The organism is Thalassospira lohafexi (assembly GCF_002844275.1).
Classification (GTDB): Bacteria; Pseudomonadota; Alphaproteobacteria; order Rhodospirillales; family Thalassospiraceae; genus Thalassospira; species Thalassospira lohafexi.
On record NZ_NXGX01000001.1, the window covers coordinates 1 to 461,373 of the forward strand.

Annotated in this window: 412 protein-coding genes, 4 tRNA genes, 1 pseudogene and 2 riboswitches (1 of these 419 only partly in view); of the genes and pseudogenes, 239 read left to right on the top strand and 178 right to left on the bottom strand. The window is 52.7% G+C overall.

Annotated elements, in window-relative coordinates; genetic code table 11:
• Positions 1–9,130 (top strand): annotated as a pseudogene (locus COO92_RS22335) (calcium-binding protein); the annotation flags it as partial.
• Positions 9,131–9,230: 100 nt separating this feature from the next.
• Here the strand turns inward: COO92_RS22335 and COO92_RS00030 are convergent.
• Positions 9,231–10,229 (bottom strand): tRNA dihydrouridine synthase, encoded by a 999-nt coding sequence (locus COO92_RS00030; protein WP_101299951.1) that lies wholly within the window; start codon positions 10,227–10,229, stop codon positions 9,231–9,233.
• 231 nt (positions 10,230–10,460) lie between these two features.
• Between COO92_RS00030 and COO92_RS21995 the strand changes: the two genes are divergently transcribed.
• Positions 10,461–10,610 (top strand): hypothetical protein, encoded by a 150-nt coding sequence (locus COO92_RS21995; RefSeq protein WP_022730877.1) that lies wholly within the window; start codon positions 10,461–10,463, stop codon positions 10,608–10,610.
• A gap of 156 nt (positions 10,611–10,766) precedes the next feature.
• Entirely contained in the window at positions 10,767–10,922 is a 156-nt protein-coding gene (locus tag COO92_RS22000; RefSeq protein ID WP_158246434.1) for a hypothetical protein, read from the top strand.
• A 63-nt stretch (positions 10,923–10,985) separates the two neighbouring features.
• Here the strand turns inward: COO92_RS22000 and meaB are convergent, their stop codons facing one another.
• From meaB to COO92_RS00045, 3 genes are read right to left on the bottom strand one after another with little or no spacing between them, the layout of a single operon-like run.
• Positions 10,986–12,041, bottom strand: coding sequence for a methylmalonyl Co-A mutase-associated GTPase MeaB (meaB, locus tag COO92_RS00035; RefSeq protein WP_101298828.1), 1,056 nt, complete (start codon positions 12,039–12,041; stop codon positions 10,986–10,988).
• Positions 12,042–12,064: 23 nt separating this feature from the next.
• The gene (gene scpA / locus COO92_RS00040) at positions 12,065–14,218 is read right to left on the bottom strand and encodes a methylmalonyl-CoA mutase (RefSeq protein WP_101298830.1); all 2,154 of its coding nucleotides are present in this window, start codon (positions 14,216–14,218) and stop codon (positions 12,065–12,067) included.
• A 2-nt stretch (positions 14,219–14,220) separates the two neighbouring features.
• Positions 14,221–16,269, bottom strand: a complete 2,049-nt coding sequence (locus COO92_RS00045) for a methylmalonyl-CoA mutase family protein (RefSeq protein WP_101298832.1) — start codon at positions 16,267–16,269, stop codon at positions 14,221–14,223.
• A 407-nt stretch (positions 16,270–16,676) separates the two neighbouring features.
• Here COO92_RS00045 and COO92_RS00050 point away from each other — a divergent pair, with 407 nt between their 5' ends.
• Complete coding sequence (locus COO92_RS00050) at positions 16,677–17,099, top strand: response regulator (RefSeq protein ID WP_022730884.1); 423 nt, start codon at positions 16,677–16,679, stop codon at positions 17,097–17,099.
• Positions 17,100–17,144: 45 nt separating this feature from the next.
• On the opposite strand, the gene phhA is transcribed toward COO92_RS00050, so the two are convergent.
• Positions 17,145–18,035, bottom strand: coding sequence for a phenylalanine 4-monooxygenase (phhA, locus tag COO92_RS00055; protein WP_101298833.1), 891 nt, complete (start codon positions 18,033–18,035; stop codon positions 17,145–17,147).
• A gap of 141 nt (positions 18,036–18,176) precedes the next feature.
• Between phhA and COO92_RS00060 the strand changes: the two genes are divergently transcribed.
• The 3 genes from COO92_RS00060 to COO92_RS00070 all read left to right on the top strand — a co-directional run bounded on the left by COO92_RS00060 (position 18,177) and on the right by COO92_RS00070 (position 20,130).
• Positions 18,177–18,656: an Lrp/AsnC family transcriptional regulator gene (locus tag COO92_RS00060; RefSeq protein ID WP_022730888.1), complete on the top strand. Its 480-nt coding sequence runs from the start codon at positions 18,177–18,179 to the stop codon at positions 18,654–18,656.
• Between the two features lie 111 nt (positions 18,657–18,767).
• Positions 18,768–19,772, top strand: a complete 1,005-nt coding sequence (locus tag COO92_RS00065) for an asparaginase (protein ID WP_240626260.1) — start codon at positions 18,768–18,770, stop codon at positions 19,770–19,772.
• Positions 19,773–19,809: 37 nt separating this feature from the next.
• Positions 19,810–20,130, top strand: coding sequence for a YnfA family protein (locus COO92_RS00070; protein ID WP_101298837.1), 321 nt, complete (start codon positions 19,810–19,812; stop codon positions 20,128–20,130).
• Between the two features lie 42 nt (positions 20,131–20,172).
• Here COO92_RS00070 and COO92_RS00075 read toward each other — a convergent pair whose 3' ends face one another.
• Positions 20,173–21,396, bottom strand: a complete 1,224-nt coding sequence (locus tag COO92_RS00075; RefSeq protein ID WP_101298839.1) for a response regulator — start codon at positions 21,394–21,396, stop codon at positions 20,173–20,175.
• Positions 21,397–21,846: 450 nt separating this feature from the next.
• Here COO92_RS00075 and COO92_RS00085 point away from each other — a divergent pair, with 450 nt between their 5' ends.
• Both COO92_RS00085 and COO92_RS00090 read left to right on the top strand, forming a co-directional pair.
• Positions 21,847–23,034 carry a pentapeptide repeat-containing protein gene (locus tag COO92_RS00085; RefSeq protein ID WP_240626261.1) on the top strand — a complete coding sequence of 396 codons (1,188 nt, stop codon included), beginning with the start codon at positions 21,847–21,849 and terminating at the stop codon, positions 23,032–23,034.
• A gap of 190 nt (positions 23,035–23,224) precedes the next feature.
• The gene (locus COO92_RS00090; protein WP_101298845.1) at positions 23,225–24,499 is read left to right on the top strand and encodes a pentapeptide repeat-containing protein; all 1,275 of its coding nucleotides are present in this window, start codon (positions 23,225–23,227) and stop codon (positions 24,497–24,499) included.
• 100 nt (positions 24,500–24,599) lie between these two features.
• Here the strand turns inward: COO92_RS00090 and argJ are convergent, their stop codons facing one another.
• The 4 genes from argJ to COO92_RS00110 form a co-directional block, all read right to left on the bottom strand.
• Entirely contained in the window at positions 24,600–25,829 is a 1,230-nt protein-coding gene (gene argJ, locus COO92_RS00095; RefSeq protein ID WP_101298847.1) for a bifunctional glutamate N-acetyltransferase/amino-acid acetyltransferase ArgJ, read from the bottom strand.
• A gap of 181 nt (positions 25,830–26,010) precedes the next feature.
• The gene (locus tag COO92_RS00100) at positions 26,011–26,868 is read right to left on the bottom strand and encodes a peptidylprolyl isomerase (protein WP_101298849.1); all 858 of its coding nucleotides are present in this window, start codon (positions 26,866–26,868) and stop codon (positions 26,011–26,013) included.
• 332 nt (positions 26,869–27,200) lie between these two features.
• Positions 27,201–28,337, bottom strand: coding sequence for a hypothetical protein (locus tag COO92_RS00105; protein WP_101298851.1), 1,137 nt, complete (start codon positions 28,335–28,337; stop codon positions 27,201–27,203).
• An 82-nt stretch (positions 28,338–28,419) separates the two neighbouring features.
• Positions 28,420–29,535: a hypothetical protein gene (locus COO92_RS00110; protein ID WP_101298853.1), complete on the bottom strand. Its 1,116-nt coding sequence runs from the start codon at positions 29,533–29,535 to the stop codon at positions 28,420–28,422.
• Positions 29,536–29,618: 83 nt separating this feature from the next.
• On the opposite strand from COO92_RS00110, the gene COO92_RS00115 reads away from it, so the two are divergent.
• Positions 29,619–29,834, top strand: a complete 216-nt coding sequence (locus tag COO92_RS00115; protein ID WP_133125019.1) for a hypothetical protein — start codon at positions 29,619–29,621, stop codon at positions 29,832–29,834.
• A gap of 90 nt (positions 29,835–29,924) precedes the next feature.
• Complete coding sequence (gene secA, locus COO92_RS00120; protein ID WP_101298857.1) at positions 29,925–32,627, top strand: preprotein translocase subunit SecA; 2,703 nt, start codon at positions 29,925–29,927, stop codon at positions 32,625–32,627.
• An 80-nt stretch (positions 32,628–32,707) separates the two neighbouring features.
• Here the strand turns inward: secA and COO92_RS00125 are convergent, their stop codons facing one another.
• The gene (locus COO92_RS00125) at positions 32,708–33,598 is read right to left on the bottom strand and encodes an alpha/beta hydrolase (RefSeq protein ID WP_101299953.1); all 891 of its coding nucleotides are present in this window, start codon (positions 33,596–33,598) and stop codon (positions 32,708–32,710) included.
• 94 nt (positions 33,599–33,692) lie between these two features.
• Between COO92_RS00125 and COO92_RS00130 the strand changes: the two genes are divergently transcribed.
• The 4 genes from COO92_RS00130 to COO92_RS00145 all read left to right on the top strand — a co-directional run bounded on the left by COO92_RS00130 (position 33,693) and on the right by COO92_RS00145 (position 36,959).
• On the top strand, positions 33,693–35,204 hold the full coding sequence (locus COO92_RS00130; protein WP_101298859.1) for an ankyrin repeat domain-containing protein: 1,512 nt from the start codon (positions 33,693–33,695) through the stop codon (positions 35,202–35,204).
• A gap of 78 nt (positions 35,205–35,282) precedes the next feature.
• Positions 35,283–35,714 carry an 8-oxo-dGTP diphosphatase MutT gene (mutT, locus tag COO92_RS00135; protein WP_101298861.1) on the top strand — a complete coding sequence of 144 codons (432 nt, stop codon included), beginning with the start codon at positions 35,283–35,285 and terminating at the stop codon, positions 35,712–35,714.
• Positions 35,715–35,779: 65 nt separating this feature from the next.
• Positions 35,780–36,544 (top strand): competence/damage-inducible protein A, encoded by a 765-nt coding sequence (locus COO92_RS00140; protein WP_101298864.1) that lies wholly within the window; start codon positions 35,780–35,782, stop codon positions 36,542–36,544.
• A 73-nt stretch (positions 36,545–36,617) separates the two neighbouring features.
• A complete protein-coding gene (locus COO92_RS00145) occupies positions 36,618–36,959 on the top strand; it encodes a hypothetical protein (RefSeq protein ID WP_101298866.1) in 342 nt (113 codons plus the stop codon).
• 80 nt (positions 36,960–37,039) lie between these two features.
• Here COO92_RS00145 and COO92_RS00150 read toward each other — a convergent pair whose 3' ends face one another.
• From COO92_RS00150 to COO92_RS00160, 3 genes are all read right to left on the bottom strand, one after another.
• Complete coding sequence (locus tag COO92_RS00150; RefSeq protein WP_022730906.1) at positions 37,040–37,291, bottom strand: hypothetical protein; 252 nt, start codon at positions 37,289–37,291, stop codon at positions 37,040–37,042.
• 64 nt (positions 37,292–37,355) lie between these two features.
• On the bottom strand, positions 37,356–38,042 hold the full coding sequence (bluB, locus tag COO92_RS00155) for a 5,6-dimethylbenzimidazole synthase (RefSeq protein ID WP_022730907.1): 687 nt from the start codon (positions 38,040–38,042) through the stop codon (positions 37,356–37,358).
• Positions 38,043–38,175: 133 nt separating this feature from the next.
• Positions 38,176–39,390 carry an autotransporter domain-containing protein gene (locus COO92_RS00160; RefSeq protein ID WP_240626262.1) on the bottom strand — a complete coding sequence of 405 codons (1,215 nt, stop codon included), beginning with the start codon at positions 39,388–39,390 and terminating at the stop codon, positions 38,176–38,178.
• A gap of 409 nt (positions 39,391–39,799) precedes the next feature.
• Between COO92_RS00160 and COO92_RS00165 the strand changes: the two genes are divergently transcribed.
• Positions 39,800–39,887: transfer RNA gene (locus COO92_RS00165), tRNA-Leu, on the top strand.
• Positions 39,888–40,163: 276 nt separating this feature from the next.
• Here COO92_RS00165 and COO92_RS00170 read toward each other — a convergent pair.
• Complete coding sequence (locus COO92_RS00170) at positions 40,164–40,892, bottom strand: substrate-binding periplasmic protein (protein ID WP_165792246.1); 729 nt, start codon at positions 40,890–40,892, stop codon at positions 40,164–40,166.
• Between the two features lie 309 nt (positions 40,893–41,201).
• On the opposite strand from COO92_RS00170, the gene COO92_RS00175 reads away from it, so the two are divergent.
• Together COO92_RS00175 and COO92_RS00180 are read left to right on the top strand one after the other, a co-directional pair.
• The gene (locus tag COO92_RS00175; RefSeq protein ID WP_240626263.1) at positions 41,202–41,588 is read left to right on the top strand and encodes a hypothetical protein; all 387 of its coding nucleotides are present in this window, start codon (positions 41,202–41,204) and stop codon (positions 41,586–41,588) included.
• 21 nt (positions 41,589–41,609) lie between these two features.
• A complete protein-coding gene (locus COO92_RS00180; RefSeq protein ID WP_022730912.1) occupies positions 41,610–41,885 on the top strand; it encodes a DUF3572 domain-containing protein in 276 nt (91 codons plus the stop codon).
• Between the two features lie 18 nt (positions 41,886–41,903).
• On the opposite strand, the gene COO92_RS00185 is transcribed toward COO92_RS00180, so the two are convergent.
• Together COO92_RS00185 and COO92_RS00190 are read right to left on the bottom strand one after the other, a co-directional pair.
• Entirely contained in the window at positions 41,904–42,440 is a 537-nt protein-coding gene (locus tag COO92_RS00185) for a GNAT family N-acetyltransferase (RefSeq protein ID WP_101298870.1), read from the bottom strand.
• Between the two features lie 20 nt (positions 42,441–42,460).
• Positions 42,461–43,297, bottom strand: coding sequence for an undecaprenyl-diphosphate phosphatase (locus tag COO92_RS00190; RefSeq protein ID WP_165792247.1), 837 nt, complete (start codon positions 43,295–43,297; stop codon positions 42,461–42,463).
• Between the two features lie 265 nt (positions 43,298–43,562).
• Between COO92_RS00190 and COO92_RS00195 the strand changes: the two genes are divergently transcribed.
• Entirely contained in the window at positions 43,563–44,993 is a 1,431-nt protein-coding gene (locus tag COO92_RS00195; RefSeq protein WP_101298875.1) for an NAD(P)-dependent oxidoreductase, read from the top strand.
• Between the two features lie 29 nt (positions 44,994–45,022).
• Positions 45,023–49,588, top strand: a complete 4,566-nt coding sequence (gltB, locus tag COO92_RS00200) for a glutamate synthase large subunit (RefSeq protein WP_101298877.1) — start codon at positions 45,023–45,025, stop codon at positions 49,586–49,588.
• 170 nt (positions 49,589–49,758) lie between these two features.
• On the opposite strand, the gene COO92_RS00205 is transcribed toward gltB, so the two are convergent.
• The 4 genes from COO92_RS00205 to COO92_RS00220 all read right to left on the bottom strand — a co-directional run bounded on the left by COO92_RS00205 (position 49,759) and on the right by COO92_RS00220 (position 54,980).
• Complete coding sequence (locus tag COO92_RS00205) at positions 49,759–49,989, bottom strand: hypothetical protein (protein WP_101299956.1); 231 nt, start codon at positions 49,987–49,989, stop codon at positions 49,759–49,761.
• Positions 49,990–50,144: 155 nt separating this feature from the next.
• Entirely contained in the window at positions 50,145–50,369 is a 225-nt protein-coding gene (locus tag COO92_RS00210; protein WP_022730918.1) for a hypothetical protein, read from the bottom strand.
• A 288-nt stretch (positions 50,370–50,657) separates the two neighbouring features.
• Positions 50,658–53,015 carry an ATP-binding protein gene (locus COO92_RS00215; RefSeq protein WP_101298880.1) on the bottom strand — a complete coding sequence of 786 codons (2,358 nt, stop codon included), beginning with the start codon at positions 53,013–53,015 and terminating at the stop codon, positions 50,658–50,660.
• Between the two features lie 51 nt (positions 53,016–53,066).
• Positions 53,067–54,980: an ABC transporter substrate-binding protein gene (locus tag COO92_RS00220; protein WP_240626264.1), complete on the bottom strand. Its 1,914-nt coding sequence runs from the start codon at positions 54,978–54,980 to the stop codon at positions 53,067–53,069.
• 521 nt (positions 54,981–55,501) lie between these two features.
• Between COO92_RS00220 and COO92_RS00225 the strand changes: the two genes are divergently transcribed.
• The 4 genes from COO92_RS00225 to COO92_RS00240 all read left to right on the top strand — a co-directional run bounded on the left by COO92_RS00225 (position 55,502) and on the right by COO92_RS00240 (position 58,419).
• Entirely contained in the window at positions 55,502–55,759 is a 258-nt protein-coding gene (locus COO92_RS00225; protein ID WP_240626265.1) for a hypothetical protein, read from the top strand.
• A 170-nt stretch (positions 55,760–55,929) separates the two neighbouring features.
• Entirely contained in the window at positions 55,930–57,144 is a 1,215-nt protein-coding gene (locus COO92_RS00230; RefSeq protein ID WP_101298884.1) for a hypothetical protein, read from the top strand.
• 118 nt (positions 57,145–57,262) lie between these two features.
• Positions 57,263–57,622 carry a TraR/DksA family transcriptional regulator gene (locus COO92_RS00235; RefSeq protein ID WP_101298887.1) on the top strand — a complete coding sequence of 120 codons (360 nt, stop codon included), beginning with the start codon at positions 57,263–57,265 and terminating at the stop codon, positions 57,620–57,622.
• Between the two features lie 62 nt (positions 57,623–57,684).
• Positions 57,685–58,419, top strand: a complete 735-nt coding sequence (locus COO92_RS00240) for a hypothetical protein (RefSeq protein ID WP_206186333.1) — start codon at positions 57,685–57,687, stop codon at positions 58,417–58,419.
• Positions 58,420–58,421: 2 nt separating this feature from the next.
• On the opposite strand, the gene COO92_RS00245 is transcribed toward COO92_RS00240, so the two are convergent.
• Both COO92_RS00245 and COO92_RS00250 read right to left on the bottom strand, forming a co-directional pair.
• On the bottom strand, positions 58,422–59,087 hold the full coding sequence (locus COO92_RS00245) for a response regulator transcription factor (RefSeq protein ID WP_101298889.1): 666 nt from the start codon (positions 59,085–59,087) through the stop codon (positions 58,422–58,424).
• Positions 59,088–59,152: 65 nt separating this feature from the next.
• Positions 59,153–60,556 (bottom strand): cache domain-containing protein, encoded by a 1,404-nt coding sequence (locus COO92_RS00250; protein ID WP_101298891.1) that lies wholly within the window; start codon positions 60,554–60,556, stop codon positions 59,153–59,155.
• 432 nt (positions 60,557–60,988) lie between these two features.
• Between COO92_RS00250 and pyc the strand changes: the two genes are divergently transcribed.
• The 4 genes from pyc to glcF all read left to right on the top strand — a co-directional run bounded on the left by pyc (position 60,989) and on the right by glcF (position 68,617).
• Positions 60,989–64,456 (top strand): pyruvate carboxylase, encoded by a 3,468-nt coding sequence (pyc, locus tag COO92_RS00260; RefSeq protein WP_101298895.1) that lies wholly within the window; start codon positions 60,989–60,991, stop codon positions 64,454–64,456.
• Between the two features lie 16 nt (positions 64,457–64,472).
• Entirely contained in the window at positions 64,473–65,957 is a 1,485-nt protein-coding gene (locus COO92_RS00265; RefSeq protein ID WP_101298896.1) for an FAD-linked oxidase C-terminal domain-containing protein, read from the top strand.
• Between the two features lie 93 nt (positions 65,958–66,050).
• The gene (locus COO92_RS00270; RefSeq protein ID WP_101298898.1) at positions 66,051–67,298 is read left to right on the top strand and encodes an FAD-binding protein; all 1,248 of its coding nucleotides are present in this window, start codon (positions 66,051–66,053) and stop codon (positions 67,296–67,298) included.
• Positions 67,298–68,617 carry a glycolate oxidase subunit GlcF gene (gene glcF / locus COO92_RS00275; RefSeq protein ID WP_101298900.1) on the top strand — a complete coding sequence of 440 codons (1,320 nt, stop codon included), beginning with the start codon at positions 67,298–67,300 and terminating at the stop codon, positions 68,615–68,617. The genes COO92_RS00270 and glcF overlap by 1 nt, the downstream gene beginning before the upstream one ends.
• A gap of 127 nt (positions 68,618–68,744) precedes the next feature.
• Here glcF and COO92_RS00280 read toward each other — a convergent pair whose 3' ends face one another.
• Complete coding sequence (locus tag COO92_RS00280) at positions 68,745–69,044, bottom strand: hypothetical protein (protein WP_022730932.1); 300 nt, start codon at positions 69,042–69,044, stop codon at positions 68,745–68,747.
• A gap of 416 nt (positions 69,045–69,460) precedes the next feature.
• Here COO92_RS00280 and COO92_RS00285 point away from each other — a divergent pair, with 416 nt between their 5' ends.
• The 6 genes from COO92_RS00285 to phoB all read left to right on the top strand — a co-directional run bounded on the left by COO92_RS00285 (position 69,461) and on the right by phoB (position 75,881).
• Positions 69,461–70,492: a PstS family phosphate ABC transporter substrate-binding protein gene (locus COO92_RS00285; RefSeq protein ID WP_101298902.1), complete on the top strand. Its 1,032-nt coding sequence runs from the start codon at positions 69,461–69,463 to the stop codon at positions 70,490–70,492.
• A gap of 400 nt (positions 70,493–70,892) precedes the next feature.
• Positions 70,893–72,272, top strand: a complete 1,380-nt coding sequence (gene pstC, locus COO92_RS00295) for a phosphate ABC transporter permease subunit PstC (protein ID WP_101298906.1) — start codon at positions 70,893–70,895, stop codon at positions 72,270–72,272.
• Entirely contained in the window at positions 72,265–73,614 is a 1,350-nt protein-coding gene (gene pstA, locus COO92_RS00300) for a phosphate ABC transporter permease PstA (RefSeq protein ID WP_101298908.1), read from the top strand. The genes pstC and pstA overlap by 8 nt, the downstream gene beginning before the upstream one ends.
• A 1-nt stretch (position 73,615) precedes the next feature.
• On the top strand, positions 73,616–74,419 hold the full coding sequence (pstB, locus tag COO92_RS00305; protein ID WP_101298910.1) for a phosphate ABC transporter ATP-binding protein PstB: 804 nt from the start codon (positions 73,616–73,618) through the stop codon (positions 74,417–74,419).
• A 23-nt stretch (positions 74,420–74,442) separates the two neighbouring features.
• The gene (gene phoU, locus COO92_RS00310; protein WP_101298912.1) at positions 74,443–75,165 is read left to right on the top strand and encodes a phosphate signaling complex protein PhoU; all 723 of its coding nucleotides are present in this window, start codon (positions 74,443–74,445) and stop codon (positions 75,163–75,165) included.
• A gap of 17 nt (positions 75,166–75,182) precedes the next feature.
• The gene (phoB, locus tag COO92_RS00315; protein WP_022730938.1) at positions 75,183–75,881 is read left to right on the top strand and encodes a phosphate regulon transcriptional regulator PhoB; all 699 of its coding nucleotides are present in this window, start codon (positions 75,183–75,185) and stop codon (positions 75,879–75,881) included.
• 197 nt (positions 75,882–76,078) lie between these two features.
• Here phoB and COO92_RS00320 read toward each other — a convergent pair whose 3' ends face one another.
• Positions 76,079–77,842, bottom strand: coding sequence for a cation:proton antiporter domain-containing protein (locus COO92_RS00320; protein ID WP_101298914.1), 1,764 nt, complete (start codon positions 77,840–77,842; stop codon positions 76,079–76,081).
• 278 nt (positions 77,843–78,120) lie between these two features.
• Here COO92_RS00320 and COO92_RS00325 point away from each other — a divergent pair, with 278 nt between their 5' ends.
• The 6 genes from COO92_RS00325 (at position 78,121) to COO92_RS00350 (ending at position 84,054) form a co-directional block, all read left to right on the top strand.
• The gene (locus COO92_RS00325) at positions 78,121–79,083 is read left to right on the top strand and encodes a calcium/sodium antiporter (protein ID WP_101299960.1); all 963 of its coding nucleotides are present in this window, start codon (positions 78,121–78,123) and stop codon (positions 79,081–79,083) included.
• Between the two features lie 94 nt (positions 79,084–79,177).
• Positions 79,178–79,948, top strand: a complete 771-nt coding sequence (locus COO92_RS00330; protein WP_101298916.1) for an SDR family oxidoreductase — start codon at positions 79,178–79,180, stop codon at positions 79,946–79,948.
• A gap of 57 nt (positions 79,949–80,005) precedes the next feature.
• Positions 80,006–80,491: a dihydroneopterin aldolase gene (gene folB, locus COO92_RS00335; RefSeq protein WP_022730942.1), complete on the top strand. Its 486-nt coding sequence runs from the start codon at positions 80,006–80,008 to the stop codon at positions 80,489–80,491.
• A 463-nt stretch (positions 80,492–80,954) separates the two neighbouring features.
• On the top strand, positions 80,955–82,868 hold the full coding sequence (gene uvrC / locus COO92_RS00340) for an excinuclease ABC subunit UvrC (protein ID WP_420823333.1): 1,914 nt from the start codon (positions 80,955–80,957) through the stop codon (positions 82,866–82,868).
• 150 nt (positions 82,869–83,018) lie between these two features.
• Positions 83,019–83,570: a CDP-diacylglycerol--glycerol-3-phosphate 3-phosphatidyltransferase gene (gene pgsA / locus COO92_RS00345; protein ID WP_022730946.1), complete on the top strand. Its 552-nt coding sequence runs from the start codon at positions 83,019–83,021 to the stop codon at positions 83,568–83,570.
• A gap of 28 nt (positions 83,571–83,598) precedes the next feature.
• Complete coding sequence (locus COO92_RS00350; RefSeq protein WP_101298920.1) at positions 83,599–84,054, top strand: molybdenum cofactor biosynthesis protein MoaE; 456 nt, start codon at positions 83,599–83,601, stop codon at positions 84,052–84,054.
• 9 nt (positions 84,055–84,063) lie between these two features.
• On the opposite strand, the gene COO92_RS00355 is transcribed toward COO92_RS00350, so the two are convergent.
• From COO92_RS00355 to metX, 4 genes are all read right to left on the bottom strand, one after another.
• Positions 84,064–84,351, bottom strand: a complete 288-nt coding sequence (locus COO92_RS00355; RefSeq protein ID WP_101298922.1) for a hypothetical protein — start codon at positions 84,349–84,351, stop codon at positions 84,064–84,066.
• 13 nt (positions 84,352–84,364) lie between these two features.
• On the bottom strand, positions 84,365–85,210 hold the full coding sequence (locus COO92_RS00360) for a hypothetical protein (protein WP_101298924.1): 846 nt from the start codon (positions 85,208–85,210) through the stop codon (positions 84,365–84,367).
• 119 nt (positions 85,211–85,329) lie between these two features.
• Complete coding sequence (gene metW, locus COO92_RS00365; RefSeq protein ID WP_101298926.1) at positions 85,330–85,983, bottom strand: methionine biosynthesis protein MetW; 654 nt, start codon at positions 85,981–85,983, stop codon at positions 85,330–85,332.
• A gap of 4 nt (positions 85,984–85,987) precedes the next feature.
• Positions 85,988–87,148 (bottom strand): homoserine O-acetyltransferase MetX, encoded by a 1,161-nt coding sequence (gene metX, locus COO92_RS00370; protein ID WP_206186334.1) that lies wholly within the window; start codon positions 87,146–87,148, stop codon positions 85,988–85,990.
• A gap of 454 nt (positions 87,149–87,602) precedes the next feature.
• On the opposite strand from metX, the gene COO92_RS00375 reads away from it, so the two are divergent.
• The 6 genes from COO92_RS00375 (at position 87,603) to COO92_RS00400 (ending at position 93,169) form a co-directional block, all read left to right on the top strand.
• The gene (locus tag COO92_RS00375) at positions 87,603–88,496 is read left to right on the top strand and encodes a chorismate mutase (protein ID WP_101298930.1); all 894 of its coding nucleotides are present in this window, start codon (positions 87,603–87,605) and stop codon (positions 88,494–88,496) included.
• Between the two features lie 52 nt (positions 88,497–88,548).
• Positions 88,549–89,646, top strand: coding sequence for a histidinol-phosphate transaminase (gene hisC, locus COO92_RS00380; protein WP_101298932.1), 1,098 nt, complete (start codon positions 88,549–88,551; stop codon positions 89,644–89,646).
• A 1-nt stretch (position 89,647) separates the two neighbouring features.
• Positions 89,648–90,613 carry a prephenate/arogenate dehydrogenase family protein gene (locus COO92_RS00385; protein ID WP_101298934.1) on the top strand — a complete coding sequence of 322 codons (966 nt, stop codon included), beginning with the start codon at positions 89,648–89,650 and terminating at the stop codon, positions 90,611–90,613.
• Positions 90,614–90,700: 87 nt separating this feature from the next.
• Complete coding sequence (locus tag COO92_RS00390) at positions 90,701–91,582, top strand: DMT family transporter (protein ID WP_101298936.1); 882 nt, start codon at positions 90,701–90,703, stop codon at positions 91,580–91,582.
• 58 nt (positions 91,583–91,640) lie between these two features.
• Complete coding sequence (locus tag COO92_RS00395) at positions 91,641–92,201, top strand: gamma-glutamylcyclotransferase (protein WP_101298938.1); 561 nt, start codon at positions 91,641–91,643, stop codon at positions 92,199–92,201.
• Positions 92,201–93,169: a DMT family transporter gene (locus COO92_RS00400; RefSeq protein ID WP_101298940.1), complete on the top strand. Its 969-nt coding sequence runs from the start codon at positions 92,201–92,203 to the stop codon at positions 93,167–93,169. Before COO92_RS00395 ends, COO92_RS00400 begins: the two co-directional genes overlap by 1 nt.
• A gap of 83 nt (positions 93,170–93,252) precedes the next feature.
• Here COO92_RS00400 and COO92_RS00405 read toward each other — a convergent pair whose 3' ends face one another.
• The 4 genes from COO92_RS00405 to ftsE form a co-directional block, all read right to left on the bottom strand.
• The gene (locus tag COO92_RS00405; RefSeq protein WP_101298942.1) at positions 93,253–94,044 is read right to left on the bottom strand and encodes a lysophospholipid acyltransferase family protein; all 792 of its coding nucleotides are present in this window, start codon (positions 94,042–94,044) and stop codon (positions 93,253–93,255) included.
• 84 nt (positions 94,045–94,128) lie between these two features.
• Positions 94,129–94,842 (bottom strand): YdcF family protein, encoded by a 714-nt coding sequence (locus tag COO92_RS00410; protein ID WP_101298944.1) that lies wholly within the window; start codon positions 94,840–94,842, stop codon positions 94,129–94,131.
• Between the two features lie 127 nt (positions 94,843–94,969).
• Positions 94,970–95,872 carry a cell division protein FtsX gene (locus tag COO92_RS00415; RefSeq protein ID WP_101298946.1) on the bottom strand — a complete coding sequence of 301 codons (903 nt, stop codon included), beginning with the start codon at positions 95,870–95,872 and terminating at the stop codon, positions 94,970–94,972.
• 76 nt (positions 95,873–95,948) lie between these two features.
• Positions 95,949–96,626 carry a cell division ATP-binding protein FtsE gene (gene ftsE / locus COO92_RS00420; RefSeq protein ID WP_101299962.1) on the bottom strand — a complete coding sequence of 226 codons (678 nt, stop codon included), beginning with the start codon at positions 96,624–96,626 and terminating at the stop codon, positions 95,949–95,951.
• A gap of 361 nt (positions 96,627–96,987) precedes the next feature.
• Between ftsE and COO92_RS00425 the strand changes: the two genes are divergently transcribed.
• Positions 96,988–97,824: a DUF3426 domain-containing protein gene (locus tag COO92_RS00425; protein WP_101298948.1), complete on the top strand. Its 837-nt coding sequence runs from the start codon at positions 96,988–96,990 to the stop codon at positions 97,822–97,824.
• Positions 97,825–98,039: 215 nt separating this feature from the next.
• Here COO92_RS00425 and COO92_RS00430 read toward each other — a convergent pair whose 3' ends face one another.
• From COO92_RS00430 to argH, 4 genes are all read right to left on the bottom strand, one after another.
• Positions 98,040–100,493, bottom strand: coding sequence for a DUF4175 domain-containing protein (locus tag COO92_RS00430; protein WP_101298950.1), 2,454 nt, complete (start codon positions 100,491–100,493; stop codon positions 98,040–98,042).
• Positions 100,494–100,711: 218 nt separating this feature from the next.
• Complete coding sequence (gene lysA / locus COO92_RS00435) at positions 100,712–101,977, bottom strand: diaminopimelate decarboxylase (protein ID WP_022730964.1); 1,266 nt, start codon at positions 101,975–101,977, stop codon at positions 100,712–100,714.
• The gene (gene lptM / locus COO92_RS22005) at positions 101,974–102,120 is read right to left on the bottom strand and encodes an LPS translocon maturation chaperone LptM (protein WP_022730965.1); all 147 of its coding nucleotides are present in this window, start codon (positions 102,118–102,120) and stop codon (positions 101,974–101,976) included. Before lptM ends, lysA begins: the two co-directional genes overlap by 4 nt.
• Positions 102,117–103,532: an argininosuccinate lyase gene (argH, locus tag COO92_RS00440; protein ID WP_101298952.1), complete on the bottom strand. Its 1,416-nt coding sequence runs from the start codon at positions 103,530–103,532 to the stop codon at positions 102,117–102,119. The genes lptM and argH overlap by 4 nt, the downstream gene beginning before the upstream one ends.
• A 33-nt stretch (positions 103,533–103,565) precedes the next feature.
• On the opposite strand from argH, the gene COO92_RS00445 reads away from it, so the two are divergent.
• Positions 103,566–104,126 (top strand): TlpA disulfide reductase family protein, encoded by a 561-nt coding sequence (locus COO92_RS00445; RefSeq protein WP_101298954.1) that lies wholly within the window; start codon positions 103,566–103,568, stop codon positions 104,124–104,126.
• A gap of 139 nt (positions 104,127–104,265) precedes the next feature.
• On the opposite strand, the gene rbsK is transcribed toward COO92_RS00445, so the two are convergent.
• From rbsK to COO92_RS00485, 8 genes are all read right to left on the bottom strand, one after another.
• Positions 104,266–105,189: a ribokinase gene (rbsK, locus tag COO92_RS00450; protein ID WP_101298956.1), complete on the bottom strand. Its 924-nt coding sequence runs from the start codon at positions 105,187–105,189 to the stop codon at positions 104,266–104,268.
• 152 nt (positions 105,190–105,341) lie between these two features.
• Positions 105,342–106,808, bottom strand: a complete 1,467-nt coding sequence (gene xylB / locus COO92_RS00455) for a xylulokinase (protein WP_101298958.1) — start codon at positions 106,806–106,808, stop codon at positions 105,342–105,344.
• A gap of 154 nt (positions 106,809–106,962) precedes the next feature.
• On the bottom strand, positions 106,963–107,850 hold the full coding sequence (locus tag COO92_RS00460) for a 3-hydroxybutyryl-CoA dehydrogenase (RefSeq protein ID WP_101298960.1): 888 nt from the start codon (positions 107,848–107,850) through the stop codon (positions 106,963–106,965).
• A 69-nt stretch (positions 107,851–107,919) separates the two neighbouring features.
• The gene (locus tag COO92_RS00465; RefSeq protein ID WP_101298962.1) at positions 107,920–108,855 is read right to left on the bottom strand and encodes an electron transfer flavoprotein subunit alpha/FixB family protein; all 936 of its coding nucleotides are present in this window, start codon (positions 108,853–108,855) and stop codon (positions 107,920–107,922) included.
• 15 nt (positions 108,856–108,870) lie between these two features.
• On the bottom strand, positions 108,871–109,620 hold the full coding sequence (locus tag COO92_RS00470) for an electron transfer flavoprotein subunit beta/FixA family protein (protein WP_028791341.1): 750 nt from the start codon (positions 109,618–109,620) through the stop codon (positions 108,871–108,873).
• 240 nt (positions 109,621–109,860) lie between these two features.
• A complete protein-coding gene (locus COO92_RS00475) occupies positions 109,861–110,439 on the bottom strand; it encodes a cob(I)yrinic acid a,c-diamide adenosyltransferase (RefSeq protein WP_101298963.1) in 579 nt (192 codons plus the stop codon).
• 53 nt (positions 110,440–110,492) lie between these two features.
• The gene (locus COO92_RS00480) at positions 110,493–110,687 is read right to left on the bottom strand and encodes a twin transmembrane helix small protein (RefSeq protein WP_022730974.1); all 195 of its coding nucleotides are present in this window, start codon (positions 110,685–110,687) and stop codon (positions 110,493–110,495) included.
• Between the two features lie 168 nt (positions 110,688–110,855).
• Positions 110,856–112,802 carry a sigma 54-interacting transcriptional regulator gene (locus tag COO92_RS00485; RefSeq protein ID WP_101298965.1) on the bottom strand — a complete coding sequence of 649 codons (1,947 nt, stop codon included), beginning with the start codon at positions 112,800–112,802 and terminating at the stop codon, positions 110,856–110,858.
• A 213-nt stretch (positions 112,803–113,015) separates the two neighbouring features.
• On the opposite strand from COO92_RS00485, the gene COO92_RS00490 reads away from it, so the two are divergent.
• The 6 genes from COO92_RS00490 to COO92_RS00515 all read left to right on the top strand — a co-directional run bounded on the left by COO92_RS00490 (position 113,016) and on the right by COO92_RS00515 (position 119,014).
• Positions 113,016–114,473: a CmpA/NrtA family ABC transporter substrate-binding protein gene (locus tag COO92_RS00490; protein WP_101298967.1), complete on the top strand. Its 1,458-nt coding sequence runs from the start codon at positions 113,016–113,018 to the stop codon at positions 114,471–114,473.
• 1 nt (position 114,474) lies between these two features.
• Positions 114,475–115,305, top strand: a complete 831-nt coding sequence (gene ntrB / locus COO92_RS00495; RefSeq protein WP_101298969.1) for a nitrate ABC transporter permease — start codon at positions 114,475–114,477, stop codon at positions 115,303–115,305.
• Positions 115,306–115,316: 11 nt separating this feature from the next.
• A complete protein-coding gene (locus COO92_RS00500; RefSeq protein WP_101298970.1) occupies positions 115,317–116,243 on the top strand; it encodes an ABC transporter ATP-binding protein in 927 nt (308 codons plus the stop codon).
• A gap of 38 nt (positions 116,244–116,281) precedes the next feature.
• Complete coding sequence (cynS, locus tag COO92_RS00505; RefSeq protein WP_101298972.1) at positions 116,282–116,722, top strand: cyanase; 441 nt, start codon at positions 116,282–116,284, stop codon at positions 116,720–116,722.
• A 289-nt stretch (positions 116,723–117,011) separates the two neighbouring features.
• Positions 117,012–117,716 carry a glutathione S-transferase N-terminal domain-containing protein gene (locus COO92_RS00510; protein ID WP_101299963.1) on the top strand — a complete coding sequence of 235 codons (705 nt, stop codon included), beginning with the start codon at positions 117,012–117,014 and terminating at the stop codon, positions 117,714–117,716.
• A gap of 131 nt (positions 117,717–117,847) precedes the next feature.
• Positions 117,848–119,014 (top strand): adenosylhomocysteinase, encoded by a 1,167-nt coding sequence (locus COO92_RS00515; protein WP_101298974.1) that lies wholly within the window; start codon positions 117,848–117,850, stop codon positions 119,012–119,014.
• Between the two features lie 77 nt (positions 119,015–119,091).
• Here COO92_RS00515 and COO92_RS00520 read toward each other — a convergent pair whose 3' ends face one another.
• From COO92_RS00520 to ccrA, 3 genes are all read right to left on the bottom strand, one after another.
• Positions 119,092–121,191: a methyl-accepting chemotaxis protein gene (locus COO92_RS00520; protein WP_101298975.1), complete on the bottom strand. Its 2,100-nt coding sequence runs from the start codon at positions 121,189–121,191 to the stop codon at positions 119,092–119,094.
• A 235-nt stretch (positions 121,192–121,426) separates the two neighbouring features.
• On the bottom strand, positions 121,427–123,094 hold the full coding sequence (locus COO92_RS00525) for an acyl-CoA dehydrogenase family protein (RefSeq protein WP_101298977.1): 1,668 nt from the start codon (positions 123,092–123,094) through the stop codon (positions 121,427–121,429).
• 156 nt (positions 123,095–123,250) lie between these two features.
• Positions 123,251–124,531 (bottom strand): crotonyl-CoA carboxylase/reductase, encoded by a 1,281-nt coding sequence (gene ccrA, locus COO92_RS00530; protein WP_101298979.1) that lies wholly within the window; start codon positions 124,529–124,531, stop codon positions 123,251–123,253.
• A gap of 302 nt (positions 124,532–124,833) precedes the next feature.
• Here ccrA and COO92_RS00535 point away from each other — a divergent pair, with 302 nt between their 5' ends.
• Positions 124,834–126,891: a protein meaA gene (locus COO92_RS00535; protein WP_101298980.1), complete on the top strand. Its 2,058-nt coding sequence runs from the start codon at positions 124,834–124,836 to the stop codon at positions 126,889–126,891.
• A gap of 28 nt (positions 126,892–126,919) precedes the next feature.
• On the opposite strand, the gene COO92_RS00540 is transcribed toward COO92_RS00535, so the two are convergent.
• Positions 126,920–127,540 carry a TetR/AcrR family transcriptional regulator gene (locus COO92_RS00540; RefSeq protein WP_101298982.1) on the bottom strand — a complete coding sequence of 207 codons (621 nt, stop codon included), beginning with the start codon at positions 127,538–127,540 and terminating at the stop codon, positions 126,920–126,922.
• Positions 127,541–127,645: 105 nt separating this feature from the next.
• Here COO92_RS00540 and COO92_RS00545 point away from each other — a divergent pair, with 105 nt between their 5' ends.
• Positions 127,646–128,386, top strand: a complete 741-nt coding sequence (locus COO92_RS00545) for a 3-oxoacyl-ACP reductase family protein (RefSeq protein WP_101298984.1) — start codon at positions 127,646–127,648, stop codon at positions 128,384–128,386.
• Between the two features lie 186 nt (positions 128,387–128,572).
• Here COO92_RS00545 and COO92_RS00550 read toward each other — a convergent pair whose 3' ends face one another.
• The 4 genes from COO92_RS00550 to ispH all read right to left on the bottom strand — a co-directional run bounded on the left by COO92_RS00550 (position 128,573) and on the right by ispH (position 133,633).
• A complete protein-coding gene (locus tag COO92_RS00550) occupies positions 128,573–130,972 on the bottom strand; it encodes a putative bifunctional diguanylate cyclase/phosphodiesterase (protein WP_240626267.1) in 2,400 nt (799 codons plus the stop codon).
• A gap of 241 nt (positions 130,973–131,213) precedes the next feature.
• Positions 131,214–131,666 carry a ribonuclease HI gene (gene rnhA, locus COO92_RS00555; RefSeq protein WP_101298987.1) on the bottom strand — a complete coding sequence of 151 codons (453 nt, stop codon included), beginning with the start codon at positions 131,664–131,666 and terminating at the stop codon, positions 131,214–131,216.
• Positions 131,667–131,678: 12 nt separating this feature from the next.
• On the bottom strand, positions 131,679–132,647 hold the full coding sequence (locus COO92_RS00560) for a homoserine kinase (protein ID WP_101298989.1): 969 nt from the start codon (positions 132,645–132,647) through the stop codon (positions 131,679–131,681).
• A gap of 38 nt (positions 132,648–132,685) precedes the next feature.
• Positions 132,686–133,633 (bottom strand): 4-hydroxy-3-methylbut-2-enyl diphosphate reductase, encoded by a 948-nt coding sequence (ispH, locus tag COO92_RS00565; protein ID WP_101298991.1) that lies wholly within the window; start codon positions 133,631–133,633, stop codon positions 132,686–132,688.
• Positions 133,634–133,889: 256 nt separating this feature from the next.
• Between ispH and COO92_RS00570 the strand changes: the two genes are divergently transcribed.
• The 7 genes from COO92_RS00570 (at position 133,890) to COO92_RS00600 (ending at position 140,952) form a co-directional block, all read left to right on the top strand.
• Positions 133,890–134,444 carry a hypothetical protein gene (locus tag COO92_RS00570; RefSeq protein ID WP_101298993.1) on the top strand — a complete coding sequence of 185 codons (555 nt, stop codon included), beginning with the start codon at positions 133,890–133,892 and terminating at the stop codon, positions 134,442–134,444.
• A gap of 90 nt (positions 134,445–134,534) precedes the next feature.
• Positions 134,535–134,635: riboswitch (glycine riboswitch) on the top strand.
• Positions 134,636–134,638: 3 nt separating this feature from the next.
• A riboswitch (glycine riboswitch) is annotated at positions 134,639–134,739 on the top strand.
• A gap of 59 nt (positions 134,740–134,798) precedes the next feature.
• Positions 134,799–135,911 (top strand): glycine cleavage system aminomethyltransferase GcvT, encoded by a 1,113-nt coding sequence (gcvT, locus tag COO92_RS00575; RefSeq protein WP_101298995.1) that lies wholly within the window; start codon positions 134,799–134,801, stop codon positions 135,909–135,911.
• A gap of 73 nt (positions 135,912–135,984) precedes the next feature.
• Positions 135,985–136,356: a glycine cleavage system protein GcvH gene (gcvH, locus tag COO92_RS00580; protein WP_022730989.1), complete on the top strand. Its 372-nt coding sequence runs from the start codon at positions 135,985–135,987 to the stop codon at positions 136,354–136,356.
• 2 nt (positions 136,357–136,358) lie between these two features.
• Positions 136,359–137,714: an aminomethyl-transferring glycine dehydrogenase subunit GcvPA gene (gcvPA, locus tag COO92_RS00585; RefSeq protein ID WP_101298997.1), complete on the top strand. Its 1,356-nt coding sequence runs from the start codon at positions 136,359–136,361 to the stop codon at positions 137,712–137,714.
• Positions 137,711–139,207, top strand: a complete 1,497-nt coding sequence (gene gcvPB, locus COO92_RS00590; protein ID WP_101298999.1) for an aminomethyl-transferring glycine dehydrogenase subunit GcvPB — start codon at positions 137,711–137,713, stop codon at positions 139,205–139,207. Before gcvPA ends, gcvPB begins: the two co-directional genes overlap by 4 nt.
• Before the next feature lie 204 nt (positions 139,208–139,411).
• Complete coding sequence (locus COO92_RS00595) at positions 139,412–140,338, top strand: protein phosphatase CheZ (RefSeq protein WP_101299966.1); 927 nt, start codon at positions 139,412–139,414, stop codon at positions 140,336–140,338.
• A 209-nt stretch (positions 140,339–140,547) separates the two neighbouring features.
• The gene (locus COO92_RS00600) at positions 140,548–140,952 is read left to right on the top strand and encodes a hypothetical protein (RefSeq protein WP_022730993.1); all 405 of its coding nucleotides are present in this window, start codon (positions 140,548–140,550) and stop codon (positions 140,950–140,952) included.
• An 86-nt stretch (positions 140,953–141,038) separates the two neighbouring features.
• Here the strand turns inward: COO92_RS00600 and COO92_RS00605 are convergent, their stop codons facing one another.
• Positions 141,039–141,518, bottom strand: a complete 480-nt coding sequence (locus COO92_RS00605; protein WP_101299001.1) for a peroxiredoxin — start codon at positions 141,516–141,518, stop codon at positions 141,039–141,041.
• 174 nt (positions 141,519–141,692) lie between these two features.
• Positions 141,693–143,921: a protein-disulfide reductase DsbD family protein gene (locus tag COO92_RS00610; RefSeq protein ID WP_101299003.1), complete on the bottom strand. Its 2,229-nt coding sequence runs from the start codon at positions 143,919–143,921 to the stop codon at positions 141,693–141,695.
• A 350-nt stretch (positions 143,922–144,271) separates the two neighbouring features.
• On the opposite strand from COO92_RS00610, the gene COO92_RS00615 reads away from it, so the two are divergent.
• A complete protein-coding gene (locus COO92_RS00615) occupies positions 144,272–144,850 on the top strand; it encodes a YqgE/AlgH family protein (RefSeq protein ID WP_101299004.1) in 579 nt (192 codons plus the stop codon).
• Between the two features lie 81 nt (positions 144,851–144,931).
• On the opposite strand, the gene COO92_RS00620 is transcribed toward COO92_RS00615, so the two are convergent.
• The gene (locus tag COO92_RS00620) at positions 144,932–145,753 is read right to left on the bottom strand and encodes a hypothetical protein (protein WP_101299006.1); all 822 of its coding nucleotides are present in this window, start codon (positions 145,751–145,753) and stop codon (positions 144,932–144,934) included.
• 803 nt (positions 145,754–146,556) lie between these two features.
• Between COO92_RS00620 and coxB the strand changes: the two genes are divergently transcribed.
• The 15 genes from coxB to COO92_RS00690 all read left to right on the top strand — a co-directional run bounded on the left by coxB (position 146,557) and on the right by COO92_RS00690 (position 160,875).
• The gene (gene coxB, locus COO92_RS00625; protein ID WP_022730998.1) at positions 146,557–147,408 is read left to right on the top strand and encodes a cytochrome c oxidase subunit II; all 852 of its coding nucleotides are present in this window, start codon (positions 146,557–146,559) and stop codon (positions 147,406–147,408) included.
• An 11-nt stretch (positions 147,409–147,419) separates the two neighbouring features.
• Positions 147,420–149,003, top strand: a complete 1,584-nt coding sequence (gene ctaD / locus COO92_RS00630; protein WP_022730999.1) for a cytochrome c oxidase subunit I — start codon at positions 147,420–147,422, stop codon at positions 149,001–149,003.
• 79 nt (positions 149,004–149,082) lie between these two features.
• Positions 149,083–150,006 (top strand): heme o synthase, encoded by a 924-nt coding sequence (locus tag COO92_RS00635; protein WP_206186335.1) that lies wholly within the window; start codon positions 149,083–149,085, stop codon positions 150,004–150,006.
• Positions 150,003–150,143 carry a hypothetical protein gene (locus tag COO92_RS22010; protein ID WP_022731001.1) on the top strand — a complete coding sequence of 47 codons (141 nt, stop codon included), beginning with the start codon at positions 150,003–150,005 and terminating at the stop codon, positions 150,141–150,143. The genes COO92_RS00635 and COO92_RS22010 overlap by 4 nt, the downstream gene beginning before the upstream one ends.
• Before the next feature lie 6 nt (positions 150,144–150,149).
• Positions 150,150–150,740 carry a cytochrome c oxidase assembly protein gene (locus COO92_RS00640; protein ID WP_022731002.1) on the top strand — a complete coding sequence of 197 codons (591 nt, stop codon included), beginning with the start codon at positions 150,150–150,152 and terminating at the stop codon, positions 150,738–150,740.
• 82 nt (positions 150,741–150,822) lie between these two features.
• Entirely contained in the window at positions 150,823–151,623 is an 801-nt protein-coding gene (locus COO92_RS00645) for a cytochrome c oxidase subunit 3 (protein ID WP_101299008.1), read from the top strand.
• 129 nt (positions 151,624–151,752) lie between these two features.
• A complete protein-coding gene (locus tag COO92_RS00650) occupies positions 151,753–152,025 on the top strand; it encodes a DUF983 domain-containing protein (RefSeq protein ID WP_338063601.1) in 273 nt (90 codons plus the stop codon).
• Between the two features lie 36 nt (positions 152,026–152,061).
• Positions 152,062–152,775 (top strand): SURF1 family protein, encoded by a 714-nt coding sequence (locus COO92_RS00655; protein ID WP_240626268.1) that lies wholly within the window; start codon positions 152,062–152,064, stop codon positions 152,773–152,775.
• 135 nt (positions 152,776–152,910) lie between these two features.
• The gene (locus COO92_RS00660; RefSeq protein ID WP_101299014.1) at positions 152,911–154,398 is read left to right on the top strand and encodes a carboxypeptidase M32; all 1,488 of its coding nucleotides are present in this window, start codon (positions 152,911–152,913) and stop codon (positions 154,396–154,398) included.
• A gap of 188 nt (positions 154,399–154,586) precedes the next feature.
• A complete protein-coding gene (locus COO92_RS00665; protein ID WP_240626269.1) occupies positions 154,587–154,973 on the top strand; it encodes a cyclic nucleotide-binding domain-containing protein in 387 nt (128 codons plus the stop codon).
• Between the two features lie 176 nt (positions 154,974–155,149).
• Positions 155,150–156,547: a threonine synthase gene (thrC, locus tag COO92_RS00670; RefSeq protein ID WP_101299016.1), complete on the top strand. Its 1,398-nt coding sequence runs from the start codon at positions 155,150–155,152 to the stop codon at positions 156,545–156,547.
• Positions 156,548–156,594: 47 nt separating this feature from the next.
• Positions 156,595–157,854, top strand: coding sequence for a M16 family metallopeptidase (locus COO92_RS00675; RefSeq protein WP_101299017.1), 1,260 nt, complete (start codon positions 156,595–156,597; stop codon positions 157,852–157,854).
• A 119-nt stretch (positions 157,855–157,973) separates the two neighbouring features.
• Entirely contained in the window at positions 157,974–158,900 is a 927-nt protein-coding gene (locus tag COO92_RS00680) for an ROK family protein (protein ID WP_240626270.1), read from the top strand.
• A 1-nt stretch (position 158,901) separates the two neighbouring features.
• Positions 158,902–159,645, top strand: a complete 744-nt coding sequence (locus COO92_RS00685; protein WP_101299019.1) for a copper homeostasis protein CutC — start codon at positions 158,902–158,904, stop codon at positions 159,643–159,645.
• Between the two features lie 183 nt (positions 159,646–159,828).
• Positions 159,829–160,875, top strand: coding sequence for a sensor domain-containing diguanylate cyclase (locus COO92_RS00690; RefSeq protein ID WP_101299020.1), 1,047 nt, complete (start codon positions 159,829–159,831; stop codon positions 160,873–160,875).
• A 9-nt stretch (positions 160,876–160,884) separates the two neighbouring features.
• On the opposite strand, the gene COO92_RS00695 is transcribed toward COO92_RS00690, so the two are convergent.
• Positions 160,885–162,798 (bottom strand): ATP-binding protein, encoded by a 1,914-nt coding sequence (locus COO92_RS00695; protein ID WP_101299022.1) that lies wholly within the window; start codon positions 162,796–162,798, stop codon positions 160,885–160,887.
• A gap of 329 nt (positions 162,799–163,127) precedes the next feature.
• On the opposite strand from COO92_RS00695, the gene COO92_RS00700 reads away from it, so the two are divergent.
• Positions 163,128–164,705 (top strand): site-specific integrase, encoded by a 1,578-nt coding sequence (locus COO92_RS00700; RefSeq protein WP_101299023.1) that lies wholly within the window; start codon positions 163,128–163,130, stop codon positions 164,703–164,705.
• Positions 164,706–165,065: 360 nt separating this feature from the next.
• On the opposite strand, the gene COO92_RS00710 is transcribed toward COO92_RS00700, so the two are convergent.
• The 14 genes from COO92_RS00710 to COO92_RS00775 all read right to left on the bottom strand — a co-directional run bounded on the left by COO92_RS00710 (position 165,066) and on the right by COO92_RS00775 (position 180,908).
• On the bottom strand, positions 165,066–165,686 hold the full coding sequence (locus COO92_RS00710; protein WP_101299025.1) for a hypothetical protein: 621 nt from the start codon (positions 165,684–165,686) through the stop codon (positions 165,066–165,068).
• 19 nt (positions 165,687–165,705) lie between these two features.
• Positions 165,706–166,362 carry a zinc metalloprotease gene (locus COO92_RS00715; RefSeq protein ID WP_101299026.1) on the bottom strand — a complete coding sequence of 219 codons (657 nt, stop codon included), beginning with the start codon at positions 166,360–166,362 and terminating at the stop codon, positions 165,706–165,708.
• A 99-nt stretch (positions 166,363–166,461) separates the two neighbouring features.
• Positions 166,462–166,908 carry a ribonuclease HI gene (rnhA, locus tag COO92_RS00720; RefSeq protein ID WP_101299028.1) on the bottom strand — a complete coding sequence of 149 codons (447 nt, stop codon included), beginning with the start codon at positions 166,906–166,908 and terminating at the stop codon, positions 166,462–166,464.
• Between the two features lie 102 nt (positions 166,909–167,010).
• The gene (locus tag COO92_RS00725; protein ID WP_101299030.1) at positions 167,011–167,592 is read right to left on the bottom strand and encodes a recombinase family protein; all 582 of its coding nucleotides are present in this window, start codon (positions 167,590–167,592) and stop codon (positions 167,011–167,013) included.
• A gap of 408 nt (positions 167,593–168,000) precedes the next feature.
• Positions 168,001–168,741 carry a M48 family metallopeptidase gene (locus COO92_RS00730; RefSeq protein WP_101299032.1) on the bottom strand — a complete coding sequence of 247 codons (741 nt, stop codon included), beginning with the start codon at positions 168,739–168,741 and terminating at the stop codon, positions 168,001–168,003.
• Between the two features lie 5 nt (positions 168,742–168,746).
• Positions 168,747–171,746 carry a type I restriction endonuclease subunit R gene (locus COO92_RS00735; RefSeq protein WP_101299033.1) on the bottom strand — a complete coding sequence of 1,000 codons (3,000 nt, stop codon included), beginning with the start codon at positions 171,744–171,746 and terminating at the stop codon, positions 168,747–168,749.
• A gap of 14 nt (positions 171,747–171,760) precedes the next feature.
• Positions 171,761–172,438: a hypothetical protein gene (locus COO92_RS00740; RefSeq protein ID WP_101299035.1), complete on the bottom strand. Its 678-nt coding sequence runs from the start codon at positions 172,436–172,438 to the stop codon at positions 171,761–171,763.
• A complete protein-coding gene (locus tag COO92_RS00745) occupies positions 172,431–173,654 on the bottom strand; it encodes a restriction endonuclease subunit S (protein ID WP_101299037.1) in 1,224 nt (407 codons plus the stop codon). Before COO92_RS00745 ends, COO92_RS00740 begins: the two co-directional genes overlap by 8 nt.
• On the bottom strand, positions 173,644–175,134 hold the full coding sequence (locus tag COO92_RS00750; protein WP_101299039.1) for a type I restriction-modification system subunit M: 1,491 nt from the start codon (positions 175,132–175,134) through the stop codon (positions 173,644–173,646). The genes COO92_RS00745 and COO92_RS00750 overlap by 11 nt, the downstream gene beginning before the upstream one ends.
• Before the next feature lie 355 nt (positions 175,135–175,489).
• Positions 175,490–175,564 (bottom strand) — tRNA-Gln (locus tag COO92_RS00755).
• Between the two features lie 78 nt (positions 175,565–175,642).
• Entirely contained in the window at positions 175,643–176,572 is a 930-nt protein-coding gene (locus COO92_RS00760) for a 4-(cytidine 5'-diphospho)-2-C-methyl-D-erythritol kinase (protein WP_101299041.1), read from the bottom strand.
• A 21-nt stretch (positions 176,573–176,593) separates the two neighbouring features.
• Positions 176,594–178,309 carry a tetratricopeptide repeat protein gene (locus COO92_RS00765; RefSeq protein WP_101299044.1) on the bottom strand — a complete coding sequence of 572 codons (1,716 nt, stop codon included), beginning with the start codon at positions 178,307–178,309 and terminating at the stop codon, positions 176,594–176,596.
• A gap of 173 nt (positions 178,310–178,482) precedes the next feature.
• A complete protein-coding gene (locus COO92_RS00770; RefSeq protein WP_101299046.1) occupies positions 178,483–179,106 on the bottom strand; it encodes a DJ-1/PfpI family protein in 624 nt (207 codons plus the stop codon).
• 164 nt (positions 179,107–179,270) lie between these two features.
• Positions 179,271–180,908: an electron transfer flavoprotein-ubiquinone oxidoreductase gene (locus tag COO92_RS00775; protein ID WP_101299047.1), complete on the bottom strand. Its 1,638-nt coding sequence runs from the start codon at positions 180,906–180,908 to the stop codon at positions 179,271–179,273.
• Positions 180,909–181,153: 245 nt separating this feature from the next.
• On the opposite strand from COO92_RS00775, the gene COO92_RS00780 reads away from it, so the two are divergent.
• The 3 genes from COO92_RS00780 (at position 181,154) to COO92_RS00790 (ending at position 184,440) form a co-directional block, all read left to right on the top strand.
• The gene (locus COO92_RS00780; protein WP_101299049.1) at positions 181,154–182,059 is read left to right on the top strand and encodes a uracil-DNA glycosylase; all 906 of its coding nucleotides are present in this window, start codon (positions 181,154–181,156) and stop codon (positions 182,057–182,059) included.
• A 230-nt stretch (positions 182,060–182,289) separates the two neighbouring features.
• Positions 182,290–184,146 carry a lytic transglycosylase domain-containing protein gene (locus COO92_RS00785; RefSeq protein WP_101299051.1) on the top strand — a complete coding sequence of 619 codons (1,857 nt, stop codon included), beginning with the start codon at positions 182,290–182,292 and terminating at the stop codon, positions 184,144–184,146.
• An 18-nt stretch (positions 184,147–184,164) separates the two neighbouring features.
• Positions 184,165–184,440, top strand: a complete 276-nt coding sequence (locus COO92_RS00790) for a hypothetical protein (RefSeq protein WP_101299053.1) — start codon at positions 184,165–184,167, stop codon at positions 184,438–184,440.
• Positions 184,441–184,476: 36 nt separating this feature from the next.
• Here COO92_RS00790 and COO92_RS00795 read toward each other — a convergent pair whose 3' ends face one another.
• The 10 genes from COO92_RS00795 to COO92_RS00840 form a co-directional block, all read right to left on the bottom strand.
• Entirely contained in the window at positions 184,477–185,196 is a 720-nt protein-coding gene (locus COO92_RS00795; RefSeq protein ID WP_101299055.1) for a tetratricopeptide repeat protein, read from the bottom strand.
• Between the two features lie 49 nt (positions 185,197–185,245).
• A complete protein-coding gene (locus COO92_RS00800; protein WP_101299057.1) occupies positions 185,246–185,746 on the bottom strand; it encodes a cytochrome c-type biogenesis protein in 501 nt (166 codons plus the stop codon).
• Positions 185,743–186,279 (bottom strand): DsbE family thiol:disulfide interchange protein, encoded by a 537-nt coding sequence (locus tag COO92_RS00805; protein ID WP_101299059.1) that lies wholly within the window; start codon positions 186,277–186,279, stop codon positions 185,743–185,745. The genes COO92_RS00800 and COO92_RS00805 overlap by 4 nt, the downstream gene beginning before the upstream one ends.
• Positions 186,276–188,390, bottom strand: a complete 2,115-nt coding sequence (locus COO92_RS00810; protein ID WP_101299061.1) for a heme lyase CcmF/NrfE family subunit — start codon at positions 188,388–188,390, stop codon at positions 186,276–186,278. The genes COO92_RS00805 and COO92_RS00810 overlap by 4 nt, the downstream gene beginning before the upstream one ends.
• A 139-nt stretch (positions 188,391–188,529) precedes the next feature.
• Complete coding sequence (gene ccmE, locus COO92_RS00815) at positions 188,530–189,018, bottom strand: cytochrome c maturation protein CcmE (RefSeq protein ID WP_101299063.1); 489 nt, start codon at positions 189,016–189,018, stop codon at positions 188,530–188,532.
• Positions 189,019–189,031: 13 nt separating this feature from the next.
• Positions 189,032–189,229, bottom strand: coding sequence for a heme exporter protein CcmD (gene ccmD / locus COO92_RS00820; RefSeq protein WP_101299065.1), 198 nt, complete (start codon positions 189,227–189,229; stop codon positions 189,032–189,034).
• On the bottom strand, positions 189,226–190,002 hold the full coding sequence (locus COO92_RS00825; RefSeq protein ID WP_101299067.1) for a heme ABC transporter permease: 777 nt from the start codon (positions 190,000–190,002) through the stop codon (positions 189,226–189,228). The genes ccmD and COO92_RS00825 overlap by 4 nt, the downstream gene beginning before the upstream one ends.
• A 56-nt stretch (positions 190,003–190,058) precedes the next feature.
• Entirely contained in the window at positions 190,059–190,724 is a 666-nt protein-coding gene (gene ccmB / locus COO92_RS00830) for a heme exporter protein CcmB (protein WP_101299068.1), read from the bottom strand.
• A complete protein-coding gene (gene ccmA / locus COO92_RS00835) occupies positions 190,721–191,425 on the bottom strand; it encodes a heme ABC exporter ATP-binding protein CcmA (protein ID WP_101299070.1) in 705 nt (234 codons plus the stop codon). The genes ccmB and ccmA overlap by 4 nt, the downstream gene beginning before the upstream one ends.
• Before the next feature lie 197 nt (positions 191,426–191,622).
• Positions 191,623–192,366, bottom strand: coding sequence for a DUF1223 domain-containing protein (locus COO92_RS00840; protein ID WP_101299072.1), 744 nt, complete (start codon positions 192,364–192,366; stop codon positions 191,623–191,625).
• Positions 192,367–192,644: 278 nt separating this feature from the next.
• Between COO92_RS00840 and COO92_RS00845 the strand changes: the two genes are divergently transcribed.
• Positions 192,645–193,985 (top strand): sodium-dependent transporter, encoded by a 1,341-nt coding sequence (locus COO92_RS00845; RefSeq protein ID WP_101299074.1) that lies wholly within the window; start codon positions 192,645–192,647, stop codon positions 193,983–193,985.
• Between the two features lie 64 nt (positions 193,986–194,049).
• On the opposite strand, the gene COO92_RS00850 is transcribed toward COO92_RS00845, so the two are convergent.
• A complete protein-coding gene (locus COO92_RS00850; RefSeq protein ID WP_101299972.1) occupies positions 194,050–196,605 on the bottom strand; it encodes an EAL domain-containing protein in 2,556 nt (851 codons plus the stop codon).
• 217 nt (positions 196,606–196,822) lie between these two features.
• Entirely contained in the window at positions 196,823–199,510 is a 2,688-nt protein-coding gene (gene acnA, locus COO92_RS00855; protein ID WP_101299075.1) for an aconitate hydratase AcnA, read from the bottom strand.
• A gap of 831 nt (positions 199,511–200,341) precedes the next feature.
• Between acnA and COO92_RS00860 the strand changes: the two genes are divergently transcribed.
• The 7 genes from COO92_RS00860 to COO92_RS00890 all read left to right on the top strand — a co-directional run bounded on the left by COO92_RS00860 (position 200,342) and on the right by COO92_RS00890 (position 208,704).
• Positions 200,342–201,151, top strand: a complete 810-nt coding sequence (locus COO92_RS00860; protein ID WP_022731039.1) for an ABC transporter ATP-binding protein — start codon at positions 200,342–200,344, stop codon at positions 201,149–201,151.
• 2 nt (positions 201,152–201,153) lie between these two features.
• Positions 201,154–203,103: a long-chain fatty acid--CoA ligase gene (locus COO92_RS00865; RefSeq protein ID WP_101299077.1), complete on the top strand. Its 1,950-nt coding sequence runs from the start codon at positions 201,154–201,156 to the stop codon at positions 203,101–203,103.
• A gap of 62 nt (positions 203,104–203,165) precedes the next feature.
• A complete protein-coding gene (locus tag COO92_RS00870) occupies positions 203,166–204,059 on the top strand; it encodes a branched-chain amino acid ABC transporter permease (RefSeq protein ID WP_022731041.1) in 894 nt (297 codons plus the stop codon).
• 18 nt (positions 204,060–204,077) lie between these two features.
• Complete coding sequence (locus COO92_RS00875) at positions 204,078–205,151, top strand: branched-chain amino acid ABC transporter permease (protein WP_101299078.1); 1,074 nt, start codon at positions 204,078–204,080, stop codon at positions 205,149–205,151.
• 110 nt (positions 205,152–205,261) lie between these two features.
• The gene (locus COO92_RS00880) at positions 205,262–206,506 is read left to right on the top strand and encodes an ABC transporter substrate-binding protein (RefSeq protein ID WP_101299079.1); all 1,245 of its coding nucleotides are present in this window, start codon (positions 205,262–205,264) and stop codon (positions 206,504–206,506) included.
• A gap of 139 nt (positions 206,507–206,645) precedes the next feature.
• On the top strand, positions 206,646–207,428 hold the full coding sequence (locus COO92_RS00885; RefSeq protein ID WP_033368604.1) for an ABC transporter ATP-binding protein: 783 nt from the start codon (positions 206,646–206,648) through the stop codon (positions 207,426–207,428).
• A 46-nt stretch (positions 207,429–207,474) separates the two neighbouring features.
• Positions 207,475–208,704 carry a phenylacetate--CoA ligase family protein gene (locus COO92_RS00890; RefSeq protein ID WP_101299081.1) on the top strand — a complete coding sequence of 410 codons (1,230 nt, stop codon included), beginning with the start codon at positions 207,475–207,477 and terminating at the stop codon, positions 208,702–208,704.
• Positions 208,705–208,797: 93 nt separating this feature from the next.
• Here COO92_RS00890 and COO92_RS00895 read toward each other — a convergent pair whose 3' ends face one another.
• Complete coding sequence (locus tag COO92_RS00895) at positions 208,798–210,063, bottom strand: permease (RefSeq protein WP_101299082.1); 1,266 nt, start codon at positions 210,061–210,063, stop codon at positions 208,798–208,800.
• A gap of 136 nt (positions 210,064–210,199) precedes the next feature.
• On the opposite strand from COO92_RS00895, the gene COO92_RS00900 reads away from it, so the two are divergent.
• From COO92_RS00900 to COO92_RS00940, 9 genes are all read left to right on the top strand, one after another.
• Entirely contained in the window at positions 210,200–211,408 is a 1,209-nt protein-coding gene (locus COO92_RS00900; RefSeq protein WP_101299084.1) for an MFS transporter, read from the top strand.
• A 179-nt stretch (positions 211,409–211,587) separates the two neighbouring features.
• On the top strand, positions 211,588–214,452 hold the full coding sequence (locus COO92_RS00905; protein ID WP_101299086.1) for a monovalent cation/H+ antiporter subunit A: 2,865 nt from the start codon (positions 211,588–211,590) through the stop codon (positions 214,450–214,452).
• A gap of 1 nt (position 214,453) precedes the next feature.
• Complete coding sequence (locus COO92_RS00910) at positions 214,454–214,810, top strand: Na+/H+ antiporter subunit C (protein WP_101299088.1); 357 nt, start codon at positions 214,454–214,456, stop codon at positions 214,808–214,810.
• On the top strand, positions 214,810–216,342 hold the full coding sequence (locus COO92_RS00915; protein ID WP_101299090.1) for a monovalent cation/H+ antiporter subunit D: 1,533 nt from the start codon (positions 214,810–214,812) through the stop codon (positions 216,340–216,342). Before COO92_RS00910 ends, COO92_RS00915 begins: the two co-directional genes overlap by 1 nt.
• A gap of 23 nt (positions 216,343–216,365) precedes the next feature.
• Positions 216,366–216,854, top strand: a complete 489-nt coding sequence (locus COO92_RS00920; protein ID WP_240626271.1) for a Na+/H+ antiporter subunit E — start codon at positions 216,366–216,368, stop codon at positions 216,852–216,854.
• Positions 216,851–217,120, top strand: coding sequence for a K+/H+ antiporter subunit F (locus tag COO92_RS00925; RefSeq protein ID WP_022731052.1), 270 nt, complete (start codon positions 216,851–216,853; stop codon positions 217,118–217,120). The genes COO92_RS00920 and COO92_RS00925 overlap by 4 nt, the downstream gene beginning before the upstream one ends.
• A 12-nt stretch (positions 217,121–217,132) precedes the next feature.
• On the top strand, positions 217,133–217,537 hold the full coding sequence (locus COO92_RS00930; RefSeq protein WP_101299092.1) for a Na+/H+ antiporter subunit G: 405 nt from the start codon (positions 217,133–217,135) through the stop codon (positions 217,535–217,537).
• Between the two features lie 78 nt (positions 217,538–217,615).
• Complete coding sequence (locus COO92_RS00935) at positions 217,616–218,149, top strand: GNAT family N-acetyltransferase (RefSeq protein ID WP_101299093.1); 534 nt, start codon at positions 217,616–217,618, stop codon at positions 218,147–218,149.
• A 59-nt stretch (positions 218,150–218,208) separates the two neighbouring features.
• Positions 218,209–218,832: a ribonuclease HII gene (locus COO92_RS00940; RefSeq protein WP_101299095.1), complete on the top strand. Its 624-nt coding sequence runs from the start codon at positions 218,209–218,211 to the stop codon at positions 218,830–218,832.
• A gap of 36 nt (positions 218,833–218,868) precedes the next feature.
• Here COO92_RS00940 and COO92_RS00945 read toward each other — a convergent pair whose 3' ends face one another.
• Entirely contained in the window at positions 218,869–219,651 is a 783-nt protein-coding gene (locus tag COO92_RS00945; RefSeq protein WP_101299097.1) for an acyl-[acyl-carrier-protein] thioesterase, read from the bottom strand.
• Positions 219,652–219,842: 191 nt separating this feature from the next.
• Between COO92_RS00945 and COO92_RS00950 the strand changes: the two genes are divergently transcribed.
• Positions 219,843–220,436 carry a TetR/AcrR family transcriptional regulator gene (locus tag COO92_RS00950; RefSeq protein WP_101299099.1) on the top strand — a complete coding sequence of 198 codons (594 nt, stop codon included), beginning with the start codon at positions 219,843–219,845 and terminating at the stop codon, positions 220,434–220,436.
• A gap of 34 nt (positions 220,437–220,470) precedes the next feature.
• On the opposite strand, the gene arfB is transcribed toward COO92_RS00950, so the two are convergent.
• Positions 220,471–220,887 (bottom strand): alternative ribosome rescue aminoacyl-tRNA hydrolase ArfB, encoded by a 417-nt coding sequence (arfB, locus tag COO92_RS00955; RefSeq protein WP_101299101.1) that lies wholly within the window; start codon positions 220,885–220,887, stop codon positions 220,471–220,473.
• Between the two features lie 154 nt (positions 220,888–221,041).
• On the opposite strand from arfB, the gene COO92_RS00960 reads away from it, so the two are divergent.
• Positions 221,042–221,443: a YbaN family protein gene (locus COO92_RS00960; protein ID WP_101299103.1), complete on the top strand. Its 402-nt coding sequence runs from the start codon at positions 221,042–221,044 to the stop codon at positions 221,441–221,443.
• A gap of 26 nt (positions 221,444–221,469) precedes the next feature.
• Here COO92_RS00960 and COO92_RS00965 read toward each other — a convergent pair whose 3' ends face one another.
• From COO92_RS00965 to COO92_RS00985, 5 genes are all read right to left on the bottom strand, one after another.
• Positions 221,470–221,853 (bottom strand): MerR family transcriptional regulator, encoded by a 384-nt coding sequence (locus COO92_RS00965; protein ID WP_022731060.1) that lies wholly within the window; start codon positions 221,851–221,853, stop codon positions 221,470–221,472.
• Between the two features lie 44 nt (positions 221,854–221,897).
• Positions 221,898–223,520 carry an ATP-binding protein gene (locus tag COO92_RS00970; RefSeq protein WP_101299105.1) on the bottom strand — a complete coding sequence of 541 codons (1,623 nt, stop codon included), beginning with the start codon at positions 223,518–223,520 and terminating at the stop codon, positions 221,898–221,900.
• A 14-nt stretch (positions 223,521–223,534) separates the two neighbouring features.
• Positions 223,535–224,158 (bottom strand): chemotaxis protein CheC, encoded by a 624-nt coding sequence (locus tag COO92_RS00975; protein WP_101299107.1) that lies wholly within the window; start codon positions 224,156–224,158, stop codon positions 223,535–223,537.
• Complete coding sequence (locus COO92_RS00980; protein ID WP_101299109.1) at positions 224,155–224,529, bottom strand: response regulator; 375 nt, start codon at positions 224,527–224,529, stop codon at positions 224,155–224,157. Before COO92_RS00980 ends, COO92_RS00975 begins: the two co-directional genes overlap by 4 nt.
• Positions 224,530–224,598: 69 nt before the next feature.
• Positions 224,599–227,073, bottom strand: a complete 2,475-nt coding sequence (locus COO92_RS00985) for an EAL domain-containing protein (RefSeq protein WP_240626272.1) — start codon at positions 227,071–227,073, stop codon at positions 224,599–224,601.
• Between the two features lie 325 nt (positions 227,074–227,398).
• Here COO92_RS00985 and fdxA point away from each other — a divergent pair, with 325 nt between their 5' ends.
• From fdxA to COO92_RS01000, 3 genes are all read left to right on the top strand, one after another.
• Entirely contained in the window at positions 227,399–227,734 is a 336-nt protein-coding gene (gene fdxA / locus COO92_RS00990) for a ferredoxin FdxA (RefSeq protein ID WP_022731065.1), read from the top strand.
• A 311-nt stretch (positions 227,735–228,045) separates the two neighbouring features.
• On the top strand, positions 228,046–228,546 hold the full coding sequence (locus tag COO92_RS00995) for a CarD family transcriptional regulator (RefSeq protein WP_022731066.1): 501 nt from the start codon (positions 228,046–228,048) through the stop codon (positions 228,544–228,546).
• Between the two features lie 102 nt (positions 228,547–228,648).
• The gene (locus COO92_RS01000) at positions 228,649–229,452 is read left to right on the top strand and encodes a hypothetical protein (protein WP_101299112.1); all 804 of its coding nucleotides are present in this window, start codon (positions 228,649–228,651) and stop codon (positions 229,450–229,452) included.
• A 109-nt stretch (positions 229,453–229,561) separates the two neighbouring features.
• On the opposite strand, the gene COO92_RS01005 is transcribed toward COO92_RS01000, so the two are convergent.
• Entirely contained in the window at positions 229,562–231,040 is a 1,479-nt protein-coding gene (locus COO92_RS01005) for a M48 family metalloprotease (protein WP_101299114.1), read from the bottom strand.
• Positions 231,041–231,328: 288 nt separating this feature from the next.
• Between COO92_RS01005 and COO92_RS01015 the strand changes: the two genes are divergently transcribed.
• From COO92_RS01015 to COO92_RS01045, 7 genes are all read left to right on the top strand, one after another.
• A complete protein-coding gene (locus COO92_RS01015) occupies positions 231,329–232,054 on the top strand; it encodes a hypothetical protein (protein ID WP_133125020.1) in 726 nt (241 codons plus the stop codon).
• A 76-nt stretch (positions 232,055–232,130) separates the two neighbouring features.
• Complete coding sequence (pip, locus tag COO92_RS01020) at positions 232,131–233,093, top strand: prolyl aminopeptidase (RefSeq protein ID WP_101299120.1); 963 nt, start codon at positions 232,131–232,133, stop codon at positions 233,091–233,093.
• An 82-nt stretch (positions 233,094–233,175) separates the two neighbouring features.
• A complete protein-coding gene (locus COO92_RS01025) occupies positions 233,176–233,700 on the top strand; it encodes an acyloxyacyl hydrolase (protein WP_101299122.1) in 525 nt (174 codons plus the stop codon).
• A gap of 261 nt (positions 233,701–233,961) precedes the next feature.
• Positions 233,962–234,038, top strand: a tRNA-Arg gene (locus COO92_RS01030).
• A 416-nt stretch (positions 234,039–234,454) separates the two neighbouring features.
• A complete protein-coding gene (locus COO92_RS01035; protein WP_240626273.1) occupies positions 234,455–235,420 on the top strand; it encodes a homogentisate 1,2-dioxygenase in 966 nt (321 codons plus the stop codon).
• 245 nt (positions 235,421–235,665) lie between these two features.
• On the top strand, positions 235,666–236,832 hold the full coding sequence (locus COO92_RS01040) for a hypothetical protein (protein WP_240626274.1): 1,167 nt from the start codon (positions 235,666–235,668) through the stop codon (positions 236,830–236,832).
• Positions 236,829–238,277 carry a hypothetical protein gene (locus COO92_RS01045; protein WP_101299126.1) on the top strand — a complete coding sequence of 483 codons (1,449 nt, stop codon included), beginning with the start codon at positions 236,829–236,831 and terminating at the stop codon, positions 238,275–238,277. The genes COO92_RS01040 and COO92_RS01045 overlap by 4 nt, the downstream gene beginning before the upstream one ends.
• A 52-nt stretch (positions 238,278–238,329) precedes the next feature.
• Here the strand turns inward: COO92_RS01045 and COO92_RS01050 are convergent, their stop codons facing one another.
• Positions 238,330–239,235, bottom strand: a complete 906-nt coding sequence (locus COO92_RS01050; RefSeq protein ID WP_101299128.1) for a LysR substrate-binding domain-containing protein — start codon at positions 239,233–239,235, stop codon at positions 238,330–238,332.
• 200 nt (positions 239,236–239,435) lie between these two features.
• Between COO92_RS01050 and COO92_RS01055 the strand changes: the two genes are divergently transcribed.
• The 8 genes from COO92_RS01055 to COO92_RS01090 all read left to right on the top strand — a co-directional run bounded on the left by COO92_RS01055 (position 239,436) and on the right by COO92_RS01090 (position 248,150).
• The gene (locus tag COO92_RS01055; RefSeq protein WP_101299130.1) at positions 239,436–240,626 is read left to right on the top strand and encodes an acyl-CoA dehydrogenase; all 1,191 of its coding nucleotides are present in this window, start codon (positions 239,436–239,438) and stop codon (positions 240,624–240,626) included.
• 90 nt (positions 240,627–240,716) lie between these two features.
• Positions 240,717–241,940, top strand: coding sequence for a CaiB/BaiF CoA transferase family protein (locus COO92_RS01060; protein WP_101299131.1), 1,224 nt, complete (start codon positions 240,717–240,719; stop codon positions 241,938–241,940).
• A gap of 248 nt (positions 241,941–242,188) precedes the next feature.
• Complete coding sequence (locus tag COO92_RS01065) at positions 242,189–243,283, top strand: ABC transporter ATP-binding protein (protein WP_101299978.1); 1,095 nt, start codon at positions 242,189–242,191, stop codon at positions 243,281–243,283.
• Between the two features lie 2 nt (positions 243,284–243,285).
• The gene (locus COO92_RS01070) at positions 243,286–244,176 is read left to right on the top strand and encodes an ABC transporter permease (protein ID WP_101299133.1); all 891 of its coding nucleotides are present in this window, start codon (positions 243,286–243,288) and stop codon (positions 244,174–244,176) included.
• Positions 244,173–244,967, top strand: a complete 795-nt coding sequence (locus COO92_RS01075) for an ABC transporter permease (RefSeq protein ID WP_101299134.1) — start codon at positions 244,173–244,175, stop codon at positions 244,965–244,967. Before COO92_RS01070 ends, COO92_RS01075 begins: the two co-directional genes overlap by 4 nt.
• 82 nt (positions 244,968–245,049) lie before the next feature.
• A complete protein-coding gene (locus tag COO92_RS01080) occupies positions 245,050–246,090 on the top strand; it encodes an extracellular solute-binding protein (protein ID WP_101299136.1) in 1,041 nt (346 codons plus the stop codon).
• A 109-nt stretch (positions 246,091–246,199) separates the two neighbouring features.
• Positions 246,200–247,135 (top strand): nitrilase-related carbon-nitrogen hydrolase, encoded by a 936-nt coding sequence (locus tag COO92_RS01085; RefSeq protein ID WP_101299138.1) that lies wholly within the window; start codon positions 246,200–246,202, stop codon positions 247,133–247,135.
• A gap of 115 nt (positions 247,136–247,250) precedes the next feature.
• Complete coding sequence (locus COO92_RS01090) at positions 247,251–248,150, top strand: ketopantoate reductase family protein (protein ID WP_101299140.1); 900 nt, start codon at positions 247,251–247,253, stop codon at positions 248,148–248,150.
• A gap of 2 nt (positions 248,151–248,152) precedes the next feature.
• Here the strand turns inward: COO92_RS01090 and COO92_RS01095 are convergent, their stop codons facing one another.
• On the bottom strand, positions 248,153–248,764 hold the full coding sequence (locus COO92_RS01095) for a TetR/AcrR family transcriptional regulator (RefSeq protein ID WP_101299141.1): 612 nt from the start codon (positions 248,762–248,764) through the stop codon (positions 248,153–248,155).
• Positions 248,765–248,847: 83 nt separating this feature from the next.
• Here COO92_RS01095 and COO92_RS01100 point away from each other — a divergent pair, with 83 nt between their 5' ends.
• Positions 248,848–250,320 (top strand): MFS transporter, encoded by a 1,473-nt coding sequence (locus tag COO92_RS01100; protein ID WP_101299143.1) that lies wholly within the window; start codon positions 248,848–248,850, stop codon positions 250,318–250,320.
• Here the strand turns inward: COO92_RS01100 and COO92_RS01105 are convergent.
• Positions 250,306–251,244 carry a DMT family transporter gene (locus COO92_RS01105; RefSeq protein ID WP_101299145.1) on the bottom strand — a complete coding sequence of 313 codons (939 nt, stop codon included), beginning with the start codon at positions 251,242–251,244 and terminating at the stop codon, positions 250,306–250,308. The two genes, COO92_RS01100 and COO92_RS01105, sit on opposite strands and share 15 nt — an antisense overlap.
• A 178-nt stretch (positions 251,245–251,422) precedes the next feature.
• On the opposite strand from COO92_RS01105, the gene COO92_RS21930 reads away from it, so the two are divergent.
• Positions 251,423–251,806: a hypothetical protein gene (locus COO92_RS21930; protein WP_133125021.1), complete on the top strand. Its 384-nt coding sequence runs from the start codon at positions 251,423–251,425 to the stop codon at positions 251,804–251,806.
• Between the two features lie 78 nt (positions 251,807–251,884).
• Here COO92_RS21930 and COO92_RS01115 read toward each other — a convergent pair whose 3' ends face one another.
• The gene (locus tag COO92_RS01115) at positions 251,885–252,874 is read right to left on the bottom strand and encodes a helix-turn-helix domain-containing protein (protein WP_165792248.1); all 990 of its coding nucleotides are present in this window, start codon (positions 252,872–252,874) and stop codon (positions 251,885–251,887) included.
• A gap of 890 nt (positions 252,875–253,764) precedes the next feature.
• On the opposite strand from COO92_RS01115, the gene COO92_RS01120 reads away from it, so the two are divergent.
• Positions 253,765–254,202, top strand: a complete 438-nt coding sequence (locus COO92_RS01120) for a hypothetical protein (protein ID WP_101299149.1) — start codon at positions 253,765–253,767, stop codon at positions 254,200–254,202.
• 181 nt (positions 254,203–254,383) lie between these two features.
• Here the strand turns inward: COO92_RS01120 and COO92_RS01125 are convergent, their stop codons facing one another.
• Positions 254,384–255,184 (bottom strand): AraC family transcriptional regulator, encoded by an 801-nt coding sequence (locus COO92_RS01125; RefSeq protein ID WP_101299151.1) that lies wholly within the window; start codon positions 255,182–255,184, stop codon positions 254,384–254,386.
• A gap of 156 nt (positions 255,185–255,340) precedes the next feature.
• Here COO92_RS01125 and COO92_RS01130 point away from each other — a divergent pair, with 156 nt between their 5' ends.
• Positions 255,341–256,612 carry an MFS transporter gene (locus COO92_RS01130; RefSeq protein WP_101299152.1) on the top strand — a complete coding sequence of 424 codons (1,272 nt, stop codon included), beginning with the start codon at positions 255,341–255,343 and terminating at the stop codon, positions 256,610–256,612.
• Positions 256,613–256,779: 167 nt separating this feature from the next.
• On the top strand, positions 256,780–258,735 hold the full coding sequence (locus COO92_RS01135; RefSeq protein WP_101299154.1) for a bifunctional 2',3'-cyclic-nucleotide 2'-phosphodiesterase/3'-nucleotidase: 1,956 nt from the start codon (positions 256,780–256,782) through the stop codon (positions 258,733–258,735).
• Positions 258,736–258,866: 131 nt separating this feature from the next.
• Here the strand turns inward: COO92_RS01135 and COO92_RS01140 are convergent, their stop codons facing one another.
• Complete coding sequence (locus COO92_RS01140; protein ID WP_022731092.1) at positions 258,867–259,307, bottom strand: GcrA family cell cycle regulator; 441 nt, start codon at positions 259,305–259,307, stop codon at positions 258,867–258,869.
• Between the two features lie 201 nt (positions 259,308–259,508).
• Between COO92_RS01140 and COO92_RS01145 the strand changes: the two genes are divergently transcribed.
• The 3 genes from COO92_RS01145 to COO92_RS01155 all read left to right on the top strand — a co-directional run bounded on the left by COO92_RS01145 (position 259,509) and on the right by COO92_RS01155 (position 261,359).
• Entirely contained in the window at positions 259,509–260,180 is a 672-nt protein-coding gene (locus COO92_RS01145) for an NnrU family protein (protein WP_101299155.1), read from the top strand.
• 132 nt (positions 260,181–260,312) lie between these two features.
• Positions 260,313–260,774 carry a hypothetical protein gene (locus COO92_RS01150; protein WP_101299980.1) on the top strand — a complete coding sequence of 154 codons (462 nt, stop codon included), beginning with the start codon at positions 260,313–260,315 and terminating at the stop codon, positions 260,772–260,774.
• Between the two features lie 105 nt (positions 260,775–260,879).
• Positions 260,880–261,359 (top strand): hypothetical protein, encoded by a 480-nt coding sequence (locus COO92_RS01155; protein WP_101299157.1) that lies wholly within the window; start codon positions 260,880–260,882, stop codon positions 261,357–261,359.
• 43 nt (positions 261,360–261,402) lie between these two features.
• On the opposite strand, the gene COO92_RS01160 is transcribed toward COO92_RS01155, so the two are convergent.
• The 4 genes from COO92_RS01160 to COO92_RS01175 form a co-directional block, all read right to left on the bottom strand.
• Positions 261,403–262,266 carry an NUDIX hydrolase gene (locus COO92_RS01160; protein ID WP_101299158.1) on the bottom strand — a complete coding sequence of 288 codons (864 nt, stop codon included), beginning with the start codon at positions 262,264–262,266 and terminating at the stop codon, positions 261,403–261,405.
• Between the two features lie 148 nt (positions 262,267–262,414).
• On the bottom strand, positions 262,415–262,741 hold the full coding sequence (locus tag COO92_RS01165; protein ID WP_022731097.1) for a hypothetical protein: 327 nt from the start codon (positions 262,739–262,741) through the stop codon (positions 262,415–262,417).
• Between the two features lie 528 nt (positions 262,742–263,269).
• Positions 263,270–265,720: a bifunctional diguanylate cyclase/phosphodiesterase gene (locus tag COO92_RS01170; protein WP_101299160.1), complete on the bottom strand. Its 2,451-nt coding sequence runs from the start codon at positions 265,718–265,720 to the stop codon at positions 263,270–263,272.
• A gap of 314 nt (positions 265,721–266,034) precedes the next feature.
• A complete protein-coding gene (locus tag COO92_RS01175; RefSeq protein WP_101299162.1) occupies positions 266,035–267,063 on the bottom strand; it encodes a M23 family metallopeptidase in 1,029 nt (342 codons plus the stop codon).
• 230 nt (positions 267,064–267,293) lie between these two features.
• On the opposite strand from COO92_RS01175, the gene COO92_RS01180 reads away from it, so the two are divergent.
• Positions 267,294–268,085: a sterol desaturase family protein gene (locus COO92_RS01180; protein WP_101299164.1), complete on the top strand. Its 792-nt coding sequence runs from the start codon at positions 267,294–267,296 to the stop codon at positions 268,083–268,085.
• Between the two features lie 31 nt (positions 268,086–268,116).
• On the opposite strand, the gene COO92_RS01185 is transcribed toward COO92_RS01180, so the two are convergent.
• Complete coding sequence (locus COO92_RS01185) at positions 268,117–268,908, bottom strand: class I SAM-dependent methyltransferase (protein ID WP_101299166.1); 792 nt, start codon at positions 268,906–268,908, stop codon at positions 268,117–268,119.
• Between the two features lie 262 nt (positions 268,909–269,170).
• On the opposite strand from COO92_RS01185, the gene COO92_RS01190 reads away from it, so the two are divergent.
• The 9 genes from COO92_RS01190 (at position 269,171) to COO92_RS01230 (ending at position 280,373) form a co-directional block, all read left to right on the top strand.
• A complete protein-coding gene (locus COO92_RS01190; RefSeq protein WP_420823332.1) occupies positions 269,171–269,608 on the top strand; it encodes a MaoC family dehydratase in 438 nt (145 codons plus the stop codon).
• A gap of 176 nt (positions 269,609–269,784) precedes the next feature.
• On the top strand, positions 269,785–270,741 hold the full coding sequence (locus tag COO92_RS01195; RefSeq protein WP_101299168.1) for a bifunctional riboflavin kinase/FAD synthetase: 957 nt from the start codon (positions 269,785–269,787) through the stop codon (positions 270,739–270,741).
• A gap of 103 nt (positions 270,742–270,844) precedes the next feature.
• Positions 270,845–273,685, top strand: a complete 2,841-nt coding sequence (ileS, locus tag COO92_RS01200) for an isoleucine--tRNA ligase (RefSeq protein ID WP_101299170.1) — start codon at positions 270,845–270,847, stop codon at positions 273,683–273,685.
• A gap of 68 nt (positions 273,686–273,753) precedes the next feature.
• Positions 273,754–274,227, top strand: coding sequence for a signal peptidase II (gene lspA / locus COO92_RS01205; protein WP_101299172.1), 474 nt, complete (start codon positions 273,754–273,756; stop codon positions 274,225–274,227).
• Between the two features lie 50 nt (positions 274,228–274,277).
• A complete protein-coding gene (locus COO92_RS01210) occupies positions 274,278–274,859 on the top strand; it encodes a DUF3035 domain-containing protein (RefSeq protein WP_101299173.1) in 582 nt (193 codons plus the stop codon).
• Positions 274,860–275,050: 191 nt separating this feature from the next.
• On the top strand, positions 275,051–276,475 hold the full coding sequence (locus COO92_RS01215) for a M16 family metallopeptidase (RefSeq protein WP_101299174.1): 1,425 nt from the start codon (positions 275,051–275,053) through the stop codon (positions 276,473–276,475).
• Between the two features lies 1 nt (position 276,476).
• Entirely contained in the window at positions 276,477–277,808 is a 1,332-nt protein-coding gene (locus tag COO92_RS01220; RefSeq protein ID WP_101299176.1) for a M16 family metallopeptidase, read from the top strand.
• Between the two features lie 114 nt (positions 277,809–277,922).
• Positions 277,923–279,848: a DNA mismatch repair endonuclease MutL gene (gene mutL, locus COO92_RS01225; RefSeq protein WP_101299178.1), complete on the top strand. Its 1,926-nt coding sequence runs from the start codon at positions 277,923–277,925 to the stop codon at positions 279,846–279,848.
• A 12-nt stretch (positions 279,849–279,860) separates the two neighbouring features.
• The gene (locus tag COO92_RS01230; RefSeq protein ID WP_101299180.1) at positions 279,861–280,373 is read left to right on the top strand and encodes a GNAT family N-acetyltransferase; all 513 of its coding nucleotides are present in this window, start codon (positions 279,861–279,863) and stop codon (positions 280,371–280,373) included.
• Between the two features lie 4 nt (positions 280,374–280,377).
• On the opposite strand, the gene COO92_RS01235 is transcribed toward COO92_RS01230, so the two are convergent.
• The 4 genes from COO92_RS01235 to COO92_RS01250 all read right to left on the bottom strand — a co-directional run bounded on the left by COO92_RS01235 (position 280,378) and on the right by COO92_RS01250 (position 284,896).
• Positions 280,378–281,847 carry a pentapeptide repeat-containing protein gene (locus COO92_RS01235; protein WP_101299182.1) on the bottom strand — a complete coding sequence of 490 codons (1,470 nt, stop codon included), beginning with the start codon at positions 281,845–281,847 and terminating at the stop codon, positions 280,378–280,380.
• Positions 281,848–281,940: 93 nt separating this feature from the next.
• Positions 281,941–282,873, bottom strand: coding sequence for an OmpA family protein (locus tag COO92_RS01240; protein ID WP_101299184.1), 933 nt, complete (start codon positions 282,871–282,873; stop codon positions 281,941–281,943).
• Between the two features lie 39 nt (positions 282,874–282,912).
• Positions 282,913–283,683 (bottom strand): MotA/TolQ/ExbB proton channel family protein, encoded by a 771-nt coding sequence (locus tag COO92_RS01245; RefSeq protein WP_022731114.1) that lies wholly within the window; start codon positions 283,681–283,683, stop codon positions 282,913–282,915.
• A gap of 361 nt (positions 283,684–284,044) precedes the next feature.
• Positions 284,045–284,896 (bottom strand): GNAT family N-acetyltransferase, encoded by an 852-nt coding sequence (locus tag COO92_RS01250; protein WP_101299186.1) that lies wholly within the window; start codon positions 284,894–284,896, stop codon positions 284,045–284,047.
• Between the two features lie 189 nt (positions 284,897–285,085).
• Between COO92_RS01250 and COO92_RS01255 the strand changes: the two genes are divergently transcribed.
• On the top strand, positions 285,086–286,156 hold the full coding sequence (locus COO92_RS01255; RefSeq protein WP_101299188.1) for a siderophore-interacting protein: 1,071 nt from the start codon (positions 285,086–285,088) through the stop codon (positions 286,154–286,156).
• 7 nt (positions 286,157–286,163) lie between these two features.
• Here COO92_RS01255 and COO92_RS01260 read toward each other — a convergent pair whose 3' ends face one another.
• The 5 genes from COO92_RS01260 to COO92_RS01280 form a co-directional block, all read right to left on the bottom strand.
• Positions 286,164–287,051, bottom strand: coding sequence for a hypothetical protein (locus COO92_RS01260; protein ID WP_133125022.1), 888 nt, complete (start codon positions 287,049–287,051; stop codon positions 286,164–286,166).
• Positions 287,052–287,144: 93 nt separating this feature from the next.
• A complete protein-coding gene (locus COO92_RS01265) occupies positions 287,145–288,095 on the bottom strand; it encodes a metal ABC transporter permease (RefSeq protein ID WP_206186336.1) in 951 nt (316 codons plus the stop codon).
• Positions 288,092–289,312, bottom strand: a complete 1,221-nt coding sequence (locus COO92_RS01270) for a metal ABC transporter permease (protein ID WP_022731119.1) — start codon at positions 289,310–289,312, stop codon at positions 288,092–288,094. The genes COO92_RS01265 and COO92_RS01270 overlap by 4 nt, the downstream gene beginning before the upstream one ends.
• Before the next feature lie 48 nt (positions 289,313–289,360).
• Positions 289,361–290,161, bottom strand: coding sequence for a metal ABC transporter ATP-binding protein (locus tag COO92_RS01275; RefSeq protein ID WP_101299192.1), 801 nt, complete (start codon positions 290,159–290,161; stop codon positions 289,361–289,363).
• Positions 290,162–290,258: 97 nt separating this feature from the next.
• The gene (locus COO92_RS01280; protein WP_101299194.1) at positions 290,259–291,233 is read right to left on the bottom strand and encodes a metal ABC transporter solute-binding protein, Zn/Mn family; all 975 of its coding nucleotides are present in this window, start codon (positions 291,231–291,233) and stop codon (positions 290,259–290,261) included.
• A gap of 141 nt (positions 291,234–291,374) precedes the next feature.
• On the opposite strand from COO92_RS01280, the gene mntR reads away from it, so the two are divergent.
• Entirely contained in the window at positions 291,375–291,803 is a 429-nt protein-coding gene (gene mntR / locus COO92_RS01285) for a manganese-binding transcriptional regulator MntR (protein WP_022731122.1), read from the top strand.
• Between the two features lie 45 nt (positions 291,804–291,848).
• On the opposite strand, the gene COO92_RS01290 is transcribed toward mntR, so the two are convergent.
• Genes COO92_RS01290 through COO92_RS01300 form a run of 3 tightly spaced genes read right to left on the bottom strand, consistent with a single transcriptional unit; the run spans position 291,849 to position 294,694 of the window.
• The gene (locus COO92_RS01290; RefSeq protein WP_101299197.1) at positions 291,849–292,946 is read right to left on the bottom strand and encodes a glycosyltransferase family 4 protein; all 1,098 of its coding nucleotides are present in this window, start codon (positions 292,944–292,946) and stop codon (positions 291,849–291,851) included.
• Positions 292,946–293,986 (bottom strand): glycosyltransferase family protein, encoded by a 1,041-nt coding sequence (locus COO92_RS01295; RefSeq protein ID WP_133125023.1) that lies wholly within the window; start codon positions 293,984–293,986, stop codon positions 292,946–292,948. The genes COO92_RS01290 and COO92_RS01295 overlap by 1 nt, the downstream gene beginning before the upstream one ends.
• A gap of 15 nt (positions 293,987–294,001) precedes the next feature.
• Entirely contained in the window at positions 294,002–294,694 is a 693-nt protein-coding gene (locus COO92_RS01300) for a class I SAM-dependent methyltransferase (protein ID WP_101299201.1), read from the bottom strand.
• A 329-nt stretch (positions 294,695–295,023) separates the two neighbouring features.
• On the opposite strand from COO92_RS01300, the gene gmd reads away from it, so the two are divergent.
• From gmd to COO92_RS01325, 5 genes are read left to right on the top strand one after another with little or no spacing between them, the layout of a single operon-like run.
• On the top strand, positions 295,024–296,067 hold the full coding sequence (gmd, locus tag COO92_RS01305; protein ID WP_101299204.1) for a GDP-mannose 4,6-dehydratase: 1,044 nt from the start codon (positions 295,024–295,026) through the stop codon (positions 296,065–296,067).
• A gap of 5 nt (positions 296,068–296,072) precedes the next feature.
• Positions 296,073–296,735: an imidazole glycerol phosphate synthase subunit HisH gene (hisH, locus tag COO92_RS01310; RefSeq protein WP_022731127.1), complete on the top strand. Its 663-nt coding sequence runs from the start codon at positions 296,073–296,075 to the stop codon at positions 296,733–296,735.
• A complete protein-coding gene (locus COO92_RS01315) occupies positions 296,726–297,583 on the top strand; it encodes a HisA/HisF-related TIM barrel protein (protein ID WP_101299206.1) in 858 nt (285 codons plus the stop codon). The genes hisH and COO92_RS01315 overlap by 10 nt, the downstream gene beginning before the upstream one ends.
• Positions 297,580–298,920: an N-acetyl sugar amidotransferase gene (locus COO92_RS01320; RefSeq protein ID WP_101299209.1), complete on the top strand. Its 1,341-nt coding sequence runs from the start codon at positions 297,580–297,582 to the stop codon at positions 298,918–298,920. Before COO92_RS01315 ends, COO92_RS01320 begins: the two co-directional genes overlap by 4 nt.
• A 17-nt stretch (positions 298,921–298,937) precedes the next feature.
• A complete protein-coding gene (locus COO92_RS01325) occupies positions 298,938–300,074 on the top strand; it encodes an N-acetyl sugar amidotransferase (protein ID WP_240626313.1) in 1,137 nt (378 codons plus the stop codon).
• A 268-nt stretch (positions 300,075–300,342) separates the two neighbouring features.
• On the opposite strand, the gene COO92_RS01330 is transcribed toward COO92_RS01325, so the two are convergent.
• Positions 300,343–301,992 (bottom strand): capsular polysaccharide export protein, LipB/KpsS family, encoded by a 1,650-nt coding sequence (locus tag COO92_RS01330; RefSeq protein WP_101299211.1) that lies wholly within the window; start codon positions 301,990–301,992, stop codon positions 300,343–300,345.
• A 26-nt stretch (positions 301,993–302,018) separates the two neighbouring features.
• Positions 302,019–302,498, bottom strand: coding sequence for a GNAT family N-acetyltransferase (locus COO92_RS01335; protein ID WP_101299214.1), 480 nt, complete (start codon positions 302,496–302,498; stop codon positions 302,019–302,021).
• 107 nt (positions 302,499–302,605) lie between these two features.
• Between COO92_RS01335 and COO92_RS01340 the strand changes: the two genes are divergently transcribed.
• The 7 genes from COO92_RS01340 (at position 302,606) to COO92_RS01370 (ending at position 309,701) form a co-directional block, all read left to right on the top strand.
• Positions 302,606–303,346, top strand: a complete 741-nt coding sequence (locus COO92_RS01340) for a cytidylyltransferase domain-containing protein (protein ID WP_240626275.1) — start codon at positions 302,606–302,608, stop codon at positions 303,344–303,346.
• Positions 303,331–304,365, top strand: coding sequence for a Gfo/Idh/MocA family protein (locus COO92_RS01345; RefSeq protein WP_101299215.1), 1,035 nt, complete (start codon positions 303,331–303,333; stop codon positions 304,363–304,365). Before COO92_RS01340 ends, COO92_RS01345 begins: the two co-directional genes overlap by 16 nt.
• Positions 304,366–305,673: a DegT/DnrJ/EryC1/StrS family aminotransferase gene (locus COO92_RS01350; RefSeq protein WP_101299217.1), complete on the top strand. Its 1,308-nt coding sequence runs from the start codon at positions 304,366–304,368 to the stop codon at positions 305,671–305,673. It abuts the gene before it with no gap.
• A gap of 7 nt (positions 305,674–305,680) precedes the next feature.
• The gene (locus COO92_RS01355; protein WP_133125024.1) at positions 305,681–306,655 is read left to right on the top strand and encodes a hypothetical protein; all 975 of its coding nucleotides are present in this window, start codon (positions 305,681–305,683) and stop codon (positions 306,653–306,655) included.
• 95 nt (positions 306,656–306,750) lie between these two features.
• Positions 306,751–307,779 carry a UDP-N-acetylglucosamine 4,6-dehydratase (inverting) gene (pseB, locus tag COO92_RS01360; RefSeq protein WP_101299222.1) on the top strand — a complete coding sequence of 343 codons (1,029 nt, stop codon included), beginning with the start codon at positions 306,751–306,753 and terminating at the stop codon, positions 307,777–307,779.
• 80 nt (positions 307,780–307,859) lie between these two features.
• A complete protein-coding gene (locus COO92_RS01365) occupies positions 307,860–308,777 on the top strand; it encodes a hypothetical protein (protein WP_101299224.1) in 918 nt (305 codons plus the stop codon).
• Between the two features lie 96 nt (positions 308,778–308,873).
• A complete protein-coding gene (locus COO92_RS01370) occupies positions 308,874–309,701 on the top strand; it encodes a methyltransferase domain-containing protein (protein WP_165792249.1) in 828 nt (275 codons plus the stop codon).
• Positions 309,702–309,717: 16 nt separating this feature from the next.
• Here the strand turns inward: COO92_RS01370 and COO92_RS01375 are convergent, their stop codons facing one another.
• Positions 309,718–311,094: a hypothetical protein gene (locus COO92_RS01375; RefSeq protein ID WP_101299228.1), complete on the bottom strand. Its 1,377-nt coding sequence runs from the start codon at positions 311,092–311,094 to the stop codon at positions 309,718–309,720.
• 39 nt (positions 311,095–311,133) lie between these two features.
• A complete protein-coding gene (locus tag COO92_RS01380; protein WP_101299231.1) occupies positions 311,134–313,203 on the bottom strand; it encodes a B12-binding domain-containing radical SAM protein in 2,070 nt (689 codons plus the stop codon).
• A gap of 265 nt (positions 313,204–313,468) precedes the next feature.
• Between COO92_RS01380 and COO92_RS01385 the strand changes: the two genes are divergently transcribed.
• The 24 genes from COO92_RS01385 (at position 313,469) to COO92_RS01495 (ending at position 336,779) form a co-directional block, all read left to right on the top strand.
• Entirely contained in the window at positions 313,469–315,307 is a 1,839-nt protein-coding gene (locus tag COO92_RS01385; protein ID WP_101299234.1) for an ABC transporter ATP-binding protein, read from the top strand.
• Positions 315,308–315,326: 19 nt separating this feature from the next.
• Positions 315,327–316,343 carry an N-acetylneuraminate synthase family protein gene (locus tag COO92_RS01390; protein ID WP_101299237.1) on the top strand — a complete coding sequence of 339 codons (1,017 nt, stop codon included), beginning with the start codon at positions 315,327–315,329 and terminating at the stop codon, positions 316,341–316,343.
• 9 nt (positions 316,344–316,352) lie between these two features.
• Complete coding sequence (neuC, locus tag COO92_RS01395) at positions 316,353–317,504, top strand: UDP-N-acetylglucosamine 2-epimerase (protein WP_133125027.1); 1,152 nt, start codon at positions 316,353–316,355, stop codon at positions 317,502–317,504.
• Between the two features lie 15 nt (positions 317,505–317,519).
• Entirely contained in the window at positions 317,520–318,218 is a 699-nt protein-coding gene (locus tag COO92_RS01400) for an acylneuraminate cytidylyltransferase family protein (protein ID WP_022731145.1), read from the top strand.
• Positions 318,219–318,265: 47 nt separating this feature from the next.
• Positions 318,266–319,420 (top strand): NAD-dependent epimerase/dehydratase family protein, encoded by a 1,155-nt coding sequence (locus COO92_RS01405; protein ID WP_101299242.1) that lies wholly within the window; start codon positions 318,266–318,268, stop codon positions 319,418–319,420.
• A 32-nt stretch (positions 319,421–319,452) separates the two neighbouring features.
• A complete protein-coding gene (locus COO92_RS01410; RefSeq protein WP_101299245.1) occupies positions 319,453–320,859 on the top strand; it encodes a hypothetical protein in 1,407 nt (468 codons plus the stop codon).
• Positions 320,860–320,868: 9 nt separating this feature from the next.
• Complete coding sequence (locus COO92_RS01415) at positions 320,869–321,831, top strand: NAD-dependent epimerase/dehydratase family protein (protein WP_022731148.1); 963 nt, start codon at positions 320,869–320,871, stop codon at positions 321,829–321,831.
• On the top strand, positions 321,800–323,014 hold the full coding sequence (locus tag COO92_RS01420) for a glycosyltransferase family 4 protein (RefSeq protein WP_133125028.1): 1,215 nt from the start codon (positions 321,800–321,802) through the stop codon (positions 323,012–323,014). Before COO92_RS01415 ends, COO92_RS01420 begins: the two co-directional genes overlap by 32 nt.
• Positions 323,014–324,018, top strand: coding sequence for a glycosyltransferase family 9 protein (locus COO92_RS01425; RefSeq protein WP_101299249.1), 1,005 nt, complete (start codon positions 323,014–323,016; stop codon positions 324,016–324,018). The genes COO92_RS01420 and COO92_RS01425 overlap by 1 nt, the downstream gene beginning before the upstream one ends.
• A gap of 57 nt (positions 324,019–324,075) precedes the next feature.
• Positions 324,076–324,759 (top strand): PIG-L deacetylase family protein, encoded by a 684-nt coding sequence (locus COO92_RS01430; protein WP_101299252.1) that lies wholly within the window; start codon positions 324,076–324,078, stop codon positions 324,757–324,759.
• Complete coding sequence (locus COO92_RS01435; protein ID WP_101299254.1) at positions 324,756–325,445, top strand: formyl transferase; 690 nt, start codon at positions 324,756–324,758, stop codon at positions 325,443–325,445. The genes COO92_RS01430 and COO92_RS01435 overlap by 4 nt, the downstream gene beginning before the upstream one ends.
• Positions 325,438–326,454, top strand: coding sequence for a GNAT family N-acetyltransferase (locus tag COO92_RS01440; protein ID WP_165792250.1), 1,017 nt, complete (start codon positions 325,438–325,440; stop codon positions 326,452–326,454). The genes COO92_RS01435 and COO92_RS01440 overlap by 8 nt, the downstream gene beginning before the upstream one ends.
• 30 nt (positions 326,455–326,484) lie before the next feature.
• A complete protein-coding gene (gene pseI, locus COO92_RS01445) occupies positions 326,485–327,498 on the top strand; it encodes a pseudaminic acid synthase (protein WP_101299260.1) in 1,014 nt (337 codons plus the stop codon).
• Between the two features lie 334 nt (positions 327,499–327,832).
• A complete protein-coding gene (locus tag COO92_RS01450; protein ID WP_101299263.1) occupies positions 327,833–329,173 on the top strand; it encodes a tyrosine-type recombinase/integrase in 1,341 nt (446 codons plus the stop codon).
• A gap of 233 nt (positions 329,174–329,406) precedes the next feature.
• Positions 329,407–329,589, top strand: coding sequence for a helix-turn-helix transcriptional regulator (locus tag COO92_RS22385; protein WP_101299266.1), 183 nt, complete (start codon positions 329,407–329,409; stop codon positions 329,587–329,589).
• Positions 329,586–329,795: a hypothetical protein gene (locus COO92_RS01460; RefSeq protein ID WP_101299268.1), complete on the top strand. Its 210-nt coding sequence runs from the start codon at positions 329,586–329,588 to the stop codon at positions 329,793–329,795. Before COO92_RS22385 ends, COO92_RS01460 begins: the two co-directional genes overlap by 4 nt.
• A 26-nt stretch (positions 329,796–329,821) precedes the next feature.
• The gene (locus COO92_RS01465) at positions 329,822–330,898 is read left to right on the top strand and encodes a DUF7146 domain-containing protein (protein ID WP_165792251.1); all 1,077 of its coding nucleotides are present in this window, start codon (positions 329,822–329,824) and stop codon (positions 330,896–330,898) included.
• Positions 330,895–332,340 (top strand): phage/plasmid primase, P4 family, encoded by a 1,446-nt coding sequence (locus COO92_RS01470; RefSeq protein ID WP_101299274.1) that lies wholly within the window; start codon positions 330,895–330,897, stop codon positions 332,338–332,340. Before COO92_RS01465 ends, COO92_RS01470 begins: the two co-directional genes overlap by 4 nt.
• 752 nt (positions 332,341–333,092) lie before the next feature.
• A complete protein-coding gene (locus tag COO92_RS01475; protein WP_101299277.1) occupies positions 333,093–333,509 on the top strand; it encodes a hypothetical protein in 417 nt (138 codons plus the stop codon).
• A complete protein-coding gene (locus tag COO92_RS21935; protein WP_133125029.1) occupies positions 333,502–333,711 on the top strand; it encodes a hypothetical protein in 210 nt (69 codons plus the stop codon). Before COO92_RS01475 ends, COO92_RS21935 begins: the two co-directional genes overlap by 8 nt.
• 56 nt (positions 333,712–333,767) lie before the next feature.
• Positions 333,768–335,147, top strand: coding sequence for a terminase large subunit domain-containing protein (locus COO92_RS01480; RefSeq protein ID WP_165792252.1), 1,380 nt, complete (start codon positions 333,768–333,770; stop codon positions 335,145–335,147).
• A 26-nt stretch (positions 335,148–335,173) separates the two neighbouring features.
• Complete coding sequence (locus COO92_RS01485) at positions 335,174–335,917, top strand: hypothetical protein (RefSeq protein ID WP_101299283.1); 744 nt, start codon at positions 335,174–335,176, stop codon at positions 335,915–335,917.
• A 14-nt stretch (positions 335,918–335,931) separates the two neighbouring features.
• Positions 335,932–336,126, top strand: a complete 195-nt coding sequence (locus COO92_RS01490; protein WP_101299285.1) for a hypothetical protein — start codon at positions 335,932–335,934, stop codon at positions 336,124–336,126.
• Positions 336,127–336,137: 11 nt separating this feature from the next.
• On the top strand, positions 336,138–336,779 hold the full coding sequence (locus COO92_RS01495) for a hypothetical protein (RefSeq protein WP_101299288.1): 642 nt from the start codon (positions 336,138–336,140) through the stop codon (positions 336,777–336,779).
• A gap of 100 nt (positions 336,780–336,879) precedes the next feature.
• Here COO92_RS01495 and COO92_RS01500 read toward each other — a convergent pair.
• Positions 336,880–336,969 (bottom strand) — tRNA-Ser (locus COO92_RS01500).
• Positions 336,970–337,376: 407 nt separating this feature from the next.
• Here COO92_RS01500 and rplU point away from each other — a divergent pair.
• The 4 genes from rplU to proB all read left to right on the top strand — a co-directional run bounded on the left by rplU (position 337,377) and on the right by proB (position 340,327).
• Positions 337,377–337,688 carry a 50S ribosomal protein L21 gene (gene rplU / locus COO92_RS01505; protein WP_022731155.1) on the top strand — a complete coding sequence of 104 codons (312 nt, stop codon included), beginning with the start codon at positions 337,377–337,379 and terminating at the stop codon, positions 337,686–337,688.
• A 35-nt stretch (positions 337,689–337,723) separates the two neighbouring features.
• Complete coding sequence (gene rpmA / locus COO92_RS01510) at positions 337,724–337,984, top strand: 50S ribosomal protein L27 (protein WP_022731156.1); 261 nt, start codon at positions 337,724–337,726, stop codon at positions 337,982–337,984.
• 166 nt (positions 337,985–338,150) lie between these two features.
• Positions 338,151–339,188, top strand: a complete 1,038-nt coding sequence (obgE, locus tag COO92_RS01515; protein ID WP_101299290.1) for a GTPase ObgE — start codon at positions 338,151–338,153, stop codon at positions 339,186–339,188.
• A 17-nt stretch (positions 339,189–339,205) separates the two neighbouring features.
• On the top strand, positions 339,206–340,327 hold the full coding sequence (gene proB / locus COO92_RS01520) for a glutamate 5-kinase (RefSeq protein WP_101299292.1): 1,122 nt from the start codon (positions 339,206–339,208) through the stop codon (positions 340,325–340,327).
• Positions 340,328–340,355: 28 nt separating this feature from the next.
• Here the strand turns inward: proB and COO92_RS01525 are convergent, their stop codons facing one another.
• From COO92_RS01525 to phaR, 5 genes are all read right to left on the bottom strand, one after another.
• On the bottom strand, positions 340,356–340,526 hold the full coding sequence (locus tag COO92_RS01525) for a cupin domain-containing protein (RefSeq protein WP_101299294.1): 171 nt from the start codon (positions 340,524–340,526) through the stop codon (positions 340,356–340,358).
• Positions 340,527–340,628: 102 nt separating this feature from the next.
• Entirely contained in the window at positions 340,629–342,011 is a 1,383-nt protein-coding gene (locus tag COO92_RS01530; protein ID WP_101299297.1) for an NAD(P)/FAD-dependent oxidoreductase, read from the bottom strand.
• Between the two features lie 203 nt (positions 342,012–342,214).
• Entirely contained in the window at positions 342,215–342,610 is a 396-nt protein-coding gene (locus tag COO92_RS01535) for a helix-turn-helix domain-containing protein (protein WP_022731161.1), read from the bottom strand.
• A gap of 167 nt (positions 342,611–342,777) precedes the next feature.
• A complete protein-coding gene (locus COO92_RS21940; protein ID WP_133125030.1) occupies positions 342,778–343,134 on the bottom strand; it encodes a hypothetical protein in 357 nt (118 codons plus the stop codon).
• Positions 343,135–343,531: 397 nt separating this feature from the next.
• The gene (gene phaR / locus COO92_RS01540; RefSeq protein WP_101299299.1) at positions 343,532–344,158 is read right to left on the bottom strand and encodes a polyhydroxyalkanoate synthesis repressor PhaR; all 627 of its coding nucleotides are present in this window, start codon (positions 344,156–344,158) and stop codon (positions 343,532–343,534) included.
• Between the two features lie 306 nt (positions 344,159–344,464).
• Between phaR and COO92_RS01545 the strand changes: the two genes are divergently transcribed.
• Together COO92_RS01545 and COO92_RS01550 are read left to right on the top strand one after the other, a co-directional pair.
• Positions 344,465–345,403: a hypothetical protein gene (locus COO92_RS01545; protein WP_101299302.1), complete on the top strand. Its 939-nt coding sequence runs from the start codon at positions 344,465–344,467 to the stop codon at positions 345,401–345,403.
• Entirely contained in the window at positions 345,294–346,469 is a 1,176-nt protein-coding gene (locus COO92_RS01550; protein WP_240626276.1) for an alpha/beta fold hydrolase, read from the top strand. The genes COO92_RS01545 and COO92_RS01550 overlap by 110 nt, the downstream gene beginning before the upstream one ends.
• Positions 346,470–346,481: 12 nt before the next feature.
• Here the strand turns inward: COO92_RS01550 and COO92_RS01555 are convergent, their stop codons facing one another.
• Positions 346,482–347,474, bottom strand: coding sequence for a nucleoside recognition domain-containing protein (locus COO92_RS01555; RefSeq protein ID WP_240626277.1), 993 nt, complete (start codon positions 347,472–347,474; stop codon positions 346,482–346,484).
• Between the two features lie 511 nt (positions 347,475–347,985).
• Here COO92_RS01555 and COO92_RS01565 point away from each other — a divergent pair.
• Entirely contained in the window at positions 347,986–349,026 is a 1,041-nt protein-coding gene (locus tag COO92_RS01565; RefSeq protein WP_101299307.1) for an aldo/keto reductase, read from the top strand.
• A gap of 315 nt (positions 349,027–349,341) precedes the next feature.
• The gene (locus tag COO92_RS01570; protein WP_206186337.1) at positions 349,342–349,599 is read left to right on the top strand and encodes a hypothetical protein; all 258 of its coding nucleotides are present in this window, start codon (positions 349,342–349,344) and stop codon (positions 349,597–349,599) included.
• A gap of 7 nt (positions 349,600–349,606) precedes the next feature.
• Here COO92_RS01570 and COO92_RS01575 read toward each other — a convergent pair whose 3' ends face one another.
• Both COO92_RS01575 and COO92_RS01580 read right to left on the bottom strand, forming a co-directional pair.
• The gene (locus COO92_RS01575; RefSeq protein ID WP_101299310.1) at positions 349,607–350,383 is read right to left on the bottom strand and encodes a class I SAM-dependent methyltransferase; all 777 of its coding nucleotides are present in this window, start codon (positions 350,381–350,383) and stop codon (positions 349,607–349,609) included.
• A 12-nt stretch (positions 350,384–350,395) separates the two neighbouring features.
• Entirely contained in the window at positions 350,396–351,250 is an 855-nt protein-coding gene (locus COO92_RS01580) for a class I SAM-dependent methyltransferase (RefSeq protein ID WP_165792253.1), read from the bottom strand.
• A gap of 419 nt (positions 351,251–351,669) precedes the next feature.
• On the opposite strand from COO92_RS01580, the gene COO92_RS01585 reads away from it, so the two are divergent.
• The 7 genes from COO92_RS01585 to COO92_RS01615 all read left to right on the top strand — a co-directional run bounded on the left by COO92_RS01585 (position 351,670) and on the right by COO92_RS01615 (position 359,635).
• Positions 351,670–352,848 (top strand): glycosyltransferase, encoded by a 1,179-nt coding sequence (locus COO92_RS01585; RefSeq protein ID WP_165792254.1) that lies wholly within the window; start codon positions 351,670–351,672, stop codon positions 352,846–352,848.
• Positions 352,849–352,920: 72 nt separating this feature from the next.
• Positions 352,921–353,784, top strand: a complete 864-nt coding sequence (locus tag COO92_RS01590) for a polysaccharide deacetylase family protein (RefSeq protein ID WP_165792255.1) — start codon at positions 352,921–352,923, stop codon at positions 353,782–353,784.
• A complete protein-coding gene (locus tag COO92_RS21945; RefSeq protein ID WP_133125033.1) occupies positions 353,784–355,025 on the top strand; it encodes a glycosyltransferase in 1,242 nt (413 codons plus the stop codon). Before COO92_RS01590 ends, COO92_RS21945 begins: the two co-directional genes overlap by 1 nt.
• Positions 355,003–356,337, top strand: a complete 1,335-nt coding sequence (locus tag COO92_RS01600) for an O-antigen ligase family protein (protein ID WP_101299323.1) — start codon at positions 355,003–355,005, stop codon at positions 356,335–356,337. Before COO92_RS21945 ends, COO92_RS01600 begins: the two co-directional genes overlap by 23 nt.
• Positions 356,338–356,762: 425 nt before the next feature.
• Positions 356,763–357,407: a GNAT family N-acetyltransferase gene (locus COO92_RS22390; RefSeq protein ID WP_420823334.1), complete on the top strand. Its 645-nt coding sequence runs from the start codon at positions 356,763–356,765 to the stop codon at positions 357,405–357,407.
• Complete coding sequence (locus COO92_RS01610) at positions 357,404–358,153, top strand: class I SAM-dependent methyltransferase (protein WP_101299328.1); 750 nt, start codon at positions 357,404–357,406, stop codon at positions 358,151–358,153. Before COO92_RS22390 ends, COO92_RS01610 begins: the two co-directional genes overlap by 4 nt.
• Positions 358,154–359,635, top strand: coding sequence for a lipopolysaccharide biosynthesis protein (locus tag COO92_RS01615; protein ID WP_133125034.1), 1,482 nt, complete (start codon positions 358,154–358,156; stop codon positions 359,633–359,635).
• Here COO92_RS01615 and wecB read toward each other — a convergent pair.
• Positions 359,568–360,740 carry a non-hydrolyzing UDP-N-acetylglucosamine 2-epimerase gene (wecB, locus tag COO92_RS01620; RefSeq protein ID WP_165792257.1) on the bottom strand — a complete coding sequence of 391 codons (1,173 nt, stop codon included), beginning with the start codon at positions 360,738–360,740 and terminating at the stop codon, positions 359,568–359,570. The two genes, COO92_RS01615 and wecB, sit on opposite strands and share 68 nt — an antisense overlap.
• Complete coding sequence (locus COO92_RS01625) at positions 360,733–361,935, bottom strand: glycosyltransferase (protein WP_133125035.1); 1,203 nt, start codon at positions 361,933–361,935, stop codon at positions 360,733–360,735. The genes wecB and COO92_RS01625 overlap by 8 nt, the downstream gene beginning before the upstream one ends.
• 426 nt (positions 361,936–362,361) lie before the next feature.
• Between COO92_RS01625 and COO92_RS01630 the strand changes: the two genes are divergently transcribed.
• Both COO92_RS01630 and COO92_RS01635 read left to right on the top strand, forming a co-directional pair.
• Complete coding sequence (locus tag COO92_RS01630; RefSeq protein ID WP_165792258.1) at positions 362,362–363,036, top strand: class I SAM-dependent methyltransferase; 675 nt, start codon at positions 362,362–362,364, stop codon at positions 363,034–363,036.
• A 3-nt stretch (positions 363,037–363,039) separates the two neighbouring features.
• Positions 363,040–363,891 (top strand): glycosyltransferase family 2 protein, encoded by an 852-nt coding sequence (locus tag COO92_RS01635; protein ID WP_101299341.1) that lies wholly within the window; start codon positions 363,040–363,042, stop codon positions 363,889–363,891.
• A gap of 36 nt (positions 363,892–363,927) precedes the next feature.
• Here COO92_RS01635 and pseC read toward each other — a convergent pair whose 3' ends face one another.
• Positions 363,928–365,127, bottom strand: coding sequence for a UDP-4-amino-4,6-dideoxy-N-acetyl-beta-L-altrosamine transaminase (gene pseC / locus COO92_RS01640; RefSeq protein ID WP_101299345.1), 1,200 nt, complete (start codon positions 365,125–365,127; stop codon positions 363,928–363,930).
• Entirely contained in the window at positions 365,124–366,110 is a 987-nt protein-coding gene (gene galE, locus COO92_RS01645) for a UDP-glucose 4-epimerase GalE (RefSeq protein ID WP_101299347.1), read from the bottom strand. The genes pseC and galE overlap by 4 nt, the downstream gene beginning before the upstream one ends.
• A 383-nt stretch (positions 366,111–366,493) precedes the next feature.
• On the opposite strand from galE, the gene COO92_RS01650 reads away from it, so the two are divergent.
• On the top strand, positions 366,494–366,955 hold the full coding sequence (locus COO92_RS01650; protein WP_101299349.1) for an Lrp/AsnC family transcriptional regulator: 462 nt from the start codon (positions 366,494–366,496) through the stop codon (positions 366,953–366,955).
• Positions 366,956–366,977: 22 nt separating this feature from the next.
• Here COO92_RS01650 and COO92_RS01655 read toward each other — a convergent pair whose 3' ends face one another.
• The 4 genes from COO92_RS01655 to COO92_RS01670 form a co-directional block, all read right to left on the bottom strand.
• Positions 366,978–368,399: a two-component system sensor histidine kinase NtrB gene (locus COO92_RS01655; RefSeq protein ID WP_101299352.1), complete on the bottom strand. Its 1,422-nt coding sequence runs from the start codon at positions 368,397–368,399 to the stop codon at positions 366,978–366,980.
• A 33-nt stretch (positions 368,400–368,432) separates the two neighbouring features.
• Positions 368,433–369,611 (bottom strand): HD domain-containing phosphohydrolase, encoded by a 1,179-nt coding sequence (locus COO92_RS01660; protein WP_101299354.1) that lies wholly within the window; start codon positions 369,609–369,611, stop codon positions 368,433–368,435.
• A gap of 27 nt (positions 369,612–369,638) precedes the next feature.
• Positions 369,639–370,853, bottom strand: coding sequence for a response regulator (locus tag COO92_RS01665; protein ID WP_101299356.1), 1,215 nt, complete (start codon positions 370,851–370,853; stop codon positions 369,639–369,641).
• A 127-nt stretch (positions 370,854–370,980) separates the two neighbouring features.
• Positions 370,981–372,132, bottom strand: a complete 1,152-nt coding sequence (locus COO92_RS01670; protein ID WP_101299358.1) for an EAL domain-containing response regulator — start codon at positions 372,130–372,132, stop codon at positions 370,981–370,983.
• Positions 372,133–372,762: 630 nt separating this feature from the next.
• On the opposite strand from COO92_RS01670, the gene COO92_RS01675 reads away from it, so the two are divergent.
• From COO92_RS01675 to COO92_RS01690, 4 genes are all read left to right on the top strand, one after another.
• Complete coding sequence (locus COO92_RS01675; protein ID WP_101299360.1) at positions 372,763–373,935, top strand: acetyl-CoA C-acetyltransferase; 1,173 nt, start codon at positions 372,763–372,765, stop codon at positions 373,933–373,935.
• A gap of 249 nt (positions 373,936–374,184) precedes the next feature.
• A complete protein-coding gene (gene phbB / locus COO92_RS01680) occupies positions 374,185–374,907 on the top strand; it encodes an acetoacetyl-CoA reductase (RefSeq protein ID WP_101299362.1) in 723 nt (240 codons plus the stop codon).
• A 225-nt stretch (positions 374,908–375,132) separates the two neighbouring features.
• Positions 375,133–376,572 carry a mannose-1-phosphate guanylyltransferase/mannose-6-phosphate isomerase gene (locus tag COO92_RS01685; RefSeq protein WP_165792259.1) on the top strand — a complete coding sequence of 480 codons (1,440 nt, stop codon included), beginning with the start codon at positions 375,133–375,135 and terminating at the stop codon, positions 376,570–376,572.
• Positions 376,573–377,532, top strand: a complete 960-nt coding sequence (locus COO92_RS01690) for a GDP-L-fucose synthase family protein (RefSeq protein ID WP_101299364.1) — start codon at positions 376,573–376,575, stop codon at positions 377,530–377,532. It begins immediately after the preceding gene.
• Positions 377,533–377,649: 117 nt separating this feature from the next.
• Here the strand turns inward: COO92_RS01690 and COO92_RS01695 are convergent, their stop codons facing one another.
• Positions 377,650–378,243 carry a cysteine hydrolase family protein gene (locus COO92_RS01695; protein ID WP_101299991.1) on the bottom strand — a complete coding sequence of 198 codons (594 nt, stop codon included), beginning with the start codon at positions 378,241–378,243 and terminating at the stop codon, positions 377,650–377,652.
• A 121-nt stretch (positions 378,244–378,364) separates the two neighbouring features.
• On the opposite strand from COO92_RS01695, the gene COO92_RS01700 reads away from it, so the two are divergent.
• Complete coding sequence (locus COO92_RS01700; protein ID WP_101299366.1) at positions 378,365–379,246, top strand: LysR family transcriptional regulator; 882 nt, start codon at positions 378,365–378,367, stop codon at positions 379,244–379,246.
• 73 nt (positions 379,247–379,319) lie between these two features.
• The gene (locus tag COO92_RS01705; RefSeq protein ID WP_101299368.1) at positions 379,320–380,120 is read left to right on the top strand and encodes a class I SAM-dependent methyltransferase; all 801 of its coding nucleotides are present in this window, start codon (positions 379,320–379,322) and stop codon (positions 380,118–380,120) included.
• A 98-nt stretch (positions 380,121–380,218) separates the two neighbouring features.
• On the opposite strand, the gene COO92_RS01710 is transcribed toward COO92_RS01705, so the two are convergent.
• The 5 genes from COO92_RS01710 to COO92_RS01730 form a co-directional block, all read right to left on the bottom strand.
• Complete coding sequence (locus COO92_RS01710) at positions 380,219–381,310, bottom strand: mannitol dehydrogenase family protein (RefSeq protein ID WP_101299370.1); 1,092 nt, start codon at positions 381,308–381,310, stop codon at positions 380,219–380,221.
• A 1-nt stretch (position 381,311) separates the two neighbouring features.
• The gene (locus COO92_RS01715; RefSeq protein WP_206186338.1) at positions 381,312–382,319 is read right to left on the bottom strand and encodes a zinc-binding alcohol dehydrogenase family protein; all 1,008 of its coding nucleotides are present in this window, start codon (positions 382,317–382,319) and stop codon (positions 381,312–381,314) included.
• 51 nt (positions 382,320–382,370) lie between these two features.
• On the bottom strand, positions 382,371–383,147 hold the full coding sequence (locus COO92_RS01720; RefSeq protein WP_240626279.1) for an ATP-binding cassette domain-containing protein: 777 nt from the start codon (positions 383,145–383,147) through the stop codon (positions 382,371–382,373).
• 73 nt (positions 383,148–383,220) lie between these two features.
• Positions 383,221–384,168: an ABC transporter substrate-binding protein gene (locus tag COO92_RS01725; RefSeq protein ID WP_101299372.1), complete on the bottom strand. Its 948-nt coding sequence runs from the start codon at positions 384,166–384,168 to the stop codon at positions 383,221–383,223.
• 52 nt (positions 384,169–384,220) lie between these two features.
• Positions 384,221–385,279 (bottom strand): ABC transporter permease, encoded by a 1,059-nt coding sequence (locus tag COO92_RS01730; RefSeq protein WP_240626280.1) that lies wholly within the window; start codon positions 385,277–385,279, stop codon positions 384,221–384,223.
• A gap of 289 nt (positions 385,280–385,568) precedes the next feature.
• Between COO92_RS01730 and COO92_RS01735 the strand changes: the two genes are divergently transcribed.
• Positions 385,569–386,462, top strand: a complete 894-nt coding sequence (locus COO92_RS01735; RefSeq protein WP_022731202.1) for a GntR family transcriptional regulator — start codon at positions 385,569–385,571, stop codon at positions 386,460–386,462.
• Between the two features lie 25 nt (positions 386,463–386,487).
• Here COO92_RS01735 and COO92_RS01740 read toward each other — a convergent pair whose 3' ends face one another.
• From COO92_RS01740 to COO92_RS01755, 4 genes are all read right to left on the bottom strand, one after another.
• Positions 386,488–387,117 carry a nucleoside triphosphate hydrolase gene (locus COO92_RS01740; protein ID WP_101299998.1) on the bottom strand — a complete coding sequence of 210 codons (630 nt, stop codon included), beginning with the start codon at positions 387,115–387,117 and terminating at the stop codon, positions 386,488–386,490.
• A 51-nt stretch (positions 387,118–387,168) separates the two neighbouring features.
• A complete protein-coding gene (locus COO92_RS01745) occupies positions 387,169–387,957 on the bottom strand; it encodes an ATP-binding cassette domain-containing protein (RefSeq protein ID WP_101299374.1) in 789 nt (262 codons plus the stop codon).
• Entirely contained in the window at positions 387,954–389,036 is a 1,083-nt protein-coding gene (locus tag COO92_RS01750) for an ABC transporter permease (protein WP_101299376.1), read from the bottom strand. Before COO92_RS01750 ends, COO92_RS01745 begins: the two co-directional genes overlap by 4 nt.
• A 154-nt stretch (positions 389,037–389,190) precedes the next feature.
• A complete protein-coding gene (locus tag COO92_RS01755) occupies positions 389,191–390,219 on the bottom strand; it encodes a sugar ABC transporter substrate-binding protein (RefSeq protein WP_101299377.1) in 1,029 nt (342 codons plus the stop codon).
• 227 nt (positions 390,220–390,446) lie between these two features.
• Between COO92_RS01755 and COO92_RS01760 the strand changes: the two genes are divergently transcribed.
• Entirely contained in the window at positions 390,447–391,694 is a 1,248-nt protein-coding gene (locus COO92_RS01760) for an ROK family transcriptional regulator (RefSeq protein WP_022731207.1), read from the top strand.
• A gap of 12 nt (positions 391,695–391,706) precedes the next feature.
• On the opposite strand, the gene gloB is transcribed toward COO92_RS01760, so the two are convergent.
• Complete coding sequence (gene gloB, locus COO92_RS01765; protein ID WP_101299379.1) at positions 391,707–392,477, bottom strand: hydroxyacylglutathione hydrolase; 771 nt, start codon at positions 392,475–392,477, stop codon at positions 391,707–391,709.
• A gap of 156 nt (positions 392,478–392,633) precedes the next feature.
• On the opposite strand from gloB, the gene COO92_RS01770 reads away from it, so the two are divergent.
• Positions 392,634–393,488, top strand: a complete 855-nt coding sequence (locus COO92_RS01770) for a methyltransferase domain-containing protein (protein ID WP_240626281.1) — start codon at positions 392,634–392,636, stop codon at positions 393,486–393,488.
• 151 nt (positions 393,489–393,639) lie between these two features.
• Positions 393,640–394,482, top strand: a complete 843-nt coding sequence (locus tag COO92_RS01775) for a substrate-binding periplasmic protein (protein WP_101299381.1) — start codon at positions 393,640–393,642, stop codon at positions 394,480–394,482.
• A 100-nt stretch (positions 394,483–394,582) separates the two neighbouring features.
• Here the strand turns inward: COO92_RS01775 and COO92_RS01780 are convergent, their stop codons facing one another.
• The 3 genes from COO92_RS01780 to petA are packed head-to-tail and all read right to left on the bottom strand — an operon-like array spanning position 394,583 to position 397,184.
• Positions 394,583–395,359, bottom strand: coding sequence for a cytochrome c1 (locus COO92_RS01780; RefSeq protein ID WP_101299383.1), 777 nt, complete (start codon positions 395,357–395,359; stop codon positions 394,583–394,585).
• Positions 395,352–396,623: a cytochrome b gene (locus tag COO92_RS01785; RefSeq protein WP_206186348.1), complete on the bottom strand. Its 1,272-nt coding sequence runs from the start codon at positions 396,621–396,623 to the stop codon at positions 395,352–395,354. Before COO92_RS01785 ends, COO92_RS01780 begins: the two co-directional genes overlap by 8 nt.
• 9 nt (positions 396,624–396,632) lie before the next feature.
• Complete coding sequence (gene petA, locus COO92_RS01790; RefSeq protein ID WP_101299386.1) at positions 396,633–397,184, bottom strand: ubiquinol-cytochrome c reductase iron-sulfur subunit; 552 nt, start codon at positions 397,182–397,184, stop codon at positions 396,633–396,635.
• A 605-nt stretch (positions 397,185–397,789) separates the two neighbouring features.
• On the opposite strand from petA, the gene COO92_RS01795 reads away from it, so the two are divergent.
• Together COO92_RS01795 and hemF are read left to right on the top strand one after the other, a co-directional pair.
• Positions 397,790–398,275: a tRNA (cytidine(34)-2'-O)-methyltransferase gene (locus COO92_RS01795; protein WP_101299388.1), complete on the top strand. Its 486-nt coding sequence runs from the start codon at positions 397,790–397,792 to the stop codon at positions 398,273–398,275.
• A gap of 53 nt (positions 398,276–398,328) precedes the next feature.
• Positions 398,329–399,219, top strand: coding sequence for an oxygen-dependent coproporphyrinogen oxidase (hemF, locus tag COO92_RS01800; protein WP_101300000.1), 891 nt, complete (start codon positions 398,329–398,331; stop codon positions 399,217–399,219).
• Positions 399,220–399,254: 35 nt separating this feature from the next.
• Here the strand turns inward: hemF and COO92_RS01805 are convergent, their stop codons facing one another.
• The gene (locus tag COO92_RS01805) at positions 399,255–400,160 is read right to left on the bottom strand and encodes a LysR family transcriptional regulator (protein ID WP_101299389.1); all 906 of its coding nucleotides are present in this window, start codon (positions 400,158–400,160) and stop codon (positions 399,255–399,257) included.
• 148 nt (positions 400,161–400,308) lie between these two features.
• Between COO92_RS01805 and COO92_RS01810 the strand changes: the two genes are divergently transcribed.
• Positions 400,309–400,923 carry an FMN-dependent NADH-azoreductase gene (locus COO92_RS01810; RefSeq protein WP_101299391.1) on the top strand — a complete coding sequence of 205 codons (615 nt, stop codon included), beginning with the start codon at positions 400,309–400,311 and terminating at the stop codon, positions 400,921–400,923.
• Positions 400,924–400,989: 66 nt separating this feature from the next.
• Here the strand turns inward: COO92_RS01810 and COO92_RS01815 are convergent, their stop codons facing one another.
• Complete coding sequence (locus tag COO92_RS01815; RefSeq protein WP_101299393.1) at positions 400,990–401,916, bottom strand: hypothetical protein; 927 nt, start codon at positions 401,914–401,916, stop codon at positions 400,990–400,992.
• A 132-nt stretch (positions 401,917–402,048) separates the two neighbouring features.
• Positions 402,049–402,966 (bottom strand): AraC family transcriptional regulator, encoded by a 918-nt coding sequence (locus COO92_RS01820; RefSeq protein WP_101299395.1) that lies wholly within the window; start codon positions 402,964–402,966, stop codon positions 402,049–402,051.
• A gap of 116 nt (positions 402,967–403,082) precedes the next feature.
• Between COO92_RS01820 and COO92_RS01825 the strand changes: the two genes are divergently transcribed.
• Positions 403,083–403,907, top strand: coding sequence for an oxidoreductase (locus COO92_RS01825; protein WP_240626282.1), 825 nt, complete (start codon positions 403,083–403,085; stop codon positions 403,905–403,907).
• A 6-nt stretch (positions 403,908–403,913) separates the two neighbouring features.
• Here COO92_RS01825 and COO92_RS01830 read toward each other — a convergent pair whose 3' ends face one another.
• The gene (locus COO92_RS01830; protein WP_101299398.1) at positions 403,914–404,801 is read right to left on the bottom strand and encodes a choline sulfate utilization transcriptional regulator; all 888 of its coding nucleotides are present in this window, start codon (positions 404,799–404,801) and stop codon (positions 403,914–403,916) included.
• A 177-nt stretch (positions 404,802–404,978) separates the two neighbouring features.
• On the opposite strand from COO92_RS01830, the gene betC reads away from it, so the two are divergent.
• Positions 404,979–406,505, top strand: coding sequence for a choline-sulfatase (gene betC, locus COO92_RS01835; protein ID WP_101300002.1), 1,527 nt, complete (start codon positions 404,979–404,981; stop codon positions 406,503–406,505).
• Between the two features lie 206 nt (positions 406,506–406,711).
• Positions 406,712–408,361, top strand: coding sequence for a BCCT family transporter (locus tag COO92_RS01840; RefSeq protein WP_101299400.1), 1,650 nt, complete (start codon positions 406,712–406,714; stop codon positions 408,359–408,361).
• 950 nt (positions 408,362–409,311) lie between these two features.
• Here the strand turns inward: COO92_RS01840 and COO92_RS01845 are convergent.
• Positions 409,312–409,962 (bottom strand): glutathione S-transferase family protein, encoded by a 651-nt coding sequence (locus COO92_RS01845; RefSeq protein ID WP_101299402.1) that lies wholly within the window; start codon positions 409,960–409,962, stop codon positions 409,312–409,314.
• A 174-nt stretch (positions 409,963–410,136) separates the two neighbouring features.
• On the bottom strand, positions 410,137–411,033 hold the full coding sequence (locus COO92_RS01850; protein WP_101299404.1) for a branched-chain amino acid aminotransferase: 897 nt from the start codon (positions 411,031–411,033) through the stop codon (positions 410,137–410,139).
• A gap of 113 nt (positions 411,034–411,146) precedes the next feature.
• Here COO92_RS01850 and COO92_RS01855 point away from each other — a divergent pair, with 113 nt between their 5' ends.
• The 3 genes from COO92_RS01855 (at position 411,147) to COO92_RS01865 (ending at position 413,977) form a co-directional block, all read left to right on the top strand.
• Positions 411,147–411,671, top strand: a complete 525-nt coding sequence (locus COO92_RS01855) for a MarR family winged helix-turn-helix transcriptional regulator (protein ID WP_101299406.1) — start codon at positions 411,147–411,149, stop codon at positions 411,669–411,671.
• 193 nt (positions 411,672–411,864) lie between these two features.
• Positions 411,865–412,590, top strand: a complete 726-nt coding sequence (locus tag COO92_RS01860; RefSeq protein WP_101299408.1) for a response regulator — start codon at positions 411,865–411,867, stop codon at positions 412,588–412,590.
• Between the two features lie 52 nt (positions 412,591–412,642).
• Positions 412,643–413,977: an ATP-binding protein gene (locus COO92_RS01865; RefSeq protein ID WP_240626283.1), complete on the top strand. Its 1,335-nt coding sequence runs from the start codon at positions 412,643–412,645 to the stop codon at positions 413,975–413,977.
• Between the two features lie 226 nt (positions 413,978–414,203).
• Here COO92_RS01865 and COO92_RS01870 read toward each other — a convergent pair whose 3' ends face one another.
• From COO92_RS01870 to COO92_RS01885, 4 genes are all read right to left on the bottom strand, one after another.
• Positions 414,204–415,097: a phage tail protein gene (locus tag COO92_RS01870; RefSeq protein WP_101299410.1), complete on the bottom strand. Its 894-nt coding sequence runs from the start codon at positions 415,095–415,097 to the stop codon at positions 414,204–414,206.
• A 50-nt stretch (positions 415,098–415,147) separates the two neighbouring features.
• Positions 415,148–416,080, bottom strand: a complete 933-nt coding sequence (locus COO92_RS01875; RefSeq protein WP_101299412.1) for a 50S ribosomal protein L11 methyltransferase — start codon at positions 416,078–416,080, stop codon at positions 415,148–415,150.
• Between the two features lie 102 nt (positions 416,081–416,182).
• A complete protein-coding gene (locus COO92_RS01880) occupies positions 416,183–416,878 on the bottom strand; it encodes a nitroreductase family protein (RefSeq protein ID WP_022731231.1) in 696 nt (231 codons plus the stop codon).
• Between the two features lie 211 nt (positions 416,879–417,089).
• Positions 417,090–417,491 (bottom strand): RidA family protein, encoded by a 402-nt coding sequence (locus COO92_RS01885; protein ID WP_101299413.1) that lies wholly within the window; start codon positions 417,489–417,491, stop codon positions 417,090–417,092.
• A 121-nt stretch (positions 417,492–417,612) separates the two neighbouring features.
• Between COO92_RS01885 and COO92_RS01890 the strand changes: the two genes are divergently transcribed.
• A complete protein-coding gene (locus COO92_RS01890) occupies positions 417,613–418,218 on the top strand; it encodes a TetR/AcrR family transcriptional regulator (RefSeq protein ID WP_101299415.1) in 606 nt (201 codons plus the stop codon).
• On the opposite strand, the gene COO92_RS01895 is transcribed toward COO92_RS01890, so the two are convergent.
• A complete protein-coding gene (locus tag COO92_RS01895; RefSeq protein WP_240626284.1) occupies positions 418,215–418,892 on the bottom strand; it encodes a GntR family transcriptional regulator in 678 nt (225 codons plus the stop codon). The two genes, COO92_RS01890 and COO92_RS01895, sit on opposite strands and share 4 nt — an antisense overlap.
• Positions 418,893–419,202: 310 nt before the next feature.
• On the opposite strand from COO92_RS01895, the gene COO92_RS01900 reads away from it, so the two are divergent.
• Both COO92_RS01900 and COO92_RS01905 read left to right on the top strand, forming a co-directional pair.
• Positions 419,203–419,979, top strand: coding sequence for a ferredoxin--NADP reductase (locus COO92_RS01900; protein WP_101299418.1), 777 nt, complete (start codon positions 419,203–419,205; stop codon positions 419,977–419,979).
• A gap of 201 nt (positions 419,980–420,180) precedes the next feature.
• The gene (locus tag COO92_RS01905) at positions 420,181–421,680 is read left to right on the top strand and encodes a methyl-accepting chemotaxis protein (RefSeq protein ID WP_101299420.1); all 1,500 of its coding nucleotides are present in this window, start codon (positions 420,181–420,183) and stop codon (positions 421,678–421,680) included.
• Between the two features lie 77 nt (positions 421,681–421,757).
• On the opposite strand, the gene COO92_RS01910 is transcribed toward COO92_RS01905, so the two are convergent.
• The 6 genes from COO92_RS01910 to COO92_RS01935 form a co-directional block, all read right to left on the bottom strand.
• Entirely contained in the window at positions 421,758–422,102 is a 345-nt protein-coding gene (locus tag COO92_RS01910) for a tRNA-binding protein (RefSeq protein ID WP_101299421.1), read from the bottom strand.
• Between the two features lie 168 nt (positions 422,103–422,270).
• Positions 422,271–422,723, bottom strand: a complete 453-nt coding sequence (locus COO92_RS01915; RefSeq protein WP_022731238.1) for a phasin family protein — start codon at positions 422,721–422,723, stop codon at positions 422,271–422,273.
• A gap of 200 nt (positions 422,724–422,923) precedes the next feature.
• Positions 422,924–423,640: a TetR/AcrR family transcriptional regulator gene (locus COO92_RS01920; RefSeq protein WP_101299423.1), complete on the bottom strand. Its 717-nt coding sequence runs from the start codon at positions 423,638–423,640 to the stop codon at positions 422,924–422,926.
• A gap of 33 nt (positions 423,641–423,673) precedes the next feature.
• The gene (gene proC, locus COO92_RS01925; RefSeq protein WP_101299425.1) at positions 423,674–424,489 is read right to left on the bottom strand and encodes a pyrroline-5-carboxylate reductase; all 816 of its coding nucleotides are present in this window, start codon (positions 424,487–424,489) and stop codon (positions 423,674–423,676) included.
• A 360-nt stretch (positions 424,490–424,849) separates the two neighbouring features.
• Entirely contained in the window at positions 424,850–425,356 is a 507-nt protein-coding gene (locus COO92_RS01930) for a type III secretion system chaperone family protein (protein WP_101299427.1), read from the bottom strand.
• Between the two features lie 201 nt (positions 425,357–425,557).
• Positions 425,558–425,872 carry an accessory factor UbiK family protein gene (locus COO92_RS01935; protein WP_022731243.1) on the bottom strand — a complete coding sequence of 105 codons (315 nt, stop codon included), beginning with the start codon at positions 425,870–425,872 and terminating at the stop codon, positions 425,558–425,560.
• Between the two features lie 203 nt (positions 425,873–426,075).
• On the opposite strand from COO92_RS01935, the gene rfaD reads away from it, so the two are divergent.
• The 10 genes from rfaD to COO92_RS01985 all read left to right on the top strand — a co-directional run bounded on the left by rfaD (position 426,076) and on the right by COO92_RS01985 (position 435,972).
• Positions 426,076–427,062: an ADP-glyceromanno-heptose 6-epimerase gene (gene rfaD / locus COO92_RS01940; protein ID WP_101299429.1), complete on the top strand. Its 987-nt coding sequence runs from the start codon at positions 426,076–426,078 to the stop codon at positions 427,060–427,062.
• Between the two features lie 110 nt (positions 427,063–427,172).
• Positions 427,173–428,027 carry a prolipoprotein diacylglyceryl transferase gene (gene lgt, locus COO92_RS01945; RefSeq protein ID WP_206186339.1) on the top strand — a complete coding sequence of 285 codons (855 nt, stop codon included), beginning with the start codon at positions 427,173–427,175 and terminating at the stop codon, positions 428,025–428,027.
• Positions 428,024–429,151, top strand: a complete 1,128-nt coding sequence (locus tag COO92_RS01950; protein WP_101299433.1) for a class I SAM-dependent methyltransferase — start codon at positions 428,024–428,026, stop codon at positions 429,149–429,151. Before lgt ends, COO92_RS01950 begins: the two co-directional genes overlap by 4 nt.
• Positions 429,152–429,210: 59 nt before the next feature.
• Positions 429,211–430,032 carry a peptidoglycan editing factor PgeF gene (pgeF, locus tag COO92_RS01955; RefSeq protein ID WP_101299435.1) on the top strand — a complete coding sequence of 274 codons (822 nt, stop codon included), beginning with the start codon at positions 429,211–429,213 and terminating at the stop codon, positions 430,030–430,032.
• Between the two features lie 98 nt (positions 430,033–430,130).
• Positions 430,131–431,147 carry a hypothetical protein gene (locus tag COO92_RS01960; RefSeq protein ID WP_101300005.1) on the top strand — a complete coding sequence of 339 codons (1,017 nt, stop codon included), beginning with the start codon at positions 430,131–430,133 and terminating at the stop codon, positions 431,145–431,147.
• A gap of 302 nt (positions 431,148–431,449) precedes the next feature.
• Positions 431,450–432,382 carry a ribose-phosphate pyrophosphokinase gene (locus COO92_RS01965; protein ID WP_022731249.1) on the top strand — a complete coding sequence of 311 codons (933 nt, stop codon included), beginning with the start codon at positions 431,450–431,452 and terminating at the stop codon, positions 432,380–432,382.
• Between the two features lie 121 nt (positions 432,383–432,503).
• Positions 432,504–433,133: a 50S ribosomal protein L25/general stress protein Ctc gene (locus tag COO92_RS01970; RefSeq protein WP_101299438.1), complete on the top strand. Its 630-nt coding sequence runs from the start codon at positions 432,504–432,506 to the stop codon at positions 433,131–433,133.
• Between the two features lie 15 nt (positions 433,134–433,148).
• A complete protein-coding gene (gene pth / locus COO92_RS01975; protein WP_101299440.1) occupies positions 433,149–433,922 on the top strand; it encodes an aminoacyl-tRNA hydrolase in 774 nt (257 codons plus the stop codon).
• A 66-nt stretch (positions 433,923–433,988) separates the two neighbouring features.
• Positions 433,989–435,092, top strand: coding sequence for a redox-regulated ATPase YchF (gene ychF, locus COO92_RS01980; RefSeq protein ID WP_101299441.1), 1,104 nt, complete (start codon positions 433,989–433,991; stop codon positions 435,090–435,092).
• 142 nt (positions 435,093–435,234) lie between these two features.
• Positions 435,235–435,972 (top strand): glutamine amidotransferase-related protein, encoded by a 738-nt coding sequence (locus COO92_RS01985; RefSeq protein ID WP_101300007.1) that lies wholly within the window; start codon positions 435,235–435,237, stop codon positions 435,970–435,972.
• Between the two features lie 23 nt (positions 435,973–435,995).
• On the opposite strand, the gene COO92_RS01990 is transcribed toward COO92_RS01985, so the two are convergent.
• From COO92_RS01990 to COO92_RS02005, 4 genes are all read right to left on the bottom strand, one after another.
• Entirely contained in the window at positions 435,996–436,511 is a 516-nt protein-coding gene (locus COO92_RS01990; protein WP_101300009.1) for a DUF2478 domain-containing protein, read from the bottom strand.
• Between the two features lie 18 nt (positions 436,512–436,529).
• Positions 436,530–437,570 (bottom strand): zinc-dependent alcohol dehydrogenase family protein, encoded by a 1,041-nt coding sequence (locus COO92_RS01995; RefSeq protein WP_101299442.1) that lies wholly within the window; start codon positions 437,568–437,570, stop codon positions 436,530–436,532.
• 38 nt (positions 437,571–437,608) lie between these two features.
• Positions 437,609–438,604 carry a rhomboid family intramembrane serine protease gene (locus COO92_RS02000; protein ID WP_101299444.1) on the bottom strand — a complete coding sequence of 332 codons (996 nt, stop codon included), beginning with the start codon at positions 438,602–438,604 and terminating at the stop codon, positions 437,609–437,611.
• A gap of 80 nt (positions 438,605–438,684) precedes the next feature.
• Positions 438,685–439,608: a LysR substrate-binding domain-containing protein gene (locus COO92_RS02005; RefSeq protein ID WP_101299446.1), complete on the bottom strand. Its 924-nt coding sequence runs from the start codon at positions 439,606–439,608 to the stop codon at positions 438,685–438,687.
• A 163-nt stretch (positions 439,609–439,771) separates the two neighbouring features.
• On the opposite strand from COO92_RS02005, the gene COO92_RS02010 reads away from it, so the two are divergent.
• Together COO92_RS02010 and ahpD are read left to right on the top strand one after the other, a co-directional pair.
• Positions 439,772–440,299 (top strand): peroxiredoxin, encoded by a 528-nt coding sequence (locus COO92_RS02010; protein ID WP_022731265.1) that lies wholly within the window; start codon positions 439,772–439,774, stop codon positions 440,297–440,299.
• 174 nt (positions 440,300–440,473) lie between these two features.
• Positions 440,474–441,010, top strand: a complete 537-nt coding sequence (ahpD, locus tag COO92_RS02015) for an alkylhydroperoxidase, AhpD family (protein WP_101299448.1) — start codon at positions 440,474–440,476, stop codon at positions 441,008–441,010.
• A 96-nt stretch (positions 441,011–441,106) separates the two neighbouring features.
• Here ahpD and COO92_RS02020 read toward each other — a convergent pair whose 3' ends face one another.
• Together COO92_RS02020 and COO92_RS02025 are read right to left on the bottom strand one after the other, a co-directional pair.
• Positions 441,107–441,913: an alpha/beta fold hydrolase gene (locus COO92_RS02020; RefSeq protein ID WP_101299450.1), complete on the bottom strand. Its 807-nt coding sequence runs from the start codon at positions 441,911–441,913 to the stop codon at positions 441,107–441,109.
• Positions 441,914–442,041: 128 nt separating this feature from the next.
• Positions 442,042–443,244 carry an aspartate transaminase gene (locus COO92_RS02025; RefSeq protein WP_101299452.1) on the bottom strand — a complete coding sequence of 401 codons (1,203 nt, stop codon included), beginning with the start codon at positions 443,242–443,244 and terminating at the stop codon, positions 442,042–442,044.
• Between the two features lie 319 nt (positions 443,245–443,563).
• Between COO92_RS02025 and uvrB the strand changes: the two genes are divergently transcribed.
• Both uvrB and COO92_RS02035 read left to right on the top strand, forming a co-directional pair.
• Positions 443,564–445,699 (top strand): excinuclease ABC subunit UvrB, encoded by a 2,136-nt coding sequence (uvrB, locus tag COO92_RS02030; RefSeq protein WP_101299454.1) that lies wholly within the window; start codon positions 443,564–443,566, stop codon positions 445,697–445,699.
• Positions 445,700–445,879: 180 nt separating this feature from the next.
• Entirely contained in the window at positions 445,880–447,238 is a 1,359-nt protein-coding gene (locus tag COO92_RS02035) for an Nramp family divalent metal transporter (protein WP_101299456.1), read from the top strand.
• 83 nt (positions 447,239–447,321) lie between these two features.
• On the opposite strand, the gene msrP is transcribed toward COO92_RS02035, so the two are convergent.
• Entirely contained in the window at positions 447,322–448,290 is a 969-nt protein-coding gene (gene msrP / locus COO92_RS02040; protein WP_101300011.1) for a protein-methionine-sulfoxide reductase catalytic subunit MsrP, read from the bottom strand.
• Positions 448,291–448,514: 224 nt separating this feature from the next.
• Between msrP and COO92_RS02045 the strand changes: the two genes are divergently transcribed.
• The 7 genes from COO92_RS02045 to COO92_RS02075 all read left to right on the top strand — a co-directional run bounded on the left by COO92_RS02045 (position 448,515) and on the right by COO92_RS02075 (position 455,443).
• Complete coding sequence (locus COO92_RS02045; RefSeq protein WP_101299458.1) at positions 448,515–449,408, top strand: LysR family transcriptional regulator; 894 nt, start codon at positions 448,515–448,517, stop codon at positions 449,406–449,408.
• A gap of 88 nt (positions 449,409–449,496) precedes the next feature.
• Positions 449,497–450,360 (top strand): putative hydro-lyase, encoded by an 864-nt coding sequence (locus COO92_RS02050; RefSeq protein WP_101300012.1) that lies wholly within the window; start codon positions 449,497–449,499, stop codon positions 450,358–450,360.
• Positions 450,361–450,387: 27 nt separating this feature from the next.
• Positions 450,388–451,440 carry a TRAP transporter substrate-binding protein gene (locus COO92_RS02055; protein ID WP_101299460.1) on the top strand — a complete coding sequence of 351 codons (1,053 nt, stop codon included), beginning with the start codon at positions 450,388–450,390 and terminating at the stop codon, positions 451,438–451,440.
• A gap of 30 nt (positions 451,441–451,470) precedes the next feature.
• Positions 451,471–452,019, top strand: a complete 549-nt coding sequence (locus COO92_RS02060) for a TRAP transporter small permease subunit (protein ID WP_101299462.1) — start codon at positions 451,471–451,473, stop codon at positions 452,017–452,019.
• Positions 452,016–453,296, top strand: coding sequence for a TRAP transporter large permease (locus tag COO92_RS02065; protein ID WP_101299464.1), 1,281 nt, complete (start codon positions 452,016–452,018; stop codon positions 453,294–453,296). Before COO92_RS02060 ends, COO92_RS02065 begins: the two co-directional genes overlap by 4 nt.
• Positions 453,297–453,423: 127 nt before the next feature.
• Positions 453,424–454,107 carry a DUF2848 domain-containing protein gene (locus COO92_RS02070; RefSeq protein WP_101299466.1) on the top strand — a complete coding sequence of 228 codons (684 nt, stop codon included), beginning with the start codon at positions 453,424–453,426 and terminating at the stop codon, positions 454,105–454,107.
• Between the two features lie 61 nt (positions 454,108–454,168).
• Positions 454,169–455,443 carry an amidase gene (locus tag COO92_RS02075; RefSeq protein WP_101299468.1) on the top strand — a complete coding sequence of 425 codons (1,275 nt, stop codon included), beginning with the start codon at positions 454,169–454,171 and terminating at the stop codon, positions 455,441–455,443.
• 54 nt (positions 455,444–455,497) lie between these two features.
• Here COO92_RS02075 and COO92_RS02080 read toward each other — a convergent pair whose 3' ends face one another.
• Together COO92_RS02080 and COO92_RS02085 are read right to left on the bottom strand one after the other, a co-directional pair.
• Positions 455,498–456,463, bottom strand: coding sequence for a PDR/VanB family oxidoreductase (locus tag COO92_RS02080; RefSeq protein WP_101299470.1), 966 nt, complete (start codon positions 456,461–456,463; stop codon positions 455,498–455,500).
• A gap of 140 nt (positions 456,464–456,603) precedes the next feature.
• A complete protein-coding gene (locus tag COO92_RS02085; protein ID WP_101299472.1) occupies positions 456,604–457,320 on the bottom strand; it encodes a GntR family transcriptional regulator in 717 nt (238 codons plus the stop codon).
• A 173-nt stretch (positions 457,321–457,493) separates the two neighbouring features.
• Between COO92_RS02085 and COO92_RS02090 the strand changes: the two genes are divergently transcribed.
• The gene (locus COO92_RS02090; protein WP_101299473.1) at positions 457,494–458,504 is read left to right on the top strand and encodes an aromatic ring-hydroxylating dioxygenase subunit alpha; all 1,011 of its coding nucleotides are present in this window, start codon (positions 457,494–457,496) and stop codon (positions 458,502–458,504) included.
• A 150-nt stretch (positions 458,505–458,654) separates the two neighbouring features.
• Positions 458,655–459,695, top strand: a complete 1,041-nt coding sequence (locus tag COO92_RS02095) for a TRAP transporter substrate-binding protein (protein ID WP_101299475.1) — start codon at positions 458,655–458,657, stop codon at positions 459,693–459,695.
• 127 nt (positions 459,696–459,822) lie between these two features.
• Here COO92_RS02095 and COO92_RS02100 read toward each other — a convergent pair whose 3' ends face one another.
• Positions 459,823–460,293: a Dps family protein gene (locus COO92_RS02100; RefSeq protein ID WP_101299477.1), complete on the bottom strand. Its 471-nt coding sequence runs from the start codon at positions 460,291–460,293 to the stop codon at positions 459,823–459,825.
• Positions 460,294–461,156: 863 nt separating this feature from the next.
• Positions 461,157–461,373: the 3' end of an adenylate/guanylate cyclase domain-containing protein gene (locus COO92_RS02105; RefSeq protein ID WP_101299479.1), read on the bottom strand. The gene runs 1,118 nt beyond the window's last position; only the last 217 of its 1,335 coding nucleotides appear in the window; its start codon lies off the right edge, out of view — the gene reads right to left on this strand; its stop codon occupies positions 461,157–461,159.

Here is a 461,373-nt window from a genome sequence, read left to right on the forward strand (position 1 = left end):
CGACACCGTTGGCGGCGGTGCTGGTGATGACACAGTCGAAGGTGGTGGCGGCAACGACACCCTGAGCGGTGGCGACGGTACAGACACCCTGTCGGGTGGTGATGGCGACGATGTTCTTCAGTTCGAAGCAGATCGTACCGGTCAGTCGGGCGACAGCACCGATCACGCCGGTAGCCCGGGCGTTGATGGTACTGGCGATGTTGCCGACCTTGATGGTCTTGGCCTGAGTGACGATGAATTTGACGGCGGTGCCGGCATCGATACCCTTGTCGGGACGGCCGGCGGTGACGCGATCATCCTGGATGGCGATCATGAAAATGGTTCGGAAAATCCGACCATCCGTGATGTCGAAGTTATTGATACTGATGCGGGTGATGACCTTGTCGATCTGACCAGCCAGACCCATGAATATGGCGATGTGACGGTGAATGCCGGAACTGGCGATGACACGGTCTGGACCGGTGCAGGCGATGATGAAATCAACGCCGGTGATGGCAACGATGCGATCCATGACGGTGCGGGTGATGACGTTGTAAATGCCGGTGCAGGAGATGACGTGATCGAAGGCAGCCTTGGCAACGACACCCTTGATGGTGGCGATGGCACGGACCTTCTGGATCTGTCGGATGCCGATGGTGTGACGGTTGATCTTGATGCCGGTACCGCACAGTCAGATGCCTTTGGCTCCGATACGATCAGCAATATCGAAAACGTAACCGGTTCAGCAGGTGATGACACCATCACCGGTTCGGACGGTGTAAACGAAATTGATGGCGGTGCCGGAAACGACGTCCTTGATGGCGGTGCTGGCGACGATACAATCACTGCGGGTGATGGCGACGATACGGTTCTGGCCGGTGCGGGCGATGATACGCTGGCCGGTGGCGATGGGACTGATACCCTTGATATGGCGGGTGCGAATGGTGCCGATGTCGATCTGGCAGCGGGTACTGCAAGCAGCCTTGAAACCGGTGACGATGCGATTTCCGGATTTGAAAATGTCATTGGCTCGGATGGTGCTGATGTCATTACCGGTTCGGATGCGGCCAACGAAATTGCTGCGGGAACGGGCGACGATACGGTTGACGGTGGTGCTGGTGATGACGTCATCGACGGCGGTGCGGGCTCCGACATCCTGTTGGGTGGTGCCGGGAACGATCAGGTTGATGGCGGCGCTGGTGCCGATACACTCAATGCGGGCCTTGGCGATGATACCCTGACCGGTGGGACGGGCACAGACAGCTTTGTCTTTGACGATGGCGTTGATGACGATCTGGTCACGGACTTCACCATTGGCGAAGACAGCATTTCATTGCCAGACAGCGGTGTCACGACCTGGACCGACTTGCAGGCGATGTTGTCTGATGGCCCGGACGGCGCGGTGATTACTTTGCCGTCTGGTGGCACTGTGACACTTTCGGGCGTGTCGGTTGCTGACCTTGGCCCGGATGACTTCGAAGGTGTGGAGAATATCCCGACCGGCGGCAATGACAGCCTGCCGGGTGGTGATGGCGACGACACCATCGATGGCGGTGATGGCGACGATACCGTTACCGGTGGTGATGGTGGTGATACACTCGGCGGCGGTGAAGGTGATGACACGCTTGAAGGCGGCGACGGCGGCGATACGCTGAGCGGTGGTTTAGGCAGTGACACCCTTGACGGCGGTGCAGGTGACGATGTTCTGCAATTTGGTGCCGATAGCACCGGCCAGGCTGGTGACAGTACCGACCATGTTGGTAGCCCGGGCGTTGATGGCACCGGCGATGTTGCCGACCTTGAGGGACTTGGCCTCAGCGACGATGTTTATGATGGTGGTGCGGATACCGATACACTGGTTGGCACCAGCGGCGATGACGCCATCATTCTTGATCGTGATCATGAAAACGGCACAGCAGGCCCGTCGATCATTGATGTTGAAGTCATCAATGCGGGCGATGGCGATGACGTTGTCGATCTGACCAGCGAAAATCATTCCTATGGCGATGTGACGGTTGATGCCGGAACTGGCGATGACACGGTCTGGACCAATGCGGGCAATGACAGCATCGACGGCGGCGATGGCAATGATCACCTCAATGGTGGTGCCGGTGACGACGTTGTAAATGCCGGTGCAGGCAACGATACGGTTGTTGGCGATGCGGGTAATGACACCCTGTCGGGTGGCGATGGCACCGATACGCTTGATATGTCCGATGTCCAAAGTGACATTGCGATCAATCTTGCCGATGGTACGGCCAACAGCAGCGAAACCGGTTCGGACGTTATTTCCGGATTTGAAAATCTGGTAACCGGTTCGGGCGATGACACCATCACGGGCAGCAGTGCCGACGATACCATTTCGACCGGTGACGGTGCGGATACCATTGATGGTGGCGATGGCATCGATTTGATTGATGCTGGTGCAGGCAACGATGTGATTTCCGATGGCGCAGGCAGTGATTTGGTCAATGCCGGTGCGGGTGATGATACGGTCATCGCCGGTGCGGGAAATGACAGCCTTGATGGTGGGGACGGTTCCGACACCCTTGATATGTCCGGCGCGTCAAGCGATGCGCAAGTCGACCTTTCTGCCGGGACGGCACAGTCGTCTGAAACCGGCAGTGATCAGCTTTCCAGCATTGAAAATGTAACAACCGGTTCTGGTGATGACCAAATCACCGGGTCGAGTGCCAATAACAACATCGCGGCGGGTGCGGGCAATGACACCATTGATGGTGGTGCCGGTGATGATACCGTTGCCGGTGGTGAAGGTTCCGATACATTCATCTTTGGCGATGGCACGGATCACGACGTTGTCAGTGACTTCACACGTGGCGAAGACAAACTGTCGATTGATGACCTTGGCCTTGAAAGCTGGAGTGACGTGCTGCCGCTGCTCAGTGAAAATGGCAACGGCGATGCGGTTCTGAACTTGCCTGCGGGTGGCACGGTGACACTGGTTGGTGTCGGCCTTGGCGATCTGAGTGCTGATGATTTCAACAACATCACCGATGGCGCAACCCAGTTTGACGATTTCCTTGAGGGCACGGATGGTGATGACACCATTGATGCACTTGCAGGGGACGATATTGTCGACGGTGGTGCGGGTGACGACACCTTGCTGGGTAACAGCGGTGACGACACGATTTCCGGCGGTTCAGGCAATGACGACATTGATGGCGGTACGGGCAGTGACACCCTTTCAGGTGGTGATGGTGACGATCAGCTTAGTGGTGGCGACGATAACGATGTGCTGTCGGGCGGTGCGGGCGACGACACTCTTGATGGTGGCGACGGCAACGACGTTCTGAACTTCGAAGCTGACGATACCGCAGAATCCGGTGATACCACCGAACATACCGGTAGCCCGGATGTCGATGGCACCGGCGATGTTGCCGATATTGGCGGGAAAAATATTTCTGACGATACGTTCATCGGCGGTGAAGGCACCGATACCCTGAACATGTCCGATGGCAACGATGCGCTGATCCTTGACGGTTCGAAACTCGGCGACGGTGAAACCAGCACCAGCACCGTTGAAACCCGGACCCTTGGCCTGACAGATTCCGCAAGCAGTGCTGATGTACAGGCCGCATGGTCGGATGCAAACCTGTATGGCTTTGATTTTGGCACATCCTATGTCGGCGAAGACGGCAAGCTGAACCTTGCGGCGGCTGACGACACCGTGACCTTTGATGGTAACGGTATTGGCAATAACGGCGGTAGCCCGGCGGGCGGCCAGATCAACCATGATGGCAACAGCGGCGAAAGCGAAGCCGTCGTTGTCGATCTTGGCGCAAATGCCACAACGGCGACGGTTCAGGTTTCCAACCTGATGGCCAATGAAGGCGGCGGCGAAGTTGGTTCTTGGCAGGCCTTTGATGCGGACGGTAATCTTGTCGCATCGGGCGTGCTTGATGACAGCACGGTTGATTACAGCAACAACAGCGTTGGCACCGCCAACATCAGTGTGACCGATGATTTCGGTAACCCGGTTGAATTCCGCTATATCGCGTTTGAAAGCGAACCTTATGCCAATGGCACGTCCGGTTCCGACAGCAGCGATTATTTCGTCCGCTCAATCAGCTTTGACACCGTCGTTCAAGATACGACCACTGATGGTGCCCGACTTGACGGGGTTGAAGTCATCAATGCGGGTACGGGCGATGACGTTGTTGATCTGACCAGCGATACGATTGCCTATGGCGATGTCACCATTAATGGTGGTTCGGGGTCCGACACCCTTTGGGGCAATGCGGGCGATGACACGATCCGTGGTGAACTTGGCCATGACAATATTCACGGCGGTGCCGGTGATGATTATCTTGATGGCGGTTATGGCGATGACCTGATCGACGGCGGTGTTGGGAATGACACGCTGGTTGGTGGCACAGGTAACGATCAGCTGCGCGGTGGCGAAGGCGACGACATTCTGGTGGGTCAGGGCGATAACGATACCGCCCTTTATGACGACGCCACGTCGGGTGTGACTGTCGATCTTGCAAATTACACAGCCACCGGCGGTGCGGGCAATGACAGCCTGTACACCATTGAAAACGTCGTTGGGTCGGATCATGACGACACGATCAGCGGTGGGGCGGGCAATAACATCCTGACCGGTGGGGCGGGCGACGATACCCTTGCCGGTGGTGCGGGTAACGATACCCTTGCCGGTGGTGATGGCACGGATACAGCTGATTACAGCAATTCGAGTGCTGTGGTTGATGCCGATCTTTCGACCGGTATTGCCGAGCTTGCCAATGGTGACACCGACAAACTTTCAAGCATCGAAAACCTGATTGGTTCGGATGGCAACGATACCCTGACCGGGTCGGATGGTGATAACACCCTGACCGGTGGTGCAGGCAACGATACGCTGTCGGGCAATGCCGGGAACGACGTCCTTGACGGTGGTGACGGCAACGACACGCTTGATGGCGGCGAAGGTGCCGACATCGTTGATGGCGGTGCCGGGGACGATCATATTCTGGCCGGTGCAGGCGATGATACGCTGGCCGGTGGTGATGGTGCCGATACCATCAATGATGGTGCGGGCAATGACGTTGTTGATGCGGGCGCTGGCAATGACAGCCTGATTGCGGGGGCGGGTGACGATACGCTGGCCGGTGGCGATGGCGAAGATACTCTTGATATGACTGCCGCAGACGGCGCGACAGTTGATCTTGGTGCGGGTACGGCGACATCTGATGCGACCGGATCCGATACCATCAGCAGCATTGAAAACGTTATTGGTTCGGACGGGAATGATATCCTGACCGGGTCTGACGGTGCCAATACTCTTCTGGGTGGTGCGGGTGACGATACCATCGAAGGCGGTGCAGGCGGTGATTACCTTGATGGTGGTGATGGTCGTGACACCATCAGCTACGAAGGATCGGATGCCGGTGTCGAGGTTTACCTTGGCGAAACCGATGCCAATGCCCGTACGCCCGGTGAAGCGGGGCGTGCCTATGATGGCGACGCAGCGGGCGACATTCTGGCCAACTTTGAAAAAGTCATCGCCTCGGCCCATGACGATTACGTCTATGGCAACAGCCAGAACAATGAAGTCGATCTTGGCGATGGCAACGACACGTTTGACAACGTCGAAGCAGACGTCAGCACCGACACCGTCGATGGCGGCGAAGGCAATGACACGATCTGGACCGGTGACGGCGAAGATACGCTGCTCGGCGGTAACGGCGACGATTACCTGAATGGTGAAAAAGGCGACGACGTCCTTGACGGTGGTGCTGGTACCGACCGTCTGGTTGGCGGTGATGGCAATGATACGCTTGATGGTGGTTCGGGTGACGATACCCTGTCGGGTGGCTCAGGTGCCGACCTTATCCAAGTCAGCAGTCTGGATGGCGACAAGGTCGTTACCGACTTTAACACCAGCGTTGATCAGATTTCGCTCGATGCGCTTGATATCAGCACATGGTCCGATCTGGCGCCGCTTCTTTCGGAAGTGAATGGCAACACGGTCATTGATCTGGGTGAAAATGGCTCGGTCACGTTGCTGGGTGTGCGTCTGAACGATGTTTCTGCCGACATGTTTGTCGGGATTGAGAATGACGGTGGCGCAACACCGTTTGACGATATTCTGATCGGCACCAGCGAAGATGATTACATCGACGCGCTGGCCGGAAATGACGTGGTTGATGGCGGAGCGGGTGATGACACCATCAACGGCATGGAAGGCGATGACAACCTTTCAGGTGGCGATGGCGATGACACCATAACCGGCGGCAGCGGCAATGACGTTGTATCGGGCGGTGACGGCGACGATACCCTTGATGGTAACGAAGGCCATGACGTTATCGCGGGCGGCGCGGGCAATGACACCCTGATCGGCGGCAGCGGCAACGATGTCATGGATGGCGGCGGTGGCGATGACTACATCGACGGCATGGAAGGTGACGACACCATCACCGGTGGCGATGAAACCGACACGATTTATGGTTCGTCCGGCGAAGATAAGCTTGATGGCGAAGGTGGCGACGACGTCATTTATGGCGGCGACGACAATGACAGCATCGCAGGCGGTGTTGGTAACGATCTTCTGTCGGGCGATAACGGCAACGACACCCTTGATGGTGGTGCGGGCAACGATACGTTGCTTGGCGGGGATGGCAATGACACGCTGACCGGTGGTGACGGCAATGACGTCCTGTCGGGTGGTAATGGCAATGACCTTCTTGATGGTGGTGCAGGTAACGATACCCTGACCGGGACCGATGGTGCCGACACCCTGATTGGCGGAACCGGCAATGATACGCTTGATGGCGGTGCCGGGGATGACACCTATACCGGGGGTGCTGGTGAGGACCAGATTCTTGTATCGAACAATTCCGGCGATAAGGTTGTCACCGACTTTAACGTCAATGATGATCAGATCAATCTGGCGTCGCTTGATGTTGATGACTGGGCCGATCTTCAGGGCCTGATGAGCGAGGTCAATGGCAACACCGTCATTAACCTTAATGGTCAGGGTACCTTGACGTTGGTTGGTGTTTCGATGAGCCAGCTGAATTCCGACATGTTTGTCGGTGTGCAGCAGTCAACGGGCCCGACCCCGTATGACGATCTGCTTTATGGCACCAGCAACAATGACACGATTGCCGCCCTTGCCGGTGATGACACGGTTTATGGCCTGAATGGTCAGGACACGCTGTCGGGTATGGACGGGAATGACAGTCTGTATGGCGGTGATGGCGATGACACCCTGTCGGGTGATGGTGGCAATGACATTGTCGAAGGTGGCAGCGGTCAGGACAGCATCACCGGTGGTGACGGCGACGATACGCTGGACGGCGGGTCAGGTGATGACCGTGTCTGGGCCGGTAACGGCAATGACACCGTTCTGGGTGGTCAGGGCCAGGACAAGCTGTACGGCGAAGCTGGTAATGACACCATCGAAGGCGGCACAGGCGACGACACTCTTAAAGGTGGCGACGGCAACGATGTGCTTGATGGTGGCGAAAACAACGACAAGCTTTATGGCGGCGATGATGCCGATACGCTGCTTGGCGGCAATGGCGATGATAAGCTGTATGGAGACGCCGGTAATGACACCCTGATCGGGGGTCTTGGCCACGATACGCTCAGCGGTGGTGATGGCCGCGATACGGCAAGTTATGCCAATGCAACGTCATCGGTTGCAGCCAGCCTTGAAAGCGGCACCGCGACCGGCGGTGATGGCAGTGACAAGCTGTCTTCGATCGAAGATCTGATTGGCTCGAACTTCAACGATTACCTGTTTGGTGATGATGGATCGAACCTGCTGTCGGGTCTTGATGGCAATGACGTTCTGGGTGGTGACGGTGGTGATGACACCATCTGGGGTGGCCTTGGCGATGATACGATCAATGGCGGTTCGGGTTCGGACTTGATTGATGCCGGTGGCGGCGACGACACCATCGAATATCAGAAAGATGCGACATGGACCGGCAGCCACGCGGCCAAAAACGTTGGCGATCCGGGGATGGCCGGCACCAACGAACAGATCAATCTTTCGGGCTATAACCGTTCCGAAGACATCTTTGACGGTGGCGCCGGGACCGATACCCTGTCGATGACCAGTGGCAATGATGCCCTGTTCCTTGATGATGATCTTACCGATCCGGGGACCAGCCCGCGCATTTCCAACATCGAAGTGATCGATGCGGGCAATGGCGATGACATCATTGACCTGACCAGTGACGATCTGTCTTACGGTGATGTCACCATTCTGGGCGGCACGGGCGATGATATCGTCTGGAGCAATGCCGGGGATGATGTGCTTGATGGCGGCGAAGGTGACGATACCCTTTGGGGTGGTTCGGGTGCCGATACGTTGCTGGGTGGCAACGGTGAAGATGTGCTCAATGGTGGTGCCGGGGATGACGTCCTGCAATACAACGCAGACGACACCTGGGGGAACAGCTGGTACGCGCTTAATGACGGCTCGCCAAGCGAAGATGGCCATAATCACGATAATGGCTGGGGCCATGACAACCACAATGGCAACGGTTGGGGCCATGAGGATGGCGGCGATGACGGCACCGGTGAATACGTCAATCTAGGCGGGTACAACCAGTCCAACGACGTATTCGAAGGTGGTGCTGGAACCGATACCCTGCAGATGACCAGTGGCAACGATGCCCTGTTCCTGCATGATGATGTCAGCGACGGTGACAACGATGTTCGCATCAGCGGTGTCGAAGTGATCGAAGCCGGTGATGGCAATGACATCATTGATCTGACCAGCGATACCTATAGCTACGGCGATGTGACGCTCGATGGTGGCGATGGCAATGATACGCTTTGGAGCAATGCCGGTGATGACGTCCTGCTTGGTGGGGCGGGTAATGATCATCTTTATGGCAGTGCCGGGGATGACACGCTGACCGGTGGCACGGGCTGGGATGAATTCCAGATTGGCAAAGCGGATGGCCATGACATCGTGACGGACTTCACGCCGGGCGAAGACATCATTGATTTGTCGGAGTGGAACTATAACAACTTCAACCAGATCCAGAACGACATGCATCTTGATACCGATGGCAACGTCGTGATCGAACTTGGCAATGATGCATCGGTTACCCTGATGGGCGTTCATGATCCCGATGATCTTGATGCCGATGACTTTGGATTTGGGACCTAAGGCTTAAGGTCTTTGGTCCGGACACAACAAGAAAACGGGGTGGTTCAATGAACCACCCCGTTCGCATTTTGGCATTGGTGTCAGAAATCGTGACCGTCTCTTATTCGGCGGCAATCGCAACGTCTTGTTGCTGATGTTCCGGCAGGGTCATGTCGTGCTGCAATTTGGCACGTAATTCATCGATGGCGCGGATACGTTTGATTTCATCAAAACAGGCAGCACCCTGCGTGTGGCTTTTACGGATAAGGGCCATCCATTGTTTGATACGTCCTGCCTGATGGTTTTCAGTTGATCCGTCTTCATCCATCAGATCGCAATAAGACAGCAGCATCGCCAAAACATCGGCCCAGCATTCCTTGGGCCGTTGCGTGCCGTTTTCAAACGCCTTGATGCGGTTGGCAAGATCGGGCGCTGCAACGGCGCCTCGGCCAATCATGAAGCTGTCACAGCCCGATACATCCCGGCATTTTTCGTAATCTGCGACGTCCCAAATTTCACCATTGCCGGTCATGCCGATTGAAATGGCCTCGCGGATACGCGCCAGATATTCCCAATGGGCGGGCGGCTTATATCCTTCAAGCTTGGTGCGTGCATGGACTGTCAGGTGCTGCGCACCGGCGGCTTCAACCGCGCGCGCATTATCAAGAAACAGTTCCTTGTCCGCATAGCCAAGCCGGACTTTCGCACTGACTGGTATGTGATCAGGAACTGCACGGCGCACGGCTGACACGATCCGATACAGATTATCCGGGCATTTCAAAAGAGATGCGCCAGCTTCGTGCTTGTTGACGGTTTTGGATGGGCAGCCGAAATTGATATCAATGCCCGGCGCGCCAAGGGTTGTCGCAAAGGCCGCATTTTCACCCATCAATTCCGGGTCATGTCCCATCAGTTGGACCAGAACCGGCACGCCTGAAAGGGTTTTTCCGCCATTGAGCAGTTCCGGGCAATAGCGATGAAACACGTGTGCAGGAAACAGGTTTTGCGAAACCCGGATAAATTCGGTGACGCACAGGTCGAACCCGCCGGTCGCACTCAGCAATTGCCGAACGCGCCAGTCAACAAGTCCTTCCATTGGTGCAAGCACCAGCTGCGTCATTGTGATGTCATCCTGTTTCATAAAATCAGTTGGCGGCTTTTATCATAAACCATGGATTGATGCCGTTGAAAAATCACAGACCAGCATTGTCAGGGTTGGACGCATATTAGTGAATTAAGGCGGAAAAAGCGCATTGCTGACACCTTTCCAGCGAATTCGGGGGATACATTCACAGCATCAAAAACAACAATGAAACGCCCGATGGTTTGTATCGGGCAGGAGTAACAAAGCATGCTGTATATTTTTGAAAGCGCCTTTGATGAAGTTGAAGCTGTTTCGCGCGAAGCCCGCGAGAAACTGTCTGGCCTTGAAATCGTACTGAAATCAACTGCCGAGAGCCTTCAGGTTCTCAAAGATCGTCTCGAACAGACAGCTTCCTGACGAAATGCTTTGATACCGGTTTCGTGCCATGAGCGTGTGCCGGGGTGCCATATGACGTCTTTGTCCGAGCAATAAACGAAGTTTATATGGAACCCTCCATCCCGCGCCCGCGTTCATGGGATGAAACTTTTCACGTCACAGCAGGAGGTAGCCGAAATGCTGTATATTGTTGAAAAAGCCCTAAACGAGATCGAAGCTATGCCGCGTGACGAACGCGAAAGCTTTGCCCATCTTGATCATGAAATTGACGAGGCGGTCGAAAAACTTAAAGTTTTGAAAGAAAAGCTTAAGGTTGATGCGAAAAGCAAATAACTCCGCCACGAAAGACTTAAATACCAGGGCCGTGCAACATCGTGCGCGGCCTTTTGTTTTGACTTACTTCTCGGCTTTTTTGATCAGACCCAGCATTTCCTCGACTGCTGCGGTCGGGTTGGTGGTGCCCGAAAGCACGCCCGCCTCAAGCGTTTTAAGCCGGTCTGCGACGTCATCACGCTTGGTAAAGGTTTCTAGCAACCGATCGCGCAGCATGCTCCACATCCAGTCGCGTTGTTGACGGGCACGTTTGGCGGAAAATTCGCCTTCCTTGTCCATCACAACCCGATGCTGGTTGATCAAATCCCAGATGGTATCAAGCCCGTCATTGATCAGCGATGACACCATCACCGATTGCGGACGCCAATGCTTGCTGGTCGGTTGCAGAATGCGAAGGGCCGATGAATATTCACGTTTGGCCTCACGCGCCTTGGCGGGATCGGCGTCCGCCTTGTTGACCGCGATCAGATCGGCGATTTCAAGCACACCTTTTTTAATGCCCTGAAGCTCATCCCCCGCACCGGGCAACATCAGGACAAGGAAAAAGTCGGTCATTTGAGCGACCATGGTTTCGCTTTGTCCGGCCCCGACGGTTTCAACCAGCACCACGTCAAACCCGGCGGCCTCGCACAGCAAAATGGTTTCACGGGTCATGCGATTGACGCCGCCCAAATAGCCGCTGCTTGGTGATGGGCGGATATAGGCGTTTGGATCAATCGACAGTTCGTTCATCCGGGTCTTATCACCCAGAATGGACCCGCCGGTCCGCGCGCTGGTGGGGTCAACCGCAAGCACGGCAACTTTTTTGCCCGCCTTGGTCAGGTTTTTGCCAAAGGCCTCGATAAAGGTGGATTTGCCAACACCGGGAACGCCAGTAATGCCAATGCGCTGTGACCCGCCTGTGTGGGGCATCAGTTGGGCCAGAACGGCCTGTGCCTGATCAAAATGTTTGGCATTGCGGCTTTCGACCAGCGTGATCGCACGTGAAAGGATGGTACGATTACCGCCAAGCACACCTTCGACAATCTGGTCGGTCGTCAGGACACGTCGGCGCACAGCCTTGCGCGGGCTGACAGTGCCGCCCGAACCCGCCGGTATGGTGCGCAGAGTTTCTTTCACCGCCTGTCCTTGTAACTGTGCTGCTATGCCGCTTCGTCGCCAGCCTGATTTAACTTTTCTAGCAGGTCGGATGCCGCTTCGGCAATCACCGTTCCCGGTGGGAAGATCGCCTCGGCCCCGGCTTCGAACAGTTTGTCGAAATCCTGTGGCGGGATGACGCCCCCCGCAACAATCATGATGTCTTCGCGGCCAAGTTTATCAAGTTCGGCACGTAGTTGCGGCACCAATGTCAGGTGACCTGCGGCAAGGGAACTTGCACCGACAATATGAACATCGTTTTCGACAGCCTGTTTTGCCGCCTCTTCTGGCGTCTGGAACAGCGGGCCGATATCTACGTCAAAGCCAAGATCGGCAAAGGCAGTTGCAATGACTTTCTGACCCCGGTCATGCCCGTCCTGACCCATCTTGGCGATCAGGATACGCGGACGGCGACCTTCGTTTTCCTCGAACGTCTTGATCAGGCGATCCACCTTGGCAAGGGCCTCGTTATCCGCCCCGACTTCGGTTTTATAGACTCCCGCGATGGAACGAATAACCGCCTGATGACGGCCATAAACCTTTTCAAGCGCATCTGAAATCTCGCCGACCGTGCATTTGGCGCGTGCGGCCTGAACGGCAAGTTCAAGAAGGTTGCCTTCGCCACTGTCGGCGGCATTTGTCAGCGCCGTCAGCGCACTTTTTACCGCGCCATCGTCACGTTCTGCCCGCAGGCGTTCAAGCTTGGCGATTTGCTGACGGCGGACTTCGGCGTTATCGACCTGAAGCACATCGACCGGGCGGTCATCAGTAACGCGGTATTTATTAACCCCGACAAGGGTCTGACGACCACTATCGATGCGGGCCTGTGTGCGTGCGGCGGCTTCTTCGATACGCATTTTGGGAATACCGGCCTCAATCGCCTTGGCCATGCCGCCCTGTTCTTCGACCTCGGCAATATGGGCCCATGCCTTTTCCGCCAAATCGCGGGTCAGGCGTTCGACATAATACGACCCACCCCATGGATCGATGGCATTGGTCGTGCCACTTTCCTGTTGCAAAAACAGCTGGGTATTACGTGCAATCCGGGCCGAGAAATCGGTCGGCAAGGCCAATGCTTCGTCAAGGGCATTGGTGTGCAACGACTGGGTATGGCCCTGTGTCGATGCCATGGCCTCGACACAAGTGCGGATGACATTGTTAAACACATCTTGGGCGGTAAGCGACCAGCCTGATGTCTGACTATGGGTGCGTAGCGACAGTGACTTGGGGTTTTGCGGATCAAACTGTTTGATCATCTTGGCCCAGATCATGCGCGCAGCCCGCATCTTGGCAATTTCCATAAAGAAATTCATGCCCGTCGCCCAGAAGAACGACAAACGCGGCGCAAATTTATCAATCGGCAACCCAGCAGCCTGCCCAGCACGGGCATATTCAATACCATCGGCCAGCGTATAGGCCAGTTCAAGATCAGCCGTCGCCCCGGCTTCCTGCATGTGATAGCCGGAAATCGAGATCGAGTTGAATTTCGGCATGTTTTGCGACGTAAACGAAAAGATGTCCGAAATGATCCGCATCGAGGGTTTCGGCGGATAGATATAGGTGTTGCGCACCATGAATTCTTTGAGGATGTCGTTCTGAATGGTGCCCGAAAGCTTTTCGCTTGCAACGCCCTGTTCTTCGGCAGCCGCAATATAAAGCGCCATGATCGGCAAAACTGCACCGTTCATGGTCATCGATACCGACATCTCATCAAGCGGAATTCCATCAAAAAGGGTGCGCATGTCATAGATGCTGTCAATCGCCACACCGGCCATGCCGACATCACCGGCAACACGGGGATGGTCGCTGTCATAGCCGCGGTGGGTGGCAAGGTCGAAGGCAATCGACAGGCCCTTTTGCCCGGCGGCAAGGTTACGGCGATAAAACGCGTTGGATTCTTCGGCGGTCGAAAAACCGGCATATTGGCGAATGGTCCAGGGGCGCTGGACATACATGGTGGGGTAAGGGCCGCGCAAAAACGGCGGCATGCCCGGCATGGTATCAAGGTGATCAAGGCCATCCAGATCAGACGGGCCATAGGTCGGTTTGACGTCGATGCCTTCGGGCGTGGTCCATGGCGTTGCCTCAAACGGGTCTTTGGTCGCGGCCGTTGCGCCGTCAAATAGGGGAAGGTCGGAGAAATCAGGAATGCGGGTCATGATTATTTATCCCCCCGTGCGCCAGATAAATGATCCATTGCCGTTCGGCAGGTATCAGGAACGTCAGTGCCGACGTAAATAAAGTCATCAATGCCCGCGGCCTCATATTCGGCCCGCGCATCGCCCGGATGACCGGCAAGATAGACCAGTGATGCCCCAGCATTCTTAAGGGCACTGGCAACATCGGCAGCCATATCGCCATATTGCGGGTCAGACCCACAAATCACCGCGATTTTGGCACCCGACGCGGTGAAGGCCTTTGCAACTGATTTGGCATCGGCAAAACCGGTGTTGGTGATGGCTTCAATCCCGCCGGCTTCAAAGAAGTTCCGGGCAAACATTGCACGTGCAGTGTGCTGGGCAACCTTGCCCAGATTGGCCAGAAAGATTTGCGGGAAGGTGCCTGTTTTGGCCTTGTAGCCATCCGCACGTTTGCGCAATGTCTCATACGGTTCGGACAAACGATGCGGGGTCAGGGCCGGAACCGTCGTCGCGGCACTGGTGCCATAAAGATCGGTATACATATGACCGATGGTTGCCCCTTTGCGCGCAGCCTCCATCAAACTGGAAAGTGTCGCGCCAACCGTTTCGGTGTATTTGGTTTGGCGGGCCTTGCCATTGGCTTGAATGGTATCAAGGTCGGGCGCATCGCAGGTGACTTTGGCTTCGGCAATATTGGGGAATTCCGAAACACCGGTCAGCGGATCGCGCCGGTTTGCGACGCGTTCTTCACGCGTGTGCCAAACGGCTTCAATGTCTTTTTTCAAACCGCCGTTGGCAAGGGCGGCGACAATGCCACCGGATGCTTCAAGCGACTGGAACTTGGCCCATGCGGCCTTTGCAAGATCGCGGGTCATGTTTTCGATAAACCATGCGCCCCCCGCCGGATCAATCACCCGGTGAACGTTGCTTTCTTCTTGCAGGATCAATTGTGTGTTGCGCGCAATACGTCGGGTAAACCCATCGGGCAGGCCGATTAAATGGTCATAAGGCAGGCAGACAACACTATCAGCCCCGCCCAGACCCGCGGCAAAGCTTGTCACCGTCGTGCGCAGCATATTGACCCATGGATCAACCTTGCTCATCGCCATTTCAGCCGAGACGGCATTGATCGAAATTGAGGCGTCTTCGGCACCCGATGCGGCCAGAATGCGGGTCCACATCAGGCGCAAGGCGCGCAGTTTGGCGATCCCGGCAAAGAAATCCGTGCCAATGGCGACGTTAAACACCATCGCACCGGCGGCCTGATCAACCGCCATGCCGGTATCGGTCAGCGCGCGTAAATAGGCGACACCAGATGCCAGCAAACAGGCAAGCTCCTGCCCATCGGTGGCACCGGCATTGTAATAGGGCGCGCCATTGACCGAAATTGCCGTGCCCATCGGGAACAGGTCAATCAGTTCGGCAGTAATGTTTGCGGTTTGGCGTAATGCGTCGTCGGTGGAGCAGGGCAGGGTTCCGGTGCTGGCAAGCGTTCCGATGGGGTCAATGTTAAAGGCCGGGGCGGCTTCACTCGCACCATCTTCATCGGTCATGCGGGCGGCCAACATGGCGGCGGCTGGAATGGCGGCGGCCCCGCCATCAAGTGCGATGGTCGCAAGGTCGGTGTAAACGTCGCTTAACGTGCATTCAAGATCGGCCAGACAATGAATGGCAATGCCATCCACGCCAACCTCGCCCGAACTGATTTCGCGTCCCTTGCGTGCGGCCGCATCAAGCTTAAGCAAGATGGATGTCGCACCATTTTCAAGGTCGTCGAGGATCGCGGCATTTGTGACGATGGGGTCGGGATGCGTATGAAGTTGACGAATGTCCCAGCCAGTCACCGTTTCGCGTGGTTCAACCGACGCGCTGAGCACGTCGTGTATCAGACGGGTATCGGCATCCTGATCGCCCTTGGTATAAAGTGGCTGCAGGGCAAAGCCGTCGAGTGTTTTGGTGACGAGCTTTTTCTCAAACGACGCCCCTTTAAGGGCTTCCTCGGCGAGGGTGCGCCAAGCTGCATAATCAGCAGACGGAAATTCGGATGCCAGCTTAAGCGGGTCTGTCATGCTTTCTCCCGGTCGGAAAGTTTCCGAATTAATGATACTAGGGTCAAACCGCATTCACATAATCGTACCGGTTGCCCGGATTCCCGACCATATTGCCATATCGTCGTTGCGACATGGCGGTTTATAGCATCTGGCTTTAATTCCGTAAATAGGCATGGAAATACCTATTTAGAAGGAGGGTAAAGCCGAATGATCTTCTTTCCGTAGCGTCAAATGGCAGAATCCCGGTTGTTTTTTGTGCCAAAAGGTCAGCAGCAACCAGATCACGTGCCATCGGTCTGCATTATACTTTGGCCTGAACATGGAAAAGATAGGGCACGCAGGCGCAAATATTTGGGCTGTTTAACCAATTTGACATTTTCATCTGTCAATTTGTGCTTGTCCCAATTCTCGGAGTATCGCCATCCATGAACGCGCTCAGCGCCATGCCGTCGCAAGCCAGTCCTGACGGGCTTGTTGCCTTTGCCGACGACAGTCCCAGTGCCAAAGCAGCTCTTGAAACGGTGCTGCGCCGTGCCGGATATGACGTGGCAAGTTTTGACTGTGCCGATGATCTGATTGATCAGCTTGACGGGCTTTATCCGCGCGCCATCATTCTGGATATCGAGATGCCCGGCATGAGCGGATTTGAAGCTTTTTGTGAAATCCGCCGCCGGTATCCCAATGCGACCAATGTACCGGTATTCTTCTTTTCCGCGCATTATGATTCCGATACCCGCGCACAGGCAGATGCGCTGGGGGCGGCCGACTTCATCAGCAAGGATGCCAGCCCGACCGTGGTGCTTGAACAGCTTAACCGCGTGCTCGGCAAAGCCATCAGCACCTGTTAGCACCCTTGCCAATTCATATCTCATGACGCGAACGCGCCCTGCCTGTTACGCAGGGCGTTGTTGCATCTGGCGGGCTCTGCCAAGTTCGATGGTGCGATTTGAATCACCATGAACGTGATACAGCCGATCCGTTGATAAGGTGGTTTCTGGATTGATCGACGGTGTGCTGACCAATCGCTCATAGATCGGGGCGAGGGGCGTTTTCATCGCATCAAACAACTGATCATAACTGTCCAGAACGAAATAGGTTTTCTGGAAATCATCAATTGCGTAATCGGTCGCCATTACCCGTTCAAGATCAAAGCCCACGCGGTTTGGCGTCGGGTCTGTGACCGAGTAAATAGTTTCGGTTTGCGATGACAACATGCCTGCCCCATAGGCCCGCAAGCCATGATCGGTCATGATCAGGCCAAACTCGACCATGTACCAGTACATCCGCGCAAGGTTCTTAAGCCCGCCTGTGGCAATGGCTTCCGGCCCCTTGGCACCGTAAGCTGCAAGATAATCGGCAAAGACCGGGTCATAGAGCATTGGCACATGACCAAAGAAATCATGGAAAATGTCGGGTTCGACCAGATAATCCATTTCTTCTGGTGTGCGCAGCCAGACAGTCACCGGAAAGCGGCGATTGGCAAGGTGGTCGAAAAACACGTCATCCGGCACAAGCCCCGGAACCGCAACCAGTTGCCAGCCGGTTGCGGCAAAAAGCTGTTCACTGACCCGGCCAAAATGCGGGATGCCGTCGGCCGCATCCAGCTTTGACAAGTTGGTAATGTAATCATCGGCGGCATAGCCTGGCAGAATGGCCGATTGACGGGCATAAAGCTTACGCCACAGGTCATGTTCAGCCTCGTTATACGACTGCCAGTCTTGCGCAATGGTATAGTCATCTTCGATGTGGCTGTAATCGCCTCGCAGATCGTTTCCCTGAGTCATGGCTGGTCCTCTTTCGGGTTCTGATGCCAATTTACAGCGGATATTTTACATCAAATTCCATGTCATTTTCTGGCGAATAAAATACCATTTTGCGTTATGGTTGAATAAAAGTGACTTAAAATGGATAGTGTGGGGCGTATAATGACCGATCTGAGCTTAAGCGTGACCGATATCCGTATTTTGCAGATTCTGCAAAATGAGGCCGGGATCAGCAATGTCGCACTTGCCGAAAAGGTCGGCATGTCGCCATCCCCGTGTTTGCGACGGGTCAAACAGCTTGAAGCATCCGGGGTGATCCGCCGACAGGTGGCGTTGCTGGATCGCAAAAAGGTTGGGCTTGGCGTTCTGGCGACCATTCAGGTGCGCCTACAACGCCACACCGAAGCCGGTGCAGAGGATTTTGCCCATGCGATGAATGACCTTCCCGAAATCCTGTCATGCTGGGCAATGACCGGGCGGCAGGATTTCCTGCTGGTTGCGGTGGCCAGCAACATCGAAAGTTTTGGTGATTTTGTCACTCATCAGTTGCTTTCAATGCCCAATGTGCGCGATGTGCAATCCAGTTTGGTGCTCAAGGAATATAAGAATCACACGGCAATCCCCTTGCCAAAGGCCATTTGATCGCATTGGCCAAGTTTGGCGTGCATGACGTGCTGTGCTTGCTTTTGGGGGCGGGTTTGGGCATAGGAAGATGACGTTCTGATCCCGTCCCACCAATGCCGGAGCACAATGATGTCGCACGCAGCCAACCCGATCCTTGTCGAAGCCACCCGTGGATCGATGGTCGAAAGTTTCCATCGCGGGCGGTATGTCGTGATGAAGGCCGATGGCACGGTGGTGGCTGAGGGCGGCGATATTGATGCGTTGATGTATCCGCGCTCGGCAATCAAACCATTGCTGGCAATCCCCTTGGTCGAAAGCGGGGCGGCGGACGCCTTCAAGCTTGAGGACAAGCATATCGCGCTGGCCTGTTCATCGCATAATGGCGAGGAAGAACACGCCAATACGGTTAAGGCATGGCTTGAACATATCGGGTTGTCGGTCGAAATGCTTGAATGTGCGCCGCATTATTCTATCCATCCACCCGCCGGGATCAAACAGGCTGGTGATCAGATCACCTTGACCAAGGCGCATAACAACTGTTCGGGGAAACATTCCGGGTTTCTGACGACAGCGCAGCATCTGGGCGATACCCCGGCAGGTTATATCAACGAGTCTCATCCGGTTCAGCAACGCCTGATCAAGGTGCTTGAGGAGATGGGTGATTGTGATTTGTCATCGACCCCGCGCGGTATTGATGGCTGTGGCATTCCGGTGATTGGCATGCGGTTGCGCGATCTTGGGTTGGCCATGGCGCGTATGGCCGATCCATCCGGGTTGGACGCCAAACGCATCGAGGCGATCAAACGCATCCGTAAGGGCTGTGCCGCAGCACCGTTTATGGTGGCCGGGACCGGTCGTTTCTGTACCGGGATCATGGAAGAATGCGGTGAAGACGCACTGGTTAAGGTCGGAGCCGAGGGCGTTTATTGCGCCGCCTTCCCCAAGCAGGGACTTGGTGTGGCACTTAAAATCGACGATGGCACGCAACGCGGGGCCGAGGTCGCAATGGGCGCCATCTTGCGTCAGCATGGCGTGATTGATGATGCCAAGGCAGAAAAGCTTAAGAAATACCTGACACCGGTTCTGACCAACTGGGCCGGAAAATATGCCGGTGACATGCGTCCGGCATTTTAGGGCCAAAGACCTATTAGTTTGAGCCAAAGGGGACGTGATGCAGACCGTTGCGGCCTATATCGCAGCAGCACTTGCCGAAATTGCCGGATGCTTTGCCTTTTGGGCGTGGCTGAAATCGGGCAAGTCGGTTCTGTGGGTCATTCCGGGGATTGCGTCGCTGATTGTCTTTGCGTGGTTACTCACCCGTGTTGATGCGGCCTTTGCCGGGCGGGCTTATGCGGCTTATGGCGGGGTCTATATTGCCGCATCTGTTTTCTGGCTGTGGATTGTCGAGCGCGCTGTGCCTGATCGTTGGGATTTAAGCGGTATGGCGATTTGTCTTGTCGGGGCGGGCGTCATTTTGTTCGCGCCGCGTTAATGCAAACGGCTGCGTTGCAGGCTGGCCTTGGTTGACCACGGCTTAGTCGTTGGTCAGTTGCTTGTATTTTCCCGAGACGATCCGCGCAATGCTGGTCCATTCCTCGATACGTGACGCTTTTCCGATCTGTTCGAGATAGGCCAAATCAATGTCGCTTTCGACCGCACCCCCGGCATCAATAATGGCGATCTCGCGGGTCAAATGTTGCGCGACATAGATTGCGGTAACTGCATTCATTTCCTTATGAGGCAAGTCCATCGGGCGGTGGTGATAGGCAACTGCCTGAATAACCGGGGCAGGAAACCCCCATAACCCCAAAAGATAGGCCCCGATTTCAGGATGCCCTGCACCAAACTGTTCTTCTTCTGCCTTTTCAATCGGGATGTTTTCCTGTTCAACCCGGTCGGTCACCAGCTTCATTTCATCGGGGCGATTGGCATAGAGGATCAGGGTGCCGATATGGCTCAGCATGCCGATTGATGGGACGGCATGGCACACTTCGCGCGGCAGTTTTTCATATTCGGCAATCAATGCCGCTGTGACACCAATTTGCTGGCTTCGGTGACATAGGCGTTTCAGGTTCGCCGCCTGATTTCTGGGGCCGTCAAAGCCGCGGTAAACGCCAATAAACAGTGCAAGCGCCTTAAGCGTCTCCATGCCGAGCATCCGCACAGCATGGGAAACCGAGGAGACTTTTTGCGTAATGGCAAAATAGGATGAATTGGTAAGTTTCAGGACCTCGGTGGTCAGTGCAATGTCGGCTTCAACAATCTTGCACACGCTTTCAGGCGAATAGTGCGGGGTGTTGAACAATGATTGAAGCTGCAGATAGGTATCGGGTGGAGACGCCAGACTTTTGGCATTTGCCACCAATGTCCGCATCTCCGGGCTTTGCAGCCGCTGGCGCAGGCTAAGCGCATTTTCGATGCTATCAAGCAGGGTTTGATTGTCGCAGGGTTTGCTAAGGAACTGATGCGCGGGGCCGATGGTCCGCAGATAGGAATCGTTGCTGGCGTGCCCGGTTAAAATGATCCGAACCGCATCAGGCTGGATTTTCTGCATTTCTTCCAGCAGCGCCACCCCGTCCATTCCCGGCATTTGAATGTCGGTGACAATGACATCAAAGGATTGGTCTTTTGCCATGCCGAGGGCCGCAGAACCGCTATTGGCGAAATGAAGGTTCCAGTCTGGCCGTAAAGTTTTCAGGCGCCGTCGGAGCCCCTGCAAAACGTTGGCGTCGTCGTCGACAAACAGAATGTGATGCATTGACCCTGCGCAGCAATTTTGGAGAAAGCAATCTTTTGCAGATGGTCCTTGATCAGACGTATGACAAGGCGGCTTGGGGAACCCGCGACTTTGGGATTATTGCGAATCGCGCCAATACGGCCCACTTTAAAATTGGGAGGTGGCAACGATATCGTGTTTATGAGACTGCTGTGCCTATAGTCGCGCTGTCAAAGGTGCTGCCGCCCTGCGGGGTTGTATATGAGATAGCGTCTAAATATTTATAAACACGCGATATTTTTGGGAAATGTCAGATTTTGTAAGACTGTTGATGCGCGAGTAGGAGTAGACTTAAAGAATATTCTAATTAACGTAGAACAAGACTGTTAAATGACCGGGGATTCGGCCCAGTAAATGACATCACGCGCAGAATTAATTGATGGCATTAAGAAGCACCAACTCTATGTGACGAAGCAGCCCGGGGGCCGTCGCATGCAGTTGCGTAATGGCAATCTGTCACGCATCAAGATGAGCAAAATCAGCCTTGAAGATGCCGTTCTGCCAGGTGCGAATTTTATTCAGGCAACCATCCGCGACGTCTGTTTTGATTTTTGTGATTTGTTTGGCACCAACTTTGTCGAAGCCGACCTTGAAGGGTCAAGCTTTGTCCGGGCTGATTTGCGCGGTGCGAACATGGCGCGCGCCAAATTGCGCAATGCCAACCTTAAGGGGGCTGACCTTCGATCCGGTGTGATGGTGGTGGTTGACGGCGGGCGCGAAAGAAAAGTCAAACGCGCCACCGATCTTGCCAACGCGGATATGGAAGGGTCGATGCTTTCGGGGGCCAATTTTGCCGAAAGCAACATGTCGGGATCACGCTTGGTCGATGCAGACCTGAGCGACGCCAACATGTTTGCGGTCAATCTGGCGGGTGCGGATTTGACCGGGTGTAACCTGTCCGGGGCGAAGCTTAAAAACGCCAACCTCAAAGGGGCACGGCTTAAGGACAGCCTTCTGGTCGGCACCGATTTGACAGGGGCGAACCTTCGCAATGTCGATTTGGCCGGTGTTGATCTTTCACAGGCAAATATCGCCAATTCCATTGGCAGCAAAGCGGTTACCCCCTTGCCCGATGATATTCGAGAATTGGTCAACGGCCATAGCGAATGGCTGGCCAGCAACGGACAGACCGGAACGCCTTTGAATGCGACCGGACGTGACCTGACCGAAATGGATTTTTCCGGACTGGATTTATCGGCGGCCTGCTTTGATGACTGTATTTTGCGCAACGCGTTGTTCGTTGATACGATTCTTGCGATGTCATCAATGCGCAATGCAGATTTATCGCGTGCACGGCTGAACGGATCGATTTTGAACGGCATTCGACTGTCAAACGCAGTTTGCGCCAAATCTGTTTTTCAGGGCGCCAAGTTCGGCGGTGTCGCGCAGCTTGATGGTCAGGGTAAAAAAACCGGTTCGGTTTGGCGTGCGGACCTAAGCGGTACCGATTTCTCAAAGGCCGATATGCGCAATGCTGTTTTCGACGCACCGAAGATGAAAGGTGCCAGCTTGAAGAACGCCAATATTTCGGGTGTTTCTTTTGGTGATACCGATCTTGTCGATGTTGATTTAAGCGGTGCAAATATCGGTGCAATCCTGACCGGAACCATCCCGGAATAGGTCTCTGGCAGTGCCTTGCTATTGCTGGCTTTCGGGGTGTCATGCGATGCCCGATTAAAAACGAATCCCCGACATCAAAAGAATATTACGGTTTTGCAAGGCGTTAAAAGCATTGCGTTACGGCGAAACTGTTGCATTCTGTCTGCTTAATTCAAGAATGGTAATTTAGCGGTCGGGGAATATTTGCAAGATGGATTCGCGTTCAGATCTGATTGATGCCATCAAAATGCATCAACTGTATCTCAATCAAAAGCCAGGTGGGCGGCGCATGCAAATGCGCAGTGCCAACCTGTCGCGCATAAAAATGAGCAAAATCAGCCTCCAGGACGCCATTCTACCCGGTGCGAATTTCATTCAAGCGACCGCCCATAAAGTCTGTTTCGATTTTTGTGATTTGTTTGGGGCCAACTTCGTGGAGGCCGATCTTGAAAGGTCGAGTTTCCAGCGGGCTGATCTGCGCGGTGCGAACATGGCGCGCGCCAAGCTGCGCTACGCCAATCTGAGCGGCATTGACCTGCGTGCTGGCATCATGGTGATTGTCGAAGGTTCGCAGGAACGCCCGGTCAGTAAGGCCGCCGACATGACCAGTACCGATCTTGAAGGGGCGATGATGTGGGGGGCCAACCTGACCGGTGCCAGAATGTCCGGGGCGAGCCTTTCAAAAACTGATCTTAGTGATGCGAACATGTTTGCTGTGAACCTTGAAGGTGCCGATTTAACCGGCTGTAACCTCAATGGGGCAAAGTTACGCAATGCGAACCTTAAGGGGGCAAAACTTGCGGAATGTAATCTGGTCGGTGCGGATTTAAGTGGGGCCAACCTTCGCAACGTTGACATGACGAATGTCGACCTGTCCCAATCCAATACATCAAATTCAATCGGTGGTGGAACGTCGTCAGCGCCACTGGTGGACGATATTCGCGATCTGGTGAATGGCCATAGTGAGTGGCTGCTATCAGACGGAAAAAACGGTGCGCCCATGATTGCGGTTGGGCGGGATCTGACCGGGCTTGATTTTTCCGGTCTGGACCTGTCGGGGGCCTGCTTTGATAAATGTATCCTGCGCGGGGCATTGTTCGTCGATACGATCCTTGCCATGTGCTCCATGCGTGACGCGGACATGAAGAAAGTCCGTATGAACGGGGCTGTGATGGATGGCGTTCGAATGGCCAATTCCGATTGCAGCGAAGCCATTTTTCAAGGGGTGAAGTTCGGCGGGATTGATCAGCGCGACAAAAAAGGTGTCAAGACAGGCACGATGTGGCGCGCGGATTTAACAAACACGAATTTTGAACAGGCCGATTTGCGGAACTCGGTTTTCGATGAAGCACAAATGAAGGGCGCAAACCTGACAAAGGCAAACGTTGCCGGGGTTGCCTTTGGCGACACAGACTTAAGCGATGTGGAACTTGAAGGGGCAAATGTTGGTTTGGTTCTGAACGGCAATATTCCCGGACGCAGATGATCACATCTCTGATCGATCCAGCGCAAAACGAAAAATGCCGCCTGTGACAGGCGGCATTTTGTTTGTGCGGTTGGTCGTGGCCTTTGATCAGTTAAGGTGATCAGCTACGGTAATCCGCATTGATCGAGATATAGCCATGCGTCAGGTCACAGGTCCAGACGGTGGCCGCCCCATCACCAAACCCAAGATCGGCAACGATATCGATGTATTGACCCTTAATATGCGCTTCAACCGGGGTTTCATCGTAATCTTCGACGCGCTCGCCATTTTTGGCCAGCGCAATACCGCCAATTGAAATGGTCAGTTTGTTGGGATCAGCGGTGACACCGCATTTCCCAACCGCCATGACAATACGGCCCCAGTTGGCGTCTTCACCGGCAATCGCGGTTTTGACCAGCGGCGAATTTGCAATCGCCTTGGCGGCAATCTTGGCTTCTTTTTCGCTGACCGCACCTGTGACATTTACCGTGATGAATTTGGTCGCACCTTCGCCGTCGCGCACGATCTGATGGGCAAGATCACGCAGTACGCCTTCAAGGGCGTCTTTGAACTCGGTCAATGCCGGGTCATCCATACCCGAAACGGCATCGTTGCCCGCCTTGCCGGTTGCTGCCAGAAGGACCGTATCGGACGTTGATGTATCGCTATCAACCGTGATGGCATTGAAGCTGCGGTTGTTGCAATCGGCCAAAACTGCCTGAAGAACCGCATGCGGGATGGCCGCATCGGTGAAAATAAAACCAAGCATAGTTGCCATGTTTGGTTCGATCATCCCCGATCCCTTGGCAAAGCCGGAAATCGAAACCGTGGTGCCGTTGATTTTCGCGGTTGCCGAGGCGCCCTTTGGGAAGGTGTCAGTCGTCATGATGGCCTTGGCAGCATCAAGCCAACTGGCATCATTGGCAAGCAAGTCGCCCATGGCATCGGTGATGCGATTGGCCGTGGTTGGTTCGCCAATTACACCGGTTGACGCGGTAAAGATTTCCGCTTTGTCACACCCCAGTGCCTTTGACGCAGTTTCGACCTTGTCTGCGACAAATTTCTCGCCAGCCTTGCCGGTAAAGGCAACAGAATTGCCCGCGTTGACAAAAAATGCCCGTGCGGTGCCACCCTTAAGGGCTTCGCGGCCCCAACGTACTGCTGCTGATGCGGTGGTCGATGTGGTGAACACTGCGGCAACCTGTGTGCCCGGATCAAGTTCGGCCAGAAACACATCCGGTCGGCCTTTGTAACGGATGCCAAGCGTTGCGGTGTGCAGTTTGACACCGGCAATGGCCGGCAGTTCGGGAAAGGCCGCAGGGGCAAGCGGAGAAACGGAAGTCGCACCCATTTGTATCATTTCCTTCAAATGGTGTTGGTCAAAGAGACATCTGTCCATCCTGCCGCAATGGTGGTGAAAAGCAAGCAACAGAACGGGACATTATCTTAAAAAAAAACGGGGCGAAGCAATGTGCCTCGCCCCGTTGGGAACCTGTTTGCATCAGAAACCTGATGGGCAAAGCCCGTATCAGTTATTCTTTGGTTTCTTCTGCCGGTGCATCGCCTTCGGCGGGCATTGGGGCATTGTTGACGATGTCTGCATCTGCGCGCAGGCTTTCAACAAGATCGTCAATTGCCTTGCGGGTCAGCTCACCAACCATCTGCTGACGAACTTCTTCAAGCGACGGTTGGGTGCCTTCTTTTTTCTCTTCAACCATGATCACATGCCAGCCAAACTGGGTCTGAACCGGTTCTTTGCTGTAGGTGCCTGGCTCCATGGCAAAGGCTGCTTCGGCAAATGGTGCAACCATGTCGGCGCTGCCAAAGAAGCCAAGGTCGCCACCATTCGGGCCGGATGGACCGGTCGATTTTTCCTTGGCGAGTTCGGCGAAGTCCGCACCGTCATCAAGTTCGGTGATGATGGCTTTGGCGTCTTCTTCGTTCTCAAGCAGGATATGACGGGCGTGAACCTGCGGTTCTGGCTCGTTGGTTTTCAGGAATTCTTCGTATTGTTCTTTGATAGCGTCTTCGCTTGCCGATTTTGCGATTTCACGATCAAGGAACGTTTCGGCAATGACACGGCGTTCAAGTGCATCAACGCGTGCTTTGACTTCTTCGTCATCGGCAAGACCGGCATCACGGCCTGCGATCATCAGCAAACGCTGATTGATTTCGCGATCAACGAGTGTCGGTTTGAGCATTTCAAACGGAAGCTGGCGATACTGTTGCGGCAGACCCGCCTGGGTCGCGCGAACTTCAGATTCCAGGATTTCCTCACCATTGACCGTCGCAACGACCGGATCTTCGGTCGGTGCAGCGTCCTGTGCCATGACAGGGGAAGCAAAAATAACGGATGCCAGTGACGCGGCAAAAAGGGTTCTGCGCAGCATAGTTTCTCCAGACTTTGATTTCAAAGGGGGGATAACCCCCATCGCCTCTCCCCACGGGTAAATCACATAAGGCTTTATTGCACAAGGCTTCCCCGTGGCGACTGCGGTTTTTCGCAAAGCATTCTGTCCAAAATATGAAACGCTTATCTTTGCGTTTCATTATGTGGAGCAGAAGGGGGCTATAGAAAGGTCCTGAGCCTAGCCAGTCGCCGCCAAATCAGATAGCCGTTTTGGGCGATGAACGCAGCATCGTGCGGCAGTTGTATGAAATTTCAAACAGGCTAAGCCGGCCCGCCTGATGTCACGAGTGGACGAGGTGACCAAGGGGGGGATCAGGCTTTTACGTCAAAAAGAACTTCGCCAACGGTGGCAATGCTTCCGTCATCGCGGGTGAAGTGCGACGTTGCGACCAGATCGCCCCCAATAAGGCGCTGATCAATTGGCGTGATCATGGAAAGTGAAATTGATGTGATGCCTTCGTCCATCAGGGTTGCCTGTTCACCATTGGCGCGCAGCAAAATTAACGCACTGAAAACGGCGTCATTGGCATCAATCTTTCCGTCCTGATTGTCATCAAATTTGGCCAGTTCGGCAAAGCCGTCTGCGGCCCCGTTTTGATCACCAAACAATTCGGCGCCGTTATTGATTTTGCCGTCTTTATTGCGATCAAGGGCAAGAAGTGCGTCATTGCCGCGGATCCATGCGGTTTGATCAATGTTGCCATCGCCATCAATGTCAAACTGTTGACCGTCCTGCAGACTGGTGATGTCGATGCCATTGCCGTCAAGGTCAAGGATAAGCGGGTCCTGCTGAAAGGCCTGTGCGATGTCGATACGGATGAGATCAATCTGAGCACGGAATTCGGAAATAGAAATATTGGCTGTGCTGCCAATGCTTGAAAACCGGCTTTCAATTTGAGTGAGATCAATCTCGATTCTTTGCGACATGACACGAAACGCACTGACATCAATCTGGGTAGTACTGCCCGAAACATTTAGGGCAAGTTCCTTGGCCGTGATGGTTGCCCCCGACCCATTCGCGCCCGAAAGAGCAACATCTTCGAGCGACCCACCGGTCATGGCATTGGCAATTTCGCGGGCCTTTTCGGGTGGGATGCCCATCATGGCAAGGACGATAAATGCATCACGGTTCAGGCGTGTTTGTGCCTCGCTCAAGGCCGGTTTTAAGGCGTTAAATGCATCAAGTGGGTTTGTCTCGACCTGAAACACGGGCTGTCGGAACGCGGAAATGGCTTCTTCGAGGCGCTTGCTGGCCTCGATGCTCAAATCAATTTGATCGGCAATTGCGCGTTCACGCGCCCGATCATTCCTGCTGCCGCCATTTGCCGAGTTCGACATATCTGGTACATTTGCACCAACAGCACTTTGTGCCGCGGCATTCAGTGTCGCCGTTTGCGATGTCGACGGAGTGTTAAAAGACGGAGTGTTAAAAGTGGTGTGCTCGAACATTCAGCGCCTCCTTCCTGAAGGGCTGGGGATGCCGACATATGCGGCATCCCGAACGATTGATTAACTCAGAACTTCCTGTTCTTTAGGCCTGAACGTCTTGTTGTTGGGTTGGATCAAGAACGGGAACGGTTTCACCGGTCGGGAACGAGAAGGTCGCACCATTATCGTCCTGACCAAAACGGCCCATCGGCATCAACATATCAACCGTCAGATTAAGCTGCGGCTTGCCCGTACCATCGTCTGGTGCGGACTGGTTAATGCCACGGACAATCAGGGTTGCCTGTTCCATGAACTGTTCGGTGATCTGCGCGTTGAGTGCGGCCATGCGTTCGGCTGCCAGTGCCTGACCAGACGCCGCTTCGCCGGAAGTCCCATCGGCGTTTTCACCGTCTTGACCGTTGCCATCCGTGCCAACCGTTGCGTTCATCAGCTCGCGGATAAAGTCAGCAACGCCGTTATCTGACATGTCAAACAGAAGTCCGCCATTTTCGGCATTGGCTGGATTGCCAAGGACATCGACCAGCGAACCACCGCCAAGACCATCCATCACCGCACCAAGGGCGCCAAGAGCTGCCCCCATGCTGTTGCCAATGGCAATGGCTTCGGTGCGGACGACTTCGATCTTGGAGGCCTGATAGTTAAACGAAAACTCGCCGGTTTCGTTGTTGATGCTGATATCAAGCGACTGCACTGCCATCATCGCAGACTCGGACGTACCAACGGCCGAACCATTGGCACCGGCGTATGAAATTGCCGTGCGGCTATGACTTGCGATGGCCTGATCAAAGGAAAATTCAAATTGGTCTTCGCCTTTTGCCGCATCGCGAATGCCGTTAAACATGGCATCGGTGGCGGCAATGGCGTCGTCTTCGGTCATACCCGAAAGCTGAAACATTTCTTCGACGCTGCCGCGGACAAGCTCAAGCGATACGTCGAGTGCGCGTTCAAACAGCTCGTCGGTGGTCAGCGGCTTGGTTGAAAGCCCCTTACCACTGGCCGGGGCCAGCTGTGCCGAATTGTTATGCGCGGCCAGCGCATCATCAGAAAGAGCAACCGGATCGACCCGTTGTCGCGCGTTGGTATTGGTCTGCGCTGCATCCTGCTGGGTTTCGGTGCCGGGTTTTGTAAACTGCTGACGCGCATCCTGCAGGGCAGATTGCCCTTGTCGAAATGGATTAAGCGCGGAAAAATCGACCATTTCCTCCTCCTGAGGATTTCTTGACGGTCAGGTGCAGGTGACAAGTCCGAAAAGACAAGGCGTACTGAACCGGCGCGTCGAAAATGAGCTACTTGCTCATGCAGATTGAAATTGAACTGAAATTATACGTTGTTTTTTTTAGATTCTCAAGCAGCAAGCCGTCAGACGTTGTTTTGCAACAGATTGCAGGGGCTCTAAAGGCAAAAGTCAGGCCTGATTTTGGGGTGAAAAGGCGAAATTTTCGCCCAGAACTGGCTAAAACCAGCCATAACATTAGCGATATTGGTTCGTTCCGTTGACAGATGGCGGGCAGGGTTCTATCTGTGATCGAGCCCCGGCCTGTGGTCGCTGCTCTATATCTGTTTATTCATTTGTTCAGGAACGTATTAATGCTCGGCTCCATCGCCCGGAAAATTTTCGGTTCTGCTAACGATCGTGAAGTCAAAGTCCTGCATGCCACGGTCGAGCAAATCAATGCCCTGGAACCCGAAGTCGAGAAACTCTCAGACGATGAACTGCGCGCCCGCACCGACTGGCTGCGCGAACGTCTGAAGAATGGCGAGACTCTCAAGGACATTTTGCCCGACAGCTTTGCGACGGTTCGCGAAGCTGCCAAACGTGTGCGCGGCGAACGTCACTATGATGTTCAGCTGCTTGGCGGCATGGTTTTGACATCCGGTAAAATCGCCGAGATGAAAACTGGTGAGGGTAAAACGCTCGTTTCGACTTTGCCGGTTTATCTGAATGCCATCGAAGGCAAGGGCGTTCATGTTGTCACAGTGAACGACTATCTGGCCCGTCGCGATGCGGAATGGATGGGCGAAGTTTATGGCTTCCTTGGTTTGACGGTCGGCGTGGTCATGCATGGCATGACCGATGATATGCGCCGTTCGGCATATGCCTGTGACATTACCTATGCCACCAACAACGAGCTTGGTTTCGATTATCTGCGCGATAATATGAAATTCCGCCTCGAAGACATGGTGCAGCGTCCGTTCAACTTTGCGATCGTCGATGAAGTCGACAGCATCCTGATTGACGAAGCCCGCACCCCGCTGATCATTTCCGGTCCCGCCGAGGACAGTTCGGAGCTGTATCGCGCCATTGATGCGCTGATCCCGAAACTGACCGAAGAAGATTATGAGAAAGACGAAAAAGCCCGCGCGGTTACCCTGACAGAAGACGGCACGGAAAATGCCGAACGTCTTCTGGGTGAAATGGAAATCCTGACCGAGGGCACGCTGTATGACGTTGCCAACGTTCACCTTGTCCATCACGTCAATCAGGCCCTGCGTGCGCATAAGCTGTTCCAGAAAGACACCGACTACATCGTCAAGGACGACAAGGTCGTTATCATTGACGAATTTACCGGTCGTATGATGGAAGGCCGCCGGTATTCCGATGGCTTGCATCAGGCACTTGAGGCCAAGGAACAGGTCAAGATCCAGAACGAAAACCAGACCTTGGCGTCAATCACGTTCCAGAACTATTTCCGTCTGTACCCGACCCTTGCGGGCATGACCGGTACGGCCATTACCGAAGCCGAGGAGTTCGAGGAAATCTACGAACTTAAGGTCGTAGAAATCCCGACCCATCGCCCAATTGCGCGTAAAGACGCCGATGACGAGATTTATCGCACCGCAAATGAAAAGTGGATCGCGATTTCCGAACTTCTGGCCGACTGCCATCAACGTGGCCAACCGGCCCTTGTTGGTACGGTGTCGATTGAGAAGTCCGAAATTCTGGGCGCGCTTCTTAAGGAAAAGAAAATTCCGCACGAAGTTCTCAATGCCAAGCAGCATGAACGCGAAGCCCTTATTGTTGCCCAGGCAGGTGCGCCGGGTGCCATTACGATTGCAACCAACATGGCCGGTCGTGGGACCGACATTAAGCTTGGTGGTAACGTTGAGATGCGCGTCGAGCATGAATTGGCCGATGTCACTGACGAAGCCAAACGGGCTGCTGCGATTGAAAAGATCAAAGCCGAAGTCAAAACCGATCAGCAAAAAGTTCTTGATGCTGGTGGCTTGTTCGTCATTGGGACTGAACGCCATGAATCGCGTCGTGTGGATAACCAGTTGCGTGGTCGTTCAGGCCGTCAGGGTGATCCGGGCGGGTCGAAATTCTTCCTGTCGCTTGAAGATGACCTGATGCGCATTTTCGGGTCTGAACGTATGGACGGCATGCTTCAGAAACTTGGGTTGCAGGAAGGTGAGGCGATCTATCACCCGTGGATCAACAAGGCGCTCGAAAAGGCACAGCAGAAAGTCGAAGGCCGTAACTTTGACATTCGTAAAAACGTGCTGAAATTCGATGATGTCATGAATGACCAGCGTAAGGTCGTTTACGAACAGCGCCGTGATCTCATGCAGGCCAAACATGTTGCCGAAGACGTTGCCGATATGCGCGCAGAAGTCATCGAAGACATGGTCGAAAAATTCTGTCCTGTAAAAGTCTATCCCGAGCAGTGGGAAGTTGCCAGCCTGCACGAAGAAGTCACGCGTCTTCTGGGCCTCAATCTGCCGATTTCTGATTGGGTCAAGGAAGAAGGCATCGATCCCGAAGTCATGCGCGAACGGATTAGTAAGGCTGCGGACGATAAAATGGCGGCAAAGGTTGCCAATTATGGTGCCGATATCATGCGTCAGGTCGAAAAAAGTCTGATACTTCAGCTTCTGGATCAGACTTGGAAAGATCATCTTCTGGCACTTGACCATCTGCGTCAGGGCATTGGTCTGCGCGCCTATGGTCAGCGTGACCCGCTCAATGAGTTCAAGCGCGAAGCGTTTAACATGTTCGAAGGCATGCTGGTAACTTTGCGTGAACGTGTGACACAGATGCTGTCGCATGTTGAATTGCAAAGCACGCCGCGTGAAGAAGACCTTGAACCGCGCCGTACGCAGCAAGAAATGCACGAAAACCTTGCCGACCATGCCGAAGGCGGTGATGACGGTGCCACGGTGCAGTCACGTCAGGCAGCCGGAAATGTTGACCCCAACAATCCAGCGACGTGGGGCCGTGTTGCCCGTAATCAGCTCTGCCCATGTGGTTCGGGCAAAAAATACAAACATTGCCACGGTCAGCTCGGCTGATTGCTATTGGCCTTGAAAAAGAAAACGCGCTTCTGACAGGAAGCGCGTTTTTTTGGTGACGGACAGCATGATGGTTTCAATCAGGATGCTTTGTCTTGTGCGACCAACGGTTTGTCCGAAGCGGTTGGTAAATGGACGCGCAGGAACGATTTGACCGGTTCAAGCACATCATCATTGGTTGTCAGATAGAACCCGAGTGCGATCAATGTTCCGGCATGACCGGCCTCGGGGATTTCAACCAGTTTGGTGTCCGGGGCCAATTTGGCCAAGTTACGCGAATTGCGCGGATAAACCGTATGATCGCGTGTTCCTGTGATCAGTAGCAGTGGCGGCATGTGTGTCAGGTCCATCTCGACCGGCTGACTTTTAACTGCTGGCGTGTCGCCAAAGGCATTCTGGGTTGCTTTGACGTCATAGGGATAAAAATCATACGGACCAGACAGGCCGATGATCCCGGCAATGTCACTGGCATTCATCTTAACCGCGCGTAGATAATCCGGATCGGCGACGAGTTGGACAGCGTTGTATGCACCGGCCGAGTGGCCGGCAAGTATCATCGGGCCAACCTTGATCTTGCTGGGGTTCTGTTCGCCAAAATCTCTCATGAAGGCCACAGCCCGTGCGCAATCTTCGATGAATTTCGGAAAATGCACACCGGGCACCAGTCGGTAGTCGGGAATGGCAACCGCATAGCCCATCTCGGTGAAACGTTTGGCGACAAAGACGTATTGCGCCTTGTTTCCAGCATCCCACGACCCACCATAAAACCAGACAATCAGTGGTGCGGGCGCGCTGCCATCATTTGGCAGATACAGATCAAGCTTATGGCGCGGTGCATCACCATAGGCCAGATCGGTGAAGGTCGGTTGATAATCACCTGCCTGAAGCTGATTAAAGGCGGAAAGTTTGTCGCAACCTGCTAGGAACAGGGCGGCAATCAGGGCATTTGCGGTTAGTTTGAGTATACGCATTGTCACCATAAAGCAGATGCTGTTGACTGAAATGTAATACCCTATACGTAGATACGGCTCATAGGGATTGCTTTCATTTTCAAGGGAATAGGCTGTGCAGAACGCGCAAGGCTTGATTAAGACATCACGGGTGATATCGGCAGTGTTTTCGGTGCTGTTTGCAGTTACGTCGTCATCGGTCGTATTCGCCACTGAAAGTGCCGGTGAAAGTGCAAATGATGCGGCCTATGAGGCAGCCATTGCCAATATGGGCGAACACCCCGATGTCGCCGAACGTATGGTCAACAAGCGCGATGATGCTGTCGGGCTGCTGGACCGGATGTTGTTTCTACTTGCCTTTAAGGACGATAGCCCGGCGCGAACCAGCGATATTCAGGCATTGCAAACCAAAATTGATCAGGCTGTCGCACCCCTAACCGATGGATACATGCGCGCGGTGGTCGGGCCAACCGTGGTCTTCGATGGCACTGCACTGAGTTTGGAGCCAACCATCGTCTTGGCGTCGAGTACGGGTTTTGCCAATACGCATTCTGCCTTTTACGCCATACCTTGCGCGGTTCTACAGAAAAAGCCGGAATTGCTGGATGTGACGGCCCCGATGTTTGGCGGTAACCGTGACAATTTCATGCCGCGATCGGGCTGCGTTTGGGGGCGGGGTGAAGTTGCCGATTATCCGATCGACGCCTTAAGCAGCTATATGTATGTCGCCGACGGTGCGACGGGCGATATGTTTGGCCCCAATCAGGGAAGCATTCGCTTCGCGCAGGCCGCTGCTCAGCAATGGGGGATGCAAATCGCCATGCTTGATCCGGATGCGCTGTTGCCTGCCCCGCCTGGGTCCCGCAAACCATTTGAAGTCTGGTCTTATCTTTCGTGGGCGAACCGCGATGTTTTCAACGCCATTACCCGCGAGCTTTCCACCACCCGTAAAGCACTGATTTCCTATTGGCAGTCAAACGGGAAAGATCGTGAAACGGCAACGGAAATTGCGCGCAACACATTGTTTAGCGTCGTCTATGGTGCTGATTGCGATACGGCGGTTCCGCTAAATTCCTTGCGGGTGATGTTGGTCGATGATCGCCCGCTTACCGACATTGAGAAAGTTGCCCAACAGAACACAGGGCAGGACGGTGATCTGTTTGAAAACTGTGCGGCCTATGCCGGGATTGATCCGTTGCTTCATATCGCGGTCGCCCGCCCGGAAAGCCTCGATGTGTTACGCGCAAACGGGTATTTCGACGATGTTGAAGCCCGTAACGGATTTGGCAAAACCGCATTGATGGCGGCCGCACAGCGCGGCAGTTTAACGGCGGTTAAATGGTTGCTAGATCATGGTGCCGATGTTGCCGCGCGTACCGACCCCGGCGATGAATGGCTTTATCCCCGGCATGGTCAACGTACCGCCCTTCATTACGCCGCCGCATCCGGAGCGATTGAGATTGTGAAAGTTCTGATCAAGGCCGGGGCCGAACGTGGAGCGACCGATGATTTAGGGTTTTCGGGGCGTGATTACCTTCTGGGGCGCGACGATTTACCGGGAAATGCAACAATTTCAGCCGCAGATCAGGCCGCCCTTTTGCAAATCCTTGATCCTGACGGTAAATAAGATCATGCGCCCCTTGGCGAAATCGGACTTGCGCGATAAAACAGGATCATGAGCATACAACAACAAGATAAGGGCTGCATGTCGGTTGACCTGCGCCAGGGGAAAACCCCCGAAAAAACAGTGTTTGTCAGTGCGGTGGCATTGGTGGACGCGGACCACCGCGTTTTGATCGCCCAACGCCCAGAAGGCAAATCCATGGCCGGCCTTTGGGAATTTCCCGGTGGCAAGGTCGAAGCGGGCGAAACGCCGGAAATGGCACTTGTGCGTGAACTTAAAGAAGAGCTTGGCATCGACATCACCGAAAGCTGCCTTGCGCCGTTTACATTCGCGTCTTTCACCTATGATGATTTTCATCTGATGATGCCGCTTTATCTGTGCCGGGTGTGGAAAGGCGACATCACGCCGATGGAAAATCAGCAGGTCAAATGGGTGCGCCCGGTGCGTTTGGGGGATTACCCGATGCCGCCGGCTGATGTACCGCTTGTGGCAATGTTACGCGATTTTCTCTGAGCCGTTTGCGGCTTGAATACGTATCGCTTGATACGAACAAATATGAATGAAGTTGTGGGGATATCATGTCTGATCCGGTGCGCGCCTGTTTGATCATTATCGGCAATGAAATCCTGTCGGGTCGAACCCATGACAAGAATCTGCCGTATCTGGCCGAAGAACTTAATACTCTTGGCGTGCGACTGGCCGAAACGCGGGTTATCCCCGATATCGAACAAACCATCATCAATACCGTCAATGAATGCCGCGACGCGTTTGATTACGTCTTTACCACCGGTGGCATTGGCCCGACCCATGATGACATCACATCCGAATGTGTTGCCAAGGCATTCGGGGTTCCGATTGAACTCAATGCCGATGCGCACGCACTGTTGAAAAGCCATTACGAAAACCCCGAAGATTTGAACGCGGCCCGCCTGCGTATGGCGCATGTGCCCGTTGGGGCGGAGCTGATTGATAATCCGATTTCAAAGGCACCCGGTTTTCGCATGGAAAACGTCTATGTCATGGCCGGGGTGCCGATGATCATGCAGGCAATGTTCCAGGGCATTAAACACCAACTGGTCGGCGGACGCCCGATGGTGTCGCGCTCGGTCGGTGGCTATATCCCCGAAGGCACGATTGCCAAGGTTCTGGGTGAAATTCAGGGCGACTTTCCCAACACCGATATCGGTTCCTATCCGTTCCTGCGTGAAGGCAAGCTTGGGACAACCTTGGTTGTGCGCGGTGAAAATGCTGATGAGGTCAATCAGGCTTCTGAACGGATCCGAACCACGATTACTGATCAGGGACGTGATGTCATCGAAGATACCGGCGAAGTGTCGGCCTGATTGTTTTTCATCAAGGCTCCAAGGGATCAGAACGGGTAAGCTTGGTTTGATTTCCGCTTAGGGGTTCGTGCCAATGACGTCCTCAGACGACAGAAACTCTCCGCAAGATGACCCACGCAACAGCAAAGCTGCGCGTGAAGGCCGGTTGATTATTAAATTTCTGATCGAACATACCGCCTATGGCGGATTTGGTGCGCTGGTGTTTGGCTGTCTGGTGCTGTTTTTTGATGTCGGCGGGATTTACAGTCTGGCGATGGCATCACGCGACGCGCCGATCTTCATCTTTCTGCTGTTCTTTGGCCTGTTCATCACCTTTGGCGGGATCAGCATGGGCATGGGAATTATGGGCCTGGGGAGTTTTTCCGATGATGATCGATACCGCGATGAACGTACCCGCCAACGTGATGATGACTGAGTCCTGCAACGCGACATTATCCGGACATGAAAAAGGCGCCAGATGATGGCGCCTTTGTTTCTTGCGGTCTTGGTTGTTACTCAGGGACGATCGGCGCCGGTTTTTGACCGAATAACACGCGCGACGATCATGCCGATGATCCAGCCTGCCAACGGCACGACAAAGATATAATCAAACATTGGATGTGTGGTGTCGCCGCCAGTTATCGCAAGGATAAACCCAACCCAGCCTGCCGTGAGCAAATAGCCCATAATCTTGAAATAGATCGCGTTAGACAGCGTTTTCTTTTCGGGCTGCTCGGGGTTTTGTGGTTGACCTTTGTCGGCAGACATCCTGATATTCCTTGTGCGTGGTTATTGTGTTTTATACGGCTGTGCGTGGGTACGCACGTTGGCTTTATCGTTCGAGGGTGAGGGCGCTGGGGTCAATGCGGTCCTGCCAACCTTCGCGGACCAGTTCAGGGACAACATGGTCTTCTTCCGGATAGCCGATACAAAGATAGGCAATCAGGCGCCAGTGTTCGGGCACTTCAAGCGTCTCCTGAACGGTTTTGGGTTCAAGGATGGACACCCAGCCAACGCCGATCCCTTTGACTCGTGCGGCCAGCCACAAAAGCTGTACGGCGGCCACAGCCGAATAATCAAGCATCTCGGGCATGGTTTTGCGTCCCAGTCCCATGCCGGCCTCGGTTTGTTCATCGGCAAAAACCGCAAGCTGCACCGGTGCCTGATCCATGCCCTGTAGTTTAAGGGATGCATAAAGCTTGGCGCGTTCACCGTGATACTCGTTAAGCGCTTCCTGATTGGCGCGCTCAAAACTGTCGCGGATGGCTTTGCGACGCGTTGTGTCATTGACCTTTACAAAGCGCCACGGCTGACAATTGCCAACCGACGGGGCAAGGCAGGCTTCCTTGATCAATCCGTCAATATCGTCTTTTGGGATCGGGTCGGTGCGAAACCGCCGCACGTCCCGCCGCCACAGCAAAAGATCGATAAACTGCCTTTGAAATTCTCGATCAAAGACCGGCGGCGTCAGGGCATCTGTACCCGTGTCGTCAGGGGTTTTGATATCGGGCGTGGTCATGCGCAAACCTGCTGGAATTGGCGTTTGTATACTCAGGTCTGCACCCTACCTGTCAGATTGATCCGCGCCAATAGCTAGATGCCTGTCACAGCCGCAATCAGCGATTCTCTAAACACTCAATTGAGTTCAGAACCTAGAATTTGAAATCGACGGTGACGAGGCCCGAATAGTCACTGTGCTGGATCTCATATGTGAATTTCCGACGCATTTCAAAACTGACCTGACCGGGGAATTTGCCCCATTCGTGGGTCATGCCACCCCCTGTTTCAAGATAGATGTTGGTACTTTCCGTGTTGATATAGGGGCTTAACGTGCCATAGCCACGGGGCAATTCTTCGGTCATGGAGAATTCAGAACGAATTCCCTCCAGCATTTCGCTATCTGTTGCCCGTTCGCGGAAGCCCTGAATGCTCATGCCAAAGTTCATCGGCTCATAGATATATTCGCTGCCGGCAAAATATCGGGTTGATCCACTGCGGCCATAATCCTGATTCATCATCGCAATGGTTTCTTCCTGCCCGGCAAAGGGAATAATCCGATGGTTTCCCATCGATATGCGATAGCGGGCTTCGGCGACCGCATCAAATAGCTGGGTGTAGGCAGTGTTTTCCGGGATCATGCTGCCGTCGGTCGCGCGCGCAGATTTGACATTTTCGCGTGCGGTGATCATGTCGCCGTCAAGCTGAACTGTAAGTGGCAGGCTGCCAAATTCATATTCCGAGCCAAACCCGATGGAGTTTGAAATTGTGGTGCTTTCAAGTGCTTCGGCATAGCGAAGAGTATCGGGCCCTGTGCCGATAGCAGACTGGCTGATGGTGCTTTCGCCAAAGCTGACACTGCCGCGCAGATTAAGCCAATCGGTCATGCGCGCCACAAAATAGGGTGAAACTGCCAGATTGCTTTCGCGATATTCCAACTGCCGTGCGCCAGCCTCGCCGGCCGTACTGCCCCAGCCAACGCCAAGACCCAGTACCAAACCATCGGCCACCAGATAGTCGACCCCGCTATCGATCGAAACGGTGTCGCCGCTCAATCCGGGGTCATATCCTGTACCGGCGATCCGGTTTTCAATATCGGCCTGATTGCCGACAACCCATATGCTCAGCGGAACACTTGCGGAGCGTGATTGTGTTGGGAAGGTACCGGCAGCACTGTCAAAATCAATTTTTTGGGCCAGCGACCGTAAAGCCGCCCGGCCTCCGAATGCTTCTAGAGTAGTCTCATCTCCTGTACCAAGTTCAAGTGCTGTTGCCGGTTGGGCCTCGGCCGGGATCGAATCGTCGAGCATCAAGGGCCCAAGCGTGCTGTCATAAAGGTCCTCGTCCATTTTATCGTAAAGCCGGTTCATATGACGTCGCCGGTTATTGGCCCGGTTCAAGGTTTCACTGCGTAAAATGGGGGTGTCGGGGCGCGCGCCACTGTTTCCGGCCAAAGCCAGAGGAACAAATTCAGCTATGCCACTACGGTGCAAATACAAGGCCGTTGAAGCCATGCACACCGAAGCAATCAGGACAGTTGGCAAGGGCCTGTGCATATGTGTCAGCGCGTTGTAATTACCGGTACGCTGCATGCTGGCGATGAAATGTGCACCTAATATGGAGAAAGGCAGGCAATCATGCCGCATTGACATCAGGCGCAGTAATGCAAAAGGATCAAATTCACGAACCACCGCCAAATGCAGCAATAGGATGTTGCACCAACGTCAAAGCCGCGCTAGAACCCTGATCTGCCGGTTCCAAAGCCGGATGTCGCGCGTTGCGGGCGTGGCGAAATTGGTAAACGCAGCGGACTTAAAATCCGCCGGTCCTAAAGACTTTGCCGGTTCAAGTCCGGCCGCCCGCACCATCTTCCCAAATTACGAATAAACAAATTTCTGGGTTCCTCGGCCATGGGCGATGTGGCCGATGCGGCACTGCCACGAAATAACCCGTTTTAACCCATAGATTGAATTGTGAGTCCGATACCAACTGTCGGTATTGGGGCTTCAACCTTGGTTGAAACAGGAGACTAAGATGATTCATCTGGTTGCTTTTGGCATTATTGCCGCGACGGCATTGTTCGCATCCTGATCTGATTGTTGGCATCTTGTATGCTCAACACATCAAAGCATTTTCTGCACAGTTAAAGCGCGTTCGAATTGACCTGTTGAATGATCGGTTTTGGACGGCTTTTTGTGATGTGCTGGCGAAGGTGGCGCATGTCTATTTGCGTTGCCGGTGACGTCGCAAAATAGAAGGTTTGCGTCGTAACCGGCTCGGAACTGACGTGTATCATTTCGGCAAGTTCCGGGTAGGTGTGAAGCAGGCTGTCTAAGACAGCCTTCTCCATCAACCCGCCGTCCGCACGGTTGCTTGCGACCATGCGCAGGATCGTCAAATCATCGACAACCTCAATGGTGTCGACATCTTGACGACGGCTCTCAAACAGATCTCCATACCAGTATCCTGCACCAAGTGCGATGCGATGGTGCCAAACCTGCGATGCTTCCAATGGAGCGTCGCGGTGTGACAGCAGAACTGTGTCGCTGATCAGGATGGGAAACTCGTATTCCAGGCCGTATGTCTTTGCCTGCCCCTCTTCGGCGCAAAATATGACGTCGACATTGCCACTGCGTGCGGCTTCTATGGCGCGTTTCCAGGGAAAGACGTCGATGCGAACCGAATAGCCAAAGCCCTGCAATAGGTCCTCGACATAATCAACAAGAATACCACCGGGCTTTTCCCCATCAACGACATAGGGCGGCCACGGGCTGCAGGCCGCAATGATGTTTTCGCCATCCGCAAATGCGCTAACAGGGGCCATTGGCAAGGCAAATAGCAGAAACCGTAATCGGTGAAGAAGGCGGATCATCTGCTGGTCCATGAAAATGTGAGAAGAACTGTATGTATGCCCGATCAGCAGAAGTTTTTAGGCGCAAGGTATCTAAAAAAGTGGGCTGATCTGCGCCTTTGTTGCCAAGTAATTGTTTTTGCGCCCGGAATGCAAATGGCATGAGTTCGAAAAATTTTACCAGATGCCGCATGGGCTCTTTGATTGGAAAATGCGCGGTAAGCTGTGACGAGATGCACAGTTTGATTTGGTTTACCGGATTTAAATCGGTTGGGCATATGAACAAGGGAAAGCTGCAGGTGGCGCAATGATGGAAGTGACCCATTGAACATGATCGATAAAGAAGACGAAGGACCACGCAAGAAAGAGCGGATCGGCAAATATGTCGTTCCCGAGGAGCGTGCGGCCAATATCGTCAAACAGCTCGATGAGTTCTTGCGTAAAGGACCCAGTAAGGGACTTAAATATTCCCGTTGGCAGCAACTGGCTTGGTATGAAGTTGTCGATGAAATCAAGCGCGCCGAAGCGGCCCAGAAAAATCAGGACACTCTGACCAAATCGGCATTCCTTAGTCTGGCGATTGGTTTTGGCACGGTTGGCTTTTGGGGACTTGTTTTATTGGCGGGAAACGGTCTGGGTGGTATTGCCGCAGGCGTGATTGTTATCGCCGGGCTTGTGATCTGGCGGGCAATGGCCAAGGCAAACTGGTTTAAATGAACCTGTTGGGTGGGAAACACGATGAATAAGGACGCAGCTGAAACACTCGCCATTCAGGCCGTGGCGCATATCGCCGGTGATGAAGAACTGTTGCAGGGGCTTTTGGCGCAAACCGGCATGGGGCTTGATGACCTGCGTAAGGGCATTGCGACAAACGAAGTGCAGCTTGGCGTGCTTGACTTTTTACTGTCGCACGAGCCATTTCTGATGCGCTTTGTTGATTTGTCTGATTATGCCCCCGAAGACCCGGCCCGTGCGCAACTGGTCCTGTCTGGTGGGCCGATCTGGCAGGACTGATCGGCCTTGAGGCCGGTGTCAGGCAATGATGGATGGATGTGGCGTGATATCGGGGCGCGGATCGGTTCGCAGTAACCCGTAAATAACCGAGTCACGTATACCAATATGGGTTTCCCATTCGCCGCGAAGTTGCCCTTCGCGCGTAAATCCCAGTTTTTCAAATGTCTTTAGGGACGCGTGATTGTCCGGGTCAATATCGGCATACACACGCCGTGCAGTTGTCGTCGCAAACAAGAACCCAATCGCATAAGACAATCCGCGTGCGGCAAAGTTTTGGCCGCGTGCCGCAGGTGCAACCATGCAGGCCGCTTCCCAGACATTTGGATCACGACCGATATTATAAAGCGATATCCGCCCAATAGCCGGACCATCTTCGGTCTGTGCGATTGTCCATGATGTTGCCTCGAAACCGTCGGTCCAGGATTTCAGTTTGGCAATAGTCGTTTTGACATCTGGAAAGGCCGGGTCAGGCAGCCACGTGCAGCAATCTGGGTTTCCAAAAATCGCATGTAGTGCCGGACCATCGGCAATCGGATTAAGCGGACGCATATACATTGGTAAGGGCTTTGTCGTGGTTAGCTCAGAAAGCCAAGGCTGATCGGGGCTTGGTCATACACGTAAACCCAGACAAGCAAACCGCCGCCCAGAAGAATTCGATAAATGGCAAACGGCGTGAAAGTCGACCGTTTCAACCAGTTCATCAGAACTGCAATGGCAATCAGGGCAGTGATGAACGATAGGCCCGCCGCCAAAAACACGTCTCGGGTCAGGGCCATGTCGCCTGATTGCTGCACATCGATACCTGCCAGAAGGCCAGCACCCAGAATTACCGGGATCGACAACAGCATGGAAAACTGCGCTGCGTCAGATCGCTCATACCCCATGAAGCGTGCCGCTGTCATGGTGATGCCCGACCGGCTTGTCCCTGGAACAAGGGCAAGAACCTGCGCCATGCCGATAAACAAGGCACCGCCCCAGCGCATGTGCTCAAGACGGTTGATGGTCATGCCGATCTTATCGGCAATCCAAAGCACAATCCCGAAGCCAAGTGTCGTCCAGGCAATGACTGCCACAGAACGCATCTGTTCCTCGATGCCCGAAACCTTGAAATAGAAGCCAATCGCGACAACCGGGATGGTGGCGAGGATGATGTGCAGTGCGAGTCGCGCGCCAGGATTGATCCGACCGGACAAAAGAACGAAGACTCCGCCGATCATGGCGAAAACATCACGCCAGAAATAGATCAACACAGCGGCAAGTGTGCCGACATGAACCGATACATCTACCAATAAACCCTGATCTGCTGCACCCGTCAGGGCAGGGGCAAGGATCAGGTGTCCCGAAGAACTGATGGGCAGGAATTCCGTGATCCCCTGGACGACTGCCAGAAGAATTATATGTTGTAACGTCACTCCGGCCTCTATGGCTGTTCTCGGCAAAAACTCATCGCTTATAGCAGTTTAGCCCGATTTGGCGAAATGCATTAATAGTACCATTTTGGTACTAATGAAACTTTATTACGGGTGGGTTCTCAAGGGTTCTCTGGGTATTCAGAATCGTCGCAGTATGATATATGTCAGTATTAGTGACCTAATGTGCATTTAATGCTGGATTCTTGGGTATTTGCCACGTATATAAAGCGAAACCCGCAACATAAAACCCTTCCAGAGGGCCGCCATGACAGAGAAGATGCTGACATTTGTTCATTTAGAACAAAAATATCCGCACAAAAGAGATGCCTCCGCGCGTCGGACGGACTTTGATGAGATTTATGAGCCTTTCGAGGACAGCTCGGCCGCCGATCAGGCGTCGCGTTGTTCGCAGTGCGGTGTGCCGTTCTGTCAGGCGCATTGTCCGTTGTATAATAACATCCCCGACTGGCTGAGCCTGACGACTGCCGGGCGCCTTGAAGAAGCCTATGCCATTTCGGCGGCGACCAACAACATGCCGGAAGTCACGGGGCGTATTTGCCCGCAGGATCGCCTGTGTGAAGGCAACTGCGTGATCGAACAGTCAACGCATGGGGCTGTAACCATCGGGTCTGTTGAAAAATACATTACCGATACCGCCTTCGCCAACGGCTGGGTCAAGCCGCCCAAACCGGCCACTGAAAACGGCATGTCTGTCGGGATCATTGGTGGGGGCCCCGGTGGGATGGCTGCGGCTGAACAGCTGCGCCTTAAAGGATATGAAGTCCACATCTATGACCGTTATGACCGCATGGGTGGTCTTCTGGTGTATGGTATTCCGGGCTTCAAGCTTGAAAAAGATGTCGTCGAACGCCGTGTCAAACTGCTCGAAGACGGGGGTGTTGTCATGCACACCGAATTCGAAGTAGGTCGTGATGCATCGCTTGAAGACCTGCGCCGCAAACATGACAGCGTTTTGATCGCAACGGGTGTTTACAAGGCCCGTGATCTGAAATTGCCGGGCGTTGGTCTTTCCAACATCTATCCGGCACTGGAATATCTGACCACATCGAACCGTCATGGACTTGGGGACAGTGTCACGGCTTATGAAGACGGAACACTGAACGCCAAGGACAAGAATGTTGTCGTGATTGGCGGCGGTGATACCGCCATGGACTGTGTCCGTACCGCGATCCGTCAGGGGGCGAAATCGGTCAAATGTCTGTATCGCCGTGACCGTGCCAATATGCCGGGGTCCCAGCGCGAAGTTGCCAATGCCGAAGAAGAAGGCGTTGAATTCGTCTGGTTGACCAACCCCGAAGCATTCGTTGGTGACGACAAGGTAACCGGTGTTCGTGCGATTAAAATGCGCCTTGGTGCCCCGGATGCTGGCGGACGTCAGAGCCCGGAAATCATCGAGGGATCAAACTACACCATGGATGCCGACATGGTGATTACCGCTCTTGGGTTTGAACCGGAAGACTTGCCGACCCTGTTTGATGCGCCGGAACTTGGCGTATCGCGTTGGGGAACGGTCAAAATCGATTTCCGCTCGATGATGACCAATCTTGATGGGGTGTTTGCTGCTGGTGACATCGCACGCGGCGCATCGCTTGTTGTTTGGGCAATCCGTGATGGCCGTGATGCGGCAGACCGGATCGATGAATATTTGCTGGCGCGCAAAGAAGCTGCTGCTTAAGCCCGCTGCCGCATGAGGAGAGAGACGTTATGAACAAAATCGTTCAGGACAAGGTACTACAAGGCACGGGTGCTGTTGAGATCGCCCGCTTTGAAAAGAACGCTGCCTATCTTGAGGCAAGCGGCATGTATGATCCGGCAGAAGAACACGCCAACTGTGGCGTGGGTCTTGTCGGGGCGATTGACGGCAAACCGCGTCGCGAAGTTGTCGAAGCCGGGATTGAGGCGCTCAAAGCCATCTGGCACCGTGGTGCTGTTGATGCCGACGGTAAAACCGGCGATGGCGCCGGTATCCACCTTCAGATTCCGCAGGATTTCTTTAAGGCATATCTTAAAGTCATCAATCAGGAAGCCCCCGAAAGCCTGATCGCGGTTGGTCAGGTTTTCTTGCCGCGTATCGATATGGCCGCACAGGAACGTTGCCGTGCGATTGTTGAAACCGAAATCCTCAAACAGGGCTATGGTATTCTTGGCTGGCGTCAGGTTCCGGTTGATGTTTCGGTCATCGGTGAAAAAGCCAACCAGACCCGCCCGGAGATCGAGCAGGTCCTGATTGGCGTGCGTGATGATGTTGATGAAGAACAGTTCGAAATCGATCTGTATGCCATCCGTCGTCGCATCGAAAAAGCCGTCCTGTCCGAAGCGATCAAGGACTTCTATATCTGTTCGATGTCGTGCCGTTCGGTCATCTACAAAGGCATGTTCCTGGCCGAAGACGTCGATACCTTCTATCCGGATCTGCGCGATGAGCGGTTCGTTTCGAACTTCTGCGTCTATCATCAGCGCTATTCGACCAACACCTTCCCAAGCTGGCCGTTGGCACAGCCGTTCCGCGTTCTGGCCCACAACGGCGAGATCAACACGCTGCGCGGCAACGTCAACTGGATGAAAAGCCACGAAGCGCGCATGGCCCATGACGCGTTCGCCGAAAGCATCGATGACCTCAAGCCGGTCATTCAGCCGGGGTCATCTGACTCAGCGGCCTTGGATGCCGTGTTTGAATTGATGGTACGTGCGGGTCGTGACCTGCCGATGGTGAAAACCATGATGGTGCCGGAAGCCTGGTCGAAAAAGGCCTCCACACCAGACAGCTATAAAAACCTCTATGCCTATTGCAACGCCGTGATGGAGCCGTGGGACGGCCCGGCAGCCTTGGCTGCCTATGGCGGCAAATGGCTGATGGGCGGCACGGACCGGAACGGTTTGCGTCCGCTGCGCTACGCGGTAACAGGCAATGGTCTTCTGATTGCCGGTTCCGAAGCGGGCATGGTGCATATCGACGAAGAAAGCTGCATTGAAAAAGGCCGCCTCGGCCCGGGACAGATGATTGCGGTCAACCTTGAAGAAGGCAAGCTATTCCACGATGGTGAGCTCAAAGACCGCCTGGCAAACCGTCGCGACTGGTCGAAATGGGTCGGTCGGACCAAGGTTCTTGATGACCTGATTTCGCCTGACCGCATCGAACCGGCACACATTAAAAAAGAGCACCTTCTGCGGTTGCAGAAATCAATGGGGCTGACCCACGAAGACCTCGAACTGATCCTTCATCCGATGGGTGAAGACGGCAAGGAAGCCATCGGTTCGATGGGCGATGATACCCCGCTTGCGATCCTGTCGGATCGGTATCGTGGTTTGCATCACTTCTTCCGTCAGAACTTCTCGCAGGTGACCAACCCGCCGATCGATTCCCTTCGTGAAGCCCGCGTCATGAGCCTGAAAACCCGTTTGGGCAACCTTGGTAACATCCTTGATGAGGATGAAAGCCAATGTGATCTGCTGCAGCTCGAAAGTCCGGTTCTGACCAACGCCGAATATGACGCGATGCGCGGTTATATGGGCGACACGGCGGTCGAAATTGACACCACCTTTGATATCAATGGTGGCAAGATGGCCCTGCGTGAAGCGATTTCACGTATTCAGCGCGAAGCCGAAGAAGCCGTGCGTGGTGGGGCCTTGCACGTCATTCTGACCGACGAAGGCATTTCTGAAACCCGTGCGGCCATCCCGATGGTTCTGGCGACCGGTGGCGTTCACAGCCATCTGGTGAAAACGTCGCTTCGGACGTATATCTCGCTCAACATTCGCTCGGCGGAATGCATGGATGTGCATTACTTTGCCGTTCTGATCGGTGTCGGTGCTACCACGGTCAATGCGTATCTTGCGCAGGAAGGTTTGCTCGATCGCTATGCACGCGGCCTGTTCCCGAATGTCGCGGGCAGCGTCGAAGTTATGCAGCGTTTCAAGGCCGCCATTGATGCCGGTTTGCTCAAGATCATGTCGAAAATGGGCATTTCGATCATCAGTTCCTATCGCGGGGGCTATAACTTCGAAAGTATTGGTCTGTCACGGTCCTTGGTGGCGGAATTCTTCCCGGGCATGCCGTCGCGCATTTCTGGTATTGGCCTGCAAGGGATTCAGCGTCGCTGCATCGCCCAGCACAAAGAAGCCTTTAACGGTAATGTTGTGACCTTGCCGGTTGGTGGTTTGTACAAATACCGCCGTTCGGGTGAACGTCACGTCTGGACCGGTCCGCTGATCCATACGTTGCAGTCGGCCGTTACCACCGGCAGCTACAACACGTTCCGCAAATTCTCCGAAGGTCTGCGGTCGCGTGAACCGCTGCATCTTCGTGATTTGCTTGATTTCCGCAGTGACCGCAAGGCCGTCCACCAGGACAAGGTCGAAAGCATCACCGAAATCCGCAAGCGGTTCGTCACCCCGGGCATGTCCCATGGCGCACTATCGACCGAGGCCCACGAGGCCCTTGCGATTGCCATGAACCGTATCGGTGCAAAATCGAACTCCGGCGAAGGTGGTGAATCGCGTGAACGTTTCCGCCCGCGTGCGAACGGCGATAATGCGCGCTCCTCGATCAAACAGGTTGCCTCGGGCCGCTTTGGCGTGACGGCGGAGTACCTTAATAACTGCGAAGAAATTCAGATCAAGGTCGCCCAGGGTGCAAAACCGGGCGAAGGTGGTCAGCTTCCGGGCTTTAAGGTCACGGTCGAAATCGCACAACTGCGTAATGCCACGCCGGGTGTGACCTTGATTTCGCCGCCGCCGCACCATGATATCTATTCAATCGAAGATCTTGCACAGTTGATCTATGACCTCAAACAGATCAATCCGCGCTGTAAGGTTTGCGTCAAGCTGGTGTCGCGGTCTGGCGTTGGCACGATTGCCGCAGGTGTGGCCAAGGCCAAAGCCGACGTGATCCTGATTTCCGGTTATGACGGCGGTACGGGTGCGAGCCCGCAGACCTCGATCAAATATGCCGGTATTCCTTGGGAAATGGGCCTGTCGGAAGTCAACCAGGTCCTGACACTCAACAACCTGCGCAGCAAGGTCAAACTGCGCGTCGATGGCGGGTTTAAAACCGGCCGTGACGTGGTAATTGGCGCGATGCTGGGGGCTGAGGAATTTGGTATCGGTACCGCGTCCCTGATCGCACTTGGCTGTATTATGGTGCGTCAGTGCCATTCAAATACCTGCCCGGTGGGTGTCTGTACGCAGGACCCGGCACTGCGGGCGAAATTCGTCGGTACGCCAGATAAGCTGGTCAATCTGTTCACCTTCATGGCCGAGGAAGTCAAAGACGTTCTGGCCGAGCTTGGCTATGACAAGCTTGAAGATGTGATTGGCCGCTCCGAGCTGCTTCAGCAGGTTCACCGTGGTGCAAAAGACCTCGTTGACCTTGATTTGAACCCGCTTCTGGCGCAGGCCGATGCTGGCGGTCATGCTCGTTTCTGCACGACGGTTGGTCGGAACGAAGTGCCTGACACCCTTGATGCCCAGATGATCAAGGATGCCCGTCCGCTGCTTGAAGACGGCGAAAAGATGCAGCTGCAGTACAACATCCAGAATACCCAGCGTGCCATCGGTACGCGGATGTCATCCCTGATCACGCAGAAATACGGCATGACCGGCCTGAAACCGGGTCACCTGCATGTTCGTCTGCGTGGGTCGGCTGGTCAGTCGCTTGGTGCTTTCGCCGTTCAGGGGCTTAAGATCGAAGTTCAGGGCGATGCCAACGATTACGTCGGTAAGGGGCTTTCGGGCGGAACGATTGTTCTGCGTCCGCGTCCAAGCAGCCCGCTTAAGACCAACGAAAACACCATCATCGGCAACACCATTTTGTATGGGGCGTCGGCCGGGAAATTGTTTGCGGCCGGTCAGGCCGGGGAACGTTTCTGTGTCCGTAACTCCGGTGCGACGGTTGTTGTCGAGGGCTGTGGTTCGAACGGTTGTGAATATATGACCGGCGGTACGGCCGTGATCCTTGGCTCGGTCGGTGAAAACTTTGGTGCTGGCATGACCGGTGGCATGGCCTTCATCTATGACGTCAATGGCACATTCGCCGATGTCGTCAATGACGGCTCCATTCTTTACCAGCGCATTGAAACCCAGCATTGGGACGAACAGTGCCGGGCCCTGATCGAGGAACATGTTGCAGAAACCGAAAGTGGTTATGCACGCACCATCCTTGATAACTGGGATCGTGAACGCGGTCACTTCTGGCAGATCGTGCCAAAGGAAATCGTTGATAAGCTGGAACATCCTATTCGCTCGATGAGCGAAGACCAGGCAACTGCGTGATCTGATCACGCTTTTGCGCAAGCTCCCTTGTCCAACACACCTGGACAAATAAACTGGCCCCGTACTTCGGTACGGGGCTCTTTTCTTTGCCGGCAACGGTCGGGGATGCAAAAAGGCGGGTCAGAAATGGCCCGCCTTTTTATATGGTGCCGCGTAAAGGCACGCGCGCTCTAAAGCAGGATGTTGAGGTATGTGCCGCGCCGGGCATTGTGGTCGATCTGATCAGTGGCGATCAGATTGCGCAGGCGCGCAAGCTGGGCGGCGATAAAGCTGTCAGGCGATGGCTGATCGGGAAGTGACGGAGTCCGTCCACGGGCGCGCACCGCGCCATCCTGTCGGGTCGTGCGCGCATCCTGCAGTCCTGTTTGGGATGTTCCAGTACCAATTCTATTGGTGGGCATCTTACCGCTGACAATGTGGTTCAGGTTTAAACTGCCTGATCCTACCATGGGCATCGTGGTTTGTCATGAACAGGACGCTTGCGATGGCTGCTTGCCATTTAGACAGAAAAAAGGGTGGCGACTGCCACCCCGGAGGAAGCTAACGAGAGGGAAAATCACGTTAGGATATTAACATTCGTACCGCGTGCGCCGCGCGTTTCGAGCGGCTGGTGTTCTGTCACAATAGAACCAATGGTTTTGGCAAGGCTGGTTGCCTTGTTAATCGCACCCTCAGCAGCGGCAAACGGCAGTGACGGGCTTGCGCCACCTTGCGGCGTAATCGCCTCGTTAACAGCCTGTGCTGCGGCACTTAATCCTGAACCCTGAACTGAACCAACCATTCTGACCTCATTACATTACCGGGAGGGGACATTTACCCATCGCAGGAGGTGATTAAATCTCTAGCTCCTAGAGTATGGGTTCAGTATGTCAAAAAATGTGATGGCTGTCACACGTGGGCAAGCCCCGTGCAAATAGGGGTGTGTAACCACGTGCAATACAACGATTTCGCACGGTCAAAATGGAAAGAATTTTTTAACCTTTTGCCAGCGTACCAGCCCAAACGGTGTGACAAAGTCCCAAGACTCGACCCCAAAAACCATTGCGAGACCGGTTTTCGTCGATTGTCCTTAGGTGCTTTGGCGCTCCGCGCGAAGTGCCAGGGCATCGTGGATGGCTTTTTGAAGTTGTGCCGGGCGGAAGGGCTTTTTGATAAACACATAATTGCCCAGAAGCTTATCAAGCTCCTTGCGTGACCGTGCAGGGAAGCCGGACATGAAAACAACGGCGTATTGCGGGTTTTGGCGCAATGCTTCGATGATCAATTGTGGGCCACTGCGCCCTGACATGACAACATCGGTCAGGATCACGTCGATCTTGTTGGTGTCGTCGGTGGATTTAAGGATTTCAAGCGCCTCTTCGGTGCTTTTGGCCGAAACGGCCTTAAATCCGGCATCCTCAAGGATGATGCCCGCAGTTGTGCGCAACGACTGTTCATCATCAACCACCAGAATGCGTTCGCCATTGCCCGGAATGCTATCGATGACGTCTTTTGACTGGGTTGCTTCCTCGGTGGCTTCGACGTGCGGTAGATAGACCGAGAAGGTTGTCCCTTCGCCTTCGACCGTTTCTACATTGATAAAGCCATGGGCCTCTTCGACCCAGTTATGCACAATCGAAAGTCCAAGCCCCGTCCCCTTGCCCGGTTCCTTGGTGGAAAAGAACGGTTCGAAAATGTTTTCCAGAATATCATCAGGGATGCCCATGCCGGTATCCTGCACTGTGATGACAACAAACTTTCCAGAAACATTATCGGGATAGGTTTCTTCATCGTCATCGACACTGCGTTGTGCCAACGGCGCAATCTCAACACTGCGCGACGAAATTTGCAGTGTGCCACCGTCAGGCATGGCATCGCGGGCATTGATCGCAAGGTTCAACAGGCAAGCCGAAAGCTGTGTCGGGTCAACGCGGGTGTGAAGTTCCGGCTCGTTCGACCAGATCTGAAGTTCGATCCGGTGTTCAAGCAACGTGATCAGCAGCTTTTCCATTTCGGAAAAAACGCTGTACACGCGGACATTGGTTGGCTGATCAATGCGGCGGCGCGAGAACATCAAAAGTTGATCGGCAACACTGGTGGCGCGCTCACCCAGTGAAATCACGTGATCAAGGTATTCTTTTACGCGATCCGGGTTGTCGATCTTGGCACGTGCAACTTCGGCAAAACTCAAAATACCCGCAAGGCAGTTGTTAAATTCATGCGCAACCCCACCGGCCATTTGCCCAACAGCCTCAAGCTTTTGCGACGTTGCCAATTGGCGTTGCAGTGCCTGTTGTTCCTCGGTTGCCCGGCGTTGTGATGTAATGTCACTACCCGTACCGCGATACCCTTTGAACGTGCCATCAAGTTCAAAGACTGGAACACCGTTGATGCGCCCAAAGTGCTTTTCGCCTTGGCGCGATGTCCATGAAAATTCGATGTTCTGGAACGCCATATGGGCCGACAAGCGCGAATTAAGATACCGCCATCCATCCTGATCTTCTGAATGAAGTCCCAGTTTGTCAAAAGACTGACCTTGCGGCGATCCGTTGATTTCTTCGATCAGCTGATAGAATTTATAGGACGCAAAAGCGATTTTAAGGTCCGCCCCCATTTCCCAGTACCAGTCGGCCGATGACAGGGTGAAATCGCGAAAGCGTTCTTCGCTATCGCGTAAGGCGTCCTGCGCGATCTGATGCTGGAGGGTGCGTCGCTCAAGGCTTTCGGCCATGGCATTAAGGCCGCGTTCCAGCGTGCCGATTTCGTCCCGTCCCATCGGGGTCAGCCGCGAACTTAGCTTGCCAATCTGGATGTTATTCACAAACTGGGCTGCCGTAATCAGGCGCTTAAGCACGGTTTGCTGGGTAAACAGAAAAATCAGTGCCGATGTCAGCAAGATGCACATGGCAGAACCAATGAGCAAAACCGACTGCATCTGCCGCTGGCTTGCTTCAAGGCCTTCGGTCGATACCTTGAAATAGGCATACATAAACGGCTGATTGGCATTAAGCGTAAACAGCGGGGTTATACTGACCATGTTACGGCCACTGCTGTCATCGCTGGTAAACAGGACCTCCTCGGTCATGTCGGCGCGCAATTCATCCTTGGGGAAATCGGGCAGGTCCTTGACCGAACGGCCGATCATCATAGGATCCATCGTGTGATAGATGGTCCCATCAAAACCGATCGCCATTGCCTCCTGCACATGCGGACCCAGCAGAAGTTCCATCTGCTCTGGATCGCTGATGACCGAGATTTTAAGCTGCTCGTCCTGAATTAATCGACCGGGTGCGCTGATTTGTTCGGCAATGCGTCGATCAATTTCCGCGCCAAAATACTGAACATAATACCCGCCAAAAAGCCCGAGCAGAATGGTCTCAACGATCACAATCGAAAGTGCGATCTTGAAAACCAGACTGCCGATCATCCGGTCCAACAGCTTCTTCACGCGGTTATTTTCCCCCTGTCCTCACTCCGCAGAGTGACACATCTTATCTTCCTAATCTATGTAGTACTGACTAGGATTTGTAGGTGCCGGCGTTGCATAGCTCCAGGCAGCAGGCATGATCTTTGGAACGTTATGAAAGTTCTTGGCAACCACGCCTTTGCGATTAAGCGGAAGCGCAATTCCCATAACGTAAAACTGATCGACGCTGATGTCGAGAATATCGCGCATGAGTTGCGCTTGTTTTTCTGCATTTGCCGTGGCCTTTAGCTGATCATAAAGCGCAAGTTGCTTCTGAACGGCTTCTGGCGGGGTGATTGCACTGGGGCTTTCGGGATTGGCATACCAATTGGACCAGCCGGTTGCGAACCACGAAGATTCCGCAGATACCGGAAGGTAGTTGATCGGGATCACCATGGCATCAAGGCCGCCATCACCACCCCATGCACTGGCGTGATGATTGTTGTTTTGACGGTTTGCGACAAAAACATCTCGGGCAAGATTGCGTGCCGTGACATCAATGCCAATATCGCGCCAGTATTGGACAACGGCATTGAGCATATCAAAGCGGTCGGACCCTTCTGTATCAATCATAAACGACAGACGCTTGCCATCGGGGCGCAGAAGGAAACCTTCGTCGTCTCTATGTGTCAGGTTTGCCTTTGCCAGATAGTCTGTCGCCAGCTCGGGATCATGATTGATGAATTGCCGGGCAAGAACCGTATGATACAGCGGGCTTTCGGGACGTGGTGCCGCTTGATGCGGCAGGGCTCCGGGGGTGAAGCGTCCAATGATGGCTTCGCGGTCGATGGCGTGGGACAGGGCTATGCGGAAGTTCTTGTTCTGGAAAATCTTGCGCAGAACAGTGTCCTTGTCATTAAGGTTCAAGGACAAGGTCAGCGCATTCATGTCGCTTTCAATTAATGTAAACGGCTGCAGGTTATCATTGGCCGCCAGAACTTCGTCGGCACGTGTGCTGACGTGACGTTCCTGCATATTGACCTGTCCGGCAATGGCCGCATCACCTGCCGCACTTTTTGACGACACCAACGTGAATGATACCTGATCAATATAGGGCAGTTGACGTCCGGTAGGATCGATTTTCCAGTAATACGGGTTACGTTTGGCGATCAGTGGATCATCTTCGCCGTAGATGCCGGTCAGAACCCACGCATTCAGCGTTGGAACGTCCGGATTTTGCCAGCGGCTCGGGTCGTCAATCGTTCCGGGAACGCCAAAAACGGCGATAAACCGTTCTTTCCAACCTGCAAATCCTTGCGCGCGTGCTTCTTCATCCGCGTTGGCATTATATTTCGGCAACAGCGGTTTTAGAAAGTGGGCGGGATAACTCACCGGCTCAACCCCTTCGGGGCGGGCAAGGGCGGTTGGGAAAAGGCCATAAGGGGTACTAAACCGGAATGCGACAGTCGTTTCATCGATTTTATCGACTGTTACTGGATTGCCATCGGAATTAAGCCATTCGGGCACGTTTTCGGCAAAGGCCGGGTTGTTCAGGATGTCTTCGTACCAGAAAATAATGTCATCAACGCCAAACGGCGCGCCGTCAGACCACCGCATGCCCGGACGCAGACGAAAGAAAAACTCCGTCGCATCGCTGCTGGGCTGAAAGGACAACGCGACATTGGGCACTGTTGTCGTCCATTGCGGTGTCCAGCGCAGAAGCGGTTCATAGCCAATGTTGCGGATCAGAAGTGCATGGTCGCGCTGGTCGCGCTGGGCCATCTTCCATGTGCCGCCATAAACGCCCGCTTTGTCGTTCGGGGTCACGATCATCGGTGTCGTCGGAAGACGCTGATCAACCGGCGGCAGCGTGCCGTCCTTGACTTGGGTTTCAAGCATCGGGGCTTCGCCAAAATCAGCAGCATCTGACTTTGGCAGGTCAATCAGCATGACCGCCAAAACGCCAAACAAGATGCCAAACAAGATGTATGTGTAGTGTCTGACCAATTCCCGATACCCCTATCGTCGTACTTTAATGTCCGAACGTATCTATTGCGCTATCCAAAGGTGGTGGATACTGCGTGGGAGCTAAAAGGTAAATAGAGCAGTCTGTGAATTAAACCCTAAAATGACTCTGGTATGATTCTTTAGCGCAAAAATCATTCGGAAAATCTGCAGTTTAACTGCGCTGCACATAGTTTTCTTCGGCTGTGGCTTCACATTACAGGCTGTTAAAGCCACAGAAACTGGTGGTGACGGATCACTTTAGAAATATGCGTTAAAGCCGTAGCAGCTTACTTGCAACTTTGCGCTGCGCTCATGCGGCACTGCGCCATAAATAGGTTATTAAACTAAAGTTTAATAACGGCTAAATTAGGAACTTTGCGGGTAAATGGCAGTTAACATGCATTGGGCCCGTCAAGCAGGCAACGAGTCGCATAGTGTGCTATTGTGCAAACGCAGTGGAGAATATCAGGTTCATGGCACCGTCGAAAGAGCAGGAAAATAGCACTTCAACAGGTTCATTTATGAATGGACCAAAACCTGCTGCGCCAATCCCGAAATATGAACCCGGTACAGACCCGATCTTAAAGGACCGGTTGCGCAATACGTCATCAGTGACCCCGGTACAGTCGGTGCCATCGACCGTCGAAGACGATGGTTTTACCGTGGCCGGTGTTGAAGGACGCATTGATCGTAGGAAAGCCAATGTTGCTGGAAAACTGGTGGATACAGACCCTGATCAGGCGCTTCGTGTAATCCGAAACTGGCTGATGCAAGAATAGCAGGAATAAAAACCCGTCGGTGTTGGACCTCAACATCGACACCGCGTGATTGTTGTCGATACTTCTTGGGATTTATCAACGGCTTTGACATTCTGATCCCTTGCCAACCGTGATGCCCTGTCCGTTTATGTGATGGATGTGCATCGTGCGACGGTGCCAAGGGGGAATGAATGACCAACTTCGAACAACTTATTTCAGATCAGTTTTGCGCGTTTGATGCCAACTATCTGTCGCAACAGGCAACATTTGAAGCACAGCTCGCACCGCTTCAGGACAAGCTGATTGCGATCCAGAAAACCGGAAACAGCATGGCCGCATCCGATCAGCAAATGATCGAATGCAAATGGTTGCTGTCCTATACCGCCGACTGGAAAACGCTAGCGGTCAAACTGGCGGCATTTGAAAAATCCCTTGATAACCGTGATCAGGATTGGGCCAGTCAGCAGGTCGCAATCGATGGTTCCTGGGGGCCTTGCTATGATCAATGGTTCCTCAAGGTTGATGCGATGATTGATGCGGTCAATACGTTGGCCGATCAGGGGAAAGCACCGCAATATCCGCTCCTGTTCCTCGCCCCGATTGCGACACCGCAAAAGATGGTCGCGTGGCTGGAAAGCCAGAAAACGTCACACATCTTTGCCGATGGGTTGGATCGTCGCGATGCCTTGGGGGCTGTCACCGCGACCTTGTCGCAGATGTGTTTCAAAAGTGAAATTCACGATTATTTCCAAACCTATGTGAAGGGTTTTGACCTTAGTGATGACTATATCGCGGCCTACAAGAAATGGCTCGATGACTGGCAGGATGGGCAAAGTGGCTATTGGGGCGGATGGTTTGCAACTGCGTCGGATGGTGTGTTGAAAAGCCCCGACCTCAGCCTGACGTTCCATAATATTTCCTATCAGCACGGCAAGGTCGATTTATGGGTGGAGATTTTTGCAACCACGCTTGCGATCCGCGATCAGGCTTATCCTTTTGGCTGGAAGCACAACGATGATTTCAACAATCACAACAATTACGATGTGACAAAGATCTTTGACCTTGGTTGGTCTCAGGTCGATGACGCATCGCAAAAGGCGGCATCAGATGACATCAGTATGGTTCTTGACTGGTGTTTGACCAAATCCATGACGCCAGATGGCGGTTTCATTGATGATCCGACCTTCTATAATTCCGTCGGGGCGGCCTATTATTACGGTGTCTCATTCCTTGATCAGGCGGGATATTTCGCAACAACCAGACCGTTCTGGACGGACAAACCGTTTGCCGATGGACCCGCGCTTTGTTGCAAAATTCAGAAGAAAATCAAATCCGAAGGCCTGGATGATGCCGAAGCCAAGGCCGCATTGGAAAAGCTTGTCGATGCCTGCGGAAATTGCACCTGAATATGTGTGCCCCCCCCCCCCCGGTCGCGACTTTAAATCTGCACAAAGGGGTTGGCGAAAGACCGATGCCCCACCCCATATAAGAAAAGAAGAACAACAACACATTACGAGGTTCGCGATGACAGATCGTAAAGATATTGATCTTGCTGAACTGCGCACACGGCTTGAAACCCGGCGCGCAGAGCTGTTGGCACATTCCAGCCATTCAGAAGATTACCGTAAGCCCGTCGAGCTTGATCAACAGGCGGTCGGGCGTCTGTCACGCATGGACGCACTACAAAACCAGCAAATGCATCTTGAACAGGAACGCCGACGTGCTGCCGAACTGGCCCGGATTGAAAAAACGCTGACCCGGATGGATCAGGATCAATACGGCCATTGTCATAACTGCGGTGACGATATTGAACTCAAACGTCTGGAATTTGACCCGACCACGCCATTGTGTGTTGAGTGTGCGGATCGGGTCAGCCATGTCTGATTGGACGATATGATTGGCACAATGGGGCCTTCCCCTAAAATAAGTGAAACGGGAGAAGCCATTTGTCGGCTTTTGGGCAACATAACCGACTGAACGTGCTTGCCGTAATGGTCGTGGCAAGTGTGATGTTTGCAATTATGGCACTTCCCAAACTCACGGTCGCCCAAACCAGTGGCTGCGGGCCGGTGCAGACGCCGTCAACGACTCTTGAGTTTATTCAGATGGACCCGATGCTGGACCGGCATCGTTCGGTGCGCTGGCTTAACAGTCGGGCAGGCGGCAGTCCGCGGTATCTTGTGACCGGACTCACCGAATATGAAATGCGCGCGTCGTTTAACATGCGTCTTGAGCCCCGCGAAGCTGGCTTTGGGCGGTACTGCCTGACGCCTGTAACGGTTAATCCGCGGGTCGAGGTCGTCAAACATCTTGTCTATGTCGCATCCGAACTTGAACGCGGAAGCTGTGAATATAATGTCGTTTACGCCCACGAAGGCGAACACGTTAAAATCAATCAGGGGATGGAAGCCGATATTCAGGCCTCTCTTGACGACATGGTGGGCGATATCACCCGTACGGTTGCCGCAATGCCGCCGATGTCTGGGGAAAATGTCGCACGGTCGATCAAAAGGTTGCTGTCGGAATATGGGCGTGAATTCAAACGGCGTCTTAACGATATTGACCGCAGCCGCCGCGAAGATCACAAACGCATCGATACCCCCGAACAATATGACAAACTGTCACGGGCATGCGGACCGAACTCGGCATTCGATACGGTTCTGCCCCGCGCAGCACGCTAGGCTCAACCTTCCAACGTTACCAGACCTTTTTCAATCGCATAGCGGACCAGCCCGGCAGAACTGTCGATATCAAGTTTGCGTTTGATGTTCCGGCGGTGGGTTTCAACCGTACGCACGCTGATATCAAGTTCGCGCGCGACATGCTTGTTGCTCGCACCCTTCGCCAGAAGCCGCAAAACTGTGCGTTCGCGGGTTGTTAACGGCACACCATCGCTGTTGCTGCCTTCGCCCGACGTGATCCGTTCAAAGGTCGAACTATAGGCTTCCCCGCCATTGGCGATGGTTTCAATCGCACGCACCATATCGTTTGACGACACGTCTTTAAGGATAAAGCCCCGTGCTCCGGCTTCCTGTGCGGTGCGCAGATATTCCGGATTTTCGTGCATCGATAGAATGACGACCTTGGTGTCAGGCATGGTTTCACGGAACTTTTCGGCGGCTTCCAGACCGTTCATCACCGGCATCGAAATGTCCATCAAAACGATGTCGGGTTGCAGTTCACGCGCCAGTGCTAGCGCCTCGACACCGTTGCTTGCTTCGCCGACGATGTTGATATGCTCAAAGCATTCCAGTCGCGACCGGATGCCATCCATCACAAGCGCGTGGTCATCGCACAAAAGAACGCGCATGGGGCGCTGGGCTGAATAGGTAAGGTTGGCATTGTTCATCGGTCGAAACTTACTTCCTGTCGCAGGTGTTTTCTCTGAGGTGATTGGCAGATTGAGTTCAGACCCTAACTGCTGATTGTCTTGTCGGGTAGTTCATTATGCGCACTTGCCGGAATAAATGCAGTTATCCTTGTGCCATCATCGGGTTCTGAGCGCACGCTGAGCCCGCCGCCATGAAATTCCATGCGTTCGCGCATGTTGCGCAAACCAATGCCAGCGCGCGGGTCGCGGTTGCGGATATAGCGGTTGGTCTCAAACCCGACCCCGTTATCGCCAATCCGCATCACAACGCTTTGGCCTTCGCGTTTGATCGAAATTGTCACAACCGTTGCATCGGCGTGGCGGACAATGTTGGTCAGCGTTTCCTGCAAAACACGGTACAGCGTGGTTTTCTTGGCGATGTCGAGTTGATTATCGATGGTGTCGCATTTGACTTCAATCCGCATGCCAGACCGGTCTTGAAGTTCGGCACACATGCTCTCAATCGCGGGTTTCAGGCCAAGGTCATCCAAAACAGCCGGGCGCAAGTCACGTGATATACGCCGCACTTCGTGAATGGCATCCTGAAGGCGTTTGGCCGCCTTTTCCATCGGTTCGACCGCCGGGCTTGATTGGGACCCAATGCGCGCAATTGCGGTTTCGACCGAATATTTCACTGACACCAGAATTTGACTGATGCCGTCATGCAACTCACGCGAAACGCGCAGGCGTTCCTGTTCCTGAACATCAACAACCCGATGGGTCAGTTCCTTGAGCTTGGAATCGGCCAGTTTGCGTTCCGAAAGGGTGACAACCGTGCCCGATATGCCGACCAGCAACACCGCAAGGATGGTAACCCCGATGATGGAAATGGTGGTTTCGCGAATGTGGGTGGAAACCTCGGATTCAATTTCGGCGACCTGCTCGGAAATATCGTCGATATAAATCCCCGTGCCGATCATCCAGCCCCATTTTTCAAGCATCAGCGAGTAGGATATTTTTTCCGTCGGTTCGCCAGTCGATGGTTTTTCCCAAACGTGGCGCATGAAGTCGCCACCCTTTTCGGCATTGAAAATCAATCCCTGAATGACCGAATTTCCGTTGATATCGCGCAAATTCCAGTACGTCCGACCCAGCCGCCAGGGTTGCGGCGGATCGACAAGGGCGGTGCCGTCGCGGTCATAGATAAAGAAATAGCCGTCCTCGCCATAAGACAGATCTTCAATGATCGCCTTGACCCGTTCCTTGGACACCGCATCAAGCGGGCTTGCCACCGAATAGATATGGTCAATCGATGCCATCGCCAGTTCCAGATAGCTCTTAAGCTCATCCTTGCGGGCTTTGAGGATGTTGCGTTCAAACGTCCTGATTTCGGCCTCGGCCAGTCGTTCGGCCTGGGCAAACACCAGCCATGAAATCGCACTGGCGGCCAGGACAAGCGGCAGAATGGACAGCAAAAGAAACTTTAGTCGAAGATTAAGCTTCGGCATGGGCGTGACCGTTTTGGCAGCGGGGAAGGTTTCGAAGGCCGGACAATAGCATATTTGTCACAAAAGTCCCTGCAAGATCACGGGTTCTCAACTGCGGGGATATGCGCGGACTACAGCGGATTTTCCACATGGTGAAAACCCGCTGGCCTGCATTTGTCAAAATTGGTATTACCAATTTCACGGATCAGGCTTTGACAGGGGGTGGGCAATGCGCATATATCATAAACGTCGCCTGCCCACCGGGCGCCAAAAACTTTGGATGCACTGCACGCGTTTTATCGGTGCACGCATCCTGATCCGCCACATTAGGTATGGCGTTGCAGGCATCCCGCACCGCAACGCATTCCGGGACCATATCGTGGCGTTCACTTGGTTTTGGCAGGCGCGCACAGGCCGTTCCTGCCATAAAAATCTGGTAGGAGCCCGGTGTATATGAACCGTTCAGCACCAAAACGTATCCGTAAACTTCTCGTCGCCAATCGCGGCGAAATCGCCATTCGTGTTTTGCGCGCTGCAAACGAACTTGGCATTCGTACGGTTGCGATTTTTTCCGACGAAGACCGTTTTGCCCTTCACCGTTTCAAGGCGGATGAAAGCTATACCGTGGGCAAGGGCAATAAGCCCATTCGCGCCTATCTCGATATCGAGGATATCCTGCGCGTTGCGCGCGATGCCGATGTCGATGCCATCCATCCGGGCTATGGTTTCCTGTCGGAAAACCCCGAATTCGCTGATGCCTGTGCTGAGGCTGGCATTCAGTTTATCGGCCCTGATTCTGATGTGATGCGCCTTCTGGGCAACAAGGTCTCGGCGCGTAATCTCGCCGAAACCGCCGATGTACCGGTAATGCCTGCATCGGCTGCCTTGCCCGAAGAGATGGCCGAAGTCACCAAGATTGCCGAAAAACTCGGCTACCCGCTGATGCTCAAGGCAAGCTGGGGTGGCGGTGGACGCGGTATGCGCGTCATTGAAAATGGCAAGGACCTGTCCAATCAGGTGCTCGGTGCCCGGCGCGAGGCCGAGGCCGCCTTTGGCAATGGCGAAGTGTATTTTGAAAAACTGATCCGCCGCGCCCGCCATGTTGAGGTGCAGCTTCTGGGCGATAACCACGGCACACTTGTTCATCTGTATGAACGTGATTGCTCGGTTCAGCGCCGCAATCAAAAAGTCGTCGAACGCGCGCCGGCACCCTATCTTGATGACGCGCAGCGCAAGGAAATCTGTGATGCTGCCATCCGCTTGGGCAAGGCCGCCAACTATGTGAATGCCGGCACGGTCGAATTCCTGATGGATGTCGACACATCCAAATTCTATTTTATCGAGGTCAATCCCCGTATTCAGGTCGAACACACCGTGACCGAATGTGTCACCGGCTTTGATCTGGTAAAGGCGCAAATCCTGATTGCGCAAGGCGGGCGGATCGGTTTCCCATCGGAAACCGGCATTCCGTGGCAGGACAAGATCAAGCTGCGCGATCATGCGCTTCAGTGCCGCATCACCACCGAAAACCCGGAAAACAACTTTGTCCCCGATTACGGGATCATCAAGGTGTATCGCGGTGCGAACGGGTTTGGCATTCGCCTTGATGGCGGCACGGCCTATTCCGGTGCGGTGATTACACCGTTCTATGACAGCATGCTTGAAAAGGTCACCGCATGGGGCAGCACCCCGCGTGAGGCCGTCGATCGCATGGACCGGGCATTGCGTGAATTCCGTATTCGCGGTGTTGCCACCAACCTGGCGTTCCTTGAAAACCTGATCAATCACCCGAAATTCCGGGCTGGTGAATATACCACGCGCTTCATTGATGAAACGCCCGACCTGTTTAAATTCGTGCGCCGTCGCGACCGTGCAACGCGTCTGTTACGCTTCATCGGTGAAGTCGCGGTCAATGGTAATCCAGAGGTCGAAGGCCGCGTTGTCCCGACCAATCTGCATGATCCGGTGATGCCAAAATCAATTGATCTCGATGAAATTCGTCCCGGCACGAAGCAAAAACTTGATCAATTGGGGCCAGAAGGTTTCTCGCGCTGGATGAAGGATCAGAACCGGGTTCTGATCACTGATACCACCATGCGCGATGCCCATCAGTCGCTGCTGGCCACCCGCATGCGGACCTATGACATGCTGGCAATTGCACCCTATTATGCGCATGGCCTGCCCGAACTGTTTTCGCTGGAATGCTGGGGCGGGGCGACATTTGATGTCGCCATGCGGTTCCTCAACGAAGACCCATGGGACCGTCTGGTCAAGCTGCGCGAACGGGTTCCCAATATCCTCACACAAATGCTTTTGCGCGCCTCAAACGCGGTCGGCTATACGAACTATCCCGATAATGCGGTGGATTACTTCGTTAAGCAGGCCGCAGACCACGGCATGGATGTCTTCCGGGTGTTTGACAGCCTGAACTGGGTCGAAAACATGAAGGTCGCCATGGAATCGGTGCTTAAAACCGATAAACTCTGCGAAGCGACCATTTGTTACACGGGTGACATCTACGACAAAAGCCGCCCGAAATATAACCTTGATTACTACGTCAATATGGCGCGCGAGCTGGAAAAATCCGGTGCCCATATTCTGGGGCTTAAGGACATGGCCGGTGTGCTGCGTCCGGCGGCGGCGACCGAACTGGTCAAGGCGCTCAAAGACACGGTCAATATCCCGATCCATTTCCATACCCATGACACCAGCGGTATTTCAGCCGCCACGGTAATTGCCGCGATTGATGCCGGTGTGGATGCGGTTGATGCCGCCATGGATTCGATGTCGGGTCTGACATCCCAGCCAAACCTTGGCTCCATCGCCAACAACTACATTGGTCAGCCCCGCGATCCGGGCCTCAATACCGAGGCCCTTAAGGAAGTTTCGACCTATTGGGAACAAATCCGTCGCTACTACGCCGGATTTGAAAGCGATATCAGAAGCGGCACATCGGACGTTTACATCCATGAAATGCCGGGTGGCCAATATACCAACCTGCGCCAACAGGCACGTGCCCTGGGCCTTGATGATCGCTGGCCCGAAGTTTCCAAGGCCTATGCGGCAGTCAACAAGATGTTTGGCGATGTTGTTAAGGTCACGCCAAGTTCCAAGGTCGTCGGCGATATGGCGCTGATGATGGTGACATCGGGCTTAAGCGAGGAAGACGTTCTTGATCCGAAAAAGGACATTACCTTCCCCGACAGCGTGATTTCTTTCTTCCGCGGTGAAATCGGTCAGCCGGTCGGCGGCTTCCCGCCCGCCTTGCAGCGTAAGGTTCTCAAAGGCGGCGAAGCCCTTTCGGATCGTCCGGGCAAGTCTTTGCCCCCGATTGATTTCGAAGCGACCCGCAAGGAGATCGAAAAGAAAACCCATCGCAACATCAGTGACGCCGAGGTTGCATCCTATGTGATGTATCCCAAGGTGTTTCTTGATTACGCCGAACACCGTAGCCACAACGCTGATGTGTCGGTGCTGCCAACCCCGGTCTTCTTCTATGGGATGAACCAGAACGATGAAATCTCGGTTGATCTGGAAAAGGGCAAGACGCTTGTCATTCGCTATCTGACAACGTCCGAGGGCGGTGACGACGAAGGTCAGCGCACGGTGTTCTTCGAACTCAACGGTCAACCCCGAACGGTCAAGGTCGCCGACAAGACCCTTGCCGCCACGGGTAAGGTCCGGCCCAAGGCCGAAGACGGCAACAAACTTCATATCGCAGCCCCGATGCCGGGACTTGTGGTCGAGGTGCATGTCGCCGAAGGCCAGAAGGTCAAGGCCGGTGACGTGATGTGCTCGCTTGAGGCCATGAAAATGGAAACCGCGGTTCATGCGGAAAAGGACGGCACGGTGGCAACCATCCACGCGCCTGCCGGTACACAGGTCGACAGCAAGGACTTGCTGATCGAATTGACGGAGTAAACCACCGATGCTTAGGATGCCTGAGCCTGATCAACACACACTTGCTCGTCGCAAGGATATCATTGCCGCCATGAGGGATATTATTCCCTCGCCCGGTGGGGTGATTGTCGATGAAGATCAGCTCAGGCCCTATGAATGCGATGGTTTGATGGCCTATCGGCAATTGCCGATGATTGTGGTCCTGCCCGAAAACACCGGGCAGGTCGCAGCCATCCTGAAATATTGTCATACAAATAAAATTCGCGTTGTGCCGCGCGGTGCGGGCACCGGCCTTTCGGGCGGGGCTTTGCCAATGGCCGATGCGATTACGATCAGTATGATGAAATTCAACCGTGTGCTGGATATCGATTGGGACAACCGGGCGGCTGTGGTGCAGCCCGGTGTCACCAACCTTGGCATTACGCGCGCGGTCGAACACAAGGGGTTCTATTACGCACCTGACCCGTCCAGCCAGATCGCCTGTTCGATTGGAGGCAACATCGCCGAAAATTCCGGCGGGGTGCATTCGCTTAAATACGGGCTTACGACCAATAACGTGCTGGGCGTTGAAATGGTCACGATCGAAGGTGAAATCCTGCGTGTCGGCGGTAAGGGGCTTGACCAGACTGGCTACGACCTTTTGGGCATTATTACTGGTTCCGAAGGGTTGCTTGGCATCGTGACCGAGGTGACGGTCCGTATTTTGCGCAAACCCGAAACGGCGCGTGCCTTGCTTCTGGGCTTTAATTCGTCTGAAGAAGGCGGAAAATGCGTTGCCGCGATTATTGCGGCTGGGATCATTCCCGGTGGACTTGAAATGATGGATGCCCCGGCGATCAAGGCGACCGAGGATTTTGTCCATGCCGGATATCCCCTTGATGTCGAAGCCCTGCTTCTGGTCGAACTTGATGGCCCGCAGGTCGAGGTTGATTATCTGATTGAACGGGTTGGCAAAATTGCCAAGGATTTCAATGCGGTTTATTCGCGCATCTCCGAAAGCGAAGAAGAACGCCTTCTGTTCTGGTCGGGGCGCAAAAATGCCTTCCCGGCGATTGGCCGGATTTCGCCTGATTATATGTGTATGGATGGCACCATCCCGCGTGTCCGTCTGGCCGAGGTTTTGGCCGGCATGCAGGTTCTCTCGCAGCGTCACGGGCTTGGCGTGGCAAACGTGTTTCATGCGGGTGACGGCAATTTGCACCCCCTGATCATGTTTGATGCCAACAAACCGGGCGATCTTGAACGCGCAGAGGCCTTTGGCGGTGACATCCTGAAACTCTGTGTCGAGGTCGGCGGCGTTTTATCCGGTGAACATGGCATCGGCGTCGAAAAGCGCGACCTGATGGGCGAAATGTTCACAGCCGACGACATGAAACATCAGGAACGCATCAAAATGGCGTTCGATGAGGACCAGTTGCTCAACCCCGGCAAGGTCTTCCCGACCTTGCATGGCTGCGGGGAGCTTAAAACCCTTCATGCCAAGGCGGTTGCCGACAAATTCCCGACGATCCCGCGCTTTTAGACGCGACAAAACAAGACCAACGACAAAACAAAGGCTGGCCAACCGGTTCCCGCAAATCCGATTGGCACAGCTCAGGAGAGGAAGAGAGATATTATGGTGGATGTACTTTCCCCCACCACGCCTGATCAACTGCGTGACGCGGTTGGCTGGGCGCTTGGGTCCAGGACCCCGCTTGAAATCATCGGATCAGGCAGCAAACGCGCCTTTGGCCATGCTGTTTTGGCCGACACGGTTCTCGATTGCTCCAAACTGTCGGGCATTCTGTTCTATGAGCCGGAAGAATTGGTGATTTCTGCGCATGTCGGCACGCCATTGGCCGAAATAAAGGCTGCCTTGGCCGAGAAAAATCAGCAATTCCATTTTGAGCCCGGAAATTTTCCGGCCCTGTTGGGCGGTGATGTTGTGCCCGACGCCGGAACGATTGGCGGCCTTGTGGCAACCAATATCGCCGGACCACGCCGGATCAAGGTCGGGGCGGCGCGCGATCATCTGTTGGGGTTCGAAGCCGTTTCGGGCCGGGCCGAGGATTTTAAATCCGGGGGCCGGGTGATGAAAAATGTCACCGGGTTTGATTTGTCAAAACTGATGTCGGGATCGTTTGGCACATTGGGCGTCATGCATACGGTGAACTTGAAAGTCATGCCGTGTGATGAACAATCGGCCAGCATCCTTGTTGCCTGTGATGATCCCAAAATTGCAGGCAAGGTCATGACGGCCGCACTGGGCAGCGAAAACGAAGTATCGGCCGCTGCATGGATTTCATCAGATGATGTGAAATCACTCGATGTGCCGCTGGCGCAGGAAATGGGAAGTGGTCTGGTGGTCGTGCGTATAGAAGGGCCCGCACCGTCGGTCTCGTGGCGGTCAGAGGCGCTGTGTAAACTGCTGGCGCAATACGGCGAAACTCGCCCGTTGGCCGAAAGTTACAGCCAGCATCTTTGGCACTGTGTGGCAGATGTGAAGCCCTTTGTCCCCGTTGGCGACGTCACCCTGTTATGGCGGGTTTCAGTACCACCTGCATCGGGCGGTGCGGTCGCCGAACGTTTGATGGCTGTGACCGGTGGCCGGGTCATGATGGATTGGGCCGGTGGCCTGATCTGGCTACAGATCACCGGATCAGATGTGATGGCACATCAGGTGCGCGATATTGCCGGGGCGTCCGACGGGCAGGCGGTTCTTGTGCGTGCCCCGGCCAAAATGCGCGAAAGCATTGCCGTCTTTCATCCGGAAAATGCGGCCTTGGCCCGGATCAATGCAAAGCTCAGACAGAACTTTGACCCGGAAGGTATCCTTAATCCGGGGCGACTTTCCCCGCCGAGTGCAAACGGGGAGGGTGCATAATGCAAACCAATTTCACCGCCGCCCAGCTTGAAAACCCGATGATCGCCGAAAGTGAGCAGATCCTGCGCAAATGCGTGCACTGCGGCTTCTGTACAGCGACCTGTCCGACCTTTGTGACCCTTGGCGATGAACTCGATAGCCCGCGGGGGCGGATTTATCTGATCAAGGACATGCTTGAAAACGATCAACCGGCGACCGAACGGGTGGTAAAGCACCTTGATCGCTGTTTGTCGTGCCTGTCGTGCACGACAACCTGTCCATCGGGTGTCGATTACATGCATCTGATTGATAATGCCCGTGCCCACATCGAAGAAACCTATGACCGGGCCTTGGGTGATAAGCTTCTGCGTAAAATGTTGGCGATTGTCGTGCCCAGCCCGACCCTGTTTCGCCTGTCCATGATCGGCGCAAAATTTGCCGCCCCGTTTGCCAAACTGATGCCCGGCCGTCTTAAGGGCATGGTCAAGATGGGCGCGCGTTCCCTGCCGACACCAAGCTGGGTCGATAAACCGCAAATCATCCCGGCAATTGGCAAACGCAAAGGCCGGGTGGCAATCCTGACCGGCTGTGCACAACAGGTTCTGGAAACCGAAATCAACGAGGCGACGGTGCGTCTCCTTACCCGCCTCGGGATTGAGGTCGTGGTTGCCAAGGGTGCGGGCTGTTGCGGCTCACTTGTCCATCACATGGGCAAGGAAGAAAAATCCCATCATCAGGCCAAGGGCAATATTGATGCCTGGACTGCCGAGCTGGCCGGTGACGGACTTGATGCGGTGGTGATTACCGCATCTGGCTGTGGCACGACGGTCAAGGATTATGGCCATATGCTTGCGAATGACCCGGCATATGCCCAAAAGGCCAAAACAATCTCATCCCTTGCGCGTGATATCACCGAATATCTTGCCGAGCTTGATGTTGATGCAGATGTGTTTGCCAAGGCCGATCATGGCAATCCGCGGGTTGCCTATCATTCCGCCTGTTCGATGCAACATGGTCAGAAAATTACCCGCCCGCCGCGCGACCTTTTGAAAATGGCCGGATTTGACGTGGCCGAGATTGCCGAAGGGCATCTGTGCTGTGGCTCGGCCGGGGTCTATAACCTGCTGCAGCCCGAAATTGCCGGTCAGTTGCAGGAACGTAAACGGGCAAATATCCGCAACACCACCCCGGACCTTGTCGCAACCGGCAATATTGGCTGCATGATACAGATCGAAACAGACGATCTGAAAGTCGTCCATACCGTCCAGTTGCTTGACTGGGCGGCAGGTGGCCCAAGACCGTCGAAGTTAAAAGCACCTTCGCTTCAAGGTGCCAACTAGCGTCGGTCTTTCCTGATGCACACATAAAGAAAGTCGGCTCACCCTTAACAGGGAGCCGACTTTCTTTTTAGGGGGGGGGGCTGTCACCACAGGCCATTGGCATGACCGGCTTAAAAGCGCGGTTGTGTCAGGATTCTTTGCCCAGCAAACTTTGCGCGATGCCTTCGGCCGCCGACCCTTCGGAGCTGTCTTCGGCGAAAGCCGCGGTCTTGTCACGAATCCACTGCAACACCTCCGCCTCCTCGATATCGATTTTCTGCACGACCAGGCTGAGGATTGCCTCCATCGCCAGAACATGGGATGCGACATTGTTCACGGCCATATGCAATTCATCGATATGATGAGAAGCAGCTTGTGACATGTCGCCCAGTTCGCCCGACACCTTCTGGATCAGTTCCTGAATTTCATCGATTGAAGAATTGCTCATGTCTTTCTCCTGTGGTGTCGCGCTGGCATACGCCATGCGGCAAGAATGTTTTCCTGCCCCAAGACTTGCGTGGAATGCGCAATATGTAAAGTCATAGCTCGGAATTAACGTCCGCGTTGCCGCGACAGGGGGTGGAAAACCATCGAGCTGCGATTGCTCTGTTACAGTTTTTGTAACGAAAATCCGTGTTTGGCTCTTTTGGGGCGTGAAAACGTGGAATCAATGCGGCGAAAATCCAAATCGAAAACAATTTAAGTATTTGATTTAATTATATAAAATTCAGTATTTTTGCATCTAAAATGCGTTGTCACATAAGCTTAATAAAAGCGACACAATACCGTAAGCACCCAGCGGTAGAGTCCGCCTCGCAGATCGTTGCACCGTTCCGAAGTGGAACAACCATTGGGGAATATACCATGAAGAAGACTCTTGCTGTTGCGGCGCTGATGAGCGTTGCCTTTGCTGGCGCTGCCCAGGCACGTGACCAGATTCGTATCGTTGGTTCGTCCACCGTGTTTCCTTTCGCAACCGCAGTTGCAGAAGAATTCGGTAAAACCACCTCTTTCAAAACTCCGGTTATTGAATCAACCGGTTCTGGCGGTGGTCTGAAGCTGTTCTGCGCTGGTGTCGGCGAACAGCACCCGGACATCACCAATGCTTCGCGTCGCATCAAGAAGTCCGAAATTGAAAAATGTGCTGCTAACGGCATTTCGGAAATCACCGAAGTTAAAGTTGGCTACGACGGTATCGTTCTGTCGAACTCCAACGAAGCTGAGCAGCTTGACCTGACCAAAGAGCAGATCTTCCTTGCTCTTGCTAAAACCGTTCCTTCGAAAGACGGCAAATCACTGGTAGACAACTTCTACAGCACTTGGTCGGAAATTGATCCGAGCTTGCCGGACGTTAAAATCGAAGTTCTCGGCCCGCCGCCGACCTCCGGTACCCGTGATGCCTTCACCGAACTGGTGCTTGAAGAAGCTTGTGAAGAATTCCCGGTTATTGCTGAACTCGAAAAAACCAACAAAGACCAGTTCAAAGCTGTCTGCGCTGGCGTTCGTGAAGACGGTGCCTATGTCGAAGCCGGCGAGAACGACAACCTGATCGTTCAGAAGCTTGAAGCCAACAAAGACGCATTTGGCATCTTTGGTTTCTCCTTCCTTGATCAGAATGGCGACAAACTTCAGGGTTCCCTGATCGGTGGCGTTGCTCCGACCTTCGAAGCAATCTCTGCTGGTGATTACCCGGTTTCGCGTTCGCTTTACTTCTACGTAAAGAACGCACACGTCGGCACCATCCCGGGTATCGAAGAATATCTGGCTGAGTTCACTGCGGACAAAGCTTGGGGTGACGAAGGTTACCTTGCTGATCGTGGTCTGATCCCGATGGATGCCAAAGAGCGTGAAACAGTTCGCAACGCTGCGATGAATCTTTCGCCGCTGAGCATGTAACGTGATACTTCAACCGGTGGCGGCATGGGTCGCCATCGGTTTCTTTGTTTTAAAGCATGTTGTACTAAATCAGGTTCACTTTGTTTGTTTTTGGCGTGCCGTTTGGCAAGGCACAGCGCGCAAGAGCGATGCGGCGCATCGGTCAAGCGGTGTAACGCCGCGAAACGTCGCCAAAAACAAACCCTTGGGGCCGGAGCAGCCATCCGCCCCGCAGCGTCAACGCCCTTGAACGTAGCCCCGCTACGCTCTGCGGACCTTTCCTTGCCGGACAGAAGGCTGTCTCCGGCAAAGTGGATCGGATTTAGTTCAACATGCTTTGACTTGATTAATTTATTGTTTTTGTCCTATTGGCCTTTCGATGTGATTTCTGCAGGCCCACCTGGCAAACGGATTTAAAGTAATGTCCCTGTCTTTCCTGTTGCTCGCGGTTGCCGCACTTTGTGCGCTGTCCTTTTATTTTGGACGTCAGCGGGCGATTGCCCTGTCGGGTGGTCGGTACAGTAACCTGCATTCCTTGCCCGCCCATTACGGCATGTATGTCGCTTTGTGGTGTGGTCTTCCTGCTTTGTTGCTGGTGATTGTCTGGCATGTTTTTCAAGGGTCGATCATCGAAGCGATGATTATCTCGGACCTGCCCGCCGAAATCACAGGCGACACCGGGAAACTTTCGCTTGCCCTGAACAGCATTTCACTGATTGCAGCGGGCAACGGACAACATTTGTCCGTCTCGCCCGAAATCATTGACGCCGGGCGGCGTTTGGCAAGTTTGCAAACCATTGCCAATGCGGCACTGGTTGTTGTGATGCTTGCGGTTGCCACGACCGGGATTGCGTTGTCCTATCGCAAGATTGATCCCGACATGCGTGCGCGCAACAACGTTGAGCGCATTTCACGCTGGATCATGATTACCTGTTCGGCGATTGCGATCCTCTCAACGGTGGGAATTGTCTTTTCGCTTATGTTCGAAGCGATACATTTCTTTAGCAAAGTCAGCCCGCTTGAGTTTCTGTTCGGCCTTGAATGGAGCCCGCAAACCGCGATCCGTGCGGATCAGGTTGCATCGGACGGGGCCTTTGGTGCCATCCCGCTGTTTGTCGGGACGTTGCTGATTACCCTGATTGCGATGGCGGTGGCAGTGCCGGTTGGTCTGTTTTCAGCCATCTACATGGGGGAATATGCCTCCTCGAAATTCCGTGCAGTTGCCAAACCGGCCCTTGAAATCCTCGCAGGCGTTCCGACGGTTGTGTATGGCTTCTTTGCTGCCCTGACCGTTGCCCCGTTCCTGCGTGACAATGGCGCGATCCTTGGTCTGGATGTCAGTTCGGAAAGTGCGCTTGCTGCCGGTCTTGTGATGGGGGTCATGATCATCCCCTTCGTCTCCTCGCTTTCCGATGACGTGATGTCTCAGGTGCCGCAATCGCTTCGCGATGGGTCATATGGCCTTGGTGCGACAAAATCGGAAACCATCCGTCACGTGATTTTCCCCGCAGCCTTGCCCGGTATTGTCGGTGCGGTTCTGCTGGCGGTGTCGCGTGCGATTGGGGAAACCATGATTGTGGTGATGGCCGCCGGGCTTGCCGCGAACATGACGGTCAATCCGCTGCAGGCGGTAACCACGGTAACGGTTCAGATCGTGACCCTGTTGGTCGGCGATCAGGAATTTGACAGTGCAAAAACCCTGTCGGCCTTTGCGTTGGGGCTGGTTCTTTTCCTTGTCACCTTGGGCTTGAACGTATTTGCCCTTAAGGTTGTTCAGAAGTATCGCGAGAAATATGACTGATATGGCATCTCTTATGGAAGATAGAGCCGCGGCCAAGGTAATCTCGGACAATCTGCACAAGCCGGTTGACTGGGACAGCCCGAAAATTGCCCGTAACATCAAAAAACGTTACGCCGCAGAACGCCGCTTCAAATTTTACGGTCTCAGTGCAATCGGCATTGCGCTTTTGGCACTGTTTGTTCTGGCCGGGTCGATTGGGTCCAAAGGCTACTCCGCCTTTTTCCAGACCTATGTCCAGCTTGAAGTGACCTTTGATGCCGCCGAGATTGATCCTGACGGCACCGGTGATCCTGCGGTGATCGGCAAGGCCAATTTTGATGGCCTGATCAAACAGGCCCTGCGTGACCGGTTCCCCGAAGTTACATCGCGCCAGGCCAAACGGGATCTGTACGGCATCGTGTCAGGCGGGGCATCCTATGACCTGCGCGAACGCGTGATGGAAAATCCCGGCCTGATCGGTCAAACCCGTAAGGTCTGGCTGATTTCCGGTGACGATTTCGACATGCTCAACAAAGGCTATATCAGTGCCGATGTTGACGAAGGCAGCCGTCGTCTCAATGACGAGGAAATCGCCTGGTACGACAGCTTGAAATCGGACGGTGCGGTGGAAAAGCATTTCCACACCCGCTTCTTTACCAATGGCGATTCCCGTGAGCCGGAACTGGCAGGCATCTGGGGGGCAGCTGTTGGTTCGCTCTATACCCTGATGGTGACCTTGGCACTTTCTTTCCCGATCGGGGTGTTTGCAGCAGTTTATTTGGAAGAATTCGCACCGAAAAACCGCTTTACCACGATTGTTGAAGTCAATATCAACAACTTGGCCGCCGTGCCGTCGATTGTGTTTGGTCTGCTCGGTCTTGAGGTCTACCTCAATGTCATGCATCTGCCGCGTTCCGCCCCGGTTGTCGGTGGCTTGACGCTGGCCCTGATGACATTGCCGACGATTATTATCGCCTCGCGTGCCGCGATCAAGGCCGTACCACCGTCAATCCGGCAGGCCGCCCTTGGCCTTGGCGCATCCCCGGTTCAGACCGTCACCCATCATGTGTTGCCGCTTGCAATGCCGGGTATTCTGACCGGGACGATCATTGGCATGGCGCAGGCTCTTGGCGAAACCGCACCGCTTTTGATGATCGGCATGGTTGCCTTTATTGTCGATATTCCGGGCGGGGCGCTGGATCCGGCGACGGTTCTGCCGGTGCAAATCTATCTTTGGGCCGATAGCCCGGAACGTGCCTTTGTCGAAAAAACCTCGGCGGCCATCATGGTGTTGCTGGCCTTCTTGGTCCTCATGAATGGCTTTGCCGTGTATCTGCGCAAAAAATTTGAACGGAAGTGGTAAAATGGCTGCTGTATCCCAGAGCGCAATGACGGCACAGCCGTCGGTCGCAAGTCCGAAAATGACGGCCCGTGACCTTAATCTTTCCTATGGCGACAATCAGGCGCTGTTTGATGTCAATCTTGACATCGTCGAACGTCAGGTCACCGCGCTGATCGGCCCGTCGGGTTGTGGTAAATCGACCTTCCTGCGCTGCATGAACCGCATGAACGACACGATTGACGGTGTGACGATCAAAGGCGAAGTCACCCTTGATGGTCGCGATATCTATGACAAACGCATTGACGTTGTTCAGCTGCGCGCGCGCATCGGAATGGTGTTCCAAAAACCAAACCCGTTTCCGAAAACCATCTATGACAATGTGGCTTATGGCCCGCGGATCCATGGTCTGGTCAATTCGCGCGATGAGCTTGATCAAATTGTGATGACCTCGCTCGAACGTGCGGGCTTGCTTAAGGAAGTCAAAGATCGTCTTCAGTCACCGGCAACCGGTCTTTCCGGTGGGCAGCAGCAGCGCCTGTGCATTGCCCGTGCGGTTGCCGTCAGCCCGGAAGTCATCCTGATGGATGAGCCGTGCTCGGCACTTGATCCGATTGCGACCGCCAAGGTCGAAGAATTGATTGATGAATTGCGTTCGAACTACACGATCGTGATTGTGACCCACTCCATGCAGCAGGCTGCACGTGTGTCGCAACGCACGGCTTTCTTCCATCTTGGAAAGTTGGTTGAAGTTGGCGAAACCGATCAGATTTTCACCAACCCCAAAGACGAACGCACCAAGGGTTACATCACCGGCCGCTTCGGTTAAGCGCCCGCAGGAGAGTGATTTAAATGGCTGACGAAAAAACACATATCGTGAGTTCGTTCGACGAGGAACTGACCCGTCTGAACAACATCATCTCGCAGATGGGCGGGCTTGCGGAAAGCCAGCTGATTTCTGCGATCCGATCCATCGTCAAACGTGATTCCGAACTGGCTGAAAAGGTCATTTTGTCGGATCACCGTATTGATGCACTTGAACAGGAAGTTCAGGATTTTGCTGTCCGTCTTCTGGCCCTGCGTCAGCCGATGGCAGACGATCTGCGTCAAGTGGTGACAACCCTGAAACTGTCAAACGATCTGGAACGGATTGGCGATCTTGCGAAAAACATCGCCAAGCGCGCCCAGGTCCTAAACCAGATTCCGCCGATCCGCCCGGTTCAGGTCATCCCGAACATGGCCCGTCTGGCACAGGAAATCATCAAGGACGTTCTGGACGCCTATATCGAAGGCGATGCGGAAAAGGCACAGCGTGTCTGGGCCCGCGATCAGGAAGTCGATGACATGTACAATTCGCTGTTCCGCGAATTGCTGACCTACATGATGGAAGATCCGCGCAACATTACCGCATCGACGCACATGCTGTTCATTGCCAAAAACATCGAACGGATTGGCGACCATGCGACCAATATCGCCGAGACGATTTACTATCGGATCAAAGGCGAAGACCTGCCGACAGATGGTCGGCCAAAAAACGATGCAGCAAACTTTGCTGTTGTCGAACCGAATGAGTGACACTGGAGCATAAGAAGATGGACCCAACGGTTCTAATCGTCGAGGACGAAGCCGCAATCGTGACCATGTTGCGCTACAACCTCGAACGTGAGGGGATGCAGGTTGTCGAAGCCGGGGACGGTGACGAAGCGTTGAAAATCATGGCCGAAACCCATGTTGATCTGGTTCTGCTGGACTGGATGTTGCCTGTCATGTCGGGGATTGAGGTCTGCCGTCAGATCCGCCGTAAACCTGAAAGCCGCGATGTGCCGGTGATCATGGTGACCGCGCGCGGCGAAGAAGGTGATCGCATTCGCGGCCTTGATACCGGGGCCGATGATTATGTCACCAAGCCGTTTGCCATTGGCGAATTGCTGGCCCGTATTCGTGCGCTGTTGCGCCGCTCCGGTCCGGCGCAACCACAAGGGCAGTTGATCTATTCCGATATCGAAATGGATCTCGCCGCCCACCGTGTCAGCCGCAATGGCAAGGCCATCCATCTGGGTCCGACGGAATTCCGTCTTCTGCGCTATTTCCTTGAGCATCCGGGCCGGGTTTTCTCACGCGAACAACTGCTTAACGCGGTCTGGGGCCCGAACATCTATGTCGAAACCCGCACAGTTGATGTCCATATCCGCCGTCTGCGTAAGGCGCTTAATGACGTCAAGGGCACGCGCGATATCATCCGCACCGTGCGTGCCGCGGGCTATGCACTGGATTCAGAAACCGCTGCGTAAAACCATGTCATGATGATCCCCCACTGCCTGAAACAGTGGGGAGAATTCAGACACAGAGTTTCAACACAGCATCGCTCCCCGAACTCTCATCTCCCCGACCTGTCATCCCCCCAGATCGTCATCCCCGCGCAGGCGGGGATCTCGTGACGCATGCGGCAACCTAGGAGATGCGGGCATCACGATGTACCAAACCAGGTCTATGAAACAGGTGGAACGGTCCCGGATTTATCCGTTTTCTTGGCGTCGGCGGCCTCGGCCTTACGGCGCTGCGTGCGCGGCGCCAGTTCATTCATCAACAACATGTCTGCGCGCCGGAACTTGGCGATTTCCGCATCAATTTCTTCTTGCGGCACATCGCAGGCCGCCAACACATGGTCGGACAACCGCAACCCGGTTTCAAGCACCTCTGGAATGGCGGCATCCGCCCCACTGCGCGATAGTGGCCCGATATGGGTAATGTCCTGTGCGCGGGCAAAGATTTTCAAATGCGGATAGTAATGACGGAGCAGGGCTACGGCTTTTTCGGTCGCATGCGGGTTCCCCAGGGCAACGACCGCAATTTTTGCTTCATCAGTGTGTGCAGCCCGGAATGTTTCCGGTCGTGACCCATCGGCAAAATACACCGGCAATCCTTCGGCCCGCCCGCGTGAAACCTGCAAGGCGTCGCTATCAATAACCACATAGGGAATGTTGCGGGTTTTTAACAGTCTCGCCAAAACCCGCCCGACACGTCCGCACCCGATGACCAGAACATGCTGCTGGAACCCGTCGGTTTCGGCTTCAATCGGGCCAAGCTGGTCGTCTTCTTTCGGATGGAGCTTTTCTTCAATGCGTTGCCCGACGGTCATCAATGTCGGGGTCAGCGCCATCGAAAGCGCCACCACCGGGATCATCACCGCGACAAGATCGGGCGCAATCGCCCCATTTTGTGCGGCGAGTGCCAGCATGACAAAGGCAAACTCGCCGCCTGCGGCCAAACTCATGCCAACACGCAACGCCGACCCTTTTTCAAAGCGGGCCATCAATGCCAGAACGAACAAAAGGGCGGTCTTTGTCCCAATCAGCGCAATCAGCCAAAGCACAATGGTGCCAAACTGGGTAAACACAATATCGGCATTGACCGACATGCCCACCGACATGAAAAACAGCGACAGGAAAACACCGCGAAACGGGGTGATGTCGGCTTCGATCTGATGACGAAATTCGGTCTCAGCCAACATCACACCGGCGATAAATGCGCCAAGCGCCATCGAAAGTCCGGCAACTTCGGTGAGCGTGCTGGCGGCGAGCACCACAAACAATGTGCCAATGGCAAACAGTTCCGGGTTTTTAAGAAGCGCGATATAGCGAAACAGGCGCGGCAACAAATAGCGCCCGATCAGCAACAAAATGCCGACCGCGCCAATCCCGGTCAGAATGCTGACCCACGGGCTGGTTTCGGTTCCGGCATCGCCGGCTGCCTGCACCATGATCAGGAACGGGCCAACCGCCACATCCTGTATCAGCAAAATGGCAAGGGCCGCACGCCCGAATTTGGTATGGAGCTGCCTGTCATCTGAAAGCTGTTTTAAAATGATCGCGGTGGAAGATAAGGCCAAGGCACCTGCAATCACCACCGCACTGGGCACGCTAAAGCCAAGGACGGCCAACCCGGCAAACAGCACCGCCATCGAGACGCCAATTTGAAACAGGCCAAGCACGGCAAACCGCCCGCCAATCACGCGCAGACGTTCGCGCGACAGCTCCAGCCCGATCATGAACAACAAAAACACAACGCCAAGTTCGGCAACCGTTGCAATTTCCTGACGTTCATTGATCAGTCCGAACCCGAACGGGCCGATGCAAAAACCGCCAATCAGAAATCCGATGATGGAATTTGCCCGCAACCGATGGGCAAGCGGCACGGCGATCACCGCCGCCGTCAGGATCAGGAAAAGCTCGAACAGAACGCCGTGATGCATGGTTTGATTGGGTCCAACACGCGGTTAAATATATGAAATTACCAAGAATACCAGAATAGCGAAAATAACCCCGCACGTCTCATGGAAATCTGATCGACAGGTGGCGGGCCCCCGCATCACGGCAGAATGTGTGACATTGATGGCTTTGATGCATGGGGACGTGATTGTTGTGACAATTGTCATGTCCTGATGACTTGCCATTCATCTTGCGGAATGCCATGTTCCGCGGGCCCAGCTGGGTCCGAATTAACGATATAATCAATACGAGCAAACACATCTTGGAACAGTTGATCCCTTATCTTCAGATTATCGCCGGTCTTGTCCTTTTGACCGCGGGTGGCGAATTCATCGTTCGGGGGGCTGTTGGCCTTGCCCTTTTGATGGGGGTGTCCAAGGTCATTGTCGGTCTGACCATCGTGGCGGCGGGCACATCCGCGCCGGAATTTGTTGTATCGCTGAACGCATCGCTCAAAGGTACTGCCGATATCGCGATGGGGAATGTGGTTGGATCAAATATCGCCAATATATTACTGATCCTTGGGGCCGTGGCCTTGCTTAAACCTATTGCAGCAGGCCGTGTAACGGTTGTGCGCGATGGCGGGGCGATGTTGCTGGGCACGCTCTTGTTTATCGGGCTGTGCATGTTTGGCGTGATTGAACGCTGGGCCGGGGCGGTGATGCTGTGTGTGTTGGTCGCGATCTGGTACTTCACCTATAAGCACGACAAAAACATGCCCAGCCACGCCAGTAACCTGCACGAAGAAGAGGTCGATGAAGTCGGCGAGGTGCCCTCGGGCTGGTTTAAGCCGATCATTGCAACCGTGATCGGGATTGTCGCCTTGATGTTTGGCGCAGAATGGCTGGTCGATGGTGGTGTGACGGTCGCCCGTGAGTTTGGTGTCTCCGAGGCGGTAATTGGCCTGACCCTTGTGGCTTTTGGCACATCCTTGCCCGAACTTGCCGCATCCATGGTTGCCGCATTCCGCGGGCATTCCGATGTTGCGCTTGGCAATGTGTTTGGCTCAAACCTGTTGAACCTTCTGGTGATCATTGGCGGCGTTTCGCTGATCACGCCGATACCGGTTCCGGCCCAGATCCTGGCGTCGGACATTTGGATCATGCTGGCGGTGACGGTTGCCCTGTTGCTGGTGACGTTTGCCTTCCGCAAACTGTCGCGCAGTGCCGGTGTGGTTTTCGTGATCGCCTATTTTGTCTATGTCTTCCAACTGGTCGCGGCGTAAAAGATGGGTGGGGTGCGGTATTGGCCCCCAAAAACATCTGATGCAAAATAACGATGCCATGAAGTTTGATGTGACATAACGGGACGATGCCAGAATGACGGATCATGTGCCAAAAACTGTATTGATTACCGGTGCCGCCAAACGCATTGGCCGCGCACTCGCACTTGATCTGGCGAACAACGGCTATGACCTTGCGCTGCATTGCCATCATTCGCGCAAAGATGCCGAACATCTGGCCGATGAAATCCGCGCCCTTGGGCGACGCGCCTGCGTGATCTCGGCTGATCTTTCCAGCGAGGATGATACCCATCGCATCCTGCGCGAAGCCAACGCCGCCCTTGGCCCGATTGGCATTCTGATCAATAACGCATCGACCTTTGAATATGATGATGTCAAAAGTGCAACGCGCGAAGGCTGGGACCTTCATATGGAAGCCAACCTGCGCGCACCCTTTGTCCTAAGTCAGCAATTTGCCAAACGCCTGCCAGACGAGTGTCAGGGCCTGATCATCAATATGATTGATCAACGGGTGTGGAATCTTAATCCCCATTTCATGACCTATACCCTGTCTAAAGCAGGTCTTTGGACCTTGACCCAGACCATGGCACTGGCATTGGCACCCAAAATACGTGTCAATGCCATCGGACCGGGCCCGGCATTGCCTAGTACCCGACAAACACAGGAAGTTTTCGATCAGCAATGTGCTAAAACACCCCTGAAAGTTGGGACAAACCCGCAAGAGATTTGCGACGCGGTTCGATTTTTCCTTGCCGCGCCGGCCATCACCGGGCAAATGTTAGCCCTTGACGGCGGGCAGCATCTTGATTGGGCGCCCAGTGGCGACGATGACACGCCAGAAGAATGATGTCGGATGCGGATCTGACATCTGGCCGCAGATAGCAGCACAAGGAAGACCGGAAATATGACCGCAGGCCTCAAACAGGACGCCAAGATTACCACGTTGCCCTTTGCGGATTTGTCCCATACGGACCTCCGCCAAACGGACTTGCCGGGTACAGACGTGCCCGATACAGACTTGGCTGTCAGCCTGCGCCGCGTCTTTGTGCGCGATATGGTGATGCATACCTCGATCGGGGTCTATGATCACGAAAAGGAAGCCCCCCAACGTGTGCGGATCAACCTTGATCTGGCAGTACTCGAAGGCGACGGGGTGCAGAATGATGATATTTCCACCGTTCTGAGCTACGAAGATCTTGTCGTTGGCACCCGACGTATTTGTCAGGATGGTCATGTGAACCTTGTGGAAACACTTGGGGAAAAACTGGCCGACATGTGTCTTGCCGACAGACGCGTGCGCAAGGTGATCGTTCGGGTTGAAAAGCTCGACGTCTTTGAAGACGTCAGTGCGGTCGGTGTCGAAATCGAACGCCATAATATCGCCCGCTGATAACAGCCCCGATCAGGCAAAAAATTTACTTTTTCACAAACTGCGACCATGGGACTCTGTGATTCCTCTAGGGCGAATCGTGTTTGTCCTTATGCACAAGCATTTGGCAGGTTGGAATCAAAGGGAAATATTCATTTTTTACGACTCTATTACCGAATGATTTCAGGTTGACAGTTTTTTTATTGTTTTAAAACAAATACTTAGTTGATTTGCTCAATATTTGGGCACTTCATAGAACGTTAAGACTCTCAAGGGGTGCAGACAATAGCCCCCGCATTACCCACATAGTTATCCACAGTCTTGGTGGACATCTTTTTTCCGGGGCGATTCCCTCTGTGCCTGTTGCGATGTTAATCTTTTCGGCTATGTTCGAAACGCCTGACGAACTGTGACAGCCGTCACAACTTTGGATGTATTTTCCTGACTTCGGAGACCCTTGATGAAGCCACCTGTTTCCTCCGACATGCCCGGCGGGGATGATGCCCCGAAACGGGAAATCGGATTGTCGCTTGATGGTGACACGCTCGAAGGTGGGGCCGCACGGGGTGTCGAGGCGATCAAGAATGCGCTTAAAACCATGCCGGGATCGGCGGGTGTTTACCGCATGCTTGATGACAAGGATCGCGTTCTATATGTCGGCAAGGCCAAGAACCTTAAAAAACGGGTGGTGTCCTATACCCGCATCATGCAGGTGCCGCTGCGCATCGCCCGGATGATTGCCCAGACGGTGCGGATGGAAATCATCACCACCCATACCGAGGCCGAAGCCCTTCTTCTTGAATCCAACCTGATCAAGAAACTCAAACCGCGCTACAACATCCTTCTGCGCGATGATAAAAGCTTCCCCTATATCCTGATCACCGAGCTCCATGACTATCCGCGCATCGTCAAACACCGTGGGGCGCGCGCCAAGGACGGCAGTTGCTTTGGCCCGTTTGCTTCCGCATGGGCGGTCAACAACACCATCAACCATTTGCAGCGCGCCTTTTTGCTGCGCTCCTGCACTGATGCGGTGTTTTCCAATCGGTCGCGCCCCTGTTTGCTCTATCAAATCAAACGCTGTTCGGCGCCATGTGTGGACCGCATTTCCAAGCCGGACTATGACGGGCTTGTTGATATCTGCCGCGACTTTCTGACGGGCCGCAGCCAGAATATCGTCAAGCAGCTTGAATCTGACATGCTTGCCGCGTCGGAAAAGATGGATTTTGAACAGGCGGCCATGTACCGCGACCGTATCCGTGCACTCAGCCAAATCAGATCGCATCAGGACATCAACCTCGAAGGTGTCGAAGAGGCCGACGTCATTGCCCTGCATCACGAAGGCGGGCAAAGCTGTGTTCAGGTGTTCTTTTTCCGATCTGGCTCGAACTATGGCAACCGGTCGTACTTCCCGCGCCATGAACAGTCGGCTGAAATCCCCGAAATCCTCTCGGCCTTTGTCGGGCAGTTCTATGCCGACAAACCCGCCCCCAAACAGATTTTCCTGTCGCACGAGATCGAAGGTCAGGAATTGGTGCAAACCGCCCTTGGTGTGAACAATGATCGCAAGATCGAATTGCTCGTGCCCAAGCGCGGCGGTAAGCGCAAGCTGGTCGAACATGCCCTGACCAATGCCAAGGATGCCTTGGGGCGGCGCATGGCCGAAAGTGCGACCCAGCGCAAACTGCTTGAAGACCTGGCTGATAAACTTGATCTGGAAAACACGCCCGAACGGATCGAAGTGTACGATAACAGCCACACGCAGGGTACGAACATGGTCGGCGGCATGATTGCGGCCGGGCCAGAAGGCTTCATTAAAAACGCCTATCGCAAATTCAACATCAAGGGCGACATCGCACCGGGCGATGACTTTGCCATGATGCGCGAAGTCCTGACCCGCCGCTTTGCGCGTGCACAAAAGGATGACCCGGATCGCGAAAACGGCACATGGCCGGACCTGTGCCTGATTGATGGCGGCTTGGGACAGCTCGGCGTTGCCAAGGCCGTGCTTGAAGACCTCGGCATTGAAGACGTCATGCTGGTCGGGGTTGCCAAGGGTGTCGACCGCAATGCCGGCAAGGAAGTGCTGCACATTCCGGGCAAGGCCCCGGTGCGCCTTGATATGAAAGACCCGGTGCTTTACTTCATCCAGCGCCTGCGCGACGAAGCCCACCGCTGGGCCATTGGCACCCACCGTGCCAAACGCGCCAAACAAATCGGCAAAAGCGTTCTCGATTCGGTGCCGGGTGTTGGCGGTGCCCGTAAAAAAGCATTGCTCCATCACTTCGGGTCTGCGCGCGGCGTCGCCGATGCGGGCCTTTCAGACCTTGAAGCGGTCGGCGGCATCAGTGCGGCCTTGGCGCGAAAGATTTATGATCATTTTCATGGTGAAAATTGATCATGTGAGCATTTGCTGAAGCTGCCACCCTTGTCACGGTACGCAAGTCTTGTGGTTGCGCGCACAACGCTTTAATACTTGCCCGTCATTGGGTCGGACTGAGCCCATAACCGCCGTCATCGCCATAAATACCTGCAAACAGGCCTGTTCATGAAAAACCAGATCCCCAATCTGCTGACTTTGTCGCGCATCGTTGTGATCCCGGCATTGGTGGCATCATTTTACATTGATGGCCCGTTGGGTAACTGGTTGGGCTTTGTGTTGTTTGCCTTTGCCGGTATCACCGATTTCTTCGACGGGTATCTGGCGCGCAGCATGAATGTGGTATCCCCGCTGGGTCGGTTCCTTGATCCGATTGCCGATAAGTTGCTGGTGGCCGCGGCCTTGATGATGATGGTGTCGTTTGAACGGATTGCCGGGTTTTCTGTGCTGCCGGCCGTGATCATCATGTGCCGTGAAATCATGGTATCGGGCCTGCGCGAACATCTGGCCGAACTCAAAGTGCCGCTGCCGGTCACGGTTCTGGCCAAATGGAAAACCACCGCCCAGATTCTGGCCATCGGGTTCCTTCTGGTAGGCGACGCGTCGCCTGACATGATCCCGTCTGTCCTGATTGGGGATATCCTGCTGTGGATTGCCGGTATTGTTACGGTTCAGACCGGATATCTGTATCTGCGGACCGGGCTTAAGCATCTCGACTAACACGAGACTGGATTAAAGGCAGGTCGCCATGACGCGTGTTTCCGTTCAGCAAGATGATTTTGATCCGGGCGCCGAGCTTGCGGCCCTGACCGATGGTCGAACCGACATCGGCGCGGCGGTCAGCTTCGTCGGGCTGGTGCGTGACATTCATGGCGGTGACACCGTGTCCGCACTCACCCTTGATCATTATCCCGGCATGACCGAACGCGAACTTGAAAAGATCGCCGATGAAGCCGGTAATCGCTGGGAACTTGATGGTATTCGCATCGTGCACCGGTTTGGCCGGATGGAACCTGGCGAACGCATTGTTCTGGTGATTGCCCTGTCGGCCCATCGCAGGGACGCGTTTGAGGCCTGCGATTTCGTGATGGATTTCCTTAAAACCCGGGCACCGTTCTGGAAACGCGAAGAAACCCAGAACGGCGAAAAATGGGTCAGCGCAAAGGCATCAGACGATGCCGATGCGGACCGGTGGAACAGCTAACTCTCCACCTTAAACCAGAAACTTGCTGACCAGACCGATGATCCCCGTGATGGCCGATTGCAGTTCGGCGGCATTGTTGATCTTGGCGCGCAGTCTGCTCATTTCCGCCAGATCGGCGTCAGTGACGGTCACAGATTGTGCAAGGTTGGCGGTTTGTAAGGCCACCAGTGCCGATTGCGCCTTTTGCACACTTTCTGACAGCGCGATTTTCTGATTGATATCGGCCGCATCATAGGCAGTTGCGATTTCGACATAGGCCTTTTTCGATTGTGCGATCAGTTTGTCGAGATTGGACATGGTTGATTTCCCCCTAATTGGTTGCGGTTTGCGCCAAGGCTGTGCCCTGCGTGATCAATTCCTGCGGGCTCATTTTGTTGATGTCACCGGCCAGCGAAATGCCCTGTTCAACCGCACTTAAAAGCGATGCGACATCGAGTTTTGCGTAAGTGTCGATCTGGTTTTGCAGCCGGTTTCCAAGGATGTTAGCGCTAACAAACTTGCGCAGGGTGTCGGTTTGCATCTGTTTTTCGGCCTCGGTCAAAGCCTGCCAATCTTGCCACCACAACTGATAGCGCAGCGTGTGTGCGTCCTGATCGTCGGTCTTATCAGCACGGATGGCATTGAGCTTTGCGATCAGCGTGCTGCGCTTGGCCAGCAACTGGGGTGGGTTTTTGGTGAAATCGCCGGTGATGGTGGCAAGCTGTGCACGCAGTTTTTCAAGGATCGGGCCTGATTGTGTGACGGCGGATGCGCCGAGTGCCGAGCCGGCTTCGATATTGTCGAAAATCGCGACAAACTGCTGATACTGCGTACGTAAACCCGACAGGGTGTCTTGCCATTTTCGTGCAACGCTTGGATCAATTTTGGCCCCGTCCGGATCGATCAGGACATCAATGTTCGATGCCGATACCGTGCCGGTGAAGTCGGTCATGTTGGTGACGAATTCATCGCGCTGTGCCGATGGGGCCTTGGAAAACGAGGAAAACTGCGCGTCATAGGCCGTGCCATAGCTGTCAAAGGCGGCTTGGGTGGCGGTGCCAAACTGGGTGACCGACAGTTTCAGGGTTTCCGCCTTTTGCGAGCAGGCGGCCAGGAAGCTGAGGGTGGCGACGATCAATGTCGTGCGGCAGATCTGGGAGAATTTTGAAGCTGTCATGTGGGCCCCGTCTGAAAAATGTGCCGTGGCGGCGACAGGACTCAGACGGGGAAATTGGCGGTTTGTGACAGCCAGAAACACAAAACTGATTAGTCAAAAAAAGTGATTAATCACCCGTATTATTTGCTGAGCATGAATAATGCCTGATTGCCAAAGAAATTGGCAAAGCGCGAATGGCTATCGATGCTGACTTTCGAGCCGCTTTCATTGAGCACCATGGAGCGTTCGATCTTGACCCCCATGTCATCGCACATGCCGACAAAGTCGCGCACGGTGCAAAAATGGATGTTGGGGGTTTCGTACCACATGATCGGCAAGTTGGGGTTTTGCGGCATCCGCCCGCGAAACATCAGATCAAACCGCGCCCGCCAATGACCGAAATTCGGGAAGGAAACAATCGCCTTATTACCAATGCGCAGCAGTTCCGACAGCACTTCTTTGGGGCGGTGGGTGGCCTGAAGCGTCTGGCTGAGGATGGCGTAATCAAAGGCCCCGTCGGGATAATCACCCAGATCGCGATCCGCATCGCCCTGCATCACCGGCAATCCTTGCGCGACGCAATTGCGCACCCCTTCGTTTGACAGTTCCAGGCCGCGACCATCGACTTTTTTGGTCCGCGTCAGATAGCCCAGAAGTTCACCGTCGCTGCATCCGATATCAAGAACCCGCGTTCCGGGTTCGACCATGTCGGCAATCAATTGCAGATCAACACGGATACGGTCGCTGTGCAGCGGGATTGCAGCACTATTTATATTTGTATGAGGATTGTTCATGGCGTTATTTCAGCCCCCGGATTTCGGCGGCACCGTCGATGAAACCGCCGAGAACCATGTGGAAGTCAGGTTCATCGAGCAGGAAGGCATCATGGCCCTTGTCACTTTCGATTTCGACACAGCTGACATTGCACGACGCGGCATTGAGCGCGTGGGCCAACTGGCGGCTTTCGGCGGTGGTAAAGCACCAGTCGCTTGAAAACGAGACGATGCAGAACCGTGTTTTACTGCCCTTAAAGGCATCAGCCAGCCGTCCGTCATAGTCAATCGACAGATCAAAGTAATCCATCGCACGCGTGATATAGAGATAACTGTTAGCATCAAACCGGTCGACGAAGCTTTTGCCCTGATGGCGCAGATAGCTTTCGACCTGAAAATCCTGATCGAAGCTATAGGTGATGGCACCACGGTTTTGCAGCTTGCGGCCAAATTTACGGTGCAGGGCAGGCTGCGACAAATAGGTGATGTGGGCTGTCATGCGCGCAACGGCCAAGCCGCGTGCGGGCTTTTTGCCCTCAAGCAAATAATTGCCGCCACACCAGTCGGGATCGGCCATCACCGCCTGACGGCCAACTTCGTGAAAGGCGATGTTTTGCGCGCTGTGGCGGAAGGATGTCGCAATCGGGGCGGCGGCAAAAACCCGTTCGGGATAGCTTTTGCACCATTCGAGCACCTGCATGCCGCCCATCGAGCCACCGATGACGGCAAACAGGCTACCGATGCCAAGGGCATCAATCAGCATGGTTTGGGCGCGCACCATATCGGCAATGGTAATCACCGGAAAATCCAGACCCCACGGTTTGCCGGTTTCGGGGTTGGTATCCTTTGGCCCGGTACTGCCAAGGCAGCCGCCAATGACGTTTGAGCAAATGACGAAATATTTGTCGGTATCAATGATTTTGCCAGGACCAACCAGTTCACGCCACCAGCCGTCCTTGCCCGTAATCGGGTGAACTTCATCGGCAACATACTGATCGCCGGTCAGGGCATGGCAGACCAGAATGGCGTTGGATTTATCGGCGTTCAGTTCGCCGTAGGTCTGATAGGCAATTGTGAAGGGGCCAAATTCAACACCGCTATCAAGGCGCAACTTATCGGTTTCCCCCAACACCATGTGATGGCCGGGAAGCGGTGCGCGCTTGTCTTTGTTGGCAACGGTGGACATAGATAATGGATTCCCTATTGGTCGGTCATTTTCCACGCAAACAGGTACGGCGTTGTTGTCATTTGTCTTGGTTTGCAGGAATTTCGCCTATCCTAGCTATGGAGCAACCCCGGTTTAGTCAATCTTTTCTTTGCATTTCTGCGGCCCTGCCGATAGAGCCCAACTGAAAATGCCAACACAGTTTGATGTGGTAAATTTCGGCCAATATCAACAGCTTCGTCGCACCGGATGTCGGTGACAATTTCACAAGGAAACCGCCGCACTGTGGGCGAAATGTAGCAAACCTTTCGGGGGCGTTGCGTATGGGCGATTTTGTCGTTGCACAGAGATTGCAGGGTGCCTAACCTTGCGATCCGTGTGCGCCTAAAAACCCCCACAAAATCAAAGCTTCAAACCGTGCTGGAATTTTCAGTTGGGCTCTTATACTGTGCGCCGTTCAAAAGATGAGTGGATTATGGCGTTAGACAACGAAAATTTGGCAAATCTTGACCTTGACGGGCTGCGCGGTGAAATCGATGACATCGATCAGGCGCTGCAATCGCTGATCATTCGGCGGACCAAGGTTGTGCAGGCGGTTGGCGCCTATAAGGACCGCGTGATCGCGGCCGGTGGCAAGGTAAAGGTACCTTATCGTCCGGCGCGTGAGGCGCGTATTATGCGCACCCTTGTTGATCGCCATGATGGTGCGTTTCCCAAAACAGCGCTTATTCAAATCTGGCGCGAAATGATCGCGGCGGGAACCCGTCTTGAGGCACCTTATACCATTGCACTTTGCCGCAATGCCGAAGGTCAGGATTGCTGGGAACTGGCACGTCTGAATTTCGGGTGCCTTAACGAGATTGTCGAGTTTGAGACCCCGCGCGAAGCATATGGCGCACTTGAAGAAGGCCGGGCGGCGGTTGGTGTGTTTCCCAAACCCGAATTTGGCGAGCCGATGCCATGGTGGACGCTTTTGACCGAACATAGTGCGGTCCGGGTTGTTTCCAAATTGCCATTTGGCGGACGCCCGGTCGGACGCGGCGAGCAAACCGAAGGTTTTGTTCTGGCGGCAATTGATCTTGAAGACAGTGGTGATGACCGAACCCTGTTCGTGGTAAGCCTGTCCAAAGAGATTTCGATGGATACGGCGCGCAAAAAAATTGCGGATGGCCTCAACGGATCGGCAATCCTTGGCTTTTCTGACGAAATCGCCGCAGATCGGCGTTTTGTTCTTGTTGATGTGCCGGGATTCTTTTGTAATCGCGCCGATGCGTTTCAAGCCACACTGGCCGAGCAGGGACTTAATCCCGAAAGCCTGCGTGTGGTCGGCGCCTATGCCGTGCCGATTTCGGAAGACGCACTGAGTTAAAATTCAAGGGTGGTTTCAATAAGCCATCACTTCCTTTGGGAGAATATACGTAATGTCTGCGCCCACCCCACGCCCCGGTATCCTTGAAATTTCCCCCTATCAGGGTGGTAAATCCAGTGCCAACAGCACGCAGCGCGTGATCAAACTGTCGTCGAACGAAGGCGCGCTTGGTCCGAGCCCCAAAGCCATGGAGGCGCTGCGCAATACCGCCAGCCGCCTGCATCGTTATCCCGATGGCGGGTGTGACTTGCTGCGCAAGAAGCTGGCCGAGAAATATGATCTTGAAATGGATCAGCTTGTCTGTGGTGCCGGGTCCGATGAACTTCTGACCCTGTTGATCCGTGCCTATGCCGGTCCGGGCGATGAAGTGCTGTATTCGCAGCACGGTTTCCTGATGTATCCGATTGCGGCCAAAGGGGTTGGTGCGGTGCCGGTGACGGCGGCGGAAACCAACATGACAACCAGTGTTGATGCGATGCTGGCCGCGGTAACGGAAAAAACCAAGATTGTCTTTGTTGCCAATCCGAACAACCCGACCGGGACCTATATCACCGACGGCGAAATGAAGCGCCTGCGTGATGGTCTGCGTGAAGACATCGTTCTGGTGGTGGATGCGGCCTATGCCGAGTTCATGACCGGTCAGGAAGATTATTCCGCCGGTGAAGAACTGGTCAAAGCGGGCAATAACACCGTGATGACCCGGACATTTTCCAAGATTTATGGTCTTGGCGGCATTCGTCTTGGCTGGTGCTATGCCCCGGTTGAGATTGCCGATGTGTTGCAGCGTCTGCGCAATCCGTTCAACGTGCCTTTGCCAACGCAGGAAGCCGGTGTTGCTGCCCTTGATGATGATGACTTCGTCAATGATTGTGTGCGCCACAATGCCGAGACGCTGGCGTGGTTCCGCGATGAGGTCAACGCGATTGGTGGCCTGACAGCGCATCCGAGCTATGGCAATTTCGTGATGATCGAATTCCCGGCACAGGATGGCAAAAACGCCGATGCCGCCAATGATTTCATGATGGCGCGCGGTGTGATCCCGCGCAAAATCGGGGCCTATGGCCTGTCGCAGATGCTACGTGTTTCAATCGGCACGAAGGAAGAAATGGAAATCTGCCTTCAGACCATCAAGGACTTTGTGAACCTGTAAAATGACCAAAACTGCATCCCAGCCGTTGTTTAACACTGTCGCCTTTGTCGGCATGGGCCTGATCGGCTCGTCCATGGCACGCCGTATCAAGCGTGATGGCCTTGCCAACAAGATTACCTGTGCTGTGCGGTCGGAAGCGACCCGCGACCGGGTGCTTGAACTTGGTCTTGCCGATGAAGCCTATTGCGACATCAAGGACGCGGTTGGCGATGCTGATCTGGTGATGCTGTGCGCACCGCTTGGTGCCAACGAGGCGATTGGCGCACAGCTTACAGGGGCCTTGAAAAAGGGGGCGATTGTTTCGGACGTCGGGTCGGTCAAACAATCGGTGATCCGTGACATTGCCCCGCAACTTGACGAAGGCGTGCATTTTGTGCCGGGCCACCCGTTGGCCGGGACCGAACATTCCGGCCCGGATTCCGGTTTCCCGGAACTGTTTGAAGAACGCTGGTGCATCTTGACGCCGGTTCCCGGTGAAAGCGAAGATGCCGCTGACAAGGTCACGGCCCTTTGGGAAGCGTGCGGGATGTATGTCGAACGCATGGATGCGGACCATCATGACCGCATTCTGGGGATTACATCGCATCTGCCCCATCTGATTGCCTACACGATTGTCGGGACAGCGACCGATCTTGAAGATGCGCTGCGTCAGGAGGTAATCAAGTTTTCGGCAACCGGTTTTCGGGATTTCACCCGTATTGCCGCGTCCGACCCGACCATGTGGCGCGATGTGTTTTTGAACAATCGCGAGGCGGTTCTGGATGTTCTGGGACGTTTTCAGGAAGACCTGATGGCGTTGCAACGTGCCATTCGCTGGGGCGAGGGCGACAAGCTGTTTGAGCTGTTTTCGCGCACCCGTGAAATCCGGCGCGGCATTGTTGATGCCGGGCAGTATTTTGCTAATTTCTCGGCCGAAGGTGAAGCACGCCAAAGCGATGAGACGGGCAAGAAAAAGACGGATGAATAAATAACGGATGGCCTGTGTTGTGCAGGTCACCAGTCGGTTTGATGATGTGCCCCAAATTGCATCATCAGCCGGACCAAGGGGATAGTCATGTCTGCCACCAGCCACCCGGCATTCGCACGGTTCATGCCGTTTGTGTTTGTGTTCCTGTGGAGCACGGGCTTTGTCGGTGCCAAATTCGGCCTGCCATATGCCGATCCGTTCGTTTTCCTGTTTGTCCGATTTGTCATTGTGCTGGTTTTGATGGTGCCGGTTGTCATCCTTATGGGCGCAAAATGGCCGAAAACCTGGCGCGAGGCGGTCCATATCGGGACCACGGGCGCACTGGTCCACGGGCTGTATCTTGGCGGGGTGTTCTGGGCGATTGATACCGGCCTTCCGGCCGGGCTGGCGGCCCTGATTGTCGGGTTGCAGCCGGTTGTCACCGCATCGGTCGTCGGGGCGATTTTGGGTGAACGGGTGTCACTGCGCCAATGGGGCGGTCTGGTGCTTGGCCTTGTCGGGGTGGCGCTTGTGCTGGTGCCCAAAATTGGCGACGGGGTTGGCATTACCGCATTTGGCATTGGGTTGGCGGTGGTTGCACTGCTCGCCATGACGGCGGGCACCCTTTATCAAAAGCGCTTTTGCACTGGTATGGATCTTTTGAGCGGCACAGTCGTTCAATATGTTGCGGCCAGTCTTGTTGTCGGGGTGATTGCGCTTATCAAGGAGCCGTTGACGGTTGAATGGAGCATGGACTTCATTCTGGCGATGGCGTGGCTTGTTCTGGTGTTGTCGATTGGGGCCATCATGTTGTTGATGGTTTTGATCAAACAGGGCGAGGCCACCCGCGTTGCCAGCATGTTTTACCTTGTCCCGCCGACGGCTGCGATGTTTGCGTGGCTTCTGTTTGATGAACAGCTTGGACTTTTGGGATTTGTCGGGTTCGGGGTGGCCGCACTCGGGGTGGCCTTGGTGATGATCAAGCGTTAGCCTGACGCACGGTTCATGGCATTGCGAACCCGAACATAGAAGACTTTTGGAGGATATCGTGACGGACGCCCAGGATAGATGGGTCTTTGGATATGGTTCGCTGTTGTGGCGACCGGGGTTTGAGTTCGCGGAAAAAGCGCGTGCCAAGCTGCCCGGTTACCATCGGTCGTTCTGTATCTATTCCCATCATTATCGTGGCACGCCGGAAAATCCGGGGCTTGTTCTTGGCCTGAACAAGGGCGGGGAATGTGTGGGGAATGCCTTTCGCATCACACCGGAAAACTGGGGGATGGTGAAAGGGTATCTTGATGAGCGCGAGCTTGTGACCAACACCTATATTCCTGCCGATGTCGAAGTTGAACTTTCTGATGGGCGCACAGTGATCGCACATACCTATGTTGCCGATCCGACCCATGAACAATATGCCGGGAACCTGCCGGTGCGCACTGCGGTTGAGATCATTGTGGCGGCCCATGGCAATGTGGGTCCCAATCTGGAATATCTGGAAAACACGGTGTTGCATCTGGATCAAATGGGGATTGTCGATCCGCCGTTGCATGATTTGATGGATCTGGTGCGCCGCGAATACGGCGAGATTAACATGGGGGCGGGCATCTGATGAGCCACGCGAATGCGTCGAATGTATCGAACGCGCCGAGTGTGACACAGGGGGATCAAACCCCGCTGCCGCTGGCCTATTTGATGCTGGTGATCTGTGCGATGATGTGGGGATCAAACCACGTTGTGGCGCGCGGGGTGAATGCGACAGTGCCGTTTGAAGCATTGGCATTCTGGCGCTGGGTTGTGGCGGCTGTGATGCTGTTTCCGTTCTGTGCCAGATACCTTGGGCGCGATTTGCGCCTGATGGCGCAGCACAAGATGTCGATGTTTCTGATCGGCTTTACCGGTGTCTTCCTGTTTTCGATCATCATCTATCTTGCGGCCTATAACACAACGGCGGTCAATACCGGTTTGCTCAATGCAACCGCCCCTGTGTGGGTGCTGATCTTTGCCGCCGTATTAACCGCAAACAAGCCGACGTTAAGTCAGTGGGTCGGGGTGCTGGTGGCGGGTGTTGGTACGGCAACGATCATTGCAAAGGCAGATTTTTCGGTGTTTACCGAAATGAGTTTCGTGTCTGGCGATGTGTTTGCAATGGTATCGGCCATGGTTTGGGCCGCCTATTCGATGTTGCTTAAACGTGCGCCAAAGGGGGTTCATCCGCTGAGCCTTGTGTTTGTGTCGGCCCTGATTGGTCTGGTGTTTTTAACCCCGCTTTATGTCTGGTCGCTTGTGGTGAACGGCGAGCCGTTCTTTACCCATCTTGATCCGGCGTGGCCCGACATGATGAAGATTTTCTATATCGGTGCGGGGCCTGCGTTCTTTGGATATCTTTTCTGGAACAGGGGGGTGTCGATTGTCGGTCCGGCGACGGCGGGTGTCTTTATGTATCTGATCCCGGTGTTTGCCAGTGGGCTTGCAATTGTCTTTCTGGGGGAAGAATTGCACCTTTATCATCTGGGCGGGATTGCCTTGATTGCCTTTGGTATCTGGCAGGCCACCAAGAGAAAACGCGCCGTATCCTAAGGCAAAAAGACATACAAAAGGCCGGGATGCGTTGTGCAGCCCGGCCTTTGTTGTTTTATCGATCTGACAACCGACCTTGCGGATCAGGAGGTTTTTTCCTGATTGGCTTCTTCTTCGGCGGCGATGTCGGCAGAGGTCAGCATCGGCAGGTTAAATTCGCGCTGGGCCTCGGTTTCAAGCTCGCGGGTGCGGGTGTCGATGCGGGTTTTGATTTCTTTCATGAAGGTCTTGCGGTCCAGACCATGTTCAATCGGGGGCATCAGTTCCATGGTGACCCGGCCACCATATTTCATGAAGCTGTCCTTGCCCCAGAACATGCCGGAATTGACGGCAACCGGAATAACCTTGATGTCCGGGAAGGCCTTATACAGCGCGTAAACGCCCGGATGATACGGGCGGCTTGATCCGGGTGGGGTGCGCGTGCCTTCGGGGAAAATGATCACCTGACGGTTTTCCTTGAGCGCCTGTGACGCCCCCTTGATCATGTCCTTAAGGGCCGAGCCCCCGGCGGAACGGTCAACCGCGATCTGACCTGAGAGATGCAGAAACTGCCCGACCAGCGGGATTTTGATCAGTTCCTTTTTGAGGATATAGGCCGGATCGGGCACCACCGTGTGAAAGGTCAGGGTTTCCCACGCCGATTGATGCTTTGCCACCAGAATGCAGGGGCCATCGGGCAGGTTTTCAAGCCCGGTGATGCGTTTGTACATGCCGACCGAATGGTTCAGGGCAAACTGGGTCAGGACACACCATGCATGGCCGACAAACTGGCTGGCCTTGCGGCCACAGGCCATCAGGGGGATCATGCTGATGCACAGCAGGGCTGTTCCGCCAAAAAACAACACGTTAAAAAGTAACGCGCGCAGGGCTCTCATTCAGAAAAATCCTTCAAACGCTTATGTATCTGGTGCTTTGTAACAGTATTACGGCAATCGTAAAATGGCGATTGTTGATCGGCCTTAGCCGGTTTTGTTGTTCGACGCGGAATAGTCGTTCTGATCGGGTTCGCTGGCATCGGGTGTTTGCAATGACGGGTGATTGCCCCCGGGCAGCCATTGTAAAATCGAGTTGCGCAGACCGGCGAACAGGTACTTGTTAAATTCGCTGGCGATCAGGGCCGTGCTTCCGGGGTAGCGCCACCAGTCTTCGATCCGGACCGTATCGGGGAAGACGGGGTTGGCGATGATATCGACACCGGGCATCAGGCTTTTGAATTCCAGAAGGGATCGGCGCATGTGGTAGTTCGCGGTGACAATCCGCAGGCTTTTGTAGCCCTGTTCGTTGACCCAGACGGCGGTTTCCATGGCATTGCCACGGGTGTTTTCCGCGACATGGCCCAGTACAACGCAACAGGCAATCAAACGCGGGTCCGATTTACCGACCGACAGCAACTCATCGACTTCAACGCCGCGGTAAACCCCGGAAATGAACAGTTTCTTTGCCAATCCGCGTGCCAGCAGGCGGCGGCCTTCCGACAGGCGTTCACTGCCGCCGGTCAGAACGACAATGGCATCGGTGCGCTGATCGGGATTGTCGACCGTGGTTGGGATGGACTCGACATACCAGACAAATCCGGCAAGCCACACCAGACCGAGCACGATCAGGGTGGAGAGCAAAAAACGGAACCTTCGAGACCGGCGCCGGAGTTGCACACTAAGCGGTGGTTTGTTCATTTGAGCGTGCCTGATGTGGGGCGTGCGGACATGAGTGCGGATCTCCTAAGGCCATGATCCCAAAAGGGAAGCGTGATCAGACTATACGAAGGAGCGCGTCTGGTGACAACATGGCTTACGCGCAGAATTATAACATTTGGCGTAAGACACGCAGCACAGTGCGGGTTGCGGTAAGATAGGCAACCAATGCGACAATAAACGGAATGGCAACGATAAGGGCAATGAATAATGGACTGAAAACCAGCGACGGGATCGGCCAACCCGCGCGCAGGCCAAGCCAGGCAATAAAAGCAGAGACCGCCAGTGATATCAAAAGCCCGACCAAGGCGCCAAAAAATGCCAGCCGTTGGCTATGGCGGCCAAATTGCCGGGCGATATAATCATCCTGTGCACCAATCAGGTGCAAAAGTTCGATGATTTTATGATGGATCGAAAAGCCTGATTTGGTGGCAAAGACAATCGACAGCATTGTCGCACCAAACAGAACAACAATCAGAACGGTCAGCGCCAGTTCGACCGAAAAGGCGACATCGGCAATGCGTTCAATCCAGATGCGGTGATCATCGAGCACGGCCTCAGGCGCAATTTCACCAAGCTGGCGTTCGAGGGCATCAAAATTAAAGCCGGTTTCCGGGGTGATTTCGATGATGCGCGGAATGGGAAGTTCGCTCACGACCTCATCAGGGCCAAGCCAGGGTTCCAGCAGGGCGGCCATGGTTTCGGGGCTGAGTTCTTCGATCCTAGCGATGCCGGGCAGGTTTGCCAGTTCATCAATGATGGTGTTGACGGTTTCTTGCAGGGCGGCTTCGCGTTGTTCGGGGCTGCGTTTTGCCAGTTCGGTTGGCGGGACCTGTATCGACAGGCTGCCTTCGATCTGCCCGGACCATTGGCCAACGCTATCGTGCAGGGCGCCAAGGCCGACCATCGAAAAGGTCAGCAGGGCGACCATCAGGGCGACGATGCAGGGCAGGAAGCGCGATGAAGAATCGGCTTCGAGCGGCAGATGTGACGGATGTGAGCGAAAAGCCATAATCGTCTGTTGGTCCTGTTGATCGAGGTGGCGTCGATATCTTAGCCGGTATTTTAGCCCGTATTTTAGATGTAGCTTAACCCGATTGGGTCACGTCATGCAGTGTCGCACCTTCGAGCAGCCATTGGGTATGGCCAAAGCGCCGCACGAGTTGCCGGTTATGGGTGGCGATCAGCACGGTGGTGCCCAGTTTGTTGAGTTCTTCAAACAAATAGAGCAACCGCATGGCAATGCGGTCATCGACGTTGCCGGTCGGCTCATCAGCCAGAAGAAGGGCGGGGCGCCCGATGACGGCGCGCGCAATTGCCACGCGCTGTTGCTGCCCGCCCGACAGGCGCGATGGCTGCGCATTGATATGGTCGCCCAGACCGACCCATTCGAGAAGTTCGGTGACGTTTTTGCGAATTTGCAGGTCTTCGACACCGGCAACGCGCAAGGGCAGGGCCACATTTTCAAAGGTGCTGAGGTGATTGATCAGGCGGAAATCCTGAAACACCACGCCGATTCTTCGCCGGATCGCGGGCAGTTCATCGCGCGGAATGCGGATATTGTCGCGGCCAAAAATATTTATTTCGCCCCGAGTCTGACGCAGTGCCAGATACAAAAGACGCATCAAGGTCGATTTGCCGGCACCCGACGCGCCGGTCAAAAAATGAAAGCTGCCGCGTTGGAGGCTAAAGTTCAGGTCGCGCAAAATTTCCGGTCCGGATTCGTACCGGACTCCGACGTTCCTGAAACTGACAACTTCGGTCAAAATCGGCGCTCCACTTGATCGAATGACGGTTTGCACAGGCGATTGCCATGGCAAATCACAAGAATTTCTCTTAACGTCGCTGGGGTTGGCGAAATGCCTTGGCATTCCAATATCGACACCATACCGACTCGCGACGCACAATTTTCTATCTGTTTCGGATGCCACGATCAGTGGCTTTACGCAATGTTTAGACACCCAAATTGAGGCAGCTTCTGTTATCTCTGCTTAACAGTCTGTTAAATCGCCGCTATTTACATATAGTGTTATTCTCTGCCGACGATATCGGGGGACCGTTGGCCATGAGTATGTTAAAGGCCATCCCCGTGTTTGGTTCCGCTGACATCGAGATGCCAGGTTTGCAATGATCATAACTTGCCCAGATTGTTCCAAGAAATACTCCGTTAAAACGGAGGCCATCGGCCCAAAGGGCCGAACTGTGCGCTGTAAGAGCTGCGGCAATAGCTGGCATCAGGACCCTCCGGGGGCCAAGAAGCCGGAACCCGCACCTGCACCAGCGGCACAATCGGACAGCGATTTGCCTGCACCATTTAATCAGGAAGGGGCGCTGGGCGCTGATTTCAATGCTGATCGAATGGGCGGCGGGGGTGTTGACCCCGGATTTGAAGATGCGGACAAAATTCCCGATCCGCCCCCGATCCCCGAACAGCTTATCCGCAACAATCCGAAACCGGCCCCCAAAAAGAAAAAAGGGATTGTTGGCTGGATCGTATTTTTGCTGCTGATTGGTGGCATTGGTGCGGGTGGTTACTTTGCCAAGGACATCCTGATCAACCTTTGGCCGCCGATTGCCAAGGTCTATGACATGGTTGGCCTTGATGTGCCCCATGTTGGCGACGGTCTTGATATTCGTGAATTGCCACCGACCCGTGAAGACGAAGACGGCGTCGATGTTTTGGTCGTGCGCGCCGAGATTGTGAACATCGTCGAAGAGCCGGTTGTGTTGCCGTATCTTCTGATCGAGCTTCTTGATCCGCTTGATCGTGTGGTTCAGCGCAAGAAGATGCCGCTGATCTATGATGAAACCAAGGCTCAGGCCAGTGCGGATATGCCGATGGAGCCGCAAATGCTGCCTGCGGGTGAAAGCATTACGGTTGAAACCAAGATCCGGCGTCCGAACCCGACGGCAACCCGTTTGCAGGTCACGTTCCTTGACCCGCGTGAGGCCGCCGAACCTTAAGCCTTTCGGGGTGGTAAAACCAGTTGATGCAAAAGGCAGCGTTCATTCGCTGCCTTTTGTTTTTGGGGGAAACGCGATACCGCGCCATTGCGCCATATCAGCGTGCAGGGCTGGTTTGGGCTTTGCCGGATGTGTGACGGCATAGATGTTGTTAAAATGCCGTCAGTGCCGTTTAAAGGCGTGCCATGAGGTGTGCCTCGTGCGCATGACGCTTCCTAGAACCGCTTGAGCAGGCGGTCGATGTATTCCTGTTCGATCTGCGGACGGTCAGGATCGCCCGACCGCCGACGCAGTTCCTGCATAATGCGCCATGCCCGTTCGAGGGTATCGACATTGGGAATGGTGGTTGTGCCATCCCCGCCAACCGGACGCCCCAGCGGATCGCGACGGCCATTCCCTTGCAGGTCTTCGAGCATCGGGGCAATCTGGCTGAGCCCTTCGAGTGCACGGCTGATTTCGCCAATGCCCTGTTGCAGGTTTTCCATGGCTTCGCGTTGATATTGCAGGGCTTCGTGGGATCGGTTGCGGCCAAGGGCCTCGGCAGCCCGGCGCATGGCCTCAATCACCGAATTCATGCCGCTGATGTCGCCAAACTGCCCGATGCCCGGACTGTTCATGATATCACCGGCATCATCGGCAAGACCTTGTTGTTCATTGGCGCGCGGGCCGGGGCCGTTGGCGGTGGCCGGGTTGTCGCCCTCGTTCATGATGTCTTGCTGGCGGCGGGACAGATCGCGCATGCCATCAAGCATTTCGCGCAAAGACGATGTGATGTCCATGCCGCCTTCGCCGGTGGTGACTTGCATGTTTTCGACAAGTTCGCGCAGCCGGTCAATCAACTGGCGGGCATCTTCACGTGCGCCTGCGCGCATCAGGGCATCAATCTGATCAATGATCCGCGAAAGATCTTGTTGTTCGAGGGTGGCATTTGCCTGGGGTTGATCGTCCGAGGCGGGTGTTGCTTCGCGGGTCAGTGCGGCAAGATATTCATTCAAGGCATTACGGTATTCTTCGATCAGACGCGCGATTTCAGTTTCGGTGACGTCAGGATCAGCAAGAGCCTGCAACAGACGTTCTTCGGCTTCCATCAGGTTGCGTTCGGCAATGCCATAGCTGCCGCGTTCGATTTCCTCGGCGATGTGCCACAAAAGTCCGGCGACATTCTGATGCACGGTGCGGTCGTCAAGGTTGGCCGATAACCGGCTTTCAGCCACCGACAGGGCCAAAAACACGCCGATCTGACCATTAAAGGCCTGCGGCGCATAGAGAACCGGCAACAGGGCCTGCTGCATTTCAAGTGCGCGGTCGGGATGGCGCAACAAGGTACGCCGGATCGCAATCAGCTTTTGCGCAACCGGATGGGTGAATTCGCGTTCGGGCAGCACAATTGATCGCATGTCGCTTTGGGCGGTTTGTCCGGCATTGTCGCGCGCATGCATTTGAATGTTGACCGGCAATCCGGCCCACGGATGAGCAACCAGATCAATGAAGCGCGGGCCTTCGATGCGGGTTGGTGTGCTGCTATGGGTGGGTTCTTCACCCTTGAGATCGCGTGTGATGGCATCAATCGGACCGAACTGATCATCCATACCGTCGGTCGGGGCCGGGGTGATGACAAGATCAAGCTCCGCCATGCCGTAATCGTCATTGGCAACGTAATCAAGGCGCAGATGATCGCGCCGGGTGACCGATGGCGGGCTGACAAAGCCAAGTGTCGGGGCGGTGTCGGCCACCAGATTGATGTTCAGCGTCATGCGGTCATTGCCCCAGACCGAAATGCGCCATGTGCCAGACTGATTGATCGCGGTCGACAGGACATAACTGTTGTCGTTGCTTTCGGCGATCGGGCGTTCCCCATCAGGCGCAGTCAGGGTTGGTTCCCAGATGCTTGAGATCGTGCCATCAAGGGTCGATCCGGCGGGGACCTGAAAATTAATCACCTCCCCGTTGGACGGCCCCCCGGTGGTCTGGTTTTGCGGGCCATCTGTCCCGGTTCCTGTTGCGGATTGACTGGCGGCGTTTGCCCCGGTTTCGGAAATCTGCAAGACCCTTGGGACTTGCCCGGTATAGGGGGGCGGGGTGACCCACAAAGTTGCCGTGAAATCAGCCGCACCCAAGCGTTGCAGGGGGCTAAAGGCCTTGGAAAACCGTTCGGAAACGGTGTTGTGTCCGGCCATGATGCCAACAAACAGCAGCAAAACCGGAATGGCGACGATGCCAAAACGGTCAATCCGGCTGATGGCGGGGATCGGGCGCGGCAGACGCAATTTTACGATGGCAGCTTCATGCAGGCCGAGTTGCTTTTGCCAGAGATAGCTTGTGAGCGGATCTTCGGTCTCGGATATGTGATCTTCAAGACTTTGCAGCGGATTGTTTTCAAGCCCGTTTTCGCGTTCCAGCCGGTGCAGGATGTCGCGTCGGGTTGGCCAGCGAAAGTTCCGCCACGGCACAGTGACGGCGACCATCATGGCAACAGACAATATCGACAGCAAAATGATGTGCCCGGTCGGGGGCAAAAATTCAAACGTGCCGGTTAAGGTCAGACCAACGACAAGGACGATCAGGCCAACGGCCGGGATCACGCAGGGCCATACCTTTTCCCACAACAAAACCATGCGCGTTCGGCGCACATGAGTTTCCATTGCAGGATGCGGCGGTATCAGCGACATGCGATGAAGGGTCCTTTGTGCCAGTCTGTGGCTATGGTGTACCGCGAGTTCACTCCTTCTAGAGTTTGGGGCTTTGCGGACTTTGGTCAAGTTATTGCGCGGTTGTGGCGGCAAATAAAAAGGCGGCCCTGAGATGAGGGCCGCCTTTAAAATAACATTGGATGGTCGCGTTTACTTAGGGTCTGAACCCATTTTAAACATTAAATTGGGTTCAGACCCTAATCAAGCCAGCCCGGAATGCGGTCCATATTGATCAGTTCGTCGATTTCCTGACGCGGGCGGACAATGGCAAATTCGTCGCCCTTGACCAGCACTTCGGGGGTCAACGCACGGGTGTTGTACGTCGATGACATTACCGCACCATACGCACCCGCCGACATCACGGCGACAAGATCACCGGCCTTGAGGTTATCGGGCAGTTTGCGGTCCTTGCCAAAGGTATCGCCGGTTTCACAAATCGGACCGACAATATCAACCGTTGCCTGTTTGTCGTTTTCACCCTGTTCATCGACCGGGATGATTTCGTGATAGGCGTTATACAGGGTCGGGCGGATCAAATCGTTCATCGCGGCATCAAGAATGACGAAGCGTTTGGCTTCGCCGTCTTTGATATACATGACGCGTGAGACCATGATGCCAGCATTGCCGGCAATCAGACGGCCCGGCTCAAGCGTGATGTGACAGCCAAGGTGCGAGACAGTTTCACGCACCATCTGGCCATAAGCATCGGGCAGCGGCGGTGTTTCGCCCTGATAGGCAATGCCAAGACCGCCGCCAAGATCAAGATTGCGGATTTCAATGCCTTCGGCGCGCAGTTGTTCGACCAGACTGGCAAGGCGGGTAAAGGCTTCGCGGAACGGGGTCAGGTCGGTCAGTTGCGATCCGATATGCATGGCAATGCCGGTTACCTCAATGCCGTCCATGGCGGCCGCATCGCGGTAAACCTCAATCGCGCGGGTCCAGTCGATACCGAATTTGTTTTCGGCCTTGCCGGTGGCGATCTTTTCATGGGTTTTGGCATCGACATGCGGATTGATGCGCAATGCAATGCGGGCCTTTTTACCCATATCAAGGGCAACCCGGTTCAGTTCGATCAGTTCGGGAATGCTTTCGACATTGATCTGGGCAATGTCGGCCTCAAGGGCTTCGCGCATTTCGTCTTCGGCCTTGCCGACGCCCGAAAAGATAACTTTGCCCGGTGCGATACCGGCCCGAAGGGCGCGGCGCATTTCGCCAACAGATACAACGTCGGCACCTGCACCCAGCTTGCCCAGCGTTTTTAAGACCGCCTGATTGGAGTTTGCCTTGATCGCATAGCAAACGGTCGCGTCCAGACCGGAAAATGCGTCAGCATAAACCTTGTAGTGGCGTTCAAGCGTTGCTGTGGAATAGCAAAAGAACGGGGTGCCGACTTTTTCAGCCAGCTCCGGGAGGGCGACGCCTTCTGCGTGAAGGACGCCGTCGATATATTCAAAATGGTTCATTTGGCCGGATAGTCCCTTGGATATTCTTGACCCTTGTCGGTTGGCGGTTCGAGCGGGCCTTTTTTACCACAGGCCGCAACCGACAGTCCGAGCATTACAGCAAGTGCGACAATGGTGCCGCGTTTAAGCAAGGCGTTGTTCATTTGAGGAACCTTTCCTTTGCCGCAGCAACGGATTCGGTCACACGAACCGGGGCCGTGCCGCCAAAGCTTTGACGCGCAGCGACCGATGCTTCGACGGTCAGCACGTCATACACCGCATTGGTGATTTTGGGTTCGATCCCCTGCAATTCGTCAAGCGAGAGCTGATCAAGATCACAGCCCTTGGTTTCGGCCAGTTTGACGGTGGCCCCGACCACATGGTGGGCATCGCGGAATGGCATGCCAAGTTCGGCAACCAGCCAATCGGCCAGATCGGTTGCGGTGGTATAGCCCGCACCAGCAGCCGCACGCATGTTGTCGGTGAAGACTTTCATGTCGGCAATCATGCCGGTCATGGCGGCCACACACAGACCAAGATGGTCGTGGGCCTCAAACACCGGTTCCTTGTCTTCCTGCATGTCCTTGGAATAGGCCAGCGGCAGGCCCTTCATCGACAGCATCAGCGAATTATAGCAGCCAACAATACGCCCGATTTTGGATCGGATCAGTTCGGCGGCATCCGGATTGCGTTTTTGCGGCATGATCGAGGAGCCGGTTGAAAACTTGTCGGACATGCCGATAAATTTGAACTGTGCCGAACACCAGATGACCATTTCCTCGGCCAAGCGCGACAGATGCATGGCGGTGATCGACGCGGCATTGAGATATTCCAGCGCGAAATCACGATCCGATACCGCATCGAGCGAATTTGCCGTCGGGCGGTCAAAGCCAAGCGTACTTGCGGTCATGTGGCGGTCAATCGGGTAGGGCGTACCCGCAAGGGCGGCTGAGCCCAGCGGGTTTTCATTGACCCGTACTCGGCAATCGGCAACGCGCCCACGGTCGCGACCAAACATTTCGACATAGGCCAGAAGATGATGGCCAAAAGTCACCGGCTGGGCCGCCTGAAGGTGGGTGAAGCCCGGCATGATGGTTTCGGCGTGCGTGCCAGCCTGCGTGATCAAGGCTTCCTGAAGGCCCTTAAGGCCGACTTCAAGATCGGCCAAGGCAACATCGCGGACCCACAGTTTGAAATCGGTTGCGACCTGATCATTGCGCGAGCGCGCAGTATGCAGGCGACCTGCGGCTGGGCCGATCAATTCACGCAGGCGGCTTTCGACATTCATATGGATATCTTCAAGGGCGGCCGAGAATTTAAAGGCGCCGCTCTCGATTTCTTGAAGAATCTGGTCTAGACCATTGGTGATTTTGTCGCCATCTTCGGCAGGGATGATGTTCTGCTTGACCAGCATCGCGCAATGGGCTTTTGAGCCCTGGATATCCTGGGCATACAGGCGTTTGTCAAAACCGATGGAAGCGTTGATTTCTTCCATGATGGCAGACGGGCCTGCTTCGAAGCGGCCGCCCCAAAGGGAATTGGCGTTTTTCTGGTCGGTGGCGTTTTGGTCGGTCATCGTGATCCGCAGTATTTGGAAAAGGTGGGAATTGTGAAGGCTTTGCTTCAATTCGTAAAACTTGGCGTGATTGTCGCCATATCGGGCATTTATGCAACCCCTGCCTTTGCAGAACCGCAATTCCCGTCTGAACTTTCAAAAATGATCGAGCTTCGCAACGCCGAATCGTTGCTTGAAAATGCAACATTCGTTGACGAGGCAGGCACGGAAATGTCCCTTAACAGCCTGAAAGGACAGGTTGTTTTGGTTAATCTGTGGGCGACATGGTGTGTGCCATGCGTCAAGGAAATGCCCGAGCTTGATCAACTGGCTGCTGAAATGGCTGATAAGCCCATGCGGGTTTTGGCCCTTAGTCAGGATCGTGGCGGGGCGGATGACGTTTCGAAATTCTTTGAAAACAATAGAATCGAACATTTGGACGTGCTTTTGGACCCCAAAGGGGCGACCGCACGCGCCATGGGCGCACGCGGGTTACCAACCAGCTTTGTGATCGATGCGAATGGTGAACTGATTGGCAAATTAGAAGGCATCGCCAAATGGGACGCGCCAGAGGTTGTCGCGTATTTCAACCGCCTGATCGATCAGGCGTCGTAAGGTTTGATCAATCCCGCACAACCAGTATTCCCGAGATCTGGAAGAGCGTTATGATACGAAAAAACAAACGTATCATAACGCGGGTATCGCCGGGTCAGGTTCAGATCATCACGAACGCAAAACCCATAAGGCCGTGCTGCTAACTGTTTTCTTCAATCAGTGACATGACTTGGCTAAGTGTCGGGGCGGCATCGGCGGCACCGGGGCGGGTTGTTGCCAGAGCCCCGGTCGCACAGGCAAACCGAACCGCATCAGGCAGGCTTTGTCCACCGTGAAGCGCAACGGCCAGACCCGCGTTAAAGCAATCCCCGGCCGCCACGGTATCAACCGGTGACACATCAAATGGCGGCACCAGTCCGGTTTGACCGTTGGCAGAATAAAATGCACCCTTGCCGCCCATTTTAATGATCACGGTTTCCGGACCCATGTCGTGCAGGATTTTGGCCGCGTCACGGGCGGTTGCCATGTCGTCGGGCATAATTCCGGTCATGGCATGGCATTCGGTGGTGTTCGGCGTAACGATATCGGTTAGCACCATCAGATCGCGCAACACCACGCGATCTGGCACGGGGGCCGGATCAAGCATGATTTTGGCACTGCCTTCGCGGGCATATTTCATGGCGCAATCAACCGCAACCACCGGACATTCAAGCTGCAACAGCAAATATTTGCAGTCACGCAAGACATGGCGTTTGTCGTGAAGGTCAGCACGGGTCATCATCATGTTCGCACCGCCTGCGACCGTGATCATGTTTTCACCGCTGTCTTCGATTGAAATCAGTGCCGTTCCGGTTTGTGCGTCTGAGGCGACGATCAGATTGTTGGTATCAAGACCTTCGGCCTTGAGCGTTTCCAAAAGGTCACGTCCCAGAAGATCATCACCAATTTTGGAAATGAAGATCGGCGGAACCCCAAGGCGTGAGACGGCCGTCGCCTGATTACAGCCTTTGCCACCGGGGCCGGTTGTGTATGCCTTGGCAAGGACGGTTTGGCCGGGCACGGGCAGGGTGGTTACACGGGCGGAAAAATCGACATTGGAACTTCCAACAACTGCAATGGTCATGTTTTATCCAAATAGAAAAATATCAATCCATCCGTTTAATATTGGGCGCATTTCAGTGCTTTAAAGAACCTGCTAATGAATTCTCTGTTTTTGCAGGCGATGGGGCATGCGCCAAATAGTGTGGGGGAATGGTTTGACTGTGGTGGCGGACGTTACGTAGGGGTGAATTCCTCACGCAGGGCGGAATAAATGCGTTTGAATTTGGCAAATCGGGGCTGATAGGTGGTGTAGTGGGCCATATCAGGTTCGATGACTTCGTCGATTGCCGGTTTCTGGCAGACGTCTTCTACCGCCTCCTTGGTCAGGGCCAGCCGCCCCAGACGTGCCGCGCCAAATGCCGGTCCCTTGGTGGCACCTTCGTAACGGGCAAGTGGCGTTCCCATGATATTGGCGATCAACTGTATCCAGTATCGGCTGCGTGCGCCGCCGCCAATCACACCGGGCAGGTCACAATGTGTGCCCGCGGCATGCAGGCGTGATTGCGCATCGCTCAGCGCGAAGGCGACACCTTCGAGAACGGACTGAACCATCATTTCACGGGTGGTGTCACTGCCAAGGCCAAAGAACACGCCGCGCGCATAGGGATCATTATGCGGGGTGCGTTCGCCGTTGAGATAGGGCAGGAAAATCACATCCGAGGGCGCGCGGTGCTGATGTTCCGTGCGCGCCAAAAGGGCCGAGATATCCTTTTCACCCAGAAGATTGGCCGCCCACGACAGGCAACTTGCCCCATTGAGAAGGACCGCCATCTGAAACCACTGGGCGGGGATGGCGTGGGCAAAGCTGTGCAGCAGTTCTTCGGGGCGCGGGCGGTATTTGTCCGATGCGACGAAAATCTGTGACGATGTGCCCAGCGAGATAAAGCCGTCCCCATGGCGCACGGCCCCGACACCGATGCCCCCGGTTGCGGCATCGCCACCCCCGCCCGCAACAATCACACCGGGTTTCATGTTCCAGCGGGTCGCGAGTTCACGGCGGATCTTTCCTGTGACGCTACTTCCTTCGACCAGTTTGGGCAGTTGATCCATTGAAAGGCCGCTTGCGGCAACCGCAGCGGGGTTCCAGCAGCGACTTTCTTCGTCGAGCCACAAGGTGCCTGCGGCATCAGACATTTCGGTGACTTTTTCCCCGGTCAGGCACAGGCGGATGAAATCCTTGGGCAGAAGAACGGTTTTGATTTTGGCAAAAACATCCGGTTCGTGCTTTTGCAGCCAGATCAGTTTTGGGGCGGTCATGCCCGGCATGGTCGCAACCCCGGCAGTTTGGCCAAGGTCGGGCAGGGCAGCATCAAGCTCGTCACATTCGGCCTTTGCCCGTCCGTCGTTCCACAGGATGGCCGGGCGCAACGGGGCGTCATTGGCATCAAGCAGGGTCGCACCATGCATCTGACCGGAAAGACCAATGGCGCGGGTCGCGGCAAGGGCGACCGGATTTTCGGATTTGAGCTTATCAATCGACTGGCATGTGGCATTCCACCAGTCGGTCGGGTTTTGCTCGCTCCAGAACGGGTGCGGGTTGGACACCGACAATGGGACATCAGCCTCGGCAATCGTGACCGAGTTGTCATCAATCAGCAGTGCCTTGACCGCAGATGTACCGACATCAATACCGAGAAACATTTTCGGACTGCCTCCAGACGTCTTTTTCTCTTTGCCCGGCTATTTTACCAGCGCGGGTATGCGTTGACTGCATTCGAGACGTTTGCCAGTTGTAATGCAACAAAAAAGCCGCTGCAAATGTGCAGCGGCTTTAATCTTGTGACGATTAAGACCCTTATCGGGTTGGGACGGGTTCGTCACCGCTGTAATCGTAGAAACCACGTCCAGCCTTGCGACCGAGCCAGCCAGCTTCGACATATTTAACCAGAAGCGGGCAGGGGCGATACTTGGTATCGGCCAAGCCATCATGGAGGACATGCATGATCGAAAGACAGGTATCCAGACCGATGAAATCGGCCAGTTGCAGCGGGCCCATCGGATGGTTTGCACCAAGGCGCAAAGCGGTATCGATCGATTGAACGTTCCCGACACCTTCATAGAGGGTGTAGATGGCTTCGTTGATCATCGGCAGCAGGATGCGGTTGACGATGAACGCCGGGAAATCTTCGGCACTTGCCGTGTCTTTGCCGAGTTTTTTGGTCAGTTCATGAATGGTGCGATAGGTGACCTCATCGGTGGCAATGCCACGGATCAGTTCGACCAGCTTCATCAGCGGCACCGGGTTCATGAAGTGCATGCCCATGAACTTCGACGGGCGGTCTGTGTAGGACGCCAGACGCGTTACAGAGATCGAAGATGTGTTTGTCGCGATGATCGCTTCGGGGCCAAGAACCGGGCAAAGTGCCTTGAAGATCTGTTTTTTGATCTCTTCATTTTCGGTTGCTGCTTCGATTACCAGATCGCAGTCAGACAGGAAGGTATATTCCGTTCCGGTTGAGACGCGCTTGAGCGCGTCGTCTTTTTGCGCTGCGGTAATCAGCTCTTTCTTGACCTGACGATCCATGTTCTTGCCCATCGCGACAAACGCCTTTTCGAGGGCGTCTTGCGAGATGTCGAGAAGTCGGACGTCGTAACCGGCAAGTGCGACAACATGGGCAATGCCATTGCCCATTTGTCCGGCACCGATTACGCCAATGGTTTTAATATCTTCCAACGAAGCCATTTGTTCCCCACTCGTCCCCTTAGGGTCAAAACAATACAATCGACTGTTTTGACCCTAAATGGGATCAGTTTATTTGTCGAGTTCACTCGCCAGAGCGGGAAGGGCCTCGAACAGGTCAGCGACAAGGCCGTAATCGGCGACCGAGAAGATCGGTGCTTCTTCGTCCTTATTGATCGCTACAATGACCTTACTGTCCTTCATGCCGGCAAGGTGCTGAATAGCACCAGAAATGCCTACAGCAATGTATAGCTGCGGTGCAACAACTTTGCCGGTTTGGCCAACCTGCCAGTCATTGGGAGCGTATCCGGCATCAACTGCAGCGCGTGATGCGCCAATGGCAGCGCCCAGTTTGTCGGCAATCGGTTCGATCAGGTGGAAGTTTTCACCCGACCCCATACCGCGACCACCGGAAATAACCACACTGGCAGCCGACAGTTCGGGACGTTCCGACTCGGTCAGTTCCTGACCGACGAAGCTTGATTTACCGGCATCGGAAACCGTTGCGACGTCTTCGATGGTGGCAGAACCGCCTTCGGCAGCAACCGGATCAAAGCCCGTGGTGCGAACCGTGATCAGTTTCAGCGCGTCTGATGACTGCACGGTTGCCATGGCATTACCGGCATAAATCGGACGGACAAAGGTATCGGCACTTTCGACATCGGTGATGTCAGAAATCTGCGCCACGTCCTGCAGGGCCGCAACGCGGGGCATGAAGTTTTTGCCCGAGGTTGAGGACGACACCAGAATGTGGCCGTAATCGCCCGCCAGTCCGTTGACAAGACCGGCAATGTTTTCTGCCAGGAAGTGGCCATAGGCGGCATTGTCAGCCACCAGAACCTTGGCGACACCGTCAACCTTGGCGCTCGCATCGGCAACAGAACGGCAGTTTTCGCCAGCGACGAGAATGGTGATGTCGCCACCGATTTTCTGTGCGGCGGCAACCGCATTCAGCGTGCCACCCTTCAGTTCGGTATTGTCGTGTTCGGCAATAACAAGAATGCTCATTTGGATGACCCCCGCTTATATGACTTTTGCTTCGTTGCGCAGCTTGTCGACAAGCTCTGCAACATCAGCAACTTTGACGCCTGCCTGACGTGACGGCGGTTCCGACACTTTCAGGGTTTTCAGGCGGGGTGCCGTATCCACACCAAGATCAGCCGGGGTGAGCGTATCAAGCGGCTTTTTCTTGGCTTTCATGATGTTTGGCAGCGACGCATAGCGCGGCTCATTGAGGCGCAAGTCGGTGGTGACAATTGCCGGAAGATCAATTTTGATGGTCTCAAGACCACCATCAATCTCACGCGTGACATCAAGTTTGCCATCGGCAACGACAACCTTGGACGCAAACGTGCCCTGCGACCAATCCAGAAGAGCGGCCAGCATCTGACCTGTCTGATTGGCATCATCGTCAATCGCCTGTTTGCCAAGGATCACCAGATCCGGGCTTTCTTTGGCGACGACTTCCTTGAGCAGTTTGGCAACGGCAAGCGGCTGCAGCTCATCATCGGTTTCGACCAGAATGCCGCGATCGGCACCCATGGCAAGAGCAGTGCGGATTGTTTCCTGACACTGTTTTACGCCAAGCGACACCGCAACCACTTCGGTGGCAGTGCCAGCTTCCTTGAGGCGGACGGCCTCTTCAACGGCGATTTCGTCAAACGGGTTCATGGACATTTTGACGTTGTTCAATTCAACGCCAGACTGGTCCTGTTTGACACGGATCTTGACGTTGTAATCCACAACGCGCTTAACGGCGACAAGAACCTTCATGACAGACCTGTTCGTTTTTGTTGTCAAAACTATGGGTTTGCTGCGCTCTGCCATGGCAGATTGCGGCGAACCCCGCATGGTAATGTTTTCCCCGCGATGCACAATAGGCAGTGCATTACGGGTTGTCAATTTACGTAAAGAGGTTAACGTTAACGACAACTTCTTTACTGAATTTTTCTCGCCCTTGACTGTCTTGATACGGGACTGAGCCCTGCTTGAACAGGGGGTGTTTGCTTTTTGTTACCGCGTCAGACCGGGCTGCCACAGAATATCATCCTTGCCACCATTGTTGGCATGGCGGGCCAGAACAAACATATGGTCCGACAGGCGGTTGATATAGCGCACGGCCTCGGGATTGATAGACTCGATTCCCGCCAGTTCAACAATCAGCCGTTCGGCGCGGCGCGATACCGTGCGCGCCACATGGAGCTGTGCGGACAGGGCCGATCCGCCGGGCAACACAAATGATTTTAACGGATCAAGGTTTTCATTGATCTGATCAATCTCGGCTTCAAGCCGTTCGGTCTGTTTGGCGGTGATGCGAAGGGCGGGTTGTTCAGGGTTTTCGTTGCTGCCGTCGCCCGGCGTGCACAGATCCGCCCCCAGATCAAACAGATCGTTCTGAATGCGCGCTAGCATGGCATCCGCATCGGCATTGTCCGAGCAATGCAGCCGGGCAACCCCGATCACGGCATTGGTTTCATCCACCGTGCCATAGGCGGTGACGCGAATATCGTTTTTGGCAACGCGCGACCCGTTGCCAAGTGCGGTTTTGCCCTTGTCACCTGATTTCGTGTAGATGCGTGTCAGTTGAACCATGTGCCGTCCATTTTATGCAGGGGATGGAAGAAGGAATAAGAAGCGAGGCTGCGCTATTTTCCAAGCGCCATGAAAGACAGAATAAACAAAAGCAAAAGGGCGCCAGCCTGAAGCAGGACGCGCAGCTGCATCAATTTATTGGATTTTCGCGCATCGTTGCCGCGTGCCATGGAAATAATGCCCAAAACCAGCACGACCGCCACAGCCGCCATCGCGAGCAACGCGCCAATCTGAAGAAATGCAGCCATTGTTGTTTCTCCCTCGTTTCCAACTGTGATGTGTGTCGAAAACCTTGTTGTGCAATGACCTTGGCGGCGGCGTGACCCGACGTTGCATCATCACAGTTATCTTACAGGCGGCGACATGCTGCGCCAAACCGCCCGCCGGGGCAACCAGCCGTTACAAACTTTTCAAGATTATTCGGTGTTTTTGCCTGAAACAAAGTCACGTCGATCAATTTTGAATGTTTTGATACGCGATGCCAGCGTGGTTGGTTTGATGTCGAGCAGGATTGCCGCGCCATTCTTGCCAAAAATCTTGCCCTGTGTCGCCGTCAGGGCCTGAATGATGTTGTTGTATTCGGTCTGTTTGAGTTCGTTACGTGTCAGGATGTTGTTGTGTGGTGGGGGTGTCGGATCTGCTTTGGCGTCGATTGACTTTCGGCTGTCGCGGCCACCGATTTCAGGCAGATCGAAATGCAATTTGCCGTCATGTGCCAAGATCGCCGCCCGTTCGATGACGTTTTCAAGTTCACGCGCATTCCCCGGCCAGCCATAATGTTGCAGGGTGCGGACCTGTCCATTTGTCAGGGTGGGCTGTGCGATGTTCAGGCGCTGGCAGATGTTGCGCAGAAAATGGGTCGCCAGTGGCGGGATGTCATCGGTGCGTTCGCGCAAAGGGCGGCATTCGATTGGAAAAACATTGAGCCGGAAATAGAGATCTTCGCGAAAACGCCCCTGACGGACTTCTTCCTTGAGGTCGCGGTTGGTGGCCGCAATCAGGCGGACATTGACTTCACGCGTGCGTTCTTCGCCGATGCGTTCAAATTTTTGATCCTGAAGAACGCGCAAGAGTTTGCCCTGAAGTTCGAGCGGGATCTCACCGACTTCATCAAGAAACAGCGTGCCACGGTCGGCCAGTTCAAAGCGGCCAACGCGGTCGCGGATCGCACCGGTAAATGCGCCGCGAACATGGCCGAAAAACTCGCTTTCAAACAGTTCATGGGGGATGGCGGCACAGTTGACGCGCACAAGCACACGATCAGACCGTGTGCTGGCCTGATGGATGGCGCGTGCGATCAGTTCTTTGCCGGTTCCGGATTCCCCGGTGATCAGGACGTTGGCGTCAGTCGGGGCAACAAGATCAATTTGCTTGAGCGCCCCTTGAATGGCATCGGACTGGCCGATGATTTCATGGTGGTTGTTGGTCGAAAGAATTTCTTCCTGCAGATAGGCGTTTTCAAGTTCGAGACGTTCACGCAGACGATCAACTTCAGCCAGGGCAGCGTGGAGTTTTTCCTCGGCGATTTTACGTTCGGTAATGTCACGGAAAACAATCACCGCACCAATGACAAGCCCGTGGTCGCGAATGGGGGTCGAGGTATATTCGACGCGGATCGGTTTGCCGTCGCTGCGCCAGAAGACCTCGTCGTCAACGCGCCGTACGATGCCTTCGCGGAAGGCATTGTAAATCGGGCATTGTTCGGCGTGATAAGGTTCGCCGTCTACGTGCGAATGGTGAATGATCGAATGAATTTCCCGGCCAACCAAAGCATCGGCCGTCCAGCCCAGCATGCGTTCCGCCGCCGGGTTCACAAAGGTTGTTATTCCGTCACTGTTGACGCCGTAAATGCCTTCGCCAGCCGCCCCGAGAATCAACTGGTTTTCGCGTTCGATTTCACGAAAGAACCGTTCCGCGCGGCGCCATTCCGAAATCCCTTCGCGTAGATAGTCGTCGGCTTCTGAATCGACATCCCGGCGATGGCGGGCATCAAGGTCGGAAATGGTAACCGTCAGGTATTCCTGACCGTCAAGGATGATCGCCCGTGCTTCGTGTTCAAGTTTCAGTTCGGTGCCGTCCGGATGGGTCAGATCAAGGCCGCGGGTCCAGGCAAAGCCGTGATAGAGGGCGGCCTCACTAAACACGACAAGGCTTGGCACCTGGCCTTTGTGCAGTGCGCTCATTTTTGATGATTTAAGCGCCTCGATACTGCGACCCAGCAATTTGGCCGCCGCATCATTGGCGAAAACGATGCTGTCGGTTTTGGGATGAACCAGCAATGTTGGATGTGTGTGCGCCAAAAGGGCCTGAAGATGCAATGTCTCCAAGGGCATTGAAATAGGCCGATTTACATCGCGGTTCATCAGGAATTCCTACGATAATTCGTAATATTAATTACGAAAAGTCGTAAATTACGAATTTTCGTATCATCGAAAGGTGCCAGCCTTCAGCCCCGGAGTCCAGCGTTTCCAACGAAACGGTTGCGTCGCAGCAATCTGGCACGCGGGTTGCTCTTACCCTTGTGATGATTTGGTGCTGTTCAAGTTGGGCGGCGTAACAACACAGGGGGTGATCAAATGTCAGTTAAAAGTCTGGGCGATCCATTTAGTGGGGACAGTGATCTTCGGCACAGCAAGTCTTGTGGCTGCGAAGTTTGTGCGACCAAGGGGGAGCACACACATGCATCGCCTGCTGGTCAGGGTCATGAGGTCCAACACGATCTGGCAAATATGGCGGCACACAGTGACCTTGCGGTAAAGGCACCGGAAAGCAGCGAGGAAATTCTTGATCGTGCAATCGATAGCGCGATTGTCCGGTCGGTTTTCGGTCATGATGAAATTTCACGCCGTTCGTTTGCCAAAATGATTGGCGGCGGCACCATGATGGCGGCATTGGCTTCTGTCTTGCCAATCGACAAGGTCAAGGCGGCCATTCTTGATGATCTTGGCAAGCCGGAAAAATCAAAGCTGAACATCGGGTTTGTTCCGATCACCTGTGCGACGCCGATCATTATGGCCCAGCCAATGGGGTTCTATGAAAAATATGGTCTTGATGTTGATGTCATCAAGACAGCCGGTTGGGCGGTTGCGCGCGACAAGTCGCTGAACAATGAATATGACGCGTCACATATGCTGACCCCGATGCCGCTTGCGATTTCGATGGGGGCCGGTTCGACGGCAACACCTTTCCTGATGCCGGCCGTTGAGAACATCAATGGTCAGGCCATTGTTCTTCATAATGATCACCTTGATAAGCGCGACCCGAAGCAGTGGAAAGGGTTCAAGTTCGGCGTGCCGTTTGAATACTCCATGCATAACTTCCTGCTGCGGTATTACGTTGCCGAACATGGTCTTGACCCGGATAAAGACATCCAGATCCGTGTCGTTCCGCCGCCCGAAATGGTTGCCAACCTGCGTGCCGGGAACCTTGACGGGTATCTGTCGCCCGATCCGTTCAACCAGCGCGCCGTTTGGGAAAAGATCGGCTTCCTGCATATTCTGACCAAGGAGATCTGGGAAGGTCATCCGTGCTGCGCATTTGCCTGTTCAAAAGCGTTTTCAGAAGAGCTGCCAAATACCTATGGCGCGCTTCTCAAATCCATTGTTGATGCCACCCAGTATGCCGCCAAGCCGGAAAACCGTAAGGAAATTTCATCGGCAATTGCGCCAGCAAACTATCTGAACCAGCCGGTGCCAGTGATCGAGCAAGTCCTGACCGGACGGTATGCCGATGGTCTGGGTAACGTTCAAAACGTGCCTGATCGCATCGATTTCGATCCGTTCCCGTGGCACTCGATGGGGGTCTGGATCCTGACGCAGATGAAGCGCTGGGGCTATATCGAAGGCGACATTGATTACAAGAAAATCGCTGAAGAAGTCTATGTCGCGGCTGATTGCGCCAAGGTCATGAAGGATCTTGGCTATGAAGCGCCGACATCGACTTACAAGAGCTATTCGATCATGGGCAAAGAGTTCGATCCAGATCAGCCTGAGGCCTATGTCAACAGCTTCGCTATTGGCAAAGGGGTAAGCTGACATGCTGGCATCCTTGAATGCCAGGGCTTTGCTTTTGTCACTCGTGCTGCTGGCGGTCTTCCTTGGTTTGTGGGAGGCCGCCAGCCCGAAACAAGAACTCGCTGGCGAACTTACCGAATATGAACTTCTGATGGGCGGGGCATCACCAAAGGCTGCTGTCCCGCCGCCATCCGCGGTTTTTGCCAAGGCATGGGAGGAGCTTAGTGATCCTTTCTATGATGCTGGTCCCAATGACAAGGGGATTGGTATCCAGATTGGATATTCGCTGTATCGCGTTCTGAGCGGGTATTTCCTTGCCGCGGCGATTGCCATTCCGGTTGGGTTCCTGATCGGGATGTCGCCCTTGATGTATAAGGCGCTTGATCCCTTTATTCAGGTTCTCAGGCCGATTTCGCCGTTGGCGTGGATGCCGCTTGCGCTGTTTGTCATTCAGGACAGTCAGGCATCGGCGATCTTTGTCATCTTTATCTGTTCCATCTGGCCGATGCTGATCAACACCGCCTTTGGTGTGTCTGGTGTGCGCAAGGACTGGGTCAATGTGGCGCGAACGCACGAACTGGGTGCGATCAAAACCGCATGGATCGTCGTTCTTCCCGCCGCTGCCCCAACGATTTTGACCGGTATGCGCATTTCCATCGGGATCGCGTGGTTGGTGATTGTTGCCGCGGAGATGCTCGTGGGGGGTACCGGGATTGGCTACTACGTCTGGAACGAGTGGAACAACCTGGATTTGACCAGTGTGGTGTTCTCGATCGTGATCATCGGGGTGGTTGGCATGCTGCTTGATACCGCATTCGCCTATTGCGCCCGTCTTGTGCAGTACCAGGAATAAGGAGACCTGTTATGTCGACACCATTCCTGAGCGTACAGAACCTGAGTAAGCGTTTTCAGGCCCCCAAGGGCGGTGAGCCCCTTACGGTCTTTGAAAATGTCAGTCTTGGGGTCGAAAAAGGTGAGTTCGTTTGCATCATTGGTCATTCTGGCTGTGGCAAATCGACGATCCTGAACATTCTTGCCGGTCTTGATGAGCCGAGCGACGGTGCCGTGATTATGAACGGCAAAGAGGTCTCAGGACCGAGCCTTGATCGCGGGATCGTTTTTCAGAACTATTCCCTGTTGCCATGGTTATCAGCCCTTAAGAACGTGACCTTTGCCGTTCAGGCACGTTTTCGCAGCTGGAACAAGAAGCAGGTTCACGAGCATTCGATGAAATATCTCGAAATGGTCGGGCTTGCCGATGGGGCGGAGCTTCGTAAACCGTCACAACTGTCTGGTGGTATGCGCCAGCGAGTGTCGATTGCGCGCGCCTTTGCCATCCAGCCGGAGCTTTTGCTGCTTGATGAGCCGTTCGGCGCGCTTGATGCGCTGACGCGGGGCAGTATTCAGGATGAATTGATCCGCATCTGGTCGGGGTCGGATCAGACGGTCTTTATGATTACCCATGATGTGGATGAGGCGATCCTGCTTGCGGATCGTATTTTGTTGATGACGAACGGCCCCTATGCGCGGGTTGCCGAGTCCGTACAGGTCGAAATCGACCGTCCGCGTGAACGGGCCAACATCATTCATCATCCCGACTATTACGACATTCGAAATCATCTGGTGGAGTTTTTGGCAACGCGGTCGCGTGCGCTTGCCGGAAAGCAGGAAGGCACAGAACAAAGTGCCCCGAAGGTTGTCCGTTTCGGTGCCAACGCCGGGGCCGTCATTCCATCGGAAAAAGGCAGCAAACCGGGCGCTCGCAAGCGCGCGGTTAATGGGGCCGACTAATCAAAACAACGTGCTGTTATCAGAAGTGGAGAAAAGCCATGAAGAAAGTTGATGTCAAAGAACTGATTTTGGAAGCCAAGAAAGCCAAGGGTCTTGGTTGGGAAGAAATCGCCAGCAAGATCGGCATGTCGCCGGTTTGGACCACGTCGGTATGTCTGGGGATGAATTCGGCGCCAAAGGAAAAGGCCGATATGCTGGTGGCTGCCCTTGATCTTCCGGCCGAAGCGTCGGCTGTTTTGCAGGAATGCCCGATGAAAATCTGGGATCAGGCCGTTCCGACCGATCCGGCCGTGTATCGGATTTACGAAATCATGGGGGTTTACGGTGAAACCCTTAAGGAACTGGTCCATGAGAAGTTCGGCGATGGCATCATGAGTGCCATTGATTATGAAATGTATATCGAACGCAAAGCCGACCCCAAGGGAGACCGCGTTGTCGTCACCCTTGATGGAAAGTTTCTGCCTTATCGCGCCTGGTAACAGGTGACGGGCTTATAACGAACGGCAGTGGACGGATTTATCATTCCGGTGTCGCAGTCAGGTCAGGCCGGTCTGTTGGTGCAGATCGGCCTGACCTTTTTGTCTGCGGGGGATTGTTGATTGTTGATTGTGTGGAGTTGCGAAACAGTTCCTTGCCAATCAAGGACTGGCAGGACGATTGTTTCGTCCTAAATCTTGTTGATAGAAAATATCTTGTACGTTGATAATTGTGGTCAAAAGCCGCGATTTCTCAACCGGGATCAACACATGCAACAAGGATGACGATCAGATGGCAGACCGTTCCGCATTCGATATTACCAAACGCTGGCCCGCCAAAAATCCCGACATCTTGCAGCTTTATTCGTTTCCGACGCCCAATGGGGTCAAGGTTTCGATCATGCTTGAGGAAACGGGCCTTGCCTATGAAGCCCATACCATCAAGATCGGTGAGGATGAAACCTGGACGCCGGAATTTCTGTCCTTGAACCCGAACGGCAAAATTCCGGCAATTGTTGATCCCGATGGTCCGGGCGGCAAGCCGCTTGGCTTGTTTGAATCCGGGGCGATTTTGCAATATCTGGCCGAGAAAACCGGCAAGTTTTTGCCCGCCGATCCGGCAAAGCGGATTGAGACCCTGCAATGGGTTTATTTCCAGATGGCCGGACTTGGCCCGATCTTTGGGCAGCTTGGGTTCTTCCATAAATTTGCCGGTAAGGATTTTGAGGATAAACGCCCGCGCGACCGCTATGTGAATGAGTCAAAACGGTTGCTCGGCGTGCTTGAAACCCGCCTTGCCGGGCGTGACTGGATCATGGGCGATGATTATACCATTGCCGATATCGCAACACTTGGCTGGGTGCGGAACCTGATCGGGTTTTATGACGCCGGGGAACTGGTGGAATTTGACAAATTGGTCAATGTTCCGATCTGGCTCGAACGCGGATTGGCGCGGCCTGCGGTTCAGCGCGGGCTTGATATCCCGCCACGTCCATAGATCAGCAGCCTATGCCAATCGCGGTTTAAATTGAAGTTTGACCGAATGGTCAGAAATGCTTTCCATTCGGTCAGGCTGGCATTAACGTCCGGCCAGAAGATTCGCCCCACGACGTTAAGAGACCAGCCCATATGACCAGTCGCATCAAAGACCCGGCCCTAGCCACCCAGATCAACGACGAAACTCTTGCCTGGCGGGAAGTTATCTGTCCGGTGACAGCGAAATACGGAAATTATGTCGCCAAACGTGATTTGCGCGACAAAACCATCGTCAGTTTCCAGCATGTTCTGGAAGATACCATTCCGACACTTTTGCCCTTTGTCAAAGCCGGGGCCAAGGTAAAGGTCGGGGCGTGCAATCCCGACAGTACCGATGACGTTGCAGCGGCGTATCTGGCGGCCAACGGGGTTGAGGTGCATGCGTTTTCGGGCATGACGCCAGATGAATATGCCAAAAGCATCGATATCCTGTCGTCCGAGCCCGCCGACATTGTCGCGGACATGGGCGGTGAACTGATTGAGGCGTTTGTTCAAAAGGGCCAGAAGGTTGACGGCGCGCTTGAGGCGACGACCACTGGTGTGCACCGGGTGGAGAAACTTGATTATGCCTTCCCGGTGTTTAACTGGAACGATATCGCGATCAAGGATCGCCTGCATAACCGCCATCATGTGGCACAGGAAATGTGGCCGGTGTTTTCCAATGTGACGGGATTGGCGCTGTATGGCCGGTCGGTTCTGGTGATCGGGTTTGGTCCGGTGGGGCGCGGTGTTGCCGAACGTGCGCGTAATCTGGGTGCTGTGGTATCGGTTGCCGAACGTGATCCGGTGCGCGCGCTTGAAGCCCAGCATCACGGGTGCCGGGTCGTGGCGCTTGAAGACGGTTTAAAAGAAAGTGCGATCATTGTCACCGCGACGGGGCTTTCGGGCATTCTGGGCGAAAAACAGATCAAAATGGCCCGCCGTGGGGCGGTTCTGGTCAATGTCGGGCATTCCAATACCGAGATTGATGTCGCCTGGCTTGATACCCAGAAGCAGACCAAAATGCGCCGCTATATCGAGCGGTTCGAGCTTGATAACAACCGCGAGGTTTATCTTCTTAATCGCGGCAGTTTGTTGAATCTGGCACCGGGTATGGGCGGATCGGGCAAGGATCTGTTTGATCCGTTTTCCGCCATCCTTATTCGCGGCATTGACTGGCTGGCATCGGGTGGGGCGGCATCGTTCAAGCCGGGGTTCTATGCGTATCCGGGCGAAATCGAACGTGAAATCGCCGAAGCGATCCTGCATTCACACAGCTAAGTTCCGATGACAGCAGAACGCAAAACACCCCGGCGATGACCGGGGTGTTTTTGTGTGTGCGGATTTTGACGATCCGGTCAGGCGCGATAGCCAATGCGCAGATTGCCCCATTGTTCGCCGTTAACCATGATCGGCACATCGCATTCCTTCATGAAGACGACGCTGTCGCCCATATCGCGGAAATAGGTTTGCAGAAGATGGGGTTTGGTATTGCGCGCCGCCATCAAACCGGCCCGGTCATCAAAGATGCGCCGGTTGCGACAGTTGCCCATGTTCCATGCCGGTTCGCCGGGACGTTGGGGTTGACTGTAAATCTTGTTGTGGGTCGGAAGATAGCCGTTGAAATCGACCCCGGCGGCAAAGACGATGTGCTTGTCCTTTTCAAGGACGGCTTCCTGAAGCGGGGTGAAGTTGCGGTCCGTGAACGCGATATAGGGCGTCATGAACTGTTTGGGATCACTGCCCGCAATTGACTCGTAACGCGGACTGAACAGATCGTCGTGCTCGACTTCCTTGTTGCGCAGTCCTGTTTCAAGAACCTTGCCAAGTTCACCGGCCAGTTTCATCCCGATATCGGCGATCTTGCCGTCATGTTCGTGGGTTTTACGCAGATGGTCGAGAATGACCTCATAGGCCTGATCGTCGACTTCGGTGAACTGAACATGGGTCCCAAGGTTTGAGACGGCCTTGACAATCCCATGCAGAACCGTGCCATCGACCATGGTGATGATGATTGGTTTGGCCCGGTCCTTTTCACTGGCGTCAATGCGGGCCAGCAGTCCGGAAGGTGACATGTCCGCCGTCACCCCGCTTCGGACATCGCCGCCACCAAAATCAACCTTGATGTCGACGGCAATCGGGGCGCGTTCTTCGTTGCGGCGGTTGGTGTTATCGGCACTGCGCAAGACACCACGGAAACGGCTTTCCATTTCGTTGATGTCGTTGCGGATGTTGGAGGCCAGAATACGCAGGTTTTCAGCGGTTTCACTGGCATTTTGGGATTTGTCACTGGCCAGTGCGATGTCGCTTGAAATCCCCTGCATGTGGGTCGAGACTTCCTGCGCACTCGATGAAATTTCGGCAATCGCGGCGGTTTGTTGTTCGACCGACGCGGAAATATCCGATGAAAGCTGGCTGACTTCGTCAATCGCGCCACCGATGCCTTCAATCGCGGTCACGGCCTCAGACGTTGCCCCCTGAATGGCGGTGATTTGCGAATTGATGTCGAGGATGGCTTTTTCGGTCTGGGTCGCGAGGTTTTTGACCTCGTTGGCAACCACGGCAAAGCCCTTGCCAGCGTCCCCGGCACGCGCGGCCTCGATGGTGGCGTTCAGGGCCAGCATCTTGGTCTGATCAGAAATGCGTTTGACGATATCAACAACCTTGCCGATCTCGCTTGCGGTGTCTGACAGGCTGTTCATCGTCTGCGATGTTTCGCGCGCGCGAGTTACGGCCTGACCGGCAATGTCATTGGTTTTATGAATGCGGTCGGCGATCTCATGGCTGGATGCCTGAAGTTCTTCGGTCGCGGATGCCACGGTTGAGACATTGTTGCTGGCGATTGCGGTGGTTGAGGTGATCCGTTCGACCAGACTGGAAAGGTCGTTGGCATCGTTTTCCATGGCTTGCGCCACGTCATTGGTACGGCCCGCCTGAAAACCGACTTCGGATATGATGTTGTCGGTTTCACGTTCGATGATTTCGGACATCGACTGGACTTCGGATGCCGAACGGCGCTGCATTTTCTTTGCCTGAATGGCCGACATCAGGCTTGCCATATCGGCCATCAAAAGGCATTGGGCCGCATCAATGAAGGCAGGGGTGTTGCGTGTACGTTTTGTGCCCGAGGCCAGTGACGCACAGCTTGCCGCTGTGGTGTGATAGGCCTGCACCAGACGGTCGGGCGAAATATCGGTTGCGGCGTCGGCGAGCAGGTGCTCATCGAAGCACTGGTTAAACGCGCTGGCAGAAGTGGCATTGGCCATGGCGCGGAAACGGTTGGCAAGACCGTCAACAAAGCTTCGCGGATCGCCGGGATCGGCGCTGCTTTGGCCGGTGCCAAACAATTGGCCAATCAAGCCTTCTGCCAGTTGGGTGGCATGTTGCTCAAAAAGGTCCTTTGTTTCACCTATGCGCGCATAGATTGTGTTTTCAGACGTTGCAGAGGCGTGATTCATTTTTACGTCTCTCCCTTTTCCCCTAGCGGCGCATTGGCCGGTTTTGCGCAGATTCTTAATACTCTGCGTTCATGTCTTTGAAGTCTACCACTACCCGTCGGGGGACGAGATATCATACTTTAGGTTGATACGAAAAAGTGGCCCGTCAAGACTGACGGGCCAAGTTTGCCCTCGTTGGTTACAGGGGCCACGGTTCGAGATGTAAATTTATGTCAGGTTTCAATCTGTTAGCGGGTCAACGGCCCAGAATGCCGCGGGTGACGACCTGTGCCTGAATTTCAGCAGCGCCTTCAAAAATATTCAAAATACGGGCATCACAGAGGACCCGGCTGATTTGATATTCCAGCGCATAACCATTGCCGCCGTGAATCTGAAGCGCATTGTCGGCATTTGACCACGCGACGCGCGCGCCCAGAAGCTTTGCCATGCCGGCCTCAATGTCGCAGCGGATATCCTGATCCTTTTCAAGGGCCGAGAAATAGGTCAACTGACGGGCAATCATGGTTTCCACGACCATCCATGCGACCTTGCCATACACACGCGGAAAGGCATAAAGCGGTTTGGAAAACTGCACACGGTCCTTGGCATAGCGCATGCCGATTTCAAGGGCGTTCTGGGCAACACCAACCGCACGGGCCGCGGTTTGAATGCGCGCAGACTCGAACGTTGCCATCAGTTGCTTGAACCCCTGTCCTTCGTCGCCGCCCAGAAGGTTTTCGCTGGGCACCTCGAACCCGTCAAACGACAGTTCGTATTCTTTCATCCCGCGATAGCCAAGAACCTCAATCTCGCCGCCGGACATGCCGTTGGCCGGGAAGGGATCATTGTCCGTGCCGCGTGGTTTTTCCGCCAAAAGCATCGAAAGCCCGCGATAGCCAGCTTCATCCGGGTTGGTGCGCGCCAAAAGCGTCATCAGGTCAGACCGGGCGGCATGGGTGATCCAGGTTTTGTTGCCGGTGACCTTGTACGTATCGCCATCCTTGACCGCACGGGTGCGCAAATGGGCAAGATCGGAACCATTGTTTGGTTCGGTAAAGACAGCGGTCGGCAGGATTTCACCCGATGCCAGTTTGGGCAGGTAATGCTGTTTTTGTGCGTCCGTCCCGCCAAGGCGGATTAGTTCGGCGGCAATTTCCGACCGGGTGCCGAGCGACCCGACCCCGATATAGCCGCGTGACAGTTCCTCGGTCACGACGCACATGGCGGTTTTGCCCATGCCAAGCCCGCCGAATTCTTCGGGGATGGTCAGGCCAAACACACCGAGTTCGGACATCTCATTGACGATTTCAATCGGGATCAACTCATCGCGTTCGTGCCAGCCGTGGGCATGGGGGGTGACCTTTTCATCGACGAAACGGCGGAACTGGTTGCGCACCATATCGAGCGTTTCGTCTTCAAGGCCGGTTTCGCCAAACTGGCCGGTATCAAGGCTGTCTTGGATTTCATGGGCAATGGCGCGCCGCGTGGCATCCGAGTTGCCATGGGTCGCCAGCATTTTAACCGATGGGTTGGCCGAGAATGCCGTAATGACATCGGTGGGAACGCCAAGGGTCGATAGGCGGATAAACTCGCCCTGCGACATGGCAATGCCGCCTGAAATCTGGGCCAGATATTCGCCAAAGGCGGCTTGCAGGATAAGCTTTTCAAGTGTGCCGTATTTGCCCTGTGTGTTCAGGCGTTCTGACCAAGCCTTCATTTGTTGAAGGGCGGTGACATAGGTCGTGAACCAGGCAAAGCCATGGGCGGCAAACTGATGTTCATCAAAGGCGGCGGCATCAACCTTGCCGTCGATGGTGACCGCCGTGCGCAGGGCATTTTCGGCGGCATCATACACAGGTGCCAATGCCGACACGGCGTCGTCACACAGACGGTTCAAATCAGCAAGCAGGGCGGTTTCGGTCATGGTTCTGGTCCTCGGATCGGCAATCATGTGGGGCGATTGCGCAACAGAATTCAGGTATCGGAGCTAACTGCCCGAAAAGGGTGGTGGCACCCCGTACGCTGATCGGGCGAGAACGCGCGCGGGGTGCCAACGGTCAGTCGAAAGCCTTATGTGGGTTCAGCTTTCGACTGCTTCTTCAAGTGTGCGCATGCCGGGGCGTTTTGCCTGTACCAGTACAGCCATATTTCCCGGTTTGTGTTCGTTGCGCATCATCTTCATGTGCGAACGCGGGATATCATCCCAACTGAACACTTCGGACATGCTGGGATCAATACGGCGTTCGATCATCAGCTTGTTGGCCTGTGCGGCTTGTTTCAGGTTGGCAAAGTGGCTGCCTTGAATGCGTTTTTGGCGCATCCAGACGAATCGCGCATCAAACGTCAGGTTAAAGCCGGTGGTTCCGGCACAGAAAACAACCATGCCGCCGCGTTTAACCACATTGCACGATACCGGGAAGGTTTGTTCGCCGGGATGTTCAAAGACGATATCAACGTCATTGCCCTTGCCGGTGATGTCCCAGATGGCTTTGCCAAATTTGCGAACTTCTTTCATGTAATCGCCAAATTCCGGGCCATTGACCGTGGGCAACTGGCCCCAGCAATTGAAATCCTTGCGGTTGATGACAGCCTTGGCACCAAGGCCCAGCACAAACTCGCGCTTGGACTCGTCGGATATGACGCCAATGGCATTGGCCCCGGCGGTGGTGATCAACTGGATCGCCATCGATCCCAAACCACCCGATGCCCCCCACACCAGAACATTATGCCCCGGACGCAGGATGTGCGGACGATGGCCAAACAGCATGCGATAGGCGGTGGCAAGGGTCAGGGTGTAACACGCACTTTCTTCCCACGTCAGATGTTTGGGACGCGGCATGAGTTGCTGTGACTGAACACAGGTGAACTGGGCAAAGGACCCGTCGGGGGTTTCATAGCCCCAAATACGCTGGGTCGGGGATAGCATCGGATCGCCACCGTTGCATTCCTCGTCATCGCCATCATCCTGATTACAGTGAATGACGACTTCATCGCCAACTTTCCAGCGCGTGACCTTGGAGCCAACCGCCCAGACGATGCCCGACGCATCGGACCCGGCGATATGATAGGGCAGGTCATGAACATCAAAGACCGAGATCGGTTGGCCAAGGGACGCCCATACGCCGTTATAATTCACGCCGGCCGCCATCACGAGAACGAGGACTTCGTGGCTGTCAGGCTGTGTCACCGGCAGGACTTCGCATTGCATGGCGGTATCAGGTTCGCCGTGGCGTTCACGACGAATGGCCCAGCCATACATGTTTTTGGGCACATGACCCAATGGCGGGATTTCGCCAATTTCATATAAGTCTTTTACTTCCTGACCGCCGCGGAAAGGCAATACTTCGGCAGTGGTATTCATGACCTTCACTCCTTGTTCGGGGTCGATCCGAATCGCGCCGGGCTGTCGTGTAATAAAATTACCCTGTGTTGCGCTGCGGTCGACGAATCCTCCAAGCCACGGAATTTGTTTTTATTTCCCTGACAATTCCCCGGTTTTCAGCCGATATTTCGCGACGGTTTTCCGGGATTAGTTTGTTTTCGCTTTTATCGCGTTGCACAAATTGTTATATAATTATCCAAATTATGTCTAGTGGATAATTTAATAACGTTTTCGTGTAATAAAACGTAAGCGTTTCAGCAATAAAAGTACGCGAGGTCGTGATGCCGATGGAAAACCAGCGCAGCGCAGTAAATGCGGAACGGGATCGCCCATGGTTGATCCGGACCTATGCCGGGCACAGTTCGGCGGCGGCGTCGAACGCGCTGTATCGGCAGAATCTGGCGAAAGGGCAAACCGGGCTTTCGGTGGCCTTCGACCTGCCAACCCAGACGGGCTACGATTCGGATCATGTTCTGGCGCGCGGTGAAGTTGGCAAGGTCGGGGTGCCGGTTGGGCATCTCGGCGACATGATGACCTTGTTTGACGGCATTCCACTTGATCAGATGAACACATCGATGACGATCAATGCGCCCGCTGCATGGTTGTTATCGCTTTATATCGCGGTGGCGGAAAAGCAGGGAACGCCGCGTGCCAGCCTTCAGGGCACGACCCAGAACGACATCATCAAGGAATATCTGTCACGCGGGACATATATCTTTCCGCCCGCACCGAGTTTGAAACTGATCACCGATGTTGCGGCATTTACGTACCGCGAGGTGCCCAAATGGAACCCGATGAATGTCTGTTCGTACCATTTGCAAGAAGCCGGTGCGACGGCTGAACAGGAACTGGCCTATGCGCTGGGCACGGCGATTGCGGTTCTGGATGCGGTGCGCGATTCGGGGCAGGTGCCCGAAGAAGACTTTGCCAAGGTGGTCGGGCGGATTTCATTTTTCGTCAATGCCGGTATACGCTTTGTCACGGAAATCTGCAAGATGCGGGCATTTTGCGAGCTGTGGGATGAAATCACCCGCGACCGATATGGCATCGAAGACGCCAAATACCGCCGGTTCCGTTATGGGGTTCAGGTCAATTCGCTGGGGCTTACCGAACAGCAGCCCGAAAACAACGTCTATCGCATCCTGATCGAAATGCTGTCGGTGGTTTTATCGAAAAATGCCCGGGCACGCGCGGTGCAGCTTCCGGCGTGGAACGAGGCGCTTGGCCTGCCACGGCCCTGGGATCAGCAATGGTCGCTGCGGCTTCAGCAAATCATGGCCTATGAAACCGATCTTCTGGAATATGAGGACCTGTTTGATGGCAATCCGGCGATTGAGCGCAAGGTCGGGACTCTTAAGGACGGCGCACGGGCCGAACTGGCCCGACTTGATGCCATGGGTGGGGCAATTGCGGCGGTGGATGCCGGATATATGAAACAGGAACTGGTCAAATCCAACGCCATGCGTTTGGCCGATATTGAAAACGGGGTGACCAAGGTCATTGGCGTTAATGCCTTTACCGAGACGGAGCCATCGCCCCTGACGTCGGGGGAGAAATCGATCATGACGGTTGATGAGATGGCCGAGCAGGAACAGATCGAAAAACTGAAAGCCTGGCGATCTGATCGTGATCAGGCCAAGGTTAAGGACGCATTATCGACCCTGGAACAGGCCGCCCGTGAAGGCTGCAACATCATGGAAAGTTCGATTGCCTGTGCCCACGCCGGGGTAACAACCGGGGAATGGTCGGAAACCCTGCGCGAAGTTTTTGGCGAATATCGTGCGCCAACCGGTATTACATCGATGATTGTGACCGGGGATGCGGAAAACCTTCAGACCTTGCGCACACGGGTCGATGAGGTGTCGAACAAGCTTGGTGAACGCATGAAGATGCTGGTTGGCAAGCCGGGGCTTGATGGGCATTCCAACGGGGCCGAACAAATTGCGGTCAAGGCCGGTGAAGCCGGGATTGATGTTTTATATGACGGCATTCGCTGGACACCGGATGAGCTGGTGCGTAATGCGATTGACGAAGGTGCGCATGTGATCGGGCTTTCGATCCTGTCGGGGTCGCATGTGCCGCTGGTGCGCGAGGTGGTCAATGGATTGCGCGCGCGTGGGGCGGGGCATATTCCCGTGGTTGTCGGCGGCATCATCCCTGAGGCCGATATGCTGATCTTGCGCCAGATGGGGGTGGCGGCGGTTTATACGCCCAAGGATTACCAACTGGTGCGGGTAATTTCCGAAATTGTCGATCTGGTGGATCGTACATCGTCAGAACCGCCTGTCGCCCAATCGGGCAACCGCACATCGGACGGGGTGGGGACAGCGATTTATTGATCGGGAGCGCGGAGACGCGTTCTGCCCCCTAGCGTCTGGTTTGCGATGAGCTGATCAGGTTGGGCCATGTCGTCATGGCGGCATCGGCCACGGCGATCAGGTCGGTGCGGGTTGCGCCGTCGCGTGCCTGTATGGACATGCCATGCTGCACAGTCGCGTAATAGGCCGCCATGGTGTCGATGTTGGCGATGCTTGGAATGTGGCCACGCCGTTGTCCTTCGGCATAGAGGTTGCGCAAGGTTTCAGTCACCTTGCGGCGATGACCGCGCAGGGTCTGATTGACGGTTGCGTGGTTTGAGTTCGCCTGTGGTGCGGCGAGAACAACCAGACAGCCATGCGGTGTATCGTCGCGGGTAAAGGCGTTGGCCGAGGCGACCAGCACGTGGTGGGTGGCGTCTTTGGGGTGTTTGAACCGTTCCAGATTGCCCCAGATTTCTGTGCCGTGAAGTTTGCTGTAATGGGCGATAACCTCATCAAACAGCGTTTCCTTACTGCCAAAGGCGGCATAGATGCTGGGCGGGCGAAGTTCCATTGCCGTGCTGAGATCGGCCATGGATGTATTGTCATAGCCCCGTTCCCAGAACAGGCCAAGGGCCTTGTCCAATGCATCGTCCCGGTCAAATGCGGGTGGTCTGCCGCGTGTCGCCATGGTCTGTCTTTCCAATTATGTAATGATCACTAAATAAATGACTTGACGTCAAAATGCAAGGCTGCGATCAATTATGTAGTGATCATTACATAATTGGAGTTTCCCATGCAGAACCTTACTGGAAAAGTCGCCTTCGTCACCGGCGGAAGCCGTGGCATTGGGGCTGCCATCGCAAAACGTCTGGCCCGCGACGGGGCCACAGTTGCGCTGACCTATGTCAGTAGTCCAGACCGGGCCCGCGATGTGGTCGGCGAGATTGAGGCGGCGGGCGGTACGGCCTTGGCGATAAAGGCCGATAACCGCAATGCCGAGGAGATTGAAGCCGCAGTCAATCAAGCGGCGGCACAATTTGGACAGATCGATATTCTGGTGAACAATGCCGGGATTATCGAATTCGCACCGATTGACGAATTTAGTATCGAGCAGTTTGACCGCACGGTTGATGTCAATGTGCGTGCGGTTTTTGTCGCGACCAAGGCCGCACTGGCCCACATGCCTGATGGCGGGCGGATCATTTCGACGGGCAGTAATCTCGCACACCGGGTGCCATGGCCAGGGTTGAGCCTTTATGCCCTGTCAAAATCGGCCCTTATCGGCTTTACCCGTGGGGTGGCCCGGGATTTGGGACCACGCAAAATCACCGTCAATGTTGTTCATCCGGGGCCAACCGAAACCGACATGAACCCGGCAGAGGGTGATATTGCCGATGTGGCACGCAGCGTCATGGCCATCCCCGATTACAGTGATGCCGATGATACAGCCGGTCTTGTCGCGTGGCTTTCCGGGCCGGAGGCAAAGGTCGTCACAGGGTCGGAATTTACCGTCGATAGCGGCATGAACGCGTGATACAGGCGTAGTTACGCGCATGTTAGATGTAGCTTCGGTGGGTTGGTCATCAGCCCACCGATACCGGCAGTATCTGACGGAGCTTGATCGCCGGGCGGGCGGTTTTGCCGTCCACAGATGATATGAAATGCGTTTCTGCGAAGCGAAAGAACAGCCAAAGTGCGGGCGTAGGCCGTTTTCGTTCAATCAGGTTTTGGCCGCAATCCGTTTGGGTTCCTGAGCCTGACGTTCGGTGACCCAGGTGACGAATGTGTCGGCTGGCAGCGGTTTGGAATAGAGGTAGCCCTGAATGAAGTCGCAGCCCTTTTCACGAAGGTAATCTAGCTGTTCGACTTCTTCCACGCCCTCGGCAACAACTTCAAGGTTAAGGCTGTGGCCCAAGCCAATCACCGCATCAACAATCGCCTTGTCATCCATATCGACATGGATGTCATTGACAAAGGACTGGTCGATCTTGATTGAGCTGACGGGGAACCGTTTAAGGTAGTTGAGCGACGAATAGCCGGTGCCAAAGTCGTCAATGGCGATCATCACGCCAAGTGCCTTGAGTTCTTTTAGCGTCGAGACGGCTTTTTCCGGATTGTTCATCAGGATCGACTCGGTAATTTCGAGTTCCAGCGTGCCTTCTGGCATTGCTGTATCTTTGACGATTCTGGTGACACTCGATACCAGTTCAGCATCCTGGAACTGTGCGGGCGACAGATTTACGGCAATGCGGAGACCCGGCAAGCTGCTATCGCGCCAGATCTGCGTTTGTTTGCAGGCTTTTTCGAGAACCCATGCGCCGAGACGGTTGATCAGGCCGCATTCTTCAGCGACCGAGATAAACTCGCCCGGCATGATCAGGCCGCGATCAGGGTGATGCCAGCGTACGAGGGCTTCGGCGCCAACGACCCGCTCGGTACGGCAGTCGATTTTGGGCTGGTAGTACAGTTCAAGCTGATCGTTCTCAAGCGCGTTGCGCAGGTCTTCTTCGATGGTTTTACGTTCCTTGACCCGTTCGTGCATCGACGGCAGGAAGAAGCGGTAATTGTTGCGGCCTTCGGCCTTGGCGGCATACATCGCCATGTCGGCATTTTTGACCAGCTGTTCGGGATTTTCGCCGTCCTCGGGGAACAGGGTGATGCCGACACTGGCAGTGGAATGCAGGCGGATGCCGCGGCAATCAAATGGCTGGCACAGTTCATCGATGATGCGCTGGGCAAGGACGATGGTGTCTTCGATGTTTTGAACGTCGGTCTGAATAATCGCGAATTCATCACCGCCAAGACGCGCAGCGGTATCGGAATCGCGAATGATCCGGGATAGACGTTGTCCCATCTCCTGAATCATCAGATCGCCGACATCATGGCCAAAGTGGTCGTTGATGTCCTTGAACCGGTCAAGGTCGACAAACAGAACCGTCACACCGCGCTGGAACCGGCGGGCCGAGAGCAAGGCCTGACGCAGGCGGTCAAGGAACAGGGTGCGGTTGGGCAGGCTGGTCAGCACATCATGCACGGCAAGATGGCGCATGCGGGCTTCGGTCTGTTTACGTTCGGTAATGTCGGTATAGGTCGCAACATAGCCGCCGCCGGGCATCGGGTTGTGATCGACCTGAATAACACGGCCGTTCGGGCGGGTGCGTTCCATGCGATAGGGTTCGCGACGGCGCGCAATCGCCACACGGTCGGAAATCAGGGCCTGAATGCTGACATCACCGTATTCGCCACGTTCGCCATTGTAGCGCAGGATATCGGAAAGAGGGGTGCCTTCCTTGACCAGATCACGCGGCAGGTTGAGCAGTTCGATGTACCGTTCGTTCCAGACCATCAGATTAAGGTCCTGATCGAACAGGCAGATGCCCTGACCAATATTGTGAAGGGTTGCTTCGAGCAGGGCCTGCTTACGCTGGGCTTCTTCCTGCGATTGTCCCTGCAGGGCGACCATTTCGTTATATTCGCGGATCAAAAGACCCAGTTCGTCGGCACTGTTCCATTCAACCGGGCGGCGTAAACGGCCATGCTTGGTCATCCGGATGGAATGCAGCAGACGGTTAAGCGGTTCCTTGATCGACCGTTTGTTGGCAATCAGCAAACTGGCGGCAACGACGGCGATCAGCAGGCCAAACAGGACCATGTCAATCGCGATGCGCCGGAGAAGAAGGTTCTGGACACGTTCTTCTGTGAAGTAGATCACCAGTTCACCAACGTCGTGGCGAACATTATTGCGTTCAAAATAGACTCGGCGCGACAGGCGCAGCGTATCGGCCAGTTCGGATTGGGAAACGCCGGTATGGGCAAATTCTGTGCCGTCGGCGCCAAGGGCCTGCACAGCAACGATGTCGCGGTCACGCGCCATGGCGTTCAGTGCGGATTCGATATTATCAACGTCAAGATACCAGAACGGGGTGGCAAGAACGCGCGCGTTAATGTCGGCGGTTTGTTCGACTTTGCCATTCAAATCATCGCGCAAAACCTTGTAGCTGACGTACCCGAACACGATAAACAGCGCGAGCGAGAACATCGAAACCAGCGGCAATGCTATGAATAGCAACCGGCTGCTGAGCGACTTGCGTTGTAAAAAGCCGTACGATCCGCGCGACAAACGTATTCTCCTAGGCACCCACTTTCGACTAGCCAAGCTCTACATTACTCGACCTTTGTATGGGGGCCAATACCCCTTACGTCAGGGTTGAATGAACCCGGAAGCTTGTCGAAACGCAAGTTTGATTTTGATTTTCTTATAAATAAACGTCTTAAGTTCTCCAACCCCATCTATTTTGGAGCGACGTGGTTCAGCTTCAAGTATTTGTCATCAATTGTAAGGATTTGTCACTATTTAGGGTTCAGACCCTAGGCACAGCCAGCCGGGCGAGTTCATCGCAGCGTTCGTTTTCCGGGTGGCCTGCGTGGCCTTTAACCCAGTGCCATTCGACCTGATGGGGTTTTAAGGCTTCGAGCATGCGTTGCCACAGTTCGACGTTCTTGACCGGCTTCTTGTCTGCCGTTTTCCAGCCGCGTTTCTGCCAACCAAAAATCCATTTGGTAATGCCATCACGGACATAGCTGCTGTCGGTATAGACATTGATGATGCAAGGACGTTTCAGGGCTTCAAGCGCGCTGATCGCGGCCATCATTTCCATGCGGTTGTTGGTGGTTTCCGGATCACCACCCGACAGTTCTTTTTCGACACCCTTAAAGCGCAGGATCGCGCCCCAGCCGCCGGGGCCGGGGTTTCCACTACAGGCACCATCGGTATAGATCTCGACGTGGTTGTCGTCTGTTGCGTCTGAAGTCATCTCGTCACGTCCTTAATCAAGACCATAGGCCGATGCATTTTCCACCCGTTGATGGAACCGCAGTTTGGTGATGTATTCGCGGGGATTTTTGGGCGTGACCAGTGCGTCCTTGGGGGTGTTGACCCAGTCATAAAGACGGGTCAGCAAGAACCGCAAGCTGGCGCCGCGTGCCAGAACGGGAAGGGCGGCCAATTCCGCATCGGAAAGCCCGCGTACCTTGCCATAATACGACAGAAGGTTTTTTGCCTTGGTGACGTTAAAGCTGCTGTCGGGTTCAAAGCACCACGCATTCATGCAGATCGCGATGTCATAGGCCAGAAGGTCATTGCAGGCAAAATAGAAGTCAATCAGGCCCGACACATCTTCCTTGCCGGGGAAGAAAAACACATTGTCGGGGAAAAGATCGGCATGAATGACGCCTTTGGGCAGGGCATGCGGCCAGTTGGCTTCAAGATAATCAATCTCATCACCGATCATTTTGCCCAAACCGGGTTCAACATCATCGGCGTGTTCCTGGCAGCTTTCAAACAGCGGCCGCCAGCCTTTGACGCTCAGCGCGTTGGGCAGGTGCATTTCAAAGCCCAGACCCGCAGTGTGGAGCTGTGCCAGTGCAGTGCCAAGTCCGGCGCAATGGTGCGGCTGAATGCGGCGCGGTGACATGCCCTGCAAGAAGGATGTGATGGCAGCAGGGCGACCGCACAGGCGACGCAGCGCAACACCATCCTTACCGTGGATTGGGGTCGGGCAATTAAGCCCGGTGGCCGACAGGTGATCCATCAGTCCCAGATAGAACGGCAGGTCATCCGGGTTTACCCGTTTTTCATACAGGGTCAGGATAAAAGGTGCCTTGGTCGTCTGAAGCAGGAAATTGGTATTTTCCACGCCTTCTGCGATGCCCTTGAACGAAACGACATCACCGATATCGTATTCGGCGACAAAACGAGAGATATCTTCGTCTGAAACGTCGGTATAGACGGCCATTGGGTCTTTAATATTCCTGAATTAGGTTTGAAACCAGATCAGCTTGCGAGCTGACGGGGCAGTTTGAAGGTCACATTTTCGTCGGTCAATGTGATGGTTTCAATTGTGACGTTATAGCGTTCACGACAGGCATCGATGACTTCCTCGACCAGAATTTCCGGTGCGGATGCCCCGGCTGTGATGCCAAGGGATGTGATGCCTTCAAGGGTTGACCAGTCGATGTCCTTGGCCCGTTCAACCAGAACCGATTTGTCACATCCTTCGCGTTTGGCAACTTCGACCAGACGGTTGGAGTTTGACGAGTTCGGGGCGCCAAGTACCAGAATGGCTTCGGTCTTTTCCGCGATCAGTTTGACAGCATGCTGACGATTGGTCGTCGCATAGCAAATGTCTTCTTTTTTCGGCACTGAAATGGACGGGAAACGCCGTTGAAGAATTTCGATGATTTTCGCGGTGTCATCGAGCGACAGCGTGGTCTGGGTGACAAAGGCAAGGTTTTCCGGGGTGTGATATTCCAGGTTTTCGGCGTCTTCCTCGGTTTCGATCAAGGTCATGCTGCCCGGTGGCAATTGACCCATGGTGCCGATGACTTCCGGGTGGCCCGCGTGACCGATCAAAAGAATATGTTTGCCGTCGGCATGATGACGTTCAGCACCACGGTGGACTTTGGACACCAGCGGACAGGTTGCATCGAGATATTCCAGTTTGCGGCTTTCGGCGGCTTCGGGAACCGATTTGGGAACGCCGTGCGCCGAAAAGATGACGGGAACACCGTCAGGAACCGCATCAAGTTCATCAACGAAAACAGCGCCCATGTCGCGCAGGCGATCAACGACGAATTTGTTGTGAACGATTTCATGTCGGACATAGACAGGCGCGCCGTATTTTACGAGCGCCTTTTCCACAATCTCAATCGCGCGATCAACCCCGGCACAAAATCCGCGCGGGTTGGCAAGAACGATCCGAAGTTCGGCTTTGTCTGACATGATACTGTCCGAGTTTCCATGTGTGCTGGTACGCTCAGCACAGTTGTTTAAACGTTCTCGTTACATAACCCGCCTGATCTTGCGGTGCAATGTCTGAGCAACGATTAGAGTATAGCTTTTGGCGTGCGGGTTTCCTGTTTTGTTTGTCGACCTGTGTTTGAAGCGGGTTGTGTGCGGCACGGCGAAAGAATAGACTGCGCGCGGGCCGCCCGAAACCGGGTATGGTCATAAAACAGACGGTATAATAGAGGCTTGGATGACGATCGGTAACGGATTGCGACGTACATGTGCATTTGGAATGGTCTCGCTTGCGGGGCTTTTGGCCGCGTGCGGGAGTAATCCGTTCGAGGAAGTTCCGGTTCCGGTATGTCCATCGGCCTATTTGCCAAAGGATACGGCAAAGCTGACCCAGTTTAATGGTGCCGGCAAGGATTTGACCGATGTCATGTTCGAAGCCGAGTTTAACGGGTATCTGGGCGATTGCGGCTATGACCTTGATGACAAGACGCTTGATGTGATCATCAGCCCGATCATCACCGCCGAACTGGGACCCGCAGCCCAGAGCCGTGGCGCAACATTCCAGTATTTCGTTGCCTTGCGCGATCCGGACGGAAATTTTGTTGAAAAGTCGGTTTTTGATGTGAACATGCCGTTCCCCGAAAACCTCAATCTTGCGCGCTATCGCGACGAGCAGGTCACCCTGACGGTGCCGCTTTCAGATGTGTGGGCCGGGCCGGAATATGAAATTTACCTGGGCTTCCAGCTCAGTTCAGATCAGCTCGACTATAACCGTCGTTTCGGGTCAGAATAACCGATCAGGGTTGAAAACCTCCGTCCGCGATTGCCCGAAATTAGGGGCTGGTCGGTTTGGGATGAAATCCGTATAAGAACGCATACCCAAGTGATCCCCGTGGGAGAGTGCCACGGTCCATAACGGATTGCGCGGACGCCGAAGGAGCAACCACCCCGGAAACTCTCAGGCAAACGGACCGCGGGGAGATGGGACTCTGGAAAGTAGGTAGCATCTTATGATGTGTGCCTCGCCGAAGATGTAAGCAGACCGATGATCTAAATCGGCTGTGATTCTTTCAGGCTCCAAGACAGAGGGGGAACGTGGTTGGCCATTGGTCGGCTATGTTTCGCAACCACTGTTCCGGAGACCTTGATGGCCGATGATCAGACCGAACTGCTTAAAACTGCCCTTCATGACCTGCACGTAGAGCTTGGCGGCAAGATGGTGCCGTTTGCGGGCTATGACATGCCGGTTCAATTCCCGCTGGGTGTGAAAGGCGAACATCTTCATACCCGTGCCAAAGCCGGACTTTTTGACGTTTCACACATGGGGCAGGTCCGCCTGACTGGTGAACACCGCGTGGCCGAGCTTGAAAAGCTTGTGCCCGGTGATATTGCGATCCTTAAACCCGGTCGTACCCGCTATTCCGCCTTTACCAATGATGACGGTACCATCCTTGATGACCTTATGATTACCAATGCGGGCGACAGCCTGTTTTTGGTGATCAATGCGGCGTGCAAGGATGACGATATTGTCCATATGCGTGCCAACCTTGGGGATGGCGTGTCGCTTGAAGAAATTGATGACCGGGCGCTTATGGCGTTGCAGGGACCAGAAGCCGCAAACGTATTGGCGCGTTTTGCCCCGGCCGTGACCGAGCTTAAATTCATGAGTTTTGCCGAACTTGATATTGCGGGTATTGCCTGCTTTGTCACCCGGTCGGGCTATACCGGCGAAGATGGCTATGAAATTTCCGTGCCCAATGATCGCGCCGAAGAACTTGCGCGCAAGCTTCTGGGCGAAGATGAGGTTGAGGCCATTGGTCTTGGCGCGCGTGATTCGCTCCGTCTTGAGGCCGGTCTTTGCCTGTATGGCAATGACATCGACACCACCACGACCCCGGTCGAGGGTGATCTGAACTGGATCATCAACAAGCGCCGCCGGGCCGAGGGTGGGTTCAAGGGGGCGGATGTCATCCTTGATCAGCTTGAACATGGTGCAGACCGCAAACGTGTTGGTATCAAACCCGAAGGCAAGGCACCGGCGCGTGAACACACCCCGATCCTTAATACGGACGGGGAAGAAATCGGTGAAATCACCAGTGGCGGATTTGGTCCGACAGTCGATGCACCGATTGCCATGGGGTATGTGGCAATTGAATTTGCCGCACCGGGTACCAAGGTCGATCTTATGGTGCGCGGCAAGGCCCGCCCGGCAGAGGTTGTTGAACTTCCGTTCGCACCGCATCGTTATTTCCGCGGCTAAGTGCTGTACTCTTTCTTGAATGTGCGGCTGATCGCCGCGTTGGCAGACAATCGATCAACAGGGACAAATTAAAATGGCTAAGAAATTCTCGCAGGAACATGAGTGGATTGAACTTGAAGACGGCATCGCAACGATCGGGATTACCGATTATGCGCAACAGTCGCTTGGTGACATTGTTTATGTCGAACTGCCGGAAATTGGTAAGAAACTGACCAAAGATGGCGATGCGGCAGTGGTTGAGTCTGTGAAAGCTGCCAGTGACGTTTATGCGCCACTTGATGGCGAGGTTGTCGAGATTAACGAAGACCTTGATGTTAACCCGGCACTGGTCAACGAAGCCCCGGAAACGGATGGCTGGTTTTTCAGAATGTCGCTGACTGACGAGTCCCAGCTTGATGAGCTGATGGATGAAGCAGCCTATAAAGACTTCGTTGAAGGTCTGTAAGCATGCGTTATCTTCCCTTAACCCGCGCTGACCGCGCGTCGATGCTTGAAACCATCGGGGCAGCGTCGGTCGAAGAACTTTATCATGACGTTCCTGACGGTGCGTTGCTTGATGCCCCGGTTGATCTGCCAAGCCATCTTGGCGAAATGCAGGTCGAACGCGACATGATGGCTTTGGCGGCCAAGAATACTGGTGCGTCGAGTGTGCCAAGCTTCTTGGGCGCTGGTGCCTATCGCCATCACGTGCCGGCGACTGTTGATTACGTGATCCAGCGTGGCGAGTTTCTGACGGCCTATACCCCGTATCAGCCGGAAATCGCGCAAGGCACCTTGCAGTATCTGTTCGAGTTCCAGACACAGGTGGCCTCGATCACCGGCATGGATGTGGCCAACGCATCGATGTGGGATGGGGCGACGTCCTGTGCCGAGGCGGTCTTGATGGCATGCCGTGCGACACGTCGCAAAAAGGCCGTTTTGTCGGGCGGGGTGCATCCGCATTACCGCGAAGTGACGGAAACCTATTGCCAGTTCAGTGATACCGAAGTTGCCGGACGCGATGGCAATCCCGAACAGCAGGCAACGGTCGAAGAACTCGACGACCTGATTGATGATCAGACGGCCTGCGTTGTGGTTCAGTACCCCGATGTGTTCGGACGGGTTCAGGACCATACCAAGCTTGCCGAAGTGTGCCATGCCAAGGGTGCGCTTCTGGTGGTTGTCTTTACCGAGGCGGTTGCCTTTGGTGCGATCAAATCACCGGGCAGCTTTGGGGCGGACATCGTGTGCGGCGAAGGCCAGTCGATCGGCAACGCGCTGAGCTATGGCGGTCCTTATGTTGGTCTGTTTGCCACAACCCAGAAACTGGTGCGTCAGATGCCCGGTCGTCTGTGTGGTGAAACGGTCGATCAGGACGGCAAGCGCGGTTTTGTTTTGACCCTTTCGACCCGTGAACAGCATATCCGTCGTGAAAAGGCGACATCGAACATTTGTACCAATGCGGGTCTGTGTTCGTTGGCCTTTACGGTGCATATGAGCCTTCTGGGTGAAGATGGTTATCGCCGTTTGGCGACCCTGAACCACGAAAATGCCTGCAAGGCGGCCGATGCACTTGATGCGGTTGACGGTGTTACGGTGGTTAATGACAGCTTCTTTAACGAGTTTACCGTGAAGCTGAGCAAGCCAGCCGCAGACGTGCTTGAGGTTCTGGTTGATAAGGGCGTTCTTGGGGGCGTTCCGCTGTCGCGTCTGTATCCGAACCGTTCGGATTTGGACAACTATCTTCTGGTGGCGGTGACGGAAACCAACACAGACGAAGACATCGCGGCCCTTGCGGACGCATTGAAGGAGGCGCTGGCATGACCTTCACAACTCATACCGGTAACCGTGGACTTGTTCTTGAAGAAAAACTGATTTTTGAACAGGGCCAAGCGGGCCGTACCGGCGTAGATCTGCCTGAACCAAAAGGAACCAAATCGCGTCTTGGCGGTTTGGACCGCGACAGCGATGTCGGTCTTCCGGGCCTGTCGGAACCGCAAGTGGTGCGTCACTTTACCCGATTGTCGCAGAAGAACTTCGGGATTGATTCCGGGTTCTTCCCGCTGGGCTCATGCACCATGAAGCACAACCCGCGCATCAACGAAAAAGTTGCCCGTCTGCCCGGTCTTGCCGATTTGCACCCGATGCAGCCTGAAAGCACGGTGCAAGGTGCGCTTGAGCTGATTGACCAATGTGCGCATTGGTTGCTGGTTCTGACCGGAATGCCAGCGGTTGCCATGTCCCCGGCAGCCGGTGCGCAAGGGGAGCTGTGTGGCATGATGGCCATTCGTGCCGCCCTTGATGCACGCGGGGAAAACCGCCGTCGTGTTCTTGTGCCCGAATCCGCACATGGTACCAACCCGGCAACGGCTGCGGCCTGTGGCTTTACGGTTGATTCCATTCCGGCAACCGAAGACGGCCGTGTTGATCTGGCCGCATTCGAAGCCAAGCTTGGTGATGATGTGGCCGGCATCATGCTGACCAACCCGAATACCTGCGGGCTGTTTGAGCGTGATGTGCGCAAGATTGCCGATCTGGTCCATGCCGCGGGTGGCTATTTCTATTGCGATGGTGCGAATTTCAACGCCATTGTTGGTCGGGTCCGCCCGGCTGATCTTGGCATTGATGCCATGCATATCAACCTGCATAAAACCTTCTCGACCCCGCATGGCGGTGGTGGTCCGGGTTCAGGGCCGGTTGTATTTTCGGATGCACTCGCACCCTTTGCCCCGATCCCCTATGTTGTGCGCACCGAGGACGGGTTCCGTTTGGTGGAAACTGCCGACGAAAATGACGGCACCAAGCCGTTTGGTCGCCTGAAAGGGTTCCACGGGCAGATGGGCATGTTCATCCGGGCGCTGGCCTATATGAAAAGCCATGGTTCTGATGGCCTGCGTCAGGCATCTGGTGATGCGGTTCTCAATGCGAACTATCTGCTGGCCCGTCTGAAAGACAAGCTCAGCGTCGCATACCCGGGATATTGCATGCACGAAGCGCTGTTTGACGATGGGTTCCTCAAGGATACCGGGGTTTCGACCCTTGATCTTGCCAAGGCAATCATCGACGAGGGCTTCCACCCGATGACGATGTATTTCCCGCTGGTGGTGCATGGTGCACTTTTGGTCGAACCGACCGAAACTGAAACCAAAGAATCGATTGATCAGTTCTGTGATGCTGTTCTGTCTTTGGTGGCCAAAGCACAGGCCGGAGATGCGGAATTCTTCAAGAATGCGCCGTATTTGACACCGCGTCGTCGCCTTGACGAAACGGCAGCAGCAAGAAAACCTGTTTTGCGCTGGATGCCGGAAACGGCTTGATACACAACGCAGAGCGGCAGTTAAAAACACCCCGGCCAGATGGTCGGGGTGTTCTTTTTCAAGGACTTGTTCTTGAAACTCATTGGACTTGTCGCAATCTCAACCCTTATACTTGTTCGAATTGTAATGAACGGAGCCCGGTGGGTTAAGTTTGGGGATAGTGCGATAGGGCGAATGCCCATTGCCGGAGGTTTGAATTCAATCATGTCGCGTCGCGTACAAAAAGTGTTTACCGCCGAACGCCGGTTAAAAGAACGTTCGGGTGGGGGTGTCGAAGACTGGTCGGATTCGTTTTTTGACCCTACTCTTGAAAGTGGTATCGGGGCGGGTGAAGCATTGCCGTCACCATCACCATCACATGTCCCTGAGGATACGTCGGGGATCAATCAGGCCGTTCTTGATGAAATCCGGGCGTTGCGTGCGGAAGTCGGGCAGTTGCGTGATGCTGTTGGAAATGGCGGGCAATTGGCAGGTTCCCCGGACGCAGGCGGCATGGCAGCACCGGTTGCCTCAAACGATGCGCCAATGGATGTGTTGCCTGAGCCGATTTCAAGTAACTTCAGCCATTCAAACCGGCCGGGTGCATCTGAACCCGATAGTGACGATCTGGAACTGATCCGGACCCAGATCGAGGAAATGAACGAGCACATCCACAAGGCCAAGGTTCAGATTGCGTCACTTCGCCATCCAAAGGCGCAGGATGATCGGTTCATGAGTGCCGCGACCGAGCTTGACGCCATCGTCAAGGATACGGAGATGGCAACTCACACGATCCTTGAGTCTGCGGAGCAGATCGACGATCTGGCAATGACATTGAAAAATTCGGCGCCGAGTGATTTTGTCGCCGATCACGTTGAGCAGATTGCCTTTATCGTCACGAAAATATTTGAATCCTGTAACTTTCAGGACATTACCGGTCAGCGGATCAACAAGGTTGTGAGCACCCTCGCATTCGTTGAGGAACGGGTTCACAACATGATTTCGATCTGGGGTGAGGACGCATTTGCCGACCTGCCGGTGGCAGACAAGGACGACACCGAAGAGAAGCCGGAAGACTCCGAGCTTCTGAATGGTCCCCAGCTGCAAGGCGAAGGTATCAGCCAGGATGACATCGACAAATTGTTCGATTAGCTGTTCTAAATGTTGCGGTTTTTCCTATATTTAGGCTAGAAGGCTTTGAAATCTGGCTTGAAATAAGGTGGCAATCCGCCCATGCGGCGTTTTTTGTCAACTAATCGTTTACATATGCTGGGGTAGGTTCATACCTATAAGAATAAGAAGCGATGTTGGGATGCGTGTAACATGCGTTTGCACGTGTTTTGCCGTGCTTGGAGGATAAGATGGGATTTTGGTCTCTTGGTGGTATTCGCCAGCCAAAGGCACAAGACATTAAGTGGCGCAAGAGTCCGCGTGGTGAATACTATCGTCTGTTCATGATTGACGACATTGCGGAACTCAAGCTGAACGGTGTCGGTGGCGTATATCTTTTGTGGCATGGCGGTTTAAAACCATCATGGCTGGTTGCGGGTGCAACCGAAGATCTTGGCCATAGTTTTGCAGAATTGATGCGTGATCCTGACATTCGTGAATACGATGGCCGGGGTGGCGTTTACATGAGCTGGTCGCCGATCAAAGGCAGCTTCCGTGAGGGTGTGGTGCATTTCATTGCAAAGCACACCAATCCGACCTTTGAATGCGATTACGACAGTCGTGAAGACCCTATTCCGGTTTTGCTGCCGCGCTAACTATTTGGCTTGATGGCTCTTAACGAACAAAAGCTCCGCAGGTTCCTGCGGAGCTTTGTTTTTTGCGTAAAAGCCAGGATGCCAGCTTAGAGCTTTGTCAGCACGGATTCAGCACTGGACACTTCAAATGCGCCGGGTTCTTCGACGGCGAGATGGGTGACCTTGCCGTTTTCAACAACCATGGCAAAGCGGTTGGCGCGTTTGCCAAGGCCACGGCCAGTCAGATCAAGCTCAAGACCGGTTGCATCGACAAAGGCAAGGTCGCCGTCAGACAGCATGGTGATGCCATCGGCATTCTGGCTTTTGGCCCATTCCTGCATGACAAATGCGTCATTGGAGGCGAGGCAGGCGATTTCATCAACGCCCTTTGCCTTGATTTCATCAGCCTTGGCGATGAAGCCGGGGAGATGTTTGGCTGAGCAGGTCGGGGTGAAAGCACCCGGAACAGCGAAAAGAACGATTTTGCGGTCCGCAAAGAATTCTTTGGTATTCACAGCTTCCGGACCGTCGCTCGTTGCGCGGAACAGGGTTACATCCGGGACTTCGGTGCCGACTGAAATGGTCATGGATATCTCCGTTTGGTTACGTAATCCCGTTGATTACGTCATGGATCGCATGGCTTGGAAGCAAACTACAAAATCTCTGGATGTTCAATGGTATCCGCATTCGTTTTACCAAGTGTCATTATTTGTACGCGATTATTCTGGAATTGTTCCGGTTAGGCTCAGATGTGGGTGAAATTAGTTGCTGGCAAGCCCGGCCGTCGATCTTGCATCCTTGATGGCATCAAGAACCGCATCACGGCTGAGCAATTCAGACAGCAAAACCCCCTTGGGTGCATTCGGGCCAAACACCGCGTTAAATGGGATGCCATACCGTCCATAGGAGGCCAGATAGTCGGCAATTTCCGGGTCCGGGCGGGTCCAGTCGGCCTGCATCAGAATAATGTCGTCATTGGCAAAAAATTCTGCAAGCTCGGCGGTTTCAAGCACCAGTTTTTTATTGACCTGACAACTGACACACCATTCCGCCGTAACGTCGACAAAGACGGTTTTGCCATCTGCAATCAATGCCGGAATGGTCTCAGGTGCAAACGTCTGCCAGTCAAGGGGGCCGGTGGCCGCAGTTGATACGCTTGACGGTGCGGGCGGCTTCGAGAAACCCGGCGCAAACAGGGCGACCAGAAAACCGGTTACGGCAAGGGCGGTAAAGACAAATCGTGGGCGCAGGTTTTGACTGCGTTTGCGCGCCCAGACAAATACGGCGCCAAGGACAAGGCCGACCCCAACGGCAATCGCGCCGCCAAGGCCGATTTGAACCGCCAGAATGCTCAGAAGCCATATGGCGGTGCCAACCAGTGCCAGACCAAGAACAGCCTTCACAACACTCATCCAGCGTCCGGGTTTGGGTAGCGCATGGGCCAGTCTTGGCTGAAGGGCGATTGCCAGATACGGAGTGGCAAGGCCAACCCCCAGCAACGTGAAAATCCAGATGATGTCAAAGCTGCTGCCTGCCAAGGCAAAGCCAACCGCCGTTCCAAGGAACGGGGCAGAACAGGGCGTTGCGAGCAAGGTCGCGAACATGCCGGTCATGAAATGGCTGCTGAGGTGACGGCCACCTTTTTCCTGCTGGTTGATCACGTCATTGGCGGCGGTGCCCAGATTGTCGGAGCCGTTAATTTCAAACAGGCCCCACATATTGAGGGCAAACAGCGCAAGAATGATGGTCATCACGGTTAGGAAAAGAGGTTGCTGGAACTGTATGCCCCAGCCAATTGATCCCCCGGCCAGCTTGATCGCGATCAGAACTGCGGCGATCAGCCAGAACGATGTGATGATGCCCGCCGCACTGGCAAGAAAACCACTGCGGACCCGGCTGATTTCGCCGTCGCGGGCGTTGATCGCCGACATGACCTTGATCGACAAGACCGGCAAGACACAGGGCATGACATTGAGGATCAGGCCACCAAACAGTGCAAAAAGGCCGATAAGCCAGATGTTTGCACCGGCCCCGGTTGCAGGCGCCATGGTATCTGCGCCAAGAGGTTCGCCTTGGGCGGAAGCATCAGTTGGGCCATTTGCGACGGTCCGGCTTTGTTCAATGGCCAATGGTCCAGCAATGACAGTGACGGTCACTGTTTCAGATGCAAGATCCTGATCGGCGTTGAGGCCAAAAACCGGGACAGTGAAGTGTCGGTTATTGCTTTCGCCATCTTTGTTCACCGCAACAGGTGCGCCAAAGCCAATGCGAAGCGGGCTTTCCACCAGAATATCATCCACAGTCACACCGGCATTAGACAGCCCGTCGACCGATAGGTGCAATTGCGTCGCGTCACCGTCCTTGGTGGCAAAAACGTTGCTGACCTGTATTGGCAGGTTGTCGCCAGTTAGCGGAACCTTTGAGACGAACTTTTCAATTTCGTGTGCGTGGGTGCTGACTGTTGATGCGCCGGATGTTGAGGTGTCGGGGTTTCCGTTTGCCGGGATATCAAGTGCGAAGGTCGCGGCAGCAGGAATGCAGATGTCGCTACAGACAAGGTAGTCGACATCCAAATTGATCGCGACGGACTGTGTGCGATCGGGGATCGCGACGTCAATCGGCAGGATGACATGGTTCTTGTAGCCAAATGTTTCCAGACCAAAGATCGAGAACCGGTGCGGGGCAGGCCACAGGATATTGGCATCCCCGACGTTTTGTGACCCCGTCCAATCTAGTTGCGGGGGAAAACCGGCGTCGCCTGCGCTGCGCCAATAGATTTTCCATTCAGGCTGAAGTTCGAATTCAAGGCCAAGACGCAGCGTGTCTGATGAACCGGTCTGGGTTTGCGCGCTGATGAGCCGAAGAGACGCGAAATCTTCGTCGGTCCATGGGGTGGATACATCGGTGGCAGCCATCGCCGGTGTGGCTAAAACCGGGGCGCAAATGGCAGCAAGCAAAAACACAAAACGGGCGATCAGGTGGCGGAGCACGTCAATGTCCTTAAAACGGTGTGCGTCATGGCATTTGGCAGTGGGGCGCTCATGCCATTGAGGTATGGCACAATTCAGGCAGTTTTTCATCTATCGAAGGCGTAGTCCCCAGCCGCGATCAAATCAAGCCACGACTGTGTGACCGGGGTCTCTGTCAGGGCGCTTTTTGAGCCATGATTGGTAAATAATCACCGAAAACCGTGGCACTGAGCAGAGGGTGACCCTACATTTAGAATATCAAGTTTTGATCGTTGCGGGGCGATGTTTTATCGGGTTTTTCCGGGTTCTTGATGGAAATAGACCGCTAATCGCGCTAGGCTTGGTCAAACAGACACAGAAAGAGACGTAAAATGGGCGTGCGTGGAGACACAGGCGAATATCTTGGTGGAAAGTTGTTGATCGCAATGCCCGGCATGCGTGATCCGCGCTTTTCACAAAGTGTTGTCTACGTCTGTGCCCATAATGAAGATGGTGCAATGGGGCTAGTGATCAATCGTGTGATTGATAGCATCACCTTCCCCGAGCTTCTTGAGCAGCTTGGTATTGCGCGCCCGGCACCGACCATTCAGGACATTCAGGTGCATTTTGGCGGCCCGGTTGAAAGCAGTCGCGGGTTCGTATTGCATTCCACCGACTTTTCCAACGAGGCAACCCTGCACGTTGATACCGGCGTTTCGGTGACGGCCACAGTTGATATTCTTGAACAGATTGCGTTGGGTGAGGGGCCGGAAAACCGCATTCTGGCGCTTGGCTATGCCGGATGGCGTAGCGGGCAGCTGGAGAACGAAATTCTGGCCAATGGCTGGCTGCATCTTGATGCGGATGCCGATTTGTTGTTCGACATTGATTGCGAAGACAAATGGGAACAGGCGTTTACCAAACTTGGTTTTGCCCCGGAATTGTTATCGGGGGAAGCTGGTCACGCCTGATCAGAAGGTCTCTTGCATTGCTGCAATTGAAAAAGCCTGCCGACTGGCAGGCTTTTGCGTTTCATGCGGGCCACACCGGCATTAATCAAACAAGGCGTCGATTTCGGCCTGTGAGAAGATCTGATCGACTTCATCCTGATCGACACGTTGCGCGTTTTGCGGCGCCTTGGTGACGGTTTTATCAAGGTTGTCGAGCCCTTTGGGATCGGCTGGAACCTCGAAGTCACCGAAGTCATCATCACCCCAGATTTCGATCACGCGATTTACGCGTTCCTCGATATATTTCATGGTGTTAACGACTTTGGTAATCCGTTGACCGGTCAAATCCTGGAAGTTGCAGCTTTCAAAGACCTTGACGACAAGTTCGACAATATCGTCGGCCAGCCCCTGAGTGTAGTCATCTGTGGCGGCCGAACGGATGTTGTGGGCAACAGCATCAATTTTCTCGACAGTGTCGAGAATGCTTGCCGTTGCATCCTCGGTTGCGGCAACAACAGAGTCCAACTCGCCCTTGACGATATTGATACGCGTGCCGCTGTCATCTTCAGGGGCGGTATACAGGGCGGCGATTTCTTTTTTGGTTTCCTGAATGGAATTTGCCAATGCCCGAATTTCGGTTTTTAGCAGACGCAGTTCAGCACGTGCGTCTTCCTCATCGTCCTCTTCGGGCTGCGCGGTGAGTTTCTTCTGCTCTTCTATCATGATGCGGATGTCAGACAGCAGCTCAAGCTTGAGGTCTTCAATCGCGGTATGAACGGCCGACAAATCCGGGCCGCCAACACCCGCTTGATGTGGTTCGGTGGGCATCTCGGCTGGCAAGGCGACCATGTCGCTCATGTTTTCGAGTTTGTTAAGCAACCGCAATTCTGCGGTGAAGAGCTTTTTGCTTCCGTGGCGTGCCATTAACGAACCTCTGAATTTAACAATCGGTATCTCGCAAGAGACCTTGGCGTCACTTCCCTGAAGGGCAGCGGCATTCATACTTTAGGATAGAGTAATCTGCAAACGTCGTCTCGCCAACCGAATTCCTATCCGTGATATTGGGGAAAATACCGAAGAATTAAAGGCTTCGGGACCGGAATTTATCATCGGATAGGACAAATTATATCAGGCGAGGTGCGAATCGCCATTTTGGGCAGGTTGCCTGTACCTTATTTCCGATAACACTGTTGCCAGGGATGGCAAGGTTCAGGATACCGTAACGGTGTTTGCCTAAAATGGATGCTGGTGGGACCAGAAATACGGTGTGACCTGCTTTATCCATTGGTTGAAGTGATTTGAAGATGATTCTGCGTGTATGTTGCATGGCAATAACCGTGCGGAAGACCAAAGAACGTTGACCAGAATGGCGGTATTTCTATCAGGACGTGGGTATTTAGAGCCATTTCACGCAAAACCAAAGCGACAAAGTCACAAAGGTAAAATTACATTTTTTGTGCATCGCAGCGAGGTTTTTTCTGGAACAGGTGCCTAAGATACGCTATTTGCCTGCGTTACCGATGTACTTTCGGGTGCAGGGTTATTAAGAATAAGATATGTCAGAGGAAATACTCCGGGCTGATGATTGAGCCAATCTTTGGTTGAGACGGCAAGACCACCGTTTAAAGGTGGACCCGTAGCTTGTCTGAGAAACTGTTGACGAAGGTCAGGGACGGAGACGATTGAGGCATATCGCCTTGAGATGTAATGCGAGGGGGCAGATTCGCATGTCGATCAAGAAGCTATTTCCCATTCTTTTGTTGGGATTGGCGGTAATTACCGGGCTTGATAGTGCGGCAGTTGCTGCCGTTGGTCAGGCCGAACCTTGGCAGCTTGGGCTGCAGGATCCGGTTTCGCCTGTGGCTGTTGAAGGCCATAATTTCTTTGTTCTAGTGACGTGGTTGATGACGATCATTACCGTGATCGTTTTGGTGTTGCTGCTTTACGTGCTGTATCGCTTCAGCGCGAAACGCAACCCGGTACCGTCGAAGACGACCCACCATACCCTTCTTGAAGTGGTCTGGACGGTTGTTCCGGTACTTATTCTTCTTATTATTGCGATCCCGTCGTTCCGCCTGCTGTATTTTGCAGACCGTGTCGAGGATGCCGATCTTACCCTTAAGATCATCGGCAAGCAGTGGTACTGGACATATGAATATCCAGACAATGGCAATTTCACCTTTGATTCTTTGATGATCGATGAGGAAACAGCCGTTGCCGAAGGTAAAAAACGTCTTCTGGATGTGGACAATCCCGTTGTCCTGCCGGTTGACCAGAACATTCGCCTGATCATGACGTCCGATGATGTGATCCATAACTGGGCCATGCCATCGCTGTTCATCAAGCTTGATGCAGTGCCGGGCCGACTGAATGAAACCTGGACCCGCATTCCAGGTGAATATGCCGGTACAACCTTCTATGGCCAGTGTTCGGAATTGTGTGGTGTGAACCACGCCTATATGCCGATTGCTGTTAAAGCTGTTACCATGGAAGAATACGAAGCCTGGGTCGCCAAGGCGCAAGAACAGTTCGCATCTGTTGACTTGCCGTCTTCGGTTTCCGTGGCATCGGCAGAGTGAGGGAGAGATTGATGGCTCACGCTGACACACATGATCACGATCATACCCCCGGCTTCTTTACCCGTTGGTTCCTGTCGACCAACCACAAAGATATCGGGACGCTTTATCTTATTTTCTCAGTGATTGCCGGTTTGATCGGTGGTGCTTTTTCGGTCTGGTTCCGTATGGAACTGGCCCATCCGGGCACCCAGATCATCGAAGATCACCAGTTCTTTAACGTGCTCATCACCGCGCACGGCATGATCATGGTCTTCTTTGTTGTCATGCCCGCCATGATTGGCGGTTTTGGCAACTGGTTCGTGCCGATCATGATTGGCGCGCCCGACATGGCGTTTCCGCGGCTCAACAACATTTCGTTCTGGCTGCTTGTTCCGGCTTTCACCCTGTTGATGCTGTCAGCAGTTGTTGGCAGTGGTGCAGGTACCGGTTGGACTGTTTATCCGCCGCTTTCAAGTGTTCTGGGTCATCCGGATGCTTCGGTTGATATGGCGATCTTTGCTCTGCATCTTGCAGGTGCCAGCTCGATCCTGGGTGCGGTAAACTTCATCACGACGATCTTTAACATGCGCGCGCCGGGCATGACCCTGCACAAGATGCCGCTGTTTGCGTGGGCAATGCTGGTAACGGCGTTCCTGCTGCTGTTGGCTGTGCCGGTTCTTGGTGGTGCGATCACCATGCTTTTGACCGACCGTAACTTTGGCACGGACTTCTTTAATCCGGCCGGTGGCGGTGACCCGATCCTGTATCAGCATCTGTTCTGGTTCTTTGGTCATCCCGAAGTTTACATCATGATCCTGCCGGGCTTTGGCATTATCAGTCACATCATTTCGACCTTCTCGCGCAAGCCGGTGTTTGGCTATCTCGGGATGGCCTATGCGATGGTGGCAATCGGTGTTGTCGGCTTTATCGTGTGGGCGCACCACATGTATACCGTCGGGATGGATGTTGACACCCGGGCCTATTTCACCGCGGCGACGATGGTGATTGCGGTGCCGACCGGGGTTAAGATTTTCTCATGGATTGCGACCATGTGGGGTGGTTCCATCTCCTTGCGTGCTCCGATGCTTTGGGCAATCGGCTTTATCTTCCTGTTCACTGTGGGCGGTGTGACAGGTGTGATTTTGGCGAACTCGGGCATGGATCTGCCGCTGCATGACACCTACTTTGTTGTGGCGCACTTCCACTATGTGCTGTCACTTGGCGCGCTGTTCTCGATCTTTGCTGGTTTCTATTACTGGTTCAGCAAAATGTCGGGGTACGAGATTTCCGATCTCGGCGCGAAGATCCACTTCTGGCTCTTCTTTATCGGCGTCAACCTGACCTTCTTCCCGCAGCATTTCCTTGGGCTGGCTGGCATGCCGCGTCGTTATGCCGACTATCCTGATGCGTTTGCGGGCTGGAACCTTGTATCGTCGTATGGTGCGTATATTTCGTTCGCGGCAACGATCTTCTTCCTTGGTGTGGTGGCGCATGCCTTCATCCGTGGCAAGAAGGCCGAAGCCAACCCATATGGCGAAGGTGCCGATACACTGGAATGGACCGTCAGCTCACCGCCGCCGTTCCATACCTTTGACGAATTGCCACGTATCAAGTAAGTGATCCTGGTTTAAGTCCCCCGCAGGCCTGTCTTGCGGGGGATACCCTACCGCCCAGAGAAGAGAAGACCAGAGTTTCATGACCAAGCAGGTTGCCGATCAGACCCTTGCGCTTAGTACTGTGCCGCTCCCCATTTCGGAGGTGCGCGACTACATTGCTTTGCTCAAACCCGGTGTAATGACCCTTGTGGTCTTTACCGGTGCTGTGGGACTGTTGATTGCGCCAGGATCAATTCATCCGTTCCTCGGCCTTGTCGCAATTGCCTGTATTGCTGTGGCCAGTGGTGCCGCGGCATCCATTAACATGTGGTATGATCGCGATATTGATCAGCACATGAAACGCACCCAACACCGGCCTATTCCGGCGGGGCGTGTTGAAGCCGACGAGGCGTTGTCACTTGGCATCGCATTGTCGATTGTTTCTGTCACCGTGATGGCGGTTGCGATCAATCTTGTGGCGGCGGCTTTGCTGGCGGTGTCGATTGCGTTTTACGTTTTTATTTACACCATGTGGCTTAAGCGCAGCACACCGCAGAATATTGTTATTGGCGGTGCCGCCGGGGCGTTTCCCCCGATGATCGGCTGGGCGTCGGTGACCGGCGGGATTGATATCAATTCAATCGCGCTGTTCTTGATTATCTTTATGTGGACACCACCGCATTTCTGGGCGCTGGCCCTGTTCCGTTGTGGCGATTACGCCAAGGTCGGCGTACCGATGATGCCGGTTGTTGCCGGTGAAGCGGCCACCAAAAAGCAGATGCTGATTTATACCATCCTGCTTCTGCCGGTGACCTTTATCCCGGTTGCGACCGGATTGCTTGGTGTCATCTACGGCGCGACGGCGGCCCTGACCGGTCTGTGGTTCCTGCGTCATGCGGTTCGTGTTTTACGCAATGTCGAAGAACGCGCGCCACACAAGATGTTTGGTTATTCTATCCTGTATCTTTTCGTCCTGTTCGGGGCGATGGTGGCAGATGTCTTCCTGAATGGATTTATCGCATGAGTGAGAAGCCAAATCCCAACAAGGCCGAACTTGATGCGTTTCTTGCCAAGCGCAAGAAAAAGAACTGGGCGTTTCTTGCCATTCTGGGCGGGTTGGCCGTTTTGTTTTTCGCCATAACGATTTTGAAGATGAGCTAGGACGCCATGGCTGATCAGAAACATGCAGATACGATAAAGGCCCGCAACAAGCGTTTAATGCTTGGCTGTGTTGTTATTGTCGGCGGCATGGTTGGTCTTACCTATGCTTCTGTTCCTCTTTACGCGCTGTTTTGCCGGGTTACCGGTTTTGGAGGCACGACCCAGGTCGCACATGAAGCGCCGGCTGACGTGTCCGAGAAAACCATCAAAGTCCGGTTTAATGCGGATGTGAATTCCGGGCTGCATTGGCAGTTCAAACCCGACCAGCGCGAAATGACGGTTAAGCTTGGGCAGGATAATCTTGCCCATTACACGGCTGAAAATATGTCGGTTCACCCGATCACCGGGCAGGCCGTTTACAACGTAACACCGCTTAAGGCAGGGCAATATTTTAGCAAGATCGCATGTTTTTGTTTTGATGAGCAGACCCTTGAACCGGGACAGCGCGTCGACATGCCGGTCAGCTTCTATGTCGATCCAGCCATTGCTGAAGACATTAATACCCAAGACGTGAAGACAATAACCCTGTCCTACACTTTCTATAAGGCCGAGTCATCGGTCGAAGCGCCGGACGGGAACGAAGATCAGGGGGGCTGACAGAACGCAGTGAAGCGGTCTGTTGTCTCTGTTTAACAAATTGAAATTGAGTTTCTTTTGTAAGGATTGAGGGGGGCACGGAATGAGTGATCATGCTCAGAAACATCCATTCCATCTGGTAGACCCAAGCCCGTGGCCGCTGGTGGCGGCAACTGCGGCCGGTATGTTTACTGGTGGTATGGTTATGTTCATGCATTCGGATCGTACACCGGCTGATTTCTGGCTGGCGGCGCTTGGGATTGCAGGCATCCTGTTTGTGATGTTCCGCTGGTGGGGCAACGTGATCAGCGAGTCAAAGATTTACCATAACAAGGTCGTTCAGATCGGCCTGCGCTATGGCATGTCGCTGTTCATCGCATCCGAGGTGATGTTCTTTGTCGCCTTCTTCTGGGCCTTCTTCCACAACGCGTTTGTGATCTTTAGCCCCGGTGTGACCGAATGGCCGCCTGCTGGTGTCGAAGTTCTTGATCCGTGGGACTTGCCGTTCCTCAACACCCTGATCCTGCTTTTGTCGGGTTGTACCCTGACGTGGGCGCATCACGGCTGTCTTGAAGGCAAGAAGAAGGACCTGGTACAGGGGCTTGCCCTGACCGTGGGGCTTGGCGTTATCTTCCTTGTTCTGCAGATGTATGAGTACAGCCACGCTGCATTTGGCTTTGCCGATAACATCTATTCTTCGACCTTCTATATGGCGACCGGTTTCCACGGCTTCCATGTGTTCGTCGGGACGGTGTTCCTTGCGGTGTGCCTTGTGCGCGCGATGAAGGACGGCTTTGATGCCAAACAGCATTTCGGTCTGGAAGCTGCGGCATGGTATTGGCACTTTGTCGATGTCGTCTGGCTGTTCCTGTTCTTTGCCGTATACATCTGGGGCGGCGAATAAGCCGCGCCGACCCGACCATTAAACGGGTCCTGCAATATGGATGAGTATTATCCAAATCTTTCCCCCTTTCGCGCCGGGCTGGCATGTAAATGCCCCCGCTGCGGAAGGGGGAAACTTTTTGAAGGCTATTTGACCGTTCGTGCATCTTGTGATGTGTGCGGTCTTGACCTGCGTGGTCATGATGCCGGTGACGGCCCGGCCGTTTTCATTATTTTTATTCTTGGCTTTATCATCGTGCCTGTGGCGTTATGGGTTGAAATGACCTATCGACCGCCGCTTTGGCTGCATGCGGTGATGTGGGGCCCCACCATCATTGGTGTGACACTGGCCTTGCTTCGACCGTTAAAAGGTCTCATGGTCGCATTGCAATATCGCCATAGAACGACTTCCGAACAGGACTGATTTCACTTCATGCCCCTATTAAATACGCGCCCCAGTATGGCGATGAAAATTTGTGTCGGATTGTCTCTGGTCATTCTTGTGGGACTGGGCAGTTGGCAGGTTGACCGGTTGTTCTGGAAGCAGAACCTGATTGAACAACGTGAAACGCAGGCAACCTTGCCGCCGATTGCCGTGCCTGTTGATGTGGAACTTGATCCTGCGATGGCATTTCGCGCCGCCTTTGCCGAAGGACATTTCCTAAATGATCAGGAAAAGTATCTGATGGCTCGGACCCTTCGGGGGAATGTCGGGTTTCAGCTGATCACACCGCTTGAACAGGAAGACGGACGGATCATTCTGGTTAATCGTGGTTGGGTGCCGACCGATAACCGCGATCCGGCAACCCGTCCGGAAAGTCTGATCGAAACACCTGTGCATGTAACGGGTGTCTTGCGTCTGCCAAGAGAAAAACATTGGGCGCAGCCGGAAAATGATGCGCTGGCAAACCAGTGGTTCTATGTCGACGTCGACCATATGGCAGAAGACAGTGGTGCTGATCTTGCCAGCCCGTATTATCTTGAGCTTGATGACAATCCGGTGCCCGGCGGTCTTCCGATTGGCGGGCAGGCAAAAGTGCAGTTGCCCAATAATCACCTGCAGTATGCCATCACGTGGTACAGCCTTGCGCTGTCGCTGATTGTGGTTTTTGTGATTTACCATCGACGCCCGGAAGACGACAAAGACACAACAGACCGCAAAGACGCGGCCTGATCCTCTGTGTCAGCATGCCGTTAGAATATAGCCGCCGAGAAGGATAAGACTGCTTATCTTTCCCGGCTGGCGGTATCCGTCCCAAACATCATTTTGTGCCAGCGGTTGCCAAGTGCCGCCGCACAGGAGTCCGTGATGACCAAAGCCTATAAAACCCTCGAAACCCGTTTTCGCCGGATGAATGTACTGTCTGATATTGGCAGTATGTTGCATTGGGATATGGCGGCGATCATGCCAGATGGCGGGGCGAACGCGAGATCTGAACAGCTTGCGACCCTTGATGTCATGGAAAATGAGCTGATCAATGCGGCTGATCTTGGCGATCTGATCGAAGATGCGGGCAACGAGGGGCTTGATGAATGGCAGCAGGCCAACCTTGGCGAAATGAAACGCGCCTGGGTTCATGGCACAGCCGTTCCTGCCGAACTGGTAGAGAAAATGTCACTGGCGGAAACGCGGTGCGAAGTCGCATGGCGCAGCGCGCGGGCAGATAACGACTTTAAGGGGTTGTTGCCAAAATTACAGGAAGTGCTTGATCTGTCGATTGAGGCAGGTCACGCCAAGGCGGCCGCACTGGGGACCTCTGTCTATGATGCGTTGCTCGATCAATATGATCCGATGATGCGTTCAGAGCGCATTGATAGCCTGTTTTCCGATCTTGAAGATTTCCTGCCATCCTATACCGCCGAGGTCATTGAACGTCAGAAATCCGAAGATGCCCCCGTCGCCCCAACTGGTCCTTTCCCGGTTGAGATTCAAAACAGTGTCGGTCTCGATTTGATGAAGGCGGTCGGATTTGATTTCGACCATGGACGGCTTGATATTTCGCATCATCCGTTCTGTGGCGGCATTCCCGATGATGTGCGTATTACGACCCGGTATGACGAAAACGATTTCACATCGGCGATCATGGGCGTTCTGCATGAAACCGGCCATGCCATGTATGAACGTGGATTGCCGTCTGATTGGCGCGGACAACTGGTTGGCAAGGCGCGCGGTATGACCATGCATGAAAGCCAGTCTTTGCTGGTTGAAATGCAGGCCTGTCGATCCGAGGAATTCCTGACCTATGCGGGGCCAATGTTTGAAAAGGCGTTTGGCGGTAATGCAAAAGCATGGGACGCGGCCAATCTGCATCGTCTTTACACCCGGGTTGAGCCCGGCCTTATTCGCGTTGATGCTGACGAGGTAACCTATCCCGCGCACGTCATTTTGCGGTATCGTCTTGAACGTGCCCTGATCGAAGGGGATATGAAGCTTGCCGATTTGCCGGGGGCGTGGAACGAGATGATGCAGAAGCTTTTGGGAATCACACCACCCGATGACCGGAATGGCTGTTTGCAGGATATTCACTGGCCGTCCGGGGCATGGGGATATTTCCCGACCTATACGCTGGGTGCGATGGCCGCCGCACAGATTTTCGCCGCAGCCAAGGAAGCCTGCCCGGAAATACCCGGTGCCCTTGCGCAAGGAAACTTCGGTCCGTTGATGGGCTGGCTTGGCCAGAACATCCATAGCCAGGCGTCAAGCCGTTCAACTGATGACATTCTGCACGCGGCAACGGGAAAAGTTCTTGGTATTGATGCATTTAAATCGCATATAATTAATCGTTACGGTCAGTAACAGCGATTGAACCTGCGGGGTATGTCCTTGTGTTGTATGCTTTGCTGACCAAGAGCAGCCTATATTCGATAGACCGGTTAGAATAGCTTTCCCCGTTCCGGTCTTTGATGCGTGTCCTCATATTACGAGGGTGCCAATGTCATGGATGTGATCGCAAGATGGGAATAACCGACGGCAATAAGAAGGTTATGGATCGGCAAGTTTTTGCCATGGATCAGGTCATCTTCCGCGAAGGAAAGCATGGCAGTGCCGCCTTTGTTGTGCAGGAAGGCAAGGTCGAAATCTTTAAAACCATCAATGGGGATGAAGAAGTCGTTCTGGGCACGATTGAGGAGGGCGGCTTATTCGGGGAGTTGGCCCTTGTCGATAATCAGCCGCGTATGGCATCGGCCCGTGCGACAGAGCGAACTGTTCTGATTGCCATCAGCCGTCAAACCTTTGAAAAGAAAATGTCGTCGTCAGATCGCTTTATCCGGGCGATCTTGCGAATCCTGCTGGGCAATTATCGTGCGGTCGTCCGCCGGGCGGCAATTGCCGAGGCAAAGCTCAAGGAACATGGCATCTCAATCGAATGATTGACGATGATTTACGGGGCTTTGCGCATTAACACGCACAGCACGGCTGATCTGCTTGATTGCCCCTTGACTATACCCTAACTTCCCCTCACTAACTCAGGCGTTGGAGTGTATTTTTGCGTCAAGGATGCAAGGATACGCGGAACTGGTAATTGCCCAATTCAGGAGCAGGTATAGTGCGCTATGTCAGTACGCGGGGAAGCGCCCCCGTTTTGCAGTTTGATGAAGTTCTTCTTGCAGGTCTGGCCCGTGACGGTGGTCTTTATGTCCCCGAAACCTGGCCAACTTTTTCCAAGGATGACATTCGTAGCCTGCGCACTCTGACATATGCCGAGGTTGCCTTTAAAGTGATCCAGCCGTTTGTCGCGGGCACGGTTGAGGATGACGCGCTCATGGCGATCCTCGAAGATACCTATAACGGGTTTGACCACGCGGCGGTCGCGCCGCTGAAACAGCTTGGCGCGAACGACTGGGTGATGGAGCTGTTCCACGGCCCGACACTGGCGTTCAAGGATTATGCGCTTCAGGTCGTTGGGCGTTTGTTTGACTATGTTTTGGCCAAACGCGGTGAGCGCATTACGATTGTTGGTGCGACATCGGGCGATACCGGGTCTGCGGCCATTGAGGCCTGTCGTGATCGTGAAAACATCGACATCTTCATCCTGCATCCCAAAGGCCGCGTTTCGGAAGTCCAACGTCGTCAGATGACCACGGTCTTGTCGGACAATGTGCATAACCTTGCCGTTGAAGGATCGTTTGACGATTGTCAGGATCTGGTCAAGGCACTGTTTAACGATCACGGGTTCCGTGATGAGGTCGGGCTGTCGGCAGTGAACTCGATCAACTGGGCGCGCATCATGTGCCAGATCGCCTATTACTTCTGGGCAGGCGCGCAGCTTGGATCGCCGGATCGTGAAATTTCCTTCTCTGTGCCGTCGGGCAACTTTGGCAATGTGTATGCCGGTTATGCCGCGATGCAGATGGGCCTTCCGATCAAACAGTTTGTGGTTGGGGCCAACCGCAATGATATTCTTGCGCGCTTTTTCGAAAGTGGCGTGATGAAGATGGAAGGTGTTGAGCCGTCGCTCAGCCCGTCGATGGACATTCAGGTCAGTTCAAACTTTGAACGTTTGATGTTTGATCTGTATGACCGCGATGGTTTGGCCGTGGCCGAGATGCTGACCAAATTCCGTGAAACCGGTGTTATGGAAATGTCGCAGGGGCAGTTTGGCCGGGCACGCGAACATTTTGACGGGTATCGCCTTGATGACGCTCAAACCCGTGCGGCGATCAAGGATGTGCTTGAGACCAGTGGTGAGTTGGTTGATCCGCATTCCGTGATCGGGATTGTTTCGGGACGTGAGTGCAACCGCGATAAATCCGTACCGATGGTGGCACTGGCAACAGCACACCCGGCGAAATTCCCGGATGCGGTCAAGCAGGCGTCGGGGATTTACCCGGACTTGCCATCGCGTCTTTCTGATCTATATGACCGACCAGAAAAAGTCGAACCGATGTCCAATGATGTTGCAACATTGATGGCGCATGTCCGTCGCAATCGGCGTGCGGCCTGAACATTAAGCAACGTGGGGCATGATATGAAAAACAGGAGTACTGCTATATGACAGTCGAGCTTACCCAGCTTGACAATGGGATGATTGTCGCAACGGACCGCCTTGACCATGTTGAGTCAGTGGCCTTGGGAAGTTGGGTTGATGTTGGCGCGCGTCACGAGACGCCAGACATTAACGGCATCTCTCATATGCTTGAACATATGGCCTTTAAAGGCACCCGTCGTCGTTCTGCATTGCAGATTTCCGAGGAAATCGAGTCTGTCGGTGGACAGATGAATGCCTATACGTCGCGCGAAAATACCGCTTATTACTGCAAGGTCCTGCACGAAGATCAGGAACTGGCGATCGATGTGATTGCCGATATCCTTCAGCATTCCACCCTTGATGCCAAGGAACTGGAACGCGAACGTCAGGTGATCTTACAGGAAATCGGTCAGGCTAACGACACGCCGGACGACATCATTTTCGATCATTTTCAGGAAACTGCCCTGCCAAACCAGTCACTTGGTCGGTCCATTCTTGGCAGTCCGGAAAATGTATCGTCGTTGTCACGCGATCATTTGTTTGATTTCATGTCACGGCGCTATAGCCCGAAAAACATGGTGTTTTCGGCATCTGGCAAGGTTGAGCATCAACGTGTTGTCGATATGGTTGCCGAAAAGTTCGACAGCCTGCCAGCACATGAAGAACACGAGATCGAGCCGCTGAAATACGAAGGTGGCAGCCGGATCGAGAACCGTAAGCTTGAGCAGGTGCATGTGATCATGGGCCTGCCGACGGTTTCCTATACGCATGACAGCTTCTTTGACCTGCAGGTGTTTAACACGCTTCTGGGCGGGGGCATGTCATCGCGCCTGTTCCAGGAAATCCGTGAAAAGCGCGGTTTGGTCTATTCGGTCTATAGTTTCTCATCGCATTATGTCGATGGCGGCCTGTTTTCGATTTATGCTGGGACCGGGGCCAATGACATTGGCGAACTGATGCCGGTGATGTGTGATGAACTGGTGCGCGCCACCGAGGACCTCAGTGAAGAAGAAGTCACGCGTGCGCGTGCGCAGCTTAAGGCATCTGTGGTCATGGCGATGGAAAGCAATTCCGGTCGCTGTGAAACGCTTGCCCGCCAGATCCAGATTTTCGGTCGTCCGCAAAGCATGGAAGAAATCGTTGCCAAGGTCGATGCGGTTGATCTTGAAAGTGTACGCCGTGCAGGCAAGGCGCTTTTGGATGGCAAGCCGACCATCACCGCCCTTGGTCCGGTCGATAAAATGCCGGAATATGACACGCTGACGGCCCGTCTTCGCAGCTAGTCATATCGGAATTGATATTGAAGATAACGGCACTTGCCCTGATGGGCAGGTGCCGTTTCTTTTTGCGGCCCCGTGCCGGGTCGTGTATTCCGGTATGATCATGGCAACGGGATACCGAAATGATGCAGTACGCGTTTGATATTGGCGGATCGAAGATTGAATTCGGTGTCTTTGATGATGCCGGGGACATCTTGTCGCATAGCAAAACGCCGACGCCGGCCCATGACCGCGATGCATTCGTTGCGGCTGTTTCGGGGTTGATTGATGAAGCGGACCGCGAATTTGGCGAACGCCCAAACATCGGGATCAGTTTTGCTGGCGGGCTTGATCCCCAAACGGGTGCTGTGATTTCGGCCAATATACCGGCGATCAAGGGCTGGTTGCTGGCGGTGGAGCTTTCGGCAATTCTTAAGCGCGACGTATTGGTGGCAAACGATGCTGATTGTTTTGCGTTGGCCGAAGCGCGAACCGGGGTGGCAAAGGATGCCCGGACAGTATTTGCCATCATCCTTGGCACCGGGGTTGGTGGCGGCATTGTCGTTGATGGACATTTTATTGGCGGGCGCAGCGGCATTCGCGGCGAGTGGGGACACGGTAATGATGTCACCGGTGGGTTGATCCGCAATGGATTGGCGCCGGTTACCTGTGGCTGCGGCAATACCGGCTGTCTTGATGCCTGGGGCGGGGCGCGGGGACTGGAAAACATCCACGCACAAATCAGTGGCAATCGCACCACCAGTTTCGAGATTACCGATGCGTGGCGGACCGGCGACGATCATGCAACGCGCAGTCTTGAAATTTATTGCGATCTGGTTTCGCGTGAGTTGGCCTTGATGGTCAATGTCCTTGATCCCGATTGCGTGCCGGTAGGCGGCGGGATCGCGTCAGAAGAAAACCTGATAGCCAAAATCGATACTATGGTCCGTCAGCGCGTGCTGGGGCGCTATGATGCGCCACTGGTTGTTCCGGGCCGTTACAGCCGCGACGGGGGCCTTCGCGGGGCGGCAATGCTCCATGTGATCGCCAATGCGCAAGGCAGCCAATAGCATGCGTTCGACAAACAAGGACAAACAGTCAAATACGCGGTTGCTTGAAGTGTGTGTCGAAAGCTTCACCGATGCGATGCGCGCGGTCGAGGCCGGTGCAGACAGGATCGAATATTGTTCCGCACTGGCCCTTGGTGGTTTGACGCCAACACCGGGTGCGTTAGCACGGCTTAAAGACATTCCAGCACCTTGTATGGTCATGATCCGGCCACGGCCGGGCGGGTTTTGGTGCGAGCCCGAGGACGTTGCGATCATGAAGCGTGAAATTACGATTGCGCGCGACAGTGGGGCTGCGGGGGTGGTGTTTGGTGCCTGTGATCGCAATGCGCACCTTGACGTGTCGGTTCTATCCGACTTGATGACAGAATGTGCAGGTTTGCAAACCACCTTGCACCGCGTGTTTGACGAAGTCCCAGACCAGCGGAACGCCCTGGAGCAGGCGATTGAAATTGGCTTTGATCGTATTTTGACAAGTGGGGGGGAACCCAATGCAAAATCGGGTGCAAAACGGATCGCTGCGTTGATCAAGGATGCCGCCGGACGGATTGTCATATTGCCCGGCGCTGGCGTCAGTGCGTCAAATGCCACCGAAATCCTTGAAGTTACCGGTGCGACGGAGCTACATGCATCCTGTAAGACGGCTGCGACCGATATGCTAGATGATGGCCGAACGTGCGTGGATGTTGTGCGGGTTTCCACGTTGCGCAACGTCATGAATGGTCGCGCCGAAGGTCGTCTGCGTTAGCCGCGCATCAAGTTTGTCATGACGTCGATATAAAGCTATTCGCATTGAAATGTATTGGTTTATGCTATGGTATAGATCGTGCGAAAATTATGAACAAAACACTGCCGGTACAGCGTATAGGGTTTGCCTTCATGTAAGGCGCTTTCGGTGGAAACGGCATCTTATTTTGGAGTGGATATAGCCATGTCAACCGACACACATGCAGCCGGTCAGGGCGCTGCTGAACAAGCGCTTAGTCGGTTGCATCGTATTACGTCGTCTGGTGAGCTTGATTTTGAACAGCGTGTGGATGCGATACTGCGTCTTGGGGCTGAGCATTTCGGTTTGCCGATTGCGATTTTTAGCAAGATCGACGATGAAACATACGAAGTTCAACAGGCCATTCACCCCGAAGATGCCCTTAAACCCGGTATGAGCTTTGAGCTTGAGAATACCTATTGCAGTCATGTGGTTAAAGCCAATGACGTGCGCGGCTTTCACCATGTTGCCGACAGCGAAATTCAAACCCATCCCTGTTATAAAAACTTTGCACTCGAAGCGTATCTTGGCGCGCCAATCATTGCCGACGGGGTGCGTTTTGGCACATTGAACTTTTCAAGCCCGGAGCCAACCCGACCATTTACCGGTCAGGACATCGAACTGGTGCGATTGTTCGCAGCCTGGGTTGGCAATGAAATCGCCAGACGTCGTGATCTTCGCGAACTTGAAGTCGCCCGCACCGAGCTTGAACGTCTGGCCACGACCGATCCGCTGACCGGTCTTTATAACCGTCGTTATATGGAAAATTGCCTGACCAAGGAACTCGAGCGGGCTAAGCGATATGGTAAGTCGCTTATCATCGGATTGTTGGATTTCGATGACTTCAAAGAGCTCAATGACAATTACGGTCATACCACTGGCGATGCAGCACTCCGATTGTTTGCCAAGGTATCCTCGGACATGATGCGCGAAACCGACGTTATTGCGCGTTGGGGCGATGAAGAATTCCTGATCTTGATGCCGGAAACCGGTGCCGCCGGGGCACTTAAATATCTTCAGCGTCTGAGTGACCGGGTGCGTGAAAGTGATTTTCAGGCAGAAGATGCCCGTGTTGAGCTGACGATGAGCATTGGGTTGGGGATTGCCGAGGCCGACGATACGTTGGACAGTCTTGTTTCACGCGCTGATATTGCGATGTATGAGGCAAAACAGGCCGGACGTAACGTAACCAAGTTGCAAAATGATCGTTAGGAATTGCCGTTAACCGGCATCCTTGATTGTTTTTGCCAGAGTTTCCTGTGTGATTGGTTTGGCAAGGTAGCCATCAAATCCTGCTGAGATATAGCGTTCGCGTGCCTGTTCAAGTGCATCGGCGGTGACAACAATAATCCGCGCATTTTGGGATGGCCCTGCCGATAGGCGGATGGCATTCATCGCCTCTGTACCATCCATCACAGGCATCTGTGCATCCATCAGGATCAGGTGGAAGGCGTTGTTGATCGCCATATCAACCGCCTCCTTGCCATTAGCGGCATAGCTGACCTGATACTGGCTGGTGTCCAGAAAGGCGCCCAACACAATGCGGTTAAGTTCCTTGTCATCGACGACAAGAACCTTGATCAGGTCGTCTGACACAGGTTCCGACTTGGATTGTGAATGCACAGCTTTATCCAACCCCGGACCAAACTCGTTAAGGTCAGGATCGGATTTAAGAGCGGTTTCCACAGGGGAGAAAGGTAAATCCACCCAAAAGGTTGCCCCTTTGCCCGGTGATGATGTGGCATCGATTTCGCCACCCATGGCGTTTGTCAGGCGTTTGGCAATTGCAAGCCCCAGTCCTGTGCCGCCAAATTGCCGTGTCGTGCTTTGATCGGCCTGGCTGAATGCTTCAAACAGGTATTGCTTCTTTTCGGGGGCAAAGCCAATGCCGGTGTCGGCAACTTCAAACCGTAAGACAACGCGTTCGGCCCAGTTTTCGGATAAACGGTCACTGCGTTGCAGGGTGACGGTAACGGATCCTTCCTCGGTGAATTTAAGGGCGTTGCCGATAAAGTTTGTCAGGATCTGTCGTAATCTTGTCGGATCACCCTGAATAAGCTGCGGGGTGTCTTCGGCAATTACGGTTTTTAACGACAACTTCTTTTCCGCTGCTGTGCTGCCGAAGCTGCCAACTGTGTCGTAGACAACGTCACGCGGGGAAAATGTGATGGTTTCAACGCCAAGGTGCCCCGCTTCGATTTTACTGAAATCAAGAACATCATTCAGAATAGCCATCAGCGATTTTGCCGACTCATTCACCAGCACGGCATACCGTTGCAGGTTGGACGACATTTTACCCTTTGCCAGAAGGTCCGAAAGGCCAAGGATGCTGTTCATCGGGGTTCGGATTTCGTGGCTTACCGTTGCCAGAAATTCCGATTTTGCCTGACTGGCGGCGTTCGCGCGATTCCGTTCGTCAGCAAATTGATGCAGACTTGTGCGGATGACGGCGATCATTGGCCAGACGATTGCGAACATCACAACAAGGATGCTGGCAACCAACAAGAATCCCATGAAAAGCGAGACCTGCTGACTTATCTTTAAGTGGTGTTCCGCATCCCGTTGATAAATTTGAACGGCTTTGTCGAGTTTGCTTAAAAGCGGTTTGAAGGCGGCTTTGCGAATGGCTTCGACGTCGTCTGAAATCCCCGGCTGATTTTCCGTATGCGTGAGGACCCGGGTAGCAGCATCCAGAAAATCCCGAATTTCCATATCCAGAGATGGATTTCCATCAAAGTAATGCTGTCGAATTTCACCATAAGGGGTGGCAAGACCAAGTTCTTCGCTGCCATGGGTGAGAGCCAGATGGGAGCGCCCCATCAGATCAATGGCGTCTGCCAAGGCTGATCGGATTTCGCTTTCTTCTGTTGCCGGGACCGAATCGTAGCGTGCCAGTGATTGGGTGAACCCGCTAATGCGCTGACTAAGCATGCGCTGGCGGCCGCTCATATTGATTTGAAGGGCTGCCTCATTGCGGGTGTTTTGCGTGTAATATTCAACAAAGCCATCGCCAGTGATCACGGCAAGCATCAAAACCGTGGCAACGATGATACGGCGACGAAAAGGGACAATTACGTCTCGCGGGCGCAGCAATAGGGGCCGGCCTGTCTGCGTATCTTGTTCCCCGTTTGTCATTCGGTTTTCCTGGAAAATATCGATTTTGCGCAAAGGCTTAAGGCTCGCGCGTGCTGCATGAGTGACAGATCAAGTCGGTAGGATGTTAAACGCTACAGTGTTGATATGGGGCCTGTCACGCGCATTTCGATACTTTGTGCGCAGGTGCTCGGCCAACAGACAAAAAGAAAACCGCTTTGAGGAAAACCTCAAAGCGGTTTGTCTTGGCTGGGGCGGTAGGAGCCTAAATCGAATAGGCCTCAATCCGTTGAGTATGTTGATTTTGTTGACTTTAAAAGGACCCGTGTACTAGAAACGTGTACTACCAACGTGTACTGCTGGGACCCAAAATGGCCGATACAACCTACCTGAAAAAGCGCCGTCAGACATGGTATTTCGCCATGAAAATCCCAGCTGATGTACGCCATGCTTTTGATGAAAAATCAGAGGTCGTTAAGTCACTGGGAACACGTGATCTAAGCAAGGCGCAGAGTGCGCGGTGGGCGTTAGTCAATGAATATAAAGCCCGAATTGATGTGGTGCGTGGTCATCGTGAGCTAACCCCTGCCGAGATCGAAGAACGAGCCAACGAAGAATTTGACCGTACACTTCAAGAAATGGATGAGTATCAACAGGATGAGGATACCTGTGATGTTCTCATGGGTTATGAAATAGATAGAATTGAAACAAGGCGGCTCAGTGATCTTGAATACGCTCTTTCTTTCGCACGTGTTAAAGCAGCCAATGGTCGGATTGCGGCACTGAACGGTAAAATCTTTGAGCGCCCGTTGATCTTCGGTCGTTCCGCAATTGATCCCTTGACCTTGAGGCCGGTAACCGCTGCCAAGAAGAAAACCAAAGCGGCTTCATTCAAGGATATAGCTGCACGGTATCTTGAAGAAATACAACGTGACAGTGCAGCGAGGATTACCGCGCAAACACAAGGTCAATACGAGGCAGTATTCCGTCTGTTTGATCAGTGGGCCGGTAGCCCGGAGATGGATGATATTGATCGGGCAAAGGCTTCCAAATTCCTTACCCTTGTTAGCAGCCTTGATCCGCATTGGGGGCGTAGCTCCAAGACGAAAGAGCGCACCTTTAGCGAGATCATGGAGCTGTATGGTAATCACGAGGTTGGCCTGAGCAACCGCACAATCAACCGTTTTTCTATGGCGTTGGGGCTTGTTTGGAAGTGGGCTAAGCGTGTCGGGGAGTTCAATGGCGACAACCCATGGGAAGGGCAGCAAAGACGTGAAGGAGAGCGGCGCAAGGTTGGCAAGCTTCCGTTTACTTCGGACGAGCTGAAGTTGTTGCTGCGGGACAAGCCAGAAGTGGCTCCCGAGAAGCCAAACTATGAGACGACGTTGCGTTGGGTGTGCTGGATTGCCGCCTATAGCGGAATGCGCCTGAATGAAATCTGTAACCGGACCATTGCCGACATCAAGCAAAAGGACGGCATCTGGTGTTTTGACATCACGAACGCCAAGACAGAAGCAGGTGATCGTCTGGTGCCAGTCCATAGTCATCTGATTGAGTTGGGCTTTATCGACTATCTGAAGCGTCAGGAGGGCGATTGGTTGTTTCCGGCGCTCAAGCCCGGTGGACCGGACCAGAAGCGTTCTTGGTACCTTTCCAAGACCTTCACGACCTATCGCCGCAAGCTTGGTGTGACGCGTATAAACCGGGATAACAACCGCGATAGGGTCGATTTCCATTCATTCCGACGCAATGTCATTCAGGTATTGGAACGTGCAAGGCTTCCACAAACAGAAGTGGCGCAGGTGGTGGGGCATGAGAAGGCAGGTATCACCTTTGGCACCTATAACCCGGATGGATTGGAAATCTCGACACTCCGCGATGTTATTGAAGCGGTCCGTTACTCAGGGTTAGATGCTGTCAGTGCCGGTTCGAAAGTTGCCGCCGAATAAGCTTCAATCCGCCGAGTGCAACGAGTAGCAGGTGCTCGTCCGGTCGCGTTCCAGATAATCCAGATATTTGAGAAACAGTATCCATGATGGTTGCTCGTTATAGTCCAGTGCAGTTGTGCAACCTGCTTCATGTGCTTGGAATTACAAAGGGCGTGTCGCGGTGGGCTGTAGGAAAAACGAACAGATAGATAGACACAAACGAGGAAAAAGAAGACCCCGTTAATGATGCGCTTGGCGAGGTCTTTTTAGTTTGGCTTGAAAACACAGTTGTCGGGCATTCACAAGTGAGCCGAAAAGTGTTTTTGACGGTGTTCACACCGAAAGTAATAGAGTTAGGAACTCAAAGTCTTACCTTCAGGGTTACGCTGCGAAGGCCTCTAGTGTTTCTGCAAAATGATCTTGGGTTAGACCTGAAAGTGTTTTTTCAAGCGGGGCATGACGCTTTTTTTGAGACCACCAGAGCTGTTTGTTACGGTGTCTTTGATAGCGATGAACCAGTTCCCTACTTATGCCAAGACCCTTTCCGATTTCTGTCACCGGAAGGTCGGGATGATAATCAAGCAACCAGCGCACCTTTCCTTCTGTGTCGAGTTCCTGCGTTCTTGTTTTTCCGAAGTTGTTCAATGCTTTCATCGCATCCCTTGTGGCTTTATCAAGGTTTGTGTCCAGTAGGTGCTGTTTCAGTTCTGCACTGATCCAATCCAAAGCTATTTGCGAAAGAACGTCAAACGGGCCGTTATCTCCGTAGATGCGATAGCCAAGACCCTTTTCTTTCGCTTCCGGCTTGAGGCGATGGCGATACTGGTTGGCTATTGGATCATACTCCCGTTGGCAGATTTCCATGTGAAGTAAGACCTTGATCAGGGATGATCTTTTTATCTTTAGCTTGATGGCAGTTTCGGTGAATGTCAGGTGCTCTCCCAAGCTGATTTCATAAACTTCGCCTGTTATTTGATCTGTGACTTTGCGGGTGTATTTCATCTTCGGCACTGTCCCCGCGTCATGCTGCTATTGACTGTTTTGTCTGCGCATTTTTGATTCCTTGTTGGTTGAGAAACTCTCTGAGGCTGAGTCGTACGTCATGCTGATCCATTTTCCCTTTGATGAACAACTCATCTGCAATGTGATAGGTTAAGGGCATGTAGTCAGGGTTTCTCCCAATGAAATCTCTGACCTGAGATGTTTCATGCCAAAGCAATTTGTCCACTTGTTTGAGTGTTTTGCCATAGAGCTTGCTGAAGCGGGTTAGTTTTCCTTTTAGGGTGCCGGACACGCCTTCGGGATAATGGCCTTCCAGAATACATTCGACCGTTGTGGGCATGTCCTCCGTCAGAAACGGTAGTAACTCGCTTGGCACTTCCGGATTAAGGAATTTAAGGAACAGGTTCCTGCATTTCTTGTGGTCGCGGTCATCTTGATAGGTAAATGTTGCCCTTTCTTTTCGGCCATGGTGAAGGGCTGTTGCGACAGGTCCAGCCAAAGTAATCCAAGCCTCATTTAACCAATTGTCGGGGGCAATATAGCGACAGTGACCAGCTATACCGTCAGTGGATGGCTCGTCATGAATTTTCAGTTCAAGAACGGTGTAGCCTTTGATGATACTCATTGTTGCATGTGCAGCCTCGTGAAAGGCAATGGTGTATTTCTCAGTTCCCATGGTTTTTCCGTGTTGTTAATAGTTGTAAAAAGAAAAAGCCCCATCCGCGAAGGACAGGGCCGTTTTGTTGGTTATGGCTGACGTGGGGGCATCTACTTGCTAAGCGTTTGCAGCTTTCGCATACCGGTTTGCCTCCTGATCGACTCGTTCATTATCCGGGTGCCCACTCTGTCCTTTTACCCATTCCCAAGTGATTTGATGGATTTTACAAAGTGCATCCAGCTTCTGCCAGAGTTCGGCATTCTTGACCTGTTTGCTGCCGGATTTGTTGAGGGACCAGTTCTGTGCTTTCCATTTTGCAATCCAACAGGTCATACCGTCGATGATGTAGCGGCTATCGGTGATAATATGAACAATCCGTGGTGATTTAAGGAGCTCTAGCCCTTTGATCACGGCAACCAGCTCCATCTGGTTGTTTGTGGTATGTTTGGCTTTTCCGCCTCGCAATCGTTCCTTGCCGGGTTTTCTCAGAAGGTGTGCCCAGCCACCGGGGCCGGGGTTTTGAGGGCAAGCGCCGCTTGTGAATAGTTCTACTTTGGTTGTCATTTAGGTTTCCTAAGAAGTGATCAGTGTGCCGACAGAGCTTCTGCCGGTGCTTCCTTCTTAGGGGGAACCTAATCGCTTGAATTGATTTTATTGTCATATTAATCAATCTTTTAGGTCATCTCTGATCCTCATGACAGTTTGTCGAGAGATGCCATGCTGGCGGGCTATGGCGGATACTGACTTCCCGTCTGTGAGAAGATGCCGGATGTTCTGACGTGTTTGCTCATCTGTGACATTGGGTCGGCCTAGCGTTTTGCCTTGGCTACGGGCGCGAGATAACCCGGCCTGTGTCCGTTCAATAAGAATGTCACGTTCCATTTCAGCAACAGCCGAAAGGGTCGAAAGAACAAGTTTCCCGGCTGTTGATGTCAGGTCCAGTTCTCCGAGTTGTAAAACAAGGACCTTGCAGCCCAAATCCTCAAGAGCCCGGACAGTTTGCAGGATGTCTGCTGCGTCTCGCCCAAGTCGGTCCAGCTTGGATACGATCAGGCGCTTCTCGCCTTTCATCCGCTGAACAGTATCAATCAGCTTGGAGAACTCTTGACGCTTAGCTGTTGGAACTTTCCCGCTGATCACATCCTGATAAATGGTGTCTGGCGTATAACCGCGATCCTCAATCTCTTTGATCTGGTTCTCGGTCGTTTGGGCTGTGGTCGAAACGCGGGCATAGGCAAAGGTGTGCATCTGAGGACATCCTCTATGTTCAAAAAGGGTGTTCATAACATGGATGTGTCCAAAATATTGTCAACACCTTTTTGGACATAGTTTGATGCAAATGGTTTTACCTGTCCGTAAACGGTCGTATTTGGACATGCCTTGAGTGATATAGTGATTCTGTTCGTGAGAGCAGTTGAATGGCAACGATGAGAATCAGGCAATGGCGACCGCTTATATGCAAGCCCCTGCTGTTGATCTTGATGGACAATACGGATGCGAGTGAAGAAGACCCCTGCCGGGGGGGATTTTGCTCAGGGCATATACAATGATACCCGCTGAGATTTTTCCGCCAAAATTATACTGGGATCAGGCTGTCTGTCAGCAGCGTCCAGTACCGATCATTGGTGCAGTTACAGTGTAAACTACCTATTGCGTTTAGCTCGTCTCTACCCTGTTAATCACCAGCATGTGTTCGTTCTGATCAAGCCACGCTTTTCTGGGTTGGTAGTCTGGTATGATTGACCCGACCAAGTTCCAGAAAGGTTTATCGTGGTTGCGGTGACGCAGGTGGCAAAGTTCATGAACCACCGCGTATTCAAGGACTGTCTTTGGGGCAAAGATCAGATGCCAGTTGATATTGATAATCCTGTCATTGCCGCAACTGCCCCATAGGTGCTTCTGGTCCTTGATGCGGTAGGCTTTGGGCTTCAGGTCGTTCTTTGGCCCATAGCGACGAATGAAGTCGGCAACATCCTGTCGCAGCCGCTTCTTGAGCCACAGCCGCAAGGCGTCTTCGATCAGCATGTCCTGTGAGTGCGGAGAGGCCGAGGTCGGATATTCAATGTAAAGGCCATTCCGGTACGAAACATGGACCAACGTATCGTCCGTAGAGCCAACTTTAAGCCGCGTCATGCGCCCCCGGAACGGTATCTTTGCCCCGCTGACAAACCGGGATAACGAAGGCGATCTGTCGGCTGCTTCCTGCATCCTGCGGGTCTGGTCAAAAATCCATTGTCGCCGCCGATGAACGGCATTGTTGATCTGCTCGTCCGTTGCCGTGGGGGGCACAATAACCTCCACATGCTCTGGCGTTACGGTGATCCTTGCCTTCTCGCATGTTCCAATGCGCTTTAACTCATATGGAATGCTGGTGTCGCCGATGGTCAGAGTCAGCATGGTCGTCACTTCGCAAAAGCTTTGAGGGCAAATTCCTCAACTTCTTCGGATACAAGCTTCAGGTTTCCAAAGCCCATTTCATGAAGCTTCTGGCGGACCTGTTGACGAAGGTTCTTTCTAAGCTCGGTTTTCTCATGCCACATGGGTGGTGTGGTCTCGTATATGCCTTCAACCGATACCGCGATTTCGGCCAAGTTATCAGGCGTCATCTCTTCGGGTTGATAGCTTTCAAGAACCTTCATAATGCCGTATGCGTCTGGCGACATATTGGTGCCTTCATGGGCTTTTGCCTCAGCCTCCAAGTCCTTGGCAAGGTCCTCGGCCATCCTGAGCTTATCTGCCCAAGACAACTGTGCGCCGTCCATCTTCTCAAGCAATTCCTTGAGGCGCTGGGAAAACTTTCCGTATTGATGAGGGTTTTCGTCGAGCCTTTCATAGACGGTTTTGCGGAGTTCTGTCCCCTTGCGGATGGCAGCCGTTTTAAGGTCTGTTTCCAGTTTGCCATCTATATCAAAATCTTGCCAGAAGTCAGGATCAGTGATCGACCGAAGCTTGACGGTTACGCTCAAGCCCGTGGCATCAAGATGCTCTTCAAGCATTTCGCGGATTTTCTTGCTGTAGTCTTTGTGGTCAAACGCTTCTTTTTTCTCGAACACCTGTGTGGCGTAACGAAGGAAGCTCGCGATCCATTTAAGGTCCTTGGTGTATTCCAGAACCGATTTATCAGGACTGAGCGCCGCATAGATCGAGATAAACTCGCGGGCAACAGAGCGGTAAGTAAACCACTGGTCTTCGGTCTTTATGATATCAACAAAGGTATCATATTCCGCCTTCAGGTCGGAGGTCCCGCGCTTCAAGCCCTTCATCATCTTCATGACGGTGGCGTGGGCCGCTTTGAGTTGTGAACGAAGGTTGTCTAGGTCCACCATTGCATTCTGAACATCATCAGACCGGTAGGACGAAAGGGCCTCATCAAGCTTCTGAGAGACGCCGATATAATCCACGATCAGACCATTTTTCTTGTTAGAATCCGCCACGCGGTTGGTCCGTGCAATCGCCTGAAGAAGGGTGTGTTCCTTAAGCGGTTTATCAAGGTACATGACGGATTCAATTGGTGCATCAAACCCCGTTAAAAGCTTGTCACAGACGATCAGGAAATCGGGGGTTTCCCCCTTCTTGCCAAATGCCTGTTTGACGGATGTTTCCGCATCACGATCAAGGTAGTGCGCCATCAGCCCTTTGCGAAGATCAGCAATATGGTCATCTTCGGATGGCTTGTCGTCTTCTTGTGATCGTGAATAGACACAGGCGGATTTTCGTGCCGCTGCCTTCATGGCGTCATCCGGGGACATGCCCTGCTTGATCAAATCTTCCGCAATCACCGTGTCCAAGGCACGTTTATAAAGAATCACCGCTTCGCGATCTATTGCGACGATTTGCGCCTTGTAGCCATCCGGGGCAGCGTATTCCTTGAAATGGGTCCAGATGTCATAGGCAATCAGTTCAATGCGTCTGGGGTGCTTCACCAGATCGGCAAAAGTGACGCCGCGCTTCTTAAGCTCTTCAAGCTTGTCATCAGGTAGATCGGCAAACCATTGGTCAAACAGAATGTCGATCTTGGCTTCATCAATGTGCCAGTCCGTCTTGCGTCCGGTGTAATAGATCGGAACGGTCGCCCCATCGGCCACAGCATCATCAATGCCGTATTTGTCCAGATACCCCTCGCCAACAATCCCGAAGTTCTTGTAGGTATCCTTATCGGTTTTCTTGATCGGAGTGCCGGTAAATCCAAAGAACCGCGCTTCAGGCATGGTCGCACGAAGATACGCGCCAAGGTCCTTTTCCTGTGTGCGGTGGCACTCATCCACCATGGCGATCCAGTTTTGGGAATTGGCAATCGGTGACTTGGAGCCTTGGAACTTGAAGATCGTGGACAGGGCTGTGATGCCGTCAATGCCACTGCCAATCAGCGCATGAAGATCAGCAACCGAACCAACGCTGACAGGGTTTGGTAACCCACAGGCCTTGAATGTGCCGCTGATCTGGTCATCAAGATCAATGCGGTCGGTCAGCACCATCAGGTTGGGGTTTGCCAGTTCGGGGGATGCTTCGGTCAGATGGGTTTTCAGTTTCAACGCTGCAAAAACCATCGTCAGGGACTTGCCAGACCCTTGGGTATGCCAGACCAACCCCTTGCGGTGTTTACCGTCCACAACCCTGCTGACGATCTTGTTGACCGCCCGGAACTGCTGATAGCGGCAAATCTTTTTGATCTTCCCGACTTCGGCTTGCTCAAAGACGATGAAATGGGCGATCAAGTCCAACAGGCGCGAAGGCTCCAACAGGCTCCATAGACCCTTGTTGAGTTCATTGGAAAAGTCTCTCTCCGGACGCGGCCAAGGATCACCCCAAGAGCCATAGAATTTCGAAGGGCTTCCGGTAGCGCCATACAGGCAATTGGTGCCATCGGTCAGAATGTTAAAGCAGTTGGAATAGAACAGCCGTGGGATATCGCGTTCATATTGCTTGATCTGATCGAATGCCTCGCCGGTCTTATCCTTGGCATTGATCGGTGACTTGGCCTCGATCACCACCACCGGGATGCCGTTGATATAAACCACGACATCGGGAATGCGGGATTTCTCCGCCTTGATATAAAGCTGGTTGGTAACGGTGAAACTGTTGTTTTCCGGGTTCAGGAAATCAATGAGCTTTATGGTCTTGTGTTCGGACTGACCCTGAACCTTGCGGCTATAGTTCCCGCGCAAGATTCCCAGCCATTCCTCATTATCATTCTTGCTGAGTAGCTCGACATAGGCCGCTTGGGCATCTTCGTCAGACAGGCCGTTCAAGCGTTTGATCGCGTCAATTACATGAGGGCGGAACAGAACTTGGTTGTCACCATCGCGTAGGGCTTCATGCTCCGCCTTGGTCACGAAGCGATGGCCCATATCCTTCAAGACTTGGATCGTTGGCTTTTCCGCCAGTTGCCACTCACTGCCCATATCGCTCTTGCCTCTTAATCTTCAGCTATGCCGATGTATCTCAGCAAGGCAACCCCTTGGCTTGTCAGAGCATGTTTAACTCTGCTGGTCTCAAAGTCTTCTTCCGTTACTTTAAGAAGGCCGAATGAAGCCAAATGCGCCAAAAGTGCATCCTTGTGAGCCGCCTTTGAACGATCTGCTGAACCCAGTGCTCTGCTGAAAGGACCAAGAACACTCTTGTGCTTTTTCCGAAATGCTTTGGCATCATCGCTGCTGATAGCCTGATATTTTGACTGGTAGCTGGAAAGAATGAGGATTTCGTCGTCACCGATCTGATTTAAAATACGAAGATTGTGACGAACCCTGTGTTGTTCTGCTTCTTCACAATTAAGGCCAGATATGACCAGTTCCCCGATATACTTTTTGCGTTCTTCAGTGAAGGCACGTGCGGATTGCCATAGGCCTTCTTCAAACAGGTCAAGCCCTTCGGGTTTTTCCAAGGCGAGCTTTAGCTTGAGTTCATCAATCTGATCTTGAAGGTGGCGGATATAGGATTCCACCCTATCAGCCCGAACATTCGGGATAATTTCTGTCAACACCGTCTGGATGCTTGCTCCGACAAAAGGAACAGCACCCGCAACACTCGCCCCAATCCGCAATGCTTTGGAGGTTGAGGTATCTCCAAGCGGTGGATGTTGATTTTCCTCAGACATTTGGTACCTCCACCCGTTTGCGACCTGTGAGAAGGTCGGACATGAGGCCGGTTTTAAGTGCTTGGAGTTGGCTAAGCTTCGCTTCGTTCAGCCTAGTAGCTGTCTGTGCGTCTTCAAGATGTCGGACAATCTCGATTTGTTCGGCTTTTGGTGGGATTGGCACAAGCATTTTCTTTAGCTCGGTGACATTGAAATGCTTTTGAGCGAGGCCACCCTCTGACTTCAAAACTTGCTTACGACCTTCAGGGCTATTGATGTAGGCTGACAAGAATTCCGAAATAACGAGGTTGTGCTTCGGACGGGCGAATATGATGTCAATACAGTTTGTTCCATTATACTCGGGTGGAACAACACACGATGTACCTGTATATCCACTTCTTACGACAAGAACGTCGCCCGCTTTAAGCTGAGACTTTTTGTTTTTCTCGTGTCCTTCTTTTGAGAGATAAACCCATTTATCATCTTCAATATAACCTTCGCGGACATTAGCTGATCGGAGTGCTTTGATTCCGCTACCTGCCTCCACATAATACTGTGCAGGCTTGATGACGATGCCGACAGATATGGTCATGCAGAGGTCATCTGCTTTTTTTAGCTCCCAACTCTCAGGAATCTCCCCCAGTTCGGTTTGTTTGAACTTGGTGTGGCCGATGCCTTTGGTGAGGAGGGTTTGAAGCAATCCTTTTTTGACCTGTTTGGTTTGGTCAATGACGGCTTTGGTCGCGGCAATGGCCTCATCCACGCTGCTCAGAACTTCCGCGATTTTCTTTTGTTCGGGAAGTGGGGGGACACCAACATGGTATTTATCTAGCACACCTTTTTTAATGTGCTTCATTGTGGTGCCGTGGGAATGGCTAGCAAGTCCATCAATTGAATGAAGAATAGTGTATAGGAGGAAGTTCTTATCAACCCCTTCGTTTTCAACGACCTTAAAAATATGTTGGTTCAAAATGCCATCCCCATTTTTCCACAGAAGTGCGGTCAGAGTGGCCGACCAAGAAAAAAGCAAATCGCCATCGCGGATTAAGTGCTTTTCCTGAACATCTGATCCTGAATAATAATTGGTTTCAGAGTATGGGTTATTGATTTGGGCAATACGGATGATTGGTAACCCCTCAGTTCCCCAATCTGCGGGCTTGAAGGCTCGACCATTTTGATATTCCCCAAGGTCTGATAGAGGCTTGCTTTGCCAACCTTCAGTAACCTCATGCGTCATAGCCAAGCTCCTTCAGGAAACCCATCATCTTGACTTCGGCTTCGTCACGCTGCTGACGCAGGGCGTTGAGTTTGACGACTTCTGCCACCACATCAATCTCGACTTCGGCTTCGTCGGAGGTGACGTAACGAGAAATGTTGAGATTGTGGTCATTCTCGCGAATTTCATCCAAACCAACCACACGGGCGAACCTGTCTTCATCTTTGAATGTAGCGAAAGTATCGGCGAAATGCTTCACATTGGCGTCTGAGAGGTGATTCTGGGCTTTGCCTTCGACGATTTCCTGAGACCCGTTGATCACCAAAACCTTGCCCTTGCGGTCTGCTGGTTTGTTCCTGCGAATGATCAGGATACAGGCCGGAATACCCGCACCATAAAACAGGTTTGGTCCCAGCCCGATCACTGCATCAATCAGGTCATCTTCCAATAACCCTTTTCGGATTTTGCCCTCGGCCCCGCCCCGGAACAGAATGCCGTGCGGCAAGACCACACCCAACATGCCGTCTTCCCTGAGGCTGGCGAGCATGTGTTGGACAAACGCCAGATCACCATAGGATTGCGGTGGACAGCCATAGGTATCGCGTCCGAATTTATCCCCGGTTGACCAGACATCATGCCCCCAGTTCTTCAGCGAGAAGGGCGGGTTGGCAAGGACACGGTCAAAGGTACGAATGGCCTTTGTACCATCACCGACTAGATGTTTGGGATCAAGCAAGGTGTCGCCACGTTCAACAAAGGCATCATCAATGTCATGCAGGAACAGGTTCATGGAGCAGATCGCCCATGTGTTCAGGTTCTTTTCCTGCCCATAGAGCGACAATGAACGCGGGTTCTTGCCTTGGCGTTCAAGGTGATGGAAGCATTCCAGAAGCATCCCGCCAGAGCCGCAGGTGGGATCATAGACAGACATGCCCTCATCGGGCTTCAAGCATTCGACAATCAACCTTACGACCATCTTGGGGGTATAGAACTCGCCCCCCTTCTTGCCCGCATCATCGGCAAACTGGGCGATCAGATATTCATAGGCGTTGCCAAGAACATCGGCTTCGACATCGGCGTTGCGAAAGCGGTGCTTTTCAAAGTGCTGAAGAAGGCGTTCAAGGGTGGCGTCGGGAAAGCGTTGCTTGTTGTTGAAGTCCACATCCTGAAATACCCCGCGAAGGCGGTGGTTGGCATCTTCAATAGCATGGAAGGCCGCGTTCAGATGTTCGCCAATGTTGGTGGTGTGTTTGCGCACATCCTTCCAGAAATGGCCGTCGGGGATATGGAAACGGTGTTCGTCGGGATCAGATGCCAGTTCCTTGTCACCATACTGGCTCAGCTTACGCTCGTATTCCTCTTCCCAGACGTCACACAGACGGCGATAGAACAGAAGACCAAAGATGTAATGCTTGAAATCCCCTGAGTCGATGGACCCACGAAGAATGTTCGCCGTCCCCCACAGGTGTGATTCAAGTTCTTGAAGCGTCAACTGAGACATGAAACTAGTGTTTCCCCTGCAACTTTAGGCACGTTGAATGTTAGAGGAAGCACCATAACGGAATGCGGTTTTTTGGCAATCGGTCTGGTGGGGATTGTTGCCACAAGCTTCCGCATTGTGTGGCAGACATGCTGCTACGCCTGTATTTGGCAGGGGATGGTGGCGTCGGTGCAAAGGCGATTAATTGGCACACGCGAATCTGCTTGGCCCTTGGTGGCGCTGTGTTTGCTGAATAGGTGGTTCGGGAGGGGAGGTTTGATGTACCGTTGTGGACACCAAACGTGTACCACCAACGTGTACTACCCCGCGCTATGGCAGGGTAGTAACTCGTTGATTTTACTAGAAAAATCACATTTGGCTGGGGCGGTAGGATTCGAACCTACGGTACACGATACCAAAAACCGATGCCTTACCACTTGGCCACGCCCCATCAGCGTGTGTGGCGCGGAAAATAGCGTTCCCGTCGCCAGAGCGCAACCCTCTATTTGAAGGTTTTTTTATCTATATCTCAGTCTGGAAAGGATGCGCCGATATTTGACAAAATCTGGGACTGTTCACAACGGATTTCGGTGGGAACAATCCACCAGTTTTCGTGCTGCGACGCGATGGCGTTTGCCGCCTTTTCTGCCTGTGTGGCGGTGTCATAAATGGCAAAGCAGGTTGCCCCCGATCCTGACATGCGCGCCAGTAAACAGCCTTCTTCGCGGGCCATGGCATTTAAAACATCGCAGATGTCAGGCAGGATCGATGTCGCGGCAAGTGTGAGGTCATTTCCGCATTCCTGAAGATCCGCCGCAAGAGCGGCACCACTTTCATAACGCATGCGAATGTTCCACAGGCCTTCGTCACTGAACCCGTCTTCTTCGCGTGCTTTGAAAATAGCCGGTGTTGAAACGGGCTTTCCCGGATTGATCAAGACAATCGGCAAGGGAGGTAAATCTGGAAGTTCGGTCAGTTTTTCGCCAATCCCCGACATCAGGGTCGCTTTGCCATGAAGGCAAACCGGCACATCCGCACCAAGCGATAAGGCAATCGCAGAAAGCCTGTCGCCATCCAGGTCAAGGTTCCACATCTCATACAGAAGGCGTATGGCCGCTGCCGCATCGGCAGAGCCCCCACCGATGCCAGATGCAACAGGCAGGCGTTTATCAAGGATCAAATCCGCACCAAGTTCGGTATTGGCTTCTTCCTGCAAAAGACGTGCAGCCCGAACGACAAGGTTGTCATTGGTGTGGTCGTTTGAAAGGGCGTCTGCCATCGGGCCAGTGACGGCAAGGGTAATCTTGCCGTCATTACGAAGCTCACCGCTTACAACATCCCCGGCGGCTGTAAAGCAGACGAGGCTTTCCAGAAGGTGGTAGCCGTCGTCTCTTTTGCCGGTGACATGCAGGAACAGATTGATCTTGGCTGGAGCCTGCTGGCTATAGGTCGCGGACATCGGGTGTTTCTTCCCAAACGGTCAGTTTACGACAATCGGGTCTGTGCTTGGCACCTGGCCGTTGAGCTTGGCTTCTACTGTGGTGCGCAGTTCTTCTGTCGGGTTGAACGACAGCGCACGATGCCATTGGAAGCGGGCCTCGTGATAGCGTCCTGCCTGCCAGTAGGCGTCGCCAAGGTGATCATTGATGGTCGGATCATCGGGTTTAAGTTCGACTGCTTTTTCGAGTTGCGTCACCGCATCATCAAAGCGGCCAAGTTTATAGTAAACCCAGCCGAGGCTATCGACGATGTAGCCGTCATCAGGCTGCAATTCGACCGCGCGTTTGAGCATGTCTTCGGCCTGATCGAAATTCATGCCCATATCAACCCAGCTATAGCCGAGATAATTCAAAACGTATGGCTGTTCGGGTTCAAGTTCGAGGGCTAGCAGGAAATCATACTCCGCCTTTTTCCAGAAGCCTGCACGTTCATGTGCGATGCCGCGACGATACAACAGGCGCCAGCCGACCTGACTGTCACCACCAAGTCGTGCAATCGCCTTGTCATAGGCGCTAGCGGCCCCGGCAAAGTCCTGTTGAATGCGCAGGATATCGCCAAGCTGAATAAGGGCGTCCGGGCGGCTATCGCGTTCGTTGACCATGTTCTTAAGCAGATCGACAGCCTTATCGGCCTGACCAATCTGTTCGAGGCTGGAAGCAATACGCAGTTTTGCGTTCCAGCTGTGCGGGGATGTATCGGGGATTGAGCTGTAGACCGAAACGGCGGCGTCAAAGCGGCCCTGAATTTCCATGACCTCACCGACGAGCAAACGGGTGATGTCATCCCCCGGTCGCAACGACAGGGAATAGCGTGCGAGCAAAAGCGATGGATCAACGGCATTTTCCTGACTGAGCAGGGTTGCAAGATCCAGATAGGCCTCTGCCAGACCCGATGCCGGTGTCAGAACGGTTGCAAGCGGCGGATCACCGCGTTCAAGACGTTTGAGGTGATAGGGCATCGCCAGCGATTGTGGATGACGGTCCATATAACTTGCATAGAGAAGGGCGGCTTTTTGTGTCTGGCCCTTGCGTTCATAAACAGCACCAAGTGCCTCGGCGGCGCGCAAAGGGGCGTCTGCCGGGTCACCATAGGCACTGGCAAGCGCGCGTTCGGCACCGTCGAGATCATCGAAATATGCCAAGATCAGGCCGCGGTGGTATTCCGAAAGCGGGTTAAGTGCGCCATTGCCTTCTATTTCATTTAAGGCTGCAAGTGCGGGTTCTTTGGCCTCAAGCCCGGTATATAGCCATGCTTTGGCAAGCGGGGAGATCAGGGCGTTGATGCCACGTTGTGGCAGGCCCGATACAACATCCAGTGCTGCCTGAAAGTCATTATTTTGAATGTCGGCATCCATCACCGCCATGACGGCAAACAGGTCTTCCGGGTTTTCGGCGTAAAGCTGACGTGCGATGTCTTCGGCATCGGCAATACGACCGTCTGAAATCAGGGCAAGGAACGCACGACGACGCAGTTCCTTGTTGTCAGTGTCCAGCTCATGCGCGCGCAAAAGATATTTTGCGGCGTAATCGGTGCTGTTTTCAATCTGTGCGGCCTTGCCAGCAAGGAAGTTACCCGAGAAACCATCGCTTTGCGGATATTCGAATTCTACCTGCCCGCTATCCTTTGGCATGGTGCCACAGGCCGACAGTGCAAGGGCCGTCATCGGAATGATGATGTGTAACAATTGACGTTTCAAAGGCTTATCCTGCATCCGCAATTCGGGTTTGGCATCGCTACATTCTAACAAGTGCCATATTGAATCTCAGGGGTAGCCTACTCAGTCGGCAATTATAAGGCAAAGCATTTGCAACAACGTAAAGCTGTCTTTGGCAACGTTCTTAACCGATAGCCGGTGCGGATATGCTGTGACTAGCAGTAAAGCGGGCGTTTTGCAGGGATATCAAGCTGTTTGCTGATGATGTCGCGCGCCTGTTTGGCAAATTGTGATTTCTGTCCAACCGGTGCGACATATTCCAATATCGAGATGGCTTTATCGATCCCGACGTGTTTGGCCAACATCCAGCCGGCCAGATAGCTTGACGACAAACACCCGCCACTGGTCACGATATTGCCCTGTGCGACAAGCGGGCGGTCTTCTATGACGGTGTCGGTGCGGGCCAGAACGGGACGGGTTTTGGTGTCAGTTGTAATGGTGGCGGGCAGAATTCCAAGACGATGCAGGAACAAAACCCCGGAGCATTGCGCGCCGATCAATTGACGTGACGGATCAAGTGAAAGCTTTGCCATCAATTCAGGCGTATTGATCTGATCGCGGGTGTGAATGCCACTGCCAAACAAAACGGCGTCGGCCTTCGCAACAAAAGAAAGCGGTTGTTGAACGGTAACGGTCGCACCGTTCATCGACGTAACGGTTTCACCCATGCCGGTTATTTCGGCGCAAACACCATCGGCCTTTGCCCGGTTCAAAATCGACAGGGCGACAAAACTGTCAATCTCGTTAAAGCCATCGAGTGTGACGATTGCAATCTTCATGGTGTTCTGCCCGCGTGTAAGAAAAGGGCAGGTATTGAACGCTTGGATTGTAACTTAAACAAGAAAAAACTTGTATAGAGTGTGCCAAGACTGGGCAATGTCGTAAAATAAAAAGGGGCCGCAAATCTGCGGCCCCTTTTGTATGAGGATAAACCTGATCAGGTTTACATGTTCGGGTAGTTCGGACCGCCGCCACCTTCTGGCACGACCCAGACGATGTTCTGGGTGGGGTCCTTGATGTCGCAGGTTTTACAATGCACACAGTTCTGCGCATTGATCTGGAGGCGGTTGCCACCGTTTTCTTCGTCTTCGACAAACTCATAGACACCCGCCGGGCAGAAACGGGCCTCGGGCCCGTCATATACCGCAAGGTTGGTGCTGACCGGGACGCTGGCATCTTTCAATGTCAGGTGGATCGGTTGATCTTCGCTGTGGTTGGTGTTTGACAGGAAGACAGACGACAATTTGTCAAAAGTGATTTTGCCATCGGGTTTCGGATAGTCGATCTTTGGCATTTCACTGGCAGGCTTCAGGCAGGAGTGATCCGCATGGTTTTTAAACGTCCACGGAGCCTTGCCGCCAAACAGATATGTATCAACCGCACTATAGGCCATGCCGCCCCAGAAGCCCCATTTGGCAAAGCTTGGACGGATGTTGCGCACTTTGTGCAGTTCGGGATACACCCAGCTGTCTTTCAGGCGCGCCGGATAGCTTTCCATCGAGGCCGGAACTTCGTCGGCGGTCAATGCTTCAAATGCGGCTTCGGCGGCAAGCATGCCGGTCTTCATCGCGGTATGCGACCCTTTGATCTTGGGCACATTCATGAAGCCTGCCGAACAACCGATCAGGCATCCACCCGGGAAAACCAGATCCGGGATCGACTGGAAGCCGCCTTCGTTGAGCGCACGTGCGCCATAGGAAATACGGCGACCGTTTTCGAAAATCTTGCGGACGGTCGGGTGGGTTTTGAACCGCTGAAATTCATCAAACGGGCTTAAGTGCGGGTTTTCATAGTCCAGACCAATGACGAAGCCGACAACCACCTGATTGTTATCAAGGTGATAGAGGAATGACCCGCCATAGGTGTCCTTATCAAGCGGCCAGCCGATTGTGTGCTGGATCAGGCCTTCCTTATGGACTTCCGGATCAACTTCCCAAAGTTCCTTGATGCCGATGCCATAGGTTTGTGGATCGGAATTTTTGCGCAGATCAAACTTCTTGATCAACTGTTCGGACAATGACCCGCGGCACCCTTCGGCAAAGAAGGTGTATTTGGCATGCAGTTCCATGCCCGGTTCGTGGTTCGGGCCCGGTGTGCCATCGCGCTGAAGGCCCATGTCGCCAGTCGCAATACCCTTGACCGAGCCGTCTTCGTTAAACAGAACTTCGGCAGCAGCAAAACCGGGATAAACTTCAACGCCAAGGGCTTCGGCCTGTTCGCCCATCCAGCGACAGACGTTGCCAAGGCTGACAATGTAGTTGCCCTTGTTGTGCATCTGGGGCGGGGTCGGCATCTTTTGTGCGCCCGTCTCGCTCAACATCATGAACTGGTCTTTGCCCGCCGGAACGTTCAGCGGCGCGCCGCGTTCTTTCCAGTCCGGGAACAGTTCATTCATGGAGCGGGGCTCCATCACAGCACCCGAAAGGGTGTGTGCGCCAACTTCGGAACCTTTTTCCACCACACAAACGGTGATTTCTTTTTCCTGTTCCTGGGCGAGTTGCATCAGCTTGATGGCAGCCGACAGACCGGATACACCAGCGCCGACGACAACCACGTCAAATTCCATGGATTCGCGTTCCATTTGGCCTCTCTCCTTTGGTTGCCAACCATATCAGACTGTTTCCGTCCGTTTGGTTGCAAGCCGGTATTCACCGATCAGGGTCTCGCCCAAGCCCTGATTTCTCACATTTAGCCTTTTAATCGGTAAAGCTATACCGATTTGAGGCACGTTTGTATATGGTACAAGTGGATCAAAATCGTTAAAGTCGGTCCAAATATCAGTGCGCCATATACAGGTGCGCCGCAACATACACCGTCTTTGTGTAGATGAGCAAACCAATTACAGATTTTGATGTAAATAATCTCGATCCATTTCAGGCGCTGATTTGGCAGTATGAAATGGGTGTCGACGAGGCGATTGCTGACGAGCCGCTTGATCGTTTCAAGGCGTCCGAAAGCCTGAGCCGCAATGCTGCAAACCGTCCGGGCTTTGCCCCTGCGGCGGCGGCCAGTCGACCTGCGCGTGGTTCATCGCCCGCAGCAGCGCGACCGGCAAACGTTCCGTCGGGTGGTGCTGGTGGCGGTGTGCAATCCGCCCCGGTTGATGGCGGGTTCCTTTTATCCGATACGCCCCATGAAGCACGCCAGTCCGCCCGTGACGCGGCAGCGGAGGCCAAGACGCTTGATGAGCTTAAGGACGCGATTGAAAAGTTTGAAGGCTGCGCGCTCAAGAAATCGGCCAGCAACACGGTATTTGGCACGGGAAACCCCGAAGCCAAGCTTGTTTTGGTCGGTGAAGCTCCCGGTGCCGAAGAGGATCGTCAGGGACTTCCGTTTGTCGGACCAAGTGGCAAGCTTCTTGATGCGATGCTGCGGTCCATCGGACTGTCGCGTGAAGAGGTTTACATCACCAATATCCTGCCGTGGCGGCCGCCGGGGAACCGCCAGCCCACCACAGCCGAAACGGCGGTGTGCGAGCCGTTTGTTCGGCGCCATATTGAGCTGATCGCGCCCAAAGTCGTGATCTGTCTTGGTGGAAGTTCGGCCAAGGCCCTGATGGAAGAAGATCGCGGCATTACCCGTTTGCGCGGGACGTGGAAAGAATTGATCTTTGCGGATGGGGCCAAGGCCGATTTGACGGCGATGTTCCATCCCGCTTATCTGTTGCGCACGCCGGAACAAAAACGTTTGGCGTGGCGCGATTTGCGCGCGACGGCGCAAAAGCTCTCATGAATTCGCGTTTTGGCGTCCCTGCATAGGAGATATGCAGGCTAACGGTGTATCCTTGCGGTTCCTCGCCAAGTGATTGATTCTGGATAAATCATTTCGCTGTTTTGGTGTTTCCTGCTATAACAGGCCCCATCACGCGGGGGGAACACCGCAAGCAACGGGTTGCGACATCAAACTGCTTCGGGATAAATACGCGGCTTTACGATAAAGCCGCGTTGGGGAAGATACTGATTTTGATCGAAGCAATAAGAACGAACCTGCTTGGTGCGCAACGTGCACTGGGACGGGGTCTTATCATCGCTGTTTTCGGTGCCGTGTCATTTGCCATGGTTGCACCGTCACCTGCTGTCGCCGAGACGCAGGAACAGGCAGCCTTGGGCAATCCCGATCTTGGTGATGCGCTTTCGGTTTCGCTTCCAGAACCACTTTCCAAGCGTGACGCAGAACTTTACGAACAGATTTTTGCCGTGCAGGAGCAGGGCCGCTGGAAAGATGCGGACCGCCTGATTTCGCGCCTGAATGATGATGTCCTGATGGGGCATGTGATGGCGCAACGATATCTGCATCCGACGGCCTACCGTTCGCGTTACAAGGAACTTAAGGACTGGTTGGCGAAATATGCCGATCTTCCGCAGGCACCACGCATTTATAAACTGGCCCTGACCCGCCGTGGTTCGGCAACTTATCCGAAAAAGCCGGTTGGCGGCTATGTTTCGGGGGCCGGATACGATTACGAAGATATCCGCCCGTATTATCACAAATCCACCAAAAGCCTGTCGTCCAAGCAGCGTTCGCGTCTTTCGACGCTTAAACGTCGTATCCGTCATCGCATCGGCAGTGGCTGGCCGACCGGGGCGTTGCAGGTTCTTGAAAGCCAGGAAGCAAAGCGCCTGTTTGATGCCTATGAACTGGATCAGGCACGGACATCAATTGCGTCTGGCTACTATTATTTTGGCAAGCCTGACCTTGCGTTGAAATTTGCCGGAGAAGCGGCAAAGCGGTCTGGAAAATATCTGCCGCAGGCGCATTGGACTGCGGGCCTGACCGCGTGGCGTCTGGGCAAGATGGAGACAGCCCATCAGCATTTCGTCGCCTTGAGCACCAATAAATATGCATCAAGCTGGACCCGTACTGCCGGGGCCTTCTGGGCCGCACGTATTGATCTGGCAGCAGGGCGCTTTGAAGAAGCTGACACGATGCTAAACCGGGCAGCGGAATATCCGCGCTCGTTCTATGGCTTGCTTGCGATGCGCGCCCTTGGACGCGATGACGTGTTTGACTGGGATAGCCTTGAGCTTGATGAAAACCGTGCGAACAAGCTGAAGCTTGATCCGCACGGGCGTCGTGCACTTGCGTTGTTGCAGATTGACCAGCGCGATGAAGCCGAACGTGAATTGCGTAAAGCCGCGGCCTCGGATGATGATGCGCTGCGTCGTGCGGTTTTGTCTTTAACCGATACGGCGAATTTCGCATCCCTGACCATGCGGTTGGGAAGCTATATCGCCCAGAAAACCGGCGAAGTGATCGTGAACGCGCTGTATCCGGTCCCGCCATGGGCACCGGAAGGCGGCTATGAAGTTGATCGGGCACTGATTTATGCGTTCATGCGTCAGGAATCGGGTTTCAATACCGATGCGCGCAGTCATGCCGGTGCACGCGGATTGATGCAGTTGATGCCCGCTACGGCAAGCTATATCGGTAACACCCGTTATCGTGGTGCCAAACGTGCGGAGCTGTATCAGCCGGAAATCAACCTGTCGCTTGGGCAGAAATATGTTGATCATCTGCTTGAACAGAACGGCGTTGATAATGGCGTTTTGCAGTTGATGGCGGCGTATAACGGTGGCATTGGCAATCTTGGTCGCTGGCAGAAGGCGCTTAAGGATAACGTCGATCCGCTTTACTTCATCGAAAGCATCCCGTCGCGCGAAACCCGTCTGTTTGTTGAACGGGTTATGGCCAATTTCTGGATGTATCGTTCGCGGTTCGGTCAGGAAGCACCGTCACTTGATCTGTTGGCGGCAGGAAGCTGGCCAACCTATCAGCCCCAGGACAATGCACCTGATAGCGGCCTCACCGCAGAGCGTTAACCGGCATCAATTTAAATCATGCCTGAAAACACCAACAAGCCCGGTTCGGATGGTTCGCATAGAACGGATCGGGGAACCGTGCTTGATCGCATTCCCATGCCGCCGATGAGCGGTGAAGAAGCCCTTCGCCGGTTTGATGAGCAACGGTCTTCTGATCAAGAATATGGCACGCGCGTGATACCTCAAAGTGAGCTGTCGCAACTTCATCCCGTCATGCGTCTGTTGGCACTTGTTGGCACATTGGGATTAATTGTCGGCGCGTTGATCGGCGTTTTGTATCTGATTGGGCGTTGAGGCGTGCAGTCCGTATCAACATCCTGCCGGATGAAGCTATTCAGCCTCAACCTTTTGATCGACTTTTTGCTGAAGCGCCTTGATCTCGCTCTCAGTGGCATTGCCCAACGGATCATCCGTGGGGATATCGCGATGAAGATCACTTAGGACGCGCAGCGCCTGTTCGGATTTGTCATCCTGTTTAAGCATCATGCCATAGTAGTAGCGCGCCAGAAGATGGTTAGGCATCTGCCCAAGGGCGTGCAGCACCAGATCGCGTGATGTGCTATCGATCTCGCCGTTTTGCGCGGTAATGCGGGTGTCGGCATATTCAATCGCCAGAAGTGGATTGTGCCCCGAAAGGGCATATGCCCGGGCAAAGGCCGCAACTGCACGTTCGACATTCCCCAGACGCAGCGATCCACGTGCCAGAACGATCCAGCCTTGCAAGTTACGTGGATTAACTTCTAGCGACAGGACGATCTGGTTGAGCAATTTTCGAATTTGCTGATCGGTTTTGTAGTTCGGATCGGTCACATTACCGGCCGCGGCCGCAGCGGCCGCCAGATTGCGTTCGCCGTCGCGATCTGCATATGGCTGTGCGGGGAGGGTCGGGTTGCCCAAAAATATGTATAGGCCCATGGCACCAATCACCGGCACAACCGCGACGCCCACGCGTCCAAGCGACCGTTTGGGGTGGTCATCTGTTTTGGGCACGCTGACATAGATCACAAAGCTGACCATGCATGCCAGAACAAGTAAGCCAAGCCAGATCACAGACGACCTCCGATGGACATTTTAGGATGTACCAGACAGAAAGGTCGCATCATTTCGAGCCGTCTTTTTGTGCTGTTTCGAGGATTTCATTCAGGCGCGTTTGTTCATCCTTGGACAATTTATCTGGTTTGGCACCGGATTCGCGCTGTTTGCGGCGATAGAAGGCGGCAACCGCAATCAATGCAAGGATTGCCAGCACAATCGGACTTGCCCACAAAACATATGTTTCGGGTTTAAGCGGCGGGTTCAGCAAGACATAGTCGCCGTACCTTGCAACGATGTAATCGATGACTTGCTGATCTGTATCACCGGCAACCAACCGTTCGCGGACAAGAACACGTAGATCGCGCGCCAGGTCGGCATCGGAATCATCAATTGACTGGTTCTGACAGACAAGGCAACGCAGTTCCTGACTGATGTCGCGCGCCCGTTCTTCGAGCACAGTGTTAGATAATATTTCATCAGGATTGACGGCATGGGCCGGGCTGCTGAGCAGCAAGGGAACGGTAACCCCGATGACGCCGAGTAATATCAGGAAAGGCCTGTTCATCCTTTTAACTCCGCGATTTTCGGCAGCAGAACTTTTTCAAGAACTTCTGAGGTGACCGGGCCAATGTGCTTGTATTTGATTTGTCCCTGACCATCGATGATGAAGGTTTCAGGAACCCCGTAAACCCCAAAATCAATCCCGGTGCGACCCGATAGATCCATGCCGACAGCCTGATAGGGATTACCAAGTTCTTCAAGCCACTTAACACCGTCCTGTGGGTCTTTTTCCTTATAGTTCAGACCAAAGATCGGGACGTCTGCTTCGTTTGATAGTCGTTTGATCATTGGATGTTCCGCCCGACACGGGATGCACCAGCTGGCAAAGACGTTCAGCACGGAAACTTTGCCTTTGGTAAGATCGGCACGCGACAGGCCCTTATCCGCACCGGGCAATGGCGGCAGCGAGAAATCAGGGGCTGGTTTGTCAATCAGGACAGACGGAACAACCGAAGAATCCTTGTCGATATTGATCAGGAATATTCCGGCCAATGCCGCAAACAAAACCAGCGGGATCACAGCAAGCGAGAATCTCATGAAGCGGGAACTCCGTTCTTCCGAATGCGCAGGAACATGCGCGTCAGGATGCTGATACTGCCACCAATCAACATCAAAATCATGCCAGTCCAAACCCACGGCATCATGGGTAAAAAGCGTACCGTTACAATGCGCCCGCCATCTTCGGAACGGTCGCCAACCGAAACATGGACGTCACCGTCACGTCCATGAAAAATGTCGGCTTCGCGGGTTTCCGTTCCCCGGATCGGGTAGTAGCGGATTTCAGGAAACAGTTCAGCCACCGGCAGGGAATGATGATAGAGGATAAAGGTTGCCTGACGCGTGGCATAGTTTTCACCCGCAAGCAGGGCAACACCTTCGTATTGCAGGTTATAGGGGCCAACCTCAATGCTTTGTCCCGCACGGGCTGACAACACAACCTGTTCTTCCCAGACTGCACTGGCCGATCCGCCGGCAATCAGAATGGCAAGGCCGATATGGGCCAGTGTCATGCTGATATACCGCGGACCAAGAAGCTGCAGATTGCGATATTTGCTTTCGCCGTGATCGGGTTGATGCCAGAGGCGCGCCCAAAGGTCACTTAAGGCCGCAGCCAGTATCCAGCCAGCAAGGCCAATGCCAATTAACGGCAAAGGTGAAAGATCGATAAAGCGGATCGACACAAACAGCACAATGATGAGTGAAAGCATCACAGCAAGCTTCATCCGCCGTCCGATCAACCACAATTCATCCTGCCGCCAGCGCAGAACGGGGGCAAACCCCATGATGAACATAAGCGGTAAGACAACCGGTAAAAGGGCTTCGACGTAGAAGGGTGCACCAACGGTAATGTTCTCGCCGTCAACCCAGCGCAGGACGAGCGGATAGATCGTACCAATCAGAATGACGGCAGCAATCAGCGACAGTGTGACGCTGCTCAGGAACATGCCACTTTCGCGCGATACAAAGCCAAAAGCCTTTTGCTCGGCCATGCGATCCGATTGCCGCCAGAACAGAAAATAGGCTGCACTGAACAATAGACAGAAACCTACCAGCAAAGCGGTACTATCTGCTGACTGCGACAGCGTTTCGGTCAACGGACCCAAAAGATCCGAGCGGGTCAGGTAAACCCCGAACCATCCAACAGCGAACGCAGACAAGCCAAGGAAAGCTGTCCAGCTTTTTAAGGTGTCGGTCTTTTCAAGCACAGCCCGGCAATGGACAAGTGCGGTGGTCAGAAGCCAGGGGATCAGAAGGCTGTTTTCAGCGGTGTCCCAATACCACCAATTCCCCCATGCCTGCTGACTATAGGATCGGTAGGCGTTGATTGCGATTGCCAGACCAAGAAATAACCATGCACCAATTACCCACGGGCGCAGTGTTTCGGCAAAGCTGCGATCAATTTTATGGGTTAGAAGCCCGGCAATACTCACCGTGAAAATAACGGTTAATCCGGCCAGACCAAGATAAAGAACCGGTTCACGCAAGATGCGCAAAACATCCTGACTTTGCGGGCTCATACCACGGCCATCCAACGGTGCGACGGCGACCCGCAAAAACGGATCAGCATCAATCAAGGTCACAAGGGCGAGGATCGCTATGACAAGCCCAAGAATTGAAAGCGCATTGGCGATAAAAAGACTATCGCTGCTCGCAGTGGTTGGCGTGTTTGATGCCCGGCGAAAAACCTGCAGGGCAAAGACAATATTTGCCAGTGCGGTTGCCAGCACCCAAAGCAACATCGCCCCGCCATCGGGGGTGAAGGCTGCACCAACCCGAAACAGCAAGGGGGTGGAAGAATGGCTGACATCGGCAACAATCGGCAGACTGAAGTCACTGACAACAAACGCATGGATCAGTGCCGCCTGCGACAGGATACCCAAAGCCAGAATAATCAGCGGCAGGGCAATCAGGTTGTTAGGAAACGGGGTTGGGAGTGCCGACGAATGAGGTGTGGTATCGGGTTCGTGGACGTCAGACAGTGCTTCGTTCCCAGAATTTCCTGAAACGGCTGTGACGGTTTTGGTCCCGAATGACAAGGATGCAACAATTCTGCCTGCGTGCAGCCTAAGGGGGCTAAACAGCAGGGCCTGGCTGAAGCCGGCCACCAGAATCAGAAGCAGGGCAAAATGTCCGAACTCTGCAAGCATCTGCGGTTAAGGCTTCCCCGAATTTAATTTGCAACCACCGTGGTTCTGCCCGCCCGCAATGAATTGATTTGCGGGTGTGATGATGGATGCAGTGTTTTCCTTATGCACGAAGCTGGATTTTATGATGGCAGAATGTGGCTTAATTGCGCATTTGCTTTGCGTTCTTTGCTTCGATCTCTTCCCAGTATCCGCTTTTTTTAAGGGATTCTGCAACCTCTGGCGGCATATAGTTTTCATCATGCTTTGCAAGGACCTCTGACGCGACAAACGTTCCGTTGGCGTTCATGTGTCCTTCGGCAACAATGCCCTGACCTTCGCGGAAAAGATCGGGCAGGATGCCGCTATAGGCAACGGTAACCGATTGCGCCATATCGGTGACGACAAAGGCAATGGTTTTGCCATCCTGAAGTTTGGTGACAGTGCCTTCTTCGACCAATCCACCGATCCGCAAACGCTGATCCGGGTCAATTGGTGATTTTTCGACAATTTCGGACGGGCTGAAGAAGAACACAACAGAATCTTCAAACGCCGTCAGCGCAAGGGCCGCTGCCCCGGCAACGGCAAGCAGTACGGCACCGATGATATACATCCGCTGGCGTTTGCGGGACTTGGCGCGGGAAAGTGACACGTTTGATCTCCGATCAGGTTGCCTTGCGGCTTTTTCTGTTGCGACGCTGGCGTTTGGTGTGCAGCACCGTTTCAAGTTGGTCAAGTTCACGGCGGCTATTGCGTAATCCACGCAAGGTGGCAAGCAGGAGCACAATCATCGCAATCGCGGCTACACCATAACTTGACCAGATATAGCTGCCATATCCCCCCATCGAGAAGAACTCACTCATTGGCTTGCCTCCGCGTTGTGACCCGGATCATAGGGTTCGGCGTCTTGGGCAGTGTCATCAAACATGCCGCTTAGATGCAGGGCGCGAATGCGCCGCTCGTTAAGCTCCAGCCGGACACGTAAAATGAGAACCACGAAATAGTATCCGGTAAACCCAAGGATCATCAAAGCCAGTGGCAATTGCATGCTTGGATCAACGGCCGGCCCATCCATGCGTACAATCGATGCTGGTTGATGCAGGGTGTTCCACCAATCGACCGAGAATTTGACAATTGGCACATTGACTGCCCCAACCAAGGCCAGTGCCGATCCGGCCTTTGAGCCACGATCAGGATCATCAAACGCATTCACAAGGGCGATATAGCCAAGATACAGGAACAACAGGATTAGCATGGATGTCAGACGTGCGTCCCAAACCCACCATGTGCCCCACATCGGTTCGCCCCAAAGTGATCCGGTGATCAGACACAAGGCGGTAAAGGTGGCGCCAATCGGTGCGGTAGCACGGGCGCAAATATCGGCAAGTGGATGTTTCCAGATCAGGCTCATCGCGCCACAAATAGCCATCCCGACATAGCAAAAAAGCCCCATCCATGCCGACGGTACATGCAGATACATGATCCGGACAGTATCGCCCTGCTGATAATCAATGGGTGATGCGAACAGGGCGAAATAAAGCCCCGCGGCAATCAGCATTGCCGTCGCACCCGCCAACCACGGCAGGATTGGCGCTGTTAGTTTTAAGAACACACTTGGTTTGGCGAAGCGATGCATTTTCTCTTGTCCGATGTGCGGGGTGTGCCGCAGAAGTCGTTTGTTTGGTGTTGCGGTTATTCCATAGCCTGACGCAGGGCATGTGCGGTGGCAAATGGTGTTGCCGCAAGCGCAAGCAAAAGGATCGCGCCCATTATTTGTAACTGTGCCGTTGCTGACATTCCAAGCAAAGCAGCCTCAACCGCACCGGCCCCAAAAATCAGGATAGGAATATAAAGCGGTAAAACCAGTAAGGATACCAGGACCCCGCCGCGTCGTGCGCCCAGTATCAGGGCTGCGCCAATCGCGCCGATTAAACTAAGGGCCGGTGTGCCCAGCAACATTGCGATCATCAGGACGACAAAGCCGTCTGTGTCCATGTTCAACATCACTGCCATCAAGGGGGCTGCGACAATCAAGGGCAGTCCGGTCGTTAGCCAATGGGCAACAACCTTGCCCAAGACAACAATCTCCAGCGAGACCGGCGACAATGTCAGCAGTTCTAATGTGCCATCCTCATAATCGGTTTGAAAAACCCGTTCGAGCGATAACATTGCGGCCAACAGGGCCGAAACCCAAATAACACCCGAAGCAATGCGCGCAAGAATGTTGGCTTCCGGGCCGACACCGAATGGAAACAATGTGGTGGTAACGATGAAAAACGCGACCACCATAACGGAATCCGCCCCCTGACGCATGGCAAGCTGCAAGTCACGCCGCAATATTGCAGTAAATCCGTTCATTGCGCCGCCCTTTTTGGATCAGATCGTATACCATCGTCAGCCGGGGCATCGTGATCTTTGAGCCACTCAATCATCGGGATGGCAAATTCATCAAGATCAAGGAGGGTCGGTTCTTTGACCGCCAGATCAATGTGGGTGGAATAAATCACAATGCCACCCTTGGCACGGAAGTCGGCGATCAGTTGGGCAAGCTCATTGCTGCTTTCGCGGTCAAGGCCAACGGTTGGCTCATCAAGAAGCCATAAATCAGCGTGGCCGATCAGAATACGGGCAAGGGCTGTGCGGCGTTTCTGACCACTTGAAAGATAGCGGCCCGCCGTACGTGAAAGATGATGAATATCAAGCGCATGCAGGGCGGTGTCGATCTCGCGGTCAATGTCATCCACACCGCGCAATTGCCCCCAAAGGTGCAAGTTGTCGCGCACGGACAGTACGGGCTTAATCGCGTCCTGATGGCCGAGATACTGCAAGCGGGCATGGTGGGCGATACGGTCACTATGGATGGGATCATCATTCCAGGTGATCTGGCCTGAGCGTGGGACAAGAAGCCCCGCCATCAGGCGCAACAGGCTTGATTTTCCAGCACCATTGCGTCCGCGCAGCATGATCGCGTCACCGGGATTGGCCGCAAAGGAAAGCTTGCCAAAAACCAGTCGCTCACCACGAAGGCAGGTCAGATCAGAACCGCTAAAAACTGCCATATAACCCGTTCTATTGTCGGAAGTCGCATCGCATCACGTCATTCTATAACGCGTTAGGGCGTAATGTTCATGCTTTAACCGACATTGACGGCAATGACATTGTTTCAAATCAATCAAAAAGACAGTTGTGTTTGAGGGGATTGAGTAATTTACGGGTGTTTAGGGTGCGTTGGGTGTGGTCGCCAAATTGCGCGATGTCAGAACCGCACCATCGAGGCCGCAATGATGGGGCCGCCCCGCCCTTGTTGCACCAGAAGGGCAACGCCGCCGTCACCAGCCGTTTTCATGGCAAAGGTGCGTTCATCCGCAGAGCCGTTCCAGGTTCCCAGATCGATCATTTCACGTACGACATTGGCGTGTACCAAACGTTTGCCGGCATTTTCGCCAGATCGAACATCACGGGCATGTTCACGGTCAAACCCGACCAGCCACAACTTAAGCGGTGATGAGTGCTTAGCCGCGCTCAAGGATTGCAGGGTTATGGTGCCGGTTGCAGGTTGCTGTTGTTCGTGATTTTCGACCATTAAGGTTGCAATATCGTGCAGTGGTTCTGCGCTGTTGCTGGTGTCACCGATTCGCTGCTTTTGGGTGGCGCGAACGACATGTTCCCCATTGATGATAGCTTGCGGCGTATAGACGTATCTTTCGCGCATATGCTGGGCATATTCACGTTGGCGTTCGCTAAACATGCTGTCGGAAAACGGGTCGGTCCAGCCAAGATAGTTCCAGTAATCGACATGGTACGACAGCACCAGAAGATCGCTACGTTCCTGATTTAACTCATAAAGAACACGGTCGGCAGGCGGGCAGGAGCTACACCCTTCCGAGGTGTAAAGCTCGACAACGGCGCGCGGGGTAATGCTTTCGCTGGCCATCAGGGGGGGGGGAAACCCGACAATGGCAAGTGTAAGCGCAAATATGAGGGGGCGAGTGTGTTTCATGAGCCTGATGATGCCCCAAAAGCGGCATCAACCCCTAATCACAAGACCTTGAGAGGTGTTTGAAGGGATTTGAGACAGATTTTTGCGCTTTTGGGTGGAATTTCGAAAGGAGATTTCCAAAGATTGATGCTATCAGCTGCGGACCAATCGGGACCATTGCTAATGCATGGTGACGTCGTGAGGCGGGGAAATCGCCTTTACGTTAAAAAATCAGGAGCCGGTCTGTCGGCGGGAGCATCATTCCGGCAAGACCGGTCCGAAACAAGGTTTGCAGGTACATGATTAAACGTGAACACTGGGGCTCTCGCCTTGGATTTATTCTGGCGGCTGCAGGGTCAGCTGTCGGTCTTGGGAACATTTGGAAGTTCCCGTATATGGCAGGTGCCAATGGTGGCGGCGCCTTTTTGGTGATCTATCTTGGGCTGGTCTTTACCATTGGCCTTTCGGTCATGCTGGCTGAATTTGTTATTGGCCGTATGTCAGAAAAGAATGCAATTGGCGCATTTGCCAAACTCAAGGGTGGGCTGTGGCCGATCATTGGTGTGTTTGGTGTGGCTGCGGCCTTTATCATTCTGTCGTTCTACAGCGTTGTCGCTGGCTGGACGATTTCCTACATAATCAAATCTGTTACCGGCGCACTGGCGGTCGAAGACCCGGCGGCACTTGGCGACATTTTTGGCAGCTTTATCGCTGATACGACTTCGCCGCTGATTTTCCATGCGGTCTTTATGGCCTTGACCGTCTTTGTTGTTTTGGCCGGTGTTGGCAGCGGTATTGAACGTGCATCAAAAATCCTGATGCCGGCATTGTTTGCGTTGCTGATTGTATTGATTGTGCGTTCGGTGACGTTGCCGGGTGGCATGGAAGGTGTTGCGTTTTTGCTGTCGCCGGATTTCTCGAAAGTCACATGGTCGACGGTTTCCGATGCATTGTCGCAGGCCTTCTTCTCACTCTCGCTTGGTATGGGGGCGATGATCACGTATGGGTCGTACCTGTCAAAGAAGGAAAATCTTCCGGGGTCGGCAGGGTGGGTGACGTTGCTTGATTCTGCAGTTGCGGTGATGGCGGGTCTTTTGATTCTGCCTGCTGTTTTTGCCTTTGGCTTTGATCCGAGTGCCGGTCCGGGCCTCACCTTCATCACGCTACCGGCTGTGTTTGCACAGATGCCTTTCGGCGCGTTCTTTGCCTTCCTGTTCTTCCTGCTTTTGGCAATCGCGGCACTGACATCAGCGGTTTCGATCCTTGAAGTGGTCGTTGCTTATTTCGTCGATGACCGTGGGGTCAGCCGTAAGTCAGCAGCCGTCATCATCGGGTTTATGATTTTCCTGCTGGGCATTCCTTCGTCGCTGTCGATGGGGGTGATGGGAGATGTGAAAATCATTGCGGGCAAGAACTTCTTTGATCTGATGGACTTCATCAGTTCAAGCCTGCTTCTGCCAATTGGTGGCCTGTTCATTTCGCTGTTTGTCGGCTGGGTTGTCTGGGGCAAGGCACAGGAAGAAATTGCGGCGCATAATGGCGTCATTCCAATATGGGTCGGCGCATGGGGTGTGATTGTCAAATTCATCGCCCCGATTGCAATCGCCTTCATCCTGCTCAAGGGACTTGGTGTTTTCTAAGCCAAAGCAACCTGGATATCTGTGATCTTTTTGAAAAGGGCGGGGTAATCCCGCCCTTTTCGATTTACGGTGCCAAGGAGTGCTGATTTTTGGCCAGTGCACTGATGTCTTCCGCCGACATCGGCTTGCCCAGAAGGTACCCCTGGATCAAGTCGCAGCCAGCATTGCGCAGGAATGACAACTGGTGATGGTTTTCCACACCTTCTGCAACGCAGGTCTTATCAAGGTTCTTGGCCATATTGATGATGGTGAGTGCCAGTGCCTGACCGTCTTTGCCATCATCGATATCAAGGACAAAGCTGCGATCAAGTTTGATGCTGTCAAAAGGCAGACTTCGCAGATAGCTCAGGCTTGAAAATCCAGTGCCGAAATCATCGAGCGAAATCTTGACGCCAAGGTCGTGAACGCGTTGCAGTTTGGCGCGCATATCGTCGATGTTGCGCATGAACAGGCTTTCGGTGATCTCTATTTCAAGGCGGTTTGCCGCAATCCCCTTATCGAGCAAGATGGCGCGTAGCTGTTCGGCAAAATCAACTGTGCCATAGAATTGCTGCACCGATACATTGACGGCAAGCCGCAGGTTCAGCAGTCCTTGTTTGCGCCAGTTGACCAGTTGGCGGCAGGCTGTTCGCATGACCCAGCGTCCCAATTCACCGATGATACCGATCTCTTCTGCGATTGGAATGAAGGTGGAGGGCGGAATGATTGTGCCGTCTGGCGTCGTCCATCTTAGCAGAGCTTCAACGCCACAAAGTTCTTGGGAACAGGCATCAAATTGTGGCTGATAGGCCAGATAAAATTCCTGATTGTCGAGTGCGTGGCGCAAGGCCGTTTCCAAGGCAAGCGCTTCGCCTTTTTTGGCGTGCAGGCCACGGCTGTATCGGCTGACACGGTTGCGTCCCTGTTCCTTGGCCTGCATCATTGCCAGTTCTGCATTACGCAGCAAAGTACTGGTGTCGTTGGCGTCTTCGGGGAAGCAGGCAATGCCGATGCTTGCTGAAAGATAAAGATCAGTTCCCTTTCGGGTCAGGTGCGGTTCGCCCAACCGACCAAGCAGACGTTCCGACAGCATGCGTGCTTCATTGGCTGTATCGATATCAGGTAAGATGGCGGCGTATTCATCTGCGCCGACCCGCGCGACAACAGCATCCGGACCAAGTTCGCGACCGATACGGCGTGCAACTTCAATCAGGACATCGTCGCCGTCCGTATGGCCAAGCGCACTGTTGACCCGTTGGAAGTTGTCGATATCAAGCATGATCACGGTCAGGCGCATACCGTGATGGCGTGAACGGCCGATATGATGTGATAGGAGTTCTGAAAACCGCCGACGGTTTGGCATTCCGGTTAGTTCGTCTGTGTGTGCCAGACGCAGGATGTCTTCGCGATTTTTTTCCCGGCCACTGATGTCGGTGAAGATTGATGCATAGTGACTTGTGGTGCCATCTGCATCGCGGATGGCCATGATCGATAACCATTCGGGATAGACTTCGCCCGACTTTCGGCGGTTCCAAATCTCGCCTTCCCATTTTCCCGTGCGCAGAACATCAGTCCAAAGCTTTTTGTAAAAGGCCTTGTTTTGACGCCCCGATTGCAAAAAACGCGGATTTTGGCCGATAACTTCTTCGGCCTGATAACCGGTGACGCGGGTAAAGGCCGGATTGATGGCCTCTATAGCGCCAAGCGCATTGCACACCATCACACAGTCTGGTGATGTTTCGATAAGTTTGCGCGCCAGCAAGAGCGAACGTCTGGCTTTGGCGCCGTCACTGTTTCTGTCTTCGGTAAGTGTGCGCAGATGTGAAAAATAGTCCTGTTCGATGAATTGTAGCAAGTCGGCAAAAGATAAAACGCCGATCACTTCCTTATGGCGATTGCGCACGACAAGATGGCGGATTTTGTCACGCAGCATGATGTTACGTGCTTCGTTGAGGTTAACGTCGTGCGTGACCATTTTGACGGGACGCGTTGCAATGTCGCCAGCTGTTTGTGCGTCACGCCCCTCAACCAAATGACGCAAGATATCGCGTTCTGTGATGATGCCGGTTTGCTGCGCGGACGGAAGATCCGGGTTGAAGCCCGTGACGATTGCATTGTCGCATTTTTCTAGATGCATCTTTAGCCGCAAGTCTTGGACGGGGATCTGTGCATCAACAAAAAGCGTTGAACTTCGAATAGCCGTTTCGACATCGTTGGCACTAAGAGCCTTGCTGACCGCAACCTGACGGATAAGATCGGTTTGGCTGATGATACCTGCCAAATGACCCTGTTCATCGACCGTGATGAGGTGACGGACATTAAGATCACGCATCCGAACAATTGCAGTTTTCTGGCTGGCGTGAACGGAAATGGTGTGGGCCGGGCGCGACATGCGGTTTTCAATTGGGGCGATAAGGGCTGAGTGGCTGTCAGCGGGAAGCGACAGGATGTCTTTTTCGGTGATGATTCCGACGGGCTTGTTCGACCTTACAACCACAATCGAACTGCAGTTGTTGTCTTTCATAAGTGCAACAGCCCGACCCAGAGGCAGGTCAGGGGCGCAGCTTAGGACCTTTTCGGGCGACAGCGTTCCAACGGTCAAAGGATCACTTTGACTGTCATCAAGGTGGGGGCGTGTCATTTGAACCTGCAAATGTGCGTTGTGAACCTTTGGTTGTGGTATGGTGGCCAACTCAACCATTGTCACTATCTATCAGAGTAGGTGCTTCTGAGAATTGTTCTGGATCAACGCCGCACTGTGGAAGTGTTCTGAAAAGATAAAAGATATTCCAACGAAAACACCCCGCCGGAAAACCGGCGGGGTGCAAGACGATCAGGCTATTGATTTCAAATTGAAATCAGGCAGCTTTCATCATGTTACGCAGAACGAACTGCAGAATGCCGCCGTTCTGGTAGTAGAGAACTTCGTTCTCTGTATCGATACGGCAGGTGGCGATGCACTCTTCGGTGCTGCCATCTTTGCGCGTGATGCGAACCGTGACGTCCTGAAGCGGGGTAATGCCATCGGCAATGCCCAGTACGTCGAAGGTTTCCGAACCATCCAGTTTATAGGTCTCACGACCTTCACCGTTTTTGAACTGCAGCGGCAGAACGCCCATGCAGACCAGGTTGGTGCGGTGGATACGCTCGAAGCTTTCCGCGATCACAGCTTTGACGCCAAGAAGATTGGTGCCTTTTGCGGCCCAGTCACGTGACGAACCTGTGCCGTATTCTTTACCGGCAACAACCACCAGCGGGGTGCCTTCGGCCTGATAACGCATTGCAACGTCATAGACCCAGCCTTGATCCCCGGATGGATAATGAACCGAAACACCACCTTCGGTGCCCGGTGCCATCTCGTTGCGGATACGAATGTTGGCAAAGGTACCGCGCATCATGACTTCGTGGTTGCCACGACGTGCGCCGTAAGAGTTGAAGTCGCGAACGGCAACGCCATTGTCCTTGAGGTATTCACCTGCAGGGCTTTCTTCCTTGATCGAGCCGGCCGGAGAAATGTGGTCGGTGGTGACAGAGTCACCGAGGATCAGGAGCGGACGTGCGCCGTGTACTTCGGCAAAGTCACCCGGTTCTTTCGCCATGTTGACGAAGTAAGGCGGGTTCTGGACATAGGTGGAATTGTTGTCCCAGAGGAAGGTTTCGCCTTCGGTAACTTCAATTGCCTGCCAAGGCTTCGGACCGGCAAAGATGTTGTCATAACGATCTTTGTACATCGAAGCCGAGATCGAGGTTGCAATGGTGTCTGCGATCTCTTTGTTGGTTGGCCAGATGTCTTTCATAAAGACGTCTTTGCCATTTTTGTCAGTGCCCAGCGGATCGTTGTTCAGATCGATCTTCAGGTTACCGGCAAGGGCATAGGCAACAACCAGCGGCGGCGAGGCAAGGTAGTTTGCCTTGACGTGCGGGCTGATGCGGCCTTCGAAGTTACGGTTACCAGACAGAACTGCCGTTACCAGCATGTCCTTGTCTTCAATCGCACCGGCAATCGGTGCGGACAGCGGACCGGAGTTACCAATACAGGTGGTGCAGCCAAAACCAGCAACGTTAAAGCCAAGCTGATCAAGATAATCCTGAAGGCCAGCTTTTTCGAGGTAGTCGGCAACAACCAGCGAGCCCGGTGCGAGCGAGGTTTTCACCCACGGCTTGCTCTTAAGGCCAAGTTCGACAGCTTTTTTCGCCAGAAGACCTGCTGCAATCAAAACACTCGGGTTCGAGGTGTTGGTGCAGGACGTGATCGCAGCGATAACGACGTTACCGTCTTTCATGTCGAAGTTTTCATTCGAAACCGGAACGGAGCGGTCGGCATCAACACCCGGCGCCATGTCGGCAAAGGTGTCTTTGAAGCTCGTTACGGCATCTTTTAGCAGAACACGGTCCTGCGGACGCTTCGGACCTGAAAGGGCCGGCTCGACAGTTGAAATGTCAAGTTCAAGCGTTGCGGTGTATTCAGCTTCATGCGCCGGGTCGCCCCACATGCCCTGTTCTTTGGCATATGCTTCAACCAGTGCAATCTGGTCTTCGTCACGGCCGGTCGAACGCATGTAGTTGAGCGTTTCGTCATCGATCGGGAAGAACCCACAGGTCGCACCATATTCCGGAGCCATGTTACCAATGGTCGCACGGTCCGGCAGGCTCATGTTTGCCAGCGCATCGCCATAGAACTCGACGAATTTGCCAACAACGCCTTTTTCACGCAGCATCTGAACGACACGCAGAACAAGGTCAGTTGCGGTGATGCCTTCTTTCATGGAACCGGTCAGCTTAAAGCCGACAACTTCCGGGATCAGCATCGAAATCGGCTGACCGAGCATCGCGGCTTCGGCTTCAAGGCCGCCAACACCCCAACCCAGAACGGCAAGGCCGTTAACCATGGTGGTGTGTGAGTCTGTGCCAACCAGTGTATCAGGATAAGCAACGGTTTTTCCGTCTGCGTCTTCGCCGGTCCAGACGACCTTGGCAAGATGCTCAACGTTCACCTGGTGGCAGATGCCTGCTCCGGGTGGGACGATGCGGAAGTTGTTGAATGCATTCTGGCCCCAACGAAGGAAACCATAACGTTCGCCGTTACGTTCGAACTCGACTTCCATGTTTTTGTCGAGCGCGTCGTCGGTACCAAAGAAATCGATCATGACCGAGTGGTCAATGACGAGGTCAACCGGTGAAAGCGGGTTCACCTTCTGGGCGTCACCACCCATGTTGACAACGGCATCGCGCATCGCAGCAAGGTCAACAACAGCCGGAACACCCGTGAAGTCCTGCATCAGGACGCGGGCTGGGCGGTAGTTGATCTCGTGGCTGCTTTTGCGGGCTTTCAGCCAGTCGACAACAGCTTTGACATCGTCGGTTTTAACAGTGAAATCGTCTTCGTAGCGCAGAAGGTTCTCAAGAACGACCTTCAGCGTGAACGGAAGTTTGGAAACGTCGCCGAATTTTTCGGAAGCAGCTTTAAGGCTGTAATAGTCGAAGGACTTATCCCCGACTTTCAGCGTGCGGCGCGTATTCAGGTTGTCTTTGCCACAAATGGACATCAGACCCTCCTCAAGGTGGTTAAAAGGGCTTGTCGTGACAAGACACCCCGACCGTCGGTGCGCCGAGCGGTGGGCTATCTGTATCTCGTGACGCGGGTCACGGCTACATATGTATGTGCAACGGCGTTACACCACAAATCCCCATGAAAGTCCAGACCCGGAAAAGGGGTATTCGGGAAAACGCCCTGATCGCAGCATATTGGCAAAGCACAACAAGTGTTCAAAAACCTATAGTCGATATGTGAGGTGGTCATTCGCCTTTCAATGGTGGAATGAGGACGCTTCGAGTCTATCTGCTCACTTTACCCCCGGGCCTTGTCATCGCGATGCAATCTCGAACCGGTTTTTTGACCAGACCGACGAGGGGAACGCACAGCTTAACGATGCGAATCGGGAAGGGGATTATCTTTCACGTAATCGACTTGCGGCAGCTTTTATCCCGACATGCGCTCTAAAATTGTGCGCTGCACGATGGGGAAGATTTTTTGCACTGCAGTGATTTTTCGGCCCATCGGGAGCGAGTAGCGTTGAGATAACGTTACGTAATCAAGGGTAGAAAGATCATCTATGCGACACGCAATTAAATTGTGCGGTGCGAATTTGTAGAAAAGGTTCAATCCCTTGTGGATCATTGCATTGACGCAATATGCTGAAATTGGTACTTAAATGCTTATTAAATGTGTCAGGCCCGGTTTCCGTAAGGTAAGGGTCACATAAAAATCCGACACATCATCAGGGAAACTGAAAAGCGGTTAGCAATATTTACCGACATGAACCGGAAATGCGGTTCTGCGGAATTTGCGGCCCAAGTCAGGGAGGGTAAGCGACGTTATGACGTCACAAGGTCCCATTTTGCAGATTAGCGACGTGTCGCTTGTGTTTGGCGGTGTGCGTGCGCTGAGTGATGTCAGCTTTTCCGTGCAGCCAGGCGAGCTTTTTTCAATTATCGGCCCAAATGGTGCGGGTAAGACGTCGATGCTTAACTGTGTGTCGGGGCGATATGCACCGACCACAGGGTCCGTATCCTTTAACGGGCAGGATGTCACCGGGCTTAAGCCAAATGATCGCGCCGAACTTGGCATTGGTCGAACCTTCCAGAACCTTGCTCTTTTTGGGCATATGAATGTTCTTGATAATATCATGGTCGGGCGGCACCACCTTCTGAAGAACAACTTCATGAACGGCCCGTTGTACTGGCTGGGTGGGGCTCAGAAAGAAGAGCTCGAACATCGACGCTTCTGTGAAGACGTGATTGATTTTCTTGAGATCTCCCATATTCGCAAAGCCACAGCTGGCACCCTGTCATATGGGTTGCGCAAGCGTGTTGAGCTTGCACGTGCAGTGGCACTTCGCCCTGATTTGATCCTTTTGGATGAGCCGATGGCGGGCATGAACCTCGAAGAAAAAGAGGACATGGCGCGCTTCATCATCGACCTCAACGAAGAATGGGGGATGACGGTGGTGATGATCGAACACGACATGGGGGTGGTGATGGATATCTCCAACCGCGTGATGGTTCTTGATTTCGGTCGCAAGATTGCCGAAGGCGAACCCGACGAAGTGATGGCCAACAAGCACGTCAAGAAAGCCTATCTCGGCGAAGAAGACGATGACACAGACGAAGACGAGCAGGTGGCCTGAGCATGAGCAGCAATATTCCCGATTATGCAGATGTCCAGGCGATGGACACGTTCCCCAAGGTGCTGGCCTATAACGCGCGCAATTGGGGCAGCAACGTTGCCATGCGCGAAAAAGAATTCGGCATTTGGCAGGAATTCACCTGGAAAGATTACAACGACCGCGTCAAATGGATGACGCTTGGCATGCGCGCCCTTGGCGTTGGACAGGGCGACGTTGTTGGTATTATCGGTGAAAACCGGCCTGAATGGGTCTGGGCTGAAATTTCGGCCCACGCGTTACGCGGCATGTCGGTCGGCCTTTATCAGGACAGCCTGCATGAAGAAGTCGCTTACCTGATTACCTATTCCGGTGCGCGCATCCTGATTGCCGAAGACGAAGAGCAATGTGACAAGCTGATTGAGCTTGGCGATGACATCCCAACAGTTGACCATATTGTCTATTGCGACCCGCGTGGCATGCGCAAATATGACGATCCGCGCCTGTTGGATGTCGAAAAACTCTATGAAATGGGGCGCGCGCTCGAAGCCAAAGACCCCGGTCTATATGATAAGATGGTTGTCGATACCCGCGGCGATGAATGTGCGATCCTTTGCACCACATCTGGTACGACGTCCAAGCCGAAAATGGCGATGTTGAATTCCGGTGACTTCCTTGATCATTGTGCGGCGTATCTGCGGGCCGATCCGAAGTATCCGGGGGATGATTATGTTTCGGTTCTGCCGCTGCCGTGGATTATGGAGCAGGTCTATGTTGTTGGTCAGTCGCTGATCAGCCGTCAGATCGTCAATTTCGTCGAAGAGCAGGAAACCATGATGGAAGACCTGCGCGAGATTGGTCCGAATTTTGTGCTGCTTGCGCCGCGTGTTTGGGAAACCATTGCCGCTGACGTGCGCGCACGCATGATGGACACAACCCCGTTCAAACAGAAAATGTACGATGTTGGCATGGCGCTGGCGCGCACCGCCTTGGACAATGGTGGTCATTCCAAACTGGCTGACATCATTCTGATGAGTGCGCTGAAAGACCGGTTGGGCTTTACCAATTTGCGCTCAGCGGCCACCGGTGGTGCGGCGATTGGGCCGGAAACCTTTAAATTCTTCCACGCGATGGGCGTTCCGTTGCGCCAGCTTTATGGTCAGACCGAGCTGTGCGGCGCCTATACCATTCATCAGCCCGGTGACATTGATTTTGATACGGTTGGTGTTGCCTTTGATAATTCCGAAATCAAAGTCATCAATACCGATGAAAACGGGGTTGGTGAAATCGTTGCCCGGACATCGGGGATGTTCACCAGCTACTATAAAAATCAGGCTGCCTATGACGAGGATGTCAGGGATGGCTGGATGCATACCGGGGATGCCGGATACTTCAAGGACGCCAATAAGCACCTTGTGGTGATCGACCGGATGAAGGATCTGGCGGAAACCTCGACCGGGGTACGCTATTCGCCGCAGTTTATTGAAAACAAACTGAAATTCTCGCCGTTTATTGCCGAAGCGGTAATCCTTGGCAAGGACCTGCCGTTCTTGTCGACCATGATCTGTATCCGCTATTCAATCATGGCCAAATGGGCCGAGCAGCGCGGTATTGCCTTTACCAACTACACCAACCTTTCGGCCCAGCCGCAGGTCTACGACATGATTGTCGATGAAGTGCGTCAGGTGAATGAAACCTTGCCCGAAGCACAGCGCATCAAAAGGTTCTTACTTCTTTACAAGGAACTTGATGCCGATGACGGCGAGCTGACGCGTACCCGCAAGGTGCGCCGCAGTGTGGTTGCCGAGAAATATGCCGACATCATTGATGCGGTGTACGCCGGGAATGACAAGGTTGATATTGACACCATGATCACCTTCCAGGACGGGTCAAAAACCCGCATCCAGACGAGTGTCCGAGTGGTCGATCTTGATGAAAACAAGGCCGCACAGATGGCCCCGAAAGCGGCCGAATAGGTCGCCAATAAACTGTGGTTCCGTGCCAAGGGCACCGGGGCCGCCATTACAGGGATGGCAACATGAATTTCGAACTTCTGTTCCAGCTTTTGCTGAATGGGTTGATCGTCGGGACACTGTATGGCGTCGTCGCCATGTGTTTCGTGCTGATCTATAAATCGACCCAGATCGTCAATTTCGCCCAGGGTGAGTTCCTTTTGATCGGGGCGTGGGTTTGTTACGCCTTCCTTGTCGAGATGCACATGCCGTTCTGGATGGGGTTCCTGTTTACACTGCTGTTCATGATGGTGTTTGGCATTGTCCTGCAAATGGTTGTGCTGCGCCCGATGATTGGCGAACCGATCATTTCCGTGATCATGGTGACCATTGGGCTTTCAATCTTTTTCCAGGCAGCGACCAAATGGATTTTCGGGGCAACCACCGCGACCTATCCGCAGGTGTTTGAAACCCGTTCTTTGAACGTGCTCGGGATGCAGATCGAGACGGCCTATATCATGAGTTTTGTGATCTCATTGTTCATCATGGCCGGATTCTATTGGTTCTTTAAATATTCCAAGCTTGGCCTTGCAATGCGCGCCACCGCCTTTGATCAGCAGGTCGCTCAAAGTCTTGGGATTTCCGTTAAAACCGTATTTGCCATGTCCTGGGCGATTTCCGCATTGGTATCGGGTGTGGCCGGGATCGTGATCGGGATGGTCAATGGTGTGTCATCGGCATTGTCGGTGATTGGGATCAAGGTGTTCCCGGCGGTTATTCTGGGCGGGCTAGATTCGATTGTCGGCGCGATTGTTGGCGGGGTGATTATTGGTTTGCTTGAAAATACGGCCGAGTTTGTCGATGGCCAGTACCTGCATTGGGGCAACCTGTTCTCGATCGCACCGTTCTATGTGTTGATCATAATTCTGTGCATCAAGCCGTATGGCCTGTTTGGCACCAAAGATATCGAACGTATCTAAGGGACGAGGAAATAAACGATGGCTGGATTTTCGATGCGTCCCTGCGGTGACTTCCGAACGACATATCGTCAGGATACCCGCATTTTCGATACGACTGTTGTGCGCAATGCCGCCATTCTTGGCATCATAGCCGTGGCCCTGATCCCGTTTGTTCTGGATGGCTATTACGTCAATCTGTTCATTCAGATTTCCTATTTTGCGATTGCCGCATTGGGGCTGAACATTCTGGTGGGTTTCACTGGCCAGATTTCATTGGGGCACGCGGCATTCTTTGGCTTTGGGGCATTTGCGTCGGCCTGGATCAACAACACCACGGGCATTCCGGTGTTGCTGTCGATCCCCTTGGCCGGTTTGATGACGGCTGCGGTTGGTTTGCTGTTTGGTCTGCCAGCTGCGCGGATCAAGGGGCTGTATCTGGCGATAGCCACCCTTGCCGCCCAGTTTATCCTCGAAGATTTCTTCGCCCGCGCGGATTGGTTTACCGGTGGATCCTATGGGGCGGCGGCCAATCCGGTGAATGTGTTTGGTTATGAAATCTATGACGATTTTAGCTTCTTCTATGTCTGCCTGTTCTTTTTGGTAGTGATGTATCTTTTGGGCACAAATCTGATGCGGACCCGTGACGGCCGCGCGTTTGTTGCTGTGCGTGACCATTACCTGTCAGCGGAAATCATGGGCATCAATCTGACGAAGTATCGTCTGATGAGTTTTGCGATTTCATCGTTTTATGCCGGGATCGGTGGGGCAATGTATGGCCATTATCTTGGCTTTGTATCCGCCGAAGGCTTTACCATCCTGCTGTCGATCCAGTTCCTGGGCATGATCATTATTGGTGGTCTGGGCTCGGTCAAGGGAACCCTGATGGGCACAGTCTTTATGGTGCTGCTGCCTGAGGTGATGGAAAGCGGTGTCAGCGCCTTAAGTGTTTTCGACTGGGCAAGTTCGACGGATGTGACCGACGGACTGGCTTATATCAAGGAGATGGCGATCGGTCTGGCCATTATCCTTTTCCTGATCTTTGAGCCGGATGGACTTGCCCATCGCTGGCAACAGATCAGGGCGTACTGGAAGCTTTATCCCTTCTCGTACTGATAAATACTGCCGAAGCCCGTTTCGCTAAAAACCAAAAAAGAAACGGGATCAAAATCGGTGAAGACCGGGAGGCTACTTTGTTTAGTAAAACGTCCAAGGGAGACGTCGTGATGAAACGATTGATTGCTGCAACCGCGATGGTTGCGACCAGCTTGTCGATGACGGCAGCCAAGGCAGATGACGACATGGTGTTTGTTGGTCATTTGATGGATATTACCGGCCCGACCGGCTTTATCGGCAAGTTTTATGCTGATGGTGTGCGTGACGCGCTGTCCTACATCAATACCCACGGCGGGATTGATGGGACGGTTCTGGATTCAGAATCTATTGATTACGCTTATAAAGTTCCGCAGGCGATTGCGAACTATAAGAAATGGCTTTCACGTAACGACATGGTTGCAATGCAAGGCTGGGGCACCGGGGATACCGAAGCCCTGATCAGCTTTGTTGCCAAGGACAAGGTGCCGGTTTATTCCGCATCCTATTCCGGCCACTTGACCGACCCGACGGCAAAGAACCCGAAAACGGCCAAACCGGCCCCTTATAACTTCTTCTACGGCGCATCCTATTCCGATGCCTGCCGTGCAATGGCTCAGTGGGCCGCCGAAGACTGGAAGTCATCGGGCAACAGCGGCAAGCCGATCTTCTCGCACATCGGGGACAACCATCCGTACCCGAACGCACCAAAAGAAGCTTGCGCTGAATATGCAACCGAACTTGGGTTTGAAGTCACCGCACCGATTGTTGTGTCGATGAAGCCGGGCGATTTCAAAGCGCAGTGCCTGACGCTTAAGGAAGCTGGCACCAACTATGGTTATCTCGGTAACCTCGGCCCGTCGGTTGTGTCGCTGGTGAAATCCTGTGACACGGTTGGCGCAACCCCGAAATGGCTCGCCAATATCTGGGCAGGCGATTACGAAACGCTCAAAACCATTGGGGATGTTGATAACTACATCTTCCCGGCGATGACCAGCTTCTGGAGCGATGAAGGTGTTCCGGGGATGGATTTGGTGCGCGAAATTTCAAAAATGTCTGATAGCTCGGGCGAGGAATTCCGCACCCACCATTACATCCGTGGCATTTGCTCTGCGTATTACATGAAAGAAGCCATGGAATGGGCAAAGGCAAATGGCGGCATCACCGGTGAAAACATCAAGGCAGGCATGTACGCCCGCGAGATGTGGGTGCCAAAAGGTCTTGAAGGCGTTTGCATGGAAGCAACCTGGACCGCCGAAGACCATCGCGGCATTAACACCGTCAATATCTATAAAGGTTCGGCAAAAGGTGGTGAACCATCCGTTGAGAAGTTGACCACTGTGACTTTGCCGCGTCGTGACGATTGGCTTGGTTACTAAGGGCCTGAAGACGAATGTCTCCCGTGGTGATCGGGGACGGGCTTTATGCTCCGTCCCCGATACATGGGAACGAAACACGGATGTGATCGAAGGGGACACCATGGCAGAGCCCGCCCGTAAAATCGAAAATGCCGAACCGATGTTATCGGTCAACAATATCGAAGTTGTTTATGACGAGGTGATCCTTGTCCTGCGCGGGGTATCTCTCGAGGTTCCGCAAGGCAAAATTGTCACCCTTCTTGGTCCGAACGGGGCGGGGAAATCGACGACGCTTAAGGCGATCTCGGGCTTGCTGAAAACCGAAGACGGAGAAGTGACCCGTGGCGATATCAATTTCATGGGAAAACAGATTGCCAATGGCAATCCCGAAGATATCGTGCGGTCTGGCCTGTTTCAGGTGATGGAAGGCCGCCGTATTATCGAAGATATGACCTGTATCGAAAACCTGCGACTTGGGGCCTATACCCGCAAGGACAAGGGGGTCAAAGATGACATCGAGATGGTTTTTGACTACTTCCCGCGCCTGAGAGAACGCACTGGTCTTGCCGGATATCTTTCGGGTGGTGAGCAGCAAATGCTGGCAATTGGCCGGTCCTTGATGGCACGGCCGAAAATGATCCTGCTTGATGAACCATCGATGGGTTTGTCACCGCTTCTGGTCAAGGAAGTGTTCGGGATCATTGAAAAGATTAATCGCGATCAGGGCATTACCATGCTGATCGTTGAACAGAACGCCAACTTTGCGCTGAAAGTCGCCGATTACGGCTACATCATGGAAAGCGGCAAGGTGGTGCTTGATGGCACACGTGACGAGCTTCTCAATAATGAGGACGTCAAGGAGTTCTATCTTGGCGGTGGGTCGGAAGACCGAAAAAGCTTTAAGAACATTAAGTCATATAAACGGCGCAAACGTTGGCTATAACAACCATATCATGATGGTTGACGAAATTGGATGAAAGACGGGCAAAATGCTAAAGACCTTTTACGACGGAAGAGAAACGCGCAAACCTGCTGATCGCGATGTCGGGTTGATGGCAGCGTTGCCGCGGATCATTCACCATGCGAAATCGCAGTCTGCGGGGTTTGGGCGCATTTTGGCGGATGTTGATCCGCAAAGCGTGACCAATCGTGAAGCTTTGGCGACACTGCCGGTGACGCGCAAGTCCGATTTGATCGACGCCCATGCGAAAGAACCGCCTTTTGCCGGATTGAATGCGACACCGGTTCCAGCGCTTGCGCGTATTTTCCAAAGCCCGGGGCCGATTTATGATCCGCAGGGTAAAGGTGATGACTGGTGGCGGATGGGGCGTGCGTTTTTTGCCGCCGGGTTCCGCCCCGGCGACATCGTCCATAATTGCCTGTCCTATCATCTGACGCCGGGTGGCTTTATCTTTGACAGTGGTGCACGCGCATGTGGTTGTGTTGTGATCCCCGCTGGGGTTGGGCAAAGCGAAGCTCAGGTCAAGGCCATCAGCGATTTGAAACCGACGGGCTATTGCGGCACGCCGTCGTTTTTGAAAATCCTGATCGAAAAGGCTGAGGAACTCGGGGCGGACATCTCATCGATCAAGCGCGCACTGGTGTCGGGCGAAGCATTACCCGAAACGTTACGCGACTGGTTTGCCGATCGCGGAATCGCGATGTTGCAATGTTACGCCAGTGCAGACCTTGGTTTGATTGCGTACGAAAGTGACGCCAAGGACGGCATGATCGTTGCCGAAGACATCATTCTTGAAATCGTCCGTCCGGGCACTGGCGATCCGGTGGTCGAGGGTGAAGTTGGTGAAGTTGTCGTGACGTCGCTGAACATGGATTATCCGTTGATCCGCTTTGCGACCGGTGATTTGTCAGCGATTGCATCGGGGCAAAGCCCATGTGGCCGCACCAATGAGCGGATTAAGGGATGGATGGGCCGTGCCGATCAAACGACCAAAGTCAAAGGCATGTTTGTTCACCCGCAACAAATTGCCGAAATCATCAAGCGCAATGACGCAATTACCAAGGCGCGCCTTGTTGTGACGCGTGAAAGCGATAATGACGTCATGACCCTATTGTGCGAAGGCGCGGATCCTGGGCACATCGATGCCATTGGTGAAACTCTTGCCAGCGTGTGCAAGCTGCGCGGGATTGTTGAATGCGCTGCTACCGGCAGCCTTCCCAATGACGGTAAGGTGATCGATGATAAACGGGCGATTTAATAAGTAAGTTAACTAACTCATTAAAGTATTATTTCATTCCCGCTCGGGAACCTTGATGCCGCCTGGTTTCGACCAGCGGCATCTTTTTTTGTTTCAGAGGGTCAAGGCGGCCTTGATGATCAACCCGCCAGCCAGCGCAATCAGGACGGCCAAAATGAGGATGTTTTTGAAGGACCATAGGGATGAACTTCCATGGTCGTGATGCTGATGACCCGAATGATGGTCGTGCTCATGATCATTATGGTCTGATGTCTCAGACGCTGCATGTTGGTCGCGATACCTTAACCACAGCAACAAACCGGCCAAGGCGAATGCCGCAAGGTTGAGGAAAAAGGTATAGTTGATGCCAAAGGCGCTAACCTCTGCGATGTCGCGACTGCCTTCAGGAATGATGCCAATCACGGCATAGGCATAATGCAGGGTCAGGGCGGTTACGACGATACTGGCATACATGATCGCAGCGATATAAAGCGCTGCTTTCCAGCCATAGTAGCGTGCGTTCACCTTCACCAGCGGTGGTACCATCAGGTCAGAGTATATAAAGCCCATAATACCGGCAAAACTGACACCCCCGGCACTCAGTACAGTTGCAAGCGGGATGTTGCCCATGGATCCGATAAAGGTAGCTGCGGCGACAAATGGGGCAATCAGGGCGTTTTCCAGAACGACCAGAAACGGCATATTTGCCTGATCACCCGAAGCAGCGTCGGCCATAAACAATGTTTGCCAAACCTGATTTGGGACGAATACGGCAATAAAGCCCGCAATCGTGAAACCGATCAGGATTTCGCGCCAAACCATCTGCCATTCCATGGCAAACCGGGTGCCAACCTGTTGCCAGCCCTTGAGTGACTTAATGCGTTTTTTCCAGTCAAAATCTTCTTCGTCTTGATTGCTTGCATTGTCGGCATGCTTTTTGGCCGCATTGATTAATTTTTCAGGATACGTCAAGCGGATCAAAAGGGCGGAGATGGCAATCATCAGAATGCCACCGACCAGTTCGGCGGCAAGGTATTCCCACCCCAAAAACAGGAAAATCAGAACGCCAAGCTCAATCACCAGATTGGTTGATGCAAACATGAATGCGACGGTGGCAATAAAATGCGCGCCTTTTTGAAAAAGCGACCGTGCTGCCGAAAGGGCTGCGAATGAGCACGAACTTGAAACCGCACCAAACAGGCCCGCAAGAGACACACTTCGAAGATTTGCATCTCCCATCTGATGGGTCAGGCGTTTCTTGGGGACGAAGACCTGAATGGCGGCACTAATGGCGTACCCAAGGACAAAGGCCCATAATGCGTTCCAGAAGAAGCCAATGGCGGTGATGACACCGTTTGCATATTGATCCAGGAGGGGCATGGGGCGCTCCGGTTCTATTGTAAGGTTGTATTTCCTAGTATTTCTGAACGGTTGAAACTCCAAACAGTTCCAAGATAGTCATTTTTGGACTTCCGTGTATTATGCCCCGAACGCGTACAAATCGGTCGGAGAAGGCATGGCACGCACGGGGAAAAGCTTTGCCGTTTCAATGATTACGGTGTGCCAGTTGATGGCGCTTGCTCTTTGGTTTTCGGCAACGGCGGTTCTGCCGCAGTTGCGCGCAGAGTTTGATCTTGGTGCTGTCCAGTCGTCCCTTTTTACCAGTTCGGTTGTGCTCGGCTTTGTTCTGGGTACGGTTACCAGTGCGGTTTTTGGTCTGGCCGACCGGATTGAACCGCGTCGGTTCTGGGCTGCATCAGCAATCATTGCCGCAACGGCCAATATCCTGATCCTGACGGTTCCGGTTGACGGGGTTTTGGTCATTGTCCTGCGTCTGGTAACCGGTGTCTGCATGGCCGGAATTTACCCGATTGGCATGAAAATGGTCGCGACATGGGCGCGCGGGGATACCGGGTTTCTGGTCGGTCTTTTGGTTGGGGCACTGACCATGGGGTCGGCCTTGCCGCATCTGTTTTCCGTGGCCGTCCCGCTTGATTGGCGGCTGGTGATTGTTGCGGCCAGTGTGTCGGCCTATGTCGCGGGGATTGCGGTTCTATTTGTTCAACTGGGTGGGGCACCTGGAAAATCACCGCGCTTTGATCCGCGTATGGTCGGTCAAATCTGGGCCAACAAACCGCTGCGGCATGCCTGTTATGGCTATTTCGGTCACATGTGGGAGCTTTATGCCATGTGGGGCTGGATCGGTTTGTTTCTGTATGGAAGTTTTTCGGATCGTTTGATTGAAAATCCCGGGGTGTGGTCGGCTTTGTCGACATTTGCCATTGTCGGGGTTGGTGCGTTCGGATCCCTTGCCGGGGGGTATTTCGCCGACCGCATCGGACGCACCACTGTTACCATTGCTGCAATGGTGGTCAGTGGGGCATGTGCGCTTGTTGTCGGGACTTTCGGCGGTGCACCTTTTGCGATCTTGCTTGCCGTTTGCATCATCTGGGGTATTTCGGTGGTTGCGGATTCTGCCCAGTTCTCATCCTGTGTGATCGAACTGGCCGATCCCCATCAGGTTGGCACGGCTCTGACCTTACAAAATGCGATTGGTTTTCTCATAGCCCTTGTGTCGATCCATCTTGTGCCGGTTGTCGTGGATCATTTTGGATGGTGGGGGGCGTTTGCCATGCTGTCGATCGGGCCGGTTTTGGGCACGATTGCAATGGTGCGTTTGCGCCTGATGCCTGAGGCAATTCGTCTTGCAGGTGGTAAACGTTAAGTATTTCGACGTCAGGGTTGTACTTTTTGGTGATCATCATCACTTGACAGGCCGAAAGTAAAAAACGGTAAGGGTTGGGTTTTCTTGACCATTTTCTGTACAAATATTACCTTCTGCGGGATTTTCTTGCTGTCTCGCGTTGGGGGCGATACGGCGACTTCCAAAAATAAGGGTCTTTCATGAGTCTCACCCTCATTGTTTTGCTTCCCTTCATTGGGGCGGTACTGCCCGCCATAATGATCAGGGCCGGGCGCAACGCATGCGCGACTGCGACTGGTTCTGTCACGCTGCTTGCCCTGATTTTGCTGATGGCAAAGGCACCTGCCGTGATTTCTGGCGAGGTGTTTCAGGTCAGTTATAGCTGGCTTCCGGAACTGGGTCTTAATGTGACCTTCTTCCTTGATGGGCTGGGCTTGCTGTTTGCGACCCTGATCCTCGGGATCGGGTTGCTGATCATTATCTATGCGCGGTTCTATCTGTCCAAGGACGATCCGATGGGGCGCTTCTATGCGTTCCTGTTGTTGTTCCAGGGGGCTATGGTCGGGATTGTCCTGTCGGACAATATCCTGCTTTTGCTGGTGTTCTGGGAATTGACGTCGCTGTCATCGTTCTTGCTGATCGGGTACTGGAAACATCTGCCCGAAGGGAGGCAGGGCGCGCGTATGGCCCTGGCCGTGACCGGGGCAGGCGGGCTTGCGATGATTGCCGGGATGTTGATCCTTGGTGACATTGTCGGGTCTTATGATTTGACCGTGATCCTTCAGAACGCAGATTTAATTCAAGCGTCCCCGATGTATGTTCCGGCATTGGTTTTGATCCTGCTGGGGTGCTTTACCAAATCGGCTCAATTCCCGTTCCATTTCTGGCTGCCCCATGCGATGGCCGCGCCAACACCAGTGTCGGCCTATTTGCATTCGGCAACCATGGTCAAGGCCGGTATCTTCCTGATGGCCCGCATGTGGCCGGTTCTATCGGGGACGCCGGAATGGTTCTATATCGTTGCGACGGCTGGTCTTGTGACCATGGTGCTTGGCGCATGGATTGCCATTTTCAAACACGACCTTAAGGGACTTCTAGCCTATTCGACGGTCAGCCACCTTGGTCTGATTACCATGCTGCTTGGGTTTGGAACGCCGATTGCTGCCGTGGCTGGTGTGTTTCACATTATCAACCATGCAACGTTTAAGGCGGCCCTGTTTATGACGGCCGGTATTATCGACCATGAAACTGGGACCCGTGATATTCGTCGTCTGGGCGGGTTGCTCAACCTGATGCCGATTGCCGGGACGATTGGCATTATCTCGGCGGCATCGATGGCCGGGATTATTCCGCTTAACGGGTTCCTGTCCAAGGAAATGATGCTCGAAGAAGCATGGCACACCATGTGGCTGGATCAGGGCTGGGTTGTGCCGCTTCTGGCCACCGTTGGGGCAATCTTCTCGGTGGCGTACTCCTTCCGCTTTATCTTCCACGTCTGGCTGGGCAAGCCACGCGATGAGAACTTGCCGCATCATCCGCACGATCCACCTTTTGGTATGTGGGGCCCGCCTGCATTGCTGACGGTTCTGGTGGTTCTGATCGGCCTGTTCCCGGCGGTGATTGCCGGGCCGCTGGTTGCTGCGACGTCGAGTGCGGTTATCGGTGGGGAACTGCCGGAATATCATCTGGCACTTTGGCATGGGCTGACACCGGCCCTTGGCATGAGCGTCATCGCGATTGTTGTTGGTGCGCTGTTGCTGATGCGCCACGGGGCGTTGATTTCGGCGACCGCAAATCTGTCACGGCCTGATGCCAAGGCGATGTTTGATTGTGCGATTGCCAAGCTTGTCGCTTTAAGCCGGGTTGTCTCGGACAATCTGCACAATGGATCGTTGCAGCGTTACCTTTCTGTGATGATTGTTGCGTCCGTTGCGATCGGGGTTTCTGGATTTTATGCCGAGCCCGATCATACTGCGGGCACGCGGGAATTACTTGATGTTTCACCTGCGGCGGCGATTGGCTGGGTCTTGCTGGTTGTAACCAGTATTGCTGCGGTGGTGATGCATCATAATCGACTTCTAAGTTTGCTATTGGTCGGTGTGATTGGTCTGATTGTCTCGCTTGGCTTTATCTATCTGTCGGCACCTGATCTTGCCTTGACGCAAATCTCGGTCGAGGTGGTGACTGTTATCCTAATGTTGCTTGCCCTTAATATCCTGCCAAAGGAAACGCCAAAGGAAAGCCTTCCGGGACGCAAATTGCGTGACGGGGTGGTTTCGATTGCTGCTGGCCTTGGCATTGGCGGGGCGATCTGGGCGATCATGACGCGTGACCTGCCAAACTCGATCTCGGCCTATCATCTGGCCAACTCAAAGATCGAAGGAGGCGGGACAAACGTTGTGAACGTCATCCTAGTCGACTTCCGTGGGTTTGATACCTTTGGTGAAATCATTGTGCTGGGCATTGCGGCCCTTTCGATCTTTGCCTTGATCGAAACCGTGACCCAGGGCGAAGCGGCTAAACGTCTGGCAAGCTGGGTCGTCAGCAATCGGCGGTCGGCGGATCGTCATCCGATGATGATGGTGGTCGCGACGCGTGTGATGTTGCCCTTGTCGCTGATGGTCGGTGTTTACATCTTCCTGCGTGGTCACAACGAACCGGGCGGTGGCTTCATTGCCGGGTTGGTCGTTTCGGTCGCTTTGGTCATGCAGTATATGGCGTCGGGCTTTGGCTGGACCCAGAACCGCATGAAAGTCAATTACCACGGCATGATTGGTTTGGGGGTCATTGCAGCAGCAATTACCGGGGCATCGGCCTGGGTCGCGGGCTTGCCGTTCCTGACCAGTGGGTTTGTCCATGTTCATCTGCCGATTGTTGGTGAATTTGAACTGGCATCGGCCATGGGCTTTGACCTTGGTGTGTTCCTGACGGTGGTCGGGGCGGTAATGCTGGCTCTTGCCAAACTGTCACAGGTCGAACGCATGGCAGAACATGTCGATGTCAATCTTGATCCGATGGATCACGATCCATCTGTTCGGATAGCAACGCCAGAGAAGGAGGCCTGATATGGAATTTCTTGTAGCAAGCAGTATTGGGCTTCTGACAACGTGCGGAACATACCTTTTGCTGCGTGGGCGGACGTTCCCGGTGGTGATTGGTTTGGCGCTTCTGTCCTATGCGGTGAACGTATTTCTGTTCGCCATGGGACGGCTTACCATCAATATGCCGCCGATCCTGCGTGAAGGTGTGACGGAATACACCGATCCATTGCCACAGGCACTTGTGCTGACGGCGATTGTGATTTCGTTTGGGATGACGGCATTGATCGTTGTGCTGTCGATCCGGGCCTATCTTGAAATCGGGAATGATCATGTTGACGGTCAGCCAGTTGGCGAGCCTTCCGAAGCAGGAGATAAAAACTGATGGGTGACTGGATTGTTGTTCCCATAGTGCTGCCCGCTGTGATGGCCGCCCTGATCGTTTTGGCGGTTCGTCATTATATTTTGTTGCAGCGCGTATTTTCGATAACGGCAACCGTGGCCCTTGTCGCAGTGACCTTGTCGCTGGTGATTTTTGCCAATGGCAATGGGCCGGAAATGTATGCCCTGTCCGATTGGCCAGCCCCGTTCGGAATTGTGCTGGTTCTCGACCGGTTGTCGGCGATGATGGTTTTCCTGACATCGATTCTGGGGCTTGGTGTGGTTCTGTTTGCATCGAGTGAATGGGACAAGCGCGGCAAGCATTTTCATGCCCTGTTCCAGTTCCAGCTGATGGGGGTTAATGGTGCGTTCCTGACGGGAGACTTGTTTAACCTGTTTGTCTTCTTTGAGGTTCTGCTGATCGCGTCTTATGGGCTTATGCTTCATGGTGCTGGGGCCGACCGTCTTAAGGCGGGCATGCAATATGTTGTCGTCAATCTGACCGGGTCAGCCTTGTTCCTGGTTGGGGTTGGCATGATATATTCAGTGACCGGGACGCTGAATATGGCAGACTTGGCCATTCAGGTTGCAAACATAGCACCGGGAGATGCCGCGTTGCTGCGCGCCGGGGCGTTGGTTTTATTGCTTGTTTTCTGTGTGAAGGCGGCGATGGTGCCGATCCATTTCTGGCTTCCGGGGACTTACGCCAATGCACCCGCACCGGTCGCGGCCCTGTTTGCGATCATGACCAAGGTCGGGGCCTATTCGGTGTTGCGCGTTTATTCGCTGGCTTTTGGCGACAATGCCGGTGATATGGCATGGCTCGCACAACCCTATATCCTGCCCGCCGCCCTGATCACCATTGCCGTTGGCATGATCGGTGTTTTGGCTGCAAAACGCCTCAATAACCTGATTGCCTTTGCGGTGATCGGCTCGATGGGGACGCTTCTGACGGCGATTGGGCTCTTCACCCCTGAAAGCATTTCAGCAGGTCTTTACTATCTGTTGCATTCGACGTTTTCGGCTGCGGCCCTCTTCCTGATTGCCGATCTGGTAGTATCTCGCCGGGGTCAGTTTGGCGACAGCCTGAACACCGCCCCGGTCTTCCATCAGTCGGGTTTTCTTGCCATTCTGTTCTTTATCGGGGCGATTGGCATGGCCGGGATGCCGCCGTTGAGCGGATTTATCGGTAAATTACAGATCCTTGACGCTTCGCGCGACAGTGATGCCATGGTCTGGATTTGGTCGGTTATTCTGGTGACGTCCTTGATGTGCATTATCGGTTTTGGCCGCGCAGGCAGTGTGCTGTTCTGGAAAAGTGCATCCGCCGAAGGCGAGATCGTTGTTGAAGGTGCCAAATGGCCGGTTCTGCCGATTATTGCCGCGTGCGGTATGCTCGGGGGGCTGTTTGCCTTAACGGTCTTTGCCGGTCCGATCAGTAGCTACCTCAACGGGACTGCGGACCAGATATTTGATACGTCGCAATATATTCGAGCAGTGCTGGGCGATGGTGCCCTTGCGCAGTTTGGCCAGTAAGTGGTGTTGAAAGGATCATGATGATGAAACGTTATCTTCCCCACCCGCTGCTGTCGCTGGCTTTGTTGGTCGTCTGGATACTTCTGGCGAACGAGATATCGGCAGGCGCCGTTGTTTTCGGTGCAATCCTTGCGGTGATTATCCCCTTGATCACCGCAAGTTTCTGGCCAGACCGTCCCAAAGTGGGCAACGTAATTGCGATTTGCGAATATGGCTTGGTGGTCATGTGGGACATTCTGGTTGCCAACGTGATCGTTGCCGGACTGATCCTATTTCGTAAAACCGAAACTCTTGAATCTAAATGTGTAGTGGTGCCGCTGGACCTTACGTCGCCTGAAGCGATTACGACCCTTGCGGGCACGATTACCATGACGCCGGGCACCGTGACTATTGATCTCAGTGCCGATGCCAAAAGCCTTCTGGTGCATTGTCTGCATGCGCCTGATGCACAGGGTGTGATTGATGATATCAAGGACCGCTACGAACGTCGCCTGAAGGAGATTTTCGAATGATCGAATATGCACTGAATTTCGGCTTCGTCTGTGTGTCATTGGCATTGCTGATGAATTTATGGCGTCTGACCATGGGGCCGACAACGGCAGACCGCATTTTGGCGGTCGATACCATGGCGATTAACGCCATCGCCCTTCTGGTGATGTATGGCATCGCCAAGGGAACCGCGATGTATTTCGAAGGCGCGCTTTTGTTCGCCATGTTCGGGTTTGTTTCAACCGTGGCCTACTGCAAGTTCATCTTGCGTGGCGACATCATCGAATAAGGGAGCGTTGTGATGCCATTTGTCGTCGAACTCATTATCTCGCTTCTGATTGTGATTGGTGGATTGTTCCTGCTGGTCGGGTCATTCGGGATGCTCAAGCTGCGTGATTTGCTGCCGCGCCTGCATGCACCGACCAAAGCCAGTACCGTTGGCGTCGGGGGTGTTTTGATTGCCTCTATGCTGTATTTCTGGGTTGAACGCGGGCATTTCACCATTCATGAATTGCTGATCACGCTGTTCATATTCCTGACCGCACCGATTACAGCCAACCTGATCGCCAAGGCTTACATGCTGTTGAATGTTGATCCACATTCGGATTTGCCACCCAGTAAGCAGAATGAAGGTTGGGCGACTTTTGATCCGGTCGGGCCCGAAGGCTATGATCCCAGCGAGGAATATCAGGAAAAGGAAAACTGATTTTTCCGGCTTTTAACTTTCTGACGTATTTTAAAGAACGGCACCGTCATTCGGTGCCGTTTTTGTTAGGATACCCCCATGACAGCATTGCGTGGAACATCCGCCATGATTTTTGAAACCAACCGCCTGATATTGCGTCCCCGAACCATGGATGATTTTGACGACTGTATTGTCATGGACAAGGCGCCCGGTGTTGTCGATTTCATTCCCGGGCCTTGGGATGAGGACGGCGAACACAGAGCGTTTGTCCGAACCCGGATCAATGCGCACTATAGTGACGGGTTGGGATACTGGTCGGTCTTTGCCAAATCTGCACCAAACACCTTTATGGGCTGGGTACTTTTAATCCCCGAGGATGGCGTTGGGCCGGATGTTGAAATCGGGTGGCGGCTGCATCCCGATTATTGGGGAAACGGCTTTGCGTCTGAGGCGGCCCTTGCACTGGTGCCACACGCGTTTGAAACGCTAAACTTGCCGCGTATTGTGGCCGGGATTGATCAACGTAATCATGGGTCCATTGGTGTTGCCCGTAAAATCGGGATGACGTGCCGATCAAAACCGGATCGATATGATGTGTATGTGATCGAAAACCCACAACGGTCTGATGCGTGATCAGTTGTCTGACAGAGCCGTGACTGCTAGACAAAAGGCAAGAGGGAGCCTTTATCATCATGCCTGATTTTTCCATTGAAGATCAGTATTGCGGACGCATTGCCGGGATTGACGAAGTTGGTCGGGGGCCATTGGCCGGACCGGTTGTTGCCGCCGCGGTTATCCTGCCACGTGATGACCTGTTGCCCGCTGTTCTTTTGAACGAACTTAATGATTCCAAAAAACTGTCAGTCAAAAAGCGTGATCAGCTTCATGACATCATCATGAGCTGCGCCGAGGTTGGTATTGGCGCTGCATCGGTGCGCGAGATTGACCAGATTAATATCCTGCAGGCAACCTATGTTGCGATGCGCCGTGCCGTTGCCCATTTATCAACCCTTCCCGATCAGGCACTGGTTGATGGCAATCGTGACCCCGGGTTGCCTTGTGCGGTTGAAACCGTGGTTAAGGGCGACAGTAAATCGCTTTCGATTGCGGCAGCGTCAATCGTTGCCAAGGTGGTGCGTGATCGTGCCATGGCGCGCCTTGCTGTGCGCTATCCGTTTTTTGGCTGGGAAGGCAATGCAGGTTATGGTGTGAAAAAGCACATGGCAGGTCTTGGTGATGTTGGGCCAACCCCGCACCATCGCCGCAGCTTTAAACCGATTGCCAATTTGTTCGATGCAATGATGGACGGCCGTTAAGAGTATGGCCGTCACTGATGACTATCCGGATCGTTCCTAAGCCAGTGCGATGCGATTAAGCGGTGTGATTTGGGCGCGGACCAAATCGGTGCCGTCTTCGTCACGGGTAATGGCGGCAAATCCATCGCAATGTCTGATTTCAACCCGTTCATGCACGCGGCATTCGGTTCGGAACTGAATATCGAGGCTTTCGGGATGAAAGTCCGGTCGATTGTTTTGTCCGGCGATCCCCAGAACCCACTGCATCAACCGCACATTATTGACGTGCCCATACAGATCAAGGTCCGACGGGCGTGCCTTGATGGTGTCGCCCGGAGAAAGCGGATCGGTGGTAAAGGGGGCGCGTAGCGGCGCATCAATCAATTTTGGGCCGGGCGGGTTCGGCAGGCGGTCGGAAATCCAGTCGGGCCAATGTGCAGCACGGCGTTCACGCAAATCAAACATCACCCAGAAACTTTGCGCGACACCAATCACGTCACCTTTGGCATTGGTAAGACGAAAATCACGGGTGGCAACTCGGCGCGATACTCCTGATGGCCATGTTTCAACCGTGATGTCTTCGCCATTGCCGGGATAGTCGCGAATATGAATGACCATGCGCGCCAATACCCATGCGATCCCCTGATCAACCGTGTCGTCATAGGCCAGTTTTAGTATCCGGGCACCCCAGCCAGCCGCATCTTGCATGTAATCGGCAAGGGCAGAGAGCATGACTTTGCCATTGTCGCCAATCTCTGAATAGCGAACCCGATATGTCCCGCGCCAACCGCAATTTTCGGGCAGGGGGGCATTGGCAATATGATTCCAGTCAATCGTCATCGGGCAGTCCTTTTAATACGAGGGACCTTTATATGGATGATGATCGCCTGTTGGCAAATAAAGTGAGTTGTTTGGGCATCCTCGATGCCCGGTAAGCAAAACCGTTCATTGAAAAAGTGAAGGCATGTTATCTTTTTGCTTTCTGTGCCGGATTTGGGGTCTGGCGGACATGCAGACACGCTGGGGGCATCATGGCGACGCGGACATACACCAAGACCAAACGCGCAGATAAGGAACAAGATACCCATCAAAAGATCATTGATGCGGCCTTGTTGCTTTATGGTTCGGTTGGTCCTGCCGCAACAACCATCAGTGCGGTTGCAACCAAAGCATCTGTGCAGCGTTTGACCGTCTATCGCCACTTTCCCAAGGAAGCTGATTTGATGGTAGGCGCGCTAAAGGCGTGGTTTGAAAGCAGTCCGATGCCTGATCCGGCAGACTGGCGCGACCGCGTTAACCCGCAAGACTGGCCCATCGCAATTTTGAGCATGCTGTATAATTATTACAGCGAAACCAGCAACGTATGGGCTGGCCTGCTGTCAGATCGTGGAAAGCTTGAGGATCTGGACAACGCATTACGCCCCGCCGACAAACATCTTGCCCTTATCCAAGATGACATCATGCGTCATCTTCCTGCGGCACGACGTGACAATGTCCTTTGCCGGGCCGTTGTTCGCCACAGCGTACAGTTCTCAACTTGGCAGAGCTTGGCGGCCAGTGAACTTGATACGGTCGAGATTGCGGCACTGATGGAAGACTGGGTGCGGCACAGTCCCTTAAGTTAATTGTGGATCGAACTTTGCAGAGCAGGCGTGTTCATCAATATGATGGAGTCTGGCGCATTTTTTTTGTGTCGCCGCGCTTTTTCTTGTTATCAGTGCGTTTGCGTTTTGCCGACATGCTGGGACGTGTTTTTACGCGATATTTCTTGCGCTCGGCAGCTTTGCGCAGCAGGGCGAGAAGCCGTTCTATCGCATCTTGCTTGTTGCGTTCCTGTGTGCGGTGACGCTGGGCGTCAAAGATGATCTCGCCATCGTTGGTCAGTTTGCTTCCAGCAAGTTCACGCAGGCGGTTGCGTACGCGCAAAGGAAGTTCGGTCAGGTCATCAATGCGCACGCGCATGTGAACTGCACTCGATACCTTGTTGACGTTTTGTCCGCCGGGCCCCGATGCGCGCACGAACTGAAAATTCAGATGGCGTTCATCCAGATAAAGGCCTTTTTCGATCTCAAGCATGGGCAACCGTAAAAGATTTTCAGGGCGTAACCGGGGCGGTTAACATAACTGAGTGTAGTAGTCGGCTATTAATTGAATTTCGCAATTACTGCGCCTACATTGACGTGGGTCTAGCCTGTCAGGGGCGTGACGGGCTGTAAACAGGAAATCGACGGTGCGCTTTTCGCATATTTATATTGGTCTTGGCTGGCTTGCAATTGGATTGGGCGTTGTGGGTATCTTCCTGCCGCTTTTACCAACGACGCCGTTTATGTTGTTGGCCGCTTGGCTGTTTGCCAAGGGATCTCCAAGACTGCACGACTGGATTTGCAATCATCCCCGGTTTGGCGGCCCAATTCGTGACTGGAACAATCATGGTGTCATCAGTCGGCGGGCCAAATGTATGGCGATGTTGGCATTCTTTGTTGTGATTGCGGTGTCGCTGATCTTTGTCGAAAGCCGTTGGGTCGTGATGGTTCAGGTGCTGGTCGCTGTTCCGGTCAGTTTGTTTATCCTGTCGCGGCCATCAGCACCCCGGCTTGTGAAAGTTACAAATCCAACGGCGGGCAATCCGTAAAGCCGATCAATCTGGGGTGTTTGATCTTAGCCGGTCTTCTTGCGGCTGAGTTCGCCCTGACAGGATTCTTCAAGTTTATCAAGCTCATCAAGTGTTGCGTCAATGTCCTCACGCTGTGTGCGAAGTGCATCACGGCGTTCGTTGATTTTGGACACAAGGATGGTCAATTGGGTGATTTCGCTGCGGTCGCCATCATAGAGATCAAGAAGATCACGTATTTCCTTTAATGAGAAACCAAGCCGCTTGCCGCGCATGATCAGGCGCAAACGCACCCGGTCACGCTGGCTGTAAATGCGGGTTTGTCCCTGACGTTCGGGCTCTATCAGTTCCTGATCTTCGTAAAAGCGGATGGTCCGCGTGGTTACGTCAAACTCGCGGGCAAGATCAGTAATCGAGTAGCTGTCGCTCATGGGGGCTCAATGCTGTTGAGGTTTACGCTTACGTAAACTGAAAGCTACATGCTTTCCTGTGTGACGACAATCGGCAATTCTTTTGGAAACTCGACGCAAAATGTGCTGCCTTCGCCCGGCGTGCTGGTGACCGTGAGCGATCCACCGTGCCGGTCGACGATCTTTTTGCAAATCGCCAGGCCAATTCCTGTCCCGGCATAATCACCATAGCCATGCAGGCGTTTGAAAACCTCAAAAATGGTTTCGTGATATTGCTCTTCAATTCCGATCCCGTTATCGGCAACAAAAATGCGGTAGTTGTTCAGAGTTTCCTTGGCGAATACCCGTACCTTGCCATCTTCGGGGTCACTGTATTTCAGGCCATTGGATACCAGGTTCTGGAACAGCAGCAGTAGCTGGCTTGCATCGCCGGTGATGGTGGGAAGGGTTCCTTCGCGGATGATATTGCCTTCGGGGGCGGACCCGGCACGTTTGAAGTTGGTTACAAGTGCATCAAACAGGGCATGTAAAGAAACCGCGTGGAACGGTTTCCCATGACGTCCAACACGCGACAGGGTCAGAAGGTCGTCAATCATGCGCTGCATGCGTTGGGTGCCATCAACAGCATAATGAATGAATTCATCGGCTGTATCGTCAAGCTGGCCTTCGTACCGCCGGGCGATGAGCTGGGTATAGCTTGACACCATGCGCAGTGGTTCTTGCAAGTCATGGGACGCAGCATAGGCAAACTGTTCAAGTTCGCTGTTGGACCGTTCAAGTTCAGCCATGGTGCGCTGAATTTCCATCTCATGGCGTTTGCGTTGGGAAATATCGCGCAGGGTAATAATGTAGTGATAGCGTTCATCAGCGGAAAAATGGCTGATCGCGACTTCCAGCGGTATGTTGCGACCGCTCGACGTGCAGGCGAGAACCTCGATCACCCCGGTTCCAAGGTCGGTTAAAAGCCGATCTTTTGGCGGTGGCGACGGGGTGATGTGTTCGCTGTCAGGCAAAAGAAAGCGAATGATGTTGCGAAGTTCCGGGTCACCTTCGGAGCCACATAGCTCCTGCGCGCGTGCATTCAAAGGTTCAATATTGCCGTCATCAGACGCCACCAGAATGGCATCAATGGTATTTTGCAAAATAGCCCGGGTTCGGCCTTCGCTGCGTCTGGTTTGGGTAACAAGGTCAGCCAATTCGGCGGCCTGCTGACGAAGCAGTCGGTCACGCTGAACCGCAAGTGTCACATCGCGAATGGTCAACGAACACAGTGTGCCGTTGCTACTTGTCTTGATTGGATGGATGCGGATTGATTGTTCCATGCGATCAAAGCTTGCAGCAAATTGCGGTAGGGGTTTTAACGGCAGGGCCCCTTGATTAAGCGACGGGGATATAACGGCGGGCATGCCAAATTTCAGGCAGTCTTCAATCGCTTGACTGACCCGGCCTAATTTAGTTTCAGGAAAAACGTCGACAAGTTGTTTGCCAAGAACTTGATGCGGTGCAAGATCAGATCGGTTTTGCATCCATCTGTTCCAATGGCAAATCGCGCCATCCTGTGAAATCGCCAGCGATCCGGTATCTGCCGTATCAAGCAACGCGGCATAAAGTTCGGCAGCTTTGTCTGATCTATCGAGGCTGCCCGACAGCGTTTTGTGGTCCAACGATGATGGTGTCGACTTTTTCATTCACCTCGACCCGGTTAACCAAGTGAATTGGCCAGAAAACGACGGACCAGTTCCCTGAGCATCTGGATTGAATCCAGATCCATAACAAACAGGACATACCCATCAATGTCATTTTGACGCAGCATGAATTGCACATGCAAGATCATCAGGACGGGTTTTTTGCCAGTTTGGCTACTTGCGTCATCTTGATCCAGCAACGACCGGCTTTCGCGTTTGCGAAATGAGGGCATTGAGCAATTTATTGGTTCACCAAGCACATTTGAAATGCTGCCAAGGCAGGCATTTAAAATGATATTGCCGACCTCCATCAGGGCTTCTTGCTCAAGATCAGTCAAGGCCTCAAGCGGAACGTCGACTTTCAAAAGGCTGCGCACCAGTTCCAGACTGCGTTCTTCGGGAAATACCAGCATGGCCTCGCCTTTAAAGGGGCCGTCGAATGTCTGGCTTACGGCAGAAACAATTTCAGTTGGGGCCTTGGCAAGGTCAGTATCAGAGAACCGCTCGACGAAAGTAATGCGCGGAACGGTTAGTTCAACCGGTTGTTCGACCATCTCGGACAAGGATGATGCGGCCCGACCAACACCGATGTTGATCAATTCACTGATGGTATCATGTTCAAGTTCTGTCAGATCAATCATCGGCCCGCTTCCTTGGCCGCGATGTAGTCACGAATTTTTTCTTCGGTCGGTGGCTTTGCCAGAAAATCAACACCGATGCTTTCGGCTTTGTTCTGGATTTCTTTTTGAATATTGGCCGTCAGAAGGGCTATCACGGTATCAGGAAACTGTGCACGTAACTTCTCGCAAAGCTCAAGGCCATTCATACCGGGCATATTAAAATCGACCAGTAGATAATCGTAGGATTTCTCCGCGACCATCGCCAAGGCTTTTGCCGCATCTTCGGCCTCCTCAATTTCCCACCCCGCAAAATTGCTGGATATGAACGCCTTGACCAGAAGCCGGGCGAATTTGCTGTCATCTATGAGCAGGACGGATTTTTGTGGGGCCATTTTGCTTCTCGGATAACCAGACGTTTGAATGTGGTGCGCAGGTTGCGCTTCTTCGTTGGTGTTAGCGACTTATGGTTCAATATCGGCCTTGGCGGACAGACGTATAATATGGTGAACCGCCTCATGTGCAGGCAGCGGCGTCGCAATCAGGAACCCCTGAACTTCGTCACATCCGCTGTCGCGCAGGAAGTCCATTTGTTCTATGGTTTCAACACCTTCGGCAACCACCTGTAGACCAAGATTATGGCCCATGATGACAATTGCGCGCGTGATGGCGGCATCATCGCTATCGACTGTGATGTCGCGGACAAACGACCGGTCAATCTTGATGGAATTGATCGGCAGGCGTTTAAGATACGCCAGGGATGAATAGCCCGTGCCAAAGTCATCAACCGCGATTTGCAGCCCAAGGTGGCGCAGTTCTTCAAGGATTGTAGCCGATTTCTTGATTTCCTGCATCATCACGGTTTCGGTAACTTCAAGCACGATGCGTGCGGCAGGTGTATCGGTTTGTTCAAGAATACGCGCAATCGTTTGCGTGATCCGGCCTTCCATCAATTGTCGTGGTGACACATTGATCGCAATCGGAACCGGCGGGACATTCGCGGCGTCCCACTCACCGATCTGACGGCAGACTTCCTCGAAAACCCACTCGCCGATCTTGCCGATCAGTCCGGTTTCTTCTGCCACCGGGATGAACTGCATCGGCGAAATATAGCCGCGCCCCGGATGTTTCCAGCGGATAAGCGCCTCAAGCCCGCAAATCTGGTCGGTTTTAAGGTCCACCTTGGGCTGATAATGCAGCTCAAATTGATTTTTTGCGAGGGCTTCCCGGAGATCATTTTCGATCACAAGGCGCGCCATCGCACTTTCGTTCATCGTCTTGGTAAAGAAGTGATAGGTGCCGCCACCCCCCGATTTCGCGCTATACATCGCAGTGTCGGCGTTGCGCATCAATGTTGGGAAATCTTCACCATCGGATGGATAAAGCGCAATGCCAATGGATGGGGTGACAAACAGAATGCGTCCCTTGATATCGAAGGCTGGTGTCAGTGCGTCAAGTACAGCCTGCGACAAATTGGCGGCATCCTGCATTTCCTTTAGATCGGGAATAATGATCAGGAACTCGTCCCCGCCAAGACGCCCGACTATTTCCTGACGGCCAATGACTTTTTGCAGTCGTAGCGCCACAGCCTTGAGCAATAGGTCCCCGACATGATGTCCCAAGCTGTCATTGATTACCTTGAAACGATCAAGGTCGATAAAGACAACTGCGGTTGCGCCATGGCGTCGGTCTTTGTCATCTTGGTGTACCGCCAGTGCATTTGACAGGCTGTGTTCAAGCATGCTGCGGTTCGGCAGGTTGGTCAGCGTGTCGTGGTTGGCCATATAGACCAGCTGTTCTTCATAGCGCTTGCGCACGGTAATGTCGTTTAGAACGGCTGTAATAAGCGGCGTTGCAGCATCAGGGATCGGGCGGAAGGCAAAAGAAACGTCAATTTCGCGTTGGTCTATCCGGATGATGGGTAAGATGATGCGTTTTTCTGTTATCTCAACGCTCGGATCATATGCGGCGAGTTCTTCAAGGGTGTGTTCAAGTGTCGGAATTGATCGCGGGGCGATAAATTCCTGCAAGGTGCGTCCTTGGGGTGTTTCATCACGCATCAACCCCAGTAGGGGTCGGATGGCAGCATTGTATTCAACGATACGACCTGTCGGTGAGATCGTCAGAATCCCGTCAGCAACATTTTGAACAATGGCGTTAAGTTGCGATTCACGGTCTCGGACTTGCTGTTCGGTAACGCGCAGCTTGGTAAGGTTTGTCGAAATGCTGTCGATCAGATTGCGCGTGGTATGCAAAATCATACCGAGCTCATCGCGGTCATGTTTGGCCGGGACGATGATGCTCTGGGGATCGGGATGTTGCGGGTTAATCTTGCGCAGTGTGGCCGAAATGCGCAAGAGCGGTTTGGTCAGTGTCGCATAGAAAAACGCAACCAATACCAGCCCCAAAAGCAGATTTCGTAAAATGCCTGATGCCAGGATGCGTGTCGCACGATTGATAAAACCCTCGGCAATCAGATTGGTATCGATTTGAACACTTAAATATCCGACCAGTTCTCTGGTCGGACCTGTTTCAAGACGAACATCATATTCCTGATTGTCACCAAACATTAGTCTGGTCAGCAAGGAACGGCTGGAACTGCTTGGTGGCTCCGAATGGCGGGCAAGGACATTATCGAAATTGTCGCGCAATACCGCTTCATAGACCGGCTCATATTCAAACAAGCCGGCAATAACGCGTGAGGCCAGATTTTCATCAAGACCGTACGCCGCCTGTGTCGCGGATTCGCGCAAGGTCGCAAGAACCTGATTAACGGTACGGTCAATCAGGGTTTGTTCTTCGCGAAGATCAAGGGTGATTTGAATAGCACTGAGCAGCAGGCCAATAAGCAGGGTAATGGCGACCGCAATGCGTGCCTGTTTTACAGACAGGCGATCCAGCCACTTAAGTTGTTGCTGATCAAGGTTTTCGTTAGACACCCCGAACCCCAAATATTCACTTTTCCCAATCAGTTAAAAGCACACTATGGCGTTGTGTTGTTAAAAGCAATTGTCCCAAGGCCCTAAGAACTGGAAAAGAGCAAAGAAATCTGTATGGTCTGCGCAGAATTTCGAAGGTAAATATCCTATATCTTGTTGGCCGATGTTTCTGCACTGCATCAAACTGGCAATACTACGCAAAAAAATGGGGTTTTAATGGAGTTGCACACAAAGGCCGTGCGTGATAACCCAATGCCCGAGAGAGAACAAGGCCAAGCGCGGGTGCAGCCGCAATCTGGTCCAGCAACCTGTACGGAGTTACACCATGACCTATGTGGTGACGGAAAACTGCATCAAGTGTAAGTATCAGGACTGCGTCGAGGTTTGCCCCGTCGATTGCTTCTATGAGGGTGATAACTTTTTGGTTATTCATCCTGACGAATGCATTGATTGCGGTGTCTGTGAGCCGGAATGCCCCGCAGAGGCTATTATTCCTGATACGGAACCGAACTTGGATAACTGGTTGGAAATCAACCGGAAATTCGCCGAAGTCTGGCCGAACATTACCCGTAAAGGGGATGCGCCGGCTGATGCGGACGAGTGGAATGGCAAAACGGGTAAAACCGAAATGCTCAGTGAAGCACCTGGTAAAGGTGACTGATCAGGTCGCATAACCATCAAGAATTAAACCATATTTGGGTCAGGCCAGTGTTGGTATTTGGCCCTTTGCATGGCTGCATTGAGCTGGTGACACGGAAAAATTCTGTGAAACACCGGCTCTTTGTGTTATTGTCTCCAACTCGCGTTTAAGGGCTCGACAGGCTCGTTCCGAATTTACCGGATCCCCGTTTAATATCCCCTGTCTGAAACCGCGACTTTGCCAAAAGCTTGGTCGTGTGCAGCTCTTCGCGTCACTGGGTCTATAGTGTTACAGTTGAATGACCAGGTCTCATACGGCCGGAAGGATGCTTGATGTCGGATAAGTTGCCCTTTACTGTTGGCGATTACGTTGTTTACCCCGCGCACGGTGTTGGCTGTGTCGACGGTCTGGAAACCCAGGAAATCGCGGGTCAGGAATTGCGCCTTTATGTAATTACCTTTGAATCCAGCCGCATGACGTTGCGTGTGCCGGTTAATAAGGTGGGCAACTCGGGTCTTCGTAAGCTTTCCTCTAAAAAGCAGATGGACTCCGCACTGATTACCCTTAAGGGGCGTGCACGCGTAAAACGGACCATGTGGTCGCGCCGTGCCCAGGAATACGAAGCAAAAATCAATTCAGGCGACCCTGTTTCCATCGCAGAAGTCGTGCGCGATCTTCATCGCAGCGCAACCCAGCCGGAACAGTCGTTCTCTGAACGTCAGATTTACGAAGCAGCCTTTGAGCGCCTCGTTGACGAACTGGCTGCGATTGAAAAAATCGATAAGGACAAGGCATCTGGCAAACTTGAAAAGCTTTTGTACAAAGCTGCCTGATTGCAGACGTCTCCTTACACACCTATTTATAAAAACCGGCCCACAAGGTATCCTTGATATCCTCGGGGCCGGTTTTGTTTTTGTTTTAGGCAGGTTACAGCGATGAGTGCAGTTCTGGCGCCGATTAAGCCGGCAAATAGAATCTGGGTTGTCGGCGCGATCAATGGTGATCATGACGCGTTGCGGGCAGTTCATCAAAAGCTTGCCCCACGCATCACCCCGGGCGACCGGCTGGTCTATCTTGGGAATTACTGGGGCGATGGATCGGGTGAAACTGTCATCGCCACCATCAACGAGCTTCTGTTGTTTCGTCGCTACTTTATTGCGATTGACGGCATCGATATCGCTGACATCGTTTTTCTGCGTGGTGCGTCAGAAGAAATGGTCACCAAGTTGCAGCAAATCCAGTTTGCCCCTAATCCGGGTGAAGTTTTTGACTGGATGTTGACGCGCGGTGTTGCTGGTACGATCAGGGCCTATGGTTTTGACCCGGTCAATGTGCAGTCGATTATGCGTCAAGGCGCGCACGCTATTTCGCAATGGACCTCACAATTTGCCGATGCGCTGCGTCGTCACAGCGGCCACAGTGCTCTTTTGGCCGATCTTAAACATGCTGCCTATACCACGGACGGTCGGTTGATCTTTGTCCATGCGGGCCTTGACGGATCGCGTCCTTTGACCGGACAGACCGATACGTTCTGGTGGGGCGGGTCGATGTTCGAAAGCATCACCGACCGGTACTACGATTGTGCGCGTATTGTGCGCGGCGCATCAGGAAGTCAAACCGGTTTGATTGAACGTGAATTCACCCTGTCACTTGACCATGGTGCGGGTCGTGGTGGGTCGCTTTTGGCTCTGGCCCTTGATGGTCAGGGTAAAGTTTCTGATCGCATCGAAAGCATTTAAATACCTTGGCCTTGCCGCCGGTTGGTCGGGACGGTCATTGGAATACGAAAAAGGCAGCATGTGATTATGCTGCCTTTTGATGTTTTGTCCGCTGGTGGTCTTGGTATTGCTAATGCCTGACGACTTTGACCAAAGCGTTGGGGGCAGGGGCCTCGCCTGCGGCCAGGCCGTTAATGGTCGCAAATGTTGCGGCGGGCTCACGGTCAACCTGCATGTCATCAATAAACGTCTGCAAGGTATATTCCGGATTTGCTGCCCGCACTTTAATGCGAAGCGGCGTGTTGACCTGTTGTTCCTGAGGGGTCAATGGACGGAAGCTGTATGTCGTGCGGCGTAATGCGACGTTATACGAGTCTGCCTTGTCCAAGGGCATGATGAACAGGAACTGATAGGTCGAGTCTTCATGCCGGATAACGACCACGCGCAACCGCGCAGCGCCAGAGCTTAGTGAAACATCAGCACTTCCGGTCGCGGCTTCCTGACCGTTAATATCAAGCATTTCGATATTCTGAAGTGTTATCTGTTTTGAAAATGCGCTTTTAAGATAGTTATCGAGGCGCATGTCTCGCGCTTGGGGCGCTCCTTCAAAGACGATTTGCGCCCCTTGTTTGTCGCGCGCGACCACGGCCGTTGGCTGATTGATCATGGAAAAATCATCGGGAACTTCAAACCGGAAATTAAGCGGAACATGAACGAATTCCGGACCATGGATATAACCCTGGTCCGGACCGTCGCCATACAGGATGCCATCAATGGCAGTCATGTATCGCACGGTGCCCAGCTCCGGGTTGGCAACCGGGGTGACATTGGCCTGCGCATGGGCTTGTTGGATGCGGTCAAGTGTGCGCGGGTGTGTTGCCATGAAATCAAACTGATCAACATCATCGGGTGAACGTCCCGCAAGCACGGCCTGAAGGCGCGAATGCGCACGCAGCTTTTCAAGGAAGGTTGCCATGGCGTCGGGGTCGTATCCTGCCCGCGTGATATAGCGCACGCCGAGCATGTCGGCTTCAAGCTCATGTTCACGCGAGAAGGATTTCAAATAAGCGTTCGCACCGGTGCCAATAATCTCCCCAGCGCCATTGCCGATGGCAACCGAAAGCCCCCCAGCCAAAATCTGGGTAATCATGCCGCGGCTATATCGCTGGGCTGAATGGCGGGCCACCACATGGCCGATTTCATGGGCAAGAACGCCAGCAAGTTCTGCTTCGTTTGAGGCAAGTGCAGTAAGCCCGCGCGTGATGTAGACATATCCGCCCGGAAGTGCAAAGGCGTTGATAACCGGGGAATCAAGAACTGTGAATGTAAACTTCTCATCGGGCGTTTCTGACACGGAGACCAGTTTTTCACCGATTTTAGTGACATAGGCTGGCAGGTCCTTTTCATCGTATTTTCCGCCAAATTCCTTGACCATTTTCGGGTGTTCCTGTGCCCCGATCTTGCGTTCTTCGTCCGGCGACATAAAGGCGGTAAAGCTGTCTTCACCGGTTGCGCGATTGGTCGAGCACCCGGCAAGTCCAACCGTAAGAGTGGCTGCCGCAAACAATGCCGCCACGTGTCGTTTGTGTATGGAATGCAGCCAACCCATTGATGTCTTTCCTCTTGTCGCTTTGCCGCGTAAGTTTGAATCAAACGCCAGACAGAATTTCATGAGAATTGGTAACGCGTGTTGCAGAACCGATCAACACATTCGCAGTCTTTATCCTACGCGGTGAAATTGGGAAATTTTACGGCCAAGGTGGTGTGCGTTTTCAAAGTGATGTTGGTTTTACTGGTTTCTTTGATGCCAGTCAGGAGCGCTCAAGCAAGCGATTGGCGCTGTGGTGCCCGTGTGAATTCTGATGGTACTGACGGTATGGTTGCCGGGAACAGGTCATTGTCGTGGAGTGCGTATCAGGTGTTGCCTCCTGTTGCGGTTGACCAGCTTTTTGCACCCGATTTTGCAAATCAGCCGCTTCGACTGTCTGATGTCGCGTTTGTACCGCAGTTCGAGGCCGCAGCAGTCAATTGGCTGAAAAAGGCCAGTCACGAACCAGTGGAAATTGCCAAGATAACAGCAAAGGCAGATTACCTTGGTCGTCTTCCTGTCCGCATTCGCAGTGGTTCTCCAAACTCGTTTCTGATCTGGCAGGAAGTGCTGTTGTCAAAGGGATTGGTATTGCTGATGCCTGAAACTTCCGGTGATATGGCCCGATTGATTGCAGCAGAAGATACCGCCATTTCCAATGGGTTGGGTATGTGGCGCGATGATGCGATGGATGAGCCTCCTTATGTCGTTGCCGTCGCCTCAGACAAAACCTTGTGGGGGCGATCAAACCTTGCGGATGTAAAAGATGCGATTGGCCGGTTTGTCGTGGTTGATGCTGTTCTTGTCAGTGTCGAGCATCAGGAATGGCGCAGCTACCTCAATTTCGGGCTGGACTGGCGACGTGACTTCACCATCGCGATTGGTTCTGATCTTCGTGATGTATTGGTCGGCTATAAAGAAGCTCTTGATGACTGGATCGGTCGGAAGGTGCGGGTTCGAGGTGTCATAGAAAACCGCGGTGGTCCTTATATTGCACTTCGAAACATCAATTGGTTGTGTGTTGAGGCACAATAGGTGCTTGTTTTGATCGCCAAAATCATGAGAAAGCTAATTTCTGGCGTTTACCAAACTCAATGAATGAGGTCCCCACGTGCTTTATCCAGACGTTACTCCCCACGCAACCGGCTGGCTTTCCCGTGATGACGGTCATGAAATCTACTGGGAAGAGGTCGGAAATCCCGACGGCATTCCGGTTGTTTTCTTGCATGGTGGGCCCGGGGCAGGGATCTCGGTCAACAGTCGCCGTTTCTTTGATCCTCAAAAATATCGGGTGATTTTGCTTGATCAGCGTGGTGCCGGGAAATCAACACCGTTTGGGCGTCTTGAAAACAACACCACAGATCATTTGATTGGGGATATTGAAGCCCTGCGGGAAAATCGGGATATTGATCGTTGGCTGGTATTTGGCGGATCGTGGGGATCGACATTGGCGCTGGCATATGGGCAGGCCCATCCCGAGAATGTTCTTGGGTTCGTTTTGCGTGGGATTTTTCTGTGCCGGGAAACGGAAATTGCCTGGTTTATGGACGGCATGGGGCGTTTCTTTCCGGAAGCGGAGCTTAAATTTATCGAGATTGCTGGATTCCAGAAAAATCCGGGTTGGCAGAAATTACTTGATCGCTATGACGATATTTTTGCAGGCAAAGAAGGCGAAGATATCGCAATTGAAGCAGCCCGAGTCTGGTCTGCATTCGAGGCAACCTGCTGTACCCTTTTGCCAGATGATGGCTTGGTCGAAGATTTCGAAGGTGACCAGATCGCATTGGCATTAGCGAAACTTGAACATCATTATTTTGTAAACCGGGGCTTTTTTGAACCAGATCAGCTTTTGCGCAATATAGGACGCATTTCGCATTTGCCTGTGATCATTGTTCAGGGGCGCTATGACGTTGTTTGTCCGCCGACCTCAGCATTTTCATTGCATGCGGCTTGGCCGGGTTCTGAGATATTTGTGGTTGATGATGCTGGTCACGCCGCAAGCGAACCTGGGATTGTTCGTGAACTGGTTCGGGCAACTGACAGATTTGATGGCTCTCGGTTTGCGGGAAAATAGGATTTTCGTTCCAATGTTTGATTGTGTCTGTTAAATCCTTGGCTAGAATATCTTATTGATTGATCTCATGGGGACGTGATTGATGAAGCTGGGCTTGGGGAAACTGCTTGCAGTTTGTGTCTTTTTTGGTTTTTTGGGTACTGCGCACGCGCAGCAGATTTTGGGTAATAACAACGATTCGGGGCTGCTTGAGTTCTCGACCGGTATGGTCGATATCACTCAGGATGAAGAAGCAGCTGAGTTTCGTCTTGATTACCGCGCCCAGCACGCAATGTTTGATGTGACGCGCCCGATTGGCGGTGTGATGGTAACGTCGGAAGGTGCGGTTCACGGATATGGCGGTTTGGCTGTTGATGTGCTCTGGGGGGATCACTTCGTCTCGAGTGTCTATACCTCTGTCGGGGCATATCATCAGGGGAACGGTGAAGACCTTGGTCATTGGATCGAGTTTCGCTCTGGTCTTGAACTTGGTTTCCGCTTTGACAGCCACGAACGTCTGAGCCTTGGCATTGCGCATATTTCAAATGCGAGTATCGGTGATGAAAATCCGGGGACGGAAATTCTGTCGCTGACCTATTCGTTCCCGATCGAACGCATTTTTGAATAGTCGCTTTTAGCGATCAAACATTCATCGTGACCGATTTGCCTAAGTGTATGATGTGGCCCGCTCGACTATAGGGTTACGTCACAGGGTATCGAAGGGCAAATCGGTTATTTTTTGATACTGTCACAGCTCGTTGATTTTATGACTTTATTGCGCTGAGCAATGATCAGGTGAAATCAAGACAGTCTGACGTCTCGTGATCAGGAAAGCTGCTGATTGATCACACTTTGATTTGCTGCTAAGTCAAGGCTGCCTTTGTGCAGTGCGCCCGTAGCTCAGCAGGATAGAGCACCAGATTCCTAATCTGGGGGCCGTGGGTTCGAATCCCGCCGGGCGCACCAAATCCCTGTTTTCCCTTCGATATGTCCCGTAAAGCACATTAACGTCGGCACGTCTCGGGCTGACTAAGCATGGTTTTGTGTTTAGGTAAGGGTAGGCGGCAATTTCCACATCTTATGATTGTGGCGGCAGAAAACTTTGCTCGGCTTGAAAAGAAGGTCCATTCTTCACATATCCGTAATAGGTGCGGCACGCATAAAACCGCCAAACAGGGCCGCCATTGCATATCGGCCGGGAGGGTATCGTGAAGAACTGGATCAGACTTCCAAATAGCGAAGGGAACTGCATTTCAACACCGGATGGTGGCTCTGGACAAAAACTGTATCAGCGAGAAGTGGGCCGATCCGGTTTTCGGGGGCCATCTGCCCAAATTTACCACAAGCATCCACCTGCGGGGTGGTCGACTTTTGAAGGACCATTGCGCCCACGTGCTTTTACGCTTGGCAAGCTTGCTGCGGGGCCTGCGTGCCCGCTTCAGGCGCGGCGTGTGTTGTTTAATGATGCGATGGAAGTTCGGTACTGGAAAACCGATAGCAGAATGCATGCGTTAGCACGCAATGCCGACGGTGATATGCTTTTGTTCGTGCACGAAGGTGCAGGGGAACTATTTTGCGATTACGGACATCTGTCCTATTGCGACGGGGATTATATTCTGTTGCCTCGTGGAACGGCATGGCGGGTTGAGCCAGAAGGTACTTGCGAATTTATGATGATAGAAGCAACGGGGGATGCATTTGGTCTGCCGGACCCAAACAATGTGCCCGGCGGCGTTTCGGTGGATCCGATGCGCTTTACCTTACCCAGCATTGATGACGCGTTTCGCGCCCAGCAAGATGATGCCTTTTGGGAAATCCATATCAAACGCCGTGGGGCGATTTCAACACTGACATATCCTTATAACCCGCTTGATGCCGCGGGCTGGGAGGGGGATTTATGTGTTGTAAAACTGAACTGGCGTGATTTGGCACAGCGTCGCGCACCGGGGCAAAAGGTTCCGCCTGCAGCCCATTGCACCTTTGTTTCCAATAACATGTCGATTAGCACTTTTGTGCCCAAGGTCGGTGAGGGGCAATCGGGCATGCTGCGCGTACCATTTTATCATTCCAACGAGGATGTTGATGAGTTCGTGTTTTACCATCGCGGCGAGTTTTTCAGTCGGGGTGACATCAAGGCAGGTATGGCAACATTCCATCCCAGTGGTTTCCCGCATGGACCCCATCCATGTTCCTATCAGGAAAAAATGATAGAAGCCCCGGTGGAAACGGACGAGGTGGCCGTAATGATCGACAGTCTGGCCTTCCTGACTGTTGATGAGACGATTCCCGATGGGGCTGAATGGAAAGCATATGTGAAAACTTGGGAAAAAGCGCAGGAAACGCTATAAACTCTTGATCCGGATCGTTGGGCAATGGCAATGTCATCGCCGCGAGATTTGAACGCGGCGGTGACCAAAACGTTAATGATTTTGTCAGCTTGTCGCGGTAACTTATGATTTGATCAAGACACAGGCCCTATGGTGTCAAAACAGTCCAAGCACCAGACGTTCCGATAGATGGTCGTTGTGGTTTCGCAAAACGTGCAAGCGGCTCAAAAATTATTGTTACCGGAACAGGTTGACCAAAGCCGATAATGACCAAACAGAAGATTGTCCAATCCGTAAGTCATAAAACTCCTGATGGGCCAAAGGCATCAGAAGATCCGTTGGCATGTCTGCCGCAAAGTTTTCTGTCGCGCGGTGCACGTACACCGTTCACCAGCAAAAGCCTGCGATATGCGCGCGTGGCCGAGGGCAAGGGTGGACGCGCCATGGTCAATTTGCCCGGTCTTGCCGGCGGGCTTGGGACATATGAGTTGCCCCTTGATACCTTGCGTGAAGTCTTTGATCTTTCGGTTCATGACAGGATGTTGTTTGACCGTCTGCTGGAACTTGAAACCTTGCGCCCGAACACGGTTCTTGAACAGGCACGTGCTGTTGCTATTACGGGTGTTGGTGGTGTCGAACTGGCGCGGGTGAACAATGCGCGCGGCCAGGAAGAAAAATCATCACGTGAACTTGGCCAACTTGCTGTTTTGCATCAGGCCTTGCGTCAGCTCGGTGGTGCTGCCGTTCAGGACATGAAGCGCGAAGAGCTGCTGACGATGGAAGGGCAGATCCGTGCCCGCAAGGCGTTGAACCGTTTTTCCTCGGAACACAAGGTTGCCAATGACACCATCATCGACAGTCTTGGCGAATGGAGCAAAATGTCGGCACCGGTCGGCTTGGCACTTGACGGGTGTCAGGGACCGTTGCGTGTTCTGGTTACAGATCTTAAAAAATTTGCATCAGATGTTGAGGAATGGGCCAATTCCGAGCAGGCCGATTTCCGGTTTATGGCGGGGCGTATCAGCAGCGCGACCAAGGCAACCTGTGATCATGCGATGAAGCTGATCAGTCAGGTTGATGGTTGGAACAATGAACTTGGCAAGGTTCTGACCGATTGGGAGCGTGCCAAGAAAGATATCGCTAAAATGATTGATCATCTTTGGTGGTTGCTTGATGGCTGGCAGGAACTGATTGATCTTTGGCAAAAGCGCCCGGTAAATGATCGTGTACGCCAACGCGAAATAATCGAAGAAGTCGCCAGTTTCACACCGGTCCTGCCGATTGAGGAAATCGCCGTCGCAGAGCAGCAGTTCTGGATTGATGTCCGCGTGAACCAGATGTTGTGGGCAGGTGAATTGCGTAAATTGGGTAGTGGTGAAATAGATGCCGATATGGTGGATCGTCTCGAACGCTTCAGGAGACAGTCTGCATGAAGGTTGAAGATGCCGGAAAACTCGGTGCTTCGCAGCTCGGTCAGCTGTTCGAATCCCTAAGCGGTTCTGAAATCGCCCGGTTTACCCGTGCGATCGAAAGTGATCGTGTCGATCCGAAGCTTCCCCTTCCGCATGAAACGATCCTGCAAATCCTGCGTCCGCGTCTGGCGTCTCTCAAGCCGGAACGCTATCCCACACCGATGCGCCAGTTTTGCGATCCGATCGAAGATCTTTTGACGTCGGCAATGCCAAGTGACAAAAGCATTCGCATCAGCCGATCGTCGTTAATGCCGATCTGGAACTTTGTCAGCAGTGCCGCCGGACCCGAATTCCAAAAGGCGATGCGCGATATCGAGGTCGCGGCCGCCGCGCGCAATGCTGATAAACTTGCCGCTGCTGAAAGAACGCTTTGGAAGCTGGGCGCTCGTTGCATCGAAGATGAGGTCGAAGCGTCTCATAACGGCGTAAAGCAGGAACGCGCCCTTGCAACCCGGCTTGGGTCACGCCTTCATCTTAAGGCCCTGATCGAGATGGGGCAGATTTTGAACGTTGGCGAAGAGATCGCGCAAGTTCGTGATCGGTTCCCGTCCGCACCGATACGTGCACTTGACCCCAATGATGTTTCCTGGTTGCGTGACCGGTTTGTTGAAATTTCCGAAGCCAAACCGGGGCTGGAGCCGATGTTCCTGCTTGCGGTTTTGGCCCGGCTTCTGCGCCCGAGTGAATTGTTCAAGCTGATCCGTGTCCTGTCGAACAAGGCAGATGACCGTACCATCGAAAAAACCAATCTTGCGGAAACCGGCGACCTGATCATTGATCTGCTCGCAGAAACCGTGACCGAGATTGAAGAAGGCGTTGGGACAGGCAAGGACGAAGCCCATATTCTGTCACTCGCACGTTGGTATGCATCTGAGTTTACGCGCATCACCCGCGAATTTAAAATCCGCAAGGACGGTCGCTGGGGGGAAAAGCTGCTTGAAACACGCCGGCGCGTGTCAAAGGCGTTGGCAAATACAATGTTCGGGGCAACACCTGAACGCGTAATTGATGCCTTACCAAAACTTGAAGTGCGTCAGGGGCCAGGTTCAGGCGCGAAAGGATTGGCAAGGCCAATCTTTGCTCAGGATTTTGATGATGAGAAGGTTCTGGCGGCTGAAAAGTCGGCAGAAGCCATCGCCGAAACTGCACGCATTTCCGATGTTCTTGCCGCACAAAGCTCGGCAGCCAAGGCGGTTGTAGAGCTTAAGAAAAAGCTCAACCAGATTGGTCGTGCAGGTGTTGACGGCATGGGGCGCTTGGCCCCGGAAGAAATCCCGGTTGCCCAGCGAAACCTTATGGCGACGGTACGTTTGCTTGAAATTGTTGACGGCCCCGAAGATGCGGATGTTTTACGTCGACGCGGCATGTCAGCCTTACGCGCGCTTCAAGGGCAGAAGGCAGGTTAAGGAACCCGTTTTCTGATATCTTGAATGTTGGCGATGACCGGAACTTTTGGTCTTAAGGCTTGAGTTTTGCTGTTACCTCAAGCTGATCTAGCCACCCCATGAAAGCGCGAATTTTTGGAAGGCGTGATCGGCTGACGGGGCTGGTCGCATAATAATGAAACGGGCTTGCCTGTGGCGGGCCGAACGGGGCAATAATCCGGCCGTTCTTGAGCTCGTCTTCAATGGCAAATGTCGGGAGGAGTGCAACACCTAGTCCGGCTGCCGCCGCCTGCATGGCCATGGTGAAATGTTCGAACTTCGGCCCGTTTTCCCCATCAATATCGGTAAATCCACTTGCGGCAAGCCAGTCAGCCCAGCCGCGTGGTCGGGTTGCGATATGAAGCAGGGGGAAGTGGCGCAAATCATCGGTTCTTGGCATATGATCAAGCTTGCTGGTCAATTGTGGTCCACAGATTGGCACCATTTCCTCGCCGTGCAAAATATGTGCATCTAGCCCCGACCATTGACCATCACCAAACAGAACCGCGATATCGATTTGTTCGCGGTCAAAATCGGGCATGCCGATGCGTGAAATGAAATTGATCACGATATCGGGAAATTGGGCGCGAAAGGCTGGCAACAAAGGGATCAAACAGCGCGAGCCAAATGTTGGTGGGGCGGCAACGGTCAAAACACCACTTTCCGATCCGCCCGACAGCAACGTCAATGTTGCACTTTCAAGGTGATCAAGGGCCGGGCGGATGGATTGAAGGTAATTTTCGCCCTCAGGGGTCAGGACAAGTCGCTGCTTTTCACGGGTAAACAGTTTGCAGCCCAACCAGTCTTCAAGTCCCTGTATCTGACGGCTGATCGCACTTTGCGTCAGATAGAGTTCTTCTGCTGCGCGCGATGCACTACCAAAACGTGCTGTTTGCTCAAAACAGCTTAGGGCCTTCAGGCTGGGGATGCGGCGGCTCACGATTTGGTCCTGTTTTTAATATGATCAACCTAGTTCATGAGTTTTATGCATAAACTAAATCACTTTTATCATTTGCAACTTGATCTGCCAATTCCTAGCTTACCCCTATAAGCGATAAGCTTTCAGGGGTAATGTCGTCTCGCCCTTCTATGACGTTACCCCTGTTTTGTTTTCATTAATTTCATAAGAGGATCAGGCATATGGCCAGCCGCGCACCTTTTCACTGGGAAGATCCGCTCCTGCTTGAAGATCAGTTGAGCGAAGAAGAGCGCATGATCCGCGACGCGGCGCGCGCATATTGTCAGGAAAACCTTCAGACCCGTGTTCTCGAAGCCAACCGCCACGAGATTTTCCACCGTGAAATCATGACCGAAATGGGTGAGCTTGGCCTGCTTGGCCCGACGATCCCTGAAGAATACGGCGGGCCGGGTGTCAACCATGTGGCCTATGGTCTGGTGGCGCGCGAAGTCGAACGTGTGGACTCGGGGTATCGCTCGGCAATGTCGGTACAAAGCTCGCTCGTGATGCATCCGATCTTTGCCTATGGCAGCGAAGAACAGCGTAAAAAATATCTTCCGAAACTGGCAATTGGCGAATGGGTTGGCTGTTTTGGTCTGACCGAGCCGGATCACGGTTCCGATCCGGGTGGTATGAAAACTCGTGCCCGCAAGGCCGATGGTGGCTTTACCCTGTCGGGGGCGAAAATGTGGATCACCAACAGCCCGATTGCGGACATATTCGTTGTTTGGGGCAAGGATGACGACGGTGTCATTCGCGGCTTTATCCTTGAAAAAGGTATGAAGGGCCTGTCGGCACCTGAAATCGAAGGCAAGTTTTCGCTGCGTGCCTCGATCACCGGTGAGATCGTTATGGACAATGTCTTTGTGCCCGAAGAAAACATGCTGCCGAATGTGAAGGGCCTTGGCGGTCCGTTTGGTTGCTTGAACAAGGCACGTTACGGTATCGCTTGGGGTGCCATGGGGGCAGCTGAATTCTGCTGGCATGCGGCACGTCAATATACTCTTGACCGCAAACAGTTTGGTCGTCCATTGGCCGCCAATCAGTTGATCCAGCTGAAGCTGGCGAACATGCAGACCGAAATCACGCTGGGTCTTCAGGGGGCTTTGCAGTTGGGTCGTATGCTCGATGCTGGAACGGCGGCACCTGAATCGATCTCGCTGATGAAGCGTAACAACTGCGGCAAGGCGCTTGATATTGCCCGTGTATCGCGGGATATGCACGGCGGCAACGGTATCGCCGATGAATACCATGTTATTCGCCATGCGATGAACCTTGAGGCTGTGAATACTTACGAGGGAACGCATGACATTCATGCTCTGATCCTTGGCCGTGCTCAGACCGGTATTCAGGCTTTCTCGTCCGAAAGCTAAGTTAAGGTCTCGGCGGGCGGTTGCGTTAAGCTTCCGCCCGTTTTCAGTCCTGATCGCATATTCTGTTTTTGATATTTCCGGGATAAATAGATGACAGGCGCGCTTTCTGGCATTCGTGTGCTCGACCTTTCTCGTGTGCTGGCAGGACCTTGGGCCAGTCAGACGCTGGCCGATCTGGGGGCTGAGGTCATCAAGATCGAACGTCCCGGCGCCGGGGATGACACCCGTGGCTGGGGCCCGCCCTTTGCCAAGGACGAAGCCGGAAACGATACCACCGAAGCGGCCTATTACCTGACGGCAAACCGGGGCAAAAAATCACTAACGGTCGATATCACCAAGCCCGAAGGTCAGGAGATTGTCTGTAATCTTGCGGCCCAAAGCGACGTGGTTTTGGAAAACTTCAAGGTTGGCGGTCTCGCCAAATACGGCCTTGATTACACGTCACTCGCAAAAATCAATCCCAAGCTGGTTTATTGCTCGATCACCGGGTTTGGTCAGGATGGGCCCTATAAAGACCGTCCTGGCTATGATTTCATGATCCAGGGCATGGGCGGGCTGATGAGCATCACCGGTGCCCCGGATGAGGCTCCCGGCGGACAACCGATGAAGGTCGGCGTCGCGGTGGCCGATATCTTTACCGGCCTTTACGCCACCATCGGTATTTTGTCAGCGCTCCGCCATCGCGATGCGACGGGTGAAGGTCAGCATATCGATTTGGCATTGCTGGATGTCCAGACGGCTGTGCTTGCCAATCAGGCGATGAACTATCTGACAACCGGCGTTGCACCTGGTCGCCTTGGCAATGCCCATCCCAATATTGTGCCCTATGAAGCGTTTCCGTCTGCTGATGGCTATTTGATTTTGGCGGTGGGCAATGACAGCCAGTTTAAAAGTTTCTGCGAAGTTGCGGGCTTGAATGATCTTCCTGCTGACACGCGCTATGCGACCAACCGGTCGCGCGTGGCAAACCGCGAAACGCTGGTGCCGATGATCCGTCGGGCCATGGTTACCAAAACCACCGATGAATGGATTGCGGTGCTTGAAAAGGCCAATGTCCCGTGCGGGCCGATTAACACGCTGGACCGCGTATTTGATAACCCGCAAGTTCAGCATCGCGGCATGATCCGCTATCTTGATCACCCGGTTGCTGGTAAAGTTCCAACGGTTGCAAATCCAATCAAGTTTTCCAAAACGCCAATTTCCGGTGAGACAGCCGCACCGATGTTGGGGCAACATAGTGATGAAATCCTGCGTAAGGTTGCCGATCTAAGTGACGAGCAAATCGAAAAACTTCGCAGCGCCGGAATTATCTGATTATCCATTTTGGCGGGCTGTTTCGGTTTAAAGACGCATCGGTTTACGTCGAATAGGTGGTAAATTGGCGATTTGTGCGATGCACAAAATTTTAAAAACCCTTGATTTAACGCAACCAAAGCCTTTCTGATTAAAGATTGTGCGTGGATGTTGCGGAACTTCTTGAATTTTACGTGTTTTTGCTCAAGGTGAATTGCAACTATCTGAATATTTTATATCCTTTTAAAAAATACAAATCGGGGATGTGCATGTCAGAAGTTGTGATTTCTGCTCAGTCGGTCAGTAAAACCTTTGGCGCGGGGGCCGATAAGGTTACCGCCCTTGACGACGTATCGGTTGATATCTTTCAAAATGAATTCTTCACAATGCTGGGCCCGTCAGGCTGTGGCAAAACCACTTTGCTGCGTCTTATCGGCGGGTTTGAGCAGGCAAGTGCTGGGCAGATTTTGCTCGAAGGGCAGGCGTTAAACGATTTGCCGCCGTTCAAACGCCCGATCAATACCGTTTTCCAGTCATATGCGCTGTTCCCGCATTTGACGGTGCGCCAGAACATTACCTTTGGTCTTGAAATGAAGTCCATATCGCGTTCTGACGCAAATGCGCGGGCTGATGAAATGTTGGAGCTGGTGCAACTTGCTCAATACGGGGATCGTTCGCCAAGTCAACTTTCCGGCGGGCAGCAGCAACGTATCGCGCTTGCACGCGCCCTTGCCCCTGCACCAAAGGTGTTGCTTCTTGATGAGCCGCTTTCGGCCCTTGATCTGAAATTGCGCAAGGAAATGCAGATCGAACTCAAACGTTTGCAAACCGAAACCGGCATTACCTTTGTCTTCGTCACCCACGATCAGGAAGAAGCACTTGCGATGTCCGATCGCATTGCGGTGATGCAGTCTGGTAAAATCTTGCAGGTTGGCGCGCCGCGTGAAATTTACGAACAACCGACCCATCGCTTTGTTGCTGACTTTATCGGGGACAGCAATTTCCTGCGGGGGGATTTGGTTGATGGGCCACATGGTGGGCACGCAATCAGCTTTGGTGAAGGTCAGGTGATCAATCTGGCGCAAGATGTTAAATCCGACAAGCTCAAGGATGTGAACGTCTCGATCCGTCCAGAACGGCTCAGCATCACAGACGCACAAACCGCCAAAAGTAACCAGCTTACCGGGACGGTGACGTTTGTGACCTATTTCGGAACCGATACCACCTATCGCGTTGATCTGGATGGTCAGGGGCCGGTGACAGTCCGCATGCAAAATGGGGACGGGGCAAATGCGCAATTTGGCAAAGGCGACCGTGTCGGTGTTGTTATGCCCCCTGAAGCAATTCGCGTACTGGTGGACTGATCATGGCACAGTTGTTTCGTAGTAAACGATTTTGGCTGATCGCACCGGCGGTTGTTTATATCGCTTTCTTCATGGCCATTCCGCTGATGCAGATGGCCTATGTCTCGATCCTGGAACGCGGCGATTATGGCGGGGTTAATTGGGGGGCGTTTTCGGTCGATGCCTATGTCAATTTCCTGTTTGAACGCGACCTTATGGATAATCTGGTGCTCAACACCGATTATATCCAAATCTTTGTCCGTTCCTTTGGTCTGTCGGCCATGACCATGGTTTTTGCCCTGCTGCTTGGTTTTCCAACCGCGTTTTACATTTCCATGCAGTCGCAGGGGCGTCGCAACTTTCTGATCTTTTTGGTGACGATCCCGTTCTGGACCAACATTCTGGTTCGAAACTATGCGTGGATGTTGTTGTTGCGCAATGGTGGTTTGATTGATGGATTTCTGAACTGGGCCGGGATTGAAACCGGCGGGCTTGATATCCTCTATACGCCCTATGCCGTCTCCATCGGCCTGACCTACACCTATTTGCCGTTCATGGTGCTGCCAATTTATGCCAGCCTTGAAAAGCTTGACCACAGGTTGGTTGAGGCCGCATTTGACCTTGGTGCGGATAAACGCCGTGCCATGAAACGTGTGATTTTGCCGCTTGCTGCACCGGGCATTGCAGCGGGCTGTATCCTTGTTTTCATTCCTTGCCTTGGCGCCTATGTCACCCCGGAGCTTTTGGGTGGTGGCAAGTTCATGATGATTGCCAACTTGATTGGCAGTCAGTTTGGTGCGGCGCGTAACTGGCCGTTTGGCGCGGGGCTTGGCTTTGTCTTGCTGGCGCTGGTTTTGATTTCGATGCTGGCCTATTCGCTGAAATTCAAATCATTGCCGGAGGAAAAGATATGAAGGTCGATGCCTCCAACCCGCTATGGCGTTTTCGCGGGATCACCTCGACGGCAATGTTGTTCTTTGCCTATTTGTATCTGCCGATTGTGATCCTGATTGCGCTGTCCTTTAACGAAAACAGGCTGGCCACCATCTGGACGGGCTTTACCACCGATTGGTATGTTGTGGCGTTGTCCAATGATGACATGTTGCGCGCGGCACAAAATTCGCTTGTGGTGGCGGTTTCCGCGACCGTCATTGCGACGATTGCCGCAACCTTGGCCGCAATGGGAATGTCACGCGGGCGTTTCCGTGGTGAAACCGGTGTATCGGCCATGTTGGCCTTGCCGTTGCTGGTCCCCGAAGTTGTTACTGCGATTGCAACCTTGCTGTTCTTTGTGGCCATCGGGATCAAGCTTGGCCTTGTGACCATCATAATTGCCCATACGGTATTTTGTATTCCGTTTGCCTATTTGCCGATCCGCGCCCGGCTTGAGGGCATGGACCCGTCTTTGACCGAGGCGGCAAATGATCTTTATGCCAACGAATGGAAGGCGTTCCGTCGTGTAACCTTGCCGTTGCTGTGGCCCGGCATTTTGTCGGGTGCTATGTTGTCCTTTATCATCTCGTTGGATGACTTTGTGATTTCATACTTCGTCGGCGGGGCTGGGGCGACCACGCTTCCGATCTATATCTTTGGCATGATCCGTATTGGTATTACGCCAGAGGTCAACGCCATTTCGGCGATGATGTTGCTGGTGTCGATTATCTTTGTCAGCGTGTCATTCCTGATAGATCGCATTCGCTACTAACAATTCCTTTTCAGGTGTTCGGTTTCTGGACGGGCCGAACGCATAAAACAATAAATGACCGTCCATAACAGGGAGACTTACGATGAAATTTCGTTCCGTAATTTTAGGAGCATCTGCTCTTGCCTTGTTGTCCGTTGGGTCGGCAAAAGCAGATGGTGAACTGTTCTTCTATAACTGGTCGAACTATTTTCCACCTGAACTGATGGAAAAGTTCGAAAAGGAAACCGGCATTAAGGTCACACTGGATGTCTATGATTCCAACGAAACCATGCTGGCAAAGCTTCAGGCTGGCGCATCCGGCTACGACATTGCTGTAGCGTCTGATTACATGGTCGATGTGATGATCAAGGAAGGTTTGGCAACCGAGATTGATGCCAAAGACTTTGAGAATTTCAAAAATGTCGCCAAGCCACACGACACCATGAAATACGATCCTGATCGTAAATACTCCGCGACCTATCTTTGGGGCACAACCGGCTTTACCTATGACGCATCGGCAACCGATGCTGAAATGGAACGCAGCTGGAAAGAATTCTTTGAGCCACGTGAAGAATTCCGCGGCAAGATCGGCGCGCTGAATGACGAAGTCGAGATGTTCAATGCAGCGTCCTACTACGCCGGTGTGGAAAAATGCACAGAAGACCCGGCTGAGGCGCAAAAAGTCCTCGACGTTCTGCTAAAGCAGAAACCTTACATCGCGGTGTATAGCTCCGAAGGTACGATTGATCGGATGTCAGCACGTGAAGTTTCCATGCATATGCAATGGAACGGTGCCGCACACCGGACCAAGGAAACCATTCCAGAAGCCGTCTTTGTGTACCCGAAAGAAGGCCTGACCTATTGGTCGGATCACTTCGTTGTTCCGACCGGTGCACCGAACCTCGAAAATGCCAAAACCTTCCTGAACTGGATGATGAAGCCGGAAAATGCCGCCGAGGCATCGAACTATGCCGGTTACATGAATTCGATCAAAGGAAGTGGTGAGTTTATGGATCCGTCCATGAATGATGATCCTGCGGTGAATATGCCCGAAGAGTATGCCGATCTTTTGATCGCGGGGCAGAACTGCTCGGTCAAGGCGCGTGATCTGCGCAACCGGGTTTGGACCAAGCTTAAAAGCTGATCTCAATTGTGAAAACCGGATTGTTTCGGCCCGACAGCACATGCGCCGGGCCGAAACATTTTTCCGTGATTTTAGCCACCATCGCCCCATTCGACAGGAAGACCATGTCATGACGTCGCCCGCTTCTTTCCCTGATTACGTTACGATTGCGCTTTGGGCCACCAACCTTGGTAAACCGATCAGCAGCATGGCCGATTGGGCCGATCATGTTGATGGGCAAATGGCGAAGGCCGCCAAACAGGGAGCGAAGGTCTTTGTCATGCCTGAATATGACAGTGAACAGTGGATGGCCTTTAAGCCAGAAGGTCTTCAAACCAATCAGGAAATTTCCTGGATGGCGGATCAGGCGCCGGCTGCACGTGAACATGCCGTCCGGCTTTCAAAAAAGCATGACATGCTGTTTGTCGCCGGAAGCATGCCTTGGCATCTTGATCCGGCGGACCCGGCCAAGGGGCAAACAAACAGTGCGATGATCTTTACGCCAGAAGGCGATGCAATCATTCAGGATAAACTTTCCCTAACTCCCGGTGAGCAGGAGCCCGATGACTGGAACCTTATCCCAGGTAAGGAGTTTGGCGTTTTTAAATGGCGCGGTTTGAACGTAGCAGTTCTGATCTGCCTTGATATTGAAATGCCTGCTCTTTCGTGTTTGCTCGCCCCGCTTGATATTGATCTACTTTTGGTGCCCTCGATGACAATGACCCCGTCGGGCTATCACCGTGTGTTTGGCTGCGCCAAAGCCCGTGCAGTTGAACTGATGACCGTGATCGGGGCATGTGGCACGACGGGGACGGCAATCAATACAACGCAAAACCCGACAAATTATTCCGGCTGTTCGGTCTTTACCCCGTGCGAGCCGCAGCTTGGCCATACGGGTATTTTTGCCCAGACCGAACCAACATTTGATGATGGTGGCGATGGTGAAATGCTGATCGCCAAGGATATCCCGGTTGGACTTGTCCGTGCGTTGCGTGGTGGCGATGCCGAAGTCTGGCCCGGTGGTTGGACGGCAAATCACGTGCAAATCAACAGTAAGACGTCATAACGACTTGAACCTTGCGGCAAAATGACAAGGATGATGTTGGTTGGGTAATCTGGCCACGGGGCATCTGTGTGCGTGACATGGACCAAGATACAAATAAGTTTGGAGCAAAAATCGCATGAAGATTGCAGTTATGGGTGCAGGTGCCGTCGGGTGTTATTACGGTGCCATGCTGGCGCGCGCCTGGCATGAGGTGACCTTGATCGGACGTCCGACCCATGTTGAGGCAATGAACCGCGATGGATTGCTTCTCGATCTGGGAACATCGCAGGAATATGTCGCTGTGACCGGCAGTACGGAGGCTTCGTCCGTTGACGGTGCAGAACTGATTTTGTTTTGTGTAAAGTCGACGGATACGGAAGATGCGGGTCAGCAGATCAAACCGTTTATTGGCAAGGACACCATTATCCTCAGTCTGCAAAACGGTGTTGATAACGCCGAACGCCTTGGTCAGGTTCTTGGTCAGCCAGTTATTCCTGTGGTGGTGTATGTTGCAACCAGCATGGGTGGTGCCGGCCATGTGAAACACCATGGTCGCGGTGAACTCGTCATTGGCATGTCATCGCAAAGCCAGGTGGTCGCAGATACATTGCGTCCGGCGCGCATTCCCGTCGAAATTTCCGAAAATGCCGATGGTGCATTGTGGGCCAAAATGATTCTCAACTGTGCCTATAACGCGTTGTCCGCAATTACCCAGACCCCATACGGCGAACTGGTGAAGCAGGACGGTGTTTGGGATGTAATGCGCAATGCGGTGGATGAATGCCTTGCGGTTGCGGCGGCCTGCGGCGTTACTGTTCCGGGTGACGTCTGGGGGGCAATTGAAAAGATTGTCGAAACCATGCCCGCGCAGTTTTCATCGACCGCACAGGATTTGGCACGCGGCAAGCCAAGCGAGATCGATTATCTCAATGGTTATATCGTACGCAAAGGCCGCGAATTTGGCATTGCCACCCCGACCAATCTTGCGTTGCATGCCATCACCCGGCTACGCGAACTTAAGGGCGTTGCGGGTTAGTTTCACATTTTTGTTTGCTTGAAGACATCGTCAAGGTGACGCTGAGTGACAGCGATGGCGGCCGCGGCGTCAACATGGCCAATCATTACGGATGTGCCCAGCCCGTGAACAAGCGCGATCAGCCTAGTGGCCTCAAAGGACGGATTGGCCTGTGCTGGTAAGCTGCCGTCCCGCTGACATTCCATAAACAGATTACAAAGTTGTCGTTCCAATCGTTTTGGTCCGTCGGCGAAAGGGTGGGATGCCATAACACTATCGGTCATGGCAATAACCGCATAGGACAACCAGACAATATGGAAAGTCCGGCTGTCCGGTTCATTCGGGATAGCTTCGTTAGCAAATATCTCAAGGATACGGCGCGGATTTTCACTAGTGATTTCCCCCGAAAGACGGTCAGCCCATCTTTGATGGCTGTCTGCTTCGAGTTTCAGCAAGGCGGCATGCATCAGCCCCGCTTTGTCAGTGAAGTAATATTGTACCAGACGTAGGGAAACATTCGCCTCGGCCGCAACGGCGCGCATTGTGACCTCATGCAGTCCAATGCGTGTGGCAAGCTTGATCAGGGCATTGATGATCTCGTTGCAACGTTGCTCATGATCGACAAATTTTGGCATCTGGTTCCGTCATTTTCTTGATCTGATTTTTATGATACAGTTGTACCATAAAAATCAATGCAGGCAAAGTCAGGAGTGAACAAATGCCTGATCAGGAAAAAACGCCGTCAAAGAATAGTGTGGCATGCGACATCCCACCACGTTTGTGGTTGATTGCTTCCGTGATCGGTGCGGGGGCATTTCTGGCGATGATGGATTCAACCGTCATAAATCTGGCGGTTGGGCAAATTGACTCAAAATTCCCTCTCAGGTCAGACGCTATGCCTATTGATGATCGCGTCGGCAGTTCGGGTTTATGGTCAGAACTGCTTCCGGAACTCTCGCCAGGTACACTGACCGTTTCGAGTTACTTGCTGGCTATGGCAGTTTCTTTGCCGCTGACCGGATGGCTTGGCAACCGGTTTGGGAATGCACGTTTATGGGTGATAACACTGGTAACGTTTCTAGGCGGTTCAATCATGTGTGCTGTTGCACCCGACGCAGTGGCCTTGATTGCCGGACGTATCGGGCAGGGGCTTTCGGCGGGAATAATGATCCCGGCGGGACAGGCACTTCTTGGGCGGATGGCCGGTCCAAGGCAGTTAGGGCGTATAATGGGAAGTGTCGGCTTTGCCGTCGCACTTGGTCCTGCACTAGGGCCAGCTATTGGTGGCTGGCTGGTTGAGACGTTTTCATGGCGCTGGATATTCTGGCTTAACATGCCGGTTGGCGCGCTGGCTCTGGTTGGTTCATTTCTTCTGTCGGCCAATGAACCTAAGCAGGCAGATTATAATGCGCACTTTGATGCTCGGGGATATCTGCTATTGGCGACGGGGCTGCTTTTGGCTCTGACCGGGGCTATCCTTGTGCAAGAGCCAAGCCATATGGATTTGGCGGCGGGGATGATCGCGGTCGGGACTGTCACCCTTGTCTGTTTTTTTAAAAGAACACCGTCGTGCGGAAGGTGTCTTGTTGATCCATCCTTGATGGAGGTGGCATGTTTTCGCGCTGGTTTCTTCGCGTCGGGCCTGACGGCGATGAACATGTACGGCGGGTTGCTGTTCTTGTCAGTTTTTTTCGAGACGCAAACCGGTTTAGGGTTGAGCCAGATTGGCGGATTGTTGTTTTCTATGGGGACCGGGGCGGCGTTGGCATTGCCGGTTTGCGGCATGCTTTGCGATCGGTTTGGAGCCGGGGCGGTCTTGTTGTCGGGATCTGGTTTGCTTTTGCTCAATACCGTTGCGTTGATGTTTTCTGAAAATGGCAGCTTTATTATGCTGGCTATACTGTTGGCGTTGCGCGGTGCGGGTCTGGCATTGACTCAGATGCCAGCAGTGACTGGCGCCTATGTTTCGGTGGATAAGGGGCGCATGGGCGATGCGGCTACCTTGATCAATCTGGTGCAGCGGGCCGGGGCCTGTATCGGCGTGGCGGTTATCGCAACGCTGACAGCATGGGGCGGGCTGCCAGATATGCTGTCGGGATTGGTCTTTTTGCTGCTATTGGCAGTTGCAATGACATTGCCAGCATTACAGATGATGCGCGCGGAAAATCGAGTGGGATCAGTCCGGTTGTAACGGTGATACCTTTTTGGCTGGTGGCGTTGTGATGTCCGGTTTTGGAATGGGAACGCCTATTCTGTCACCAAACATCACAATTGCTGCGGCAAGCACGATCAGGAAAGCCCCAACCAAGCTCACCGGTGCGGGGAGCAGGCCAAACACGGTAACATCCAGCAACAGCGCCCAGATCATTGCGGTATATTCGAATGCGGCCAGTGTCGATGCTGGGGCGCGTGCCAATGCTTCGGTCATGAAAATATGGGCCAGTCCACCGGTCAGCCCCGCTCCGGTCAGGCAGGCCAGAACTTTGAAGGATGGATCAGCCCAGCCAAACGGCAGGGTCAGCAACCCACCCAGCGAGCAGATCACAGCAAAATAAAACGCGATGGTGCCAGCTGATTCCGTGCTTGTCAGGGCCTTGATCTGAACCTTGGCAAAGGCGGTGGTGACGGCCATGGCAAGCCCAGCCCCAATGCCGAGCAGAACACCAGTATCGATCCCCGGTGTTGAGAGTGTCGGCCACAGCATCAGGAACACGCCGCCAAACCCGGCGAAAGTGGCGGTAAACACGGCAATGCCAGGCTTCTCCCGCAGCATGACCATGGCAATCGGTAAAACCAGAAGCGGTGCCAAGAAGCCAAGTGCGGTTGCAAGAGCAAGCGGTAGATAGGCCAAAGACAGGAACGAAAAGAACATCGACACGACGCCAAATGTGCTGCGTTTAAGATGTCCCATCGGGCGCGCGGTGCGAAGTCCACGCGGGAACTGGCGTCGCCACATCAAATACATCACAATCGGGATCAGCGCGACGGAGCTTCGCCAGAACATGATTTGGCCCACCGGTGCCTCAAAAGACGCCAGCCGGACAAAAAGGCTCATAATCGCAAACAGGCCGGTCGCCGCTAACCGCAAGCCAACACCGGACCAAAATGTATTCATTCCTGCTAACCTCCGACATGCTTCCTTTATCAATACCGGAACCCGTCAGGTTTGCATGAATGACAAATTCTCATATCTGGGCTGAAGAAAATTTGCGACTTGGTCGCAGGTGCCGAGGTTTTGCAGGGTGAAGGCAAATATCTGGACGCTTAGTGCATAGATATGGACAAACGGCATAGTGACATTGCCAGATTGCTTCAAAGTTGTGCTCATCAGAAAGGGTGCCGTTGCCAGATACGATGAAATGTCATCGGGCGATGGTGCAGGTCGAAAACCAGGTAGGGAAAGGCCTTTGATGATGTTAAGCGCGACGTACTGTAGCGGCGATGATGTCATCGCGTGCAGACAGCCACCTCACCAGCGTCCAGTGGTGATTATTGAACAAAATCTTGCAAACCTTGATCAGGCGATTACGCAATACCTTGGTCTTGGGGATATTATTCTTGTGCCCAATCCGTATCATGGCCTTCATATGATACGGATGTTCGAGGCCGAGAATATTGAAATTATGGCGGTCGTGGGCATTCATCCCGCGCACGATACAACGCTTTGGGCAGTATAACGCACAAATCTCCCCGATCGTCTAACAAAAGCCTGAAAAGGACGCCCAACCGTACCACGTCGGTTGGGCGTTGTGCCATTAGATCAGCCCGTAAAGCCAGCTTTCATAGCGTTTGTCGACAAGGTCATTGGTGTTTGTTGTTTGGCGTTCGTTAACCACGGCCCCATTGCGGACTTCGCCCGGTGTTGTGTCGTACTTTTCACGGAATGCCCGGATAAAACTGGCGTCGCTGGAAAAGCCGCACTCCAAAGCAATGTCATAGATCGAAGAACGGGCCCTTAAAGGATCGTTCAACAGCGATATTGCCTGACGTAACCGCATGTCGCGAATGTAATTGTAAACACCGCCATAAGGCGCAAAGTAATTGTACAGCTTGGACCGAGAGACCCCAAGATCATGTGCCGCCTGACGTGGGTTCAGATCCGGTGAGCCAAGATTGTCGCGAAAGTAACGGCGCATGCGGACCATGTTCATGATGCCGTTTCGCTGATGGCTTGTTTCACGGGTGAGGCCGGTTGCCGTGTTGATGCAGTTTGCGAACATCAAGGCGAATATTTTCTCGACAGTACTTGACTGTTGATGAGTGAGAGAACGGACATTTTTGTGCAATGAGATCAATTGATCACGCAGCATTCGGACCATCGGGTCGCCTGGATCAAGAAACCGTATGCAGTGATCGTTCGGTTGATGAAGTAATTCTTCAACAAGGGGACGCGGGATGACCAGTGTTAAGGTCTGCAAATCACTTGTCTGGGCTATAAATGGTTGTGTCAGGTCATAGACAACAAGGCCATTACGTTTTATTTCCGTGCCGCCCTTACCGGTTTCGCAATGAACCGTACCGTTGGTGTAAAGGCCAACGCCATAGTGGTCCATACCGTTGCCAGCAATCTGACTATACGCACGTTCAAAACTTTGTTGCCGTGATTTCACATCCATCAACATCAATGAGCCGAAAAGATGAGACTCAATACTTGACGTAAAGTTTTCTTCGCGAACTGTTTTGTCGGCTTCGACCCCAAAAAGACAATTGATTGAGTCTTTCCAAACGCCATAGCGTTCATGCATTGGAAGGTTATCGACCGTAAAAAAAGAGCTGGAACAACCAGCTGACGCCTGTTCCGATTGCATTGTTATCTTCCCCAAATGGCCTACATGGCACGCATCGGATGATGCATTATTTGAAATGTGGATTGGGTCAGGCTTACTTGCCTATCCACTAATGTAAGATAACTTAAATTAACCAATAGTGCAAAATCACTTATGTATAGGCATACTAAAAGTGTTAATTAGAATGCTGAGAAAGTGGTAATGCACCGTCGTGCGGTACAGGGACTCTCGGGATAGACCACAATGTCCGAGCCAAGGACCACGTGTTGCAGGCCGACGTCTGGTTGTCAGGCCGAAGAGCCAGGGAAACAGTTTTCGTACTACTTGTGACGGAGTCCCTTATTTTAGGTGCTTGTATTTCTTACTGTTTTTGTCTTGCGCCTTGAGGCTCGCGCCACGGGTCAGATCGAACTTCGCATACCGTATATTTATATATTCAATTAATTATATATTTGAAAATACTTTAGTATAGTAAATTCTTGAATTTCTACACCAAAGTATTGGTCCGTGTTTCTGTAACGCGCGGATGGCAAGGGTTAGCGGGCTTTTTCTGGACATTATGTAAAATGTTTTGGACGCTCTGCGCATTGGTTTCACGCAATGTGTGATATCTCCGTCTAGACAAAACTAAAATAGAATCTCGAAAGCACAATCCGCTTCGAGCGATCAGGTAGAGCCGTCATATTTCTCCGGGGGAGAAGATGAATTCATTCGAATTACACCCAGCACGCCGTAAAGGAGAGGTCTATCATACAGACCCTGGACGGTATCTGGGGGAAAACTGCCATCTAGACCCAGGCCGTCGGCATGGGGAACCAAACCACGAGGTTTGGAAAGATCTCATTTCGATGCGTTTGACTGCTGCGGCCAAGCGCACCTTATTTTCCGCACAAGAAGCGGAAGATTCGACCTGCTTCGACAATTCCAACGCTGAAAACGCCACAGCAATGATCCGTGCGATTGGCGACAGTGTTGCGGTCCTAAAGTCCATTGTCGATATCATGCCCGCCCTTGAACGATTGATTTCAGTAAATTCTGGGCTTGAAGCCAAGCGCCGAGATCCCAAAACCATTGAGCATCGAACATCGGAAAAGCTTCCGCCCAAGCGATCGCTGACAAATAATAATGGCTGGTCGGCGGATGCCATGATCGAAATGCATAATATGTGTGCCGAAAGCCGCCGAAAGCCAGCGGGAAAGCCGACATTAAACGAAGTATATGAACACAAAGACGACAGCACGGATAATGTGATCCCACCCGGTCCACGTTATTACAAACCGAATTAACGGCTGTCCGGATGGATGGGGTTTTACAAGCCCCCCAATTGTCCGGACCAGTTAGTTGTCTGTGATCAATGATTGCGCCGCCGAAACGACGAAGGTGACTTTGTCTGTTCGGCGGTAGTTTTTTGCGATCTGTAGCGCACCACGCATCCGATTTTTTTCTCTTGGCGCAGCATCCAGCGGTTTACCGGAAATAGCCCCCGGGTGTTTTGCCTGTTGCCTTGCGAAACATGGCAATAAAGGCTGACGTGTTTTCATATCCCAAATCAATGGCGACTTCTGTGACTGGCCGTTCATTGGCCAACCGTTCCAGCGCATACAGCAGTCGCAACTTTTGCCGCCATTCACGAAACGGCATGCCGGTTTCACGTTGAAACAGACGGGCAAGTGTGCGGCTTGACGCACCACAAACCTTTGCCCAGTCATCAAGTGTGCGGTTGTCGGCAGGATCCCCTTGCAGATGTTCGCATATCCTTGAAAGTCGGGGGTCTTTTGGGGCAGGCAAATACAAATTGTCCTGATCCGGGGCCTTTAGTTGATCGAGCAAAACACGGATAAGACGCCCTTCTTCGCCGTCTTCGTCATACTCAGTCGGGATTTCGGTCGCCGCACGGATCAGTTCACGCAACAGCGGACTGACGTCAAGAACCATGCATCGGTTGGGTAGGTTCACCGAAACATCACGTCCGATATAAAGGTGGCGTGCACGGGTTAATCCGCTGCAGGTTACCGCATGATCGGTATGGGGCGGCACCCAGACAGCCCGCTGTGGCGGGACGATCCACATGCCGGCCTCTGTCAGGACGGTCATGGTTCCTTCAATGGCGTATAAGAGCTGGTTCCAGTCATGACTATGGGCGGCAACGTGATAGCCCGCAGGCATATCACTGACCCGGACATAGACCGCACGCGGCAATTCTTTTGGCCGGGGACGGTTGTTGTGATGAATGGGACGGCCTTCAAACGTGTTCATGATGTGGGACATGACATTCGTCCAAATAAAACTGTCTGATTTGCGGTATATATTGGCAGATTATCGTAAGACAGACGATCTCGACAGGTTTAACTTGGTCTCATTCCAAATCAACCATTGTTGTGACAAAGGACCCGCCACCAACGCGGCCCTGTCTGGGGAGACAAAATGTCCAAACAAATCATACCAGAAGCCAGTAATCACGCCGCCCCGCTCGGTGACGTGGCAAATGGTGATGTCGGTGGCCCGGTTTATAAGGGCTGGCGCAACCCCGAAGTTCTTTTGATTGTTATGGCTGCGGCCATGCCGCTGTCCTTTTCAACCTGGATGGCGCTTTTAAATAATTTTTCGGTCGAGATGGCCGATTTTACCGGACGTGAAATCGGAATTTTGCAGTCTTTGCGGGAAATTCCAGGCTTTATGGCCTTTAGCGCGATATTTGTTCTACTGATTTTACGCGAACAGACCTTTGCCTTGCTCTCATTGTTGGTGTTGGGGATCGGGGTGGCGATTTCGGGTTATTTCCCGACGGTGATCGGGCTGTATTGCACCACGGTCCTGATGTCGATTGGCTTCCATTACTTTGAAACCATGCAGCAGGCCTTGTCCCTGCAGTGGGTGAAAAAGGAACGCACCGCGATGGTGATGGGCCGGCAGCTTTCAGCCAAGTCCGTGTCGTCGCTGGTGATGTTTGGCATCGTCTGGGTGATGCTTGAAGTGTTCAATGTCGAGTATCGCTATGTCTATCTGCTGGGGGGGGCGTTGACCGTTCTTGCCGCCCTGTTTGTCTGGGGCGCTTTCCCCAAATTCTCTGATGCGCATCCGCAAACCAAAAAACTGATCCTGCGCAAACGCTATTGGCTGTATTACGCCCTGACCTTCATGAGCGGTGCCCGTCGTCAGATATTTACCGTCTTTGCCGGTTTCCTGATGGTTGAGAAATTCGGCTATGACGCCGCGACCATCACGCTGTTGTTCCTTTTCAACCATGCGATCAACATGGTGCTGGCACCAAAAATTGGAAAACTGATTGCCAAATGGGGCGAGAGACGGGCACTCACGTTTGAATATGTCGGTTTGTTCATCGTCTTTGTGTCCTATGCCTTTGTCGAGAACGACAAGATCGCCGGTGGGCTTTATGTGATTGACCATCTGTTCTTTGCGATGGCGATTGCGATCAAAACCTATTTCCAGAAGATCGCTGATCCGGCTGATATCTCCTCGACTGCGGGTGTCAGCTTTACAATCAACCATATCGCCGCGGTGTTTATTCCCGCAGCCTTTGGCCTGATTTGGCTGTTGTCACCAAGTGCGGTCTTCCTTGCGGGGGCTGCGATGGCGGCCGTGTCGCTGGTCCTTGCCCTTAACGTGCCGAATGACCCGGAACCGGGAAATGAGGTGGTGCGGGGGTATAAATCGGCGCAACTGCATCCGGCCTGATCAGAAGCTTTTAAACTGTCGATTGACGTGACTTTAGAAACGCCTGCGCAATGACGCAGGCGTTTCTGTTTGTGTTTGCCGCATCTTTTTCGCAAAATCTTCAAAATGTTGACCATCTGAACGGGAATAATGTTTCGTGATTAAGTACGTGAACAGGGAAAAGACACATGGCGCACATTCGTAAAACTGGGGCTGTACTCGTCGGGCTGTCGCTGGCACTGGCCAGCGGGACGGCTTTGGCGGACAGTTCGGTCTCGCTTCGCATTCTGGAAACCACCGACATTCATACGCATCTGGTCAATTATGACTATTACCGTGATGGGGCGTCTGAGACGGTCGGGCTCGCCAAGGTCGCGACATTGCTCAAAACCGCACGCGGCGAAGCCGAGAACATGGTCCTTGTTGATAATGGCGACCTTATTCAGGGTAACCCGCTGGGCGATTATATGGCCAAGGAACGCGGACTGAAAAAAGGTGAAGTACACCCGGTTTATAAGGCAATGAACCTTCTGGGGTATGACGCCGCCAACATTGGCAATCATGAGTTTAACTATGGTCTGGACTTCCTCGCCAAGTCACTCGCCGGTGCCGATTTCCCCTATGTCAGTGCCAATATATTTGTCGATGACGGCGATGATAACGCAGAAAACGACAAACCGTATTTCGATCCTTATGTTTTGCTGGATCGTGAATTCGTTGATGATAACGGTAAAACCCATAAGGCAAAAGTTGGCGTGATCGGGTTTGTTCCGCCGCAAGTCATGCAATGGGATAAGGCCAACCTCGCCGGTAAGGTGATTTCCAAAGACATCGTCGATATGGCGAAGAAATACGTGCCGGAAATGCGTGCCAAGGGGGCGGACATCGTTATTGCGGTGCCTCATTCCGGCTTTTCGACCATGGAACGCCATGGCATGGAAGAAAACGCCACCTATTACCTGTCCGAAGTTGAAGGCATTGATGCCATCCTGTTTGGCCACGCCCACACGGTGTTCCCCTCAGAAGACTTTGCCGATGTCAAAGGTGTCGATCTTGCCAAGGGCACGATTAATGGTGTTGCAGCCGTCATGCCGGGCTTTTGGGGCAGTCACCTTGGCGTGATTGACCTGCAACTGAATGTGTCAGATGACGGGACATGGAGCGTGGTCGACAGCCTGTCGGAAGCCCGCCCGATTTATCAGCGTGAAGGTCGTGAAGTTACCCCGCTTGTCGAAGCCGACCCCGATGTGGTCGCAGCGGTAAAAGAAGAACACGAAGCCACCATTGCCTATATGCGCGAAGGTGTCGGCACAACTGAGGCCCCGATCAACAGCTTCTTTGCCTTGGTGGCCGATGATCCGTCGATCCAGATCGTGACCAATGCCCAGAAATGGTATCTGGAAAAACTGCTGAACGGTTCGGAATATGACGGTATTCCAATCCTCTCAGCCGGGGCTCCGTTCAAGGCCGGTGGTCGTGGCGGCCCGGATTACTTTACCGATATTGCAGAAGGCAAAATCGCGCTTAAGAACGTTGCGGATCTTTATATCTATCCCAACACAGTCCGTGCGGTACTGCTGAATGGAGATCAAGTTCGCGAGTGGCTAGAAATGTCGGCCGGCCAGTTTAATCAGATTGATCCGAACAGTCGCGAAGAACAGCCGCTTATTAACCCGGATTTCCCGACGTACAATTATGACGTGATTGACGGGGTTACTTATCAGATCGATGTCACCAAACCAGCCCGCTACAACAAGGCGGGTGAGGTCGTCAATGCCGACAGTCACCGTATCGTCAACCTGGCATTTGAGGGCAAACCGGTGAGCGCTGATCAGCAGTTTGTTGTCGCGACCAACAACTACCGCGCCGGTGGTGGGGGCAATTTCCCGGGGCTGGATGGATCGACCATCATTATCGAGGCACCCGATGAAAACCGCACCGTTCTGGGCAACTATATTCTGTCGGAAAAGACGATTGACCCGAAGGCGGATGGTAACTGGAGCTTTGCCCCGATTGGGGATGCGTCCGAGGTGACGTTCGTCACCAGTCCAAAGGCATCATCGGCGGTCAATGCCCCTGACGACATCAGCTTTATCGGCGAAGATAAGGACGGTTTTGCCAAATATGTCCTGCAAACCAAATAATGATTGATGTTTGGCCGGACCCGCCTTGCGCTATGCTTGGTGTGTTCCGGTTCAGAATATGAAACTGAAAAAGCCGCCCGGATGTGTCGGGCGGCTTTTTGAATTCTGGAGGTCGTTCTAAGCTGATCAGCTTATTTCTTTGCGCCGGGGCGCTGTGGGCCTCTGTTCGGACCGCCCTGCTGCGAAGGCGGATTGTCTTCACGAGGGTTTTTGCCGTTCAAATAGGCCTGCGCGCAATGTTCATCGCAATAGGGTTTGGTCGGAATGTTTTTCTTACCGCAGAAATAAAAATCATCCGTATCCGGATCACCAAACGGCCAGCGGCACATGCCCGGCCCGAGATCATAGATAGAGATGCCTTTGCTCTGCTGTTTCGGCGCAGGAGCCTTTTTCTGTTCGGCTTCTTCCGCGCGGCGCTGGATCGGGGAGGGGCGCTTGGGCAGTCCCAGGCGGTGTGCCTTGCCAACCACAGCATTCTTGCCAACGCCCAGTTCTTCACCGATGCGTGCCGTGGTCCAGCCCTGATTCCAGAGCGAAGTCAGCAATTCAATCTTTTCCGGCGTCCAGCTCATTTCGAGTATATTCCGTGTTCCGTTGTCTGCCCGACGGTATGTTACCGATGACAGATGCTTATTGTTCGATGTCAAACAGGGATACAGACGTATCTACTAATATCGCGCAACGCAAGTGTCATGGAGATTCGCACCACGACCAAGATGCGCGAACAGCGCAATTTGCATGTTGGTGCAGTAATGTAAAGGGGAGATCGTCATTTGAGCTGGTTTTTCATATCTGTTGTGGTGTTCTTGGCGGGCCACATCATCCCCGGTCTGATGCGAAATCAGATCGTCGGATGGATGGGGCGACGGGCCTATGTTTTCTGCTTCTCAGTGCTTTCGCTGGTGTTGCTGATATGGGTCATTCACGAAGTTCTTGTCGCTGATTTTATACCCCTTTGGCCGTTTGCCCCATGGCAGGTCTATGTCGCGCTGTGCCTGATGTTGCCTGCATGTATTTTGTGGGCCGCGGCCATTCTTCAACCCTGTCCATTGTCGATCGGGCGAAAAAATGGTTTTGATCCAAATCGCCCCGGGATTAACGCATTTTGTCGGCATCCGTTGTTGCTTGGGGCATTCTTGTGGGGGCTTGGACATGTGTTGCCAAATGGGGATCTGGTCGCTGTAATATTCTTTGGCGGAAGTGCTGTTTTTGCTCTGGTCGGTTTTGCCAGAATGGAAAAAATCCGCATGAAAGAGATGTCGAAGGCTGAAATATCTGAGATTTTGGCAGGGACTCGGCGGTTTGCACCGCGTGCAGTACTTCATGGTGCGATTGGTCTGGGTGAAATTGGTTTGGGAGTGATGATTTATGCCTGCCTGATCATCGCCCACCAATATGTCATTGGCATCAGTCCACTTGGGGCGCTCGGTGCATTTGGTGGTTAAGCGATATTTGTTTTAAATGCGTCTTTCGATGTGTTCTTGACCACGGTGCTTGCAAGCCCGGCCTTTGATAAGGATACTATCTTTACCGCGCATGCATTCTGTGCCGCTGCCGGTTACGTAAAGCGAGGTACCATGACTTCTTCCCAACTCGCGACAAGTTTGGCGAAATTCGCTGAAATGGAAGGCCGTCATCCACGACTTCTGTTGGCGACAGCATCTTCGCATGAGGAACGTCACCATAAAAAGGTCGCGACCCTGTTTGCCGATGGCGGCTTTGACGTCGACGTCGCACCCGCACATTCAGATGCACAATCGATTGCACGTCAGGTCATTGATTGTGATGCGGATATGCTCGTCCTGATCAGGACCTCGATGACGGCTGATGACCGTGTCAGTGTCGCAGACATCATCTCGTCGCTTGATGCCCTGGATGGGGAATATGTGAAATTTGGCATTGTCGGCCACCCGGATGACCCGGCGAAAAGTAATGTCGATTTCCTGTGCGATCTTGACCATCTCAAAACCACTGACTGCGAAGCTTTGATTGAATATATTTTGGCCGTTGAAGAAGGACGTGTTGCACAACATATTTAAAGTGCTATCGAATCTTCTAATATGAAACAGGCAATGATTTCGAAACCCTTTCGGGTGCATAATAGTTGCCCCCGGAAGCGGGATGTTTAATCAAAGGACGTATTGATGGGATTGCTCAAGGAAACGCTGATGCGCGTCTTTGTCGGCAAAAGTGGCCGGGAGGCCATTAACGCCTACAACAAAGCGCAATCCCTCGAAGTCCGTGATACGGCAGCCGCCGAACAGATGGCGACCAACGCCAGACAGGCGCGCCGTATTGAAGATCGCGCCATGGCCCATCAGGAAGACGGCATGTCGCTTGAAGAAGCCCGTGCTCTTGCTTTGGCAGAAACCTTGACCGAGCAGGCCGACGCGCCGCATGCGGCAATCCTCAAGGCATTGGACGCCGCCGACGTCAAACTGGGCAAAAAGAAAAGCAAAATGCCGACCAAGGCAGACGCGCGGCGCGAAGAACTGATCGCAGAAGCCGTGTCGGCCTTGCGCAAAAAGCAGGTTGATCTTGATAAACTTGATCCAGACTTGCGCGCCAAACTGACGGTCATGGCCGTTGGTGCATTGCTGGGCGGGCCAAACACCCGCCAATAGTCTGCTTTTGCAGCACCCTGATTGACCCGACAGACAACAGGTTCTAGCGATTGATATCGCGATGAAGGCCCGTGATCAGACCATTGTAATCTGGTTCGTTATCTGCGGTGAGGTAACCGTGCCGGATCAGAAAGTCGATGATCACCAGCGCACAGTTGAATTTGAAGTCAAACCCGCTACGAACAATCTCAGCCACCTCGGCAACTGGCAGAAGGTCAAATCGCTCCACCTCGCCATCGGCACATCTTGGTTGAAATGTCTCGGGCAGTTCCAGATCATAATTGACCATGACATCCGGTTTAAGGCCCTCATCAGTCTCATACAGATATGAAACCGTACCGACCGCCTGAAGGCCATCGGCAAGTGAGGACGGAATGTCGGCTTCTTCAGCGCATTCCTTGATCATATTTTCACGAAAGCCAAGTCCTGCGGGCTGCCCACCAGCCACCATATTGTCGAGCATGCCGGGGTAGGTTGGTTTGTCTTGTGACCTTTTGGCAATCCACATGTGAAGACCATCGGATTTTCGGACATAACCGTTCATATGCACACCCCAGGATCGAAACCCGAAATGGGGCATGGCAAAACGGTCCAGCTGACAGAGTGGCGCTTCTGACAGAGAGGCCCGAACGTCAAACCTTTCTCCGTGCAGGTGCCTTATATGGCCGGTATCGCAAAGCTGAACCGTTGCTCTATGCAAGGTGTCGTTGCGTTGTACTGGCGTCTGAATATGATGGGCAAAACCAAATTCACCATTTTCATCGCGCACGAAGTCACCGCCAAGCCCGATCAGCGCATTGGCAAAATCGGACCGGACGGCACCAAGTGGTGCATTGCCAATGCGAAAGCGCGCATAGCGTGACAGGTTGGCATTGTTGCAGGCTTTGATATGGTCAAGGTAGGACAAAGGGCACTCCGTCGGTTGGGGCGCACTGCCTTGTGATCAAGATGATCAAGACAGTGCCACGACCCGGACACCCTAGTTCATTGGCCTTGAAACATGCACCTTTTTCTTTACGGCACGGCGCTGGTTTGATGCGGTGAGGCAGGCAGACCTATGCGCTCAGCGCCGAATTTGAATACCCTTTTTCCGACGTCAGTACCGTATTTACATGCACGATTTGACGCAGGCAGCGCGCGATATGCTCGGCCACTTTGGATTCAAGCTGCTGAACCTGGATGTCGATTTGCAGTTCGTCGTAACCACTATTGGTGCTGGCAACGGTTGAATGCCAACTGGTCGGGGTCAGGTTACGTTTGGCAAACAGTTCTAATACACGGGGCATGACGTCCGGTTCGGCCGCGGCGTGGACAGAATAGCAATAGACGGATTTCTTGGGCTGCGCAGTTAGATCAAGCGCAGCATAAGCATGATTGGTCATGACGATGCACACATGTTTTCATTGTATCAAATAGGCGAACAGGCACGTCCCGGCGTCCTCAGACTGCCGGGCTGATAATTCGCGTAATGATGGCAACGAAAATACGGTGATCGGTCATGAAGCTAATTTGCAGTCATTTATTTTCAGAACCGCACGGTTCGAAATTGCGAACCGGGAAAAGATGAACGCGGGAATTCGATCAAATGATCAGTAGCGATGCGATAATGGCCACAATGGTTCCTGCAAACAGGATTTCCATCGAACGGGCAATCTGCTGTTCGCGGGCAATGGCAATAGCAACGGCTTTACGCTTGTTCATCATAGTCACTCCGTCTTCTGACAGGTAGCTTCGGGGTGCCTCAGGGCACTGAACGAATATAGGCAGGCAAAAGGGCGCGATACAAGGGCTCTGACTCAAAAAACGTCAAAAAACTTTCAACCTGATGGAAAAGGTCGCTTTTTTCCTGCTGTTTTTGTCACAAATGCGGTGTTGCCTAAATCAGGCGGCGACAGTTTCGGGTAAACGGTTTAACGCGCCTCGGATCCAGAGACCCGATTCGCGCTTTTCGCCAGATCGGCTGCGATATCCTGATCGTTGCTGTTCGGATGGACTACATGCCAATACTCGTTGATCGGGCGGGGGTAGCCGTATTTGTACCCTTGAACCTCATTGCAGTCGTTATCGGTCAGGAACCTTGCCTGATCATCAGTTTCAACGCCTTCTGCAATGACAGAAAGGTTCAAATCATGGCTCAGGTTTATCACCGCACGCACAATCGCCACCGCCTGATCATTGCCGATCAGTTTGGCAATAAAGGACTGATCAATTTTGATCCGGTCGACCGGGAAGTTTTGCAACGTCGCCAGCGATGAATACCCCGTCCCGAAATCGTCCATTGCGATGCGGACACCAAGTTTCTTGATATCGGACAGGATCTTCATTGATCTGGCCGGATTGTGAATAAGTGCTGTCTCGGTAACTTCAAGTTCAAGACGTTTCGGTTCAAGACCGCTTTGTTCAACAATTCTGCGGACGAGGTTTGGAAGTTCAAGGTCCTGCAATTGGACAGCCGAGAGGTTGACACCAATGCCAAGCGGTTTTCGCCAACTGGCGGCTTCCTGACATGCCTTGCGCAGAACCCACTCGCCAACCTGATTGATCAAACCGGTTTCTTCGGCGACCGGTATAAAACGACTGGGCGGTATGTTGCCCATTTGCGGATCGTTCCAGCGCAGAAGGGCTTCAAATGCCATGATTTCATGACTGTCTGCGTGGCATTGCGGCTGGTAATGGACTTCCAGCGTATCGTTTTCCATTGCCTGACGCAGATTGGACGATAGTTGACGCTTGAAACGGTATTCCTCGTCCATTTCCGACGAATAAAATACCGTATCATTGCCACCGGACTGTTTGACACGGTACATGGCAAGGTCTGCATGGAACAGGATCGCCTCGGCATCCTCGCCATCGGATGGGTAATGCGCAATGCCAATGCTTCCAGACAGTTTTGCCCGGTGGTTGTTATTGATAAAGATCGGGATGGCGATGCAATCAAGAATGTCTTGCGCAACCGCGCGCGCATTTGCCGATGCAAGTGCCACGTCCGGTCCGTTTTGATGATGGAGCAATATGACGAATTCATCACCGCCAACCCGTGCGATTGTAATATTGTCTGAGTTCAGCTTGCTCAGCCGTTCGCCGAGTTCACGCAGCGCATGATCGCCTGCGATATGGCCAAAGCTGTCATTGAGTTCCTTGAAATGATCAAGATCAAGACACATCACTGTCAGTGGCACGCCGGTCTCATCGGCTTCAATGATTGCTTCGGTAATACGATCATTAAAGGTCGTTCGATTTAACAGCTGTGTGAGTGAGTCATGCTCTGCAAGGAACCGGATATGCTTCTCGGCGGCGTGACGTTCGCGCAGGTCACGCAGGCCAAAAATCACCGTGTTGTCGGAAAAATCATCGGCCGGGATTTCACGGCGTATGACTTCAACCGGCACATCGACCTGATCGCGTGTGCGTAGGGATGTTTCAACGTAGCTGATGCTCCCATTGCGAAAAGCTTGCGGAACTTCGGTCAGCCAGTGCGACAGGAATTCGCTGTCATTGACCTCGTCCTGCTTGGCATTTACCAGCCGCAAAAAGCTCTCGTTGGTTTCAATCACCCGACCATTCTGGGTCAGGACGAGTGCTTCGATGGCTGAGTCTCCCAGAATGCGCATCCGGTTGCTGACATGGGCACGCAGTTGGCGGTCGACCATGGCAGTGATAAAGCCAATGGCAATCAGGATTGTGACAATAACCGCCACACCAACAGACAGATATTCGCTTGATATCAACTGTGCTGGCACCCGCATTGTCGGGTCAGGCGTAATGATCAGGGCCCCCATGGCACTGAAATGCATGGTGGCAACGGCGATCGTCAGGTTGGTCTTGCCCCACAACATCTCGCGTGTGGTGCGTGCCGACCCGGCCAGCCAAAGTGATATCATGCCAAACACAGCACCCAACAAAATGGCTGCGATCACGATATCCATGTGCCAGCTGATCACGCCCGGAACGCTCATTGCCGACATGCCGGTGAAATGCATGGCCGAAATGCCAAGCCCGACAACCAAGCCACCGACCACACGTGACAAAACCGGATGCGGGCCACGGAACGACGCAATCGCAAAGCCGACACTGGTCGCGGCAATGGCAATCACCAGCGAAACCGCGGTTAAAACAGGATCGTAGCCAACGGGCACAATCGGATCATAGGCCAGCATTGCAATGAAATGCGTTGCCCAGATTGCACTGCCGGTCACAACACCGGTCAGGAACAGCCAGGCGATCCTTTGGCGAAGACGTCCGATACAGGCGCGCGCATACAGATTGAAGGCAGTATGAATGCCGCCAAGCCCCAGTAAAACAGCAACCAACACCAGAACGATGTCGTGTTGCGTTGTAAGGCAATCATATATTCTGTACATCTACATGCCGATCAATTCGGAAATAATCATTTATTCCCAAGTGGTAAGCGAATTTACTCGCATGATTTTATTTCTGAACCCGGGTGCAAAGCAAACGTATTTGTTTTGTGAAGCCCGAAGGTTCTGCACAACTGCCGCTTCTGATTTAATATGGGGTTGTTTTTGCACTTTATTGTGCGGCAGTTCTATTTTACCCAAAGACGGTCGCAACCAAGCTCACGTGATTGCACTACGTAAGAAATGGCAAACCGGATGTACCTTCATCAAAACATTCGGGTGTTTGATGCCTCATTAGGTAGGTCCTTTTCTAAGGCCTAACGAATTGTGAGGTCGGTTTCGCCAATCGTTTTCGGCGCCTGTCCTGGGCGCGTAAAGGTGACTTCGCCGTGATAGGATCCTGCAGGCCATAAGTTGCCCGGGCGATCCATATTGATAAAGAACCATTTTGCGCGTGGTCCCTGATCATTGGGCAGATCAATTGTAAAATCGCGATGCCCACCTTTGCCATTCGGACTTTGCAGGCTAAGGCGGATGACGTCGCCATTATTGGCGCCAATCAGATATGCCCAAAAATACAAAGCCGGGGCTGAACGCGGCAATTCAAGCTCCTTACCGTATCCCCGTTTCAAATCCGATGCATTGGGCCGCGCCATTGAGAAACCATGACCATACAGCGTGACATCATTGTACGTCATTTGTTGGCGCGCTGTTGACGACCAAAGAACTGCGTTTTCGGCTGTGCAGTCACTGGTCGAACTTGCGCCCATAACGGTGCCACTGAACGGATCAACGAGTTGTTTGTCTTTGCGCAGGTTGAAATGCAGATGCGCAAAGGTTGCCTGACCGGACATGCCGATTTGGGCGATCGCTTGCCCACGACTGACCGTGTCACCGTTTTTCACCGCGACCGATCCGCGGCGTAAATGGCAATATTGGCTTTGCCAACCGTTCGCATGGTCAATCAGGATGCCATTGCCACATTCGATGCCCTCAAGGCTGTCTTTATCCAGACGACCGGAATCAATGTCCTCGACCCCTTCGCGAAGGGCTGTGACGGTGCCGTCTGCAATCGCACGTACCGCGACACCCGATAACATGGTGGCCTCGTCCGGAATGGCAAAATCCGTTCCGCGGTGGCCGTTATAGGTTGTCGTACCACACGCATAATCGCGAATTTCCGGGCCTGCATCATGATCGACATAATGCACGATCTCGCATTCGCCATTCAGGCAATCGACGGGTAAATCAAACGGCGGACCATCTGCGTGGGCAATGCCACCAAATGACAGGGTTGCGAACACACACAGCATAAGTGTCCGAAAACGTCCTGTTGAGTTTGGCATGCAGGCCCTCCTTGGTGCTCGGTCGAGCGGATTAAACATATGGTGCATTATGAAACGCTTATTATCTAACATAATGGTGATCGCGTCGCGACCAGCAAGATATTGTTTGTACGTGTGATTATCCGCTATCAATTCAAGATGACACAGTTGATCCATCCTTATGGAGGGTGAAACTGTAACCTCAGGAAACGCCAAACAGGTTTCCAGCATAGTTTAAGGCAGTGGGACGCATGGATCAGAACGGACTGCTTCGGCTCGGCATCTTTGCCACCATATTGGCCGTTATGGCCCTGTGGGAAGCCGTTGCGCCTTATCGTCCCCGTGAAGCTGTGCGGCGGCCAGTACGGTGGCTGACCAATTTTGGTTTGTTGCTGATCAGTGCTGCCTTAACCCGCTTTACGGTCGGGGCGGCCATGATCGCAACCGCCATCTGGGCCGGGCAAAACGGCTTGGGCGTGTTTAATCTGGTCGGGGTTCCGGCCTTTCTTGCCGGACTGATCGCGATTGTGGTTCTTGATTGTGCGGTCTATTGGCAACACCGTTTGACCCATATTGTCCCGCTGTTCTGGCGGTTTCATCGGGTGCATCATTGCGATGTTGAATTTGATGTTTCAACTGCCGTGCGGTTCCACCCCGTCGAAATCATTGCATCGGCAGGCTATAAATCGTTCTTCGTTTTACTGATCGGGGCCGATCCGTGGGCGGTGGTTGTTTATGAAAGCATGCTCAGCGGCTTTGCCCTGTTTAATCATGGCAATGTGCATTTTCCCGCACCGTTTGATCGCATGTTGCGGGTGCTAGTTGTCACCCCTGATATGCACCGGGTTCATCATTCCAGCGTGATGACCGAAACCAACAGCAACTATGGAAATATCCTGTCGGTGTGGGATCGCCTGTTTGTCAGTTACATTGATCATACAAAAGCCAATGATCATGACATGCAGATTGGTTTGGATGAATTTCGTGATTCCAAAAGCCAAAGTTTGCTTGGGGTGCTGTGGCTTCCGTTCCGCCTGCCATGATGTATAATCCTCATACGTATGAGGATATTGGTCAAGATGGCACAATCCCGCGCACAGCAAGGGCCGATGCCACCAAAGACCGCCGACCATCGGCTTTGCCGCCAAGGAAGGCACGCATCGTTGCCTGTTGCACATCATGGGCAAGTTCGGGCGACAGGTTGGCGAAAAATTCCCGGATCAGGCTGTGCGCGCCCAAAAGAGACTGCCAGTAATCATCAAAATCCAGAAAGTCCATGCGTACCGCAATGGTTGTCGTATCAACATCATGAAGTCCGGCGTCTGCCCACAGATCAAATAATGCATCCTCGTTCTGATAGGGCACATCAAAAACCTTTTTGCGCAGGTCTTCGCCCGACCCATCGACCAGAATGGCGGCCGCATCAAGAAACAAACGGATAAAGGTCAGCCCGCCCGCACGGTCCCATACTGTGGCTGCAATCCGGCCTTTGGCGCGGGTGACGCGGACCATTTCGCCAACGGCACCGGCCGGACCATCCAGATCGTTCAACAGCAATTGTGAAAAGGCCGTGTCAAAACTGTCATTGGCAAACGGAAGGGCTGATGCATCACCCGTTTCAAACCGGACATTGGTCGCCGTATTGCGCAGCGCCTCGGTCAGATAATCGGTCATCAAGTCGATACCGACAATTTTTGCATTGGGGTAACGGGTGGCCGCGGCCAACGTCAAACTGCCCGTGCCACACCCGACATCAATCAGGGAGCCACATGACGGTGCGGCGACAAAGTCAAGGAAGCTGCGCGACAAACGGCGGCTCCAGCGGCCCATGGCAATCTCATAGATATCTGCGCTGGTCGAATTCATAATCGTGCGTTTCCTTGAAACAGGGTCTTCTACCGTGGTGAATTTTACGGGCATAAAGACCTTTACCTGAATTACCAAGCCCTTGATGTGTCGTCTTTTTTCCTAATTGCAATATACATCCAACAGCATGTTCGACGAAATAGGCATTGCTCAATCTTGAACTTGCGCAATAAAGTTACAAAATATTGCGATGCAAAAATTAACCACAAGCGCGTAAAGCGCAAGGTCGATACCGACTGTGACAGGCAAGGAAACTGACGATATGAAAGAAATGAACGGACTGAAAGGGCTGTATCTCGAAGATCTGGTGGTGGGCCAGTCCGCGAGTTATGGCAAGACGGTAACGGAAACCGATATTGTCATGTTTGCCGGAATGTCTGGTGATACCAACCCGGTTCACCTTAATCAGGATTACGCCGAAACCACCATGTTCGAAGGGCGTATTGCACACGGGATGCTGTCGGCCGGTTTCATTTCCACGGTGCTTGGCACCAGATTGCCCGGTCCGGGAACGATTTATCTTTCACAAAGCCTGCAATTCAAGGCACCGGTACGCATTGGCGATACGGTGACGGCCAAGGTCGAAGTCCGCGAAATCATTGCAGCCAAAAAACGCGCCATCCTTGAAACCAATTGCTATGTCGGGGATCGCTGCGTGATCGCAGGCGAAGCCGTGGTCATGGTGCCCAGCCGGGCTTAAACACACTTTCGAAATCCTCACATGGCATGGATATAAGACGTTTCCGCCAAAGGACTGCGCGTTTTTTGGTGGAAAAGTCTTTACGCTTTGGGCCTGCGCCCTTTATAGCTGCCTGCTGGATTTGCCGATATGCTGTCGGCTGACATGGACCCAAGCAGCAAGAGAGACCAGCGCGAATGCGCGTTTTTCGATCTTTTGAAAACCTGACCGATGAGGCGCGTGGCGCTGTTGTTGCGATTGGTAATTTCGATGGTTTGCATCTGGGGCATCAATCGCTTCTTGATCAGGCGCGCGAGATTGCGCGCGACCTTGGCGTGCCACTGGCAATCCTGACGTTCGAGCCCCATCCCCGCATGCTGTTCCGTGCCGATGATCCGCCCTTTCGCCTGACATCGGCAGATGACCGCGAAACCGCAGCCAGCACCATTGATATCGATCTTTTCTATGAGGCGGAATTCAACCGCGATTTTGCCGCCATGAGCGCAGAAGAATTCATCGAGCGGGTTCTGGTCAAAGGGCTTGGCGCCAAACATGTCGTGGTTGGCTGGGACTTTTGTTTTGGTAAAGGACGGGCAGGTGATGTTGATTTGCTGCGTTCCATTGGCGAAACATCCGGGTTTGGTGTGACGGCGGTCGAGGCCGTGACCCATGACAACGGGATTGTTTATTCCTCAACCGCCATTCGACAAGCCCTGCGCGATGGCCGTCCACAGGATGCCACCCATCTGTTGGGGCGGCCGTGGGAAATTGCCGGAATTGTTGCGCATGGGGATGCACGTGGCCGCACCATCGGGTTTCCGACGGCCAATGTTGCCTTGGGCAATCATTTGCGTCCCAAATTTGGTGTTTATGCCATCGAACTTGGCCTGATTTCGCAAGATGACGGTCAAACGGTTGAACGTTGGGTGCGTGGAGTCGCAAACATCGGTGTACGTCCAAGCTTCGGCGGCGATAATGATGCCGGGCTTGAAGCACACCTGTTTGATTTCGATCAGGACATCTATGATCGCCCCGTTCGCGTGCGGTTACACGGCTTTATCCGGGGCGAAAAGAAGTTCGACGGGTTGGATGCGCTAAAGGCCCAAATCGCATCCGATGTCGTTGCTGCCAAAGAGATTCTCGGCAAGATTTGAATTTATCGACGAACCCGCTATGATCCGCGCGCCTTTTAAGGGGTAGCCGTAATCACCGGGGGTTCGCCCTTTTTAATTTGTTCAAGACCACAGGACCGTCACGATGAGTGTCGAATACAAGAAAACCGTTATCCTGCCCAAAACCGATTTCCCGATGCGGGCGGGTTTGCCAAAGATGGAGCCCACCCTGCTCGCGCAGTGGAAGGATGAGGATCTCTATGGCAAAATTCGCGGTATTTCGGCAGATCGTGAAATGTTTGTCCTTCATGATGGCCCGCCCTATGCGAACGGTCATCTGCACATTGGTCATGCGCTGAACAAAATCCTTAAAGACGTTATCACCCGTTCACAGCAAATGCTGGGCAAGAACGCGGTTTATGTTCCCGGCTGGGATTGCCACGGTCTTCCGATTGAATGGAAAATCGAAGAGCAATACCGTGCCAAAGGCAAAAACAAGGACGATGTGCCAATCGCAGAATTCCGCAAGGAATGCCGCGAGTTTGCCGAGAAATGGCTCGATGTTCAGCGCGAAGAATTCAAACGTCTTGGCGTGATGGGCGACTGGAATAACCCCTATGTCACCATGGACTTCAAAGCCGAAGCCTCCATCGCGCGTGAGCTTGGCAAGTTCCTGATGAACGGGTCGCTCTATATGGGCTCCAAACCGGTCATGTGGTCGGTGGTTGAAAAAACCGCCTTGGCCGAGGCCGAGGTTGAATATCACGACCATACCAGCAAAACGATCTATGTCCGTTTCCCGGTGCGTGAGACCAAGGTCGATCTGCTTAAAGACACCGCGATTGTCATCTGGACCACGACCCCCTGGACCATTCCGGGCAACCGTGCGATTTCCTATGGCGACGATATCGAATATTCGGTCATCGAAGTTACCGAAACCGCCGAAGAAGCCTGGGCGACGGTTGGTGAGAGGATGGCGGTTTGTACCGATCTTCTTGAAGACATGTGCAAAAACGGTCGGGTGACCGGTCATAAGGTTGTCGGTACTTTCAAGGGTTCCGAGCTTGAAGGCACGGTTGCGGTCCATCCGTTCCGCGGGCAGGGCTATGAGTTTGATGTGCCACTTCTGGCCGCCGACTATGTCACGACCGATACCGGTACCGGGTTCGTGCATACCGCACCGACCCACGGCCCGGACGATTACCAGACCGGTTTGAAATATGGTCTCGAAATCCCGGAAATGGTCGACGGCGACGGAGCCTATTATCCGACCGTGCCGCTGTTTGCCGGCAAGCGCATCTATGATGAAAACGGCAAGGAAGCAGACGCCAACGAAGCCGTCATCACCAAACTGATCGAAGTTGGTGCCTTGTTGTCGCGTGGCCGTTTAAAGCACTCCTATCCGTGCTCGTGGCGCTCCAAGGCACCGGTGATCTATCGCACCACCCCGCAGTGGTTCATTTCCATGCAGGACAACGACCTGCGTGAAAAGGCGCTCAAAGCGATTGATGAAACCCGCTTTGTGCCCGAAGGCGGTCGTAACCGTTTGCATGCCATGATTGCCAACCGTCCCGATTGGTGCGTATCGCGCCAACGTGCGTGGGGTGTTCCGATCACGGTGTTCATTGATAAAAACACCCGTCAGCCGTTGCGTGATCAGGAAGTCCTTGATCGTGTGTATGAAGCATTCTGTGCCGAAGGTGCCGACGCGTGGTTCATCCGCGACGCGCAGTATTTCCTTGGCGATAAATACGATGCCAATGATTTCGAACAGGTCACCGACGTTCTTGACGTCTGGTTTGATTCCGGTTCGACCCATGCCTTTGTGCTTGAAGAACGTCAGGACCTGAAATGGCCGGCGGATCTGTATCTTGAAGGGTCTGATCAGCATCGTGGCTGGTTCCACAGCTCGCTTCTTGAGTCGTGCGGAACGCGCGGTCGCGCGCCGTATGAAGCGGTTTTGACTCATGGTTTTGTGCTTGATGGCAATGGCCGCAAGATGTCGAAATCGCTCGGCAACGTTATTGCGCCAAATGACATCATCGACAAGCTTGGTGCCGATATCCTGCGTTTGTGGGTGGTAAGCTCGGACTATCATGACGATCTGCGCATCAGTCATGAAATCATCCAGCGTCATTCGGATGTCTATCGTCGTTTGCGCAATACACTGCGCTTCTTGCTGGGCAATCTTGATGGCTTTACCGAGGCTGAAAAAGTTCCTGACAATGAATTGCCAGAACTCGAACGCTGGGTTCTGCATCGTCTGAGCCACCTTGACGATATGGTGCGCAAGACAACGGCGGATTACGATTTCCATAGCATGTTCATCGAACTGCACAACTTCTGTGCGCTCGACATGTCGGCCTTCTATCTCGATATCCGCAAAGACGCGCTGTATTGCGACGCGCCAAGCAGTGCGCGCCGCCGTGCCGCACGGACGGTGATGGATCGTGTGTTTGACAGTCTGGTGCGCTGGTTGGCACCGGTTCTGTGCTTTACCGCCGATGAGGCATGGCGTGCGCGCTATGGCGCGGACAGCTCTGTCCATTCTGAAACCTTCAATACGGTTTCAGATGGCTGGAAAGATGATGCTCTTGCGACCAAATGGGCAAAAATTCGTAAATTACGCCGTGTTGTCACCGGTGCGCTTGAACTTGAACGTGCGGAAAAACGTATCGGGGCCAGCCTTGATGCCGCACCAACGGTTTACGCGACGGCGGATTATGTCGAAGCACTCAGCGGCCTTAATCTTGCCGAAATTGCCATCACATCTGACATTGAATTAGTCACGGGTGATGCACCGGAAGGTGCCTACACACTTGACGATGTTGCGGGTGTTGGCGTTGTGCCGGGATTGGCCGATGGGGATAAATGTGAACGCTGCTGGCAGACTCTGCCGGAAGTGGGCAGCCACGCCGAACATAAAACCATCTGCAACCGTTGTGCGGATGCTGTCGATGAAATGGGAATTACCGCCGCCGAATAAGGCATGTGGTTTTCTGGTGCGGGCTTGTCCTTGGGCGGGCCACGACGGGCAAGTTTGAAAGAGTATTGATGAAGCGTCGCGCCTTTGTGTTTGGTCTGATTGTCATTGCGGTGGTTTTTGCGCTGGACCAATGGACCAAGCAGCTTGCGATTGACGGGTTGTCCAACCCGTTCCGCGTGATTGAAGTCACACCATTCATGAACTTTGTGCTGGCGTGGAATCCGGGTGTGTCGTTTGGCCTGTTTCAGGGGCAGGCACCATGGGTGATGATCGCTGCGACTGCGGCGATCACGATTGGCTTTTGCATCTGGATGTGGCGCACGCGCGATCGTCTGCTACGTTTGGCACTTGCGCTGGTTGTTGGCGGGGCGATTGGCAACCTTGTGGATCGTCTGCGTCATGGTGCGGTAACCGATTTTATCGACCTGCATGTGGCCGGATATCACTGGCCGGTTTTCAATATTGCGGACAGTTCGATTACAATCGGTGCAGCGCTACTGTTGATCGATTCTCTTTTTGGCGGTAAAAAATCAGTTAGATAATTTAAGACCGGTGTAATTCCACCCGGTCACGATGTGTATAAGAGGCAGGAATGGCCCGGAAACTGACGACCAATCTGTTTAAAATTGCGCTTTTGGGTGGGCTCGCCCTTGGTGTTGCCGGTTGCGAGTCAACGCGCGAAACCTTTGGCCTGAACAAACAGGCACCTGACGAGTTTCAGGTTGTCTCGCGCGCACCGCTCAGTCTGCCGCCTGATTTTACCTTGCGTGTTCCTGAACCGGGTGCAGCACGTCCGCAGACCGGGACCACCACCGATCAGGCCCGCCGCATTTTGACTGGCGAAGATCCCAACGGCGTTAAACGTGACATTTCTGAAGGCACGCGCAGCAAGGGACAGGTCGCACTTCTGTCGCAATCGGGTGCGCAATATGCATCACCTGATATCCGCAACACTGTGGATCGGGAAACCTCGATCTTTATTTCGGAAAGCGACAGCGTTGTTGATGACCTGATCTTCTGGCAGGAAAAGCCAGAATTTGGCACCACAGTTGATCCGGCGGCTGAGGCAAAACGCATTCGTGATCAGCAGGCGCTTGGCGACTCTGCCGCTGGCGGTGGCGACACCCCGGTGATCGAACGCAAACAAAAGGGCTGGCTTGAAGATATCTTCTAAGCCGATCTTGCCATCTGGGCGCACGAAGCCACAGTTTTGAGATTTCATCAGGGGCGCGGAATTTCCGCGCCCTTGTTCTGTCATATTCGGTTTTTAAGAACTTTCTGTCGCGATACCCATGAGCCGCAAAAGTGCCGGGATCGCAAAGCAACCAGTTTGCACCACCATGCCTGATGGAATGGGATGACATAATGAAAATTCCGACACTATCCGTAATGTTTGCACGCATGCCTGTGACGGCGTCGATGCTGGCCGCTGTGATGATGGTTATAATGCCGCATCTGTCACAGGCGGCGGTTTTCAATCCGCAAACCGTAACCCTTGATAACGGCATGCAGGTGGTGCTGGTGGAAAACCACCGTGCCCCCGTCGTGACCCAGATGGTCTGGTATAAGGTTGGCTCGGCTGACGAACAGACCGGGATTTCGGGCATTGCGCATTTTCTTGAACACCTGATGTTCAAGGGCACCAATGACATTGCACCGGGCGACTTTTCCAAGATCGTTGCGCGCAACGGCGGAAATGACAATGCCTTTACCACATGGGACTACACCGGTTATTTCCAGAACATCGCACGGGATCGTCTTGATCTGGTGATGAAGATGGAAGCCGACCGGATGACCAATCTGCAACTGTCTGATGATGTTGTTCTGCCTGAACGCGATGTCATCATCGAAGAACGCCGGTCGCGGATCGATAACAATCCGGGCGCCCTTCTGGGCGAGCAGATGCGTGCAGCCCTTTATATGGCGCATCCCTATGGTCGGTCGATCATTGGCTGGATGAATGAAATGGAGCAGCTGTCGACCAAGGATGCGCTTGATTTCTATCACGAATGGTACGCCCCCAATAACGCCATTCTGGTCGTGGCTGGCGATATCACGATGGATGAATTGCTGCCGATGGCCAAAAAATACTATGGCGTTATCCCGCGCGGCGACGTTTCCACCCGTCACCGGGTCAAGGAACCGGTCCAGCATGCCCCGCGCAAGGTCACCATGCGTGATCCGCGCGTTGGTCAGGCCTCCATGTCGCGCTATTACCTGGCACCTTCTTATAACTCTGAAAATGCGGCGGACGCGGCCCCGCTTGAGCTTTTAAGCGAGATCATTGGATCGGGCACGACCAGCCGTTTCTTCAAGGCATTGGTTGTTGATCAGTCGATTGCCTCAAGTGTCGGGACCTTCTATGACCCGGTGGCTGTCGACCTGGCAAGCTTCGGGCTTTATGCCGTGCCACGCGGCGATGGCGAGTTGGCCGATCTTGAAAAGGCGGTTGATGATCAGATTGCCAAGCTCAAAACCGATGGCGTGACGGAGGATGAACTTGACCGTGCCAAGCAGAAGCTTCTGGATAGTGCGGTCTTTGCCCGTGATTCCCTATCGGCTGGCGCGCGCGTGCTGGGGCAGTCACTTGCGGTTGGTTTAACCGTCGATCAGGTCGAAAGCTGGCCAGACCGGATTTCGGCCGTCACGGTTGATCAGGTCAACGAAGCTGCCAAGCACGTCTTTAATGACAAACAATCGGTCACCGGCTGGTTGATGCCACCCGAAGGAGGTCCTGTATCGGGCAGTGGTCCCGCTATTCCACTGGATTCCGGCGGGGGAGTACATTGATATGAACCATTTTACAAAACACATTGCCGGACTGACCGTTGCCGCCTTTGCGACCTTTGGTCTGGCAAGTCAGGCCAAAGCCGTCGAAGTACAAGAAGTTGTTTCTGACGGCGGCATTCGGGCCTGGTTGATCGAGGACCATCTCAATCCGCTGATGACCATGGACATTGCCTTTACCGGTGCTGGGGCTGCAACCGATGCCGATGGTAAGCTTGGTCTGTCCAACATGGTGTCGGGGCTGATTGACGAAGGGGCGGGCGAAATGGACAGCCAGACCTTCCGCGGTGAAATGGAAAACCGCTCGATCAGTCTGTCTTTTGATGCCGGGCGCGATGATTTCGCCGGGTCGCTGGTAACCTTGACCCGCGAACGCGATACGGCGATTGATCTGTTGCGTCTGGCGCTGTCCGAGCCCCGCTTTGACGATGAAGCAATTGAACGCATTCGTGCGCAAATCGTTTCGGGTTTGAAAAGTGCGGAAAATGATCCGGGCGATATTGCCAGCCGGACGTTCTTTAAATCGATCTTTGGCGATCATCCCTATGCCCGTCCGGTATCAGGCAATTTTGATACCGTGGCATCGCTTAACGCCAATGACTTCCGGGGCTTTGTCCGTCATGCCTTTGCCAAGGACAACCTGATCATTGGGGTGGCGGGCGATATTACGGCCGATGAGCTGGGCCCGTTGCTCGACGAGGCATTTGGCAGTTTGCCTGATCATGCCGATCTTCCGGCGATTGCTGACGTCACACCAAAATTTGGTGCGATGGATGTGGTGAAGCAAGACATCCCGCAAAGTCAGGCGATCTGGGGCCAAAAGGGCATCAAACGCACCGATCCTGATTTCTATGCCGCCTATGTGATGAATTACATCCTTGGCGGCGGTGGCTTCGCGTCGCGCCTGACCGAAGAAGTCCGTGAGAAGCGCGGGCTTGCCTATGGCGTCTATAGCTACTTGGCCGATCTTGATCATGCGGAAATGATGATGGGCGGGGTTGCCACGCGCAATGATGCGATTGGGCAAAGCCTGTCACTGATCAGCACCGAATGGACCAAGATGAAGGACAGCGGCGTGTCACAGGAAGAACTCGATAACGCCAAGTCCTATCTAACCGGCGCCTTCCCGCTGCGCTTTACCAGTCTTGGCAATCTGTCGGGCATGCTGGTCGGCATGCAGAAAGAAGACCTTGGCATGGACTTCCTGGATCGCCGCAACAGCCTAGTGGATGCTGTCACCCTTGATGACGTCAACCGGGTTGCCGGTGAACTGATGGACCCGGCCAATGTCACCGTAACGGTGGTTGGTAAGCCCGAAGGTGATTTGGCTTTCTAACGCGAGAACAATCTAAATGATCAAAGCGCGGCGAAAGAGATTTCGCCGCGCTTTGTGCTTTGATAGGTTCAACTCAACCAAGATCAACACATCAAGATTACGAGCATCGCCCACATGACCCTGCGCGTCCTGCCCCAGAACCTGATCAATCAGATTGCCGCCGGTGAGGTGGTCGAACGGCCCGCGGCCGCGCTCAAGGAACTGGTGGAAAATGCGCTGGATGCCGGGGCGACGCGGGTGGATGTCAACTTGCGTGATGGCGGGCGGACATTGTTGTCGATCACCGATGATGGCCGTGGCATGACACCCGAAGAACTCGCCCTTTCGGTAGAACGCCACGCGACGTCAAAGCTGCCCGACGATGATCTTTTCAATATCGGCTTTATGGGGTTTCGCGGGGAAGCCCTGCCGTCGATTGGCTCTGTCTCGCGGATGCGCCTGACCAGCCGGGTGCGCGGTGCGGAAAACGCATGGACGCTTTTGATTGAAGGCGGTGCCAAGGGGGAGCCTGAACCAGCAGCCCACCCATATGGCACGCGGGTTGAGGTGCGCGATCTGTTTTACGCCACCCCGGCACGGCTGAAGTTTTTAAAAACCGCGCGCACCGAGCAAATGTATGCCCGTGAAATCATGGACCGTCTGGCGATGGCGCGGCCCGATGTCGGCTTTACCCTGTCGGGCGATAACAACAAATCGATCCTGAATTACCCGGCCTGCGAAGGTGATTTGTTTGATGCGCGGCTTAAACGGCTTGGTGCGGTGATGGGGCGCGAATTTCAGGACAACGCGCTTCAGATCAATGCCGAACGCGAAGGCATCAAGCTGACCGGCTATGCCGGGGTGCCGACCTTAAACCGCGGCAATGCCCAGATGCAGTTTTTGTTCGTCAATGGCCGCCCGGTCAAGGACAGGCTGTTGCAAGGGGCGGTACGCGGCGCCTATCAGGATTTCCTCGCACGTGATCGACATCCGTTACTCGCTCTGTTTTTCGAACTGTCTCCACGTGATGTTGACGTTAACGTTCATCCGGGCAAGACAGAAGTGCGTTTTCGCGATCCGGGCATGGTACGCGGCCTGATTGTCGGCGCGCTTAAACATGCGCTGGCCGGTGCCGGGCACCGGGCATCCACCACAGTGGCTGATATGGCGCTGGGGGCCGCTCGCCGCGAAGGCGAAGGACCAAGTCTGCCCTATGGCGGCAGGGCGCGATCATCTGGCGGTGGTGGTTTTAACATCGGCCAATATCAGGCCAATACCCCCAGTCACGCGGCAATAGAACGCAACTATGCCGCCCAATCGCCGGGCTATGGTGGGCTGTTTGATCGTGGACGCGATTTTGGCGGTACACCGGACGCAAATGGTGGCTTTGCCGCTGCGGCGGCGGCTGCCCTTGCGGGGGGCTATGACGGTGTCGGGCCATCGGCACGTGTTGACATGACCGATGATACCAAGTTTGTCGATCATCCCTTGGGGGCGGCGCGTGGGCAGGTGCATGCCAATTATATCATCGCGCAAACCCGCGACGGTTTGGTGATTGTCGATCAACATGCCGCCCATGAACGTATTGTCTATGAACGGATGAAGGCCGACTTGGCCGAAAGCGGGGTCAAGCGACAGGGATTGCTCTTGCCTGAGGTGGTCGAACTTGATGAGGCATCAGCAGATCGCATTGGCGACCGGGCCGACGAATTTGCCGAACTTGGGTTGGTGATCGAGCCGTTTGGCCCCGGTGCGATTGTGGTCCGTGAAGTGCCAGCGATGCTGGGCAAGGTGGATGTGGCATCGCTTGTACGTGACATGGCCGACGAAATTGCCGAACTGGGGCAGGGCATGTTGCTTAAAGACCGGCTGATGTATGTCTGCGCGACCATGGCCTGTCATGGCTCGGTGCGGTCCGGGCGAAAGCTGAATGCCGATGAAATGAACGCATTGCTGCGTCAGATGGAAGCCACCCCGCATTCCGGGCAGTGCAATCATGGCCGCCCGACCTATGTCGAACTGAAACTTCACGACATCGAAAAGATGTTTGGTCGCAGATAGGGATTAAAACCAATGGCAGATCGCATCGTGGAAATTGCATCCCTTTCAGATGCAGATGCGATCAGTGCATTGTTTACCCGGTCTTATTCCCAGCTTCTTAAAGACGACTACGCGCCGGATGTTCTTGCCCGCGCTATGCCGTTTCTGTCTTTTGCCAAGCCAGAATTAATGTCGTCGTGCAGTTATTATCTGGTGAAGGAAACAGGCAAACGCGTGATCGCGGCAGGTGGATGGACCGCCGTACGCCCCGGAACTTCGGAAAAGTCCGTTCAGCCGGGATTGGCGCATGTACGCCATTTTGCCGTTGATCCGGAATTTACCCGTCAGGGGTTGGGAAAGGTGCTTTTTGATCGCTGTGTGCATGATGCGAAGGTAGCCCATGCGGCAACCCGGTTTGAATGCTATTCAACCCTGTCTGCACGCAGGTTCTACGAAAAGCTTGGCTTTGAAATCATCGGAACGTTTGAAGCCCCCTTTGCATCCGACTTTACTTTTCCAAGTTTACATATGGTCTGCGAGCTTTAAGCGATTAACTGCGCAGTTTCAAATTGCGGGGCAGGCGGGTGTTGGTGTTGACGCGCGCGCGCTGGATCTGTTCGGCAAACAAGCCATTGGCACCGCTTAAATCCGCATCCCTGAAATCCGCCCCGGCAAGGTTCGTGCCGCTGAGATCACAATTAATCAGATGCATGCCCTTAAAGCAGGCATTGGACAAATCGGAACCCAGAAACACGGTATTACGCAGCGTCGCCTCATTAAACCGTGCGCCGGATAAACGGCTGGCGGCAAGGTTGGCACTTTCAAGGTTGGTTTGAACAAAGTCAGCCGCGGTCAGGTCACACCGCCTAAGAACCGCATTCTTGCAATTGGCGTTTCTGAAAGACGCAAAACGAAGCCCGCATCGGCTCAGGTCAATACCTTCCAGGTCCGCATCGCGCAAATCGGCATGTTCAATTGCCATGACCGACCCTTCCTTGCCGCCGGTATCGACCCAAAGCTTGTGATCGACAAGGGCTTCTTGCAGATCAATTTCAACAAGCTCCTCTTCATCAATCTCGGGCTCGGCGTCAACCTCACTCTCAGGCTCACCGGCAACGTCTGCCTCTTTTAAAACGGCAGGGATCGGTTGTTCTTTGGCGGGCTCTTTTGGACTTTCTTCAACCGGGACTGTGTCTTCTTCGATTTCTGGGGTTTCCGCCGCGACCTTCTGTGGTTTTGATTTCGGCTTTGGCTTTTTGGGCACAAGATCTGGTTTTAAAAGCGCGCGCGCGGCAATTGCCGCTTTGATGTTGCGGGCATCAAGAGATTCCTTGTCTTGATTAGCAACACCGGCAAGTTCGCCATCATCAAAAGTTTGTTTGTTCGTGCTGTCTGGCTGGGATGTTGGCTCAGGTTTCACAGCAGTATCGCTGCGGCGCCGGCCATTTGGTTTGATCGTGACGGACGCAGATGCCGGTGCGCGGGCCTTGTCGCTATGCCGGCGCTGCTTGGTTTCTGAAACACTTTCGTCCTCGGGTGACGGTACGGTCTCGTCTTTGGCCAAGTCCTGTGGCCGTGCGGGGCCGAAGTAATCATCTTGAAGAACAAACCGGCGCGGCTTTTTCATCACGGATGTAATGATCTTGCGTAAGCGTGCCGGATCAACCGGCTGGCGGAAGATGCCTTCTATACCGGCATCAACGGCTTCACGCATGGCGCGTCGATCAAGTTTTGGTGCACCAAGCAGGATGGTGACATCCTTGCCGTGGCGGTTGGTCGCCGTGATGCTTTCGCGGATCGAACGGATGGTCGAAATGCCGCGCATGCCGTCAAGATAAAGACCAACCAGAACGATGTCGGGCTTTAAGGAGCTCACGAGTTCAATGGTTTTTTCACGGTCGTCGCAGCGAATGAAGTCGCCAAATCCAAGCGGATCAATCGCTTCCTTGGCGGAACGAATGTTGCGTTCGCTGTAGTCGGCATACAGGATCGTTTTAATGTTGTTCTCTTGCATCGTCATGATGCGTGAATTCCTATTGTTGCCAACCGCGTTAAGCAGCGCTGGTTTCGTCCCTGCCACGCGGTTCACTGCGCAGTTGGTTAAATATGCCGATCACTGACTACCCGGAATGCTAAACGTGCGGCGTCGCATTGTCGGTTCTTCTTCGGGGGCTGCCTGACCGTCTTGGGTCGAGCTGTCGTTCGGGGCAGTGCCCTCTCCATTCTGACCGGGGGATGCCCCGCTGCCATTTGAAGCGCCATCTGGTTTGTTGCTTTCGACCATTTCGATGGTGATGGCAACCCGGCGGTTTTGTGATCGTCCTTCCGGGGTGTCATTTGTCGCAATCGGACGGCTGTCGCCATATCCCTGAATGACCATTCGCGACGGCTCTGTGCCGTTCTGGTCGATCATGTGATGCAAAACGGATGTCGCCCGTGCCGCCGAAAGGTCCCAGTTTGATATATAGGGAGATGAAGACGAAACCGGAATATTATCGGTATGGCCTGCGATATGAACTTCACCTTCGGTCTGGTTGATTACGGGGGTGACGCGGTTCAGGATGGCGGCGAATTCTTCTGTCATGCCCGAAGAACCCGACGGAAAGGCCAGCTCATTTGGAAAGCTGACGATCACATCGCCATCAATGCGTTCCAGCCCGACCTGATCGCTAAGCCCCATGTTTTCAAGAACGGTGCTGAGTGTTTCTTCAAGGGCCTCGGCTTTTTCTTCCTTGCTGTCGGTCTGATCGATCTCGACTTTCGGCGTTTCGGCTTTGGGGATTTCTGCAACAACCCGTGGGGTGTCAGGCGTTGGTGCCTTTAAGGCCATACCGAGAATTGACCCGTCCATTTCAATCACACCGGCAAGCTGGTCTTCCTTGGAAAAACCAAAGGCACCTTTGATCGACCCTGCGATTTGCTTGTAACGGATGACATCCATCTCAGCAAAGGTCAGCAAAAGGACGAACAAAACAAGCAGCAACGACATCAAATCAGCGAATGTCGCCATCCATGCGGGGGCGCCTGCTGAGGGTTTCTTTGCCATGGCCTTACACCATGTTCCGGATGAAAGAGGATGCCATGATTATTCCCCGTCGCCTTCGGCATCTTTGGGGACGCCACCGGGCAAATAGGGACCCAGAATTTCCTTCATCACCATCGGGCTCTGGCTGCCCTGAATTTGAACGACAGACTCAATGATCAATTGTTTGGTGTTTTTCAGACGATCCACCTTAAGCGCCAGCTTGTCAGCAATCGGAAGCGCAATCAGGTTGGCAAGAACCGCACCATAGAATGTTGTCAGCATGGCAATCGCCATCGCCGGCCCAATCGCATCAGGATCAGACAGGTTGGCCAGCATCTGCACCAGACCAACCAGTGTGCCGATCATGCCAAATGCTGGCGCGGTATCGCCGATCCCGCGGAACATCAGTTCCCCGAGCTCATCATTTTGAATGGATTTTTCAACTTCGCTTGAGATCGAACTTCGGATCACTTCACCGCTGTGACCATCGACACACATGCGAATGCCACGCGCCATGATCTCATTGTCGACTTCTGCTGTTTCAAGACCAAGCAACCCGTTTTTGCGGACCAGACCGGCAAGTTCGATGGCTTTCTCATAGATCGAAAGCGGGTCTTCCTTGGGGTTCTTAAAGGCGATGCCGATCCCGATCTTGAGTGACTTGATCACATCGCGCATCGGAAACTTGATCAGGGTTGCGGCCGCTGTGCCGCCAAACACAACCATGATAGACGGCACATCAACAAAAGCACCAAGATTACCACCGATCAAAATAGCGCCAACAATAACGCCTGATCCGGCAAGGATCCCAATGAGTGTCGCAATATCCATATCGGTTTCTGGTGTCCAGCGTTATGACTGTTTTTGTATCACCTGATCAGCCGCAGCAGATAAATCCGTGCCCCGGATGGACGAGGCGGTGCGTCGCGTCACAGATGTCGGGCGAAAAGTCTTCTTCGGTTTATGATTGTGGCCTGAATGTCGATTAGTCCCCCTTTCAAAGAGTTGGGGGCTGTGGCGTCCTTTTTCCATAAAAAATCTGACAACTTTTCCCGCCACTAACCGTGATCGACCCGGGAACTCTACAAACTGCCTGTAAAGCTATGGCATTGGGTTAGGTCGATCTATACTTTTGGCATTAAATGTTTGTTGCCAGACTTTTAGCCAAGCCTCAACCCCATCGTAAGGATAATTACCCTAATTCAAACGATGAAATGCCAAAGGTCATATCAAGGTCAAGTGCCGGTGCCGGGCCTTTATACATCCGCGCGGTTTCAAATTCAGGCTGCATGCCATGGCTGCTGGCAAGCTCAATTGCCGCCTGATTGGGTTCGGGGACATCGAGAAATACTTTGCCACCCTGATCGGCGCGACGTGCTAAAAGGGCGTCAAACAGCACCTTGGCATCTTTGGGGTTTGGGGCAAAAAGCGGACCGACCTTGTGACCCTCTTCACAGGGGCGAATGACGCCATATCCGCGCAACCCCATCGGGCCCTTTAGTGCAATCGCCGTGTGGTTTTCAGCACCAATCCAGCCGCGCAGGAATTCAATCCGGCTTTCGGCAAACAGCTTGCAGGTTTGCTCGAACGCATTGATGACGGCGATATCATCAATCAACAGATCAAACAGATCGTCATTTTCCGGGCTTTGGGCGTTCACGATGCCGCCATATCGGACATTGCGGTGGGCAAATTCAAAACCGGATTTGCGATAGTTATCTTGCTGATCGACAACGCCATCAAGTCCGATGGTTTTAAGCGGGTTGTCTTTTAAAACCGTTTGCCACAACTTGTATCCAAGGCCCGATCCACGGCGGTCTTCGCGGCAGATATAAAATCCGACAAATCCAAAATCGGAACTGTACTGCACGGCGGATATCACCGCTGCCATCCCCTTTTTATCGAACGCGCCCCAGAAGCCTTCAGGATCAGTATTTAAAAATACCTCGGCGTCAGCATGGCCGGGATTCCAGCCTTCTTTGGCAGCCCATTCAACGGCCAATGCGAATTCAGACGGTTTGAGACGGCGGATTTTATCGATCATGGTCGGGTCTTTATACTTTCAGGAGCTTGCCGGGCGATACACATGCGCGCCAGCGTGGGTCTATGTATTTGTCTAAATATCTAACATGGCAGTTGCTATTTCATGAGAAATTTTGTTAAGAATGAATATCAGTGTTATTCTCAATAGCATATGTATTCATCAATACACCTGCATCCTGCCGAGAGCCCCATGCCATCACCTGTTTTAACCGCCAAAACCCGCATAACCCTTCCTGACAGTGCTGCGATCATCGCGCGTGCATCAGACTATTACAAAAGCCATGACTGCGATGTGCAGGGCGATGCGAACGCCATCAGGGTTTCGGTATCCATCGGCCATGTTCATCTTGCCTGCAACGATGCTGGTTTGGATATCGAGGTCGGCGCAACCAGCGACGTTGGCGTTATCCAGATGAAATCAGCGATCATTTCGTTGCTCCAGGGCGCATTGCCCGAGGCAAATCTTGATTGCCGCTGGAAGGGGGCCGGGAAAAGCAACGGCAAGCTGCCCAATTTTCGCGAACTTACCGTCGGCAAAATGACCGATCTTTCGCCCCACATGCGCCGGATCAGGCTGCATGGGGCGGATCTTGCGGCTTATGACACCGACAGCATCCATATCCGTCTTTTGATCCCACCGCGCGGGCAGGTGGCCCCAAAATGGCCAACGCTTGCCGATAATGGCATGCCGGTCTGGCCCCATGGCGAAAATGCCATCGAACAGCGCATCTATACCATCCGCGATATTGATGCCGCGGCGGGTTGGATGGATGTTGATTTTGTCGTGCATGGCGATAATGGGCCGGGATCATCCTTTGCCATACATGCTTGCACAGGCGATCTGGTCGCCATGACCGGGCCGCTTGGCAACGAATTGCCTGATGCGGACTGGATGTTGTTCGCCGGGGATGAAACCGCCCTTCCGGCGATCAGCCGCTATCTTAATGCCATGCCGCCCCACGTCAAAGGCCATGCCATGATCGAGGTCGGTAGCAAGGATGACATCAGCGACATCGCCACCGACAGTGCGATTGAAGTCCGCTGGCTGTTACGCGACTGTGGTGATGATGTTGAACACAGTCTCATTCAGGATGCTGTGCGCGTCATCTCCATCCCGAAGGACGCACACAGCGTCTATTGCTGGGCCGGGGTCGAACAGGATGACTATAAACCGATCCACAATTTCTGGCGTAAGGACATCGGATTAACGCGTGATCAATGTCTGGCCATGACGTTCTGGCGCAAGGCCGGTCGAGGATAATTAACGATTAACGGGTGGCAACGGACTGATGAAGCTTTGGCGCGAGATGTGCAATCGCATCATCGAGATCCATCAGGATTTCCGAAACCAAAGGCGATGGGGGGGTAAGTCCGCCCTGGTCTATTTCTTCGCGCAGTTCGGTTACCGCGCGTGTCAGTTCGCGATTGGTCGGATTAACCCCGGTTGCCAGGGCCCGTGCGCGGGCAAAAACCAGTTTCCGTACCGACCTGAACGCCACGATTTCCTGATCTGCCGTCAGCGTCTCTTGCGGGTCTATGGCCGTAAGCCCGTATTTGACTGAAAGGCCGGTCATATGGCTGGCATCGGCAAACAGGGCCGCAGTGATCATGCGAAAGGCGATGATATCGGCAGCAAGTCCGTTTGGGTTTTTGATCGTTTTGGATAAGGCGTTAAACGCGAAAATATCGGCATCAACTTCATCGGCATGGCTTTTGGCATCTCCGTCCCCGAAATGTTCCGGCATACAGTGACGCGCTTCGTGGTGGATCAGCCACTCAAACGTTTGCTCGGCACTGCTTTGATAGGTCAAAGATTGTCCAAACCACCCACGCATCAACTGGGCGAAAATCTCGTTGCCACTTTGTGGTGCGATATTGGCGGGCACAAAAATCTGGCAGGACGGTATTTGCTTGCCACTCTTTCGTCCGGTGATGGTAAAGGGCGACCGGGGCAGTTTGGCGAATGCCTTTTCCGGGCTGGCGATATTTTCCAGACCAAGGGTGTCATCCATGATGGCTAGAAACGCCGCACGGTCTTTGAAAACATAAAGATCGATATCGCCATATGATTTCAGGTCGTTTTTGATCTTTGTAGTGGCAGGCTCGGACGTGCCATCCGTTTGTGCCTGTGCAAATGTCGCGACAGACATCAGCATGCACATCATCATCACAAGGTGATTGAAAACCCGAACAATTTGCATCGTACGAGTATGTGCGATGGGTTTTGGTTGGGCGAGGAGAAAATTACCCTAGGCTTCTGCCTGCTGACCGACCCGCTTGCGTTGCGGCCCAAACAGGCAAGCCAACAGCATGATGATCCCGGAAATCGTGGCAATCATGCCCGCCGCACTGACCGCATAGGGGGATCCGAACCACCCCGGCCCATATCCGGCAAAGACATAGCCCAGAATGGCCGAAATCGTTGCAAAGACGACGGACCAACCAACCTGTCGGCCAAGCTGGTTGGTCATCAACCGCGCACTTGCCGGTGGGCAGACAAACATCGCAATCACAATGATCGACCCGACCGCGTCAAAGGCTGCCACGGCGGCAATCGCGGTGGCGACCACCAGCGCAAAGCTGAGAAGTCCTGTGCGAATACCAATCGCCCCGGCAAAGGCGGCGTCAAAGGTCGATATTTTAAGTTCTTTCCAGAACAGAACAATAAACAACCCGATCCCGACCAGAACCAACGCCAGGCGCGGCAATTGCGGTGGCAGGGTCGCCAAGGCGGCTGGATCAACAAGCGACTGCCAGCCTTCTGCATCAAACCAGATCAGGCTTTCAAGATTACCCAAAAGCGCATGCTGCACATCAATATGCACCGAGCTGGTATCGGTTATTTCTAGGAAAAGCACACCGGCGGCAAACAAGGTGGTAAACACCAATCCCATGGCCGCCCCCGGTTCAACCCGACCCAGACGTTTGACAATCTCGATCATGACAACGGCGACAATCGCGGCCGCCCCGGCACCGAGCATCATCGGCACCGCCGTGATCGTGCCGGTGACAAGAAAGGCCGCAACGATACCCGGCAGGACAACATGGCTGATCGCATCCCCAATCAGGGCCTGACGACGCAGTAACAGGAAATTGCCCGGCAACGCACAGGCAACAGCGGCCAGAATACCAATCAGGGTCGGTGTTAGGCTCAGTTGGACAAACTCGGCACCAAGGGCGGTCATCAGATTGTCGATCATGCGGATGCTCCTTGCTTCTCGGCAAGCATGCGGTCGATCTCGGCAATCTGGTCGGATGTCATCATCCGTTCAATCGGGGTCAGCCCGTCATAGCGTTCAATCGCTGAATCATCGGGCAGAATACGGCGCGCCATGGCCCAGCGTGCTTCATCGCGCGATGCCTTTTCCGATGCAGTACGCCCGCGCAATGTCGCGACCCCATCACGCCGGATCATGCCAGACCGGCGCAGGATGCGCAGGGTCAATCCGTCATAGATTGGTTCACGCCGGGACAGGGCCAAAAGTCCCTGACGGCGATGGACGCGGCGCTGAAACCGTTGATGGCGCAACGCTGACGCCAGCGCACCACGTAACGGGGAAAACAATGCGGAAATCATGAAAAAGCCAAACGCCACGAGCACAATGATCGGTCCCGTAGGGATGGAGGCCTCTGCGGCGGACAGAACCGCACCGATGTAGCCCGATATCCCGCCAACCAGGGCTGAAATGCCGATCATCGGGCCGACCTGATTGGTCCAGAAGCGGGCGGTGACTGGTGGGATGATCAAAAGCGCAACAATCAGGATCAATCCGACGATCTTAAGCCCGATCACGGTAACAATCAGGGCCAAGCCCATCATGGCAAGGTCAATATTGCGCACATTGACCCCGGTGGTCGCGGCATATTCCGGATCAAACGCCACAAGCGTCATCGGACGGCGCAGCAAAAAGACGAATGCGGCGGCAAGGGCCCCAGCAACCGCAATGGTGGTCGCCTCGGAAATCAACATGCCGGCCGTCGACCCCAAAAGGAAGTTTTCAAGTCCGGCCTGACGGCCAGATGACATGGTCTGGATGATGGTCAAAAGGACAATGCCAAACCCGAAAAACACCGACAGCACCGCACCAATCGCCGCATCCTCGGTCAGGCGGGTTTTGCGCGTAATCCATTCGACAAGGATCAGGCCAATCGCCGATGAAATCGCCGATCCAATGATCAATCCGGGTAACCAGCGGCCATCAGACCCAAAGGCCACCATGATCATGAAGGCCAAGCCAACACCGGGCAGGGTGGCGTGACTGATCGCATCGGACACCAACGCGCGTTTGCGCAGGAAAATAAACGCCCCGGCACTGCCCGCTGATAGGCCAAGTAACCCGGCACCAACTGCGACAAGGGCGCTGTTATATCCGGCCTGCAACAACAGGGCGCTTATGAAATAATCGAGAAAACTCATGGTGCGATCTTTGCGTTACCGTGCTGTGCTTGTCTCAGGCTGCCTCAATCAGGCGAGGCGCAACTCGTCGATATGGGTGGCGGCTAGACGCCCGCCATAGGTTTCCTGAAGGTTCTCGGCGGTAAAGGTCGTATCCACCGGGCCTTCGGCGATGCGGCGTACATTGATCAGCAACACGCGGTCAAAATATTCCGGCACGGTCGAAAGATCATGATGCACACAGACAACCGTGCGGCCTTCGGATTTAAGGTCTTTAAGAACCGAGACAATGGCGCGTTCGGTCGCGGCATCGACCCCGGCAAACGGCTCATCAAGCAAGTAAAACTCGGCATTTTGCGCCAGCGCCCGGGCCAGAAACACGCGTTGCTGCTGTCCGCCCGAAAGCTGACCAATCTGCCGGTCGGCAAAATCATTCATGCCGACCCGGTCAAGGCAGGCCATGGCCTGTTCGCGGTGGCGTGCCCGCCATAGGCGGAGCAAACCGACCGATCCATAAAGCCCCATCAGAACGACATCAATCACCCGGGCCGGGAAATCCCAATCAACACTGGCGCGTTGCGGCACATAGGCCACCCGATCGCGCGCCTCGTGAAACGGTTTGCCAAAAATCCGCACTTCACCCGACAGGCGCGGCACCACACCAAGTGCCCCTTTCAGGAAGGTTGATTTCCCCGCCCCGTTCGGGCCGATGATGGCGGTCATGGATCCGGCGGGGATGGAGGCATCAACCGAAAATACAGCCGGTTTGTTGCCATAGGAAACCGTCAGGCCGCGCACGGTCAGCGGTGCGTCCTTGCCTGCGACATCAACAATCTTTCCGGCCTCGGCAATCAGTTCGGCGTTACGCATGAGATTTTCCTGTTGCTTTGTCCGTGGTCCGACGCTGTGTGCATTTGATCACTGATTTTATCAATGTTTTATCTGTTTGGCACTTGCGGTCTTTACGTTACGAGCTTGGTGCAAGTTCACCCTGCATGCCGGTTTCAGGCGCATCACCACCCAGCGCACGGGTGATCAGGGTGGTGTTATGATCGATCATACCGATATAGGTGCCTTCATAGGTACCCGGTTCTCCCATGGCATCGGAAAACAGTGTACCACCAATGATGACGTTTTGCCCACGGGCCTCGGCCCCTTCGATCAGGGCACGCACATTGCGCTCAGGCACCGAGCTTTCGACAAACACGGCCGAAATATTGCGATCAACAATGATGTTAACCAGCTCTTCGACCCGGCGAAGGCCAGCCTCGGATTCGGTTGAAATGCCTTGAATGCCCAGAACCTCAAAATCATACCCGCGCCCGAAATAACTAAAGGCATCATGTGCGGTCAACAGCACACGGCTTTTTTCCGGAACAGACGTGGTGACCGACTTCATATAGCCAATCAGCTTTTCAATATCCGCAATGTGTTTGTCGGCATTGGCGGTATAGATCGCTTTGCCATCGGGATCGGATTTGATCAGTGCATCACGTACAGCCCCAACTACGGTTTTCCACAACTGCGGGTCCATCCAGACATGCGGATCATACCGGCCATCGTAATCCGCATGACTCAAAAGCTTGCTCTTGTCGATGGCTTCGCCAACTGCGACCACATTGCGGCGCTTTTCCAGATCAAGGAAAAACTCTTCGAGTTGCGCTTCAAGATAAAGACCATGCCACAAGACAAGGTCAGCGCGTGCCATGGCGGCAATGTCGCTGCGTGTCTGACGGTACGAATGCGGATCAACCCCGGGGCCCATCAAGGCCGTGACCTCGGCCCGATCGCCAGCAATCTGACGGGCCGCGTCGGCGATCATGGATGTGGTCGCGACAACATTAAGCGGTTTGGCCATGGCCATGCCAGCGGTAGCACCGAGGGCAGAGACACCAAGGATGGTGATCAGGCAAAGACGGCGTGCAACATTTCGAAGGGTCATGACGGGTCCCGACAGCAAGTTAAAATCATTCAATAGAATACCCACTATCTATGTGCGGACTTTTAAAGTTAGTCAAGGCTAAATTGATTTTTAAGCACTTAGTTGTTATGAAGATTTCGGAGATACTGTTTGGAGAGACCGATGGGCGATAAGCCGACGTTAAATCCGCGCCATAACAAGGCCGAAGTCTTTGCCCGCCTGCGCGACGCACATGCTCGCGAGGTCACCGAAGATTATGTTGAAATGATTGGCGATTTGATCAATGAGGAAGGCGAGGCCCGCTCTGTCGCGCTCGCCGAACGCTTCGGCGTCACGGCCGCGACGGTCAATAACACCATCAAACGCCTGGAACGCGACGGTTTTGTCACCTCGCGCCCATACCGCTCAATCTTTCTGACAGAAAAAGGCGAAACGCTCGCCAAAAAATGTCGCGACCGCCACCAGATCGTCTATAACTTCCTCGTCTCCATCGGCGTTGATCCAGATACGGCAGAGTTTGATGCCGAAGGGATTGAGCATCATGTGAGTGAGGAGACTTTGCGGGTGTTTGAAAGTGCAATTTCCTCCTAAAGATGAACGGTAATCAGTCTGCGGAAGAGTAGGCTGTATTGTTGGCTATCGGGTCCGGTTTTTCGCTAGAAGAGTATCAAAAACTTTCCTGTGGCGATGAACCCATTTGTTGATGTCAAAGGCCTCTATTGCCCGCCTACGTGCAGCGATTTTTCTTTCAGGTAGGTTCTGGAGTATCGCTTCCATACCCATTGCGATCACTTCGGGGCTAGGAGTGTACGTCTTCTCAAAGCTTTGATCGACTTCAAGTGGGTGCCCGCTAAGACCGGGAGCAAGTTCGGGTACGCCGCCAGAATTTGAGTACAGGACGGGCAATCCACACCCGAGTGATTCTAAAACGGTGTTTGGGCAAGGGTCATTGTGTTTTAGCATTAGATAAACATCGGCCGAACGATAGATATCGGGTGCATTTTCTTGCGTGTAGCTTCCTAATAAGGAGGTGTGCTCCTCTACTCCCAGCGCGTCTATTAGTTGATTGCACTTCTTAAGGCAGTCATTTGACATCCAGCCGGCAATTACTATTTTGGCATTTAGGCCCGAATTGCGCACTATTTCGAAGCCTCTCAAAGAGGCTTCAATCCGATAGAACATGTGACTATCGAACTTTCCTGTAACAAGAAATGTTGGTTCTCTGTCTTGAGAAACGCTAGTGCTTGGAGAAAAATGTTCCAGATCTATAGCGTTATATAAAATTTCTGTCTCGCCTGTTCGGTTACCCAAAAAAGTTTCAGCACATCGAAGGCAAAATTCACTTTGGCAAAAAACATGGTCGGCATTAATCCACGCAATCGACATTTCCTTGTTCTTTTCTTGCCAATCGCCGTCAAACCAGGCCCCGTAAAAAACGCCGTTTTGATTCAGCACAATCGGTATGTTCTTTGATTTGAGTGATTTAAATGCAAGTTTTGTCAAATAAGGAGTATTTGAAAGCGTATAGACAATGGAGTGTCTGTATCTTTGTTCAGGGAAATGTTCTTTAAGGCGTTTGACCTTCACCAAGGGGCCGCCAATATCGCCAGCGCGCGCTCCTCCGTACCAAACCGAAATGCCATTCCTGCTTTTGGGTAAGAATGAAATCACCGTTTGAATGGCTCTCCACGCCCATCGGAGCGATTGCTTATAATTGCTGTCGATTTTAGACATTATTTACGCCAGATATTTCTGATTTTCCGCCAGATACCAATTTTGTATTCATCTCTATCGAGCAGAAAGCTCTCTTTCTTTTTGATTATATTCTCAAGAAGAGAAATCCATTGTTGGCAAGATTTGTAAGAATTATGAGGATAACTTTTGGTTTTTTGTTCCCATAGCTCGTAATTCTCAATCAATTCCAGAAGTTTTGACTCAAAATCAGTCTTGTCAGTAAATTCCAGTCCGTGACCACTGAGGTATTCGGGCATGCAGCCACTTCGAAGATACAGTACAGGTAAGCCACACTGCGCGCCTTCGTTTTGATGGTTGCCCCCGGGCTCATTTAAAGAACCGGTTACATAGGCATGGTTTTCTCGTAGTGCATCCGCCAGCGCCTCTCCTGACAAAGGTTCAACAAGTCTAGCATTTTTAAACTTATAACCATCTGGCGTGTTGCCAATATAGGAAAACTCAATTTTTCCTTTCCACTTTGGCTGGGCAAGCATCTGATCAATATGGTCGTAAATATCAAAGCCCTTCATCCAGTTGCCTCCCCAGTGGTGGGTGACAAGCTTTAGAGGACCCGAGCCATTCCATGGTACAAATCCCTTGCGATTGAAGACGTCCTGATCTGAGCCATTTAGTATGACCGAGTTTGGCATTCGCTTCGGACCTTGCCAAAGGTCAAGGGACTTCAACCAAGAACCTACGAATACCGTGTAGTCGGCAGCTTGGTTGCATTTTTTCAGCAACTGATTCATGTGCCTCGTGTTTTTCCGCTCGTCACACTCGTTGATACGGTGAACAATAAGGCAATTGCGATTGATTTCTCGGGTGTAGAGCCAAGCAGCTCTGTAGCTGAAGGGGATGGACTTGTTGCGGCGACCGTATCTGGGGTCGGTGATAACAATTACGTCAATATCGTCATCATTTAAGTTGTTGACGACGATATGGCCGGCCTTTGATAGTTCTCGGGTGAGAGAAGAGAAAAAACTGTTTCCTCCACCCCATGGACCGGAGACGACCTTATATCCTATGCAGATCTTCACCAATTAATGCTCCAGAAGTCAGTAGACTGTTCTATGCACAGCAAATGCCCATTGATTATTTGATTTTGATTTTAAGAAGGGCTGTAGCTCAATATTGGTGCTTAAAGTGAAAATCTCAAATGCACGAAACTCGTTATTATGATCCTTGAATTCGTCGAATATTATGATATCGCCAGATTTCAGATAAGGCTCGATACCAAACAACGAATAAATAGCACCAGTAAAAATATCGCAATCAATATGAATTATTAGATGTATGTCTTCCGCGCGAACGTAGTTATCAAGAAATTTATACAATGTTTCTTGAAATGTTCCTTTGATGAAGGTAGCCCTGTGATCCCCTTTGGTGTCAGGAACCGTATCGTTTGTATCGAACGTCCCTTTTGGTCTGTTCCTGTCCCAATCTTCTGGTAGACCTGTGAATGTATCAAATCCGTAAAACTTGCTGGAAGGATTTTTATTTTCCTCAAGCCATGGAAGGAAAGATTTTCCAGAATATACACCAAATTCAAAGTAATCAATTGGTATGTTCCCCAGTTTTCTTCGAATGGTGCTATGAAGATCTTGACGATTATTGGACAAATCGAGTTTTCCGAGGAACCGGTTCTCAAAATTCTGAAAACGAAGGCTTCTGTTTACATGAGAAAACTTTTCTAACCATGACGGAAATTGGAATAATATTTTACGAAGAACTAGTTTAGAAAAACTCATTTTGGTCCCTCAATAGTATTGGTCGCGCGAGATTTCTGGGTTTTACAATTTGTTAGCGATAACAACAAACTTTTTGACGACTTGATAGCAGGCTGGCTTGGAGACGTTGACGTATGCGGGGCGACGGTAACTAAAGTTTGAAGTTAGCACTTTTTAGCTTTTGGAAGATGCCTCGTCTTTTTTGGTGCAATTGGCTTAATCCATGGTTCAGCATGGTATATCCACACGATATACAGACCATGACTTTATGAAATAATACTTGAGAAACTGCGTAAAGATAGCCACAACACCAGTCTGAATAATTTTTGCGAAAAATGGGGATTTTCTCTATGGGTAAAACTGCGCTCATAACGGGAGTGACAGGTCAGGATGGTGCCTATCTGGCCGAGTTATTGCTGGATAAGGGGTACAACGTCCACGGTATCCGAAGAAGGTCTTCATCATTCAACACTGGCCGTGTTGAACACATATATCAGGATTTGCACGAAGAAAATCGTACGTTTACCATGCATTATGGGGACATGGTTGACGCAACAAATTTAATCCGAATTATCAAGGATACTCAACCTGACGAGATCTACAATTTGGCCGCCCAAAGTCACGTGCATGTCAGTTTCGAAACTCCTGAATATACAGCGAATGCAGATGCCCTTGGCACACTTCGTCTGCTTGAGGCTATAAGGATTCTAGGACTAGAGAAAACGACCAAGTTTTATCAAGCCTCGACTTCCGAGCTTTATGGGGATGCTCAAGCGCCCCAAAGTGAGGGGACACCTTTCCAGCCGAGAAGCCCATATGCGGCAGCAAAGCTATATGCTTACTGGATTGTGAGAAATTACAGGGAAGCATACGGAATTTTCGCTTCCAACGGCATCTTGTTTAATCACGAAAGCCCTATCCGAGGCGAAACCTTTGTGACTCGGAAAATTACAAGAGCTGTTGCTGCGATCAAGTTTGGCAAACAGGACAAATTGTATCTAGGCAACCTTGATGCGAAACGTGATTGGGGACATGCCCGAGACTATGTTGAGGGTATGTGGCGCATCTTGCATTATAAGAAGCCAGATGACTTTGTGCTCGCGACCGGGGAAGCACATTCCGTGCGTGAATTTGTAGAACTGGCGTTTCGACATATTAACTTCGAAATAGAGTGGGTTGGGAAAGGCGTTGACGAAAAGGGCCTTGATAGCGCCAGTGGCAGATGCTTGGTTGAAGTGGACCCGCGTTATTTCAGGCCGACAGAGGTTGATTTCTTACTTGGTGATTGCTCTAAGGCAAAGGCCGAGCTGGGTTGGTCGGCGACCACGTGTTTCGAAGACTTGGTTAAAGAAATGGTCGAAAGTGATTTGAAAATCGTTTGCTCCGGAGAGTGATTTCAATGCGAATTGGTATTGTCAATTACGGGATGGGCAACCTTGGATCGGTTCAATCCGCGTTAAATTTTCTAAACGTTGAATCGGTAGTTACCGGGACTCCGGAAGAATTGCGTGAATTTGATGGTCTGATACTTCCTGGGGTGGGTAGTTTCGGCAAGGCCATGGATAATTTAAGAGCTGGTGGTTTTGTTGAGGCCTTGCAGCTTGAGGTCATAGAAAAGAAAAAGCCACTTTTTGCGATCTGTCTTGGAATGCATCTGCTTGCTCGCGGCTCAAGCGAAAGCGACGGTATCGAGGGTTTGGGGTGGATCAATTCGTGTGTTGTGCCTGTTGCCGACGGATGGCGTGGAGAGCATCCGGTTCGCCGTCCTCAGGTTGGTTGGAATACGATTTCGCGCCTCGTGCCGGAGCATGGGATGCTCAGCCGAATAGAAGACGGAGAGATGGTGTATTTTGATCATAGCTTTGCCTTGCCTGCTTCTTGCCCGGATGCATTGGCACAGACAAACTATTTCGGTTCATTCACCTCTATGCTGGCAAAAGACAATATTTTCGGCGCCCAGTTTCATCCTGAGAAAAGCCAAAGAACCGGTCTCGTTATGCTACGAAATTTCACGAACATCGTCTTGTCTTCCAAGTCTGCTGGTGTTGAACAATGCTGTTGAAACGATTGGGCGGAAGTATCCTCGTTCGAGACGGTATTGCGGTGCAAAGTTTCGGGTTCCGCCGGCATTTACCTGTTGGAAGCCCAGAGGTTTCGTCCGAGTTTCTGAATCGTTGGGGTATTGATGAAATATGCCTTTTGGATATTTCGGGTAATCGGACGCAAAGAGGTCCAGATATCGAAATGATCAGGCGTGTCGCAGCAAAGGCATTTGTTCCATTATGCTACGGCGGCGGCGTAACATCTCTTGATCAGGTGCGCCAGATTATTGCTGCAGGTGCAGACAAGGTTCTGATCCGGAGCAAATTTATAGAAAGCCTCTTTCACGAGGTTGTTGATAGTTTTGGTGCTCAGGCTCTCGTCGCATGTATCGATTACTCTTCAAAAAAGAGTGACATTGCATCCCGGGATGGTTCGATAGTCTCCCGAGACGAGGTCTTGGACTATGCGTTAAGGGCAGAGAAGTTTGGGGTCGGAGAATTATTGATACAGTCAACCGACAGGGATGGTTTGGCTTGTGGTCTGGATTGCGATTTGATAGCGGAAGTTAGTCGCCGTGTTCAAATCCCCGTTATCGCAATGGGCGGGGTCGGGCGTTCTGAGCATATCGCAGAGTGCCTGAATATGACTGAGGCATCAGCTGTTGTTGTTGGGAACATACTCAATCACTGTGAACATAGCGTAATGCTGATCAAAAAACAGCTTCAGAGAATGGGGCACGATCTTCGATCTAGTGGCCGGTGTAAGTATGAGTTGGTGCCAATATCCACAGAGGACCGACTTCTGAAACGTTCGGAGAGTTATCTGGACGACCTTGGATTCATCAAAGTTGACCGGGAAGTAATATGAGATACTGCCACCGCTGCCTATATCCGGAGAACCATCCACTAAATCTTATTATTGATGATGATGGGATTTGCAGTGGTTGTAGGGTGCATGAAGAGAAAGATCTTCTGGACTGGGGAGCCAGATTTGAAGAATTGAAGCGACTGGTTCAGCCGTTTAAAAGCCGATCAGGAATGAGTTATGATTGCATCGTTCCTGTATCAGGTGCCAGAGACTCTTGGTTTGTCGTGCATGTTGTAAAACATGTGCTCGGATTGAGGCCTTTGCTTGTTTACTACAACGGGCATTATAATACAGAACTGGCCACCCGAAATTTGGCGTATATGCGCCAAGCATTTGATTGCGACTTGACCGGCTTGAACGTGTCATCAGAGACAGTGAAAGCCGTGACCAGAGCAAGTATCCAAAAGTTGGGTAGTATTTACTGGCATGTGTTGGCGGGGCAGACAGTATGGCCGGTAAGGGCCGCCGTACAATATCGTGTGCCTTTGATTATTTGGGGTGCGCATCAAGGGATTGATCAGGTTGGTATGTTCTCTCATCTGCAAAAGGTAGAGATGACGCGCAAATATCGAAAAGATCATGATTTGATGGGGGTCGAAATTTCTGATCTCGCCGCTGATACGTCTGACCTTTTGAACTACAACACCCGCCCTTTCACATATCCGGATGATGAGGAGCTCGAAGCAATTGGGGTGCGGGGAATATATCTCAATAACTTCTTGCGTTGGGATACCAAGTCGCAGAATGAGTTGATGATCAAGATATTTGGCTATGAGACCGCGCCCCAGAAAAGGACATTCGATACTTATAGCGACACCGACTCATACCACTACTCTGGGCTACACGATCTTATCAAATACCGGAAGTTTGGCTACGGCAAGGTGACTGACCACGCTAGCCGAGAAATCAGATTGCGCAGGATGACCAGAGAACAGGGGCTGGAATTGGTGCGTCTGCATCAATCAGATGAGGTGCCTGAAGACACATCAATCTTCTGTAATTGGTTGGGGATGCCCGAAGCTGAACTTTTCGAGCATGTGGATGCGCTTCGAGACCCTAAGGCTTGGGCGTTCGAGGATGGGAAATGGTCTTTGAAAAGCTCAGTACTGGACGCCGAATTTGATCAACGTGCCCAGCTTTCACAGCTTGAGAGTTGGACCGATTTTGTCAAGACCGGTTCACGGAAACCAGACAATAACCCGAATAGTTATGTTTTGATCGGCAAAGGATATGTCGAAGGTTTCGGGCCAGAGTCTCCTGTGGCAAGTTCTGTACTGCCAGACAGCTGTTTTGGAAGTCATAAGCCAAGCATATCCGCACTGGAGGACATTCAGTGAAGTATTGCAAAAACTGTGTGGAGCCCGATACGCGTCCGGGACAGGTCTTCACAGAAGATGGTCTCTGCACGCCTTGCGCATATTCTCTCTCGTATGACGCTGCGGAGTGGGACCGACGCCGGGCCGAGCTTGCCAAGATCGTTGAGTGGGCAAAGAGTAGACGATCTCCAATGGGATATGATTGTATTGTGGGGGTGAGTGGCGGAAAGGATAGCACTCGGCTTGCATACTTTGCGCGTGAGGTTGGAATGAACCCGTTGTTGGTTTCATTCGTCTATCCGCCAATGCAGCAAACAGATTTGGGTGCATGCAATCTGACTAATCTCATCCACAAAGGGTTTGACGTCATAACGGTTCAGCCCTCACCGGAGGTCTTTCGCCGGGCGATCAAGCATTCATTCGTCAAACTTGGGAACTGGGTAAATCCTTCGGATTTGGCTCTTTATGCAAGTATTCCACGCACTGCACTGCAAAATAACATTCCATTGGCCTGTGCAGGAGAGAACCCATTTGTCACCGTCGGTAGTGGAAGTGGATCGCGTGATGGAGATGCAACAAACGTTGTCTCTATGAACACTCTGCGCGGTGGTGATATTTCGCCGTATTTGGATGACTATAATACGGAAGAAAAAATGTTCTTGTTCAGGTTTCCTGAAAAAGAACGCATTCTAAAAAATGATCTGAAACTAATTTATCTGGGCTACTACATCGAAGATTATGATCAGGAAAACAATGCTCGTTTTGCTGTCGAACGTGGCATGAAAGTGCGCGAAGGGAAAGATGCAGATCCTGCGCGGACGGGGTTCCTTCACAACCACACAATGCTTGATGAGGATTTTGTTATCGTCAACCAGTTTGTAAAGTATCTCAAATTAGGCTTTGGGCAAACGGCTCAGCAGGTTGCACTTGATATCCGTGCGGGACGTCTTACCCGTGATGAGGGCATTGAACTTTGTCGTAAGTTCGACGGCAAGTGTGACATCGATTATATTCGAAGGTTCTGCAAATTCGTTGATATGCCAGAGGAGGAGTTTTGGGACTTGGTTGAAGGTTTTCGAAATAGAGATATCTGGGAGATTCGCGATAATAATTGGCATTTAAAGGAAAAGTTGGAGACGTCTTGGGAGATGGCTCAGAGACTTGATTCTGCATAGCAGGTAGCTTGGAGTTTAACCCAATTAGAATACGTGTAATTGATCGTTGAAACTTGGTAAACCCAGTCGAAAACAGAGTTACCAGCTAACTTGGTTTAATCTTGGCGATCAAGATGAGGTGCTGTTTTCCTGATGGGGCGCGCTTTCTTTTAGTACTTTAAGGACATAAATAAGACGAGATCACTGTTGGGTACGAAAGATGTGCCGAAATTACCCCCTATATGGTTAGGTTTTCGAAACTAGGCGCTGTGAAAATTGAGCCTAACCTCTAGTTTGACAGCAAGCTGTTTGACATTGAAGCATGCACATAATCGTTTGCGCGGAGGTTCTTGTAAGTGTGGTACTGCGTGCTGCTTGATTGTGACCATGCACGCAAGGTTAGGATTTCAGTTCTAATCTGACCTCTGGTCTCGTTCATTAGGCGCATTAATCCCGGATAAAGCCCGAACTGTTGCGAGTCATCCTGATGGATGAGGCCTTTCTGCCAATCAGGATACCCGAAATAGAAACCGGAGTAACGTGCTGCATACTCCTTAGCTTTCTTTGTATCGACTTCAGTCCACCAAGCTCTCGTTAGTGTTGTCAGGTAACCACTGCGCGAGCCTGGTTCGATAACAAAGCCATGTTCCCCGTACCAAGCCTTCTCTGCAACTAAAACCGGTGTTCCGTGACAGGTGGCCTCAAGTCCTATTGATCCGCACGCAGTAATGATCCCGGTTGATTTCTTTATAACAGTCATGCTGTTGATATGGGATGGGCAACTTTTTATGTGAACTAGGTCAAGCGCCTTAACCATTGAACGGACAGACTCGTTTTCCGTTACGCCATACCGTTCGTCAAGTGGATGCGCTCGTATCAACCAATTTACGTTTTTCTGTTCGCGGATGACGGCAAAGGTTGCTTCTATCCAGTCGTAAAAGTCTCTGAATCTTTCCAGGCCAAGACTGTGCGGAAAATCAAACCAGTTCTGCATATAAATCGAGATAAGCGGTTTGTCGCTTGTCCAGTTGCAAGCGCTCAACATTTCTTCGTACTGCAGATCACTGTTCTCACCAGTATAAGCAAGCGCGGAAGCTATATCTCCCGCTTGCCCGGCAAATCGTTCTGCGAGATATTCGGTTCCATTTCGGATAAGATTCGTTTTTTGTTGTGTACTGCTGTTATCGAGTTCTGACCGTGTCGGCGGAGCAATGCAGCGCAAAAACGTCTCAACTGAGTTCACTTTCTGAAAACGTTGTCCACCGAAGTCACCATACAATATATACACTTGTTTATTGAGTTGCAGGCCATGCCATGCGAGAGGCGCCGCAATCTCCCCGATATTATGGCTACATATGACAATGTCAGAATCGCTGGATTCAAGCGCTTTACGGGTTGCAATCAATGATTGTAGACAGGTGATCAAAAGCTCTTTGAAGCCATGTCGTCGATGATCAACGAAGCCGGTTTTTTGCGCTTTGAGCAAAGTATCGTAGAACACGGTTCCGGGGAAATCGAATGGTAATTTCCATTCTACAATATCGTTTGGAGAGGTCGTCTTTGCGATCAGATCGTTCGCCAGTTCGGTCACGTCTTTCACAGGAGGCATCAACTGCTTGTGATGCTTTTTGTTTGAGATCCCGAATGCTTTTAACGTACTGGAAATCTCGCGATGTCTAAAATATCCAATGTAACCAACAGATGACGTGAGCTCAATATTTAAGGCGGAAACAAGAAGTGATGTCCTGTACCAGAAATGTGGGTTTTCCCAAGTGCAATCAATGAATGCAGATATATTCGGTTTTGAGTTCGGTCTCGTCTCGTCAATGAGATCTAGCAGCGCCGAATCGAACTGTATTCGATCCTTCATTATTCTTTTACGCTGTAGTTCGGATTGAAATTTTCCAACAGTCTTTTTGAGATTATTTAACAATTTCATTACTACTATTTTCTTACTTAAAGTTTTTAAATTACTTTTCGAAACCACTGAATATCGTCTTTTTCGTGGGCTGGTTGAAAGCCGTTCTTGAGCAAAACCTTAATTGATCCTGTGTTCCGTGTGTCGGCACCGGCTTCCAGAAGTTTGATGGTTTGCAGTTCTCGCGACATCTCAACCATTTTTTTGACGACGAAGCTAGCAATTCCTTTACCCCAAAGTGTCTTCTCCCCGATCAGGTATCTTACTTCTGCAGAATCCCGTTCTGGATTGATGTTGCCAAGTTCCACCATGCCAATGTGAGCACAGGCAAAAAAAATTCCGAACAGTTTTGAACTGGGGTCGTTCAGTTTTCGGGTTAGAAACTCGCGTTGACTGTCCAAGGTGTGCATCTGATTTCTTTGATTTGAAAACCGGACGACTTCAATGTCATTTAACCAATCTACCCATTTTTGACTGAGTAAACTCATCGTCGCGGGTTTTAGCCGAATCTGGTCGATAGTTTCCATCAGTTTACCAACATAGTAGATGCTTGCTTAGGGGCTTTTTGGTTAGTAATAATTCAGATCGTTAGATTGCGATGAGTTTGAGTTAAGTTTAGGTCAGTACACATACCATGATTAAAACAGCAGTGACCATACAGGCAAGGATGACGTCAACGCGATTGCCAGGGAAAATTCTGAAACCTGCGATGGGGCGTCCGTTGCTAGAGTTCATGGTTGAGAGGCTGCGTCGAATAAGTGCTTCCGACGAGATTATCTTGTGTACGACGCATAACGACACAGACGATGTTTTGGTGGAGTATGCAAAACAGTGGGGGATCCTTTGTTATAGAGGAAGCGAGAATGACGTCATGTCGCGCGTTCTTGGTGCCGCCGAGCACTACGACGTTGAAACCATCATTGAGACGACAAGCGACTGCCCACTGATAGATCCAGAAATCTGCAACCAAGTATATGAAGAATACATCTCAGAAGAGGCGGATTATTGCTCAAACGTTTATAAACGTTGCTACCCTATCGGAATGGATGTTCAGATTTTCTCAACGAAAATCTTGGCTGATGCCTTCTCTCGTACTAATGATCCAGAAGAACGCGAACATGTTAGTCTGTTCATCTATCGTCATCCTGAACTCTATGACCTTCGGTGGATTGAAGCGCCAGAGCATCAGTTTGATCCAAAACTGCGATTAACGCTTGATACACCTGAAGACTATCAGGTGATCAGTCGTATTTTCGAGAGTTTGTATCCGCATCACCCTGAATTCACACTGGATGATGTACTGAACTATCTGAGCAAAAATCAATGGCTTCGAGATATCAACAACGACGTTCAACATAAGTGGGTGAAGTATTGATATCTGTCGGAATTGTTGGTTGTGGTGAGATAGCGTTTGGTTACGGTAATCCTAACCAACCTGATTTTGGCCCGAGTATAGGATCTTTGGATCATGCCAGCGCAATTCGCGAAGTAGGAGGGTTCGACGTTGTTGCTTGCGTTGATCCATCCTCCGAGAAATTGGCACGCGCGAAAACAGTTTTTCCAATGGCAGGCCTGTATAGAACATTGCAAGATTTCAGAGATGCCAAGGTTGAAGTAGACATGTTGGTCATTTCCAGTCCAACCGAGTATCATGAAGAAGCGCTTGAACTTGCTATTTCACAAGATATCCAGGCAGTTTTCTGTGAGAAACCAATAACTGACGATCCGCAAGCAAGTACAAGACTTGTTGATAAAGCAACGGCAGAAGGCATGACCATTTCTGTTAATTTTCTGCGGCTTTGGGATGATACTATGGCTGAGCTGCGTTCTAGGATTATGTCAGGCGAATTTGGAGAACTTCAGGCCGGGACAGGTGTTTTTGTCAAAGACATTACGCACAACGGCCCCCACATGATTGCGCTCCTTTCCGACCTTCTTGGGCCCGTGGGGATTAATGAAGGGGTCACCTGTGCGTTTGCCCGATTGAATGGCGAAGGAAACCACGGAGCTTGTGCTAGCCTTTCAGTTGCTGGCGCCAACGTTATTTTGCACAAACTTGACCACGAGCTGTACAATTTCTTTGAGATTGAATTGCATTTTGAAAAGGTGGTGCTGCGCCTAGAGGACGGCTGCAGGCGAATTGTATTAAGAAAACCCGTTCCTCATCCCGAATATACCAAGCTCCTCTATCCGGAGGATATATCAGTGTTCAACGGCAATCAGAGAATGGCTCTTGCAAATGCTTGGCGTGAATGGCGGGCATTTTTTGAACATGGAACTCTGATGCGACGTGACATAAATTGGATGCTGAGTCAGGAAATGATTTGCCATCAAATTAAAGCGATGATGGTTGAGAAGAATGGTGATGATGCTTTAACCAAAGGAATTTCTTGAATGTCCAAGCTCGCGATTAAAGGCGGAAATCCAGTACGAACCAATCTTTTTCCCTCATACAACGTCATCGGTGATGGCGAGATTTCAGCAGTTACCGACGTTATGAAGAGCGGGATTTTGTCGCGTTATCTGGGGGCTTGGCACAAAGATTTCTTCGGGGGGCCAAAGGTTCAAGAATTTGAAGCCAATTGGTCGAAGCTTTTTGACAGCAAATATTCGATTTCCATGAACTCGGCGACGAGCGGTTTGTATGCAGCTTGTGCTGCCGCGGGGTTTAGCCCAGGGGATGAGGTGATTGTTTCACCTTATACAATGTCTGCCTCCGCGATGGCCCCGGTTGTATGTGGTGCGAACCCGGTATTTGCAGATGTTGATCCGGAAACTTTCTGTATATCAGCTGATACAATCGAAGCTCGGCTGACAGATAGAACAAAAGGCATCATAGTTGTTCATATCTTCGGTGGCCCGGCCAATATGGAACCTATCATGAAGCTTGCCAAGTCTCGTGGTCTTGTTGTGATCGAGGATTGTGCTCAATCCCCTATGGGTGAATACAAAGGCAAAAAACTTGGTACTTTGGGAGACATCGGAATATTCAGCCTAAATTATCACAAACACATCCATACAGGAGAGGGGGCCGTTGTCGTTACTCAGGACGACCGCTTTGCTGATCGTTTGATGCTGATCCGGAACCATGCAGAAGCAGTTGTCGACGCCAAGTCAAAAGATCAAAACATAGAATACAACGGAGATTTGGTTGGGTTTAACTATCGTTTAGGCGAAATTGAAGCCGCTATTGGCAATAGCTTGATACAAAAGATCGACGATCTGATATGCAGTCGTATTGAGAATGTACAATATCTAGAGAGTAAGATTTCTGGTTCAGATTGCCTTTCCTTCCTCAAGGTGGATTCAGATAACCGCCATTGCTACTATGTGCATCCAATTACATATACTTCTGAAGTATCAGGTGTCCACAGAAACACTTTTGTCGCTGCAATACGCGCGGAACTAGCTCCCTGTCGTCTTAGAGAAGCAGAGGGTGTTTTGTGCAGTGGTGGATATGTTCGGCCCCTCTATATGCAGTCATTTTATCAGAAACGTACGCATCCCGTTTTTAAAAATGCATCTCAAGTGGCGACTGAAAGCTATCAACCAGGTAGTGCGCCAAACTGCGAGAAAGCGTTTAGAGAGAGCCTAATCATCCACGAACTTATGAGGCCGGGCTTCTCCAAAGACGATTTGGACGATGTGGTTTTCGCGTTTGAGAAGGTCATAGAAAATATTGACGACCTCTATGGGGATTAAAAATCCGATGAACGCCGGTAAGGGCCCTATTCTAATGGCGTGTCGAGATCCTGGTTCGGCTAACATGCTTGTCGGATTGCATTGGTTATTGCACAAAAGCCAGAATGGGACCCTGCGGGAAAAATTCTTGCAAATCTTGAATGTTGACCAGAATGCCAGACTGCGAATAAATGCTTGGGGACCTGCCGTCAATGTATGGGAGCATTATGGCGGGGCGCCCCATGATGTCGGTGAGGCCGAAGCAGATCAGGACCAAGAGTTTGCTTGGGCTTGTAAGTTGGTCGCAGTTTGCGCGCCAACCGTTCTAGTGACTGGACTAGATGATGTGGACGCGATCCGTACGCGTGCATTGTGGATGGCTGCAACGCAACAAGGTGTGCGGGTTGTCATTTTGGCAGATAACGATACTTATTTGTTAGAAAGATGTTTTGACCTTGATCGCCGTCGATTTGAGCCAGACATAATTGTGGTCTCCAATGAACGAGTGCGCGAGGGGTTCGAACTCGAAAACTTCCCCATGAAAAATGTTCATGTGTTGCCTAATTTGGCTCATGAGCGGATAAAAGCCGATGGAGAGGGTTTTAATGATCTTCGATCTGAGTGGGGTGCAACAACCGATCAAACATTGGTTCTGTTTGTTTCGCTAGTTGGCGCGGAAATGATTGAGAAGGGTAGAAAACCGCCGTTTGATGAGACTCAAATGCTGTATGATTTGCTCGCGTCGCTTGAAAAAAAACGCCTTTCTCTTCCAGCCGGACCTCATGTGTCGAAGCCGTTTTTGGTTGTTAGGCCGCACCCGAGAGAGAATATTTCCAAATTTGAATGGATGAAATCTGCCGAGTTTACGTTCCCGGTCATCGTTAGCAGTCAAGGGAGTCCCAAAGATGCAATCTATTCTTCAGACTGGGTCGTTGGCAGAAAAAGTGGCGTAGTTGATGAAGCAATATTGCGAGAGGCCCAAGTATACCTCCTGGCCGATTAGGCTTGGATGCCTTGTCTGATAGAAGTGGACTCAGCATTGCGACTATCATAGAACACCCAATAATTAACAGGCCAATTCTTCAGGGTACCTTTTGCATGACCTATGAGCTTAGAAAATTTGATAAAGATATTCCCTGCCTAGACAACCAAACTGTCTTGATTACTGGTGGTACGGGGTCGTTCGGAACACGTTTTGTGAAAGAACTGCTGGATCGTTTTAGCTTGAGAAGACTCATTGTGTTTTCACGCGATGAGCTGAAGCAATATGAAATGGCGCGGGTCTTTCCTAATAGCACCTATCCATGCATGAGGTACTTTATCGGTGACGTAAGGGACTGTGAGCGCTTGCGCATGGCTATGCGGGGGGTCGACATCGTAATCCACGCAGCAGCGATGAAGCATGTCACTGCCGCAGAGTACAATCCGTTTGAGTGCATACATACGAATGTCATTGGTGCGGAGAACGTCGTCAAGGCAAGTATAGATGCTGGGGTCAAGCAAGTGATTGCTCTCTCTACCGACAAGGCCGCAAGCCCTGCGAACCTTTACGGTGCGAGCAAGCTTGCATCAGATAAGATATTTGTGGCTGCAAACAACCTTGCAGGAGAAAGCGGCCCTATTTTTAGTGTGGTACGTTACGGCAATGTTGTCGGTTCAAGAGGTAGTGTTGTTCCACTCTTCAAAAGTTTGATTGAGAACAATGCCAAGACTTTGCCTATTACTCATCCTGAGATGACACGGTTCTGGATCACGCTTGAGCAAGGCGTGAATTTTGTTCTGTCCTGTTTAGGGCAAATGAACGGTGGGGAAATATTTGTTCCGAAAATCGCAAGTATGAAGATGGTCGACCTAGCAAAGGCTCTTGCTCCTGAAATGCCGATCAGCATTATAGGAATTAGGCCTGGAGAGAAACTGCATGAAGTTATGGTAACTGAAGACGATGCCCGGCATACAGTTGAAAGCGACGACCGTTATGCGGTTCTTCCTGACATGGATATGTGGCGTGAAAGTTCTGCTTCTGGCTTGCCTGAAGGGTATCGAAAAGTGGGCGACGACTTCAATTATTCAAGCGATAGCAATACGGAATGGCTAGATCCCAAAGGTTTGATGAGTATGATCGGTTAACAAACTCGAACCATCATGGTCGCTTTTGGGCGGAAATACGCTGTCATTGTTGGGGTTTCGAATAAACGCAGGGCAATAACATGTTAAGGCTGGCGAAAGACTTTATTCACGATTTCCTTGAAAACCGCAGCTTCGATAAATACGGGACTGCAATTGGTTGGCAAAATGCTGCTGTGTATGATGAGTACCATCAGAAATGCAAGGCAGCTTACCAACATTCGAGCTCGCCAGAATGGTCAGAGCTTGCATTGGAGTTCCGTGACAAAGGTATAGTATCAATCCAGAACGATGAGACGATTGCAGTAGGCAAAGTCATCATGCAGGCGCTGGAGAAGTACCGTGAAGTGACAGAAAAATGGAGCAGCGGTAGTACGGCCAACATTGAAAACTACAACGGAAACATTTTGTTGGATTTTCCAGAGTTGCGCCCCTTGTTCGAAGGCCCCCTAAAGCACGCTCTGGAGGCTATCTACAGCAGCCACTATAAATTGCTGTATGCGGTGATGATGTATAGTCACCGACAGCAAGAAAGTGCGGTCGCTTCCCAGCTTTGGCATAGCGATGCTGGGCCTGGATCATGCATCAATGTGATGTTTTTGCCTCATGGTGTAACGAAAGAGAGCGGTGCACTTCAAGCTGTACACTGGGGACACACCAAAACTTTACTTCGTGGCGCGAGAAAATATCAACGCGAACATGTTAGAAAACCTGGTGGCGTTACTGAACCTGCTGCGATTCGCCGTCTGAAGTGTGAGTATTACGAAAAACGAATTGCTGCTGACTTTAAAGGTGAAGTTTCGCAGCCGGAAGGTGAAGGCGGGATGCTTGTACTTTTCCGGAACAATTGCATACATCGCGGCGGATATCCGGCTGCTGGGCACGAAAGATATGCGTATATTTTCCATATGTATCCCAGCATCACGAGCCCAGATATCGAAGATTATTTCAATGTAGGTCGTCCCAAAAAGGTTCCTTATCCAAAAGATCCAGCTTTCTGAAGTTATTTTGAGTGCTAGGTGCTGATTGACGGATCGCTTGATCAGAAATCAATACATGCCAGTATGGCGATAATACTTATTCAAGGGAGATCGGCATTGTTCCGCCGTCAGAGTTTTTTACGTCAATTCGCTTCTGCTTTGTATCGTGCCTTGCGGCACCCCGCGAAGAGCCCTTCAGACCACAGATTGTTTGCGCGGCTGATGATGAAGCCCCGCATTTTTGGCATCTACGGTTTAATTGTGCAGTCATGTGACCGGCAGAGAATCAAAAGCACTCCGCTACCAGATGCTAGCGATCAGTCTGCTGCAGCTCGTGCCATACGGCATAACGTCACGCAGATTTTGAATAAGTTTGTTACGACATCACGGCGTGTTGAACCGATTTATCAAATTGCAACAACGCCATGGCGCGATTTAAAGGATGAAAAACTTCTGATCATTGGTTGTCGGAACGTCCTTGAATTACATCAAGCGAATTTTGCAGGGTTCCGCTGGAACAATATTTCTGGACTTGATCTGTTTTCCATTAACCCGAAGATCATGTCGATGAATATGGAAGACATGAACGGAATTAATGACGCTTCATTTGACGTCGTGACGATGGTCAACACTCTTGAATACAGCCTTAAACCAACACAAGTGTTCGATGAGGTAAATAGAATACTTCGTCCGGGGGGGCGGTTTGTTTTTACTTATGGAAGGCATATGGAAGAAAAGGCTGTTGTTTCTCCTGCGTCGGGTGAAGAGTTTGTCGATGAACCTCATTACTATCCAGCTGCTAAGCACGTGAAGTACTTGCATGATATCGGAATGAAACTATTTTGGCATGACGAGATTTCCAAGGAAAATTCAGTTGGCCTGATGCAGGCAAATCATCGCCTTGGCTTTATAAAACAGGCCGCCTTACTCGATCCTCCGTTTTGATCAACAATAGCCAATGTCACTTATTGTCCGATTGTGTGACATTGGCGATCATTTCAGCCACAAGGGAATAGCCTGCATCGTTGAAGTGGGAGCCCGGATACCAGTAAAATGCTTCTGGGCCTCCAAGTTCAAATTGTCTCGTTTTCACATCGATGATGTTGATTCCCGCTGCCTGCGCTAGATCGGTAACTATGTTATGCATCCAACTGTCTTCGGCAGGCGCGGATGGGTCAAAAAGGTCGCAGCTTGTATCCCATGCAGGCAGGTAAACCACATGCAATTGACCACCCCAAGAAGAAACTTCACGGTCTGCTTCAACGAAAATGTCGTTCAGAAGCGAGAAGTTTTGATTTGTTTTGGGGCATGACACGAGGCCTAAAGCTGTCCTCAGACGTATCAGTTTGAGAGTATCCTTGGCCGAGAAAGAAGGTGTCTTCATGTCTAACTCCGACTCCTTCAATTGATCAAATTGCTCTGCGATAAATACACGAAGAGCTTGGTCTATCTGTGACTGTTTTGAGGCAAGCTTGTTGGAGAAACCGGGTTTTAGGTATGCAAGAAGTTTGCTGTTCTGTTCTTCAATGATCATGTTCGTGTGCATGTCATTGCCTTCATAGAAAAACCAGAACACGTGCTTCGGCGTCTTTGCTGCAACATACTCTTTTAGCAGAGCGAGTTGAATAAGTGGACCTGTGCCACCGACCCCGAAACTTTGTGTGGGAATACTTTTATTGTTCAGCTGAGCCTGTGCGGAAGATTCAGGTTGCACACACGCGCCTTGGGCAAATGAATCTCCCAGAAGCGCTACATCAAGTGGTTCATCTTCAGTAGGATAGTATGAAGTATTATTAAAGCCAAAGTTGTCACTTTGGAAGACTAGCCACTTCCCACTTTCATTGCAGTAAACCGACTTGCTGTTGGCTACATTTGTCAGGGGCAGGGTTGGTGTCCCGTCAATAGAGATACCGTCAGGCAGGCCATTCAGCAAAAAGGTGGTCGGGCTGAAAGTTGGCCAAGCATCCAAACCGTCTTTTCGTAAATCATCAATAACCTGTGATGTAGTTCTTTCGTCAAACTGTCTACCTGCTTGCGCGGCATGACTTGATATATTAGCCGATCTAGCTTGGATTTTATTGTAAGGATCTGTTTGTGAATAAAGAAACAACTCAAATCCAATTAGGAAAATACCCATTGTGACAAGCGTGATCGCTGAATAATCCCTGAGCCGCTTTATAAGGCATCCGAGAGCCGATATAGCTAGCAATATGATGGGAAATCCCAAATAAATTGAAATGTATTTAGGGCTTACAAGATATGTCTCACTTGAGACGCACAGAAAGACCACGGCTGCCAAGGAAAGCAGCAGGCCGGAAAGATTAATTATGAAGTACATACTTATACCAACTAAGGTCAGAAAGCTTGAACGGTGTGATTATTGCGCTGCAACTGTGGCCTGTTTTTCCTCGACAAGCTCAGGGTTGCGCAAAAGGCGTTTCAGGTTTACCCGTGTCAGTAGGCGGGTCAACCCGGTAAGCTCCGTACCATACGTGTTCAAATACCACTGAGCCATCTGCTTTTGCTTTTCGTCTTGAACAAATCGGACAGTTCGGCGCGGGCCCGGGGCGGTGATGGACCCAAACTGGTTGTTTTCGATAACCTGTTCGAAGTCATAATGGAAATCATGTGCCGGCGTTGCCGCAGCTCCATCAAGTACATCAATGGCGTAGTTGGTGCACCAAACCATTAGCTCATCGATGAACTGTTTCTGAGGGCTGTTCAAGGAACCTAGCTTGTCGGACAAAAGGGTCTCGACGGCGTCGCCCATAATCATGCCAATTTCTTTGAAAGCTTGAATTATGGCCATCGATTTATGACGATAAAGAACGTTGTTACCGACTTCACCATCAATATACTTCTGAACGTCCGTTGGTGAATTAAGAGCTTCAGCTAGATTGTCCTGATTCTCCCACAGTTCAGAGCGGGTCTCAGCTCGGAAGCTATCAATGATGGTTTTTAGCTTCGCGGGAATGGTCGATTGACGATTGTATATATGTTCAATGACTTCGAACATTCCAACGCTATTGTCATTCAATAGTTTCCGGGCAAGCGCAAAGTATCCGTCGTTGTTAATAAGCACGATTAAGAGGCTGTACACGCGGCATTCAACATATTCGTCAAACGACATGGTGTTGGTTTCTACAACGACTTCTTCAATTTCGCCTTCAGCAAAGCTGTTACCAGCGATGTCAAAAATACCAAAACAGCGTGGAATAGCACGATACTTTGTAACAAGGCCAAATTTTTCACGGGTTTCTGTGTCGTCTAGCTCTGAGCCAGGCAGCAGCATCAAGGTATATACTTCTACCTTGGTAAAGCCGGCATCAAGTAATCGTGAAACCGTGTTCTTGAACTTTTCAACTGTATCGCCTGGAAGCCCGAGAATGACTTCACTGTAGGTCAAGGCACCTGCTTTTCCGCCTTCAATTGCAACTTGCATAATATCGTCAGCAGAGACGTTCTTACGCTTAATGTTGGCCAGGACGTCTCCATCCAGCGACTGAACCGAGCCGGAAAGGCGCATGGCACCCCGCAATCGTCTTGCAGCCTCAATGATTCGGTGCTTTTGGTTTTTGCCCGTGGCGACACTTACATGTTGTGGCCAGTTGTACTGGTCTTGGCATTTAGCGATTTCATCACAAATCTCCAAGTCGCCATTATACATCCCGAAATTCGAATCCGCGATAAACAGGTCAGCTCGTTTTCCCTCGGCCACACGCGGCGCCATTTGCCTCCCGATGTAGTCAAGCTCGGCAAATATGCGCTCGTGCCCTTTGTTGCGAACTTTGTTGTAGTAGAGGGTGCCTTCTACACAAAAAGTACAAGAAAACGGACATCCTCGGTTTGTTTGAATGATAGGCATAAAGCCATCATCAATGAACTCGTCCATATCGCCATTCAGGTACGGAGATGGAATTTCGTCAAGGTCTTTGAGCCTTGCACTTGGCGGGGCGAGATAAAATTTCCCGGTCTCTCTGTCAAGCCAGTGCACTGATTCAATCAGTTCAGTCGGACGGTTGTCTGGATCTTCAAGCAGATGTCCGATTAGGCTTGCAAAACCGACTTCACCTTCTTTGATGATGAAATAATCCATTTCATCATGTTCGCGCAGATATTGTTCCTGTTCGGAGCGAGGAAGTGGATAATGTGGCCCGCCATAGACAATCTTAACTTCCGGGTGCTGAGACTTGATGCGCCGTGCAAAGGCCCATGAAAGGCGCGCGTTCCAAGAATAGTTCGAAAAACCAATCAGGTCTGGTTTTCTGTCGTCAAACGCCTTAGAAAACTTTTCCGGTTGTTTGAAGACATGACATTCGATGGCCTCGCCGTGCATTTTCTTTGCGTAGGTCGCAATTCCTCCTATCGCCGATGGGGCAATTTCAGACTGAAGGCCTTGTTGCGTGTACGTAAAATCGACAATGAAAATCACAAAAGGATGCTTCATGCTTTGATTAGCCCCAATTTGGTGTCGTCAAATAGTTGATTGTTTATGCAACCTAGCGGTTTATACCAGTTAACATAAAGAATTGTTAGAGGACTTTGGCTTTTTTATCAGTTTAAGATGAGTTTCGTTATACAGGTTAAATGTGCCAAATGATCTGTTGAGTTTCGATGATAATTTAATCGTAGCCGATACATCGTCATAGCAATGATTTTCGCGATGTGAATTGTTCGTTGTACTGCTGTGTGGTGCATCATTGAGTGTTGAGATGAAGACTATTAAAGACTATCGCAAAAATAATTTTGTAAATAGTTGGCGGCTCGGTGTTGGTTTAATGACACCAAGAGAGCGGAAGTTGATGTTTGCGCTTTTCTTTGTTGTGCTGGCCGCGGGCTGTCTCGAGATGATTGCTGTGTACTCAATTGCTCCTTTTTTTAAATTTATCCTCTCTGGTGGGGATATGGGGAGCATGCCAGAAATCCTCGATAGATTATTAAAGAATGTTGATCAAGAGCTGCTGATTTGGATTTATGCGGGCATACCCGCAGTACTTCTTTTATTTTCTTTTCTCTCAAGCGTACTTATGTCTTGGCTCGTTCTAAAATTTGGTATTGGGCGTTGGCAAAGAATTTCCAGGCACATTGTCTATCTTATTCAAAATGTAGATGTTGGTTGGCATTCTAAAGTAAATGCAAGCGAAGTCGTGAGGGTATGTTTTCAAGACACCCAGTATTTTGCTAGGGATTTCGTTATTTTTACGATGACTTCATTGTCAGATATTGTTGTTATTTTATTTCTTGTGTTTATTTTGTGTTTCACTATTCCATGGCAGGGGATCGTCTTTTTCGCCGTGATCGGTAGCGCTATTATTTCTATTGTTTTTATCTCACGACCTAGACTGACTTCTTACGCAGAAATCAGTCGTGAAAAAGCAAACGAAATGAATGTCAAATATGGTGAGTTGCTGCGGGGATACAAAGATATTCGCTATTCTCTTGAGCCGAAATGGTTTGATCAAAGTATTGATTTGACTGTCTTGACGGCAAGTCGCACCCATATGAAGCTCAATCTGTGGGCAAAAGTGCCTCCACAGTTTATTAACTTTCTGAGCCAGTTCAGTCTGTTGATGATTGTGCTCATCATGTACGGGGCAGGAATGCCTTTGGCTGAAATTGCAGCGAATGTTGCCATTCTTGGGATTGTCGCCTCTCGAGCGCTGCCTGTCGCAAACCGGCTTGCGGTTAACCTTGGCAAATACTGGCAAGTTCACCCATTCTTGCTTGGTTTAGCTGAGCTTCAGGATGATTTGACCAATTACCAAATCAAAAATTCTGGTATAGAAGGGGTCTCTTGTCGGGAAATGGCTTGGCAAAAGGTTTCTTTGGAATTGGAGCGTCTCTCAATCGGTGGGACGGACCGGGCTAGTTTACGGAACATTAGTATAGAGCTGGAAAAAGGTGGGCTCTATGGTTTGGTTGGTCCCTCAGGCGGTGGAAAGACTTCATTAATAGATGTTTTGATGGGGTTGAGTAACGCTTCGCCAGACACGGTGTGGCTTGATAAGAGGCCGCTTTCTGAGCTTAATACCTCTAGTTATCGAGAATGCATCTCATATGTGCCGCAATCTCCTTTTCTGGTGGATGGGAGCATTTTGCAGAACGTTGCGTTTGGGGTTCGCTACAAGGATATCGATCTCAATCTCGTAAACGATTGCCTTTGCAAGGCAGGTTTATCCTCTCTCGTGGCGAGTTTACCGGACGGCGTGCAGACAAGTGTCGGTGATTATGGTGGTCGTTTTTCCGGAGGTCAGCGCCAACGAATTGCGATTGCGCGTGCCTTGTATAAAAAACCAAAAATGCTGCTGTTGGACGAAGCGACGAGTGCTTTAGACGGGCAAATGGAAAATACGATGCGTGCCTTGTTTGAGGGACTGTCAAGAGACATGATCGTTCTGATGATTTCCCATCGGTACGGTGTTTTAGAGAACGCAAAAAAGATTTTTGTTTTGGATCATGGTGAAGTGGTTGAGCAGGGAACTTACTCTCAGCTTCTAACAAAACAGGGCGTCTTTTCTGGACTTATCTCAGTTCGAAGCGAGACTCTCTGAAGCCACAGGATAAAATTGAATGAAGAAAACATTTAAGATTGCTCACCGTGTCGTTGGCGGTGACGCGCCATGTTTGTTCATTGCAGAAGCAGGTGTCGCGCATTTTGGTGACATGGGTATGGCCCGTGATCTCGTTGATCTGGCGGCAGAGGGCAATTCCGATGTCTTCAAGATTCAGATCTTTGATGTCGATACTTTGTTGTCCGCCGAAGCTGAAGAATGGAAGGACAGGCTGCGTCCGAGAAATCTAACCCTAGATCAGGTCTTTGAACTCAAGGAGTTCGTTGAGTCAAAGGGTATGCTTTTCATGGCGACTGCACACGATCAATCAAGATTGTCTTGGTTAGAAGAACTAGACCTGCCTGCCATTAAGGTTGGATCGGGAGAGCTTGGCAATCACTGGTTTCTCAAGAAATTGGCCAAGCTTGGAAAACCAATGATCGTTTCCACAGGGATGTATACCGAGCAGGATGTTGTTGAGCTTCTTGAAGCACTTGAGAGCACTGGAAACGATGAACTGGCATTGCTTCATTGTGTGACAAGTTACCCAACCCCAGCAGGCGACGTTAACATCGCCGCGATGGATAGTCTCGCAAGGGTTTTTAGTGGACCTGTCGGCTATTCCGACCATACCGAAGATCACTTGGCGGTTCTCGGAGCTGTAGCGCGCGGCGCTAAGATAATTGAAAAACACATAACCATTCTAAGAGACATTCCGAATGCGCAGGATTGGAAGGTTTCGGCTGGACCGGAGGACCTCGCTCAACTGGTCGATGACATTCGAAAAATGGAAATAATGATCGGGTCGGGCGTTAAGAAGCCTGCCGAATGCGAGGCTGGCGGTATGTCTTGGGCACTCAAATCGGTTGTTGCCGTCAGGCAGCTTCCCGCAGGCCACGTTTTGGCAGAAGCTGATATTACGACGAAGCGGCCGGCAGGTGGTATCCCGGCAGACCAAATGGAAAAACTTCTCGGTCGCGTTACGTCTCGCTGTTTCGCAAAAGATGAAAAAATAGACCTGACGGGTATTGAGTAGGTGCCTCAGATGCAACGAAAGATATGTTTTATCCTCACCACCAGAGGAAACTATGGCAAGACCCGTTCTATTCTACTGGCGTTGAAGCAGAAAACTAATGTGGAATTACAGATTGTTCTGGGTGGAGAGCTTTTGAATGCTGAATATGGTGGCGTCGGACAACAGATTATTGATGACGGTTTCTCAATAGCAGGAACTTTGGACTATATTGTCGGCCAGAAATCGCTAGAAAGTGTGGCATTGTCGGCTGCGAAAGCGTCAATGCTTGCCGCGGAACTTTTCGAGAAATTGAAACCGGAATTGGTTTTTCTCGTAGCGGACCGATATGAGATACTAGCCTTCGCTCAGTCGGCGTTGTGCCTGAATATTCCGATTGCTCATCTCGAAGGAGGAGAGATATCGGGGTCAATCGATGAAAGAATTCGGCACGCTGTTTCCAAGCTATCTCACTTACACTTTCCTGCAAATACAGATGCGGCAGAACGGTTAGTTAAAATGGGGGAAGACCCCGAGACCATTTACGCATTTGGAACGCCAAGTCTGGACGTAATACGCGAATATGATTTAAACGATTCCGATGCGGTCCGCCGTTATCTGGCTACGCATGCCGTTGGAACCACTCCGGACTTGAAAAGCCGCTTTATTGTTGTGTCACACCATCCTGTGGTGACTGAGTATGGCGATGCAGCTTCTCAGTATGAAATGTTGGTTGACGCGGTTCGGCAGGTGGGGCTGCCCACCGTTTGGGTTAAGCCCAACGACGATGCGGGCGCTGCTGAGTTGAATGAGCACTTAGATATTTTGATAAAATCAAATGCGTTTCCTGTGATTGCGACAGGTGGGTTGCCTCTTAACCTTTATGCAACGCTCTTGAATATGGCAGTGTGTTTGGTGGGGAATTCTTCCTCGGGAATTAGGGAGGCGTCTTGGTTGGGGGTTCCGGTCGTGAATATTGGCACGCGTCAATTCAATCGCCAACGGGGCGCAAATGTTCTTGATGTCGGTTTTGAACTTGAAACGCTCATAGCGGCGATCGCTGAGCAGGCCGAGAAGGGCAAGTTGAAACCCGACGAACTCTATGGAAATGGCTTTGCCGGTGAAAGCATCGCAAATGTTCTTGTTGGCAACTTACCCCCATTAAACAAAACTATTGTATATTGATAGCGCGGAGTTGGTATGTCTTGTCTGGCGATAATCCCTGCAAGAGGCGGATCTAAGGGGGTTCCTGGGAAGAACAAACTTCCCATCGGAGGAGTGCCCTTGATTCAGCGTGCAATTAGGGCGTGCCTTGATAGTGGCGTGGTGGATCAGATCTTCGTCTCGACTGATGATGCTGAGATCGCAGAATTAGCATTTGATATGGGAGTCAAAGTTCGCAATTTGCGCCCCAAGGAGCTTTCTGACGATCATGCAGACATTATACCCGTAATACAGCATGCTCTCGCAGAGGCAGAACAGGAAACAGGACGCAATTTTGAACGTTTGCTGTTCACGGACCCAACAACTCCGTTTCGAACAGCTGATACAATCAGGCGTGCTGTTCACCAGTTTGAAACAGGCAGCTATGGTTCGATCATTTCTGTCTGTCCTCTGGAGAGGAAACCAAACAACATCTTTACAAAAAGAAAAGACGGAACCCTGGATCGCTTGTTAAAGGGGGAGGGGTATGAGTTTATACGCCGTCAAGATATGCGGAACCTGTGTCGTTTAGCCAATGCTGTATATGTGACCTCAGTGGAAAATTTTCTTGAGAATTTATCGCTTGTAAGTGGGCCAATTGGTTATGTTGAAGTTTCGAACATAGAGGCAATTACCATAGACGAAGAGTTGGATTATTTCCTTGCAGAGCAAGTAAGTCTTCGTTATGGGGGGTAGTCTGTTTTTTTGCGATTTCCCGTGTTTGATTAGAAAGGTTTTTAGGTATGCGCATTTTGGTTCTTGGTGGTGATGGCTACCTGGGGTGGCCGACAGCGATGCACTTCTCTCAGCGAGGGGATGAGGTTTGCATCGTCGACAACTTTGCCAAGCGTCAATGGGAGATGGAAGAGGGCATCGAGCCACTCTGGAGCGTATCTACTCTACACCGCCGGGTGAAAACATGGGAAAATGTCTCAGGCAAAAAGATTGAGGTGAAGATCGGAGATCTTTGCAATCATCGATTTGTTTATGCTGTTTTCGAAGCTTTTAAACCTGATGCGATTGTTCATTACGGGGAGCAACCGTCAGCGCCTTACTCAATGCAAAGCCGTGAAGCCGCAGTTTATACCCAGCACAACAACGTCGTTGGCAACTTGAATGTCATGTTTGCCATGCAGAAGTTTGTTCCCAACGCGCACCTCATTAAGCTCGGTACAATGGGTGAGTATGGCACGCCTAACATTGATATTGAAGAAGGTTGGCTTGAGATAGAGCATAAAGGTCGTAAGGACCGTGTGCTCTATCCAAAGAAGCCGGGAAGCTATTATCACCTTTCAAAAGTACATGATTCTGCAAATCTTGAATTTGCTTGTCGTATTTGGGGTATGAAAGCTACCGACTTGAACCAAGGGGTCGTTTATGGCGTGGACACAGATCAGACCGTTCTGCACGATGATTTGAGAACATCTTTCCATTATGACGATATCTTCGGAACGGTTCTTAACCGCTTCTTATCACAGGCAGCCGTTGGCCGTAATCTGACTGTCTATGGAAATGGTACACAAACACGCGGTTTCCTGAACATCAAGGACACGATCGCTTGTGTTGCTTTGGCAGCTGATAATTCGCCTGAGCAGGGTGAATTTAGAATTTTCAACCAGTTTACTGAACAGTTCTCTGTTCTTGATTTGGCAACAAAGGTTCAGGCATCAGCGCTACGCGCAGGCTTGGACTGTAAGGTGGATTATTTGGCCAATCCACGTGTCGAACAAGAAAACCATTATTATAATGCGGTTCATACTGGACTGGTCGAACTCGGACTGCAGCCGACGCTGCTGACAGATGACGTCGTAGACGCTATGTTAGCAAACGTTTGCGCACAGAAAGACGCAGTAGACACCGATGTCTTCATTCCTCGGGTGAAGTGGAAGCAAAGCTAAGCCTAGCTGAAGCTGTTTCCAGGGTCATCTTGATGAAACGCAAAAAAATACTGATCTTCGTGGATCTTGACATGTTAGTACGCCACTTTATCAAAAGTGGCGTACTAAACGATTTGGAAGAAGACTTTGACGTCAAGTATGTCTTTCATCGTGATTCTTCGTCGGAAAAAAAATCTGTATACACAGATCCTTCTGTTCTGGGATTGAAGGACTGGTGTTGGTTCGATTTGCCTCGCACACGAGGCGGCAGTTGGGATCACTTATACACACCTGGCACCCTGTGGAATCTCCGGAAATCAGACTACTTTAAAGACCGGCTCGAACTGGCGTATTTGACACGTCAACCAAAATGGGTTGATAGATACAACTTCCTCGTGAAGTCGAAATTGTATCCGCTTTATAGTCTTGTCTTTAAAGCGTGCATGGGCGTTTACAAGCCCATGATTGACTTTCTTGACGAAGAAAAGCCTGACTTGATTATTCATCCCACCATTTTGCAAGGTATGTTCATTAATGACCTTCTTTTGGCGGCGCGACAAAAAGCAATCCCTTCTTTGCTGCTGATGAATAGTTGGGACAATCCATCTCAAAAGGCGGCTGTAACAGGGTTTCCTGATAAGCTGGCGGTTTGGGGACGCCAAACATATAATCATGCGCGTGATTATATGGGTATACCTGAAGATCGGCTGGAAATACTGGGCGCAGCGCAGTTTGACGTTTATCGGGATCCTGTTCAGGAAGACGATCATCTTTTGCGCGAAATGTTCGGTGTTCCAAAGGGAGTGCCGATTGTCCTTTATGGCGGGACAAGCAAAAGTGTTATTGAGTCGGTGCATTTGGAGACGCTCGATAAAGCAATTGCCTCAGGGATACTCCCAGAATGTCATATTCTTTATCGTCCTCACCCATGGAGAGGTCCGCTTCTGCCAGGTGAGAAAAGCTTTTATGATCTGGGTCTATCGCACGTGTCTCTCGACCCATTCATGAAAGATTACTACGATAGTCAGGTTCTAAATCAGACAAAGTACTCTGCCTTTGATCTTGCTGATTACAAAGTCACTGCTCGTTTGATGAAATTGATTGATGCGGTTGTTTCCCCTTTGTCTACAATTCTCCTCGAAGCGGTGATGCATGAAAAACCGGTTCAGATTTTGCATCCCAAGGAAGTCGCCGGTGATATGGCAAAGCTTGTTTCAGAGCTTGGCCCTAGGTTGGTGCATTTCGTAGATTTGAAGGGTGATGGTATTCTCGTCAGTGATACAACGGATCAGATGGTTGCAGGTGTGGCAAAACTTCTAAGTATCAAAGACCGACAGGACATAAAGCAGTCACTGCGAGAGACTGCGGCGTTTTTTGTCGACATGTCCGGGCCTAGATATGGCCAAGCGCTACGTCGTCTTGCCGCAAGCATGACCTCTGAGAAAAACAAGAAGAATTAAGGTTCTGAAATGAGCAAAATCGCAGTGACGGGCGGAGCAGGGCTGATTGGCTCCTATTTGGTTGATCAGCTTGTAGATGCAGGTGAACAGGTTGTCGTCGTCGACGATTTCAGCAAGGGCAAAAAAGAAAATCTTTCTCACGTTATTGGAAGATGTGAAGTTGTTGAAGGTGATCTTGAGGATGAAGGTTTTGCCGAGAAAGCCTTGTCAGGCTTAGATACCGTCTATCACTTGGCAAGCCGGGCGTATGGGATAGGGTATTCGGTAGCCAATCATCTTGATATGCTTGAACACAATGAGCGCATTACGAACAATGTTTTAAGGGCCGTAAGGAAGAATCAGATCGGCAAGCTATTGGTGACGTCTTCTTCATGTGTTCACCGCGACGATACGTCAGATACCGTCGCTGAGCTTCCGTTATTTGACGGAGAGCCCGAGATGGTTAACTGGGGTTATGGCTGGGCGAAGAGGTTTCTTGAACAAAAGGCGCTAATGTATGCGCGGGAAACCGGTGTCAAATTAACGATTGTACGCCCGTTCAATATTTACGGTGAACGCTATAACTGGGTCGGTAGCAAGAGCCAGGCGATCCCAATGCTGGTGAAGAGGGTTCTTGACGGTAATGACCCTGTTGTTATTTGGGGTTCAGGGAATCAGCGGCGTAACTACTTGCACGCAAGGGATTGTGCAACGTTAATGAGACATTTTCTGGAAGTCGGTTATACCTCGGGACCAGTCAATATCGGTCTTCGAGAGACAATCACGATGAATGGGCTCGTCGAAGCTATTTGCCGTGCCGCGGGCGTTTCACCTGCATTGGAACATGACCTGACCAAGCCAGAAGGACGTTTTGTAAAAAGTTCTGACGAAACCCTTTTGAGGTCTTTATTGCCAGATTTCGAGCCATCCGTTTCCATTCAAGAGGGGATGGCTTTAATGGTTGGCTGGTATCGGAAAACATTCATTGAATAGGCTAAACCCTGTGTCTGGGAATTCCGAAAATAGTTTTAGGAACGTAAGTTTTCTTTTCCCCCTTTCGGGGCGAAACGCCAGAATTGAGCAAATTTCTTCTGGGCAAGCGCCTTCTGAATTTTTCTACGGCGGTCTGGCATTCGAGAGGGAGAATGGCGCACTTGGTTATGTCGATTTGCGCAAGGACCCTGTCCAGTTCGTTCAGCGTGGTTTGTTGTTCTTTGAACGTTTGCGTAATCGATGGGCAAATTTTGGGTTAAGTAAGCAAAGGGTTGTTGCTTTCTCCGAGGATATTCCGCGTGATGAGATGGTTATCTCGTTTACGGATTCCGGCAGTTTGTCAATTGGCCGCTACCGGGAGAGTTTGTCGGGAAACCCTGTTCTGATCGGCGGCTTCCATGGTTTGTGTGATATCGCAGCAGAAGTCAGTCCTTGGGCGCGTGGTTGGGCAAAACGAGAAATTCGTAAGAGTTTGTCCGGATTGGATTATTGTTTTTTCTTTGGTGAGAAAGACAGAGAAGAAGCGATCAAGCTCTACGGTGTTGATCCGTCGCGCAGCCGTGTTTTTCCATTCGGTGTCGATTTAGCGTTTTGGCGTCCAGGTTTGGAAAGTGACAAAGGAAAAGATGATCTCATTTTCTCTGTTGGGTCAGATCCAAAGCGAGATTACCCGTGTCTAATTGGGGCCCTTGGTGATAGACATAAAGCGCGCATTATAACCCGACTGCGGATTGATCCTAGCAGCATCAGTTCGAACGTAGAGCTGGTTTCCGGTTCGCTGCATGGCTCGCAAATTACGGACCTTGTCTTACGTGATTTGTATTGGCGGTCGAAAATGGTTGTTGTTCCCGTAAGGAATGTTATCCAGCCGTCAGGGTACAGTGTCTCTCTGCAGGCCATGGCTTGCGGGAAACCCGTTATTATCTCAAGTATTGATGGCTTGTGGGATCGGAAGATTCTTAAGCATGGAGAGAATTGTATCCTTGTGCCACCGGGAGACACAGCAGCCTTACGCGATGCAATCGAGCTTTTGGACAAAGACGATATGTTGAGGAACGACTTGGGCCGAGCTGCGCGAGAAACTGCTGTCAATCACTTCGGCCTTGAGCGGATGGATAATGCATTGCTTTCAATGGTTGAAGATCTGCGGTCGGTGTACCCCAAAGAAAACAGGGCGGCCTAATGGGACTGGGTGGCAATCTTATATGGACCGGCGTGTTTGATGCTATCCATGATCAGATGGGGCAAGTCGCCATAGCATGTGATACGCCGATGATAACTGATGTTTTGTCAGGGTATTGGTATCGCCGCGGCCGAAGCTATCAAAATGATCCAATATTCCTGAGTAATCCGGATATTGGTCATGTTGATGTCGTTCCCAAGGGAAAGATTTGCCATTTATTGGATGTTGCTTTCGAAAAACTGATTTCACCAAATAGCTTACGGCGTCGTTGGGAGAGCTTCGTTACATCGCGTACAATCAGTCATTGGAAAAACGCAGGGGCGCCACTTTTTGTCCATATCGATATGCGGAACCACTCATACGCGAAAGCTCAGACTAAGAAGAAAACCTATTGGAAGTCGGGCGGCTGCGCAGCTCATGTTATTGCTAGAACCTTTGGTGTATCTGTAAAAGTTCCAAAGTGTAAATTTTTCCCAACCGACAGCGAGAACCTGAAGATTAAAAGGCTTCTCGCGGCGCATTGTGTTTCCGAGCAGTTTGTCGCAATCGAGCCGGAAACCAACAGGGACTGGTTTGGCGATCTTCGGGCGTGGAAAATTGACCGCTGGCAAGCTCTTGTTTATCAGATCAAGCTTCTATACCCAAATCTGGATATTGTTCAGCTTGGGGTCGGTGATCGCGAAGTGCTGACGGGCGTGACAGATCTCACAGGGAGGACTTCTTTCAGGGAAGCAGCATCATTGATTGCCCGTTCTCGCCTGTTTATCGGTACAGAGGGCGGCCTCATGCATTTAGCTGCTTCTATGGGGACGCCATCGGTAATACTTTGGGGGGGTATCACGCTTCCTGAGTTCGCAGGTTATCCGGATCAACACCATATTATTTGCCACTACGTAGACTGCGCTCCTTGTGGAAATTTAGGTTGGTGTGACTATGATCGTAAGTGCATGAACTCGATAGAAGTTGGCGAAGTTGTAGAAGCTGTACGCTCTGAGTTAAATTGATTTTTAAACTAGAACCTTTCGTCAGCAACCTTTAACGAGGGAATACTGAGGTCGTAAATGGGAAATAACTCTCAAAATATTCTAGTCGTTGCCGCCCATAGTGATGATGAGGCGTTGGGTTGTGGGGCAACAATTGCACGCCACGTGGCCCATGGAGACAATGTTGCTGTTATTTCGATGACAGATGGCGTTGGTGCCAGAGATTCTGGAGATTCAGAAATCCTTTCGCGCCGGGAAGCCGCAGAAAAGTCATCGCAAGTCCTTGGTTTCGAGTGGGCGGCTCAAGGTAACTTTCCTGACAATGCATTAGACACAGTGCCTCTAATTGACCTTATTAAGTTCATCGAAGTGGTAAAGAAAGAACGACAACCATCATTGGTTTATACGCATTCCTTTGCGGATTTGAACATAGATCACCGTCGGGTGTGCCAAGCGGTCTTGACCGCATTCCGCCCTCAGCCGGATGAAGTTTGTCAGGAAATTCGGTGTTTTGAGACTGTGTCTGCAACTGACTATGGGCAAAATTCCGGAGCCTGCGCATTTTCCCCGAATCTGTTTATAAATATTGAACCGTTTTGGATGAAAAAAGTTGCGGCTTTAGAGGCGTATCATCTCGAAATGCGCGAAGTTCCACATTCTAGATCCATCGAAGGTTTGGAAATTCTCGCAAAGTTACGAGGCTTTCAGAACGGCATTCCAATGGCAGAAGCGTTTGAGGTTCTAAGGAAAATCGAACGATGAAAAAATATGGTCTGGCTATTCAAAATGCCTTGGTTGAAGACGCACTAGAAACAAAGGGACTTGTTTCTAATGCGTCATTTGTTGTCAGAACGCCTGATGAATTAAGAGCCATTTTTGATGATCCCAAACTTAACGTGGACTATCTGTTTTTCCCACACTGGTCACACATTGTTACAGAAAAGATTTACGAACAGATCGAGTGCGTTTGCTTCCATTCTACGCCGCTGCCCTATGGTAGAGGGGGATCACCCGTTCAGAACATGATCCTACGAGGCTTCGAACAAACCGAGATTTGCGCTCTTCGGATGACCAAAAAACTTGATGCAGGTCCTGTTTATCTGCGCCTTAGTCAGTCATTGAACGGGCCCGCCCATCAGATATTTTCGAGTATCTATAAAAAGATAGCTGGAATGATGATTGAAATGCTGACCCACGACCTCGAGCCAATTGAGCAGCAAGGGAGCGTAACACAATTCAAGCGACTAAGTGGCGCTGACAACGAGTTGCCAACGTTGGGATCAATAAACTCACTCTATGACCATATTAGAATGACTGATGCAGATGCTTATCCTTCCGCTTGGCTGCGGTATGGCGACTGGGTATTGGAATTTAGAGACGCTGTGCTAAACGGTGACAGAGTAAGTGCAACTGTCAATATTCGAAGATCTGATGGCAATCATGAGTGATGTGACTTATCGGACTGCTGTGTTTTCTGACTCAGAAAATATACGTTCATGGCGAAATGATCCTGTTGCGCGCTCTTTTTTCCGAGACAGCTCTATTGTTGACGAAGAAAGCCATAATAAATGGTTTACTGCTTGCCTTGCCGATACGAATGCTCATCTTTTTATTGCAGAGATTGCAGGGGAGGCTGTTGGGGTCGTTCGGTATCAGCTCAGGACAGCTGAAAAGGGTTATGATGTTAGCATAAATTTGAATCCGACTTGGCGCGGAGTGGGTCTGGGAAAGATGCTCCTAAAAGACACTCTTCCTCCATTGGCACAGCGATTGAATTATGACCGCTTTGAGTTGCATGCAGCAATTTTGCCGTCAAACATCGCGAGTATTAAGTCATTTAGAAACGTGGGCTATGAGCTGAAAAGCAGTTCAAAATGCGATGAAATGATTGAGCTGATTTATAAATGGCCGCAATTCGATGCGGTTATTTGTTTGGCCAACGACTTTGATAGTGATGGTGAACTCAACAAAGAGTCCAAGCTGCGGCTCGATGCCGCAGTATGCATTGTTAAGTCCTATGAAGTGCCCAGGTTGGTCACCACTGGGTGGTCCGGAGCTTTAAGTTCGCGTGTCAGTCTCGCAAATGCAATGGCCACGAGGGCCGTTGGTGTTTGCGGGCTTGAGGCGGACATGATCTATAGAGATGAACGACCAAGAGATACAGTGGGCGAAGCAATATACCTTGCAAAAGATGCACTTCCGGCCTTCGCTTGGAAAAAAGTAGCTGTTGTGACCGGAGACTGGCATGTTGCACGCGCACGGCACGTGTTTTCTCGGGTCTTTGGAGACCTTTGCAGTATTGACTGGTTCGCGGTAACCAGTGAGCCAGCGTATTGGGAGTCAGAGGCACAAAATAGTTCAAGAATGAAATTTGACCAGATGGTACACGGTATAGCTCCCGGAGATGTAAGTGGCTTCTTCGCTAAAATGATTTCGCAACATCCTTTGTATATGTAGATCGATACCAATAGCTAAAAGTCAGTCACAATGAGCACATTAAAAAGACCATTCATCATTGCCGAAGTCTCAGGAAACCATAATGGTTCTATTGAACGGGCGAAGGAAATTATTTCATCTGCGGCAACAAATGGCGCTAGCTGTGTGAAGCTGCAGACCTATACTGCCGACACGATGACCATTCGATCTGACAAACCGGATTTTCAAATCAAGGGCGGTTTGTGGGATGGTAGAAACCTGTATGAGTTATACGAGTGGGCGCAAACTCCTTATGAGTGGCAAAAACCGCTGTTCGATCACGCACGGAGTTTGGGTCTTGAATGTATTAGTACGCCATTTGACGAGACTGCTGTTGATCTGCTTGTAGACATTGGATGTCCTAAAATTAAGATAGCTTCGTTCGAAGTAACGGACCTTCCTCTTGTTAAGTATATTGCCGAAACGAAGAAGCCTGTGATCATGTCAACTGGTATGGCGAATAAGCAGGAAATTTCCGATGCTTTGGAGCTGCTTCACAAGTATGGCAACGGTGAGGTTATGCTTCTGCATTGTGTAAGTGGTTATCCAACGCCGGCTGAGCAGATGAACCTGAATGCTATTGGTGTCTTGAAGTCAGAATTTGGCTGTTCTGTCGGTCTGTCTGATCATACATTGGGAAATCAGGCGGCCATTGCCGCTGTTGCATTAGGTGCGGAGGTCATTGAAAAACACTTTACTCTACGCCGAACTGATGGCGGCCCTGATGCAGCATTTTCTATGGAGCCTGAAGAGCTTGCAGCTTTAGTCCGCGACTGCAATACGGTCTATGACGCGTTGGGTAACGGTGCGTTTGATTTAGTTGCTGCCGAGCAGGAAAACGTAAAGTTCCGTCGTTCTATCTATGCTGTGAAGAGCATAAAGGCTGGTGAAGCGTTCTCACAGGACAATATTCGTCGGATACGCCCTGGATTTGGTTTGGAGCCGAAATACTTCGATCTTGTGCTTGGAAAAGTAGCGCTTCGTGATTTTTCTGCTGGAGATCCGCTAACAAAAGCAGACTTGTAGTTGACAACGCCTAATTTGGTTGCTTGGGAGCGAGCTTGATCCATTGATGTACAACTTAACAATCCCTTCTGTTGGCCGCAGTAGGGATATACCATCAAAAAATATATTTTATAGAAAATGGCGGAGAGGGTGTCCATCTAACTGCCGTATTATGTTGTATTATTCGGTATCATAAGTATCTGAAAATCAACAACAACCATAAATGCGCTGTATTATGCCGTTGCATATAGGTGCATCCAATGTTATTTCCTATGTTGGGTAACATAGCAGTTATCAAGGTGTGGAAGAGGAAAAAACCGATACCCTTGATGCTTGCCAACATAGGAAAACCGCCATGCCGAAAAAGGCCCCCGAACTGAGTGCCGCCGCCGTTCGCCGCTTGTCGTGGGGCGAGGACGGGAAACCACGTTATCACGCCGTTGGTGGTGTGTCGGGCTTGTTGCTGCAATGTCGCCCGCCTTTATCGGAAACGGCTTCGGGTTCGAGATCATGGATTTTGCGAACGGTGGTCGGGGCAAAGCGCCGGGACATCGGCCTTGGTGGATATCCTGATGTTTCCCTTGCTGATGCCCGCGAGTCGGCGCGTGAGATGAAAGCCAAGATAAAGGCGGGGATTGATCCTGTCGCAGAACGTAAAAAGGCCAAACAGGCGCTAATCCGCGTTCAAGGCAAAGCCCTAACATTTGAAGCCGCCGCCCGTACATTCATTGAAGAAATAAAAGCCCCTGTATTGAGCAACCCAAAACACTTAGCCCAGTGGTCCAGAACGCTTGAAGATTACGTTTTCCCATACATCGGGAAAATGGGGGTGGGTGACATTGAAACGGCCCATATCGTGGCCCTTTTGCAGCCCATATGGCAATCTAAGACAGAAACGGCAACACGAGTAAGGGGCCGCATTGCAAACGTCTTAGATTGGGCAATTTCGGCTGGTTATAGAGACGCTGCAAACCCCGCCGCTCTACCATTGATCAAGCCCTTGCTTGCCGATGCTACCAAGCTGAAAAAAGCCAAACAAACACACATGCCCGCCTTGGGTTTCGAGGATGCATATCGGTTTATGCAGGACTTACGGGGGCGCGATACAATAACGGCGATTGCCCTTGATTTTCTTATCCTGACCGCCGCACGTCCTGACCAAACAACGGGTGCTTTGTGGTCGGAGATTGATCTGAAAAACCGCTTATGGTGTATTCCCGAAAACAGAATGAAAAAATCATGGCGAACGCATACAGTCGCCCTAAACGATGATGCAATGCGAATACTTGAAAACATGCCACGTATGGCCGGTTCTGACCTTGTTTTCAATGCGGTAAAGGGCGGCAAAATATCAGGAAACGGTATGATTAACGTCATCACGCGAATGCACAAACAAGACATAGCCAATGGCGGGCCGGGCTATGTCGATAAGAAACAAGGAAACGCCAGAGTAACAGCGCACGGTTTTAGAACGACCTTTGGCGAGTGGGCAAGACGGCAGCGCGATTTTGCGGACGAAATATCGGAATTGGCTTTGTCTCACGTCAACTCGGATGAAACGCGGGCTGCATACAAGCGTGATGCCATGATGGACGAAAGGGCGCGGTTGATGAGGCGATGGGGCGAGTTTCTGCGCAAACCACCTGTTGAAACCAAAGGCCAGAATGTCGTGGATATTGAACGGGTTAAGGCTTAATTTTAGTCAATAGTACAGTTTGTGTTGACAAGTATTGCCTGATTGCATATGGTTGAAAGCGAAAGGGCAGGAGTCTGTCTTTTTATTCGACAATAGCCCCGCAGTGATGCGCTGGCACATCTAACCTTACGAATCAAAGAAAGAACGAATCAAATGTCGATTGTGGTTGTAACCGACCGCCGACGCGTTGATTTCTTTGATTCGCGCCGGTGGTCCTTTGAGAGGGCCTTGAAATGGCGCAGTATCTATCAGTTAAGCAGGTTGCGGAACGCTATTCCGTATCTGCCCCCACGGTCTGGCGATGGGCGCAGGCCAATAATTTCCCTCAACCCGTAAGAATCACTGGAAATTGTACGCGCTGGCGTATGGTTGACATCGAAGCATGGGAAAAATCCCGTTTCGGGGGTGCGGCATGACCTGTTACACCCGTACCGAACTAACCCCCGGCACTTTCTTAACATTTGATCAAGTCGCAGAACGCCTTGTTGGTTTCGCGGACTGGCCGGGCGATCTTTACAAATTCCCGACCCCCGTAAACACCCCAGATGGCCTGAAATGGAAGGCCGAAGAAATTGCGCGGATCGAAAACCGTTTGTGTGATCTGCTTGATGGGGGTGCGTAATGGTTGCACAAAAGAAAATGCCGGGGATGGCGGCAACCATCACCCGGTCAAAAATCAAAACTAACACTGATAATGTAGCCCGAAACCTTCGCTTTGGTCAAGATTTAAATGACGTGGCGTCAGAGATGGAAGCTACGGCGCTGCGCTTGCTTGGTAAACCGTCCCACCGAACCAATACCCAAATGCGTTACGGTAACAAAGGATCGATGGCGATCAATCTTTCATCCGGCACATGGTTTTGTCACGAGTCGGGCGAAGGCGGCGGCGTCCTCGATCTAGTTACCCGCGAAACCGGCCTTGTGGGGCGGAAAGCGGCTGAATGGCTGGGGATTGCCGATCCCGATTGGCAACCTCGCGATAATTCTACCGTGAGGGTAGAGAGCGAGGCCGAGAAAGCCGAGAAGGCCAAACGCCGAAGCATTGCGCTTGATATATGGAAAGCGTCCCAGCGGGCCGAAAATAGCCCCGTAGAGGCGTATCTCAAAGGGCGTGGTCTTGATTGCAAAATCCCCTTAACGATACGGTTTAACCCGAATTGCCTTCATATAGCTTCAGGTGCGTACAAGCCCGCAATGATCAGTGCGATTACGCGGTGGCCAGACAATGAGGTTATCGCGGTTCATCGGACATATCTGGAGCAAAACGACAAGGGCGGCTGGATCAAAGCCCGTGTCAATTCCGCCAAGATGGTTTTGGGGGCGATTGATGGCGGGGCGATCCGCATGGGGCCGCTTGCTGGTGAAACCTTGGCACTCGCAGAGGGTGTCGAGGATGCCCTTGCCCTAGCGGAAATGACGGGCGGTCCTGTATGGTCGGTTATTTCTGCATCTAACTTCGCCACCGTTAAATTACCTAATGAAATCAGTGGCTTAATCATCGGCTCTGATGCTGATAAGGCTGGCGACAAGGCGGCGGTAAAGGCCCACAAGGCTTTTTCGTCCCGTCTGACTGTTAAACGCTGGCCGCTCAAAAAAGGTACTGATTGCCTCGATCAGTTGTCCGACTGGCAGGAACGAGTTGCCTTGATGGGAATACCCCCCGCGAGCGTGCGCCGGTTTGATGTTTTGCACGAGATGTTGAAAAAGATCGGGGGGCAGAAATGAACGCGCCTTTTGATGATGTTATGACCATTGCGCAACCGATTGCAGACCGCGAAATAGACGCAGATTTTGCGTACAGCCAAGACACACTTGCGACTAAACTTGCTCATTGTGATTTTGGGGTAAACGCGAGATATGCAGGCGACTTGGGAAAATGGATGTTGTTCGACGGGACTGTGTGGAAAGCTGATCCCAATATACAGCACATTACAGCGGTTCGTGAGTTCATGCGTGGCCAAGCAGCACAACTTAAACGTGATACCGAACAGGCGGTGTCTAGGGTAAATGATCCCAAAGATGCCGATAGTATCATCACGAAAGGCAAGCGAAAGGCCGTGGGCTTGCTGCATTCGTCAACTATTATGTCTGTTGCAAGCCTTGCGCGGTCTAACCCGGAAATGGCTGTTAGCAGTGGCGATTTTGATGCTGATCCGCTTCTTTTGGGGACGCCTGATGGGACGGTTGATTTGCGCACGGGTGATCTTCGCCCAGCCAAGCGGGATGACTATATCACAACACTGACCGCCGTTTCACCGGCCCCGAAAGGAGCGAATGCCCCGACATGGGAAAAATTCCTTGATCGGGCATTCGCGGGTGATAAGGACCTGATTGCCTTTATGCAGAAACTTGCCGGTTATTCCCTGACAGGGATGACCACGGAACATAAATTGTTTTTCGCATATGGGACCGGGCGAAATGGCAAATCGGTGTTCATCAACACGATCTCCGGGATGATGGGTGATTACGCCAAACGTGCATCATCATCTGTCTTTCTGGACTCAAAGAATGAAAGGCACCCGACTGAATTGGCCGCGCTAAGATCGGCAAGACTTGTTTCGGGTTCAGAATTGCCAGCAGGCAAGGCTTGGAATGAGAGCATAATCAAAGACCTGACGGGCGGCGACGTTGTTTCTGCCCGGTTCATGCGCGGGGATTTGTTCGAGTTCAAGCCGCAGTTCTCGTTAATCATTGCGGGCAACCACCAGCCTAGTTTCAAAGGTGTTGACGAGGCTATTCGCGCCCGTGTTGCGATGATACCGTTTACGGTTACGATCCCGGAGAGTGAGCGCGACCCGGACTTGCCAAACCAACTTGAAGCCGAATGGCCTGCTATCTTACGGTGGGCTATCGATGGATGCCTTATGTGGCAGCGCGAGGGGCTATCTATCCCCACCGCAATCAAAGAGGCGTCGGAGGAATATTTGGAAGCCGAGGACACACTAGGCGAGTTTATTTCTGAATGCCTTGTTGTCGATCCCGATGCCAGAACGTATGGCAAGGAGATGTATGCCGCCTTTAAGGATTGGCAAATTGAAAACGGAGTACAGCAAGTTTGGTCGAGCAAGGCAATGAAGCAAGCCCTCAAAGAGCGGGGATTTGTTTACAAACGTCTTACTGGTGGGGCTATGGGTTTCGTTGGTGTGAGGCCGAAAATAGGATGCTAATCACGCCAAAATCTAACTTGGGCCGGGGTTTTCTCCGGTCCTTTTTTTTTGCTCAAAATGGCGAATAGTGAAGAAAGTGAAGAAAGTGAAGTTTTTTCCTATTTAGGACGTAGGTAAAAAAAGGGGGTCTAATTTTGCATACGTCGATAAATGTAAAAAAGTTCACTAATTTCACTACTAAAGGCTAAGTCATTGATATTATTAAAAACACGAGTGACGTTTTTGTAGAGTTATAGCGATTGGGGGAAAATTGGGCAAATTGAGGAAATCAGGCCGTCCCTTTTCTGAATCCAATCTGTCTTTGTGGTGAAATATCATGCTTGGTTGTGGTAATATAATACCAATGGGATAGAACTTAGTAGCCTTAAGGTACCCACTAGAAACGTGCATACAGACTTGCCCTTGCCTTTGTGTGAGGGCTTTTTTTATGGGTATGATTGAAGGTTTTCCCATAGTCAAAATCTATCGGTGATAGGTAAAAGCTATGATGATTTGCGATTTGATAGGTTGTGTGTATGGGTGGTTAATATTTAATCACATATTCCCGACCTGCCTAAAAAATAGGTTCGACGGACAACCCCTCCGTAACTACCCACCAATTATCAGTTGTTTGGGGGTTAATTTCACTTTTACCCGTTTAATTACCCAACAACTCTATTTTCTTATCTGCATTTTGTGGTAATATAATACCGTAATAACGGGGTGATTACCGATCAATTGCCCATCAATTGCCAGTATGGAGAGGGTTAATCATGGCTAGGCCGTACACATCATTACCACCGGGTGCAAAGCGTCACCTTGAATCTATGGCTGAAAATGGATTGCTGAGCGAGAGCCGAGCAGCCAGCGCACTTGGTATGCCATTTGACCAGTTCAAGCGGGTTGTTGCCGACGATGCTGATTCCAAGAAGATTTGGGAAAACGCGTTATCGATTGAGAGAGACACGTTGCTTGAAAACCTATGGGCTTTGGCTACAAGCGGCGACCGTCAAGCGGCTATTGCCCTTCTAGCGGCTCGGCATGGGTTCGACGAAAAGAAACCGGGTAGCGGTAATAACGTAACGGTTAACTTTTCTTTCCCCGCAGCCCTTGGTGATGACGAATATATGAAGACGGTAGAGGCCCACAAAAAGATGATCTCAAGCGCGGAAGGCGGCAAGGATGCTTGATCAAGGAAACGGACAGCAAGACCTTGAGACTAACCCGGAAGATAACGCGGAATATATCGACTTTAACGAGCCTTGCGACTGGCTTGATCAGTTTACCACCGATGACGCTAAACGCGCCCTTACCGTTGTTTTATGGACCTGTATCGGTTTCGGTTTCGGTGTTGTGTTTGGCTTTGTAGACCCAATGGGATTCATGATGTAATGAGCAACATAGTCACCATCGAACCAGACAAACTTACCCCGTTACAGGCTCGGATCATGGCGGTGCCTGATGCCCATGATATGGCGATATTGGGGGGGCGAGGTTATGGTAAGACAAGGGTGGCGATCCTCATTGCCCTTCGGTTCTGCGAACAGTATGGCAACCACGCCAAGGTGCTAATCGTGCGCCGTTCGTTTCCGGGGCTGGGAGAGATTGAGCAAGAATGCTTGACTATCTTCACCCAAATCTATGGCACATCTTTCAATTACAACAGTCAAAAGCACCGATTCAAAATGCCCAATGGTGGCACGATTAGCCTTGATCAACTCGATCATGAGTCGGACTTCGCCAAATTTCAAGGCCGGTCCTTTGGATTGATTGTTGCGGACGAGGCGGGGCAGTATCCGTCGCCTAATTTGCTAGATCGGTTGCGGTCCTCACTACGTGCGCCCCTTGGCATTCCCACCCGTTATATCATCACAGCAAACCCCGGTGGCCCCGGACACGGTTGGATAAAAAAACGCCACGTCCTGCGCCCTGAGTGGGAACCTTACACCGATGACAACACGGGCATTTCGTTTGTCACTGTGAATGGTACTTATGAATCCAACATATTCATTGACCGGGAAAAGTACGCTCGTAACTTGCGGGCCTCTAATGCGGCTGATCCTGCCCTTGTGCAAGCATGGCTATCGGGTGACTGGACAGCGATCAGTGGTGCGTTCTTTGAATGCCTCACGGATAAAAGCATGTTTGACCCGTGGCAATCACTTCCGGGTGGTGTGGGGATCGAGCGTCACACTGATTTTATGCATCACGGCGAAGTTAAAGCCCGTCACGAGTGGAAATTTTATCTTGCTGGCGATTATGGCTATGCCGCACCGTCGGTATTCCTCGCTATGGCCGAAAGCCCCGGTTTGGAACATGAAGGCCGGTTCTATCCCCGTGGTTCTAAGATCGTATTCGATGAGGTTGCGCTTGCTGGCATAGATGACCCATCGCTTGGCTTGCACATGATCGTGCCGGAACAAGCTGCAGCGATTAAGAGCATGACGGAACGGTGGGGAATACGTGCCGAAGGCGTGATTGATGATGGTTGCTTTGCCAATATGGGCAGTCAGGAAGGCACTACCGCCGATCAGTTCCGTAAAGCTGGCGTTCATTTCAGAAGGGCGCACAAAGGCTCTCGCATGTCGGGATGGAATATGCTGCGCACCCTTATGACCCAAGCCGGGCAACCTGACGTTCCGGGCCTGTATATCGGCAAAAACTGTCAATATTTGTGGGAAACGCTGCCTTCACTTCCACGCGATCCACGCAAGCCCGAAGACCTAGACACCCGCGCCAACGATCATGGGGCAGATTCCCTACGTTATGGGTGCCTGAGACGCGCCCCGATCTTAACCACCGGCCTAGGCTATGCAACTTGCCGTTAACTTTACGACTATGAGAGGATAACACCATGGATACCCACAATGCGATGAACCCGGCACGACGCACTAAGCGTAACCCAAGCCTGAGCATGACCCGCCACGAGTTGATTGGTATGAAGGCTGGCGATAAATGGGCTAACGATCCTGATATCAACCTAGCCCAACAGGCGCATAAACGTTACATCCACGCGATGGATGCCATTTCGAATATGATCAATGCACCTGATCCGCTCCTGACCCCCACGGCTAACCGCCATCGCATTGAGGATGCGGGAAAAAAGGCTATCGAGAGCGCCTCTAAAACTGCACAGCGGGCCAGTTCCGAATTGCAGAAACGTATCGACGCCCTGAGCGATATCACCGATGAACGCCTTGGCCTGAAAACGTCTAACCCGGACGCAGCCGAAATCCGTTCGATCCTTCGGGGGATGGACGCAAAAGATAAACGCGCCGTTTTCCGCGATGCAATCAAAGCCGAGGATAGCACCCTGATCGGTGCCGTTCTGTCTGCATCCAATCCCATCATGTTGGGTGTGGATAATAGCCAAATGGCGAAGTGGCGTAACGAGGCGGAAAGTTCCCTAACCCCTGACCTCGTACAGTTCCGGGACGCGGCGGAATATACGATAAGCCTCTTGAATGACAGCTTTATCGCGAGCGTCAGCTTGATTGATCAAGTGACTGGTACGCCGATTGAACAAGCCGAAGATCAGGCCGCTATTGAGAACGCCAGAAAGGCTGAGAGCGCTCTTAGCGAAGCATTGTCAGGATAAGTGGAGTTTCGATTATGAAAAGCGATCTAATTGGTTTTGAAACGGTTGCCGATATCGTTAAAGGCTGGCCGGGTGAGGGGGATAACTTCCCCCGTCCTGCCAAACATGACAACGATGGCCGCCCGCTTTGGGAACGCGAAGACATTGTTAAGTTCGCCTATCAGATGCATGGCGTAAGCACACACAAAATGCTTGATCGGTACCAGTAAAGGGGAAAGCTATGTCAGACCAAGAAACTGATTGGAAAGCACTTGTCGAGAAACTGGAGAGTGAAAACCAAGCACTACGCCAGTCTAAGCAAGAAATACTTGATGATCGCAAGAAAGCCGTAGGGGAGGCGGAACGGTTTCGTATTGAAGCCGAAAGCAAGACTAGTGATCTTGAAGTAACCGATAAGTCATGGCAGGAAAAGTATGACCGTGATCTTGCGGCTTTGAAAGATGAATACCAGCCAAAATTCGAGGCCATGAAAAAGCAAATTCATAACCTTACTGTTGGTGAAACGGCCCGTGACATTGCAAAAAAATCATTTGTAAACACTAGGCTTGCTATGCCGCATATCCTGCCGCGACTTACCCTTGAGGAAACTGACAAGGGTAGCAAGGTTCGTGTATTGGATGCGTCTGGTAATATCACCAATGACAGCATTGACGATCTTGTGAGAGAACTCACGGCTGATCCTGATCTTGCTGAAATTGTTTCTGCTGGTAATGCAAGCGGTGCTGGTTACACCCGTAGCAGCAAAGGGGCCATTGGTGGAATTGCCCACCTGAACAACAGACGTTCGAATATGAATGCAAAGGACGTGGCAAAGTTTGTGTCGCAACACGGGCAATCCGCTTATTTGAAGCTGCCACGATGACACAATGATTGATCCCTGTTTTACATCACTTTTGCGATGATGGGTATCATAGCGGTTACTGCTAAAACCACCCTGTAAGTCCTTGAAATATAACGTGATATGGCGGAGAGGGTGGGATTCGAACCCACGGTACTATTGCTAGTACAACGGTTTTCGAGACCGCCCCGTTCGACCACTCCGGCACCTCTCCGCATGTGTGGTCTTGGCGTTCGAGGCGGTGTTTACCCATCCTCGCGCCAGAATGCAAGAGAGAAAACGCATTTTGGGCCAACTCTTTTGGATCGTCGTTCAGCTCGTGCCGGTGCATGCTCTCTCAATCCAGCCCTTATGCCGCCGGTTAACTGAAGCGGGGCGGCCTGCGCCTCAAATGCCGGGTTGAGTGCGCGGTGGATTTACCCGGCGGGATTATGGCTGCACGGTTCGCCGGGCAGCCATGCGCACCAAGGCCATGCAAAGCCCGCGCGGCATCACGCTTTGGAGTTGACTCTTGGGGCCAAAAACGGTAATTCACCCGTTCTTCGCAGCGGTTCGGTATCAGTTAGCAGCGACACCGAAGCGCGCGTTTTGATTCCAGAATGATTTTTCAGGAAGTTTTAGATGTACGCAATCATCAAAACTGGCGGCAAACAGTATAAAGTTGCTGCCAACGACGTTATCAAAGTCGAAAAGATCGCTGCCCAGGCCGGTGACACTGTGAAACTTGAAGAAGTTCTCATGGTTGCTGGCGACGGCGCGCCAAAAGTCGGTGCTCCGTTGCTCAAAGGTGCTTCTGTTACCGCAGAAGTTCTCGAACAGGCCAAGGGCGACAAGGTGATCGTTTTCAAGAAAAAGCGCCGGCATAACTACCGTCGTAAAAATGGTCATCGCCAGAACCTGACTGTTCTGCGCATCAAGGACATCAACGCCTGATTTATCAGGTTGAGATGCAGTTTTAGGAGAGTTTCATGGCTCATAAGAAAGCTGGTGGTAGTTCGCGCAACGGTCGCGACTCCGAAGGTCGCCGTCTCGGCGTGAAAAAATTCGGTGGTCAGGCAGTTGTAGCAGGCAACATCCTCGTTCGTCAGCGTGGCACCAAGTTCCATGCCGGTGACAATGTCGGCCTCGCCAAAGACCACACCCTGTTTGCGACTGTGAACGGTTCCGTCCTGTTCAAGTCGGGCTACAAGGGTCGTACTTACGTAACGATCGTTCCGGCAGAGGCGTAAGCCTCCCGTCGGCTGCGCGATACGTAGCAAGATTTTCGAGGGAGGAATGAGCAATCATTCCTCCCTTGTTTTATGTAATATAGAATTTATCTTCCCGTCGAAGCGCAGCCTCTTTTGCGCGCCGGGATCGCAAATACAAAAACGGGCACTGCCCAAAGGACCGGTTATGAAGTTTCTCGATCAAGCCAAGATTTATGTGCGCAGTGGCCGCGGCGGTGCCGGTGCCGTAAGCTTCCGGCGTGAAAAATATATCGAGTTCGGCGGGCCGGACGGCGGTGATGGCGGGCGCGGCGGCGACGTTATTCTTGAGGCGGTCGAAAACCTCAATACCCTGATTGATTTCCGCTATCAGCAGCATTTCAAGGCCGAAGTTGGCATGCATGGCATGGGCCGTGACCGCACCGGTCGTTCGGGCAATTCCATTACCATCAAGGTCCCGGTCGGCACCCAGATCCTTGCCGAAGACCGCGAAACCCTGATTGTCGATATGCTCAAAGCTGGCCAAACCCATCTGTTGTGTCGGGGCGGTGACGGCGGGCGTGGCAATGCACGTTTCAAATCCTCTACCAACCAAGCCCCGCGCCGGTCCGAAGAAGGCTTCCCGGCCGAGGAAATGTGGGTCTGGATGCGCCTGAAGCTGATCGCCGATGCGGGTCTAGTCGGTCTGCCCAACGCGGGTAAGTCGACCTTCCTCGCCGCATCGTCGCAGGCACGTCCGAAAATTGCCGATTATCCGTTTACCACCCTGCATCCGCAGTTGGGTGTGGTCAGTATCGATGACAAGGAATTCGTTCTGGCCGATATCCCCGGCCTGATCGAAGGGGCGTCCGAGGGCAAAGGCATCGGCACACGCTTCCTCGGTCATATTGAACGCTGTGAAGTTCTGTTGCATCTGATCGACTGTGCCGAAGAAGACCCGGTCGCGACCTATCACACCGTGCGTGAAGAGCTTGAAGGCTATGCCGATGTGCTGGTCGACAAGCCCGAAATCGTCGTTCTGTCCAAGGCCGATCAGCTTCTACCTGAAATGGTCGAAGAACAGCGCGAGATCCTTGAAAAAGGCATCGGCAAAAAGGTCTATGTCGTGTCGGGTGTGACCCAGCAAGGTGTGCAGGACATCCACCGTGAAGTCCGCGCCTATATCGATGGTCAGCGTGAACGCCGCGCCATGGAAGGCCGCGAGGACGACGTCTACCAACCGTAAGCCCGGAGTTATCGGCAATGCAGGCTGCACTCGCGGACGCAAAACGTCTGATCATCAAGGTCGGCTCGGCCCTTCTGGTCGATGAAACCACTGGCAAGCTTCGCCGTGCCTGGCTCGAAGCGCTGGCCGATGACATCGCCCTTTTGCGTGAACGCGGGGTAGAGGTCATTGTCGTTTCCAGCGGTGCCATTGCCATGGGCCGGCGCCTGCTGGGGCTTGATCACCGCACCATCAGTCTGGCCGATAAGCAGGCCGCCGCGGCGACCGGGCAAATCAGCCTGTCACAAGTCTGGCAAGAGGCCCTTGGCCGTAATGGCCTGACCATGGCGCAGGTGCTGGTGACGTTAGAAGACATGGAAGGCCGCCGTCGCTATCTCAATGCACGCGGCACGCTCAATGCGCTGCTCGCCCACGGTGCTGTCCCCCTGATCAACGAAAACGATACCGTCGCGACCGAAGAAATCCGCTTTGGCGATAATGACCGTCTGGGGGCCAAGGTCGCGCACATGATCTCGGCCGATACGCTTGTGTTGTTGTCCGACATCGATGGCCTTTATACCGCCGACCCGCGCAAAAACCCGGATGCCAAACTGATCCCCGAAGTCCGCGAACTCACCCCGGATATCATGGCCATGGCCGGTGCGGCCCCGACCATGTATAGCTCGGGCGGGATGGTGACCAAATTGCAGGCGGCCGAAATCGCCATGAAATCGGGCTGCCGCATGATCATCGCGCGCGGCACCATCTATCATCCGCTCAAAGCCCAGCTTGAAGGTGGACCCAATACCGTCTTTTTGCCCAGCGAAAGCCCGCTTGCCGCACGCCGCCACTGGATCGCAACGTCGCTTTCGGCCCCCGGTGCGATCATTGTCGATGACGGGGCGGCCAATGCGATGCGGGCAGGCAAAAACCTTCTGGCAGCAGGAATCAGTGGTGTTGATGGCGGTTTTAAGCATGGTGACGCTGTGCGCGTGCTTGATGACAAGGGGCATGAGGTCGCACGCGGCATCACGTCCTACGGTGCCGAGGAAACCCGCCTATTGATGGGCCATGCCTCCGCCGACATCGAAGCCACCCTTGGCTTTACCCGTGGAAATGCTGTGATCCATTCGGATGATTTGGTGGTCGCAGAGGGGTAAAACCCTCTAAGATCAGCGCGGTTTAGGGTTATCTGGCGTCTGGATGGTAATGCGACTGCATGCGGATTTTTCCGCTGATAAAATGGCAAAACTCAAAGGCGGCGCTGCGGTCGGCAGTGAAGCGCCCCGGCGTGCATTCCCAAATGCCAATCTCGACGCGCTCATCTAGCGACTTGAATGGAACCCGGCTGGATGCCATCTTATTTCCCTAAAGCGTAGTGGGTTTGGGAGATGCCGGGTTCAGCGGAATATCCGCCAAGGTTAAAAATGTAGATCAGTCGATCACAGTCATTCTCTTTGTTCATCGCCCTGACAAATAGTTGGCGATGCGCGCCAGACGTGAGGTCTGTGGCGTATCGCGCTGGGCTTCACGACGGTCGGCCATGTGATAAAGATGATACATGCCATGTACGCCCAACCACCGCAGGGGTTCTGGTTCCCATGTGCGTTTAGGCCGGTTTACCCAAGGCAGTTTGGTCAGTTCTGTGTCGCGCTCCAGCACCAGATCGGCAAGCGTCTGGCCGGCTAAATTTGACGTGGACACCCCCAGACCGACATATCCGCCCGCGGAACCGATGCCTGAGGCCGGGTCATAATCGACACGCGCACACCAGTCACGCGGCACGCCCAAAACCCCGCACCACGCATGATCCAGCTTTATATCTGCCACCTGCGGTAACAAGCGATGTATGATCGCCTGTAACATCGCGATGGTTTTTTGCTGGGTTTGTCCGCGATCATCAATCGCGTTGCCAAACCGATACGGCACGCCTCGACCACCCATCGCAATCCGGTTGCCTGCTGTACGCTGCGCATAGCAATAGCCGTGCACGGCATCTCCCAGCAATTCGCCGCCCTGCCAGCCGATCTGGTCCCAGATCAGATCGGGCAAAGGTTCCGTCACGACTATGGAGCTGTTCATTGCCAGCATATCGCGGCCTTGTCCCGGCAGGCTGGCGGTATAGCCTTCTGTCGCACGAATAATTTTTTCGGCGCGGATGGTGCCGCGATCCGTCGTGACCTGCCCTTTGGACATCCCCGTCACTTTTGTCTGTTCATAAATGGAAACGCCCGCCCGCTCCACGATCTGTGCTAACCCGCGCACCAGCTTGGCCGGTTGAACTCGCGCCACGCCATGCAAAACAAGCGCCCCAACGGCGTTTTGAACTCGAATCCGGTCCGTCATGTCACTGGCGCCGATCAGGTGCATACGCTCCTGTGGTACCTCCCAGTCCATCGCGGTCGCGTAGTCGTCGCGCAACCGGGCCATCTGTGCCGAAGTGCAGGCCGCGATAAGCTCATCTGTGCGGTGAATATCAGCGTCGATGCCTTCGGATTCTGTGACTCGAATGATTTCATCCACGGTGCTGCGTAAGGCCCGCTCAAGCGCTATCACGCCTTCGCGCGAGCCCGACTTGGCATACCGATCCCGGTTCCAGTAAAACGCACCGGTCAGCCAACCGCCATTCCTGCCTGACGCACCGAAGCCCGCGAAATCGCGCTCGACGATAGCAATTGACAGATCGGGGGCTGCTTTTTTTAAGTACCACGCCGTCCACAGACCGGTGTAACCGGCCCCGATGATGCAAACATCTACAGTGCGGTCGCCCGGCAAGGCAGGACGATAGGGCGGCAGTCCACCCATATCCGTGTGCCAGAAAGAAATATCGCCGTTGCGGGTCATGTCATCTGTGTATTCATCGGTTGCCGCCGTCTTGGCATTGCCGACAAGCGCATGTGCTTTGCCGGCATTGGGGCCTTGAAGTTATGTGTATGTCCGAACCGTAAGCTTCACAGAGGCGTGCATAATGCACAAGGCACAAAAAAAGGCTGCCCCTATGATGGGGGCAGCCTTTTTTTCGGTGGCGCTAAATCCGGAAACCGGATTTACGCAGCCTGATCAGCAAGAGCACGGGCCATCTGGCTCAGAGCTTCCTGATGCTTTTCATGCTTGATGCTGGCAAAGTTACGGGCCAGTTCAAGGCACATGCGCTGACGTGCATTAAGCTCGGAAGCCTGGTTGCCGTCGAGGCCTTCGTAGAAGTAGCTGACAGGAACACCCAGGACCTGGGAGATTTCATAAAGACGACCAGCAGAGATACGGTTGATACCGCGCTCATACTTATGTGCCTGCTGGTAGGTAACGCCGATAAGGTCAGCCATCTGCTGCTGGGAGAAACCCAGCATGATGCGACGTTCGCGAATACGCTGACCAACATAACGGTCAGTGTCAGTTGCGCGGTTTGCGCGTTTTGGTTCTTCTTTTGAGATAATCTCAGTCATGATATAATCCGTTATCAACCGCCAGTTACTTAACCCCACTTTGGACGCTGTTGGGCTTATTTGTTTTTGCCCAATTAACAACTTGTCACAGGATCATTTTTGACCTGCGATATGTTGAAATGTATCTGAACATTGGTCAGATAATCGTTACAGCAATCCGCCAGAAGCTAGCTATATAGGTCAATTGAGCTGTCTTTGTCTAGTGCAGAAGGCGAAAAAAAGTCGTGGGTTTCTATGCTGTAAGGTGTGGAATGCCGCGCATAGCTGGCATGCATTTCCTGAATGACCGGCGGTTGTAAAAGGTTTTCCTGAGGTAAGACCTGCCCTAAAAGCTGGGTCCAGAATGCTGCGCTGCCCACAAGATCATGGGGTTGCAGCCATGCGCCACCGTTCTGCGCAATTTCCCGTACAGGTAAAATACGCGCAGTTGAAACTGTTCCGATCCCGGCAGGACCATCCGTTCCGCTGCTCGCAGAATCCGTCCTGCGGGCCGGGAGCATGGAAATCGGTGTAATGGCTGTCATGTTTTCTGATGTTATTTGGTTAAAACTGGCTGTTTGGTCGCAGACTCCGTGCTTTGGCTGTGTTTCGGGCGTGAACCCGGCAAAAATTGCCGCCTGACAGCACTGTCGGGCGGTTCGAAAGAGTTAATAAAAAGTTTATGCAGGATTGATGCCGTGCCGGGATATGCCCGCGCGAGTCGGGACGCGCAGGACATTCGCCGGATATGGCACAAAGATCAGATGGCCGCTGTTGCCCGCAAGGCGATCTGGGCCGGTATTGTTTTCCCCGCTCCCTGATATTGGCCCCTGACATTGGGTCGGGCATATCGGGTCGGGTCGTTTGAAAAAACAAAAAAGGCGGAGCCGCTTATCGCGTTGCTCCGCCTTTTGGAATTTGGGGTCGTAACCTGTGAAGGTCTTACTTGTCGGTCTTGCCGCTTGCCAGCGTATTGAGCTGGGCCTGCATGGCTTCAAGCTGGCTTTTAAGATCATCAAGCGATGCGTCTGCTTTGCTGGCGGCTGCGGACGGCGATGCCGCGCCAGTGCCGCCTGTACCACCGGAGTGGCCGTTTTCACCATCTTTGGCAAACGGCGAGAACATTTTCATCGTCTGTTCGAACAAGGCCATGTTTTGCTTGTTCATTTCGTCTAACTGGCCAAACGGGAAAATGCCATGCATCGTGCCTTGCATATATTCGCGCATCTGTTCCTGATTATGGGCAAAGGCCTGCATCGACTGTTCAAGATAGGTCGGAACCAACCCTTGAAGGCTGTCGCCATAAAATCCGATCAACTGCCGCAGGAAACTGATCGGCAGAAGGTTCTGCCCCTTGTTTTCTTCTTCGACAATGATCTGGGTCAGGACCGGGCGGGTGATGTCATCGCCCGTTTTGGCATCATAAACGACAAAATCGGTGTTTTCCTTGACCATCTGCGACAGATGATCAAGCGTGACATAGGAACTCGTCGCCGTGTTATAGAGGCGGCGGTTCGCATATTTCTTGATGACGATGCGGTCTTGATCGTCTGATTTTTTGTTGGTCATGGCGAGGTTTCCTGCTTCCCTGTTTCCCGAACATCTGCCTGGCATTTTCATTAGGGGCATGTTTCTGCCCCGGTTCGCGCATGCACACATTGCGATGTTGCGCAGCATTTTAAATTTTGCATTTGCTCAGGCAGCTGTGACAGTGACGTGATTTTTTCAATGTGTCCAGTCTTCAACGTGAAGTGCACTGCGAAAAACAACCCCGAATACAGTTTGTTGCGCCACAGCAAGGGATTTCATTTTTCCGTGCGCCGCATTCTTCTATAGTAAAGCAGATCTGCCACACAGCATCAGGAGGCGGCAAGGGTGTCAAACAAGACAACCAGTACCGACGCCAGTACGAAGGCCAGTACCACAGCAAGTGCGAGCACCAGCAAACAGACGAGCACCGCGACCCGCAAAGAACGGTCGGGCACAAACACGGACCCGGCACCGGATCAAAAGCTTGCCGGATCACCAGATCAAAAGCTTGATGGGGATGATCACCTTGATCAGCTGGCACAGCGTTTTCTTGATCTATGGCGTCAACAGGTCGCGACAACTGTCGATGGCACGCAGGCCGCCAGTGCGATTGGGCGTCTTTATGCCTCCCTAGGGGCCGATACCTCGCGCATGGGCGAAGGGTTTGAGGCATGGGGCAATCTGATCGGTCAGATGGCCATGGGCCAGCAACCCGGTGGGCCATTGCCCGGCATGTCCGCAAACCCGATGGCGGGACTGCCGGTGGACAATCCGTTGCAGGCAATGATGGACCAGATGGCCAAAGCCGCGCGCGATCTTCCTATGCCGCCGTTTGCTGGTGGTTCATTTCCCGGTGTCCCGTTTCCGGGAATGCCATTTCCGCCCAACATGACCGGCATGTCCGGTTCCCGATCGCCGGGCACGTCGGGCGCGACAGGGCCGAAAACGCCAGAAAAAGACACGACAGACAATACAACCAAGACGTCGTCAGGCACCGACAGCCAGGATGATGTGACATCAGACGCCACACCAACCGCAAAAGCAGGCCGCAAAACACCGGCAAAGGGGCAGGGGAAAAATGATCAACCCGCAACGGCAAAAGAAACTGCCACCCAAACGGGAAAATCAAAGACGGGCAGGGCCAAGGCCGCTTCCGATGCACATGGCAGTCGAGATGACGAGCTGGCTCAGCTCGCGCGCCGCATTACCGATCTTTCAGAAACAATTGCTGCCCTGGAAGGCCGACCTTCGGGAACAGGCAAAGACCCTTCTGAGCGAGATTGAAGCCTATCACCCTGATGATGTGGCACAGGCACTCGACCGTGTTGCCTTTGACCGACATGCGGCCTTTCATGACGGGGTGCGCGCCTATCAACGTCATGACTATCGGCGTAATGCCGATGATGTGCCGGTGATCTGGGAAGACGGCTCAACGCAGATATTTGATTACGGCGTCACCGCCCCGAAAAACAGCAAGCATCCCAACGGGATTGTGTTGCTCGTGCCGTCCTTGGTTAATCGCGGCTATATCCTTGATCTGAATGAAAAACGCAGCTTCGCGCGCTTCTTGGCCAAATCGGGCTATCGGCCGCTTCTGGTCGAATGGGGATATCCCGGCGAGGACGAGGTTAATTTCGGGCTTGATGACTATATCGCCGGGCGTCTGGTCATGGCCTTGCAAGACATTGCTGACATGAATGGTGGCCCGGTACCGATGATTGGCTACTGCATGGGCGGTGTTTTGGCCTTGGCGGCAACCTTGCTCGATCCTGCACAGGTCAAAAAACTCGCCCTTTTGGCAACGCCTTGGGATTTCATGGCTGCTGGTCCAGCGCAATCACGAATTGCTGCGGCCTTCGCACCCTCATTGCCCCATATGCTGGCCATTCACGACATCTTGCCGGTCGATGTGCTGCAAAGCCTGTTTGCCAGCCTTGATCCGTTCATGATTGGCGAAAAGTTCCGCCGGTTTGAACAGATGCCCGCCAAATCGGCCAAGGCGCGCGATTTCGTCGGGTTGGAAGACTGGCTGAATGACGGGGTGCCGCTGACGCGCCGGGTGGCGGTTGATTGTCTGATCGGCTGGTATGTCGAAAACAAACCGGCCAGCGGGCAGTGGCAGATTGACGGCATTGATATCAATCCGGCCGACATCTGCTGTCCAACGCTGACCGTCATCCCCGAAAGCGACCGGATTGTTCCGCCCGAAAGTGCCAAGGCACTGTTTGATGCATTGCCCGCAGACATCCGCTCCGAACTGCACCCCTCCGCCGGGCACATCGGCATGATGGTCGGATCACGGGCCGAAAAATCAACATGGCAGCCGCTGGTCGAATGGCTAGCGCAATAAACCTGATGCGGCTCAGGCGGTATCGGTTGCCAACTGATCGGGTTTGCGGTCCCAGCGCAGGGTCAATCGCGCCAGAAGGGCAATAATAATCAGCGTCAGGATCACCCGTCCGACCAGAATAACCCAGATATCTGCACCAAGGGCCAGCATGATAGCGGTATCCTCAATCAGCGAATGCGACAGCGACAGCCAGCTTAACGACAGGAAAAGCGTACGCGGCGGATAGTTGTTCCGGCGTGCTTCATCAATAATCAGCGCCCCGCCAAAGGTCAGGCCCAGCAACACCCCAATTGTCGTCACCGGCGCAACATCGCGCGACAGGCCCGATACCCGCAGGATAGGCAACATCGCAAGGGTGAATTTGTCGGTCAGGCCAGTGACCTTCATGGCATCCAAAATCACCAGAAGCCCGGTAATCACCACAAAACTGACAACAAGTGATTTAAGCGTCTGGATAAGCCATTCACCCCAACCGGCAAGCCCGGTTGCCGCACTGGCAACGTCCCCCCCGGCCATCCATGAAAAATCAACCGGTTCGGACAGCCAGCCGGTCGCATTGCTGACCCATGTCACCAGTGCGCCATAGCCAACCGCCGCCCCGATGCGAAGGGCGGTGGTCGCAATCAGGCTGGCCCCGGCGCGTTTGACAATCGCCTGTTCGACTGGCAAGCCATGGGCAAACAACATCATCGCACACAAGGCACTAAGCTGCGCGGCCGTCATATCAAGGGTTCCGGCCAACCCGATAAACGCCCCGACCGCGCCATACATGCTAACCAGCGCACAGGTCGCCCAGATCAAACCGGCCTCGGGCGGCAAACCAATCAAGGACATTACCGGGGTCAGCATTTCGGACACGACCTCAATCGCGCCAAATTCCTGTGCAATGCGAACAATCACCATCACCGGCAACATCACCTTCATCAGGGTGACAAAAAGCTTCTGGCTGCGGTTAATCAGATTAAGGAAATAATGTCGCATGGCGCGGGTCATCTTGCGTGTCATCGGGGGGGGCTCATCGTTTGGGGCGAAAGATCAAAGGTCTGTGACAAGGCAACCAGACAGGTATGTATCTGGTTTTTGGGCAGTGGGCGAGGATGGTTTAACTGCGCAGATGATGCCATACGGGCATGCGTCCGCGGCAGCGATTTTGCGCAAAGTTACACAATATCGGAGCGAAATTTGAACGACTGGCGCTGTTGAGTTGCACAAACGTGATCGTGCTACAACATGACCTTCCTCAACTGAAAGGAGATCGTCAGGGTTCAAGGTTGATGTCGGTATCTCTTCGAACCTGCTATATTCGGTTCGACACTCCTGCTCCACAAACCATCTACCATCGGTGCATTCAGCGAGCGCGCTCCCGTGCCGACGGTTCCAATCAAATTAATAGGTCCTGAGCCTACTTCTTCACTCTGAGTGTGATTCTCGTCAGCTCTGAGGGGACCCCTATCCTAAGGGCAAAGCCTGGCCACAATGCCGTCCCGTTGTTCACATAAAGGGTCATATCAGCAACTTGGTAGCGTCCGGATACAAACCCGGCGTTCACGCGCGCAACCAGAAGGTCGAGACCGCGCACCATCCCGCCGTGCGTGTGCCCCGAAAGCTGAAGAGTGACCCCGGACGCGGCCGATTTACGCGCCATCATCGGCTGGTGGTCGAGGAGAATGATCGGCAGGTCGGCGGGGGCGCCTTCGAGGGCTTTGGTCAGGCCGAGGAGATTGTTGGCAAGTCCTTGCAGACGCTGGGCATAGCACGCAAGGACGTGGTTCTGGCAACGAAATTTGAGCATGCCACCGGGACCGGTCCAAACGATGGCGGCGGTTCACGCGTCCACATTGTTGAGGCGGTGAAGGCAAGCCTGAAGCGGCTCGGAACCGATCATATTGATCTCTACCAAATGCACGGCTGGGACCCCGCGACCCCAGTCGAGGAAACAGTGCGCGCACTCGACGACCTCGTTCGTCAGGGGCTTGTCCGATATGTCGGCGTCTCGAGCTGGGCGGCCTGGCAGGTCTCAACCGCCCTCGGGGTCGCGGATGCGCTCGGTGCGTCCCATTTCCAGGCGTATCAAGGATACTACTCGTTGGCCGGCCGAGATATCGAGCGTGAGGTCACGCCGATGATCGAAGCGTACGAGCTCGGCCTGCTCGTGTTTAGCCCGCTGGCTGGCGGATACCTTACGGGTAAGTATCGCGACAAAACGGATGGACGCCGCGCTACCATTCCGTTTCCGCCCGTTGACGAGACCAAGGGTATCAAAGTCCTCGAGGTGATGGACGGGATCGCCGCTTCACATGAGACCACCCTCGAAGCCGTGGCTCTCGCATGGCTGCGCCAAAAACCGGTGGTTGGATGCATCATAACAGGCGTGACGAGCCTCGAGCAGTTGAACGCCAATCTCGCGACGGTGGCTCTAACGCTCACCGATAGGGAGGTCGCCGCACTCAACGATGTCGGGACGATCGCACCGGAATATCCCGGCTGGATGCTGGCTCAGGGAAGTGCGGCGCGTGCTTCCCTCATGGCAACCGGCGTGATGTCAGAAGCATACTGACCGTTCTGACGGCGGCATCCTGATCGTGGTGCCGCCGTTATATTTGTGAAATCCGAGGAAAGGCCCGCCGGGCGGGCTGGTATCCCGGACAAGGGGTTTGACGCAGGAGTTTGCAAATATAACGTCTGTCCTTTGGATTGACCGGATTTGCACGGGCTACTTTGTCGCAGAACCTTAAAAGATATATATCTTTTAAGGTTCTGTTCCGCGTATCCGCACAAATTCGGTCATCCATTCAAACCAAATTAATTGTTCCTGAGCCTAAACAATATGGCAGCGTTGTCTTATTATGGTGCGCTTTGGAGTTGCGTTTAAATGGCCGAGCTGGATCAGATTGATACCAAAATCCTGCCGCTTTCATCCGCAAAACCCGGCGAACTCGCCGCCGTCCAGCAATACTGTCTGGTCACCGATGAAGTCACCGGCGTTCTGATGCTGCACATGCACATGCAAGACATGGACAAACACACAGCCCTGTGTGATACGCTGTTTGATGCTGACGAAAATGTCGTCTGGTATCGCGCCTACATCGTAACAGAGATATTGAAGAGCACGCGAAGCTCGTTCTTTTAGCGCCGATTTATATTTTGATCGCTACGCCTATAAGCATATGAGCAAATTTATTTGGATTAGCAAATGGATTGAGCGCCATAGACGTAAATCGCGTAAAATTACCGTATGGGATACCATACTCATGATGTAGATGTCGTCCTATACCCTCTCTGGTATAAATCGGTTCTACGTGTTTACAGTCAAAGCCATTAATTTTGAACTCTTCGCTTAGTTCATGAGGTTCTAGGCGCCACTGATAAAATTCGGTGTCTCCGCTTTTTTCTGGTTTACCTTGTTTAGCATCGATTTCTTTCAGTCTCTGATTGTAAAATGGAACGCTGATTATCAGTGTTCCGCCGGGTTTTAGGACGCGGTACGCTTCTTTAAAGCAATCTGTGAGTCCGTTTTCAAAGTGCTCAAAAGTTCCCCATGAAATATAAAGGTCGAAGAAGTTGTCTTCGAAAGATGTTGCCCGGATATCTTCTCGAACAAAATTCATTGCTGGGAATTCTCTACGCAATGATTCTATCGTAGGGGTACTTAGGTCTAACCCATATGGTTCGTATCCCAAATCACGAAGCAAGATGCACCATTCCCCAAGGCCAGAACCACCGTCCAGGACGCGGACATCTGTTCCCGCTGGTGGAGCAAATTTACGGACAACCTTATACTCTGGTCGAACTTTGATCCTCCACTGAGAGCGACGCCTGTTTCCTATTTTCTTCCAGTTTTCAGTCCAGTGATGATCTAGTCGTTGTTCTTCACTTAGGGCGCCGTCGTCCTTGATTGTGTAGTCAGCACGCATTTTGATGCTCGATCAGTTTGAGTTGTTTGGGGAGGGTTTCGATACGACTACTGCATAGAATACAGGGAATATGGGGACGTAATCGTCAGCTTTGATTGAGTAGTATAGTAGCCATTTATAGACTCGAGTGAATTTCTTTCGAAGAGAAATGCGGAAAAAATTTTCCCAAGGAGTAATAAAAAAAAAGTGAAGAATCGTACTTGCTAGCCCACCTATAGCGTAGACTTCGATCGCGCTGTTAGGAAACGTCTGTTCAATTCTGCGCAAACTGTACTGTCTCCAACCGTGCCATAGATAAAGAGGTAATGATGCTGGAGCAGGTAAAAAATGTAATTGTATACCTTTAGGCTTCAGCCAGTTGACAGTTTTCTTAGGAAAGTCAAGGTCTGCCTGAATGTGCTCAAGCGCAGAATTTGTGTAAATCAAGTCAAAATCAGGAGAGTGATCTTTAGATAGAACGTCACATTGGTTGAATGATAGGCTAAAACGAGAACTCTTACGTTCTACAAATCGATCATCGATGTCTAATCCTGTCCATGCTCCGCCGAGCCCCGCAGTCTCGAATAGTTCAACAGACCTTCCTGACCCGCAGCCAATATCCAGAATGTTAACGTTGTTTATGTCAGTATATCCTGAATTATTAAGCAATTTGGGAAGCTCAGACATCAGAAAATGCTCGGCTAATCCACGGCCAGGAGACCAGCCGCCCAAGTCGTCGGCTGTCTCAAAAGCATTCCCAAAATTAATTTTTTTGGATTTCAGTTTTTGAGAACACCTTAGGTTCCGTAAAAAGTTCAACCAAAGGTAAGTTAGACGCGATTTACCCCCCCGAATGTGGTCGCCGTTTATTTCCTTGTGATTAGACAACTGCATTTCCTTGAGTTTTTGCTTGGTTACAGACCGAATCTGCCAGAGCACTCTAAGATTGACAATCTTCTAGCGTAACTATTATCACGCACAGCTCTGCTATTCGCTGATTGGTCATAATGTATATTCACAACAGAAGCATGTCCAAAACGGTCAGAAAATTTAAAATCTAAGCTATCTATTTACCTGATTGACAAAATCAGAGTTTGGCGAGGAGCAAGTAAATTGTATAAAGTGATAGCATGTCGCGCATAAAATGAAGTCATAGCTTGAAGTATTAAGGCTGGGGCATGACCAATAATGCTAGGCTGGTGAAATTGTGTTTCCCTACTGTTTGGTTTCCATTGACGCAATGTGGATTGCCTGAATGTAGGTCGGGTTATTTGGTATGTAGATATGTATTTTTCGGAATAACCCATATGGCGGAACCTATTAAAATTACTATTGTAATCAGGTCTTTGGAGCGGGGAGGGACCGAGACTCACCTCCTGAGAACGTTGCCCATAGTTGCGAGTAATGACTTTCTTATGAGTATATTCTGCTTTGAACGTCCCGGAGAACTATCTGAGGAAATGCGAAGATGTGGAATTAAGGTTGTTACTCCTCCAGTTAGCGGTTGGTTTACGCATGTTCCTCTTATGCTTAAGCCGTTTACAACAATATGGACGTGCGTTTTCTTCTTTTTGCATCTGTTTCGTCGTAGCCCCGACGTTGTCCATTTTTTCTTACCAGCCTCATACTTGATGTTGGCCCCTATTTCGTTACTGCATGTGCGCTCTAAAAAGATTATGAGTCGTCGCAGTATGAACAAATATCTCGAAAAGTATCCAAAATGGGTTCGCAAAGTAGAATTCTTTCTGCACAAAAAAATGTCTGTCGTTCTCGCTAATTCAAGAGCCGTCCTTAAACAGTTAGAATACATGGAAAATGTGCCTGCTGAAAAACTGCGGCTCGTATATAACGGTATTGACGAGACAGAAAATGTCAGTAGGCGAGATTTTGCCGTAAGAGCCGATCTTGGAATAAAATTGGATGCTGTCGTGCTTGCAACTGTTGCTAACCTGCTTCCATACAAGGGTTATCAAGACCTCATTGAGGCATGCGGCTTCCTGTCTAAGAGTTTCCCGACGCTACCGGATTGGCAGTTGATTGTAATTGGTAACGACAGCGTTGGTATGAAGAAAGAGTTAGAAAATCTGGCCGTGAGGTTGGGGGTCAGTCAAAGGTTGCATTTTGTTGGCAAGAGAACTGACGTCAATCATTACCTTGCGGCTGTAGATATTGGAGTGCTGGTATCTCATGAGGAAGGTTTTTCAAACGCAGTAATCGAAGAAATGTCGGCAGGCCTGCCTATGATTGTTTCTGATGTAGGAGGGAATCCAGAAGCTGTTGTACATGGAGAAACAGGTTTGGTGGTCCCCGCGAAAGCACCAAAAGAACTTGCAAAGGCGATAGCTTACTTACTTCAAAACCCCAGCGTTGCTAAGGAAATGGGGCTTGCGGGTAAAAAACGTGTCCGAGAATGTTTTTCTATTGAGCAATCGGCAGAAGGATATCGTTCAGTTTATCGTTCGCTGGGTCATTCTAAAATGATGTGATTGTTAACGTATTTTTGTGTGCCGTCCGTTTGGTTCTTCTGGGGTTTTTCTGAAATGATATGCCACTCACATATGCTTGCATTGAGAGCGGTAAACCGTGTTTGGCCGATGTTTTATAAGATAAAGCTCTTGAGTTGGGCGCGGCGTGCGGGCCTGGCGGAGCCTGTAATCTTACTTTCTTTTGACTGTGACACTGATCGTGATGCTGACGCGGCAGTGCGAGTTCAAGAGTATCTTCAGAAATTTGGCATGACAGCATTTTATGCTGTGCCAGGAGAACTGCTTGAAACGTATTGGGGGGAATACTGTAAGCTCCTCGACTTGGGGGCTCAGTTTGTAAACCATGGCTATAGACGTCATGCAGATATTAGCGAGATGACAGGAAAGCCGTTTTCAACATTTACTTATTGCAACATACCCGATGATGTTTGGAAAGAAGACATTTTGCTTGGGCATGACGTGCTAACGAAGTTGACAGGCACCCCGCCCACAGTCTTTAGAACGCCACATTTTGGAGAGTTTAACAAGAAAGAGCAACTTTCTAAGATGTACTCTTTTCTTGCTTCATTGGGGTATCGTGTTTCAAGTTCCACCAAGCCTGTGTTCGGAATGTTGAACGGTAGCGTTTACAACTGTGGAGAAGGTCTCGTTGAGCTGCCATTGAATGGTTGCCTAAGTAAACCTGCACAGTTGATGGATAGTTGGGGTTTTTTGTCGGCACCGGATGCGCTCGGAAAGCAAAAGCTGCTCAGAGAGCTGGAAAGTTACAGGAAGCTGTTTGAAGCCGAATTACCTATAGTCTTAAACCTCTACTTTGATCCGGCAGATATTGTGAATGAGCCTGATGTGCTGCATGCGTTGTCGTGTTTTTCAGGGTTTAGCTGCATGACTCTAGATGACTGCGAATTTTTGTCTTTGGCTCATACGGGGAAATGATGTCCGTTACTAAGATGCCCCGTTTGCTTATCCTCGGGTATTGTTATCCCCCTACGGTTAGTCCGGAAGGCTTTGTAACTGCAAAACTGTTGCGAAATGTACCTGATTGTAAGATTGATGTTTTAACGCTCGACAATGGTTTGGTCTGCCCATCTCTCGACAGTGAAATGGGAAATTATGCCGAGAAAATATCCGGCCAAGTGATTCGAGTTGGTGCATCAACATTAATTCGAAAAATAAGCGACTTTCCGCGCTTGCCGTTTCGGCCTGACCGCTGGATTGTACTTAATAATGTCGTTTCCTCCAAAGCGCGAAAACTTTTGCTTCGGGAGAGATATGATTGTTTCGTGACGCGCTCACAGTATCACTCCTCACATCTTGTTGGATTAAAGCTTAAACGAAGAAATCCGGAGATTCCTTGGATTGCGTGCTTTTCAGATCCTTGGTCGAATGCAGATCATCAAGTGAGCGTTCCGGTGTTTTCAAATTGGAGCGACATGCAAGAGCGAAAAGTATTAGAGTGTGCTGATTGCCTTGTTTTCCCGACGGAAGGTTTGCGAGATCACTTTACAAATAATGACTTTGCGCTGAATGCGAAGTCCGCGATCTTACCTCACTCGTTCGATGCCTCCCTTTATGCGAGGAAAAAGTCCCCAGAGAAAAGTTTTGGTTCATCTGTCACGCTTCGGCTGTTTGGGTCGTTCTATGGAGCGAGGACGCCCGACGCATTATTTTCGGCGATAAATCGACTGAACCTCGAAAGTCAAATTAACATCACTCTTGAAGTGTTTGGTGCTTGGCATCCATCCTATGCCGAGCTTGAAGATCAGAGTGGTGGACGTAAAAAAAAGCACGTCAGGTACATGGGCCAAGTCCCTCATCTGGATGCTTTGCGCGAGATGCAGGATGCAGATTTACTCGTGGTTGTGGATGCTCCTGGGAAAGGGAGTAGTTTTTATCTTCCTTCGAAGCTTGTTGATTATTTAGGCAGCGGTACGCCTATCCTATCTCTTTGCCGCTCCGGGGTGGTGTGCGACATTACTCGAAAGGCGGGCGGGATAGTTGCGGATCCCTCAGACGTATATGGCATCTCTGAAGCGATCCGAAATTGGTTAAATGCCAGAGAGCGTCAACATTCGCCATCCGCATTAACTCTATCTAACTACGAAGCTAGTTGTGTCGGGCGAAAATTTCGGGACTTGGTTGGATGTTTGCTAGATGAGAAAGTTTCTAAAAAATAATAGTGCCCCCCCAATTGTATTGGGAGCCTTCATTGGGGTTATTACTCTACTACCGTTTATGCGTGTTCGCGTTAACTACGAATACATTGAGTTATCTGGTGCACTTCAATTCATTGTGTTTGTGGGGCTTTTTGTGGGGCTGATAGCCTTTGCCAACTTCAGATTTTCTGAATTATTTTCTGAGTTTAAATGTTTCTCATTAAGCCAAAGTTGCCTTCTTTTCCTTTTATGGTGTGCTGTTGCTGTAATTTCCTGTTTTGTGGGGCAGGACCCTATACTTTCTCTAAAAAGAGCAACACTGGCACTTGTTCCAGCTTGCTTGGTTTACTTCACGGCTTATTCGTGTGCAGATCCAAGAGAAATATTGAAAGGTTTTGTTCTTGGGGTGTGTTTGATCACGCTAATTTCTATTTTTTACGCTTTGGCCGGTTGGATCGCAGAAATTACGAATACTGATCCCAACGTAAGGCATGGCACATTTTTTTTATTTGGGCTCGAATTCTCTCAGTCTCTTGGTCAGAGGCACATTTTATTTAACAACGAGTTGATTGAATTGCAGAGATTTTCTGGTTTCTATCCGAACCCAAATGGAATTGGGATAGTGTCTGCAATTTGTTTGATTTTTTTGACTTTAATTAAAAAAGATATGCCTAAAATTTATGTGTTTCTTTTGGTTATGATGATTTTTGGGCTATTGCTTTCTGGGTCCAGAATGTCGTTGTTACTCGTAATTTCATCATGCGCATACTTTATTCTTTCTCCACGTTTAAGAACAAAAATATTCAACGTGCCTTCGGCTATATTAGTCTTTTTATTTTCAATTGTTCTTATTTTTGTTTGGGCTGAATTTTCACAAGAAATCTCAAACATGTTTGATGGAAGTAGACAAGAATTTCTAAGCTTGGGTGAGAGAGGAGATGGTTTTCTTAAAGCAATTGAGATAGCCTCGCAGAACTGGTTCATAGGAAGTGGTTTCGGTCTGGGTGCTGAGGTGGTATTTGGAAAACAAGCAGATGTAATGGCAATTCATTCGGTCATTCTGAATGCAATAGTTGAAACAGGTTTTTTAGGTGCGATTTTAATTTCTGCTCTATGGGTAAGGCCGCTTATTTCTGAAGATAGGGTAACTACCGTTGAACATTCAAAGGATTTGCAAACGTTATGTTTGAACGCAGTCGTGTTCGGCCTGTTGGTTGCTGAGTTGTTCGATCTGAGCGTTACGAGGTTTCATTATATCCATTTAGTTCTCTTTTTCCTTCTGGGGCTGAGTTCTGCTTTTCAGCGTCGAGATCGCAAAAGGATTGAAACCTGATGTATGAGGTCGTCTTACGTTCTGATTGTGACAGGGCATGTTGGGACGCGGCCGCTGATACATTCACGTCTGCTTGGGCGTGGCATCGATCAGAATTGTTAAACGCAAGAAGTCAGTGGTTGCGGACGGAGGATCACAGTTTTTGTGTGCGGGATAGATCCCGTTCGGACCAGATTGTCGCAATAGTGCCGTTAGTTGTTGTAAGGCCGAGGTTTCTTAACGCATGCGTCGGGGGGCACTTTGAGAGTACAGGTGGGCCTGCATTATCTTCGGAACTACCACGGCGTTCTTTGAAAAAGGTACAGGAAATAATCCAAGCTAACATTCGCTCTCTCGCAATTTCTCTGAAGGTTCGTAGATGTGATTTTTCAAGTGCTCCGCTTGTTCCTCAGTTACTGTCCATCGATCGTCCATTCCCAAATCCAATGTGCTATTTTGGTGTCAAGGATACATCGACACAGTCTTGGGTGTTATCGATTAGGGAAAGGGCGCTAGAAGGACTATGGAATGGTCTTGAACATCGAAGCAGGAAGCAAATTAAAAAGGCCGAACGCAATGGCCTTACGGCAGATATTGTTGTTCCAAACTCAAATATTTGCGATCAGTATTATGACCTTCATATCAGAACTTGCATGCGCAACTCTATCTCTCCGCATCCGAAGGCATACTTTCAGTCTCTTTTTTCAGAAGTCGCTGATGCAGGGCTATGTAAGAGTTGTGTTGTTCGCGACCATGTTAATCTTCTCTCGATCCAAAATTTTTTAATCTATAAAAATACGGCACTTTACTGGACCGTTGCCAGTCACGAGGACGCTCTTAAGTTGTGCGCGAACGACTATGGAATGTGGAAGTCAATACAGCATTTTAGTGAGGCTGGTTTGGAATACCTAGAATGCGGGGAGGCCTTTCCTTCAGCGCCAAATGGGAAGCTGAAAGGTCTGAACGACTTTAAGAAGTCATTCGGAGGAGAGCTGTATCCCTACTATCGTGGAAAAATCGTCTATCAACCAGTCCTCGAGGGCGTGCTCGAAATACTTCGGCAGTTTCGATCGGGGGGCGCTGCAACATGAATAAGGTTGAGCAACAGCACTTTGATGCCTGTGCCAGTGTATATGAGACCGAAATTGGTGAAGAATATCCGCAGTGGCTCAAATGGCATCTCATAGAGAAATACGCGAAGCATGGTGACCGGGTGGTTGATATAGGTGGAGCAAACGGTCGTCATGCTCTTGACGCTGCTCTGAAAGTCGCCTGTGAAACAATTTGCGTGGATATTAGTGAGGGCATGCTTAAACAGCTGAAACAGCGGCCCGATTATCTTTTGGCTGAAGTAGAAAGTCGCCCAAGTCCTGTCGTAGCATCTGCCCTGGAGTTGCCGATTCAAGATGAATCTGTCGACCTTGCCTGGAGTTACGCAACGCTATTGTTGATGCCAGATCAGCAAACTGCAATTTCAGAAATGGTCAGGATTGTTAAGCCGGGTGGGATTGTAATCCTTGATATTGGCAATGTTTGGAATCTTGGTTGGTTATACTGGCGACGGTTTTATCTAAAACGTGGTTTTTCTGGCATTTTCCCCATGTCGCGGCGCCAAATTGGTAAATTGGTTCATGCGCTTGGGTGTCAGACCTTAGAGGATATACCAACGGGTATCCTCAGTCAGTTATTGCTACTTCCTTATATTGATAAAGTCACAAGATTGCGTGACAGGATACATAAGAAAAGCGCATACCCCGACTTAGATGGACGATGCAGTAAATTGCTCCCAATATTTGCAAATCGCTACTATCTGGTTTTGAGAAAGAAAGGCGGCTAAGTGAAGACGCCCAGCGCAAGACGATTATTGCGGTTCTGCAAAAGTGATCTTGGTTTAAGATTTATGGCAGAGGCTGCAGCACGTGGTAGCGGTTTTGTTGTTACACCGTTGCTGTCTTGGACGCTAGGGGCAGCAGTGTTCGGTGGCTACACTCAAATTCTCAGTCTTTCTTTTGCTTTCGTGCCAATCATTTCTGCCGGCCTCGGCTATACGGTTATTCGACAAGTTGCTGCCGGACCAAAGCCGCAACAGGGGTGGGGTTTACTAGTTTTTTCGATCAGTTTTGTTTCTTTTCTTTGCGTGTTACTTGCGAGCGTAATGTTAGTTTTTTCTGGAGAAATAAATTCACTGATTTCCCTAAGTATGGCAGTTAAATCCTCTTCCGTTGTTCTCGCAGTGTCAGCTTTAACATGGGTGGTCGCAATAGAAGCTCTTGTTCAAGAGTACTTTAGGGCGATGAGATGGGTGCGTTATTCGTTGATTGTGCAGCTAAGCGCTTTAGCCTTGCATCTATGTGTTCTAGCTCTTGTTTTTCTTGCAGGTAGTCTTTCGTTATGGTCTGCACTTGCAGTTTTAGTGCTCACAAAGCTCTGCGTGATAGCAGTGGTACTGATCGTAATGTTCTTGCTGTACTCAAAATCTGACAATGGACGTTGTCAGAATCCAAATTGGCGAGTATTGATTTCAGGTATTCCTTTTATGCTTGCAGGGTTTGCTGAATGGGCTGGAAACTTAGGGGACCGCTTGATCGTAGGGAATTACTTGGGGGCGGAGGTGGTTGCGCAGTATACAGCGTCCGTAATGCTTCTTTCTGTAATTGTTGCGCTCGGCGCCCCATTATGGTGGTTGTTGTTTCCAGAGATAGTTCAGCAAACACATCATTCGAATTATCAGCGTTGTCGTGAAATTGTTCAGCAGCGCACCATGGCTTTTGTTGAGCTTGGGTTACCTACACTCTTTTTGCTCGCTTTAATCGCAGACCCCGCTATTTCCTTGTTGGTGAACAGCAATGCAACGGATATGTCAGGCGTCGTTTTTCTGCTTGGTGCTGCAGTATTTGTAAATCAACTTGCGACAGGTTGGGAGTACTTCATTGTATCCGTTTCTTCAGGCAAAAGATTGATGTTTTCAACCCTGATCAGTTCATTGTTGGGGTTTGCAATAGCGATTTATCTCGGCCCGAGTATGGGCATAGCAGGAATTGCGCTGGGCGTTCTCTCAGGGAAGGTGATTTTGGCCTTTACTTACTGTGTGTTGGCAAATCGAAATGGATTCCCGGGTGCAGTATGGGAGACACTACCGTCCTTCATCATTATTGCCGTCAACGTTGTTGTATTCGGCTTAGTTAAATATTTGGTCGAAATTCTTAAATTAAGCGGAAATAACGAAATTTTATTCGGATCAGCATGTTTATTTATGCTGTTTTATGGCGGTGTTTATTGTGTTTATAAGCATTTTTCTGATTCTGGTTTACAAAGTTGACGATATGCTCTGCTACACGGTCCGCGGCCTTCCCATGCCCCTGTATTTTTTGCCATTTTTCTGTGGCGCTCGATTGTGGGCGAACGCTCAGGTGATTTGTTACGGCTTCACTCAGGTTTTTAGCTTGTGACCCTATGAGGCACCCTAGTCCAAGGTCTATGATTTCGGGGCGTTCCGTGACGTCTCGGACCACGATGATCGGAACGCCGCAATATGGTGCTTCCTCCTGCATTCCACCAGAATCGCTGATCACTAGATCTGCATAGTCGAGCATGGTGATCATTTCTTGATATGGTAAGGGCTCTACAAGTTGTAAATTTAAATGCTTGCTCCCTTCAGGAAAATGTCTTCTAACCGTTTCACGCACTTTAGGGTTTGGATGTAGTGGCCATACAAATCTATTGTCGCTGTGTTGCTTTATGGTTTTAGCCAATTCCACGCAAAACTGGTCCAGATCACCATCCAAAGCTTCTCGGCGATGCATAGTTATAAGTATAAGCTTTTCCTTAGTGCCGCCCTTAACTGGCTTTAAGAGAAATTGAGCATTTGGTTCTTGTCTCGCAAGCACAAGGCTGTCGATGCCGGGGTTGCCAACAACATGAATTGTGTCGGAATGAATGCCCTCTTTGACTAAGTTATCCTTGGCTTGATCTGTCGGCGCTAGATGCAGGGATGTTATGCGTGCGATCATTTGCCTTAACCCCTCTTCGGGCCAGGGGTTGGTCAAGTCATGAGTTCGTAATCCGGCTTCAACGTGAACCACGGGAATGTTTAGCAGAAAACCGGACATCGCCCCTGCAAACGCTGATGCGGTATCTCCCTGAACTATTAGAATTTCTGGACGATTCTGCGCGAACTCCTTTTCAAGTACAGTTAAAACTCTTTTATGAATATCGGCCGATGATTGCGTATTTGTCATCAATTTAAAATCGACATCTACGTGTATATTCAGGCTATCAACCGCTTGATCGAGAAGTTTCCGGTGCTGTCCAGTACAGTAAAATGTGACATTTTCTTTGCCGAATAAGATATCTAGAGCCCGAACAACTGGAGCTAGTTTTATCAATTCTGGGCGTGTTCCTGCGATAATCGCAATTTTACTCATCTTGTCTTGGCCTCTTAATGTCGGGGATGGTTGTTTTTGTCTTTTCCATCTCATTTGTCAGCAAGTGATATATCTTTTCGTTGCAAGTCGCAGGGTCAAAAATCCGTTTAAAAGCATCCTTTGTTCTTTGCCCATATAGTGCTGATTTTTGTTCATCACTAGCCAGTTCAATGAGAACAGACCGGAAGCTTTGCGGGGTGCCAGAACACCACACTATAGAGGCATCCTTGTACTCGACTGGACGTCCTTGCAGCGGTTCGTTCAGTACAATAGGCAGGCCTACCAAGCCAGCTTCAATTACTGTTTTTGGGACTTCTGCGAAAAGAGTAAAGGCGATGAAGGCGTCAAAATTTTTTAATTGTTCAATAAGTATAATGTTCTGCATTCGTGGAATTAGAGTCACCCTTTGTGACATGTTATGTTCTTCTATCCATTGCTCCACTTGAAACCTATTCGGACCATCACCCACTACCGTGAGATGAAGATTCTCACAATTCTTGATTGCGTTCAAAATTGGAAATATTGATTTTCCATCAATAAGTCTACCAACAGTAATTAATCGAAAAGAAGATTTCCGAACATAGGAACGCTTTGTATCGCAGCCCCGAACGCCAACCGAATTAGGGATAAGAACAGTTTTTTTTCTGTACTTTATTGGAATGGTGTCCACAGCTGGGCTGTAAACTGGCGCCAGAAAATCAATGTTTTTATGAGTGTATCGCCTGAGGAAATACTCAAAAAATCGGATCAAACGATGCTTTATGGATATGGCTTCAGTTTTTGGCGCGGTTAAATGGCATGTGTGAATGCTGGAAACACTTCTGTATCCGTATTGTTTGCCAATGATTGCAGCTACAGTTCCCGCAAACGTATCTCCGTAAGCTCTGACTGATACTGATTTTACATCATGAAAGCTTAGGTCCAATTGTTTGTTGATGTAATTTTTAATAAGTTGCGGGATGAATAATGTTGTCAGCATTCCTTGGAAAGTCATAAGATTAGTAGTATAGAATTCGGCATTCGCATTTCCGCATAGTTTTTTTATTTCTTCCGTCTCAGGTGCATCTGGGCAAAGAGATATTATTGCTATTCTTGAAAACTTTCCACCAGGGTTGAGATATGAGTAGGGTGTTTCACCTTTCGTGATCCACTCTGATATGCGTGCAGCAACAACAACGATTAACAAATTCGACAATAGTCATCACCAATTAATGGGTGTAAATTTATGTAGCTATCAGTCTGGCTTCTCGAATCAGCTATTAGCAATATGTCATCTGCATACTTATTGTGTCGCTCACGGTTTTTGAAAATTAGCGTGCTTGTCTTGTTTGGGGGAGCATAAAACATAGTGATTTTTTTGAGATTCCGTCAATTGGGCTGCAATTTATCTACGTGGACAGTTTGATGTTGATTGGAAGATTTTCATTAGTAAGAGTGTAATCTTATTTCTGGGATAGTACTAACGTTCAGTTTGGGCTCCTAATTTCGATTTGATTTATATAAACACCAAGTTTTGGATTTTATAATGCGTTCATTTGTCTTGTGGGTTGTCGGCGCTATCTCTTGTCTATTTCGGTTAATTCCAGGAAAGGTGAGAGGCGGTCTGATCTTTGGACTCCTTATGATCGAGTCTCGTATCGGACAGCCAGCGGCAGCGTTAAGACGATTGTACCTCATAAAGGATAACTTGGAGCGATTGCTGTCTGAGCGGGCCATGGCATATGAGGGAGGGGAGCATCCAAAGCATCGTTTAATGCGATACCATGATTTTTTTATCGAAAATATCAGCCAGGGTAATCGTGTTGTTGACATTGGTTGTGGATATGGTGCCGTCGCACGATCTATAGCCTTGAACGTATCGCAGAGTCAGGTGTTCGGTGTCGAGATGGACGAGCAACGTTTTAATCAGGCAACAGCCGCCGACAATCCACAAAATCTTAAATTTATATTTGGTGATGCATTTCAGGTGCTGCCGGATGGAGTTGCCGATGTTGTTGTTCTCTCAAATGTCTTGGAGCACATCGAGGATAGACAGGCATTCTTGAGGCGGATTGTGGATGTGTTGTCACCAGGAAAAATTCTCATCCGAGTTCCCGCGTTTCAGCGCGAATGGCATGTTCCCCTCAGAAAGGAACTTGAGATAACGTATTTTAATGATCAGACGCATTTTATTGAACATACTGTTTCCGAATTTGAGGACGAGTTGCACCGTGCCAACATACAAATTGATAGTTTAAGAACAATTTGGGGCGAGATATGGGCCGTTTGTCATCCAGCCAAGCCAACGGGACAATGAGGGATGTTGCCTTCAGTTTCTGTCGTTATTCCTTGCTATAATGGGCACGCGTTCCTGGATCAGGTTGTTCAGTCTGTGCTCAATCAGACAGTCAAACCCCTGGAAATCATCGTTGTAGACGATGGTTCGGATAATCCCGAAACCATCAAGTTCTTGGACGAAATTTCAAGTGGGGTGCTTCTCATAAGGCAGAAAAACAAAGGTTTGCCGCGTGCTCGCAATGTAGGGTTCGCTGCTGCTAAAGGAGAATACATTCTTCCCCTTGATTGCGATGATTGGCTGGAGCCTGAATTCTTAGAGATGGGTTTGAAGTTGATTACTGAGAATGAAGGTGTCGACTTCATGTTTTCTTGGATGTCTCTGGAGGCAGAGTCATCTGGAATTTTGGAAAAGCACTATAACTTTTTTGAACAGTTGTTCTTAAATCAACTTCCCTACTGCATTCTTCAACCCAAAAAAATTTGGGAGGATTTGGGGGGATATGATGAGTTGATGCGCAAAGGTTATGAAGACTGGGAATGGAATATCCGGTTAGGCAAGGCTGGTTATAAGGGGGGGGTCATTAAGCGCCCGTTATTCCACTACCGAGTGCAATCAACGGCAATGCTAGCCAGTATATCTCGACGGAAACATGTCGACTTGTGGATGTTTATTCGTGAAAAACATGCAGGTCTCTACTCCGGCAAGGAGCTGTTCGCTATGTGGAAAATATGGCGTCACTCTGGGTCAACTAGACCGTTGTTCTTATATTTCGGTTGGGAAGCTCTGTATCGTCTTCTGCCAAAAACCCTGTTCAGGTTTTTGGTTTCTACGTTATTCTCTTGTGCGCATTCCGCCCGTTTTAAGAAGAAATAGTTTATCTTTTTCCCCCGTGCCCAGACAAATAGGAAGTTACAGGTTTTTTAAAGACGAAACCACGACTTCAATGTCTCTTGGGGACATTGAAGTGTAGATCGGAAGTGAAAGGCAGGAATTGTAAAAGCTTAGTGTGCCTGAAAAATCAACTCCTACTGTTTGTGTTCGATAGTAAGGCTGAAGATGAACAGGGATGTAGTGAACTTGAGTACCAATTCCATCATTTTTCAGTTTTTCCATCACGTGATTACGCCCTTTACCTAGAAAATCGTTGTCAAAAAGTGCAATCATTAAGTGAGGACATGGCGAGCAATTGGGAACGCGATTAGCTAGCCTAATCCCTTCCGGCAGGCTGTTCTCTAGAGAATAGTATTTTTCCCGTAACTCTCTTCTCTTGGCTGCGAACATATCGAGCTTTTTAAGTTGGCTGCTGCCAAGAGCGCACTGAATGTCAGAGGCCCTGTAGTTGTAGCCTGGTTCAGACATTTCATAGTACCAACTGCCCCATTCGCCCGAGCGGTCCTTGCCTGTATCTTCTGAGATAAACTCTTCTGGTTTGCGGGTGATCCCGTGATTCCGAAAAAGCTCAAGCTTCTTTGCAAAGTCACTCGAATTGGTCGTAACCGCTCCACCTTCACCCATCGCAATGGTCTTCACAGGATGAAAAGAAAAGGCTGTCAGGTCTGACCACTTGCAGTCACCTGCGACGTGTTCGAGGTTGGGGCCATAAGTTGTGCCTATCGCGTGACATGCATCTTCGATGACAAACATGCCTTCGCGCCGCGCAACTTTGCTTATTGCTTCCATGTCACAGAGCTGCCCGGCTAAATGCACAGGCACAACAACTTTGGGGCACAGGCCAGCTTTCTTTGCACGAAGAATGGCATTTTCTAGGTGATCTTTGGTCATTAGCCCTGTTGCTGGATCGCAGTCCGCGAAAATGACTTTAGCTCCAGTAAATGTCATTGCGTTGGCAGAGGCTAGAAATGTTACTGATGGGACAATGGCAGCATCGTTCTCAGAAAGACCGATTGCATGAGCTGCCATATGCAGTGCAGCCGTACCAGAGTTGCATACAATTGCGTAATTGGAGTTCGTTTTATCTGCGAGCAGACCTTCAAACTCATTCACAGCTGGGCCGGTTGTAAGGTAATCGGACTTAAGCACTTTAACGATGGCTTCTATATCATCCTGATCAATTGATTGTCGGCCATATGGGATAAATTTTTGCGTCATTTTGATTGGCTTTCGAAAAAGCTCCAAGCATGGGAAATGATTTCTTCGAGGTTTCGGAACCTTGCCGTCCAGTTAAGCAACCTTTTAGCTTTTTGGGCGCTTGCAACCAAGCGTTCAGGATCTCCGTCTCGACGTTTTTGATAGTTAATCTCGAAACTTTTCCCAGTTATCTGTTGGCATAGTTCTAAAACTTGCAGCACGGATGCACCTGACTCCGTGCCAATGTTTATGTAGTCAAAATTTGGTTGATGCTGGTTGGTAACAAAATTGAGAGCATCAATATGTGCTTTAGCAAGGTCATCGACATGAATATAGTCCCGGATACAGGTTCCGTCCAAGGTGTTATAATCCGTTCCAAACACTTGCATCCCAGAAGTAATGCCAGCGGCCGCTTGAAACGCTAGAGGAATCAGATGCGTTTCTGGAGTGTGTCGTTCTCCTGCACGTGCATTGGGGTCGGCGCCCGCAGCGTTGAAATAACGAAGTGCAAGTGCTTTGAAGCCATATATTTCGCTGTAGTCTTGCAAGATTGTTTCTACGATGGCTTTGGAGCGTCCATAAGGGTTGGTTGGTCTTATCTGTTGCTCCTCGTCTATCAATTGTTGGGAGCAATTTCCATAAACGGCTGCGGTTGAAGAAAATACTATACTACAGCATTCGTTGGCGCGCATTGACGCAAACAGAACTTGTGATCCTGTTACATTAACATTGTAAAAGTCCTCAGGTGTCCTCATCGACAAACCTGCTTCGATTAACCCGGCTAAATGAATTACGGCAATCGGTTTATAATCTATAAAAATATGATCTAACGTTGCGCGATCACGTATGTCTCCACGAACAAATGAAGCTTCGATCGGGACCGAGTCCCTATGACCATTTGTAAGATTGTCGAGAACGACCGGGCAATATCCATGTTCCAGTAATCTCAAGCAAATATGTGAACCGATGTAACCTGCGCCACCGGTAACAAGTATGTTTTTCATTGGATAATGGTGCCCACTTTTGTAACTTTAGTCGAGACACATAAATTTATGCAGAAGGCTGAATAACTAACTTTCTAAGCGCATAAGGTACAGAGCAAAATTCTTATACTGTTTGAATAATGTGCGCCTTGGGGCCGCCAGTAAGTCCTATTACATTACATCCAGTTCATTTTTCTTTTTTTGAGTTTTCCTTTGGCAGTGAGTAGCGTGAAGAGCGGTGTGGCGTTTCGATCAAACGCTGTAACGCTGCCAAAAAGTCCTTCGGATAGAGTTCTTCTGCCCAAGGAGTGAACGCCCTTAGCCCCGCGGCGCGCAAGTTCTATTCCTTGCCGCGCAGAAAGCGGCCCCCTTCAAAATGGATCAGATTTATGCAAAGGGTTTAAATGGTCGAACTGGATCAGATTGATACCAAAATCCTGCGTCTGTTGCAGGAAAACGCCGATATTCCCAATGCCGATCTGGCCGGGAAGATCGGCCTGTCGCCATCGGCCTGTTTGCGGCGCGTCGCCAAGCTGCGCGAAACCGGCGTGATCCTGAAAACCGTAGCGGTGGTGGACCCGGCCTTGGTCGGACGGCCGCTCACGGCGGTGATTAATCTTGAGTTTCACCGTCATGGCAATCAATACCGCCGCGATTTTATCCGCAAAACCCGCGAACTTGCCGCTGTCCGACAATGCTATCTGGTGACAGGCGAAGTCACCGGCGTTCTGATTTTGCACATGCAAGACATGGCCGAATACACAGCCCTGTGTGACACCCTGTTTGATGCCGATGAAAACGTCGTCTGGTATCGCACCTACATCGTGACAGAAACCCTAAAACACGACCAAGGCGTTGCGTTCTAGCAGCACTGCGTATCCTCACGGTTTATTTGGTCGGTATGTTCTTTTTGGCGCCGTTTTGTAAGCCGGTTCGGTCTTCTGCGGGCAAAAGAACATGGAATGTCGTGCCTTTATTGACCTCTGTTTCAAACCAGATGCGTCCACCATGGCGGGTTTGGACAATGTCATGGGTAATCGCAAGCCCCTGGCCCGTGCCTTTGCCAACGCCCTTTGTGGTAAAGAACGGGTTGAAGACTTTTGACCTGTTTTTCGGGGCGATTCCTGTGCCGTTATCTGTAATGCTAATCAGGATGCTGTCATCAAGGGATGTTGTCTTAACCGTAATTTGGCCGTCGTCGGGAGAACGCCCCGCGCCGTGGATAGCCTGCGCAGCATTGACAATCAGATTGAGGAAAACCTGATTGATTTCATTGACGTGAGACGGGATATGCGGAAGCTCAGGATCCAGGTCTTCAATCAGGTTGGCATAGTGTTTCCATTCGTTTCGGGAAATCACCAAGACGTTCTGAAGTACACGGTTGATATCTGTTGCGGTTTTTTCCGTTCCACTTGGGTGGGAAAACTCTTTCATCGACAAGACAATCTTGGCCACCTGATTGATGCCATCAAGAGACTGTTGGGTCGCGTGGGGAATCTCATCAAGCAGAAATTCAAGATCGGCATCGCGCATCTGTTTTGCGAAACGCGAAAATGCGTTATCGGACAATTCGTTGCGATGTTCCCATAAGACTTGCAGCGCAAGCCCCAGAATACGTGAAATCGCACCATATCCGTCATTCAGGAACTTGAGGTTATCGCGGATATACTGGCTTGGTGTATTGATTTCATGGGCAATGCCGCCCGCCAGATGACCTATGGCCTCAAGCTTTAAGGCTTCGCGCAATTCGCCTTCAAGTTTGTTGTGGGATTCTTCAGCCTGTTTTCTGCGGGTGATGTCGCGGAAAATATACAAATAGTTCATTTCACCCGTGAGATTGGCAGGGCTTATGGTGATTTCCATCGGAAAGCTGTCGCCATCACGCCTCTGTGCCATCGTTTCGGTATAGTCGTATTTCAATGTTCCGCTGTGGATGCTGATGCATTTGTTGAGCAGCCGGTGCCGGATGGTCGCTTTTTTGTCGATGAACATCATGTCGATGCTGGTGCCAATCAGCTGATTGTCTTCGGCACGCAATATTTCCACAGCGGACTTATTAAAGTCCTCAATAACACCACCGTTGTTCACAACAAGTATGCCTTCGACCACGCTATCAAGAATGGTTTTCAGGCGCTGTGTCGTTTCCTGCTGTCGTTTTTGTTGTTCTTCCAAAAGCGCGCGGAATTTCTTCCTCACGTCATCATCGCCATCTATTTCGTCGACGGATAGCAAAAGGTCGTTGGTTTCCACACTTACAGAATCGGAACTAAGAATTTTTGTATCTTCTTGTTCGTTTTGCTTCTCACTCATGACATAGATCCAGTTTGCCGCCCTTCAGACAGATCAGGTGCGCTTTCTCTTGACCCCGCGTTTGACTTCAACGGGTTCACGGAAGTCATGTGCTTTCTGAAACACCCTGATCCGCGCAAGCTGTACTTGGGAAATAAAGTTTCCATGCGTCAGGACGACATGATCTTCCATCGTTTCAAGATCCGTCATCAGAAGATCACCCTCTCGCAGATTATCAATACGGACACGCATTTCGAGTCCTTCCGGGGGGAACTCCTGTTCGCCATCAATGACGGCCAATAATGTGCGAATTTTGGAAAATAGGACGGGATCATAGCGATGTGGTTTGCCACCAATCACTTCGAAATCAATATCGGTCGGCTCTGGTCCGTCTCCAACATCGGCAAGGTCTCTGGCAATACGCAATATTCTTGCCCCGAGTGGAATATTCTCACCAGAAGGCCCGCTTTCCGGGAAGCCACTGCCATCAAAGTTGCGGTTTTGCAAAAGGACCATATCGGCGACGGCCTCAAGACGTGGGATATTGCTAATCAGCTTATGCCCAACCTCCGGGGTTCTTCTTAACAAGTCTTTTTCAAGCGGTTGAAGAGGTTTGCCGAGTGCAAGGCGCGCCAGAATATCGGGTGGCAACGCCACAATACCGATCGGGCAAAGCAGTGCTGCAATTCCAAGTTCCCATGGGCGTGGGTATTCAAGTTCTTTGGCGATGATGTCACACCAGCCCTTCATTTTCATCGACCGCCCGAAAACCGTGGGATTAAGCTGTGCCATGACATCTGTCAGAAGCTTGACACTCCCGGCAAGTGTCTCCTGTATGAGGGTTTTTTCGGCGGTAATCAGTTGATGCTGTCGCAAGCCATCAGACAACGCTCTTTCGAGATCGGCTGTCTCATACGGTTTGGAGAAAAACCGGAAAATATGACCTTTGTTTATGGCATCAACCGCCGTTGCCTGATCGGCATTCCCTGTCAGCATGATACGCACGGTGTCAGGGCTTATTTTTTTGATTTTCTCAAGGAACTCAAGGCCATTCATGTTTGGCATTTGCATGTCGGCAACGCAGACCGCGATTGTGTCATGTTCCTCAAACATTTTAAGCGCACTGGTTCCGCCTGCCGCGGTCAAAATCTCAAATTTTCCGCGCAGTTGACGGCGCAGCGCCATGAGAAGGTTAGAGTCATCGTCAACGAAGAGAATATGATACTCGGCCATTCAGGAAGCTTCCCCGTTTAGTGGAAATTACGTGTAACTCTCAAGGACAGTGGCAACAATTTTGCGCCATGCTTCAACGCTGTCGGCTTTCCCGATCTGTTCGAGATATGACATGTCAATCGTGCTTTGCTCTTCGCTTTCCTGTGCTGACGCCCTCCCGCCCATCTCGCGCGTGATGTGTTGGGCGGCATAAAGTGCGGTTAACTCGGTCATTTCAGTCTGTGCAAAATCGGCAGGGTTGTGATGGCAGGCAACAGCTTGAATAACCTGTTCAGGGAACCCCCAAAGCCCCAGAAGATACGCACCAATTTCGGGATGAGCCGCACCAAACTCATCTCGCTCGGCCTCGACAATCGATATGTCTTCCTGTTCAACGCGCGCGATGACCGTTTCCATTCTCTCGTGATAGTAAAGATAAAGGATCAGGCTGCCGATATGGCTCATCATGCCGATGCTCGGGAGTAACTGACATGTCGCCTTGCTCAGTTTTTCGTGCTCGCCAATCAAGGCCGCCGCCACGCCAATTTGCTGTGACCGTTCACACAGGGTTTTAATGCGTCGCGTAACAACAGGCGGGCCATCAAAACTTTTGAACAGACCAACAAAAATTGCCAGAGACTTAAGCGTATCAGTGCCAATCATGCGAACAGCGTGCGAGATCGAAGTGATTTTACTGGGCAAGGCGAAATAGGCCGAGTTTGTCACTTTCAATATTTCCGCAGTTAACGCGATATCTGAGGAAACGATGGCTGTTACCTTGTCATTCCCGGCTTTTGGGTCCTCAAGCGCATTTACAAGGCGGGTATAGGTATCGGGTGGGGATGCCAAAGCATCTATGCCACCAATAATGCTTCGGATATCGGGTTTAAGAAGGAGTGTGCGCATCTTGAACATTTGTGCGATTGCCTCGAACAAAACCTCGTCATCACAAGGTTTCGCAAGATATCTTTGGGCCGGACCCACTGTTCGAAGAATGGCCTCGTCTTCTGAATAGCCAGATAAAATAATACGCGCGGTGTCGGGGCTGTTTTCCTGAAGCTGATGCAGAAGCTCCGCACCGTCCATGCCGGGCATCCTCATGTCCGAAACAACGACATCGAAGGTTTTTTGATCGCACAGCGACAAGGCTTCTGCACCACTCGTTGCAAAAGAAATATTCCATTCAGGGTGTCGGCCACGTGCACGGCGGCGCAATCCGCTCAGAATATTCATGTCATCGTCGACAAAAAGAATATCGTTCATCAAATGACTGCCTTTGGTCTTGCTGTGTCTGAAACAATCCTGACTGTTGTCTGATCTTAAGGGCGCTTAATCCTTCGTTGTTGTCGTCAGAACCCTCTTAAACAGAGGTGCTCTTGTAATCTTCTGGTCATGTGATCGATGCGGGCAGGCCAAAATAGAAACCCTGCAACTCGTCTACGCCAATGTTTTGTAGATATGTCGCCGTATCGAGTGTTTCGACCCCTTCGGCAATGACGGTCATATTCATCTGGTGCGATATCGTGGTCGCCCACTCAACAAACGAGCTATCGACCGGATTGTCGTCGTCCAGTCGCATGATCAGGGATTTGTCAAGCTTCAGCCCCGAAAACTGGCCACGCCGCAAAAGAGCGATCGAGTTGTTTCCCGAGCCAAAATCGTCGAGGAAAATGGGGTAACCAGCATCGCGCAACTTTGGAAGATTTTCCTGAAAGGCGGCTGTAAAGGCCATGTTACTTTGTTCTGTTACCTCAAATTCCAGATTTGGCAGCGTGGGCCGCTCGGCAAGAAAGGCTGTAAGCGACGTCATGAATTTGTTATCGGCAACCGAATGCGGGGATATGTTGACGCCGATTGGGACGTTGCCAAACGAACTGGCGATCGCATCTCTGTGGGTGTGAATGAAGTCAATGACTTGGAATGTAAGTTCGCCAATAACCGGATGATCTTCTGCGCCGGTGATGATGTCCTCGACCGTAAATGTCTTTTGAAGATCGGGAAAACGGCTTAACGCTTCCAGACCGGAAACCTCAAAGTTTTTGGCATTGACGCGCGGCTGAAATGAAACGCTATGGTCCGTGGAAAGTGAGGAGCGCATGCGCCGGACCATCGGGTTGGCTGGCTTGGTGTTATCATTGCCTGCCGATACCAAGTCCCAAACAATGCTCAGAATCGTGCTTGCGGGCACCGGTTTGACGATAACCCGGGATATACCGGCTTTATTGACCGCCCCCTGCAAGGCGCTTTCGGATAAGCTTCCGGACAAAAGAACCCTTGGCGTGGCAGGTGAAACCGATCTGGCCTCCGTCAAAAACTCGACACCATCCATGTGCGGCATCATTAAATCAGAAACCACCACATCGACTTGACCCGGCGACTGCCGGAGAAAGTCGAGCGCCGCCGCCGCATTATTGTATGTTTTCAAGATACATTGTTTGTGTAGCATGCGTCGTGCAGAGGCCAGCAACGCGTCCTCATCATCGACCAGCATCACCGTCAGATTGCTCGTTTCCTGTGGAAGAATATGATTCTGCTCTTCCATGAGAAATGTTCTCCAGTTCGCCGCGGGTCATTTGGGCGGCTCTTTGAATACCTCTGTCAGTCCCGTACGAAACAACACCACCTGAACTTAGCACTCATAATGCGGCCAAAATCTGTTTGCGCGGTGCTTTGTGAGCATCTACCAGTGGTTTAGTGCCTGTCTCGTATGTAAGTGGTTCATCGAAAAAAAGAAAGCATGTGACATCATATTTTCCGGACGTTTCCACGCGGAAATGTCGCAGTTTTCCAGATGAGCTTAAACACTTTTGGTTGCTGGGGCGATCCAAAGTGTACTGTCGGCATCATGTGAAAGTTGCTCTGGTCGCCGCGCCCGATTTTCTTTCGGCGTCCTTGGGATAATACATCTAAATGGCGTAACTGGGGTTGCGATATAGCCCTAATAAGCACACACTCTATATACAGGATAAAAAGAACCATAATCGATAAAACGCCAAGGGATGGTTCTACTTTTGAGGGCGCGGCATGCGCGACTGTCCAAAAGTGGTATGTATCAATGCTTGGTTTTTTGTTGCGGTGCGATAAAGTCGTTCAAGGGCCATAACAGCATGTGGAAAAGACATCGCTGAGGGGCTCAGGGAAAACGTAATCAAGATAAATATCGGAGAGTTTCATGACCGACGTCGTAATTGTAGGTGCCGCAAGAACGCCAATTGGCGCATTTAGCGGTACGCTAACCAACACCCCGGCCCATGATCTGGGCGCTATTGCGATCAAGGCGGCACTTGAACGTGCCGGTGTCGAAGGCGACGCGGTTGACGAAGTCATTTTGGGTCAGGTTCTGACCGGCGGGCAGGGGCAAAACCCCGCACGTCAGGCGGCCATTGGTGCGGGTATTTCAGACCGCGCAACTGCCTTTCTGATCAATCAGGTTTGTGGGTCGGGCTTGCGCACCGTCGCCCTTGCCGCCCAGCAAATCATGACCGGGGATGCCAACATCGTCGTTGCCGGTGGTCAGGAAAACATGTCGCTTTCGGGCCATGTCGCGTATCTGCGTGCCGGTCACAAAATGGGCGACGTAAGCTTCATCGACACCATGATCAGGGATGGTTTGTGGTGTGCGTTTAACGGCTACCACATGGGCAACACGGCGGAAAACATTGCCAAAAAATGGGGCATTTCACGCGAAGAGCAGGATGCCTTTGCCGTTGCCTCGCAAAACAAGGCCGAAGCCGCCCAGAAATCCGGTCGGTTTGCCGATGAAATTGCTGCTGTCACCATTGCACATCGCAAAGGCGAAACCGTGTTTGATGCCGATGAATATCCGCGTCATGGCGCAAACGTCGAAGGCATGGCAAAACTCCGCCCGGCCTTTGACAAAGAAGGCACCGTGACTGCGGGTAACGCATCGGGCATTAATGACGGGGCGGCTGCCTTGGTTGTCATGTCGGCTGCCGAAGCCTCCAAACGCGGTCTGACCCCGCTTGCGACGATAAAAAGCTGGGCCACGGCGGGTGTTGATCCGGCGATCATGGGTACGGGCCCGATCCCGGCATCGAAAAAGGCGCTTGAAAAGGCTGGCTGGTCGGCCGGTGATCTTGACCTGATCGAAGCCAACGAAGCCTTTGCCGCACAGGCCATCGCGGTTAACCGCGACATGGGCTGGGATACCGATAAGGTCAACGTCAATGGTGGGGCGATTGCCCTTGGCCATCCGATCGGTGCCTCGGGTGCGCGCGTCTTTACCACCCTGCTTCATGAAATGCAGAAACGCGATGCGAAAAAAGGCCTCGCGACGCTTTGCATTGGTGGTGGCATGGGGGTTGCGCTTTGCGTCGAACGCTAAGCCGCAATTTTCGCCTGAATTTCTAAGCACGCGGGGCGTCCTCTTAACGGGGATGCCCTGTTTGCTTTTAAGATACCCAGTATGCGGTTCGACCAAAGACTACACCCTTGAATGACATAGATCATGGAGAGGAAATAAAATTACGTATATGACTATATTTATGGATTAAAGTTTCGTATGTCGTAGAAGGGCAAACGACGAAAATCAACATACCGATACGCTTGATGAACGAAGTTTAGGGAGGCGACCATGAAAAAAACAGCACTGGTAACCGGTGGCACACGTGGAATTGGCAAATCAATCAGTCTGGCATTGAAGGATGCGGGCTACACCGTTGCCGCCAACTATGCAGGCAACGACGATGCTGCCCGCGCCTTCACCGAAGAAACCGGAATTCCGGCCTTTAAATGGAGTGTTGCGGACGCCGATGCCTGTGCCGAGGGCATTGCAAAGATCGAAGCCGATGTCGGGCCGATTGATATCCTGATCAACAATGCCGGGATCACGCGCGATGGTTTCATGCACAAGATGGATGTCGAAGCCTGGACCGCTGTGATCGACACCAATTTGAGTTCCCTGTTTTACATGACCAAACCGGTTCTTGAAGGCATGCGCGCCCGCGGCTTTGGCCGGGTGGTGAATGTCTCGTCGATCAACGGGCAGGCTGGCCAACTGGGCCAGACCAACTATTCCGCCGCCAAGGCCGGTGTGCATGGCTTTACCAAGGCACTGGCACAGGAAGTCGCGCGCAAAGGCGTCACGGTCAATACCGTCGCACCGGGCTATATCAACACCGACATGGTGGCAGCCGTCCCTGAAAAGGTCCGCGACAGCATCATCGCCAAAATCCCGGTCGGCCGCCTCGGCGAAGCCGACGAAATCGCCCAGGCGGTCCTCTATCTTTGCGGCCCCAATTCCGGCTTTATCACCGGCTCCTGCCTGTCTATCAACGGTGGACAGCATATGTTCTGAGCGGCTATAACGACGGTTATGCGAAAACGCCCCGCAGATTGCTGCGGGGCGTTTTTGGTTTGAGTTATAGGGATTTAGGTTACCAGATTTAAGATCTGGTCGGCAGGGATTTTGCAACAACAGTACGTTGAGAAATTAACTGGATAGAGATATTGGAACGGTACGATAATCTGTTCTATAAGCGGTTGGGAACAGAGGGCTATCTTTTGGGAAAGCATCATAATCATGCCAAAAAATACTGCAATCAAGCCAGTCGTGATGTGCGGCGGTTCTGGTACTAGACTGTGGCCGCTTTCCAGAAAAGCATTCCCAAAGCAATTTATACCCTTGTATCAGGGCAAATCCCTGTTCGAACTCACGATAGAGCGTATCTCAGGTTTTGGCGAAGTTTTGGCTGTCAGTGGAGATGACTATCGTTTCTTCGTTCAGGAAATCTCAGAAAAATCCGGGGTGGATGTCACCCAGATTCTGGAGCCAAGTGGAAGAGATACTGCGCCGGCAATGACTTTGGCTGCAGCATTCCCGGGGAATGATGACGACCTACTGTTGTTTTGTCCTGCGGACCATTTTATTCCTGATGGGGACAAATTTGGTGCGATGGTATCAAAGGCTGCCGACTTGGCTGTCGACGGATGGATCGTTACCTTCGGTGTTCAGCCAAATGGACCGAGTACTGCATATGGCTATATCGAAACTGGTGATCAAATTCGAGGTGACGCCAATAAATCGGTCCGTTTCCATGAGAAACCTGATCTTGCCAAAGCTCTTGAATTTCTTTCATCAGGGAAGTTTTTGTGGAACTCGGGCATTTTTCTGATCAAGCGATGTGTCCTTCTTGATGCTTTAAAGCAGTTTGAACCAGGTATTTATACGCCTTGTGTTTCTGCCATTGCGAATGCAAAGCAAGATGGAAAATTTTGGCGCCCAGGCGAAGAGTTCAATCATGCAACCGCGAAAAGCATTGACTATGCTGTCATGGAGCAAGCCTCAAATATTGCGGTAGTTCCATTTTCCGGAACATGGAGTGATGTCGGAAGTTGGGATGCGATGTTTGCGCTAAGCGATACTGACGCAGATAACTGTGGCAAGTTGGGTGTGATAGAAAATATCCATCTTGTAGACTCTGCGAACACATTGGTTCATGCATCTGATCGACGCTTTATCTTGACCATCGGCACAAAAGATCTGGTCATTGTCGATACGCCTGACGCGCTGATGGTCAGTGCAATCGATCAGGTCGAAACGATCAAGAAAGTTGTTTCAGAAATGGCTGATGCAGGAAGAGCGGAAGTACTGGAACATCGTCGAGTGGCGCGCCCGTGGGGTTCTTATGATAGTATTGATCATAGTGATCGGTTTCAGGTTAAGCGGATCACTGTTAAGCCAGGAGCTCGACTGTCTTTGCAAAAACACCATCATCGTGCCGAACATTGGATCGTAGTCAAAGGTTCCGCATTTGTGACGCGTGACGACGAGACATTTCTTCTGACAGAAAACCAGTCCACATACATTCCAGTCGGAGCTGTTCACCGTATGGAGAATCCGGGAATGATACCTCTGGAGCTGATCGAAGTGCAGTCTGGCAGCTATTTGGGTGAAGATGATATTGAGCGTTTCGACGATGAGTATGGACGGAAAACGAACGACCAAATGGGGGGCCTCTAAATGACCAGAAAGGTTTTCGTTGCTGGGCATAGAGGTATGGTGGGAAGTGCAATTTCCCGTTTATTGGCCAAAGACAAAAATATCGAATTGATTACGGCTGCTCATTCGGAATTAGATCTCACAAGCCAAAAAGATGTACATGAATTTTTTGCTGAACATACAATTGATGATGTCTATCTTGCCGCAGCGAAGGTAGGTGGGATACATGCCAACAATACGTATCCCGCAGATTTTATTTACCAAAATTTATTAATCGAAACGAACGTGATCGGAGCTGCGCACGCAGTTGGTGTCCAGAAACTTCTTTTTCTGGGATCAAGTTGTATCTACCCGCGCTCTGTCGAACAGCCCATGCGTGAAAGTGCTTTGTTAACAGGTGTTCTTGAAGCGACCAATGAGCCCTATGCAATAGCAAAAATCGCAGGAATTAAGCTGTGCGAATCTTTTAATCGTCAATTCGAACGCGACTATCGCAGTGTGATGCCGACAAACCTGTATGGGCCGGGGGATAACTATCACCCGGAGAATAGTCACGTTATTCCTGCGTTGCTTCGGCGTTTTCATGAGGCTAAAAATCTAGAGGCGCCCGAAGTTGTCGTATGGGGCAGTGGAAAGCCGCGCCGTGAGTTCTTGTTTGTCGAGGATATGGCATCTGCCTGCATACACGTTATGAGCTTGGAGAGGAACGTGTACGAAGCGAATACTCAAGGCATGTGCAGCCATATCAACGTTGGGTATGGTTCTGATGTCACAATCGGCGAACTGGCTTTTGCAATAGCCAAGACAGTTAAATATTCGGGATCAATCATCTTTGATAGCTCTCGGCCCGACGGAACAATGAGGAAGCTCATGAGTAGTGAGCGATTGTTCTCTATGGGTTGGAGCCCCTCTACTGACCTAGAAGAGGGGCTTGTTATTGCTTATGAGGACTTTTTGAACAGCCCTCTTCGTGAGGTGTGAAGTTCAAACTAACTGTGCGAACTTGTACTTATAGACTTGTACTTATAGAAACGGCTGCCCTTAGTGCAGGGCTCTGATCTTGATAGATGTGTCATGATAAGGATCATTAGAATATCTTTACGCCTCAAGCACGTCCTGCGTCGTGACAACCTTGGCGAATGTATCGGCCAGCATTGCCAGTTCGCCCCTTTGCAAATCTGCCGCCGGGATTACTGATCCGCTCAGTGCATCGGGAAGGTCGCGCGTGCCGGTGGCATCGGCGATGACGGTGACCGCATATTGCTTTTCATTGGCTACCCGCGCGGTGGTCGAAACGCAGACATGGGTCATGAAACCGGCCAGCACGACATGCTTGATACCGGCTTCTGTAAGCAGTTCATCAAGGTTGGTGTTGCCAAACGAACTTGGCACCGACTTTGTCACAATCGCCTCATCCTTGGTCGGGGCGACGTCTCCGATGATCGCGGCATAGGGGCCGGATGGATCAAACAGGCCCGTCGCCTGATGCTGGACATGAATGACCGTGCCACCCTTGTCGCGCCAATGGCTCAGCAACCGTCCAATATTACCCAGCGCATCATCAAGCCCGACCAGTTTCAACTGACCGCTGCGATACTCTTCCTGCGCATCAATCACGATAAGGGCGGCGTCTTTTGGCGTCCCGGTTGGCAAACTTGCACCGGCAATGTCAAAGATGGTCTTGGCTGTCATGGTCTGATCCTTTTGCATACATCAAATGATGTGCGCAGTTTGATCCTGCAAATTTGCATTATCCAGCGGCAATAATTCGGCTACTATCTGCAAATTCGCAGATTAAGGAAAGCCAGCCGCCATGTCGCTTGATTGGGAAGGACTGCGTACCTTTGCCCACGTCTGTCAAACCGGGAATATGACTGCTGCCGCCCGCGAATTGGGGGTTAATCAAACCACCATCGCGCGCCGCATTGCCCGGCTTGAAGAATGGCTGGGCTATCCGGTCCTGCACCGCGATGGGCGTCTGTTGCGCGCAACACCGCGCGCCCGGTCCCTGCTTGAGACCGCCCAAACCATGCAAACAACCGTTTCAACCTTGCTTGAAAACCGACCTGCATCCGATAATGATCGCCATGCGGTGACGGGGATTGTGCGTGTCACCGGTGTCGATGCCATTTTGGAACATTGCGTCGCCCCGCATCTCGCATCCCTGCATCAAGCCCATCCGGCGCTCGCACTTGAGCTGATCGGTGCGAACCGCAACCTCAGCCTGCCGCAACGTGAAACAGACATTGCCATTCGCCTTGCGCGTCCGGAAACCGGCGCCTTTCATATTCGCCGTCTGGGCATGCTTGGCTCCGGGGTTTATTACAGCGGCAATCACCCGCCGGTTAATCCGTGTGACGTGCCCTGGATCGATCTTGATGACTTCTTTGCCGATAAACCTGAACAGAAATGGCTGGCGGCAAACTTTCCCGACCGCACAACAATCGGCTATGCCAACCGGGGATCCATCATGGTGGCAATGATGCGCGGTCAGCCATGCTGTGCTGTGTTGCCGGTTTGTGTTGGCAACGCTCATAAGGATTTAAAACGGCTGGAGGGCTATCATCCTGATGGCCGCGAAGTCTGGCTTCTCACCCATCAGGACAAAAGGCACCTGCCACAGGTGCGTGTGGTTGCCGACTGGCTGGCGGACGTGCTGGTGGATGGTGTCTCAATCTCCAACCGGGCACCTTGAAAATATTCTGATGGTGTCTCGATGAAATACACGCAATAGTTGCCATCTGATTGATTGGTCGTGGGAAAAGCTTATGCGCAAAATTTCGGAATTTACATCGGACAACAAAGCCGCATGGAATGCTTCGGCGACCTATCATCAGGCAACCTTAGACATTGAAGCCTGCGTTACCAAGCTGCGGGACACTCAATACGGCTTCTTTGACAGCACATTTGGCGTGACGCTCAATACCATCGGTGTGCAGGGCAAAAAGGCGGTGCAGATCGGCTGCAATAACGGCCGCGAAGCATTGTCACTTGCCAAAATGGGTGCAACATCGGTTTTGGGTATCGATCAATCCGACGCATTTTTGACCCAGGCAGAGACGCTCAAAAACGCCTCGGGGTTGGAGTGTCAGTTCCTGTGTGCTGATATCTATCACCTGCCGTCCCAGGTCGATGGCGATTTTGACCTCGGCGTGATCACAATCGGGGTGCTGAACTGGATGCCCGATCTGGAACGGTTCTTTCAGTCGGTGGCGGGTCTTCTGGTTTCGGGCGGCACACTGGCAATTTATGAAACCCACCCGGTTCTTGAGATGTTCGATCCCGCTGCACCCGACCCGTTTACACCGCAATCTTCGTACTTTGACACGGCCCCACATGCCAGCGAGGATCCAATAACATACGATGGTTCTTCTGGTGAAAACGTACCGGTATCATGGTGGTTTTCCCACACCATGGGCGCCATCATCACAGCAGCAATACAGGCAGGGTTGAAGGTAGACCGGCTCACCGAATACCCCCATTCCAATCGGGAAGTCCAGTTTGACATTTACGAAGGATGCCACGCGCAGGTGCCGATGTGCTTTGAACTGGTTCTGACAAAAAACTGATGGCTGGCGCGCAATTACCCGGTTGTGCCAGCGATATCGGTCGCTCGAATCCAAGCACGGCAATCTTGATCAGGTCTTTACGTGACGCATACAGGTTGTCATGCGGTTTCCCTGCTCGATATCAGGGGAACGGCCGCGCGTAATCGTTCAAAACCACACTCTTTTTTCCAATCCATAAGGCCGCCGATCCGGCGTTCAACCTTTGCCGCATGATTTTGGGTAATATCGGCCAAACGGTGGGCCAGAAACGGATTGCAAAACCGTTCAAGGCAGGTTTTCCAATAGTCATGTGCGGCGTCTTTGTCCGCCCCAAAGGCTGGAATGACTTCCATCTCCATAATCTCTGATACCCAATCAAGAACGTGTTGATCGTTCAGAATTTCACGCACAGTTTCCGTCGCAGGGCGACTTTCCGCCTGCCATTTCTCAGCCAGCAACGTATGGGAAAGATTGAGAATGAACAATTTCTTGCGTTCAACCGCCGCAAGGTCGTCAACAATGACAAGGTCTGGGTGTCTGGCGGGTGGCACAAATCCCGACTGCTTTTCAATTGCCCACAATGCATAAGGTTCTGCAACAGCACCGATTGGCTCAATCGGTTCGGAAACAATGCGGTCGACAAGCGAATTCATCCACAAACATTCCGTTTTCAACCATTGCGAAAACAAGGTGCCCAAACCGTGATCAGCGGCAAGACCCATGACAATATCACGCAACACCGAACCGTTACGCGACACCAACTCGCTTGGCAGAAGGGTCAGCGGACGGCCATGTTTACGAAACCGTTCGTGCAAAAGCAGCGTGAGCAACTCGGGATAGCATGTCCAGCCCGTCGGCGAGATATCTGTCTCGGTGGGGACCTCAAATCCCCGATCACCGGTGTTGCTGATCACATAGTCAGCCTCATCGATGAAAATACGCCGCAGTTCCGCATATTGTTCGCGTGCGGAAAGACCCCGCGTGACGGAGGAGACATCAATACGTGTGTCGATCTGTTGCCCATTGCTCAGACCGCGCAAAATAACCGGGAACGATGCGGTTTTATTGATCGCCTCAATGCGGTCCCGGCTGGCGGTTGAACCGGTTGTTTCGACAACGGTGATGTGATGGTCGCTTCCTTGAAACACCATCAAATCTGCATGGGCCTGAAGGAAACGGCTGGTGCCAAACTGGATAATGGAAGTCTTCATTTTACACCGAAATAATCGCTTTAATCATTGTGTCCCGATCATGAACCCAGTGCGTGATCTGCTCTGGAAACGCATCAATCGAGCAGTCATGCGTGTTAAGGGCATCGGCATCAATCTCGCCACTTCTAAACGCGGTCAGAACGCGTTCAAAATCTTCTGACGTGGCATTTCGGCTGCCAATCAAGCGCATTTCGCGCTTGTGAAACTCGGGGTCGGCAAAGGAAATGTTGCCATGAACAACACTGACCAACACAAAGCTGCCGCCATGCGCAACATATTGAAAACCGGCCTCCATCGCTTTTTGGTTGCCGGTCGCATCAAAGACGACGTCAAACCCGTTGCCTGAGGTCGCAGCCAAAACCTCTGTCGCCGGTTGGGCGGCATTATGCAGATGTTTAAAGCCAAACCGTTCTTTGGCCATATCAAGACGCCCCTGACTGGAATCAAGCAGATGCACTTCTGCGCCACTGGCCTTGGCAAACAGCGCGGCACCAAGGCCGATGGGACCCACCCCAACCACCAAAACGCGGTCATCTTTATGGACTTCAGAACGGCGCACCGCATGGGCACCAATCGCCATAAACTCTACCATTGCGGCATGGCGCACAGGCAAATCACCGGCAGGATACAGGTTTTCTGCCGGAACACTGATCCGTTCACACATGCCACCGTCACAATGCACGCCAAGCACCTTGATCTGATAGCAGCAATTGGGTTTGCCACGCTTGCAGGCATGACATGTCCCGCAGGACAAATAGGGGTTAATGATCACCACATCGCCCGCATTCAGGCCATTGGCCGTCTTGGCAACAACACCGCCCAGTTCGTGGCCCATGACGCGCGGGTATTCCAGATAAGGGTGAAGACCTTCATAAATGTGAAAATCAGTGCCGCACACGCCGATATGCTTGATATCGACCAACACATCACCAGCTTGGGCCTCTTTGGGCATCTGGCGCATCTCAAGTTCCAGAACGCCAGGTTTTCGGCATACCAGTGATTTCATCATCTTTGATTTCCTGCTTTCGAAATTCGGATATCTATCTTTGGACGGCGTACGTTACGACGCGACAAGGTTCCGTGGTGACCAGTTGTCGGGCAATTTTCCAAGGATGATCAGATTGAGAAGGTCGTCCTTTGTCACTTCATCAATTGCATGCGTGCCGACATTCTGACCGTTTTTCATGACCATGACCCGATCACAAAGATCAAACACATCGTTTAGGTCATGACTGATTAAAAAGATGCCGATCCCCTGTTCGCGCAATTTTTCAATCAATTCGGCAACCATTGCCGTCTCTGACGGGCCAAGGGCCGCGGTCGGTTCATCCATAATCACAACACGGGCATTGAAATATATCGCGCGCGCAATGGCGATCACCTGACGCTGCCCCCCTGACATATTAAGCACCGTGTCGGTAATATTCTTGAAATTCGGATTAAGCTGCCGAAGGGCCTGTCGGGCTTCCATCTCCATGCGCTTGTCATCAAGTGTGCCAAACCGTGTTTTAAGCTCGCGCCCCAGAAACAGGTTTGCCGGCGCATCAAGGTGATCTGCAAGGGCCAGTGATTGGTAAATCGTCTCAATCCCGCAGTGACGCGCCTCAATCGGGTTTGCAAGCGCCACTTCTTCCCCATTGACCATAATCGTGCCGTCGGTGCGGCTCATGGCACCCGACAAAATTTTCATCAAACAGGATTTACCAGCACCGTTATGGCCCAGAACGCCAACAACCTCGCCTGGACGCAGTTCCACCGAAACATTCTCGACGGCATGAATGCCACCAAAACGCTTGCCAATATTTTTCATTTCAACAATTGGTGCGGGCGCTACCATTTTACTCACTCCCCGTGACTTCCAATCAAGACCGGAGGAGGGGTGTTCCCCCTCCGGCCTGTCTGCGCCGCGCTCAGTAAAGAACGTTTTGGGCTTCTGCACTGTCGATGTTTTCTTTGGTCACCATGACCAAACCGGTGTTGATGAATTTCTCAACCGATTTGCCTTCGGCAACGTCGATGACCGCATTGACGCCAAGCTGCCCCATCTGGAACGAGCTTTGAACCGCAATGGCATCAAGTGTTCCGTCGCGGACAAAGTCCTGAAGGTCTTTGTTGCCGTCAAAACCGATGGCAACAAGTTTGCCGGCTTTGCCTGACTGCACAATGGCGCGTGCCATGCCAATGGCGGTTGGTTCACTCGCACCATAAATGCCCTTAAGGTCGCCATTGGCCGACAGAACATCCGTGGTTTGGTTCAAAGCCAGTGCCATCTGCGATTGCGAATAGAACGGTCCGACAATTTCAATGTCGGAATTGGCTTTGATATATTCGATGAAACCGCCAACGCGGCCAATTTCCGAACCGACACCGGCAACAAATGACATTACCGCGACTTTTCCGGTCTTTCCGACCTTGTCGATCATCATCTGCGCGACAAGTTCACCGGCTTTGCGGTTGTCGGTGGCAAGGAATGCCTGATAGTAGCTTTCCGCTGATTCCGACAGCAGGCTGTCGATAATCACCACCGGAATACCGTTCTCGTTTGCGGATTTCACAACAGGAACGAGTGCTTCTGTATCTGACGGTGCCAGCACAATGCCAGCAACGTTCCGGTTAATTGCGTTCTGAACAAGGTTGACCTGTTCGGCGATTGCGGTGTCTGATTCCGGGCCTTGGAACGTGATGTCATAGCCCTCGGCCTTGGCGACCGCACTGCTCGCCCCCTTATTGACGTTCTGCCAGAAATTGGAGTTGGTCGTTTTCACGATGACGGCAATTTCCTTGTCGGCGGCGGCGGCACCGGTCACAAGCGCGACAGATGCAACCATGCCAAGTATCCCTGATACGATCTTTCTCATAGGTTCCTCCGGTTGATATTGAATTATTATTGATTTTAACGGTTTAGGCAGATCACCGGCGGTTCCGCAGATGATCGATATAGACTGCGCCGATGATGACGCAGCCGATGATGATTTGCTGGATGAAGCTTGAAACGCCGTTCATATTCAGGCCGTTGCGCAAAATGCTGATCACAAACGCACCGATCATGGTGCCGGAAATGGTCCCAACACCCCCCATAAGGGATGTCCCGCCAATCACGGCTGCGGCAATGGCATCAAGTTCATACATAATGCCTTCGTTGGGTTGTGCTGTGACCAGACGCGACATCAAAACAATCCCGCAGATTCCGGCCAGAAAACCCGATGTGGCATAGGCAAACATTTTGGTGGAATTGACATTCACCCCGGCCAGGCGCGACGCCTGTTCGTTGGACCCGACCGCATAGATGTGCCGACCAATCGCCAGACGGCGTAAGATAAATGCGACGATAATCGCCATCACGATCATGATCAGGACCGGATAGGGGATGCCGGGAAAGATAACTTTTGGCAGGCCATTGGCCCCAACCGAAAGGGTCCGGAACAAGGACCCGTTGCCAAGGACGCCAAAGGCCTCGCCAAGCTGTGAAACAGGGGCCGCACCGGTCAATTGCAGGGCAAGGCCGCGGGCGATTAACATCATGCCAAGGGTGGCGATAAACGGTGCAAGACGCAGTCTTGTGACAACAAAACCGTTAATGCAGCCGCACACCATGCCGGTCAGAACACCCATCGACATGGCCGCCCAGATCGGCCAGCCATCCTTGACCAAAAGCCCCGCAACGGTCCCCGAAAGTGCAAGAACCGACCCGACACTCAAATCAATCCCGCCGGTTAGAATGACGACGGTGACACCAATGCCAAGCAACGCAATGGAGGTTGTTTGAAGTGACACGGTCATGGCATTGCCGACACTAAAGAAGGCATCGCTTGTCACCGAAAAGACGACGATAAGCGCCATTAAGCTAAACACGGCCGCGAATTTCTGGACAACGTCCTTGCGCTCGTCGCCATTCATATGGCTCCAAAGACGTGCAAAACGCCCCTTGACCTCAGCATCCGAACAGGTGGAAATTCTTTCGCCACTCACAGCGATCTCCCTGAATTCTGAAGCTGTGGCAACGACTTTGAACTTTCAAGGAGGCTCCATGTCCTGCGACATGACTGCTGACCGCGATTACACGTCGCCAACGCCTACCGATATGTTCGACCATTACCTCCCCAAAGCTGTTTTGCGATGGGATCAGCTCACAATGTTTTTTATCATTAATATACATTTTCCATAACACATCAAAACTGTCAAATGTTTTTTATTGATAAAAATCATTTGATCTCCTACTCACGCACAAAGACAATGCAAGACGATTGGAACCGCCAAAATGACCAAATCCAACACGCGCTTTAAGGAAGGCTTCAATCAGTGCCTTGATCTGATTGACGGTCAGGATGTTGGTACGGAGCTTCCGGGCGAAGTCAATATCGCGGAAATGCTCAACATCAGTCGCACGACGGTGCGCAACATTTTGTCATCGCTAAATGATTTGGGGATTATCGACTGGCAGGGGCGTGTCAAAACGATCCTGCGTCACAGCAAAAAGGCGGAGCGTTTCTCGGACCGTGAAACCAGCCCGGTTTCAGAAAAGATCGAAGGCAAGTTTCTGGAGTGGATCCTTCAAGGCGACATCCCCCCCAATACGCAGCTTAACGAGCTCGAACTGGCACGGCAGTTCGATGTCGGCACATCGACGGTTCGGGAATTTTTGATCAGCTTCAGCCGGTTCGGCCTGATTGAGAAAAAGCTAAACCATCGTTGGGTGCTGCGCGGATTTACCAAGGAATATGCACTTGAACTTTCGTACGTTCGGGAAATGTTTGAACTGGACGCGGTGCGAAATTTTGTCGACTTCCCGGATGATCATCCTGCGTGGGAAAAACTCGACCGGCTGGAAGAAGAACATCGTAGCCTTCTAGATCATATTGAAACGCGGTTTTCGCGTTTCTCGGAGCTCGATGCACGTTTTCATGCGACCTTGACAAGTGTTTCGAAAAACCGATTTGTGACTGAGTTTCAAGATATTATCTCTCTGATCTTTCACTTCCATTATCAGTGGAACAAGAAGGATGAAAAAGAAAGAAACGAAGCCGCGATCCGCGAACATTTGACTTATATCGCCGCTCTGCGCAGCCGCGACGGGGCGCAAATCCAGACCGAAGCCGTCAAACATCTCAGCACGGCAAGGCAGACCTTGCTGCGTTCCCTGCTTGAGAACTAAATGCGATCTTTCAACAGGTTGGCTATCACCCGGCTGTGACGCGGATATCAGAAGGACCGGTCATGGTCGCGACGATTTGCGCATTGGGAAGATCATTGCCAAGCGCCTTTTCCAAGGCACTCGCATCGTCAAAGCCAAACCCCCGCCAACGATCAATCAGGCGTGCGCGCAAGATATCCTCGTCCACATCAAGATAAATCGAAAGATCAAACATGGGTGCCAGCTGATCCCACGGCGCCTGACCGAGCAAAAGGTAATTGCCCTCCACCAGGATAATCTTGTGCCGCGGTGAAATGGACCGTGCTGATCCGCGCGACAGTTCAAGGCCACGGTCAAACAACGGTACATAAACGTCCTGGTCAGTCTCGGTCTTAAGGGCCGTAAGAATGCGCTGTAATCCGCCAACATCAAACGTGTTGGGTGCGCCTTTGCGGTTCAAAAGGCCACGCTGTTTAAGGATGGCATCGTCAAAATGAAATCCATCCATCGGCACGACAGCAGCACCGGCTTTATCACCCCCCAGATGGTGACAAAGCCGGTCGGACAAGGTTGACTTGCCCGATGCTGGCGCCCCGGCGATTGCCACGAGGATGCGACAATCGTCCGATTGGGTGGCCATGATACGTGCAGCCAATGCGTCAAGATCAGGTGTCATGACTGCAAGGCTGCCTGTCTTCTGGGGTTTGACCATGGCGGTGCATGTTCGTTACGCCGCGTCACTGATGTCGGGTGCTTCCTTGGCGCCGGTCATAAAGGCAACCGCGTCCGACATGCTGTAATCGTCTGGTTTGATGGTGCAAAGCCGCTTGCCCAGCCGGTGCACATGGATGCGGTCGGCAATCTCGAACACATGCGGCATATTGTGCGAAATCAGCACAATCGGCATGCCGCGCGCCTTCACATCGGCAATCAGTTCAAGCACGCGTCGGCTTTCCTTCACCCCGAGGGCGGCGGTCGGCTCATCCATGATCACCACGCGCGATCCGAACGCGGCCGCACGTGCAACCGCAACCCCCTGGCGCTGCCCACCAGAAAGCGTCTCAACCGCCTGATTGATGTTTTGAATGGTCATCAGGCCAAGCTCGGTCAGCTTTTCACGTGCAATGCGCTGCATCGCCTTATGATCAAGCGCGCCGAAATATTTGCCCATGATGCCCGGTTTACGCAATTCGCGGCCCATGAACATATTGTCCGCAATCGAAAGCGCCGGCGACAGGGCAAGGTTTTGATACACCGTCTCGATCCCGGCTTCGCGGGCTTCCATCGGGGATGTGAAACCAATCGGCTTGCCATCAAGCTCAATGCTGCCTTCATCAATCGTGATCGCCCCGGACAAGGCCTTGATCAGCGATGATTTCCCCGCACCATTGTCGCCAATTACCGCCAGTATTTCGCCGGGATAAAGATCAAAGTCGGCACGATCAAGGGCGGTGACACGGCCATATCGTTTGACGATGCCGCGCGCCTTAAGAACCGGTGTGTGTGCGTTGCTCATGCTGACACCTTTCTGATCCACTGGTCGATTGCAACCGCGATGATGGTCAGCCAGCCAATGGCAAACACCTGCCACAGCACATCAACCCCCGCCAGTCGCAAACCTGAATTAAACACGCCCACAATCAACGCCCCGATCAACGGACCAATGATTGATCCACGCCCGCCAAACAACGATATGCCACCAATCACCACGGCTGTAATCGATTGCAGGTTGGCTTCCTGAAAACTTTGTGGCGATACCGATCCAACCCGGCCGATGGAGGCCCATGCCCCAACGGCACAGACAAGCCCGGCAAGGCCATACACCATGATCAGCGTGCGGTTGGTGCGAATACCCGAAAGCTCGGCGGCTTCCTTGTCATCGCCAATGGCGTAAACATGGCGGCCCCAGCTGGTGTGATTAAGGATGTACCAAAGCACCCCGAAAATCGCCAACATCAGGATCGAGCCATAGGTAATCCGCGCCCCGCCAATCGCGATGCTTTCGCCAAAGAATTTCAAAAGCGGCGCGATTTCATCCAAAGTCTGGCTGCGGATCGATTGTGCACCCGAAAGCCAAAGGTTCAGCGCAAAAAAGATGTTCCACGTGCCAAGGGTCACAATAAACGGCGGCAACTTGATCCGGGTGACCAGAAATCCGTTCAACGCCCCGGCGGCGATGCCGCCAATAAACCCGATGATGATGGCAATCGGGGCAGGGACGCCAAGGGTGATCGCAAGTTGCCCCATGATCACCGACATCAAAACCATGATCGCCCCGACCGAAAGATCAATCCCCGCAGTCAGGATCACAAGGCTCTGGGCGGCGGCAAGAATGCCAATGACGGCAACCTGCTGGAGGATCAGCGACAGATTAAACGGCGAAAAGAATTTGGGTCCGGCGACAAAACCGAAAATGATGATTGAAAAAACCAGAACAATCACCGGCACCATGGTTGGATTGCCATGCAGGAAATGCTGCACGGTATCAAACAGGTTGCGGTGTTTATGGTCAAACTGCGCGACAGAGCTGTCGCTGGAATCAAGCGTGTGCTCGTATTCCTGTTTTTTGCGTGACGTTTGAGCGGGTTCGCTCATCGCTTCCTCCCGACTTGGTCATGACCGATATCCCGCCAGCACCTTTTCCGGCTCTTGTGGCTGGATTGGTGGTGGGCGCCTGACCAAGTGTAACCTGATGTGGGACAAGAAGGGCGGGGTTAAATCCGCCCTTCCTCGAAATGAACGGGCGCAATTAGCCCCAGCAACGATCCATGCCTTCGGCAACATCAATCGACGGAACACCGTCAACCGGCTGATCGGTGACAAGGTTAACCCCGGTGTCATAGAAGTTCAGACCGTCGGTGTTCTGCGGTTTTTCGCCGCTATCGGCCCATGCCTTGATCGCCTCGATCCCTTTGGCCGCCATCAAAAGCGGGTATTGCTGCGATGTCGCACCAATCACGCCATCCTTGACGTTTTCAACACCCGGGCAACCGCCATCAACCGATACGATCAACACACCATCCTGCATGCCAAACGCCTTAAGCGCTTCGTATGCCCCGGCTGCAGCCGGTTCGTTGATGGTGTAAACCACATTGATTTCGGAATCGCGCTGCATCAGGTTTTCCATGGCTTCGCGACCACCTTCTTCATTACCGTTGGTCACATCATGACCAACGACCCGGTCGTCATCCTCGTCCCCAATCTTGTTGGGATCCTTGATGTCGATGCCGAACCCTTTCATGAAGCCCTGATCGCGCAGCACATCAACCGATGGTGCACTTGGTGTCAGATCAAGCATGGCGATCTTGGCATCGGCTGCCTTATCACCGAGTTTTGCCGCGGCCCATTTGCCGATCAGCTCACCTGCCTTGAAATTATCGGTGGCAAAGGTCGCATCGGCCGCGTCAATCGGCTCAAGCGGGGTATCAAGTGCGATGACCAGAAGGCCGGCATCGCGCGCCTTTTTGACTACCGGCACAATCGCCTTGGTGTCGGATGCGGTGATCAGAATGCCTTTGGCACCCGATGCGATACAAGACTCGATCGCCTGAACCTGTGTCTCATGGTCGCCGTCCACTTTGCCGGCAAATGTCGAAAGATCGATACCAAGTTCCTCGGCCTTGGCAGACGCCCCTTCCTTCATTTTGACAAAGAACGGGTTGATGTCTGTCTTGGTCACCAAACAGGCACCAATGTCGGCGGCTTTCGCCGGGCTCGGCAGGGCGGTAAGGCTAAGGGCAAGCGCACCAAGAGTTGCGCCAAGAAGTGCTTTCTTCATCATTTCCTCCCAGGATTTTACCTGAATAATCGGCTGTTTGTGCCGTTAATGTTTGTTTTCCAAACAGGATGCAACGCGCGTTAAATCTGTGGGTCTTCAACCTGTCTGGGCCATACGACACACCAAATCAGATCCTCTGTCAATTAATAAATCCGATTGATTTATTAATTAATCCTGTCACTCTTCAAGCCAATCGGGCATGAAAGATCCCGAGTGGGAGGAACTCTATGACTGCGTCACTATCGACCAATCCTGATCCGACAGGGACGGAAGATCAGGCTGCACGTCCGCTGCATCCGGGCGGCGGGGCAAATCAGTTGCGCGTGCGTGCCTATAATGAACGGCTGGTGCTGTCGTTGGTGCGTCGGAACGCCGGATTGTCCAAGGCCGAAATCGCACGGCTTTCGGGTCTGTCGGCCCAGACCGTATCGGTCATCATGCGTGGCCTTGAAAAAGACGGTCTTCTGATGCGTGGCGAGCCTGTGCGTGGCAAGGTCGGCAAACCCAAAGTCCCGATGGCGCTTAATCCTGACGGGGTCTATTCCTTTGGTCTTAAGATCGGACGGCGCAGTGCGGAACTGATCCTGCTTGATTTTGTCGGCACCGTGCGTGGATCGCTCAAAGAAGCCTACAAATACCCCACACCCGATAGCATTCGCCAATTTGTCCGCGACTCGGTTGGCAAAATCACCGCGACCCTGAGTGCGCCCCAACAGGCCCGGATCGCTGGCATTGGCATTGCCGCACCCTTTGAACTCTGGAACTGGGGCGAAGAAGTCGGCGCGCCGATTGAGGACTTAAATGCCTGGCGCGAAGTTGATCTGATCGACACCATCGGCGCCATTGTCCCGTTCCCGGTGTTTCAGCAAAATGATGCCACGGCGGCCTGCGGGGCTGAACTGGTGTTTGGCCTTGGCCCGAACTATACCGATTTCGCCTATTTCTTCATTGGCTCGTTCATTGGCGGCGGCGTTGTGCTCAATCAGGCACTTTATACCGGCCGCACGGGCAATGCCGGGGCCTTTGGCTCCATGCCGGTGTCGTCACGCAGCGGCCACGCCAGCCAGCTGATTGATCAGGCATCGATCTTTGTGCTCGAAGAAATGCTGACCCGCGATGGCCGTGATCCGGCGATGCTGTGGCGCGATCCGGCGTACTGGGCGGAACTCGGCAAGACGCTTGATATCTGGATCAGCCATACCGCGCGCAGCCTTGCCCTTGCCATCACCTCGGTCTGCTCGGTGATTGATTTCGAAGCCGTGATTGTCGATGGCGGTTTTCCGCCCGATGTCTGTGCACGCATTGTCGCGGCAACTCGGGCTGCGATCTCCGATCTTGATCTTCAGGGCATCGCCCGCCCGCACATCGAACAGGGGCAGGTCGGCAGTGCCGCGCGCGCCATTGGCGCGGCAAGTCTGCCGCTGTTTTCGCGCTATCTGCTTGATCAGAATGTGCTGTTCAAACAGATGCAATAACCAAAGAACATTCTAGAAATTGTCTTTGCGCTTGCGGATTTCGGTAAAGATTTCCGTTGGGGTGGCATTCTCCATGCCCAGTGCGGTGGCAACATCCGGGTGATCGGCGCGCAGGAACGGATTTGTCGCAAGCTCGACATCAATCCGCGATGGAATGGTCGGGATGTTGCGGGCGCGCAACCCGTCAATATCCTGACAGCGTGCGGCAAGGATCGCGTTGTCGGGCTCAATCGTTTTGGCAAATTTGGCATTGGATTGGGTGTATTCATGCCCGCAGTAAACCTGCGTGCTGTTGGGAAGATTGCGGAACTTTTGCAGCGACTGCCACATCTGTTCAGGCGTTCCCTCAAACAACCGCCCACAGCCCAGCGCAAACAGGCTGTCACCGGAAAACAGCGCAGTAATCGCCGGAAAATAAAACGCGATATGCCCCGATGTATGGCCCGGCACGTCAAACACCCGGCCTTCAAGCTCACCGATCAAAACCTGATCACCCTCGGCAACCATTTCGTCCATGTCGGGGATGCGCGCTTTTTCCGCCGTTGGGCCGAGCAATTTGGCACCGTATTTCTTCATCAATTCCGCATTGCCGCCAATATGGTCGTGGTGATGGTGCGTGTTGATGACAAGATCAAGCTGCCAGTCGCGGTCTTGAAGTTCCTTGATCACAGGGGCTGCTTCGCCCGGATCAATGATCGCGGTCATTTCGCTGCGGTGGCAGCGCACGAGATAGGTGTAATTGTCTGAAAGACACGGAATAACGATAACTTCGCCCGCAGCCATAAGGGACCTCGACCTGATGATGATGTGATGTGCTCCACAGTATCAGCATCAACTGTCTTGAAACAATCACCCAACGATCAAACTTTCTGACATTCTATGAACAGGGTCGTTTCAAAGCTGTTTCCGTGAGGACCGATAGGGTGCTAAAGTCCAGCCATGCGTCAGGATGTCGTTGATCTTCACCGTTTTTATGCCAGCAGTCTCGGGCAGGCCGCCCGGCGTCTGATCCGCAGGCGTCTGCGCCTGATGTGGTCGGATGTGCGCGGATTGCGTGTGCTTGGCTTTGGCTATGCGACACCTTATTTGCGCCCGTTCATTGGCGAGGCCGAACGCGTCATGGCCTTTATGCCCGCCCAGCAGGGCTGTGTGCATTGGCCTGCGGGCGAAGACAATCACGTCGCCCTAACCGAAGAAACCATGCTGCCACTGCCCGACAGCTCGGTCGACCGTATTTTGGTGGTGCATCTGGTCGAACATACCGATTCCATGCGTCGCCTGATGCGCGAATGCTGGCGGGTTTTAACCCCCAATGGCCGGATTATTGTGGTGACACCCAACCGAAGCTCGCTCTGGAGCTGGTCGGAAAGCACCCCGTTTGGCTTTGGTCACCCGCACAGTGTGACGCAATTGCAAAACCTGATGCGCGAAAACATGTTCCTGCCCGTCCAGCACAGCCGCGCCCTTTTCATTCCCCCGACCCGGCGGCGCTTTTTGCTGCGCTGGTCGCAGGCGTTTGAAAACATCGGATCGCGACTGTTCAAGGCCTTCGCCGGGGTTTCTATCGTCGAAGCTGGCAAACAGCTATACGCCAGTACCGGTACCCCGTCGCGCAAACGCCGTCTGGTGCATATCCCGGTGACCGTACCGCCACTGCGCCCGGCGGATGGCAATCGACAGCATTTTGACGACACCGCGTCACAGCGCGATGATCTGCGTCATGCCCAAGATGTCGCGGACGACGCCCAAACCAGAAAATCCTGCAAACTGGGAAATAGCCAGCCCGGGAAGTAGCCAGCCCGGGAAGTAGCCAAATCGGGAAATAGAGCCTGTGAAATCGGGGTGCCGCCACCATATGTGAAGCATATGGTTACAGTATCGCATTTGACAGCCCGCGCAGTTTGAGTGACATAATGTGTATGATCTCTCACAAGAATTACCGAGCATGAAGCCCAACCGCATCCGGAAGCATCCCGCCAAAGCTACCGTCACCGCCGCAGCCTTGGCCTCATGGGTGTTGGTTCAGTCCGTCTCAGTACCGTCCATCGCGGCTGCGCAGGATGTCATTCCCGTTGTCTTGCACGGCGAAGACAACAATAAACCCTATGCCTTCCTCGATGCTGATGGCGCGCCTGCGGGCATTTACGTCCGCATCTTGCAGGCGGCTGTGGACAAGATGCCGCAATATGATCTTCGGTTTGAAAATGTGCCGTTTAAACGCGGCATGGATCTTTTGCAGTCGGGGCAGATCATGGCGTTCTTTCCCCCGTATTTGCGCGATGACCGAAACTGGGTCGAACGCTATTCCGTCCCGATCCTGAGCGAAACCGTGGTGGCGATTTGCAGCAAGGACTACGTGCTAAGCCATGACTTGCGGGTCTTCCCGGACGATTTCACGGGCGCGCGCTTTGCCAACAATGCCGGGTACCGGCTGGCGGGTGAGGACTTCTTTGACATGGTGGCGGCGGGCGAGATCACCCTTGAAGAAGCCAACACCACCGAAAGCAACCTGCGCTTTTTGATGGCTGGACGGGTGGATTGCTATGTCAATGAACGCATGGCCATCCTGGCGGGCCTGCGCGAACTGGCCGTGGATAAGGAACAGTCGCGCAACATTGATGAAACCGCCATCATCGGTCAGGAATTTGGCTATGTCGCCTTTGGCTACGACCCGGCTGGTTACTGGCCATACCGCGATCAGTTTGCCAATGATCTTGATGATGTCCTGCGCCAAATGCGCGACACTGGCGAAATCGATCAGCTGGTTGTCGAATATTTCGCGTATTAAGCCACGGTTCGACGTTTTACCTGACGGCAATAACATCCAAAAAAAACAGGCCACCGAAATTCGGTGGCCTGCTTCGTTTTTCAGTCTGAGAGATACGAACTTAATGTTCGATATCGCGCCAGATTTTACGTTTCACCGCATAGAGCATCGCGGTCAGAACGATCAGGAACAACAGAACCTTGATGCCCAGTGCTTTACGGGCTTCAAGTTCCGGCTGTGCCGTCCAGTTCAGGAACGCCGCAACATCATGTGCGTGCTGTTCCAAGGTCATCGGTGTTCCATCGGTGTACTCGACCGCTTCGTCATAAAGCGGCGGTGCCATGGAAATCTGATGACCCGGGAAGTAGTGGTTGTAATGCTTGCCGTCTGCAAGGTCGAAGCCCTCAGGGGCCTCTTCCTCATAGCCGGTCATAAGGGCGGTGATGTAATCAGGCCCATGCATACGGGCTTTCGCCATCAAAGACAGATCGGGCGGAATGGCCCCGCCGTTCGACGCAGCAGCAGCCTTGTCGTTGGCAAACGGTGATGGGAAATAATCCGACGCAATGCCCGGACGGGTGAACATGTCACCTTCTTCGTTCGGGCCGTCTTCAATATCATATTCCGCGGCAATCGCCTTGATCTGGTCTTCGTTAAAGCCAATGCCTTCCAGATTGCGGAACGCAATGAAACGAAGGCTATGACAGCCAGAACAGACGTTTTTATAGATCTGGAAACCACGTTGAAGCTGGGCACGATCATAGGTGCCAAACAACCCGTGCCAGCTCCAGTCCTGTGCCGCCGGAACCGGGGCATCGCCCGATGCCTTGGCAGCACCGCCGTTAAAGGCTGTAAGCGCGAAGGCAGCTGCGATTGCGGTAAGTGCGAATTTACGCATTGGCTCCCTCCTTGAGAACAGATTGGCTGATGCTGGCCGGAAGCGGTTTGGGCCGTTCCAGTTTGCCAACCAACGGCATCACCACAAGGAAATGCGCGAAGTAGTAAAGTGTTGCCAGCTGGCCAACGGTAATGACCTTAAGCCCCTCGATGCCCATGAAGTAGTCATCAGGTGCCTTCTTGCCGCAATATCCAAGGACAAAGCAGTCAATGAACAGCACCAGGAAGAACCACTTGTACACCGGACGATATTTCGAGCTGCGCACCTTGGAGGTATCAAGCCACGGAATAACAAACAGGATGATGATCGAGGCAAACATCGCCAGAACACCAAGCAGTTTCGCCGGAACACCAAACACGGTGAAATCGATGGACCGCAGGATCGCATAGAACGGCAGGAAGTACCATTCCGGCACAATATGCGGCGGTGTCACCAGCGGGTTCGCCGGGATATAGTTATCAGGCTCGCCAAAGAAGTCCGGTGCAAAGAACACGAAGAACAGGAAGAAGATCAAAAACACACCCATCCCGAACAGATCTTTGATCGTGTAATACGGGTGGAAGGCAATCGCATCCTGCGGGGATTTGATCTCAACCCCGGTCGGGTTGTTTGACCGCACCGTATGCAATGCCCAGACATGCAGGACAACAAGGCCCAGAATGACAAACGGCATCAGATAATGCAGCGAGAAGAACCGGTTCAGCGTCGGGTTATCAACTGCAAAACCACCCCAAAGCCAGGTCACCAGCGGATCGCCGATAATCGGGAAGGCAGAAAACAGGTTGGTAATAACCGTCGCACCCCAGAAGGACATCTGGCCCCACGGCAGGACGTAGCCCATAAAGGCTGTTGCCATCATGGCCAGCAGAATCAGGATACCAATCCACCACAGCATTTCACGCGGGGCTTTGTACGACCCGTAATAAAGTCCGCGGAAAATATGAATGTACACGCAGATGAAGAACATCGATGCGCCATTCACATGGATATAACGGATCAGCCAGCCATAGTTGACATCACGCATGATGCGCTCAACCGACCAGAACGCCATATCGGCATGCGGGGTGTAATTCATTGCCAGGAAAATGCCTGACAGGATCATCGTCACCAGAACAAAACCGGCCAAAGAACCGAAGTTCCACATATAGGACAGGTTTTTCGGTGTCGGATATTCATAAGCAGAGTGGTGTAGCATGGAGAAGACCGGAAGACGGTCATCGACCCATTTAACCACTGCGTTATTCCAGACGGGTGCACTCATTATATCTGCTCCTTATCCGATCTTGACCGAAGTGTCGGTGAGGAACTCGTATTCCGGCACGACAAGGTTCGCCGGTGCCGGGCCCTTGCGGATACGACCAGACGTATCATAGTGCGACCCGTGGCATGGGCAGTACCAGCCATCGAAATCGCCGCGTGTCTCACCGGTGGCTGTGCCCATCGGGATGCACCCAAGGTGGGTACAGACGCCAACAACAATCAGCCACTCTTTCTTTTCGACACGCGCGTCATCACTTTGCGGATCGACAAGTTCGTTCAATGCGACCTCTTGGGCCTCATTGATTTCACGTTCTGTACGATGGCGGATAAAGACAGGCTTGCCTCGCCACATTACTTTAACGGCCTGACCGACCGGAATGTTCGAGATGTTCACTTCTACAGAAGCCAGCGCGAGAACGTCCTTGGACGGATTCATGCTGTCCACGAATGGCAACAACGCACAACCAGCGCCAACAACGCCGACTGCGGTGGTCGCCAAGGTCAGGAAATCCCTGCGGTTCTCGTCCGGCTGATGCTCGCCGGATGAATGCACCGATTGCGACATAATGTCTTCCTCTTTCTGCCCCCAAAACAGGCATGCGGAATGCCCAAAGCCAGACTTAGGGCATGGATGGTTAATTTCCCTTGATGAAAATCAAACAATCCAGCCGCCAAAAGCCTTTAGGCCTGTTTCCGGGTCCGTATACTAACAAAAAACAGGTTTGTTAAGGAGAACTTGGAGTTGCAAATTGTTTGCATTCGATAAGATCATCTGGTTTCGCACTGCACAAATACGTAAAACCTAGCGCATTTGCGCGATTATCCGCCCTTTTCAACCAAGAGGATGCGGTCTTACCTTTTCTTATTCCAAATAAGTCTAATAGGGGTTTCTGTCGGTAATTTTATAACTTTGAAGGTCCATCGGCTCTTCGCATCGCGGCGATTCTGGACACATCATCAAAACGACGCGGCACGCCGATTTTGCAAAGGGGCTAAGAAGGCGGTTCGAACCGCAACAACACCGTACAGATTTTGGATAAATAAAATCGGAAAATTGTCGATTTAAGTTGGCCAAGGACGGCCCGGTGTGGATAAAACAGTTCCGAACATCGCAACAAGCTGACGCGCGCGACGCCGTCGTTGGTTTACAGGGACCGCCATAGAACGCCCATGAGAATCTGTCTGTTTGAACCCGATATTCCGCAAAACACCGGCACCATCCTGCGCATGGCCGCGTGCTTTGGCCTGCCGGTCGATATTATCGAGCCCTGCGGCTTTTTGCTGACATCGGCTGCCCTCAAACGGGCCGGGATGGATTATATCGATAAGGCCGATTATATACGCCACGCCGACTGGCGGGGATTTGTCGCCGCACGGCAGGACGGATCGGTGCCGGGGCGACTGGTTCTTTTGACCACCAAGGGGGCGGAGCCCTATTGTGATTTCGAATTTCGCGCCGATGATATCCTGATGCTGGGCTCTGAAAGCAAAGGGGTGCCGGATCAGGTGCATGACTATGTCGATGCGCGCGTGGTGATCCCGATGCAGCCCGAAATGCGGTCGCTCAATGTGGCCATGGCAACGGCGATGACACTGGGCGAGGCGCTCAGACAGACAAACAGTTTCCCCACGGGAAACGTACAAGTAACGGAATGAGTAACCCCATGACGGACGCAAAGACCGACGCAAAGACGGCTGCGAAAAAGGCGATGAAAGCCAGTGCGGATCACAAGGTCGATGCCGCCCTGATTGCTCAGCGCAAACAAACCGCCCAAAACTGGTTCCGTCAGTTGCGCGACGATATCTGTGCCGCGTTTGAGGCGCTTGAAGACAGCTACACCGGCCCATTGTCCGACCGCCCCGCGGGTCGTTTTGACCGCACCGTCTGGGAACGCGGCGAAAATGAGGGTGCCAATGAAGGTGGGGGCGAAATGTCGGTGATGAAGGGCCGCGTGTTTGAAAAGGTCGGGGTCAATATCTCGACCGTGCACGGCGAATTTTCCGAAAAATTCCGCGCCGAAATCCCCGGTGCGGCCGAAAACCCCAATTTCTGGGCGGCGGGCATTTCGCTGGTCGCGCATCCATGCTCCCCACATGTCCCGGCGGTCCACATGAACACCCGCCACATCGTCACGACCAAGGCATGGTTTGGCGGCGGCGCCGACTTAACCCCGGTCTTCCCAGATGACACCGACACGGGCGATTTCCATGGCGCGTTCAAGGCCGCTTGTGATGCGCATGGGGATGACTATTACGACCGCTTTAAAAAATGGTGCGATGAATATTTCTGGCTGCCCCACCGTAATGAGGCGCGCGGGGTCGGCGGGATTTTCTATGATTATCTTGATGCCGACTGGGATGCGGATTTCGCCTTTACCAAGGACGTCGGTATGGCATTCCGCGACATTTACCCCGAACTGGTCAAACGCCATTACAACAAGCCCTGGACCGATGACGACCGCCGTGCCCAGCTGATCAAACGTGGCCGCTATGTCGAGTTCAACCTGCTCCATGATCGCGGCACACGCTTTGGCCTGATGACCGGCGGCAACACCGAAGCCATCCTGATGTCCCTCCCGCCTGAGGCCAACTGGCCATAGGATAGCGTCGCAGGATAATTGCGGTGCAAAACCTCTTATCCCTGCGACAAAAGCCGCTGTTTTATATCTTCAAGCAGCCATTGCCCCGCGGGTCCGGGGGGCTTTCCTGACAAATGTGCGGCATAAATTGTCAGCATCTCTTCGGGGTCTGACACTCCGTCTGCCAGATCAAGCTGCACAAGCTTTTGTGTGGCAAGCGCCTCGAACACAAGATGTTCGGGCATACGGCACCAGCCAAATCCCGCCAGCAAAAAATCCATACGCCGTCCCAGATCGACAAAGCGCCACGGTGCCGCCCCGGTGATGCCATAGCTTACCCCATCGCGATCCACCGGATCAGACAGAACCAGTTGAATATGCGGCTCAAGATCGCCGCGTGTGATCGACCGCCCCAGCATCGCAAGCGGATGGTGCGTTGCGACAACCGGGATCAGCCTGGTTTTGAATAACGATGTCGCAATGACATCTTCCGGGACAGATGGCAGCAACAGGCATATCGCAAGGGAAACATCGCCGCTGCGCAATCGGCGTAACGCCCCGCCGAGACCCTCGGTCGAGAAACTGATCGGCAAATTTGGGTGACGCCCGTGCAACGCACGCAGGCTGTCGATCAGGGGGGCGGATGGCACCAGCGGATCAATCGCCAGTCCAAGCTCCGGCTCAAGTCCGGCGCGTGTCCCTGCCGCAACCGCTTCGAAACGGGCAGCACTTGCCAGAACGGCCCTTGCTTCTGCCACCAGAACGCGTCCGACCTCGGTTAATGCCGGACGATGACTACTGCGGTCAAAAAGAATCACGCCCTGCATATCTTCAAGCGTTGCGACCGATTGACTGATGGCCGATTGCGCCCGGCTTAATTTCCGACCGGCGGCCGAAAAACTGCCCGTATCTGCAATGCAGATCAGGACCCGTAATTGATCAAGGCTAAGATTTCCAATCATGATGTATCACCAAAACAGATGGATATTATCGTTTTTATATCACTTTTCATGAAGTTTGGGGCGACCTATCTTGCCATCAACCAGATGCCGCCGCCGCTGTGCGAACGGGGTGTCGAGGGTCTGAACCCCATTACTACAGGAAAATCCAATGCCGCAACTTCTTGTCATCGAAGCCAGCCCGCGGGGGGCTTCGTCCGTTTCTCGCACCATGATGCAAAACTTTATTGCCAACTGGAAAACCGCACATCCCAAAGGCGAGGTCACGGTGCGCGATCTGGTCGAAACGTCTATTCCGCACATCTCCATGCCGTGGCTTGCGGCATACTTCACCCCGCCCGCATCTCAGACGCCGGAAATGAAAGCAACGCTAAAGCTGTCTGATGCGCTGGTCGCAGAGCTGTTGGCAGCAGATGAAATCGTAATTTCGACACCGGTTTATAATTACAACATCCCGTCCAACCTCAAAGCCTGGGTCGATCACATCGTGCGCAAGGGCATTACGCTTGGGTTCGATGGTACGGGCCTTGTCACCGGGGTGAAAGCATCCCTGATTGTCGCATCTGGTGGTGCCTACGGCGAAGGTTCGCCGATTGCCGATCGCAATATTGCCCCGCAATACATGAAAATGCTGCTCGGTGTTATCGGGATTACCGATGTGACCGTCATCCATGGCGAAGTCGCAAAGAATGTGGATATGGGTGAAATCTCGATGGAGGATTTCGTTGCCACCCACGCCGCGAAACTCAAGGCTGCGGCCGCATGATACCTGCGGCGCCGCCAAAACCAACTGTCTGTAACGCGACATCTGGTCGTAAGGTGTACGCAGGCGTTAGTTCGACGGAGAGGCGCGTTCTTTGGCTGACTGTTCGATCACCGGGCCGGGCAAGGTGCGCCATTCATCAACGTCGGGGTTTATCATGCCACTATTGACCAGACATTGACGGATGAAGCCGTTTTGACGCAACGTTTTGATGCCGCGATTAAGCGCTTGGACCACAGCATTCGCATTCTTGAGTTTTCTCGACACCATGAAATGCTGGCTCTCGGGCAGGGCGACTTTGACACCGGCAATCGGAAACAACCGAATACCGTCGATTTCGCGGCCCATATTTTCCGAAGATGAAAACTCCAGCAGCGTGAAGTCGGCACGCCCCGCATCAATCAGTGAAAAAAGTTGGCTTTTGGTTGCGGCACTCGTCAGGCTGGCCGGGTTCAGGCTTTCAAGAACCTGCCAGTCCAGGCGCCAGGTGCGAATACCGACCGCGCGCAACTCATGGACACCCTCAAGCGATTTCTCGGCAAAGAAATTCACCAGGTTGCTGTTGGCATAAAGGCCCTTTTCTATTTCGCCCGAACGGATAACTGGTGCCGTCTCAAGCACATCTTCATTCTCCGCAATATTGAATGTCCAGTCGGTTTTGACATGGGCGGCACCGGACGCAACCATTTTGCGGCTGCGCTCTGAATTGGGGGACTCCACCGGGCGAACTTCGGTCTTGAGACCGCCCGCATGCAGGGCCTCACGCAACAGGGTGTAATTCATAAGCGATAGATTGGAGATGCCGCGCGTCGCACATTTGCGACAATCTTCCGACTGGCTTGCGATGCAGTTATTGATATCGACGATGTCAACCGTACTGACCGGCATGAGGATGACCTGATCATCTGTCAAAGTCTGGCTTTTGGCACCTTTGACACCGCTATCATAGAAAACGATCAACGCGGCGACAGTTGTCAAAAGCAGGCGGATCCGCATGGCGTTCCTCAATCACATTATCTATGTGTATAATTATTACTTATCTCAAGTCAGTCCGAAAAACCATCCTGAAGGTCGCACGTCACCGAAAACGCTGTTTGTTCCTTGCGCACAAAGTCACCTGACCAAGGGTTAAGGTCTGGCATCCGGCGGCAACTCACCCAGATGGTGGCGCATCCAGATCGTTTCTTCAGACGCGGTGCGGCCAAAGTGTCGCTTGAACTCGCGGCTGAATTGCGACGCACTGACATAGCCAACAGATGCGGCAACTTCCGTAACCGTCTGCCCATGATGGGCCAGTAAAATGCGCGCTTCATGAAGGCGCATTGATTTTATGTATTGGATGGGGCTGCTGCCCAGCAGTCGGCGAAAGTGCGCGTGATAGGATGGCACGCTCATGCCCGCATGCTGGGCCAGTTCCGGTATCGAAAGCGGCTTTGTGAAATTCTCACGCAGATACCCAAGGCTGCGCAGGATTCGTCCGGCCGTCCCGCGTTGCTCAAGGGCGGCAATCATCTTGGCACCCTGCGGGCCGGTCAGAATGCGAAAATACAATTCCCGCATTAATCCATCCCCCAGTATCGCCGTCTCAACCGGGCTTTGCAAAGCCCGGAGCAACCTGTGCAAAACGGCGCTGATCTCCGGTCCTGTTTGGGTGGAAATCAGGCTGGCGGGTTCGGACTGTGTGTCGGTTGGGGCATATCCTTCAATTGTCGCAACAAGTTCGGCAATCAGCCGCATGTCAAAATCCAGATAGATGGCAAGTAACGGATGTTCGGGGCTGGCATCTGATTGCATGCGAAACGGGACCGGCACCGAAACCGCCAGATAATGCTCCTCGTCATAAACGTAAATATTGCCATCCAGCACACCGCGTTTGCTGCCTTGGCACACAAACACCACGCCCGGCTGATACAGAACCGGCACGTTGTGAAGGACGCTTTCACTTCTAAGAACGCGCAGCCCCTTAAGCGGCAGGAAATTATAGCCTTCCTTGGGCGCAAGCCGTGCCGCAAGAACGGCAAGACTGTCTGATGCTCTATCGGACATATATCTGTTTCATAGGATTGGGCAAATAGCTCAGCTAAATGGGCGTGGATACACGATGGTTTTCATAATATCTGACAGTTCGCTGCTTAATCAAGACAACGAATGGATCACATATCATGACAAAACGATTTTTCATCACCGGGGCGAATTCCGGTTTCGGCTTTGCGATTGCCAAGGCCGCCGTCGCACAAGGGCATTCTGTGATCGGCACCGTTCGATCAGATGCGGCCCTGTCGCATGTGCGCGCGAAATTGCCTGCGGTGCAGCCGGTCCGCTTGGACGTCACCGATTTTGACAATATCCCAAATGTCATCGCGCAGGCCGAAGATGACTTTGGCCCGATTGACGTTCTGATCAACAATGCCGGTTATGGCCACGAAGGGGTGCTCGAAGAATCGCCGCTTGATGAATTGCGCCGCCAGTTTGAGGTCAATGTTTTTGGCGCAACGGCGGTTGCCAAGGCCTTCTTGCCGCGCTTTCGGCAAAGACGTGCGGGCTTTATTGTCAATATCACCTCGATGGGCGGCCTGATCACCATGCCCGGCATTGCCTATTACTGTGGCAGTAAATTCGCCCTTCAGGGAATTTCCGAGGTGATGCGCGCCGAGATGGCCCCGTTTGGTGTCCATGTCACCGCCGTTTGTCCGGGCTCGTTCCGCACCGACTGGGCCGGGCGCTCCATGGTCAGAACGGATCGATCCATTTCGGACTATGACGCAGTATTTGAACCAATCCGTCAGGCGCGTTTGGAAAAAAGCGGCAAACAACTTGGCGACCCGGCAAAGCTGGCCGATGCGGTTCTAACGCTGATCAGCGATCAAAACCCGCCTGCACAACTGCTGCTGGGCAGCGATGCCTATCAGTTGGTGTCCGATAAACTCAACCGCATGCAGGGTGACATTGAAAAATGGAAACACCTGACGGTTTCGACAGACGGCTAGACCGGATCACGTCTCATTAATCAACCAGTCCAGCAAGGTGCTCGTTGTGCTGCTCGCCGTCGGGCTGGGCACCAGCCAGTATCCGCGATCCTTGCGCGTGACCTCTGGCCCGACGGCGACAAGGCTGCCCAGATCAAGATGATGATCGACCAACCCGCGCCAGCCCAGTGCCAACCCCTGTTCGGCCAGCGCGGCCTGAATGATAAATCCATATGTATTCAGGCCCAAATCACCTTGGGCGCGGGGGCGTGTCACCCCAAAGGCCGCAAGCCACGTTGCCCATGTCAGCCAGCGCGATTTACCGGTTGTTTCAAGATGCAGCAACGGTGCGCTGGCAAAATCTGCCGGATCGTTGAACGGGCCGAACCGTTCGAGAAAACCCGGTGTGCAGACCGGCACCACGCATTCGGGGATCAAAAGGCGTGCGGTGTCGGGGAAATCTTCGCGCGCACCAAACAGCATCGCGGCATCCGTGTCGCGTTCCAGCGCATCTTCAAGTCCCTGTGACGCCACGATATGGACCTCCGCCTCGGGATGCAGGCGGCGGAAATCGGTGACACGCGGCATCAACCAGAATGCGGCAAATCCGAAATCGGTGAAAATCCGCACCGCGGGCACCTTTGACGTGCGGCGCGTATCATGGGTGGCCTTATCAATGCTCTCCACACTCGACTGCACCGCCTGAAACAAAATCTCCCCGGCGTCGGTCAGCCGGCTTCCGCCTTGCGACCGGCGGAGCAATGACACGCCGAGCTGCTCCTCAACCCGCTTGATCTGATAGGTGACAGCAGGCTGCGTCAGGCCAAGTTCATGGGCCGCGCGCGTTAAGCTGCCCAGCCGTCCGGCCGCCTCAAAAATGCGCAGCCATCCAATATCAAGCGGGCGTTGTGACATAAAAATTCTTTATGTTTGTGATTAAAAATCAGCGGGTTTCATCACGCAATGATTTGTGGATTTAATGATCGTTCCGCATTCAACGTCAAGAGCATTCCGCATGAGGCTCATTTTGGTCCCCCGGCAATGCTTGAAAAATGCGCGCTTTCCATCCCTGTCCCGGAGTGCATTCGTTTCATGAAGTCCCCGAATATCCTGATCCTGATGGCCGACCAGTTAAACGGGACCCTGTTCCCCGATGGTCCGGCTGATTTCCTCCATACGCCGCACCTGCGCGCACTTGCCGAACGCTCCGCACGGTTTAAAAATTGCTATACGGCATCCCCGCTTTGCGCACCGGGGCGCGCATCCTTTATGGCCGGGCAATTGCCCAGTCGCACACGGGTCTATGACAATGCCGCTGAATTTTGCTCTGACATCCCGACCTATGCCCATCACTTGCGCCGCGCGGGGTATTACACCTGCCTGTCGGGCAAGATGCATTTTGTCGGGCCCGATCAGTTGCACGGGTTTGAAGAACGCCTGACCACCGATATTTACCCGGCTGATTTTGGCTGGACGCCCGATTACCGCAAACCGGGTGAACGCATTGACTGGTGGTATCATAATCTCGGCTCGGTGACCGGGGCCGGGGTGGGGGAAATCTCCAACCAGATGGAATATGACGACGAGGTCGCCTACAACGCCACGCATAAACTTTATGATCTGTCGCGCGGTCACGATGAACGCCCATGGTGCCTGACCGTCAGCTTCACCCATCCCCACGATCCCTACGTCGCACGCAAGAAATTCTGGGACCTCTACGAAGACTGCCCGGAACTTGAACCTGAAATCGGTGCGTTCGCGTTTGACGAACAGGACCCGCATTCAAAACGTCTGTTGCAGGCAAGTGATCATACCGCCTTTGACATCACGCGCGAAAATATCCGTCGCTCCCGTCAGGCCTATTTTGCCAATGTGTCCTATATCGACGATAAAATCGGTCAGATCATGGATGTGCTTGAACGCACCGGGCAGGCCGACAACACCATCATTCTGTTCCTGTCTGATCATGGCGACATGCTGGGCGAACGCGGCCTGTGGTTTAAAATGAGCTTCTTCGAAGGCTCGGCCCGCGTGCCGCTGATGATGGCCGGGCCCAACATCACACCGGGCTGCTACACCGATCCGGTCTCGACCCTTGATGTCACCCCGACGGTGGCCGATCTGGCCGGTATTTCGATGGATGAAATCATGCCATGGACGGACGGCACAAGCCTCCTTCCGGGCTTCTCGGGCACCAAACGCACCGAGCCGGTCCTGATGGAATATGCCGCCGAGGGGTCTTATGCACCGCTGGTCTGCATCCGCGAAGGCAAATGGAAATACACCTATTGCCCGCTTGATCCTGAACAGTTGTTTGATCTTGAGGCCGACCCGCATGAGCTGAAAAACCTTGCCACTGATCCGGCCATTGATGCGGCCAGTGCCGAACAGCTCGAACAGTTCCGCGCTCAACGGGCGGCCCGCTGGGACATCGACAGTTTTGATGCGAGTGTGCGCGAAAGTCAGGCACGCCGCTGGATTGTCTATGAGTCTTTGCGCAATGGCTCCTATTTCCCATGGGATTATCAGCCGCTGCAAAAGGCGTCTGAACGCTACATGCGCAATCACATGGACTTAAACGAAGTCGAAGAAAAACAGCGCTTCCCGCGAGGGGAGTAAAGAAGCTGCGCCGGTAGTCTTGTGGGACAGACAGATCGGCGCAGCTTCAATACCGAATTTTCAAATTATAAGCCGCCTGGTGGTCTGGTTCGGGTGCAGATCACTTCCCTTTTCGGGACCGTTGCGTGGGACGTGTTTTAACGGTGCTGATCAGGAGGCAAAAACAACGAAAAGTTGGATACCCGGCACAGTGAGGCAAGCATAGTATGAAAGAGAAAATGAAGGTGGGTCCGCTTGGGCCTTTCCCCCATGTCTGCAAGCCGGTGTTTTCCATCTCGGCCTTGTTGATTCTGGGGTTCATCGTGTTCGGTGCGTTTTTCACCGACACAGCAGCATTGGTTTTCACATCAGCCCAGTCCGCGATTGCGGATTATTTCGGCTGGTTTTTGATCATCGTTGCCAATCTGGCGGTGGTGGTCAGTCTTTATCTGGCGATTGGCCCCTATGGGCGGGTCCGTCTTGGCGCGCAAAGCGAAGCCCCCGAATACGGGCTGTTTTCATGGACGGCGATGCTGTTTAGTGCGGGGATCGGCATTGGTCTGCTCTATTGGGCGGTGGCCGAACCCCTGTATCATTTCTTTGCACCCCCGATGGCCGAGGCAGAAACCATTGCCGCGGCCGAGCAGGCAATGACGATTTCGTTCCTGCACTGGGGCATTCACGGCTGGGCGATCTACTGTATCGTTGGGCTGTCGCTGGCCTATTTCCATTACCGCAAAGGTCTGCCGCTTTCGATCCGCTCAGCGCTTTATCCGATGATCGGCGAACGCATTTATGGTCCGTGGGGGCATGCGGTCGATATTCTTGCGGTCTTTGGTACCATGTTTGGCATCGTCACTACGCTGGGGCTTGGTGTGATGCAAATCAGTTCCGGGCTCAATGGGTTGTTCGGTATTCCCGATACCCTGTTTGTTCAGATTATCCTGATCGGCATCATTACGATCTTTGCCACCATTTCGGTGATGGCCGGGCTCGATAGTGGGATCAAGCGGATCAGTAATTTCAACATTCAGCTCAGCTTTGTGTTGCTGGCCTTTATCGTGATTACCGGCCCGACGCTCTATATCTTCGACAGCTTTGTTGAAAATGTCGGCAACTACGTCAGTGATCTGGTCAAGCTCAGCTTCTGGAGCGAAGCCTATTCCGGCACCGACTGGCAGGTTGGCTGGACCATCTTCTATTGGGCATGGTGGGTTTCGTGGTCACCGTTTGTCGGTATCTTTATCGCCCGCATTTCGCGTGGGCGGACGATCCGCGAATTTACCCTTGGTGTTCTGTTCATTCCGATCGTCATTCTGTTCTTCTGGTTCACCGCCTTTGGCGGGGTTGCGATCCATATGGAACTTCTGGGTGATCCCGGATTGATCGAGGCCACCAAGCAGGGTTACGGCAACGCCATCTTCAAGTTGCTGGAATTCCTGCCAATGACCAAGTTTGTCACCGCTGTTGTGATTGTCATGATCGTTGTCTGGTTTGTGACCTCCTCAGACAGTGGCAGCTTTGTCATCGACATGCTGACCGCAGGCGGGCACACCAACCCGCCGCGCGTTCAACGCCTGTTCTGGGCCCTGACCGAGGGGGTGATCGCCGCCATCTTGCTTGTCGCAGGCGGGCTAGCGGCCCTGCAGGCGGCGGCCGTTGTGGCGGGCTTCCCGTTTGCCTTTGTCATTCTTGTGATGATGTATGGGCTGCTCAGGGCCCTGGGACGCGATCATCTTGTCATGTACCGCTATAAACAGTGGTTCGAGACAGAACATGATGCCGACCACAATCTGCCCGACGCCTATGTCGGCGAAACGGAGTTGCCCACCACCCCCGAAGCCCCGCAAGGTTCGGTCGGCGCAACGCCCAAGTAACCTGAAAATCACGTAACAACATACGTGTAAACGGACGGTCTGGTGCAAACTGGACCGTCCGTTTTTTGTGTTCCCAACAAGGACACAGACCTGCAAGGGCAGGGGCCATTGTCAGGGCTATCGTCCGGGTCATCCCCCGGGGGCATCCTCCTCCGAACAATCGCGCGCCAACGCACCACTTTGGTCCCGACACGTCATGCCGGGGTCGAACGCCGGTGCGTGCCGCTCCCATCTCCCCACACGACACCACGCGATACCACAGCACCATTCGGCCCCACTACGCATCACGTCCGGCCCCATCGCGTACCCTCCGGCTCCCGTCACGCACCATCCGAGACCATCGCGCCCCTTCTTCTTCCGGCACCATCACTCCACGCCGCTCCACACCGCTCCATACCGCTCCATACCGCTCCATACCGTTCCACACCGCTCCAAAGCCTCGCCCGGCATCACGCCTCACTTAGGGTCTGGACCCAATTGAATGGTTGAAATGGTCGCGAAGAATTTGTGCGGATATCAGGAGCATTGCCGCAGCAAGGCTCGCTGCCTTGCGAGATGATGCGACGCAATAGCCCGTGCAAATTCCTCCGATCCGAAGGGCATCAGGACACTCTGCGACCTGCTGCGTTAATCCCCTTGCCCGGGGCAATGCCCCGCGCGGTGGAGATTTCCTTGCATGTCTTGCTTGTTCTGATGCCATTTTAAACATTCAATTGGGTTCAGACCCTGGATGCTGCCTCAATCAAGTGACGGGGGCGTGTGGCGCGTGGGGTTAGGCTGAGAATAGGGAAATGCTGCCAAAATCAGTCCGGGTTGGCTGATGGCCCTCCGCGACACGGGGCAAGGCCTGCCCATACGCTGCCGCGCGCAAGAATATATTGTATGAGGAATGCAAAGGCCGTCTGTGGACGGGATGGATTTCGGTTGTTTATGGCATGAAGGGACACATTTCAGTCATGGGTTTGGCCCGAAAACCGGGTTTTAACCATGGAATCCCGGGCGCAGAAATCCTCATACCATTTGCTTAAGGTCGGGCGGCCGGTTTTGAAATCGATCAATTCGCGAAACGCGATCCAGTCAAGCCCGGTGGCCAGCGCAATATGGCCGATTGTGACCGGGGTTTTGGGATCAAGGGCTGTTTCAAGATGGTCAAACGTCTCGATCAATTTGGCCTTCTGCCCATCGGCCAGCGGCGGATAGCGAAGCTCTTGCGGGCGACGGTTGGTTTCCCAGCGATAGAGCACACCGGCATCGCACATTCCTTGCGCCAAGGCATGCAAACGTAAGGCATGCCAGCGTTTTGGCGCTTTGTGCGGGATCAGTTTGCGTCCCCGATGCAGGCGATCAAGGTAGTCACAGATCACCATCGAGTCATACAACGTCATGCCGTCTGGCAGGATCAGGACCGGCACTTTGCCCAGTGGGTTGGCGGCAAAGATCGCCGCGTTGCGGTTGGTCGGGCTGGTCTCAAAATGCACAACCTCAATCCGGTCGCCCAGCCCGCACTCAAGCGCAAACACCAGCACCTTGCGCGCGAACGGCGAGTGGGTTTGATACAGCAATGTGTGATCGGATTTTAAATCATCAGACTTTTTATGCATGAATGTGCCGCTGCCTGCCACGTTAGTCGTCTTTGCCGCCCTGATATCACTTTGATATCACCTTGGGCCATCCCCGGCACGGCGATTATGTACGTACAATAAAAAACGCCCGATCCATCAGAACCGGGCGTTTATTCACTGAAAATGAATAATCACGATGATTATTCAAAAAAATTATTCGGCAGCAACCGCCGTTTTCTCACCGCGCACCAGCGCCATGTAATCTTCCATCATCGCTTTGCAGACGGTCGCGGGCGTAAATTTATACGGCCCGATTTCGGCAACCGGCGTCACTTCGGCAGCCGTTCCGGTCAGGAAGCATTCATCAAAATCGGCCATTTCTTCTGGCATGATTGCGCGCTCAATCACCTCATACCCGCGCGCCTTGGCAAGGCCAATCACCGTGCGGCGCGTGATGCCATCAAGGAAGCAATCAGGGGTCGGTGTATGGATCTGATTATCTTTGATAAAGAACACGTTAGCACCAGTTGCCTCGGCAACCTGACCCCGGTAATCAAGCATCAGCGCATCGGCATATCCTTTGCGCTCGGCTTCGTGTTTCGACAGGGTGCAAATCATGTAAAGGCCCGATGCCTTTGCATTTGTTGGTGCTGTATTCGGGGCTGGACGGGCCCATTTCGACAGATCGAGACGAATGCCCTTAAGGCGTTCTTCGGGTGCGAAATAGCTTGGCCATTCCCAGCAGGCAATCGCCACATTGATGTGGGTTGTCTGGGCGGAAACACCCATCATTTCACTGCCACGCCACGCAATACGGCGGACATAGCCCTCATTGATGTTGTTGGCAGCAAGGGTTTCAATCACCGCATCATCAAGCTCAGCCGAGCTGTACGGGATCTTCATATCGAGGATTGCACCGGACTTGATCAGGCGTTCGCCATGCTCTGCCAGCTTGAAAACCTTGCCATTATACGACCGCTCACCTTCAAACACCGCACTACCATAATGGACAGCGTGGCTCAGCACGTGCAAAGTACTTTCACGCCAAGGTTTAAGAGCACCATTATACCAGATAAAACCGTCACGGTTGTCGAAGGTCGGAGTCGTCATTTGCCAAATTCCAATTCAATTTCGCTCTTGGGCGTAACTTTATGTCCTTATTTGTCTGGTCGAAGTAACATTCATAGATTAATATGTCAATATAACTGACATAACGGAAAAGCATGGCAGATATCTCTACACGTAAGGTCAACCCGCTTTTCCTGCGGGAAGAAGAGCTTAGGCAAGGCATCGAACTTCTGTTCTATGCCTACCGTGATTTTACCGCGGTCGCAGACCAGGTGCTTGAGCAATATAATTTCGGGCGCGCCCATCATCGGGTCATTTATTTCGTAAGCCGAAACCCCGGCATTACGGTAAGTGACCTGTTGTCGATCCTGCGCATCACCAAGCAATCGTTGTCACGTGTGCTCAGCCAGTTGGTGCGAGAAGGCTTCATCGATCAAAAGACCGGCCTGCAGGACCGCCGCCAGCGGTTGCTAACCCTGACCGACAAGGGTGATGCGCTTGAGCGTGAGATCACGGAAAAGCAACGCGCGCTGATTGCCGCCGCCTACCGCGAAGCCGGGGCCGAATCGGTTGAAGGGTTTCGCAAGGTTTTGCTGGGCATGCTTGAAGAAGATGATCGCAAACGGTTTGAGGACGATGGCCCCAGTGGTCCGAACGGCCTGCGCCGGCGCGCGGGGTAAGTTGAACGGGCTCCTGACGCCGACGGACGTTTCGCGCGGACCTTGCGCTGGACATGTTTAAAAAGGGGCATTTCGCCCCTTTTGTCATGAATTGTCATGAAGTTGAGATGGCGAGCTTGACGCTTTTGAAACACTTTTTGGCCCAAGTTAATCGGCATAAGTCAGGGATGATTTCGGTGTTTGGGGGAGTTTGATGAGCATAGCAGATCAGCCACATGTTCTTGTGGTCGATGATGATGATCGCTTGCGAGGGCTTCTCACCCGGTATCTGGGGGAGAACGGCTTTATCGTCTCAGCGGCGCGGAATGCGCAAGAAGCCCGATCCAGCCTTGCCGGACTTCAGTTTGACTTGATCGTACTGGACGTCTTGATGCCCGGTGAAAAGGGTGTCGATCTGGCGCGAAGCTTACGTGAGTCTGGTTCAACGGTTCCGATCTTGCTGTTAACGGCACTTTCGGAAACGCAAGACCGTATTACCGGACTTGAAGCCGGGGCCGATGATTACCTTGCCAAGCCGTTTGAGCCCCGCGAACTTGTGTTGCGGATCGAGGCCATCCTGCGTCGGTTTTCCCAAATGCCCGATCCGGATGTTGATCAAGGGGATGGCGACGATGATGTCGTGCGGTTTGGGCCGTTTTCGTTTGATCCTGCGCGCATGACATTGCAATCGGGCACTGAGCACATCTATCTGACCACGTCCGAACAGGCACTGTTGGCGGCATTGGTGGCGCGGCGCGGTCAAATCACATCGCGCGAGGAACTTCATGGCCTGATGGGCGGCAATCCCGTCGATGCCGGGGCGTCACGCAGCATTGATGTGCAGGTAACCCGCCTGCGTCGAAAATTTGAAGAAGACCCCAAACAGCCAAGATACTTGCAGACAGTGCGTGGTCGGGGCTATGTGCTGTATGCAGATTGAACTGAAGCGATGATTATGATCAGGTGTGGCGAAATGAACAGGGAAGTGCACCGTGGGTAGTGAACGGAACGGATGGATCAAGCGATTGATGCCGACAGGCCTTTTGGGCCGGTCGCTTTTGATTCTGATGACGCCGATGTTGCTGTTGCAGATTGTCACTGTGCTGATCTTTTTTGAACGTCACTGGGATACAGTTGCACGTCAGCTCAGCCGTGGACTTGCCGGTGATGTGGCCTATGTCATTGACTATCTGGGGCAGTTCCCTGACGAAGAACATTACCAATGGATTCAGCATTCAGCCCGCGGGCGTTTGCAACTCGATCTGGTGTTTGAGCCAGACGAGATTTTGCAGGAGGAAACCACCGAACCGCCGTTTGGTCTGGTGTCCGAGGAATTGTTTAATGCCCTTGATGAGCGGTTGGCGCGTCCGTTTTATTTCAATCTCGATCTGGATGACCGCAGGCTTGAAATTCGGGTTCAACTGAAAGAGGGCGTGCTGTCGATCGTCGCCCCGCGCAAGCGACTTTATAATTCAACCACCTATATCTTCTTCATGTGGATCGCCGGTTCGGCCCTGATCCTGTACGGGGTTGCGGTGATCTTCATGCGCAATCAAGTACGCCCGATCCGCCGTTTGGCAAAGGCTGCTGATCAGTTTGGCCGGGGTGTCGATGTCGAGGACTTCAAACCCGAAGGGGCGTCCGAAGTTCGCATGGCGGCAACATCTTTCTTGTCGATGCGCGACCGTATTGGGCGGCATTTGTCGCAACGCACCGCGCTTTTGGCCGGGGTGTCGCATGACCTTCGCACACCTTTGACCCGCATGAAGCTTGAACTGGCGATGCAGCAATCATCGCCGGGTGTCGATGCGCTCAAGCAGGATGTGGTTGATATGGAGCGCATGGTCGATGCCTATCTGGCGTTTGCGCGCGGTGAAGAAGGTGAAAAGGCCGAGCCGACTGATATTGGCAAGCTTCTGACCGATCAGGTGGGCGAAGCCTTGCGCGATGGTCAGCAGATTGATCTGCATATCGAAGACAATCTTGATATGGAGCTCCGTCCGCAATCGATGCGCCGCTGTATTGCCAACATCATGTCCAATGCCGGGCGATATGCCAACAACCTGTCGGTGCGCGCCGGTCGGCGTGGGGCCGATTATGAAATTGTCTTTGATGATGATGGTCCGGGCATTCCGGCTGATAAGCGCGAAGAAGTCTTCAAACCGTTTTTCCGGCTTGAGGAATCACGCAATCAGGCCACCGGCGGCGTCGGGCTTGGCATGACCATCGCACGGGACTCTGCGCGGGGGCATGGTGGGGAAGTTTTCCTTGAAGATGCGCCGACGGGGGGCCTCCGGGTGCGCCTGATACTACCCATGGGCCACTAGGGTGTAGTCGCAAGCTATAAAACCCCTGCCATTGGTTAGGGGGCGTTTCAGTCTAAGGGGGGAATGAGAATCTTCACCATTCCTGATTTACAAACCGTTTCATAACTTGAGGGCTATGGAAGAACCGTGCGTCTGTTCGTCCTGATCAAACATCAGTGAATGCCGTATACTCAGAAAAGATGATGAATAATCTGAATTGGCTCCGGTCTGATCTGATTGCGGGGTATCAAGGACGCGGTGGATATAGGCCATCCACGGCAATCAACCAATAAACGCCAAGTTGTGGCGGTATTATTCCAATTTGTGCATCAGGTTCACCGGTGTCACCAACTGAAACCTCAAAGGTATTCGCAGGGATAAATACACCAAGCTCGAAATCCGAGGGAGGGATATCGACATCAAGCCCATTTGTTTCAGCATATCCGGTCGCCGATACTGACAGGCCACTGGTGTCGACACTAAAGCCACTACCATCAACTGTTTTTCCGGTTGCAGGAATGTCTCCGGAAACCGAAACAAATGCTCCAGGAACATCGTTGGGGGCACGAGCAGTGTCAAACATATTGACAGGAGTTCCGCCAGCGGTTGCCTTAGCAAAGGATCCATTTATCTGCGGAACAGGTGAAGCGCCATCGTTATTATTGACGGTTAGGTATCCGTTCAAAGTCACAGGAGTTGTTCCTGTGACAGGAACGGTACCGCTTACAGATGCAGTACCAGAAAAACTGGTACTTGAAATATTCAGATTCGCATTACTTAATACTTTGCCACCAGGATTTTGAATGTCTCCGTATACTGGGAATGTTTGTGAGGTTGCTTCTGTTGATGCTTTATGGTTGTGCAGTGGTATTGGCACTGTGGCGAGTTCTGCGCCGCGAGGCTGTCCAAGAAAGACAGTGGTCAATCCTGTCCCCTGACCAACGCCGACGGCCGTTCTGCCACGCATGTCCGGCAAGCCGAAGGTGGCGCGACCATCCCCACCGTATATGTTGCTAATAAGCGAAAAGAGAGCCGGAAAATCATTAATGGAGACAATTTGACCTTTGCATAACATCGTGCCCACGGGGGCAAAATTTGAGGCTGTGCAAGCCATGCTTGCGATATAGGTATCAGGTCCCATGATGTACTCCCTTAAATGGAAAGGTCAAAGTTGGTCCTTTGCGTTCTGGATCAAAACGTTTTTTTCATCCAGCGAAGTGACCAGTTCAAGCTGTGCTGCCGACGGCCTGTATCAACGGCGACAATCAGAGTATCTCCGGCCTCAACCGGTGCCGGGTCACCGAGCGTAAAAATACCGCAGGACCATGATGCCCTTGTCCGGCCGGGATAATTAACAATTTTCAAATCCGGATCCAACGAGGGTGCCATATTTGCCTCAAACCACATAACAAAAGATCTTAGAATGCCGGGTCGGTCAATCACCAGATCTATCTTGAGCGGATCCGCAGCCGGGACTTCCGTCATGCCGACTGCGACCTCATCCAATATAGCGGGCGGACCAAGCGGAACAAACTTTGTTTCCGGCATTCGGAAGGCCATATTGTTATCACCCGGAAGGGCTTTCAAAACTGACCAGTCGAAGTCTGCAATGACTGGGCTAGACTGCAATGCATGCGTTAAGTGGCTAAAATCAGACGGGGCAATCATCGCGTGCACTGTGTTTGGGATGGCAACGCCGTCAAGCTTCAGGTTGTTGCGGGCAAAAGTTCCTGCAAGCTTCTGGATTTGCTCGTCAACACCGATTGTTCCCATTGTTTCCGTAACCAGGATATCAACTTTCTCAGGTAGTCGAATGGTCTCGGCATCACCCACTACAACTTCGATTGTATCGCTGTACCCATTGGCAGCAATATTCTGACGTGCTAACTCTGCTGCTTCAGGAACACGTTCAATGGCATAGACTTTCTTTGCCCCGGCACGGGCGGCAAAAAGTGTGAGGACTCCCATTCCGGTTCCGACATCGGCCACAACGCTATCAGGGGTGACGAGTTTTTCAATCGCTATCCGATATGCCTGCATGCGCTGGTTATCTTGAAGCATATTGCTGAATGCGTTTGCATGACCGTGCAATGATATAGCGCTTCTCTGTGTTGCGAAATTCATCGTTACCTCTTGAGGATAATCTGCTGCCTTACCTGTACAATGCTATTTTATATCATGAACCAATAAAATAAATTTCAATGGTATATGCGGAAGAAGGTGCGGTTAGAAGAATGTCGCGATTTCTGACAGCGGCTTTTTCTCGGTCGCGTGGGTTGGAATGGTGGCGTCTGATGCGGGATAGCCCGTGACCAAAAGGATGTAGGGTTTGTTGTGGGCAGGCCTTTGACAGATATCGGTCAGGAAGCTCATCGGGCTTGGCGTGTGGGTCAGGGTTGCAAGGCCCGCACGGTGCAGGGCGGCAATCAGAAAGCCCGTCGCGATGGAGACCGATTCCGGGACGTAATAGTTCTTGCGCAGCTTGCCGTCGGCCGAGGTGCTTTTGCGTTCGCCAAAGATGCAGATCAGCCAGGGTGCGATTTCAAGAAACGGTTTGCTGTCATCCGTGCCCAGCGGGCCAAGCGCGTCGAGCCATTCTTCGCCGCCGCGTCCCGCGTAAAAGGCGCGTTCTTCTTCCTCAGCCGCATCGCGGATCTGCTTTTTCATCGCCGGGTCGCCAATGACCGAAAAATGCCATGGCTGATGATTGGCGCCATTTGGCGCGGTTCCTGCCGCACGGATGCAGGTTTCAATAATGTCGCGCGGCACAGGCCGGTCAGAAAAGTCGCGCACGGTGTGGCGGGTTTTAATGTCGTCATAGAAACCCTGAGCCCGCGCGCGCATCTGCGCCACATCATATTCCTGATAATCTGGCAGGGGGATCGGAACGAAGTCCGTTGTCAGGCCCTTGGTGGCAGTCATGGCACTTCCCTGAAATTGTTGTTTTATTAAATTGTCAGACAATCGTACGGGGAGATGTGCCCTAGAGCAAGTGTCAAAAGTAGAATTTTGTGGCAAAGCCAGCATGTTTGGGTGAGAGGTCGGACTGGTGGCCAAATATCGGCCAAGCATCTTGTGAGGTCCCAAAGCGCCCTGCCACAGCAAAAATGCAGCAGGGCGTTTATGGGATAAATCAAGCCTTGGCAGGAATGCGGGCGATCACTTTGATTTCGAAATCGAACCCGGCCAGCCAGTTGACACCAATCGCCGTCCAGTTCGGATAGGGCGCCTGATCAAAGACAGTGCTTTTCACGTCCATAACTGTTTCGAACTGATGTTCTGGATCTGTATGGAACGTTGTGACGTCAACGATGTCATCGATTGTGCAGTCTGCGGCCTTGAGCACGGCCTTGAGATTGTCAAATGCAAGGGTGACTTGCTTGCGAAAATCGGGTTCGGGAGAGCCGTCTTCGCGGCTGCCAACCTGGCCAGAAACGAAGAGCAGGTCGCCAGACTGTATGGCTGCGGAATAGCCATGCTGTTCATAAAGATCATGACGGTTTGCGGGGAAAACGGGTTTGTTGGTAAGGGGCATGTTGTCCTCATTCAGGTAAGAGTGGAATTGTTTTGGGTATTCACATACGATGCGTATATTAACTAATGACATACGAAGCGTACGTCAATGGCATACGATGCGTATATGAAAGGGGTGGGACATGGTGACAACAACCCGCGCAGCTAAGATGGCGGAAACGCGTGCAAAACTGATTGCCGCAGGCCGCAAGGCATTTGCGGAAAAAGGCTATTCCGGTGCATCAATGGACGATCTGACAGCAGATGTCGGTTTGACGCGCGGTGCGCTTTATCACAACTTTGGTGACAAGAAGGGATTGATGGCGGCGGTTGTGGATGAGATCGACACCGTTATGGCCACACGCGCACATGACGCGGGTCAGAAAGCCGGAGGTGGTTGGAAAGGTCTTCTGGCCGAAGGGGCGGCCTATATCGAGATGGCGCTTCAGCCCGAAGTGCAGCGGATCGTGTTGCTTGATGGTCCGGCGGTGCTTGGCGATCCGTCACAATGGCCAAGTCAGAACCGATGTCTTCAGGCAACAATTGCGACCTTGCAGGACCTTGCTGCCGAGAAGGCGATCAAACCTGTTGATATTGAAGCCATCGCGCGGCTTCTGAATGGTGTTGCCCTTAATGCGGCACTTTGGGTGGCCGCAAGTGAGACTCCAGAAGCGACCTTGCCCAAGGTCGTGGCGGCGTTCGAATGTCTTGCGTCTGGTGTTCTGATAACGCCAGAAAGCCGTATTTAGGACGCGTGATCATTGAAATGATCGTCGGGCAGGGCCTGCACCAATTGGCGCGACTGATCGACGTGATCGATCATGATAGACTCGGCCCGTTTGGCATCCCCTTGTTTGATCGCGGCAACGATTTCGCGGTGTGCGCCATTGGTCGCCAAGACCTTCTCGTCGGCGACAAGCACACGAAATTGCAGCCAATAGACATTATTGGCGATCCGGCGCAGCTGTTCGCATAGCAGGGCATTGCCGCTGATATCGGCAAACAGCATGTGAAAGGCAAGGTTATGGCGCGACATGGCGGTGAGATCGCGGGCGGCCTCGGCGCGATCAAGCTGGTCCTGGATGGTTTCAAGTGGGCTGATGTCTGCGTGCAGCATTGGTGTCGCCAACCGTACGGCCAGCCCTTCCAGCGCGCTTCGAACGGTAAACAGGTCATCGACTTCGCGCCGGGTCATGTGCCGCACACTGACACCGCGATATGGCTGGGAAAGCAGCAGGCCGTCGGAGGTCAACTGACGAAAGGCTTCGCGCACAGACGGGCGGCTGACCGACAGTTTTTTGGCAAAGTCGATTTCGGTCAGCCGCTGTCCGGGGGCCAGACGGCCTTCGCGGATGGCATTGGTGATGGCGTCCGTGATGTGCTGAACCGTCAGGTTGTCGGGTTTTTCTGCGGCAGTTTTCATCATATATCACCCGTTTGCGGTGGATCATTGTTCGCCCGGTTCTGATCGGGTATCACACAGCAATGCCGTGTTGCCAATCGCGGCGGGTCACTCTATCGTGCATGATTGTCAGACAATATTCTACATATATTTTGTATAAATTTGTGTAATTCACACAAAAATTACAAAAAATGAGATTGTTTTCTTGCGATATACGGTGAAGTGATGTTAAATCGCGCCAACTTGGCATGGACGTTTTGCCGGGATATACATCCTTATTCCCGCCGCGCCCCTGAAAACATCTTTAGACGAATCGGATTGATGCAGCGTTATGGCCAGCAATTTTAACGAAGAAACCGTCACCTATGTCCATCACTGGACGGACACTCTCTTCACGTTCAAAACCACGCGTGATCCGGGCTTTCGGTTCATCAATGGTCAGTTCGCGATGATTGGCCTTGAAGTTGAAGGCAAGCCGCTTTTGCGCGCCTATTCGATGGTCAGTGCGAACTATGACGAGGAACTTGAATTCTTTTCGATCAAGGTGCCCGATGGACCGCTGACGTCACGTTTGCAGCACGTCAAGCTGGGTGACAAGATCCTGGTAGGGCGCAAGCCAACCGGAACCCTGATCCATGACAACTTGCTGCCGGGCAAAAACCTGTGGCTCCTGTCGACCGGTACCGGTCTGGCACCGTTCATGAGCGTGATCCGCGATTACGAAACCTATGAGCGCTATGACAAGGTCATTCTGGTGCATGGGTGCCGCGAAGTGCGTGAACTGGCCTATCAGGAATTCATTCACAGCGAACTGCCCAACAATGAATTCTTTGGCGAAGACGTTCAGAGCAAACTTCTGTACTATCCGACCGTCACCCGCGAAGAGTTCAAAAATCAGGGCCGCATCACCGAGCTGATGAAATCGGGCAAGCTGTATAGCGATCTTGGCCTGCCCAAGCCATCCCTTGAAAATGACCGCTTCATGTTGTGCGGCAATCCGGAAATGATTGCCGACACGCGTGAGATGCTGGTCGAGTGGGGCGGCAAGGAAGGCAACATGAATGAGCCAGGCCATTTCGTGATCGAAAAGGCGTTTGTCGAGAAATAAAACCGTTTCTAAAGCGGGTCCTTCAAAAGGGAGCATGGTGTGTGAGCGCCGTGCTCCCTTTTTGTTTTATAGGTCTATAATTATCTATACAAAGGGATATGAACCTCCCCAAATGGGGATGTCTGGCGGATGGGATAATGTGTATTTTCGGTATGACTAATATTTCCAGAGTGTCGTGTAACGGTTGTTCCGGAGTTTCCCATGAATTCAATGACGTCGACTGTCGATCAGGCCTATGACCCGTTTCGTGTTGCAGCAAGTGTTTCTGACGCATTGTTTGCGATTGTTGAGTTCGACGTCACGGGCAAAATCCTGCACGCGAATGATCGTTTTCTGTCGTTGATGGGGTACTGCGACACCGAAATCATTGGAAAACAGCAATCAATGTTTCTGCCCGATGACGTTAATACAGGGCCAGAGCATGATATGTGCTGGACGGACTTGCGTGCGGGTAAATCCAGGCAGGCGATTTTGCCACGCATTACGAAAACCGGTCAGCGCATTTGGATTGAGGCGACTTATGCACCTGTGCGCAACCCCAAGGGGGATGTCGTAAAGATTGTAAAGTTTGCGACCGATGTTACCGAGCGTCAGGAAACACTCGTCGATTTGCGAGGCAAGGTAAATGCGATCGAGCACAGCCACGCGGTTGTTGAATTTGATTTGGGCGGTAATATCCTGACGGCAAACCATCACTTCCTTTGCGTGATGGGCTATCAGCTATCTGAGATTGTGGGATGCCATCACAGTATGTTCGTTGGTCCCAAAGTCGCCAAAAGTGCGGATTATCGAGCATTCTGGCGATCGCTCTGTAATGGAAATCATCGGGCCCGCCAATTCAAACGCTTTACGAAAGACGGGTCTGAGGTTTGGTTCGAGGCGACATACAATCCCATTCTTGATGGGGACGGGGCGGTCTGCAAGATCGTTAAGTTCGCGGTCGATATCACCGACCAAGTCAGAATGCTTACGGATCTTAAGGCGACACTTGATACCAGTTTGCTTGATGTCGATCACGGTCTTGGTGTTCTTGATCAATACTCCGAGGAAAATAATCTTTCATGCACGCAGGCGCGTGCTCACCTTGAGGTTAGCAGCATGGTTGCCGGGCGACTGGTAAACTGTGCCGCAGAGACATCTGACAGAATGAGGGGGCTGCGTTCCGTCGCGGATCATGTTTTTGACACCGCAACGGAGGGGGCCGTTGCGGCGGCGGCACTGGAAGACGTTGTTGATGTCGTCCAAGAAATCACGTGTGAGTTTTCCGACGTGGCCCGGCAAATTGAGACATTGCAAGAGCGCACAATGAAGCGTGGAGCGCTTGAGCAGGATGGAAAGGGTGGCGACGCCGCCTTTGCCGATCTTCTGGACGAGCTTGCTAAGTTGTCTGTCCGAATGAATGCGGCCTGTCAGCAGATGACCGCACAAGGGGAAATCCTTAAGGACCGGGTGGATGAAAACACCTTCAAATCGGGTCGAATTCGCTCTGACCTCAAGGCGATGCTCAGCAGCGTTGCGGTTGCGTCGATGTCCGTTGAAAGACAAAGCGGGATCACAAGCCAAGTGAGCAGCGAAATGCATGGCATACAAACAGCACTTGAAGCCTCCTGCGATTTGAGCGCGAAAACACAGCAGGTTTCAAGGCAGGTTGGAGATGTCATCGGCTGGGTGCGAGAAGCGTCAGCTGTTTTGGCGCGTTAGTCGGTTTTGGATGCGTTATATGGGGGGGGCAGGCATCCCGTGATGCCTGTCTTTCTTTTTGGGAAATTGGGCGCTTTTTAGAACAACCGTGATCCATTGGGGACTTCCTGATCGGGGTTGATCAGGACAATGCCCTTGTCATCTTGCCCGTCGGGGAAGCCCAGACAGAGAAATTCGGACATGAATGGTCCGACCTGTTTTTTGGGGAAGTTGACAACACCGGCGACCTGACGGCCGATCAGCTTTTCGGGGGTGTAATATTTGGTGATCTGGGCCGATGTTTTTTTTGTGCCGATGTCCGGGCCGAAATCCACCCACAGTTTTAAGGCCGGGCGGCGGGCTTCGGGGAAGTCTTGTGCATCAATAACGGTGCCAACGCGGATATCGACTTTTAGAAAATCATCAAAACTGATTTCGCTCATGGGAGTGCTCCTTACATTTGGCCAAAGCTTAATCAGATCGAGTTGGACTGATAAGTCTAAAACGACAGGATGCGCAAAGTCAGGAGTTTGAGCAAAATATAAGAAAAATGGCAGGACCATAAGATCCTGCCATCAAGTAGATTACGGGAAGTGTAAAGCGTTAAGCTGTTACTTCGCGACCGCACTCTTTTCGATTACGGTTTTGAATTCGTCGAGAGAATCGGTAAAGCGAGTCTGCAGAAGAGAAAGTGCCTCTTCCTGGGACTTGGTTACCAGACCTGACAGTTCCTTGGCATTCGAAAGTGCTTCTTCGTATGCGGCTTTCGCGACTTCGGTCTGCTTTGCAGCAGACGCCATCGGGTCGTCAGCGGATGTAGCAGCGAAATCTTTGCCCTGCGTCTGGACTTTGTCCAGCAGCGACTTGAAGATTTCACCCTGGCGCTGAGCAACAGCCTGGAAACCATCGAAGGCTACCTTGTTGGCTTTGGTCAGGGCTTCCATGTTTTTACGCTGGAAAGCCATCATTTCGTTCACGTCAACACCCGGAATTTTGAAGTCCGCGGTGTACTTGGTGAAGTCGAGATCAAAGAACGGGTTCGTTGCCTTTTTTGCGGCGGTCATGGTTTGCACTCCATCTAAAAATTTGAACATTTATGGAATGAGGCGCTATTGTGCGCCGCACAAATTCAACTGCAATATGAAGGAACGGATCGCTTTCGTCAAGGATTATTTTGCACTGCACAAAAACCGTAAGGTTAGTGTTTTATCTTGGCAACATAACCCTGGGTGTCTATGTCTCTTTTGATTTTCAGATCAGATACTTAGGGTGCTGTTGCAGAAGATCCACTGGTCTGTGCGGGCGTTTGCGCCGTGGTTTCCTGTTGGGATGAGCCATGTTTTTTTGCTGCAAAGCGGTGATATTTTTTTGAAATTTTGCCGCACAGGCGATGCGCCTTGCCAAGGCCCTTTTCAACCCGGGCGTCCCATGTTGCGGCCTTTGACAATTCACGATCAAGCAGGGCCATGGTCGGGCCAAAGTCGGTACTGGTGTCATCAAGCCACAGCTTAAAGCAGCGGGCATAGATCCCGGTCATCGCGGCAATGCGCAGGCTGCCATGAAGGCCGCCGGTGCGAAAGCCTGCCGCGTCCAGCATCCAGCGCATCGATCCGAAATGAGTTTTAATGGCACGCAAAGAATCTGCCGGACCAAGATCACCACGCGCGCATAGGATCGAGCGCAGGGCAGGGCGATAGGCCGCCAGCGCATCAAAGCGCGCCATCACAATCGCAATAAGCCGGTCATGGCCGGGTTCATTGAAATCTTCGGCATCGAGATCGGCGAGAACGTCGCGGTCGATTCTATGGATGAATTTGCGAAGGATATCGCCCTTGCCACGACAATGATCGTAACAGTCCGCAACCGTCACGCCAGCCGCTTGGGCGATATCAATCAGGGTGACGTCATGCCAGCTTTTATCGGCTGCCAGTTTCATGGCGGCCGTGATCAGGGCATTTGGGATATCCTTTTTCGCAGGCATGACTGTCTCCTTGTTGGGTGGGAGCGGGGTGTTTTAGCCCGCCAGTTCGACTGAGCGTTTGCGGGCGGCTTCAACCGCACGAGTCATCAGTTCGGGCAATCCGGATTTTTGATCCATCAGAACATTAAGGGCGGCCGCGGTGGTGCCGCCGGGGCTTGTGACATTCTGGCGCAGGGTTTCTGCGGTTTCTTCGCTGCTATCAAGCAGGAAGCCCGCACCAACCACGGTCTGACGGGCAAGCAGCATTGCCTGTTCTGCGGGAAGCCCCGCGGTTTCACCCGCCTGTGCCATGGCTTCGACCAGATGGAAGATATAGGCCGGTCCACTTCCCGACAGGGCCGTGACCGCGTCCATCAGGCTTTCATCCTCGACCCAGGACACAAGGCCGACGGTTTTAAGCAGGGTTTCGCACATGTTGCACTGGGCGATGCTGACATTTTCGGTCGGGCACATCACGGTCATGCCGCGCGAGACCGCAGCTGGTGTGTTGGGCATGGCGCGCACAATGCGGGCGTTTTCGCCCAGATGGCTGGCAAAGAATTCAATGGTTTTGCCCGCTGCGACCGACAGAAACACGGTTTCCGCACGTGCAAGTGGCTTATAGGCATCAATCACATCAGGCAGCACCTGTGGTTTGACGGCAAACAGCACGACTTGCGGGCTAAAGTCCTTGGGCACGTCTTTGACATCGGTGATGCCATTGATGCCGTAGCTGGTTTGGAGTTTCTCGGCCGCTTCGGTCTGCTCAACAATATAGACATTGCTGGCAACAAGCCCTTGCGCAAGCCAGCCTTCGAGCATGGCACTGCCCATCTTTCCGCAACCGACCAGCAAAAGACGCGTATTCATAAAATTGCTCCGCTTTATCCATCCGATACTGTTGTGCGGGGTGCACTCAACAGTCGTGATCCAATGCCGTAGCGATCTTCTCAAGGTGGGTCAAGTCAGGCCATAGGGCAAGAGGTGGCGAAGATCGGCGTGCTGTAAATAGTTATGCACATCACAGCGGGGCGTTTGGCTGTGATTGGCAGTCTTTGCCGGATTTTATTTTGTTCGATGATCTGCTTTCGGTGCCAAGGTGGCGTTTGTTTTGTTTCGCCGACCATATGGTGAAACCGAAAAAAAAGCGCTGCAATAGGCCGTTATATGCAAAAGGACGGCACTGTTGCCGTCCTGATAGCGTGATCGGTGGAGGATGGATTTGGGCGGTTAAGCCTGTCCGAGCGGTTCGAGCATGGAATGCATCAACGCTTCGTCGGGGGATTTTCCCTGGCCCAGCACAAAATTAAATGCCGGGAAGAACCGTTCACATTCCGATACCGCGATGTCGATCATTTCTTCGAACTGTTCGACCATCGGGGGGACGTCGCCGCCAAACAACAGGGTATGACGAAACAGCGGCATGTTTTCTTCGAGCCACAGACCAAAATGCCCGATCCAGAGTTGCTCGTTACATTTGGTCACCAGTTCATACATGCGCGGGCGCAAGGGTTCGGGCACGAACAGGTCAAAGCAACATGCGATGTGCAATGCTTCTGCATCGTCACGCCAGGTGAAATAGACCAGATACGTGCACCAATGGCCCGGAATCTCGACCACCACTTCATCGGTGCTGCGTCGTTCCAGGTGCCATTGGTTGGTGCGGGCGATATCTTCGACAAGGAGCAACGGATTTTCGTCGTCCATATCGCCAATATCGTCGGGTTGGTCGTTCATATAAACCCAGCCTGTTTAAGCATATGCGAAAGGGCGCGCACTATATGCCGCGGCGTGCCGTGTTTCAACCGCCCTTAATCGCAGGACTGCAATGAGTTTCATGTCATTGTCGTCCTGCGTTCCCAATTGGCCGGGTAAGACGGGGCTTATCCGATCAAAGAACGACGGTTATCTGACCTTAATGTGGGGAGTGCAGCCCGGTTATACGTCTTTTTTCGCAGTTGTTTTTGCGCTGGTGCGTTTTGCTGCCGGTTTTTTGGGTGCATCGGCAACGGCAAGGCGTTTTTCAAGATCGGTAATTTTGGCTTCGAGCGCGTCAATGCGCTCAGCCGCGCGAATGGCAACATCATGCACGACGTCGAATTCTTCGCGGGTGACCAGATCCATGTTCACCAGGATTTTCTCAAACTGCTGACGGATCATTGCGTCGACTTCGCCTTTGACGCCGGTCATGGTGCCCAGTGCAGAATTGGTGACACGGGTCAGGTCATCGAGAATGCGGTTATTGATTTGCATGTTCGTCTCCGGCGTTTGCGATCAAGTTGTTGATCGTAATATGGTTGGTTATGCGATGCGGGGCAAGTTGATCGTCCTTTCGGCGTGAGAATATCCTCGTTTTCAATGGCTTTTCTTGCTCCAGATCAGGGGCGGTCCTATAAAGTGGTCAGATTAGAATTCATGGGACGGGCGCACGCCCCGATACCCGTCAGGAGAACGTCATGCTTATCGTTACCGGTGGTGCCGGATTTATTGGTTCCAATATTGTTGCCGCACTTGAAGACCGCGGTGAAACCGACATTGTTGTCGTGGATCGCCTGCGCGATGGCATCAAATGGAAAAACATCGCCAAGCGTAATTTGCGTGACATCATTCATCCCGATGAACTGCCAGCATTTCTTGAACAGCATTCGGGCGATGTCGATGCGATTTTCCACATGGGCGCGATTTCGGCGACCACGGAAACCGACGCGGACAAGATCGTTGCCAACAACCTGAAACTGACCACATGGCTTTGGGAATGGTGTTCGCGCCATTCAGCGCGCCTGATTTATGCATCATCGGCGGCAACATATGGCGATGGCAAGCAGGGTTTTGATGACAGCTTTAACGAAGGCGACATGGCGAAACTGGCGCCACTTAATGCTTATGGCTGGTCGAAACACGCGACCGATCGCCGGTTCCGCCGCATTCTGGATCAAAACGGTTTCCGCCCCAAACAGTGGGCCGGATTGAAGTTTTTCAACGTCTATGGCCCCAATGAATATCATAAGGGCGGGATGCGTTCGGTCGTCTCCCAAATGTTTGACAAACTGTCAGCCGGGGAAACCGCGACCCTGTTTAAATCGCACCATCCCGATTATGAAGATGGCGGGCAGTTGCGTGATTTTGTCTGGGTCGGTGATGTGGTCAATATCATCATGTGGCTTTATGACCACCCCGATGTTAGCGACCTGTTTAACATCGGAACCGGCAAGGCACGCAGTTTCAAGGATCTGGCACTTTCGGTGTTTGATGCGATGGGCAAGGAGCCCAATATTAAATATGTGCCAACACCAGAATCGATCCGTGACAAGTACCAGTATTTCACCGAGGCCAACATGGCCAAGCTGCGTCAAGCAGGCTATGACGCGGAGATGACGTCGCTTGAAGAAGGTGTGCGGTGCTATGTGCAGGATTATCTGGCAACAGACGATCCTTTCCGCTGATCAAATGGGGGTTTTGGTGCCCGAAAGGTGACTGCCATGATGCTGCCCATATCCTTTGTGACATCCTGATACGCCATTTTGTTTAATCCCCGTTTCGGACCGGAGTTTTTTTGATGCTCAGCCTTGCCTTTCCGGCAATAGACCCGATTGCGATTTCCATCGGCCCGATTGCCATTCGCTGGTATGCGCTGGCCTATATCGCTGGCCTTCTGATCGGGTGGCAATACGTGGAGTATTATTGCACCAAAACCCCAAAGATCATGAGCAAAAACGATGTTGATGATTTGCTGTTCTGGGCCACACTTGGGGTGATCCTTGGCGGGCGGATTGGCTATGTGCTGTTTTACAATTTCGATTATTACATCGATAACCCGGCCAATATCCTGAAGGTCTGGCAAGGCGGCATGGCATTCCATGGCGGCTTTATGGGCGTGATTGTTGCGATTATCCTGTTTGCGCGCAAACGCGGGATTTCGATCCTTGCGGTTCTGGATGCTGCGGCGGTGGCGACACCGATTGGCTTGTTTTTTGGCCGGATTGCCAATTTCATCAATGGCGAGCTGTTTGGCCGTGCGACCGATGCGCCTTGGGGCATGGTGTTTCCCAATGGCGGACCGATGCCGCGCCATCCAAGCCAGCTTTATGAAGCCGCCCTTGAAGGGCTGATCCTGTTTATTGTTCTGTTTGTGTTGTCACGCAGTGCGTTTGTCCGCCACCGTCCGGGGATTCTCGGCGGGACGTTCGTTGCCGGGTATGGTTTGTCGCGGATCATTATCGAGTTTTTCCGTCAGCCCGACGCGCAGCTTGGCTATCTGGTGGGCGGGGCAACGATGGGGCAGTTGCTGTCGATCCCGATGGTTCTGGCCGGGGCGGCTGTCATTGCATATGCCTTGAAGCGCAAGCCGATTGAAACCCGCGTCCATCCCAAGGATGACCCCAAAAGCAAAGATGGAAAGACCGCGTGACCGAACCGTCTGCTAACCCACTACTTGAGCATATCAAACGCCGGATTTCGTTGTCCGGGCCGATCACGATTGCCGATTTCATGAGTGAGGCCCTCGGTCATCCTGAATTTGGCTATTACCGCAAACAGGACCCGTTTGGTCGGGCTGGGGATTTTATCACCGCGCCGGAAATCAGCCAGATGTTTGGCGAATTGATTGGTCTTTGGGCGGCGGTGAGCTGGCAACAGATGGGCGGCCCATCCAAAATCGATCTGGTCGAACTGGGACCGGGGCGCGGAACCTTGATGTCTGATGCCCTGCGCGCGGTGCGTAATGTGCCGGGCTTTAGTGATGCGATCACGGTGCGGTTTGTTGAAACCAGCCCGGTTTTGCGTACCCATCAGCAAACATCAATCATGCCATATGGCATTCCCGCAACATGGCACGAAGCGTTTGACGATATCCCCGGTCGGGCCGGTGTGCCGACGATTGTCATTGGCAATGAGTTCTTTGACGCGCTGCCGATCCGTCAGTTTGAACGTGGGGAAACCGGATGGGCCGAACGGCTTGTCGGGGTTGATGCAGCGGGTGGTGAACTTGGGTTTGTGCGCGGGCGCGAAACGCCGGTGGCCGATGCGCTGGTGCCTGCGACCCTGCGCGGGACGGCGAAAAAGGGTGATATTTTTGAGTCCTGCGGCCCGGCTATTGCCATTGCCGATCAGATTGCCCGCCGTTTAAATGACAACGGCGGGGCGGCATTGTTTATCGATTACGGTTATCCCCATAGTGCGTTTGGCGATACGTTGCAGGCGGTAAAGGCCCATGAATATCATCCGGTTCTGAACCAGCCGGGCGATGTCGATTTGACAGCCCATGTTGATTTCGCCGCCATTTCGCGCGCGATGATTGAGGCAGGCGCGCGGACCGGCGCGGTATTAACCCAAGGAACGTTTTTGGCGATGCTGGGCATTGAACAGCGTGCCGAACTTTTAAAAACCGATGCCAGCGAAGATCAGGCAAAGGCGATTGATCAGGCACTTGCGCGGTTGATTGCGCCCGATCAGATGGGAACGCTTTTTAAAGTACTGATCGGCTATGGTGCGACGACGACACCGCCTCCCTGCACTAGCGGGGTAGAAGGGTAATCCGATTAAACCCGTAAACGCCGACTGATGATGACGTAAGCACGGAGCACACCACACCAATGACCCATCCGATAACGCATGGCATCGCCCGCACCGTAAACGGGCTTGAGTGGTTTGAGGCCGAAAACCTTGGCGCGACGTCAGTTCTGCGACACGGATTTTTCAGCCGCAAGGGCGGGGTTAGCAACGGCATTCACGGTGGGCTTAATGTCGGATTTGGCTCCGATGACGATAAGGACCGGGTCGCCGAAAACCGCGCACGTGCCGCCAAGGTATTTGCGGTCACACCCGATGACCTGACAACGGTGTATCAGGTGCATGGTACGGATGTTGCCGTGCTGGATCGGGCGCTGTCACGTGACGAGGCGCCAAAGGCCGATGCGATGGTGACGGACCGTCCGGGTATTATGCTGGGCATTCTGACCGCTGATTGCACGCCGGTTTTGTTTCATGACCCCAAAGCTGGCGTGATTGGCGCATGTCATTCGGGATGGCGCGGGTCTTATGGCGGGGTTTCCGAAGCCACAGTGACGGCGATGGAAAAGCTGGGTGCGAGCCGCGAAAACATTATTGCCGCTGTTGGTCCGTGTATCGCGCGCGCATCTTATGAGGTGGACGCCGCATTCCGCGATACGATCCTTGGCGGACCAGAAGGCAACGAAGACCTTTTTGATGCGTCGTCGCGCGCCGGACACTATATGTTTGATTTGCCGGAATATGTGCATCGCCGCACGATTGCGACCGGCATTGCCAAGGTCGAACTTGTGGCGCGCGACACGTTGGCGCAAGAAGACCTGTTTTACAGTTACCGCCGGATGACGCTTCGCAAGGAGCCTGATTATGGCCGGCAACTTTCCGCGATCATGTTGTCAGACGCGTAAGGGGGATACGCCATGCCACATATGATTATGCTGTTTTTCTTTATGATCATCGCAACCATGGTTGGTTGCGCTTTGATGTGATTTTCAAAGTGGCTTTGATGAAATCGTTCCTCCGTACTTTCCTTCTTTTTGTTGTCACGATCATCCCGCTTGGTGCCTGCGGTGATTTGCCGCGCCCGTTTCAGGGTGCTGGGCGTGAAGGTGATCCGTCGCTTCTGGAATTGCGTGATACCGAAACCGTGCGGGTCGAAGGCGGCGAAGATTTGCCAGAAGGCGCATCGCAGCATCTGGCGCGGGCGATGGCGCGCGCATTGCGATCGCGTGATATCCCGGCCTATAGCGACAGTGACAAGGGCGGCGATTACATCCTGCGCCCCAATGTTCAGGCCAGTCTGATTGATGCCGGTGCATCAGTTGATATTACGTGGGTTCTGATGCGTCCGGATGGTCTGGCGATTGACACGACATCGGCCAAGGGGCAACTGAGCCCGGATCAATGGTTTGCAGATGTTCCGACCGAGCCAGAGGAAAGTGATCTTGCTGTGCCGCAGGAACTGGTGGACAAGGTGCGCGATCTCGGCGGGATTACGCAGGACCCGCAAGCGGAAACCTATGATGCGCTGGTGACCCAATCGGCCGACAAGATTGCCTTTATGATCACCGGGGATCGGACCGCATTGCGCGCAGCCCCGGTCATGAAAGTCGCCCTGATTGATTTTGCAGGCGCACCGGGGGATGGCAATACCGCATTGGCAAGGTCGGCCGGGGCACTTTTGCAATCCAAAGGGATCGAGATCGACAATACCGACATTGGGGATCATAGCGTAATCCTGTCGGCGACCACCCAAGTCACCCCGGTTGATAAAAGCAAATCGCGCACACCAGTGGACCGGGTGTTGATCGAATGGGTGATCATGGATGTCGATGGCACGGAACTGGGCCAGATGAAGCAAAACAATGTGGTTCCGCACGGTAGCCTTGATGAACGTTGGGGCACGATTGCATCGCTTGCGGCACAGGCGGCGGTTGAATCCCTTGAAGGTGTTTTAGGCCAGATCGCCAGCCGTAAGCAATGGCAGTTGCGTGCGCCTAAAAAGACCGCATCAGCGCGTTAGGGGGCTGTTGTCATATTGGTGTGGCGGGGGGATGCATGACTGCCTTGTCGTTATTCGCCATTGGGCCCATTTACAGACTGTTAACGGATGGGTATAAAGCCGCCGCGATCTGCCAAGATGCGGAGTAGCCAAACAGTGGTCTTTGAGTGTTGTGAATGTGTCGTTGTGCCGGATGGGGAAACCTTGAAAACCGGGGCTTTGAGCGGCAAGGGCATGCAGGGAACCATCCCGGCACTTCGTGCAGGGCGGAGTCGCAAATTCGTTTTTTCGCTTTCCCGGCACCCATTATCCGAGGCCCCGCTATGAAGATCCTCGCTGGTAACAGTAACCACCCGTTGGCTGAGGCAATTGCTGACCATCTGAACCTGCCGCTTACCCGCGCAGATGTTAAGCGATTCTCCGACGAAGAAATCTGGTGTGAAATTCAGGAAAACGTCCGCGGTGAGGACGTTTTTGTCATTCAGAGCACCTCTTATCCCGCAAACGACAATCTGATGGAACTTCTGGTGGTGATCGACGCACTGCGTCGAGGGTCTGCACGTCGCATCACGGCCGTCATGCCGTATTTCGGCTATGCCAGGCAAGATCGCAAATCGGGTCCCCGCACCCCGATTTCGGCCAAACTGGTTGCCAACCTGATTACGGTTGCCGGTGCAGACCGCGTTCTGACCATGGACCTTCATGCCGGTCAGATTCAGGGCTTCTTTGATATTCCGCTTGATAACTTGTTTGCGTCTCCGGTTCTGACCAGCGACATCCGCAACAAGTTCGAAGGCCAGAAACTGGTCATCGTTAGCCCGGATGTTGGCGGTGTTGCCCGTGCACGTTCGGTGGCAAAGCGTCTTGATGCAGAACTGGCGATCATTGATAAACGTCGCCCGCAGGCCGGTGTGTCGGAAGTCATGCATGTTATCGGTGATGTTAAGGATGCAGCCTGCATTCTGGTTGACGATATCGTGGACAGTGCCGGTACACTTTGCAATGCGGCAGGTGCATTGAAAGAACGCGGTGCGGCATCGGTTGCGGCCTATGTCTCGCATGGTGTTTTGTCGGGCCCGGCAGTTGAGCGTATTGCCAATTCGCCGATGTCCGAGGTGGTCACGACCGATTCGATCAAGGCATCGGATGCGGTGCGGACTTGCGCAAAAATCAGACAGCTTCCGATTGCGCCGCTGATGGCAGAAGCCATTCGTCGCATCTCGGAAGAAAAATCTGTTTCCGTTCTTTTCGATTGAGGGTATAAGGCCCTCGTCGCGCTGGCACCCCTGGAGGCCAGCGCGCTTGTTTTCGTGGGCTTTCAGCGGTGATTTACACCAACCTGCGTAAACAAATTTTATAGTTCAAGGAGATTTTCTGATGGCAAACTCTGTTATCACTGCGGAAATCCGTGAACGGGCCGGAAAGGGGGCCGCCCGTGCCGTGCGTCGTGCCGGTATGGTCCCTGGTGTTATTTATGGTGCAAAACAAGAACCTGTTATGTTCCAGATTGACCCGCGTCCGCTCATTAAGCTTCTGCATCAGCCTGGCTTCTTTTCTCACATTCTGACGGTTAACGTCGGCAAAGAGAAATACGAAGTCCTGCCACGCGACGTTCAGTTCGACAAAGTGACTGACGCACCGATCCATGTTGACTTCCTGCGCTTTGCAAAAGGCCAGACCATGAACGTGGAAGTTCCGGTTCGCTTCATCAACGAAGAGAAATCACCGGGCCTGAAACGCGGTGGCGTTCTCAATATCGTTCGTCACGACGTCGAAGTTATCTGTGCGCCTTCCGCAATTCCGGAAGAGCTGGTGTTCGACCTTTCGGGTGTTGAAGTTGGTGACTCGATTCACATCTCGGCAATCAAATTGCCAAAAGGTGTTGAGCTTACGATTACCGACCGTGACTTTACCGTTGCGACCGTTGCTGCTCCGTCCGCTCTGAAATCGGAAGATAATGCCGATGACGCAGACGAGGGCGAAGAAGAAGCAACGACCGAAGAATAAGATTGAGGTCTTAAGATGTTTTTGGTGGTTGGACTGGGAAACCCGGGATCGGGATATGCCGCCAATCGCCACAATATCGGCTTCATGGCGGCGGACGAACTCGTCCGCCGCCATTCTTTTGGTCCCTGGCGCAAAAAGTTTCAGGGGCAATTGTCCGAAGGTGAATTGAACGGGCAGAAAGTTCTGGTTCTGAAACCGGAAACCTTCATGAACCTTTCGGGGCAAAGCGTTGGCGAAGTGCTGCGTTTTTACAAGATTCCGGTCGAAGACGTTATTGTCCTGCATGATGAGCTGGACCTGCCGCCGGGCAAGCTGCGTGTGAAACGCGGCGGGGGCCACGGCGGACATAACGGATTGCGATCCATCGACGCCCATTGTGGCAAAGAATACCGTCGTGTGCGGTTGGGCATTGGACATCCCGGTGAAAAGTCACGTGTACATGGCCATGTTCTGGGGGATTTTTCCAAATCCGAACAGGATGGCTGGCTGATGACGTTGCTTGACGCGGTGGCAGCCGAGTTTGCCCGACTGACCAAGGGCGATGACGGCGGCTTTATGAGCAAGGTGTCAAACATCGTGTCACCGCCAAAGCCAAAGGCGCCGAAGAAAGATAAACCAGCGGCCAGCAAAGCCAAAGGTGAGGCCAGCGAACAAGAACCGGCTGGCGAAGATATGAACAATTTGTCGGGCGCAGCACAGGTGCGCATTGAAAAGGCCGATACCCCGGTCAGCAATGCCGCAAATGCGATGGCGCAAGCCCTTGCCAAGGCGTTTGGCAAAAAGAAATAGTCTTTCGGTTCGATCATATTCGAGCCGATCCTGATAGAAACAAATCAAGTTACGGAGCCCGGAAAGATGGGATTCAAATGCGGTATCGTCGGTATGCCAAATGTTGGTAAGTCGACCCTTTTTAACGCCCTGACCCAGACGGCTGCGGCCGAGGCGGCAAACTTCCCGTTCTGTACGATTGAGCCCAATACCGGTCGTGTCAGCGTTCCGGATGATCGTCTTGATAAAATTGCGGCGATTGGCAAATCGGCAACCATCATTCCGACCCAGCTTGAGTTTGTCGATATTGCCGGTCTGGTGCGCGGTGCGTCCAAGGGCGAGGGGCTGGGCAACCAGTTTCTGGCCAACATTCGCGAAACCGATGCGATTGTCCATGTGCTGCGCTGTTTCGAAGATGGCGACATTACCCATGTTGACGGGTCGGTTGACCCGGTACGCGATGCGGAAACCATCGAAACCGAATTGATGCTCGCCGATATGGAAAGCCTGGAAAAACGTATTCCGGGCCTTCAGAAAAAAGCCCGTCAGAACGAAAAAGAAGCCGTTTTGACGATGGAGCTGATTGAGCGTTCTTTGGTCGCGTTGCGCGAAGGCCAACCAGCCCGTACCGTCAAAATTGATGGTGAGGACGAAGAAAAAGCGTTCCGTATGTTGCAGCTTCTGACCAGCAAGCCGATCCTTTATGCGTGCAATGTTGACGAAGACAGTGCCGCAGACGGTAATGAATTGTCGGCCAAGGTTGCCGAAATGGCCGCCGCACAGGGTGCACGTTCGGTTGTGATTTCAGCGGCAATCGAGTCTGAAGTCGCCTTGCTTGACAGTGCCGAAGACAAAAAGGAATTCCTTGAAGGTCTTGGCCTTTCGGAAACCGGTCTGACGCGGTGTATCCGCGAAGGGTACAAGCTGCTTGATCTTTTGACCTTCTTTACGGTCGGTCCGAAAGAAGCACGCGCCTGGACGGTGTATAAAGGGGCGACGGCGCCGAATGCGGCGGGCGTCATTCACACCGATTTTGAACGCGGTTTCATCAAGGCCGAAACCATCGCCTATGACGACTTCATCGCATTCAACGGTGAAGCTGGCGCGCGCGATAACGGTAAGCTGCGTCAGGAAGGCAAGACCTACATCGTTAAAGACGGCGATATCTTCCATTTCAAATTTAACGTTTAAGACGCATATTAAACGTAACGAATTCAAAGCCGTCGCAGATTTGCGGCGGCTTTTCGTATCTGACAGGGCCGGTTCGGGTGCGAAGGGGTTGTCAAAATGGCCCGAAAAGGTCACCCTTCGCGAACGCAGTAATGAGGTCACGATGAACCAACTAAGCCCGGCAAAACGCATTCTTCTGGTTTTCAACTCCGCCACCGGTCAACCGGGCCGGGTTGGGGATGTCATGCGTCGCTATGGCTATACGTTCGATATTCGTCGTCCGGGTGAAGGTGATGTCTTGCCCCATGATCTTGACGGCTACCACCTTGTTGTTGTGTTTGGCGGCCCGATGAGTGCCAACGAGGATGATCTGGGCAATGTCAGTGCGATCATGGACTGGTTGCCCAAGGTGGTTGCCAGTGATGTAATGTATCTGGGCATTTGTCTGGGTGCACAGATGATGGCGCGTCACCTTGGCGCATCGGTTGCCCCCCATCCCGACGGCCTGACGGAAATCGGCTATTACCGGGTTCAGGCGACAGAGGCCGGGCGCGATTTATTTCCCGATAATATGATGGTCTATCACTGGCACAGCGAAGGCTTCGGCTTGCCCGACGGTGCCGAATTGATGGCGACCGGGCCAACATTCCCCCATCAGGCCTATCATATTGATGGGCGCATCTGGGGCATTCAGTTCCACCCGGAAGTCGATGATGAAAGTCACGAACGCTGGCTGTCAGGGGCGGGGGATAAGACCGATCGCCCGAACGGGCAAGGCCCCGAAGAGCAGCGCGCAGGCCGGGCGAAATATGACGCAGATTTTGGCGCATGGTTTGAACGGTTTGCCGCCAAGGTGCTGGTGTCGGACCGCGCACCGATGCGTGCCGGTTGCGGTGACTGAGCATCTCACCGCCTGATTTTCTCTCAGGCGTTTTCTGCGACAGCGGTTTGATGGTGGTTTAGCCATGTGAGAATGGCATTCTCGTCGAGCGGGAGTGTGTCGGCAATGCCGCCGTGGAAGGTATCCCATGCATCGGCATATTCACCCCGCACCCCGACCAGTACAGGAATTTCAAGTTCCATCGCGCGTGAGATGACATCGCGCAACCCCCGTCCTTCGGCCTCGCTTCGGCCAAAGCGCGCGACGATCAAAAGATCACTTCCGTCTTCGATATCTTGTGCGAGTTGTTCCGACAAGCTCGATAGCGCATCGCCGTCGAGCTTGCAGCCCTTTGCCATCGCTCCGCGGTTTTTCGTGATCGACATTTCCGCGCCAGACCGCAAGTTGCGGACATAGACCAAGGTGCCACAATCGCGGTCCTTATGGCGTTTTTGGATATATCCAGCGACGGACTTATGACCGGTCAGAAGATGATTGGTAATGCCGCCAAGAAGGTCATCAATCCGGTCTTTGGGGGTAAAGGGGATACCTGCGAGCATGTTCATAAGGTCCCGACCTTAAAACCGATCAATCACGGTGACGCCGGTTCCGACGAAACTGTCCATGTTCATAAGCGCCGTTGCGCCTTCGGCCAGTGTGACTCGGTCGCCGATGAGTTTTTGCGGGGTGAGTTTACCGGTCATGATCATGTCGAGCATGGCGTCATAGCGAAACGCCTGCATGCCGTGGCTGCCGAGAATTTCCAGTTCATGGGCGACAACGCGGTCCATCGGGACTTTGGCGTGGGCGTGATCGCCGGTCATAAGGCCGATCTGAATGTGTTTGCCGCGTTTGCGCAAACTGGCGACCGAGTTAAAGCAGGTCTGTTCACTGCCAAGGGCATCAACCGATACATGCACACCACCACGCGTGATGTCCTTGATCGCGGTTGGGATGTCACCAACGGTGCGGGCATTGAGCGTGGCATTTGCGCCAAGTTCCGTGGCAAATTCAAGTTTGGCGTCGTCAATATCAACTGCAATGACATAGGCCCCAGCGGCGGCGGCAATCATGATCGCCGATAAGCCGACCCCGCCCGCACCATGCACGGCAACCACTTGTCCGGCGGATACTTTACCCTGATCAATCACGCCGCGGAAACTGGTGGCAAAGCGGCAGCCGAGGCTCGCCGCGGTGGCGAATTCCATATCGTCTGGAAGCGCAATCAGGTTGGTGTCGGCATAGTCGATGGCAACATACTCGGCAAAGCTGCCCCAATGGGTAAAGCCCGGCTGGAACTGGTTGTCGCAGACCTGATGGTTGCCGCTGTGGCATTCAGGGCAATGTCCGCATCCCGATACGAACGGCACGGTGACCCGGTCGCCTTCCTTCCAGCGTTTGATGTCCTTGCCAACCCCGACAATGGTACCGGCAAATTCATGGCCCGGTACATGGGGCAACTGTACATCGGAATCATGGCCCATCCAGCCGTGCCAGTCACTGCGGCATAATCCGGTCGCGCCGACCTTGATCACAACGCCATCATTGGACGGGGTGGGATCATCAACGGTCTGAATGTTGATCGGGCCTTGGTACTCGGTGAAATAGGCTGCGCGCATTTTGGGGCTCCCGGCGTGAACGAGCGGAACGTTATCTTCTAAGTATCGTCCTTGTCGCGGTCGGAATGCAACCGGACAACTTTGGGCACACCAATGCCCGGCTTGGGGGCCGGTTTTGGTTTTGGGGCGGTTGGTTGATAGCGGCCCCATGGGGATGTGTCGCGGTCTTCGCCGGTCGGGGTTTCCTTGCCCCATGGGCCGCGCCGGTCGCGCTTCATCGCCGCACGCTTGGCAGCACGTTCGGCCTCATAGGCCGCAGCCCATGGTGGGACGCCAGCCCCGGAGGTACTTGCGCCGCGTGCCTTGCGCCCCGGACGGCCCGGGCGATAAACGCCAAATGCCGGTGCATGTGATCCATCATGCCAGAGCGGCACGTTGCGGTGCTTGAACAGAGGGATCAGGACAAGCCCGGCAATGAAGCCCGCAATATGGGCAACCCACGCGATGCCGCCGCCAGCACCGCTTCCGAAATTAAAGACCTGTGTCACGAACCAGAAGCCGAGAACAAAGACGGCCGGGACGTAGAAAATGAACACCCAGAAGAACCAGACCAGAATGCGGGCCTTGGGATAGAGCAGAAAATACGCCCCCAAGACACCGGCCAGCGCCCCCGACGCACCAATCATCGGAATTTGCGACTGGGTGTCGAGCAACCCGTGCCCAAGGGCGGCGGCAACCCCGCACAGCAGATAGAAAATCAGGAAGCGGAAATGCCCCATGGCATCTTCGACGTTGTTCCCAAACACCCAGAGATACAGCATGTTGCCCGCAATGTGCATCCATCCGCCATGCATAAACATGGAGGTGAAAATCGATAGGAATTCATATCCGGGCGGGAAAGCAGCAAGTTGCGGGGGCAGATCGGCATGGCCAAACAGGACGGCGGGAATGGCCCCGTATTGCAAGGTGGCCAGCGTGGCGCCCTTTGGACTAAGTGATATGGTGACAAGGAAGACAGCCACATTAAGCGCAATGATGGCATAGGTGACCCAAGGCGTTATCGTGGTCGGGTTGTCGTCCTTGATCGGGAGCATCGGCTCGGTACTAATCCTGTGGCACGTTTACGTAAGGTTGCGTTTTAGGCCCGAACCGTTTTGGCGTATGGACCAATAGATCAGGCGACATTCGCCTGTTTCTGTGCGGTCAGGCTATCACGAAGGTGGGCAGCCAACTGACGATATTCACGCTTTCGGGCTGAACTGCGGCGCCAGACCATGCCGATGCGCCGAATGGGGACCGGGTTTTCAAATGGAATGATCTTTAGCGAATCCGGGCGGCGGGCTTCGACTTCCAGCGACATTTCAGGCAAAAGCGTCGCTCCGACACCGGCAGCAACCATTTGCACCAGAGTTGACAGGCTGTTGGCCTGAAAATCGGCAGACTTGCTCCAGCCAGCTTTCTGGCAGACCTCAAGCGCCTGATCGCGCAGGCAATGACCGTCTTCGAGCAATAAAAGCTTTTCGTCCTTGATGTCGGCGATCTCGATATGGCGTTTTTTGGTCAGCGGGTTATCCGGACTGCACGCAAAGACGAACCGGTCTTCAAACAGATCAAATTCTTCCAGCCAGTTTTCTTCGATCGGAAGCGCGATCAGCGCCAGATCAAGTTTGCCCGCGGCCAGAAGTGATACCAGCTTGGATGTCTGGTCTTCGCGCAGGAAGGGCTGCAGTTTGGGGAAGCCTGATTTTAACTGTGACATCACATCGGGCAAAAGATACGGACCAATTGTCGGGATCACCCCGATATGGATCGGACCCGAAAGCGGTTCGGTCGCGGCCTGTGCCATGGTGGTCAGTTCATCGACTTCATGGAGGATACTTCGCGCCCGCGAAACGACATCTTCGCCCAGCGGCGTGATGAGGACCTGGCGCTTATTGCGTTCAACCAGCTGTGCCCCGAGCAGGTTTTCAAGCTCGTTAATTGCGGCCGAAAGGCTCGGCTGGGTGATAAAGCATGCCTCGGCAGCGCGGCCAAAATGGCCACATTCGGCTAAAGCGACAAGATATTTGAGCTGCTTGATGCTGGGTTGGGCAGCCATTAATTTTTCCTATCAACAAGCGAAGTTTTATCTATTTGTCTTAGTTAGTGCATTTCACTACAAATCGCCAGCAGTGAGTGTTCATTTCGCACTTGCGTACAAGAATTAGCGGCCTGTCGGGGGCCGCAATTGGATTTTTTAACTAGGGTTAGGAGTAACCATAATGCTTACCGTTGGTGATACGCTTCCTGAATTTAATCTGACTGGTGTTTCGGGAAAATCCCCGGATAGCTTCGCACCGGTTACCGATAAGTCCTATGACGGCAAATGGAAGATTTTGTTCTTCTGGCCGAAAGATTTCACTTTTGTTTGCCCGACCGAAATTGTTGGTTACGGCGAACTGAACGGTGATTTCGAAGACCGTGATGCGGTTCTTCTGGGCTGCTCGACCGATACCGATTTCGTCCATGCTGCATGGCGCACCCACCACGAAGATCTGGGCGACAGCCCGTTCGTATGGCTGGCTGACGAGAAAAAAGAACTCTCGACCGCTCTTGGTGTTCTGGCCAAAGACGCCGGTGTTGCGCTGCGTGCGACCTTCATCGTTGATCCGGACAACATCATCCGTCACGTGCAGGTAAACGACCTTAACGTTGGTCGTAACCCGCATGAAGCACTGCGTATTCTTGATGCGCTTCAGACCGACGAGCTGTGCCCGTGCAACTGGACCCAGGGTGACGAAACCCTCTAAGTCGCTTTACGCGATTTAATCCAGACGATTTTGGGATCGGGCATCTGCCCGGTCCCGCTTTCAGCCCATCGGATATTTATCGATCCTGATGCCTGCACATGAGGCAGTTGGGTGGCGGCTGATTTGTTTAATGATTTTTGCGACGTTCGCATCACGTAATTCAGGGGAAAACCAATGACTTCGATTACCGAAATCAAAGACGCAATGCCAGCCTATGCCAAGGACCTGAAGCTGAACCTGTCGAGCATGGCGAACAATCCGGGCATGACCGATCAACAGGTTTACGGCACCGCGCTGGCCTGTGCTTTCGCATCGCGCAACGCCAAATTGATCAAGGCAGTTGCCGCAGAAGCCAAAGCCAAGCTTTCCGAAGAAGCCCTTGAAGCCGCCAAGGGGGCGGCCGCAATCATGGGCATGAACAATATCTATTACCGGTTTGTGCATCTGGTTTCAGATGACGAATATGGTTCTATGCCTGCGCGCCTTCGGATGAACATCATCGGCAAGCCGGGCATTGATAAAGCTGATTTTGAGCTGTTTTCAATTGCGGTTTCGGCGATCAATGGCTGTGGCATGTGCATCGATAGCCATGACAAGGTGCTTAAAGGCGCTGGTGTCAAAAAAGAAACCATCCAGAATGCGATCCGTATTGCGTCTGTGATCCATGCGGTCGCGGTTGTCATCGACGCCGAAGACGCATTGGCCGACTAAGCCAGCAGAATTTCCGGGTTACGGCCCGAACGGAAAAGCCCCGGTTGCATGATGCAGTCGGGGCTTTGTTTGTTTTGATGGTGTTGGCACCTGGCCCTAGGCTGTGACAGGTGCTTTGATGCCAAGGTGTTTTAGGCTCGCAGTAATCACGTGATCGGGTTGATCAAAATGCGGGATGTGGCCGCATTCCTTGATCAGCATTTTGGTCACCGGGCCGCTGACATGTTTACAGATGGTGTCGACCTGATAGTCACTGCCAAACTGGTCATCATCGCCCTGTATCACCAAAAGCGGGCAGGTGATGTTGGGCAGTTCGTCAACCATGTTCCAGTCGCGAAATTCCGGCTGGCGCCATGTATCGACCCATGATTTGAACACCATGTCGGTCTGGAAAAAATGATGGCGTTCGAGTTTGGTTTTCCAGTCGGTCGTGGCATAGATTGAGGCCGCATCATTGATCCCGGCAATGGTGACGTCTTCAACGAACACATGGGCGGCTTCGGATATGACAGCGCTAACATTGTCGGGAAAGCGTGCGGCATATTTAAGGGCAATGGTGGCCCCGTCGCTGTGCCCAAACAGGATCGGGCGGGTGAGACCAAGTTGGCTGATCAATCCATGCAGATAGACATCACTTTCGACATTGTGAAAATCAATCGGGCGCGGGACATCTCCGTTCCCATGTGGATCAGACCGTCCATGGCCACGCCGTTCATAAATGATCACCGGATGTTTGGTGGCGGTGGCAAGCTTTGCCGGAAAGTCGCGCCACATGCGAATGGTGCCCAGGGCCTCGTGCAGGAAAATGATGGTGGGGACATCGTCCATCACATCGAGGGGAATGATCCGTTGGCAGGACAGGCTGACCCCGTCGACGGTGACATAGAAATTCTCGTTTAACATGGCGTGTCCGATTTATCGGTAATTTGGTGCGCAATTGTTGAATTGGATAATGGACAAAAAAACAGGGCCCGGCAAGTGCCGGACCCTGTGAAATGTTTTTCAGCGAGGAAATGCTGAACCCGTGCGCCCTATTTCAAAGCAGCACAAGCACGCTTGATCCTTGCGCAGGCTTCGGTCAGGGCCGCATCCGAGGTCGCATAGGAAATGCGGAAATACGGGGCCAGACCAAATGCCGAACCCGGAACCGCAGCAACACCTTCTGCTTCAAGCAGGTAGGTGATGAAATCGGTATCGGTTTCGATTTTCGTGCCGTCCGGGGTGGTTTTGCCGATTACGCCCGCACAGGACGGATAAACGTAAAACGCACCTTCGGGTTTTTTGCAAGACAGGCCTTCGCATTCGTTCAGGGCTGCGACAACCAGATCACGACGGCCTTTGAAAACTTCTGCGCGTTCGGCAAGGAAATCCTGCGGACCGTTCAGGGCCTCGACCGAAGCAGCCTGACTGATCGACGATGTATGCGTGCTCGACTGGGACTGAACCTTGTTGATCGCCTTGATCAGCTCAACCGGACCTGCCGCATAGCCAAGACGCCAACCGGTCATGGCATAGGATTTCGAGACACCGTTACAGGTCAACGTGCGGGCTTTGAGCTTTGGCTCAACCTGCGCGATGGTGGTGAATTCGAACCCGTCATAAACGAGGTGCTCATACATGTCGTCAGACATGATGTAGACATTTTCATGTTTGAGCAAAACGTCCGCAATCGCGCGCAACTCACCGCGCGAATAGGCAGCACCGGTCGGGTTGGACGGGGAGTTCAGAACCACCCATTTGGTTTTTGGCGTGATGGCAGCTTCAAGTTCGGCTGCGGTGATTTTAAAATCGTTTTCTTCCTGACATTCAACAATGACAGGGGTGCCTTCGGCCATCAGCGCCATATCCGGGTAGGAAACCCAGTACGGTGCCGGGATGACAACTTCGTCGCCCGCGTTCAGCGTTGCAAAGAACGCATTGAACAGGGTCTGTTTACCACCACACCCGACGGTGATTTCGTCGATAGTGTATTCCAGGTCGTTTTCACGTTTGAACTTTTCGACAATTGCCTTGCGCAGCTCGGGTGTGCCGGCGACCGGAGTGTATTTGGTCTTGCCTGCATCGATGGCGGCTTTGGCAGCGGCTTTGATGTTGTCGGGGGTATCGAAATCCGGCTCACCTGCGCCAAGACCGATCACATCAACGCCAGCGGCTTTGAGCTCGGCGGCTTTGGTGGTGACGGCAATGGTGGGAGAAGGTTTGATACGGCTCAAACGGTCGGCAATAAACGCCATTGGTCTGTTTCCCTGGAATGAAAAAAGAAGTGAAAAGAATCGCGTTCTTTCGGATCGGACCCTACGCCTGCCTTAATTGCAATTCAAGGCTCATTCGGCGCTTCTGCGGGTTCTTTGGGATGATTTGATCGTATTTTCGACCCTTGATCTGTCTGATCGGAAAGAACTTAACCCTTAACGCCATGAATTGGGCATTGTTCCCATTGAGTGGCGTCCTGACATCTCCTGACATTTCCTGACAGGATGTGTCAGGGGTGGGGCTTGCGGTTGGGCATATCTGTCTTATAACTACACATAGGATAAAACAGGGGCCTGCCCGATGAATGCGCTACCGGAATTTTTGACAAAACGCCGCCCGCCGGTCGAAGGATCGCGGGAATTCAAGCTGGTGACCGAATATCAGCCAGCAGGTGATCAGCCCGCCGCGATTGCCGAGCTTATGGACGGCATCAATGATGATGAGCGTGATCAGGTTCTGCTGGGTGTGACCGGGTCGGGCAAGACCTTTACCATGGCCAACATCATTTCACAGACCCAGCGTCCGGCATTGGTTCTGGCCCCCAATAAGACACTCGCCGCCCAGCTTTACGCGGAAATGAAGTATTTTTTTCCGGAAAATGCGGTCGAGTATTTCGTGTCTTATTACGACTATTATCAGCCGGAAGCCTATTTGCCGCGCTCTGATACCTATATCGAAAAAGACTCGTCGATCAATGAGCAGATCGACCGGATGCGTCACGCGGCAACCCGTGCGATTTTAGAGCGGAACGACTGTATCATCGTTGCATCGGTATCGTGCATTTACGGTATTGGGGCGGTTGAAACCTATCTTGAAATGACGCAGCGCATTTCGGTTGGCGATGAAGTTGTTCGCAACGACATCATGAAGCGTTTGGTCGAACTGCAATATACCCGCAATGACGCCGCATTTTCACGCGGGACATTCCGGGTGCGCGGCGATGTTTTGGAAATTTTCCCGGCCCACTCGGAAGACCGCGCATGGCGAGTGTCGATGTTTGGGGACGAGATTGAGGAACTGGCCGAGTTTGATCCGCTGACCGGGCATAAATTTGCCAGCATGGATTCGGTCACGGTTTATGCCAATTCGCACCACGTCACCCCGCGCCCGACCTTGGTGCAGGCCATGACGGGTATCAAGCAGGAGCTGAAAGACCGCCTTGCCCAGTTCCAGAACGAGGGAAAGCTTCTGGCAGCTGAGCGGATTGAGCAGCGCACGACGTTTGATCTTGAGATGATGGAAACGGTTGGCCATTGCAAAGGGATCGAAAACTATTCGCGGTGGTTGTCGGGGCGTAATCCCGGTGATCCGCCGCCGACCCTGTTTGAGTATTTGCCCGAAAATGCGTTGCTGTTTGTCGATGAAAGCCACGTTGCCGTGCCCCAAATCGGCGGCATGTTCAAGGGTGACTTTAACCGCAAATTCACGCTCGCCGAGCATGGATTCCGTCTGCCAAGCTGTGTTGATAACCGACCGCTGAAATTCGAAGAATGGGAAGCGATGCGCCCGCAAAGCGTGTTTGTGTCGGCAACACCGGGCAAATGGGAAATGGAACGTACGGGCGGCGTGTTTACCGAACAGGTGATCCGGCCAACCGGGTTGATTGATCCGGTGTGTATTATCCGCCCCGTCGAAACGCAGGTTGATGACTTGCTGGGTGAGGCCAAGGAATGTGCCGCCAAAGGGCAGCGGGTTCTGGTCACGACCCTGACCAAGCGCATGGCCGAAGATTTGACCGAATATCTGCACGAACATGGCATCAGGGTGCGGTATCTCCATTCCGATATTGATACGCTGGAACGGATAGAGATTATCCGCGATTTGCGTCTTGGCGTGTTTGATGTGCTGGTCGGGATTAACTTGCTGCGTGAAGGGTTGGACATTCCCGAATGTGCGCTGGTGGCGATTCTGGATGCGGACAAAGAAGGGTTCCTGCGGTCGAAAACATCACTGGTGCAGACCATTGGCCGTGCGGCGCGTAACGTTGATGGGCGTGTGTTGCTTTATGCCGATAAGATGACCGACAGCCTTGAATACGCGATTGATGAAACCAACCGTCGGCGCGAAAAGCAGGTTGCCTACAATGAGGCACATGGCATTACGCCCGAAAGTGTGCGGTCGCGGATCAATGACGTCATCGAAAGTGTCGCCGAACAGGATTACGTCACGGTCGATACCGGTGTGTCGGGCGATACGCTGATTGGTCATAACCTGCGTGCCCATATCGAAGATCTTGAAAAACGCATGCGTGATGCCGCCGGGAACCTTGAGTTTGAGGAAGCCGCCCGTCTGCGTGACGAGATCAAGCGACTTGAAGATCAGGAACTTGGTCTGGCCGAAGCAGGGCCAATGGCGCGAACGATTGGTACTATCGGACCCGGTTCGAAATCAGCCAATAAATCAAAATACAAGGGGCGCCGCCGCAAGGGGCCTTAAGACATGAATTGATCTTGTGGTCTTTGGCTACCGAGGTTTGGGGTGGGGTTCGGGGCGGTATTCCAACTTCTAAAATGTGTCGAATTTGCCATAAAGTTAGGCTTGACTAACTTTGGAAGCCGCGTCATAAATAGTGACCTTACAGACCGTAAGGGTATTTCACAGTCAGGCCGTTTTCAGATGTCCGAAGCCAAGCAAGCCCCCGCACGTGATGCGGGATGGCGCAGTGACGCATCCGATCCATCCTTGATGGAGGTGTTTCGATCCATTGCCGTGTCCAACCAGTCGGGAAAATTCCGTAAGTTTCTGGCCTTTGCCGGGCCGGGGTATCTGGTTGCGGTCGGCTATATGGACCCGGGAAACTGGGCGACATCACTGGCCGGTGGATCGCAGTTTGGCTATGCGTTGCTGTTTGTCGCCTTGTTATCCAACGTCATGGCGATTGTTTTGCAATCACTATGCGCGCGGCTGGCCATCGGGTCAGGCCGCGATCTTGCGCAGGCGTGCCGGGATGCGTTTCCGAACTGGGTGTCATGGCCGCTTTGGGTTTTGGCGGAACTGGCCATCTGTGCGACCGATCTGGCCGAAGTGATCGGGACGGCGATTGCGCTTAATCTGTTGTTTTCGATCCCGCTTGAATTGGGGGTTCTGATCACAGCAGCCGATGTCCTTTTGATCCTGTGGTTACAGGGGCGCGGGTTTCGCTGGGTCGAAGGATTTATCATCTCATTACTGGCGGTGATATCGGTCTGCTTTGGGGTTCAGATTGCGATGGCCAACCCCGATTGGCATGGGGTGATTGTCGGTTTTGCCCCGACAGTCGATCTGATTGGCAATCAGAATATGCTGTATCTGGCACTTGGCATTATTGGTGCAACGGTGATGCCTCATAACCTCTATCTGCATTCGGGCATTGTGCAGACGCGGGCCTATGAGCACACCCCCGAAGGCAAGCGTGAGGCGCTTAAATATGCCACGCTTGATTCCACCATTGCCCTGTCATTTGCGCTTCTGATCAATGCATCGATCCTAATATTGGCGGCCGCCACGTTCCATGTCGCGGGACGCACGAATGTCGATGATATCGGGATTGCCCATGAGTTGCTGGCGCCGTTACTGGGCGCATCGGTTGCCCCGGCCCTGTTTGCCATTGCACTTTTATGTTGCGGGCTCAGTTCGACGGTGACCGCGACCATGGCCGGTCAGATCGTGATGGAAGGGTTTATCAACATTCGCCTGCCCAACTGGATGCGGCGGTTGGTGACCCGCCTGATTGCGATTGTCCCGGCGATTGCCGTGACGGTGATTTACGGTGAAGGGCAAACCGCCAAGCTTTTGATCCTGTCGCAGGTGGTTTTGAGTTTCCAGCTGCCGTTTGCCGTGGTGCCGCTTGTGATGTTTACCGCGTCGCGTGAAAAGATGGGTGATTTGCGGGCGCCGATGTGGCTGACGATTGCCGCATCGCTGATTGCAGCGATCATCATCGCGCTGAACATCAAGCTGCTTTATGACATCACGTTTAATGATGTGATGATCTGATCGGCAGGGCATCGTTTGACATGCAAAGAAGGGCTGCCGTGTGGCAGCCCTTCTTCGTTGGGACGTCGTGGGTCGGGGAGGGATTACATAAACAGTTTTTCGTCTTCCATGCCCTTGTACATATCAGCCACATAGTCGCCGTAGCCGTTGTAAATCTGGGTCGGGACGGTTTCGCCGTTATTGAGCAGGCGTTCCTGTGCCTGACTCCAGCGCGGATGGGGGACTTTGGGGTTCACATTGGCCCAGAAACCGTATTCATCCTTGTTGAGTTCTTCCCAGAAGCTAACCGGGCGTTTGTCGGTAAAGGTGATACGCACTATCGACTTGATGTTTTTGAACCCGTATTTCCACGGGGTGACCAAACGCAGCGGTGCACCGTTTTGTTTGGGCATTTCTTCGCCGTAGATGCCTGTGGCAATCATGGTCAGCTCGTTGGTGGCCTCGGCCATCGACAGGCCTTCGACGTAAGGCCATGGATACCAGAACTGGCGCAGGCCCGGCATGGTTTCTTTTTGGCTGGCGGTTTCCATTTCGACATATTTTGCGCCTGACAATGGCTTGGCAAAATCAACCAGTGCTTTCATCGGAAAGCCTGACCACGGGACGGTCATGGCCCATGCTTCGACACAGCGAAAACGATAGACCCGCTCTTCAAGCGGCATTTTGCGCACCAGGTCTTCGAAATCGATTTCAATCGGCTTTTCGACCATCCCGTCGATCTTGACCGTCCATGGACGCAGTTTAAGCGCCTGTGCGGCTGATGAGATGGATTTGTGTGACCCGAATTCATAGAAGTTGTTATAGGTCAGCGCCTTGGCCTTTTCGGTCATTTCGCGATCAACGGTATAGGCCGGATTGCGGGTCACCGGATAAAGGTCGGCGGTGGGGCTTGTCCCTTGTGCAAGGGCACTGCCAAGCGGCATGGCTGCGGCGGAAGCACCGATTGAACCAGCAGCAATCCCTTTTAGAAACTGCCGGCGGTTTTTATAAACCGCTTCGGGGGTGGCTTCACGTTCCGGGATTTCCCAGCCTTTGTTGCGGCGTATCAGCATTGCTTCCTCCAAAATCGCACTGAACATAATGTCCGCGCAAAATGACATTCGGGCAAGTCACGCCTCGGTGAACAGCCAGTGAGACGTGTTTGATTTCAGTTTGTTGGTCCTTGTTGGTACGGCGACAAACCGCGAATTGATCAATTTTTCCATCAATTGATCGTGCGAAGTGATCGACAGATAGGTATTGTGATCGAAATCAGATCAAATCAGGGTGGTGGTACGTGTTTGAGTTCAAAGATATCGAAATATTGCAAGATATCGTCAAGGCCGGTGGATTTCGCGCAGCAGCGCAGAAATACAACCTGTCGCAATCGGCGATTTCAGCCCGCGTTTCCGCGCTTGAAAAGAAGCTGGGCATGATGCTGTTTGACCGCAGCAACCGGCAGGTGCGCCTGACTGCGGCGGGGTTACGGTTTATCGAGGAAGCGCAGCGTTTATCGCGGGCACGTGATCGCATCTGGCAGGAGCTGACACATCCCGGCGAGCTTAGCGGGACGGTCAGGATCGGGGTTGCGGAAACCATCGTGCATACGTTGCTGACCGATATGCTTAACACGTTAAAAGATGACTTTCCCAAGGTCCGGTTTGAATTATCGGTTGATACATCCGGGCAGCTTAGCAAGGCGTTGAGTGATGATGATATGGATGTCGCGATCATGTTGCGCGAATCCGTGCCGCAAGGGGCCGTTGCCGCGCCGCTTAAGCCAGTTGAGCTTGGCTGGTACTGTGCCGAAGATCTGGAATTGGGCGACGCACCCTTGACGTTACGCGATCTGGCCGAGCACGCAATTGTGACTTTTCCCAAAGGAACGCCGCCGTTTCGTGAAGTCGAAAGTATCTTTGCCGCCCCCGATATTTCACAACCGGCCCTGCATGGTTCGGCATCGCTTTCGACGGTCAAACATTTGGTGGCGGGGGGCTTTGGAATTGGGGTTTTACCAACACTTATGGTCAAGAATTCCGAGTGGGCCGACCATATCAAACCGATCCCGGTTTTGCCTGAAGCATCGCTGACAGCATTGCATTTTGTCATCACTTATTACGCCGAACGGAACGGTGAAATTGGCGCGGCTATTCAGGAGGCAGCGCGACTGTCAGATCAAATTGATCGTTAAAAACGATCATAAATCATTTAAAATGATTACTTGACAAGATCGGTTCCATTTCTCAATCTTTCGTCAGAGGCAGAGAATGGGACTGAAAATGACCGCACCAAAAAGCGCCACCCGTTCCGTTGACACCAATTTGGATGATATTTCGCGGATCACGCCATTGGCGTTGCGCACATCAATCCGACGTGGCGAGCACACAGGAACGACGACCGGTTTTTCGTCAGGGTACCTTCAGGGGAACCTTGCGATTTTACCGGCGGACTATGCCGACGAGTTTTTGCAGTTCTGTTCAAAGAACCCCAAATCATGCCCACTGATCGGCATGTCTGAACCGGGATCGCCCCACATCCCGGAACTGGGCATTGATCTTGATATCCGAACCGATCTTGCGGGTTATCGCGTTTTTCGTGGTAGTGCCGAATACACCAGCGTCACGGACGTCTCCGATGTCTGGCGTGATGATCTGGTGACGTTCGTTCTGGGATGTTCATTTTCATTCGAAGCGGCCATTACGCGCGGCGGTGTGCGGTTACGCCACATGGATGCGAACCGTAATGTGCCGATGTATGTGACAAATATCGCAACCACCCCGGCCGGACGTTTTCACGGTCCCTTGGTGGTTTCGATGCGATCTTTTGCGCCCGGTGATGCGATCCGGGCGATCCTGTATTCCGACAGATATCGTCTGGCCCACGGCGCACCGGTTCATATCGGTGATCCATCGCAGATCGGTATTGCGGATATTATGAAACCGGATTTTGGCGATGAACCCGTCATCAACGAGGGGGACATCCCGGTTTTCTGGGCGTGCGGAGTCACGCCACAAATGGCAATTCGCAACGCGTTGCCGGATTTTGCCATCACGCACGAACCGGGCTTGATGCTTGTAACCGACGTTCTTGCAGAAGCCGCGGAATTTTCCCTTCAGACGTCACCAAAACCAAATCAATCATAAACGACTTATCAGAGAGGACTTAATCTCATGAAAAAGATGGTTTCTTCGCTTTTGGCTGTATCGGCACTTGGTGCCGGTTTTGTTGCCCCCCCTGCTTTCGCCGAAGAACTTTCGGTTGTCGGCAGCTGGAGCAGCCTGCCGCTTTATAAACAGTATGAAAACACCTTCTGGACCGAAACGCTTCCGGCAGATTCAAACGGTGACATCACCGTTCAGATGACCACCCATGATCAGATGGGCATTGGCGGTGGCGACGTGTTTCGTTTGCTGAGCGACGGTGTTTTTGACGTTGCCATGACGGTTGGTGATTACGCGGTCGGTGATGCGCCAGAACTTGAAGGCCTTGATGTGCCGCTGGTGGCAAATACCGCCGCCGAGGCAAAGGCCATGGTCGAAGCAGCCCGCCCAATGGTTGATGACATCTTTGAAACCCGTTTCAATTCCAAGGTTCTTGCCATTGCACCTTATCCGCCGCAGGTGGTTTTCTGTGCGGGTGAAGTGAATTCAATCACTGATCTTAAAGGCAAAAAAGTCCGTGGTTCGGGCCGTATGACCACCAAGTTCCTTGAAGCACTGGGTGCGAACGGTGTGAATGTGGCGTTTTCGGAAGTCCCGGGGGCGCTTGAACGTGGTGTGATCGATTGCGCTGTCACCGGTGCTGGTTCCGGGTACAGTGCAGGTTGGTGGGAAGTATCCGACCATCTGATGACCATTCCGCTGGGCGGCTGGGATCCGGTTGTTACCGCGATGAACCTTGATAAGTGGAATTCATTGTCGGCGGAAACCCAGAAATTCATCACCGATAAAATCACGACCAAATTCGAAGCCCCAGCTTGGGCATCTGCCGCAGATGCGTTGAAAAATGATGTAGCGTGTTTGACCGGTAATGGCACCTGCCCGGCGGGTGATCCGGCGAACATGACGCTGGTTGATGTGTCTGATGCCGACGTTGCACAGGCAAAATCCATCCTGACCGAGACGGTCCTGCCAGAATGGGCAGAACGTGCAGGTGATGACTGGGTTGCGCGCTGGAACGATAGCGTTGGCAAAACGGTCGGTGTTACCGTACCGCTGAACTAAGTTTCAGCAATAGGCGGAGAGGCCGGAACAGTGACCAATACATTGATTGCGGCCATCCGCCGCACAAACCGCATTATCGCGTTGCTCGTCGGACTTGTTCTGACGGGCACCGTGATCCTGATTATCGCAGAAATCGTGCTGCGCGAAGTCGGTATATCGCTTGGCGGTGCCGAAGAAATATCAGGATATGTTATGGCAGGCGTTGCCAGTTGGGGGATGTCATATGCCCTGACCGAGCTTGCCCATGTCCGCATTGATTTGATCCGGTTGCGTTTGCAGACACGCGGTCGGGCGTTGCTTGACCTGATTGCGATTGTGGCTTTGGCCGGGGTGGCATCACTTGTTGCGTTTCAATGCTGGCCGGTGCTTGAAAAAACCATCGAACGCGGATCGCGGGCCAATACTACACTTGAAACGCCCCTTTGGATTCCACAGACGATCTGGCTTTCGGGCTGGATCTGGTTTGCGGCGTCGGCCTGCGTTCTTGTCATCCTGTCATTGGTATTGATGATGCGTCGCGATTTTGATCAGGCCGATGCGCTTGTCGGTGCGCGCTCCGAAGTGGAGCTTGAGACATGATTTTTGCTGTAACCGCATCCCTTTTGGGCTTTTTGGCCTTATCCATCCCGGTCGGGATTGTTCTGTTTCTGCTGGGCATTGGTGTTGACCAGTTCTTTACCCCGTTCCCGCTTTTGCGCGGGCTGGGTCAGGTTGTCTGGTCATCGTCAAACTCATCAACCCTGATCGCCATTCCATTCTTTGTCCTGTTGGGCGAAATTCTGGTGCGTGGCGGGATTGCCGAAAAAACCTATGAAGCGCTGGATAAATGGTTTTCCTGGCTTCCTGGTGGGTTGATCCACGCCAATATCGGGACCGCGACGATGTTTTCGGCAACGTCAGGATCATCGGTGGCCACGGCGGCCACGGTTGCAACGGTGGCGATGCCGCAGGCCGAAAAGCTTGGCTATGATCCAAAACTGTTTTCCGGGGCGATTGCGGCGGGCGGTACACTTGGCATCATGATCCCGCCGTCGATCAATCTGATCGTTTACGGGTTCCTGACCGAAACATCCATTCCACGCCTGTTTCTGGCGGGTTTGGTGCCGGGGCTTGTGATGGCGGTTGCCTTCATGCTGGTCACGGTTGTTCTATGCAAAATCAAACCGTCGCTTGGCGGCCAAAGCCGGTCATTTACATGGTCGGAACGTATCGGAAGCCTGCGACATCTGATCCCGATCCTGATCCTGTTTATCGCGGTGATCGGATCAATCTATGCCGGGTGGGCGACACCGACCGAGTCTGCGGCCATCGGGGTTGTGATTGCCATGTTGATCGCCGCCTTTAACCGGGGTGTTTCCAATGACATGATTAAATTGTGTCTGGTCGGAACCGTTCGGATTACCGCCATGATCATGCTTGTGATCATCGGGGCGTATTTCCTGAACTTTACCCTGACGGCGGCGGGCATGGGACGTGAACTTAAAGACCTTTTGACCGGTCTTAATTTCAGCCCGATGGGCACCCTCATGGTCGTAATCGCCCTTTATATTGTGCTGGGTTTCTTCATCGAAACCCTGTCACTGATGGTGGCGACCATTCCGATCATTGTACCGATCATGACCGGCATGGGATTTGATAAGGTCTGGTTTGGCATTCTTTTGATCGTTCTGATCGAGATGGCGTTGATCACCCCGCCTGTTGGCTTGAACCTTTATGTTGTGCAGGGGGCGCGAAAATCCGGACGTCTTTCCGAGGTCATGCTGGGCACGATCCCGTTTGTTCTGGTGATGATGGCGATGATTGTCGGCCTGATCTTCCTGCCGCAACTGGCCTTGTTCCTGCCTGATTACCTTTAGGGGCCGGGCAGGTTCCTTCATCACACCATTTGGCTGACGGGCCGGGTATATCCCGGTCCGGGCCCCTTCATTGTGCCGGGCTTTGATCTTGGCACCCCCAAAAATTCAAGAATACTGGGACATCAACATGCAGATGACATTCACTCTTGCGGGCACAGAAGTCAGTTTTGATATTGCCCATTGCACGGTTGCCGGCTGGACCGGGCGCGATGCGGCGGCCATTCAGCATCATATTGATGAACTGGCCGAAATTGGCGTAAAGCCGCCATCAAGTGTGCCGCTTTATTACCGCACCGCATCGGGCATGGTCACCCAGCAAGACGCCATTGAAGTGGTTGGTAAAGGCACATCGGGCGAGATCGAGCCGTTCCTGATTGCGAACGACGGTGTGCTTTATCTTGGTTTGGCGTCGGATCATACCGACCGTGAACTTGAAGCCCATTCTGTCGCGCTTTCCAAACAGATTTGCGAAAAACCGGTGGCATCGGAAATCTGGCGGTTTGATGAGGTCAAAGATCATATCGAACAGATTGAAATGCGGTCTTGGGTACAGGAAAAAGATGGCGATGACTGGGTGCTATATCAGGAAGGTACGATTGCCTCGATCCGGCCTTTGATCGACCTTATCGATGGTTCCGGGCTGATGAGTACATCAGACAAAGGCAAGGCATCGGTGATGCTGTGTGGCACTCTTGGTGCAAAGGGCGGGGTTCGTCCGGCCCGTCGTTTTAAAATGGCATTGCATGACCCGGTACTTGATCGCACCATCGAGCACGCCTATGACATTAAGGAACTGCCCGAAATCGCCTAAGTCCTTAACTTGGGGCAATTTGGTGCGCAGAGAAAAAACATAACAGGACGGAGGCTGCCTGATGGGGGCGATTATCGATAAGGTCACGGCTGCGATTGACGTGGTTGATCAGTTGGGCGATCTGGCCGGTAAAATCTTTACCGAGTTTGATCGCGACCGGATTTTACGCGATGCCGGGCTTTGTGAAAAACAGATTTCTGATAATCCCAACTTGCCGCTTGCCGGTAAACTGGTGTCGATCAAGGATCTGTATGACGAAGCTGGTATTGCCACCACGGCGGCATCCGAACTGTTAAAAGGCCGCACCCCGGCAACGCAAGATTGCGATGTTGTCCGGCTGGTGAAGGAAGCCGGGGCGATACCATTTGGGCGCACCACATTAAGTGAATTTGCCTATTCCGGTGTCGGGTTGAACCCGCACTACGGAACGCCGGGTAATGTGTTTGACGCCGATGGCATTCCCGGTGGGTCGACGTCGGGCGGTGGTTTGACCGTGGCCCATGGGATAGTTGATTTTGCATTGGGCACCGATACCGGCGGATCAATTCGCATTCCATCGGCAATCAATGGCCTTTACGGGTTTAAACCATCGCGTCTGTCGGTGTCGGGTGACGGCATCCATCCATTGGCAAAAAGCTTTGATACGCCGGGGCCGCTGGCATCGGACCTTGATACTGTGATCACGGTGTTTGAAGTGATGTCGGGTCAGACGGTGATTGATGCGCCGGCAAGTGCCGCAACGTTGCGCATCGGTGTGCCGAGCAGTGGCTTTGTCGATGGTCTTGACGGGCGGGTGAAGGCCGATTTCGAGATGGTCTGTGCAAGGTTGCGCGCTGCCGGGCATGAGCTGGTGACACTTGATCTTGGCTTTATCGCCGAAAATGCGATCCTAAACAAAATGCTGGTGTCGGCCGAAGCACATGCCATTTATGGCAAGGATATCGACAAGCTCGAAACATGTGGTGATCCGCGCGTTTTAACACGGATTAAGTTTGCCGAGACGCTGTCAAAAGATGACCTGATTGCTGCCTATGCCAGGCGCACGGATGTAATCGCGCAGTTTGGATCGGCGATGGCAGAGGTCGATGTCATGATCGCCCCGACCTTGCCGATGATGGCACCCAAGATTGCCGAGGTCGAAGCCGACTTTGACAATCTGAATGCGATGATGTTGCGCAATACCGGGTATTTGAACCTTGTTGATGCCTGTGCGATTTCAATTCCGGTCAATGTTGTCGGGCAAACAGTTCCGGCGTCCTTGATGATCGGTGCCCCGCATGGTCATGACAAGGCGGTGTTGGAGGCCGCGCGGCAGATCGATCCGCTTTTTGGCTGATCAATATGATGGTGTAAAATCAACAAAGGCCCGGAACTTTCCGGGCCTTTTGCGTTACAGATCCAGCGTCAATTTGCCGCCGCCCTGCATGCGCGATACGCAGATGCACATTTGATCATTCTGGCTTTTTTGCCCGTCACTCAGATAGGCGTCGCGATGGGATAGGTCTCCGTCGCACGATAAAACCGCCGATGTACAAATCCCGCAATTCCCCTTTTTGCAGTCATAAAGCGGATCAATGCCCTCGTCGATCAGCACATCAAGGATCGATTTGCCGACCGGGACGTCAAAACTTTGGTTGCTGTGTTTAAGGTGGACTTCAAATGCACTGTCATCAAGCTGGGCTGCTGGTGTTGAAAACCGTTCATAATGGATGTTGTCAGATGCCCAACGGTGACGGCGTGCGGCATCAAGGACGGCATCAATCAAACCGCCCGGTCCACACACATAAACATGTTTACCAGCCTTGGCCGGGCCAAGAAGGGTCGAAAGCTGCATTGCGCGTGATGGTGTGCCGCCGTCGAAATAAAGCGTGCACCGCCCGGTAGCAGCATCAAGCACATCATGCATCAGGGCCATGTCCTGATGGGTGCGGCTGCTGTAATGCAGGGCGAAATCCTTTTTTCCCGCCGTTAGCGTTGTGGCCATTGCCAAAATGGGTGTGATGCCAATTCCACCTGCGATCAGGATGGTGTTTTGAGCATCACTGTGCAGTGGGAAGTCATTTTGCGGCAGGTCGATGTCGAGTTCATCACCGACTGTTACCTTGTCGTGCATGAAGGCAGATCCACCTTCTCCATCGACTTCACGCAGGACGGCGATCCGGTATCTGTCGGTCTGACCGGGATTGATCACGGAATAGGACCGTTTGACCGGATTTCCAGATGTGTCGGTGACATTGACCTTGATGTGGGCCCCCGGTTCACACGGCGGAAGCGCGCGTCCATCGGATGCAACGAGATCGAATCCACGGATGCGATCTGTCAGGGTATGAATCTGTTGGACGGTGGTTCTGAGCATGGCGATTTTCCTTCCCTGTCCCCGGATTGCGTCCAGGTGTGATTGTTCCCGGGATTAAATTGGATCCAGACTAAATCAATTGGATCCAATTTTGTCAAATGCCATGCGTGTCGATGGAGAGGGTGCCTTTGGGGATGGTGTTAGTTTTCGCGTTCAATGACGGTGAAGTTTTCCGGCATGTTCTGCGATGGGCTGAGGATCTTGGTGTAGCGCAATGCCGCGTTGGCATGTTCGCGCATCAGGGCTTCGGCCCGTGCGCCTTGACCGTTATCTATTGCATCAAAAATGATGTGATGCTGCATGTGACTGAAATTAAAACGCCGGTATTCCCCGGACATGTCATCGCGGTTAAAGGCGATTGAAGACACCGATGCAAAGGGCAAATGATCGTTGCGTGACAGGGCGTCTTCGATGGCGATATTGCGGCTGGACTCGATGATGGTGTTGTGGAATTGCATGTTGAAATCGTGATAGATTTCCATGTCCTCATCGGTCAGAAATCCCTTTGAAAACAAGGCATCGCCCGTGGACAGGCAGTTAACAAGGCTGTTGCGCGCTGGCGGTGAGATACCGCGCTCGCAAGCCAGGCGTGCGGCCAGTCCTTCGAGGACGCCGCGCACCTCGATGGCATCGGCTATTTCGGTTGGTGTGATGGCGCGCACGGTATAGCCGCGGCGATCACCTTTGCGTAGGAGTCCTTCCTGTTCGAGGGTGCGAAAGGCAATTCGAACCGGCGTACGCGAAACGCCAAGCCGTTCGGATATCGGAATTTCGGCGACCCGTTCACCCGGAGGAAGTTCCCCGCTGGCGATCATTTTGCGCAATGTGATCAGGACTCTTTGGCCGTGTTTGCTCATGCTTGATCCTGGTTTTTTTATAGGCATCTGATCATAGTTCAGATTGGACTGGTAAAAAAGCCTCTTGCCAAATTGGATCCAATTTTATTACGATTAGAACCATAACAAAAAGAGAGTGGATTTACATTCACCTGTACGTAATCGATTTGGCGCGATGCCAAGGGAGAGAAAACATGTTCCTGCGTAACTTCTGGTACGTTGCAGGGTGGGATGGCGAAATTGGCCGTAAGCCGGTTGCGCGCACCATCTGCAATGAAAATATTGTTCTGTATCGCCGTGCTGACCGTTCTGTTGTCGCACTTGAAGACAGTTGCCCGCACCGTCTGTTGCCTTTGAGTCAGGGCTACGTCGAAGGGGATCGTCTTATCTGTGGCTATCACGGATTGGAATTTGACGGCGCCGGGGCATGCGTTCATATGCCCAATCAGGAAAGCATCCACCCCGAGGCCTGTGTGCGGGCATATCCGGTTGTTGAAAAAGACCGGTTTGTCTGGGTCTGGATCGGGGACAAGGAAAAGGCTGACGAAAGCCTGATTCCAGTGATCCCGCATGCCTCCGAGGAGGGCTGGGTTTTTGACGGTGGCTTATATGACGTTAAATGCGGCTATGAGCTTCTGGTCGATAACTTGATGGATCTTAGCCATGAGACATATGTTCATCCGTCAAGCATCGGGCAGCTTGAAATCACCGAAAGCCTGCCAGTCACCCGTTCGAATGATGACAGTGTTACGGTGGAACGCTGGATGGAAAACATTGTCCCGCCGCCGTTCTGGGCAAATAACCTGAAATCCAAGGAAGTCTGTGACCGTTGGCAGATTTGCACATTCACATTGCCGTCTAACATCATGATTGATGTCGGGGTTGCGCTTGCCGGGACCGGTGCGCAACAGGGAGACAGATCAAAAGGTGTCACCGGGATTGTTGTGAACACGATGACTCCGGAAACTGAAACCACATGCCGCTACTACTGGGGCATGGTGCGCAACTTTGATATTGATGACCACGGTTTGACGCAGAATATCAAGGATGCACAGGCAAAGGTCTTCTACGAGGATCTTGAAGTAGTCGAAGGGCAGCAGGCCAATTTGCTGCTCAATCCGGAGCGCAAGCTTTTGAATTTCAACATTGATGCTGGCGGCGTGCGCGCGCGGCGCCTGATTGACCGTGCGCTGGCTGCGGGGTAACCGCCAGTTCCAATAAAGTCGTCCGGGCCGTTGTGTTCGGAAAAATGACAACAAGAGAGAGAAACGTACAGCATCATTTAACCGCACCAAAACCGCGAAAAGCGGGCGGGGGTGTTGTGCGACTTTCAGGGAAAACGTCTGAGGTAGATCATGTTTAAACGCCTGTGTGTGTCCGCAGCGGTTGCTGTGGGTTGTCTGGCGAGTGCGATATCTGCGCATGCCGAACCCGAATTCACCTTTATTCTTGAACATGTGCTGGGGCCAAAATCCACGGCACAAACCCAGTTCCTTGAGCCATGGGCCAAGCGGATTAAAGAACAGTCCGATGGCCGGATCAAGATCGAGATTTATCCCGCCATGTCGCTGGGGGGCAAGCCGACCGAACTTTACAGCCATATCCGCGATGGTGCGGTTGATCTTGGCTGGAGCGCGCTTGGCTATACGCCCGGCGTGTATCCGCGCAGTGAGGTATTTGAGCTTCCGTTTGTGCATACCGGAAGTGCCGCGGTCACCAATATGGCCATTCAGGATGTCTATGAAGAATATCTGTCGCAGGATTTTGACGATATCAAACCCTTGCTGATCCATGTTCATACGGGGCAGGCACTTTTTACTACCGAAAAGAAGATCGAGAGCCTTGCAGATCTGAAAGGCATGAAACTTCGTGCACCGTCGCGAACCGGTGTCTGGATGCTTGAAAGCTGGGGGGCACAACCTGTCAGCATGCCCGTACCTGATTTGCCACAGGCTCTTTCGCTTGGCGTGGTGGACGGTGCGCTGATTCCGTTTGAAGTTGCCATCCCGTTCAAAATTCAGGATATGACCAAATATTCGTTTGAAGGTGCCGACGGTGTGCGGTTTGGTACACTGGTCTTTATGTTTGCGATGAACAAGGATCGGTATGAAGCGCTGCCCGATGAATTGAAAAAAGTGATCGATGATAATTCCGGGGCACATATTGCCAAGGAAATTGGCGATGCATGGGATGCGATTGAGCCACGCGGCGAAGACATCTTTTCGAAATCAGGGGAAGTCATTCAGCTGTCGGCCGAAGAAACCGACAAGTTCGCCGGTAAATCCGATGAAGTGATTGATCGCTGGATTGCTGAAATGAATGAAAAGGGTGTCGATGGTGCCGCGATGGTTAAGGCCGCCAGAGCGGCAATTACCAAATACAGCCAGCAGAATTAATCTGTTCAGCCCGGCGATCAGGTTGCTCCTTTCCTGATTGCCAACCCCGTGTCAGGGGGCTTGCCTTGGCACAAAAAACGGCCCGGAAAGTTCATTCCGGGCCGTTTTTAATTTTTAAATTCGTCGATCAGCCTTCGAGCAGGGAGCGCAACATCCAGGCGGTTTTTTCGTGGACCTGAATGCGGGCGGTCAGAAGGTCGGCGGTTGCGTCATCATCCGCGCTGTCGCAAATCGGATAGAGCGAACGCGCAGTTTTGATCAGGGTTTCGTGCCCTGTGATCAGCTGTGCGATCATATCCTTGGCAGCAGGGACGCCTTTTTCTTCGTCGATCGAGGAAAGTTCGGCGTAGGCCGAGAAACTGGCGGGTGCGAATGCACCAAGCGACCGGATACGTTCGGCAACTTCGTCAATTGCGGTTGCCAGTTCGGTGTATTGTCCTTCGAACATCGTGTGCAGGGTCTGGAACATCGGACCCGTTACATTCCAGTGGAAGTTATGGGTTTTCAGATACAGCGCATAGGAATCTGCCAGAACGCGGCCAAGGCCGTCGGCGATTTCCGTGCGGTTCGTTTCATTGATACCGATATCAATCTGCATTTGTTTTCTCCTTTTATTCGGGGTGGGGGCCCAAAAGGGTGGCGACCCAATTTCGTTAGACACAGTATCTGCTTGGTACAAACTCTATGCCAATCAATCCTGTGATCTTTTGCAATAGATCAATTCTATTACAGCTTGTGGGGTTATTTTGGGGCGGGGTTTGGGTATGCGTGATTGGTGGTGGCGCAGAAATTTTGTTGTGATATTTCCGTGCTCACCTCGGAGGTGGCCTTTAGGTTTGTAATAGTATCAATGGCTTAGTTTTTAGGTGCCTCGGTTTGACCACAATTCGCCCCGAAATGGTCTAATGCGACCTATTTTCCCGCCTTGTTTATCGGCCAAATTCATAACTGTCAGCCGAGGATGCGGTCAGCAAAATCTGTCCCCCCTCATAATGCTGGATCGCTTATTTTTCAGGCTTTTCCCCCCCGCCTGAAAATTCCGCGGCTGATCGGTCTCCCCAAGACCATGATGACCCCGAATAAGTTGGGGGCGGGTTTATCCCGCCCCCTTTTTTTGTGTTGGTCGTAATTTCGACATCGGTGGTGCTGTGCCGCAATTTGCCGTAATTCGCCCGGAAATGGTCACGGATGGCCGATTTTTGAGCCGCATTTCGCGGGCATATTCACAATTGTCAGATGCGTAAACATCGATGCGGTGCCCTCCCTCACTAGCATCGGACCCGTAAAAAGCTGTCCCCACAGCGATTGCACCCCACGGGTAAGGCAGCGCATCTGATCGGTCTCCCCAAGACCATCTGTCCCCAAGTCCGGGCGAGCTTAGGCTCCCCGGACTTTTATTTTGTCCGGGGCATGGCATTACGGTTGCGGTAATGATGTCTCACGGGGGAGCAGGCTTTGGATCTATGACGGGCTGGCGATGCTAAGCACTGGCGTTGGGGCCGCGCGGCCACGCACGATCACGTCGCCACAGGGCGTCCAGTCGGATCCTTCGCACAGATCACCACAGGCACGATGGGTTTCCCTGGTTGCAAGGACGTAGCTGCCATATTGTTTGTTGAGCTGCTCAAGCCGGGCGGCAATATTGACGTTGTCGCCATGCACGGTAAATGTCAGGTGG

Coding starts and splice junctions, on each gene's coding strand:
- COO92_RS00030 (WP_101299951.1), bottom strand. CDS start 10,229: ATGACGCAGCTGGTGCTTGCACCAATGGAAGGACTTGTTGACTGGCGC.
- COO92_RS21995 (WP_022730877.1), top strand. CDS start 10,461: ATGCTGTATATTTTTGAAAGCGCCTTTGATGAAGTTGAAGCTGTTTCG.
- COO92_RS22000 (WP_158246434.1), top strand. CDS start 10,767: ATGCTGTATATTGTTGAAAAAGCCCTAAACGAGATCGAAGCTATGCCG.
- scpA (WP_101298830.1), bottom strand. CDS start 14,218: ATGACCCGCATTCCTGATTTCTCCGACCTTCCCCTATTTGACGGCGCA.
- COO92_RS00045 (WP_101298832.1), bottom strand. CDS start 16,269: ATGACAGACCCGCTTAAGCTGGCATCCGAATTTCCGTCTGCTGATTAT.
- COO92_RS00050 (WP_022730884.1), top strand. CDS start 16,677: ATGAACGCGCTCAGCGCCATGCCGTCGCAAGCCAGTCCTGACGGGCTT.
- phhA (WP_101298833.1), bottom strand. CDS start 18,035: ATGACTCAGGGAAACGATCTGCGAGGCGATTACAGCCACATCGAAGAT.
- COO92_RS00060 (WP_022730888.1), top strand. CDS start 18,177: ATGACCGATCTGAGCTTAAGCGTGACCGATATCCGTATTTTGCAGATT.
- COO92_RS00065 (WP_240626260.1), top strand. CDS start 18,768: ATGTCGCACGCAGCCAACCCGATCCTTGTCGAAGCCACCCGTGGATCG.
- COO92_RS00070 (WP_101298837.1), top strand. CDS start 19,810: ATGCAGACCGTTGCGGCCTATATCGCAGCAGCACTTGCCGAAATTGCC.
- COO92_RS00075 (WP_101298839.1), bottom strand. CDS start 21,396: ATGCATCACATTCTGTTTGTCGACGACGACGCCAACGTTTTGCAGGGG.
- COO92_RS00085 (WP_240626261.1), top strand. CDS start 21,847: ATGCAGTTGCGTAATGGCAATCTGTCACGCATCAAGATGAGCAAAATC.
- COO92_RS00090 (WP_101298845.1), top strand. CDS start 23,225: ATGGATTCGCGTTCAGATCTGATTGATGCCATCAAAATGCATCAACTG.
- argJ (WP_101298847.1), bottom strand. CDS start 25,829: ATGGGTGCGACTTCCGTTTCTCCGCTTGCCCCTGCGGCCTTTCCCGAA.
- COO92_RS00100 (WP_101298849.1), bottom strand. CDS start 26,868: ATGCTGCGCAGAACCCTTTTTGCCGCGTCACTGGCATCCGTTATTTTT.
- COO92_RS00105 (WP_101298851.1), bottom strand. CDS start 28,337: ATGTTCGAGCACACCACTTTTAACACTCCGTCTTTTAACACTCCGTCG.
- COO92_RS00110 (WP_101298853.1), bottom strand. CDS start 29,535: ATGGTCGATTTTTCCGCGCTTAATCCATTTCGACAAGGGCAATCTGCC.
- COO92_RS00115 (WP_133125019.1), top strand. CDS start 29,619: ATGAGCTACTTGCTCATGCAGATTGAAATTGAACTGAAATTATACGTT.
- secA (WP_101298857.1), top strand. CDS start 29,925: ATGCTCGGCTCCATCGCCCGGAAAATTTTCGGTTCTGCTAACGATCGT.
- COO92_RS00125 (WP_101299953.1), bottom strand. CDS start 33,598: ATGCGTATACTCAAACTAACCGCAAATGCCCTGATTGCCGCCCTGTTC.
- mutT (WP_101298861.1), top strand. CDS start 35,283: ATGTCGGTTGACCTGCGCCAGGGGAAAACCCCCGAAAAAACAGTGTTT.
- COO92_RS00140 (WP_101298864.1), top strand. CDS start 35,780: ATGTCTGATCCGGTGCGCGCCTGTTTGATCATTATCGGCAATGAAATC.
- COO92_RS00145 (WP_101298866.1), top strand. CDS start 36,618: ATGACGTCCTCAGACGACAGAAACTCTCCGCAAGATGACCCACGCAAC.
- COO92_RS00150 (WP_022730906.1), bottom strand. CDS start 37,291: ATGTCTGCCGACAAAGGTCAACCACAAAACCCCGAGCAGCCCGAAAAG.
- bluB (WP_022730907.1), bottom strand. CDS start 38,042: ATGACCACGCCCGATATCAAAACCCCTGACGACACGGGTACAGATGCC.
- COO92_RS00160 (WP_240626262.1), bottom strand. CDS start 39,390: ATGAACCGGCTTTACGATAAAATGGACGAGGACCTTTATGACAGCACG.
- COO92_RS00170 (WP_165792246.1), bottom strand. CDS start 40,892: ATGATCCGCCTTCTTCACCGATTACGGTTTCTGCTATTTGCCTTGCCA.
- COO92_RS00175 (WP_240626263.1), top strand. CDS start 41,202: ATGATCGATAAAGAAGACGAAGGACCACGCAAGAAAGAGCGGATCGGC.
- COO92_RS00180 (WP_022730912.1), top strand. CDS start 41,610: ATGAATAAGGACGCAGCTGAAACACTCGCCATTCAGGCCGTGGCGCAT.
- COO92_RS00185 (WP_101298870.1), bottom strand. CDS start 42,440: ATGTATATGCGTCCGCTTAATCCGATTGCCGATGGTCCGGCACTACAT.
- COO92_RS00195 (WP_101298875.1), top strand. CDS start 43,563: ATGACAGAGAAGATGCTGACATTTGTTCATTTAGAACAAAAATATCCG.
- gltB (WP_101298877.1), top strand. CDS start 45,023: ATGAACAAAATCGTTCAGGACAAGGTACTACAAGGCACGGGTGCTGTT.
- COO92_RS00205 (WP_101299956.1), bottom strand. CDS start 49,989: ATGCCCACCAATAGAATTGGTACTGGAACATCCCAAACAGGACTGCAG.
- COO92_RS00210 (WP_022730918.1), bottom strand. CDS start 50,369: ATGGTTGGTTCAGTTCAGGGTTCAGGATTAAGTGCCGCAGCACAGGCT.
- COO92_RS00225 (WP_240626265.1), top strand. CDS start 55,502: ATGAATGGACCAAAACCTGCTGCGCCAATCCCGAAATATGAACCCGGT.
- COO92_RS00230 (WP_101298884.1), top strand. CDS start 55,930: ATGACCAACTTCGAACAACTTATTTCAGATCAGTTTTGCGCGTTTGAT.
- COO92_RS00235 (WP_101298887.1), top strand. CDS start 57,263: ATGACAGATCGTAAAGATATTGATCTTGCTGAACTGCGCACACGGCTT.
- COO92_RS00245 (WP_101298889.1), bottom strand. CDS start 59,087: ATGAACAATGCCAACCTTACCTATTCAGCCCAGCGCCCCATGCGCGTT.
- COO92_RS00250 (WP_101298891.1), bottom strand. CDS start 60,556: ATGCCGAAGCTTAATCTTCGACTAAAGTTTCTTTTGCTGTCCATTCTG.
- pyc (WP_101298895.1), top strand. CDS start 60,989: ATGAACCGTTCAGCACCAAAACGTATCCGTAAACTTCTCGTCGCCAAT.
- COO92_RS00265 (WP_101298896.1), top strand. CDS start 64,473: ATGCCTGAGCCTGATCAACACACACTTGCTCGTCGCAAGGATATCATT.
- COO92_RS00270 (WP_101298898.1), top strand. CDS start 66,051: ATGGTGGATGTACTTTCCCCCACCACGCCTGATCAACTGCGTGACGCG.
- glcF (WP_101298900.1), top strand. CDS start 67,298: ATGCAAACCAATTTCACCGCCGCCCAGCTTGAAAACCCGATGATCGCC.
- COO92_RS00280 (WP_022730932.1), bottom strand. CDS start 69,044: ATGAGCAATTCTTCAATCGATGAAATTCAGGAACTGATCCAGAAGGTG.
- COO92_RS00285 (WP_101298902.1), top strand. CDS start 69,461: ATGAAGAAGACTCTTGCTGTTGCGGCGCTGATGAGCGTTGCCTTTGCT.
- pstC (WP_101298906.1), top strand. CDS start 70,893: ATGTCCCTGTCTTTCCTGTTGCTCGCGGTTGCCGCACTTTGTGCGCTG.
- pstA (WP_101298908.1), top strand. CDS start 72,265: ATGACTGATATGGCATCTCTTATGGAAGATAGAGCCGCGGCCAAGGTA.
- pstB (WP_101298910.1), top strand. CDS start 73,616: ATGGCTGCTGTATCCCAGAGCGCAATGACGGCACAGCCGTCGGTCGCA.
- phoU (WP_101298912.1), top strand. CDS start 74,443: ATGGCTGACGAAAAAACACATATCGTGAGTTCGTTCGACGAGGAACTG.
- phoB (WP_022730938.1), top strand. CDS start 75,183: ATGGACCCAACGGTTCTAATCGTCGAGGACGAAGCCGCAATCGTGACC.
- COO92_RS00320 (WP_101298914.1), bottom strand. CDS start 77,842: ATGCATCACGGCGTTCTGTTCGAGCTTTTCCTGATCCTGACGGCGGCG.
- COO92_RS00330 (WP_101298916.1), top strand. CDS start 79,178: ATGACGGATCATGTGCCAAAAACTGTATTGATTACCGGTGCCGCCAAA.
- folB (WP_022730942.1), top strand. CDS start 80,006: ATGACCGCAGGCCTCAAACAGGACGCCAAGATTACCACGTTGCCCTTT.
- uvrC (WP_420823333.1), top strand. CDS start 80,955: ATGCCCGGCGGGGATGATGCCCCGAAACGGGAAATCGGATTGTCGCTT.
- pgsA (WP_022730946.1), top strand. CDS start 83,019: ATGAAAAACCAGATCCCCAATCTGCTGACTTTGTCGCGCATCGTTGTG.
- COO92_RS00350 (WP_101298920.1), top strand. CDS start 83,599: ATGACGCGTGTTTCCGTTCAGCAAGATGATTTTGATCCGGGCGCCGAG.
- COO92_RS00355 (WP_101298922.1), bottom strand. CDS start 84,351: ATGTCCAATCTCGACAAACTGATCGCACAATCGAAAAAGGCCTATGTC.
- COO92_RS00360 (WP_101298924.1), bottom strand. CDS start 85,210: ATGACAGCTTCAAAATTCTCCCAGATCTGCCGCACGACATTGATCGTC.
- metW (WP_101298926.1), bottom strand. CDS start 85,983: ATGAACAATCCTCATACAAATATAAATAGTGCTGCAATCCCGCTGCAC.
- metX (WP_206186334.1), bottom strand. CDS start 87,148: ATGTCCACCGTTGCCAACAAAGACAAGCGCGCACCGCTTCCCGGCCAT.
- COO92_RS00375 (WP_101298930.1), top strand. CDS start 87,603: ATGGCGTTAGACAACGAAAATTTGGCAAATCTTGACCTTGACGGGCTG.
- hisC (WP_101298932.1), top strand. CDS start 88,549: ATGTCTGCGCCCACCCCACGCCCCGGTATCCTTGAAATTTCCCCCTAT.
- COO92_RS00385 (WP_101298934.1), top strand. CDS start 89,648: ATGACCAAAACTGCATCCCAGCCGTTGTTTAACACTGTCGCCTTTGTC.
- COO92_RS00390 (WP_101298936.1), top strand. CDS start 90,701: ATGTCTGCCACCAGCCACCCGGCATTCGCACGGTTCATGCCGTTTGTG.
- COO92_RS00400 (WP_101298940.1), top strand. CDS start 92,201: ATGAGCCACGCGAATGCGTCGAATGTATCGAACGCGCCGAGTGTGACA.
- COO92_RS00405 (WP_101298942.1), bottom strand. CDS start 94,044: ATGAGAGCCCTGCGCGCGTTACTTTTTAACGTGTTGTTTTTTGGCGGA.
- COO92_RS00410 (WP_101298944.1), bottom strand. CDS start 94,842: ATGAACAAACCACCGCTTAGTGTGCAACTCCGGCGCCGGTCTCGAAGG.
- COO92_RS00415 (WP_101298946.1), bottom strand. CDS start 95,872: ATGGCTTTTCGCTCACATCCGTCACATCTGCCGCTCGAAGCCGATTCT.
- COO92_RS00425 (WP_101298948.1), top strand. CDS start 96,988: ATGATCATAACTTGCCCAGATTGTTCCAAGAAATACTCCGTTAAAACG.
- COO92_RS00430 (WP_101298950.1), bottom strand. CDS start 100,493: ATGTCGCTGATACCGCCGCATCCTGCAATGGAAACTCATGTGCGCCGA.
- lysA (WP_022730964.1), bottom strand. CDS start 101,977: ATGAACCATTTTGAATATATCGACGGCGTCCTTCACGCAGAAGGCGTC.
- lptM (WP_022730965.1), bottom strand. CDS start 102,120: ATGAACAACGCCTTGCTTAAACGCGGCACCATTGTCGCACTTGCTGTA.
- argH (WP_101298952.1), bottom strand. CDS start 103,532: ATGACCGACCAAAACGCCACCGACCAGAAAAACGCCAATTCCCTTTGG.
- rbsK (WP_101298956.1), bottom strand. CDS start 105,189: ATGACCATTGCAGTTGTTGGAAGTTCCAATGTCGATTTTTCCGCCCGT.
- xylB (WP_101298958.1), bottom strand. CDS start 106,808: ATGTTTCTCGGTATTGATGTCGGTACATCTGCGGTCAAGGCACTGCTG.
- COO92_RS00460 (WP_101298960.1), bottom strand. CDS start 107,850: ATGGCTTCGTTGGAAGATATTAAAACCATTGGCGTAATCGGTGCCGGA.
- COO92_RS00465 (WP_101298962.1), bottom strand. CDS start 108,855: ATGAGCATTCTTGTTATTGCCGAACACGACAATACCGAACTGAAGGGT.
- COO92_RS00470 (WP_028791341.1), bottom strand. CDS start 109,620: ATGAAGGTTCTTGTCGCCGTTAAGCGCGTTGTGGATTACAACGTCAAG.
- COO92_RS00475 (WP_101298963.1), bottom strand. CDS start 110,439: ATGGTTCAACTGACACGCATCTACACGAAATCAGGTGACAAGGGCAAA.
- COO92_RS00480 (WP_022730974.1), bottom strand. CDS start 110,687: ATGGCTGCATTTCTTCAGATTGGCGCGTTGCTCGCGATGGCGGCTGTG.
- COO92_RS00485 (WP_101298965.1), bottom strand. CDS start 112,802: ATGAACCGCGATGTAAATCGGCCTATTTCAATGCCCTTGGAGACATTG.
- COO92_RS00490 (WP_101298967.1), top strand. CDS start 113,016: ATGTCAGTTAAAAGTCTGGGCGATCCATTTAGTGGGGACAGTGATCTT.
- ntrB (WP_101298969.1), top strand. CDS start 114,475: ATGCTGGCATCCTTGAATGCCAGGGCTTTGCTTTTGTCACTCGTGCTG.
- COO92_RS00500 (WP_101298970.1), top strand. CDS start 115,317: ATGTCGACACCATTCCTGAGCGTACAGAACCTGAGTAAGCGTTTTCAG.
- cynS (WP_101298972.1), top strand. CDS start 116,282: ATGAAGAAAGTTGATGTCAAAGAACTGATTTTGGAAGCCAAGAAAGCC.
- COO92_RS00510 (WP_101299963.1), top strand. CDS start 117,012: ATGGCAGACCGTTCCGCATTCGATATTACCAAACGCTGGCCCGCCAAA.
- COO92_RS00515 (WP_101298974.1), top strand. CDS start 117,848: ATGACCAGTCGCATCAAAGACCCGGCCCTAGCCACCCAGATCAACGAC.
- COO92_RS00520 (WP_101298975.1), bottom strand. CDS start 121,191: ATGAATCACGCCTCTGCAACGTCTGAAAACACAATCTATGCGCGCATA.
- COO92_RS00525 (WP_101298977.1), bottom strand. CDS start 123,094: ATGACCGAAACCGCCCTGCTTGCTGATTTGAACCGTCTGTGTGACGAC.
- ccrA (WP_101298979.1), bottom strand. CDS start 124,531: ATGAATACCACTGCCGAAGTATTGCCTTTCCGCGGCGGTCAGGAAGTA.
- COO92_RS00535 (WP_101298980.1), top strand. CDS start 124,834: ATGCCGATGGAAAACCAGCGCAGCGCAGTAAATGCGGAACGGGATCGC.
- COO92_RS00540 (WP_101298982.1), bottom strand. CDS start 127,540: ATGGCGACACGCGGCAGACCACCCGCATTTGACCGGGACGATGCATTG.
- COO92_RS00545 (WP_101298984.1), top strand. CDS start 127,646: ATGCAGAACCTTACTGGAAAAGTCGCCTTCGTCACCGGCGGAAGCCGT.
- rnhA (WP_101298987.1), bottom strand. CDS start 131,666: ATGACTTCAGACGCAACAGACGACAACCACGTCGAGATCTATACCGAT.
- COO92_RS00560 (WP_101298989.1), bottom strand. CDS start 132,647: ATGGCCGTCTATACCGACGTTTCAGACGAAGATATCTCTCGTTTTGTC.
- ispH (WP_101298991.1), bottom strand. CDS start 133,633: ATGTCAGACAAAGCCGAACTTCGGATCGTTCTTGCCAACCCGCGCGGA.
- COO92_RS00570 (WP_101298993.1), top strand. CDS start 133,890: ATGACGATCGGTAACGGATTGCGACGTACATGTGCATTTGGAATGGTC.
- gcvT (WP_101298995.1), top strand. CDS start 134,799: ATGGCCGATGATCAGACCGAACTGCTTAAAACTGCCCTTCATGACCTG.
- gcvH (WP_022730989.1), top strand. CDS start 135,985: ATGGCTAAGAAATTCTCGCAGGAACATGAGTGGATTGAACTTGAAGAC.
- gcvPA (WP_101298997.1), top strand. CDS start 136,359: ATGCGTTATCTTCCCTTAACCCGCGCTGACCGCGCGTCGATGCTTGAA.
- gcvPB (WP_101298999.1), top strand. CDS start 137,711: ATGACCTTCACAACTCATACCGGTAACCGTGGACTTGTTCTTGAAGAA.
- COO92_RS00595 (WP_101299966.1), top strand. CDS start 139,412: ATGTCGCGTCGCGTACAAAAAGTGTTTACCGCCGAACGCCGGTTAAAA.
- COO92_RS00600 (WP_022730993.1), top strand. CDS start 140,548: ATGGGATTTTGGTCTCTTGGTGGTATTCGCCAGCCAAAGGCACAAGAC.
- COO92_RS00605 (WP_101299001.1), bottom strand. CDS start 141,518: ATGACCATTTCAGTCGGCACCGAAGTCCCGGATGTAACCCTGTTCCGC.
- COO92_RS00615 (WP_101299004.1), top strand. CDS start 144,272: ATGGGCGTGCGTGGAGACACAGGCGAATATCTTGGTGGAAAGTTGTTG.
- COO92_RS00620 (WP_101299006.1), bottom strand. CDS start 145,753: ATGGCACGCCACGGAAGCAAAAAGCTCTTCACCGCAGAATTGCGGTTG.
- coxB (WP_022730998.1), top strand. CDS start 146,557: ATGTCGATCAAGAAGCTATTTCCCATTCTTTTGTTGGGATTGGCGGTA.
- ctaD (WP_022730999.1), top strand. CDS start 147,420: ATGGCTCACGCTGACACACATGATCACGATCATACCCCCGGCTTCTTT.
- COO92_RS00635 (WP_206186335.1), top strand. CDS start 149,083: ATGACCAAGCAGGTTGCCGATCAGACCCTTGCGCTTAGTACTGTGCCG.
- COO92_RS22010 (WP_022731001.1), top strand. CDS start 150,003: ATGAGTGAGAAGCCAAATCCCAACAAGGCCGAACTTGATGCGTTTCTT.
- COO92_RS00640 (WP_022731002.1), top strand. CDS start 150,150: ATGGCTGATCAGAAACATGCAGATACGATAAAGGCCCGCAACAAGCGT.
- COO92_RS00645 (WP_101299008.1), top strand. CDS start 150,823: ATGAGTGATCATGCTCAGAAACATCCATTCCATCTGGTAGACCCAAGC.
- COO92_RS00655 (WP_240626268.1), top strand. CDS start 152,062: ATGGCGATGAAAATTTGTGTCGGATTGTCTCTGGTCATTCTTGTGGGA.
- COO92_RS00660 (WP_101299014.1), top strand. CDS start 152,911: ATGACCAAAGCCTATAAAACCCTCGAAACCCGTTTTCGCCGGATGAAT.
- COO92_RS00665 (WP_240626269.1), top strand. CDS start 154,587: ATGGATCGGCAAGTTTTTGCCATGGATCAGGTCATCTTCCGCGAAGGA.
- COO92_RS00675 (WP_101299017.1), top strand. CDS start 156,595: ATGACAGTCGAGCTTACCCAGCTTGACAATGGGATGATTGTCGCAACG.
- COO92_RS00680 (WP_240626270.1), top strand. CDS start 157,974: ATGATGCAGTACGCGTTTGATATTGGCGGATCGAAGATTGAATTCGGT.
- COO92_RS00685 (WP_101299019.1), top strand. CDS start 158,902: ATGCGTTCGACAAACAAGGACAAACAGTCAAATACGCGGTTGCTTGAA.
- COO92_RS00690 (WP_101299020.1), top strand. CDS start 159,829: ATGTCAACCGACACACATGCAGCCGGTCAGGGCGCTGCTGAACAAGCG.
- COO92_RS00695 (WP_101299022.1), bottom strand. CDS start 162,798: ATGACAAACGGGGAACAAGATACGCAGACAGGCCGGCCCCTATTGCTG.
- COO92_RS00700 (WP_101299023.1), top strand. CDS start 163,128: ATGGCCGATACAACCTACCTGAAAAAGCGCCGTCAGACATGGTATTTC.
- COO92_RS00710 (WP_101299025.1), bottom strand. CDS start 165,686: ATGAAATACACCCGCAAAGTCACAGATCAAATAACAGGCGAAGTTTAT.
- COO92_RS00715 (WP_101299026.1), bottom strand. CDS start 166,362: ATGGGAACTGAGAAATACACCATTGCCTTTCACGAGGCTGCACATGCA.
- rnhA (WP_101299028.1), bottom strand. CDS start 166,908: ATGACAACCAAAGTAGAACTATTCACAAGCGGCGCTTGCCCTCAAAAC.
- COO92_RS00725 (WP_101299030.1), bottom strand. CDS start 167,592: ATGCACACCTTTGCCTATGCCCGCGTTTCGACCACAGCCCAAACGACC.
- COO92_RS00730 (WP_101299032.1), bottom strand. CDS start 168,741: ATGCTGACTCTGACCATCGGCGACACCAGCATTCCATATGAGTTAAAG.
- COO92_RS00735 (WP_101299033.1), bottom strand. CDS start 171,746: ATGGGCAGTGAGTGGCAACTGGCGGAAAAGCCAACGATCCAAGTCTTG.
- COO92_RS00740 (WP_101299035.1), bottom strand. CDS start 172,438: ATGTCTGAGGAAAATCAACATCCACCGCTTGGAGATACCTCAACCTCC.
- COO92_RS00745 (WP_101299037.1), bottom strand. CDS start 173,654: ATGACGCATGAGGTTACTGAAGGTTGGCAAAGCAAGCCTCTATCAGAC.
- COO92_RS00750 (WP_101299039.1), bottom strand. CDS start 175,134: ATGTCTCAGTTGACGCTTCAAGAACTTGAATCACACCTGTGGGGGACG.
- COO92_RS00760 (WP_101299041.1), bottom strand. CDS start 176,572: ATGTCCGCGACCTATAGCCAGCAGGCTCCAGCCAAGATCAATCTGTTC.
- COO92_RS00770 (WP_101299046.1), bottom strand. CDS start 179,106: ATGAAGATTGCAATCGTCACACTCGATGGCTTTAACGAGATTGACAGT.
- COO92_RS00775 (WP_101299047.1), bottom strand. CDS start 180,908: ATGGAACGCGAATCCATGGAATTTGACGTGGTTGTCGTCGGCGCTGGT.
- COO92_RS00780 (WP_101299049.1), top strand. CDS start 181,154: ATGAGCAAACCAATTACAGATTTTGATGTAAATAATCTCGATCCATTT.
- COO92_RS00790 (WP_101299053.1), top strand. CDS start 184,165: ATGCCTGAAAACACCAACAAGCCCGGTTCGGATGGTTCGCATAGAACG.
- COO92_RS00800 (WP_101299057.1), bottom strand. CDS start 185,746: ATGAACAGGCCTTTCCTGATATTACTCGGCGTCATCGGGGTTACCGTT.
- COO92_RS00805 (WP_101299059.1), bottom strand. CDS start 186,279: ATGAGATTCTCGCTTGCTGTGATCCCGCTGGTTTTGTTTGCGGCATTG.
- COO92_RS00810 (WP_101299061.1), bottom strand. CDS start 188,390: ATGCTTGCAGAGTTCGGACATTTTGCCCTGCTTCTGATTCTGGTGGCC.
- ccmD (WP_101299065.1), bottom strand. CDS start 189,229: ATGAGTGAGTTCTTCTCGATGGGGGGATATGGCAGCTATATCTGGTCA.
- COO92_RS00825 (WP_101299067.1), bottom strand. CDS start 190,002: ATGCATCGCTTCGCCAAACCAAGTGTGTTCTTAAAACTAACAGCGCCA.
- ccmB (WP_101299068.1), bottom strand. CDS start 190,724: ATGAACGGATTTACTGCAATATTGCGGCGTGACTTGCAGCTTGCCATG.
- ccmA (WP_101299070.1), bottom strand. CDS start 191,425: ATGGCAGTTTTTAGCGGTTCTGATCTGACCTGCCTTCGTGGTGAGCGA.
- COO92_RS00840 (WP_101299072.1), bottom strand. CDS start 192,366: ATGAAACACACTCGCCCCCTCATATTTGCGCTTACACTTGCCATTGTC.
- COO92_RS00845 (WP_101299074.1), top strand. CDS start 192,645: ATGATTAAACGTGAACACTGGGGCTCTCGCCTTGGATTTATTCTGGCG.
- COO92_RS00850 (WP_101299972.1), bottom strand. CDS start 196,605: ATGACACGCCCCCACCTTGATGACAGTCAAAGTGATCCTTTGACCGTT.
- acnA (WP_101299075.1), bottom strand. CDS start 199,510: ATGTCCATTTGTGGCAAAGACAACCTGAATACGCGCCGCACGCTGAAA.
- COO92_RS00860 (WP_022731039.1), top strand. CDS start 200,342: ATGACGTCACAAGGTCCCATTTTGCAGATTAGCGACGTGTCGCTTGTG.
- COO92_RS00865 (WP_101299077.1), top strand. CDS start 201,154: ATGAGCAGCAATATTCCCGATTATGCAGATGTCCAGGCGATGGACACG.
- COO92_RS00870 (WP_022731041.1), top strand. CDS start 203,166: ATGAATTTCGAACTTCTGTTCCAGCTTTTGCTGAATGGGTTGATCGTC.
- COO92_RS00875 (WP_101299078.1), top strand. CDS start 204,078: ATGGCTGGATTTTCGATGCGTCCCTGCGGTGACTTCCGAACGACATAT.
- COO92_RS00880 (WP_101299079.1), top strand. CDS start 205,262: ATGAAACGATTGATTGCTGCAACCGCGATGGTTGCGACCAGCTTGTCG.
- COO92_RS00885 (WP_033368604.1), top strand. CDS start 206,646: ATGTTATCGGTCAACAATATCGAAGTTGTTTATGACGAGGTGATCCTT.
- COO92_RS00890 (WP_101299081.1), top strand. CDS start 207,475: ATGCTAAAGACCTTTTACGACGGAAGAGAAACGCGCAAACCTGCTGAT.
- COO92_RS00895 (WP_101299082.1), bottom strand. CDS start 210,063: ATGCCCCTCCTGGATCAATATGCAAACGGTGTCATCACCGCCATTGGC.
- COO92_RS00900 (WP_101299084.1), top strand. CDS start 210,200: ATGGCACGCACGGGGAAAAGCTTTGCCGTTTCAATGATTACGGTGTGC.
- COO92_RS00905 (WP_101299086.1), top strand. CDS start 211,588: ATGAGTCTCACCCTCATTGTTTTGCTTCCCTTCATTGGGGCGGTACTG.
- COO92_RS00910 (WP_101299088.1), top strand. CDS start 214,454: ATGGAATTTCTTGTAGCAAGCAGTATTGGGCTTCTGACAACGTGCGGA.
- COO92_RS00915 (WP_101299090.1), top strand. CDS start 214,810: ATGGGTGACTGGATTGTTGTTCCCATAGTGCTGCCCGCTGTGATGGCC.
- COO92_RS00920 (WP_240626271.1), top strand. CDS start 216,366: ATGAAACGTTATCTTCCCCACCCGCTGCTGTCGCTGGCTTTGTTGGTC.
- COO92_RS00925 (WP_022731052.1), top strand. CDS start 216,851: ATGATCGAATATGCACTGAATTTCGGCTTCGTCTGTGTGTCATTGGCA.
- COO92_RS00930 (WP_101299092.1), top strand. CDS start 217,133: ATGCCATTTGTCGTCGAACTCATTATCTCGCTTCTGATTGTGATTGGT.
- COO92_RS00935 (WP_101299093.1), top strand. CDS start 217,616: ATGACAGCATTGCGTGGAACATCCGCCATGATTTTTGAAACCAACCGC.
- COO92_RS00940 (WP_101299095.1), top strand. CDS start 218,209: ATGCCTGATTTTTCCATTGAAGATCAGTATTGCGGACGCATTGCCGGG.
- COO92_RS00945 (WP_101299097.1), bottom strand. CDS start 219,651: ATGACGATTGACTGGAATCATATTGCCAATGCCCCCCTGCCCGAAAAT.
- COO92_RS00950 (WP_101299099.1), top strand. CDS start 219,843: ATGGCGACGCGGACATACACCAAGACCAAACGCGCAGATAAGGAACAA.
- arfB (WP_101299101.1), bottom strand. CDS start 220,887: ATGCTTGAGATCGAAAAAGGCCTTTATCTGGATGAACGCCATCTGAAT.
- COO92_RS00965 (WP_022731060.1), bottom strand. CDS start 221,853: ATGAGCGACAGCTACTCGATTACTGATCTTGCCCGCGAGTTTGACGTA.
- COO92_RS00970 (WP_101299105.1), bottom strand. CDS start 223,520: ATGAAAAAGTCGACACCATCATCGTTGGACCACAAAACGCTGTCGGGC.
- COO92_RS00975 (WP_101299107.1), bottom strand. CDS start 224,158: ATGATTGATCTGACAGAACTTGAACATGATACCATCAGTGAATTGATC.
- COO92_RS00980 (WP_101299109.1), bottom strand. CDS start 224,529: ATGGCCCCACAAAAATCCGTCCTGCTCATAGATGACAGCAAATTCGCC.
- fdxA (WP_022731065.1), top strand. CDS start 227,399: ATGACCTATGTGGTGACGGAAAACTGCATCAAGTGTAAGTATCAGGAC.
- COO92_RS00995 (WP_022731066.1), top strand. CDS start 228,046: ATGTCGGATAAGTTGCCCTTTACTGTTGGCGATTACGTTGTTTACCCC.
- COO92_RS01000 (WP_101299112.1), top strand. CDS start 228,649: ATGAGTGCAGTTCTGGCGCCGATTAAGCCGGCAAATAGAATCTGGGTT.
- COO92_RS01005 (WP_101299114.1), bottom strand. CDS start 231,040: ATGGGTTGGCTGCATTCCATACACAAACGACACGTGGCGGCATTGTTT.
- COO92_RS01025 (WP_101299122.1), top strand. CDS start 233,176: ATGAAGCTGGGCTTGGGGAAACTGCTTGCAGTTTGTGTCTTTTTTGGT.
- COO92_RS01040 (WP_240626274.1), top strand. CDS start 235,666: ATGACCAAACAGAAGATTGTCCAATCCGTAAGTCATAAAACTCCTGAT.
- COO92_RS01045 (WP_101299126.1), top strand. CDS start 236,829: ATGAAGGTTGAAGATGCCGGAAAACTCGGTGCTTCGCAGCTCGGTCAG.
- COO92_RS01055 (WP_101299130.1), top strand. CDS start 239,436: ATGGCCAGCCGCGCACCTTTTCACTGGGAAGATCCGCTCCTGCTTGAA.
- COO92_RS01060 (WP_101299131.1), top strand. CDS start 240,717: ATGACAGGCGCGCTTTCTGGCATTCGTGTGCTCGACCTTTCTCGTGTG.
- COO92_RS01065 (WP_101299978.1), top strand. CDS start 242,189: ATGTCAGAAGTTGTGATTTCTGCTCAGTCGGTCAGTAAAACCTTTGGC.
- COO92_RS01070 (WP_101299133.1), top strand. CDS start 243,286: ATGGCACAGTTGTTTCGTAGTAAACGATTTTGGCTGATCGCACCGGCG.
- COO92_RS01075 (WP_101299134.1), top strand. CDS start 244,173: ATGAAGGTCGATGCCTCCAACCCGCTATGGCGTTTTCGCGGGATCACC.
- COO92_RS01080 (WP_101299136.1), top strand. CDS start 245,050: ATGAAATTTCGTTCCGTAATTTTAGGAGCATCTGCTCTTGCCTTGTTG.
- COO92_RS01085 (WP_101299138.1), top strand. CDS start 246,200: ATGACGTCGCCCGCTTCTTTCCCTGATTACGTTACGATTGCGCTTTGG.
- COO92_RS01090 (WP_101299140.1), top strand. CDS start 247,251: ATGAAGATTGCAGTTATGGGTGCAGGTGCCGTCGGGTGTTATTACGGT.
- COO92_RS01095 (WP_101299141.1), bottom strand. CDS start 248,764: ATGCCAAAATTTGTCGATCATGAGCAACGTTGCAACGAGATCATCAAT.
- COO92_RS01100 (WP_101299143.1), top strand. CDS start 248,848: ATGCCTGATCAGGAAAAAACGCCGTCAAAGAATAGTGTGGCATGCGAC.
- COO92_RS01105 (WP_101299145.1), bottom strand. CDS start 251,244: ATGAATACATTTTGGTCCGGTGTTGGCTTGCGGTTAGCGGCGACCGGC.
- COO92_RS01115 (WP_165792248.1), bottom strand. CDS start 252,874: ATGCATGAACGCTATGGCGTTTGGAAAGACTCAATCAATTGTCTTTTT.
- COO92_RS01120 (WP_101299149.1), top strand. CDS start 253,765: ATGCGTTTGACTGCTGCGGCCAAGCGCACCTTATTTTCCGCACAAGAA.
- COO92_RS01125 (WP_101299151.1), bottom strand. CDS start 255,184: ATGTCCCACATCATGAACACGTTTGAAGGCCGTCCCATTCATCACAAC.
- COO92_RS01130 (WP_101299152.1), top strand. CDS start 255,341: ATGTCCAAACAAATCATACCAGAAGCCAGTAATCACGCCGCCCCGCTC.
- COO92_RS01135 (WP_101299154.1), top strand. CDS start 256,780: ATGGCGCACATTCGTAAAACTGGGGCTGTACTCGTCGGGCTGTCGCTG.
- COO92_RS01140 (WP_022731092.1), bottom strand. CDS start 259,307: ATGAGCTGGACGCCGGAAAAGATTGAATTGCTGACTTCGCTCTGGAAT.
- COO92_RS01150 (WP_101299980.1), top strand. CDS start 260,313: ATGACTTCTTCCCAACTCGCGACAAGTTTGGCGAAATTCGCTGAAATG.
- COO92_RS01155 (WP_101299157.1), top strand. CDS start 260,880: ATGGGATTGCTCAAGGAAACGCTGATGCGCGTCTTTGTCGGCAAAAGT.
- COO92_RS01165 (WP_022731097.1), bottom strand. CDS start 262,741: ATGACCAATCATGCTTATGCTGCGCTTGATCTAACTGCGCAGCCCAAG.
- COO92_RS01170 (WP_101299160.1), bottom strand. CDS start 265,720: ATGTACAGAATATATGATTGCCTTACAACGCAACACGACATCGTTCTG.
- COO92_RS01175 (WP_101299162.1), bottom strand. CDS start 267,063: ATGCCAAACTCAACAGGACGTTTTCGGACACTTATGCTGTGTGTGTTC.
- COO92_RS01180 (WP_101299164.1), top strand. CDS start 267,294: ATGGATCAGAACGGACTGCTTCGGCTCGGCATCTTTGCCACCATATTG.
- COO92_RS01185 (WP_101299166.1), bottom strand. CDS start 268,908: ATGAATTCGACCAGCGCAGATATCTATGAGATTGCCATGGGCCGCTGG.
- COO92_RS01190 (WP_420823332.1), top strand. CDS start 269,171: ATGAAAGAAATGAACGGACTGAAAGGGCTGTATCTCGAAGATCTGGTG.
- COO92_RS01195 (WP_101299168.1), top strand. CDS start 269,785: ATGCGCGTTTTTCGATCTTTTGAAAACCTGACCGATGAGGCGCGTGGC.
- ileS (WP_101299170.1), top strand. CDS start 270,845: ATGAGTGTCGAATACAAGAAAACCGTTATCCTGCCCAAAACCGATTTC.
- lspA (WP_101299172.1), top strand. CDS start 273,754: ATGAAGCGTCGCGCCTTTGTGTTTGGTCTGATTGTCATTGCGGTGGTT.
- COO92_RS01210 (WP_101299173.1), top strand. CDS start 274,278: ATGGCCCGGAAACTGACGACCAATCTGTTTAAAATTGCGCTTTTGGGT.
- COO92_RS01215 (WP_101299174.1), top strand. CDS start 275,051: ATGAAAATTCCGACACTATCCGTAATGTTTGCACGCATGCCTGTGACG.
- COO92_RS01220 (WP_101299176.1), top strand. CDS start 276,477: ATGAACCATTTTACAAAACACATTGCCGGACTGACCGTTGCCGCCTTT.
- mutL (WP_101299178.1), top strand. CDS start 277,923: ATGACCCTGCGCGTCCTGCCCCAGAACCTGATCAATCAGATTGCCGCC.
- COO92_RS01230 (WP_101299180.1), top strand. CDS start 279,861: ATGGCAGATCGCATCGTGGAAATTGCATCCCTTTCAGATGCAGATGCG.
- COO92_RS01235 (WP_101299182.1), bottom strand. CDS start 281,847: ATGACGATGCAAGAGAACAACATTAAAACGATCCTGTATGCCGACTAC.
- COO92_RS01240 (WP_101299184.1), bottom strand. CDS start 282,873: ATGGCAAAGAAACCCTCAGCAGGCGCCCCCGCATGGATGGCGACATTC.
- COO92_RS01245 (WP_022731114.1), bottom strand. CDS start 283,683: ATGGATATTGCGACACTCATTGGGATCCTTGCCGGATCAGGCGTTATT.
- COO92_RS01250 (WP_101299186.1), bottom strand. CDS start 284,896: ATGATCGATAAAATCCGCCGTCTCAAACCGTCTGAATTCGCATTGGCC.
- COO92_RS01255 (WP_101299188.1), top strand. CDS start 285,086: ATGCCATCACCTGTTTTAACCGCCAAAACCCGCATAACCCTTCCTGAC.
- COO92_RS01260 (WP_133125022.1), bottom strand. CDS start 287,051: ATGCTGATGTCTGTCGCGACATTTGCACAGGCACAAACGGATGGCACG.
- COO92_RS01265 (WP_206186336.1), bottom strand. CDS start 288,095: ATGATCGACAATCTGATGACCGCCCTTGGTGCCGAGTTTGTCCAACTG.
- COO92_RS01270 (WP_022731119.1), bottom strand. CDS start 289,312: ATGAGTTTTCTCGATTATTTCATAAGCGCCCTGTTGTTGCAGGCCGGA.
- COO92_RS01275 (WP_101299192.1), bottom strand. CDS start 290,161: ATGCGTAACGCCGAACTGATTGCCGAGGCCGGAAAGATTGTTGATGTC.
- COO92_RS01280 (WP_101299194.1), bottom strand. CDS start 291,233: ATGACCCTTCGAAATGTTGCACGCCGTCTTTGCCTGATCACCATCCTT.
- mntR (WP_022731122.1), top strand. CDS start 291,375: ATGGGCGATAAGCCGACGTTAAATCCGCGCCATAACAAGGCCGAAGTC.
- COO92_RS01290 (WP_101299197.1), bottom strand. CDS start 292,946: ATGTCTAAAATCGACAGCAATTATAAGCAATCGCTCCGATGGGCGTGG.
- COO92_RS01300 (WP_101299201.1), bottom strand. CDS start 294,694: ATGAGTTTTTCTAAACTAGTTCTTCGTAAAATATTATTCCAATTTCCG.
- gmd (WP_101299204.1), top strand. CDS start 295,024: ATGGGTAAAACTGCGCTCATAACGGGAGTGACAGGTCAGGATGGTGCC.
- hisH (WP_022731127.1), top strand. CDS start 296,073: ATGCGAATTGGTATTGTCAATTACGGGATGGGCAACCTTGGATCGGTT.
- COO92_RS01315 (WP_101299206.1), top strand. CDS start 296,726: ATGCTGTTGAAACGATTGGGCGGAAGTATCCTCGTTCGAGACGGTATT.
- COO92_RS01320 (WP_101299209.1), top strand. CDS start 297,580: ATGAGATACTGCCACCGCTGCCTATATCCGGAGAACCATCCACTAAAT.
- COO92_RS01330 (WP_101299211.1), bottom strand. CDS start 301,992: ATGAAATTGTTAAATAATCTCAAAAAGACTGTTGGAAAATTTCAATCC.
- COO92_RS01335 (WP_101299214.1), bottom strand. CDS start 302,498: ATGGAAACTATCGACCAGATTCGGCTAAAACCCGCGACGATGAGTTTA.
- COO92_RS01340 (WP_240626275.1), top strand. CDS start 302,606: ATGATTAAAACAGCAGTGACCATACAGGCAAGGATGACGTCAACGCGA.
- COO92_RS01350 (WP_101299217.1), top strand. CDS start 304,366: ATGTCCAAGCTCGCGATTAAAGGCGGAAATCCAGTACGAACCAATCTT.
- COO92_RS01355 (WP_133125024.1), top strand. CDS start 305,681: ATGAACGCCGGTAAGGGCCCTATTCTAATGGCGTGTCGAGATCCTGGT.
- pseB (WP_101299222.1), top strand. CDS start 306,751: ATGACCTATGAGCTTAGAAAATTTGATAAAGATATTCCCTGCCTAGAC.
- COO92_RS01365 (WP_101299224.1), top strand. CDS start 307,860: ATGTTAAGGCTGGCGAAAGACTTTATTCACGATTTCCTTGAAAACCGC.
- COO92_RS01375 (WP_101299228.1), bottom strand. CDS start 311,094: ATGTACTTCATAATTAATCTTTCCGGCCTGCTGCTTTCCTTGGCAGCC.
- COO92_RS01380 (WP_101299231.1), bottom strand. CDS start 313,203: ATGAAGCATCCTTTTGTGATTTTCATTGTCGATTTTACGTACACGCAA.
- COO92_RS01385 (WP_101299234.1), top strand. CDS start 313,469: ATGAAGACTATTAAAGACTATCGCAAAAATAATTTTGTAAATAGTTGG.
- COO92_RS01390 (WP_101299237.1), top strand. CDS start 315,327: ATGAAGAAAACATTTAAGATTGCTCACCGTGTCGTTGGCGGTGACGCG.
- neuC (WP_133125027.1), top strand. CDS start 316,353: ATGCAACGAAAGATATGTTTTATCCTCACCACCAGAGGAAACTATGGC.
- COO92_RS01400 (WP_022731145.1), top strand. CDS start 317,520: ATGTCTTGTCTGGCGATAATCCCTGCAAGAGGCGGATCTAAGGGGGTT.
- COO92_RS01405 (WP_101299242.1), top strand. CDS start 318,266: ATGCGCATTTTGGTTCTTGGTGGTGATGGCTACCTGGGGTGGCCGACA.
- COO92_RS01410 (WP_101299245.1), top strand. CDS start 319,453: ATGAAACGCAAAAAAATACTGATCTTCGTGGATCTTGACATGTTAGTA.
- COO92_RS01415 (WP_022731148.1), top strand. CDS start 320,869: ATGAGCAAAATCGCAGTGACGGGCGGAGCAGGGCTGATTGGCTCCTAT.
- COO92_RS01425 (WP_101299249.1), top strand. CDS start 323,014: ATGGGACTGGGTGGCAATCTTATATGGACCGGCGTGTTTGATGCTATC.
- COO92_RS01430 (WP_101299252.1), top strand. CDS start 324,076: ATGGGAAATAACTCTCAAAATATTCTAGTCGTTGCCGCCCATAGTGAT.
- COO92_RS01435 (WP_101299254.1), top strand. CDS start 324,756: ATGAAAAAATATGGTCTGGCTATTCAAAATGCCTTGGTTGAAGACGCA.
- COO92_RS01440 (WP_165792250.1), top strand. CDS start 325,438: ATGAGTGATGTGACTTATCGGACTGCTGTGTTTTCTGACTCAGAAAAT.
- pseI (WP_101299260.1), top strand. CDS start 326,485: ATGAGCACATTAAAAAGACCATTCATCATTGCCGAAGTCTCAGGAAAC.
- COO92_RS01450 (WP_101299263.1), top strand. CDS start 327,833: ATGCCGAAAAAGGCCCCCGAACTGAGTGCCGCCGCCGTTCGCCGCTTG.
- COO92_RS22385 (WP_101299266.1), top strand. CDS start 329,407: ATGGCGCAGTATCTATCAGTTAAGCAGGTTGCGGAACGCTATTCCGTA.
- COO92_RS01460 (WP_101299268.1), top strand. CDS start 329,586: ATGACCTGTTACACCCGTACCGAACTAACCCCCGGCACTTTCTTAACA.
- COO92_RS01465 (WP_165792251.1), top strand. CDS start 329,822: ATGGCGGCAACCATCACCCGGTCAAAAATCAAAACTAACACTGATAAT.
- COO92_RS01470 (WP_101299274.1), top strand. CDS start 330,895: ATGAACGCGCCTTTTGATGATGTTATGACCATTGCGCAACCGATTGCA.
- COO92_RS01475 (WP_101299277.1), top strand. CDS start 333,093: ATGGCTAGGCCGTACACATCATTACCACCGGGTGCAAAGCGTCACCTT.
- COO92_RS21935 (WP_133125029.1), top strand. CDS start 333,502: ATGCTTGATCAAGGAAACGGACAGCAAGACCTTGAGACTAACCCGGAA.
- COO92_RS01480 (WP_165792252.1), top strand. CDS start 333,768: ATGGCGGTGCCTGATGCCCATGATATGGCGATATTGGGGGGGCGAGGT.
- COO92_RS01485 (WP_101299283.1), top strand. CDS start 335,174: ATGGATACCCACAATGCGATGAACCCGGCACGACGCACTAAGCGTAAC.
- COO92_RS01490 (WP_101299285.1), top strand. CDS start 335,932: ATGAAAAGCGATCTAATTGGTTTTGAAACGGTTGCCGATATCGTTAAA.
- COO92_RS01495 (WP_101299288.1), top strand. CDS start 336,138: ATGTCAGACCAAGAAACTGATTGGAAAGCACTTGTCGAGAAACTGGAG.
- rplU (WP_022731155.1), top strand. CDS start 337,377: ATGTACGCAATCATCAAAACTGGCGGCAAACAGTATAAAGTTGCTGCC.
- rpmA (WP_022731156.1), top strand. CDS start 337,724: ATGGCTCATAAGAAAGCTGGTGGTAGTTCGCGCAACGGTCGCGACTCC.
- obgE (WP_101299290.1), top strand. CDS start 338,151: ATGAAGTTTCTCGATCAAGCCAAGATTTATGTGCGCAGTGGCCGCGGC.
- proB (WP_101299292.1), top strand. CDS start 339,206: ATGCAGGCTGCACTCGCGGACGCAAAACGTCTGATCATCAAGGTCGGC.
- COO92_RS01525 (WP_101299294.1), bottom strand. CDS start 340,526: ATGGCATCCAGCCGGGTTCCATTCAAGTCGCTAGATGAGCGCGTCGAG.
- COO92_RS01530 (WP_101299297.1), bottom strand. CDS start 342,011: ATGACCCGCAACGGCGATATTTCTTTCTGGCACACGGATATGGGTGGA.
- COO92_RS01535 (WP_022731161.1), bottom strand. CDS start 342,610: ATGACTGAGATTATCTCAAAAGAAGAACCAAAACGCGCAAACCGCGCA.
- COO92_RS21940 (WP_133125030.1), bottom strand. CDS start 343,134: ATGACAGCCATTACACCGATTTCCATGCTCCCGGCCCGCAGGACGGAT.
- phaR (WP_101299299.1), bottom strand. CDS start 344,158: ATGACCAACAAAAAATCAGACGATCAAGACCGCATCGTCATCAAGAAA.
- COO92_RS01550 (WP_240626276.1), top strand. CDS start 345,294: ATGACGAGCTGGCTCAGCTCGCGCGCCGCATTACCGATCTTTCAGAAA.
- COO92_RS01555 (WP_240626277.1), bottom strand. CDS start 347,474: ATGACACGCAAGATGACCCGCGCCATGCGACATTATTTCCTTAATCTG.
- COO92_RS01570 (WP_206186337.1), top strand. CDS start 349,342: ATGGCCGAGCTGGATCAGATTGATACCAAAATCCTGCCGCTTTCATCC.
- COO92_RS01575 (WP_101299310.1), bottom strand. CDS start 350,383: ATGCGTGCTGACTACACAATCAAGGACGACGGCGCCCTAAGTGAAGAA.
- COO92_RS01585 (WP_165792254.1), top strand. CDS start 351,670: ATGGCGGAACCTATTAAAATTACTATTGTAATCAGGTCTTTGGAGCGG.
- COO92_RS01590 (WP_165792255.1), top strand. CDS start 352,921: ATGCTTGCATTGAGAGCGGTAAACCGTGTTTGGCCGATGTTTTATAAG.
- COO92_RS21945 (WP_133125033.1), top strand. CDS start 353,784: ATGTCCGTTACTAAGATGCCCCGTTTGCTTATCCTCGGGTATTGTTAT.
- COO92_RS01600 (WP_101299323.1), top strand. CDS start 355,003: ATGAGAAAGTTTCTAAAAAATAATAGTGCCCCCCCAATTGTATTGGGA.
- COO92_RS22390 (WP_420823334.1), top strand. CDS start 356,763: ATGTGCTATTTTGGTGTCAAGGATACATCGACACAGTCTTGGGTGTTA.
- COO92_RS01610 (WP_101299328.1), top strand. CDS start 357,404: ATGAATAAGGTTGAGCAACAGCACTTTGATGCCTGTGCCAGTGTATAT.
- wecB (WP_165792257.1), bottom strand. CDS start 360,740: ATGAGTAAAATTGCGATTATCGCAGGAACACGCCCAGAATTGATAAAA.
- COO92_RS01630 (WP_165792258.1), top strand. CDS start 362,362: ATGATCGAGTCTCGTATCGGACAGCCAGCGGCAGCGTTAAGACGATTG.
- COO92_RS01635 (WP_101299341.1), top strand. CDS start 363,040: ATGTTGCCTTCAGTTTCTGTCGTTATTCCTTGCTATAATGGGCACGCG.
- pseC (WP_101299345.1), bottom strand. CDS start 365,127: ATGACGCAAAAATTTATCCCATATGGCCGACAATCAATTGATCAGGAT.
- galE (WP_101299347.1), bottom strand. CDS start 366,110: ATGAAAAACATACTTGTTACCGGTGGCGCAGGTTACATCGGTTCACAT.
- COO92_RS01650 (WP_101299349.1), top strand. CDS start 366,494: ATGGTCGAACTGGATCAGATTGATACCAAAATCCTGCGTCTGTTGCAG.
- COO92_RS01655 (WP_101299352.1), bottom strand. CDS start 368,399: ATGAGTGAGAAGCAAAACGAACAAGAAGATACAAAAATTCTTAGTTCC.
- COO92_RS01660 (WP_101299354.1), bottom strand. CDS start 369,611: ATGGCCGAGTATCATATTCTCTTCGTTGACGATGACTCTAACCTTCTC.
- COO92_RS01665 (WP_101299356.1), bottom strand. CDS start 370,853: ATGAACGATATTCTTTTTGTCGACGATGACATGAATATTCTGAGCGGA.
- COO92_RS01670 (WP_101299358.1), bottom strand. CDS start 372,132: ATGGAAGAGCAGAATCATATTCTTCCACAGGAAACGAGCAATCTGACG.
- COO92_RS01675 (WP_101299360.1), top strand. CDS start 372,763: ATGACCGACGTCGTAATTGTAGGTGCCGCAAGAACGCCAATTGGCGCA.
- phbB (WP_101299362.1), top strand. CDS start 374,185: ATGAAAAAAACAGCACTGGTAACCGGTGGCACACGTGGAATTGGCAAA.
- COO92_RS01685 (WP_165792259.1), top strand. CDS start 375,133: ATGCCAAAAAATACTGCAATCAAGCCAGTCGTGATGTGCGGCGGTTCT.
- COO92_RS01690 (WP_101299364.1), top strand. CDS start 376,573: ATGACCAGAAAGGTTTTCGTTGCTGGGCATAGAGGTATGGTGGGAAGT.
- COO92_RS01695 (WP_101299991.1), bottom strand. CDS start 378,243: ATGACAGCCAAGACCATCTTTGACATTGCCGGTGCAAGTTTGCCAACC.
- COO92_RS01700 (WP_101299366.1), top strand. CDS start 378,365: ATGTCGCTTGATTGGGAAGGACTGCGTACCTTTGCCCACGTCTGTCAA.
- COO92_RS01705 (WP_101299368.1), top strand. CDS start 379,320: ATGCGCAAAATTTCGGAATTTACATCGGACAACAAAGCCGCATGGAAT.
- COO92_RS01710 (WP_101299370.1), bottom strand. CDS start 381,310: ATGAAGACTTCCATTATCCAGTTTGGCACCAGCCGTTTCCTTCAGGCC.
- COO92_RS01715 (WP_206186338.1), bottom strand. CDS start 382,319: ATGATGAAATCACTGGTATGCCGAAAACCTGGCGTTCTGGAACTTGAG.
- COO92_RS01720 (WP_240626279.1), bottom strand. CDS start 383,147: ATGGTAGCGCCCGCACCAATTGTTGAAATGAAAAATATTGGCAAGCGT.
- COO92_RS01725 (WP_101299372.1), bottom strand. CDS start 384,168: ATGAGAAAGATCGTATCAGGGATACTTGGCATGGTTGCATCTGTCGCG.
- COO92_RS01735 (WP_022731202.1), top strand. CDS start 385,569: ATGACCAAATCCAACACGCGCTTTAAGGAAGGCTTCAATCAGTGCCTT.
- COO92_RS01740 (WP_101299998.1), bottom strand. CDS start 387,117: ATGACACCTGATCTTGACGCATTGGCTGCACGTATCATGGCCACCCAA.
- COO92_RS01745 (WP_101299374.1), bottom strand. CDS start 387,957: ATGAGCAACGCACACACACCGGTTCTTAAGGCGCGCGGCATCGTCAAA.
- COO92_RS01750 (WP_101299376.1), bottom strand. CDS start 389,036: ATGAGCGAACCCGCTCAAACGTCACGCAAAAAACAGGAATACGAGCAC.
- COO92_RS01755 (WP_101299377.1), bottom strand. CDS start 390,219: ATGAAGAAAGCACTTCTTGGCGCAACTCTTGGTGCGCTTGCCCTTAGC.
- COO92_RS01760 (WP_022731207.1), top strand. CDS start 390,447: ATGACTGCGTCACTATCGACCAATCCTGATCCGACAGGGACGGAAGAT.
- gloB (WP_101299379.1), bottom strand. CDS start 392,477: ATGGCTGCGGGCGAAGTTATCGTTATTCCGTGTCTTTCAGACAATTAC.
- COO92_RS01770 (WP_240626281.1), top strand. CDS start 392,634: ATGCGTCAGGATGTCGTTGATCTTCACCGTTTTTATGCCAGCAGTCTC.
- COO92_RS01775 (WP_101299381.1), top strand. CDS start 393,640: ATGAAGCCCAACCGCATCCGGAAGCATCCCGCCAAAGCTACCGTCACC.
- COO92_RS01780 (WP_101299383.1), bottom strand. CDS start 395,359: ATGCGTAAATTCGCACTTACCGCAATCGCAGCTGCCTTCGCGCTTACA.
- petA (WP_101299386.1), bottom strand. CDS start 397,184: ATGTCGCAATCGGTGCATTCATCCGGCGAGCATCAGCCGGACGAGAAC.
- COO92_RS01795 (WP_101299388.1), top strand. CDS start 397,790: ATGAGAATCTGTCTGTTTGAACCCGATATTCCGCAAAACACCGGCACC.
- hemF (WP_101300000.1), top strand. CDS start 398,329: ATGAAAGCCAGTGCGGATCACAAGGTCGATGCCGCCCTGATTGCTCAG.
- COO92_RS01805 (WP_101299389.1), bottom strand. CDS start 400,160: ATGATTGGAAATCTTAGCCTTGATCAATTACGGGTCCTGATCTGCATT.
- COO92_RS01810 (WP_101299391.1), top strand. CDS start 400,309: ATGCCGCAACTTCTTGTCATCGAAGCCAGCCCGCGGGGGGCTTCGTCC.
- COO92_RS01815 (WP_101299393.1), bottom strand. CDS start 401,916: ATGCGGATCCGCCTGCTTTTGACAACTGTCGCCGCGTTGATCGTTTTC.
- COO92_RS01820 (WP_101299395.1), bottom strand. CDS start 402,966: ATGTCCGATAGAGCATCAGACAGTCTTGCCGTTCTTGCGGCACGGCTT.
- COO92_RS01825 (WP_240626282.1), top strand. CDS start 403,083: ATGACAAAACGATTTTTCATCACCGGGGCGAATTCCGGTTTCGGCTTT.
- COO92_RS01830 (WP_101299398.1), bottom strand. CDS start 404,801: ATGTCACAACGCCCGCTTGATATTGGATGGCTGCGCATTTTTGAGGCG.
- betC (WP_101300002.1), top strand. CDS start 404,979: ATGAAGTCCCCGAATATCCTGATCCTGATGGCCGACCAGTTAAACGGG.
- COO92_RS01840 (WP_101299400.1), top strand. CDS start 406,712: ATGAAAGAGAAAATGAAGGTGGGTCCGCTTGGGCCTTTCCCCCATGTC.
- COO92_RS01845 (WP_101299402.1), bottom strand. CDS start 409,962: ATGCATAAAAAGTCTGATGATTTAAAATCCGATCACACATTGCTGTAT.
- COO92_RS01850 (WP_101299404.1), bottom strand. CDS start 411,033: ATGACGACTCCGACCTTCGACAACCGTGACGGTTTTATCTGGTATAAT.
- COO92_RS01855 (WP_101299406.1), top strand. CDS start 411,147: ATGGCAGATATCTCTACACGTAAGGTCAACCCGCTTTTCCTGCGGGAA.
- COO92_RS01860 (WP_101299408.1), top strand. CDS start 411,865: ATGAGCATAGCAGATCAGCCACATGTTCTTGTGGTCGATGATGATGAT.
- COO92_RS01870 (WP_101299410.1), bottom strand. CDS start 415,097: ATGGGACCTGATACCTATATCGCAAGCATGGCTTGCACAGCCTCAAAT.
- COO92_RS01875 (WP_101299412.1), bottom strand. CDS start 416,080: ATGAATTTCGCAACACAGAGAAGCGCTATATCATTGCACGGTCATGCA.
- COO92_RS01880 (WP_022731231.1), bottom strand. CDS start 416,878: ATGACTGCCACCAAGGGCCTGACAACGGACTTCGTTCCGATCCCCCTG.
- COO92_RS01885 (WP_101299413.1), bottom strand. CDS start 417,491: ATGCCCCTTACCAACAAACCCGTTTTCCCCGCAAACCGTCATGATCTT.
- COO92_RS01890 (WP_101299415.1), top strand. CDS start 417,613: ATGGTGACAACAACCCGCGCAGCTAAGATGGCGGAAACGCGTGCAAAA.
- COO92_RS01895 (WP_240626284.1), bottom strand. CDS start 418,892: ATGAAAACTGCCGCAGAAAAACCCGACAACCTGACGGTTCAGCACATC.
- COO92_RS01900 (WP_101299418.1), top strand. CDS start 419,203: ATGGCCAGCAATTTTAACGAAGAAACCGTCACCTATGTCCATCACTGG.
- COO92_RS01905 (WP_101299420.1), top strand. CDS start 420,181: ATGAATTCAATGACGTCGACTGTCGATCAGGCCTATGACCCGTTTCGT.
- COO92_RS01910 (WP_101299421.1), bottom strand. CDS start 422,102: ATGAGCGAAATCAGTTTTGATGATTTTCTAAAAGTCGATATCCGCGTT.
- COO92_RS01915 (WP_022731238.1), bottom strand. CDS start 422,723: ATGACCGCCGCAAAAAAGGCAACGAACCCGTTCTTTGATCTCGACTTC.
- COO92_RS01920 (WP_101299423.1), bottom strand. CDS start 423,640: ATGCCTGCGAAAAAGGATATCCCAAATGCCCTGATCACGGCCGCCATG.
- proC (WP_101299425.1), bottom strand. CDS start 424,489: ATGAATACGCGTCTTTTGCTGGTCGGTTGCGGAAAGATGGGCAGTGCC.
- COO92_RS01930 (WP_101299427.1), bottom strand. CDS start 425,356: ATGAACGACCAACCCGACGATATTGGCGATATGGACGACGAAAATCCG.
- COO92_RS01935 (WP_022731243.1), bottom strand. CDS start 425,872: ATGCAAATCAATAACCGCATTCTCGATGACCTGACCCGTGTCACCAAT.
- rfaD (WP_101299429.1), top strand. CDS start 426,076: ATGCTTATCGTTACCGGTGGTGCCGGATTTATTGGTTCCAATATTGTT.
- pgeF (WP_101299435.1), top strand. CDS start 429,211: ATGACCCATCCGATAACGCATGGCATCGCCCGCACCGTAAACGGGCTT.
- COO92_RS01960 (WP_101300005.1), top strand. CDS start 430,131: ATGAAATCGTTCCTCCGTACTTTCCTTCTTTTTGTTGTCACGATCATC.
- COO92_RS01965 (WP_022731249.1), top strand. CDS start 431,450: ATGAAGATCCTCGCTGGTAACAGTAACCACCCGTTGGCTGAGGCAATT.
- COO92_RS01970 (WP_101299438.1), top strand. CDS start 432,504: ATGGCAAACTCTGTTATCACTGCGGAAATCCGTGAACGGGCCGGAAAG.
- pth (WP_101299440.1), top strand. CDS start 433,149: ATGTTTTTGGTGGTTGGACTGGGAAACCCGGGATCGGGATATGCCGCC.
- ychF (WP_101299441.1), top strand. CDS start 433,989: ATGGGATTCAAATGCGGTATCGTCGGTATGCCAAATGTTGGTAAGTCG.
- COO92_RS01985 (WP_101300007.1), top strand. CDS start 435,235: ATGAACCAACTAAGCCCGGCAAAACGCATTCTTCTGGTTTTCAACTCC.
- COO92_RS01990 (WP_101300009.1), bottom strand. CDS start 436,511: ATGCTCGCAGGTATCCCCTTTACCCCCAAAGACCGGATTGATGACCTT.
- COO92_RS01995 (WP_101299442.1), bottom strand. CDS start 437,570: ATGCGCGCAGCCTATTTCACCGAGTACCAAGGCCCGATCAACATTCAG.
- COO92_RS02000 (WP_101299444.1), bottom strand. CDS start 438,604: ATGCTCCCGATCAAGGACGACAACCCGACCACGATAACGCCTTGGGTC.
- COO92_RS02005 (WP_101299446.1), bottom strand. CDS start 439,608: ATGGCTGCCCAACCCAGCATCAAGCAGCTCAAATATCTTGTCGCTTTA.
- COO92_RS02010 (WP_022731265.1), top strand. CDS start 439,772: ATGCTTACCGTTGGTGATACGCTTCCTGAATTTAATCTGACTGGTGTT.
- ahpD (WP_101299448.1), top strand. CDS start 440,474: ATGACTTCGATTACCGAAATCAAAGACGCAATGCCAGCCTATGCCAAG.
- COO92_RS02020 (WP_101299450.1), bottom strand. CDS start 441,913: ATGTTAAACGAGAATTTCTATGTCACCGTCGACGGGGTCAGCCTGTCC.
- COO92_RS02025 (WP_101299452.1), bottom strand. CDS start 443,244: ATGGCGTTTATTGCCGACCGTTTGAGCCGTATCAAACCTTCTCCCACC.
- uvrB (WP_101299454.1), top strand. CDS start 443,564: ATGAATGCGCTACCGGAATTTTTGACAAAACGCCGCCCGCCGGTCGAA.
- COO92_RS02035 (WP_101299456.1), top strand. CDS start 445,880: ATGTCCGAAGCCAAGCAAGCCCCCGCACGTGATGCGGGATGGCGCAGT.
- msrP (WP_101300011.1), bottom strand. CDS start 448,290: ATGCTGATACGCCGCAACAAAGGCTGGGAAATCCCGGAACGTGAAGCC.
- COO92_RS02050 (WP_101300012.1), top strand. CDS start 449,497: ATGACCGCACCAAAAAGCGCCACCCGTTCCGTTGACACCAATTTGGAT.
- COO92_RS02055 (WP_101299460.1), top strand. CDS start 450,388: ATGAAAAAGATGGTTTCTTCGCTTTTGGCTGTATCGGCACTTGGTGCC.
- COO92_RS02065 (WP_101299464.1), top strand. CDS start 452,016: ATGATTTTTGCTGTAACCGCATCCCTTTTGGGCTTTTTGGCCTTATCC.
- COO92_RS02070 (WP_101299466.1), top strand. CDS start 453,424: ATGCAGATGACATTCACTCTTGCGGGCACAGAAGTCAGTTTTGATATT.
- COO92_RS02075 (WP_101299468.1), top strand. CDS start 454,169: ATGGGGGCGATTATCGATAAGGTCACGGCTGCGATTGACGTGGTTGAT.
- COO92_RS02080 (WP_101299470.1), bottom strand. CDS start 456,463: ATGCTCAGAACCACCGTCCAACAGATTCATACCCTGACAGATCGCATC.
- COO92_RS02085 (WP_101299472.1), bottom strand. CDS start 457,320: ATGAGCAAACACGGCCAAAGAGTCCTGATCACATTGCGCAAAATGATC.
- COO92_RS02090 (WP_101299473.1), top strand. CDS start 457,494: ATGTTCCTGCGTAACTTCTGGTACGTTGCAGGGTGGGATGGCGAAATT.
- COO92_RS02095 (WP_101299475.1), top strand. CDS start 458,655: ATGTTTAAACGCCTGTGTGTGTCCGCAGCGGTTGCTGTGGGTTGTCTG.
- COO92_RS02100 (WP_101299477.1), bottom strand. CDS start 460,293: ATGCAGATTGATATCGGTATCAATGAAACGAACCGCACGGAAATCGCC.